Genomic DNA, 461,373 nt, shown 5'->3' with positions numbered 1-461,373 from the left:
GACCACCCGCTGCCTTTGCGGTGACCGGCCGGTCACCCCCTTGTCGAAGGACCCCCTCATGCTGAACGCCCTGTGGACGCCGACCACTCTTGGCGGCATCTCCCTCCCGCACCGCCTGGTCATGGCCCCCATGACCCGTGACCGCTCCACACCCGAAGGCGTACCGACCGAGCTGAACGCCGAGTACTACGCCCAGCGGGCCTCGCACGCGCTCGTCATCACCGAGGGAACCCAGCCCTCCGCCGACGGCCAGGGCTACCTCCTGACCCCCGGCATCCACAATGACGAGCAGATCACCGGGTGGCGCAAGGTCACCGACGCCGTGCACGCGGCCGACGGCCGGATCGTCATCCAGCTGATGCACACCGGACGCATCTCCCACCCCGACAACACCCCCCACGGGCGCCGGCCGGTCGCCCCTTCGGCAATCCGCCCGCAGGGCGCGATGTTCACCGCGTCCGGGCCCCAGGAGATGCCGACACCCCGTGCTCTGTCGACGCAGGAGGTCGCGGCGACCGTCGACGACTTCCGCGGCGCCGCAGCGGCTGCCGTCGCGGCAGGTGCCGACGGCGTGGAGATCCACGGCGCCAACGGCTACCTGGTGCACCAGTTCCTGTCCGACAACACCAACCAGCGCACCGACCGCTACGGCGGTTCCCTCGACAACCGCATCCGCTTCGCCGTCGAGGTCGCCGCCGCAGTGGCCGACGAGATCGGCGCCGACCGCACCGGCCTGCGCATCTCCCCCGGCAACCCGTACAACGACATCGCCGAGTCCGACACCGCCGAGCTGTATCCGGCGCTCCTGCGTGCCCTCGACCCGCTCGGCCTCGCCTACCTCCATGTGATGCACGCCGGCGACGAGGAGTTGCTGGGCACCCTGCGCGCACTGTGGCCGACCACCTTGATCCTCAACCGGGCCGGCAGCGACCTGCCCACCCGCGCCAAGGACATCAACGACGGCACGGCCGACCTCGTCTCCGTCGGCGCCCTCGCTCTGGCCAACCCCGACCTGGTCGAGCGGCTACGCTCTGACGCGCCGCTGAACACCCCCGACCCGGCGACCTTCTACGGCGGCGGAGTGGCCGGCTACACCGACTACCCCACCCACACCGTCTGAGGAACCGAACCATGTCCACCCCCGAACCCCGCATCCCCACGACGGCCGGCGCAGGACCGATGAGCTACGCGATCTTCCAACTCGCCCGCGCCCACCGCGCCTACGCCGCCGCCATGCTCCGCGAGATGGACCTGCATCTCGGACAGGAACTGCTGCTGATGCACCTCCTTGACAGGGACGGCCAGACCCAGTCCGAGCTGCTCGAAAGCGTCGGCCTGGACCACTCCACCGTCTCCAAGTCCCTACGCCGCATGCAGGACGCCGGCCTGCTCGTCCGCGAGCCGGCCGAACACGACCGGCGCGTCATGGTCGTCCACCTCACCGACAAGGGCCGTGCCATGCGCGAGCCCCTGGCAGCCATGTGGCGGGCCCTGGAGGAGACCTCCGCGCTGAACCTGTCGGCGCAGCAGGCGGAGTCCTTCGTCCGTATCGCCTACACCATCGCCGACGCGATCAACAGCCGCGCGCTGCCACGGGAAGAGTCCGAGTAGCTCCCCTCGGCTTGCACCCCGGTTCCGGCCTGGAGTGCGCATCGCTTCCGGCGTTCCTGCGAAGTGGACAGTCCTGCAGCGCACTCAGCTGCACGAACGCCCGTGCTGTACGGAGCCAGGCTCCTCGGCTGTCGGAAAGAGCCCGGTGAGCCGAGCCGGCGGATGTGGCGCGATCCCCGCTCACCCCGGTACGTCAGGGAGAACGGGCTGAGCGGGGCCTCAGCGACAGGGGCGAGCTCGAGCTGTCCCGGTGCGGGCGGGCGGAACTCGTCCGGGGGAAAGGGCAACACGCCTCCCACGGGGATGTCGAGCCCTTCCCCTTCGCCAGCCAGGCCGCACATCGCGGACGGCCGCATCACCCGCGACCCGTTCACCGTCGACCCCCGCAAGCTCCTGCGGACCGGCGGTGACCCGCGCCGCAGATCCGCCCATCACAGGCCCGCCCCTTGAGCGACCCGGGCCGACGGCGCCCACGTCTGCGCCACCCAATCCCCCCACTCCTGACCTGATGGAAGTGAGACCCCCATGACCACCACCCTCCCCGTCCTCGTCGTCGGCGCGACCGGCTCCCTGGGCGGCAAGGTCGTCGACGAACTGCTCAAGCGCGGCAAGAACGTCCGCGCCCTGGTCCGGCCGACCACCGACGCCAGCAGGCTCGAAAGCCGGGGTGTCGAGATCGCGCGCGGCGACATGCTCGACCTCGACTCACTCGTGGCCGCCATGAACGGCACCGACGCCGTCATCACCACCGCCGCCGGCTACACCCGCGGCGGCAAGAACGCGCAGGACATCGACACAGTCGGCAACGCCAACCTCGCCGAGGCCGCCCACCGCACCGGCATCCGGCGGTTCGTCCTGACCAGCATCCTCACCAGCGACCAGACGCCCCACGTCCCGCACTTCTGGCACAAGAAGCTCGCCGAGGACAAGCTCGAACAACTCGGCGTCCCCTTCGTCGCCCTGCGCCCGGGGGCGTTCCTCGACCAGGTCGCGAGAATGGCGGGCGACCCGGTCGACAAGGGCCGCATGCTGTGGATCGGCAAGGCCACCGTCCCGCTGACCTTCGTCCACACCTCCGATCTCGCGGCCTACCTGGCAGCCGTGGTCGACGCCGAGGCCGAGGCCGGTGAGCGGATCGACATCGGCTGGGACCGTCCGGTCAGCATGCGGGAGGTGGCCGACGTGATGGGCAGCCGGGCCGGAAAGAAGATCAAGGTGTGGGCGGTCCCGTCCACCGTCGCCCGCGCCGCAGGCGCCGTCGCCGGCCGCCTCATGCCCCTGATCAAGGACCTGGCCGCGATGTTCCGCTGGTTCGAGACCGGACGCTATGTCGCCGACCCCCGCCGCCAGGAGCAGCTGTTCGGCCCCGTCCCCACGGCCGAGGACGCCATCGCCCGGTACACCGACGAGCTGCGCACCGCACAGCACCGGTGACAGGCCCGCGTCCCCTCCCTCGCCGCCCGTCGGCCTGACCAGGACGCCTCGGTCCCGTCCCTCCTGGCCGAACCACCCCACCACGGGCCCGGCCGAGCCGAACGGGTGGCGGGGCGGGCGCTCACGGCTTTCCCAACCGGGATGAGGGCCCGTGAAGCCTGCGATCGCGGGCTTCACCGGGTGTCCCCCATTGACAACCAGATGTCCGCAACTGCCTGAGAGATTCGGCGGATGTCGACAGAAGATCGAGAGGTGCTGCGGCGACCACCTCGCTGCGGGCCGCAGCGTGGCGACCCTGCGGGTCGTACTCGATACGTAAGGAACTGGCATGGACAAGCGTGCAGCGTCCGCAGGCGCCGCCTCTACGACGATGCGAGCGGTCGTCGTCACTCAGCCCGGCGGCCTGGATGCCCTTCGGGTCACCACGGTACCGATGCCCGAGCCGCAGCCCGGATGGGTGCGCATCAAGGTGAAGGCATTCGGCGTCAACGAGTCCGAGGTCACCAGCCGGAAGGGCGAGTCAGGCCCGGAGGTCACCTACCCGCGGATCTCCGGCATCGAGGGATGTCGGTGTGGTCGACCAGGCCGACGAGGACAGCGGGCTGCGCCCGGGGCAGCAGGTGACGACCATGATGGGCGGCATGGACCGGTCCTTCGACGGCTCGTACGCGCACCACGTGACCGTCCCCGCGGGGCAGGTCATCCCGTTCGAGACCGACCACCCGTGGGAAGTGGCCGACGCACTGCCGGAGATGGTCCAGGCCGCCTACGGCTCCCTCGCCACGGGCCTCGGTCTGCAGGCGGGCAGACGCTGCTGATCCGCGGCGGCGCCTCCACGGTCGGGCTGAGCGCGGCCACGATCGCGAAGGACCTCGGAGCCACCGTGCTGTCCACCACCCGCAGCCCGGAGAGGGCCGGGGCACTGCGGGCCGTGGGCGTCGACCACCCTCTGGTCGACAACGGCACCATCGCCGATCAGGTGCGCGAGTTGATGCCGGACGGCGTCGACGCCGTACTGGAACTGGTGGGCTGCTCGGTCCTCGCCGGCACCCTCCGCACCGTCCGCCGCCACGACACCGTCTGCTTCACCGGAGCCCTGGCGGACCAGTGGACGATCCCCGACTTCACCCCGTTCATGATCCCCAGCGGGGTGCGGCTGACGTCCTACGGCGGTCAGGCCGCCGACCTCCCTGCCGACGTCTTCGCCCGCCGGCTCCAGGCCATCGCCGCAGGGCGCCTCGAAGTCCCGGTCGCGAAGGTCCACCACGGCCTGGAGCAGGTCCGTGACGCCCAGGCCGACGTCGAGTCCGGCACCACGCCGGGCAAGCACGTGGTGCTGCTCGACGACTGAGAAACACACCCATCCGCGCCGGTCGAAGCCGACCGGCGGCATGCACGAAAGGAACTGTCATGGGCGTCAGCAAGGAAGAAATCAGCAAGACCATCCTGGAACTGGAGAAGTCCTTCAACGAGCGGTGGAGCGTCGGCGACAACCGCGGCTACCTCGACAACTACGCCGAGGAGATCAGCTATTTCGACCCGATCGACAAGGACCTGGTCGTCGGCCGTGACGCGACCGTCGCCCACATCGAGGCGATCTACTCCAACCCGTACATCGTGCGCAACGAGTACCTCAACCCCGTCGTGCACGTCAGCGACGGCGGTGACTTCGCCGTGCTGGCCTACAACCTGAACACCTACGTGCTCGACGACAACGGCAACGAGCGGCAGCTGCGCGCCTGGAACGCCACCGAGGCATACCGGCTGATCGACGGCGAGTGGCGCATCGTGCACTCCAACTGGGCGTTCGCCCAGACCGCGACAGGCGCGATCGCGTCCTGACCGGGGATCCAAGGTGACGCGCCCCGGCCAGTGAGCAAGCGATCGAAGGAGGCGGCCGGCCCCGGCCCCCGCTCCGGACGCGATCAAGGCCATGGCAGCCGTGGGGATGCGTGCTTGTGCCGCACCCGCCTCACATGCCGGTCCTGGCTTCGCGGGCCACGAAGGCGGCCGGGGTGAGACCGGTGTGGCCACGGAGGAAACGGCCGAAGTTCGCGGGATCGATGAACCCGAGATGGACGGCCGCAGCCCGGGCGTCCCAACCGGCACCTCCCAGCAGGCGCCGGGCTTCGAGGAGCCGCCGCCCGTCGATGACCTCACGCACCCCCTTGCAGCCTCACCGGACACCTCACGTGCATCACCGACGCCACCCGCCCGTCCCTGTCCGCTGCCCCGCCATCCCGCACCCATTCCGACTATATCGAACACGCATTCGAAACGAGGGATGCCGACAGGCACCCGATGTACGGCGGCCGCAGGCTGATGGTGTGGAGTGGCCCGTAGACGTCGCCCTGGCCCGGGAGTGTCAAACGAGCGTGTGACACTCCCAGCCGTCGCGGCTCCAGCTGCCTCGCTTCGCCAGGCGGGTGGTGGTCCAGCAGGCGATGGCCCTCGCTCACATCGACGGCTGGGTCGCGGCGGAAGAGCGGCGCGAGGCAGAACGGCGATGGGGTAAGGAGATGCGGCCGCCCCCTCCCGAGTCGCTGATCCGGCACGGGCTCACCGGTGCACGGCTGGGCAGCGGCCAGGAGCGGCCGGTGCCGCCCGGTCACACGGCAGCAGGCGGAGGGATTGCGGCAGCATGTGCCCGCCGGCGTCCACTGCCGACCGGACACGGCCCTCGGCATCTCGACTAGTAGCTGTCGTAACTGGGCCTACCATTCGGCCGGTAGACACCGACGATGGTGCCGCCCTTCGTCGTCGAGACGCTGACCGGCTCCAGCGTGGTGGGGATCGCTCCGTCGGCGAACAGCCGCTTGCCGGTGCCGATGATCACTGGATGGATGGTCAGCCGGTACTCGTCGACGAGGCCGTGCCCCATGAGGGTCTGGGCGAGGTCGCCGCTGCCGACGACGTTGATCTTGCCGCCGTCGGACGCCTTAAGCTTGCGGACGGCAGCGACGATGTCGCCCTCCAGCAGCGTGGAGTTCTGCCACTCGACGGACGTCAGGGTCCGAGACGCCACGTACTTGTGCATGCTGTTCATCCGATTGGTGAACGGATTGTCGGGATCCGCAGTCGGCCAGTACGCCGCGAAGATCTCGTACGTCTTGCGGCCGAGCAGCATCGCGTCGGAGTGCTCGTACCAACCGGCGATGGCCGTGCCGACCTCGTCGTCGGTCACCGGTTTCTGCCAGCCACCGTGCTCGAAGCCGCTCTCAGCGTCCTCGTCCGGGCCGCCCGGCGCCTGCATGACGCCGTCCAGCGTCAGAAATGTGCAAACGATGATCTCGCGCATGGTGCGCTCCCTTCGTCGACAGGTAGACCGCACAACCGCCGGAAACTCATCGGCGGACCTTCCGCGGCCCCGGGCTGCGGTGACTGGCTGCCAGCGACTGCTCCCTGCTCGACGGGCTGCCCGTGGTCGGCGTGGAAGGCATCACGGCATGACGTGGTCCTTGCCCGAACCGATGCTGACCGCTGCTGGGGCCGTCGAGAGCCCTGCCCTGCGCACCGGGTGGGCGGCGAAGTCAAAATTGTGGAAGGTGTTTGATGCTGTCCCTCGTCCACGGCTGAACGCGCTTGGCCCTCCGTGTGGAGCGCCGTTGTCAACTACCGCCTCGGGGCCCTCGGTTTCCTCGCGCACAGCGCTCTGCCCGGCTCCGGCACCTTCGGCCTGGCCGACCAGCAGGCCGCGCTGCGCTGGGTCCGCGCCGAGATCGGCGCCTTCGGCGGCGACGCGCACAACGTGACCCTGGCCGGCGAGTCGGCGGGCGGCTACAGCGTCTGCGCCCTGCTCGCCTCGCCCGCCGCCGCGAGGCTCTTCGACCGGGCCGTCATCGAGAGCGGCCCGTGCACAGGCCGTCCCGACCGGCCGTTCGCCCCGTCCTCCGTCCCCTTGTCCGAGGCGCGCGCGGCGGGCGCGGAACTCGCGGCGAAGGTCGGCTGCGGCTCTGCCCCCGACGTGATGGCCTGCCTACGGCGTGTGGACGTCTCGCGTCTGCTCGCGTTTCAGGACACCGATCAACAGCCCGCTTACACCACGCCGTTGCTGCCCCGCGACCCGGCAGCGGCCATCGCCGCCGGCCGCTTCCACCACGTCCCCGTGCTCATCGGCAACAACCACGACGAGGCGGAACGGTTCCTCGCCCACCTGATGCAAAGTCGCCGCCTGGTGCGCGACTTCGAGCGCCGCACCGGCAGCGCCGAGGCGATGATCTACGGGTCGATGACCCTGTTCATGACCCGCCGCCTTGCCCGGCCACGGTCTGCGAGAGCGAGAACCTACCCGGCACCGGCTCGACCAGCCACCCCCGGGCCACCATCCGCTTCGCCTTCGACCGCAACGCTTCCGCCTTTGCCGACACCACCTCCAGGCCGAAGCAGACGGCCATCTCCTGGCAGGAGAATGGACCTTGACCAGGTCGGTGGCGGTCGGCAAGGACTCGCAGGATGCGTAGGTCCAGGCCAGAAAGGTGCGGCAAATTCGCTGCGGCGGACACTGTGGCCGCCGCAGCGCCATGCCCTTCCGGTCAGCCCGCGTCGAGGATCCGTAGGCCGAGCGGCGTAGCGGTGTGGACGACGTATTTCCCCGTGCGGTGGCTGCTGACCAGACCGCTCTCGCGCAGGACCGCGATTTGATACGAGGTGCTGGACGGCGCGACACCCACGGCGTGAGCGACGTCCGAGGATGTGCGGCCGTCCCGGCGGGCGACGGCGGACAGGATGGCGGCACGGGTGCGTCCGAGCAGGCGGGCGGCTCCCGTTCCCCATGTCTGGGCAAGGTCCCAGGGCTGCTTGGCCACCGGATAGACGAGGACGGGCGGGAGTGCCGGGTCGGCCGGGGCGGTAGGACGCCGCCAGCAGAAGAAGGACGGGACGAGGAGAAGGCCGCGGCCGTTCAGGAACACGTCACGGTCGACCGGGTAGTCCACTTCGAGGACCGGGTCCCGCCACCGGGCGAGCGGAGCCAGACCGTCGAGGAGTTTCTGGACGCCGCCGTCGAGCAAAGCTCTGGTGCGTGCGTCGACATCCGCTCCCACCAGGGCTCGCATGCGCGGCCAATGCGGCCGTAGCGTCGTCTCGAAGTACGTTTCCAGGGCCCCGGCGATCGCAGAGAGGTTGGTGTCGTCCGGGCGGGGTGCCATGCTCGGTCTGCCGATTCTGCGCTGAGCCCCATCCAGCCTGGTCAGCTGGCGTATGACGTCGCGGCGTGAAGTGCTGCGAATCGTGTCCAGCGCTGCCGGCAGTCCGTCGGTGGCGGTGGCTGCGGGAGTCAGGAAGTCAGGGATGTAGCCGGCGCTGGGTACCAGCCCGCGCAGGGGAGACAGGGCGGCGCGCAGTCTCTCGTCATGGAGCAGCCTGTTGCGTGTCGAGGCGCGCCATGAGCCGAACGCCGTCTGCCCCTCGTCGGTCTTTAATCGGCACATACTGCAGATGATTTCCCACGTGGGGTCAGGGTTTTGCAGGAGCCGGATCTTCTTGAGGTCGTCGGCGGTGAAGTGCAAGCGGAGCAAGGGTGCCTCCTTCGCGATGGGCGACGCGGTGGTCCACCTTCGGCTCGACGATGGTGTCGAGCGCGTGGTCTGTGCCGATGGCGTGACCGTCAGCTCCTGGGCACGCACGGCGATGTGCGCAGGGCGGGCCGTTGGGGGGGGGGACGGCTGGAGGGGTACTCGGGGCGCAGGCCCGTGCCGCTTCTATTGCGAGCTTCTCCACCACAACGGACGTGTGGGGTGCAGCGCATGGAACTTCCCCCTGTTTCTTTCGCAGTAGGTCGGACTGCGAAGGAGTGCTGGTCTCGCCCCGCCATGCTGTCCCGGAACAGGGTGGCCATGCCAGAGAGCCATCGCGGAGGAGAAGTCGATGGTTCGATAACCTGGTCTCTATGGTTGCCGGGTACAGGCGTCGGCGTAGCCTGCGCGAGCCGAGCGTTCACCAATTGCGCCTGCTGCTGGCCGTGGCAGAGGAACTGCACTTCGGGCGGGCGGCCGCCCGTATGTTCATCTCCCAGCCCGCGCTCAGTCAGCAGATCCGCGTACTGGAAGAACGCGTGGGCGTCACGTTGGTCGAGCGCGGGGCAGGAGGCGTACGGCTGACACCCGCGGGACGTGCGGTTGCCGAGGAGTCCCGGGCGGTCGTCGAAGGGCTGGATCGGTTGCTGCAGGTGGCCGACTCACACGCCGGGGTGATGACCGGACGACTACGGATCGGGTCGCTCGGTGCCGAGGCCTCCCTGCCGCACGCCAGCAGGGTGCTCGATCACCTGCGTGTCCACCACCCCCACCTTGAGATCGAGGTGCGCAACCTCGGCTTCATCCAGCAGTTCGACTCTCTCGCCGACAGAGAGGTCGACGCGGCCTTCCTGCGTGGTCCGATGCCCTCAGGGTTCCAGTGCTTTCAACTGGCCACGGAATCGCGCGTGGTGTGCCTGGTGGCCGATGACCCCTTGGCCGGTGAGAAGACGCTGACGCTGGCTCAGCTCGCGGACCGCCTGGTCGTCGACATGCCACGAGAAGTGCCCCGGAATTGGTGGGATCACCTCACCGTCAATCCTCGGCCCGACGGAACCGCGGTGCGCTTCGGACCCGTGGTCCGGGACACCGAAACCATGGTCCTGGCGGTGCTGCAGAAGCGGGCCATCACCTTCCTTCCGGCTTCGGCACGCCGCCTCTACCCACGCCCGGGGCTCGTCTACGTGGACGTCCCTGAGCTCGGTGAGTCCGTCTCCCTACTCGCCTGGCTCCCGGCGAACCGTGACCTGCCCGCCGTGCGTGCCCTGCGGGCGGCGGCTCGTTCGGCGCGACAACCTGAGTGACCCGGAGCACGTGGGCAAGGGCTGATGAGGTCGGTCGCTGCGGCAACGCCTACTGATCCCGGCGGGTCGGCTTCTTGCGGCGTTCTCGCACACGAGGTTCACACACGAGGTTCAGGCTACGAGAAAGCGGTGGCCAGGCCGAGCTCTGCCGCGGCGAGGGCACGCGATCACGGTCAACCGTACTCCGGTCGGCTGCCTCCTCCAGCACGTTTCGACGGTGCTCGAAATCTTGGCGCTCTCCTCTGTGCGGAGCCTACGTTGATGCGCATGGGATCGACCGCCGGGACGGACCGCGTCGCGGTGGCACGACTCCGGAAGGGCACGGAGAGAAGACCCATGCCTGCAGGTGGCATGGACCTTGCGCGACGTCAGAAGAAGAACGGGCGAGACAGGACGGGCTGCACGCCGATGACTGACAGGGGGGTAGTCATGTTTCACAGGAAGGCCGTCGTCAGCTGTGCGCTGATGACCATGCCGGCCTCTGGGATAGGTGTCGCCACGGCCCAGGACCAGTCTCCGGAAATTATTCGCGGCCTGGACCGGGACTTCCACTTGCCCGCGGATTCTGCGCAGGTGGAAGGCGCGGTGAGAACCGGTCAGCGGGTCGGATACGTGGTCAAGATCCAAAGCCGCTACGGTTCCGGCGGCCAGCGCCTCGACGCGGACACCAACGGCGGCGGCAACAGCACGAAAGCCCAGGTCTGGGGGTTCAACAACACGGCCCAGCAGAGCTGGTTCCACCCCTCAGGGGATCTGGCCATCTACAACGGCGCCTTCTACAACGGCGGCAATACGGTCCTGGACCGGAACACCAACGTGCCCGGCGACGGCGCGCCGGTACAGCTGTGGGGTAAGAACTTCCAGCCTCAGCAGCCGTCGGCGCGGAGTACTTGATCATGCACAGCAGAGGACCCCGACCACATACGGCCGGTGTCCTCGTAAGAGCTTGCGTGATCACCACAATCGTCGCCCTCGCCACGGTCGGCGTGATCCTCCCAGCCTCCAACGCATCGTCAACCATGGCCAATTGCCCCTCAGGAGCACATATCAGGGGTACATACACGTCTGGAACTGGGACGACCACAGTGGCCGCCAGCAGGCGTTCCGGACAATCCGGAGGTGGCCGCCTTCACGCTACGGGGAACCTGCGCTGACCACGCATGCGCTTTGGGCGCTCCCGCTTCGGAACATGTCTCCGTACATGTCATGACATATAGCTCAATCACGACTAGCAGGGGGAAACACCACATGCGTCATCTCAAGATCGCCACCACGGCACTGGCCTGCGCCTTCGCCCTCATCCCGGTCGGGGTCGCCACCGCCGGGACCGGCCCGGCGCCCGCACCCACCGCACGCACCACCTCCACTGCGGCTGCCTCCACCGTGCCGTCTGCCGACGGCAACCCGGCGAGCCTGCGGGCCCGGGCGGCCGCGGTATGCGAGGACGCCTACCAGATCGGCTCCACCGGGTACATCACGCGCGCCGGCAAGACCGTCGCCTCCGTCAAGCAGTTCTACTCGCCGTCCTGCGGCCAGAACTACGGCTACGTCTGGATCTGGCAGAGCTTCCGCGACGCCGTCGGAGACTACGACGTGACCTCCGCCGTCTACAGCGCCTCTCGGGACGAGGTCCTGGGCAAGCGCTCCTGGACCAACACCACTGCCCAGGAGTTCTGGTCCAGCGGCACCAGCACCGTGAACGAATGCACGGCCGGGTCGGGCACCGTACGGGCCGCCGGCGACCCCGCACCGGTGGGAGGTTACTCCAGCACGCGCTGCTGACCCCCTACCTCCGGCAGGGGCGGCAACCAACGACTTCCCCCGCCGGAGGGACAGCGCCGCACCGGTATCGCTCTTCTCGACGAAATCCCGCCCCTCGCCGGCTTTCACTGACGGAGCACCAGCTCCGACATCATGGCCGGCGAGCCTGGGCCATCGCGGTCTCCTTCGCCATGGACTTCCGGTACTCCAAGGTGCTGAACGCTTTCCAACGTCCCGATGCTGACCGCACGTTGGACGCGCCTGCACGACGACGAAGCTCCTGGCAAACGGGTTCTCGACCAAGATCACCCGTGCCCGCCAGGAGCTTCCCGCGCTCGTCCACCGCAACGGGCACGGTGCGGCTGTCGGCCGGGCTCGCCGTGCCGCTCCTGGGAACCCTCGCCGCCTCCGGCCTGGTGCTGCACTTCACGCCGCGGTCGTCGCCCACCTGCGGATGGCTCACGCGACATCGCGGGCAGGATCGTCTTCCTCTCCCGCTGCGGCAGCCGTCCTGGTTCTGGGCCGGCTCGACCACGGCCCGCCGAACACGGTGCCGGGCGGAGGGCGGTCGCCTCTCGGTGGCTCGCTCCAGGGCTCGTTGCTGGACTCGCTGTCGCAGCGCCGTCCGTCCAGGCCGACGGGGACGGCGGGGTCGGGTGCTGTGGTCATCGCGGCCTCGGGATTCTCCGGTGGTAGGAGGCCGAATCGGATCCCGCGTCGGCTACTGGACCGCTACAGGTCACTATCTGTACGAGGAACACCCCGGACCGAACCTTCCGGCACATCGAACAATGGATGACAAGGTATGGCGGTATACAGGCTGGGTCCTGGTCGGCCTTGGAACAGTTCGAGGCTGCGGAGCCTGTGAGAGGCCCGAGGATCCCACTCCCAGGCTCTGCACTCCCGAAGCCGGCGCATAGTGACAAGTAGCTCTCGGTAGCCAAACTGACGCCCTGCTGTCAGGGCCTCCTGCGTTCTGCCCTTGGTCAACCGTGTGGTGCAGTACTGGGTCAGGAGTAGAAGCCCCGGCCGTAGTCCTCGCGTGACATCGTGAAGTCGCCCGGGCGATTCCGACGGAGCTCTTCGTAGCGCTCGGCGAACACGTCCAGCGCCTCGTGGAGCGTGCATACACGTGCCTCACGGATCGCCTTGATGGCGAAGATGATCCGGTGGTTCACGATGTCGCGATCGACGCTCTCGGGCAACTGTTCCATAAGCCCGACAGGGTACCTCCGCGACCCGGAGTCAGCGGCTGCGATCTCCCGTCGGGCAGCATCCCAGACTTCCTCGAATTCTTGGGAGGTCAGCTGATCGGCTTCGTAACCCTCCCCCTAAGACACCGGGAGTCCTGCGGCAACTCCGAGTTTCCTCTCGTACTCACTCAGACCGCCTGTCTGCTGGGCGCGCTGGCATTCGTCCAGGGAGGCAGCCGCGAGTGGGGTCAACTCAAAACCGTGGAGTTCGATTTGCGGGGTTACGCAGCCATCGGCGTCGACCTCGAAGTAGAACCACGTGACTTCCTCGTCCCAGTAACAGCGCATCCACGTCGTCACTGGTCAGCCTGCCTCTGTGACAGGGCAATACGGCGGCGCCCGAGATCGACATCCATGATTTTCACCCTGAGAGCGACGCCGACCTCGACAACATCTCCGGGCGATTCATCGAGCTCGCTGGTGGGCACGAGCCCTTGCAAGCCGTCCTCTCGGTCTTCGACGCGGACGAAGACGCCGAACGGCATGATCTTGGTGATCGGCCCGGTGACCACCTGTCCGAGCCGTTGCACGACCTGCGGCCACGGGTCCTCCTGTACCGCTCGCAGCGACAGCGGTACCCGTTCCCAGACCATGTCGACGTCGAGGACTTCGGCGGTGATCTCCTGGCCGACGCTGACGACGTCGGACGGGTTGTTGAAGGGTCGCCAGGACAGCTCCGGAATGTTGATCATCGCGGTGAAGCCGCCGATGTCCACGAAGGTGACGCCGAAGCCGGCGATGGACGTCACCGTGCCGGTGACGAGCTGGCCGCGCCGCAGGGTCTTCAGGAACGCCCAGTCCCGGTCGCTGGGTGTCGGCTCGGTCTGCCAGCGGGCGCGCAGGACACCGTCGCTGTCGGGCAGTACAGCGGTGAGCAGGGGGAGATCTTCACCGGCATGCATGGATACGACGCCGGCGGCACGCACGCCGGCGAGCCGGGAGGTCACTGCCTGGAACTGGGTCTCGTCCACGACCGTGCTCGTGATCTGTCCGTCCCGGTCCTCCCAGACGACCTCCACCAGGCCTTCGCCGGGTAGAGCGGCCAGGGCCGTGTCGACGTCGGTGAGCAGGTCCGGCCAGACAGCCAACTGGGAGCGTGGGGCCAGCTCGGAGCGCACGGTCTCGATGGTGTCGCGGGTCAGGCGGTGCCACCGGGAGGCGTTGACGGCGAAGACTTCCTCCAGGAACACGGCGCGGTGGGCGCTGATGGTCCAGTGAAGGCGGGCCCAGAAGTCGGCGTCGGCCGGGCGCTGCACATACGCGGGGTCGTCGGGGGCGAAGTCGTACGGCGATGCGTCCAGGCGTTCTGGGAACAGGCCGAGCGCGCGGGTGCGGGTCAGTGCCGCTTCGCAGGGCCGGCTGCTGCCGAGGTAGAGGTACTGGTCCCAGCCGACGTGCACCGTGAACGCTCCCTCTGCCTCCAGGCGGCACCAGGCGCCGTTGTCGCGGAGCATGGCCCGGACGAGTTCCAGGCCGACACTGATCGGCACCAGTGCGCCGTCGTGGAACCCGGCGGGGCCGGCGGGAAAAAGGTCGGCCAGGCCGTATCCATCGACCGGTGGTTCCAGGCCGAAGTGGGCGAAGCCTCCGAGCTGCGGCTCGCGGATGGCCAGCTGGTCGACGCCGGTGTCCTCGGCGAAGGCGGCGATGGCCTGCAGGTAGGCGGCTTCGACCGGTCCGTGGTCGCTGGTCGTGGGCTCAGTGCCGGCGTAGTGGCCGTTCTGGTCGCGGTCGGCGGGGTTGTACTTGGTGACCTGGTAGACGTAGGGCAGCACGTCACTGCCCGCTGGAGGTCGACGGCGTGGCTGCGTTCTGGTGCCGTTCGAGGACGCGGTAGACGGTGGCGCGGCTGACGGGGAAGAACTCGGCGAGGTCGGCGATGGTGTGCTCGCCGGACTGGTGCTGCTGGACCAGGCGGGTCTGCCGGCGGGCAGTGAGCTTGGGCTGCTTCCCCTTGAGCTTGTCCTTGGCCCGCGCTACCGCCATGCCTTCGCGCATGCGCAGGAGGTCGACCTTGAACTCGGCGAAGGTGGCCAGAATGTTGAAGAGCATCTTTCCCATCGGGTCGGCCGGGTCGGCCGGGTCGTAGAGGGTGCCGCCGAGCGCGAGCTTGACGCTGCGGGCGGTGAGGGAGTCGCCGACATCGCGGGCGTCGGGTACCGAGCGTGCGAGGCGGTCGAACTGGGGGACGATGAAAGTGTCACCGGCGCGCACCGCCGCGAGGGCCTGGGCCAGGCCGGTCGCGGTTGGTTCCGGTCAGCCCGTGGTCCAGGTGGATCCGGTCCTCCGGGACGTCCAGGCTGATCAGGATCTCGTGCTGGGTGTGAGGTCCTGCTTGTCCAGACTGCATCTCGCGTAGCCGACGCGTTCGCTCATGCCCGGAGCGTACGGTAAGCCCTCGCTGAGCGTACAGATCACCGGACACCCTGAATGAGACGCCGCCAGCGCAGGTCGATCTCTCACGCCGGGGCAAGATCACGATTGTTCGGTGGGGATCCTCGTACGGACACAAGAAGAGGCCAGGTGCTGACGCTTGACGTTCAGGCTGGACGATCTGGTGCTGCCTGCTGCGGCTGACTCCATGACGATCACGCAGGCCATTGCGCCCAGGCGGGCCTCTGGCTCTGCGTAGGGTGCCTGCATGACGGAGACAGCGAAGAGCATGAGAGCGCCTCGGAAGCCGAATGAGCTACGTGCCGTCTACGAGTTCCCGGAGTAGGCGCGGCTTCGTCCAGGTATACGGGTCCGCCATAGCTCGCTGCAGCATCTGGACTCCGTACTGGTCGGCTACAGGGTCGCTTCGGAGATCCACGGCATCGATGAGAGTTTTGAGTTCCCTGGGGCCCGTGAGCCACCGGCATCACCGTGGAGGTTGTGCAGCGCCGAGACGGAGGATCCGATCTGCCTGGGCGAGGGTAGCGACACCCCCTCCGGCAGCGCCTCGGTTCGCGGTGAGCCCGCGTCGTAGGGCGGTGGAGCGGATATTCGGCCGCGCCCATCGACCGGGTGACCCCGAGCTGGTCGCAGAAGCCGGCGAAGGACCGGAAGCCGTACTGGGTCCCGGGGCCGGAGTCGACACGGCGCCGTCCAGGCAGCCACGGGTCGAGGCCGCCATCAGCCGTGCGTCGGCGATCAGGCCGATGCGCATGTGGTCGGCGATGGACCAGCCGAGGACCTTGCGGCTGAAGCAGTCCAGCACGGTGCCAGTTGTAGAAGAACACCCCGCCTGCGAAAGGGAGATACGTGATGTCGCCATGCACCTCCGCCACGGCTCGGTGGCGGTGAAGTCCCGCTGGAAATGGTCCGGGACCGGTGAGGTGGCCGGGTCCGGGACGGTGGTGCGCACGCGTCTGCGCAGGCGGATGTCGGCAATGGAGAATGTCCGCATGATCCGGGCGACCCGCTTCTCGTTGACCGCCGCCCTTCTCGCGGAGCTCGGCGGTCACGCGCGGGGAGGCGTAAGCGCCGCCGGACTCGCCGTGGACCTCGCGGATCTCCTCGGCCAGGACACGGTCCCTGTGCTGCCGGCGGCCCGGTCCTCGGCGCCGGCGCGCCACTTGTAGTAGCTGGACCGGTTCACGTCCAGGACCTGGCAGAGCCGCTTCACCTCGTAGGTGTCCCGGTGGTCGTCAACGAACTGGAAGCGGCTGATCACCAGTTCGCCTCGCCGACGACATACTTGGCCGCCTTGCGGAGGATGTCCCGCTCGGTGGCGAGCTTGCGCTCACTCGCCTTGAACTCGGCCAACCGGGCCTCCAACTGCCGCACCCGCTCGTCCGGATCAGCGGACGGCGCCGCCTCCCGAGGGCTGGGCGGCCGGCTGCGCCGCCGCGGCATCCGCGGTCCCGCAGCACCCACTCGCGCAGGGTCGCCCGGTGGACACCGAGGTCAGCGGCGATGCTCTTGTGGGTCGCCCTGGGGGTGGACTCGTACTCGTACAGGGCCACGGCATCGGCCTTGCACTTGTCCGAGTTGTCCTTCAACACCGTCGGTGGTCTTCTCGCTTTCTCCGGATCCGGGAGATCCGGTATCAGCGCGTCCACCGCTCAGGGGGAGGCCCCGTCCTCTTGGTCGACGCCGAACACCGGGGAGGGAATCTGGCCCCGAGTCCGTCCGCGCGCTCCTTGCCAAGGTCGCCCCAAGCCCGTATGTCCTGTTGCTTCCTGACAGGCCGACGGCTCCCGGCCTGCGAACAGGGGGAGCCGTCCAGTGTGTCGTACACCTGTTGCTTTCAGCGGGTCAGGCGTGACGGCTCGAATGCCGGTTGCCGGTGACGACGCGGTAGAGGGCGAGCAGGATGAAGGAGCCGACGATCGCGGCGATCCAGGTCGAGATGTCGAAGAACCCGTCGATCGAGTCGACGCCGAAGATCACCTTGCCGAGCCAGCCGCCGAGCAGACCGCCGGCGATGCCGATGAGCATGGTGATGATGATGCCGCCCGGGTCCTTGCCCGGCATGAGGGCCTTGGCGATGACGCCGGCGAGCAAGCCAATGACGATCCACGCGATGATGCCCATGGTTTCCTCCGCCTCCTCAGATAAAGAATGTGTCAGCTCATCGTCTGTACCGATTCCGCCAGAACAAACGTCTTCTCCGTATCCCAGTCTCCATGGCCCTCTCTTGCCGATGACCCGGCGTCGCTGGGTGGTGGAGCGGGACGTTTGCCCGGCTGTGACGATGCCGCCCACCTGTCACACGGCTACGAAATACCCGCGCGCCGGCTCGGAGAACGCCATCTGCCTCACCATGGCCATGCTTCTCGTGCGCCAGCTCTCAAGACCAGCCCGCTGTCAGGCCTGCCAGAAGCCCAAGAGCGCCGAGCGAGCCGAGACAACGGGCCAGCAGAAAACCAGCTGTCCTCCGAACAGCGGACAGGCTCACCCACCGCGCTTCCAGCCGTCGGATCGGAGGTCGCCGCACATCCAGCAGCCACGACCACCAACCCGGTGAACCCCCCGCGGTCAGAGCACTCGGTTTGGGTGGCAGGGATGTGACAGTCGCCATCGGGTTTTCGTGCCCCGCGAACGGGGACTCGGCCGCAGCAACGAGGAAGCGCGAGCAGGCTGACGAACCGGTCGTCGAGGGACTGACGGCGGCAAGAAGTGAAGCGCCCAGGACTGCGGACGGCAAGCAAGGTGAATGTGGGACGGCCCACGTGGGCGGGAGCGGATCGCCGTCCGGCTGTCGGACGGAGCACCGCCGATAGGGCAAGATCGAAGCGAACCGATGGTGAATGGGCCCGTGGGGAGGTGAGGGCGGTGGCCGATCATGACGAGTTCGGCAGCGGGGACGCTGAGCAGGAGACACTTGCCCGACGGGCCCGGATCACCCGCGAGCTCGTCGAGAACGTGCGCGGGCTGCCCCCTGCCGAGGTACCCGAGGCGCTGTGCCGTGCCTGTGTGAAGCTCCTGCCGGATGCCTCGGGGCTGTCGGTGTCGGTTCAGGGCAACGGCGCGGACTCAGCGGTGGTGCTCTGTGCGAGTGACGACGTGGCCGCGCAGCTTGCGGAAATCCAGTACACGCTTGGCGAAGGTCCGGGCACGGAGGCGGTCCGACTGCGTGCCCCGGTGTTCGCGACGGATCTGACCCGCGCCCCGGATACCCGCCGCTGGCCACTGTTCTGTGTTCAGGCGGCCAAAGCAGGCGCGCAAGCCGTCTTCTCCGTTCCGCTGGCCGGCGTCGGACGGCCGCTGGGCACCCTTGACCTGTACCGCGATACAGCCGGCTCACTGAGCAGGGATCATGTCCGCACGTCGCTGCTGGTCGCCGACGCCATCACGCTGGCCGTGACAGCACTCGACCACACTTCTACCGGCCCGCAAGGAGTCGTAACGTGGCTGGAGGGAGTCGAGTCCGATCGGGACGAGATCCACCAGGCCACTGGAATGATCATGGTGCAACTCGGAGTGGCTGCCGAAGAGGCCGTCCTGCGTATCCGCGCGCGGGCCTTCGCGCAGGGCCGCACCTCGACCGAGATCGCGCGGGCCGTCATCGATCGCACCCTGGACATGCGCCGTGAATGAACCAGAAGGCAGTACGTGTGTGAGGACAGCGCCGGGGAGGCGAGCATGAACCGCGAACGGCAGTTGGCGAAGGCATTCGTCGACCTGGCGGACACCTACGCGTCGGAGTTCGATCCGCTGCACCTTTTCAACCGCCTGGTACGCGCGTGCACAGAACTGCTGGAGGTGGACGCCGCGGCAGTGATGGTCGCCGACGCGCGGGGCAGCCTGAGGACGATGGCCGCCACCAGCGAAGAGGCCGCGTTCATGGAGTTGCTGCAGATGCAGACCGGCAGCGGACCCTGCATGGACTGCTACCGCACCGGCGTGGCCCACAGCGTCCCCGACATCACCACCGAGAGCGAACACTGGCCGGAACTGGCCACCGCCATGACCGACGCCGGATACCGGTCGTTGCAGACCGTTCCGGTCCGTCTCCATGAGCGTCCTCTGGGCGGCCTCACCCTGTTGAACAACCACGCCGGAGCTCTTGCCGACAACGACGTGGACCTCGCGCAGGCGCTGGCGGACTGCGCCGCGCTGGCCCTGATGCACTGGTCCACCGAACCGGCCCGAAGCGACGACGTCCTCACCCGCGTACAGAGCGCCATCTCCGTCAAGGCCATCCTGGAGATCGCCAAGGGCATGATCGCCGAGTACGCGGACGTGTCCATCGCCCAGGCCGGGCAGCTCCTGACCGAATACGCGAGCCGCCATCGGGTCAGTTTGGCCGAAACCGTCCACGCACTGGTCAGCCACAGCATGAAACCGACCGTTATCGTCCCCGTGCGCAGGCCTCACTGAACATCAGCCCAACGGCGCCACCGGCACACAGCAGACCGGTGTGCCGGCTGACATCCGGCCTGTCCCCCGAAGCTGTTCAAGGCTGGGGCCCGAGGCCGGTTCCTACCGGAAGCGCCAGGGTTCCCTTGCCGGCACCGGTATCGGCCCCGGCCTGACCGGACGCGTACTCGCGCAAAGACCGGCGATGCGACCAGCCGTTTGTTCAGAGCGTGAGAGATACCCGGACATGCGGGTGGGGGCGCGCCAGTGATCGGTGCACCCCCACCCGGGTGTGGCGTCCTGTCAACGCTGCTTACCAGCGATACCAGCGGCCACGCTTCCCGCCTGCTCCGGTGGAGCGGGCGAGGAATCCGGCGAGCCAGATCACCAGGACGATCACGGCGATCCACCACAGGGCCTTCAGGGCGAACCCGGCACCGAAGAGGATCAGGGCGAGCAGCAGAACCAGTATCAGGGGAACCATAGTTATCAACCTCCGTCCCGCCGTCTGCCCGGACTTGATCTCCGTACACGCCCCAGATTTATCTGTTTCTTATCCGTCTCTCGGGGCACCCGATGGGCCGCCTGCGGCCTTCCCCGCCGCACTCCGAAACTGGCCGCAGTGCTGTAGATGCGCACTTCGGCGAGCATCTGGCTTCACCGATGAGTCGTGGCCCCACCCAACAACGAGTTCTGGCCCCACTTCCTGATCTTCAAGGCCGGAAGTAACAACGCGAGTTGGCCCCATCTTCAGGCCGCTCTGCCGCCTCTCTCGCGCTGGTCTGACGTGAGAGTCTTGGCCGTTGACGAAGGGGTGGCGGTATGGCGGAGACGGCAGACCAAGGTGGCTGGACGGTCCTGGAGACGCTGGAGCGGGGCCAGGTCTGCAAAGGGGTGGTGTCGTCCATCGAGAGGTTCGGCGCGTTCGTCGACATCGGAGGCTTCCACGGACTGGTGAACGTAGCCGAGTTGACCTGGGCTCATCACTTCGAGGCGGTGTCGGACATCGTGGAGGTCGGGCAGGAGGTCACCATCGTGGTCCTGGACGTCGATGTCGAGCGGGAACGGGCTTCCTTCTCGCTGAAGGCGCTTTATCCGGATCCGCTTGAGGAGTTCGCTCGCGTTCAGCTCGGTCGCGTGATTCCGGGCCGGGTGGAGAGGGTCGTGAGGATCGGAGCGTTCGTGCAAGTCCACGAGAATTTCGCGGGACTGGTTCCGATCCATGAGCTCGCGGAGCGGGATGCGGATCGGCCTGAGAGCGTCTTGCAGATTGATGATGAGGTCATGGTCGAAGTCGCTGGCATCAACCTGCATAGACGCCAGATCCTGCTGTCCCTCCGCTCGTGATGGGGGTTGTCGTCTCACGGCTGGGTAATCGGTGTGAAGCCGCAGGTCATCCTGTGTTCGTCGCCGCCTGCTGGGCGCGGGTGTGGGAGAGCCGGTAGGAGTCGGTTCCGGTCTCGATGAAGTTGCTGCCGAAGGTCAGCCGGTCCACGATGGCCGCGCAGAGCCGGGGATCAGTGAATGTCTTTGTCCAGCCGGAGAACGATTCGTTGGACGCGATGGCGACACTGTTCTTTTCCTCTCGTTCAGTCAAAACCTGGAAGAGGAGTTCAGCCCCGCGTTTGTCGAGTTCCATGTAGCCGAGTTCGTCGATGCATAAAAGGTCGACGGGCCGTAGCGGGCGATGGTCTTCGTGAGTTGCTTCTCGTCAGCCGCCTCGACGAGTTCGTTGACGAGTTTCGCGGCGAGTGTGTAGCGGACCCTGAAGCCTGCCATGGCTGCCGCGGTGCCCAGCGCGATCAGCAGGTGGGACTTGCCGGTTCCCGAGTCGCCGATCAGGCAGAGCGGCTGGCCGTTGCGGACCCAGTCGCAGGTGGCGAGGGTGTGGATGGTGGCGGGTTGGACGTTGGGGTTGGCGTCGAAGTCGAAGTCGGAGAGCCACTTGCTGCGGGGAAAACCGGCGGCTTTGATCCGTCGTTCCGATCGGCGGCGGTCGCGGTCTTCGCACTCGGCCATCAGCAGTTCGGCGAGGAAGCCGAGATAGGAGAGGTGTTCCCGCTCGGCCGATTCGGCGGTGGCAGCGAACTGGGCCCGGATCGTGGGCAGCCGGAGCATCCGGCAGGACTGCAGGATGGCGGCGTCGGCGGCCTGGTCGGTCACTCCGTGATGGCTCTTCGTGGTCATGGGGCTTGTCCCTGGTGCTGCGGCGGGTTCGCGGCGGGTGCCGCAGGAGTTGGTCGTAGGCGTCGACGGTGGGCAGGGGGCGGGTGTCGGGCGGTAGCTCGCCCAGCAGACGCCGCTCGGTCAGTGAGGTCACCGTCGTCCGCGGCCGGGGCGGTGGGGCTGCTGCGGGCGGCAGGGTCTGAGTGGTGCCGCGGAGGCCGGCGGCCTTGCGGGCTTCCAGCGCGACCGCGTCCGCGGTCAGTGCGCCGACCGAGACCGCTGCGGTGATGCCGGCGACCACGTCCTGGTGGGCGAGGCGGCGGTGCAGCAACAGGACCTCGATCAGTGCGCGAGTTCCGTCCGCGTCCCCGTATGCCCTGCGGGCCGCTGCCCACCAGGCTTCATGCGCGGGGGTGAATGCTCCCGAGGCCCTGGCCTGTTCGAGCGCGGTCGCCCCGGGCAGGGCACCGGGCTTGCGGGCGAGGGCCTCAAGGTAGTGATCCAGGACGAGCCTTGATCCGTAGCGGGTGGTCAGCCGCTCGTGCCGGGCGACCTCGTCGGAGCCGTCGAAGACGACCACTTCCGAGGCGTGCAGGAACACCCGGACCTGGTGGCCGACCAATCGGATCGGAACCGAGTAGTGGCACTGGCGGACGGTGACCTGTCCGTAGCGGTCCACCCGCGGGTGCAGCACCCGCGCGGTCTCGAACACTTCGTCCGGAAGCGGTTTGAGCAACGGCTGTTCGGTGGCGAAGTAGACGCCGACGGTGTGGGTGCGCCGGCCGATCCGCCGTTCGTCGTCGGCGAGGCAGGCGGCATTGAGGCGGGCGTTGAGCTCGGCGAGTGAGTCGACCTCGGGCACCGGCACAAAGTGATTGCGGCGAAAACGGCCCACTTCACCTTCGACGCCGCCCTTCTCATGGGCCCCTTCCAGGCCTGGGCGGCAGTAGAAAGCGTCCAGTCCGTAGTGCGAACGGAACGCAACCCATCGTTCGTTCTCCACCCGGGTGCGGGCGAATCCGAGCACCTGGCTGACCGCGGATCGCAGATTGTCGTAACGGACCTTGCCGGTAGGGATCCCTCTAATATGCGGGTCTCGATGTCAATCCTTCGGTTGTATTTGAGAAGCTGCCAAGACACCCTTTGACCACGACGCGTCGAACTGAGGGAGCACGTGGAGGTTGTTGAGCGGGAGCTGAACCATCCCTGGGAAGGCGTCCTGGCCGCTCCTGCCCAAGGCAGTGACGTCGGCGTCCTGGTCCTTGCCGGTTCCAGCGGACGTATCGACCGCGAGAGAGCACGCATCCTCGCTCAGCAGGGCATCGCGGCTCTGTCCATCCGTTGGTTCGGCGGGCCAGGACAGTCCCCGGGAATTTGTGAGATCCCCTTGGAGACCTTCACCGCCGCGGTCGACTTCCTCACAGCGAGCGGGGCACGACGCATCGGCATCCTCGGTGTCTCCAAAGGGGCTGAAGCAGCTCTGCTCACAGCCGTGCACGACCCTCGCGTGGACGTTGTCGTCGCGCTGTCACCCACGTCGCGAGTCTGGTGCAATGTGGGCCCGGGCCACGATGGGGAACAGCGCCCGTATCGCTCGTCCTGGACCTGGCGGGGGAAGCCCCTGCCGTTTGTCCCGCTGGATGACTCCTGGACCCCGGTCAACCCGGGCAACGGTCCGGTCGCCATCCGCGGATGGTACGAACTCAGCGAGGAGAGCTTCACTCACCTGCTCCCTCCGGCAGAGATCCCCGTCGACAGGGCCCGGGCCGACCTGATACTCGTCGCCGGCGGCGACGACGCGATGTGGCCTTCTCTCCGCTTCGCCGAACAACTGGCACAACGCCGACGCTCGGCCGGAACCACCGCGCATCTGATCGCCCGCCAGGATGCCGGCCACCGACCGCGCTTTCCCGGCGAGAGCCCGGCGTCAGGGTCTCCGCACTTCCTGTATGGAGGCACGCCCGAAGCTGACGCGCTCCTGGGAGAGGCGGCGTGGCCGCACATCCTCGACAGGCTCGGCAGCACGGCACCCCTCAGTTTCTGACGCTTGTCACGAGGCTTCTCCGTCGAGTCGGCTGAGGAGTCCGTCGAAGATCTGCTCGCGTGCCACCTGGCCCTTGGCTGCCGCGGCGTCCCGCTGGCGTTCGAGGGTGGGCCGGAACTCGATCGTGGTGACGAAGAAGGTGCAGGATTCGCAGATCGACTCGAAGTGGCAGTCCATCTCGATGGGGCGAGCACAGTAGCCGTTGCCGAGCATCCGGCGGTGCATCTCCCGGCGGAGCTTGGCCATCTCTGTTCCCTCGGCCTCGGCGGGTAGCTGGCGCGGGGCGTCGTAGAGTGCCTCCACCTTCTCCGAGACTGCGAAGTACTCGTCCGCGACAGTCCGGTCAGCGATCCGGGCGTAAACACGTGTCATGGACAGAGACCTGTGGCCAAGTAGTGCCGCGATGGCCTCCAGGTACATACCCCGGTTGATCGCCTGGGTGGCCAGAGTGTGTCTGAGCTGGTGCGGGGTGACCCGGCCGAGGTCGGCCTGCCGGGCGGCGTTGCGGACCGCGGCTTCGATGCGGGAGGCGTTGACCGGGCGGCCGTGGTCGGTGAACAACAGGTTCGAGCGCAGGCCCTCGGGCCGATGCAGCAGCCAGTCGTCCAGCAGTGTCTTGAGCTGCGGGTGCAGAGGAACGTATCGGTCGGTGTGCATCTTGCCGACCGGGACACGGAGCCAGTAGGCAGAGCCGATCTGGACCACCGCGTCGACGGTGAGGCCGAGCATTTCGCTGCGGCGCATCCCAGTGCGGGCGAGGATCTCGATGGCCAGCCGGGCGAACGGATCAGGATCCTTGCGGGCGGCGGCCAGCAGCTTGGCGGCCGCCGCGTCGTCGAGGAAGCGTGGCAGCGGCTCGTCCGCGATCGGGAAGTCGCTGTCGAACACCAGCTGGCGAGGCGGCCGGTCGGCGGCGTCCCACTCGTCCAGGCGGCGGAAAAAGCCCCGGAGTTTGCTGAGGCGGTCGCGGACGGTGTGCCGGTGCAACGGCCCGCCGCGGGCGGCTGGCCGTTCCAGCAGCCACTGCCGATAGCGTTCGACATGCCGTCGTCTGAGCTCCGCGACACAGGTCACGACCGGGTCGACGGCGGCGACCAGCAGGGCGAACTCCCTCAGTGTCAGCTCGGCGTTCTTCACCGTGCCCGGTCGCAGCGTTCCGGCGATCTGCTGCAGGTAGTGCTGCATCGTGTCGGCCATCCCGAGCGGGACAGGGACCATTCCCGGGCCCTCATGTCGGCGTGGTCCGGGGAGCGCCGGCGCGGGAGCTGGTCCGTCAACTCGCAGTGGAACAGCGTCGCTTCCAGGTTGAACAGGGCGGTCGACAGGGCCTTGACGCTGCGGTTGGGGATGCGGCGGGCCGCTTCCAGAAGCAGGCGGCGGCCCTCGTCCCAGTCGTCCTGTTGCAGATGCTCAGGCTGTTTGCCGAACAGCGCGATGAAGTGGGCCAGCAGGTTGAACTGGGTCATAGCCACCGTGTCGCGGAAGCCGAGCGCGCGAGCGGTCTCCATGAACTGCAGGTGTAGTGCCGGGTCTGTGCGAGCGAGGACGATGCCCAGTCGCGGGCACCGGGCGACCAGGTAGTCCGCCCCGGGCTGCAGGCGTCCGGTGACCGAGAGCCAGCTGATGAACCGGTGGGTCTCGTGATTGAAGGCGAGTTGACGTTCCATCGGCAGGCGGCAGAAGTGGGCCAGGTCGGGGACTTGGGCGAGCAGAGCACGGGCGCCCCAGCGGACCTTGTGGTCGGTGTTCCTGCCCTGCGCGGTCCGGTGGGCGAGGTAGGACTCGATGAGGTCTGGGCGCACGATCGGCAGGGCCGTGGCGCGGGCCCGGCGCATCAGGCGTCTGCCCGGTCGGCGTCGATGGCGGCGCTGGCCTTCAGGTACTGCTCGGCGAGCCAGCTGTTCGCCAGGTGGATGTAGATGCGGGTCGATTCGATGGAGCCGTGTCCGGCCTGCACCTGTACCGCTTCCAGGGCCATGCCCGCCTCCCGCAGCCGGGTCAAGCAGGTGTGCCGTAGTTGATGGCACGTCAATTTCGGTAGTCCGGTCCGTTTCCGGACTCCGTCGAGGATCTCGTCCAGGCCGTCGGCGGACAGCGGTCGGCCCGCGGGTCGGCCCACGCAGCACCACGAACAGCCGGTCGTGGTCGACGGGTGGACGCTCACCGTCCAGGTAGTCGCCGACCGCGCTGAAGAACTGCGCGGAGATGGGTATCAGGCGCTGGTGGCCGCCCTTGCCCTCGCTGATGAAGACCCGACGCTCACCCGGTGAGAGGTCGCCCAGTCGCAGTCCAAGGACCTCGCAGCGACGCAGTCCGCCCAGCAGCATCGCGAGGACCATGGCTCTGTCCCGGGCGGTGTTCATCGCGCCAAGGACCGTCTCGACCTCGGCCGGTCCAAGGACGCGCGGGAGGGTGCGGGGCGTGCGCAGGAGTGGGGCCCCGCGGTTGCCGCCGCCGCGGCGGCGGTTGGCCAGTCCCGTCGGCACAGGGTTGCGGTCGATGCCGAGGTCGTCGCGGGTCATCAAGTAGCCGAACAGCTCGGAGATGCTGGCGAGGCGGCGCTTGATGGTACGTGCGGATAGCCCCGCCTCACCGTCCTCAAGCCGGACCACCTTCGGCCCACGGCGTGGCTTCTTCTGCGCGGTGATGAACGCGAAGACGTCTGCGGTGACGACGTCGGCCGGTTCCTTGGGCACCACCGAGAAGAAGACCTTCAGGTCGTAGGCGGTGGCCAGCAGGGTGTTCGGCCGACAGCGGGCCGCCACGAACTCCAGGTAGTCGTCGACCAGGGCGTGCCCGAGCGATGCTGCGGGGTTCCCCGCGGCATCGACACGTCGTGCCAACTGCGGCTGCCAGGCCATCCGAGCTCCTCGACGGGAGCGACCATCCTGACCGGCAACACGGGACCGCGGAAGAGTTGGTCACCCACATAACCGCCCAGGACGCTGAAGGCATGCAGGTGGCCTTCGAGAAACGCCTCCTGGCCGCAGGAGGCGAACACCCGGTGGACCGCTTTGCCGGAGTACGACATCCGGAACGTGAACAGGTAGCAGCGGGTCCTCTCGCCTCGCAGCAGCACGATCACGTCGCCGAAGTCGACCTCGGCATCGACCCCGGGCCGGTGCGTCTGCGGGATGAACATCCTGGACGGAGCCCTGCCCGCCGCCACCCGGATCTCCGGGCGCCGCAGCCGCACGTAGTCACACACCGTGGAGTAGGAGATGCCCTCCATCTCATGCTCCGCCACCAACCGGTCGAAGATCCGCCTCACCGAATGGCGCTGCTTGAGAGGCGCATCCAGATCCACCCGCAACATCGCGTCAATCGCAGACTTGTAGGGATCCAAGCGCGAGCCCCGCGGCTTCATTTTCTTCCGCGGCTCGGGAAAAACAGACTGAAGCGCCTTACGGACCTCACGCCGGTGAACTCCGTACCGCTCCGCCAGCAGACGGATCGACAGGTCCTCGATCCGGTGATCCCGTCGGATCGCGGCGTACAGCTGAACTTTGGACTTCGATGCTCGCATCCGTGCCCCCTCAGCGCGAGGAGCACAACGAGCGTCCCACAACAACCCCGGTGGGGCCAGAATCCGTCGTTACACCATCTCGGATCCGCCGGGTGGGGCCAACCGAGCCTCACAGACGGGGCCAGTACCCACTGTTAGAGCCAAGCATCGTCTTGCCGGTACAGCAGCCGGTCACCCCGGAAACGCCGCGGGAGAGGTGGAGCTTCCGCCCGACCAGCGTGCGCATCCTCGCGGTTGTCCAGACCTGCTCATCACTCCAGCCATGCGCGGCAGGCCCCTCCCCCAGCCACGTCGCGGCCGCCGAACACCCCCAACAGGACGCGGGTTCTGCAGGTCGTTGCAGCACCGGTCCTGAGGGATGTTGCGCCACCCGTGACTCAGCCGAGGTCGCTTCGCCGTCTCCCGTCGCCCCTTCGTCAGGGGCGGGTTCAGCGAGTCGAACGCTGGATCAGCTCGTACTGGGCGGAGGTGGACTCTCCGGTGATCAGTCCATAGGTGCCGACGGACCAGAACTGTCCGGTGCGGCCGGTGGGCGCGAGGGCCTCGATGTCGTAGGCCTGGGTCTGGCCGCCGGGGACGGCGTCACCCTCTACGGAGGTCCAGACGCCGTCCCGCAGACGCCAGTAGAGGGCGGTGCCCTCGTAGCCGTAGGGGTCGCCCGAGACCCAGACGGTGCCCTTGCCGTCGCCGGTGATGGCATCGGCCCACAGCCCGTCGACCGGCCCGGTGACGTCGCGCCATGTGCGGCCGTTCCAGTGCAGCACCCTGGTCTGCTGGGGTTCGTCTTCGACGTACGGGGTGAGAGCGGTGACCCATACGCTGCGGGCGGACTCCTGGTACACGGCCGTGATCGCGAGATCACTGCCGGCCGGCGCGGTTTCGGTCCACGAACGGCCGTCCCAGTGCAGCAGCACGGATCGGCCCGGCTGGCCGGCGTACGCGAACTGCCCGACCGCCCAGGCATCGTGGGCGGTCCGCGCCTCGATGGCGTTGATGAAGACGCCACTCGGGAGGGGTGTGCTCTGCCAGACGCCATGGGCATAGCAGTTGATCGCGGTGTCACTCACCAGCCAGGTCTTGCCGGGGACGGCGGCGAGCTTCGCGAAGCCGTAGCCCTTCTCCTCAGGCAGTGGCATCTGCGTCCACCGCTTGCCGTCGTAGTGGCCCAGGGTCTCGCCCTGCTGATCCCAGCCGTACGCCCAGACGTCGTGCGCGGACACCCCGTCCACGGCGTGCCACACGCCGGTCTCCGGCACGGCGGGGGTGGACTGCTGCTGCCAGGTCCTGCCGTTCCAGCGCAGGATGACGCCCTGGCTGACGCCATCGACGTACTGGACCCCCACCGCCCAGGCGGCGTCCGGGCCGACCGACGCGATGTCGAAGAGCGCGGAGTTGTCCGTGAGCGTCCCCGCCAGAGAGGTACGCCAGGCCGGGGTCCGGCCCGGGGTCGACGATGCGGGAGCCGCACCGTCCGCCGCTGAGACTGCGGCTGGGGCGACGGTCACGGTAGCCGCGGTGAACGCCGCGATGATCGCGACCTTGAAGTACATGCCTGTCTTCATGACTGCTCCCCGTTGTCTACGGGGAGCTTGCGTGGGTCCTGCACGTTCGCCCCCGTAATTGTTTGCTCACTCATGAGACCGTTCGCCCCGCCGGATGGTTGTGCCAGCAGCGGCAAGAGCACGGACCATGGCCTGGGACCGTGTTCCTCTCCGCCCCAAGGCGCGGTCGGCCTGGATCGGCCATGGCGGTCACCTCTCCACTGAAATCCTCTGTGCGGTCTGGCACTCATTCGTTCGGTACTCGCTCTGGTACCTAACGAGGTACCTTGGGTCTATGCCTGCACTCAATGTGGAATTCAGCGAGGAAGAGATGGCGCGGCTGCGCGATCGGGCGGCTCTGACGGGACGGAGCCTGAAGCAGCACGTGCACGATGTGACGGTGGAGGAAGCCGACCGGCTGGCCTTCGTGGAGGGGGCGGTCGCGGAAGCTGCCCGGGTGCTGCCTGGCGTAGAAGCCCGCTTCCCCGCAGGACAGCGGTGAGCCCGATCATCCGTGTCGACGTCGGCTGGGTCCTGCAGGTCCAGTCGGCGATCTCCCCGCTGAACGTGCCCATCGCGGACTGGGGTGCGCTGGGGTTCATGGCCAACCGGCACACGTTCGAGCGGGAGCGCGGCGTCCTGTACTACGAGGAGCCCGCTTCCCGGGCCGCGACCTTCCTGCACACCGCGCTGCTGCTGCGCCCCTTCACCGACTACAACCTGGTCATCGGATGGGCCTGCACCAGCCAGTACATGCACGTCTCCGGCCAGCCCCTCCAGGCCAAGGACGACGATCTCTACGAACTCGCTCAAGCGGTCCGTGCTCAGGAAGCCGATCTGCGCACCGTCGCACAGCACTTGGAGTCCTGGCGCGCTGGATGACGCCATCGGGTTGTCCCGGGAACCGTTTCCGCCCCGAGAACGCCTCTGTGTACGGGTCTTCCCCATGGCACGCATACATCGACGGCAAACCTGTGCCTGGGTACCGGACGCAAGCTCGGGAGCACGACGGGTCATTCGTGCCTGGCGAGCTTGGCCGCGGAGACGAGGAGGATCACCGCGAGCGCGGGGATCAGCACCAGGTCCGAGAACACACCGACGAGAAACCCGCCCACCAAGGCGCCGGCGATCGAGCCTGCGGCCATGACCAGGATGAAGCGGCGGTTGGCGCCCAGCACCGCGAAGCTGCCGTCACGGCTGTAGCGGGCGAAAGCCACCAGCATGGTCGGCAGAGACACCAGCAGAGAGAGGCTGCCCGCGGTCTTGATGTCCACCGCGAACAGCAGCACGATCGTCGGGATCAGCAACTCTCCCCCGGCCACACCCATGATCGCCGCGACCACCCCGATGCCGAACCCGGCCACGGCCCCGCACGGCACCTGGGCCCACAACGGCAGCGCGAGCGTCCCCACCGTGGAGACGTGCGTGACCAGCAGAGCCGCAGCCATGAGCACCATCAGCGCCGCAAGCACGTTGTAGAGGGTGGAGCTGCGCATCCGCACCGCCCAGGACGCTCCGGCCCAGGCGCCCACCAGGCTCCCGGCCAGTAGGTTGACAGCGACCGACCAGTGCGCCGCCACCTCAGAAGCCGGGACCGCCGCCAGGCGGGCGGGCAGCGCAACCAGCACCACGACCAGACTCATCGCCTTGTTCAGGATGACCGCGGAGAGGCGGCGAACCCGAACAGGCTGATCAACAGCGGCAGACGGAACTCCGCGCCGCCCAAACCGATCATCCCGCCCAGCACGCCGATGACCGCTCCCGCACCGAACACCGGATACGTCGAGTGCCTCGGCCGGATGGGAGCGAGGTCCTTTCCCATGGCCATGGCGGGCATCCTCGCTGCTCGCGGCCCCCGCCCGCTACGGCACGCCCACAGATGCCCACGCCGTGCTGACCGGCCGTGTTCGGGGCTTGACGCGGAGCAGCCTCATGGTCAGGGCATCGCGGGGCACCATGCCCCCTCCACGTCGAAAGCTCTGCACGGCCATCGTCCGCCGCCTCATCACGGCGGGAACACCTCGGGGAACCTGCGGCCCTACCGACTCGATGGCACCAGGGCGGCCGGGCCCGGTGCGCCGCAGGCTGAACCTTTCGGGTAGCCACCCCTACCTGCCCCTGCCGTCACCGCGGGCGGAAGAATCCCCCGCATGGGAGCACTGCAGGTCATCTCCGTCATCGTCGCCGCCTTCGGTACCTCGGTCCTCTCCGCGGTCGCCGGGTTCGGTGGCGGGGTGCTGCTGCTCCCGGTGTTCGTCGCCGCCTTCGGCACCCGGGACGCGGTCGCCGTCCTCACCGTCGCCCAACTGGCCGGCAACGGCGGCCGGGTGTGGTTCAACCGCCACGACGTCGACCGGCACCTGGTGGGTGTCTTCGCCCTCGGCGCCGTCCCGGCCGCGGTCGTCGGCGCGCTGCTGTTCGCCACCGTACCCATGCCCACTCTCACTCGCCTCGTCGGCGTGTTCCTGCTGGTCATGGTCGTCTGGCGGCGCTTCAAGCCGCACGCCGCCCGGCTGGACGACGCCGCGTTCGCCGCCGTCGGCGCCGCATCCGGCTTCGGCTCCGCCCTGATCGGCTCGGTCGGCCCGATGGTCGCCCCGTTCTTCCTCGCCCGCGGCCTGCTCAAAGGCGCCTACATCGGCACCGAAGCCGCCTCCGCCGTGGTGATGCACCTGACCAAGCTGGTCGTCTTCGGCGCCGCAGCCGTGCTGACCGCCTCCAACGCCGCCATCGGCCTCGCCCTCGCACCCGCCAGCACCGCGGGCGCCTGGACCGGCAAGAGAATCGTCGACCGGCTCCCCGCCCACGTCTTCGTCATCGTGGTCGAGATCGGCCTGATCACCTCCGGTCTCCTGCTGGCCATCACCGGCGGCTGAGCCCCTCCTCACCCTCATCAGAGGCACCAGCGGCAGGACCTCGGCTCTCGACTCCCCAGTGGCCGTGGGACGGTGAGAGCACGAGGGCTGTCTCTCCAACCCCTCTCGGCCGTGTCACCCTCGCATCGTCGCCCACACCAGAACCACCCAGAGACGGAAAACACCGCGTCCCTGCCCCGCGAGGGGCGCGGTGCCGGTCCCGGTGGCGTCGCCGGGACCACCCGCATCAAAAGGGAGCACTCACTCGTGAGCCTCGGCATCATCGGGCAGGCGACCGGGCTGTTCGCCGTCACCAACATCGACGACATCCTGATCCTGGCGCTGTTCTTCGCTCAGGGCGCAGGGCACGGCGGCTCCAGCCACCGCATCGTGCTTGGCCAGTACCTGGGCTTCACAGCGATCCTGACGGTGGCGGTGGCCACAGCGTTCGGCGCCACGTTCCTGCCCGAGGCCGCCGTCCCCTACCTCGGCCTGCTACCGCTCACGCTGGGTCTCAAGGCAGCCTGGCAGGCCTGGAAGGACCACTGCGACGGCGGGAACGCGGAGGAGCCACAGGCCGGGGAGGGCGCTCCCAGCCCGCTGGAGGTCGCCGCGGTCACCTTCGCCAACGGCGGCGACAACATCGGCGTCTACGTGCCCGTCTTCGCCACCGCCGGAGTCGGCGGGATGAGCGTGTACGCCGTGGTGTTCCTTGTGCTGGTGGCCGTGTGGTGCTTCGCGGGCCGGTTCCTCGCCACCCGCCCGGTCATCGCCAAGGCCCTCGCCCGCTGGGGCCACATCCTGCTGCCCCTGGTCCTGATCGCCGTCGGCCTGCTCATCCTCATCGAGGGCGGCGCCTTCGGCCTGTGACTCGGTGGGCACACACCAGGACCAGTTCGCGTTCCTCACGGCACCGGGCACCTCCCCTGGCAAAACAGGTCGTCCGGTTCGCCACCAGTCCTCCGGGGGACGTCAACGGCCCCGGGAATCCGCCTTGTAGAGCAGGGCCGGAGAGTCAACAGCAGCAGACCGGCAGGCCGCCAGTCTGTCGCAATGCCATGAGCCGACTGTGCCCTGTACACGAAGCGACAGGTTCTGGTCAAAGACTGTCCAAATGCGGGCCGCCCCTTCCTGCGCCCGTGATCGGGTCCCTGCGACGGCTGTTACGGCTGTCTCAACGCCCGTTCTGGGAGGACCCGGTGTCATCACCAACCCGTAGAAGACGATGGTTCACGATCTGCGCCATCACCGCCTCCGCCGCTCTCGTCGCGATACCCGCCGGCGCCGCGCCCGGCGGGGGCGGCAGCCCCTTCGGCCCCCGCGTCCTCGGCCAACTCGCCGCAGAGCGGCAGGAGTCGGTCGGCGCGCTCACCCCCGCCCTGAAGGGCGATGACGGCGACGGTGACGACGGCAACGAGGCCGACGAGATCGCCGAGGGCGCGGACCAGTACGCCGAGGCCCGTACCTCACCCGGCGTCGTCGCACCGGGCGCGTACGGCGCCGCCTGGCAGAGTCTGAACAACCTGCCCAACAGCGGAGGCAGTTGGCGGAACGTCACCGATCTTCCCTACAACTCCGACGATCCGCGCTACCGGGACGTCGACTCCAACTCCAGTGGCGGCTCGGGCAACGTCACCGGCCGGATGGCCGCGATGGCCGCCGACGACGACGGGTACGTGTACGCCGGCAGCGCGGGCGGCGGGGTGTGGCGGTCCAGGTCCGGCGGCGGGCACTGGCAGCCCATCAGCGACCGGCTGCCCGCCCAGTCCACCGGCGCGCTCGCCCTCGACGCGGCCGGCCGGCTGTGGCTGGGCACCGGCGAGGCGACGACCAACGCGGACGCCTACCTCGGCAGCGGCGTCTACGTCCTGGCCGACCCGCACCACGGCACGTTCTCCTCCCGTGCCCGGGTCGGCGGTGACGAGTTGGAGAGCACCACCGTCCACCAGTTGCGCTTCGGTGGCGGCAGGGTGTGGGCAGCGACCAGCAAGGGTGTGTGGAGCCACTCCGCAAAGACGCTGAAGGGCGCCTGGAAGCTGGAGTTCGCTCCCAACCCCGAGTTCCTGCCGGGTGGTTCGGAGGCGGCCGACCCCGACGCCCCGTACAAGAACATCGCCAACGACATCGCCGTCGACCCGAAGAACCCGAACAAGGTGGTCCTCGCGGTCGGCTGGCGCAGCGGTGACGACTACAACGGCTTCTACACCAAGGGCGCGGACGGCACCTGGACCCGGATCACCAGCGGCCTGGGTGACCTGCCGGCCGACCCGGACGGCGTCGGTAACGTCACCTTCGCCCGCTCCGCCGACGGTTCCCGCTACTACGCCATCGACCAGTCACCGGAGCAGCTCAACACCAACCCGGACAGCGGCCTGGAGGGCTTCTACGTCTCCAAGTCCGGCTCCCCGACGGGCCCTTGGACGAAGATCGCCGACTACCAGGGCCTGGCCGCCTCCGGTTCGGCACTGACGTCCAGCGGCTACATGCCCGGTGTCCAGGCCTGGTACAACCAGTTCCTGACCGTCGACCCGAGCGACCCGCAGCACGTGTACGCGGGGCTTGAGGAGGTCTACGAGTCCAAGGACGGCGGTGGCACCTGGTCGACCGTCGGCCCGTACTGGAACTTCGGGTTCTCCTGCTGGAGCATCGACCCGGCCAAGCAGACCGGCGACTGCGACCAGACCACCCACTCCGACCAGCACGGCGTCGCGATCGGCCGCTACCACGGCAGGAGCTTCGTGTACGTCGGCAACGACGGCGGCGTCTACAAGCGACCGCTCCACGGCCGGCAGGACGCCTCCGGGCACGCCACCGACTGGACCTCTCTCAACGACGGGACCATCGACACCCTGCAGTACTACTCGGTCGGCATCGGCAAGGACCTCGACCACGGGGGCGTCTCCGTCACCGGCGGCCTCCAGGACAACGGCCAGTCCGTCCTGCGCAGCAACGACCGCGTGATGGGCTCCAACTTCGGCGGCGACGGCGGTGACACCCTCACCGACCCGGCCAACGGGTGCAACATCGCCGAGGAGTACGTCTACCTCTCCATCCAGGTGACCCAGAACTGCGCCGTGAACGACGGCAGTTGGATCGACGACGCCTCCAAGGTCACGTCCTACAACGTCGCCCCGGCCGACAACGCCACCGGCGAGGCGCGCTTCATCGCCCCGCTCGCGGCCGACGCGAAGAGCCCCTCGACGTGGATCGCGGGCGGCCGTCACGTGTGGGTGCAGACCCACGGGTACGCCATCCGCAGCGGCGACGAGTGGACCAGCGTGTACGACCTCGGCGCCGGCCACACCGCGACGGCCGTCGCGGCCTCCGGCGGCAAGGTCTACGCGGCCTGGTGCGGCCCCTGCAACAACCAGGGCTTTACGCGCGGCATCTCAGTGGGCAACGCGGACGGCACCGGCTGGCACGACCTCACGCTTCCCGTCGACGGGACCGTGCCCAACCGCTACCTCAGCGGCTTCGCCGTCGACCCGAAGAACGCCGACCACGTGTTCCTCACGGTCAACGGCTTCTCCCGGAAGTGGACCGAGGGGCCGGGTGCGGGCGTCGGCCATGTCTTCGAGTCCAAGGACGGCGGCACCACCTGGAAGGACGTCTCGAAGAACTTCCCCGACGTGCCCGCCGACTCCGCCGTGGTCACACCGCACGGCGGCCTCGCCGTGAGCACCGACCTCGGCGTCGTCTACCGCGCGCCGGGCCGGACGACATGGCAGCGCGTCGGCGACCTCCCGGCCGTCTCCGTGCTCCAGCTGAAGCTCGGCCCCGACGGCCGCACCCTGTACGCGGCAACGCACGGCCGCGGCATCTACTCGATCAAGGTGCCGGATCGCGGCTGAGGATGACAGCGGGGAGGGGTGGCCGGGCTGATCGCCGCGGCCACCCCTCCTTCGCGTACGGTACGACACTCCCGTACAGCGTGAACGCGGCGCGGGCTGCCCTTGCCACGTCCGGCGTGAGTGAGTCACACAGACCAGTGGCTCGTCCATCCAGAACCAGTCGTCGACCGAGCAGGGTCGGGCCCTTGAGCAGCGTCGTCCGCTGGGGATGTTCGCCAGGGCGCGGATCGGAGCGCGTGGCAGAGCGGTGGCGGTTGGCCCAGGGCTCTCCGCCGTCCGTGTCACCCGCAGGTTGCCCCTGCTCGTATCCGCCGAAGGCGACGCAGGCGGGCGGTGTCAGGGTCCGTCGGGTGCACGGTGACGCAGGTGCATGAGCCCCGTGGTGGCAGCCGACTCGGGCCGGTCTCGCCGACGTGTCCCCAAGTGGGCTACCGCTGTCGCCGTGCCTCATCCGGACCTCAGGGTGTCGTGGCCATGTTTTTCGGCCATCGGGTTTCCCCGGTCACCGCCCACGCCCGAAGGGGTGGACCAGTCCTCCCTTCGAATGCCTGGATGGGGCTGTTACACCGCGGTGCGGAGACGCACCAGGGTCGGGCCGGTGCCCGGGAGGCAGTCCCGGCCCGGGCGACACGGCTGAGGACACCGTGCGCGCGGCTGGTGCCGGGCGGCACCACGTGCAGCGCCGATGACCGTCCGGCTCGCGGGCAGGGCGAAATGCTTTAGTCGGAAATGTGTGGTTTTGACGTCTTTGGCGGGGTACCCGTCGCTCAATGGGCCGCACAGCGCGCGGGCCCCTGACGCGGGAGGCCAGCATGACCGACCAGACCCACACCCCTATGGATTCACACCCGGACATTGTGGAGATGCGGGAACGCCACGCCCGGGCCGAGCGAGCGGCGTCGACCCGAAAAGGCCAGGCCGTCGAGGCGTTGGCCATGGTGACCGGCCTGTACCTGGCCGCATCGCCCTGGATCGCGGGCTTCAACGGTTTCAGCACCTTGGCCGTGAACAACCTCATCGCCGGTATCGCGTACGCGTTCCTGCTGAGCGGCTTCGGCCACGCCTATGAGCGCACGCACGCCCGGGCGTGGGCAGCGGCGCTGCTCGGAGCGTGGACCATCGTCGCGCCGTGGGTGGTGGCAGGGAACGTGGACACCACGCGCAGCGTCGTCAACAACGTCATCGTCGGCATCATCGGACTGCTGCTCGCACTGGCTGCCGCTGCGGCGGCGAAGGAAACCGACAGGAGCAGGGGGACCCGGTCCGCCCGGATGCCCCGCTGACGTGCGTTTCCGGAACCTGAACCGGCTCAGTCCCCGTAGGTAGGGCCACGGCCGCTTGGACCAGGCGCCGCTGTAGTACATCGAGGACCCCACGGTCACCTCGGTGTCCAGGGTCCAGGTATCTCGATCCGACCCTGTCGGCCAGGGCCATCACCTCGCCATCGGCGGTCGCGGTGACCATGTCCGAGTCGGACCAGCGGCCCTGGTGCTGCGGCTTGCGTGATCTCTCTCAGGCTGCGGACGCCCGGAGGCGCGGACGTCACGAAGCTCCGGCGTTCGCGCGGCGCCCGCCGCAACGGGGGGCGTGCCAATCCAGACAAAGGACGGTGGCATCGTCTCGCAGCTGCCGGGGGGGGAAGGCGCCGGCAACCAGTGTGCGCACGACCTCGCGGGGATGCTCGATGGCCCTCTCGCGGATGAGGCTTGGCAGGTCGGCCGTCTCCGGTTCGCGTTCCTGCATTCCGTCGGAACGGAGCTCCATGGCGTCACCGGTGCGCGGGCCGAGATCCTGCACCTGGTGAGGGTCCCGGCCCGGCGACACCGAAGGACAGGTTCACGGTCAGGTGCGGTTCGTCGTTGACGAGTTGGGCGCTGGTTCCGTCCAGGGCGATACGGCAGCAGTTGGCCGGTGTCGGCCAGGTCCGCAGACCTTGTCCGAGAAGGGTCAGACAGGCCTTGCGAGCTCCTCGGGAGGCAGTGACCAGGAAGGTGGCCACGGCGAGGCATCCACGTCTTGACTCATGGCACCGGTGACCCGTGGAACGCGCACCAGGGCGACCTCGCCGGGCGGCCTCGGCCGACTGTTGATCCACATCGACAACGGGTAGATGGTTCGGCATGGCTGAAGTGGTAGAGGCTGGACTGTGGGGGTTGGTGGCGGGCTCGGCGCTGCTGCTCGGTGCTGCGCTGGGGTACGGGCTACGGGTACCGCAGAAGGTGATCGCGAGCGTGATGGCCTTCGGGGCCGGGGTGCTGATCTCGGCGGTGTCCTTCGAGCTGGTGGGAGAAGCGTACGACCAGGCGGGGCTCGCTCCCACTGTCGTCGGCACCCTCATCGGCGCCTTCGCCTACACCGGGGGCAACGTGTGGCTGGCCTGTCGGGGAGCGCGCCACCGCAAGCGCTCCGGTCACGAACCGGCGGAGGCGCAGCCCTCGGAGTCCGAGCAGGGCGGGTCCGGGAGCGCGCTCGCGCTCGGCGCGCTGCTCGACGGTGTGCCGGAGTCCGCGGTCATCGGCGTCAGCCTGCTGGATGGCGGCGCGGTCAGTCTGGTGACGGTGGCGGCGGTGTTCATCAGCAACGTTCCCGAGGGGTTGTCCAGTTCGGCGGGTATGAGGAAGGCCGGCCGCAGCCGGGGCTACGTCTTCGGTGTCTGGGCCGCGATCACGGCCGCGAGCACGGTGTCGGCCGTCCTCGGTTACACGGTGGTCGGCTCCTTCTCCCCCGCCGTGATCGCCGCGGTGACCGCAGTGGCGGCCGGGGCGATCCTCGCCATGATCGCCGACACTATGATCCCCGAGGCGTTCAACGACGCCCACCTGGCGATCGGGCTGATCACCGTCAGCGGCTTCCTCGTCTCGTTCGCTCTCTCCCATAGCTGATCGCCGACCCTTTCCCCTGCACTGCGACGCCGTAGAGGCCGGTGATGACCCGGGCGACGGGTGGGCCCAACGGCCACACGCAGCCCACCATGCCCAGTTGTCCGGGCCGGTCTGCGGGCGCTTGAGCGGACCGGCCCGGCGGTCGGCCATGCCCCGCCCGCGGGCGGTGCAGACAAGCTGAGAGGTCTGTGCTGGACCAAGACGGGAAGAATTGCGTGATGGGGCAAGGGTGCGTTCCCGGCCGCGTCTTCGCGACCGGACCACCGACGCCACGTCGCTTCCGGCGAGAAGGGGGGCGGCGATCAGGGAACGGGAGAGGTTTTGGTTAGCGCAGATCCGCCGGACGCGGACAGCATCATCGGTCCTCGGTGTGCCTCGGGCAACGAGGAGCGCCCGCGGACGTTGGGGCTGGGCGGGGCGTTGGCCGCGGCGGAGACCGCACCGCCGGTGGAGTCGCTCGACGTCGTCGCCCACATGCTCAGGCAGAGCCTCGACGCGAGCAGGGTCTCCTTCCTCATCACGGACTTCACCGGAACGTCAGTGGTGCGCCTCGGCGCCGCCGGGGACGTGGAGACCGACGAACCGGCCCGCCGCATCGGCCTGCCGGGCACCGTGTACGACGAGGTGATCCGGACCCAGCAGCCGGCCACGGAGGCCATCCCCGGCACCAGCTCGGTGCGGGTCGTCGCTCCGGTCACCAACCGGGGTGACGCCATCGGTCTGCTGGAACTCTTCCTGCCCAAGGCCCCCGACGAGACGGCGATGCGGGAGATCGGCGAGACGGCGCACGCCCTGGCCTACATCGTCATCGCGAACCGCTCGTACACCGACGTGTACCAGTGGGGCCGGCGCACCAGACCGCTGAGCCTGGCCGCAGAAATCCAGCACCGGCTGCTTCCCTCGTCCCTCGCCTGCGAAGCCGCACAGTTCACGGTCGCCGGAGCACTTGAGCCCGCCGACCATGTCGGAGGCGACACCTTCGACTACACCATCGACCGCGACACCGTACAGCTCTCCGTCACCGACGCCATGGGCCATGATGTCGCCGCCGCACTGCTCGCCACCCTCGCCATCGGAGCCCTGCGCGGGGCCAGACGGGCGGGCGCCGATCTGGCAGAACAGGCCCGGCAGACGCATCGGACGATGCTCGACCACGGCGGGCAGGGATACGTCACCGGTCAGCTCCTGCGCATCAACCTGCTCAACGGCGACACCGAGTTCGTCAACGCGGGCCACCCCTGGCCACTGCGGTTGCGCGACGGGAAGGTGGAGCAGCTCAAGGTCGAGGTGGACATGCCGTTCGGCTTCCGCTTTCCGCATGCCTACCGGGTCCAGCAACTGGACCTGCGGGCCGACGACCGGCTGTTCCTGCTCACCGACGGCATGCTCGAACGCGGTGCCGCCACCGTGGACCTGGAGGACCTGATCGTGGGCACCGCCGACCTGCATCCGCGTGAAGCCGCCCGCACGGTGATCGCGAACGTCGTCGCCGCCAACAACGGTCACCTCCGGGACGACGCCACCATCATGTGCCTGGACTGGCACGGTGTCAGGCACACCCGACGCAACGCGGACACCGGCGCAGACCTCCCCAGTGCCTCGCAGCCGGAGCACCGGTCAAAGGGATGTCCTGCAATTCCCGTGACCTGAAGCGGCACGAACGAGACCCTGCGGAGTGCCGTCACCGCCGCCGAGAGGGTCGGTGCCCGGGACGTCGCTGTGGGGCTGCGCGAGTGAGCGGCCGAGGAACAACCTCGCAGGAACTGGCGGCGGCCACAGGCTGCGGCATCCCCTGGGTGGCGGCCTGGCCGGGGCCTCGATGAGCCTTGGCCGGACCGAGGCCTGCCGTCCACGCGGCGGGTGAGACCACGGAAACGAGCCGTTCACGCCACGCGGACCCTTCGGGAAACACGCGATTTCTAGCGTGTCCGCTCATGGATTCGGAGCTGTGTACGCACTCGGACACCAGGCCGAATGCGGCTGCACCACCCACTCCCCCGCTGCGTGAGACGGTCCACACGAAGCTCCGCGCGGCCGCAGTCGACGGCGGGTCCGGCCCGCGCGGGAGGCTGACCGACACGCGGCCGGCCGCTCGGGGCAGGGTGTCACGGACCCCGGTACGCGGGGCACTGGCGCGGCAGGCCTCCGACGACCTGATCGAGCGCGGTGGCGGCGGATTCTGCGTCCCGATCCCCAGCCCCAGCCTCACTCGGCTCAAGGACTACTACGAACTTCGGATCACCCTCGAACTGCGCGGGATCGCCCGCGCGGTCGAGGGCCCCTCCGTGCACCACGATCCGACCGTCACCGAAGCCGGACCGCACCGTTGGTACGCGATGCGCGAGCAGCCGCAGACACCGGACCCGCGCTTCGTCGTCCAGGACGAGCGCTGCCACACCGAACTCTCCCGAGGCGCCGGCAACCCCGCCCTCACGCCCGCGCTCGTGGCGCCCGGCGAGCGCGGACGGCGGGTGCGGACGTACGGCTTCCTCACCCGGGGCCGCCTCGCGACGAACGTCACCGAGCACATCCAGATCACGGGGTTCGTCCGCGCCGGCCGTCTCGATGCCACCCACCACGCCCGGCACGCCCGCGTCGGCGCCTCGATGGCCGTGGTCCTGGAACGCGCCCGGCATGCCATGACGCAGACGGCTCTGCACGCCGACAACTTCTGAAAACCCGGAAGCTACGCCCGGGCCCCCACAACTCCCTGGCTGCCGACGCCGCCTGCCGGGGGCGCACCACCGCTCACCGCACCCGCAGGAAGCATCCCCACATCCCCGAAGGGCTGCCCATGAGCACCACTGAGTCACCTCAGACCGCCGCAGCACCGGACTCCCCGACCAGCCAGGCGACCAAGGAGACCCTGGAGGACTACACACTCCGCTTCGCTCCCCGCAGCTACCGCCGGTGGACTCCGATGGTGGTAGCCACCACGGCGCTCGGCGGCATCGCCTACATGGCCGACTTCTCCATCGGCGCCGGCATCGGCCTGGCCCACGGAACCGGCAACGCGCTCGTGGCGATCGCCGTCGCCGCCGTCGTCATCTTCGTCACCGGTTTCCCCCTCGCCTACTACGGCGCCCGTTACAACATCGACCTGGACCTGATCACCCGCGGCTCCGGCTTCGGCTACTACGGCTCGGTCCTCACGAGCGTCATCTTCGCGAGCTTCACCTTCATCTTCTTCGCCCTCGAAGGCTCGATCATGGCCCAGGGCCTGAAACTGGGCCTCGGGCTGCCGCTCTGGCTGGGCTACGCCCTCTCCACGCTGATGGTGATCCCGCTGGTCATCTACGGCATGAAGGCGCTCAGCAAGCTCCAGGTGTGGACGACCCCCGTCTGGCTGGTCCTGATGGTCGCCCCGCTCGTCTACCTCGTCTCCACCGACCCCAGCACCATCGACCGTTTCCTCTCCTACGCCGGCACCGACGGCGAAGGCGGCGTCAACACCGCGTCCGTGCTCCTGGGCGCGGGGGTGTGTCTGTCGCTGATCGCGCAGATCGGCGAGCAGATCGACTACCTGCGCTTCATGCCGCCCAAGACCGAGGCGAACAAGCGCACGTGGTGGACGGCCGTGGTCATGGCCGGTCCCGGCTGGGTGGTGCTCGGCGCGCTGAAGCAGACCATCGGTGTGTTTCTCGCCGTCTACATCCTCGCCAAGGTCGGCGCGGACGCCGCCCCCGAGCCGATCCAGCAGTTCCGCGGCGCCTTCGACGCGATGATGCCGTCCTGGATGGTGCTACCGCTGGCCGTGGCTCTGGTCGTCATCAGCCAGATCAAGATCAACGTGACGAACGCCTACTCCGGCTCCCTCGCCTGGACCAACTCCTTCACCCGCGTCACCAAGCACTACCCCGGCCGCATGATCTTCGTCCTGGTCAACCTCGGTTTCGCGCTCGCCCTGATGGAAGCCGACATGTTCAGCTTCCTCAACGACATTCTCGGCTTCTACTCGAACTGCGCCATCGCCTGGGTCGTCACCGTCGCCACCGACATCGGCGTCAACAAGTACCTCCTCAAGTTGTCGCCGCTCCAGCCCGAGTTCCGCCGGGGCATGCTCTACGCGGTCAACCCGGTGGGTGTGGTGGCCTTCGTCGCCGCGTCCGGGCTGTCCATCGCCATGTACTTCCACGCCCTCGGCGACACCCTCCAGCCGTACTCCCCCGTGGCCGCGGCCGTCATCGCCTTCGTCCTCACTCCGCTCATGGCGGTCGTCACCAAGGGCAAGTACTACCTGCGCCGCACCGATGACGGCATCGACGCGCCGCTCCTCGACGGGGACGGCAACCCCAGCGCCGTGACGTACGAGTGCCACGTGTGCCGACAGGAGTTCGAGCGCCCCGACGTGGCCGCCTGCCGAACGCACGACGCCGCCGTCTGCTCCCTCTGCCTGAGTACTGACAAGGTCGGCGACCACGTCCTCTCGCCGACACCCGCTGTCTGAAACCCCTGTTACGCCCAGGAGAAGCCGAAGGGCTCCCGCACGTCACGTCCCTCGCGGGAGCCCTTCGTCATACCGCCCGGCAGGTGAGGTTGAGAAGACGACCACGAACGGGACTTCTGGGCGCGCCCCCGGCGCCGTCACGACGCCAGGAGCAGGCTGTCGCCGGGCTCCTCGTCTCCGCGCTCCTTGACGTCGGCGTAACGCCGGTCCACGTCCTGCCAGTTGACGACGGCCCACATGACGTCGGTGAAGTCGCCTGTCTGGTTCTTGTGCTGCAGGGAGAAGGCGTGCTCCCGGGCGTCGAAGACCAGGATCCGGGTCGAGCCCTCGCCGACGCCGCTCTGGTGACCGTAGAACTGCTCGACGATCAGGTGACCGCTGAGCGATCCGTGGGCGAGGGTCCTCAGCCCGAACCCTGTGGTCGCGGCGGGCTTGGTGAGCTGCGTTTCGAGGCCCGCGAACGAACCGAAGGATTCGGGGATGGCGACCGCGAGCTCGCCGCCGCCATGCCTGTGGCTCGCCGCCGTCGCCTGTCGCAGTCGCCCACGCCGTACCCGGCCCCGGCCCGACGCGGTACAAAGGATCGCTGCCCGCTCACGGCCGATGTGCCCGTTGCAGCGGTGAGCGGTGGGAGGGGTCAGGCAGCGCGACCAGGGAGGTGGATGCCGAACGGGGAAAGCCTTCGGGGGACAAGGTCCGCTGGGCTCAGCCGACGAGGCGGGGGCGGCCGACCGGAGTGGGAGCCACGCCGAGGTGTTCGAGCAATAGCCCTTCCCGTGTGGACCAGGGGCAGATCTCGACGCTCTTGGCCCCGCAGGCTTCCATGAGGGACTGGGCGATCAAGGCTCCGGCCAGGGACTGCTCGGCGCGGTGGCGGGAGATGCCCGGCAGCTTGGCCCGGTGGGACGGTGTCGCGTCGGCCAGCAGAGAGACCGACGTGCGCAGTTGGGCCAGCGTCAGCCGCCGTCTTGCGCGCGGTGTCCTGCCCTGGGCAGCGGCGAGCCGGGCAAGCTGTTCGAAGGTCTTGGAGCAGGCCAGTACCCGCCCTCCCAGCTCGGCCTGCGGCAGGCCGGGGACGGCTTCCAGGGACTGGCGGAGGTGCTGTCGCATCTCTGCCAGAGAACGTCGGGACGGCACTGTGCCGCCGGGAAGCCAGTCCCGGGTGATCCTGCGGGCGCCCAGCGGCAGCGAGTGGACGACGCGGGGTTGGTCTCCGGTGCCGGAGGCGATCTCCACGGTGCCGCCGCCGATGTCCAGGACCAGCAACCGCCCAGCCTTCGGGCCGGCCCACTGGCGGGCCGCCACATAGGCCAACCGCGCCTCTTCCTCGCCGGTCAGCACGCGCAGGCGGGTACCGGTAGTGCGTGCCACTCGCGCGATGATCTCGTCACGGTTGGGCGCGTCCCGGATGACGGAGGTCGCGAACGCGAACACTTCCGGTCCACGCGGACGCGGATCGGCGGCGACGGCCTCGGCCACAGCCCGCTCGACACTCTTCATGCCGATCTTGTCCAGACGCCCCTTGCGGTCGAGGGTCTCGTGCAGACTCAGCCGCACCTTTCGGGAGAACACCGGCTCCAGCACCGCACCCGGGCGCCGCCGCACCACCGTCAGCAGAGCACTGTGACATCCGACATCGAGCACACCTGCCTGCCGCATCCCATTGCCTCCCTCTCGCCTCCGCGTTTGACTCAACCGGCTCCTACTCCCGTACTCCGGCCCCCTCGACGACAGCACGGGGAATCCGGTCCAGCGTGTAAGCATATCGTCACCACAGGTGTGCGCTCCGCGCGGACCCACAGTGCTGGAGCGGAGAGCAGGGATACGTGAGCTCCAAAACGAAGAGCGGGGGCACACCGCCGCCGTCATCGGGGCGTTGAACATTTCACGAGGGAAGCACTGCCACGTGACTGCGTGACCTCCCACGACCGCTTCGCGAAAGCCCCCGCAGCGCCGACTACGCGGAACGACAGCTGGGCCGACTCGTCGCCGCCGCACCCGCCACCCGCACGGATCTCCTGCCGACCGTGCGCCGGTACCTGGACTCGGCCGGCAACAAGACCATCGCCGCTCGCTCCCGTAGAAGGTTGTCCGAAAGCGTGACAGTTCCTCGACCACCTTCCGCTCGCCCGCCGGCACCAGCACGCTCAATCCCACGGCCTCCTTCGTGAACTGCCCGATCTCGTCGCAGAGTTCAGGATCACGAGGAAGGCCTCCCATCCCCTTGCTCCACCAGGTATCTTGCATCGCATGGAACCAGGTGATTCGACCAAGCAGGCCCGGGCAGCCGCCCAGCTGCGCAAGGGTGTCCTGGAGTACTGCGTCCTCGCCCTGATGCGCGACCGTCCCCGTTACGGCGTGGAACTCCTCCACGCCCTGGAGGACTCCGGCGCGCTGGCCACCGGCCAGGGCACGGTCTACCCGCTGCTCTCCCGGCTCCGCCGCGACCACCTGGTCACCACCACCTGGCAGGAGTCCGCCTCCGGACCACCCCGTCGCTACTACGCGCTCACCGACAGCGGCCGGGCCGCACTCGACGAGTTCACCCGCGTCTGGCCCGGCTTCCGCAACGCCGTCGACGCCTTCCTGACCACCCCGCACCCCTCCACCGGAGACCTCTCATGAAGACCTCTGCCAATCCTGTACGCGACTATCTCTCCGCCGTCGAGCGCGAGGCCTCCGCGCTTCCCGCAGACCGTCGCCAGGAACTCCTCGCCGACCTCGCCGAACACATCGACGTGACACGCGCCGAACGCCCCGACGCCACGATCGGCAAGGTCCTGGCGGAGCTGGGAGACCCCCGCACGATCGCGGCGACGGCGCTGGCCGAGGCAGGCAACGGGGCCGAGGGGGCCCCGGCCCGGAGCAATGCCGGTGCACCCGCCCGGCGCGGCAGGGTGCACCCCCTGGTGCCGCTCCTGATGCTCACCCTCTCGATGCCCTTCATGATGGTCTTCCCCGACCACCCCGGGCAGCTCTTCGGCGTCCTGTTCCGCATCACCGGCGCGGTCCTTCTCTGCACCTCACTGCACTGGACCGCCGTCCAGAAGACCACTGGCGTACTGCTCGCAGCCGTCCTGCCGAGTGTCATCATCAGCACCTGGAACCTGTCCACCGGCGGCCCGGAGGCCGGCACCCCGGCTCTCCTGGCAAACCTGGCGATGCTCGCCCTGATGGCCGGCACGGCAGCATGGCTCTGGCGGGTCCGCTCCGTCTGAGACGCTGTCTCCGGTCCACGGGTTCGCCATGAGCCGTTGGCCGACCGGTGCGGTGACGGAGGGTTGCCGGTCAGCGGGTGAGGCGACGGGTCATGAGGGTGATGGATGCCCCATGTCCTCGTAGTGGTCCAGGCGGGAGGCGTCGCCGGTCACGACCTGGACCTGGACCTGGTACGCACCGGCCGGTCCGGCAACCAGGCACTCTTCCTCGCGCGCCACGCGTCTGCCTAGCGTGCTCTCATGGATCACCGTCAGCAGTCGTCCGAACGCTCCTCCGACCGCTTCGACCACTGCCCCTGGCTGTTCGAGAAGGAGGCCACGGAGGAGCGGCGAGCCGCGCAGTGGGAGCGGCAACGGTCCCTCGGCGGGGACAGCGAGGTGGGCGAGCGGTGCTACGTGGCCGAGTCGGCGGCGGTGTTCCCCGACCTCCTGCGACTGGGCGACGACTCGTACATCGCCGCCCACGCCTACGTCACCGGCACCCTGACCACGGGCACGGACTGCACCCTGAACCCGTTCACCGTGGTCCGCGGCACCGTCTCCCTGGGCACCGGCGTACGCATCGGCGCCCACACGTCGCTTCTGGGCTTCAACCACTCGATGGCCCCCGACCAGCCGGTCTTCCGGCAACCCCAGACCAGCCGCGGCATCACCGTCGGCGACGACGTCTGGATCGGCTCCCAGGTGGTTGTCGTTGACGGAGTCACGATCGGCGACCACTGTGTGATCGGCGCCGGTGCGGTGGTGACGAAGGACCTTCCGGCGTGGACGGTGGCGGCGGGGAATCCGGCGCGGCGGATTCGGGACCGCCGCGAGACGGGAGGCCGGGAGCGGCCGAGCGCCCCGCGCGGCGATGACGGTGACGGCGCTGCTCTGGCCCGGTTCGCCGACACCGCCCGTTCCCAGGCCGCCGGCATCCTGGCCCGCTGCTGGAACGGCGACCGCTACACCGACCGCCCCGGCGCCGCACCCACCGTGCGGGCACACTGCGACGCGGTGGAGATCGCCGATCTGCTGCTGTCGTCCGCACCCGAGCAGTTGGACAGGACGCAACACATCGAGCGCCTGGCGTCCCTCCAGGACCGGGCAACCGGACTCATACCCGAACTCGGCGAGCAGCCGCCCTCCAGGGACGTCGACGGCTTCATCGGCGAGGGCCCGGCCCTGTACCACGTCCTGTCGGTGGGCTACGCGCTGGATCTCCTGGGCGCTTCGCTCCCCCAACCGATCTGTGGTGTGAGCGACATGACGGCAAGTCAACTCGTCACACGCCTGCAGGGGTTGCCCTGGCGGGACAGCGCCTGGGGCGCGGGCGCCTGGATCGACTCCTGGGCCACAGCCGCCCGTTGGAACCTCCGGCACCCCGCCACCGCCCACCTCACTCCGGGCACGCTCGAAGCCCTTTTCGGTTGGCTCCTCACCCGGGCCGACCCCTGGACCGGCATGTGGGGCAGCCCCTCGACCACCGCCGGCCGCCTCCAGGTGGTGAACGGTTACTACCGGCTCACACGAGGCTCCTTCGCGCAGTTCGGGATGCCCGTTCCACATCCGGAGCGAGTCGTGGACGCGGTGCTGGACCACAGCCGGGACGCCCGCTACTTCGGCGCGGGCCGCGGGAACGCCTGCAACGTACTGGACGTCGCGCACCCGTTGTGGCTGTGCACAAGGCAGTTGGGCGGCAGGGACCGCGGCGACGACAGCTACCGGGCGGCCGAGATCCGGACCTGGGCCGAACGCCGACTCACCGCGGCTCTGGCGGCCTGGCAGGACGGGAATGGCTTCGGATTCGGACCGGGTACGGCGGGGCCTGGCCCGGAACCAGGCCTGCAGGGAACGGAGATGTGGCTGGCCATCATCTGGCTCCTCGCAGATCTGGTGGGGCGGTCGGACCACCTCGGGTATCGGCCACGCGGGGTGCATCGCCCCGAACCGGTCGACGGGCTACGGCCCTTGCACATCCCCTGAGGGTCCCGCCGGTCCACAGGCCCTGACCGTTCAGTTCGTGCCGTTGCAGCTGCTGGGGGTGACGGTGGTGATCGAGTGTCCGGGGTGCCGTCGTGCTGCTGCCTCACGAGCTGGTCCGGGCTGTTGCCGACGACGATCAGGGAGTCGGGGGCCGGGAGCGCCGCCTTGCCGACCGTACCGACGCCGTGGACGAAGTCGCGGCCGGGTGGCGTGGAGGAGCGTGCTGGGGCCGGTGAGGCGTAGTACTCGCCGAGTTCGGGAAGACGGGAAAGGCCCGGTGGAAGCGGAGAGTTCGGGCAGGTGGTGGCGACGTCGACACGCCCGGTGATCTCGCCGTCGATCTCCGCCAGGGACTGACGGTGGTTGTCGTCTGCGGTTCGTGGATCTTCGGTGTTTTCCCGGACGCGGGCCTGTTCATGTTCTTCGACGTGGGCGTGAACAGCCCGCCGTGGGCAGCCGCGTTGTTCTCGGGGGTGGCCCTCATGATGGCCTGCACAGCGGGCGGGATCACCGCGACGGTCGTCTCCGACAAGGTGAGAACACGGCTCCGCGAAGCGGCCGGGCCGCCGGGTATCTCCGACGGGGGACAGCGGAGACAGCGCCGACGTGGACTCGGGCGGCTTCGACGGCAACTGAGCGGCGACGCCGAGCGCGATCCGATCCCCGGCTGGGGCTCGAGCTCGCTAGCGCCAGCCGTCGAATGCCGCCCGCCCCGCCATCCGTCCGCGAGAGCCGCACATCCCAACAGCTGGGAGGGCTGAGTCGCCCCACAAGGGGTAGCCGAATCGGGGAAAGCACTCGCCAGTACGGAGGGATGGATTTCGCATGTCAAGCATGATGGAACGTATCAAGCAGTTCGCAAAGAGCCCTCAAGGGCGTCGTACGGCCGAGCAGGCGCGGCGGGCCGCAGCCGACCCCCGTCGCCGGAGCCAGGCAAAGAGCCTGCTGAGCAAATTCCGCGGCCGCCGCTGACCGCATCACCCCGCACAAAGCGTGTTGCGGTAAACACGCGAACAGACAGCTTGAGTGTCTTGGGGCGATTCATAGATCAGCGGCCAGCCGCTGATCGTCGAGATGTCGATGCGCTGAAAGGGATCAGCACGATGACCGCACCTGACGGTGCGGTCTTTGCATCCCCTCACCGAGGACCATCTCGCTGTGGCCTGTCCGGATCCGCCGGGCGTTGTGGTCAAGACATTCGCCGACGCGTTCATGTCCACGGAGGCCGATACCCCCTGCAACGCCGAGTCCGGGCAGGCCAGCGACGAGCGCGTAGCCACCGCAACGACCACCGCCCACGCGAGTGGGACACCCGCGCCGTCACGGGCCAAGGCCCTGCGCGATGTCGCGCTGGGCGGGATTTGTCCAGCGGATGCGGCGATGCTGTGGACCGAGCCCGAGATGTTGGCCCCGTTGCCTTCGATCCGGCCATCTCCCGCCTCATCGGCGCTCTGGCCGCAACCGCCCCGAGGGTGCTCGCCGCGAGCTCCACCTGGCTCGGACCGCAGTACGGGCCAGTGTCCGGGCACCGGCGCTGGCTGAAGTGGCTGAAGCCGACGCTCCGGCTGCCGACAAGCAGGTGATCGTGGACAGTGACGGCGTGCTGGTCCTCGCCCACTCGGAGAGGCAGGACGCCCCTGCAGACGCCTCACGAGACAACAAGACGTCGCCAGGCCAAGCCGTAGGGCTGTTGCTGTTGCTCCCTGACAGACCGACGGCTCCCGTCCTGTGAACAGGAGGGAGCCGTCCGGCGCGTCGCACGTGCAGTGCTTTCAGCGGGTCAGGCGTGACGGCTCGAATGCCGGTTGCCGGTGACGACGCGGTAGAGGGCGAGCAGGATGAAGGAGCCGACGATCGCGGCGATCCAGGTCGAGATGTCGAAGAACCCGTCGATCGAGTCGACGCCGAAGATCACCTTGCCGAGCCAGCCGCCGAGCAGACCGCCGGCGATGCCGATGAGCATGGTGATGATGATGCCGCCCGGGTCCTTGCCCGGCATGAGGGCCTTGGCGATGATGCCGGCGAGCAGGCCGATGACGATCCACGCGATGATGCCCATGGTCTTCTCCGCTTCCTGGATAAAGGCTGTGTCAGCTCATCGTCTGTACCGATTCCGCGCGAACAAACGTCCATTTTCGCATCGCAGCCCTGTCAGCCCTTGATCCATGAGTGCCGGCAACACATAGGCCTCACGGTTCACCGCGCTCAGCCAGAAGCTGTCTTCAAATGTCACGTCGGCATCAGCAGCGATGTGAGGGTGACCGCCGCCGGGTAGCGCCACTGCCTGAGCCGACGAAGCAGCTTTCCACCACGCTGGGCCACCTGCCGCCTGCCGCCTGCCGCCTGCCGCCTGCCGCCTGCCGCCTGCCGCCTGCCGCCTGGGGAGCTTCGCGCCGATGGTGATCGGCGTCCGCCGCGGCTGCCGCGCTCCAGCTGGTTGCGGACTGGTCGGCCCGCTCGGGATGGTGTGCCCGACAGCCCGCCGCCTGAGCCAGGTGTGAATGGCCTGCAGTCGTAGCCCTGTCGCCGAGAAGGCGGGCCGGCCGTACCCTGTCGGACGTATCCCCACCGGCGGCGGCCGGCGCATGCACGGCGTGGGAACCCAGGCCGCCCGCACCTCCAAACGCGCTGGTCCCGGCCCCGAGGAGATCGGCTACCCCTATCTCCCCCTCCGCGCTCGTCGACCACGCGCGACTCGCCTGTACCGAGGCCCTGGACGACGAGAAGGCCGTGACCGCGGACGCCTTCTGGCACCGGGCCGTGGCGTTCTTCGCTGCCCATGGCATCACGCCGATCCGCCGCGTCCTGACCGACAACGGGCTCGCCACCGCTCCCGGGCCTGACCCGATGCGCTCGCGGCGACCGACCCGAACCACGCATGGTTCAGATGAACAGGGGCCTGGCTCTCGACGACCTGGTGTCCTTCGGCCACGGCGGTGCCTTTGCTGACGCGGACCGCGATACGCCCGACCACGCGGCCGAGTCCGCGGAAACCTCGCCTCACGGGGTGGGTGCCCCAGGTCACATGACGCCCGGGAGCAACTGCGGAACAAGCAGGGACAGTTGGCTGTTCATCTGTATGTGGCTGCGGAGGGGACAGTGTCCCCGGGCCTCACCCATAGCCCATGGGGAAGATCGTTCGGCTGAAGCCCCATGGAGCCTTTCGCCGCGAGGCGACCGCCCTCCGCACGCCACCACACCGCCCCGGCTGGTCTCCCCCGTCCAGCCGGGGCTTTCACGTTCCCCGAGGGCACCGAAGTCATGAGGACAACGGGACGGGGTACTCCTCCGAGCGGGTCCGCTCGGGCCGAACGGGCGGTGCTGCGCGGTGTGTTCGGGTGCCATCCTCGTCACCCTGCTCAACCAGTTGACGGGCCTGGCCGTCCACCCGGGTGAGTTGGCGATTCACTGGGGGTCGGAGTGCCTTCCGAGGGTATTGGCATCACGTTCGTGTTCAAGTCTTCTGCGAGAAGGTGGTGCCACAACCATGGCCGATGATGCCTTGTTGTTCGTTCTCCCCGAGCGTCATCCGCGTCTGGGCGCGGCCCTGGCCGCTGTCGGCGAGTTGGAGTGTGCCGAGACGCCTGCGGTGTCGGGATGGCTGCACGCGCACGGCGTCCCCGCCTCCTCCGAGTGCGTCAGGATCGTCCCGTCCGGGGCCGAGGTGCTCATTCCCGACGACGCGGAGCGTCTGCCGGTCCCCCTGAGCGAGGAGGAGACGGTGCGGGTGGAGCAGGCCTGCGCGCCGCGTTCCGTGACGGACATGGAGTCGGAACTGCTCAGCTTCCGGGACACCACCCAGGACTGGCAGTCACTCGTCCACCGGGCGCTCACCTCCGGGATTCCCGCGCAGCGCATCGCGCAACTCACCGGTCTGGACCCGCAGGACATTGTCCAGGCTGTCGACGGCTGACCCTCGCGGGCCTCACGGAACTCGGGGCCCACGCCGTACTGGGCGATGACCCGCTGGCTGCCGGAGAAGAGGGCTGTGAACGCCGATTTCATGATCCGGACGGTGCCACGGCCCGGCTCCCCCGGTAATGATGTTCCCGTCGCACTCCGCGACACCTACACAAAGGTGGTTGACTCCTTGAGACTGTCCCGCGCGACTCTCGCCGTGGCCGCCGGTGCCCTCGCTCCGGCCCTGCTGCTCTCCACTCCCTCCTTAGCCACCGCCGCAACGCCGTCGACCGCCGCCGTGGCCGCGGCGATCACGGTCTCCCCTTACGACGAGATGGACGCGGACGACCTGCGCATCGCGATCCTCCGCATCCTGGCCGACCCCGACAGCGGCAAGCGCGTCACCCGAGAGGCGAACAAGCTCCTCGACAACGGATCCGTGGAGGAGATGCGCGCCTGGCTCGAGACCGGCTACCGCCTCGCTCAGGCCGAGGACGACCGATTCGCCATCGCCCGGATCCTCGCCAACCCCGCCAGCGGCAAAGCCGTCGTCCGTGAGGCCAACAAGGCCCTCAACAACGGCAGCCCCGAGGTCGTGCGCGCATTCCTCGAAACCGGCCTCCGCCTCGCCCAGGCCGAGGACGACCGTGTCACCATCGCGCGGATGCTGGCCGATCCCACCATCAGCCCCACCCTGCGTACGGCGGCGAACGCGGCCCTGAACGACAACACCCCAGAAGCGCTGCGCTACTTCCTTGAGGTCGGCCAGTACGAGGTCGACCGCTAGGGCCAGTCGTTCGGACGGGCACGACCGGAGCCCGGGGGCCTGGCACAGACAGCTGCGAGGCGGGGACGGCGCCAACGAAATACGGTCCCAGGCGCGAGGTTGTTCGAGCGTGAGGGCGTTGGCGACTGATGACAACGCCGCAGAAATGCGTGCCAGGCCCCCGAACCCGGCATGGCCGAGAGGGCAGTTCCTGGCCGCAGACCGCTCCCTCGGTGCCCGCGTCCGTAATCGCGGATGACCGTCGTGAGGAGGCGCCGGAGAGGATGAGCCCGGTCGCGGCGGCGACCAGGGGCCAGGGTCCCGTCATGGTTCCGTCGGTGACTGAGCGAATCTCCGGGGCGCCGCGTCCACGCTCTTGCCTCGTCAGGGTCGAAACGGACGGCTGCCACCAGGATGCAAACCCGGCGCCACCGGGTGCGTCCGCAGGCGGGAGGGCGCCTCCACCGCGGTCCGCGTCTGCCAGCCGACCCACGGCCTTCGGCGCGACGTCGATGAGCGAGCGCCCAGCGTGCCGGCACCAAGTCGCACGCTGGGCGCCTCAGTTGGCCGTTCGAGCGTTCTGGCCGGCCGCAGGACACTGGCCCCGATCGAGGTCTGTTATTCCGACACGATGAAGTCCAGGGCATAGCCGGAGGCCGTCGTCCAGTGGGCGACAAGTTGACCGTCGTCTGCGTACAGCGTGTCGACGGGCATGGGGACGTCGATCGGCTCGCCGGCCTTGGTGCCGAGTTTGCTGGCGTGGAGGGTGAGGCTGTGCTCTTCGCCTCGTACTCGTCCCTGGCGCCGCCGGCGAGGAGCAGAGCGGCGTGCGCCTCCTCACCCGGAGCGATGACCGTAAGGGCAGACGCCACGGCGGCGGTCAGGGGCGAGGTGTGCCGCCGAACCGTTCGTCCGGAGGCTGCGCGGGGAGAACGAGACGGAAGGTGCACCCCTTGCCCGGCGCGGTGTCGAGCTCCAGCCGGCCGCCGTGGCCCTCGGCGATCGCGGCGGCGATGGAGAGGCCGAGGCCGCTGCCGCCGTGGGCGCGGGAGCGGGAGGGGTCGGCGCGGTAGAAGCGCTCGAAGACGTGCTCGGCGTTCCGGGCGGTGAGTCCGGGTCCTTCGTCCGCCACCTCGACGACGCCGACCGGCGTGCCGTGCGGCAGGGGTGGTGACGCGCTGGTCCGTCCCGGGCGGTCCGCTCCGCAGGTGTCCGCGCTCACCCGGGTCTCGCCCACCCTGACATGGACCGGAGTGCCGGACGGGGTGTGCAGGCGGGCGTTGGAGAGCAGGTTCTCGACGATCTGCCTCAGCCGGTGGGGGTCGCCGGTGGCCTCGACCATGTCCAGTTCACCGCCGCCCACCGGGTCCGGCAGCGGTCCCAGGTCGACCGGATGGCCCGCCCCGTGCAGGGCGGCGGTCCGTACGGCGTCCGCCGCCAGGGAGAGCAGGTCCACCGGTGCGCTCTCGTACGACGGTTCCCTGTCCAGCACGGCGAGGAGTTGGAGGTCGTCCACGAGAAGGCCCATGCGCTCCGCGTTCTGCGCGATGAGCTGGTAGGCCTCGCTCTGTTCCTCGGCCGACAGACGCTCGCGGCGCAGGGTGAGCTGTGCGTAGCCCTGGATGGCGGTGAGCGGGGTGCGCAGTTCGTGTCCGGCGTCGGCGACGAAGCGCCGCATGCGGGCCTCGGACGCCTCCCGCTCCCCGAGCGCCTGGCGCAGCCGCTCCAGCATGGAGTTCAGAACCCGGCCGAGCCGGCCGATCTCGGTCCGCGGATCGGTGTCGGGAAGGCGCAGATCGAGCTGCCCCGCGCTGATGCGCTCGGCGGTGTGTTCCATGCGCGTCAGCGGGAGCAGGCCGAGCCGTACGACCCAGCGGCCCAGTGCGAGCAGGGCGGCGACGGTCACGGCGAGCAGTACGGCGTTGAGCCAGAGGATCTTGGAGGTGGCGCCGTCGACCGTGTCCAGCGGCAGGGCCACGACGGCGTGCATGTCGTTCGGGCCGGAACTCAGCAGCACCCTCCACCGGTTGTCGCCGCTGACCGCGTCGACGGTCGCCGGGTGACCGTCCCGCAGGCCGAGCCCCGCCACCGAGTCCGCGATCCGCGGCCCCGGCGTGTCATCGGCACCGAGCGACGCGTCCACCCGGCGGCCGGCGGCATCGTAGAAATAGACGCGGAAGTCCGAGGGCAGGATGCCGGGCCGGGCGCCGGGAATGCCCCCCTTGCTCGCGTCGAAGTAGGCAGGGTCAGGGGCGTGGAAGTCGTTGAGCTGCTGGTCGACGCGGTCCAGGAGCCACGAGCGCAGTACCGCGAAGCCGAAGACCTGGGAGACGACGACGGCGACCGTCGCCAGCGTGGTGACGCCCAGGATCAGACGTCGACGCAGGGATCCGGACGGCCGGGGAAGCGACGGTTTCACTGGTCCGCCGCCCCGCGCGGCAGCCGCAGGCAGTAGCCGACGCCGCGCACGGTATGGATGAGTGGCGGCTCGAAGCGGTCGATCTTCCTGCGCAGGTATCTGACGTATGTCTCGACGATGCGGGCGTCCCCGGAGAAGTCGTAGCTCCACACGTGATCGAGGATCTGGGCCCTGCTCACCACCCGGCCCGGGTTGGCCAGCAGATAGGCGAGCAGTTTGAACTCGGTCGGCGACAGCGGAACGTAGTGCCCGGCGCGGTGCACCTCGTGCGCCCCCTCGTCGAGTTCGAGGTCGGCGTAGCGCATCACGGTCTCCGGAAGGAGCAGTTCCGTTCCCTGGGCGGCCGTGCGGCGCAGTATGGCCTCGACGCGAAGGAGCACCTCCTCGATGTGGAACGGCTTCGTCACGTAGTCGTCGCCACCCGAGCTCAGACCCTTGATCCGGTCGTCGACGTCGATCCGGGCGGTCAGGAACAGCACGGGTACGCCGTTCCCGGCCGCCCGCAGCCGCTGTGTGACCTCGAACCCGTCCAGGTCGGGGAGCATCACGTCGAGCAGCACCAGGTGCGGTTCCCGCCGTTCGATCTCGACGAGGGCGGACTGACCGTCCTCCGCCCCGCTCACCTCGTACCCGGTGAGCCGGAGGGTGGACTCCAACAGGGTGCGGATACTGGGCTCGTCCTCGACCACGAGGAGCCTGTACCGCTGCCTGTCGGAGGGCTGCTCGTTCATCGTGCTGCGCGGTCCGTTCTGTCGTGGTTCACCGTGCGGCGCAGTCGTACAGAACGGTGCTGCCGCCGAAGAGCGCCGCGCCGCCGGCGTTCTGCTGGGACGTCGTAGCGCCTCCGTAGACCGACGCGGGCACCTTGGCGCAGTTCTCGGAGATCCACTCGGAGCGCTGCTTGCTCGGGCCTTCCGACGTGCCGCCCGGGAGCCGCATGCCGCCGCCACCGGAGTCGTCCGATCCAAGGATGTACCGCAGTTCGCCGTCCTTGGTCCACTTCTTGAGCTGGTCGACGGACGGCGCGTCGTCGGAGTTGGTGAAGCCGCCCATGCCGATCACCGTCTCGTCGCTGTTCAGGATGAACGGGTTGGTGGCGTTGGCCCCGCCCGACACAGCGAGCTTGATCCGCGCCTTCGGTGCGTGCTGCACGGCGTAGTCGAGGATCCTGCGCTGGTCGGAGGTGAGTTCCGAGCCGCTGGAGCCGCCGAGTCCGCGCGGGATCCCGCCGGAGCCGCCCGGGAAGGAGGGCATCTCCTGATCGCCGGAAGTCGAGCCGGAACCACCGGACGTGCCGGGCATGCCGCTGGGGAAACCGCTCGGTATTCCCCCCTGACCACCGCTCGGCAGACCACCCGCACCGGAGCCGGGCATACCGGAGGGCATTCCCGAGGGCGTCCCGGACGGCATCCCGCCCTGTGCCGAGCCGGTGTCCCCACCGGGGAAGCCCTGCGTGTCCGTCGGGATCCCGGAGGGCAGGCCCGATGAGCCCTGGCCTCCGGCGGAGCCCTGGCTCGGCATGCCGCGGCCTCCGAAGCCCGGCGCGACCGCCGGACCGGCTGACGGATTGGCGCCACCCATCAGATTCGACGAGCCCGAGGAGGCCGGCGCGCTGAGCGCCCACGCTCCTGGCACCACCAGCATCGACACCACCGCGGCGGCCGCCCCCGCCAGGAGGAGCCTTCCGCCGCGCCGGGCCGACAACAGCGCGATCGCCGCGCAGCCGGTCAGCAGCACGGGCCAGACCAGCCACCCGTTCCAGTCCGGAGTACGACGGACGAGGACCACCGCCCAGCCGACCGTCACCGTCACGGCCGCCGCGCCGACCCAGAGAGCCCACGGCAGGCCCGCCCGGTGGACACGGATCAGGGCTGCGAGCATGCCACCGCACAGTGCGGCGATCGCCGGGGCCAACTGGGTGGTGTAGTAGGGATGGAAGATGCCCTTCTGTGTGGAGAACACCGCCATGCACACGATCAACCAGGACCCCCACAGCAGCCACCCCGAGTCGGGCAGCACGCCGGACGGGTCCAGCCGCCCACGGCGGCGCAGCACCGCGCATGCCACCCCGAGAGCCAGGGCCACGGCACAGGCCGGCAGCAACCAGCTGATCTGCCCGCCGATCTGCGAGTTGAACATCCGGCCGAAACCGGCCTCGCCACCGAAGATGCCGGTCATGCCGGCCATGGTCTGCGACGATCCTCCGCTGGAGCCGAAGACCCGGCCGAGCCCGTTGTAGCCGATCACCAGGTCCCACGCCGAACCGTCCTCGCTGCCGCCGATGTACGGCCGATCACCTGGCCACAGCGCCACCATCGCGACCCACCAGAACGAGGACGCCACCAGGACGGCTCCCGCGCCCAGCAACCGCCCCACCCGGGGGGCCCAGGCACCGCTTCCCGCCACGAGCCAGGCGAGGGCGAACGAGGGGAGCACCATCCAGGCGGCCAGCATCTTGGTGAGGAACCCGCATCCGATCAGGAACCCGCTCGCGCACAGCCACCAGGTCGCCGCCCGGCCCTCGGCCCGCAGGGCGCGGGTGAGCGCGTACGCCGCCGACACCAGCAGCAGGACGAGCAGCGTGTCCGGGTTGTTGTCCCGGTTGATGGCCACGGTGATGGGCGTGAGGGTGAACACCAGGGCCGCGAGCAGTGCGGCCCCCTCCCCCGCCCAGCGGCGCACGGTGCGGTGCAGCACGAACACCGCGGCCACGCCCTCGATCACCTGCGGGAGGATCAGCGCCCACCCGTGCAGCCCGAAGAGCTTGCTGCTGACGACCTGGGGCCACAGAGCGGCCGGCGGTTTGTCGACGGTGACGACTCCGGCCGGGTCGTAGGCGCCGAAGAGGAAGTTGGTCCAGCTCTTCCCCATCGACTTCACCGCCGCGGAGTAGTAGCCGTTGCCCCAGCCCAACGACCCGAGCGCCCAGCCGTACAAGGCGGTGGCCACCAGCAGGATCAAGCCGAGCGCGGCCGGTGCGGCCCAGGCGGGCAGGGAGCGGGCAGGAGGATCCGAGGGATCGCTGGGCGCCGACGCCACCGACAGGACCCGGTATGACTCGTTCATGGAAGGAAATCAGCTCTCGTCAGACGTCGTGGTGGCGGGCTTGGTACCGGCGGCCGTGCTGCGGAAGACGGCCATCCGCAGCACGGCGAAGCGGACGCCGGTGACCGCGACGGACGCGATGGCCAGCACCGCGGTTTCGGCAGCCGCCGAGGCACCGGGATCGGCCTTCTTGAACCACAGCACCGCGCCGGAGGTGACCAGGTAGCCGAGCAGGAACAGGCCGCCCGCGCCCAGGTGGGCGCGCGTGGGCCGGGCGTCCGCGTGCCGGAACGTGAGGCGGCGGTTCGCCTCGGTGTTCAGCACCGTCAGCACCAGCAGTGACACCAGATTGGCGACCGCCGGCTGCCACCAGCCGCGCAGCAGCCAGTACAGCAGTGCCTGCCCGACGGTGGAGACGATGCCGATCGCGATGAAGCAGCCCACCTCCCACGACAGCACGCCGCGCTGCGTGGGCGAGGCCAGGACGGCGTCCGGATGCTCGGCAGCCGGTGCGGGGCGGCGGGGCAGCTCGACGCGAGCGTCGCCGGACGCCTTCAGCCGCGCCATCCGCCACAGCCCCTTGAGGTCGTCGGTGGCCGTGCCCACCACGTCCACCCGGGTGTCGATGTCCTCCACCCAGTCGACCGGCACCTCGTGGACGCGCAGTCCGTTGTGCTCGGCGAGCAACAGCAGTTCGGTGTCGAAGAACCAGGCGTCGTCCCGGGTGACCTCCAGCAAAGGTCGCAGCACTTCCGTGCGGGCGGCCTTGAATCCGCACTGGGCGTCGGTGAAACGCACCCCGTGGGTGAGCCGGATGATCCCGTTGTAGCAGCGGGATACGAACTCGCGGCGCGGCCCGCGCACGGTGCGTGCACCCGGTGCCAGTCGGCTGCCGATCGCGATGTCCGAGTGTCCGGTGGCCAGGGGGGCGACGAGCGGCAGCAGCCCGTCGAGGCCGGTGGACAGGTCCACGTCCATGTAGGCCACGACGTCCGCGTCGCTGCGACTCCACACGACGCGCAGGGCGAGGCCCCGGCCCTTGCGGTCAAGGTGCACGACGTCGACGCCGGGCAGTTCTTCCGCCAGGCCGTGAGCCACGGAAAGCGTCGCGTCCGTGCTGGCGTTGTCGGCGACAGTGATGCGCCAGGGAAACGGAAACTCCTCGGTCAGCCGCGCGTGCAGGGTACGCAGACAGCCGGGCAGGGCGCGTTCCTCGTTGTAGACCGGAACGACGATCTCCACGGTCGCCGTGCCGGAGTCGGCGCGCGCGGGCCCGCCCGGAAGCTGGAAGGCGACGGTTCGGCCGGGGTGATGGGTGAGGGCCGTGCTGTGGGGGGTGGGCGACATGGCTTCCTCAGGCGAGTAGGGACACGGGAGGCGGCTCCATTGCCTTGATCACGAACTGGTCGCCACTCTCACCCACGCGCCTGGGAGACCTGGGAGAGAAAAGCGAGAACTGACGGAGAGTCAGATGTTCATGGCCTGATCACAGCTACGGCCCGGAGTCACCATCCCGGCCCGCACCCGCCGCTCCCCCTCGCCGTCCCACTTGGTCAGCCGCACCCCACGGCACGGAGCCCGACAACCAGTGGCTGATTCCTTCCACCTGATCGTTGCTCTGCGGGTGGCGCGGGGGGGCTGGTGAAGGTGGTGTAGGGGCGGCAGCGGATGCCGACTTGATCTTCGTGCTCGGCCATCTTGCCGGTGGCCCGCAGGGTGCGAAGCAGCTCGCCTGTCCGGCGGCCTGGGACGCCGACGCGAACGACTACGCGGTCGAGGCGGCGAAACAGCACCCCGGGCGATTCGCGACCCTCGGGTGGTTCCCCCTCGACGAGGCCGCGGACGACTCCCTCGTCGACGCGTGGCTGGACAAGCCCGGCGGCATGCTGGGCCTGCGCATCATGCCGGCGGCGCCGGGAGTTGGCCGACCGTCTCGCGTCGGGCGGGCTCCACTGGCTGTAGCCGCGCAGGCAGGTACGCCCGCGCGTTCATCGACGACTCCGGATCCCTCCCCGGCCTGATGGCCTGATGGCCTGACCGCTTTGGCGCGGGCTGTCGCCTCAGCAGCCACTGCCGGAGCGGCTCCGGCAGTGGCTCGGGGCAGCGTTCACAGTCGGCGCCAGCGGGCCGAGGCGAAGGAGAAGACGCCGAACAGGATCAGCCCTACCGCGACGGCGACGAGGAGCCAGGGTCCCGCCGGTGTCTGCGCGAAACTCCGGAGCGTCGCGTCCACCCCCTTGGCCTCGTCCGGGTCGAAGCGGACGGCTGCCACCAGGATGAAGACCCCGGCCGCGGCGAACACGACGCCACGCGCCACGCCTCCGCCGACACCCAGAGCGGTGACGACCTGCTTCGTACGACGGCTCATGGTGGCGGTGTCCAGCTGCCGCAGGAAGCTACGCATGGCCGCCCGGACGGCGAGAACCGCGCCGATGCCGATCAGGAGACAGCCCGCGGCCCCCACCAGCACCTGGCCGTACGAGAGTTCGAGCGCCGATGCCGTCCAGTCCTGCGACTGCTCGTTGCTGCTGGAGCCCTGGCCGCCGCCGGCGGCGTACACCGCCGTGGCCCAGCAGACGGAGGCGTAGAAGACCGCCCGGCCACCGTCGAGGAGCCGCGAACCCGCCTTCCGCCGGGGTCCCCTGGTCAGCACGGCGCGAGATCCCCGCCAGAGCGCCATGGCCCCGAAACCGACCACCAGGGCCCACAGCATCACTTTCCCGAAGGGCTGTGTCGCGATCTCGCGCAGCGCGCCCTGCCGGTCCGCCTGGCCGCCGCCGCTCCCGACGGCGATCCGGATCGACAGCATGCCGATCAGTACGTACACGACGCCGCGTGCGACGAATCCCGCCCGCCCTGCGGCGGTCAGCGTCTCGCGCTCCGTGGAACGGGCCGCGGACTTCGCGGCCAGGCCGCGCCCTTGCGTGTTGGACGAAGTCACGATGTCCTCCCCATGGGGTGGGCGCTCGATATGCGCCCACAGCCCCAAGTGCCCCGGGCCGGTGTCTTGATGCGCGCCCTCGGCGAGCGACGGCCCAGCGGTACCGGAGGGATTGATCCTGCGGGCGAGTTCGGCGAAGCGCCGACCCCTGGTCGTTCCTCGACCATGCGAGTGGAACCTGGGCCACGCCAGGCGCTTCGGGATCGAGTGCTCACCGAGCCGCGAGGCCCGAGTCCCGTACGACTCCAACCGCACGGCGTTCTCGCCGACTGGCAGATCACCGGGCAGCGGCTCGTCCTTGGGGGCAGGCGACGGCCGGTGCAACGGTGAAAGCCTGTGGTAGGTGCAGGTTTTTGTTTGTTTCGGGGTCATAAATATCTAATCACGCACTGTGGTTTCATGGAAGTGCGCACGTCGTGGCGCACACCGTCGACAGGGAGTTGTGAGACATGGCGGCACCGCAGGTCCGGTGGAGCGCGCTGCTGGAGATGCTGACGCGTGACGGGCGGATCGAAGTAGAGGGGGCTGCCGCCGAGTTGGGGGTCTCGGCCGCGACGATCAGGCGGGACCTCGACGAGCTGGCCCGCCAGCAGATGGTCACCCGCACGCACGGCGGAGCCGCGCTCAACGCGATCGCCTACGATCTGCCCCTGCGCTACAAGGCCGCGCGCAACGCTCCGGAGAAGGAGCGGATCGCGCACGCTGCCGCGGGACTGGTGAAGGCCGGCGCGGTGGTGGGGCTGAACGGCGGCACCACGACAACCGAGGTGGCGCGGGCCCTGGCCACCCGCGCCGACCTGGGTTCCGGTGGTTCGGAGACGGCGCTCACCGTGGTGACCAACGCGCTGAACATCGCCAACGAGTTGGTTGTGCGGCGCCACGTCAAGCTCGTGGTGACCGGTGGAGTGGCCCGGCCTGCGTCCTACGAGCTGATCGGGCCACTGGCCACCGAACTGCTCGCGGAGATCGCACTGGACCAGGTCTTCCTGGGGGTCGATGCCATCGACGTGGCCCACGGGGCGACCGCCCACCACGAGGGCGAGGCCAGCATCAACCGGGCGCTGGCCCGCCGCGCGCAGCAGGTCGTCGCGGTCGCCGACTCCACCAAGCTGGACCGGCGGACCTTCGCCCGTATCTGCCCGGTGGAGGACATCGACGTCCTGGTGACCGACAAGGCCGCCTCGGACGAACTGACCAGGTCGTTCACGGCAGCCGGCGTGGAGGTCATCCGCGCCTGACAGGCGCAGGCCGCTCCGGTGCCGGATCCGTCGCGCATCCCGGCTTCCCCGGACGCCGCCCGCGGTCAGGCCGGAGACGGAGTAGCGGTCCACGGAACCGAACAACACCACCACGCGCCCGATCGGGACGAGCGAAGCGGCGAACGGGTACTGCCACTGCTCATGGTGTGAGGTGACGAAGCCGGATTCACCCTGGTCGGGCTGTCCTGTTGGCGGGCGACGGGGATTCCGGCAACCCTGCCGTCCGGTCTGGCCAACGAGATCGACCGCGGCGGGGGCAGTTGATGGCGCTCGGCCAAGACCCTCTGTCCGCCCGGTCGTGATGCAACCGGCTGGCCGCCGCCCTCACCTCGGCACGCGGCCCCGGCCCGGACAATCCGCGGCATCTGACCCGTTCCGTGATCCTCGCCTCGCGGAAATTTACCCGTCCGTTACGAACCGTTTCCGGGCTCGCCGGGGCTTCTCGACGGGGCTCGGGACCGACCGCCACCAGGTACAAGAGCTGTTCCAGAAGCCTCGCCCCGTCCCTTGAGAGGCCACATGTCCCGCCTGTTGACAGGTGGCGGCTGGCGCAAGAACATGAGCGAAATCGCTTGAATCTTGCATCTACACGCAGAATCAAGCAGACCGCATGCCATCGGCACCCCGCATCACCAGCTCCTGAGTCACCGTCACCGTCCTGTCCGAGGAGGACACGAGTGCACGCCCGACTGAGCAGTCCCGGCGGTCTGTTACTCGCTGCCGCCCTGACCGGCGCCATGCTGATGGCGCCCGTCACCGGCTCTGCCCCGGCAACAGCCGCCGCTCACCCAACCCCCGCCCCCGCCAAGAACGGGCCGAAGGTGGCCCGCACCGCGCACGCTGTCACGGTCACCGTGCCGGCCTCGGCCGGTACCCCCGGCTACACCCTCGACGTGGCCACCGGCGAACTCGCCCTGACCACACGGCGCGCAGGGAAGACCGTGCTCGCCACCGCCTCGGGCAACACCGGCGCCCTGCGCTTCACCGCGGTTGACGGCACCTGGCAGCACGCGACCGGCGTCACCGGCTGGACGTGGAAGCAGGGCATCCTGACCGTGACCGCCGACAGCACCCTCGACGGCGCGACGGTGGAGGCCCGGATCACCCCGGGTGCCGACCGTTACCAGCTCGACTGGGACGTCCACGGCGGCGCACCCACACAGCTGGGCCTCTCGTACGACCTTTCGTCGGCGGGCCACTGGTACGGCCACGGTGAGGCGGAGACCCCGCAGGGTGGTCCCGGCGTCAACCAGCCCTGGCCGCTGGACGCCGGCGAGGTGGACCACAAGACCTTCGGCCCGGCGTCCTACCACATGATCGACCCGTTCTGGTACACCTCCAGGTCGACCGGTCTGCGCGTCGACACCGGCGACGTCATGGACGTGGCGCTCAACAAGGGCAAGGACGGCCTCGGCACCTTCACCGTCGAGTCGCCCGGCACCTACAAGGCGACCGTGTTCGTCGAGTCGACGCCGCTGGAGGTCTACCGCGACTACATAGGCATCGTCGGCAAACCGCTCAAGAGCGACGCCCCGTACGAGCAGTTCGCCAAGCCGCTGTGGAACTCCTGGGCGCAGTTCTACACCAAGGTCGACCAGGAGAAACTGCTCGACTACGCCACCGACCTCCACGACAACGGCCTGGACGGGCACACCATCCAGCTCGACGACAAGTGGGAGTCGAACTACGGCAATCTGACCTGGGATCCCCAGACCTTCCCCGATCCCGAGGGCCTGTCCGACAAGATCCACGACATGGGGTTCGACTTCGGTATCTGGGTCACCCTGTGGATCAACCTGGACTCCGACAACTACCAGTACGCGGTCGACCACGACTATCTGCTCAAGGACGCCAAGGACACGAGCAAGCCGTGCGAAGTGACCTGGTGGAACGGCCAGGCCGGGATCATCGACCTGGCCAACCCCGACGCCAAGTCCTGGTACGAGGGCAACCTCAAGAAGCTGATGGACACGTACGACATCGACGGGCTGAAGTTCGACACCCGCTTCTTCGACGAGAAGTGCGCCCCCCGCGAGGGCCACCAGGCCACCGACTACCAGAAGCTCGGCACCCAGCTCGCCGACGAGTTCGATCTCCAGGGCGCCGGCATCCGGGTGCACTGGAACCGGACGGCCCATGAGGCCGGCTTCGTCACCCGCCAGGTCGACAAGGGCACCGGCTGGGACTCCCTGCGCGCCTCCGCCAGCCAGAACCTGGCCATCTCCACCATCGGCTACCCGTTCGTCGAGTCCGACATGATCGGCGGCTCCGGTGGCCAGCCGGCACCGTCGAAGGACGTGCTGGTGCGGTGGGCGCAGTCCGCCTCGCTGATGCCGCTGATGTACGCCTCGACGTCGCCGGTCGACACCTTCGACACCACCACCGGCCAGAAGGTGGACTACGACCAGGAGACCGTCGACCTCTACCGGCGGGCGATCACCACGCACGGAAAGCTCGCCCCTTACATCTGGGACCAGGTACAGAGCACCCTGAAGACCGGCGATCCGATCATGCGGCCGCTGTTCTTCGACTTCCCGAAGGACGAGGCGAGTTACACGGTCACCGACGAGTGGATGCTCGGCCCGGCCGTGCTGGCCGCGCCCAAGCTGAGCGCCGGCGCCACCCGCTCCGTCCATCTCCCGCCGGGCACCTGGTACGACGTCAACCAGGGCACCGTGATCCGCGGCCCGAAGACCCTCAAGGGGTACGCGGCGCCGCTCGGTGTCACCCCGGCCTTCGTGAACCTCAAGGCCAGGGGCGCGGGCAAGGCCGTCAAGGCACTCAAGCGCGACGACGCCCCGGCCGCCTCCGTCCTGATCACCCCCGACGACCCGTCCACCGACTCCGGTACCCCGTTCGAGGTGACCACCGAGGTGACCAACTGGGGCTCCCGGACCCTCGGCAACGCCAAGGCCGCGCTGGCCCTGCCCGACGGCTGGAGCGCCAGGGCAACCGGCCCGACCGCCGCGAAGTCCCTCAGGAACGGCGCAACCCTCACCACCACCTGGACGGTGACCCCGGCCGACGACGCCCGTTGGGGCAGCCACGACCTCACCGGCATCGCCACCTACCACGCGTACAACGGGTCACAGAAGGTGTCCGACACCGTGCAGGCACGGGTGAAGGCCGCCCCTGGCAGTGTCCAGGAGCCCTATCTGACGGCCGACACCACCTCCGGGGGTGCCCGATTCGCCCAGGGCGGAGACCAGTTCGCCATCTGGGCGGGCGGCCAGGACCTGTCCGGCTGGAAGGACGAGAAGGGCCTCGTCTATCGCGACGACGCGGCCGGCGAAAAGGCCACCGTGCAGGCCCGGTTGGTCTCCCAGAACAGCGCCTCGCCGGTCGGCAAGGCGGGCATCGCCGTCGCCAACGACCTGACAGCGCCGGAGAAGGGCGGCTACGCGGTGCTGGTCATGACCCAGAGTTACGGCCTGGAGTTCATGACCGACAGCGACGGCGACGGCAGGCTCGACACCTGGGCCGGCGGTGGCTCCACCTATCACCCGGCGTATCTCAAGCTGACCCGGGACGGCGCCACCTACACCGCGTACGCCAGCAAGGACGGCGTGACCTGGTCGCGGGTCGGCGCCGCCCAGGTGCCGTCGGCCACCGGTAGCGGCGACGCCGGGATGGTCGCCAGCGCCGCCAACGTCAACTATCCCGGCCAGGACATCGAGGCCGTCTTCAGCGGATTCTCCGTCACGTCCTGACACCCCGGGCGCCCCTGCTTCACGGCCGGCGCCCCTGGCAACACCCCCGGTTCTCCGGCAGGCCCCCGATCCCGTGGAGGCCTGCCGGGGACCACTCCCCCGCACGCCCGTGAGAGAGGGAACCCACCCCCATGGCACGTACGTCCTCAGCTGTCGCCGGCTTCGTCGCGGGCGTGGTCGTGGCCGCGAGCACCGCCGCGATCGCCGTCACCGGTACGACAGCCACCGGCACCGACCTCAACTCCAAGGCCACCACCACCTGGCTGACCGTCAAGGTCGCCGACGCCATGGGCACCAGGGACACCCTCACCTGGGTTCCCACCGGCTCCTTCGCCGGCTCGGCGGAGGAACGGGTCCCGCGCTACCCGATGACCGCCATCCAGGGCAAGGGCACCAAGGAGCTGCGGCTCTCCGCCGTGCGCAACGAGCAGGTCTCCGCGCAGCTGGCGATCGCCTCCGGCCACGACCTCGACGACGTCAAGGCCGTGGTCGGCGACCTCACCGGGCCCGGCGGCGCGAAGCTGGCCGGTGCCGACACCCAGGTCCGGTTCGTCACGTACGTGCCCGTGCAGCGCTCCAAGAGCGAGGTCGACTGGTCCGCCACGATCGACCAGGTCAGCTCCGGCAAGGAGGTGTCCGGCGACCGCGATCCCGACGTGGTCGGCGACGCCCTGGAGGAGCGGTCCGCCGTGGACGTACCCGCGTACGCGGCGCAGCCACTGTGGTTCACCTTCCACATCCCGAAGAAGGCGAGACCCGGCACCTACACCGGCACGGTCAGGGTCAACGCCGACGGGCGCACCCAGGCCAGCTATCCGCTGACCATCGAGGTGGCGGACGCGAGCGTGCCCGACCCGAAGGACTACGACTTCTTCCTCGACGTTTGGGCGCAGCCGGAGACGATCGCCAAGAACCACGGCGTCGAACTCTGGTCCGACAGGCACTGGAAGCTGATCGAGAAGTACGACCGCGACCTGGCCTCGCGCGGCCAGAAGGTCATCAACACCACCATCGTCGACAACCCGTGGCATCACCAGTGGTCGCTCGGCACCCGGGAGTCACAGACCGCGACGCCGTACAGCAGCATGGTGGGCTGGAAGTGGAACGGGAAGTCGTTCGCCTTCGACTTCGGCCGCCTGGACAAGTACGTCCAGACCGCCAGACGTTCCGGTCTCGGGCCCGACATCGGCGCATTCTCCATGCTGGCGTTCCAGGACCAGGAACACCTCACCTACGCCGACACCAGCACCGGCAAGACCGTCTACGAGAACGTCGATCTGGGCGGCAGTCGCTGGCGTGAGGCGTGGGGAGCGTTCCTCCCCGCCTTCGAGAAGCACCTGAAGGCGAAGGGCTGGCTGCAGGACACCTGGCTGTCCTTCGACGAGCGGCCCATCAGCACCATGACGGTCGTCAAGGACTTCGTCCACGAGGTCGCGCCGGTCTTCGACGACCGTATCTCCGTGGCCGGTTCGATCAGCACCGAGGGCGTCGCCTCCAACCTGTCCGTGGACTGGGGCGGCATCGACGCCATGACGAAGGAGAAGGTGGCCGAGCGGCGCAAGGCCGGCAAGATCACGACCTTCTACGTGTACGGGGCGCCGGCCCACCCCAACACGCTGTCGTTCTCTCCCGCCGTCGAGTCGCGGATGCTGCCCTGGATCTCCGCCCAGCGCAACCTGGACGGCTTCCTGCGCTGGTCGTACAACAGCTGGACCAGCGACCCCTTCAAGCAGCCGGTGCACATCTTCACGCAGGGCGACGAGTACCTGGTCTACCCGGGCAAGGACGGCCCGATGTCCAGCATCCGCTGGGAGCAGCTGAAGGAGGGCGTCGAGGACTACGAACTCGTCGCCGAGCTGCGGAAGAAGGACGGCGGCGCCGACAGCGCCGCGCTGACCGAGGCCATGACCACCGCGACGCGGAACCTCGACGGCCGGACGAAGGACGTGGGCGACATCGAGACCGCACGGGCGGCCGTCGTGAAGGGGCTGACGTCATGAAGGCGAAGTGGAAGTCCCTGCTGCTCGCCACGGCCCTGACTGTCATGCCCCTGACCAGCATGCATGCCGTCGCGGCACCGGTCCGGGCGGAGCCCATCGGCACCCCGCACACCGTCACCTACGACCAGTACTCCGTGCGGGTCGACGGCAAGCCCCTGTACCTGTGGGGCGCCGAGTTCCACTACTTCCGGCTGCCCAGCCCCGACGCGTGGCGCGACGTACTCCAGAAGATCAAGGCGGGCGGATTCAACGCGGTCTCGCTCTACTTCGACTGGGGCTACCACTCCCCCAGGCCCGGCTCGTACGACTTCACCGGCATCCGCGATGTGGAGCGGCTGCTCGACGAGGCCGAGCGCGCGGGCCTGTATGTGATCGCCCGCCCGGGCCCCTACATCAACGCGGAGGTCTCCGGCGGCGGCATGCCCGCCTGGCGGTCGGCGCAGGCCGGTGTGAACCGTACCTCCGAGCCGGAGTACCTGCAGGCGGCCCGGGAGTGGATGAGCCGGATCAACCCGATCATCGCGCGCCACCAACTCACCCGTGGCACCGGATCGGTGATCCTCTACCAGGTCGAGAACGAGTACCAGGGCGGCCGGCACGACGCCGACTACATGCAGACCCTCATCGACTGGGCGAAGGACGACGGCATCGACGTGCCGACCTTCGTCAACGACGGCGGCGCCAACAAGAACTGGGTCAGCGGCAAGGGCGCCCCGGACATCTACGGCTTCGACGCCTACCCGCAGGGCTTCGACTGCAAGGACCCGGACAACTGGAAGAACCTGCCCGACTATTCGTACGTCAACGAGTGGAAGCCCGAGTCCCCGCTGCTCATCCCCGAGGCACAGGGCGGCGCCTTCGACCCCTGGGGCGGCACCGGATACCAGGACTGCGCGAAACTCACCGGCACCGACTTCACCCGGGTGTTCAGCAAGATGAACATCGCCGCCGGGGTGAGCGGCCAGTCCTTCTACATGACGTACGGCGGCACCAACTGGGGTTGGCTCGCCGACCCCAACGCGGTCTACACGTCGTACGACTACGGCGCCCCGATCAACGAGTCCCGCCAACTGACCGACAAGTACCAGGAGTTCAAGCGTCTCGGGTACATGGTCAACGCGGTGACCTCACTGGCGCGCACCGGCAAGGCCGAGGCGCCCGCCCCGTCCGACGACGCCCTGCGCATCGACCGGCGCGTCAATCCCGACGACGGCACCCAGTTCTTCACCGTCCGGCACGCGGACACCCGGGTGAAGGACAAGGACGAGACCACCCTGTCGCTGAAGGGCGCGGACGGCGACTACCCGCGTGTGCCGCAGCAGGGAATGATCACTGTCGACGGCCGTGACGCCAAACTCCTTGTCGCCGGCTACGACTTGGGCGAGAGCCAGCGGCTCGTCTACTCCACCTCGGAGATCATGACGCACGCCCGGATCGGTGACCGGGACGTGGCGCTGCTGTACGGGCGTGCGGGTGAGGCCGGCGAGACCGTGCTGCGGTACGCCGAGCGGCCCGAGGTCACCGTCCTGGCCGGCGATGTCACCACCACCTGGGACGCCGGACGCGGCGACCTGCGCCTGAACTACACGCACAAGGGCCTGGCGCGCGTACTGGTGAACGGCCTGGAGCTGCTGATCGCCGACACCGCCGAGACCGCCCACTGGTGGCGGCAGGACACCACCGGGGGCCCGGTTCTCGTACGCGGCCCGTCCCTCGTCCGTACGGCCGAACTGGCGCACGGCACACTGAAGTTGACCGGCGACTCCACCAAGGCGGTGAAGATCGAGGTCATCGCGGACGCCGGGAAGGTGACCTGGAACGGCCGCAAGGTCGCCGTCACCCAGGCTCCGCGTCCGGTCCGGCTGCCTGCGCTGACGACGTGGAAGTACAAGGAGGAGGCGCCGGAGTCCGCCCCGGGCTTCGACGACTCCGTCTGGACCGTCGCCGACCACCTCACCGCCAACAACCCGGATCTGGCGGGGTCGTTGCCGGTCCTCGCGATGGACGAGTACGGCTACCACCACGGCAACGTCTGGTACCGGGGCCGGTTCAGGACGACCGGCCGCGCGACCGCGCTCGCACTCGACGCCAAGACGGGTGCGACCGGACAGTACGCGGTCTGGCTCAACGGTCACCACCTCGGCAGCTCCGGCAACGGCGCGCACACCTTCGACATCCCGGCGGAGGCGCTGAAGGCCGGCGGGTCCAGCGGGGACAACGTCCTGTCCGTCCTCGTGGAGAACGCGGGCCACAACGAGGAATGGGGCCACGACTACTCCAAGGAGCCGCGCGGTCTGCTCGGCGCCGAGGTGATCGGCGGGGCCTCCACCCTTACCTGGAGGATCCAGGGCAACCGGGGCGGCGAGAACCCGGCCGACACCGCGCGAGGCCCGTACAACAACGGCGGGCTGTACGGGGAACGGGCCGGCTATTCGCTGCCGGGCTACTCCGACGGCAAGTGGAAGCCGACCTCCCTCTCTCAGCAGTCCCCGAAGACCGCGCCCGGCGTGCGCTGGTACCGCACCTCCGCCCGGCTCGACCTGCCGCAGGGCCAGGACAACACGATCGCGCTGGATCTGGCGGAAGCCGCAGGCGGCAGCACCGGCTACCGAGCCCAGATCTTCGTCAACGGCTGGCTGATCGGCCGCTATCTGCCGGACACCGGGCCCCAGACCCGCTTCGTGATCCCCAAGGGCATCCTGCGCGAGCAGGGCAGCAACACCATCGCCCTGGCCGTGTGGTCCACCGAGGCCGGCGCGGGCCCGGGTTCGGCGAAGCTCGTCGACCTCGGCGCCACGGCGGGCGGCATCAAGGTCGGAACGGTGGCCGCGCCCTCGTACGACGCGAAGACATACGCCATGACGGCCTCCGGAGCCCGTGTCGAGGTCGACGCCGAGCCGTTCCTGAGCACCTCCACCGCCGCCGAGGTCCCCGTCACCCTCAGCGTGCCGAAGGACGCGCCGACCGCCCGGAACGTCGAGCTGGCGCTGAAGGTCCCGGACGGCTGGACCGCGACCACCGACGACACCACCCGTTTCGCCCGGGTCCGGCCGGGCGGCACGGTGACCGCCGTCTACACCGTGACCCCTCCCGCCGATCCGGTCCACTACGCCGTCCTGTCCGCGACCGCCAGGCTCACCCAGCCCGGCCGTCCGAGCACCGTCACCGGTGTGCGGGCCGTACAGGTGCCGCCACCAGGGCTGTCCTCCGACGCCTATCTGAGCGACCTGACCCTGGTGAAGGCGGTCAACGGCTGGGGTCCGGTGGAGAAGGACGCCTCGAACGGGGAGTCGGCGGCCGGCGACGGACGCCCCCTGAGCATCGGCGGCACCGGCTACGCCAAGGGCCTCGGCGTGCACGCGAACAGCCAGATCCGGGTCTACCTGGGCGGTGGCTGCACCCGCTTCACCGCGACGGCCGGGGTGGACGACGAGGTCGGCGACAACGGCAGCGTCTCCTTCCAGGTGATCGCCGACGGCCGCCCCCTCACCACGACCCCGGTGGTGCGCGGCTCCGACGGCGGCACCGACATCGACGTGGACGTGACCGACGCCCGCTGGCTGGACCTGCTGGTCGACGGGGACGGCGATGTCTCCTCGGACCACGCCGACTGGGCCGACGCCAGGCTGACCTGTACGGGAGGCACCGCGTGAGCCTTGCCCGAGTCGGACGAGTACGTACCGCGCTGGCCGGAGCGTTGGCCGCCGTACTGCTCGCGGTCCTGACCGCGGCGCTGCCCGCCCACGCCATGGCCCCGGCTACCGTGACGGCTGCCGAACCCACGCCCCACACGGTCAGTTACGACAAGTACTCCGTCAAGGTCGACGGCGAGCGGCTCTTCGTCTGGTCCGGAGAGTTCCACTACTGGCGGCTCCCCAGCCCCGACCTGTGGCGCGACGTGCTCCAGAAGATCAAGGCGAGCGGCATGAACGCCGTCTCGATCTACTTCGACTGGGGCTTCCACTCCCCCGCGAAGGGCCGTTACGACTTCACCGGCGTCCGTGACGTCGACAAGCTCCTCGACATGGCCGAGGAGGCCGGGCTCTATGTCATCGCCCGCCCGGGCCCCTACATCAACGCCGAGACCGACGGCGGTGGTTTCCCCGGCTGGCTGATGACCCAGAAGGGACAGGCCCGCTCCACCGACCCCGCATACCTGGACGCCGCCCGTGAGTGGCTCAGGGAGATCGACAGGATCCTCGCCCGCCGCCAGGTCACCGACGGCACCGGACCGGTGCTGCTCTACCAGGTCGAGAACGAGCTGTACGACCCGCAGGGCCGCGACTACATCGTCGAGCTGAGCAAGCGGGTACGAGCCGACGGCATCACCGTGCCCCTGGTCGGCAACGAGCCGATGCCGCAGTACGCGGGCGGCGAAGGCCTGGACTTCGTCGGGGAGCTGGACCAGTACAACTCCTTCTGCAAGGGCGAGTGGTGGCTGCCCACCCTCAAGCGACAGCAGGACGACGCCCCGCTGGCGATCTTCGAGGCGGGCACCGGCTGGTTCCAGACCTGGGGCGACACCGGTTACGAGAAGTGCCCGCAGAAGATGGGCCCCGCCTACCAGAAGATCGTCAACAAGCACGAGGTCATGCAGGGCACGACGATCCAGAACCTGTACATGACGTATGGCGGCACCAACTGGGGCTGGCTCGCCGACCCGCGCCAGGTCTACACCTCGTACGACTACGGGGCACCGATCAGCGAGCCCCGTCAGACCGGCGCCGACTACGACGAGATGAAGCGGCAGGGCCTCTTCTACACCACCACCGCTCCGCTCACGGCCACCGATCCGGCCAACGCCCCCGCCTCCTCCAACGCCGCCGTGCACATCGAGGCCCGCGCCAACCCGGACACCGACACCCAGTTCCTCTACCTCCGCCACGGCGACCCGATGGCCGACGCCGACGCCACCACCACCTTCGACTGGAAGACCCCGGACGGCACCTATCCGGTCACGGCTCGGCTGAACGGCAGGACCGGCAAGATCCTCGTCGCCGGCCACGACCTCGGCGGTGGCCGGCGCCTCGTCTACTCCACCAGCGAGCTGCTGACCAGCGCGCGCACCGGTGACCGCGTGCAAGCCGTGCTGTACGGCGGCGAGGGCGACCCCGGGCAGACCATGCTCCGCTACTCCGCCAAGCCGAAGGTCACCGTGCTGGACGGCAAGGCGGACGCGACCTGGGACGCCGAGCGCGGCGACCTGAAGCTGGACTACACCCACTCCGGCCTCACCCGGGTCCTTGTCCAGAGCGGCGGACACCCCGATCTGCTGCTGCTCATCGGCACCGACGACGAGGCCGCCGGCTTCTGGCGGCAGGACACGGCAGCCGGTCCGGTCCTGGAACGCGGCACCGAGCTGGTCCGTACGGCGTCCGTCACCGGCCGGACGCTCGCGCTCACCGGCGATGCGAGGAAGGCGGGCCCGCTGGAGGTCTTCGCCCCGAGCGGCGTACGGAACGTCAGCTGGAACGGCGTACCCCTGAAGGTGCGACGGACACCCTCGGGCAGCCTGCTGGGCACCGTGCCCGGTCCGAAGGACGTCAGGCTCCCCGAGCTGACCGGCTGGAAGACGTCCGCCGAAACCCCCGAGGCCGCCCCCGGCTTCGACGACTCCTCCTGGACGTACGCCGACAAGCTGACCACCGACAACCCGACCAAGCCCGGGACTCTGCCGGTGCTCCACCAGGACGAGTACGGCTACCACTACGGCTACGTCTGGTATCGCGGCCGCTTCAGGGCCACCGGCACCGAGAAGTCACTCTCCCTGACCGCCTACGCCACCAACCCGGACACCGGATCGGCAGCGGTGGGCGCGTACTCGGTGTGGATCAACGGGAAGTTCGCCGGGACGAGCCAGACCGGCCGCAAGACCTTTCCCCTCGCCGACGGGCTGTTGCGCAAGGGCAAGGAGAACGTGGTCTCGGTCCTGGTCGGCAACATGGGCCACAACGAGGACTTCACCTGGAACAGCGACGACCACAAGCAGCCGCGCGGCCTGACCACGGCGTATCTCGCGGGCTCCGACGCGCAGATCACCTGGCGCGTCCAGGGTGCCCGGGGCGGTGAGCGGCCCGTCGACACCGTACGCGGGCACATGAACAACGGCGGTCTGTACGGGGAGCGTTCGGGCTGGACCCTGCCCGGTTACCCGGACCGGTCGTGGGACGACGCCACGCTGCCGGTCAGTGACACCGCTCCCGGGATCGCCTGGTACAGGACCACCTTCAACCCCAAGCTGCCCAAGGGCCAGGACGTCTCCGTCGGCGTCACCGTCACCGACGCCCCTGACCGCAACTACCGCGCCCTCATCTACGTCAACGGCTGGCTGCTGGGCAACTACGTCAACGACACCGGCCCTCAGCACACCTTCCCCATCCCCAACGGCATTCTGCGCGCCGACGGCAGGAACACCATCGCCATCGCCTCCTGGAGCGAGGACACGAAGAGCGGCGGCCTCGGGAAGGTCGGCCTCACCACGCTCGGCAACGTCGCTTCCTCGCTGCGGGTCGGCAAGGTGACCGCCCCGGCCTACGACGCCGCCACCTACGCGGACCCGACCGCCCCGGTGCGGGTGACCCTCGACTCCCCCGACACCGTCGAGCCGGGCAACAGCTACCAGGTCACGGCGACGGCCTCCGTGCCGGACGACGGGAGGACGCTCAGCGATCTCGCCCTGCGCCCGGAACTGCCGGACGGCTGGAGCGCGACCCCGGCCGACCCGGTGCGGCTCGGCACCCTCGAACCGGGAGCCTCGGCGACTGCCCGGTGGACCGTCACCGTGCCCGCCGACCAGAAGACCGGCACTGTCGCCATCCTGCGCGTCACCGCCGACTTCACCCGCGCGGGCAGGCCCGGTTCGGTGACCGGGGAACAGGTGGTGGCGGCGCAGCCACCACCGCTGACGGCCGGCGAACACTACGTCAGCGATCTGCCGTTCGTCTCCAGCAGCAACGGCTGGGGGCCGGTCGAACGCGACCAGTCCGTGGGCGAGAACGCCGAGGGCGACGGCCTGGCGCTCACTCTCCACGACACCGTCTACGACAAGGGCCTCGGCACGCACGCCACCAGCAGCGTGCAGGTGTGGCTCGGCGGCACCTGCTCCGCCTTCCACGCCGCGCTCGGCCTCGACCAGGAGACGTACGGCCGCTCCGACGGCCCGGCCACCGTCGCCTACACCGTCCTCGCCGACGGAACCCCCGTATACGAGAGCGGCACCGTCGACCGGGACACCGCGACGAAGAAGATCGACGTCGATGTGGCAGGCGCGCGGCGGCTCGAACTCGTCGTCTCGGACGCCGGGGACGGCAACGCCCTCGACCACGCCGACTGGGCCGACGCCAAGCTGACCTGCGGCGGCGGTGCCTGATGTCCACGCTGAGACGAACCGTCCGCAGCAGCTCGGCGGCACTGATCCTGGCCGCCCCGCTGCTCGGCACGGCCCCGGGGGCTGCCGGCTCAGGGCCGATCACCGCCGCGACATCCGCCTACGAACTGCGCGTCGCCACAGACCGGTTGGCTGTCACCACCGTGCGGCAGGGCCGGACCGTCCTGGCCACCGCGCCCGCGGCGTTCCGGTTCCGGATCGGCGGCGCCTGGCACATCGTCCGGGAGGTCACCGGCAGCACCCGTGACCGGAACACCTTGCGCGTCACCGCCGCCACCGACCTGCCGGGTGCCACCGTCGATCTGCGGATCACCCTTCGCGCCGACCGGTACGACATGAGCTGGTCCCTGTCGGGCGTCCGGGCCGACGCGCTCAGCACGGCGTACGACCTCGGCAGCGCCGGGCACTGGTACGGCCACGGCGAGAACAGTGACCAGACCGTCCAGCCGTGGCCGCTGGACTCCGGGCAACTGGTGGACACCGGCTTCAGCCCAACCTCCTACCAGGTGGTCTCCCCCTTCTGGTACACCTCCAGCGCCACCGGTCTGCGGGCGGACACGAACGACCCGATGGACGTGCGGATCAACTCCGGCGGCAACGGGCTCGGCGAGTTCACCGTGACCGGAGACCGGCCCGCCGCCTCCACGGTGTTCGTCGAGGACACTCCCGCCGAGGTGTACCGCGACCACATCGCACTCGTCGGCAGGCCCGAACGCTCCGACACCCCCTACGAGCAGTACGCCACCCCGCTGTGGAACTCCTGGGCCCAGCTCTACGGCGAGCAGAACCAGGAGAACGTCCTCGCCTGGGCCCGCGCGCTGGCCGGCGCCGGGCTCGGCGGGCACGCGGTGCAGATCGAGGAGAGCGTGATCGCCGCCGACTTCGGCGAACGGTTTCCCGATCTGCCCGCCCTGTCCAGGCAGCTCGGCCGCCTCGGCTTCGACCTCGGCATGTGGACGGGCCTGTACATGCCCGAGACCGCCGCCAACTTCTCCGAAGCCGTCGACAAGGGCTATCTGCTGAAGGACCCGTCCGACGCGACCGAACCCTGCCTGTTCACCTGGTGGAACGGCCGCCGGACCGGGCTGATCGACCTGGCGAACCCGGCCGCCCGGCAGTGGTACACCGACGATCTCAAGGCGCAGACAAGCGAGTTGGGGGTCGCCGGGTTCAAGTTCGACACCGCCTTCTTCGACGACCGGTGCGCCACCTACCCGGGGGCCACCCGCGCCGACTACGTCACGTACGGCGCCGAGCTGGCCGACACGTTCGACCAGCAGGGAGCCGGGCTACGGGTCGCCTGGAACGCCGCGCAGGCCAAGGGCTTCGCCACCCGCACGGCCGACAAGCCGACCACCTTCGCGGGGCTGCGCGCCGCGGTCTCGGCCAACCTGTCGGTCTCCACGATCGGTTACCCCTTCGTGGAGACCGACATGATCGGCGGCTCGCTCAGCTACCCGCCGCCCAGCAAGCAGGTCCTGGCCCGCTGGGCGCAGGCGGCGTCCCTGATGCCGCTGATGTACGCCTCGACCTCACCCACCGGCGTACGGGACGCGACGACCGGCAAGTGGGTCGGCTACGACCGCGAGACGGTCGGCCTCTACCGGCAGGCGATCAAGACGCACGAGAAGCTCGCCCCCTACGTCTGGGACCAGGTGCAGAGCACCCTGAAGACCGGCGATCCGATCATGCGGCCACTGTTCTTCGACTTCCCGACGGACGAGGCGAGTTACACGGTCACCGACGAGTGGATGCTCGGCCCGGCCGTGCTGGCCGCACCGAAGCTCGACGAGGGCACCACCCGGGACGTCTTCCTGCCGACCGGAACGTGGCGTGACGTCACCGACGGCAAGGTCGTCCGCGGCCCGGTGACGCTCAAGGGATACGCGGCCCCGCTCGGGGTGACCCCGGCGTTCGTGAACCTCACGGCCGAGGGCGCGGCCAAGGCACTCAAGGCGTTCCGGCAGAACAACTCGACGCGATGAGGGACAGGATGCGTTCACTGTGCAGCGGGTTCACGGCCCTGATGCTGGCACTCGCCGCCGTCGTCACGGGGCCGGTGGCGACCGCCGGGGCCGGCCAGCAGGCCGGCGGAAGTGGCTGGACCGGGACATGGGCCACGGCTCCGAGCGAGCACTACGAGGTCTCGGGGATGTCCGAGGTGACGGTACGGATGCCGGTGCACACCAGCGTCGGCGGTTCAGCCGTACGCATCCGGCTGACCAACGCCTATGCCACCCAGCCGGTGACGATCGGGCACGCGACCGTCGGGCCGCGCGACGCCGGCTCCGCCGTCACCAGGCCGTTCGAGCTGCGGTTCGGCGGAAAGCGGCAGGTGACCGTCCCGGCGGGCGGGGAAACGGTCAGCGACCCGGTCCGGTTCACCGTGCCCGCCCAGGCCGACCTGGCGGTCAGCCTCTATCTGTCCGGCCAGGTCACGCACATCACCGATCACTGGTGGGCGCAGCAGACCGTGTACTGGACGGACTACGGGGCCGGCGACCACGCCGCCGACACCGCCGGTGACGCCTTCACCTGGACGACCAGCAGCTGGCCGTTCCTCAGCGGCGTCGACGTGACCGCCCCGCGAGCGAGGGCGGTCGTGGCCCTCGGCGACTCGATCACCGACGGGTCCTTCTCGACGGCCGACACCAACCAGCGCTGGCCCGACCTGCTTTCGGCCCGGCTGAACTCCTGCCGGCCCGGCGCCGGGGTGCTCAACGCGGGCATCACCAGCAACCGGATCACCGCCGGGACCGGGACCAACCCGTCGGCACTCGACCGCCTCGAACGGGATGTCCTCTCCCAGCCGGGTGCCAGGGCCCTGATCCTCTTCGAGGGGATCAACGACCTCGGCGGGGCGAGTGCCGAGCAGATCATCGCCGGGATGACGGAGATCGCCGACCGGGCGCACCAGCGAGGCATGCGGGTCGTGGGCGCCACGATCACCCCGTACAAGGACTTCACCTGGGGCGGTTGGACCGAGCAGACGGAGGCGCGGCGACAGCGGGTCAACACGTTCGTCAGAGACTCCGGCGGGGTCTTCGACGACTACGCCGACTTCGACCGGGCGGTGCGCGACCCGGCGGACCCGCAGCGGCTCGGCCAGGCGTACGACTCCGGTGACCATCTGCACCCCGACGACGCCGGCATGAGTGCCTTCGCCGACTCCATCGACCTGACGTCGCTCGGCCTCGGCCGCGGCTGTTCCAGAGGAGGACAGTAGTGCTCGGACTTCGAAGACTCGCGGCGCCGGCCACGGCCATGGCGGCCGTACTGGCCGGGTTGCTGCTTCCGTCGGCCCCACCCGCCGAGGCGGCACAGCGGACGTGGACGGGGACCTGGGCGACCGCCCAGCACGCCGCGTACGACCCTGGCACCTCCGAGGTGACGGTACGGATTCCGGTGCGGGTGAGCGCGGGCGGGTCGAGCGTGCGCATCCGTCTGACCAACGGCTTCACCAGCGAGCCGGTGACGATCGGGCATGCGACCGTCGGGCTTCGTGATGGCGGTTCCGCCGTCGCGAAGCCGCGGAAGCTGCGGTTCGGCGGGAAGAGCGAGGTGACGATCCCGGCCGGCGCGCAGGCGGCCAGCGATCAGGTCCGGCTCACCGTGCCTGCCCGCAGCGACCTGGTGGTCAGCCTCTACTTCCCCGGCAGGCTGACCCACATCAGCCAGCACTGGATGGGCCTCCAGACCGTCTACTGGACGCCCGACGGCGGCGGCGACCACGCCGGGGACGCCGGTGGCGACGCGTTCACCAAGACCGACTCCACCTTCCCGTTCCTCACCGGTGTCGATGTGCGGGGCGGGCCGGCGCGGGGCTCGGTTGTCGCGCTCGGTGACTCCATCACCGACGGGGCCGCCTCGACCTCGGACACCAACCGTCGCTGGCCCGACTATCTGGCGGCCCGGCTGTCGGCCTGCACCACTCCCGCCGGCGTGCTCAACGAGGGCATCAGCGGCAACCGCATCACGGCCGGGACCGACGGCAACCCCTCGGCGCTGGAGCGGCTGGAGCGCGATGTGCTGTCCCAGCCGGGCGCCCGTACGGTGATCCTCTTCGAGGGCGTCAACGACCTCAGCTGGGGCGGCGCCACCGGCGACCAGGTGATCGACGGGATGAAGGAGATCGCGCGCCGGGCCCACGCCCGTGGGCTGCGGGTGATCGGCGCGACCGTGGTCCCGTACCGGGGGTGGGGCGACTGGTGGTCCGAGGCCAAGGAAGCCGACCGGCAGAAGGTCAACACCTTCGTGCGCGACGGGGGCGTCTTCGACGGCTTCGCCGACTTCGACAAGGCGGTCCGGGATCCCGCCGATCCCACCCGCTACGGCGTCGCGTTCGACTCCGGTGACCATCTGCACCCCAACGACACCGGGATGAAGGCGTTCGCCGACGCGGTCGACCTCGCCGGCCTCGGGACGGCCCGCGGCTGCCCTTCGGCCCGGGTCCGGCTCACCCCGTACCACCCGGGCCTGCCGGCCGGCCGCGCCACGGAGATCACCGCGACCGTCACCAACACCGGCCGCAAAGCTGTCACCCGGGTCACCACCGCACTGCGTCTGCCGGCCGGCTGGACCGCCGTAGCGGAGGGGAGGACGAGCGTCGACTCCCTTGCCCCCGGCGGGAGTTCCACCGTCACCTGGCGCGTCACCCCGTCCGCCGACGCGGCCTGGGGTCCGTACGACATCGGGGTACGCACCTCCTACCGGCAGGACGGCCGGACGCGCCACGACACCGACAGCGTGAGCGCCGACGTCACCCCCGTACCGTCCTCCGTCCAGCCCCCGTACCGGACGTTCGCCACCACCGACGACGCCCAATACGCCCAGAACGACGGCCAGTTCGCGATCTGGGCGGGCGGCCAGGACCTGGCCGGCTGGAAGGACGAGAAGGCCGCCATCCATCTGCCGGACGCCGTACCCGCTTCGGGCAGCGTCACCGCCCGCCTCGTCGGCCAAACAGGCGGCGGGCCCTCCGCCAAGGCCGGGATCGCCGTCGCGAACGATCTGACCGCCCCGGAGAAGGGCGGCTACGCCGTGCTCACCATGTCGAGGTCGTACGGCGTGGAGTTCATGACCGACAGCAACGGCGACGGCCGGCTCGACACCTGGGCGGGCGGCGGTTCCTCGTACCACCCGGCCTGGCTGAGACTCACCCGCGACGGCAACGCCTACACCGCGTACGCCAGTACCGACGGCACCGCCTGGCAGCGGATCGGCACCGCGGCCATGTCCTCCGCCACCGACGGGGGCCTCGACGCCGGAATGGTCGCGAGCGCCGTCAACCTCAACTCCCCCGGCCAGAGCACCACAGCCGTCTTCGACTCCTTCTCGACCACCGACTGAGTGACCACCGCTCGCGTGACCATCGACTGAGAGGTTTTTCGTGAACGTCAGCCGTAGGCGCTTCCTGACCACGGCCACTGCTCTCGGCTCAGCAGTGCTCCTGGCTCCACCCGGTGCCGCCCAAGCGATCAGCGGCGGCATCCCCGACTACGCGCCCACCAAGGCGTCCCTCGACACCCACCCCGTACCGCGCTGGTACAAGGACGCCAAGTTCGGCATCTTCGTCCACTGGGGCATCTACTCGGTCCCGGCCGGCTCCGCCCGGCAGATGGCCTCCGAGTGGTACCTCTGGTACCAGAGCTTCAACACCGATCCCACGTGGAAGTACCACCGCGACACCTACGGCCAGGACTTCCTGTACGACGACTTCATCCCCCGGTTCACGGCCGAGAACTACGATCCGGACGCCTGGGTCCGGCTGTTCGAGCAGGCGGGGGCCGAGTACTTCGCGCTGACCAGCAAGCACCATGACGGATTCGCCCTGTGGCCCAGCGAGGTGACGGACCGTCATGCCGGGAAGTACGGTCCGAAGCGCGACCTCGTCGGCGAGCTGATGACGGCCGCCCGCAGGCGCGGCAAGGTACGGCCCGGCCTCTACTACTCGCTCGGCGAGTTCTTCAACCCGTCGATCGGCCGCCCGATGAAGAACTTCTACACCGGTCAAGAGGTCCCGATGACCGGCTACCGGCCGGTCGACGACTACATCGGCGACTACGAACTGAAACAGCTGAACGAGATCATCGACCGCTACGACCCGGAACTGCTGTGGGCGGACGGCCAGTGGTTCCGGCCGCCCGGCGCGCCGCCGTGGCGCAGCGAGGAGCCCATCTCCCACTACTACAACCAGGCCAAGAACCGCAGAAAGCCGAAGGGTGTCGTGGTCAACGACCGCTTCGACACGCACTTCGACTTCGCCACCTACGAGCAGCGCACCAACCCCACGATGGACCCCCAGAAATGGGAGTGCTGCATCACGATGGGCTACTCCTGGGGCTACAACAAGTTCGAGGTGGAGGAGGACTACAAGACCTCCGAGTTCCTCGTCCATCTGCTCGCCGACGTCACCAGCAAGAACGGCAACCTGCTGCTGAACATCGGGCCGAGGCCGGACGGCACCATCCCGGACGTCATGCAGCGGCGGCTGCGGGACATCGGCGCCTGGCTGGACATCAACGGCTCCGCGATCTACGGCTCGACGCCCTGGGTGCGGGCTGAGGAAGAGGGCAGTCCGCTCGGCATCCGGTACACGGTCAGCCCGGGCAAGTTCAACATCATCGTGCTGGGCTCCCCCAGCGGCACCCTCTCCGTACCCGCGGACATCCCCCTGTCCGCGACCTCGCGGATCCGGCTGCTCGGCCACAACGGGTCGCTGAAATGGACTCGTTCGGACGGCAAGGTCCACATCAGCGTCCCCGAGACGCTGCCCAGCGAACTCGCCAACACCTTCACCGTCGACTGGGAGCGACGGTGAACAGTGCGAGCGGCGTGAGCGACGTGAGAACCCGTACGGACACCCTCGGTCCCACCCTCACCGTCACCACCGAACCCACCGAACCGGCCGCCGGCGACACCGTCACCGCCACCGCGCTCGTCGTCAACGACTGCCCGTTCCCACTGCGCGGCGCCGTTCTGTATCTGGTGGACCCGGGCACGACGACCGCCGCGCGCACCATCCCGCTCGGCGAGCTGCGCCGCGGCGCGAAGGTCACCCGTACCTGGCGCACGTCGATGCCGCGCGACGTCGCCGGGGACGTCGCGTTCACCGCGCACCTCCTCTTCGACGTGGACGGACGCAGCGCCGACTGCGCGCGGGCCGCGAAGACCGTCAGCGTGCCCTACGAGCCGAACGGGGTGCGGGAGCCGTACCAGACGTTCGCCACCACCGACGACGCCCAGTTCGGCCAGTACGGCAGCCAGTTGGTGATCTGGTCCGGTGGCGGCGACCTGTCCGGCGGCCGTGACGAGAAGGGCGGCATCGTTCTGCCCGGTTCCGCCTCCGCGTCGAGCGTGGTGCAGGTCAAGACGGTCAGCCTCACGGGGAGCGACAACCCCACCGCCAAGTACGGGATCGCCGTGGCCAACGACCTGACAGCCCCGGAGAAAGGCGGCTACGCCGTGCTCACCATGTCGAAGTCGTACGGCCTGGAGTTCATGACCGACAGCGACGGCGACGGGCACCTCGACACCTGGGCCGGCGGCGGTGCGTCCACCCACCCCGCGTGGCTGCGGCTGGTCCGCTCCGGCACCACCTACACCGCGTACAGCAGCACCAACAACGGCCTCGCCTGGAACGAGATCGCGAGCGTGACCGTGCCCTCCGCGACCGGCGCCCTGGACGCCGGTGTGGTGGCGAGCGCCGTGAACCTCAACTTTCCCGGCACGACGGTCCGGGCCGTGTTCGACCACTTCACCGTGGAGGCGTCATGAGCACCCACCGCACCAAGAACTCCTACCGCCCCGAGGAGGACTTCCTCCCGCCGCCCGTCTCGCTCACCGTCACCCCGCCCGCACCCGAACCGGGCACGACCGTGACCCTGACCGCCACGCTCACCAACACCACCGGGATCCCGCTGCGTGGCACCGTGCTCTACCTCGCCGTGGACGACACCGGGAAACCGGACAACCTGGGCAGCCTCGCCCCCGGACGGTCGGTGACCCGGACCTGGCGGACCCGGCTCGCCGACGACGCCGAGGGCCGGATCGTGTTCACCGCGCACGCCCTCTTCGACGTCCACCGCCACGGCTCCGACTGCACCCGCGCCAGCTCCTCCGTCACGATGCCGTCCCGCTCACTGCCCGGGGCGTTCGACAACGCGGGGATCGCCTCCGACGACGCCCTCACCGTCGCGAACATCGACGGCTCCAACTCCAGTCTGTCCGCCGAGGCGTTGGCGTCGGCGGGACTGACCCCGGGTGCCACGGTCACGTACGACGGGGTGCCGTTCACCTGGCCGGACACCCGGCCCGGGAGCAAGGACAACGCCATCTCCTCCGGCCAGCGCGTGCTGCTGTCCGGCTCCGGTTCCCGGCTGTCCTTCCTCGGCACCAGCACCTGGGGCGAGGGCAGGGGCGACGGCCAGATCGTCTACGCCGACGGCACCGAGCAGGCGTTCTCGGTCGCCGTGCCCGACTGGTACGGGGCGAGTTCCTCCGCCGCGGTGGTGCTGCCCTACCGCCACATCGCCACCGGCCGGGACGACAACCCCGTCAGTCTCTTCACCTTCGGCATCGATCTGGTGGCCGGCAAGGAGCTGCGCTACCTGGTCCTGCCCAAGGTCAGCGACGGCCTCCAGGCGGGCACCCCCGCCCTGCACCTCTTCGCCATGACGATCACGACGAGTGCGTCGACCTCGACGACCAACTGAGCTCTACCGAAAGGACGTTCATGCACGACGACCGAGGCGACCTCGGCATCACAGGTGTCACAGGTGTCACTCGCAGACGTGTCCTCACGGGTACGGTCGCGCTGGGCGGCGCCGCACTGCTGGCCCGTCCGCAGGGCGCGTACGCGGCCGGCGGCGCCCTGTTCGACACCGCTCCCGCCGCAGCCGCGCTGAAGCGGCTGCTTCCCGACCACCACCGGCAGGTCACCCTTCGGGCCGTCGACGACGACACCGACCGCTTCCGGATCACCGGCCGGGCCGGCCGCATCACCGTCGAGGGCACCAGCCCCGCCGTGCTGCTCACCGGCCTGCACACCTACCTGCGGCGGACCGCGCACGCCTCCGTCTCCTGGACCGGCGAGCAGCTGAACCTGCCGCGTACCCTCCCCGCACCCACCGAGGAGATCACGGGAACGGCCGGCGTACCGCACCGCTTCGCCTTCAACGACACCAACGAGGGCTACACCGGCGCCTACCGCGACTGGGACGCCTGGCAGCACGAGCTGGACGTGCTGGCCGTACACGGAGTCAACCGGGTCCTGGTCTACATCGGCGGCGACGCGGTGTACTACGACACCTTCCGCCGCTTCGGCTACTCCGACGCCGAGCTGCGCGCCTGGATCCCGGCCCCCGCCCACCAGCCCTGGTGGCTGCTGCAGAACATGTCCGGCTTCGGCGGGCCGGTCTCCAGGCAGCTCATCGAGCGACGTGCCGCGCTCGCCGAGAAGATCGTCGACCGGATCCGGGACCTGGGTATGACGCCGGTCCTGCCGGGCTACTACGGCAGCGTCCCGGACGGCTTCCCCGCCAAGCACGGCGGAGACGCGGCGGTGGTGGCGCAGGGCAACTGGGGCGCGTTCAAACGCCCCGACTGGCTCGACCCACGCACCTCGGCCTTCGACGAGGTGGCCGCCGCCTTCTACCGGGCCCAGACGGAGCGGTTCGGCGAGAGCACGATGTACAAGATGGACCTGCTGCACGAGGGCGGCAACCCCGGTGACGTGCCGGTGGGCGAGGCCGCCGGGGCCGTCGAGGCAGCGCTGCAGAAGGCCCACCCGGGGGCCGTCTGGGCGATCATCGGCTGGCAGACCAACCCGTCCAGGGCGCTGCTCGACGGCGTCGACAAGAGCCGGATGCTGATCGTGGACGGTCTGTCGGACCGTTACACCACCGTCACCGACCGGGAGAGCGACTGGGGCGGCACCCCGTACGCCTTCGGCAGTATCTGGAACTTCGGCGGCCACACCCCGATGGGTGCCAACGCCCCCGACTGGGTGGAGCAGTACCCCAAGTGGCGTGACAAGGACGGCAGTTCGCTCGCCGGTATCGCGGCGATGCCGGAGGCCGCCGACAACAACGCGCCCGCGCTCGCCCTCCTGACCGACCTGGCGTGGACGCCCGGTGCCATCGACCTGGACGACTGGTTCGCCGCGTACGCCCTCTCCCGCTACGGCGGCCCCGACCGGCATGCCGCCGCGGCCTGGCAGACGATCCGCGACACCGCGTACAACATGTCCCGCGCGGACGCCTGGAGCGAGGCACCCGACGGGCTGTTCGGCGCCCGCCCGAGCCTCACCGCGAACAAGGCCGCCGCCTGGGGCCCCGAGAAGGACCGCTACGACACCACGGTCTTCGACACCGCACTCACCGAACTCCTCGCCGTGCGAACCGAGTTGAGGAACAGCTCGGCCTACCGGTACGACGTCGTCGACGTGGCCCGGCAGGTCCTGTCCAACCGCAGCCGTGTCCTGTTGCCGCAGATCAGGGCCGCGCACGAGGCAGGTGACAGGGCCCTGTTCGGCAAGCTGACCCGGACCTGGCTGGACTGGATGGACCTCCTCGACGATCTGCTGGCGTCCTCCGGCCCGCACCTGCTCGGGCGATGGCTCGCCGACGCACGCTCCTGGGGCGCCGACCGGGCCGAGAAGGACCGCCTGGAGTACGACGTCCGCTCCCTCATCACCACCTGGGGCGGACGCGCCAGCAGCGAGGAAGGGCTGCACGACTACGCGAACCGGGAGTGGGCGGGGCTGGTCGGCGGCCTGTACCGGACCCGCTGGAGGACGTACTTCGACGCGCTCGCCAGGAGTCTCGCCACGGGAGAGGCCCCGGCGACGATCGACTGGTTCACCCTGGAGGACCGCTGGGCGCACGCCCACGAGACGCACCCGACCCAGCCCCACGGCTCCCCTTACGCCCTGGCCCGGCGTGTGCGCGACCTGCTCGCCGCCGCTCCCCATCAGGCGGCCCTCACCGCGGGGGCCGACCGGGGAGCGGTGGCCGAAGGCAGGCCCGCGACGGTGACGGTCACCTTCACCAACAGGAACGGGTTCGCGGCGGCACGCGGCGTGACCCTCTCCGTCACCGCCCCCGAGGGCCTGGCGGTGACGCCGCTCGATCCGGTGCGCACGGCGTCGGTGGCTTCCGGCGAGACGTTCACCGCCCGCTTCGAGGTCTCGCTGGCGGGTGAGCCGACACACCTGGTCGGCCGGGTCGTCGCGGCGGCGGCGTACGCGGGCGGCGGGAAGGCGGTAGCGCCGGTACGGCTGATGGCCGGGGCCGGGGTCGGGGACTCGTACCGCACGGTCTCCTACAACGACGCCGTGTTCGGCCAGGCCGGTGACGAGATCGCCGTCGAGGGCGCCGGGGCCGACCTGTGGGGTGCCACCAACGAGTTCGGGGCGGTGTACCGGGCGGGCGCGTACGGCGCCGCGACGGTGGCCGAGGTGACGGTCACGTCCCAGGACGCGACCGGGGGCTGGGCACGGGCGGGCCTCGTCGTCCGCAACGACCTGGCCACTCAGGGAAGCGCGGGCTATGTGAACCTGGCGGTCACGCCGTCCAACGGCTGCGCGCTGAGCTGGGACGCCGACGGTGACGGCCGCTTCGACTCGATCGCGCTGTCGGGCTCCTTCACCGCGCCGGTGCGGCTGCGGCTGACCAGGTCCGGTGCCGCGTACCTCGGGGAGGTCAGCACGGACGGTGCCACCTGGACGACGGTGGGCACGGCCACACCGGCAGGAGCGGGCGCCGCACAGGACGTCGGGGTCTTCATGACCGCGGCCAACGGCTGGACCGACACACGCGGCATCGCCTCGTTCGAGGGGTTCACGGTGGCTTGATCTCGTTGACCGCACAGGTGTCGGAGTCGCCGTAGCCGTGCGGTGCGCGGAGGCTGACGACGGATTCGGCACCGCCGAGGCCCCCAGCGGGCGCCGGAGGTGTCGAGATTCGGGTCGGTGATGAGATGTCGGCGTGCGCCTTGGCGTACGCCGACCACGAACGGGCGCCGGCAGCCGGCCGGCGCCCGTTCGTGGCCGCGTCGTTCGCTGGGTGGCGTGAACGGACCGTAGCGACCGGAAGTGCGCTCGGGTGAACCGTCAGCCGTGGCCGCCGAGCCCCGCGTCGCGGGCCAGCAGGGCGGCCTGGACGCGGTTCCCGGAGCCCAGAGCGTTGAGGATCCGGCTGACGTGTGCCTTGACGGTGCTTTCGCGCATCCCCAGCGCCGCCGCGATCTCCGCGTTGGAATCACCTTGCGCGAGCCGGGCGAGGACGTCCGTCTCGCGGGGCGTCAGCCTCCCGATGCGGGTGCGCGCCTCGAGTATCCCGGGGCGGGCGGCGCGGTGGAAATGGTCGATCAGGTGACGGGCGGCTGCCGGGTGCAGCATGCCGTGGCCGGCCGCCACGACGTGGACCGCGCGGATGATCTCGCGCGGTTCGGTGTCCTTGAGGAGGAAGCCGTCGGCGCCCGCGGCGAGCGCGTCGTACACGTACTCGTCCAGGTCGAAGGTGGTCAGGGTGATCACTCGCGGCGGGTCCGGGAGCGCGCGCAGCCGGCGGGTCGCGGCGATGCCGTCCATACGGGGCATCCGTACGTCGACCAGGGCGACGTCGACCCGGTGCAGGCTCGCCAGTTCCACTGCGGCCAGACCGTCCGACGCCTCGGCGACGACGGACAGTCCCGGGTCGGTGGACAGCAGATCGACGAGACCGAGCCGGACCAGGGCGTCGTCGTCGACCACCAGAACACTGATCATGAGACCGCCGACGACGGAGGGACGGGGGACGGCGTCGGCAGCCGGGCGGAAAGCCGCCAACCGGCACCGGAGGCACCGGCGTGCAGATGACCGCCGAGTGCCGCGACCCGCTCCGCCAGACCGATCAGGCCGTAGCCGCCCGGGGCCGCGGGGCCTTCGGAGACCGCGGGCCGGCCGGCGGCGCCGTTGACGACTTCCACCGTGGTGACCGGTGGACCGTAGTGGACGCTGACCGCGACGGGTGCGTCATGGGCGTGCCTGCGGGCGTTGGTCAGGGCCTCTCGTACGAGGCGGTGGACCGCCAGCCGGTGACTGGTGGACGTGCTGTCCACATCACCCGACACCACCGACTCGATCACCTGCCCGGCGGCCCTGGCCTCGGCGAGCAGCTCTTCCAGGCCGCCCAGGGCCGGCGCCGGGACGGGTGGCGCGGATTCGGCCCCGTGGGTCCGGTCGGACCGCAGTACCCCCAGCACCTCGCGCAGATCGTCCAGCGCCTGTCCGGCCGTGCCGCGTAACAGAGCCAGTCGTTCCAGACCGGCCGGTGACATCCCCTCCTCGCGCAGCTGAAGCACTCCTGCGTGCAGCGTCAGCAGGCTCAGCCGGTGGGCGAGTACGTCGTGCATCTCACGGGCGATCCGGGCCCGCTCCGCCAACCGTGCCTGCTCGGCGCGCAGTTCGCGCTCCACCCGCAGCTGTTCGACCTGGTCCCGCAGCGCGCCCAGCAGTTTGCGCCGGCTGCCCGCCCACATGCCGAGAGCCAGGGCGAGGGCCACCAGGACGGCGTTGCCGACCCCGGAGCCGGTCCAGGTGCTCAGCCGTCCCCAGGAGAGCGGGCGTCCCAGCGCCAGTGCGAGAGCCAGCCACGGCAGCCCGGCGCCCGCCGCGATCCCCAGGCACACCCACACCGCCCGCAGCCGGCCCCGCGAGGCGAAGTGATAGAGGGTCACCAACAACGGGAACACCGAGCCCAGGGCTACCGCCGCCAAGGCCAGAGCCGCCGCCGTCCGCGGATACCGGTGGCGGCCGAGCGCCCCGGCCGACGCGGCTGCCGCGACCCACGGCGCGGGGTCGGCCAGGGTGTCACCGGCCGAGCGAAAGCCCTCCAGCGTGGACAGCAGGACGAGCAGCACCGCCGCCGGCGCCTCCACCCACAACGGCACCTCGCGCTCCGCACCGGACATCACCTTGCCCATCCTAGGGACGGCCCTGTCCCCGGCGCCTCCGACGAACGGGGATCGCCACCCCCGACTTTCGTCGGGGGCCGTCGCCGCACATCGGCCAATTCCCCGGCCGGAAGCGGCGTCACCCATGTCCTCGACACTTTCCAGCAGCCCCATGGCGCCGACTGCCGCACCGTGCGGCAACGTTCCAGGGTGTACTGTCTGGGCACTCGAAGTAAAAACGTGTGTTCACTGCTGGGCATCGACGCCGGTTGATGGAGCAGGGGCCACGCGCGCGTACGCGGCATCGGACGAGCCGCCACTTCTTCACATCGAAGGAGTGCGCAGTGATTGTCCGCCGCAACGGGGCTGTCAAGAACGCCCCGCCCGAAGCCTCTCGTTCGCCGCGATCCCTCCGCGAAGCGGGGGTAGCCCTCGCTGGGCTGTCAGCGGTGTTTCTGTTCGAGATGCTCGACAACTCGATCCTCATCGTCGCCCTGCCGACCATCGGCCGCGAACTGTCGGCGTCGACGACTGTGCTGCAGTGGGTCACCGGCGTGTACGCCGTCGTGTTCGGCGGGCTGATGCTGGCCCTCGGCGCGCTGGCCGACCGCGTTGGCCGCCGCAGGGTCATGCTGGTCGGGCTGGTGCTGCTGGGTGTGGCAAGTCTGGCGACCGTATTCGTCACCACGGCTGAGCAACTCGTCGCGATACGTGCGGCGATGGGTGTCGCGGCCGCGATGACGACGCCGGGTTCCCTCGCCCTGGCGTTCCGCCTCTTCGACGACGACAGGCTCCGCGTCCGTGCGACGACGTTGATCTCCACCGTCGGCCTGGTCGGACTCGGGACAGGGCCCGTGGCGGGTGGCTTCGCGCTCGCGTTCGCGCCGTGGCAGGCGCTGCTGCTGGTGAACGTACCGATCGCCGCCCTCGCGTTCATCGGTGTTCGACGCGGCATCCCCGCCGACAAGGCGGACGATCTGCACCGCGACCCGATCGATGGCGCGGGTGCCCTGCTCGGCACGGCCACGATCGTGCTCGCGCTGGTCGCACCGACGCTGTTCGTCGACGCGGGCGCCGCATCGCCTCTCCCGTGGCTGACCACGGCAGCGGCCGTCGTGACGGCGGTGCTCTTCGTCGTCCGTGAGCGTTCTGCCCGCCATCCGCTGCTCGACCTCGAACTCGTCGCACGCCCCCTCGTGTCGAGCGGCCTGGCGTTCAAGGCCGCCGCGGGCCTCGCCACCGCCGGCCTTGGCTACCTCGTGACCCTGCAGCTCCAGCTCGACTGGGGCTGGACGCCCGCCCAAGCGGCCATGGGCATGTTGCCGCAGGTCGTCGTGCTCATCGCCGGCGGTGCTCTCATCGGTCCGCTGGTCACGCGCGTCGGTCTCGACAAGGCCGCCTGGCTCAGCGCCGGAGCTGTCGTGTGCGGGCTCGCCGTCTACGCGCTGCTCGGCCGCTTCGGGTACGTGTGGGTCGCCCTCGCGCTCGTGCTCGTCGCCGCCGGTATGCGCGTCGTGGGTGTCGTCGCCGGGACCAATGTGATGCGCGGCCTCCCGGCCGACCGCACCACCATCGGAGCGGCGCTGGTGGACACCGCGAGCGAAGTCACCACAGGAATCGGCATCGCTGTCAGCGGGACCATCCTCGCGGCGCTCTTCACCGGCGACATCGCCACATCGAGCTGGAGCACACACCAGACCACGGAGTTCCGCGAGGCGGCCACCTGGGCCGGCCTGACGCTCACGGTCCTTGCCGCGGCGCTGGTGGGATGGGGCGTCACCCGCGCTTGTCGCGGCGTGGACGGCACGTAGGCGCGAGGAACGAGCTCCTGGCGAGTGGCCCCGCCTTCATGCGCGTCCGGCGCCGGATCACCCCGCCAGGAGCTCCGTTCGGCTTGTTCCAGGATCGGTCGGGAGTCGGCTGCCTACGCCTGCGCCAGGAGTGCTCGTATCTCGGCCGCCGAAGCAGGGCCGGCCTTGAGGGAGAGGAAGTCGGCCGGGGCGGTGCCGGCCGCCAGGGAACCGAACGACCCGATGGGCAACTCCGTGTAGGGAGCGCCGTATGCGGGCGTGCCCGGCGCGAACAGCCTGCCCTGTGCGAGTCGTCCCGCGTCGACGGTGTCGTACCCGAGGGTGTCGAGCAGTTCGGTCACGTGCCGCTTGGCCTCTGCTCTGTCACCGGCAACAGGCAGCGCGGTGCGGTCCCCGGCGCCCGCCGGCCGGCTCAGGACGGCGAGGTGGGTGTGGTGGATGTTGTTGAACGCCTTCACGACATGCGCCGACTCACCCAGGTACTGCTGGAGCAGTTCGCTGCTCGTGGTCGAGCCGTCGTCCAGGACCTCGACCCTGCCGTCGCGCTGCGGAGAGTAGTTGCCGGTGTCTATGACCGTCCTGCCCGCGAGGGACTCTCGCGGCAGCGACTCGTACGCCTTGAGCGGCACGGCCACCACCACCCAGTCGCCTGCCGCCGCAGCCTCCGCCGCGCTCGCCGCCCGGGCCCGGGGGCCGAGTTCCGCGACCAGGTCGACCAGCGTCTCGGGGCCTCGCGAGTTGCTGAGCACGATCTCGAGTCCGCCGTCCACGGCCAGCCGCGCGAGAGTGCCGCCGATCCGTCCACTGCCGATGATTCCCAAAGTAGCCACGCCGGGCCAACCTCTGCGGATCTGCGCGTATTCCGTCGGCGCTCTGCCGCCGACGGAATCGAGGCGGCTGGAGTGAGAGGGCTTCGAGGCGTGGACCGACTCGGAGTGCCGGACCGGCCGGTGCTCGGGCCTGCTCGGGTTCACGAGCGGCATGGGCGCGCCGCAACTCTCGGGCATCCAAGACCGACCGGCAAATGGGGGGTGGGAGAAGGAGCGGGGCTGGGTGCGTGCGGCTGCAAGGCGGAGGATTGAGGCATGGCGGAGCCATGGTGATTGACGACAACGCCGCAGATGCGCGTGCCCAGCCCCGCGACGCCGCCCCCCATTTGCCGGTCGGTCTAAGGCAGGTTCATCGAAGAAGGCGCCGGAAAGGACCAGTGGTCGGATCTGCTCGCGTGCGGTCGCTTCAGCGCTCATCTCAGTCGGCTGCGTACGTTGCCTTTCCCGCGGTCTTCTCCGCCGTCTTCTCGGCGGTCTTTTCCGCGAGGTACGAGGACTCGATCGCGTCCAGGTCTCCGCGCAGTTCCTTCGGGGTGCCCGTCATGGTGATGCGACCTCGGTGCAGGACGTACACGCGGTCCGCGATGTCCAGCGCCTTGCGCACGTGCTGTTCGACCAGCAGTGCGCCCAGGCCGTGGTCGGCCGCCTCGCGGACCGCGCGCAGGAGGCGGTCGACCACGAGGGGGGCGAGGCCGAGTGACAGTTCGTCCGCGAGGAGCAGTTTGGGCGCCCTGCACAGGGCGCGGGCCAGCGACAGCATCTGCTGCTCGCCGCCGGACAGCATGCCCCCGCCGACGTTCAGGCGTTTCTCGAGTTCCGGGAAGAGCTCGACGGCCCGGTCCGGCGACACCCGACCGACCCGTAGGTTGTCGGTCGTGTCGAGCCGGGTGAAGACGGCCCGTTCACCGACGTAGGCGAGGCCCTCGCGGGCGCGCCGGTGCAGGGGCGCGTGGCCGGGGGTGCCCAGCCAGCTCACCTCTCCGCTCATCGGGGCCAGGTCGCCGGACAGCGCCCTGAGTGTCGTGGTCTTGCCCGCGCCGTTGGGACCGAGCAGAGCGACGACCTCACCGGGACGGACCTCTATGTCGAGGTCGCGTACGACAGGTCGGGTGCCGTATCCGGCGGACAGGGCGCGGGTCGCGATCAGGGGCGCGTCGATGTCGTGCACGGGCTGTCTCCTCAGCGTGCTGAACTGGATCGGCCCGATCAGCCCGACGACATGGCTGTCAGCATCTTGCGGACGTCGACGAAGGTCGATCCGGGCTTGGCCCACTCGATCCCGCCGTCACGGATGGTCAGTTCGGTGGCCGTGGTGTTGTGGATGCGGTCGAGGCCCTTGATGGGCAGGGCCGTCGACGTCTTCCAGGTCAGTGGCGGGGTCAGGCCGCCGGTGTCGATGCCCGAGGTGGTGTCGAGCTCCTGCACCAGCGCCTTGGCCGAGATGGCCGGGAGCTTCTTGACCGCCTCGGTGAAGACCTTGAACGCCACCCAGGTCGTGCCGTTGGCGCCGTTGGTGGGGTCGATGTCCTTGTCGCCCTTGGTGGCCGCGAGGAAGTCCTTCCAGGCGGGGTCGGAAGTCGGCGGGTAGTAGCCGGTGATCGCGGAGCCCTCCAGCGGGCTGCCGGCACCGCCGGTGCTCTCGGCAAGTTGCGGGGTGAGGTTTCCGACGACGCTGGCGAGCTTCGTCTTGGCGCCGGACTGCACGTACGACTTCACGAACAGGCCAGAGGCGGTACCCATGATGACGCTCACGCAGTCGCTGCCCTTGGTGGCGGCGGCGACTTGCGGAGCGAGGTCGGTGGCGGTGAGCGGCACCTTGATGTCCTTGGGCGCCGACCCTCCGGCGGAGACCGCTCCGAGGGTGAGGAACTGCGAGACGACGGCTGCGGCGGCCACGTCGTAGCGCACGCCGGAGATCTTCTTGCAGCCGTCCTGTACCAGTTGCTGCCCGTGTGCCGCGAACACCACCGGGGTGCCGCCGTTCACCGGGAAAGACAGCGGGTTGGAGAACTCCGCGGCCGAGACGCCGGTTCCGCCGAGGTAGGGGATGCCGGCCTTCTGCAGGATGGGCATGTAGCGGTCACCCGCGAGGCTGTACGAGCCGACGACCGCGACCACCTTCTCGGCGACCGCCTGCTGGGCGCACTTCTCGGCCTCGTTGGGGTCGCCCTTCTCGTTGCAGGTGAGCACCTTCAACGGGCCGCCCTTGATCCCGCCGTTGGCGTTGATCCACTTCTCGTAGGCCTGGGCGGTGAGCCGGACTCCGGGCTGGGCGCTGCCCTGGATGTCCTCCGGCGCCCAGACCATCACCTTGACCGGTGCGCCCTTCAGGGCGGTGCTCTCCGTTGAGCTGCTGGAGGCCTCTCCGCCGCAGCCCGCGGCGAGCAGGGTTCCGGCCACCGCGAGACAGCTCGCTGCGGCTGTTCTGCGTCTGCGTGCGTCGTTCATGGTTCCTCCGCGGTGCTCGTCGTCGAGATGCGAACAGCATGGGGTGCGTTTTCGAGTTAGTGAAGTACTCTCGGCACAATTATTTAACTGAATGTGCTGTCTCGTTCCACTCTCGTCCTGACTCTGGGAGGTTCCCCGATGGACGACATCCTCAGGTTCGCGCTGCTCGGTCTGGGTCTGGGCGCGCTCTACACGCTCACCGCGCACGGCATCGTGCTGGTCTACCGGGGCTCCGGCGTCCTCAACTTCGCGCACGGCGCGATCGGGATGGCCGGTGCATACGTCCAGTGGGAACTGGCCGTTCAGCACGGCGTGCCGTACTGGCCGGCCGTCGTCTGCGGGGTGCTCGCCTCCGCGCTGCTGGGGGTGCTCACCCATCTGCTGGTGCTCCGCCCGCTGCGCCGGGCGTCCACGCTGGCCCGGCTCGTCGGCACCCTGGCGGTGTTCATCGTGCTCACCGCGATCGCGGTCAAGCGCTACGGCGACAGCCTGCAGTTGGTGCCGGGCAAGCTGCCCACCAAGCTGCTGACGATCGCCGGGGCCACGGTGACCGAGGACCGGGTCTGGCTGCTCGCCATCGCGGTCGCCGTGACCGCGCTCCTCCATCTCCTCTACAAGCACACCCTGTTCGGCCTGGGCACCACCGCGGTCGCGGAGAACGAGGGCGCCGCCGCCTCGCTCGGCTGGTCCCCGGACCTGATCGCCACCGGCAACTGGGCGCTGGGCTCGGCGCTCGCGGGACTGACGGGCATCCTGATCGTGCCGGTCATCGGTCTGTCGGTGACCGGTCTGACCACCCTTCTGCTGAGCGCGCTGGCCGCCGCCCTGGTCGGCAGGTTCTCCTCGTTCCCCGTCACTCTGGCGGGCGGCCTCGTCATCGGTGTCGTCCAGTCCGAGCTGACCCGCTTCGGCTCCGACGTCACCGGGCTCGCCTCGTCGGTGCCGTTCCTCTTCATCGCGCTGGTGCTGGTCGCCCGCGGCAGGGCGCTGCCGTTGCGCGGCACGTTCCTGGACCGGTTGCCCGCTCTCGGCTCCGGCCGGGTACGCCCGGCGCCGCTGGCTCTCGCCGTCGCCGTGGGGCTGCTGCTGGTGAGCCTGTCTACTCCGCTGTGGGCCGACGCGATCACCACCACCCTGGTGATGGCGTTGATCATCCTGTCGATCGTCGTGGTCACCGGTTACGCGGGGCAGGTCTCCCTCGCCGCCTACGCCCTCGCCGGGACCGGCGCGTTCATCGCCGGGCACGCGGCGGCCGACTGGGGCTGGCCCTTCGAACTCGCCCTGTTGGCAGGTGTGTTGGGCACGGTGCCGATCGGCCTTCTGTTCGCGCTCCCGGCGGTCCGCACCCGCGGCGTCAACCTCGCCATCATCACGCTCGGGCTCGGCACCACCCTGGAGGCGATGGTCTTCCAGAACACCGACCTGTCGACGACGCCCGGCAGCGACGGCATCTCCGTGGGCAAGCAGACCCTCTTCGGCATCAGCATCTCGGGGGTCGACCATCCACAGCGGTACGCCGGCGTGGTGCTCGTGATGTTCGTCGCCGCCACGCTCGTGGTCGCCAACGTGCGGCGCAGCCGAACCGGTCGCCGCCTGATCGCCGTACGGGCGAACGAGCGTGCCGCCGCAGCCCTCGGCATCGACGTCCGCGCGGCCAAGCTCTACGCCTTCGGCCTGTCGGCTGCCATCGCCGCGCTCGCCGGAGTCCTCACCGGCTTCCGCTCGACCTCCGTGGTCTTCTCCGACTTCGCCAGCTTCGAGTCCATCACCGCACTGGGGCTCGCGGTCATCGGCGGGGTCGGCTTCCTCGTCGGCCCGCTGTTCGGCGCGACCTTCGCGGCGGGCACGGTGGGTGCCCGCTTCGGGGACCTGGTGCTGCCCGGCCTGAGCGAGTGGATGCCGCTGATCGGCGGGCTCATCCTGGTGCTGACGCTGGTGGGCAACCAGGACGGTATCGGCAGGGAGCTCGGCAGACAGGCGGCGGGCGTGCAACGCAGGCTGTCCGCCAGGCGCGGTGCGAGCGTGCCGGAGACCGCACGCGGGGAGGCGGTGGAAGCGGTGCGCCGCGCGACGCCACTCCCCCTCCACGTGCGGGATCTGACCGTGCGATACGGCGGTGTCGTCGCCGTCGACGGGCTCTCGCTGGACGTGGAGCCGGGCCGGGTCGTCGGTCTCATCGGGCCCAACGGTGCCGGCAAGACCTCCGCGATCGACGCCGTCACCGGCTTCACCCGGGCCGCGTCCGGCAGTGTGCGCCTCGGCGACCGGGACGCTACCCGCCTGCCGGTGCACCGACGGGCCGCCGCCGGGCTCAGCCGGTCCTTCCAGTCGCTGGAGCTGTTCGAGGACATGACCGTCCTGGACAACCTGTACGCGGCCTGCGACCGGCCCGGCCGGTGGACGTACCTCACGGACCTGATCCGCCCCGGCAGCCGTCCGCTGCCCGCCCATGTGCTGGTCGCCGTACGGGAGTTCGGCCTCCAGGAGAGCCTGGACCGGCCGGTGGGCGACCTGTCGTACGGGGAGCGGCGGCTGCTGGCCATCGCCCGCGCGGTGGCCGCCTCGCCGTCCGTGCTGCTCCTCGACGAACCTGCGGCGGGGCTGTCGGACGACGAGACACGGGAGCTGGCCCACCTGGTGCGGCGGCTCGCCGAGGACTGGGGAATGGGGGTGCTGCTCGTCGAGCACGACGTCGACATGGTGATGAGCGTCTGCGACCAGGTCGTCGTCCTGGACTTCGGACGCCGGATCTGCGCCGGTACGCCGGAGGAGGTGCGCCGCGATCCGGCGGTACGGGCGGCCTACCTGGGCGCTCTGGAGCCGGAGACGTCGGCCTGAAACGGATCGGAGGCGCTTCCCCGGTACGGGAAGCGCCTCCGGCCTCGCTGCTTCAGGCGTCGCGCAGATCCGCGACGTACGGCTGATGCGACAGCAGCCCGCCGTCCACGCGCAGGGTGTGGCCGGTGATGAAGGCTGACTCGTCGGAGGCGAGGAAGACGACCGCCGAGGCGACGTCCTCCGGGAGCCCCAGGCGCGGTGTGAGGTGATGGCGCAGCATCGCCTCCCGGATCGCCCCGTGTGCCGAGCCGGAGCTGGCCGGTGTGACGATGAATCCCGGGGCGATGGCGTTGCAGCGCACGCCCTGTTTGCCGTACTGGGTGGCGACGTACTGCGTGAGGTTGATGAGGGCGGCCTTGGAGGCGCCGTAGGCGGGGTTGCGCAGATCGCCCGCGAGGCCGGCCCCGGACGAGGTGTTGATGATGGAGCCCCCGCCCCGCGCGATCATGTGCGGTACGGCGGCCTGGACGGCGACCATGGTTCCGCGCAGGTTGATGCGCATGGTGTCGTCCCAGACCGCCGGGTCGGCGTCCAGGACGGCCAGGTCCTGGCGGGCGGCGAGGTGGGTGGCCGCCGCGTTGTTGTGCAGGACGTCGAGGCCGCCGTATGTCTCGACCGTCGCGGCCACCATGGCTCGTACGCTCGCCACGTCACCCAGGTCGACCGGGACCGCCGTCGCGGAGCCGTCGGCGGTGCGGATCTCCTCCGTCACCGCCTTGGCGCCGTCGAGGTTCAGGTCGGCGACCACCGTGTGCGCGCCCTCTGCCGCCAGGCGCCGGGCGGTGGCCGCGCCGATGCCGGACGCGGCGCCGGTGACGATCGCGATCTTGCCGTCGAGTCGTCCCATGACCGAACTACCTTTCCTGGTCGGTGAGCTGGCTGCCGACGATCGACACGAAGGAGACACATTCGCCGGGACCGCCGCCGAGGTTGTGCGTCAGGGCGAGCGAGCGCCCCTCGGCCACGGACGCGGCCGTCCGCTCGGGGGGTGCCTCGCCGCGCAGTTGGAGCCAGGCCTCGAACATCATGCGCAGGCCCGAGGCACCGATGGGGTGGCCGAAGGCCTTCAGGCCGCCGTCGGGGTTGACCGGCAGCGAGCCGTCGAGGTCGAACGCCCCGCTGGTGACGTCCTTCCAGCCCTGTCCGCGCTCGGAGAAGCCCAGGTCCTCCATCAGCACCAACTCGGTGGGCGTGAAGCAGTCGTGGACCTCGGCGAGGGCGAGTTCGGCGCGCGGGTCGGTGATGCCCGCCTGGCGGTAGGCCTCCTGGGCGGAGGCGACGACCTCCGGGAAGGTGGTGAAGTCGTACGCCGGGTCGAGGAGTCCGTCCGCCGGACCGGCGACGAAGGACAGCGCCTTCACGAAGATCGGCTTGTCGGTGTACTTGTAGGCGTCCTCGGCGCGGACGACGATCGCCGCCGCCGAGCCGTCCGAGACGCCCGAGCAGTCGAACACGCCGAGCATGCCCGCGATGATCGGGGCGGCCCGGATGCGTTCCAGCGGCACTTCCTTGCGGAACTGGGCGCGGGGGTTGCGGGCGCCGTTGACGTGGTTCTTCCAGGCGATGCGGGTGATGACGTCCTTCATCTCCTCCTCCCCCAGGCCGTACTTGGCGGCGTAGGCGGGGGCGAGGAGGGAGAAGTTGGCGGGGGCGGTGATCTCGCCGCGGCTGTCGTCGCCCGCGCCGGGGATGGCGGTGCCGGACAGCCCGGACATGCCGGAGTCCTTGAGTTTCTCCACGCCGACCGCCATCGCCATGTCGTACGCACCGGAGGCGACGGCGTAGCAGGCGTTGCGCAGGGCCTCGGAGCCGGTCGCGCACATGTTCTCGACTCGGGTGACCGGTTTGTTGGGCAGGTGGAGCGCCCGGCTCAGGGTGAGCCCGGACACTCCGGAGGCCTGGGTGCCGAACCAATAGGCGTCGATGTCGTCGAGGGTGACGCCGGCCGAGGTGACCGCTTCTCCGACGGCGTCGATCAGGAGGTCGTCGGCCGAGCGGGTCCAGTGCTCGCCGAAGGGCGTGCAGCCCATGCCGACGATCGCGACCCGGTCCCGGATTCCGTGCGAGCTCATCGGCCTGTCCCCTCGGTCTCGCCCGTACGCACCGGCCGGGCTTTCCAGAAGTAGTTGTGCACGCCGGCGGCGGTGACCGTGCGGCGGAACGTCATCTCCACGCGGGCGCCGATGACGGCGTCCGCCTCCGTCGCGTCGGTGAGCTGGCAGCGGAACCGGCCACCGCCGTCGTAGTCGACGACCACGACGAGCATCGGCGGACTCGGCGTGTGGGCCAGCCGGTCGACGGTGAACGTGGCGACCGTGCCGCGTACGTGTTCCATCGGCTCGTCGGTCATGGCGTCGATGCTGTGGCAGGAGGTGCACACCCGGTCCGGCGGCAGATGCCGGGTGCCGCACTTCTCGCAACGGGAGGCGACGAAGCCGTACTTCCAGGCGGTGCGGCGGTGTGCGGGCGGCGCGTAGGGCGGCTCGGGGTCCGGGCGGCGGGGCGGTTCACGGTCCAGGAGGCCGCGCCAGGTGAGGTAGGTGGCGTACGGGATCGGGGCGCTCCCGGCGACGACCTGCCCGGCGACCGGGCGGGCGCTGCGGTGTGCGGGGAGTGCGTCGGTGGCGCGCAGGAGGATGACTCCGGCGCCGTCACCGAGGACGACCAGCGCGATGATTTCGCCGGGGCGGGCGCGGTCGAGTACGTCGGCGAGGAGCAGGCCGGGCTGGGCGGTGCCGGCGTTTCCGATCGCCGCGGCGAGGTCCGGGGTGGCCGCCTCGGGTCGTACGCCCGCTGTCCGCCGTACGGACGCGCACGCGCGTGCGTGCAGGCCCGAGACCACGAAGTGGTCGATCGCCCCGATGTCGAGGGCCGCGTGGTCGAGGGCCGCGATGAGCGCCTTGTCGGCCAGGGAGACGTAGATCTCCTCGGCGAAGCGCTCCTCCCAGACGCGGGAGGTGGGCGCGCCGGGCAGCCGCCAGCGGTCGAGGAGTTCGTCGCTGACCGTGTCGTGGGCGAGCAGTTCCGCGATGACGGGCGCGCCGTTGCGGTGGCCGCCGAAGACGAAGGCCGCCGCGCCGTCGCCGCCCGCGGTCTCGTCGGCGCCGCCGGGCAGGCCGGTGCGCAGGTCGGAGAGGACCGCGAGGGTCGGGACCGGGGAGCGGGCGGCGGTGACCAGCGCGCCGAGGCCGGAGCGGACCGAGCCGGCCATGTCGGTGGCGAGGACGTGCTCGTCCAGGCCCAGTGCCGCGTGGACGGCGGTCGCGTTCGTCTTGTCGAGGTAGGCGGGTGCGGCGGTGGCCAGGAAGAGCTGGCCTATGCGGGCACGCAGGCCCTCTCGGGCGAGGGCCACGCGGGACGCCTCGACGGCCAGGGAGGTGGTGTCCTCGTCGTAGCCCGCGACCGCGCGGGTTCCCCTGCCCCCTCCGGTGCCGAGTACGGCGGCCACGTCCGCGCGGGCCAGGCGGTGGTACGGGACGTAGGCGCCGTAGGCGATCAGTCCGGCCATGTCAGCGTCCTCCAGGGGTGTTCGTGAGGTCGGTCGGCCGTTCGAAGACGGCGGCCAGGCCCTGGCCGCCGCCGAGGCACATGGTCTCCAGGCCGTAGCGGGCCTGGCGGCGGTCCAGTTCGCGCAGCAGGGTGGCGAGGATGCGTCCGCCGGTGGCGCCGACGGGGTGGCCCAGCGAGATGCCGGAGCCGTTGACGTTGAACCGCTCGAAGTCGGTCTCGGTCAGGCCCCATTCGCGGGTGCAGGCCAGGACCTGGGCGGCGAAGGCCTCGTTGAGTTCGATCAGGTCGATGTCGGCGAGCTTGAGCCCGGCCCGCTCCAGGGCCCTGGCGGTGGCGGGCACCGGCCCGATACCCATCGTCTCGGGCGGCACACCGACGACGGCCCAGGACACCAGACGGCCCAGCGGGCGCAGGCCGAGTTCGGCGGCGCGCTCGGGGTGGGTCACGACGCAGAGGGCGGCGCCGTCGTTCTGTCCGCTGGCGTTGCCCGCCGTGACGGTCGCGTCGGGGTCGTGGCGGCCGAGAATGGGGCGCAGCTTCCCCAGTTTCTCCAACGAGGAGTCGGGGCGCGGGTGTTCGTCGGTGTCGACGACGGTCTCGCCCTTCCGTGTGCGCACGGTGACGGGCACGATCTCGTCGGCGAACCGGCCCTCCCGTTGGGCCGCGAGGGCCTTCTCGTGCGAGCGCAGGGCGAGTCGGTCCTGTTCCTCGCGGGGGATGGCGTACGTGCGCCGCAGGTTCTCGGCGGTCTCCAACATGCCCCCGGCGATCGGGTGGTTGACGCCTCCCGACGTCACCCGGCCACGGGCCAGCCGGTCGTGCAGGGTGGTGCCGGCGCCTCGCACTCCCCAGCGCACGTCGGTCGTGTAGAACTCGGCCTGGCTCATGGACTCGACGCCGCCTGCCAGGACGAGGTCGCTCGCGCCGGTCTGCACCTGCATCGCCGCGGTGATGACCGCCTGGAGCCCGGAGCCGCAACGGCGGTCGATCTGGAGTCCCGGCACCTCCACGGGCAGCCCGGCGTCCAGGGCGGCGACGCGGCCGATGGCGGGGGCCTCGCCGTTGGGGTAGCACTGGCCCAGAAGTATGTCGTCGACAGCGGCGGGCGGTACACCGGTGCGGTCCAGTAGGGCGCGTACGACCGTGGCGGCGAGCTCCGTCGCCGGCACATCGCGGAAGACACCTCCGTAGCCACCGACAGGTGTACGCACGGGTTCGCAGATCACCGCGTCACGCAGGAGGGCGGGCATCAGTCATGCCTTTCGTGAGGGGTCACATGTACCGGCCGCCGGTGACCTCGACCACGGCTCCGGTGACGTATCCGGCCAGGTCGGAGGCGAGGAAGAGGACGACACTGGCGACCTCGGCGGGTTCGCCGGCGCGGCCCATCGGGATCTCCGCGAGCTTGGCGTCCCAGGCGGCCGGGGGCATCGCCTCGGTCATGGCGGTGCGGATCAGGCCGGGCTGTACGGCGTTGACGCGGATGCCCGCCTTCGCGAGCTCCTTGGCGGAGGCCTTGGTGAGGCCGACGAGTCCGGCCTTGGCGGCGCTGTAGTTCGTCTGGCCGAAGTTGCCGACCTTGCCGGCGATGGAGGAGATGTTGACGATGCTGCCGCCCCGGCCGTGCGCGCGCATCGCCTCGGCGGCGTACCGGGTGCCGTTCCAGGCACCGGTGAGGTGGACGTCGACGACGGCGCGGAAGTCGGCGAGGGCCATCTTGCGCAGGGTCGCGTCCCGGGTGATCCCGGCGTTGTTGACCATGACGCCGACGGGTCCGAAGGTGTCGGTGCAGTGGGCGACGAGTGCGGCGACCTCGTCCTCGTCGGTGACGTCGCAGCGCAGTGAGGTGGCGGCCACGCCGTTCTTGGCCAGGCGTTCGGCGGCCTCGGCCGCCGCGTCCTCGTTGATGTCGCCGAGAACGATGGACGCCCCCTCGGCCCCGAGTACTGCGGCGATCTCGAAGCCGATGCCCTGTGCGCCACCGGTGATCACCGCGTTGCGGCCGTCCAGCAGTCCCATGTCAGCCCGCCCCTGGCTCGACGCTATTCCTCTCAAATAGATAACCTATTATGCTGAAACAATCAATACAGCGATGAGCTGTGCGAGCGGGGTCGGACGAGGAGAGAAGCCAGGTGGACATCAGCTATCCCCCGGAGACCGAGGCGTTCCGCACCGAGGTCAGGGAGTTCCTCGCCGAGACCCTGCCGCCGGACTGGAAGGGCATCGGCGCCCTCGACGAGGAGCCGGCCTGGGCCTTCGCCCGGGACTGGCGCCGGCTGCTCGCCGAGCGCCGGTATCTCTCCCTCACCTGGCCCGAGCAGTACGGCGGACGCGGGCTGTCCAAGCTCCACCAGGTCGTCCTGATGGAGGAACTCGCCCTGGCCGGGGTGCCGTTCGGGCTCCCGCAGGACACCTTCGGCGTGAAGATGCTGGCGAACACGCTGCTGCGCTGGGGCACGGAGGAGCAGAAGGCGCACTTCCTCCCCCGCATCCTCGGCGGCGAGGACACCTGGTGCCAGGGGTACTCGGAACCGGACGCGGGCTCGGACCTGGCGTCACTCACGACGCGCGCCGTACGGGACGGCGAGGACTGGGTGATCGACGGACAGAAGGTGTGGACCTCCGGCGCCCACCACAGTGACTGGATCTTCGTCCTGGCCCGCACGAACCGGGAGGCGTCCCGGCACCGCGGTATCTCCTTCCTCCTCGTCCCGCTGGACCAGCCCGGCGTCGAGGTGCGGCCGTTCCGCATGATGAGCGGGCAGCTGCACTTCAACGAGGTGTTCTTCAGCGGCGCCCGGACCCGCGCCGATCTCGTCGTCGGCGGCGTCGACAACGGCTGGACCGTCGCCCAGAGCCTGCTGGGCGTGGAGCGCGGTGAGGAGGCGGCGACGAATCCCGTCCTCTTCAAGGCGGAGGTCGAGCGTCTCGTCGAGCTGGCCCGTCTGTACGGCAAGGACACCGACCCGGTGATCCGGCAGCGGATCGCCTGGTGCTGGTCCAAGGTCGAGATCATGCGCTACCTCGGCTACCGGATCCTCACCGGCTGGCTCAAGGGCGCCGAGCCGGGCCCCGAGTCGTCGATCGCCAAGCTGTACTGGAGCGAGTACCACACCAAGGTCACCGACCTGGCGATGGACATCATGGGACTGCACGGCCAGGTACCGGTGGGCCGGCCGCCCCTGCGCACCTACCGCGCCGACGACCCGGGCGCCGCGAACTCCTCGGCGTCCTGGTCGACGACGTACCTCATCGCCCGCTCGGGCACGATCTACGCGGGAACCTCCCAGGTGCAGCGGAACATTCTCGCGGAGAAGGTGCTGGGGCTGCCGCGCGAGCCGCGAGCCTGATCACCGGCCGTCGGCCGGCAACTGCCGTCAGCGCAGGGCCCCCTTGGTGGCGTCGGCGATGAACCCGCGGGCGAAGAAGGTGAACACCAGCACCAGCGGGATGACCGAGAGCAGTACCCCGGACATCACCATGCTGTAGTCGGTGGAGTGTCCGGCGTACAGCTGGGCCAGCGCCACCTGGAGGGTGAGGCGGTCCGGGTTGACCAGCATCACCAGCGGCAGGATGTAGTCGTTCCAGGCGGCGATGAAGGTGTAGATGCCGAGGAACGCCAGGGCCGGGCGGACGCAGGGCAGCACCACGTGCCAGTACAGCCGGAGGAAGCCGGCGCCCTCGATGCGGGCGGCGTCCAGCAGCTCGTCGGGGACGCTGGTGGTGGTGTACTGGCGCATCCAGAAGATGCCGAAGGCGTTGGCGGCGGCCGGCACGATGAGCGCCTTGAGGGTGCCCAGCCAGCCCAGCTGCACCATGATCTCGTACTGCGGGATGATCGCCAGCTGGGTCGGCAGAAGGTACATCGACAGCAGCACGCCGAAGAAGAACTTCTTGCCGGGGAAGTCGTACTTGGCGAAGGCGAACGCGGCCAGCGAGTCGAAGAACAGCACCAGCACCGTCGTACCGACCGCGACGGTCACCGTGTTGAACAGTGACCCGAAGAAGTCCATCCTGTCGAACAGGTGCTGGATGTTGGTCAGCAGGTTGCCGCCGAACCACAGCTTCGGCGGGTAGCTGTAGATGTCCTGCGAGGTGTTCGTCGCCATGACGACGATCCAGTAGAACGGGAACACCGAGATGACCACGCCGAGCATCAGGATCACATGGACGCTCAGCCCACGGACGCGCTTGCGGTTCATGCCGTTCACGGCCGTCGCTCCTTACGCTGCACCAGACGCCAGTTGACGAGGACGATGAGCAGGATCACCAGGAAGAAGGCCCAGACGATGGCGGCGCCGTAGCCGAAGTCGTTGTTGTCGAAGGCCTGGTGGTAGAAGTACAGCAACGTGGTCAGACCGGCCTGGCCCGGGCCGCCGGAGTTGGGGTTGGTGGCCGCCTCGCTGCCGAACAGCACCTGGGGTTCGGTGAAGCTCTGCAGGCCGGTGACGGTGGAGACCACCACGGTGAACAGGATGATGGGCCGCAGCAGCGGGATCGTGATGGAGAAGAAGATCCGGGCCGGGCCGGCCCCGTCCATCCGAGCGGCCTCGTAGACCTCCGAGGGGATCGCCTGGAGGCCGGCCAGATAGATGATCGCGTTGTAGCCGGTCCACTGCCAGGTCATCAGCGCGGCGATCACCAGCTTGATCGTCCACTCGTTGCTCATCCAGGGCACGGCCGACACGTGCAGCGACTTCAGGATGGCGTTGATCAGACCGAAGTTGTTGCTGAAGATCGCGCCGAAGAAGATCGCGATGGCCACCAGCGAGGTGATGCTGGGGATGAACAGGGCGACCCGGTAGAAGGCCGTGAAGCGCTTGGTGGAGTTCACCAGCACCGCGAGCACCAGCGCGAGGCAGAGCATGGGCACGGTCGACAGCACCCAGATGACGAGGGTGTTGCGCACCGACAGCCAGAAGATCGGGTCGTCCCACAGAAAGCGGAACTGCTGGAACCCGACGAACTGCATGTCCCCGATGCCGTCCCACTTCTGGAACGCCAGGAACACGGTGTAGAGCACCGGGAAGAGCATGAAGACCGAGAAGATCAGGTAGTAGGGCGAGATGGCCAGGTACTGCGGCCAGTGCCTGGCGACCCGCCGCCGCGGCCCTGGCCGGGTCCCGGCCGACACCGGCCGGATCCGGCGGCCGGGCCGGCCCGGACCGCCGCGCGGGCGGTCCGCAGCCGGTCGGCCGGCGAGGCCGGTGTCGGGTCCGGAGGTCGGTCCGGTGGGCGCCGGGCCGGCTACCGGGGTTGACGACATGTCACTTCACTCCCTGGCGTTCGGCGATCTGCTTGGCCTGGCTGACCGCGTCCTTCCATGCCTCGTCGGGGTCCTTGCCCTTGGCCTCGATGCTGGTCAGCTCGCTGTAGAAGGGCGCGGCGACCGCCGCGTCGGCCGGTGCCTCGTAGGCCGTGGGGATCTTCTCGGCCGCCGGGCCGAAGATCTCGATGGTCTTCTGGCCGCCGAAGAAGGCGTCGCCGCCGGTGAGTGCCGGCAGTTTGTACGCGGCCGGGGCGGTGGGGAACAGGGCCGCGTCGGTGAAGCCGCGGGCCTGGTTCTCCGGGCTGAGGATCCAGCTGATGATTTTGAAGGCCTCTTCGGGGTTGCCGCTGGTCGCGGGGATCGCCAGGAAGGACCCGCCGAGGTTGGACGGCCCTCCCGGCAGGCTCGCCACCCGCCAGTCGCCCTTGGTGCCCGGGGCCGCGTTGCTGATGTCCAGCGCGTGCCAGGCGGCCCCGATCTCGGTGCCCAGGGCGCCGTTGCTGATCGCGGCGTTCCAGGTGTTGTCGTTGATCTTGGCGTCGATGCCGAGGGTGTAGGGCTTCACGGCGGTGGTCCAGGCGGTGCGGATGTGGTCCTGGTCTCCGATGAACTTGTTGTCCTCGTCGATGAACCGCTGGGTGCCCTGGCCGATGATCATCGTGAACACCGAGCCGATGTTGTTGACCAGGAAGGTCTTCGGAACCGCCTTGTGCAGTTCGACGCCGGCCTTGAAGTAGTCGTCCCAGGTGGACAGTTCGGCGGAGACCTTGGCCGGGTCGGTGGGCAGCCCCGCCTTCGCGAAGAGGTCCTCGCGGTAGAAGGTGGCGCACGGGCCGATGTCGATCGGGAAGCCGATGAGCTTGCCGTCCTGTGTGGTGGCCTGCTTCAGCTTCCACGCCAGGTACTGCGGGACCAGCTTGTCCGCGCCGACGGTCTTCAGGTCGACGAAGCGGTCGGCGTTGGGCAGGAAGGAGGCGATGTCCTCGCCCTTGATGCCCGTGATGTCCGGGGCGGACTGGGCGGCCCGCAGACCGGTCAGCAGCTTGGTCTTGAAGTCACCGCCGACCTCGGAGGTCTTGAGGGTGATGTCGGAGAAGTGGGTCTTGGCATCCGCGACGACCTTGTCGCTCAGGCCTCCCGACCAGTACCAGAGGGCCAGGTTCTTGCTGTCCTTGCTGCCGCTCGATCCGGAGCCGCCGCCGCACGCTGCGGTGGCTCCGGCAGCGGCGGCCGTCAGTACGGCGGCCTGAAGGAACCGTCTGCGGGAAAGGTCCACGTTCTTCTCCTGGATTTCGGTGGGTTGGGCGTGTCCGGCATGTCCGGCAGGACCTGTGGGGCGCGGCAGGAGGCCGGGTGGCTGAAGAGCATCGGCGTAGGTGGGAACCCTTCAGCCACCCGGGGTCGTGCGACCCGGTCCTCTCAGACGGTGCCGACGCGTCCGTGACGGCGGAATATGCCGTTCGTCCGCTTCGGTCGACCGGAGTGGGGTCCGGACCTGGGCTCTGAATTACGCAAGAGAGTGCACCCGGTGCGCGAGTTTGACAAGGGTCAAGCGAGTATCGAGACATTCATGCGCGACTTTGCTTGAGTTTGGAGAGTTCGCGAGTATGGTCTGCCGCATGCTCCCTGACCGAAGACATCAGCTGATCCTGCGCGTCCTGCGCACGGACGGGCCCACGTCGGTGGTCGCCCTGGCCGAGAAGGTCGGGGCGAGTGAGGCCACGATCCGCCGTGACCTCGCGCAACTCGAGGACGAGGGACTGCTCAAGAGGGTCTACGGCGGTGCTGCCCCCGTCGTGGGCGAGGACGACCCGTTCGCCGACGTGGCCGGCGAACGGGTCGAGGCGAAGGACGCCCTGGCCGCCTGGTGCGCAAACCTCGTCAGGGACGGCGAGGCCGTGCTGCTCGACATTGGCACCACCGCTCATCGGGTGGCCCGCCATCTGCACGGCCGGTCCCTGACCGTGATCACCAGCAACCTGGCCGTCTACGAGGAGCTGCAGGACGACAAGGACGTGCAGTTGATCCTGCTGGGCGGCGTGGTGCGGCGCGACTACCGTTCGCTGGTCGGATTCCTCACCGAGGACAATCTCCGGCAGGTCCATGCCGACCGGCTGTTCCTCGGCACCAGCGGAATCCGCCCCGACGGCCAGGTGCTGGACACCACCGCCGTCGAGGTGCCCGTCAAGCGGGCGATGATCGCGGCCAGCGCCCAGGTCGTCCTGGTCGCGGACGCGGGCAAGTTCCCCGGCACCGGAATGGCCCGGGTGTGCGGTCCGGAGGAACTCGACGTCGTGGTGACCAACGCCCCGGGGGACGAGAAGACCTGCGATCGACTGCGTGAGGCGGGAGTCGAGGTGGTCGAGGTGTGAGCTCGCGTTCCTGGGCGGCGGGGACTTCCGGGTCCCGTTGGCCTACCGCGCGCTCCGGTGCGGCCACGACGAAGGGCGTGTCATCGCCGTCACCCGGTACGACCTGCGCGCCCCCCGAATGCCGACATCCGCAAGTTCCCGGCCGACCAGGCGGCCGGGCATCCCGACCCACCGACCGTCACCGCGGCCACCACCGGCGATCGCGCGCACGCCGTCAGGACCCTGACCGCCCGCCCATTGGTCGACTCGTACGCGCGGCACTCCCCCGAGCTCGCCTACCTGGGCCGCCGACGTTCGAGGGTCTCGAGCGGGGGCACCGGACGTGGCCCGGTTCCCGGGCGCCAGCCCGCGTCGAGTTTGCGCAGGCCCACCCCGTCCGGCGCCCAGATGTGGCAGCTGTTCAGCACGCCCGCGGTGGGGCTCGGGCCGACGGAGGGGTCACCGCCGTCACGGCGTCGTACGTAGGCGGAAAGGGACGCCTGGACGACCGCGGGGCCGAGGACGCGTGCCAGTTCGTACAGGTGGGTGCACCCGGAGACGCCCCGGAACCGCTCCTGGATCGCCCGGTTGTACCCGGCGGCGACGCCGAGCCCGACGAGACCGTCGAAGACCGGCGCGATCAGCGGGCACTCGGCGTGCGGAAAGCTCCGCATGTCCGCGTCGGCGGCCACGATCACCATGTCCGGGAGACGTACGCGCACCGCCAGCGCCATCCGGTGCACCACGGCGACCGACGGCTTCGCCCACGGCCGCTCGTCGCACAGCTCCGCCTCGACCGAGATCTCGTCGCCGCCTTCCTCCGCGTAGGCGTTGACGGTGACGGTGCGGCGGTGCAGCGGGAGTTCGGTGCGGGTCATGACGAGGACTCCTCCAGCTTCGGCAGGCCCTCGCCCAGCCCCGCGAACGCGGGCTGCCGGCGCTCGATGAAGCTGAGTACGCCCTCACGGTAGTCCGGGGCGCGCTTCGCCGTGGCCAGGAGGGCGGCGGCGTGGTCGCGGCTGTCGGTGAAGGTTCTCGCCTGGTCGTCGGCGAGCTGCCGCTTGATGAGGGAGATCGCGTAAGGGCTGGCCGAGCGGGCCAGTTCGGTCGCGTACGCGAGGGCCGCGGGCAGCAGGTCCTCCGGCTCGGCCAGGCGGTTGACCAGGCCCATCGACAGGGCCTCCGTCCCGGTGATCCGGCGCGAGGAGAGCAGCAGATCGGCGGCGTTGCCGTAGCCGACCAGCCGGGGCAGGAGCCAGGACACCCCGTCCTCGGCCACCAGGCCGCGTGCGCTGAACGCGGCGGCGAACTTGGCGCCCGGCACGGCGAACCGGACGTCGCACATCAGCGCCTGGTTGAACCCGATGCCCGCGCACGCCCCGTTGACGGCCGCCACGACGGGCTTCGGGAAGGACATGGGACGCGTACGCGGGGGCAGCTGGTCCGTCGGCCACGGACGGGCGCCGGACGACGCCCCGTCCAGCACGCTCATGTCCATCCCCGGGCAGAAGCCGCGTCCGGCGCCGGTGAGCACCACGGCCCGGACCCGCGGGTCCTCCTCCGCCCGGTCGAACAGCTCGTTGTAGAGCAGCTCCATCTCCAGTGTCCAGGCGTTGTGCCGCTCGGGCCGGTTCAGGGTGAGCAGCATGACTCCGTCGTCGGTGAGCTCGGTGAGGATCACCGGGGTCGGATTCTCGGTCATCGAGGTCGCTCCCACGGGCCCGTTGGCCTTGCAGCCAAGCTTTATAGATAGATGAATCATCTATATACCAACGGCGCCTCCGGCACCAGATCGGCTGCCGCGAAGGAAAGATCATCCAGCCCTTGACCTGGTACCCTCGATACACTAAGACGATTCATTTTGCTATATCCCGGAGAAGGAGTGCCCACCGTGGCCGAGGCAGCCCGAGCAACAGAGGCGGCGACCGCGCCCGTCCCGTCCCGCCACCGCGTCGGACGCCAGGTGCGAGTCCCGAAGACCGCCGAACTGGTCGCCGCGCACCTGCGCCGCCAGATCGTACGGGGCGAGATCAACCCCGGCGACGCGCTGCCGCCGGAGTCGGGCCTGATGGAGCAGTTCGGCATCTCGCGGCCCACCCTGCGTGAGGCGTTCCGCGTACTGGAGTCGGAGTCCCTGATCACGGTGCGCCGCGGCGCCCACGGTGGCGCCCGGGTGAGCGCGCCGGACTCCGATGTGGCGGCCCGCTACGCCGGCCTGATCCTCGAGTACCGCGGCGCCACCCTGGGAGACGTCTACCGCGCGGCGGCCCTCATCGAGCCGCCCTGCGCCCGCCAGCTCGCCATCAAGCACACGGCGGACGACATCACGCGGCTGCGTGACGCCGTGGCGGCCGAGAAGGCCGCCCTGGACGACCCGCTCACCCTGGTTGACGCACAGGACGCCTTCCACGCACTCCTGATCGAACTCACCGGCAACCAGACCCTGATCCTGCTGTGCAGCATGCTCCGCAACATCATCGACCGCGCCAACGCCGCGTACACCGTGGGCGCCACCGACGCCAAGGCCCAGAAGGCCCAGGCCGTCAAGGGGCACCGGGCGCACGTCCGGCTGGTCGGACTGATCGAGTCCGGCAAGGCCGACGAGGCCGAGAAACTCTGGCAGCGGCACATCGCCGGCGCCGACGACGTCGTCAACGCCGCCGGGCCCAAGACCGTGCTCGAACTCATCGACTGACCAGCATTCCCGTCATCATTCCGGGCTCCCCCCTTGCCTCCTGGAAACAGTTAGATAATTATAGGAGGCGTACTGAATAGATCCTGGGGTCCGGAGGCGACGGCCATGGCCGAACAGCGCAAGCGCATCTTCGACTGCGACCAGCACATGTACGAGGAGCGGGACTCTTTCACCCGCTACCTTCCGAAGGAGTTCCTCGGTACGGCGGTCGCACCGGTGACGCTGCCGGACGGGCGGGAGGTGATCCTCGCCGGGGACCGGATCGTCGTCTGTCTGGAACCGGAGTTCGGGCAGGTCTACCGTCCCGGCTCGCTGAAGGAGATGCTCAAGGCGATGGCCTCGGGCAATCCGGACGAGACCTACCAGTTCGAGCCGATGCACGAGTCGTACCAGAACCGCGAGGCCCGGCTGCGGGTGATGGACGAGCAGGGTCTGGACCAGACGATCATGTACCCGGGCGGCTGGGCGCTGGTCGCCGAGGAGTACGTGAAAGGCGTCGAGCCGCTCTACGCCAACTACCACTCGTTCAACCGCTACATGAACGAGGTGTGGGGCTTCAACCACCAGGACCGCATCTACGCCCCCGCCCTGCTCTCGCTGCGTGATCTGCCCAGCGCCGTCAAGGAGTTGGAGTACGTCCTGGACCAGGGCGCCCGCTTCATCCTGCTGCCCACCGGCCCGGTGTACGGCCGCTCGCCGGGCGACCCGTACTTCGACCCGTTCTGGAAACTGGTCAACGAGGCCAAGGCGAGCGTCTGCTACCACATCAGCGAGTTCTACTACAACTCGCAGGTGGCGCCCTCCTGGGGCTTCGACCCCCACCCCATCCACTTCCGGATGTCGGCCTGGCAGTGGCAGAACACCTACGGCCAGCGGCCCGTCGAGGAGACGCTGTCCGCGCTGATCTTCGACAACCTCTTCGGGCGGTTCCCCGACATCAACGTCCTGGTGTCCGAGTTCGGCGCCGAGTGGGTGCCGCACTTCGTCCGTCACATGGACAAGAGCCGGGGCATGGGCCGCAACGGCCCCTGGATCGGCGGGCAGTTGGACGAGCGCCCCAGCCAGGTCTTCCGTAAGCACGTCCGCGTGGTGCCCTACCCCGAGGACGACACCGTGGCCCTGGTCAAGCGCCTCGGCTACCACGAGTCCATCGTCATGGGATCCGACTTCCCGCACGCGGAGGGCCTGGCCAACCCGGCGGACTTCCGCAAGCTCATCTCGGAGCTCGACGAGTCGGTCCAGGACGACATCATGTACAACAACGCTCAGCAGCTGATCAGCCGCTGAGCGTCGCATCCCCCGCCTGGCGGCGGGCCCGGTCAGGGGACCAGGCCCGCCGCCAGGTTCGCGATGTCGGAGAGCAGAGCGGTCCCGCGCGGTGAGTGATCGTAGCCGGCGAGCGGGTAGCCGTTGCTCAGACAGGCGAACGACAGGCCCGACTCCGGGTCCATGAAGCCCAGTTGGTAGGCGGCTCCGGCACTGCCGAAGAGCGCCGGCGAACCGGTGGACGGCAGGTTGCTGCCCGCGTCGGGCCCGGCCACGGTGACGAACAGGCCCATGCTGGTACGGCGGTTGCCGCCACCGCCGTAGATCTGCTCGCCGTAGGGGTACTCCGTGAACCGGATCCGGGTGCCCTCCGCCACCGCGCCCGGCTTCCACAGACCCGAGTGCTCCAGCGCCTGGAAGTACAGCGCGACGTCGGCGGCGGTGGCGACCAGGGCGTGGCTGGGCTCTCCGGCCGCCAGGACCTTCGGGTCCGACAGATACCAAGGTCCCCACGGGTCGGGTTCCTGCTCGGCGCTGGTGCGGTCGGTGGCGAGCATCGGGGCGACGCTGCCCGTCTGACGGTCCACCGGCACCCCGAGTTCGATCGAGGACAGTCCCAGCGGCCCTACGACCTTCTCGTGCAGATAGTCGGCGAAGGCCAGGCCCGTGCGCCGCTCGACGATCTCGGCGATCAGCCAGGCGGCCGAGGTGAGGTGGTACTGGAAGCGGCTGCCGGGCGGGTGGTCGAGCCGCCAGCGGCCGAACGCGGCGAGACGCTGCTCGCGGTCCAGCATCTTCGGGTGGCCGAGGGGTGCGAAGGGGAACCCGGCGGTGTGCGTGAGCACCTGCTCGACCGTCACCGTCTCCTTCCCGTTCGGCGCGAACTCCGGGATGATCGCGGCGACGTGCTCCCCGATGTCCAGGAGCCCCTCTCCGATCAGCTTCCACACCACGCCCGCGACGATCGACCGCCCGACGGACTGCAGCACGTACCGGGTGTCGGGGCCGGCGTCACCGTAGGTCTCGAAGGCCACCAGCCGGCCGCCCTGCGCGACGGCGACCTGCGCGGACGGCAGGGGGCCGTGTTCGACCTCCCGGCGGATCCGGCGCAGGAGGACGTCGAGTCGCCGCGGGTCCACTTCGTCGACGTGGTCAGGCACTTGTTCCTCCTTCGTACGGCTCCCGAAGCCGGCGGCGTACGACCTTGCCGTTCGCGTTGCGCGGCAGGTCGTCCACGAACCACCAGCGGACGGGGACCTTGAACCCGGACAGCCGGGCGCGGGTGTAGTGCCGGAGCGCCTCCGGCCGGGGCGGGGCGGCGGGGTCGGCCGGCACGACGAAGGCGACCACGGTCTGGCCGAGTCGCTCGTCCGGAACACCGGTCACCGCCACGTCCGCCACGCCGGGGTGGGCCGCGAGGAGCGTCTCGACCTCCAGCGGGTGGACGTTCTCACCACCCCGGATGATCATGTCGGTGTGCCGGCCGAGGAGGTAGAGATACCCGTCCTCCGCCACCCGCCCCAGGTCCCCGCTGTGCAGCCAGCCTTCGGCGTCGATCCTGAAGAGATGGTCGGCGCGGGCGTGGATCTCGCCGATGCCGTCGGGGCCCACGCCGTGGACCCTGACCTCGACCCCGGGGGCGGGCCGTCCCACCGACCGCAGCAGTTCGGCGCGTCCCGCGACCGCCTCCCGGTGGTCCTCGGGGGTGAGCACGCTGATCGGCGAGCCCTCGGTCTGGCCGAACATGTTGAGCATGCGGACGCCGGGCATCGCCTCGTACGTCCGGCGCAGGGTGGCGGGGCGGACGGGTGCGCCGCCGTACTGGAGGGTGCGCAGCGTTTCGTGACGGGCCTGTCCGGCCGCCAGCAGGGTCTCCAGCATCGCCGGGACCATGCTGGTGTGCGTGGTGCCGAGGTCCCTCAGCAGGCCCCAGCCGTCGACGGTGAACCGGGGCAGTCCGGTGACCAGCGCGCCCGCGGCCAGGGCGACGGCGATGTTGCCGAGGCCGGCGATGTGATGGAAGGGCGCGCTGCCGCCGTAGAAGCTGTCGGGGCCGAGCGCGCACAGCCGCCCGTTGACGCGTGCCCGGGCGGCCAGGCGTTGTTGGGTCATGGAGACGGGTTTGGGCAGACCGGTGGTCCCGGAGGTGTGGAGTACCGCCGCGAGTTCTTCGGGTGCGGCGGCCAACTCCCGTGTGCTGTCGTGCGGTTCGGGGACGATGGCGACCCGTCGGCCGGACAGTTCGGCGACCTGCCTGCCGAGGCCGGCGAACTCCGGCTGCGCCAGCAGGACTTCGGAGCTCGTGGCCCTGACCACCGCCGCGATCTCGTGCGATGTCATCCGGACGCCGAGCGGCGCGAGCGGATGCCCGGACCCGGCGCCGCCGATCACCAGCGCGAGCGCGTCGGCGGAGGTGGCGGCCAACACCGGGACCGGTGTGCCTGGTTCGAGGCCGAGCGTGTCCAGCCAGTCGGCGGCGCCGGCCGCCCGGTCGAGGAGTTCGCGGCCGGTCCAGGTCAGGTCGCCGAACCGGACGGCGGGGCGGGCATGGTCGTAGGCGTGGCTCACCATGGCGGTCCAGGTGGCCGCCTGCGCTCCTTCCTGCGTGGCGGCCATCCGCTCAGGGCTCCAGGCGGGCCGCCGCGGTGCCGGTGACCACCTCGGCGCCGTCCTGGTTGAGGGTGCGCAGGGAGAAGTGGGCGACCGGGCCGGCCGGTGTCTCCTCGATCGACTCGACGGTGGCCGTGGCGGTGAGGGTGTCGCCGGGCCAGACCTGGGCCTTGAAGCGCACGCCGAAGCGGAGCAGCGACTCGGTGCCGACCCAGTCGGTCAGGACCCGGCCGGTCATCCCCATCGTCAGCATCCCGTGGGCGAAGACCCCGGGATAACCGGCGGCGTCGACGGCGAACCGCTCGTCGGTGTGCAGCGGGTTGAAGTCCCCGGACGCGCCCGCGTACTGGACGATCCGGGTGCGCTTGAGGTCGTCGACGAGGACGCTCTCGCGGGTCTCGCCGACCTTGACGTCGTCCGCGCTCAGGCTCATCGGACGTCCTCCTTTCGGGTGGCGGGGCCCTCGGGTACGACGGCGACGGTCTTGGCACTGACGACCGGTTGGCCGTCCGCGTCCCGGTACTCGGTGATCCGCTCACTGAAGAGCAGCCGGCCGCTACGGCCCTGCTTCTCCCAGCTGCGGCCGAGGACGCTGTGCGCCTGGAGGGTCTCGCCGGCCCGCACCGGGCGGTGGTACTCGAAGTGCTGCTCGGCGTGCAGCCCGCCGGCGCCCTCGGCCATCTCGCCGGGGCCCGCGCCGGACCCGAACCACTCCTCACCGGGCTTGGGCCGCAGATGGTACTCAGGGTCGTAGTGGGCGCTCGCCATCGTGAAGGTGGGCGGTGCGAGCGCGGTCTCGCCCTGGTAGGCGGGGTTCTCGTCGCCGATGGCGCGGGCGAACATCATGATGTGCCCGGCCTCTACGGGGAACGGCTGCCCTGTCATGTTCGTGTGCTCCTCGGTCAGTACGGCAGGAACGCGTCGCGGGTGGCCTCGTCCGGGTCGAAGTCCGGAGGCAGTCCCTCGAACTTCGGCTCCCGCTTCTCCACGAAACTCGCCACGCCCTCGCGGAAGTCCGGCGAGCCCGCGAAGAACTCCATGGCGGAGTAGGAGCGGGCGAGGGCGTCGGTGAAGGTGCGGTCGAGATCGCCGTAGATCTGGTGGCGTACGACGGCCATGGCGCGCGGGGAGCAGTTGCGGGCGATGTCCCGGGCGTAGGCGCGGGCGGCGTCGAGCAGGTCCTCCGGTTCGACGACGCGGCTGACCAGGCCGAGGTCTTTGGCCTCGTCGGCGTCGAAGACACGGCCGGACAGCAGCAGGTCGAGCGCGTTCTCCAGGCCGATGACGCGCGGCAGCACGTACGGCAGGTTGTACTCGCCGGCCAGGCCGCGCCGGGTGAAGGCGGTGGTGAAACGGGCCCCGCGGGCGGCGAAGCGGACGTCACAGATGAGCGCCTGGACCAGGCCGATGCCCGCGCAGGCACCGTTGACGGCGGCGATCATCGGCTTCGGCATGTCGCGCCTGCTGTACATGGGCACGCGGGCCTGGAGGTTGAGGGACTGGCCGGGCTGGGCGTTCTGCTCAAGGCGCTGGACGTCCATCCCGGGACAGAAGGCCCGGCCCGCGCCCGTGACGACCACGACGCGGACGGCCGGATCGTGCGCGGCCTCGTCCAGGAGCGCGAAGAAGCGGCGCTCCATGGGGAGGCTCCAGGCGTTCTTGCGCTCGGGCCGGTTGAGGGTGACGGTGGCGACGCCGTCCTCGTCCACCTCGTACAGCACCAGATCCAGATCCGGGTCCAGGTCCTGCGGAGGGACCAGGGGCTTTCCGGGCATCACGTCACTCCTCGTCCAGCGGTTCGATGGGGTCGCCGACGCCCGGCCGCTCCCCGGAGATGGTCACCACTACCTGCCCGCGCGCGCAGATGCGTCCGTCGGTCATCACGTCGACGTCGGCGAAGTGCAGCCGGCCCCCACGCCGCACACAGCGTGCGTAGGCGACGGCCTCCCGTCCCCGGGCAGGCGCGAGGAACTGCACCGACATCGACACCGTGCTGAGCAGACTCCCCTTCGCGAAGTCGTGCCCGGCGATGACGGCTCCGGCGCCCGCGGTGTCGATGAGCGCCGAGATGACTCCACCGTGGAAGACGCCCTCGTGGGCGGAGAGGGACTCGGCGTAGGGAAGCTCGATCTCGACGGCGTCCGGGTCCCAGCGCGTCACGCGGATGCGGCAGAGGCGGTTGAAGGCGACCCCGCGCTCCCAGCGGGCCCTGAACCACGTCCGGCGTTCACGCTGCTCCTGGTCGGTGAGGGTCCTCGCCGCGACGGTCATCAGCACGCCCTCCGGTCTCGGCCTGTCAGCCGATCGATATAGTTACATGAATCAGCTAGTTAGGGCAATCGTACGGACCAGAGAGGAGCGATGGATGTATGATTTATCTAACTCATTCTACTGTTAGTCACACAGGGAGGCTCGCCTCGATGCCGTCGACCGCACTGGCCGGGATCCGTGTCCTCGATCTGTCCCGCATCCTCGCCGCGCCGCTGGCCACCCAGCTGCTGGCCGACCTGGGGGCCGAGGTGATCAAGGTCGAGCGGCCCGGAACGGGGGACGACTCACGCACGTACGGCCCGCCCTTCGCGCCCGGGCCCGAGGGCGTCCGGACGGACACCGCAGCCTTCTACCTCGCCTGCAACCGCAACAAGCGGTCGGTCACGGTCAATCACGCCACCGCCGAGGGGCAGGAACTGATCCGCGCGCTCGCCGCGCGGTCGGACGTGCTGGTCGAGAACTTCCGGGCGGGGACACTGGCGAAGTACGGGCTCGACCAGGAGAGTCTGCGCGAGCTCAACCCGCGGCTGGTGTACCTGTCGGTGACGGGCTTCGGCCAGACCGGGCCGTATGCCGCACGCCCCGGCTATGACGGCATCTTCCAGGCCATGTCCGGGATGATGAGCGTCTCCGGGCACCCCGAGGAGCCGATGAAGGTCGGCGTCAGCATGGTCGACATCCTCACAGGGCTGTACGCCTCCACGGCCGTGCTCGCGGCCCTGCGGCACCGGGACGCGACCGGCGAGGGCCAGTACATCGACCTGTCCCTGCTGGACTGCGGTCTGGCCTCGCTGTCGCACTTCGCGATGAACTACCTGGTCTCCGGAGAGGTTCCGGAGCGGCGTGGCAACGGCGGGTACGGCGGGATCCCGTCCCAGGCGTTCCAGTGCGCGGACAAACCGCTCTTCCTTGTCGCGGGCAACGACAAGCAGTTCGCCGCGTTCTGTGCGGCGGCCGGCCGCACCGATCTGCTCCAGGACGCGCGGTTCGCCACGACGTCCGCGCGGATCACCCACCGCACGGAGATTCTGCCCGTGCTGGCGGCTGTCCTGCGGACCCGGACGCGGGACGAATGGCTCGCCGTGCTGGACGAACACGACGTCCCCGCAGGCCCGTTCAACGAGATGCCCGAGGTTTTCGCCGACCCGCAGATACAGCATCGGGGGATGCTGGTCGAGGTCGAGGATCCGGTGTCCGGGCGGCTGCCGATGCTGGCGAATCCGATTCGGTTCACGGCGACTCCCGTTGGGGGCTATGCCGCGGCGCCTGCGCTGGGTGAGCACACGGCCGAGGTGCTTCTCGGGCTGGCCGGGGTGACGGAGGAACAGTTGACGGGGCTGCGGGGCCGGGGGGTGGTGTGAGTTTCTCGCCCCCGCCGCCCCTACCCGTCCCTCCCCCCAGAGGGGGGACCCCCATCGGCGGCGCTGCCCCCGAACCCCCGCTCCTCAAACGCCGGAGAGGCTGATTTTCAGCCCGTTGGGGGTCCCCCCTCTGGGGGAGATTGAGGACGAGGCCCCTTCAGGGCCGAAGCGGGGGTCTGGGGGCGCAGCCCCCAGGGACGGGACTGGGCGCCGGGGGCGAGACTCAGCCGAGCAGTGTTCGCCCGCCCTCCAGCATCAGCGTCGCCCCCGTCAGATACGCCATGTCGTCGCTGACAAGCGCGGCCACCGCACGGCCGATGTCCGCCTCCGGATCGCCCATCCGCCCCAGCGGGATGCCGGCGAGTACACTCGCCGCCTTCTCCGGGTGATCGGCGAAGTACATCTCCGCCGCCGGGCTCAGCGCCGCCGGGCAGACGACGTTCACACGGATTCCGTACACCCCCCACTCCCGCGCGGCCACCTTCGTCAGACCCCGGACCGCCTCCTTGGCCATCGCGTACGCCGCGAAGGTCACCTCTCCCTGCACCGCGGCCGACGACCCGAGGTTCACGACACTGCCGCGGCTCGCCCTCAGATGCGGCAGGGCCGCCTGCATCGCGTGGAACGTGGCCAACGGGCCGCTTCGGTAGGTGAGTTCGATGTCGTCGTACGACGTCCGCTCCAGTCGGCGCTGGACGGAGGACTGGGCGTTGTTGACGAGTACGTCCAGGCCGCCGAACTCCCGTACCGTCTCGGCCACCATGCGGTCGACGTCGTCCCGCTCCCCCACGTCCCCGACAACGATGTGCGCTCGTCCGCCGCGCCCGGTGATCTCGCCGGCCGTGTCCTTCAGCTTGCTCTCGGTGCGGCCGGTGATCACCACGGACGCGCCCTCGGCGGCCAGGGCGAGCGCGATGCCGCGTCCCACTCCCTGTCCTCCCCCGGTGACCAGTGCCGTCTTCCCGGACAACCGTGTCATCACGTCTCCTTCCAGAAGGGCGCCCAGGAGGGGAAGGCCTCGGGCAGCGCCGGTTCTCCTGATCCCTCCCAGCCGTTGAAGCCCACCGTCTGGGGGCGCTCCGTCACGTCCGCCGCGTACCAGTGCTGCTCACGGCGCCGGGAGAAGTACCACTCGCCGTCCACGCGCGCGTAGTCGTCCCGGTAACAGATCGCCATCACGATCCACCGGTCCCCGACCTCGTGCTCGGCCCGGCAGTAGACCGCGCCGGTCGCCGTGTCACGGCCGGTGAACTCGACACGGTGGCCGCAGATCTGGTGGACGGAACGGTGGAAGCCGCGCACCAGGGGATCGATGTGCCGGCGCAGGACCTGCCGTCCGCGGCCGTGCCGGCCCATGTCCACGTCGGGCCGGAAGCAGTCGACCCAGGCGTCGAGGTCCCGGGCGTCGACGGCGAGCGCGTAGCGGATGGGCAGTTGCTGGATCGCCAACTGCGACTCGATGCGGTCGATGCGCTCCTCGACGGGCGTCATGGGCGGGGCTCCTTCGGCAGACCGAGGAGCTGTTCGCCGATGATGTTGCGCTGGATCTCGCTCGACCCGCCGTAGATCGTCTCCGCGAGGGAGAGCAGGAAGGACCGCTGCCGTGTGTCCAGGCCGTAGTCCTCGCCGACGATCTGTCCGGCGGGCCCGGCCAACTCCAGCGCCAGGTGGCCGAGTTGCTGATGCCGGGTCGAGGCGTAGAGTTTCGCGGTCGTGGCCTGCGCGCCCGGAGTCCGGCCGGTGGTCAGTTCGGCGAGGGTCCGCAGGTTGGTGGTGCGCATGATGCGTACGGAGATCCAGGCGTCCACGATCCGGCGGCGCAGCATGGGGTCGTCGAGCGCGCCCCGGTCGCGGGCGAGATCGATCAGCGCCTCGGCCTCCCGTTCGAAGGTGAGCTGCTGGGGCAGGAGCGTGGTGCCGCGTTCGATGCCGAGGGTGGCCATCGCGGTGCGCCATCCCTGGCCGACCTCGCCCACGACCATGTCGGCTCCGGTGCGCGCGTCGGAGAGGAACACCTCGGCGAACTCGTCCTGGCCGGCCAGGTTGCGGATGGGGCGGATCTCGACGCCCGGCTGGTCCGTGGGCAGGAGCAGCAGCGTCAGGCCCTTGTGGCGGACCGATTCCGGATCGGTGCGGGTGAGGACGTACAGCCAGTCCGCGTGGACGCCGAACGAGGTCCACACCTTCTGTCCGCCGACCACCCACTGGTCACCGTCCCGTTCGGCGCGGGTGCGTATCGAAGCGAGGTCGGAGCCCGCGCCCGGCTCGCTGAAGCCCTGGCCCCACATCTCCTCGACGGCGAGGATCGGTGGCAGGAAGCGTTTCCGCTGTGCCTCGCTGCCCATCCTGAGCAGCATCGGGCCGAGCAGGTCGAGGGCGTTGACGGTCGCGCGGTAGGGGGCGTTCGCGCGGGCGTACTCGTACTCGAAGACGATCTCCTCCAGGAGCCCGAGCCCTCTGCCCCCGTATTCCCGAGGCCAGCCGACGCCCAGCCACCGCCCTGCGGACAGCTCACGGTCCCAGGCGAGGCGGACCTCCCAGGCCTCGCCGTCGGTGGGGCCGCCCACGCCCCGGTGCGCGGCGAACTCCCCCACCAGGTGTGCGGCGAGCCAGTCCCGCAGTTCGTCGCGGAAGTCGCGTACAGCGGGGCCGAAGTCCAGTTCCATCTCCGCTTCTCCCTTTCTCCCTGATCTCCGTGGGGTCTCAGATGCCGAGTCGGGCGGCGAGCAGCTCCCGGTGGTACGACGGTGTGCCGAGCAGCACCTCGCAGCTCTTGGCCCGCTTGAGGTACAGGTGCGCGGGGTGCTCCCAGGTGAAGCCGATTCCGCCGTGGACCTGGATGTTGTCGGCGGCCACCCTGGTGAACGCCTCCGAGCAGAAGGTCTGCGCGAGGGCCGCCGTGATCGCGATCTCCGTCTCGTCGCCGCCGTCCAGGGCCCACAGTCCGCCGTACGCGGCCGAGCGGGCGGACTCGATCTCCATGAGCATGTCGGCACACTTGTGCTTGATCCCCTGGAACGAGCCGATGGGACGCCCGTACTGCTCGCGGATCTTCGCGTACTCCACGGCCGCGTCCAGGGCGGCCGACGCTCCCCCGACCTGTTCGGCGGCCAGCAGGACGGAGGCCGTGGCGAGGGTGCGTTCGAGGCCCGGCCATGCCGCGCCCTCGGTGCCCAGCAGACGGGCCGGGGTGTCCGCGAACTCCACCCTGGCCTGTTTGCGGGTCTGGTCCAGGGTGGGGAGAGGGGTGCGTGTGAGACCCTGCGCGCCGGCTGTCCCGACGGCGAAGAGGCTGATGCCGGAGGCGGTGCGGGCGGGGACCAGGAGCAGGTCGGCGAGGTGTCCGTCGGGGACGTATGTCTTCGCGCCGGTCAGCCGCCACCCGTCCGCCGTCTCACCCGCGGTGAGCCTGATGCCCTGCTCGTCCCAGCGACCGCTGTCCTCGGTGAGCGCGAGCGTGGCCACTGTGTCGCCCGAGGCGATGCCCGGGAGCAGATCGGTACGGGCGGCCTCGTCGTCGCAGCGCAGGAGTGCCTCGGCGGCCAGGGCGACGGTGGCGAGGTACGGCCCGCACAACAGGGCCCGGCCCGCCTCCTCGAAGACGATGCCGAGGTCGACGTAGCCGAAGCCGGAGCCGCCGTACTCCTCCGGCACGGTGAGCCCCTGCAGCCCGAGTTCGCCGGCCATCCGCCGCCACACGACGGGGTCGTGGCCCCGCGGGTCGGCGGCCAGGCGGCGCACCGCCGCCTCGTCGGAGTGCTTGGCGAGGAACGACCGTACGACCTTGCGCAGTTCGTCCTGCTCCTCGCTGAAGGTGAGATCCATGCCGGGCTTCCCGTCCTCGGTGCGAAGTTCGTCGGTGTTCCTGGGTGGGGCGTCACGTGCGGCCTGCTTGCCGCCCACCCCTCGATACAGTTAGATAATTATAGTATCCGCACTGAATACACCAGGAGCGCGACGTGACCGATCTCTACGCCCCGTTCACGAGCCTGACCTTCGAGCGGCCCGCGCCCGGCGTGCTCCGTATCGTGCTCGACGCACCGAACCTGAATGCCGTGGATCCTCGGATGCACGGCGAGCTGGCCGACATCTGGCCGGTCGTCGACCGGGACGAACAGACCCGAGCGGTGCTGGTCCAGGGGGCGGGCAGGGCGTTCTCGGCGGGCGGCACCTTCGACTCCATCGAGGCCATGACCGAGGACTACGCGGTGCGCGCCCGGGTGATGCGCGAGGCCCGGGACATGGTCTACGGCGTGATCAACTGTTCCAAGCCGGTGGTCTCCGCGATCCACGGCCCGGCGGTGGGTGCGGGGCTGGTCATCGGCATGCTGGCGGACGTTTCCGTCGCCGCCCGCACGGCGAAGATCGTCGACGGGCACACCCGCCTCGGGGTGGCGGCCGGCGACCATGCCGCCATCTGCTGGCCGTTGCTGTGCGGCATGGCCAAGGCCAAGTACTACCTGCTCACCTGCGAGACGCTCACCGGGGAGGAGGCCGAGCGGATCGGGCTGGTCTCGAAATGCGTGGACGACGAGAACGTGCACGCCGAGGCCCTGCGCGTCGCGACCGCCCTGGCGGCCGGACCGGCCAGCGCCATCAGCTGGACCAAGCGGTCCCTCAACCACTGGTACCGCACCGCGCAGCCGCTCTTCGAGGCCTCGCTCGGGCTGGAGTTCTTCGGCTTCGGGGGGCATGAGGTCGTCGAGGGGCTGGCGGCTCACCGCGACAAGCGCACCCCGGACTTCGCGGGCGTGGCCGACAAGAACCCGCTCGACCTGTGAACACCTGCGACTGAACACCTGCGCCCACCCGTGACCGTCCGTGACTTCCGTACGAGAGGAACCGAGCATGTCACCGCAGCAGACCACCACCGAAGTCGCCCCGCTGGTACGGGGGTTGACCTACGAGGAGATGCCGGTGGGCCAGGTCTTCCGGACCGCCCGCCGCACCGTCACCGAGACCGATCTCGTCAACTTCGTCACCTGGGGCGGCTTCAACGAGCCCCTCTTCTGGGACGCCTCGCACGCCGCGGACGGCGGGTACACCGGGCGACTCGTGCCGGGGGCCCTGACGTACTGCATCGCCGAAGGGCTCGTCCTGCAGACGAACGTGCTGCACGGCACGGGCCTCGCCTTCCTGCACATGGAACTCACGGTCCAGGGGCCGGTGTACGTCGGCGACACCCTGTACGCCGTCGTGGAGACCACAGAATCGCGGCCCTCCGGCAAGCCCGGCCGGGGCGTGGTGACCAGCCGGATCACCGTCCGCAACCAGCGGGACGAGGACGTGCTCGTCTACACCCCGGTCCGGCTGATCCGCGGCAAGGACTACGAGGCCCCGGCGCCGTGAGCCCGCGGCTCGGCCGGCACCAGGCGCAGACCGGTGGCGCGACCCGCTTCGGGTGCGTTCGTGTCGGCGAAGGCGCCACAGTGCAGCCAGTCGGCGGGAATCGGGGGGCGCGGCTCGGGCTCGTGGTCCGGGACCGCCATCGCGTACAGGCGGGTGTAGCGGAACTTGGCCTCCAGGTTGTCGAGGACCGACCAGTACTCGTAGCCGCAGACGTCCACGCCGGCCGCGACGAGTCCCGCCAGCCAGGAGAGCCGGGCGCGCAGCAGGGCCAGGCGCCGGGTGTCGTCGCTGTGGCCCGTGTCGTCGACCAGGTCCAGATCGCCCATGCCGTTGTCCACGACGGACAGCGGTGGCAGTAGCGCCCCGTACAGCTCGTACAGGCCGGCGACGGCGTCGGCGAGGCCTTCGGGGATGATCGGCCAGCCGAAGGCGGTGGTCTCCACGTCCTCGAAGGGGACGATCGCGAAACCGAGGCCCACGAGAAGGCGGTTGACCTCGTTGAGGGCGCTCTGACAGTGCGCGGTCGGCAGCACGCGGGGCAGGTTCTCCGGTGCGGTGACGCGGAACGGCGTGTGCCAGGACAGACACAGCAGGTCCTGGGCGGTGGCGATGGTCTCCAGGTCGCCCGGGCGTACGCAGCCGGTGGCCTCCACCGGTGAGACGTCGTCCTCGGTCACCATGTGCCCGCCGAGCAGCAGGGGGTCGAGGAAGAGGCGGTTGGTCCAGCTCTCCAGGCGTTCCAGGGCCAGGCGGTCGTAGGGGTCGTCGGTGGCCGCGTAGCCGCCGACGAGGGTGACCGTGGTGCCGATCCGGCCGCTCACGCCGACGGCCCCGAGAGCCTGGGTCGCGAGTGCGTTGGCGAGCAGGATGTGGTGGACGGTGGGCAGTCCCGCCCGGCCGGTGCCCCGGCCCGGTGAGTACATTCCCGCCACGTGGTCGGCGAGTGTGGGACCGGCCAGATCGGTCGAGGTGATCCAGCGTTCCACCCGGTCGCCGAAGCGCCGGCCCAACTCGGCGGCGTACTCGGCGAAGCGTTCGGCGGTGTCGCGGGCGAGCCAGCCCCCCGCCGCGTCCAGCCATGGCGGCAGTGACCGGTCGAAGAGCGTGAGGCTCGGACGTGTCCCGTGCGCGAGCAGGGAGTCGAGCGCGCGGTCACAGCGGTCCAGGGCAGCCTGGTCCCAGCTGCCGGGAGCGTCGGGCTGGAGCTGCGGCCATCCGGCGACCATGCGATGTGTGTCCGCGGTGACGCCGGTCAGCTGCCGGAGGTCGTCGGTCCACTGCCGGAAGTGTCCGCCGCGCTCGGGCGGCGGCGGCAGCGGAGTCGCGACGGTGTCGGCGGTGGCGACCCCCCAGTCGACACCACGGAGGGATTCGTGCAGGAAACCATCGCTCATGGCTACCGCCCAGCGGTGAAATGGTTCAGCGCATTCAACTGAATGCCCGCCGACCGGACGCTAACACTTCGAAGAAACTACGACAATGTTTCGGCCAGATCTCGACGCCTACGACCCGAGTGGCCGGAACTCCTCCTCCTGCCACCAGGGGTAGACGGGCGGCATGTCCTTGCTGACCCTTCCCGGGAAGGCGGGCGGCCTCTTGGCCAGGAACGACTGGACGCCCTCCACGGGGTCGGGGCCGCCGCCGATCTGGCTCATGATCCGCGAGTCGAGACGGTGTGCGGCCATCGGGTGGGGTTCGCCGAGCATCCGCCACATCATCTGGCGCGAGAGGGCGACCGAGATCGCCGAGGTGTTCTCGGCGATCTCCCGGGCGAGCGCGTACGCGGCGGGCAGCAGCTCCTCCGGCGGGTGGACGGAGCGAACCAGTCCGGCCGCCAGTGCCTCGTCGGGGCCGAAGACGCGGCCGGTCGCCACCCATTCCATGGCCCGTTGCATACCCACGGCCCGCGGCAAAAACCAGCCGGCCGCGGACTCCGGCACGATGCCGCGGCGCGCGAAGACGAAGCCGAACTTCGCCGAGGTCGACGCCAGCCGGATGTCCATGGGCAGGGTCATGCTGGCCCCGACACCCGCCGCCGGGCCGTTGATCGCCGCGATGACCGGCTTGGTGGAGGAGAAGATCCGCAGCGCGACCCGGCCGCCGGTGTCCCGGTGCCATTCACCCGCCTTGCGGTGGTCGAAGGACGAACCGCCGGAGCTGACGTCGGCCCCCGCACAGAACCCGCGCCCGGCACCGGTCACCACGATCACCCGTACGTCGTCGTCGGCGTCGGCCGCGTCCAGGACGTCGAGCAGGTCGGCCATCATCCGGGGGTTGAAGGCGTTGAGTTTCTCGGGCCGGTTCAGCGTGACGGTGAGGATCCGGTCCGCCACCTCGGCCCGCACGGTCTCGTACTCCTGCTCCGGCATACATGCCCTCCCTCGGCCTCGCCGCATCTGCGGGCGGTTCCCTGCAGACGTTCCCCGCACGCTTAATTAGTTATACCATTCAACTCTACTGACTCTTTCTGGATTGCGGCGGTGAGTGTGGACATGGCGGATCTGGTGGTGACGTCCCGTGGTCCGGTCCGGCTGATCGAGCTGAACCGGCCCGACCAGCTCAACTCGATGAGCGAGGAGCTGCACTCCGGTCTCGCGTCGGTCTGGGAGGAGGTCGCCGACGATCCCGAGGCGCGGGTGGTGGTGCTCACCGGGCGCGGCCGGGCGTTCAGCGCGGGGGGCGACTTCGGCATCATGACCCGGGTCCAGCGCGAGAGCGCCTTCCGGCAGCAGAACGTCGACGAGGCCCGGCGGATCATCACCGGCATGGTCCGCTGCCCGCTGCCGGTGATCGCGGCGGTCAACGGCCCCGCCGTCGGCCTCGGCTGCAGCCTGGCCCTGCTCAGCGACCTCGTACTGATCGCCGACGACGCCTACGTGGCCGATCCGCACGTCCAGGTGGGGCTGGTCGCGGGCGACGGCGGGGCTCTTGTGCTGCCTCTGCTGGTCGGCCTGACCCGGGCGAAGGAACTGCTGTTCCTCGGCGACCGGGTGAGCGCCGAGGACGCGGTCCGGCTCGGCATCGCCAACCGCGCCGTGCCGAAGGACAAGCTCCTGGACGAGGCCATGGACCTCGCCGGACGGCTGGCCGCGCTGCCCGCGCAGGCGCTGCGCGAGACCAAGCGCGCGGTGAACCTGCATCTGGAGCAGGCGCTCGCGACGGTGCTGGAACCGGCCCTGCTCGCCGAGCGGGACAGCATGCGCTCACCGGACCACATCGCCCTCGTCGAGAAGATCATCGCGTCTCGCGAGAGCCGCCGAGCCGGTGGGGAGGGCTGAGGCATGGACTTCGCGTTCAGCGAGGAGCAGGAGGAACTGGGGCGCACGGTACGGGCGTTCCTCGCGGCCACCTCGCCGGAGACCGAGGTGCGGCGGCTGATGGAGACCCCGGAGGGCTTCGACCCGGCGCTGTGGCGCAGGATGGGCTCGGAACTCGGTCTTCAGGGGCTGGCCGTTCCGGAGGAGTACGGCGGTGCCGGGTGCGGGCCCGTCGAAGTGGGCGTGGTCATGGAGGAGATGGGCCGTGCGCTGCTGTGCGCGCCGTTCCTGTCCTCGGCCGTGCTCGCGACGACCACGCTGCTGCGCAGCGCCGACGAGGACGCCCGCAAAAGCCTGCTGCCGGGCCTGGCCTCCGGCGAACTCGTCGGGACGCTGGCCCTGACCGAGGACTCCGCCCGCTGGGATACGGCGGGGATCCGCCTCACCGCCCGGGAAAGCAACGGGAGTTGGCGGCTCACCGGGCACAAGGTGTTCGTCCTCGACGGCGCCACCGCCGATGTCGTCCTCACCGTCGCCCGTACCGACGACGGTATCGGGGTCTTCTGCGTGGACGGCGACGCGGCCGGCCTGGCCCGTGAGCCGCTGCCCACGATGGACCCGACCCGCAGGCAGGCGCGCCTCGACTACCACGACGTGCCGGCCACCCGGCTGCGTACCCACACCGGCGGCTGGGACCTGGTGGCCGAGGTGCTCGACCGGGCCGCGGTGGCGCTCGCCGCCGAGCAGGTCGGGGTGGCCTCCCGGGCGCTGGACATGGCGGTCGAGTACGCCAAGGTGCGGCACCAGTTCGGGCGGCCCATCGGCTCCTTCCAGGCCGTGAAGCACCTGCTGGCCGACGTCCTCCTGGAGGTGGAGTCGGCTCGGGCCGCCGCGCACTACGCACTGCTCGCCGCCGGGAACGAGGACCCTGGGCTGTCCGCCGCCGCGAGCCTCGCCAAGGCGTTCTGTTCCGACGCCTGTGTGCAGGCGGCGGAGCAGAACATCCAGGTCCACGGCGGTATCGGCTTCACCTGGGAGCACCCGGCCCACCTGTATCTGAAGCGGGCCAGGACATCACACTTGCTGTTCGGCGATCCGGCGTATCACCGAGAGCTGCTGGCGCGACGCATCGGCATGAGCACGGGAGAAGGAGCGGCATGAAGATCGACGGCAAGCTCGGTGTCTGGGGCATCGCCGAGGTGGTCGAGGAGGCCCGGCACCACGAGAAGGCCGGCTACGACGGCCTGTGGGCGTCGGAGTCCAAGCACGACCCCTTCCTGCCGCTGCTGCTCGCTGCCGAGCACACCGACCGGCTGGAGGTCGGCACGGCCATCGCGGTGGCGTTCGCCCGCTCCCCCATGCAACTCGCGTACACCGCCCACGACTTGCAGACCTACGCGGGAGGGCGGTTCTCGCTCGGCCTCGGCAGCCAGATCAAACCGCACATCGAGCGGCGCTTCGACATGCCGTGGAGCCGGCCCGCGGCCCGTATGCGGGAGTACGTGAGCGCGCTGCACGCGATCTGGGCGGCCTGGAACGAGGGCGAGAGACTCAATTTCCGGGGCGACTTCTACTCGCACACGCTGATGTCCCCGTTCTTCTCTCCCCCGCCCGCGCCCGGCGGCCCGCCCAAGGTGTTCGTGGCCGCGGTCGGCGAGGCGATGACCCGGGTGGCGGGCGAGGTCGCCGACGGGCTCCTGGCGCACGGCTTCACCACCGAGCGGTATCTGCGGGAGGTGACCCTGCCGACCGTCGAGGCGGGGCTGGCCGCCTCCGGCCGTACACGCGGCGACTTCTCCGTCTCCCATCTGCTGTTGACCGCGACCGGCCGCACGGAGGAGGAGATGGCCCGGGCGATCGACGGCACCCGTGCCCAGATCGCCTTCTACGGCAGCACGCCCGCCTATCGCGGGGTGCTGGAGCTGCACGGCTGGGGTGAACTCGGCGACGAGCTGCACGCTTTGTCGACGTCCCGGCGCGAGGACAAGTGGGAGGCGATGAGCGGACTCGTCGACGACGAGGTGCTGCACACCTTCGCGGTGGTGGCGGAGCCGGATCGCGTGGCGGGCGAGATCCGGCGCAGGTACGGGTCGTTGGTCGACCGGGTGTCCTTCTACGCCGCGTACGAGACCGACCCCGAGGTGTGGGAGCCGATCGTGCGGGAGCTGCGCGACAGCTGAACCCTCGTACCGCCGCATGCGGCCTCGTACAGCGTCGTGCGGCCTTGTGAATTGCCTGCGTTCATCGGTGATCTCCGTCGTACGCTGACGTCCGACGTCCGCCGAGGAAGGACCACGCATGGGGATCCGTAGCCTGACCCGTACCGAAGCCGAGCGCCGGGCCGGGCCACTGGCGGTCGAGCGGTACGACGTGGACATCGATCTCACCGGTCTGTCCGAAGGGCCGGAGGTCCGGTGCGTGTCCACGGTGACGTTCACGTGTCGTGAGCCGGGCGCGGAGACCTTCGTGGACTGCGCGGCCGAGATCCGCAGCGCCACGCTGAACGGCGTCGCCCTCGCCTCCACCGGAGAGGGCGGCCGTATTCCCCTGCCCGGCCTGGCCGAGCACAACGTGCTGCGCGTGGAGAGCGTGCAGGCCGACACGGCCACGGGCGAGGGCGTGCACAAGGCGATCGACCCCGCGGACGGCGAGGTCTACGTGTGGATGAGCTTCGAACCGGACGAGGCCCGGTTCGTGTGGGCGTGTTTCGACCAGCCCGACCTGAAGGCTCCGCACGCCATCACCGTCACGGCCCCGACCGCGTGGACCGTCACCAGCAACTCCGGTGACGCGCGCGTCGAGGAGCTGGACTCGGCCCGCCGCTGGACCTTCCCGGACACCCCGCCCCTGTCGGTGTACAACACCGTCGTCAACGCGGGCCCCTTCCACGAGGTCCGCCGCGAGGCCGACGGTCACGACCTCGGCCTGTACGCCCGCCGCTCGCTCGCCGAGGTCCTCGACCGCGACGCCGACGAGATCTTCACCCTCACCCGCCAGGGCCTCGCCTTCTACGGCGAGGTCTTCGCGATGCCGTTCCCGCAGCGCGGGTACGACCAGGTGTTCATGCCCGAGTTCGGCGGGGCGATGGAGAACTACGGCTGCGTGACCTGGTCCGACGCGTACCTGCGGCGGGCCACGCCGACGCCCGCCGAGCGCGAGCTGTTCGCCAAGGTGCTGCTGCACGAGATGGCGCACATGTGGTTCGGCAACATCGTCACGATGCGCTGGTGGGACGACCTCTGGCTGAACGAGGCGTTCGCGGAGTTCGCCTGCCACTGGGCCGCCGAGCGCGCCACCCGGTACACCGACGCCTGGGCGAGCCACCTGGTGGGCAACAAGCTCTCCGCGTATCTGTCCGACCAGGGCCCGGTGTCCCACCCGATCCACCAGCCCATCCACGATGTCGCCCAGGCAGCGTCGATCTTCGACAACATCACCTACCCCAAGGGCGCCTCCGTCCTCCAACAGCTCATGACGTACGTCGGCGAAGACAGCTTCAGGGCCGGCATGGCCGACTACTTCGCCCGCCACGCATGGGGCAACACCACTCTGCAGGACCTGATCGTCGCCCTCTCCGAGGCGAGTGGACGCGATCTGGACGCCTGGCGGACGGCCTGGCTGGAGACGGCGGGCACCGACCGCTTCCTGCTGGAGCATGACGGCGAGTCCGTCACCCTGGTGGCGGTCGGCACGCCGCGTCCGCAGGTACTCGCGGTGGGCGCCTATGACAGGAACGGCGAGGCACTGGAACGCAGCGCGCTCGTGCGGGTCGAGGTGACGCAGGCCCGCACCCCGGTCGGCGGCCTCCCGCCGACGGCGGACGTCCTGCTGGTCAACGACGAGGACCTGACCTTCGCCACGACCCGACCGGACCCCACGACCAGGGACGCGCTGCTGCGTGCGGCCTCGGAGCTGCCCACGGCCATCTCGCGGGGCGTGGCCGCGGCCACCGTGTGGGACATGCTGATGACCGGTGAGGCCACTGCGGCCGAAGCCGGGCGGTGTATGACCGCTGTCCTGGCGATCGAGACGTCCGACGCCGTCATCGAGCCGTATGTGAACCTCGCCGCGAACATCGCCGAACTGTGGGCGCCGCCCGCCGAACGCGCCGGCCTGACGGACGCGGTGGCGGCGGCCTGCCGTCGTCTCGCCGCGAACCCCGGACGCCGTCAGGTCGCGCTGCGCGGGCTGGCCCGTACCGCGACGGACGCGGACGACCTGGCCTGGCTCCGTGAACAGGCGGGCGACGACGTGGACCTGCGCTGGCGTGCGCTGGTCCGTGAGGCGGAACTGGGCGGGGACGTCTCGGCCGAGGCCGCCCGCCTGCTCGAAAGCGACCCGGACCCGGACGCCTGGGTCCGCGCCCTCACCGTACGAGCCGCCCTGCCCGACGCCGCGACGAAGGCGGAGGTCTGGCAGCAACTGGCCCTGGACCGCGTTCTCCCCGTCAGCTCGGTCCACCATGTGGCCGCGGCCTTCTGGCGCCCCGACCAGGAGACCCTGCTGGCGCCCTACGCGCAGGAATACCTGGGGTTGATCGCCGAGATGGACCGGGGCGGAATGATCCAGGCAATGGTGTACACCAGCCACCTCTTCCCACCGCACGCCATCGACCACGCGTACATCGAAAGGGCCCAGAAGGCGTCCCAGGAGGCCGCCCCCGTGGTCCGCGCCACGCTGCTGGAACGGTCTGACGCGATCAGCCGCATGCTCCGCGCCCGCACCCGGAGTTCCTGACCGGCGGCCGCGCGCCGAGGGGTCGGGTCAGCCGAGCAGGTCCAGGACGGTGGTCATGGACCTGTTCTGCAGCAGGTAGTCCTCCGCCTCCTGGAGGTGCAGGCGCCAGAGCTCCTCGGCGGCCTCGGTCCGGCGCGCGGCCACCAGGTCGACGAGCGCGCCGTGGGCGCGGAACCCCCGGCGGTTGGCCCGTACGTTCTCGGGGCTGCCGGCGTCGAGGTCGACGTGGGACCAGTTCGCCTGGTCGATGATGTGCCGGACCATGCCGTTGAGAACGCCGAGCGTCTCGTTGCCCGCCAGTTCGACGACGAGGGCGTGGAACTCCATGTGGGCCCGGATGAACGCCGACGGATCGTCCATGAGAGCCTCGGCCTCGGCGACGGCGGCCCGCAGCCGCTCCAGGTCCCCGTCCGTGCGCCGCCCGGCCAGCAGACCGGCGCACGGGGCCTCGATGACCGTACGGGCGTCGTACACGTCCTTGAGGGTGGTGCCCCGGTATTCGAGGACCACCCCGGCGTAGCGTGCCGCGACCGTGCCTTCCGGGGTCTGCACCCGCGCCCCGCCCCGGGCGCCCCTGCGCACGCTGATCAGCGACTCCGACTCCAGGACCCGGAACGCCTCGCGCAGTGTCGGCCGGGACACGGCGAACTCCGCCATCAGCGCGGTCTCGGCCGGCAGCGCCTCCCCCTCGGCCAGTTCCCCGCGCACGATCTTGCGGCGCAGCTGTGCCGCCACCAGCTCGGCCATCTTGGGGACCCGTACCGGCGTGTTCGCCACGGCGTCCATCTCCTTCAGTCGCCCGCGTCCGGTACGAAGTACGGCAGGGTGATCTCGTCGGTGAGCGTCCGGAAGTCCACGCGGACCCGCAGGCCGATGGCCACACCGTCCGGCTCACCCGCGTCGACATGGGACAGCAGAGTGCCGCCGTCGTCCAGATCGATCACCGCCAGCGCGAAAGGCGTGTCGAACCCGGGCCCCGGCGCACGGTGGACGACGGTCACCGAGTAGACGGTTCCCCGGCCCGCGCTCGGCACATAGCGCCAGTCCCTCGACATGCATCCGGGGCAGGCGGGCTCGGGCACGAAGAAGCGCAGGTCGCAGGTCGGGCAGTACGGGACGACCAGGTCGCCGCGCCGGGCCGCGTCCCAGAAGGGCCGGGACAGCTCGGTGGGGGCGGGTACGGGTCGGCTCATCGCATCCTCCCGAGCAGGCTCATCTCGTAGTGCTGCGCCCCGGATCCGGCGTTGCCGACGACCGCCAGCTCCGCGCCCTCGACCTGGTGCACGGCGGTGCCACGCAACTGCCGTACCGCCTCCACGACTTTGAGCGTCATCTGCTGGGTCCCGTTCCACGCGTACGCCAGACAGCCGCCGTCCGGGTTGACGGGATGCTTGCCGCCGACGGCGATGGCGCCGCTCGCCGCCAGAGGTCCGCCCTCGCCCTCGCCGCACAGGCCGAGGATCTCCAACTGCCGGATGATCTCGAACGAGTTGGGGTCGTAGAGGGAGAAGACGTCCACGTCGTGGGGGCCGGCCCCGGCCATGGCGTAGGCGCGGGTCGCCGCGTCCCGGCCGAGTTGCCCGACCTCCCGGTGCAGCGCCGGGTTGGCGTACGCGGCCTGGTGGTACTCCATGCCGCCGCCGAGTACGGCGACGGGCGGGTGCGGCAGGTCCCGGGCGCGTTCGGCGGTCGTCACCACGAGGGCGGCGCCGCCCTCGCCGACGATGCAGCAGTCCAGCAGATGGAACGGCGTGGCCACCATGCGGGAGGCGAGCACGTCGTCGGCGGTGTACGGGCCGCGGCCGTACATCATCGCCTCCGGGTTGGTGGTGCCGTTGTTTCGGATGGTGGCGGCGACCTCCGCGAGCTGGCGGGAGGTCGTCCCGTACTCGTGCATGTGCCGTGCGGCGACCAGTGCGAACTGGGCGACGACATAGCTGCCCCAGACGTCCGCGAACTCCAGCGGCACCCCGGCGCCGACCGGGCCGGCCCCGCGCGAGACCAGTTTGCAGCCGCCGACGACGACGGTGTCCGCGTATCCGGCGCTGATCGCGGCAGCCGCCTTCAGCAGCCCCCGGGAGCCGGCGTTGTCGAGCATCGAGTCGCTGGTCCAGCGCAGGTTCCGGCCGAGCATGCGCGCCCAGGAGCTGCCCTCGCCGGGGACGCCGCCCGGGCCTGGCCAGTCGACCTGGGCGCCGTCGACGTCCGCCGGGGTGAGTCCGGCGTCGGCGATCGCGCCGCTCACCGCTTCGAGGGCGAGGTCCATCGCGTCACGGTCGGGGAGCCTGAGCGCCTGTTCGGTGGCGTGGACGCCGACGATCACGGGCCGGCGGCCGTTCACGGCGTCACCGTCCCGCGCCGAGTGTGTCGCCGCCGGGATACCCGCCACCGCCGAAGCGCTCGTCGAGCGCCTCGTAGTCCTTGGCGAAGTCCTTGGTGCGGGGCAGCGCCTCGACGAACTCCACCGTCTTCGGCTTCTTGTACGAGGCGATCCGCGCCCGGCAGTGCTCGACGACGTCCTCGGCCGTGACCGGCTCGGCGCCCGCCCGGAGCACGACGACGGCCTTGACGTCCTGGGCCCAGCGCTCGTTGGGCACACCGATCACAGCGGCCTCCTTCACCGCCGGGTGCGACTCGATGCAGTTCTCCACCTCGGCGGGGAAGATGTTCTCGGCGGCCGACTTGAGCATGCGGGTCGTCGTCCCGAGGAAGCTGATCGTGCCGTCGCTCTCGCGCCGCCCGAGGTCGGTGGTGTGCCACCAGCCGAAGCGGAAGCGCTCCTCGTTGGTCTCGGGCCGGTTCCAGTAGCCGAGGTGGACGAGGTCGCCGCGGACGCAGATCTCGCCGGCCTCGCCGACCGCGCACTCCTCGCCGGTGCTGTCGAGGACGCGTACGGCGGTGGAGGGCCCCGGGCGTCCCGCGTTGCCTGCGCCGCTGCCGCCGTAGGCGCCGGTCACGGCGAAGCCGGTCACCTCGGTCTGCCCGTAGCCGCGGCCCTCGCCGCCGCCGTTGCGGGTGAAGCGGCTGGTGTCGGTGGGCACCGTGCCCTGCCACAGCGGGGCGGCGACACTGGCGCGCAGGTGGGAGAGGTCGTGACCCGCTTCCCTGTTGAGGGCGACGAGCTGGGCGATGGTCGGCGGCATCAGATAGGCGTGGGTGCATTGTTCCTCGGCCAGCAGCGGGAGCAGTTCCTCGGCGACCACACGGCGCACGATCACGTTCTTGCCGCCGTGGACGAAGGCGGGGACACCCCAGAACTGGTAGTTGCCGATGTGGAACATCGGTCCGGCACCGAGGAAGGAGGTCTCCGTGCCGATGTCACCCATCCAGGCGGCACCCGCACCCATGGCGAGCAGGTTGCGGTGGGAGAGCATCGAGCCGGACTGGCGTCCGCTCATCGCGGCGGTGTAGATGACCAGGAGGGCGGAGTCCGGGTCGACGTCGGCTGCCGGGTCCTCGGGGGAGCCGGCCGCCAGGAAGGCTTCGTACGAGTCCGCGCCCTCGCCGTCGTGTCGCAGCCACATCGCCCGTTGGCCGCTGCCCAGTTCGGCCCAGGCCTTGCCGACCGTGTCCCCGATCTCCTCGTCCTGCCAGACGACGACCTTGGGGTCGAAGTCCTCGACCGCGAAGGCCATTTCGGGGGCGGCCCAGCGCCAGTAGCCCGGGCAGACCATGGCGCCGATCTTCGCTGCGGCGCCGAGCAGCTCCCAGATCCGGAAGGAGTTCTGCCCCAGCCACAGGACACGGTCACCGGCGCCGACGCCCGCGTCCGTGAGGGCGTGGGCCAGCCGGTTGGTGCGCTCGTCCAACTGCGGCCAGGTCAGGCGGACTTCGCCGTCGACGAGGGCGACACGATCGGGGAAGGACCTGCGGTGCTCACGGATGAGGTCGCCGAACGTCAGCCGGCGGGCGGGATGCATGCTCTTGGCTCCAAAGGCTTCGGGAGGGCTTTGGCAGGGATTCAGCGAGGCTTCGGAGGTACCGGTCAGACGCGGCCGATGCCGACACCCTTGACGCTGACGAACTCGTCCAGGCCGGCCCTGCCGCCCTCCCGTCCGAACCCGCTCATCCCGACACCACCGAAGGGCGTGGCAGGTGAGGTGATCGGATTCGGCCCGGGGTTGACGTAGACCGTCCCGGCCTTCAGCCGCGGCACCAGGCGGTTGACGCGCGTGATGTCACGGGTCTGGACGTAGGCGGACAGGCCGTACTCGGTGTCGTTGGCGAGGGCGACGGCCTCGTCCTCCGTGTCGAACGGGGTGATGGCCAGGACCGGGCCGAAGATCTCCTGCTGGGCGAGGTCACTGCGGTTGTCGACGTCCGCGAAGACGGTCGGGGACACGAAGTAGCCGTCGGCGTCGATGCGTTCACCGCCGTGGACGAGCCGTCCCGCGCCACCCTCGACCGCCTTGTCGATCACGCCCTGGACGCGGTCGCGGGCGGCTTCGTTGATGAGGGGGCCGATGTACGTCGCCGGGTCGAGCGGATCACCGACGGGCAGGTGGGCCACCACTCCGGCGACTCGCCCGACGACCTCGTCGTAGATCGGGCGCTCGACCAGCAGCCGCGTGGGCAGTGCACAGCCCTGCCCGGTGTTGCTCATGGCGAAGGCCGCGCAGTACGGGACGACGGTGTCCAGGTCGGTGTCGGCGAAGAGCAGGTTGGCGGACTTGCCGCCCAGTTCGAACACGACGGGTTTGAGGCTCAGTGCCGCGACGGCCATGATGCGGCGTGCGGTGGCGGGGCCGCCGGTGAAGGAGATCTTGTCGACGCCGGGGTGGGTGACCAGGGCCGATCCGGCGTCCCCGAGTCCGGTGACGACGTTGACGACACCCTCGGGGATGCCCGCCTCGCGGGCCAGGTCGGCGAAGAGCAGCGCGGAGAACGGCGTGGACTCGGCCGGTTTGATGACCACGGTGTTCCCGGCGGCGAGCGACGGCGGGACCTTCATCGCCAGCGACAGGGCGGGCGAGTTCCAGGTGATGATGTGGCCGATGACGCCGTACGGCTCGGCGATCGTGTACTCGACGTTCTCGTGCGGGCTGTAGGCCGCGCCGACCATGCCCTCGATCTTGTCGGCCCAGCCCGCGTAGTACTCGGTCCACTCGGCGACGTGGGGTCCGACGTTCTCGGCCCAGCCGCCGATGCAGACGCCGTTCTCCAGCGGGCAGATCGCCGCGAAGTCGGTGATGTGGTCGCGGAGGAGCTGGGCGAAGCGGGTGAGCAGCCGGCGGCGCTCGGCGGGGCGCATGGTGCCCCACACCTCGAAGGCCTGGCGGGCCGCTGCCACGGCCCGGTCGACCTCGGTGGGTCCCGCGAGCGGGATGTACGCCTGGACCAGGCCGGTCGCCGGATTGCGGTGCTCGTAGAGTCCGCCGCTCGTGTCGGTGACGTCCTTGCCGCCGATGACCAGCCGCGGCTGCGGCAGGTCGTGCTCGGCTCTGTCCTGGTGCAGCTTCACATCGACCGTGACCACGGTGCCTCCTGGAGCCCACTGTCACCACATCCGTACAGCTTAAATAGATAACCTATTCAGCCGAATCAATCAATGCCTGTCACGGACCCCGCGCCACAGCCCCCTGTCAGAGCCCCAGCGACCGCCCGACGATCTCCAGCATGATCTCCGAGGTCCCGCCGAACACCCGCTGCACCCGGCTGTCGCGCCAGATGCGCGCGATCTCGTACTCGTTGACATAGCCGTAGCCACCGAAGAGCTGCATGCAGCGGTCGATGACCTCCCAGCCGGTCTCCGAGGTCCAGTACTTGGCCGCCGCGGCCTCCTCGGCCGTCAACTCGCCCTGGAACAGGGCCATGATGCAGCCGTCGACATAGACCCTGGCGGCGTTCAGCTTCGCCCTGATGTCGGCGAGGGCGAACCTGTTGGCCTGGAACTGGCCGATCGGCTGACCGAAAGCGGTACGGGTCCTGGCGTACTCCAGCGCCAGCTCGTAGGCGCGCTCGGCCGCCGCCAGCGAGGAGACGGCGATGGCCAGGCGCTCGGTCGGGAGGTTGCCCATCATGTGGTAGAAACCGCGCCCCTCCTGCCCGATGAGGTTCTCGGCGGGGACGCGGACCTCGTGGAAGAAGAGTTCGGCGGTGTCCTGGGCCTTCATCCCGACCTTGTCGAGCTTGCGTCCGCGCTCGAAGCCCACGGCGTCGCGCTCGACGACGATCAGACTGATGCCCCTGTGGCCGGCGTCCGGGTCGGTCTTGCACGCGACGATGACCAGGTCGGCCAGGATGCCGTTGGTGATGAAGGTCTTGGAGCCGTCGATCACCCACTCGTCGCCGTCCCGCCGGGCGGTGGTGCGGATGCCCTTGAGATCGGACCCGGCGGAGGGTTCCGACAGCGCGAGCGCGCAGATCGTCTCGCCGCTGATCACTCCGGGCAGCCAACGGGCCTTCTGTTCAAGGGTGGTGAGGGTCGCCAGATAGGGCGGGACGACGTCGTTCTGCAGCCCGAGCCCGATGCCGACCGAGCTGGTGGCCGCCATCTCCTCCGCCATGATCGCGTTGTAGCGGAAGTCCCAGATCCCCTGACCTCCGTACTCCTCGGGGAACTGCCAGCCGATGAGTCCGGCCTTGCCCGCCGCCGCCCAGGCGTCGCGGCTCACCTGTCCGTCCCGCTCCCACTCCTCGGTGTGCGGGGCGCATTCCCGCAGGTAGTAGGCGCGGGCGGTCTCGCGGAACAGGTCGTGCTCCGCGGTGAAGATCGTACGGCGCATGCTCGACTCCACTCAGGCATCTCGCTTATTAAGCTGAAGTAGTTATACGATAGCGCTGTATCGAGGGCTGGGCGAGGGAGGGCGCGTGAGCGTACGGGACAAGGTGGCACTCGTCACCGGAGCGGGACGCGGCATCGGCGAGGCGATCGCCGACGCCCTGGCCGCCGCCGGAGCCTCGGTCGCGGTCTGCGACCTGGACGCCGAGGCCGCCGGAAAGGTCGCGGCCCGGCTCGCCGAGCGGTACGGGGTGCGAGCCACCGGAGTCGGCGCGGACATCTCCGACAGTACGGCCGTCCGGGCCGCCGTGGAGCGGGTGCACGCCGAGCTCGGTCCCGTGGACGTCCTGGTCAACAACGCGGCCGTCGACGTCCTCGGCCGGTTCGTCGACAGCACCGAGGACACCTGGGACCGGATCATCGCCGTCAATCTGCGCGGCACGATCACGGTGACCCGGGCGGTGCTCGACCCGATGATCGAACGCGGCGGCGGCCGGATCGTCCACATCGCCTCGGACGCCGGCCGGGTCGGCTCCTCCGGCGAGGTCGTGTACTCCGCGACCAAGGGCGGCGTGATCGCCTTCGGCAAGGCCCTCGCCCGCGAGGTCGCCCGGCACGGCATCACGGTGAACAGCGTCTGCCCGGGGCCGACCGAGACCGCGCTGCTCGGGCAGGTCGCCGAGTACAGCCAGAAGATGTACGACGCGACCGTGCGGGCGATCCCGCTGCGCCGTGTCGCCCAGCCGGCGGAGATCGCCGGTGTGGTGGCCTTCCTCGCGTCCGACGACGCCGCCTACATGACCGGGCAGACGCTCTCGGTCAGCGGCGGCCTCACGATGGTCTGAGGTGAGCACCGTGCTGCGCGTCGAACTCCGGGACAGAATCGCCGTGTTGACACTCGACCGACCCGGGCAGCTCAATGCCGTCGGCTCCGAGACCGTGGACCGGCTCACCTGGGCGCTGAACGAGATCCGCGACAACGACGACGTACGCGCCCTGGTCGTGACCGGCGCGGGCCGCGCCTTCTCGGCCGGCGCCGACCTCGGGGAGATCGAGTCGTTCACGACTCCCGGGCAGTTCCGGGCCTTCGTGGGGCGACTGACGCAGGCGTACGCACTCCTGGAGGACTTCCCCAAGCCCTCGGTCGCCGCCGTCCACGGGTTCGCCTTCGGAGGCGGTCTGGAGCTGGCGCTCGCCTGTGACCTGCGGGTGGCGGAGCGGGGCGCTCGGCTCGGCCTGCCCGAGATGAGACTCGGCGTGCTGCCGGGCGCGGGCGGCACGCAGCGGCTGCCGCGTCTCCTACCGCCGGCGATCGCCAAGCAGATGATCCTCACCGGCGAGCCGATCGACGCGGAGCGGGCTCACGCGCTCGGGCTGGTCAATGAACTGGCCGCACCCGGTGAGGCGTTGCTTGTCGCCGAGGCACTCGCCGCCGCGCTGGCGGCCGGGGCCCCGCGCGCGCTCGCCGCGGGCAAGCGGCTGATCGACTACGGGCTCGGCATGGACCTGGAGGCGGCGATCGCGTACGAGCGCGAGACCGTCTCGGTGCTGTTCTCCACCGAGGACCGGGCCGAGGGGCTGAAGGCTTTCCGTGAGCGCCGCCCGGGCGACTTCCGCGGTGTGTAGCAGGCGTCCCGACAGACATGGAGGTGGGCCGTGCGGCCGTTGGAAGGCATTGCCGTCGTGGAGCTGGGTATGTGGGTGGCGGCTCCGGCCGCGGCCACCATGCTCGCTGACTGGGGCGCCGACGTGGTGAAGGTGGAGGCGCCGACCGGGGATCCCAACCGGTACACGCTCAAGCACGTCGGTCAGGACATCGACAGTGCGCCCCCGTTCGAGAGCGACAACCGAGGCAAGCGCGGGATCGTCCTCGACCTGCGCTCGGAGGGCGGCAAGGACGTACTGGAGCGGCTGCTGGAGCGGGCCGACGTGTTCGTCACCAACCTCCGTCCCGGCGCCCTGGAGCGGCTGGGCCTGGCGCCGGACGAGCTGCGTGCCCGTCATCCCCGCCTGGTCGTCGGCACGTTGACCGGCTACGGCTGGACGGGCGCCGAGCGCGACCGGGCCGGGTACGACGTCTCCGCCTTCTGGGCCCGCCCCGGCATCGCCGCCATGCTCAACCCCGCCGGGGAACCCCCGCCCGGCATCCGGCCCGGCCTCGGTGACCGCACCGCCGCGTCCAACCTGGTGGCAGGGGTGCTGGCGGCGCTGCTGCGCCGGGAACGCACCGGCGAGGGCGGTGTGGTCGACGTATCGCTGCTGCGTTCCGGGACGTACGCCAACGGCAACGACCTCGCCCTGCAGAACTACTTCGGCAAACGGGGCCGTACCCGTCACCGTACCGAACACGAGTCCCCGCTCTACAACAGCTACCGGGCCGCGGACGACCGCTGGTTCTGGCTCGTCGGCCTGGAGGGCAACCGGCACTGGCCCGGTGTCGTCAAGGCACTCGGCCGCGAGGACCTGGCGACGGACGAGCGGTTCGCGACCGGCAAGGCCCGGCGGGGCCACGTACGCGAACTGATCGCCGAGTTCGACCAGGAGTTCGCCCAGCGCACGCTGGACGAGTGGGCGGCACGGTTCGACGCCGAGGGCGTGTGGTGGGCGCCCGTACAGACTCTGGCGGAGGTGGCGGCCGATCCGCAGGCGGAGGCCGTCGGGGCGTTCGTCGAGCAGCCCGGCATGGGTGACGCGCCGCCACTGCGGGCGGTCGCGACCCCCGTCAGTTTCTGGGGAGTCGACGACAAACCGCGCACCGGCGCGCCGACCCTCGGCGAGCACACGGACGACGTACTCCGCGAACTCGACCGGACATACCCATAACAGGAGGCAGGACGTGGGCATCCTCGACGACAAAATCGCCATCGTCACCGGTGGTGGCAGAGGTTTGGGCCGGGCGCACTGTCTGGCCCTCGCCGAGGCGGGCGCGACCGTGGTCGTGAACGACCTCGGCTCGGGCGTGCACGGCGAGAGCACGGGCGACTCCCCCGCCGACGACGTGGTCACCGAGATCACCAAGCTCGGCGGCCGGGCGGTCGCCAACCACGCCTCGGTGACGGACTGGGCGGCCACCGAGGCGATGGTGGCGGACACGGTCACGGAGTTCGGGCGCCTCGACATCGTCGTGAACAACGCGGGGATCGTGCGCGACCGGATGCTGTTCTCGATGAGCGAGGCCGAGTTCGACGCCGTGATCGCGGTGCATCTGAAGGGCACGTTCGCGCTGACCCGGCACGCGTGCGCGTACTGGCGAGAGGCGTCGAAGCGGGGTGAGCGGGTCGCCGGCCGCGTGATCAACACGACGTCCGGGACAGGCCTGTTCGGCAACCAGGGGCAGGCCAACTACGGTGCCGCGAAGGCCGGGACAGCCGCGCTCACCGTCCTGACCGCACTGGAGATGCGCCGGTACGGCGTCACCGCGAACGCCATATCGCCGATCGCGGCCACCCGGATGACGGACGGGCTCGACGTCGGCGCCTCGCTCCGGGCCGTCGACGGCTTCGACCCGCGCGATCCCGCCAACGCCTCCGGTGTCGTGGTCTACCTGGCCTCCGACAGCTCGGCCTGGCTGACCGGCCAGGTCCTGCGCATCGAGGGCAACCGGCTGAACCGGCTGCAGGGCTGGACGGTCGCAGGGGTCCACCCCAGCGAGTCCGGCGAGGCCCTCACGTACGACGAACTCGTCGACGCCGTACCGCGGTTGTACGGCGTGGCGCCCGCAGGCCGGGCCACGGGGGTCGGCCAGTGAAGGGCCACGACGTCGCGGCCCTGGTACTGCGCGCGACGCTCGGCCCGATGCTCTTCGCGCACGGCTGGAACAAGGTCGCCGGACCGGGCGGGCTGGTGGGCACGACGGGCTGGTTCGAGGCGCTCGGTCTCAAGCCGGCCGAGGTGCACGCCCGGATGGCCGCCGGCACCGAACTGGCGGCGGGCGTGGGCATCACCCTCGGCGCGGCGGGCCCCCTGCCCGCGGCGGCGGCCGTCGGACTCATGACCGTGGCGGCCCGCACCGACCACCGAGGCAAGGGCTTCTTCGTCTTCAAGGGCGGCTGGGAGTACGTCGGTGTCGTGGGCGGCGCGGCCGTCGCGCTGGCGGCACTGGGCAACGGCCGGTACTCGATCGACGGGCTGCTGCGGCGCCAACGAGCGGGCGCGGGGACCGCCTTGCTGGCCGCGGGCATCGGTACGGCGAGCGCGGCGGCGTTGCTGGCGGTGTGCTACCGGCCTGACGTGAAACCGAGCGGGACAGACGAGTGACTTGCAAGGGAGACCACATGGACGCGGAGGACTTCGCAGCGGTGCTCTCGGAGGTCCGGCGTTTCGTCCGGGAACGCGTCGTGCCGCTGGAAGCGGAGATCGACGAGAAGGACGAGATGCCGCCGGACATCCGCGAGGCGGCGAAGAAGATGGGCCTCTTCGGCTTCGCGCTGCCCGAGGAGTACGGCGGCCTCGGCCTGTCGATGTACGAAGAGGCCCGGTTGATGTTCGAACTGGGCTACACGACCCCGTCGCTGCGGTCGATGTTCGGCACCAACAACGGCATCGCCGGACATGTCCTCATGGTCGGCGGCACGCAGGAGCAGAAGGCCTCGTGGCTGCCCCGGATCGCCTCCGGCGAGGTGCTGGCGTCGTTCGCGCTCACCGAGCCGGACGCCGGTTCCGACCCCTCGACGCTGACCACGCGGGCACACCGGGAGGGGGACACCTGGGTGATCAACGGCGCCAAGCGGTACATCACCAACGCCCCGCTCGCCGACGTCTTCATGGTCTTCGCCCGCACCGACCCGGACGCCCCGCGCACGCGCGGCATCTCCACCTTCCTGGTCCCGGCCGGCACCCCGGGCCTCACCGTGGCTCCCAAGGACCACAAGATGGGCCAGTTCGGCGCCTGGACCGCGGACGTGTACTTCGACGACGTACGCGTGCCGGTCTCCGCCCTCGTCGGCGGCGAGGCCGGTCTCAACCGGGGCTTCTCCACGGCGATGGGTTGCATCGCGCACGGACGGGTCCACATCTCCGCGCTGATGGTCGGCATGGCCGAGCGTCTGGTGGACGAGTCGGTCGTGTACGCGAGCACCCGCAAGCAGTCCGGGAAACTCATCGGCTCCTTCCAGCTCGTCCAGGGCCTGATCGCCGACTCGATGACCGACTACTACGCCGGACGCGCCACGGTCCTGGAGGCCGCCCGCGCCTTCGACGCCGGTTCGGACACGAAGGTCGGCCCGTCCTGCACGAAGTACTTCGCCAGCGAGATGGTGTGGCGGGTCGCGGACCGCGCGGTGCAGATCCACGGCGGCGCGGGCTATATGCGCGGAGTCGCCGTCGAGCGCTTCTACCGCGACGCCCGCCTGTTCCGCATCTACGAGGGCACCAGCCAGATCCAGCAGGTCATCATCGCGAAAGCACTGCTGGGGGAGGCGGCGCGCGGCTGAACGGGCACGGCAAGGAGGACCCGGGATTCTCCCCGGGGTCCTCCTTGCCGTCTGCCGCCGTCAGGTCAGATACCGAGCCTGTCCAGCAGTCGCTCGTGGTACACGGCCGGGCCCCCGAACAGCAGCTGCGAGGACTTGGCGCGCCGGAAGTACAGATGGGCCGGGTGCTCCCAGGTGAAGCCGATGCCGCCGTGGACCTGGATGTTCTCCATGGCGGCGAACATGTACGCCCGTGAGCAGCAGGCGTGCGCCACCGCCGCGGCGACCGGGAACCCGGCGGCGCCCTCGGCTGCCAGCCGCGCCGCCTCTCTCGACGCGGCCTCCGCCAGTTCCACCTGGACGAGCATGTCGGCGCACTTGTGCTTGACCGCCTGGAAGGAGCCGATCGGCCGCCCGAACTGGTGCCGGACGCGGGCGTATTCGGCGCTCGTCTCCAGGCACCGGCGCGCCCCGCCCGCCTGCTCGGCGGCCAGTCCCACCGTGGCGATGTCCAGGACCTTGGCCATGATCCGGCCGCCCGCCCCGTCCGCGCCGACGAGTGTCGCCGGCACGGCGTCGAACGTCAGCCGGGCCATGGCCCGGGTGGCGTCAAGGGTCTCCATCGGTTCCGCCGCGAGCCCGGTGGCTTCCCGGTCCACGGTGAAGAGCGCGGGGCCGGCGACCGTCCGGGCGACGACGAGGATCAGGTCGGCCGTCGTACCGTCGATGACGAACGACTTCCGGCCGCGCAGTTTCCACCCGCCGTCCCCGTCCGGCACGGCACGCGTCGAGACCAGGGCGGGGTCCCAGGAGCCGTTGTCCTCGGCCACGGCGAGGGCGGCCGTGGTCCGCCCGGCCGCGATGCCGGGGAGGTGTCGTGCGCAGGCCTCGCCGTCGCCCGAGGCGAGCAGGGCCTGGGCCGCCAGGACCACGGTGGCGAAGAAGGGCGCACACCACAGTGCGCGGCCCATCTCCTCCAGTACGACGCCGAGTTCGACCGGTCCGAAGCCGTCGCCGCCGTACTCCTCGGGGATCGCCAGGCCCGGCAGGCGCAGCTGGTCGGCGGCCTGCGCCCACACCGCCGGGTCGAAGCGCGGCTCGCTCTCCATGAGCTTGCGCACGGCTTCCTCGGACGACTTGGCCTCCATGAACTCCCTTACGGAGGCTCGGAGTTCACGCAGTTCGCTCTCGTCCGCGGTCATGACCGCGCCTCCTTGGGCAGGCCGAGGACCCGTTCCGCGAGGATGTTCTTCATGATCTCCTCCGTGCCGCCGAGGATCCGCAACGCCGGTGTGGCCAGGAGCAGTTCGGTCCACGCGTACGTGCCCCACCTGCCGGTGTCGGCGATGATCCGGGGCCCGAGCACGTCGGACACGAAGTGCGCCGCTCGGGTGAGGTTCTGGCCGTACATCAGCTTCGAGACGGACATCTCGGGTCCCGGTGCCGTCCCGGCCCGGAGCTTGCGCAGGGCACGGGTGTTGAGGTGTTCGGTGGCCATGGCGTCCACGAGGAGTTCGGCGAGGCGGGCGCGCAGTGCGCGGTCGTCCCAGGTCCAGGTGGCGCGCATGAGTGCGGAGAGGTGGTCCGGGGACAGGGCGGCGGCCACCGGGCCCGCGCCCTCGCTGCCGACAGTGGCGCGCTCGTTCATCAGGGTGGTCAGGGCGACCGTCCAGCCGCCGTCGACCTCACCGAGGCGGTGGTCGTCGGGGACGCGCACGTCGGTGAGGAAGACCTCGTTGAAGTCGGCGCCGCCGGTCATCTGCCGCAGGGGCCGGACCTCGACGCCGGGGGCGTCCATGGGGACCAGGAAGGCGGTGATGCCCCGGTGCTTGGGCGCGTCCGGGTTCGTGCGGGTCAGCGCGAGGCCGATCTGGCTGTGCTGGGCGACCGAGGTCCACACCTTCTGCCCGTTCAGCACCCAGTCTCCCCCACTCTCGGCTGCGCTCGAGCGGGAGGTGCCCCCACCTTCCCGGACGGCCTTCGTCGCCACGCTCGCCAGGTCGGAGCCGGCCCCGGGCTCGCTGAACAGCTGGCAGGCGATGGCGTCCCCCCGGTACATCGCGGGCAACCAGCGCTCCCTGATGTGGGGTTGGGCGTGGGTCAGGATCGTCGGTCCGATCATGCCGAGGCCGATCACGCTGAGGACGCCGGTGTCGGCGACGTCGTACTCCGACTCGATGGCGTCGTAGAGCAGGTCGTGGACGGGGGTCAGGCCCCGGCCGCCGTACTCCACCGGGCCGGTGATCCAGCCGAAGCCGTTCTCGTGGCGGAGGCGCTGCCACTCCCGCGCCCGCTGCACGAACTCCCGTTCCCTGTCCGGCGGAAGGCTGCTGAAGTACGCCATCGAGTCGTCGCCCTCGCCCCAGGTGCGGGCGGTGCGGTCGGCCTTCGCCGCGTGTGCGTCGAGGAAGCGGCGCACCTCGGTGGCGAAGGCCTGCATGTCCTGGTCCTGGTCCATGAGCCTGTTCCCTCAGGTCGAGAGGATCGTCACCGCCGACGCGCCGGGCGCGCCGTACAGGTGGGTGAAGCCGACGCGGGGCGTGCCGGGGACCTGGCGGGGGCCCGCCGTACCACGCAGCTGGAGCACGATCTCGTGGATCTGCCGCAGCCCGGAGGCCCCGATCGGCTCCCCGTTGCCGAGCAGACCGCCGTCGGTGTTGACCGGGAGCCGGCCGCCGATCTCGGTGGCACCCTCGGCGATCAGTCGCTCCTGCTCGCCGTCCTTGCAGAGGCCGCTCTCCGCCATGTGGATGATCTCCGACCCGGCGTCGGTGTCCTGGAGCTGCGCGACGTCGACGTCCTCCGGGCCGATGCCCGCCAGGTCGTACGCCGCCCGGAAGGCGTCCACGGTCGGGCTCTCGACGGGATCCCCTACGGGGAAAGACGGGCTCTGCACCTCGAAGGCGCCGAGCCTGCGGCTGCGCAGGGCGGTGGCCCGGACGCGCACGGGGGTCGACGTGTACTTGTGGGCCTGGTCGGCCCGGCACATCACGACGGCCGCCGCGCCCTCGTTCGGGCCGCAGTACATGTACTGGCGCAGGGGGTAGTTCAGGACGGGGGAGGCGAGAACCTCTTCGGGCGACAGCGGGGTGCGGCGCCAGGCCTTCTCGTTCCCGGCCGCGTTGCGGAAGTTCTTCGAGGCCACGCGGGCGAGCGTCTCGTGCGAGATGCCATGGTCGTGCATATAGCGGTTGATCTTCATGCCGAAGAAGTGGGTGGTGAGGAAGAGCCCCGTCTGCCCGTACCAGGAGGGGATGCCCGCCACGGACGGATCGGCGGCGAACGCACCGCGCGGGTGTTTGTCGAGGCCGATCGCGATCGTCAGGTCGTGCTCGCCGGTCTCGATCGCGCGGGCGGCCAGCGCGACGGCGGTGCCTGCTGTGGCACAGCCGTTGAAGACTCCGCGCAGGGGTACACCGGTGAGGCCGAGCCGGCCGACGATGGCGTCCGGGTTGGCGACCTCGTAGCTGCCGATGTAACCGCCCTGGATCTGCGGCCAGTTGACGCCCGCGTCGGCGAGCGCGAGCCGTACCGCGTCCGCGCCCATGTCCAGGGCGGGCTTTGCGCCGAACCGGCCGAAGGGGTGGAGCCCCACGCCGATGATGACAGCCTCGGTCATGATGTCTCCTCCTCCGACTGGGCGGACTCTTCCGCCGGGGCGAACGCGAACGTCATGACCTCGGTCCCGTCGTCGAGCACGCTGTAGGGCACGAGCGTCAGCCGCATGTCCTGTCCGATGCGGAGCTTCTCCGGGTCGGGCTCGGTGAGACGGGCCTCGACCAGCAGCTCGCCGGGAAGCTCGATGTATCCGACGGTGTAGGGCTCGAAGGCCACCGGTCCGTCGTACGGCGGGGACGGCGGCCGGAAGTTCTGGGTCGTGTACGTCCACAGCGTGCCGCGGTCGGCCAGGAGCCGTTCCTTCGACTCGGTGCTCGCGCACCTGACACAGTCCGGGGCGGCCGGGAAGCTCACCAGGCCGCAGTCCGCGCACTCGGATCCGATGAGACGCGGGGGTGAGGACGGTTCGGCAGGCCAGGTGAACAGGCCTTCGACCACCGGTTTCTGAGTAATCGTCATTCCCTCACGCACCCTTCCGCTCGCCCAGCGCGTCCGCGTTCGGAGCCGCCTTGGCCACCAGGTTCGGGACGACGGAGGACAGCTCCTCCGGTGTCCACCGCGACTCGGCGCTCGCGCCGGGGCCGTTGACCCAGCCCTCCAGTACGGTGATCCGGTTGCCGACGACGCCGAACACCCGGCCGGTGACCTCGCGCGAGGCTGCCGAGCCGAGCCACACCACGAGCGGCGAGATGGCCTCGGGGGTGAGGTCCTGGGCCTCGGCGGCCCGCTTCATCATCTCGATGTCCTCGGTCAGCCGGGTGAGCGCGGTCGGCGCGATGGCGTTCACCGTCACGCCGTAGCGGGCGAGTTCGGCGGCGGCGATGAGGGTGAGGCTCGCGATGCCGGCCTTGGCGGAACCGTAGTTGGACTGTCCGGGGTTGCCGAAGATGCCGGACGGAGAGGTCGTGTTGATGACCCGGGCGTCGTTGTCGTGACCGGACTTGGCGCGCTCCCTCCAGTACGCGGCGGCGTGGTGCAGGGTGGCGAAGCCGCCCTTGAGGTGGACGGCGAGCACGCTGTCCCAGTCCTGCTCGGTCATCGACACGATCATCCGGTCGCGCAGGATGCCGGCGTTGTTGACCAGCACGTCCAGGCCGCCGTACGTCTCCACGGCCTGCCGGACGAGGTGGCCCGCGCCGGCCCAGGTGGAGATGTCGTCCGTGTTGGCCACGGCCTCCCCGCCCGCCGCGACGATCTCGTCCACCACGCTCTGGGCGGGTCCGGCCGAGGCACCCGCCCCGTCGCGCGAGCCGCCCAGGTCGTTGACCACAACCTTCGCACCGTGCGCGGCGAACGCCTGGGCGTGCGCCCGGCCGATCCCGTTTCCGGCGCCGGTGACGATCACGACGCGGCCGTCGACCACTCCTTCGGACATCCTCAACTCCTCGTCGACTCCTTGTTGATGGCGGTCAGTTCGCTTCGTCGAGCAGCACCCGGGGGTTCTCGCTGCCGCAGGCGCACCGGCCGGTGACGACACGGCCCGCGATGCGGAGCGTCGTCTCGGGCAGCGGCGAGCCGCGCCCCTCCCCCGCCGCCACGGTCAGCTGTCCGTCCCGCTCGCCGACCCGCCATTCGGCGGCGTTGACGTGCGCGCCGGCCCGCTCGGGACACTCCAGCGCGAGGGCCGGTCCCACGGTCGAGATCAGGGCGGCGGACACACCCGCTCCGCGCAGGAGTGGTACGGCGGCGGGCCGGGCCAGGACGACGGACGTCGGCCGGAACAGCTCGCCGATGTCGGCGCCGCCGGCCAGCCCCTCCAGGGTCTCGGCGGACAGCCCGATGACCGCGTGCGGGTCGAGCTCACGGTGGAAGACGGCGGTACGGCGGTGGTCCCAGCCCATCGCCTCGGCGATGCCGTAGGTCACCTTCAGCGTGCGCAGGGCGCCGATCACCGCGTGCCCCCAGAAGCCCTCGAAGCCGGAGGTGGTCAGCAGCGCCCGCTGACCGGCGGCGAGGCCGTGCTCCCGCAGCCGTTCGGTGACCCACTCGGTGTCGCGGGCGAGTTCCGCCCAGGTCAGCTCCATGTCGGTCATGCCGTCGGCGGCGGGGAAGCGCACCAGGTAGGCGAGTTCGGGGCGGTCCAGCTTCCTGGCGCGGGCCAGGGTGTCGGCGCGGGCCATCAGTTCTTCACCACCCGGGGGAACTTGGCGACGCTGGTCATGGTCTTCAACAGGTCCTCCTCGGTGCGCATGTCGAGCACCGGTTTGACCCCGGTCCGCTCGCGCACTGCCTCGCTCAGCCGCCCTGCCAGGGCGTCGACGTCGCCGGTGATTGCGGGGTCGTAGCCGACGCGCAGCCGCAGTTCGTCGACCTCGCGACCGCCCCGGACGATCTGGAACACCCCGGCCACCGTCTCCGGCTGGTCCTCCACGGCCTGCCAGATGTCCCGCAGGACCACGGAACGCCCCTGGACCAGCGTCTCGTCGCCGCGCCGGCCGGCCACCCACATCCGGGCGTGCGTACGTCCGCAGCCGCAGGTGTCCCCGGAGAGGCGGACGAGGTCCTCGCTGCGGTAACGGATCAGGGGTGCGGCCCTGTTGTCCAGGTCGGTGGCGACCAGTTCACCGAGGTCGCCCTCCGGGGCGTCGCGCCATCCGCCGTGCTCGTCGACCTCGACGCACTCGGCGAAGACGGTGTCCTCCCAGAGGTGGAAGCCGTCGTGCTCACGGCACTCCCAGGCGGTGCCGGTGTCGGCGGCGCTGGTGTACTCGTAGACGTCGATGCCCCAGTCGTCGCGGATCCGCTCGCGCATCTTCCGGCTGAGCGGCTGCCCGGCGCAGGAGGCACCCTTGAGGGAGGAGAACGCCTCCCTCAGGTCGGTCCGCTCGGCCAGGTGCTCCAGCTCCACCATCTGCGGATACATCATCTGCAGATAGGCGGGCCGGTAGGTGCGCAGGGCGTCGACGACCTCGTGCATCTTCCCGATCCAGGTGTCCACCTCGATGACCACCGCGCCCAGCGCCTGATAGCCGGGGTCCATGAGGTTGCGGAAGGTGCCGGGCGGGCTCAGCACCCGGTCGCCCGGCCGCAGGCCCAGCTCCCACAGGTCACGCACCTGCGCGGTCACCAGGGGCGGGGCGTCCTGCCAGATCTCGGGGAAGAACTCCGGGTCGCCGGTGGTGCCCGAGCTGGAGGAGACCGAGGTCAGCTCCTCTACCGGGACGCAGAGCAGTCCGCCGAAGGGATCGCCCGTGCGCAGCCGGTAGGCGCGCACCATGTCCTTGGTGATGAACGGCACCCGTGCCCGGAAGTCCTCCAGGGACCGGATGTCGCGCGGATGCGCCCCGTGCGCGTCCCAGAGTTCGCGGTAGAAGGCCGAGTTGCCGTAGGCGTACTCGACGAGCTCCAGGAGCCGTTCCTCCTGCCGCGCCCGCAACTGTTCGCGGGGCATGGTCTCCACCTGGGGCTCGAAGTACCTGTCATCGGTGTCCGTGTCACCCACCATGGCGCCTCCTCGCGGCTCGGTGCCCAGATCTTCCAGCTATCAGCGCAATCAGTCAACCAATTCGACGGATTCAAGGCCAGACCTCGCGATCCGCCGACCTATATAGTTAACTATTAACACTCATTCAACCAACAGAACGACCTGGGAGGGCGCCGTGAAGATCATTGTCTGTGTGAAGCACGTGCCGGACGCCACGGCGGACCGCACCTTCACCCAGGACGGCACCACCGACCGCGCGTCGGTCGACTCACTGCTGTCCGAACTCGACGAGTACGCGGTCGAACAGGCCCTGCGGATCGCCGAGTCGGACGTCGACGCCGAGATCGGTTACCTCACCGTCGGCCCCGACGACGCCAAGGACGCGCTGCGCAAGGCGCTGGCCATGGGCGGCGACTCGGCGATCCACGTCAACGACGACGACATCGCGGGCAGCGACGCGTTCGGGACGTCACTCGTCCTGGCCAGGGCGATCGAGCGGCACGGCTTCGATCTCGTCCTGTGCGGGATGGCCTCGACGGACGGGACCATGGGCGTCGTACCGGCGCTGCTGGCCGAGCGGCTCGGCGTCCGGGCCGTCACCCACCTCGAAGAGGTCGCGGTCGAGAACGGAACGGTGACGGGCCGCCGTGAGGGTGACGGCGCGACCGTACGGGTCCAGGGCGCCCTTCCGGCCGTCGTGTCGGTGACCGACCGTTCGGGGGATGCCCGTTACCCGTCCTTCAAGGGGATCATGGCCGCGAAGAAGAAGCCGCTGGAGACCCTTGACCTCGCCGGCCTCGGGATCGAGGCCGCGCAGGTAGGAGCGGCCGGCGCACGGTCGGCCGTGGACACCGCGACCAGGCGCCCGCCGCGCACCAAGGGCGAGATCGTCGTCGACGAGGGCGCGGGCGGCGAGCAACTGGCCGCGTTCCTCACCACCAGGAAGTTCATCTGACCTGCCCCTGATCCGTTTCCGACCCGCCCCTGCCCCGTTCCGACCCGTTTCCCGGCAAGAGGAGTGCATCACCGTGGCCGAAATCCTCGTCCTCGTCGACCACACCGACGGCGTCGTACGCAAGCCGACCCTCGAACTGCTCACCCTGGCCCGCCGGTTGGGAGACCCCTCGGCCGTCTTCCTGGGACCGGGCGCGGACACCGCGGCCGAGGCCCTCGGCCGGTTCGGGGCGCGGAAGATCTACGTCGTGGACGTCCCCGAGGTCGACGAGTACCTCGTCACCCCCGCAGTCGACGCCCTCACACAGATCGCCGGGCACACCGGCCCCGCGGCGATCCTGCTGCCGTCCGGCCCGGACGGCAACGAGATCGCCGCACGGGTCGCGCTCCGGCTCGACTCCGGGCTGATCACCGACGCCGTGGACGTCGTCGCCGGGCCGGACGGCCCGGTGACCGAGCAGTCGGCGTTCGCGGCGACGCACCAGGTCACCGCGCATGTCACCCGAGGCGTGCCGGTGATCACGGTCAAGCCGAACGCCACCGCCCCCGAGCCCGCCCCCGCGGACCCCGTCGTCGAGAAGCAGGACATCGCCTTCGCTCCGGCCTCCGCCGGCGTCCGGATCCTGTCCCGCACGCGGCGGGAGCGCGGCGACCGTCCCGAGCTGACCGAGGCGGACATCGTGGTCTCCGGCGGCCGGGGCGTGAACGGGGCCGAGAACTTCGCCCTTGTCGAACGCGTCGCCGACGCGCTGGGCGGGGCAGTCGGGGCCTCCCGTGCCGCCGTGGACGCGGGCTGGTACCCGCACAGCCACCAGGTCGGCCAGACGGGCACACAGGTCTCCCCGCAGCTCTACCTCGCCGCCGGAATCTCCGGCGCGATCCAGCACCGGGCCGGCATGCAGACGTCCAGGACCATCGTCGCCGTCAACAAGGACCCCGACGCGCCCATCTTCGAGCTCGCCGACCACGGCGTCGTCGGAGACCTCTTCGAGGTCCTGCCCCGGCTGCTGGACGAGATCGAGCGACGCCGGAGCTGATCTCACACCCGACCGGCCTTCCCTTCCACCACCCATACAACTAAAATCGCTAACTGATTACATGCATTGACCCGAAGGAGCGTCATGTCGAAGATCTGGGTCAACTCGGGCGACTCCCATGTGATGGAGCCCGCCGACGTGTGGACCGAGCGGCTGCCCGCGCGGCTCGGCGCCCGCGCCCCGCGCAGCGAGCGCGGCGAGAAGTACGAAATGCTCTACATCGACGGCGAACGCATCGACCGCCAGCTCGGCGACTTCATGGACGCCATGCGACCGCCGGGCGCCTGGGACCTGAAGGTCCGCCTCAAGGACCTCGACCAGGAAGGGGTCTGGTCCCAACTGGCCTTCCCCTCCATGGGGTTCTGGCTCGTCTCGATCACCGACCGGGAACTCGCCCGGGAGACCGTCCGGGCCTGGAACGACTGGGCGCACGAGGAGATCCTCAGCAAGAACAAGCGCGTCATCACCACCGCCTGCGTCTCGACGGCCGACATCGGTGACGCCGTCGCCGAGCTGGAGCGGGCGGCGGAGCTGGGCTTCAAGACGATCTTCCTGCCGTGTTCGACACGGGAGGGCGAGGAGTACGCCCTCGACCGCTGGGAGCCCCTGTGGACCGCGGCCGAGCGGGCCGGCATGGTGCTCGGCTTCCACATCGGCACGGGCGGCCAGAACGTCGTCTTCCGCGGGCCCGGCGGCGCGGTCGTCAACTACATGGAGACGACCTACCCCGGCATGCGCGTGGTGTCCCACATGGTCGCGGGCGGTGCCCTGGACCGTCACCCGGACCTGCGGATCCTCATCGCGGAAGGCGGCGCGGGCTGGATGCCGGCCATCGGCGACCGCATGGACGAGGCGTACCGCCAGCACGGCATGTTCGTCCGGCCGAAACTGAGCCGGCTGCCCAGCGAGATCATCCGGCAGCAGGTGTACGCCTCCTTCCAGCACGACAGGAGCTCGGTGGAGATCGTCGAGTCGACCGGCTACCGGAACGTCATGTGGGGCGACGACTACCCCCACCTGGAGGGCACCTACGGTCACACCCAGGCCACGCTCCACGACCTGTTCGACGGCGTGTCCGACGAGATCCGCGACCGCGTCACACGGGGCACCTTCAACGAGCTCTTCGGCCTCCCGGAGCAGACTCCCCAGGAGGCGGCCGTCTGAGCGGCGACGCCGACGGCGGAACTCCGGTGACCACTCCCCCGTACCCCGAAGACCCGGCCCCGGAGGATCCGTACCCCGAGGACCTCGAACGGCCCGGACTCGTCAGGACCGGGCGGTCGACCTTCGTCCGGCCGATCCGGCCGGAGGACGCCGACCGCCTGGTGGCGTTCGTCGGCGGTCTGTCCCGGGCCACCCTCGCCTACCGCTCGCTCGGCCCGGTGGTCCGCGCCCGCGACGACGTCATCCGGCGCGGCGCGCACGTGGACTATCTCAACGAGCTGGCGCTCGTCGCCCTCTCCGGTGACGAGATCGCCGGTCTGGTGCGCTACGTCCGCGATCCGGCGGAACCGGAGCACGCCGAGGTCACCTTCACGATCAGGGACGACCACCAGAGCGAGGGGTTCGGCCGGCTGCTCCTGGAGCACATCGCCGCCGCCGCCCGCACCCGGGGCATCCGCGTGCTGGAGGCCGACGTGCTCGCCGACAACACCCGGATGATCAACGTGTTCCTCGGCTCCGGCTACCGGATCGAGGCCGGGCCGCCCGGTCAGATCATCCACTTCGAGATCGCCATCGACCCGCAGGCCCAGGCCGTGGCCCGGGCCGAGCGCCGCGAGCACACGGCCGTGCGGCGGTCACTCAGGCCCCTGCTCGAACCGCGGTCGGTCGCCGTGATCGGCGCCAACCGCGACCCGCTGACGATCGGCCACGAGATCGTGGCCAACCTGCTGCGGGGCGGCTTCGGCGGCAGCGTGTTCCCGGTCAACCCGCGTGCGGAACAGATCGCGGGGGTGCGGGCGTACGCGAGCGTCCGGGACCTTCCCGAGCCGCCGGACCTGGCGCTGGTGGCCGTACGGGCGGGGGCGGTGCCCGAGGCAGTACGGGAGTGTGCGGACGCCGGCGTCAAGGCGGTGGTCGTCGTCTCGACCGGCTTCGGCGAAACCGGGGCCGACGGGCGGGCGACCGAGCTGGAGCTGGCCCGGTTCGCCCGCGCTTCCGGCATGCGGCTGGTCGGCCCGAACTGCATGGGCGTGGTCAACACCACCCCCGCGGCACGGCTGGCCGCGACCTTCTCGCCCGCCCTGCCGATGCCCGGCCGGGTGGCGATGTCCAGCCAGTCCGGGCCGCTGGGGCTCGCGGTGCTCGACTTCGCCAAGCGGCTGCGGCTCGGTTTCTCCGGCTTCGTGTCGGTGGGCCACGCCGTGGACGTGTCCACCAACGACCTGCTCCAGTGGTGGGAGGAGGATCCGGGCACGTCGGTGATCCTGCTGCACGTCGAGACCTTCGGCAATCCGCGCCGGTTCGCCCGTGTCGCCCGCCGGATCGCTCCGCGCAAGCCGATCGTCGCGGTCCATCCGGGCCACGCGGACTCGGCGGTCAGCTCCCTGTTCGCACAGTCCGGCGTGATCCGCACCCGCGGTCTCCAGGAGCTGTTCGACGTCGCCCTGCTGCTCGCCCACCAGCCGCCCCCGCCAGGCAACCGGGTCGCCGTGATCACCAACGCGGGTGGCCCCGCGGCACTCACGGTCGGGGCGTGTGCGGCGAGCGGTCTGCGCGTACCCGCGCTCGCCGAGCGCACGCGACAGACACTCCGTACGGCCCTGGCGCCCCGCGCGGACACGGCGAACCCGGTGGACCTGACCCCGACGGCCACCGCCGCGCACTACCGGCGGGCATTGGACGCGGTCCTGGCCGACGACGGCATCGACGCGGCCGTCGTGCTGTTCATGCCGCCGCTGGCCGACAAACCCGACGAGGTGGCGTCGGCGATCCTCGACGCGGCGGCGGCCCGGCCCGACAAACCGGTGCTGGCCAGTTTCCTGGGCGGCGCGGGCGTCGCCGATCTCCTGCACCGGGGCGACCTGGTGGTGCCGACGTACACGTTCCCCGAGGCGGCTGCCGTCTCGCTCGGACACGCGGCGGCCTACCAGGCCTGGCGCAGCACCCCCGCGGGCGTCGTACCGGACCTCGCGGGCGTCGACGCCGAGCGCGCCCGGTCGCTGATCGCCGCCGGCGCTCCCGGCCCGGTCCCGGCAGCGGTCGCCGCCGAACTCCTCGACTCCTACGGAATCGCCGTACGCGACACCGACCCGCACGCCGCCCCGCACACCGGCCCGGACGCGTTCCTCTCCGTCCGCGCCGACCCGGTCTTCGGCCCGGTGGTCGCCTTCGGGCTCACCGGGGACTACGCAGACCTCATGGCGGACGTCGCGCACCGCGTCACCCCGCTCAGCGACCGCGACGCCCGGGAGATGGTCCGCTCGCTGCGGGCGGCCCCGCTGCTGGACGGCCGGGCGGGCGGCCGGGGAGTGGATCTGGCGGCACTCGAGGAGACCGTCCTGCGCATCTCGGCGATGGTCGAGGACCTGCCCGAGATCGAGGCGCTGGAACTGCGCCCGGTACGCCTGCTGCCGCCGGGGGACGGAGTGGCCGTCGCCCACGCGACGGTCCGACTGGCCGACAACACCAAGGGAGGTGGCCGCTCGTGAGAGTCGGCATCTACTTCGACCTGCGCAATCCCCCGCCCTGGCGGCAGAGTTGGTCGCGGCTGTACGGCTTCACCCTGGAGATGTGCGAGGAGGCGGACCGACTGGGCCTCGACTCGGTCTGGTTCTCCGAACACCACGGCTTCGAGGACGGCTATCTTCCCCAGCCGCTCACCATGGCTGCCGCGGCGGCGGCCCGTACCCGCCAGGTGCGCCTGGGCACCGCCGTCATCCCCGCCCCGTTGCACGCGGCCCCCGAGATCGCCGAGCAGGCAGCGATCGTGGACATCATCAGCGACGGCCGGCTCGACCTGGGGCTCGGCACCGGTTACCGGGTCCCGGAATACCGGCTGTACGGCGGCGACCTCACCAAGCGCTACACCACGACCGACCAGCGCGTACGGGAGATCCGCGGTCTGTGGGCCGAGTCCCTGGTCACTCCGGGTCCGGTCCAGGACCCGCTGCCGATCTGGCTCGGCTACCAGGGCCCGCAGGGTGCCCGGCGGGCCGGCCGGCTCGGCACGGGGCTGCTGTCGCTCAACCCGGCGCTGCTGACGCCGTACCGGGAAGGGCTCGCCGAGAGCGGGTACGACGGGTCGGCGGGCCGGATGCAGGGCTCGTTCACCACGTTCGTCACGGAGGACCCCGACGGCGACTGGCCGGTGGTGCGTGAACACCTCGCGTACCAGTGGGACAGCTACCGCCGGTACATGGTGGAGGGGACCGACCAGCCCGCCCCCCGGCCGATCGACCCCGAGCGGTGGCGGGAAACGGGGCTGAGCGCCACCGGCGTCGGCCAGTTCCTGTACGGCACTCCGCAGACGGTCGCGGACGCCATCAGGGAGTACGTGCGGGGGCTGCCCGTCGAGGGTGTGTTCCTGTGGGCCTCCCTGGCCGGCATGCCCGAGGAGATGATCGCCCGCCAAGTGCAGCTGATCGCGGGGAAGTTGCGTCCGCTGCTCGCCGACGCCTGAAGACGCCTGAACGGACACCGAGGAGGACATCATGTCGACGACGGGAACCGGCGAGACCGCAGCGGCCGCAGTGACGGCACCGAACGGGCACTGGGCGGGCACAGGCATGCCGGAGCCACCCCGCACCGCCGGGGGCGTGACCCTCTGCGGTGGGTGCCGCGTCCTCGGGGCCTGCCGGCTGGGGGTGGAGCGCGAACGGCTCGACCAAGAAGGGGTGGCGTGGTTCGAGCTGAGCTGCCCGCGCTCCCACGAGGGCGGGCCCGATGTCGCGCACGGTGGGTGGACGGCAGCCGTCCTGGACGACTGCCTCGGCCATCTCCCGCTGCTGCACGGCGTGATGAGCGTGACGGCCGAGCTGACGGTGAGCTTCGTGAAGCCGGTGCCGGTGGAACGGCCGCTGCAACTGAGGGTGTGGGCCGACCGGCGGGAGGGATCGCGCTGGTACATCGCGGGCGAGATGACGCTCGCACCGGGCGGGGCCGTACTGGCCCGGGCCTCCGGAATCTGGGTGACCCGCGACCAGAGCCACTACGCGCGGCACGCGAAGTGGCTGGCCGGGCAGCCGGAGGACTCCGAAGGCCGGTAGGAGCTCCGGGTCAGTAGGAACGCAGCCCCATGCTCCGGGCGATCCCGTTGCGCTGGATCTGGCTGGTCCCCCCGGAGATGGTGGCGACGATCGACTCGCGATAGCGGAAGCTCATCACGCTCTCCGTCGAGAACCCGTGCCCCGCGCAGACCTGCATGCCGAGCCGGGCGGCAGCCACGTACGTCTCCGACCCCTTGAGCTTCGCCATCGATCCCTCCCGCGTGCACGGCTTGCCCTGGGCGAGCAGCCAGGCGGCGCGGTAGGCGAGCAGCCGGGCGGAGTCGATCTCGGTCTGCAGGTCGGCCATGGCGTGGGCGAGTGCCTGGAAGTTGCCGATCGGACGGCCGAAGGCGTGCCGCGTGCGGGAGTATGCGAGCATCTCGTCGAGCGTGGCCTGAGCGGCTCCCAGATAGCCGCCGCTGATGATCACCTTCTCCAGTTCGATGTTGGAGAGCATCACCTTCCAGCCCTCGTCGCGTGGGCCCACGAGATTCTCCTTCGCCACCAGGGCGTCGTTGAAGAACACCTCGTTCGTGCCCAGGATGTGCCGGGCCAGTGTCGGCGTCCGGCGCACCTCGACGCCCTCCGTCGACGGATCGACGAGCAGCAGACTGATGCCGCCGTGCTTGGGCTCGCGCGGTCCCGTGCGCACGTAGGTGGCGATGGTCGTGTCGGGCAGTCCGCCTCCCGTGCACCACGCCTTCTGTCCGCGGACGAGGAAGTGGTCCCCGTGGTCCTCGGCGGTGGTACGCAGCGCCGCGGCGTCGGACCCGCTGTCCGGCTCGCTGAGGGCGACGGCGAGCCGGTGGCGTCCCGACATCACCTGGTCCCGGATGAAGTCGCGCTGCGCCTCGCTGCCCCAGCGGAACACCGTGATCCCGGGGATGAGCACCCCGATGTAGCACATGGCGACGTCGAAGCTGGCCCGTCCCAACTCCTCGGCGATCAGGATGAGTTCGAGCGGACCTCCGCCGTCGCCGCCCTCTTCCTCACCGAACGGCAGCGAGAACCACCCCAGCTCGGCCATCCCGCGGAACAGTTCGGGCGGTACGGCACTCTCCTCGTCCCACTGTTTGGCCTTCTCGGCCGGGCACACGTCGGCGACGAACTGCCGTGCCGTCGCGCGCAACAGGTCCTGCTCGTCGGTCAGCCCGAAGTCCACGGCCACTCCTCGCCAGCATCAGCCTATTCATCTACCTATTTATTCTATGCTAGCGGATAGGTACAGGGAGCCATACATGTTCTCCCGCGGCTCTGTGGGGATGATCGAGCCCGTGGGCGACGCGGCACGGTGCGCGGCCGTCCACCGAGCTCACCGTCGCCGACGAGACGGTAGCGGTCGGATACGGTCCAGAGCGGCGCGGCGTCAGGGTCTCCGCGCCGCCACCGGCCGACGGACACCGTCTGCGGCGCGCTCTCGCGCCGGTGAACCGGAGCGGGTTCACCGAACTCCGGCTGTCTGTCGCGACGATCGCCCAGAGGGCCACGCCGGCGTCCCGTTCTTCCTCGCACCTCGACCGGTGAGCACGCCGCGGTGGGCGGCGGCCGGTCCGGACTCCAGGTCACCGCGGACGTGACAGTGCTCGGCTTCAGCGCGATGACCAACCCGGTGCAGGGACGCCGGCCGCGCCGAGCGCCCGGCGGCACGCGGTTCGAGGCCAAGCAGCGTCCGGTCGTCTCCGTCAGCGCCGCGGGCTCACTGCTCAACCCGGTCCACGCCACCGGCTGAGCCGCCCCCGCTCGTCCACCTGGAGAGCGGTGACCTGCTCCGGGTGGGGACGAGGAGTGGATCCACTCCGAGCGGGAGCCGCTGCGCCAACTCCGCCTGCACGCGCTCGAATCACCGAGCGTCCGATTCACCCGGAGCGGCTGCCACGCACTCGCGCCGCAGGCCGGCCTCGCCCGCGTCGCGATCGACGCCCCCCGTGAGGGGCCCCACTGCGCGGCGGTAGCCGTTCACCTGGCCGAGAACAACCTGGCGGAGGCGATTCGGCACTTCGGGGCATTCCGGCGGCTGCTCCACGAGGAGTGGGCCTCGGCGCCCGAAAGTCACGACCGCCCCGAGTCACGCGGTGCTGGGCGTTCCGGTCGGCGCGGGACGAGGCGACCCGCAGGTGGTCACCGCTCAGCTTCCGCCCTGCCGGTCGGCGCCGGCCGGGCGGAAGCACGCCGACACTGTCTTGCCGTGCCGCTGACACTTCACCTGCAACCCGTCGGCGAGCATCCGCACGATCCCCACCCCGCGGCCGGAGGTCTCACCGGCCTGCGGGTTGCGCTGGCGTGGCAGCGTCGGATCCTCGTCATGGACGCTCACGTGGAGGCAGTCGCCGTCCCAGGTAAGGATCAGTTGCGCGTCGCTGTGCGCGTGGACATGTGCGTTGGTGAGCAGTTCGGACACTGTCAGGACGACAGCGTCCACTGTCTCGGGCTCGGCTGCGGTCCACGGAAGGGACTCCAACTGCCTTCGCGTCCACCGCCGGCCGGCGCGCACGCCTCCTGACACGGGAAACGGGTGCGCCCAGCCCATCGCCTTGATCGCCACGACTTCCCCTTCCTGCCGTCGGAAACCAACTCGTACACATCGTGTGCCCACCGGCCGCGATCGCAGACGTCCCGGCGACCGGTTCTCGCCGGGTCCCCTCCGCTGAAGCAGCGCCCAAGCGCCCAGGTCCTGTCGTCTGGATCACGCCGTCTTCAGGCTGCGGCGCCATTGCCTGCCGCTGAGCGGGGCGACGGGGGTCCCCCTCCGGGGAGTGCAGGCCTCAGGTCACCTGGACGCCCACGATGCAGGTGTCGTCGTCCGTGTCGGACTTGCTGTAGGTGAGCAGGCGGTCCAACTGCTGGTCGAGCGTGGGCGGTACCGTGCGCGCTGCCAGCAGCAGCTGGGCCAGCGACTCCTCCACGGACCGGTCACGGCGTTCGATCAGACCATCCGTGTACATCAACAGGGTGTCTTCGACGGCCAGTTGAACCTCATGTTCCTCGAACGTCGCCTCGGGCAGGGCACCGAGCAGCAGGCCCGCGATCAAGGGCAGCGCCGTGGCTTCGTTGCCGCGCACCAGGACGGGCGGAAGATGGCCCGCCCTGGCCCAGCGCAGGGTGTGGCGGTCGGGGTCGTACAGGCCGCAGACGGCCGTGGCGGTGACGACTCCGGTCAGGTGGTGGGCGACCATGTTGAGCCAGGACAGCAACTGGCCCGGTCCGGCGCCTGTCACGGCGAGACCGCGCAGCGCGTTGCGCAGGACGACCATGCTGGTGGCCGCCTCTATGCCGTGTCCGGCGACGTCTCCCACACACAGCAGCACCAGCCCGGACGGCAGCACCACGGCGTCGTACCAGTCGCCGCCGACCAGGTGCTGGGTCTCCGCGGGCCGGTAGCGAACGGCCACGCGCAGTCCGGGGGCCTCCAGCGGGGCCTGCGACGGAGGCATGATCGCGTGCTGGAGCTGGAGGGTGAGCCGGTTGCGTTCGCTCGCCTGCTGCTCGGAGTGGGCGAGTTGGTCGCGGGTGGCGGCGAGGGCGACCTCCGTCCAGTGGTGGGCGGAGATGTCCTGGTAGGCGCCCCGGACGACGAACAGCCGGCCGTCGGAGTCGAGGACCGGCTCGGCCACCACGCGGATGTGCCGGGTCACGCCGTCGGGCCGCTGGAGCCGGAAGGCCGCGGACGCGGGGCGCCGGTGGTGCAGGAGGGTGCGCAGGAACCTGCCGATGGCGACGGCGTCGTCGGGGTGGGCGTGGGCGGACAGATCCTCCAGCGGGACCGGGCCGCTGGCGGAGGGCTTGCCGTAGAGGCTGAAGAGCTGGCCGTTCCAGGTGATCTCGCCGGTGAGGAGGTTCTCCTCGAAACCGCCGATGCGGCCGAGGCGCTGGGCGTGCTGCAGCAGATTCGCCAGCCGTGCGGTCTCGTCCTCCATGCGCCAGACGAGGAGGACACTGCCACCGTTCCGGCTGGCGCTGATGTCCGCGACCGTGGCCAGCGGGACGTCGTCCACCAGTGCCGTGAGCCGCATACGGCGGGCACGGAACGGCTCGCCCGTGGCGTAGACACGTTCGATCTGCTCGAACAGCTCGCTCTCGCCGGCGGCCATCGGGTAGGTCTCCAGGAGCAGGCCTCCGTTGACGACGCCTCGCGGGCGACCGGCCGGGTCGAGGAAGGCGGTGTTGACGTGGTGGATACGGAAGTCGACCAGCTCCCCGGTGGCGTCCAGGTGCGGAACGAGCACCAGCGCGGGGTCGTGGAGGCCGTCGGCCAGGTCCATCAGTTCGGCGACGTCCGGCAGGATCCCGGATCGCGCGTCGCCGTCGGGATGGTCCGGGGCGTAGGTCTCCAGGGTGTGCGCGCACAGCTCGGCCAGGGCCTCGACCTGCCGGACGATCTGCGGCGGCTGGACTCCCAGGCGTGTGGGCCAGACGATTTCCAGCACTCCGTGGATCCTGCCGCCGGTGCCCGCGGGTACGGCGACCCGGCCACCGTCGGGGTGGTGGTACCCGCCGATGGAGGGCAGGCCGGTCTCCGACAGACAGCCGATCCACTGGCCCGTTCGCTCGCCGAGCCCGCGACGGGCCACCGTCGCCACGCCCGGCGGCACGTACCGCCAGCGTGCCGCCTCCGCGGCCGGGAATCCGGCGCTGCCCGCCAGCGTGAGGGAGCCGTCGGCGCCCAGCACCCAGATGGCCACGGCTTCCGCGCCGAGCGGCGTCAGAGCGTGTTCCAGCAGGGAGTCGGCCACGGCCTGGGTGTCGTGGGCGGCCAGCGCGCCGCTCTCGGCGGTCCGAAGCCGTACGGCGAAGGAGCCGAAGGAGCCCTTCTCCGGCGGGTCGGTGGCGTCGCTGTGGTCCGCCGTGGTGGCGAGGAAGGCGGTCGTCACGTCGGAGAGCCGGTCACGCGCGGCCTGGTTGATGACCTCGACGGCGAATTCGAGGGGTGTCGCGCCCGCCTGCTCGGTCAGCTCGGCGAGCTGTCGTGCCGCCTGTGACGGCCCGCACCCGAGCCGCTCGACGAGGATGCCCTTGGCCAGTTCGATCAGGGCGCGTCCGTCCGCTTCCGCCTGGGCCATCTGTACCTCGCGGCGCAGTCGCTCCACGGTAGCCGCGAGTCTCCCGACGGGGGAAGGCTGCCTCTGCCCGCCTTCCCCGTCTTCCTCATCTGCCTCATCTGCCTCATCTGCCTCCTCCGTACCGGAAGCGGCCTGACCGTCGGCGCGGGCGAGGGGTGTCGAGTCCGATGGGTTGTCGGACAGCGTGTCGATGTCCGCCGTCGGGTCCTCGGCGGGCGACCCACCTGTCGAAGCCCCGACGTCCTGCGGCTCCGCCGGCGGATGGAGGTTGCTCACGGTTGACCTGTTCCTCGGCTCGGGCGTCCAGGGACACCACGTGGACGGCTGATACGCACGGCGGCGTGGCTCCCCGTCATACGGACAGCCAGCGTCGGACGCGGCCGATGAGGTCGTTGGTGTCGACCGGCTTGGTGACGTAGTCGTTCGCGCCCGACGCGAGGCTCTTCTCCTGGTCGCCGGGCATGGCCTTCGCGGTGACGGCGATGATGGGCAGATCGGCGTACTGGGGCATCGACCGGATCTCCGCGGTGGCGCTGTAGCCGTCCATCTCCGGCATCATCACATCCATCAGGACCACCGAGATGTCGGGATGGGCGAGAAGCATCTCGATGCCCTTGCGGCCGTTGTCGGCGTGCAGGACGTGGAAGCCGTGGAGCTCCAGCATCCCGCTCAGCGCGAAGAGGTTGCGCGCGTCGTCGTCGACCACGAGCACCGTACGGCCGAGGAAGGCGCCGTCGACGACCTGCGCGGCCGGGCGCTGGGACTCCTCGGCACGGACCAGTGACAGCACGTCCCCCGGCTCCTCGGCGGACAGGTGCAGGGTGATCCGTTCGCGCAGTTCGTCCAGGCTGGAGAGGAAGTCCAGCGGGCGGCCGTCCGCGCGGGAGCGCAAGGTCTGCTCGTGCGCCAGGTCCACGCGATGACCGGTGTGCACCAGTACGGGCACGCTGGCCAGCGCCGAGTCACCTTCCATGGCCGCCAGCAGACGCGCGCCCGCGTCGTCGGGCATGCCGAGTTCCAGGACGACGCAGTGGCAGGGCTCGGCGGCCAGTGTGCTCGCCGCCTCCTGCGCCCCGATCGCCGTGATGATGTCGACCGCCCCGAGCCGGTCGTCGGGCGCGAGGTCTGCGACCGCGCGTTCGGCGACGAGGGTCAGCAGCCCGCGCGGGCGCTCCTCGACGACGAGCAGGCGGCGCCGGCGCTGTTCGGGTGCCGCGGGGGAAGAATCCGGCCGCGAGGTCGGCGGAAGCTCCCGGCCGGTGGTCTGGGAGTGCTCCGCCGGCGAGCCGCCGCCGTCGAGCAGCTCCTCGAAGTCGGCGCGTGCCACGGGGAGGTAGAGGGTGAAGGTACTGCCCTGGCCGGGCGTGCTGTCCACTGTGACGGCGCCGCCCAGCAGATGGGCGATCTCCCGGGTGATCGACAGGCCGAGACCGGTGCCGCCGTACTTGCGGCTGGTGGTGCCGTCCGCCTGCTGGAAGGCTCCGAAGATCGTCTCCAGCTGCTGCTGGGGGATGCCGATACCGGAGTCCTTCACCCTGAAGGCCACAACGGGACCGCCGCGGAGAACGCCCGTGGGCACCTCCCGGTCCGCCGCGGGTTCGATACGCAGGGCCACGCCGCCCTGTTCGGTGAACTTCACCGCGTTCGACAGGAGGTTGCGCAGGATCTGGCGCAGCCGGGAGTCGTCGGTGAGCAGGTCGGCGGGCGTGCCCGGAGCGGTGGCCACCGTGAAGTCCAGACTCTTCTGGGACGTCATCGGCCGGAACGTCGCCTCGACGTACTCCAGCAGCTTGCGCAGCGGGACACGCTCGGGAGTGACGTCCATCTTGCCCGCCTCGACCTTGGACAGGTCGAGGATGTCGTTGATCAGCTGCAGCAGGTCCGAGCCCGCCGAGTGGATGATGCCCGCGTACTCGACCTGCTTGGGCGTGAGGTTGCGCGAGGGGTTCTGGGCCAGCAACTGGGCCAGGATCAGCAGGCTGTTGAGCGGGGTGCGCAGCTCGTGGCTCATGTTCGCCAGGAACTCCGACTTGTACTTCGACGCCAGGGCCAGCTGCTGTGCGCGTGTCTCCAGCTCCTGCCGGGCCTGCTCGATCTCCAGGTTCTTGGCCTCGATGTCGCTGTTCTGGGAGGCCAGCAGGGAGGCCTTCTCCTCCAGTTCGGCGTTGGAACGCTGGAGTTCGTCCTGCTGCACCTGCAACTCCTCCGACCGTGCCTGGAGTTCGGCGGTGAGCCGCTGGGACTCCCCCAGCAGTTCGTCGGTGCGCGCGTTGGCCACGATGGTGTTGAGGTTGACGCCGATGCTCGGCATCAACTGGGCGAGGAAGTCCTGGTGGATCTGGGTGAAGGGGGTGACGGAGCCCAACTCGATGACACCGAGGACCTGGTCCTCGACCACGATGGGCAACACCACCAGGGCGCTGGGCACGGCCTGCCCGAGACCGGAGGAGATGGTCACGTAGCCCGGCGGCAGCTCCTCCACGCTGATGGGGCGGCGGTTGCGCGCGGCCTGCCCGACGAGCGAGCGCCCGACGGGGATGCGGTCGGGCCGGTCGGTGTCGTCGGGATAGCCGTACGAGCCCACCAGCCGCAGCTCGTGACCGCGCTCGGTGTCCTCGGCGAGGTAGAAGGCGCCGTACTGCGCCGAGGCCAGCGGCGCGAGCTCGTCCATGATGAGCTCGGCGACGACGGGCAGGTCACGGTGACCCTGCATCAGGCCGGAGATCCGGGCGAGGTTGGTCTTCAGCCAGTCCTGCTCCTGGTTGGCCCGTGTGGTCTCCCGCAGGGACTCCACCATGGAGTTGATGTTGTCCTTGAGGTCGGCGACCTCGCCCGAGGCCTCCACGGTGATGGAGCGGGTCAGGTCGCCCTCGGCGACGGCGCTGGTCACCTCGGCGATCGCGCGGACCTGGCGGGTGAGGTTGCCGGCGAGTCCGTTGACGTTCTCCGTCAGCCGCTTCCAGGTGCCCTCGACGCCCTCCACCTCCGCCTGTCCGCCGAGCCGGCCCTCGCTGCCGACCTCGCGGGCGACACGGGTGACCTCGGCGGCGAACGACGACAGCTGGTCGACCATCGTGTTGATGGTGGTCTTCAGCTCCAGGATCTCGCCACGGGCGTCGACGTCGATCTTCTTCGACAGGTCGCCGTTGGCCACCGCCGTCGTCACCAGGGCGATGTTGCGGACCTGGCCGGTGAGGTTGTTGGCCATCGAGTTGACGTTGTCCGTCAGGTCCTTCCAGGTGCCCGCGACGTTCGGCACGTGCGCCTGGCCCCCGAGGCGTCCCTCGGTGCCGACCTCGCGGGCGACACGGGTGACCTCGTCGGCGAACGCGGAGAGCGTGTCGACCATCGTGTTGATGACGTCCGCCAGGGCCGCGACCTCGCCCTTGGCCTCGACCGTGATCTTCTGGGACAGGTCACCGCGCGCGACGGCCGTGGCGACCTGGGCGATCGAGCGGACCTGGCCGGTCAGGTTCGACGCCATCACGTTGACGTTGTCCGTCAGGTCCTTCCAGGTCCCGGACGCGCCCCGGACGATCGCCTGACCGCCCAGATTGCCCTCGGTGCCGACCTCACGCGCGACGCGGGTGACCTCGTCCGCGAAACCGGACAACTGATCCACCATCGTGTTGATGGTGTTCTTCAGCTCCAGGATCTCACCCCGGGCATCCACCGTGATCTTCTGAGAAAGATCACCCTGAGCGACCGCCGTGGCCACCTGCGCGACATTGCGGACCTGCGCGGTCAGGTTGCCCCCCATGAAGTTCACGGAGTCCGTGAGGTCGCGCCAGGTGCCCTTCACACCCTTGACGTCCGCCTGTCCGCCGAGCCGTCCCTCGGTGCCGACCTCACGCGCGACGCGGGTGACCTCGTCCGCGAAACCGGACAACTGATCCACCATCGTGTTGATGGTGTTCTTCAGCTCCAGGATCTCACCCCGGGCATCCACCGTGATCTTCTGCGAGAGATCACCCTGAGCGACCGCCGTGGTCACCTGGGCGACATTGCGGACCTGGGAGGTGAGGTTGCCCGCCATGAAGTTGACCGAGTCGGTCAGGTCGCGCCAGACGCCGCCGACGCCGGGCACCTGGGCCTGTCCGCCGAGCCGGCCCTCGCTGCCGACCTCGCGGGCGACGCGGGTGACCTCGTCGGCGAACGCGGAGAGCTGGTCGACCATCGTGTTGACGGTCTCCTTCAGCTGCAGGATCTCGCCACGCGCGGGGACGTCGATCTTCTGCGACAGATCACCCTTGGCGACCGCGGTCGCCACCTGCGCGATGTCGCGCACCTGCGTGGTCAGATTGCCCGCCATGGCGTTGACCGAGTCGGTCAGGTCGGCCCAGGTGCCCGAGACCCCCGGCACCTCGGCCTGACCACCGAGCGTGCCCTCGGTGCCCACCTCGCGCGCCACCCGCGTCACTTCGGAGGTGAACACGGACAGCTGGTCCACCATGCCGTTGAAAACCGTGGCGATGTCGCCGAGCAGGCCCTCGCCGTCGGACGGCAGCCTGGTGCCGAAGTCGCCGTCCCGTACGGCGGTCAGTCCGGCCAGGAGCTGCCGAAGCTCCTGCTCGCCCGGGGCCCGGTCGACGGGCTCGATCGTCTTGCTGCTCATGCGCACCCTCGTTCCGCTCCCCAAGAGCCCTCACCCCGAGGACTCGGAACCCGCGCCGGGCCCGTGAAAGGCCCTCTCACCGACCGCGTTTCCGCAGTTCACCAGTCGGCCGGATGAGAAAATCCGGTGAAGATTAACGCAGGTCCCGTCCGAGAGCCAAAGCCTTGCGCGGAGATCTCGGTCGCCGCGAAAAGACCCGTGCGGGATGGAATACATGGACGAACCCGGGGCACTCGGAAAAGTTGGGTACCACCGCTCCGCACTGACCGGAGGACATCCTCGGCTGCTTGCCCCGGCCGCGGCGGAAACCCCTGGTTCGGCCGAGGCGGCACCCTTCGGGGTCGTCCTGACCGCCGACCTCAACGGGGTGTCGACGGCATTGTCCAAGAGGGCCCGGAGGGTTGCCGCCGGGGACCGCGCCAGAAGGCCTAAGGACGGCGTACGGCTACGGCCGCCTCAAGGCCGCCGCTCGTATGCGCTGAACCGCCGTCCGCGTCCTCGACAAGGCCGGCGACCCCCGACGAGACGTGGACGGCGTCGTCGCTCACAGCCGTCCCCCGGACAGCAGGCGGTCCCGTGCGGCCCCTTCCCCGCCCGGGACCGCCGTGAAGGCGCCGTTGTCGGACTTGGCGAGCCAAAAGGGTTCCGGCGCCTGCCTGGCGCCCGTCCTCTCGCTGCGCGAGGCCCCGCACCACCCGCACCTGGCCGCCCGCGGCACCTTCACCGGCCACGGCGACGCAGCACCGCTTCCCGGCCGCCCTGCATCACCATGCTCGACCCGGAGATCTGGAGGCTGAGGAACAAGCTGGGTTCCGGGTCGTCGCGTACCAGCAACGGGGTGCGCCGGATGACGGTCGCGTTGGACCTCGGCCCGTCGGTCGGCGGTACCTGGTTCGTGTCAAACGTGATGCTCAAAAGCCCCCCTTGTTCGGCGCCGTCCAAGGCCGTCCACCGGCGAGACGGCTGAGGCTGGTCAGAGCCTGCCCGGTCTGACGTCCTCCCGCACTCAGGGAGACGTCTTCGCGGGCTCAGATCAGCACTGCTGCCGGACAAACCTACGACCTGGGCGGGCGGCGAGCGATTCCGGCGCTGCGGGGTGCCCCAGCTCACACAGTGCGCGGCATCAAAGGCGGAACAGGCAGCGGCAGTTGACGGTTCGGGGCTCCTTGCTGTCCACGCGAATGCGGACCGACGGCGGCGGCAAGGTCCGCCAGGCGCTGCTTCCGGTACAGCGTGCGAAGGCGCTGTCAGTGGCTCATGAGACAGTCGGACCCATGTCGGGCACTGTGGGAGGGGAAGCATGAAAGCGATGCCTGGAATTGTCGGGCGTGATGAATTCGACGCTCTGGTCGTCAGGACCGACTACGAGGACGAAGCCGCATGGCAGGCGGTGGCGGCGGAACTGGCACAGGCGTGGGGAGACGACGGCGAGTACGAAGCCTCCGTCCACCTCATCGACGATCCCGCTTGGGCCGGTCTGAAGCCTGATGAGGTCCTCGACCAGGCGAGGCGGGACGAGAACCTGAGCGTGGTGTTCGTCGCCGACCGGGTGACGATGGAGTCTCCCCATCGTGCGCTGCTGGCCCTCGACATCGCCGGGGATGAGGACGAGGACCTCGACCCGTTGTACTACCAGGTGATCGTCGATTCTCCGCCACCTCGCGAATTCCGGACCGTCCCGGCCGGTGTCCACGACGTGCACGCGAATCTGTCGATCGCCAACATGGACTTCGCGGAGTTCGCAGAGGCGGCGTCCGCCGATCCCGACCGGACCTACCGGTCCTTCTGAGCGCTGCAAGTGCGGGATGTATCCGCACATGGCCCGTACCGCGCTGCGCATCGCGGCAGAAGAACTGCGCAAGGCCGGGATACGGCAAGCACACCTGTACACCCGTTCCGCACCGCACCCCTGAGACGGCGAGCGACGACCCGTGACGGAGCGGGGCGCCGCTGGACGATCATCGCCGTTGGGTGCGGCTCCGAAGCGGCCGTGCGCGGATGAGCCGGCGCGGTGGCCCGGGGCTCACCAGCGCACGTGCCAGGGGACCCGGGCCACTCCGTCCGCCGGCAGCCGCTGGAGCACAGGGGTGAAGGGCCGTTCGTATCCGTGGTCCTGCGTCAGTTGCAGCTCCCGCAGCCGGGGCGCCTCCAGCAGGGGCGTCCAGTCCTCCACCCGGTCGCAGCCCAAGAGGCCGAGCCGCTCCAGTTCCGGGAAAGCGCCGGTCCCGCCGATGTCGGTCAGGTCGCTGTACCGCAGGTCCAGCGTGGTCAGGGCGGTGAGCCGCTTCAGAGGGGAGAGATCCGGCCAGGGGAGACCGTTCACCTCCAAGTGGGTCAGTTGGGCGGGCAGATCCGTCACCCGGGGGCAGCGCCAACGAGGATCGAGATGTGCTGGGTGAGCCGGTGGGTCGTGGCGGGGGTTGGGCGTTGTGCCCGCAGGGCGGGATTGTTGATGGCGGGGCGGCCCCTTCTCAGGACGGCGGTGGCTTCTGTGTCTGGACCAGGGCGTCCAGGGCCGCTCTTGTTCACCCATTACGCCACTGTCGGGTAGGCAAGTGCTGACGGCACTGGATGTGGCCGAGCTCGTCGTGTTCGACGGTTTGACGGCCCGACGGCATGTCAGTGGCCCATGGCACGATCGCGGCCATGACATCGATCGACGAGCGGCTCGTCCACGAGACAGCCGCCGAGTACGGCGTTCCCGGCCCCGTCGCACAGGAGTTGATGGCCCGGTCCCGGCCATGCCTGTACCTGGTGCAGCACGAGGAAGTGCCTCCGTCCGTGCGGCAGAACGCCCGCCCCGCCGCACGAACGGGCGGGCTCCCCGCACTGCCGGACGGCGTGGACTGGCCTGAGGGGAGAGAACCGCTCGTGCTGAGCGTCGACTGCGCGGCCCTGCCCCACGACGTCCTGGACATCGAACTGCCCGCCGACGGCCACTTGTTGTTCTTCACCGGGATCGAGTACCCGCCAGAGTCGTCCGTGCTGCTCCACATCCCTGCCGGAGCACGCACCACGGAGCGCTCCGCGACGTACGAATTCAACGGCGAGGCCACCCAGGTCACGGTCTACGAACCACGCACCCTGTATCCCGTTGCCGGACTGACCTTCGACGGCGACAGACAACAAGGCCCGCAGACCCGCGCGTTCCTGGACGGTGGCGGGGACGAGGACGCACTGGACGGTTTCGAGAACGGCGTCCTCGACGCGGCCTCCGGCGGACATCGCCCCGGCGTCTGCGTGCAGATCGGCGGATTCTCCGACCCGTGGGACATGCCACCGGACGAGGGCGATCTCGTACTCCTCGCGCAAATGGCCGGGCAGGCGATCGACTACAACGTGTTCACCATGAACTTGATCGTTGGCACCCGGGAGGACATCGCCGCGCGACGGTTTGCCGGCCTCCGGTACGAGCAGCAGTACTGAGCCCGTTCCTCAACCTGGTGACCGGTGCACTGCGGTTCCGAGGGTGCTGCCGTCCTCCTCTCGTACGCCCGGGTCCGGCCGCGCGCAGCGGTCGTTCCGTCACACTGCCTGGCGCAGTCGTGTGTTCAGGGCGAGGCGGTTGTCGGTGAGGTGGTTGCCTTCGGGGCTGAAGGGCGGCACGGAGGCGGGAACACAGTCGGCGATCAGCAGACAGTCGTCCTGACGGTCCTCGGGGGTCGCGGCGACTAGGGGTTCGCCGTCGGGTCCCCAGATGCCGGAGTTGCCGCGGTACTGCCAGGCGCCGGCCGGGACCTGTTCCCAGCCGCGGCGGTTGGCATAGGCGATGAACAGGCGCCAGACACTGGCCATGGCGGGGATGATGTGCCGGGTGGCGTCCTGGTAGGGGACCCGCGTCATACGGCCGTCGGCGAGCCGGAAGTGGAAGTCGGCGGCCGTCGGTCCGAGCACGACCTTCGCGCCCTGTTCGGCGAGGTACTGGTACAGCGGTGGGAACTCGCACTCGTAACAGTTCAGGATCCCCACCTTGATGCCGTTGACGTCCACGACCGGCGGCAGTTCCTCCCCGGCGGAGTAGTTACGGCGCTCGGCCGCCCCGTAGAGGTGGGTCTTGCGGTAGTTCGCCGTCACCTGCCCGTCCGCTGCGATCACCGAGATCGCGTCGTAGAACCTCTCGCCGTCCCGCTCCGGATAGGGCAGCACCACCGCCAGGTTGTTCTCCTTCGCCGACAGTCGGGCCTGCTCCACCGAAGGGCCCTGCGCGTGCTCTGCCAACCGCCGGCACTGCTGAGCGTCGATCGCGTAGCCGGTGGTGTACTTCTCCGGGAAGACGCACACCTGAGCCCCGTAGGCCGCGGCGAGGGCCGCCACCTCGTCCAGACGCTCAAGGTTCTTGCTGACCGCCTGCTCGCTGCCCACCGCGCCCTGCCCCTGGTAAAGAGCGATCCTCAGCCCGTGCCCTGCGGCGGGAGCTTCCTCGAGAGCGGAGCGGAAGACGACGCGAATCGGATGCTTCATCAGCTGAGGCCCTCTGTGTCTGGCGACCCCGTCGGCCACCGCCTCCTCGGTAACGACACATCAGCGCATCGGGTGCGACGGCGATGGTCAGACACGTGTGGACGGCCGGGCGTGTTCCCGCCATTCGCTGGGTGACATTCCGTAGGCGGCGCGGAAGGCACGGCTGAAGTGCGCGGCGTCGCCGAATCCGTAACGGGCCGCGATGGAGTGCACGGTACGTGGGCGCAGCAGGGGGTCGGTCAGGTCGTGGCGGCAGCGGGCCAGGCGCTGTCGCCGGATCCACGCCGCCACGGACGTGCCCTGCTGCTGGAAGATCCGGTAGAGCTGGCGGACGGAGACCTGATGGGCGGCAGCTATCACACCGGGAGACAGGTCGGGATCGGCCAAGTGCTGTTCGATGTAGGCCAGCACGCGCAGGCTCAGCGCGTGCTGATGGGTTTCCGGCGGTACGTCAGCGTCGGCGTCGAGTTCCTGGGCGAGGGTCACGGCCAGCAGGTCGATCAGGATGCCGGCCACCCGGCAGGAGTCCGACGGCCGGTGGCCGACGGTGCCGTCAGCCAGGCCGATGAGGATCTGCGCCAGCACGGCGCCCACGCCCTCCCGCCCGGACAGCCGTGCGCCGAGCAACCGGTCGAAAACGCGCGGCGGCAGCAAGGACTTGGAGAACTGCGCCACGACCGTCCGGGCCGGGGTGGGCACCCCGGATGCCACCAGTGCGTCACAGGGGTGCGAGGAGTCGTAGAAGACCAGATCGTAGGCGCCCGCCACGCTCTCGTGGCCGGCCTGGCGGATGTACTGCTCGCCGCCAAGGACCAGCGCGACGCTGTACTTCTCGGGGTCGTTGCTGCGGATCATCCTCGAGGTACGTGAGGACCGCAGCGGGGACAGGGCCATCGAGGCCAGCTGCACGGTACCCAGGTCCAGGTGGCTCATCGTCGCCCGGAAGCCGTCCGGGTCGTCGACGCTGACGACTGTCGGCACCAGCGAAAGCCTTACTGTGTCCCGCCAACGGTCGAAGCGCTCCCCGACCGGGAAGTCAGTGCTGTCGAAGACCGTCCGTATCATCGCCCCACCCGCCGTCATCCATCCCTGCCTGTCCGCGTCGACAAGCCCTGCCCCGCCCCGTGCAGGCGCGGCCCTCGTCGTCGGAAGTCTGCATGTATCCAGCACGAACAAGCGTCCACCCTGCGGTTGAACAGGGGTAAACCTTCGCCGTAGTGGGACTCCACGGACCAGCAGCGCAGCCGCACGCTGCGAGCGGGAAACCGGACTCGCCGCGTTGATCTACAGCCGCCGAGACGCAGCAGCCGACGGCCCTGAGCCGCCCGCGTTCGAGGCCGGCAGCCCTGCCCCCTCCCCCGCGCCGGAAGGAGGCCCGCGCATGATCCGGCCGGGCAGAACGCGCGGTGACCGGAGACGGAAGCGTCGGTCAGGGGCGGACTGTCAGCCAGTCGAGTGCTGCGACCCGGACCCCTGCCCCTCCCTTCGCCACGAGGTACAGGTCGTGGGTGCCGGTGACCTCGCGGCGCAGGGCCACGGACTGCTCCCGCCATTCGCCGCCGGTGCCCGTGAGGGGTAGCACCGCGGCCACCGGACCGTCCGGTGAGTCCAGGCGCAACTGGAGCGAGCAGCCCTGTGCGCAGGTGGAGGCGAGACGTACGGTGAGGTGCCTGCCGCGGATGTTCACCCTGGCGAAGCCCAGCCTGTCGCCCGAGCCGAGGACGCCGGTGGCCGCGGTGCCGCGCTCCGCTCCCCGTACGGAGGTGGCCTGTTCGGCCTGGAGCGTCGAGGCGGCGTCGGGCCCGTCGCCGTACAGCCTGATGTCGTTGACGACCCAGGGCGTGGGCCCGTTCGCGGTCAGCGTGATGCGCGCGTAGCGGGCGGTTGTCCGGTGCGGGAACACCGCGTCCTGGGTGAAGGAGCGGCCGGAGACCCGGGCGAGCGGTTCACCCCAGTGCGTGCCGTCGCGGCTCACGGAGACCGTGAAGCCGTACGGCTGCCCGCTGGTGTCGCGGCCGGCGTCGAGGGAGAGCCGGCCGAAGGTCTTGCTCTCGCCGAGGTCGACGGTCAGGGACTGGCCGACGGCCTGCGGGACGGCGCCCGTCCAGCGGGTGTTGATGTCGCCGTCGACGGTGGAGGAGGCGGAGGTGCCGTCGCTCGCGGTGGCGGTCCAGTTGCCGTGGCGAACCCGCTGGACGCAGCCGGGCAGATCGCAGCCGGTCGACCAGACGGGCGCGCCGTACTCGTAGGCTCCCTGGTCGGGTGCCGTGCCCAGGACGTCGTTGGTGATGCCGTCGACCACCTCGCCCGCGTCGACGGCGGGCGATCCGGGCGTCAGCCACAGCTCACCGTTGACGGCGTCCGTGTAGCCGGGCTTCTCGCTGATCAGGTTGGAGCGGACGACGGGCAGCGGGTCTCCGGTCTTCGTCGCCGTGACCGGTTTGGGTCCGACGATGTTGCTGAAGTACGAGCCTGACGCGTCCGTGGCGCCGCCGAGGGCGACCGAGGCGACGTTGATGCCCACCCCGTAGCTGGAGTTGTGGTCCTCGTTGGCGATGCTGGGGCCGGTGTGGCCGTTGAAGTAGACGCCCCGGCTTCCGGTGTTCCAGGCGACGTTGTGGTGCAGCCGGAAGTGGTGGGAGTAGTTGTCGACGTAGTAGCCGTTCTGGCCGTCGGCGTCGTGGGCGGTGTTGTGGTCGATGGAGGTGCCGGAGCCGTTGAGGCTGCAGCACACGTAGAAGGGTGAGCCGTCGCGGGAGGTGCGCATCGCCTCGGAGATGTCGTTGTAGGCGATGCGGTTGTCGTGGAACTCGGTGCCGTTGAGCTGCCAGGCGGTGTCGATGGCCGCTCGTCCGGTGCGCCGGACGGTGTTGTGGGTGACCGTGTGGCCGTTGCCGTTGATCTCGATGCCGGGGGTGTAGCTGCCCATCCAGCCGACGTCGTGGATGTGGTTGTTGGTGACGGTGTTGCCGGTGCCTCGGACCAGGACCCCGTCGCCGGCCGACTGTGCGATCTCGCTGTTCTTCAGGGTGTTGCCGGTGCCGAGGATCTGCACGCCCGAGTCGAGGATGCGGGAGGCGACGATGTTGCCTTCGAACGGCTCGACCGCGAGGTCGCTGTCCGGTGGCATGGGCAGCGTGGAGAACTCGGAGATGTACGTGGCGCGCAGCCCGTCGACCACAACTCCCTTACTGGACTTGCCCGTTCGCAGGGAGGTTCCCCACAGGTTCAGGCCGCGCACGGTGACGTACGAGCTGCCGCTGAGGTCGACGCCCCAGAGGCGGTGCTTGGCGGTCACCGTGTGGCCGGCGATACCGCCCTTCGGGGGGACGAGGTACAGGCGGTGCGCGGTCTTGTCGTAGTACCACTCCCCCGGCTGGTCGAGGGCGGCCCTCGATCCGACGAGGTAGTAGTTGCGGTACGTCTGGTTGCCCATGCACAGCGGCGGGCAGCGGTAGTTGCCGCCCTTGAAGTCCAGTTTGCCCGCTGAGGCGGCGGTGACCGTGCCGGTCTGCTGGGCCCAGGGGTTGGAACCGGCCCACAGGTGCACGGTGGCGCCGGTCCAGTCGGCGTCGGGCAGGTCGGTGTCGTCGATGTGCTGGTCGGTGGAGGTGGTGTCGGCCTCGGCCCAGGTGGTGTTGAGTGGATCGGCACCGGAGTTGGGCCAACGGCCTTCAGCCGCACGGCCGTTGTCGAGGAACACCGCGTTGAAGTCCGGGTCGGGCGGCAGGTCGGTGTCGGTGGCGATCAGTCCGCCGCCGGCGTCCTTCCAGCCGGTCACCAGCTCCGTTCCGTCGACGGTCACCGGACCGTCGCCGTACGCGGCGATCGTGATCGGAGCACCCTCGGCGCCGGAGGGAGGGGTGAGCTGCTCACGGTAGGTGCCCTGGTGGATCAGGCAGGTGTCGCCGGGGCGGACCCGTTCGAGGCAGGTGCCGATGGTGCGCAGCGGGCTTGCCTGCGTGCCGTGTGCGTGGTCGCTGCCCCTGGGTGCGACGTGGTACGTGTGGCCGGACTGCGCCGCCTGCGCCTGGACCGGGAAGGTCAGCAGTGCGGTCACGGCGGCCAGTGCGGACAGATGTCGAAGTCTCATGCCCTGTCTCCAGTCGTCGGAAGTGCGGTGGTCGGTGGGAGTGGAAGTGGGTGTCCCGTGGACGGGGGTTCCCGCCAGGCCGTCTCGGCTTCGGGTCCGCCGGGGGCGCCGAGTACGGCGCACCTCAACCAGTGCTCGCCAGGCGGTAGTTGGTCCACGAGTACGGGCAGGGTGGTGCGGCGTGCGAGGACGTTCGTGCCGGGCAGGCAGTCGACGACCTCGCCGTCGCGTCGGCCGTCGAGGTCTCGCAGTCCGGTGAGTCCCGCCGGCGCCGACACCCGTGCGTGTCCGGGTCCGCTCTCGCGGTCCGTGCCCGCGTCCCGGTCGACGGCGAAGCCGCCCTCGGCGGTGTCCAGGGCGCGGGCGGTGCGGATGCGGTGAGTGCGTAGGTGCCAGGGCGGGGCGGCCGTCAGCCAGGTGGTGATCTCCACGTCGGGCCAGGGGTGCCAGGTGCTGCGGACCGTGTCCGCCGTGACCTCGGGATCGGCCGGCTCCTCGCGCACCCGGTAGTGCGCCCCGCCGTCGTCGCTCAGCGCCAGCATCGAGTCGTACGCGCCCTGTTCGAGGCCGAGTGCGCCGTTCGGCAGGCTGAATCCGAAGCGGGTCGAGTAGGCGAACTTGGCGTACTTCTCGGCTCCGTGGCGCACCCACGGGTGGTGCTGGCGCCCGGCGAGCAGGGTCACGTCGCCGGACGCACGCATCAACACCGCCCCGGCGTGCGGCTGGGCGCCGATGGCGGGCAGGTCGGGAGGGGGCTCCTCCTTGGCGGTCCAGAACGCGTGCTGGGCCGGCAGTGCGAGCGGCAGATACGCCTTGAGTGACCAGTAGGGCGAGCCCGGCGCGTTGTACTGCTCGGCCAGCGCGGGCTGCGGATAGCCGTACCCGATGGACAGCAGCCCGTCGGGTCCGGTCACCGGCCGCCCGTGCCACCAGCGCAGATGCCGCAGCAGATAGCCCTTGACCTCACCCCACGGCAGTACGTCGACGCCCGCGAACGGCAGCGCGCCCCAGAACGCGGCCTGCGCCCAGCGGTAGGTGAGGCTTCGGCCGTACGGGACGGCGGCGCCGTCGTCGGCGAACCAGTGGCGGAAGTCGCCGGCGAACCGGGCCGCCCGTTCCTTGAAGCGGTCGCCGCCCGTGAGTGAGTCGTACAGCAGGCCGTAGAAGTGCATCGCCCACGGAACGTAGTAGTCGCGCCGTTCGGTGGGGCCGTCCGCGTACCAGCCGTCGCCGAGCCAGAAGGACTCCAGGCGGTCGAGGCGGGCGGTGATCAGCGAGCGGTCGTAGGGCACACCCACCCGGTCGAGGCCGAGACTGACCAACACCGGGAAGAAGAGCCAGTTGTTGTCGGTGGTCTCCCGGTCCAGCGCGCTGAGCAGCCAGCGTGCGAGCCGGTCGCGTTCGGGGCCGCTCAGCGGGTCCCACCACTCCTGGGGGGCGATGGCCAGCGCGAAGCCGATGGCGGCCATCTCGACGATGCGTTGGTCGTGGTCGACCGGCTCGCCCCAGTACTCGGGGTGCGCGGGGTCGCTGCCGTGGGCGAGTCCCTCGGCCCACAACTCGGCGTGCGGCACGGTCTGTCCACCCGCCGCGAGAGGTGCGAGTCCCCACAACGGGCGGGCGAACGACTCCAGTTCGGCGGCCGTGTCGTCGTGGATCGCGGTGTTCACGCCGAGTCGTACGCGCGCCCGGCCCGCACTGAAGCGGGACACCACGGGTACGACCAACTCCCTTAATCGGCCCGCTAGTTCGGTACGCGTGTCGCCCATCGGCCCTGCTCCGTCCATCAGCCCTTCTCCGCCCCGGCCAGCAGCCCGGTGCGCAGGAAGCGCTGGGCGAGGACGAATCCGATCAGCAGCGGCGCGCAGGCCACGAGCCCGGCCAGGGCCGCCTCCGGCTGGTGGATGTCGAGGTCGGCGAAGCCGCTGGAGTTGTTGACCGCGCCGGTGGACTGCAGCAGGGACATCAGGCCGAGCTGAAGGGTGAAGGTGCGGTCGTCGGAGAGCATCACGAAGGGCAGGAAGAAGTCGGTCCAGCAGCGGACGAAGCCGAAGAAGGCGATCAGCGCGATGGCGGGGCGGGCCAGTGGCACCGCGACCGACCAGAACAGCCGCAGCTCGCTCGCCCCGTCAACGCGTCCGGCGTCCAGCAGGCTGTCGGGCAGGTTCGCCTGGAAGTGCAGGAAAGCCAGGTAGACACCGAAGGGATAGAAGGACAGCGGCAGGATCACCGACCAGACGGTGCCGGTGAGGTTGATCGCCGACATCTCCAGGTACAGCGGGAGCACCAGCGCGGCCGGGGGCAGGATCATCGTCACGATCGACAGGGTGAGCAGTGCCCGGCGGCCGGCGAAGTCGTGCTTGGCGAGCGCGTAGCCCGCCGGCACGCACAGCAGCAGGGCGAGGGCCACGCTGGCCGCCGCGTAGACGATCGAGTTGCCGATCCACAGGGTGATCTCGCCGTCGTTGTACGACGTCAGGTGCGACCAGGCCTCGCCCACGTTGCCCAGCGAGCCGAAGCCGAGCGGGGAGCCGGTGGTCAGGTCGTCGGCCGTGCGGGTCGGGGCAAGCAGCAGCCAGAGCAGGGGTAGTCCGAAGAAGACGGCCGCGCCGAGCAGGAACAGGACGCGGGCGCCGCGTGACAGAGCGGTCATCGCCTCACTCACCGGGAGTCGGAGGAGTCGGTGGCGTACATACGAGTACGGGTGATCACGATCCAGGCGGCCAGCACACCGACCGAGAGCATGGCCAGCGACAGCGCGGCGGCCTTGCCGAAGTCGCCGTCCTGGGTGGCGTAGACGTAGGCGAGCTGGTTGACGGACCAGGTGGGGCTGATCTGGCCGGGGGCACCGGTGGACAGCACCGTGGGCTCGACGAACACCTGGCTGCCGGAGGCGAAACTGGAGATCAGCACGAAGGCGACGTAGGTGCGGACCATCGGCAGCTTGATGTGCCACATCGTCCGCCAGGCCGAGGCGCCGTCGACCTGCGCGGCCTCCAGGACGTCTTTCGGGAGGGCGTTGAGGGCCCCGTACAGGACCACGATCCAGCCGCCGGCGTGCACCGCGACGCCCATCACGGTGAGGACGGCGATGACGCTGCCGCCGGACAGCGCGTCCGTGGCGCTCTTGACGTCCATCAGCCTGAGCAACGGGGAGAACGGGCTGCTGCCCGGGCTGACCATGAACAGCCACAGCAGGGCCGCGGCCGATCCGGTGACCGCGCCGGGCAGGTAGTAGACGAGCTGGAGCACGCTCGTCGTGCGGCCGGGGCGGGCGTGCAGGGTGAAGGCGAGAGAAAGGACGACCAGCAGCAGGATCGGCAGCCACAGCAGCAGATACGTCGCCACATGGGCGGCCGCGTCGCCGAGCCGGTAGTCCTGGAGGACCGCCGCCCAGTCGCGCCCGCCGGAGAAGGAGCCGTTGTCGACGAACGAGGTCCACAGGGCGTATCCGGCGGGCGCGAGCCCGAAGACCGCGAGGAACACCGTGTAGGGGCCGACGAGGATCCAGACGGCGGCGGTACGGCCGGGGCGGCGCCGACGGCGGGATGGCACCGGCCGCGTGACGGCGACCACGGGCGGACGGGCCTGCGTGAGTGTCTTCATCCGACCGTGTATCCGCTGGTCTTGGCCGCCGACTCCAGCTTGTCCTGCCAACTCCCCAGGGAGCCGCGGAGGTTGCCACCGGAGTCGACCGCCTTGACGAAGGTGTCGTTGAAGCTGCTCTGCCAGTCGGCCTCGAAGCGGACCGCGCCGAAACCGGGGCGCAGCGCGTTCGCCGCCGCGCTGAGGGCGGGCATCGGGTCGGCGGCGTAGTAGGGGTCCTTCGACTTCGCCTCGCCCCACTTCGTCGCCGCTGCCGTGAAGGCGGGGTAAGTGGGCTGCTTCGCCTGGAGGTTCACGTCGGTGGTCAGCCAGCGCACCAGGTCCGCGGCCTGCCTGGTGCGCCCGCCGGCGTGTGCGGAGACGAGGAACGCGCCGCCGCCGACCTGTCCCGCGTACGGCTTGCTCTCGCCGGGCCAGGTGGGCATGGGAGCGGCGGCGACGCGGCCCCCCGGCACCTTGAAGGCGGGGCCGAACATGAAGTCGCCGAACCAGGCCGGGGCGGGCAGCATCAGGATCCTGTCGCCCTTGCCGAACTTCGCGAAGCCCGGGTCGATGGGCAGGACGGTGGTGACGGCCTTCGCCCGGGCGAGCGGCTGCAGCAGGTCGGCGACCCGGGTACAGTCCGGCCGGCCGAGGTCGATGTGGACCTCGGTGAGGCTGAGGGTGTCGCGGGTGGGGCAGCCGCTGCTGCCGAAGTAGATGCCGGCGCCGTATTTGCCGTTGACGGCTCCGACGATGGTGCCGGGGTGCTCCTCGGCCGCCTTCAGACCGGTCCGCTGGTACTCGGCCCAGGTCTTGGGAACCTGGTAGCCGTATCGCTTCATCAACTTGGCGTCGTACCAGAGGACGGTGGGGGCGATGTCGTTGCGCAGGCAGTACGTCTTGCCGCCGAAGGTGCAGGTCTCGAGCGAGCCGGGGGTGAAACCGTCACGGACCTTCTTCGGGACGAGGCCGTCGAGCGGGGCCGCGTAGCCGAACTTCTCGCTCGCGAGCGTCGCCGCCTCGGCCGGGTTGGCCAGGAAGACGACGTCGGGCCAGCCGCTCTCGGTGCGGTTGGCCAGCGAGATCTTGGTGGGCACGTAGCCGGCGTCGGGCGGGATGGTGACGATGCGCATCTTCAGGTCGGGGTGGGCCTTCTCGTACTGCTGGGCCGCGGGCATACGGGTGTTGTCCACCCACACCAGTAACTCGCCCTTCGCGGCGGCCGAACCGCCGCCACCACCGGTTCCTCCGCAGCCGGAGAGCAGCAGAGCCGCGGCCGCGGCCAGGGAGACCGCGCACCATCTCTTCATGGGGGGCTTCATGGGGACCACCTTTTCGCCGAGGAGCCATACTGCGGGAACGAGATTGCGATAGTTTTCGCAATCCGCGATCGCCCCGGCAACGTAGGAGATTCATCCGATGACGTCAACGGTTCGAGCGGGATCCAGTCAGGGAAGACAGCGCACCCTTGCCCAAATCGCCGCGCAGGCAGGCGTATCGGTGTCTACGGTCTCCAAGGTGCTGCACAACAGATCCGATGTCTCGGCGGAGACGCGAGCCAAGGTGCAGCGGCTGCTGGAACAGCACGGCTATCTGGCGAAACATCACCCGGCGGCGACCGCGGCGCCGGTCGGCGGACTGATCGACTTCGTCATCAACGAACTGGACAGCCCCTGGGCGGTCGAGCTGATCCGGGGCGCGGAGGACGTCCTGCACGACGCGGGCATGGGGTTGGTGGTCTCCTCCACGCACGGCCGGACCAGACGCGCCCGTCAGTGGCTGGACTCGCTGGCCACCCGCTCCACACGCGGAGCGATTCTCGTGGTGCCCGAACTGACACCCGAACAGCACGAGGAGCTGAGCCGGCTCGGCATCCCCTACGCGCTGGTGATGCCGATCGACGAACCCGCGCCGGGAACACCATGGGTGGGCGCGACCAACTGGCCCGGCGGACTGGCCGCGACCCGACACCTCATCGAGCTCGGCCATCGGCGCATCGCGATCATCAGCGGCCCGGAGCGCCGGCTCACTTCCCGGGCACGGGTCGACGGCTACCGTTCAGCTCTGGCGGAGGCCGATCTGCCCTTCGATCCCGAGCTGGTCCGCTACGGCGACTTCACCCACGGCCTCGCGCACGAACACGCCCTGGACATCCTGTCGCTGCCCGACCGTCCGACGGCGATCTTCGCCGGCAGCGACCACCAGGCCCTGGGCACCTACCGGGCCGCCGCCGAACTGGGCCTGCGCATCCCGGCCGACGTCAGCGTGGTCGGCTTCGACGACCTGCCCTTCGCGGACTGGGTCACCCCGCGCCTGACGACGGTCCGCACCCCGCTGGCCGACATGACCGCGCTCGCGGCCCGGATGGTGCTGCGACTGCTGTCCGGGGAACAGCCGGAAACGACACGGGTGGAGGTGGCGACCGAACTGGTGGTACGGGAGAGCAGCGGACCCCCGCCGGCACTTTGAGTCCCCTTAAAGGTCCAAACCAATAAAGGCTGCACTACCTCTTTCGCACGCAAGCGTGTCATGCCATGCTCACCGCTCGGCACACATCTGAACGTCGTTCACATCCATGAAAGACCATGGGAAGGGCGAACGGGCATGAGAGATGCACACACAGCCGTCACCGATGATCAAAATGTCATGAGCATGTCCATCGGCATGACCAGGCGCGCTGTCCTGGGCAGCGCCATCGCCGTGGCGGCGGCCGGTACCGGCACCGCCGTGGCGGCCGGCTCGGGAACACGGCCGACCGGCACCCCGCTCCTCTGGCGGGAGTTCACCCGCACACCCTTCACGCACCCGCAGATCCCGTACATCGGCCGGGCGGGTTGCCGCGGCGGGGCGGCCCGCCTCCCCCGCCGCCCCGCTGTCGCCGACGTACGCGCCTTCGGCGCCGTGGCGGACGGCACGACCGACTCCGCCCCCGCGATCAACCGTGCCATCGCCGCTGCCGGCAGGGCCGGCGGTGGCACGGTCATCATCCCGCCCGGCACGTTCCGCATCGACGACGTGATCCGCCTGGACCAGTCGAACGTGATCCTCAAGGGTGCCGGCAGCGGCCGTACGACCCTGTACGCGACGAGGAGCCTCACCGAACTGATCGGGCCGTACGGCTCCCGCTACGGCGGCGACAAGTCGGGCTGGTCCTGGGCGGGCGGCCTGATCTGGCTGGCCCCCAAGGCCCGCTGGGCCTCGCTCGTCGCCGCGATCAGGGCGAAGGCGTGGCCCTTCGAGGGCTGGACGGGCAACCGGCGCGACGAGTGGCGCCCTCTCACGGCGGTCGCTCCGGCCCGGCAGGGCTCATGGACGATCACGGTGACGAACCCGGCGTCACTGCGCCCCGGCGCCCTGGTTCTCCTCCGGCTGTCCGACGACGCGGACCACACACTCCTGGAGCACATGTGCGGCGGCGGCCCCGGGCCGGAGGCCTACTCCTGGGACGACAAGACGAAGCTGACCTCCTACGTCCCCTACGAGTGGCCCGTCCGCATCGCCCGGGTCCGGGGCCGCGAGGTCACCCTCGAACGCCCGCTCCCCCTCGACGTACGCCCGGAGTGGAACCCTCAACTGACCACGCACGTAGCGGAGTTGACAGGTTCCGGGGTCGAGGGACTGACTCTCGAGGCGCTGGAGACCCCACAACAGCCGCATCTGTTGGACAAGGGGCACAACGGGGTCGTCCTGCAGTGCGCGTACGACTGCTGGGTGGACGACGTGACGGTCCGCCACGTCGACAACGGCTTCGGCCTCGTGTCCGCCTCCGCGTGCACCCTGCGACGGACACGTGTCACGGGCCGCGGCTCCCACCACCCCTACTTCTGCCGTGAGGGCTCGCACGACAACCTCGTCGAGGACTTCACGATCGAGGAGCGCACCGTCCCCGCCCCCTCGAACACCCAACTGCACGGCATCAACGTCGAAGGGCTGTCGTCGTACAACGTGTGGTCCCGCGGCGACATGCGGATGGGCACCTTCGACAGCCACCGCGGACTGCCCTTCGCCAACGTCCGCACCGACATCACCCTGAACAACAACGGCCGCCACGGCGGTGACGCGAGCGCCGGACCCCTGTTCGGCGCCCGCTTCACCCACTGGAACATCCGCGTCACCAACGCCCGCGCTGGACTCGTCAGGATCGACGGCCTGGCACCGTACTCCGCCACCGTCGGCATCGCCGCGGTCAGTGAGTTCGACCAGATCGACGTCCCCGACTTCACGGGTGACCTGCATACCCGCCTGGAGCTGTACGGCAGCCCGGACGCGGTGCGGCCGCGGAATCTGCACGCGGCACAGCGCGCGCTGTAGCACGCGCATCACCACCCCCACGTTCGCCTACCTGAACGGAGTGGATCGATGAGCGCACTCTCGGCACTGTCACGACTGAGCATCCTCCTGGTGGCCTTCGCAGCGTTCGCCGCCGGCGCCGCCGTCCCCACCGCATCGGCCCGGGGAATGGCGGGGGCCACAGCCAAGGTCCCGCACACGGCCGTACTGGACGGCGCCCGGCTCCATCAGACCAAGCAACGCCTGGATCGAGGCGACCGTCAACTGCGCCGGACCGTACAGGCGTTGACGGTCCGCGCCGACAAATGGCTGGGCCAGGGCCCCTGGACGGTCGTCGACAAGCCACGGCCCGCGCCCGGCGGCGATGTCCACGACTACCTGAGCCAGGCTCCCTACTGGTGGCCCTCCAAGCCCCCCACCACCGACAACCCCTGGGGCTGCCCGTACGTGCAACGCGACGGCGAGCGCAACCCCGAGGTCGACACCGGCACCGACCGACAGGACGTCGAGAAGACCTTCGACGCCGCGTACGACCTCTCCCTCGCCTGGTACTACACGGGCCGGAAGCGGTACGCCGAGAAGGCCGGGCAGGTACTGCGCACCTGGTTCCTCGACCCGGCCACGAGGATGAACCCGAACCTGAACCACGCGCAGTTCATTCCCTGCAAGTACGACGGTCGCGCCATCGGCATCATCGACTTCTCGCAGTCCTTCACCAGCGTCCTCGACGCGCTCGCCCTGCTGGACACCGGCGCCCCGGGCTGGACCGGGAAGGACCGCACCGGCATGACGAAGTGGAACAGCGACTTCCTCGGCTGGCTCAGGGACAGCGGCTTCGGCAAGGAGGAGGCCGCCGCGACCAACAACCACGGCACCTTCTACGACATGCAGCTCGCCGCACTCGCCTACGCGACCGGCGACAAGGACCTGGCCCGCCGAACCGTCCTGAACGTCCGGAGCACGCGCATCGCGCCGCAGATCGCGTCCGACGGCAGCCAGCCGCAGGAGCTGGCGCGGACCAGGAGCTGGCACTACTCGACCTTCGCCCTGGTCGCCCACACCCGGCTCGCGGCCATCGGCCGGCACGTCGGAGTGAACCTCTGGGCGTACCGGGGCCCGGACGGACAGAGTCTGTTCAACGCGGTCGACTACCTGCTGCCCGCGGCGACGGCATCCGCCGCCTGGCCGCATCCGGAGCTCGGCTTCCTCCGGTACGCCGCGGACGACATCGTCCACGCTGCCGCCGACGCCGGTGATGTACGGGCGCGGCGGGCGGTCTCGCTCCTGGAGGAGCCGCCGGGCGGCGACCTGTGGGCCCTGCGTCCGGCGGCGGAACAGCTGGACTCCATCGCGGGCTGATCGGCAGCCGCCCGGTCCGGGAACGTCCACGCGGGCGGAGTTCCTCGTCGGACAGGTCTCCGCCGGCGCGGGCCGCACATACCGGGGAAGGGCATGGGAACCGCCCGACGCGGCTCCGGTTCCCGTGCTCTCAGGCGTTGGCCTGACGATGCCAGCCCGTCCTGCGCGGAGCGGCGTGGTGCACGGAACCAGCGGCCCGGGCAGTCTGCTGGCGCCACAGCAACAAGGACGTCACCGACCACAGGCCGGCGAAGACCACCAGGAAGAGCACCGCCACCCACATCTGCCTGCTTCCGGGATCGTCCCATCCCACCAGTGCGGCCGACACGGCCCACAAGAGGGCACCCCCGGCGTAGAAGAGGCGGATTCGGCGGAGTTGCCGCAGGGCTCGTACGGATTCAGCGTGATCGGTTTCCGGTGCCATGCCGACGCGGATACCCCGATACGCACTGCCTACCGGCCTCCGGCAGACTTTGTGAGGCGGTGCCAGGTGGCTGCCCTCACTGACGGGGGCGGATCGCGGCGCCGGGTCGCACGTCGTCGTCATGGCTGGTCCGACGAGCCGCTGTGCCGCAGGTTCGGCTCAGCGGCGGGACGTGTCGCTGCTGGGTGTGTCGGAGAGGGCGATGCGGGCCGTGATGCGTTTGCCGACCGGTTCCTGCTCGGTGAACAGTTCCTCGGTGACGGCCTTGACGATCTCCAGTCCGTGCTGGCCGATCCTGCCGGGATCGGCGGCCCGGGCCGCGGGTGCGGTGGGGTCGCTGTCCCATACGACGACGTCCACGGCGCGGGCGTTGATGCGCAGTTCCATCAGGACGGGGCCGGGGGCGTACTTGAGGGCGTTGGTGACCAGCTCGCTGACCACCAGCTGGGTGAGGTCCCTCGCACGCGCGGACACCGGCAGGTGATGGTCGGCGCGGGCCTGGTCGAGAAAGTCGACAGCGTGGTGGCGGGCGTCGGCGATGCAGCCGTCGCCCCCGTCCAGGGCGTAGCCGGCGCGCATCAGGTGCTCGTTCTTCGGCCCGGTACAGCCGTCGACATCGGTATGGGATCCCACGTGTCGCCCTCACTCCCCCCTTCACGCACGCCAGTACCCGCGAGGGCACCATGCATGCCACAGGGGGTTTCGTTCGTCACCGCCAACCAGTGTGCATCCCATCGTGGCGGTGGGGCAGAATCATCCAGGTACGCTCTGCCCTGGCAAGCCTAAGCGCAGTTGAGGAGACGGTGGCTGACAACCAGAAGGCCCGCCGGCCCGACCGGCTCTCCGTCGAGTGCGAAATGATCGACGGCGTCCGTGTTGTGACGGTACAGGGCGAGATCGACCACGATGTCAAGGACGTCCTCAGCCGTGCCCTGCTGTCCGAAGCGGGCGCGGTGCCGCCGCAGCGGATCGTCGTGGACCTCAGCGGTGTGACCTTCATGGACTCCAGCGGCATCAACGTCTTCGTGGCCGGCTACCAGCAGGCGAGTGATGCGCAGGGGTGGCTGCGCATAGCAGGCGCCCAGGAATCCATCCTCCGTGTGCTGACGCTGGTCGGCGTCGACGCCTTCATCCCGTGCCACCCCACCGTCGAGCAGGCCCTGAACGCCTGACCGCTTCACTCGGGCTGATCTTCGGCCGGCCGGGTGAGATCCAGGCCGGCCACTGCGCACCCCAGGCGGCCGACAGCCGGGGTCCGGGTGACCTGATGCCGTCTTGCACGGACCCGTGGGGCTCCGTCACTGTCGTGGGGCACGGCCCGCCCACCCGATGACGGCCACCATCGGAGACTCCCATGCTGCGGGTGCACTTCACCGCCGAAGACCTCGCACGCGTTCGCGTCGCCGCCGCTCCCGACCCGTTGTGGGAGCTCACCGGCAGCGTCCAGGTTCTGGCCACCGACGCGTGCGCTCCGCGTACGCCGAGTGGCGACGGCTCGTCCGGCCGGGGCGGGGCCCGGTCGACGTGCTGCTCGCCGGGCTGATGCCGTCACGCGGCTACGCACGGCTTCCTCACCCCCGCGCTGAGCGGCCCTCCCGCCCTCGACTGCGCGATCGACACGGTCCTGAGCACGCCCCGGACGGTCCTGCGTGACGATCTGGCCAGTCTTGCCTCCTCCACCGAGCGCTCACACCCGCTGCCGGCCGCGACCCGCGCCCTGGCCGACGGCGACCCGGACGCCCTGCGTCGCCTCGGCACCGCCCTGCACGCGTACCACCGGCGGGCACTCGCCCCGCACTGGCCGCACATCCGGGCGCAGGTGGACGCCGATGTCGCCGTACGCACCCGGGCGGTCCTCGACGGCGGCGCCGACGGGCTCCTCGCGAGCTTCGCTCACCTGCTGCGCTGGCGGCCCCCCGTCCTGGAGGCCGACTACCCGGTCGACCGCGACGTGCGGCTCGACGGGCGCGGACTGCTGCTCCAGCCGTCCTCCTTCTGCCACCAGCGGCCCGTCATGCTCGCCGAACTGCAGGACGACCTGACACCGGTCCTCGTCCATCCGATCCAGCACACGCCTGGCTGGGCGGGGGCTCACGGTGCGTGCGGACAGGGCGCGGAGCTGGGCGCGGACCGTGTCGTACAGCCGGTCCAGGTCGGCCAGGTCGGCGATGTCACCCACCACCGCGGTGGCCCCGGCCGGGCCGATGGTCTCGACGGCCGCCTCCAGCACGTCCTTACGCCGGCCGGTGATGAACACGTGCGCCCCCTCGGCTGCCAGCCGAACAGCGGCGGCCAGACCGATGCCGCTCCCGCCGCCGGTGACGAGGGCGGTCTTGCCTTCAAGCTGTCCCATGCGAATGACCCTCGCAAACTTCAGTACCGATCGATACCGAACGAGACCGTAACACATCTGTACCGATCAGTACGGAAGAGGTATGATCGATCGCATGGAGCAGCGGCAGAGGGCACCGATCGGCCGACCGAGGGGTTTCGACGCCGACGAGGCCCTGGAGAACGCCATGCGGGTCTTTTGGGGACAGGGCTACGAAGGCGCCAGCCTCACCGATCTGACCAACGCCATGGGCATCACCCGCACCAGCATGTACGCGGCCTTCGGCAACAAGGAGGACCTGTTCCGCAAGGCTCTGGAGCGCTACGCCGAAGGTCCCGCCTCGTACGGGCCCCGGGCCCTGCAGGAACCGACCGCCAGGCAGGTGGCCACGGCGTTCCTCAACGGCTCCGTCCGGGCCACCACCCGGCCCGGCTGCCCGGCCGGGTGCCTCGGCGTCCAGGGATCCCTTGCCGCCGGCGACCCGGGCAGCAGTGCCCGCGACGCCCTCACCGTCTGGCGCAACGAGCACACCGCCCTCCTGCGCGACCGGTTCCGGCAAGCCGTCGACGAAGGCGACCTGCCCCCGGAAACCGATCCCGGACTACTCGCCCGCTACCTCATGACCGTGTCCAACGGCATCGCCGTCCAAGCCGCGGGCGGCACCCCCCGCGACGAACTCCAGCAGGTGGCCGACCTGGCTCTGCGAAGCTGGCCACCTGCCTGACGGTCCCCGGCAAGCCGCTCCTGTTCCCGCTCGTCCCGTCACTCCTCAGGGTGCCGCCCAGGGCGGCACCCTGAACCGGACCGATCCGGGCCTCCCCGGCCACACCGCTCGACGCCTCCGCCCTGTCCCGGCCACGTGCAGTCGATCGTCCGATGTGAGCCAGGCCACATACCAGGGGTGCATAGCAGGGTGGGGGCCAGTGTCTTTATTGCAGGTGTAGGGGCGTGCTGAAGCAAGGGACGACGCTGATGGGGCAGTTGCGGACCGACGAGTTCGACCGGTTCGTTGCGGCCCGGTGGTCGGCGTTGCTTCATCTGGCGCGGCTGCTCACCGGCGGAGACCGGCACCGGGCCGAGGATCTGCTGCAGGAGGCGCTGGTCAAGCTGTGGTTCGCGTGGCCGAAGGTGGCCGAGCAGGCGCCCGAGGCATACGTGCGCAAGGTACTGGCCCGTGCCGCGGCTCGCTCCTCACGGCGTCGCTGGTGGGGCGAGCACCCCGTGGACCGGCTGCCCGACCCGCCGGAGGTGAGGGACGAGAGCGCCGCCGTGGACGAACGGACCCGGTTGGAGGCGACGCTGGCGTTGCTGCCTGCGCGGCAGCGGGCCGCGGTGGTGCTGCGCTACTACCAGGACCTGCCCGAGCGGCACGTCGCGGAGGTGCTGGGGTGTCCGATCGGTACCGCCCGCTCGCTCACGACACGCGGCGTCGCACGGTTGCGGCTGCTTCTGGCGGAGACAGTCGAGCCGGTGGAGTGAGAGAGGGAGCCATGGATCACTTCGAGCAGGAGCTGGCACGGATGATGCGTGACAGCCAGGAGGACACACCCTATGAGGACCGGCACCGACGTCGGCTCCAAGCCGGCGTTCGCGCCCGCCGAGGGGCCCGGGTGGTCTGGACCGCCACCGGATCCTTGCTGGCCATCGCCGCACTCGGAGTCGGACTGACGGTCCTGCCGAACTCTCTCACCCAGCGCGGACCCACCAGCCCTCGGCCCCGACCCGTCACCTCTGCCGAGTCGGTTCCGATGCCGGCCACGGCCCGCCCCGCCTCCAGCGCCCAGGAGGTGCCGATGCCGGGCGACACGTCAGCCACCGCGTCGGCGCCGATGCCGTACCGCTCCCCAAGCCTCGACCCGGTCCACATGCCGACACGGACGTCAACGGCCCACTAGCGCCTTGGCCTGCTAGGTCCGAGCTGTCCCGTTCCGTCCTCGACGAGTTGAAAGACGACCACGTGATCCGTGAGAACGCGAGCGCGCATGCCGACCAGCCGCGCAGGGCGGCGAATCCCGGGCCGGCCTCCTGGGAGCGGCGACTGCGCCTCTTCGGACACGCAGGCCGGCCGCGTACATCCACGCGCGACCGCCTGGTGCCGCCGTTCCCCGAACCGGGGCCGGGACTGTGGCGCGCGTTCGGGCTGTCTCCTGTGGTGTCGGGCCGGGCGGCGCGCTGGTCGGGGTGGGGCGGTCCGCTGCTGGTGACACTCCTTGGCGGGCTGCCCCGCTTCTGGCGTCTGGGCAACCCGCGCACTGTTCTGTTCGACGAGACGTACTACGCCAAGGACGCCTGGTCCCTGCTGCGGTTCGGCTACGAGGGCACCTGGCCGAACAGAAAGGTCTCCGACCCGCAGATCCTGGCCGACCCTCAGGTGATCCCGCTCTCCGACGCGGGGACCTATGTCGCGCATCCGCCGACGGGCAAGTGGGTGATCGCCGTCGGCGAGTGGATGTTCGGCCTCGCCCCGTTCGGCTGGCGCTTCATGACGGCGGTCCTGGGCACGCTGTCGGTGCTGATGCTGTGCCGCACAGGACGGCGCCTGTTCCGGTCGACGGTGCTGGGCTGCCTGGCCGGAGCGTTGATGGCGGTGGACGGTCTGCACTACGTGATGAGCCGTACCGCTCTGCTCGACGTCGTCGTCATGTTCTTCGTCCTGGCGGCGTTCGGCTGCCTGCTCATCGACCGGGACCGGGCGCGGGACCGGCTCGCGGCAGCCCTGCCGATGGGCGACGACGGCCACGCGCGCCCGGACCAGGACACCGGCGACCACGCCGGGACGGGAACACGCCCCTGGCGGCTCGCGGCCGGTCTCTTTCTGGGCCTGGCGGCCTCGACCAAGTGGAACGGACTGTACTTCCTGGCGTCCTTCCTCGTCCTGACCCTGCTGTGGGACGTCGGCGCCCGCCGCGTCGCGGGGGCACGCCACCCGTACCGTGCCGTGCTGCGCACGGATTTCGGCTGGGCGGTGGTGTCACTCGTTCCGGTTGCCGTGGTGACGTACCTGGTGACGTGGACAGGCTGGTTCCTGTCCGACAACGGATACGGCCGCCACTGGGCGGACGACCGCGGCGGCACGTGGTCATGGGTCCCGGCCCCGCTGCGCAGCCTGTGGCACTACGAGTACAGCGTCTACCAGTTCAACGTGGGACTGCACATCCCGCACAGATACGAGTCGAACCCGTGGAGCTGGCTCGTGCTTGGCCGCCCTGTGCTGTTCGACTACCAGTCGCCGAAACCCGGTGAGGACGGCTGCCACGCGGCGGCCGACTGCTCACAGGCGATCCTCGCCCTGGGTACGCCGCTGCTCTGGTGGTCGGCATGCTGCGCACTGGTGTATCTGCTCTTTCGCTGGGCGCTGCGCCGCGACTGGCGCGCGGGCGCCGTCCTGTGCGCGGTGGGTGCCGGTTACCTTCCCTGGTTCCTGTACCAGGACCGGACGATCTTCTCCTTCTACGCCGTCGTCTTCGTGCCCTACCTGTGCCTGGCCGTGACGATGATGCTGGGCGCGTTGCTGGGGCCACCGGGCGCGGACGCCGCACGCCGAACACGGGGTGCGGTGGCCGCGGGCACGCTGACGCTGCTCATCATCTGGAACTTCGTCTACTTCTTCCCGATCTATACGGGACTGACGATTCCGTATTCCGGCTGGCACACCCGTATGTGGCTCGACACCTGGATCTGAGGTCGTCCTCACGCCCGTACCGTCGGGCCGGCCTCCCTTGTTCGTGTCGCGCCGGGTCGGTCCTACTGGTGGTCGCGCAGACGGGCGCGCAGGAGATTGGGGTCGGTGGCCGTGATGTAGGCGGCGCTGAGGACGTACACGTCGTGACCGCGCAGCGCGACGGAGGTGGGGTTCTGAAGTCCGTCGGTGGCGTCCAGAACGGTGGTGACGGTGCCGTCGGGCCGGATGCGTACGACCGTGTTGGGGGCGTTGAGGGCGGCCAGGATCTCGTCTCCGCGGCCGGTGAAGACGAAGTCGTCGATACCGGCCACTCCCGATGCCCTGGTCTGCGGTGCTCCCGCGCGGTTTCCCGAGCGGATCGGAATGCGCAGGACGATGCCCTGGTCCAGGTTGGTCACCCACAGTGCGCCGCCGTGCACCTTCGCCCCGTTGGCTCCGAGGAAGCCGGTCGAGGCGAGTCCGGGAGCGGTGGACCATGCGCGGGGTGTGCCGCCGGTGACGGGGACGGTCCATACGGTGCCGAGCACCGAGTCGGTGATGTAGAGCTGTTCGCTGTGCTCGTCCAGTGCCAGCCCGTTGGGCAGGCCGGTGGCGGGCAGTGCGGCGATACGCCGCGGCGCCTGTCCGGGGCGCAGCCGCCACAGGCCCGTCAGGTCGGCCGTGCCGGTCGCGTACAGCACGTACACGGTGCCGTCCGAGCTGTGGACGATGCCGGTGGTCAGGGGGAAGCCGAGGACCGGCGTGTTGACTCCGCCGTCGGCGGGTGCGGGCAGCGTCGCCAGGACGCGGGTGGTGCCTCGGGGGCTGACCTGGGCCACCTGTCGACCGGCGGCGAAGGTGACGACGGCCGTGCCGTCGGGCAGCAGGGTGACGTTCTCCGGCATCTGGCCGGCGGACAGGTCGAAGTGGGTGGCGACCCGCACATGCGTCAGCGGTCCTCCCGTGGAGGTCGCGTCGGCGGGCGCAGCCGCTGTGAGGGTGGCCGCGGCCACCACGACTGCCGACATGATCAGTTCGATGCTTCGCTTGGACATGGTTCCTTCACAGTTTTCGGGCATGCGGCAGCCGCGGTGCGGTGCCGTGGATGAGAGGTGCTCAGGGGGTGCGGGTTACGGCGCCGGGGTGCGGCTGGGTCGACTCCCGCGGTGCGATGGTGTGGGCGAGCAGGGTCAGGGCTGACGCGGACGGGGAACCGGCGGCGGCCGTAGCCACCACCAGGGACGGTCCGGACCCCCGCGGGCTCTGCAGTGTCTGCTGGGTGACCGCCAGTGTCCCGACCAGCGGGTGGCGCATTTCGTAGTCGGCGACATCGCAGGCCAGGATCCGGTGATCGGCCCACATCGTGGCGAACTCCGAGCTGCGCATGGTCAGTTCACCGATCAGGCCGGCAAGCAGTGGATCATCCGGGAAGCGGCCGGCCGTCAGGCGCAGATTGCCCACCACCGCCCGGGCCTTGGCGGGCCAGTCGCTGTACAGGTCACGGGTGTGCGCGTCGAGGAACACCAGCCTGGCCATGTTCGGCCGTCGGCCCGGGTCGTCGGGACCGTCGGGATCGAGATGACCCGCGAACAGCCCGTGTCCCGGCCGGTTCCAGGCCAGGACATCGCCCCGGCGGCCGACGACGACAGCGGGTGTGCCGTCAACGGCCGCCAGCAAGGCGGTCATTGCCGGGGTGACGCGTTCGGCAGGCGGCCGGACGACAGCCCTGGACCTTCTCGGCGCACGGGCCAGAGTGTGCAGATGGGCACGCTCGGACTCGTCCAGTCGCAGGGCGTTCGCCACGGCGTCGAGCACCTCGCGCGAGGCGTTGCGTGACTGGCCCTGCTCCAGGCGGGTGTAGTAGGGCGCGCTGATGCCCGCGAGCATCGCGAGCTCCTCCCGCCGCAGGCCGGGCACCCGTCGCCGTTCGCCGTAGGTCTCCAACCCGACGTCTTCGGGCCGCAGTTGGCTACGGCGTACCTGGAGGAAGTCGGCGAGGCGCCCCTGCTTGTTCATGGAACCGAGTATGCGCAGCGCCGACGACCCGTGCCTCACCCCGCTGGGGTAGGGATCGGCTTCGGCGGTGAAGACCGCGGTAGGCGGGGGTGTGCCATGGCGAAGGGTGCCGGTCCGACCGGGCACACCTCAGGGGTTCCAGAAGACCGAGGTGAACGCACGGTCGAAGCGCCGCGCGGCCAGGTCCTCTCGCTGGATCGCCCAGTGGACGGTGGCGCTCTCCCAGCCCTGTACGTCCACGCCGGCATACCAGTCGGCCAGGAGCACCCAGTCCGAGACGTCACCCGAAACCGGTCCTCCCCACCGGCCCGCTTCCGCCGCTTTCACGGCACTGGACGCGGCAGCGGCGATCGGATCGGTGTATATGGCCTCCTCCCAGGCGTATCCGCCGATCTGCAGCGGCCCCTCGGGGGCGATGACGTCATGAGTGTTCTCCCAGACCTCGACGAGTTCCTCGGCGCGGGGATGCCCCGGAAGCGGCCCGCTTCCCGGCTTGTCGAGGTATTCGACCGCGTGGTGGTAGGGCAGCGACACGCCGGCCGTCGCCCGCAGCGGGCCCTGGGGGAACTCCTCGAACATCGCCTCGTAGTCCTCGATGTCGTACGGGTTCCAGGCGTTCCTGTCCCGTTCCGTCACGGCCGTGCCGGCGGGAACGTACACCACGCTGCCCATGGTGCCGTAGTCGTCGGCGGCCTCGGGGAAGGCGAACAGCAGCAGATGGCCGTCGGGAGGCAGGGGCAGGTCCGTCGCGTCCGCGGGCAGGGCAGCGAGGTCGATGGAGGCGACGAAGGGGTAGGCGGGGTCGGGGACATCGGCCGGAAGCAGGAGCGGACCGCCGAACCGGCCCACGACCGGGCCGTCGCCGTTCCCGTCCCGTGTCATTACCGCGCAACGTCGGGCGGTGCCCAGCCATCGCTCGACGTCGTCGACGGGTATGTCACGCGCCGTCGCCTCGTCACGGAACGGACGTAACAGGTCCCGCGTCTCAGGAGTCATGAGTAGACCGTAGAGGAAGGGTCTGACACAGCGGCGTCGATGCCGTGAGCGGGCCTCCGTCGTTCCGGCCGGCCCCGTCCGAACGGGGGCGCCCGGCAACCGAGTTGCGGATCGCACCCTGGCCTGTGGTGACGCCAGAGGTGCGGCGGTTACCGCCGGGCTGCTTTGTCGCTCGTGCGGAACAAGAAGACCGTGGCAGCCGGCGCACGGGACGCGTCGGCACGGCTGGTCGCCCGGTCGATGCGGTAGAACTGCTGGACGCTCGCCGAGCGCGCCGGCCGCCACTCCCCCGCACCGGTTGCACCACCTGCTCGGTCGGGCGGTATGGACACGGACGGCGCGCGGAGCTTCAGTCGTTGCGGCCGACACCGCGATCGGGTGCGCTCATGTCCCCCGTCCCGGGCGTGCCGTCGGCGAGCCCGTAGCGCAAGTACACGGTGCCCTTCGGACCGGCTGTCGGCGGTTCGAGGAGTGTGACGTTCGAGGGCACCGCGCCGCCGTCGAACACCTTCTTCCCGACGCCGAGCACGACCGGGTGCACCCAGAGGTCGAGACGGTCGAGGAGCTTCTCGCGCAGGAGCGTCTGCACCAGGTCCAGGCTCCCGACGACCTTCACATGCTCGTGCCGGTCGCGGATCTCGCGCACCGCGCCCGCCAGATCCGGGCCGAGCTGCGTGGACCCGGCCCACGAGAGGTCGGGCCTGCCACGGGACGCCACGTACTTCGGGACGCTGTTGAAGAGCGTGGCGATCTTGTTGTCCTCGCCACCCTCCTGGTGCGGCCAGTAGGCGGCGAAGATGTCGTACGTCCGTCGGCCGAGCAGGAGGGCGTCCGTGCCCTCGTACGCGGCTGCGATCTGCGCCCCGGTGACCTCGTCCAGCAGGGGCGCCTGCCAGCCGCCGAACGGGAACCCCACCGGGTCCTCGTCGGGGCCGCCGGGCGCCTGCCCGACGAGGTCGAGGGTCGCGAACAGTTCGATGTGGATGAGGCCCATGTCGTACTCCCGATGAGTTGGTTGTCCCGGTCGGAAGGTAGACCTGTGGGCGCCGGCAGACTCATCGCTGCGACGGCGCCCGGTTTCGTGGTCGTCGACCGCCTCGCCCGGTGCATCGGTCACCACCTTGTCCCGCGGTCAGCGTCCCCGCGACTCAGGAGCAGCTCGGCAGGTCCGAGAGAGGCCTTCCTCGAGGCCTTCAGGCAGGCGCGCCAGACCGGCTGACGTCTTCAGGTAATGGCTGACGCTTCCGCCTGTCACGGTCAGAAGCGCATGGGGAGACCCAGCAGGCCGCGGGCTCGCGTCGACGGCCGCCGGCGCTCTTCGTCCGGCAGAACGTCGAGCGTCAGGTCGGGGAAACGGTCGCGGAGGGCGGCGAGGGCGATTTCGGTTTCCATACGGGCCAGGGGCGCACGAAGGCAGTAGTGGCTGCCGTGGCCGAGGGCGGGGTGACCGGTCGCGTCGCGGCCGATGTCGAGCCGGTCGGGGTCGGTGAAATGGTGCGGGTCGTGGTGGGCGGCGGCCAGGGAGAGAGGGACGGTCTCGCCTGCGGGACGGTGACTCCGCCGATGGTGACGTCCTCGGTCAGGAAGCGGCGGATGGCCAGGGATACGGGGCCGTCGTAGCGGCCGACTTCTCGACCGCGCCGCCCGGCCGCGTCGCTGATGAAGGAGTTACGGGCAAGGTCACCTCCGCTCGTGCGAGGGTGACCCGTCGCCGGGGCCCACGGACCCCGTCTGCCGGGGTGTTCGGCCCGCTTGGGCCGAAGTCCCGCCGTCCGGTGCCTACTTGCGAGGGAGCGAGAGGTTGATGATCGGGAGTCGCTTGGTCGTGCCCGCCACGTAGAGGTCCGTCGGAGCCGTGCGCAGCACGAACCTGTCGTCGTCGCCCCGCACGCGCAAGGACATCACGAAGAAACCGTCGTCCTCGGTGGTCGTCTTTACGCGGTACTCGTTCTCCCAGTCCGCCTGCAGGAAGACCTCGTTGCCCGCGATCTCGACGCCCCTGGGGACAGTGACCTTGCCCTGGACGGTGAGGATGGTGCCCTTCTTCACCTTCTTCTTGTTGACCGTGTAACTGAGTGAGCTGGCCTTGGCCTTGGTGGTCACGGCGGTCTGCGTGTAGTAGCCGTCCTGCGGGGTGTTGGGGTTGCCGTCCTCGTCGTAGTAGGCCGTGATGGCCACCTTGCGCTGGACGTTGAGGAGGCTGCTGCCGCCCACGTGGTCGATGTCGACGTCAGGGATGGTGAACTTCCCCTTGGCGTCGGTGACCGGCTTGCCCAGGTCACGCGGCTCGTACTCGGTGGGGTCGATCGGGTCACCCCACGGATTCCAGGTGGTGAAGCGGACGACCTCCTGGATGGTGACGGGGATGTTGGGCGCCGGGGTGCCGTCGGCCTTGGTGAGGGTGCCGCTGACGTCGACGTGGCGGTTGTTGTAGTCGGTGCTGGTCGGGTTGGTGCTCACCTTCAGCACATAGGCACGGCTGGGGGCGGCGTCGGAGGGCTTCGCCGAGGCGGAGGGCACAGCCACGGCGCCTGCGGCGAGCAGGAGCGCGGCGGTGGTGGCAACACGCTTCGACAGCAACTTCTTGGGCACGGTCAACTCCAAGTTCGGTCGGGACTAGAGGAGTTGCGCCGAGCGGTACCGGTTCCGCCGACGCAGGTGTGCGACACATCAGGTTCGACCGGCGGGGCGGGATGAGAGTTGTACCCGTACGGCCGCTGTTACACGGCTGTAGCGGGACGCGTTTCGTACGGGTTGCGCGCTCTGCCCGTGAGCGGCGGCGTTTCGGTGGCGCGTCCCGAGCCGATCGTGGCGCCGACACCCAAGGTGACGACGTCGTGGACTTGGCCGCCGCGACGAACACACGCTCAGATATCGGTACTTGGCCGCATCGGGTGCCGTCTCCGGCCGGTAACGTCAGGCTCCATGGAGGATGTGAAAATCGTCGTTGAGCGTCGGTATGCCCCGGCCCCGATCGACTACGAGCGCCTCGTGTCGCTGGTCGAGTCCACCGGCGAGCGCGTCGTGCTCACTGATGCCGACGTGCCGGTGAGTGTGCTGTTCCCGGCGGGGGCGGTGGCCGAGCTGGAGCACTGGGCGCGCGCCGACTACCCCGTGCCCGCGCCGACGCCGCAGGAGGAGGAAGACGCGGACGAGATGGCGGCGGACGTCGGGCGGCTCGGAGCCGAGTCGTTGTCCGGCCCGCAGGAGTACGGAACGTACACCCGGTACGTGCGCGCGGATGGCAGGCGGGTGAGCTTCGCCCGGGGCGGGATGGTGGTGGCGGTGCAGCTCACCGCCGACGAGGCGGCGTGGCTCAAGGACAAAGCCATGTACACGCGCCAGGGATACATGGACCCCGAGCAGGCAGCGGCATTCGAAGAGTTTTTGGCCCGACAACCCCCGGTCGGCGACCGGTGAACCGTTCCGGGATCGGTCATCGGCCCGGGAGCGGTTCAGGGCGCTGCGCGGGAGGGCGCCATGACTTCCCTGTATACGGGGCGCGGTCTCCGGGGCGCCTGACCGCGACCACAGCCAGGCATGCTCGCTGTGCCATCAAGACCACACAACCCTTCTCCCGCCGAATGGCCCTCACCTTAAAGGGAGTCAGGAGTACGCCGTTTCGGCCCGTCTGTCGCGATTGCCGTGCCAGTCCAGTATCAGGACCGTGGCGTCGTCCTTGAGGCTGCCGTGGCAGGCCTCGAGCACCGCGGCGGTCAGGCTTCGGACGGCTTCGCGCGGGTGCAGCACGCGGGTGTCGTGGACGAGCGCGGCCAGGTCGACGGCCGCCGCACCGCGCTCCTGCATTCCGTCGGTGAGCAGGACCAGACGGTCTCCCGGAAGCAGTTGCACTTCCTGCAGGTGGTAGGAGCTGGGTGCCGCCACACCGAAGGGCAGGTTGACCGCGAGTTTCAGCTCTTCGACGGCGCCGCCGCGCAGCCGCAGCGGCCGGGGATGGCCGGCGTTGACCAGTTCGCACAGGCCCGTGCCGAGGTCGACGCACAGCAACTGTCCGGTGGCCAGGCCGCGGCTGTGGCTCAACAGAACCTCGTGGGCGTGCCGGGCCTGCTTGAGGGCGTCGCAGCCGCTGCGGCGGGCCCGCCGCAGCGCGCCGACCAGCAAGGTGGCCAGCAGAGCGGAGTCCGTGTCGTGGCCCATGGCATCGGTGATCGACAGGTGCAGGGTGCCACGGTCGAGCGTGTAGTCGTAGGTGTCGCCACCGATGTCGTCGGCCGGGACCAGTCCGGCGGCAAGAGTGAACTGCTCCGCCTCGCAGCAGGGGGCCGAGGGAAGCAGCTGGTGCTGGATCTCCGCGGCCAGACTGGGCTTGGTGGTGCGCCGGCCCAGGTGGTACAGATCGGTGAAGCGGCGGTCGGTGACGATGATGTAGGCCAACGCGTGTGCGGCGTTGCGAACTTGGCGCAGTACGGCGTCGTCGGCCGACTGGAGGTTCACTTCCAGAACGCCGATGCAGTCACCGCGGTTGGTGACCGGCGTGATGACGTTTCGTCCGCCCTGGCCGTCCGGTTCCACATGCTGGCGTTGGCTCCGCAGAACTCCGTCGTAGACGCTGCCCTGCAGGGGGATCGGCCCGGCATCGTCGACGGCCTCTTCACCGACCGCGGTGAGCCGGATCAGCCGCTGGCCGATCAGGTCGACGAACAGGAACGACGCACGTTCGGCACCGAACCGCTTCTGCAGGTCGTGTGCCACCACGTCGACGGACTCACCGGGCGGGGCCGCTTCCGCGGCGGCCAGCAACTCGCCCAGTTCCAGATCTTCACCCTTCACGACAACCTCCTGTCTGCTGCCGCAACTTCTTCCCCGAGTCTGCGCAACGTCACCTGATCCGTTTGTCTTGGCTGGTCATCGAGCTGGAAAGATCGGCACGAGCAGGTCCCGGGTCCGTCAGGCTGCGTCCGTGGGCAGCCTGACGGAGCCCCAGCCCACACGGCAGACGTGCCGGCGCGGGGTGCCGATCGCGTAGTCCCCGACGGTGTGAGCGGCATCCTCATCGTCCGGCCGGGTCGCAGCGCACTACTCCGCGTTGGTGGCCGACGGGACCGTGCCGTCGCCTGGCGAGGAGCCATGGCGGTAGGTCGTGGCGGAGAGGAGACGTACCTCGTCCCCGATGCTCGGGGAGGCGGCCGGGGAAGACGACCGGGCGTTTCCGTCACGCCTTCCTGTCGCGCGGCACCGGTTCACCCGCTGGGTGAAACCCACGTTCGGCGCGCGCGACGTCCGGAACAAGCCCGACCTGTCGGTCCCCGGAAAAGGTGACACCGAGCCTGGCCGCACCGACAACAGGCCGGCACCACGAAGGTCGCCCCCCTCTCCCCGCAGCCACAGTGGGACCAAGCCGCGGAACACCCGGACCGCTGCCGGTTGTCGTTACCGGCTGATGGTTGCCGGCGGCGGGGTCCAGCGGCTCTTGGGCGGGATGCTGCTGCTGACTCCGAAGTCGTTCTTGAGCTGTTCGGGGATGGCGTAGTGCATGACACGGCCACGGGTGAGAGAGGACAGTTCCAGGATGCTGGTCAGATGGCCGAGTCGGTCCAGGGCCCAGCCCGCCAGGGGTGAGCTGTCCTCGATGGTCTCCAGCACGCCCAGCAGGGCGGGGGCGGCCTTGACGACGGTGTCCCAGGTGGTACGGGGGACTTGCAGCCAGTCGGCGCAGGTGTCGCCGATCAGGTAGCGGATCAGGGCGGACACGATCGGGTCGAAGAAGGTGCCGGGCACGACTTCCTCGTAGAGGTCGATGAGCTGGCGCGTGAGCTGGGCGCCTTCCTCGCTGGGGCCCATGTGGCGGGTCATGTACAGGTCGGAGAACTCGCGGGCTGCCCGCAGGTCCTGGGGGACGTGGTCCTGGTCGATGCCGAGCATGGCGCCCACCACCCGCCAGGCGTAGTAGTAGGCCTCGGCGCCCTCGTCGCTCATGTGGATGCCAAGGCGGTGCAATGCGTCGAGGACCTGGATGGAGAACATCATCTGCCCGCCGATCATGTCCTCCTGACAGATCGGCGTGCCGAGGACTGCGGTGTCCCAGCGGTCCTCACGCTTGAGGTGGTGGCGGATGGAGGCGTGCAGCAGCCGCACCTTCTGGGCCGCGGGAACGAAACGGCTGCCGGCTTCGAAGGCGTCGGGCCGCATGAGGTAGACGGTGAACTGGCCCGTCTCCGCCATCCGCTTGGAGGGGTATTTCAGTGAGTGGGTGGAGGACAGCAGCTTGGCCACATGGGGCAGGACGTAGCAGGCGGGCATCGATGCGAACGACAGGGCGGTGGAGATGTGCACGTTGTTGTCGATGAAGAACAGCCGTGCCTTCTCCGTCTCGCCCCAGTCCACCCAGGCGGGCGGTGTGCCGGTGACGTTCAGGTACTCGCGGGCGACGTCGGGCAGCCCTTCGGGAAGTTCCTGTCCGACGGTGGAGACGTAGCGCATGAGCGTGTTGAACTTCCCGACCTCTCCGCGCTCGAACAGGGTCGCCACGGTGGCGTCGGCGAGTTCGTCCCCTTGGGTGCGCAGGGCGTCCATGGACGCTTCGGTGTAGGTCATGGTGCTCCTCCGGTGGGGGTGGCCGGTCAGTGCGTGCGGATGACCGAGATGGTCACCAGGTCCGACAGTGCGCGGCGCGCTTCGGTGGTCAGGTCGGCGTCGGCCAGGGCGTCGTGTGCTGCACTCAGCCGGGCGGTGATCATGTCCTCGACGCGGGCGACGGCGCCGGTGCGATGAGCGATCTCCCGCACTCGTTCCACCTGATTCTCGCTGAGGTTCGTCTGCCCGAGCAGGTGGTGCAGCTCGGCGTGTTCCGCTTTGGTGGCGCCGGTGAGCGTGTGGGCCATCAGGGCGGTGGGCCGGTTCCCGGCCAGGTCGTCGGACGGATCCTTGCCGGTCTGCTCAGGATCGCCGAACAGGCCCAGCAGGTCGTCGCGCAGCTGGAACGCCTCGCCCAGGGGGAGCCCGTACTCGCTGTACGCCTGCAGCAGCCGTGGTGGGGCACCGGCGAGGAGGCCACCGATCTGCAAAGGGTGTTCGACGGTGTACTTGGCGGTCTTGTAGCGGATCACCTTCACCGATGCGTCCGGGTCCGGCGCGGCTCCCGTGCGGAGGACTTCCAGGCACTCACCGGCCACCAGTTCACGGGCCAGAACCGCCCACAGGGGCCGGGCCCTGTTCAAGTAGGCGCCGGGCAGGCCAGAGGTGGCGAACAGCTGCCCGGCCATCGACATCAGCAGATCACCCACCAGCATGGCCAGGGCCCGGGCGCCCGCCTTCGGTCGCGCATGACCGGTGAGGATCTCGCGCAGGGCGATGTGCCCGGTGGGCCGACCGTGCCGGGTTCGGCTGTGGTCGATCAGATCGTCGTGCGCGACGGCAGCCGCGTGCACCAGCTCGATCGCGCCGGCGGCCCGTACAAGCGCCTCGCTGTCGGGCTGGCCGGCCCCACGCCAGCCCCAGTAGCAGAACGCCGCCCTGAGCCGCTTGCCGTGCTCGGTCGCGGCATGAAGCTGCTCCGCGACCGGCGCCAGGCAGCCGTCGATGTCGGCCAGCGCCTGTGCTTCCGTGGCGACGAACACACTGAGGACCTGGTCGATGCGCTGCTTCAGCAGGATGTGCTCGTCCCGTTCACTCACCGCCACTCTCCCCTTGACCGCGCGCGGTGACGGTACGGGCGAGCACCTCCAGGTGGGCCGGCGGCGAGGCCCCGTGCCTGTCCAGGAGCAGGCGGCCCCGCGCCTTGGTCTCTTCCTGGCCGTCAGCCAGAAGGTCCCCCAGATCGGCACGGCGGAGCAGGCCACCGATGCTTCCCAGTGCGCTGCTCACCCCGCATACCGCCAGATCGGCAAGGCCGGCCACCAGGGCCACCGTGTCCTCGGTCAGGCCCGGCTTGCGACCGTCATGGTGTGTCACAGCATGTCTCCCTGCACGGCAAGGCCCGCCCCGGCTCCGGCCGGTCGGCACAGAGCAGCGCGTAGCGGTGTTCGGCACGACGCGCTTCGAGTCTGGCCGTCGAAGACACTCCAGGCAGCCCCAATGCACCATCGAGTGATCTTCTTCAAAGATCCGGACAGGGAGCAGGAGGCACCTGTACGGGACAGGTATCTCCCGGCGTTCGGATCAGGCGTCAGAGGCCGCCCGACAAGGCATACGGCCTTCCGGCGACAGGCCGGCGCCGACTCGCCAAGCGGTCGGAGCCGACCGACTCTGTCGAGGCGCCTCGGGCTTCGAAGAGATCAACGGCCGGGGGGAGGAAGCCGGCTTCGTCGTGCCGGGAACGGGGACGCACAGGACCGGGCGAAGATCCCCCATGCTCAGCTGCCGTGCTCGGCCGGGGGGGGAAGGCGCCCGCAGTACCTGGGTGGGCATAGGGGTGGGGTGAGGCGTCGTCATGGCCTCACCCCACCCCGGGCTTTGCTGTGTCAGCGCCTGCGGCCGGACCAGCCGCTCCCGATTCCCGCGACGTGCAGGGCGAGGAGCATCAGACCGAGGAGCATGACGTTCGTGGAAGAGAAGACATCGTTCGTCGCGATGTCGGCAGCGTTGATCAGAAACGCGATGAAAAACAGTACTGCCGCAGCTATACCAAGCATGGAGCGGTTCCTCTCGAAAGGGTGAGATCCGTGTGCCCCGGTATCCCCTTCGTAGACCTCTGGCGATGGTGTCCTTCCGAGTGGTGAAGCCGGTCAAGGTGGGCGAACGCGTGGGACCAATGGTCGTTCGCCGAGCATGAGCGGTCACAGGTATAACATCATCCGACTTTTCGGAGACCCTCTCGGCCAGTACAGGAACAACAAGGCTGCCGGCCGCCGGCCCTACGTAAGGTCCGGGCATTGACGAGGAAGGCGACGCCCGAGCCTCGCGGTCACCAGAAGGAGATGCCGGTATGAGCAATGTGGAGATTTGCCTCAAGGAGATCATGGCCTCGATCGAGGGCTCGTTGGGGACTGCTCTGGTCGACTACACCAGCGGTATGGCGCTGGGCACTCTCGGGGGCAGTAAGGACCTCGACCTGACGGTTGCGGCGGCGGGCAACACGGACGTGATCCGAGCCAAGACCCGCACCATGGAACACCTCGGGCTCAAGGGCGAGATCGAGGACATCCTGATCACACTCGCCGGCCAGTACCACATCCTCCGGCCGCTCAAGGGCCGCAGCGGCAACGGCTTGTTCCTCTACCTCGTGCTCGACGCGAAGAAGTCGAACCTCGCGATGGCCCGCCACCAGCTCAAGAGTGTCGAAGGCCAACTGGACGTGTAGAACGCCGCGTTCTCCATGGCCTCGCACGCCCACGACTTGAAGATTTCTTCAACTGGGCACATCCGGATCAGCTCAATCCCGTGGGCGTGCGAGGCCGGATGCACGAGGATCGGTCCGCAGGACCGCCTGCGGTGGCACGCACAGGGCCACCGAGCCCGGATGCAGCCAGTCGAACGCGGCAGGGAGCGAGCGATTCACCATGCAGGTCCCCCTCTACCAGGCCAAGGCCGAGTTCTTCCGGATGCTCGGCCACCCGGTACGCATCCGGGTCCTGGAACTCCTACAGAACGGCCCCGTCCCCGTACGCGACCTGCTCGGCGAGATCGAGATCGAGCCCTCCAACCTCTCCCAGCAACTGGCCGTACTACGCCGCTCGGGGATCGTGGTGTCCATCCGGGAGGGCTCCACCGTCAGTTACGCCCTGGCCGGCGGCGATGTGGCCGAGCTCCTGCGCGCGGCCCGCCGGATCCTGACCGAACTGATCACCGGTCAGGGCGAGTTGCTCGCCGAACTCCAACAGGCAGACCCCTTGCCCGCCCTCACCCCGGGCGGAGCCGGCCAACACCGCTGACGCCCTGGGACCTTGTCGCAGCGCGGCCGGCCAGGAAAGTCCGAGGCGCCGGTCATGGAAGGCCGGCGCCCCGGGGTCGGTGCAGGGAACGTCAGTTCACGGAGCCGATACGCTCGACACGCTCGTCGACGCCGTTACGGAGTTCACTGAGCGTCGTACCGGGCGGGGCCGTCTTCGGTGGGGAGGAAGGCGGCTGCGTCTCGTCCGCGCAGGTCGTGCCCGAGGACGGGACCTTGAGGTCCACCAGGTAGCCGACGACCGCGTCCGTCGCACAGGCACTGCGGCCGAACGCGGTGTGCCCCTCGGCCCGGAAGGTGAGCAGCGAGGCGTTGTCGAGCTGCCGGGACAGCGCCACCGCGTCCTGGTACGGGGTGTCCGGGTCGCCGGTGGTGCCGAGGACGAGGATCGGCGCCGAGCCCTTCGCCCGGTACGAGCCGTCGTAGCGGCTGACGTGCTCGCCGGGCCACTGGACGCAGGCGGTGGCGTGCTGGTGGTCGTACGTGGGAGGACCGTACGCCATCGCCGGTCCGAGCAGCGGCGCCGCGTTCGCGAAGGCCGTGACGTTCCGCTTCAGCAGACGCAGGTCGCGCGGGTAGTCCCGGTCGACGCACTCGACAGCCACGTTCGGGCCCAGGAAGTCGAAGCTGGCCGGGGACGGCGGCCGCAGCAGGAACGACGTGTTGTCCCGCAGCTGGGCCTTGCGCAGTGCCGCGCCGAACTCGGGCCAGATGACCTTGCCCTCGTTGATGTTGAACATCAGCCGGTAGACCAGTGTGTAGCCGTTGGCCTGGCCGCCGTTCGCGGTCGTCACGGGGTTGGCGTCCAGGTCGGCCTTCAGCTTCTCGAACGCCGCCCGCGGGTCGCCGTCGCCGAACCCGCAGGTGGCCTGATCAGTGGCGCACCAGTCCAGGAAGCGGCCCATCGCGCCGTCCAGCGCCAGATACTGCGGCCGGTCGTAGGCGTAGGGGCGGTTGGCGTAGTGCACCGGGTCGTACGCGCCGTCGAGGGTCAGGGCCCGCACCCGCTTCGGGAACATGGCAGCGTAGACGGTCCCGATGTACGACCCGAACGACCGCCCGTAGTAGGTGAGTTGCTTCTCCCCGAGCGCCTCCCGCAGCAGGTCGATGTCCCGGGCGACGTACTCGGTGCCGATATAGGGCAGCAGCTCTCCCGTGTTGTCCACGCAGGCCTGGTCGAATTCGGCGGCCTGGCGCAGCGCCGGCCCGAAGGCGTCCGGGCCGGGCACGCCCTTCGCCTCCGTGACGGCGCGTGTGTACCTCGCGTCGTCGAAGCAGGTCAGCGGTGAACTGCGGCCGACGCCACGGACGTCGTAGCCGAAGACGTCGAAGGAGTCGCGCAGTGCGGCCGGCAGGTCCGCGTAGTTGTTGCGCACGAAGTCCACACCGGAGTTGCCGGGCCCGCCCGGCTGCATGAACAGTGTGCCCTTGCGCTTCGTCTGGTCCGCGGCCTTCTTCCGGACCACCGCGAGGGTGATGGTCCTGCCGTTCGGCTTGCGGTAGTCGAGCGGAACGTCGGCGTTCGCACACTCGAAGCCGCCCTGGCAGTCGGTCCAGGCGAGCGACGGCACGGGCGGCTTCGCGGGCGTCTTAGACGAGGCCGCCACCTGGGTCGCCGTGCCGGTCACGGCGGCCATGAGCGCTGTCAGCGCGACTCCGACGGCTGTGAGCCGTCCGAAGCGTCTCGGTTTGCGACGTGGAGTGGTCATGTTTTTCCCCCTGGGTCAATACTCAGCCAAGCACTCACCATGTGTGCTGAGTTCGGCTAACTGATAGACGAAGAAGAAGCGAGAACGGTGCCACACCGATCACCTTTTTCTTCACCTTCCACCCCACTGGAGGCAACACATGGCATCAGACGACCCACAGCCCCGAATCGAACCGCTGCCCGTGGAGAGGTGGGCCCCCGAGGTCCGTGCCGTCTGGACGGCGGACAGCCTGAAAGACAGGGAAGGCCGGCTGCCCGCTCACCTGACGCACATGCCGGACACGCTCAACCTCACTCGGATCCTTGCCCACCATCCCGACCTTGCCGTCGCCCTCTACCCGCTGTCCATCCTGGTCAACGCCGGTCTGCTGTCACCCCGGGACCGCGAACTGGTGACACTGCGCGTCGCTTTGCGCAGCAGGTCCGGGTACCTGTGGTCCCATCACTACGAAACCGCGCAGGCCGGCGGTGTCACGGAGGCGGAGGTGCTCCGCATCGCGGACGATCCGTCGACCGTCGGCTGGAGCCCGCACGAGGCCGCGCTGATCACGGCCGTCGACGAGATCTGCGACACCTCCGTCATCCGCCCCGTCACCTGGAAGCAGCTGCGGCACACGTACGACGACGCGCAGGTGCTGCAACTGCTGGCGCTCATCGGCACGTACCAGCTCCTGGCGACCGTGCTCAACACCGCCGGGGCCGCGCTCGACGAGTGGCGTCCCGAACGCCCCCTGCCGACCGCGACCGTCACAGGGGGACCGCGCACAGCGCGATGAACAAGGCCCGCAGCAAGGGCTCATGCCGCCAGTACCCGCGGCGTCGGGGCATCCGACACACGATCCCGCGGTAGACGTCTCCTGCCTCCGCTCGTACGGCCGGACGGAGATCGCGCTATTGCCCCGTCGGCAGATCCGTACCGCCGGACGACTGCGGCGGTCGGGGCGTCACGGGGATTCGGGGTGACTGCCAGGCCCGCTGGTACGGGAGGCCAGCGGGGTGGGCGAAAGAGTGGCGTCCTCCTCGCCGGGCTCCAGGAGGGTGTTGGCGGCGCCGACGATGAGCGGATCGGGAGTACCGACCGCCTCAGGGTCCTTGCTGGTGTAGTCGACGCGGGACAGCAGACTGCGCATGGCTTCCAGCCTGGCACGGCGTTTGTCGTTGCTCTTGACGACGGTCCAGGGGGCGCGTTCGGTGTCGGTGGCGCGGAACATGTCGACCTTGGCCTCGGTGTAGTCGTCCCACTGGTCGAGCGAGGCGAGATCGGTGGGCGACAGTTTCCACTGGCGCACCGGGTCGACCTGCCGGATGGCGAAACGGGTGCGCTGCTCGGCGCGGGACACGGAGAACCAGAACTTGACCAGCAGGACGCCGTCGTCGACGAGCATCCGCTCGAAGGCCGGGCACTGCCCGAGGAACAGCTCGTACTGGTCCTTCGAGCAGTAGCCCATCACGCGCTCCACGCCGGCCCGGTTGTACCAGGAGCGGTCGAAGAAGACGATCTCCCCCGCTGTCGGCAGGTGTTGGATGTACCGCTGGAAGTACCACTGCCCCGACTCCTGCTCGGTGGGCTTGTCCAGGGCCACTACCCGTGCGCCGCGGGGGTTGAGCCGCTCGGTGAGGCGTTGGATGGTGCCGCCCTTGCCCGCCGCGTCACGCCCTTCACACACGACGATCACGCGTGCGCCGGTGTCCTTGACCCACCGCTGGAGCTTGAGCAGCTCGATCTGCAGGACGCGCTTGAGCCGCTCGTACTCGGCGCGATCGACCTTGCGGTCGTAGGGGTGGTTCTCGCGCCAGGTCTTGAGGGGGCGGCCTGTCCCGTCCAGCAGGATCGGTCGCTCTTCCTGGCTGGTGTCCACGGTCAGCCCGTCCAGCAGCCTGTCGGCCTGTTCACCGTTCATGACACCACTCCCCCATCAGCCTGTGTACTGAGTACCGGTGTACGCACGCGATTGGACTGTCCGGGGCAGGATCCGGCACCAACCGTGGATGCCTCACCCGCCCCGGACAGCCATGCCGATCGGCATCGCCTCGGCCAGGTCAGAAGGGCATGCGGCGGCGGGTGCGACGACCGGCCGAGCCGCTACGCCCCACGGCGCGGGAACTCGTGTGGAACGGCTTGCTGAAAATCCGGCCCAGGATGCCGGGCGCCTTGCCGCCGGCCCGCGCGCCGGCGCCGAGCGTACGCTGCGTGCCGCGTTCGGGGTGGCGGGAGAGGCGCGGGACGAAGAAGGCCAGCACGGCCAGGAGCACACACACTCCAACAACTGCGGCAATGATCATGAGTCGGCTCCTCTTGTTGGTCGGGAGAACACGAGTGCCCCGTCACGATCCCTCTATGTATCCGGGCACCCCTGGCGGCTTCCGCGTCGACCGACGGCGGCTCGGGCGAGCCGCTCGGCAGGGCACCTCAACCGGCTCGCACACCTGAGCGCAGCAATTGATTGCCAAATCATTGTTTAAGCTACAAAGCATTGGATACTCGCATAAAGAGTAAGATATAGGGCGCAGGTTAGGCGGTCTGCCGATGTCAACAGGGACACTTCTAGCGATCATCATTCCCATCGTGGTGCTGATCGTCATGGCTGCCGGGGCGGCCTGGTTGCTCATGCGCCGCCAGAAGCTGCGCGAGCGTTTCGGCCCGGAGTACGGACGAACGGTGGACGATGCCGACAGCCGTATGGCCGGGGAGCGCGAACTCAGGGCCCGCGAGAAGCGGCACGACTCGCTGGACATCAAGCCGCTCGACGGCAGGGTCAGGGATCGGTACACCCAGGACTGGACCAGCGTGCAGGACGAGTTCGTGGACCGTCCGGAGGATGCCGTGCACGACGCGGACCGTCTGGTGACTTCCCTGATGCACGAGCGCGGCTACCCGACCCAGGACTTCGAGCAACAGCTCAAGGACCTGTCGGTCGAGCACGGCCGCACACTGGAGCACTACCAGGCCGCCCACGACGTCAATGTGCTGAGCACCCGTCATGAGGCGACCACCGAACAGTTGCGGGGTGCCATGGTGCACTACCGGACCCTGTTCGACGAGCTGCTCTCCGATGGCGGCGAGCCCCGCCACGCCCCGGCCTGAACGGATCGGTGACAGCCCGTCGTCCCGATCCGGCAAGCCCAGGCGTCCAGGAACGGAGAAGTGATGCAACGCGAAGACGCACCGGACACCGCCGCTGTGGGCGGCCTGTCCACCGAAGACCTCGCCCACCCTCGCGACACATACACACCGCGGGACACGGCGAACACGTCGGCCGAAGTGCCGACCTTCCCCGGCGAGAGCACGGACACACCCAGCGAGGCCGGCGAGGACGAGCCAACGGGAGCCGGCCCGAGCACTCAGGACGAGGTCCCCCAGCTCCTGACCCCGGAGGACGAGGAGGGGTTCCGCACGCGCTGGCAGGAGGTGCAGAACGAGTTCGTGGACGACCCACGCGACGCCGTGCACACCGCCGACGCCCTCGTCGCCGAGGTGATGCAGAAGCTGGCCGCGACGTTCGCCGACCACAGACAGGAACTGGAAGGACAGTGGAACCGGGGCGAAGAGGCGGACACCGAGGACCTGCGCCTGGCACTGCGCCACTACCGTTCGTTCTTCAACCGCCTGCTCGTCACCTGACACATACGGCGGCGCGGCGGACACCGGACACGACCGGCTCTCGCCGCGCCCGTCCAGGCGTGGGAACCGTACACGGACGGTCGACGCCGATCGGGGTATGCCCTCGGCGGGCCGCCCGCGTGGGCGCCACCAGGCCTACCACGCCCATCTGCGGGCGACGACCGACACCGACACCCCGGACGACCTGCTCGACGGCGGCTTCACCCTCACCCTCAGCGCCGGGTAACGGCAACCCAAGGCCGAACGTCGCCATCGACACCGCGAAACCCTCGTCGCGGGGGTTCATGTCCGGTGGCAGGGCGGTGTAGTGCCGGTGGTGGCGCAGGACGTCCTCGTCGTCGTCCCCCTCTCTCGTACGCGCCCTGTGTCACGGACGGGACGGCGATGGCTGTGCGCGAGGTCATCCGCGACTTCGGGGTGAGCGCGGTCGGTCACTTCCTCGACGAGATCCGCAACCTCCCCGACCTCCGCGAACGCTTCGAGTGGCTACTGCACGAGGGCCCCGGGGTACTGAGCCTGCCGAGCGTCTCAGTGGCGCTCCTCCCGCCGCGGCAGGAGGGGGCCGAGTGGGCCGAGGTCGAGGTTCAGGTCTTCGGGGCTCAGGCCGTAGCGCTCGCGCAGTTCGGTCATACGGTCGTCGAGGATCATGAGCGTCATGCCGATGCGTTCCTCCTGTTCCTCGGTCAGGTTGTTCCTCTCCACGCGGCGGATGGCCTGGCGTTCCATGAGCTGACGCAGCAACTCCACGACGGTGAGCACCAGTCGGACGAGGTCGCGTTCGACCGTGTCCTTGTCCAGGTCGAGGCGTCGGGCCGGGGACTGTCCGGGATCGCCGTGTGATGTCACGTCAGGATTCCTTCCGTGGCTCCCTCGACCGAGGTGAGCAGGGCGCGCAGGGAGATCCGGACCAGTTCCACGTCCGCGATGCAGAGGCTGAGGTCCCCCGTGATGACCACACCGCCGGCCAGGAGCCGGTCGAGGAGATCGACCAGGGCGACCTCCCCATGGGGCGGACCACCGGCCGTCACGGCGTGGTCCGCGGGATCGCGGGGTCCGCCGGTTCGGCCTGTTCCGGTGGGGGCGAGGCGAAGGAGTACGGGGCCCAGGGTCCGGTGATCTCGAGTTGGACGCCGGCAGTCCCCGCGGCGAGCAGCTCCACGCGGTCCTGGAAGCTCCGCGTGTGCTGTCGCGGGACCAGATAGGCCGCGTTGACGACGTTCTCCCCCGGCTTCGCCGACAGGGCGCCAGACTGGGGACGATGGTGCCGTACGTCGGTGGCCAGCCTCGCTTCCGCGAGCGTACGGTCCACCAGCGCGCCGAGGTCGGCGGCGGCCTGGAGGGCGAGGGCGTGGCCGTCCCTGCTTGTGCGGCGCACGCGCAGGTAGTCACGTCCGGAGCGTGGCCGGTCCGCCGGGGACGGGGCAGTGGCCGGTGGGCGGGCGTAGATCTTGACGCCCCATTCGTCGTGGCCCTCCAGCTGGTTCAGGGTGGTGCGGAAGTGGCCGGCGTCGGCGTGCAGACGCCGCAGCAGGCTGTCGTCGTCGAGGTACACCGTGGCCAACCGGAGGGGCAGTACCGCAGTCCGCCCGGCCAGTGCGGCGATCACCTGGTGATGGTCGCGGGCCAGGCGTTCCAGGTCGGCGATGTCGTCGAGCCGCCGCGCGATGGCCTCTTCGGTGAAGGCGTCGGCGGGTACGTCGCTGACGACTGCGGCGGTGTCGCCACCGCGCAGGATCCGTACCGGCAGCCCGTCGACGCCGCGCAGCTCCCGGGCGGCCCGCTCGGCCGCCTCGTTCCGCAGCAGTACCGCGTACGCGTAGACCGCTTCGGTGAGGTCTGCCGGGGGTGCGGTGTCGTACTCAGAGATCATCTGGTTCCTTCAACCGGGCGTTGAGCGACTGGAGTTCGGCGCGAAGGCGGGCGTTCTCGGCGGCGAGTTCCGCCGTGCGGGCGGGGTCGGGCGACGGAGCGGGGCGTATGGCGCGAGAGGACAGCGTCGGGTCGTGCTCCCACCAGTCGATGCCCATCTCGCGCGCGGTGTCGACGGAGACGACGAGCAACCGCAGTTTGATGGTGAGGAGTTCGATGTCGAGCAGGTTGATTTTGATGTCCCCTGCGATCACGACCCCTTTGTCGAGGACGCGTTCCAGAATGTCGGCCAGACTGCCCGCGCCGCCCGGTTGGGGCGACAGGGCACCTGACCGCCGAGTGAGAGCGTCGGTCATGGGGGGCCTTCCTGTAGTGCCGGACCGCCGGGGTCGGCCGGATCCTCGCCGCTGTCGGCCGTGATCTGCTCCAGACGATCCAGGAGTTCGTCCTCCCGGAGGCTGAACTCCTCCTCGGTGATCCGGCCGGCCAGCAGATCGGTCTCCAGTTCGGCCAGCTCACGGTGAATGGGGGCCGGGTCGGCGTACTGCCGTTCCGCTTCCTGCACCACCTGTTCCAGCACCCAGCCGACCCCGCGCAGCGGAGCCAGCGGCAGACCGAGCAGGCCGCTCAGCAGACCCATACGGGGCTCTCCTTACAGTCGGGAGGTGGTAGTGGTGGGGGGAAGGTTCGGTCACACGGTCAGACAAAGCTGTAGGGCGGAAGAGGCCCGGTCACGCGGAGTTCGAGCCCGTGACCGAGGCTCTCGGCAACCCTGCCCACGGACGCGGCGAACGCGTCGGCCTGCCCGCGTTCGATCAGCAGGCTCAGGTTCAGGAAGACCTCGCCCGCCGGATCACCCGCGGCGGTGCGGTGCGCCAGCGGCTCCAGTCGGCGGGCGATGTCCTGGGCGTGCTGCGCCTGGAGCGCCTCGACCCCGGCGGCGACGACCGTGCCGAGGGCCACCTGGTCGTCGTGCGAGCCCGCGCCGTCCCGTGTGAGGGCGCTCAGACGCCGGGCTTCGGCGCTGCCCCGCAGGACATCGCGCAGGGCGGTGTCCTCGTCCTGCAGGGCCTTCACATTGAACTCGACGCGGTCCTCGACGTCTCGGAGCCGCTCGGTGAACAACGACTCCTGGTCCGCCAGCGCGCGGCGGACCGCGCTGTCGTCGGGGGCAAGTGTGCCGAAGCGCAGGGGTAACACGGCACCGGCGGCGCCGAGCATCAGCAGCACATTCTGATGGGCCATCAGATCTCTTCGTTTGGCGCGTAGTTGCGCCGGCGCCTCGCTGACGACGGCGGCCACCCGGGCGGCGCGCACGGCCCTCAGGGGCGCGGGCGAGGCCCCGATTCCGGTGGCACCGTCGACGGGCAGCGGATGGTCCGCGTCCGTGACCGCGTAGAGGTAGAGCGGCATCCGTCAGGCCTCCCCGCCCGGCTGTCCCTTGCCGCCCCGGGTCCTGCCGCGTGCGGCGGTGGGAGCTTGCTCCTGGCCGGCTGCCGTGGGACCCGAGGCGTCGACCACTTCCTGCGCGGTGCGCGCCGTCGCCTGTTCCACAGCACCGATCTCGTCGACGCCGTGTGCCGCGAGATCCGTCACCAGGGCCGCGGTACCGGCCGCCGGGACGACGGTGCTCACTCCGGTCACCGTTGCCGGGGCGACAGCGCCCACCACGGTGCCGGCCGTCTGACCCACCGTGCCGACCAGCCCTCCGACCGTCGGCGCCACACCGCCGACCAGCCCTCCGACCGTCGGCGCCACACTGCCGACCAGCCCTCCGACGGTTGGTGTGACGGCGCCGACGACGCCGCCGACAGTCTGTCCGACCGTCCCGAGTGCCTGTCCCACCGCCTGTCCCAGGTTCCCGACGCCCGGGACCGCGGCACCGGTTCCGGACGGCCAGGCGGTGACGGGCTGCCCCTGCCTGACGACACCGCCGGGAGCGGGAGCCACCGCGACGCCCGGCAACACAGCCGCCTGCCCTCCGTATGCCGCGGCGGTGGGCAGGCCCGGCGTGAGCACCGCGGGCGCCGCGGCCACCACCGGCGTACCGCGGTTCTCCAGGTCGAGGCGATTGGTCGCCGCCGCGAAGCGCAGGTAGGTGTCGACGCTGGCGATCACGATGCGGATGTCGACACGCAGGACCTCGATGCCGATCACCGACACTCGGATGAAGACATCGATCACGAGTCCGCGGTCAAGGATCAGGTCGAGGATGTCGTAGAGGCCTCCGTCGGTCTTCTGGGCACGGGGGGCGGCGGTCTGGGTGAGCACGGTCATCGGTGAGGTTCCCTCTCGGAGATGGGGGGCGAGGGTGTGCGGGGCGAACGTCGGCGGTGGACTGTCGTGCGGTCGGCGTACGACAGCCGGTCCGGGATCCCGGACCGGCTCAGCCGGGTCAGGGATACGAGGGCGTCGCAGACACACGGACGTCGCGACAGCGGGCGGGGCAGTCGTGCACAGGGGGCCACGTCACACGGAGGGAGGCGATGGACCGGCGTCGCGCGGGCCGCCTCGTACGCCCTCACTGCCGGTCGACCTGGCCTCGGGTGTAGCGGCGGCTGCGGGCGTAGCCGAGAAGGAGGCCGTCGGCGTCCAGCCTCACCCGGTAGACGGCAAGGACACTGGTGGAATCGGGGATGCGCTCCAGCTCCACCACCTCGACGTCGACCTGCCAGCCCGTCCCGTCGCGGCTGATGGCCGAGACCGACTCCGGTGTACGGCCCAGGAGTTCGGCAAGTTGGGCGCGCGCGTTGCGCATCGCGCCCACGGCATCCCCGACCACCGGGGTCCCAGCGGCGGGTGGCGGCGGCGCCGAGTTCGGCGCGGGGTCGGGTAAGTCGCTCGTACTCATAGTTCGTCCGGTCCGTCCAACTGGAAGGTACGCCCGACAGATGACGACGTGTCGGCAGGCCTTTGGCGCGTCCCCCGAGCGCGACGTCCGACATGCCGCCACTCACCAAGTGTCGTGCGCATGATCTCAACACATCTTGCCCACGCGGTACCCACAAGTTCGCCACATTAAGCACATGAATTTTCGCGATCCCACCCGCCACACGCGCCAACTGCACCCACAGGGGCCCAGCGAAGGACAATCCGGGCCACACCCGCGCGCCAACAGACATCAGTGCGCCGCCGAACAAGTCGCCGTCGCCCTGATCCGGTCGTCGGCCCCGTCAACTGTCTCGTGGGCATGACGGTGGCCGGCGCCTCCCCCAAGGCCGTCGACCGAGCCGGTCGCAGGTACAGCCGCCGCCGGGGCGGCCGTTCGTACGGAGGTCAGCAGCCGCCCGCCCCCGTTCGCAGGAGGGCCGCTCCCAGCGGAGTCAGGGGGTGCGGGACCGTGTTGGCGTGGCGGTGGCTGGTGATCAAGGCCGGCGTCGCGCAGTACGGCGGTGTGATGGCTACCGTCGTGGGTGTCACGCCGGCCCGGCGGGCGGCCTCGGTGGTGGTGGAGCCGGTCGCGCAGGCTCTCGGAATGGCGGGGCGGGTCGTGCCGAGCAGCACGTGCAGCGGAGGAGATTCGGCGTGCGGAATCGTCGCCGGCAGGTGGTGGAGGGGGTCGAGCAGAACGGGCGGGAGCCCGGAGTCGGCCACGGCGATGGGCGCGTGCCAGCAGAAGCAGGAGGGGATCAGGAGCAGCCCCTGCCCGTCGAGGCGGACGTCGCGGTGCTCCGGATGCGGATCGATCTCCAGGACCGGTGGCCGCCAGTGGATCGTGGGGCCCGGCCCGGCGAGCATGCCGTCGGTCCGGGCATGGAAGAGGGTGTGGGCGTGGCGGACCCGCTCGGCGTGCAGGCGCTCCTGGATGCGCTCCTCGTGCGGGGCGATCACGGCACAGTAGGAGGCACGCAGGGCGCACACGAGTTTTCGCGCATGTCCGGCTCGGCGAGCCGGGATGCCCGGACCGGGACACCGACGGCCCGGGTGAGCGCGTCGGTCTCCCTGACGACCCGCTCGTACGGCGTCGCCAGAACGGCCTTCAGCCCGGCGTCCAGTCCTTGGGCGCCTTCCGGTGGCGTCAGGAAGTCGGGGAAGCAGCCGGCGCGCGGGAAGAGGGGCAACAGGAAGGTCCTCACCGCCGGTTCGAGCCCGGCCCAGCGCAACGAGGCACGGGCGGTGCGGAACCAGGGGGCGTAGGCCCAGCGGCCTTCGCGGATCTGGAGCCGGTGCAGACTGACCGCGATCTCCCAGAGCGCGTGTGGTTCGGTCGCGACTCTGACCTTGGTGAGGTCCTCGGACGTGAAGTGAAAGCGGAGCATCCGTCTCTCCGCGGGCCACCGTTGCCGACCTGCGAAGTGTCACCACACGCACATGAGCATGAGCATGAGCATGACACCAGGATGTCGGGTCGGGACCATGAATTCCCGCCAGCCGTAGGCCCGTTGGCACCGTCCACGAGAAAGGCACGGCATGTCCTCGTACGAGCAGGAGCACGACCGGAAGTCCAGCCGCTCACCCCGCAGGGCCCTCGTCGCCGCGTCGCTCACCTTCGCCACGGCCACCCTGGGCCTGATCGCCCCGGGTTCCGCGAGTGCCACGTCGCAGGCGTGGGAGTGCGCCAGCGGCAGTCTGTGCATCCACACCGGCGCCTACGGCACGGGCAGCCGGTGTTCGTGGAGCAACGCCGACCCGGACTGGTACAGCGGTTCCGTCCAGTGTTCGTGGTCCGACACCCGGAACGTCGGGTCGGCCTACAACCCCGCGGCACGTCGTCCGCGGACGAGCGGACGCAGGTCGGCGGGTCCCGGAGTGCCGGGACCCGCCGATGCGTGCCGTTCGCCGCCTCGGGGCCGAGCCGAGGGCGGCCATCAGAACGTCAGGCGCGCCCTGTCCGGTTCCTGAGCCAGTCGTGCAGGGTCCGCGCGGTGGTCTCTCCGTGTTGCTCGATCATGGAGTGGTGGTCGCCGGGGACGTCCACCACGTCCAGCGGTACCGGCCACACGGTCTGCCACTCGTCGGGGACAATGCGCGGCTGGCCGGAGTCGGCGGGGATCAGTTCGGAGGCGCGGAGCAGGAGTACCGGGGTGTCGACGGGCCGTGGCCGCCAGGTCTCGAAGAGGGCGAAGTACGAGGCCATCGCGGTGAGCCGCATACCGGTCATGCGTCCGAACTCGGTCTCCCGTTCGAGGGAACGCTCCTCCATGACATGGACGATGTAGTCGGTCTGCGGGGTGCCTGCCAGGTAGGTGTCCAGCATGACCACGCCGGTGGCGGGGGTTCCGAGTTCCTCCAGACGGGTGGCGACCGCGTAGGCGAGTGACCCTCCGGAGGAGCGGCCGGCCAGGGCGAACGGAGCACCGTCCAGGTCCCGGAGGATCGTGCGGGCCGCATGCTCGACGACCGCCTCGACGCTGCCGGCGACGAGTTCGTCGGCGGTGAATCCCGGCATCATCAGGGAGTAGGTGCTTCGCAGGCCGCGCAACGGCCGGGCGAGGCTGACGAACTCCTGATCGCTGGCCCACACGGAGGTCGACGGCAGGCCGACGAGGGCCGGGTACTGGTCTCCGTCGCCGAGTTTGACCAGCCCCGGGGCGCTGCCGACCTGGTCGGCCGAGGTGAACGCGGGGCGCAGGCCCGCCGAGTTCATCAGGACCTTGCCCGCCTGGTCGTAGCGGCCGACGGTGAGGGCATGCCGGTAGAGGGCCTCGACGGCGCCCGCGACGGCGGTGGCCGGGTCGGTCGGGGCAGCGGCGCGCCCGGGCTCGTCGGCGGGGGCGGTGAACTGCCGGTTGAGGGCCTTGACCAGCGCCGTAGGGGTCGGATGGTCGAAGACGAGGGTGGGCTGGAGCCGCAGTCCGGTGACGGCGGCGAGCCGGTTGCGCAGCTCGACGGAGGTGAGGGAGTCGAATCCCAGCTCGCCGAAGGCCCGGTCGGCGTCGATGCCGCTGTGCCCCAGCACCCGGGCGGCCTCGGCGCGCACGAGTTCCAGCAGCGCCTCCTCGCGAATGGCGGGGTCGAGACCGGCGAGCCCCGTGGCCCCCGTCCGGTCACCGCCGTGGTTGCCGGCGCGGACGGAGGCCCGGCGGGGAGCGGCGGCACGGACAAGGCCGCGCAGGACGGCCGGAATCCGTTCCGCGGGCATCGCTTCGGCGGACCTGAGCGCGAGACGGAGAGGAACGAGCAGCGGCTCGTCCGGTTCCGCCATGGCCCGGTCCAGGGCCTCCAGTCCGAACTCGGCGGTGAAGGGCAGCAGCCCGCTGCCGCCGAGCCGGACGCGTGCGGACGCGTCGAGTGCGTCGGCCATGCCGCCGGTGCCCTGCCAGGGGCCCCAGGCGAGGGAGAGCGCGGGCCGCCCCGCGGCCCGGCGGTGCTGGGCCAGGGCGTCGAGGAAGGCGTTGGCCGCCGCGTAGTTGGCCTGGCCGGGGCTGCCCAGCACTCCCGCGGCGGAGGAGAACAGCACGAAGGCCGTCAGTTCGTGTCCTGCGGTGGCGTCGTGCAGGTGCCAGGCCGCGTCGGCCTTGGGACGCAGGACGCTGTCGAGTCGCGCGGAAGTCAGGTCGGTGACGAGACCGTCGTCCACCACTCCGGCGAGATGGACGACTCCGGTGAGGGGATGTTCGGCGGGGATCCCGGCGAGGAGCCGGTCGAGCGCCTCACGGTCGGCGACGTCGCACGCGGCGAACGTGACCCGGGCGCCGGCGTCGGTGAGTTCGGCGGTCAGGGTGTCCGCTCCGGGCGCGGCCGACCCGCGCCTGCCGGCCAGCAGCAGGTGCCGTACACCGTGTCGGGTGACGAGGTGCCGGGCCACGAGGGCGCCGAGGGCTCCGGTCGCGCCGGTGACCAGGACGGTGCCGTGTGCGTCGAACCGCGTCGGCCGCCCGCCCGGGGGAACGGCCGGTTCCGCGGGCGTCGCGGGGAGTCGGGTCAGCCGAGGCAGGTGGGCGGTGCCGGCACGCAGGGCCAGTTGCGGTTCGCCCGTCGCGAGTGCGCCCGGCAGGGCGGCGAGCGAGGTGTCGTCCTCGTCCAGGTCGACCAGGACGATCCGGCCCGGATGCTCGGCCTGGGCCGCTCGGGCCAGGCCCCACACGGCGGCGGAGGACGGTCGTGGCCCCCGGTCGTGCGGGCCGACGGCGACCGCGCCGTGGGTGACGAGCACCAGTCGGATGCCGGCCAGCCGGTCGTCGGCGAGCCACGGGCCCAGGGTGGCGAGCACCTCCCGGGTGGCGTCGCGGGCTGCGGTGGCCGCGTTGTCGGTCTCCGGCGCGTCGCAGAAGACGACGACTGCGGTGGGGGCCGGCGCACCACTGTCGAGCGACTCGGTGAGGGACTGGCGGTCGAGGTAGGGGACGACGTCCAGACCGGTGGCGGTGGCCAGGCGGGGCCGCAGTTCGCGCGGATCGAGGCCGAGCGTGCCCCATGCTCCGGGAGCCTGGCCGGTCGCGGATGCGGGCACCGCGGTCGGCCACTCCAGCCGGTACAGCGGCTCGTTCTCGTGTGCGGTGACGCGCTCCGGGACGGCCGAGGGAGTGCGCAGGGTCAGGGAATCGACGGTCAGGACGGGACGGCCGTCGGGGGTGGTCAGGTGGACGCGGACCGCGCCGTCCCCGGTGGGCGAGAGCCGGACGTACAGTTCGTCCGCGCCGGTCGCGTACAGCCGTACGCCCGACCAGGCGAAGGGCAGTCCGGCCGGGACCGCGGTGCCTCCGGGACCGTCCGCGCCCAGGATGCCGAGGGCCAGGGGCTGGAGTGCCGCGTCCAGGAGCGCCGGGTGGACTGCGTACCCGTCGGTGGTGTGCGTGCCGTCGTCGGGATCCGTACGGGAGTCGGTCCCTGCGTCGTCGGGCAGGACCACCCGGGCGTGGAGTGTGCCCGCCGCCTGCCAGAGATCGGTGAGGCCGTGGAAGGCCGGGCCGTATTCGAGGCCCGCTGCGGCGGTCCTGTCGTAGAAGTCGTCCAGCGGTACCCGGCGGGCGTCGGCCGGCGGGTGAGCGGTGGTGTCCGTGTCGGGTTCGGCTGTCGGGGTGTCCTGGGCAAGGAGACCGGTGGCGTGCCGGGTCCACGGCAGGTCGGAATTCTCCTCGGACCTGGCGTGGACGGTGAAGGGCCGTCGGCCGCTGTCGTCCGCGGCCTCGACCGTCAACTGGAGGGCGAATCCGGCGCGTTCGGCCGACGGCAGCGGCAGGGGCGCGTGGATGACGAGTTCGTCGAGCCGGTCGCAGCCCACGTGCTCGCCGGCGTGCAGGGCCAGTTCGACGAAGGCCGTGCCGGGCAGCAGCGGGGTGCCGGCCAGCGCGTGGTCGGCCAGCCAGGGGTGTCCGGCGAGGTCGAGCCGACCGGTGAGCAGCACTCCACCGGAGGCGGGCAGCGCGGTGACGGCACCGAGCATCGGATGGTCCACCGCGGCCAGACCGACGGCCGACGCGTCCCGGCCGACGCCACCGCCACCCAGTACGCGGAGCCAGAAGCGGCGGTGCTGGAAGGCGTACGTCGGCAGCGGGACCGTACGGGCGCCCGTGCCCGCGAAGTACGCGTCCCAGTCGACCGGGGTGCCCTCGACGGCGAGCCGCGCGACCGCCGCGACCAGGGCGTCGGCCTCTTCGAGGTCTCCTCCGCGCAGGGCGGCCAGGCAGGTCACGGCGGACGGGGCGTGGTCGGCCGCGGTCTCCTCGGCCATCGCGGTCAGGGCGCCGCCCGGGCCCACCTCCAGGAAGGTGCGGACCCCCCGGTCGAGCAGCGTGTGCAGCCCGCCGGCGAACCGGACCGTGTCGCGCACGTGCCTGACCCAGTAGCCGGGTGCGCACAGTTCGGCCGCGGAGGCCGCGGTTCCGGTGATGTTGGAGATGACGGTCAGTTCGGGCTCGTGGAAGGTGACCCGCGCCAGTTCCGAGGCGAAGTCCGCGAGCATGGGCTCCATGAGCGAGGAGTGGAAGGCGTGGCTCACCGCGAGCGTCTTGGTCCGGTAGCCACGCCCGACGAACTCGGCCGCGACCCCGAGGATCTCGCTCTGTGGGCCGGAGACGACCACCGAGGAGGGGCCGTTGACCGCGGCGATGCCGACACTGCGGTCCGAGTGGGAGGCCAGTACCCCGACCACCTCGGTCTCGGGCGCCTGGACGGCCAGCATGACTCCGCCGGGCGGCAGCGCCTGCATCAGCCGGCCACGCGCGGCGACCACACGGCAGGCGTCGGCGAGTGACCAGACTCCGGCGACGTGGGCGGCGGCGAGTTCTCCGACGGAGTGGCCGATCAGCACGTCGGGACGGATGCCCCAGCTCTCCAGAAGCCGGTACAGCGCCACCTCCACGGCGAAGAGGGCGGGCTGGGTGAACTCGGTCCGGTCCAGTTCCCCTGGCCGTCCGGGGTCGGCGGCGAGAACGACGTCGCGCAGCGGGCGGGGCAGCAGCCCGTCGAACTCCGCGCAGATCGCGTCGAAGACGACGGCGAAGACGGGGTGACGCTCGTACAACTCACGGCCCATGCCCACCCGTTGGGATCCCTGACCGGGGAAGACGACGGCGAGCGGGGTTTCGCGCACGACGCCCCGGATCACCTCGGCGGTGGTGGCCGGCGTGCCGGCGGCGAGCGACTCCAGGCCCTCGACCAGCGCGGGGAGGTCGTCGGCGACGACGGCCGCGCGGTGGGCGAGAGCGCTGCGCGTGGTGGCGAGCGAGCGGGCGACGTCCAGCGGGGTGGTGCCGGGGCGTGCCCTCAGATCGGCGAGGAGACGTGCGGCCTGGTCGCGCAGGGCGGCTTCGGTGTGGCCGGAGACCAGCCAGGGCACGACGCCCGCGGGACGCGGCGCTTCCGGGGTTGCTTCCGGCCCTGTCGCCGGCTCCGGTCCCTGCCCGGGTTCCTGCTCGGGTGCCTGTTCGAGGACGAGATGGGCGTTGGTGCCACTGATGCCGAACGACGACACGGCGGCCCGGCGCGGGCGCCCGGTCTCCGGCCAGGGCTGATGCTCCGTCAGCAGCCGTACCGTACCGGCGGACCAGTCCACCTGCCGCGTCGGCTCGTCCACGTGCAGCGTGCGTGGCAGCACACCCTCCCGCATCGCCAGCACGGTCTTGATGACCCCGGCGACACCGGCGGCGTACTGGGTGTGGCCGATGTTGGACTTGATGGAGCCGAGCCACAGGGGCCGGTCCTCGGGGCGGTCGCGGCCGTACGTCGCCAGCAGGGCCTGCGCCTCGATCGGATCCCCCAGCCGGGTCCCCGTGCCGTGCGCCTCCACCGCGTCCACATCAGCGGTCGTCAGCCCCGCACTCGCCAACGCCGCCCGGATCACCCGCTGTTGGGAAGGACCGTTGGGCGCGGTCAGCCCGTTCGACGCGCCGTCCTGGTTCACCGCCGAACCCCGGATCACCGCCAGCACCCGATGGCCGTTGCGTCGCGCGTCCGACAGCCGCTCCACCACCAGCATCCCCACGCCCTCGCCCCAGCCGGTGCCGTCGGCCGCGTCCGCGAACGCCTTGCACCGACCGTCGGAGGACAGCCCGCCCTGGTTGGCGAACTCGGCGAACGCCCCGGGCGTCGCCATGACGGTGACGCCGCCGGCGAGGGCGAGGTCGCACTCCCCCGCCCGCAGCGCCTGCCCCGCCAGATGCAACGCCACCAACGACGACGAACACGCCGTGTCCACCGTCACCGCCGGACCCTCAAGACCCAGCACATACGACACCCGGCCGGACATGACACTGCCGGACGAGCTGGTCAGTGCGTAACCGCTCGCCAGGGAAGGGGAGTTCATCAGCAGGGCGCCGTACTCCTGCGGGGTGCCGCCGACGAACACGCCGGTGCGGCTGCCGCGCAGGGACAGCGGGTCGATGCCGGTCCGTTCGACGGCCTCCCACGACGCTTCGAGCAGCAGTCGCTGCTGCGGGTCCATGGAGAGCGCCTCACGGGGCGAGATACCGAAGAACTCCGCGTCGAAGTCGCCCGCGTCGTGGAGGAAGGCGCCCTGTCCGGAGAGGGTGGTCTGGCGTCCGGGATCGTAGAGGGCCAGCGCGTCCCAGCCCCGGTCCACGGGGAAGTCCGCCATCTCGTCCCGGCCTTCGGTGACCAGACGCCACAGATCCTCGGGGCCGGTGACACCACCCGGGTAGCGGCAGGCCATCCCGACGACGGCGAGCGGGTCGTCGTCCACGGGCAGGCGGGCGGGCGGCAGCGCGGGACCCGCTGCTTCCGCGCCGCCCAGCAGTTCCTGGTGCAGGAGGGTGGCGAGGGCGGTGGGGGTGGGATGGTCGAAGACCAGGGTGGCGGGCAGCCGCAGACCGGTCGCGGCGTTGAGGCGGTTACGCAGTTCGGTCGCCGTCAGCGAGTCGAACCCCAGATCCTTGAACGGCCGGCCGGCCGCGATCTCCGCCACCTCCGCATGGCCCAGCACCGCCGCCGCCCGGGTACGCACCAGGTCAAGCAGTACGGCACGCCTGTCCGGCTCGGTGAGTCCGGCGAGGCGCTCGCGCAGTCGGCCGGCGGCGGTGCCGTCATCGCTGGAAGCGCGGTCGGCGTCGGATTCGCCGCGCAACGCGCGTGCCGCCTCGGGGATCTCCTCGATCAGCGGGCGGCGCCGGGACAGGGCGTAGACGGGCGCGAACCGCGCCCAGTCCATGTCACTGACCGTCAGCGCGGTCTCGCCGTGTTCGACGGCCTCCCGCATCACCTCGATCGCCGACTCGGGCCGCATCTGCCGTACGCCCATACGGTCCAGTTGGTCGGCGAGCGCTCCGAAGCCTTCCAGCATGCCGCCATCGGCCCAGCCGCCCCAGGCGAGCGAGGTCGCCGTCAGCCCGCGTGCCCGCCGCTCGTAAGCGAGCCCGTCGAGGTAGGCGTTGGCGGCGGCGTAGGTCGCGTTGCCGGCGCTGCCCCAGACGGCGGCGCCGGACGAGAAGAGCACGAACGCGTCGAGGTCGAGACCGGCGGTGAGTTCGTCCAGGTGGCGGGCGCCCTCCGCCTTGGCGGCCATGCCGTCCGTCAGCTCCTGCGGTTCGACGGCGAGGGCAGGACCGTAACTCGTGGAACTGGCGGCGTGGATGACGGCGCTCAGGGGCCACGACGGCGGTATGTCGTCCGCCAGTACGGCGGCCAGGGCGTCCCGGTCGGCCACGTCGCAGGCCGCGAACGTCACCTCGGCGCCGAGCGCCCGCAGTTCCTGGGCGAGTTCGTCGGCCCCGGGCGCGGAGGCGCCCCGGCGGCTGACGAGCAGGAGGTGCTCCGCGCCCTCGGCGGCCAGCCAGCGGGCCAGATGGGCGGCGATTCCGCCGGTGCCGCCCGTGATCAGTACCGTGCCGCGCGGTTTCCAGGGCCGTACCGGCCCACGGTCGGCGAGCGGAGCCCGCACCAGCCGCCGCGCGTAGGCCGCGGGGCCACGGATGGCCAGCTGGTCCTCCCCCGCGGCGGCACCCGAGAGCAGGGACGGCAGCAGCGTGGCGACGCTCTCGCTCCAGTCGCGCGGCAGGTCGAGGAGACCACCCCACCAGTCGGGATGTTCGAGGCCCAGCACCTGGCCGAGCCCCCACAGCCGGGTCGCCTCCGACCGTACGGCGTCACTGGTGGCCACGGCCGCGGCCCCCCGGGTCAGCCACCACAGCGGCGCGTTCACGTCCGCCGCGCGCAGGGCGCGGGTCAGGGCGAGGGCGTCACCGGCCGTCTCCGGAAGGGAGACGACACCGGCGTACGTACCGCCGTGGTCCGCGATGTCCGTACCGAGGGTCGCGTTGGTGGAGACGTCCAGGTCGGCACCCGCCGCGCGCAGCGCCGCCGCGATCTCTGCCCCGTCGCCGCCCTGGGGGACGACCAGCAGCCAGCGTCCCGACAGGGGTGTTCCCTCTGCGGCGCGGGCGGAGGCACTGACGCGTCGCCAGGTCACGCGGTAACGCCAGTCGTCGATCGCCCGGCCGGCCGTGGCGCGTGCTCCGACACCGTCCGGCAGCTCCATCCAGAAGCGGCGGTGCTGGAAGGCGTAGGTGGGCAGGTCCACCGGCCTGGCGCCGCTCCCCGCGAACCACTCCTGCCAGACGACACCGGCGCCCCGGACGTACGCCTCGCCCAACGACAGCAGCAGCCGCTCGGACCCGCCCTCGCCGCGGCGGAGTGTTCCGGTGACAGCCACGTCCCGGCCGGCCGACTCGGCCGTCTCCTGCACAGCGGCCGTGAGTACGGGGTGGGGGCTCACCTCGACGAAGACGTCGTGCCCCTGCTCCAGGAGCAGCCGTGTCACCCGCTCGAACTCCACCGGCTGCCGCAGATTCCGGAACCAGTAGTCCCCGTCCAGGCTCTCCGTGTCGACCCGCTCTCCGGTCACCGCCGAGTAGAAGGCCACCTGCGAGGACACCGGCGTCACGTCGGCCAGCAGTTCGGCCAACTCCGCCCGCAGGCCCTCCACTTGGAAGGAGTGCGAGGCGTAGTCGACGGCGATTCGACGTGCCCGAACGCCCTGTTCCTGCGCCCAGGCCAGCAGTTCGTCCAGCGCTCCGGTCTCGCCCGCGACGACTACCGAGGCCGGGCCGTTGACCGCCGCCAGATCGATCCGGCCGCCCCAACGGGCCAACTCCTCCCGCACGTTGTCCGCGGGCAGCTGCACGGAGACCATCCCGCCTTTGCCCGACAGGGCGAGGATCGCCCGCGAACGGAGGGCCACCACACGGGCACCGTCCTCCAACGACAAGGCACCCGCCACCACAGCGGCGGCGATCTCACCCTGCGAGTGGCCCACGACGGCCGCCGGCTCCACACCGTACGACCGCCACACCTCCGCCAGTGACACCATCACCGCCCACAACACCGGCTGAACCACATCCACCCGGCCCAACTCGGCCTCATCACCCAGGACATCGGGCAGCGACCAGTCCACAAACCCCGACAGTGCCTCCGCACACTCCGCCATCCGCGCCGCGAACACCGGCGAGGAACCCAGCAGTTCCACCGCCATCCCCACCCACTGCGACCCCTGACCCGGAAACACGAACACCGTCTTGGCCTTGGTGCCGGCCCCCGTGACCAGGCCCGGTATCTCGGTGTCCTCGGCCAGAGCGCGCAGCCGGTTCAGAAAGCCGTCCCGGTCGTCGGCGACGAGTACCGCCCGGTGTTCGAGAGCGGCTCGGGTGGTGGCGAGGGCGTGTCCGACGTCGGTGGTGGTGAGGTCAGGGTGCTCGTTCAGGTGGTCGTGGAGACGGCGGGCCTGACCACGCAAAGCCGCCTCGGTGGCCGCGGACACCGTCCAAGGCACAGGGCCCGAAACAGGCCCCACCTCAACCTCAGACTCCCCAACCCCTCCAGACCCTTCAGCCTCATCAGCCTCTTCGAGGATCACATGCACATTCGTCCCACTGATCCCGAACGACGACACACCCACACGCCGCGGACGCCCCGTCACCGGCCACACCCGCTCCTCCCGCAACAACTCCACCGCACCCGACGACCAGTCCACCTCCGACGACGCCTCACCCACATGCAACGTCCGCGGCAACACCCCCGCCCGCAACGCCATCACCGACTTCACCACACCAGCCACACCAGAAACCGCCTGCGTATGACCAATATTCGACTTCAACGACCCCACAAACAACGGCCGCTCACGCCCACCCCCAAACACCCCCAACAACGCCTGCGCCTCAATCGGATCACCCAACCGCGTCCCCGTCCCATGCGCCTCCACCACATCCACATCCGACGCCGACAACCCCCCACTCGCCAACGCCTGCCGAATCACCCGCTGCTGCGCCGGACCACTCGGCGCACTCAACCCATTCGACGCACCATCCTGATTAACCGCCGAACCCCGCACCACCGCCAACACCCGCCGCCCATGACGCCGAGCATCCGACAACCGCTCCAGCAGGACGACAGCCGCGCCCTCGCCCCAGCCGATTCCGTCGGCCGCGTCCGAGAACGCCTTGCACCGGCCGTCCACAGCCAGCCCGCGCTGCCGGGCGAAGACGACGAACCCGGCCGGAGTCGCGAGGATGCCCGCGCCGCCCGCCAGCGCCAGGGAGCAGTCCCCCTGCCGCAGTGACTGGGCGGCGAGGTGCAGCGAGACGAGCGAGGACGAGCACGCGGTGTCGACGGTGACCGCCGGGCCCTGGAGCCCGAGGGCGTACGAGACGCGCCCGGACATGACGCTGCCCGTGCCACCGGTCAGCGCGTACCCCTGGTCCTCGGCCGAGTCGAGGAGCATCGCCCCGTAGCCGGTCGGCAGACCACCGATGAAGACACCGGTGCGGCTGCCACGCAACGACAACGGGTCGATGCGGGCCCGTTCCACCGCCTCCCAGGAGGTTTCCAGCAGCAGCCGCTGTTGCGGATCCATCGCCAGCGCCTCACGCGGCGAGATACCGAAGAGCGCGGGGTCGAAGTCCCCGGCCTCGTAGACGAACGCGCCTTCCTGCGTGTACGTCGTCCCGGGTTTGTCAGGGTCGGGGTCGTAGAGGGCGTCCAGGTCCCAGCCCCGATCGGTCGGCAGCCCACCGACGGCGTCGACGCCGTCCGCGACGAGCCGCCACAGCCGGTCCGGCGAGTCGGCGCCACCGGGCAGCCGGCATGCCATCCCGATGATCGCGAGCGGTTCACGGCGCTTGTCCTCGGACTCGCGGAGCCGCTCTCGGGTCTGCTGCAGTTCCGCCGTGACCCGCCGCAGATAGGTACGGAGCTTGTCCTCGGTCATGGTCGACTCCAGTTCGGTGTGGTGGGGCGCCCGGGACGGAAGCGGAGCGCGGACGTGAACGTGGACACGGGTGTGGTCAGGAGCATGGGTGTGGCGGGGAAGGGATGCGGCAGAGCCGACAACGCCCCTGGGAGCGGCGGGACCGGACCACCGGTCAGGAGACGCCCAGATCACGGTCGATGAGGTCGAAGATCTCGTCGTCGGTGGCGGAGTCCAGCGAATCCGGTGCTGTCGGAGCGGCCTCGGAGCCGTTCGGCGCACTGAGCGAGGTGGCGAGGTCACGAAGTCGTTGCGCGATGTCGGCGCGGGTGTCGGAGTCCATGTCGGGTGCGGCGACCGCCCGGAACAGGGCTTTCTCCATCCGGTCGAGTTCCTGCTGGACGTGCAGTGCGTCCATGACGCTGTCGGACGCGTCCGTCAGCAGTTCGCCGCGCAGGAGGGTGGCGAGGGCTGTGGGGGTGGGATGGTCGAAGACCAGGGTGGCGGGCAGCCGGAGACCGGTCGCGGCGTTCAGACGGTTGCGCAGCTCGGTCGCCGTCAGCGAGTCGAACCCCAGATCCTTGAACGGCCGGTCCGGGGTGAGGGTGTCCGGCGTCGCGTGCCCGAGAACCGCGGCGGCGTGGTCCCGTACGAGGTCCACCAGCGCGTCCTGCCGCTCGACCTCCGTGAGCCGGCCGAGGCTGTCCCGCAGCCGCTCGGCGGTCTCGTCGCCCTCTGCCCCGCCCACCGGCGGACCCTGGCTGCCGCTCCGTAGGGCGTCAGCGGCCTCGGGGATCTCCTCGATCAGCGGGCGGCGCCGGGACAGGGCGTAGACGGGCGCGAACCGCTGCCAGTCCATGTCGGTGACGGCGAGGGTGGTCTCGTCGTGCCCGATCGCGTCCCGCATGACCTCGATGGCCAGCTCGGGCTGCATCTGGCGCACTCCCATCCGCGCCAACTGGCCCGCGACCGCCTCGGAGCCCTCCAGCATGCCTCCGCCGGCCCAGCCGCCCCAGGCGAGCGAGGTGGCCGGCAGCCCGCGTGCGCGGCGCTGGTGGGCCAGGGCATCGAGGAACGCGTTGGCTGCGGCGTATGTGCCGTTGCCGGCGCTGCCCCAGACGGCGGCGCCGGACGAGAAGAGCACGAACGCGTCGAGGTCGAGACCGGCGGTGAGTTCGTCCAGGTGCCGGGCGCCGTCCACCTTGGCCGTGGTGCCGCCTGTCAGTTCCTCCGGTTCGATGGACAGTACGTCGGAGAAGGTCGCGAGCCCGGCGGCGTGGACGACGGCGGTCAGCGGGGTCTCCTCCGGTATGTCCGCCAGTACGGCGGCCAGCGCGTCCCGGTCGGCCACATCGCAGGCCGCGAACGTCACGCGCGCCCCCAACTCCTCCAGTTCCCGGCCCAGTTCGGATGCGCCCGGGGCGGTGGCGCCGCGACGGCTCGTCAGCACCAGATGCCGCGCCCCCTCCGCGGCCAGCCAGCGGGCGACATGCGCACCGACACCACCGGTACCACCCGTGACCAGAACCGTCCCCCGGGGCCGCCACGCACGGACCGGTTCACGGCCGGTCGACGCGGCTCGCACCATACGTCGCACGAAGACGCCCGACTCACGTACGGCGACCTGGTCCTCGCCGCCGGCCGCAGCGCCGAGAACCGTGGCGAGCGACTTGCCCGTGCCGTCGCTCCAGTCGGCGGGCAGATCGACGAGACCGCCCCACCAGTTCGGCTCCTCCAGGCCCACGACCTGCCCAAGTGCCCACAGCTGTGCGGCTTCCGCACGTACCGCGTCGTCGGGGGTGACAGCGGCGGCGCCCTGGGTGAGCCACCACAGGGGTGCCTTCACGTCGGCCGCGTGCAGCTCCTTCAGGAGAGCGACGGCCTCGTCGAGGGAGGCTGGAGCGGCGATCACGCCCGTGTAGTCGCCGGGGACGGCGCCTGCGGCGACCTCGGTCTCCGCCCCGGCTTTCCGCAGCGCTTCGGCGACCTCGGCCGCGGTGGAGATCAGCAACCAGCGTCCGGACAACGGCTGGTTGTCGGCAAGGGCGCTCCGACGCCAGACGACGCGATACCGCCAGGTGTCCGAGGCTCGGCCGGTGGTACCTGCGGCCATGGTGAACTCGGGCCAGTAGCGCTGGTGTTGGAAGGCATACGTCGGCAGGTCCACACGCCTCGCGTCGCTCCCCGCGAACCACTCCGCCCAGTCGACCGGCACCCCGTGCACATACGCCTCACCCAACGACAACAACAACCGCTCCAGACCACCCTCCCCCCGCCGCAACGTCCCCGTGACCACAACCTCCCGACCCACCGCCTCCGCCGTCTCCTGCACCGCCGCCACCAACACCGGATGCGGACTCACCTCGACGAACACCCGATACCCCGCCTCCACGAGACCCGTGACGGTGTCTTCGAGACGCACCGTGGAACGAAGGTTGCGATACCAGTACCCGGCATCCAGACCAGCCGTGTCCAACCGCTCCCCGCTCACCGTCGAATAGAACGGCACATGAGCAGTGACGGGCGACACCTCACCCAGCACAGCGTGGAGTTCCTCCCGGATACCCTCCACCTGAACAGAGTGCGAGGCATAGTCCACCTCGACCCGCCTCGCACGCGCCCCCAGGCCGGTCGCCTCCGCGATCACCTCATCCAGATCCACCGGCGCACCGGCCACCACGACCGAGGAAGGCCCGTTCACCGCCGCCACCTCAACCCGGCCCTCCAGCACCGGAGTCAGAGCCCGCACCTCGGCGACGGGCAACTGGACGGACGCCATCCCACCCCTGCCCGACAGGGCGAGGATCGCCCGCGACCGCAGCGCCACCACCCGGGCACCGTCCTCCAACGACAACGCACCCGCCACCACAGCAGCCGCGATCTCACCCTGCGAGTGGCCCACGACGGCCGCCGGCTCCACACCGTAGGACCGCCACACCTCCGCCAGTGACACCATCACCGCCCACAACACCGGCTGAACCACATCCACCCGGCCCAACTCGGCCTCATCACCCAGGACATCGGGCAGCGACCAGTCCACAAACCCCGACAACGCCCGCTCACACTCCGCCATCCGCGCCGCGAACACCGGCGAGGAACCCAGCAGTTCCACCGCCATCCCCACCCACTGCGACCCCTGACCCGGAAACACGAACACCACGCCACCATCACCCGCACGACCCCGCACCACACCCGCGTCCGGCCGCCCCTCCGCCAACGCCGACACACCCCGCAACAAGCCCCCACGCCCACCACCAACCACCACCGCCCGATGCCCCAACACCGCCCGCGACGACGCCAAGGAGAGGGCAACGGAGGCATGGGACAGGTCAGGGTTCTCGATCAGGTGGTCGTGGAGACGGCGGGCCTGACCACGCAAAGCCGCCTCGGTGGCCGCGGACACCGTCCAAGGCACAGGGCCCGAAACAGGCCCCACCTCAACCTCAGACTCCCCAACCTCCCCGGTCTCTCCAAGGTCTTCAGCCTCTTCGAGGATCACATGCACATTCGTCCCACTGATCCCGAACGACGACACACCCACACGCCGCGGACGCCCCGTCACCGGCCACACCCGCTCCTCCCGCAACAACTCCACCGCACCCGACGACCAGTCCACCTCCGACGACGCCTCACCCACATGCAACGTCCGCGGCAACACCCCCGCCCGCAACGCCATCACCGACTTCACCACACCAGCCACACCAGAAACCGCCTGCGTATGACCAATATTCGACTTCAACGACCCCACAAACAACGGCCGCTCACGCCCACCCCCAAACACCCCCAACAACGCCTGCGCCTCAATCGGATCACCCAACCGCGTCCCCGTCCCATGCGCCTCCACCACATCCACATCCGACGCCGACAACCCCCCACTCGCCAACGCCTGCCGAATCACCCGCTGCTGCGCCGGACCACTCGGCGCACTCAACCCATTCGACGCACCATCCTGATTAACCGCCGAACCCCGCACCACCGCCAACACCCGCCGCCCATGACGCCGAGCATCCGACAACCGCTCCACGACCAGGAACGCGGCTCCCTCGGACCAGCCGGTGCCGTCGGCCGCGTCCGAGAACGCCTTGCACCGGCCGTCGGAGGCCAGCCCGCCCTGGCGGGCGAACTCGTCGAAGGCTCCCGGTGTGGGCATGACGGCGACGCCGCCGACGAGCGCGAGGTCGCACTCCCCGCCCCTCAGCGCCTGTCCGGCGAGATGAAGGGAGACCAGAGAGGAGGAGCAGGCGGTGTCGACGGTCAGCGCCGGCCCTTCCAGGCCCAGGACATAGGAGATGCGGCCGGACATGACGCTTCCGCTGTTGCCCGTGAGCAGATAGCCGCCTGCGGCGGCGTCGGCGTCGCCCAGAAGTGATCCGTAGCCGGTGGGGGTGCCGCCGACGAAGACGCCGGTGCGGCTGCCACGCAACGACAACGGATCCACACCCGCCCGCTCCACCGCCTCCCACGACACCTCAAGCAACAACCGCTGCTGCGGATCCATCGCCAACGCCTCACGCGGCGAGATACCGAAGAACTCCGCGTCGAACCCGGCAACTCCGTCGAGGAATCCGCCCTGTTGGTCACCGGAGGCTCCCCAGGCGTCCCAGCCCCGGTCGTCCGGCGAGCCGGAGATCTCGTCGCGGCCCTCGGCGACGAGCCGCCACAGGTCCTCGGGGCCGGTGACACCGCCGGGGAAACGGCAGGCCATGCCGACGATCACCAGGGGGTCGTCGGCGTCGACCTGTCGTACGACGACCGTGGGCGCGCCGGTCCCCGGGACGCCCAGGAGTTCCTGGTGCAGGAGGCCGGCGAGGGCGGTGGGGGTGGGATGGTCGAAGACGAGGGTGGCGGGCAGGCGCAGACCCGTCGCGGCGTTGAGACGGTTGCGCAGTTCGGTCGCCGTCAGCGAGTCGAACCCCAGGTCCTTGAACGGCCGGCCGGCCGCGATCTCCGCCAAGTCGGAGTGGCCGAGTACCGCCGCCGCCCGGGTACGCACCAGGTCGAGCAGCGCGGCACGTTGTTCTCCGCCGGTGAGGTCCGCAAGCCTGCGCCGCAGCGCGTCGGCGGGTGTGTCGCCGTCGGCGGGCTCGTCGTCCTCCGTGCGGGTCAGCGCCCGGGCGGCCTCCGGGATGTCCTCGATCAGTGGGCGACGGCGTGCGCCGGTGTAGACGGGGGTGAACCGGGACCAGTCCGTGTCGGTGACCGTGAGGGCGGTCTCGCCGTGTTCGACGGCCTCACGCATGACGGACAGGGCGAGCGCCGGGTCCATCAGGGAGAGACCCATCCGGGCCAGGGACTGTTCGTCGAGGTCACCGGCCATTCCCTCGGAGCGCCAGGTGCCCCAGGCCAGTGAGGTGGCGGGCAGGCCGCGGGTCCGGCGGTCGTGGGCGAGCCCGTCGAGGCAGGCGTTCGCGGCGGCGTAGGCGCCCTGTGATCCGCCGCCCCAGGTGGCGGCCCCGGAGGAGAACAGGACGAAGGCGTCCAGGTCGAGGTGGGCGGTCAGTTCGTCGAGGTGCCGAGCACCCTCCGCCTTGCCGGAGATCACCTCGTCGAGTTCTTCGGGAGTCAGGTCCCGCACTTTGGTGTAGCGCACGATGCCGGCGGCGTGGACGACGGCGGTCAGCGGCGTCTCCTCCGGCAGGTCCGCCAGTACGGCGGCCAGCGCGTCCCGGTCGGCCGCATCACAGGCCGCGAACGTCACCTCGGCACCGAGCGCCCGCAGTTCCCCGGCGAGCACGTCGGCCCCCGGCGCCGCGGCACCGCGACGGCTCGTCAGCACCAGATGCCGCGCCCCCTCCGCGGCCAGCCAGCGGGCGACATGCGCACCGACACCACCGGTACCACCCGTCACCAGAACCGTCCCCCGCGGCTGCCACGCACGGACCGGATCGCGGCCGACCAGCGGCGCCCGTACCAGTCGGCGGGCGAACACTCCTGTCCCGCGCACGGCGAGCTGGTCCTCACCGCCCGGCGCGGCCCCGAGGATCGAGGCGAGGGCGTCGCCCGTACCGTCGTCCCAGACGGCGGGCAGGTCCACGAGACCGCCCCACCAGGAGGGCTCCTCCAGGCCCACCACCTGTCCCAGTCCCCACAGTTGGGTGGCGTCGGGACGCACGACGTCGTCTCCGGCGACCGCGACCGCGTTCTCCGTCAGCCACCACAGCGGCACCTTGAGGTCCGCCGTGCGCAGGTCCTGTACGAGGGTGACGGCGTCCGCGACGGAGTCAGGCAGCGCGACGACTCCTGTGAAGTCCCCGGGGACGACGCCCGTCGCGATCTCGACCTCGGCGCCCGCGGCCCGCAGGGCTTCGGCCACCTTGGCGCCGGCGTCTTCGCGGGCCGTCACCAGCAGCCACCGACCGGCCGGTCCCCCGGTCCGTTCCGGGACGCTGCGGCTCCAGGTGAGGCGGTACCGCCAGTCGTCGACCACACGTCCACGGCCCGCGCCCGAGCCGGCCCGGGGCCAGTAGCGGCGACGCTGGAAGGGGTACGTCGGCAGATCCACCCGCCGTGCCCCGGTCCCGGCGAACAGCGCAGGCCAGTCCAGTCCGGCGCCGAGTACATGGGCCTGTGCGAGAGCGGACAGCAGCGCGCCCGACTCGTCGCGGTCACCGCGCAGCACCGGCAGCCCGGCCAGGTCGGGCTCGGTCGCCTCCACCATCGACACCAGCGAACCGTCGGGGCCCAGTTCCAGGACCGTACCCACGCCCTGGGCCCGCACCGCACGTACCCCGGCGGCGAAACGGACCGTCTCCCGGACGTGCCGCACCCAGTACTCGGGCGAGCACAGCTCCTCCCCCGCGACCTCGCCCGTCACGTTCGACACCACCGGGATCACCGGATCCGAGAACTCGACCTCGGACAACACCGCCGCGAAGTCGTCCAGCATCGGATCCATCAGACCCGAGTGGAAGGCGTGGCTCACCGCCAGCCGCTTCACCCGGCGACCGTCCGCGGCGAACCGGTCCGCCACCTCCCGTACGGCCGCCTCCGGGCCCGAAAGCACCAGCGACGACGGCCCGTTGACGGCGGCGACCCAGACGTCCGCGTCTTCCGGCACCTCCGTCTCCGTCGCCTCGACGGCCCACATCGCGCCGCCCGAGGGCAGCGCCTGCATCAGCCGCCCGCGCGCCGAGACGACCCGGCACGCGTCGCCGAGCGACCACACGCCTGCCACATGAGCCGCGACCACTTCGCCCAGTGAATGCCCGAACACCACATCAGCCCGTACTCCCCACGACTCGGCCAACCGGTACAGCGCCACTTCCAGCGCGAACAACGCGGGCTGCGCCCAGCCCGTGGACCGCAGCAGTTCCGCGGGACCGGCGAACGCCGTCTCCTTGAGCTGCCCCGGCAGCAGCCCCTCGAAGGCAGCACACACCTCGTCGAAGGCAGCGGCGAACACCGGGAACTGGGCGTACAACTCCCTTCCCATGCCGACCCGTTGGGATCCCTGGCCGGAGAACACCATTGCCAGGCCACCCTCGGCCCCGGTGCCGTGGACCAGCCCGGGGGCGTCCTCGCCGACGGCGAGGGCGCGCAGGCCGGCGGTCAGACCGGGCAGGTCCGTGGCGATGACGGCCGCGCGGTGGTCCATGTGGCCACGGGTGGTGGCGAGTGAGTACGCGAGGTCCGGCAGCGCCAGGTCGGGCCGGCGGTCGAGGTACCCGAGGAGACGGGTGGCCTGTTCGCGCAGGGCCGCCTCGCTGCGGGCGCTGAACGCGACGGGTACGACGGGGAGGGGGCGGCCGGTGTCCGGGGCGGTCTCCGGTGCGTCCTCAGGGGCCTGTTCGAGGATGACGTGGGCGTTGGTGCCGCTGATCCCGAACGACGACACACCCGCCCGGCGCGGCCGTCCCGTCTCGGGCCAGGCCTGTTCCTCGGTCAGTACCTCGACAGCGCCGGCCGACCAGTCGACCTGCCGGGTGGGAGCGGTCACGTGCAGGGTGCGGGGCAGCACTCCCTGCTGGAGTGCCATGACCGTCTTGATGACTCCCGCCACTCCGGCGGCGAACTGGGTGTGCCCGATGTTGGACTTGACGGAGCCGACCCACAACGGACGCTCCGGCGGCCTCCCCTGGCCGTATGTCGCCAGCAGGGCCTGCGCCTCGATCGGATCACCCAACCGGGTCCCCGTACCGTGCGCCTCCACCGCGTCCACATCAGCGGCGGTCAGCCCCGCACTCGCCAACGCCTCCCGGATCACCCGCTGTTGGGACGGACCGTTCGGCGCCGTCAGCCCGTTGGAGGCGCCGTCCTGGTTCACGGCGGTGCCCCGCACCACGGCCAGCACCCGATGGCCGTTCCTGCGCGCGTCCGAGAGCCGCTCCACCACCAGCACCCCCGCGCCCTCGCCCCAGCCGGTGCCGTCGGCCGCGTCCGCGAACGCCTTGCACCGGCCGTCCGAGGCGGATCCGCCCTGGCTGTCGAACTCCCCGTAGATGGCGGGGGTCGTCATGACGAGGACTCCGCCGACGAGGGCGAGGTCGCATTCGCCGGCGCGCAGGGAACGGCCCGCGAGGTGGAGGGCGACAAGGGACGAGGAGCAGGCGGTGTCGATGGTCAGGGCCGGGCCTTCCAGGCCCAGCAGGTAGGCGATCCGACCGGACATGATACTGGCGGGCAGGCCGGTGATGGCATAGCCGTCGGTGTCCTCGGGCGAGTCGGCGAGGAGGGCACCGTATTCCTGGGGGGCGCCGCCGACGAAGACCCCGGTGCGGCTGCCGCGCAACGACAACGGATCCACACCCGCCCGCTCCACCGCCTCCCACGACACCTCAAGCAACAACCGCTGCTGCGGATCCATCGCCAACGCCTCACGCGGCGAGATGCGGAAGAACCCGGCGTCGAAGTCTCCCGCCGTGTCGAGGAAGGCGCCCTGATGGCGGGGGTCGAAGGAGGCTCGCTGCTCCCAGCCGCGGCCGACGGGCGGACCGGTCATGGCGTCGCGGCCCTGGGCGACCAGCTGCCACAGCTCCTCGGGGCTGTTGGCGCCGTCGGGAAAGCGGCAGCCGATGCCGACGATCGCCAGGGGCTCGGTCGCGGCGGAGGTGAGCCGGTGGTTCTGCCGGCGCAGCCGGTCGTTCTCCACCAAGGAGGCGCGCAGTGCGTCGATGACCTCGTCGAGGGATGTGTTCATGCCTCTGGCTCCCACTGGTTCTGCCGCTGGTTTCTGCCTGCCGCGCCGGGCACGGGCGGAGGGGAAGGGCTTCTCCGCCTGCCTCCGGGCGTTCGGGCGCTCCGCTGCGGGCCTGGTTGTTGACGCTATGGGGCGGGTGGGGGGCTGTAACCCCCAGAAGGGGTCAGCCGTCCCCCTAGAGTTCGGGCGGCCCTCTAGGGGGCGGCTGCGCTCACCGGATGCCGAACTCGTCCCCGATGAGGCTGAGCAGTTCTTCCGTGCTCGCGGCGCCGAGGTCGTCGGTGTCGTCCGGGCCGGTGGCCCCTGGGGTGCCGGGTGTCTCTTCGAGCTTGGCGAGAAGCACGCGCAGCCGCACGGCGAGCGAGGCCTCGCGGCCGGGGTCGTCGGAGGGTGTCCGGAGGGCTGTTTCGAGGGACTGGAGGGCGAGCAGGGCCGGGTCGGGTGCCTGTACGGGGGTCAGGTCGAGCCCCTCGTGGAGGAGTTCGGCGAGGTCCCTGGGCGTTGGATGGTCGAAGATCAGCGTCGCCGGCAGGCGCAGGCCGGTGAGGACGGAGAGCCTGTTGCGCAGGTCGACGGCCATGAGGGAGTCGAAGCCGAGGCTCTTGAAGGGCTTGGCCTGGGGTACGGCCTCCGCGGTGGGCAGACCGGCGGCGGTGGCGGTCTCGGCCCGTACCAGTTCCACCAGGGCGGTGGTGCGGTCGGTCGCGGAGAGCGGCAGCAGCCGTTCGCGCAGACCGGCCGCCGAGGAAGCGGCCGGCCGGGCGCCGGTGCGGGGTCCCGCGGCGTCTGCGGCGAGTCCGCGCAGCAGTACGGGGGTGGTCGGCGAGTCCGCGTCCAGGGCCGAGGTGTCGAGCCGTACGGGGACGGCGACGCTCTCGCCGGCGGCGACGGCGGCGTCGAACAGGGCCATGCCCTCGCGGGGGTCGAGCTGGCGCAGTCCCGCGCGGGCGATGCGCTTCAGGTCGCTCTCGGCGACACCCGCGGTCATGCCCTCACCACGCTGCCAGGGGCCCCAGCCGAGGGAGAGGGCAGGCAGTCCGTCGGCCGCCCGGCGTTGGCACAGGGCGTCCGCGAAGGCGTTGGCGGCGGCGTAGTTGGCCTGGCCCGCGCCGCCCATGGTGCCTGCCAGGGAGGAGAAGACGACGAACGCGTCCAGGCCGAGCGGGGCGGTCAGTTCGTGCAGGTGCTCGACCGCCTCGGTTTTGACCGGCAGGACCGCGTCGACCTGTCCGGGGGTGAGGGCGGTGAGCGTGCCGTCGTCGACCGTGCCCGCGGTGTGGACGACCGCCCGCAGGTCGTCGACGGTGTCCAGGAGTGCGGCGAGCGCGGCGCGGTCGGTGACGTCGCAGGCCACGGCGCGCGCCGTCGCGCCCAGTTCGGCGAGTTCGGTGATCAGTTCCGCGGTGCCGGGGGCGTGCGGGCCGCGTCGGGCGGCGAGCACCAGGTCGCGTACGCCGTGCCGGGCGACCAGGTGCCGGGCGACGAGGCGGCCGAGGGTGCCGGTGGCGCCGGTGACCAGGACGGTGCCGGTGGTGGGCCAGGGGTCGGCCGCTGCTTCCGTGGCCGGGGTCAGGCGGGCGAGGCGCGGCACCAGGAACGTGTCGCCGCGCAGGGCCAGTTGAGGCTCACCGGTGGCCAGTGCGGTGGCGACGGCCAGGGGCAGCGGGGTGGTGGCGCCGGGCAGGTGGTCGACGAGCAGGACGCTGCCGGGGTTCTCCAGCTGGGCGGAGCGCGCCAGTCCCCAGACGGCGGCGCCCGCCGGGTCACGGACCGTGTCGTCCGTGCCGGTCCGCACGGCGCCCGAGGTGCACAGCACCAGCTGTGTTCCGGCCAGGGCGTCGTCCGCCGTCCACTGCTGGAGCAGTGACAGGACGCGGTGAACGGCGTCGCGGGCGGCGGCTGCCGTCGGTTCGGCGGGTGGCAGCGGGACGACGACCACGTCGGGCAGCGTGGTGCCGGCGCGCAGCGCCGTGAGGTCGGGGTGGTACTCGACGGTCTCGGCGGTCAGCAGGAGTGGCTCCGCCTGGACGCGGGCGGCGAGGTCGCCGAGGACCGCGAAGCGGCCCGGGACCTGCCCGGCGGGGGTGGCGGGGGCGTCCTCGATGCCGGTCCACTCGGTGCGCAGCAGCCATTCGGGGCGGATGCGCACGGTCTCCAGCCGGTCGCTGGAGGTGGGCCGCATGTGCAGGGCGGCCACGGAGGCGACGGGCCGGCCGGACGGGTCGGTGAGTTCGACGGCCACCCGGTCCTCGGCGAGGTCCCGGACGTGGACCCGCAGCAGGGTGGCGTCCTGCCCGTAGGTGGTGACACCCCGCCAGGCGAACGGCAGCAGCGGGCCGCCGGTGGTGGGTGCCGAGGGGCGGAAGGCCAGGGAGTGCATGGCCGCGTCGAGGAGGGCCGGGTGGACGGCGAATCCGCCGCCCGCCGGCTCGGGCAGTGCCACCTCGGCGAACACCTCGGTGCCGCGTCGCCAGACGGCTGTCAGGCCGCGGAAGGCGGGCCCGTAGGTGAAGCCGTGGTCGACGAGGTCGTCGTAGAAGGTGTCGAGGGCGACCGGTTCGGCGTCCTGCGGGGGCCAGGCGGTGAGCGGCGGCGGGGTGGGGGCGGCGGGCGGGGTGGGGGCCAGTGTTCCCTCGGCGTGGGTGGTCCACGGGTCGTCGGGGGCGGTGCGGGCGTGGACGGACAGGGTGTGGTGGCCGGTGTCGTCGGCCGGGCCGACGCTGAGCTGGAGCTGGACCGGTGCGTCGGCGGGCACCAGCAGCGGGGCGGCCAGCGTGAGTTCGTCGAGGTGGTGGCAGCCGACCTCGCCGCCGGCCCACAGGGCGAGTTCGACGAAGCCGGTGCCGGGGAAGAGGACGGTGTCCAGTACGGCGTGGTCGGTGAGCCAGGGCTGCGCCGACGTGGACAGTTCGCCGGTGAACAGGGTGGTGCCGTCGGTGGCCGACGCGATGCGGGCGCCGAGCAGTGGGTGTCCGGCGGGGCCCAGGCCGAGCGCGGCGAGGTCACCGGTGGCGGCCGGCCGGGGATCGGGCCAGTAGCGGCTGCGCTGGAAGGCGTAGGTCGGCAGGTCGAGGCGGTCGGCTCCGCTGCCCGCGAAGAAGGCGGACCAGTCGACGTCGGCTCCGGCGAGGTGGACGTGGGTGAGGGCGGTGGTCAGGGCCTCGTCCTCCGGGACGTTCCCGCGCTGTGCGGGCACACACACGGGCGGTTCGGCGGTCGCGGCCGTGTGCGCGTCGAGGCAGTTCTGTGCCATGCCGGTGAGCACACCGTCCGGGCCGGCCTCCAGGAGGACGGTGACGCCTTCGGCGGCCAGGGTGCGCACCCCGTCGGCGAAGCGGACCGTCTCCCGGACGTGCCGGACCCAGTAGTCGGGCGAACAGGCCTGCTCGGGAGTGAGGAGGGCGCCGGTCACGTCGGAGATCATGGGGATGGTGGGCGGGCGCAGGTCGAGGCCTGCGACGACCTGGGCGAACTCGTCGAGCATCGGTTCCATCAGCGGCGAGTGGAAGGCGTGACTGACCGTCAGGTTGCGGGTGCGCAGGCCTTGTCCGGTGAACTCCTCCTCAAGTGCTGCCAGTTCCCCGGCCGGTCCGGACAGTACGACGGAGCCCGGTGCGTTGACCGCCGCCACCGCGACCGACGGGGGCAGCGTTCCGGTCACCCGGGCCTCGTCGACGGAGACGGCCAGCATGCCGCCGCCGGTGGGCAGTTGCTGCATCAGACGGCCCCGGGCGGTGATCAGCCGGCAGGCGTCGGGCAGGGTCAGCACATCGGCGATGTGGGCGGCGGTGATCTCACCGACGGAGTGGCCGAGGAGGTAGTCGGCTCGCACGCCCCAGCTCTCCAGCAGTCGGTAGAGGGCTGTTTCGAAGGCGAACAGGGCGGGCTGGGTGTACTCGGTGCGGTGGACGGCCTCGCTGTCGGGGACGTCGGTGCCCGTGCCGAGGACGATCTCGGCGAGCGGGCGCGGCAGTTCCGGGTCGAGGTGCAGACAGACGGCGTCGAAGGTCTCGGCGAAGACCGGGTGGGCGTCGTACAACTCCCTTCCCATGCCGAACCGTTGGGCTCCCTGCCCGGTGAAGAGCACCGCGAGCGCCCCTTCGCGGGCGGTGCCGCGCAGCACTCCGGGCGGCAGTTCCCCGGCCGCGAGGGCGGTGAGAGCGGCGGTCGCACCGGCGAGGTCGTGGACCGTGGCTGCGGCGCGGTGTTCGAGGGCGGCCCGGGTGGTGGCGAGAGCCCGGGTGAGATCGGCGGCCTCGGGGGCGTCCGTCACCCGGTCGAGGAGCCGGGCGGCCTGGGCGCGCAGGGCGGGTTCGTCGTGGGCGGAGAGCAGCAGGGGCCAGGGGCGGGGCTTGGGCACCGTGCGCTGTCCGGCGGTGTCCTCGGCCGGTGCCTGTTCGAGGATGACGTGGGCGTTGGTGCCGCTGATCCCGAAGGACGACACACCCGCCCGGCGTGGACGGCCCGTCTCCGGCCACGCCCGTTCCCGCGTCAGCAGTTCCACCGCGCCGGCGGACCAGTCGATCTGGGGTGACGGCTCGTCCACGTGCAGGGTCTTCGGCAGCACGCCGTTGCGCATCGCCAGTACCGTCTTGATGATGCCGCCGACGCCCGCCGCCGACATGGTGTGGCCGATGTTCGACTTCAACGACCCCAGGTAAAGGGGCTGTTCGCGGTCCTGCCCGTACGTCGCCAGCAGGGCGTGCGCCTCGATGGGGTCGCCGAGCCGGGTGCCGGTGCCGTGCGCCTCCACCGCGTCGACGTCGGCGGCCCGCAGGCCCGCGGCCTCCAGCGCGTCGCGGATCACCCGCTGCTGCGCCAGCCCGTTCGGCGCCGTCAGCCCGTTGGAGGCACCGTCCTGGTTGACCGCCGACCCGCGTACGACGGCGAGCACCCGGTGTCCGTTCCTGCGCGCGTCGGACAGCCGTTCCACCAGCAGTACACCCGCGCCCTCCGACCAGCCGGTTCCGTCCGCGGACGCCGCGAAGGCCTTGCAGCGGCCGTCTTCCGCGAGTCCGCCCTGGCGTTCGAAGTCGGCGAAGAGCGAGGCGTCGGGCATGACGCAGACGCCGCCGGCCAGGGCGAGGTCGCACTCGCCGGAGTTCAGTGCCTGGGCGGCGGTGTGCAGGGCGACCAGGGAGGAGGAGCAGGCCGTGTCGACGGTGACCGCCGGGCCCTCCAGGCCGAGGACGTAGGAGACCCGGCCGGAGACCACGCTGGTGGCGGTGCCGGTGACGGCGTATCCCGCCATCTGTTCCGAGCCGGGCGGGAAGAGCAGCGAGTAGCCGAGTCCGGCGGCGCCGACGTAGACGCCCGTGCGGGTGCCGCGCAGTGTCGTCGGGTCGATGCCGGCGCGTTCGATCGCCTCCCAGGAGGTCTCCAGGAGGAGCCGCTGCTGCGGGTCCATGGTGAGGGCCTCGCGGGGGGTGATGCCGAAGAATCCGGCGTCGAAACCGGCGACGTCGTCGAGGAAGCCGCCCCGTGCGGCGTCCTGGGCGCGCCAGCCCCGGTCGCGGGGGAATCCGGTGATGCCGTCGCGGCCCTCGGTGAGCAGGCGCCACAGGTCGTCGGGGTCGGTGACGCCGCCGGGGAAACGGCAGGCCATCCCGACGATCGCGAGGGGTTCGCCGTCGGCGGCGCGGCGGCGGGCGAGGGTGGTGGCCGTGGGGGCCGGGGTGGTCGCCACGGCCCGGGTGCCGAACAGTTCGGCGTACAGGGCCTGCACCATGCGCCGTGGCGAGGGGTGGTCGAAGACGACCGAGACGGGCAGGCGCAGGCCGGTGGACGTGGCGAGCCGGTTGCGGAAGTCCACGGAGGTCAGCGAGTCGAAGCCGAGTTCCTTGAACGGCCGGGTGGCCTGCACGGCGTCGGGGTCGTCGTGTCCGAGAGCCGCGGCGGCGGTGTCGCGGACGAGGCGCAGGAGGACGCCGGTGCGTTCGGTCTCCGTGAGGGGCGTGAGGCGTCCACGCAGTGATCCGTCGTCGCCCGACGGCTCGGTGACGACGGTTCGGCGGGGCCGGGCGGGCCGGACCGCTGGGGCTGATCCGGCCTGGGCCCGGCCGTCGGCGGCGGCCGGGGTGAGGAGTCCGGCGGGACCGGTGGGACGCAGCAGCAGGGCGTCGGCGGTGGCCACCGGGGCGCCGGTGCTGTCGGCGAACAGTACCGAGACGGTGGTGTCCCCGGTGCGGGTCAGCCGGACGCGCAGCCGGGTGGCGCCGGTGGCGTGGAGTTCGACGCCGCTCCAGGAGAAGGGGACGGCCGTTTCCCGCCGGTCGCCGCCGAGTGCGTACAGCGCGTGCAGGGCGGCCTCGGAGAGGGCCGGGTGGAGGCCGAAGCGGGCGGCCTCTCCTGTGTGCCCGGCGGGCAGCCGCACTTCGGCGTGGACCTCGCCGTCCGTGCGCCACAGCTCGGTCAGCAGGTGCTGCTGGTAGGAGAAGCCGTCGGCGGCGAGCCGTTCGTGCAGTTCGGCGACCGGTACGGGCTCGGCGTCGGCCGGTGGCCACACCGTCAGGTCGGCGGCGGGGGCACCCGCTTCGGGGACGAGGGTGCCGGAGGCGTGCAGGGTCCAGTCGGACGCGTCGGTCCCGTCGGCCGAGGAGTGGACGGCGAGGGTACGGCGACCGCCGGCGTCGGCGCCGATCCTCACCTGAAGCCCGACGGAACCCTCGGGCGGCAGCAACAGCGGTGTGTGGAGGGTGAGTTCCTCGATTCGCGCGCAGCCGAACCGGTCGCCGGCCAGCACCGCGAGTTCGACGAACGCGGTTCCGGGCAGCACCGCACGGCCGCCGAGCGAGTAACCGGCGAGCCAGGGGTGGTCGTGCGGGGAGATCCGGCCGGTGAGGACCGCTCCCCCGTCCTCGGCGAGCCGCGTCATGGCACCCAGCAGGGGGTGGCGCAGCGGGTCGAGCCCTACGGCGCTCACGTCGCCGCCCCGGCGCGGCCCTTCGGGCCAGTGGCGGCGGCGTTGGAAGGAGTACGTGGGCAGTTCGACGCGGCGGGCGCCGGCGCCGGCGAAGACGCTTTCCCAGTCGACCGGTGCGCCGCCGGTCCAGGCCTGGGCGAGGGCGGTGCGCAGTCGGCCGGGGCCGCCCTCGCCACGGCGGAGGGTGCCGGTCACGGCGGCCTCGTGGTCGTCGTTCTCGGCACACTGCTGGACGGAGGTGACGAGGACGGGGTGCGGGCTCGGCTCGACGAACAGCCGGTGGCCGTCGGCCAGCAGTGCCCGTACGGCGGACTCGAACCGGACCGGTTCGCGCATGTTGCGGCACCAGTAGGCGGCGTCGAGACCGGCGGTGTCGTGGGGCCTGCCCGTCACGGTGGAGTAGAAGGGCAGCCGGCCGGGAAGCGGGCGCAGTCCTGCGAGGTCCGCCATGAGCTGTTCGCGAAGGGGTTCGACGTGCGGGGAGTGGCCGGGGCTGGCCGCGCCGGGAATGCGGCGGGCCTGTACCCCGTCGTCCGTGCAGGCGGTGACGAACGCGTCGCAGGCGTCGGGGTCGCCGGTGAGCGCGACGGAGGCGGGTCCGTTGACGGCGGCGATCCACAGCCGGTCGGCCCAGGGGGCGAGCCGCTCCTGGACCTGTTCCTCGGGCAGGAGGACGGAGGCCATGCCGCCGCGTACGGTCAGGGTCCGCAGCGCGCGGCTGCGCACGACGACGACACGTACCGCGTCCTCCAGGGTCAGGCCGCCGGCGATGTGGGCGGCGGCGATCTCGCCCTGCGAGTGTCCGACCACGGCGTCGGGCTCCACGCCGTACGCCCGCCAGGTCGCCGCCAGCGACACCATGACGGTGAACAGGACGGGCTGGATGACGTCGATGCGGTCGGCGTCCACCGGGCCGGGTTCGCCGCGCAGCACATCGAGGACGGGCCAGTCGACGAGTTCCTGCACGGCGGCGGCACACGCGTGGGCCTTCTCGGTGAACACCGGTTCGGTGTCGAGGAGTTCACGGGCCATGCCGAGCCACTGGGAGCCCTGGCCGGGCAGCACGAACGCCGTCCCGCCGGTGAGCGCGGAGGCGTCGGTGAGGGTGTCGTGCGGGCGCCCTTCGGCGAGCGCGGCCAGGCCGGTGAGCAACGTGTCACGGTCGGCGGCGAGGACCGCGGCCCGCTGGTCGAGGGGGGTGCGGGTGGTCGCCAGCGAGTAGGCCACGTCGGCGACCGGGAGGCCGGGGTGCTCGGTGAGGTGTTCCGCGAGGCGCCGGGCCTGGGACCGCAGGGCGGTGGCGCCCCGGGCGGAGAGTACGACGGGCAGGGGGCCCGGGAGCGGTGTGCCGGTTTCGGGTTCCGCGACGGCGGGCGCCTGTTCCAGGATGACGTGCGCGTTGGTGCCGCTCACACCGAAGGCGGAGACGCCGGCCCGGCGCGGGGTGTCGCCGTCCGGCCACGCACGGGCCCGGTCGAGGAGCCGTACGGTGCCGGTGGACCAGTCGACGAACGGTGTCGGCTCGTCCGCGTGCAGGGTCCGGGGCAGGGTGCGTTCACGCAGTGCGAGCACCATTTTGATGATGCCGCCCACGCCTGCGGCGGCCTGGGTGTGGCCGATGTTGGACTTCAGCGAACCCAGCCAGAGCGGCCGTCCCTCGGGCCGGGCAGCCCCGTAGGTGCCCAGCAGCGCGTCCGCCTCGATGGGGTCGCCGAGCCGGGTGCCGGTGCCGTGTGCCTCGACGGCGTCGATCTCGGCCGCGGTCAGTCCGGCGTCGGAGAGCGCGTCCCTGATGACGCGTTGCTGCGAGGGCCCGTTGGGGGCGCTCAGTCCGTTGGACGCGCCGTCCTGGTTCACGGCCGACCCCCGTACGACGGCCAGCACCGGATGCCCGTTGCGCCGCGCGTCCGACAACCGCTCCACCACCAGAACCCCGGCGCCCTCGCTCCAGCCGGCTCCGTCGGCGGAGGCACCGAACGCCTTGCAGCGGCCGTCGGGGGCGAGCGACCGCTGCTGGGAGAGCATCACGTGCACGTCCGGTGTGGACATCACGGTGACACCGCCCGCCAGCGCCAGATCGCACTCGCCCGCCCGCAGCGCCCGTACGGCCAGGTGGAGGGCCACCAGCGAGGACGAGCAGGCGGTGTCCACGGTGAGCGCCGGTCCTTCGAGGCCCAGGACGTAGGAGATGCGGCCCGAGAGCACGCTGTTGGAGACGCCGGTGGAGCCGTGGCCGTCGATGCCGCCCTCGGTGGCGGCCAGCAGGCTGGCGTAGTCCTGCTGGGAGACGCCCGCGAAGACGCCGGTACGGCTGCCCTTCAGCGTGCGGATGTCGAGGCCGGCGCGTTCCAGTGCCTCCCAGGAGGCCTCCAGCAGCAGGCGTTGCTGCGGGTCCATGGAGTGCGCCTCGCGCGGCGATATCCCGAAGAACGCCGCGTCGAAGGAGGCGATGTCGTCGAGGAAGCCGCCCTCGCGGACGTAGCAGGTGCCGTCCTTCGAGGAGTCGGGGTCGTAGAGGGCGGTCAGGTCCCAGCCGCGGTCGTCGGGGAAGGCGCCCACGGCGTCGCGGCCTTCGGCGACGAGCCGCCACAGGTCGTCGGGCGACTCCACACCGCCGGGATACCGGCAGGCCATGCCGACGACGGCTATCGGTTCCCGGGCCGCCGACTCCAGCTCGCTCAGGCGCCTGCGCGTCCTGTGCAGGTCTGCGGCGACCTGCTTGAGGTAGTCGCGGAGTTCGTTGTCATCAGCCATGTGAACCGTTCACTCCTTGCCGAGTTCCGAGCGGATGAAGTCGAGCAGCTCGTCGTCCGAGGCCGTGGCGAGCCGCGTGTCGACATCGCGTCCTTCGCCCCCGTCGGTCACCGGGGTGTCCGCGACGGCCAGGGTGCGCAGCCGGGCGGCGATCGCCGGGCGCCCCGGGTCCTCCACCGCCAACTCCGCGAGGGCTGCCTCCAGTTGGTCGAGGAGGTCGGGGACGGCCAGGCGTCGCTGTGGGCCCGTCGGGCCCGCGTGGTCGAGAAGGCGGTGTTCCAGCTGCTCGGCCAGGGTCGCGGGGGTGGGGTAGTCGAAGACGAGGGCGGCGGGCAGTGGCAGGCCGGTCGCGGCGGCGAGGCTGTTGCGCAGCTCCACCGCGGTCAGTGAGTCGAACCCGACCTCCCGGAACGACCTGCGCGGGTCGAGGCTCTGGGCCGAGGGGTAGTCGAGAACCACCGCGGCCCGCGCCCGGACCAGGTCCAGCAGGGTCCGGGCGCGCTCGGCGGCGGGCAGTGCCGCCAGCCGCTCGGCGTTCCCGGGCCCGAAGCCGTCGCCGGTCTCGGCGGCGGGGCGCTCCTGGGGTGCCGGGACCAGGGTGCGCAGTATCGCGGGCAGTGTGCCGGCCGCTGCCCGGCCGCGCAGCACACCGGAGTCGGTGCGCAGCGGAACGAGGGCGGCCTCGTCGCCCGCCCAGGCCCGGTCGAGGAGATCGAGGCCCTGCCCGGCGTCCAGCGGCAGCACGCCCGCCCGGGCCATACGGCGCAGGTCCACGTCGGCGAGTCGGCCTCCCATGCCGCCGCCGGTTCCCCACAGCCCCCAGGCCAGCGAGGTGGCGGGCAGCCCGTGCGCGCGTCGGTGACGGGCCAGGGCGTCCAGGTAGGCGTTGGCGGCGGCGTAGTTGGCCTGGCCCGCGCCGCCGAGGGTGCCCACGGCGGAGGAGAAGAGGACGAAGTGCGTCAGGTCCAGGTGCCGGGTGAGTTCGTGCAGATGGTGGGCGGCGTCCGCCTTGGGGCCGAGGACGGTGTCGACCCGTTCCGGCGTGAGTGCCGTGACGACGCCGTCGTCGACCACGCCCGCGGTGTGGACCACGCCGGTGAGCGGCCGGTCGGCCGGTATCGCGGCGAGGACCGCGGCGAGCGCGTCGCGGTCACCGACGTCGCAGGCGGCGAAGACGACCCGGGCACCGGCGCGTTCCAGGTCGGCGGCCAGCTCACCGGCTCCCGGGGCGTCGCCGCCGCGTCGGCTGACCAGCAGCAGGTCCCGTACGCCGTGGTCGGTGGCCAGGTGCCGGGCGACGAGCCCGCCGAGTTCGCCGGTCCCACCGGTGACCAGGACGGTGCCATGTTGCGCGCGCGGGGTCGGGCCGAGCGGCGCGACCGGCGCCGGTATCAGTCGCGGGACGAACAACTGGCCGTCACGTACCGCGATTTGAGGCTCTCCGGTGCTCAACGCGGTGGCCATGGCGGCCGTCAGGGCGGGTGCGTCGGTGGCGTCGTCGGCCAGGTCGACCAGGACGAAGCGGTCGGGATGTTCGGCCTGGAGTGACAGCAGCAGCCCCTGCACCGCCGCCTGTGCCGGGTCGCCGGTGGTGGCCCGGCTCGTCACGAGGGCGACCCGAGAGCCCGACAGCCGGTCCTGGGCGAGGAGTTCCTGCACGCGGGTGAGCGTGTGGTGGGTCAGGTGCCGTACGGCGGCGGGGTCGTCGGCCGCCGCGTCCTGCTCGTCCGGCTCGGTGTCCACCGGCAGGACGATCAGGTCGGTGGCCTCGTCGACGGTCTGGGGCGCGGAGTGGACCTGGGCGGTGTCGGCCGCGTCGGGGAACGCCTTGGCCAGGGCGCCGGCGCGGCCCTCCGGACGGCCGAGAACAACCCTGTTCAGGTGGGACGCCGACTCCGTGACCGCCTCGACCGGCTGCCATGACAGGGCGTACAGATCCTGCTCGGCGGTGTCGCGGGCGTCCTGGTGGCGGGTCGTCTCCAGCCAGTAGGACTCGTGCTGGAAGGCGTATGTCGGCAGGTCCGTCCGGCGCGCTCCGGTGAGGTACGCCGGCCAGTCCACGGGCACGGAGTTGATGTGCAGGCGGCCGACAGCCGCGGCCAGGGTGCGTGTCTCGTCGCGCCCCCTGCGCAGGGCACCGAGGGCGACGAGGTCGGGGGCGTTCTCCCGGACCATGGCGGCGAGGGAGCCGTCGGGGCCCAGTTCCAGTACGGTGCCCACGTCCTGGGCCTGGACCGCGCGGACTCCGTCGGCGAAGCGGACGGTCGCCCGGACGTGCCGCACCCAGTACTCGGGGGTGAGCAGTTCCTCGCCCGCGATCCCGCCGGTCACGTTCGACACGAGGGGGACTGTCGGTTCGTGGAAGGTGACCGAGGAGAGCGCCTCTGCGAACTCGTCGAGCATCGGCTCCATCAGGCCGGAGTGGAAGGCGTGGCTGACGGCGAGCCGTTTGACCCGGCGGCCGTCGGCGGCGAACCGGTCCGCCAGCGCCCGGACGGCCTCCTCGGCCCCGGAAAGCACCACCGACGAGGGGCCGTTCACCGCGGCGACCGACACGTCCGCCGTGTCGGGGATCTCCTGCTCAGCCGCCTCGACCGCCCACATGGCTCCGCCCGGGGGCAGCGCCTGCATCAGCCGCCCGCGCGCCGCGACCACGTGGCACGCGTCGGCGAGCGACCACACTCCCGCCACATGTGCGGCGACCAGTTCGCCCAGGGAGTGCCCGAACACGACGTCCGGCCGCACGCCCCAGGACTCCATGAGCCGGAACAGCGCCACTTCCACGGCGAACAGGGCGGGTTGGGCCAGACCGGTACCCTCCAGACGGTCCGCCGGCCCGTCGAAGACCGACTCCCTCAACGGGTCCGGCAGCAGCCCGTCGAAGGCCGCGCACACCTCGTCGAAGGCCGCCGCGAACACCGGGAACGCCTCGTACAACTCCCGCCCCATACCGACCCGTTGCGACCCCTGACCCGAGAACACCAGGCCGAGGCCGCCGGTTGAGGGCTCGTCGGGGGTGGTGGCGTCGATTGCGGCGAGCGCCCGCCGGAGTTCCTCGTGGTCGGCGGCCACCAGGACGGTGGCACTGGGCAGGACGGCCCGGGTGGTGGCGAGGGAGAACGCCAGGTCGTCCAACCGCATCCCCGGTTCCCGGGACACGAGTTCGGCGTACCGGTCCGCCTGGGCCCGCAGTGCTGCCGGGTTGTGCGCGGAGACGACGAACGGCACGGCGACCGGCACGGAGACCAGGCCGACGGCATCGCCGCCTGGCTCCGTCAACTGCGCTTCGCCCTCTGGTTGTTCGAGGATGACGTGGGCGTTGGTGCCGCTGATCCCGAAGGACGAGACGCCCGCCCGACGCGGACGCCCCGTCTCGGGCCACCCACGCGCCTCGGTCAACAACTCCACCGAACCCGCCGACCAGTCCACCTCACCCGTCGGCTCATCCACATGCAGCGTCGCAGGCAACACACCCGCCTGAAGTGCCAACACCGTCTTGATGACACCACCCACACCCGCCGCCGCCTGCGTATGGCCAACATTCGACTTCAACGACCCGAGATACAAAGGCCGTTCACGGTCCTGCCCATACGTCGCCAGCAGAGCCTGCGCCTCGATCGGATCCCCCAACCGGGTCCCCGTCCCATGCGCCTCCACCGCATCCACATCCGAGGGCGACAACCCCGCACTCGCCAACGCCGCACGAATCACCCGCTGCTGCGACGGACCATTGGGCGCCGTCAGCCCGTTCGACGCCCCGTCCTGATTCACCGCCGAACCCCGCACCACCGCCAGCACCGGATGCCCATTGCGCCGCGCATCCGACAACCGCTCCACCACCACAACCCCGGCACCCTCGGCGAGGGCGAAGCCGTCGGCCGCGGCGGCGAAGGACTTGCTGCGTCCGTCGCGGGCCAACGCCTGCTGACGGCTGAAACCGACGAAGGACGCGGGCTCGGACATCACGGTGGCGCCGCCCGCGAGCGCGAGGTCGCACTCACCGGCCCGCAGCGCCTGAACGGCGAGGTGCAGGGCGACCAGCGAGGACGAGCAGGCCGTGTCGACGGTGACCGCCGGTCCCTCCAGGCCGAGGGTGTACGAGATCCGCCCCGAGGCGACGCTGGCGGCGGCCCCCGTGGCGAAGTAGCCCTCGACGTCGCCTGCCGCGTCCAGCAACCGGGCGGTGTGCCCCTGTTCACTCAGGCCGACATACACGCCGGTGCGACTGCCGCGCAGCCCCGACGGATCGATACCGGCCCGTTCCAGGGCCTCCCAGGAGGTCTCCAGCAGGAGCCGCTGCTGCGGGTCCATGGCCTGCGCCTCGCGCGGCGAGATGCCGAAGAACGCCGGGTCGAAGAGGGCCGCGTCGCTGAGAAAGCCTCCGTGGTCGACGTAACTGGACTCGGCGGTGGTGCCGTCGGGGTCGTACAGCCGGTGCAGCGGCCAGCCGCGGTCGGTGGGGAAGGCGGTGATGAGATCCGCCTCCTCGCTGACGGCCCGCCAGAGGTCCTCGGGGGACCCGATGCCACCGGGGAAACGGCAGCCCATCGCGACGACGGCGACGGGGTCCTCACGGTCGGCGACGCTGACCACCGCCGGTGCCGCGCGGTCCGGTGCGCCGAACAGCCGGTCGCCGAGGAAACCGGCCAGCGCGGTCGGGGTCGGGTGGTCGAAGACGAGCGTGCTGGGCAGCCGTACGCCGGTGGCGGCGGCGAGCCGGTTGCGCAGGTCCACCGCGGTGAGCGAGTCGAAGCCCAGTTCCTTGAAGGCGCGTCTGGCGTCGACGGCGTCCGCGCCGGGGTGGCCCAGGACCGCGGCGGCGTGTTCGCGCACCAGGTCGCGCAGGGCGCGGGTGCGGGCCGCCGGGTCCAGGCCGGTCAGGCGGCCGGCGAGTGCGGACGCCGGGGCGTCGGAGGTCTGTTCGGCCGCGGCCGGACGGGCTTCGGGGATGTCGTCCAGCAGGTGGCTGGTCCGGCCGCTGGTGAAGACCTCGGTGAACCTCTCCCAGTCGACGTCGGCGAGGATCACCGAGGTCTCGCCGTCGGCGAGGACGGTGCGCAGGCCCGCGATCGCGGTCTGCGGGTCGATGACGGGCAGACCGGTCAGGCGGAGCTGGTCGTAGATGGTGTCGGAGACCATGCCGCCGCCCGCCCAGGGCCCCCAGGCGACGGAGAGGGTGGGGACGCCGTCGGCACTGCGCCGTTCGGCCCGGGCGTCGAGCACGGCGTTGCCGGCGGCGTACACGCCGTGGTCACCGGCGCCCCAGACCGCGGTGATGGAGGAGAAGTAGACGACGGCGTCGAGCTGTTCGGGGTCGAGCACGGCTTCGAGGTTCTCGATGCCGGCGACCTTGGCGGCCAGCACGGTGGCCAGGTCCTCGAACGGGGCCTCGGCGACAGGGCCGAGGACACCGACGCCCGCCGCGTGCACGACGGCACGGATCCGGTCGCCGTCGCGTTCGACGTCGGCGAGGGCGGTGGCGAGGGCGGCACGGTCGTTGGCGTCACAGGCGACCAGGGTGACGCGTACGCCCGACTCCCCCAGTTCGGCGAGGAGTTCGGCGGCTCCCGGGGCGGTCGCGCCCCGCCTGCTGAGCAGGACCAGATGCTCGGCGCCGCCACGGGCGAGCCAGCGGGCGACATGTGTGCCGAGGGCTCCGGTGCCTCCGGTGACCAGGACGGTGCCGCGTGGGCTCCAGCCTCCCGCCGGAAACGCCGGTGCGGTGGCGTGGACGAGCCTGCGGGCGAGCACCCCGGTGGGCCGCAGCGCGACCTGGTCCTCCCCGTCACCTCCGGCCACGACGGCGATCAACCGCTCGTGGACAGCCGAGTCGACGGTGCCCGGCAGATCGATCAACCCACCCCAGTGTTGAGGCAGTTCTACGGCGGCGCACCGCCCGAGCGCCCAGACGGCGGCCTGGGCCGGGTCGGTGGGACCGGCGTCGTCGGCGGTGCTCACGGCCCCGCGGGTGAGGCACCACAGCGGGGCGGCCGTGCCTGTCCCGACGAGCGCCTGGAAGAGCGCCAGGGTGGTGGCAAGGCCGGTCGGCACCACCGGGTCGGCCGGGTGCGGGGTGGTGTCGGCGCCGGTGAGGGCGATCACGCCGGTCGGCGCGGCAGCCCGGACATGCCCGGCGAGGGTGTCGGCGTCGTCGTCCGCGCCCACGGTCACCAGCACACCGTGTTCGGCGCGCTCCAGCACGGCTGCGGCCACCCCGGCGAGCGCCGGATCGTCACGCAGCGCCGCCGGTACGGCGACCAGCCAGGTGCCGGGCAGGACGGCGGGGGCGGGCGGCGGTGTCAGGGGGCGCCAGTCGACGGTGTACCGCCAGGCGTCGACAGCGGTGCGCTCGCGCCGTCCCCGGCGCCAGGACGAGAGCGCCGGCAGGACGGTACGCAGGGCCGGTTCGTCAACGGGCAGGTCGAGTGCGGTGGCCACGGCACCGACGTCCTGTTTCTCGACGGCCTGCCAGAACTCCTCGTGTGCGGGGTCGGCCAGGGGGACGCCCGGGAGCGTCTGCGGCCAGATGCGACGCCGCTGGAACGGGTAGGTCGGCAACTCGACCGGGGTACTGGGCGCCTCGGGACGGTCACCGGCACCGTAGGCCGAACTCCAGTCCACCCGCACACCGCTCACGGCGAGTTCGGCGATCGAGGCGACCATGCGAGCGAGACCACCCTCGCCCCGGCGCAGAGTACCCACGACGAGCGGCTCGACGTCGGCGTGCTCGGCGGTCTCCGCGATGGGGGCGGTCAGCACGGGGTGGGGGCTGATCTCGACGAACACCCGGTGTCCGGCCTCGACGAGACCGGTGACGGTGTCTTCGAGACGCACTGTGGAGCGGAGGTTGCGATACCAGTACTCGGCGTCCAGACCAGCCGTGTCGAGGCGTTCGGCAACGACCGTCGAATGGAACGGCACATGAGCGGTGGCGGGCGACACCTCACCCAGCACAGCGTGGAGTTCCTCCCGGATACCCTCCACCTGAACAGAGTGCGAGGCATAGTCCACCTCGACCCGCCTCGCACGCGCCCCCAGGCCGGTCGCCTCCGCGATCACCTCATCCAGATCCACCGGCGCACCGGCCACCACGACCGAGGAAGGCCCGTTCACCGCCGCCACCTCAACGCGGCCCTCCAGCACCGGAGTCAGAGCCCGCACCTCGGCGACGGGCAACTGGACGGACGCCATCCCGCCTTTGCCCGACAGAGCGAGGATCGCCCGCGACCGCAGCGCCACCACCCGGGCACCGTCCTCCAACGACAACGCACCCGCCACCACAGCAGCCGCGATCTCACCCTGCGAGTGGCCGACGACGGCCGCCGGCTCCACACCGTAGGACCGCCACACCTCCGCCAACGACACCATCACCGCCCACAACACCGGCTGAATGACATCCACCCGGCCCAACTCGGCCTCATCACCCAGGACATCGGGCAGCGACCAGTCCACAAACCCGGACAGTGCCTCCGCACACTCCGCCATCCGCGCCGCGAACACCGGCGAGGAACCCAGCAGTTCCACCGCCATCCCCACCCACTGCGACCCCTGACCCGGAAACACGAACACCGGGCCGCGGCCGACCGGTCCGGCAGCACCGGTGATCACCGCCGGAGCGGTGGCCGTGCCGTCCGCGAGGGCGTGCAGACCGGTCAGCAGCTCGGTTCGGTCGCGCCCGATGACCACCGCACGGTGCTCGAAGAGCGAGCGGCTGTGCAGCAGCGCCTTGCCGACGGAGGACACGGTGACGTCGGCGTCGGCCCCGTCGAGTCGGTCCGCGAGGCGGGCGGCCTGGGCGCGGAGAGCCTCCGGGGCGCGGGCGGAGAGAATCCAGGGGCGAACAGCGGGTTCGTCGTCCGCGTCCGCGTGGACCACGGTTTCGGGGTCGTGTTCGAGGATGACGTGGGCGTTGGTGCCGCTCATCCCGAACGCCGACACGGCGGCCCGGCGCGGACGTCCGGTCTCCGGCCAGGGCTGATGCTCCGTCAGCAGCCGTACCGTACCGGCGGACCAGTCCACCTGCCGCGTCGGCTCGTCCACGTGCAGCGTGCGCGGCAGCACACCCTCACGCAACGCCAGCACCGTCTTGATGACCCCGGCCACCCCTGCGGCGGCCATGCTGTGGCCGATGTTGGACTTCAGTGAACCGAGCCACAGGGGTTGGTCCTCCGAGTGGTCGCGGCCGTACGTCGCCAGCAGGGCCTGCGCCTCGATCGGATCCCCCAGCCGGGTCCCCGTGCCGTGCGCCTCCACCGCGTCCACATCGGCGGTGGTCAGTCCCGCACTCGCCAACGCCGCCCGGATCACCCGCTGTTGGGACGGACCGTTGGGCGCGGTCAGCCCGTTCGACGCGCCGTCCTGGTTCACCGCCGAACCCCGGATCACCGCCAGCACCCGATGGCCGTTGCGTCGCGCGTCGGAGAGCCGTTCCACGACCAGGACGCCGACGCCTTCGGCCCAGCCGGTGCCGTCGGCCGTGTCCGAGAACGCCTTGCACCGACCGTCGGCGGCGAGGCCGCCCTGGCGGGCGAACTCCAGGAACCCACCGAGGGTGTTCATGACGGTGACGCCGCCGGCGAGCGCGAGGTCGCACTCCCCCGCCCGCAGCGCCTGCCCCGCCAGATGCAACGCCACCAACGACGACGAACACGCCGTGTCCACCGTCACCGCCGGACCCTCAAGACCCAGCACATACGACACCCGGCCGGAGACGACACTGCCGGCGGTACCGGTCATGACGTGGCCCTCGGCCTCGGGGGTGGCGGCGAGCACCTCGGCGTAGTCGGAGCCCGCGATGCCCGCGAAGACTCCGGTGCGGGTGCCCCGCAGCGAGGCCGGATCGAGACCCGTGTGTTCCAGGGCCTCCCAGGAGGTCTCCAGCAGCAGGCGCTGCTGCGGATCCATCGCCAGCGCCTCGCGCGGGGAGATACCGAAGAACTCCGCGTCGAACTCGGCCGCGTCGTGCAGGAATCCGCCGGTCGTCGGGGAACTGCCGTCGATCTGACGCAGCGCCGCGAGGTCCCAGCCCCGGTCACGGGGGAACGCGGTCACGGCGTCGCCCGCCGAGGCGACCAGCCGCCAGAGGTCGGCGGGCCCGGTGACGCCGCCCGGATAGCGGCAGGCCATGCCGACCAGGGCCAGCGGTTCGTCCGAGGCGCGGGCCCGCGCGGACACCGGCGGCGCGTCGACGCGTTCGCCGTTCAGGTGGGAGACGACCGCCTCGGGCGTCGGATGGTCGAAGACCAGGGTTGCGGGCAGTGTCAGTCCGCTCTCCTCGGCGAGCCGGTCGCGGAACCGGACGGCGGAGAGCGAGTCGAAGCCGAGTTCCTTGAAGGTGCGGTCCGGCGGGACGGCGTCCGGGGAGGAGTGTCCGAGTACGGCGGCCGTGACACTCCGGACGAGTTCGAGATCGAGCACCGGGTCTGTTCCGGTGGGGCGTTCGGCAGCCGTGGGCCGTGGTTCGGCGGCGGGCCGTGCGGGGTCGAGCAGGGGGGCGCCGGTGCCGGCGGTCGCGGGCAGCCAGAAGCGGTCACGTCGGAACGGGTACGTCGGCAGGTCGACCCGGGGCCCGTCGGCGGGCCCGAGCACGGCGGTCCAGTCGACGGCGACCGACCGGACGTGGAGCTCGCCGAGGGCGGTCAGCAGGGCGGTCGGTTCGTGCTGGTCGCGTGGCAGGGAGGCGACCAGGGCGGGGGCGGTCGCCGCGTCCGGGAGGCAGTCGCGGGCCAGCACGCTGAGGACTCCGCCGGGGCCGAGCTCCAGGCAGGCGGCGACGCCGAGTTCACCGAGCGCGCGGACGCCGTCGTGGAACCGTACGGTCTCGCGGACGTGCCGCACCCAGTAGTCGGGTGAGCGGAGTTGTTCCTCGGTGGCGAGGGCGCCGGTGACGTTGGAGACGACGGGGATGCGCGGCGCGTGGAACGTCAGGCTCCCGGCGATCTCACGGAACCGGTCCAGCATCGGTTCCATCAGCGGGGAGTGGAAGGCGTGGCTGACCTGGAGGCGGCGGGTGCGCAGCCCGCGTTCCGCGCAGAGCGCGGCCACGGCGTCGACGGCGTCGGCCGGGCCGGAGAGCACGGTGGCGCGGGGACCGTTGACCGCGGCGACGGCGAGGAGACCGGCGGTTCCGCTCCCGTCGAGGAGGGCGGGCACGTCGTCCTCGGCTGCCTCGACGGCGAGCATGGCGCCGCCTTCGGGGAGCGCCTGCATGAGGGTGGCGCGGGCGCCGACCAGGGTGCACGCGTCGTCGAGGGAGAGCACTCCGGCGACGTGCGCGGCGGCCAGTTCGCCGATGGAGTGGCCGAGCAGGTAGTCCGGGGTCAGACCCCAGTGTTCGAGCAGCCGGTAGAGGGCGACCTCGAAGGCGAACAGTGCGGTCTGTGTGTACGCGGTCCGGCCGAGCAGTTCGTCGGAGGCGAGGGCTTCGTCGAGCGGCAGGTCCAGGTGCGGGTCCAGGCGGCTGCGTACGGCGTCGAACGCTTCGGCGAACACCGGGTGCGCGGCGTACAGTCCCCGCCCCATGCCGGCCCGCTGGGCGCCCTGGCCGGTGAAGAGGAAGGCGAGCGGTCCGGCGGGGGCCTCGGTGCCGCGCACCACGCGGGCGTCGGGGCGGCCGTGCGCGAGGGCGTCGAGGCCGGCACGGAGTTCCTCGCGTCCGGTGCCCACGACGACGGCCCGGTGGGTGAACCGGGTCCGCGCGGCGGCGAGGGCCCGCGCGACCGGCAGGGGTGCGGGAGCCTGAGGGGGCTCGACGAAGTCGCGCAGCCCTCCGGCCCGGGCGCGCAGCGCTTCGAGGTCGCGGGCGAAGAGGAGCAGGGCCACGGGGGTGTCCGCGCTGGAAGGACCGGACGTACCGGAAGTACTGGCGGGGCCGGAAGGCAGGGAGTCCTCGGCAGGAACGCCGCCATCGGGTGCCTGTTCCAGGATCACGTGCGCGTTGGTTCCGCTGATCCCGAAGGACGACACGCCCGCCCGACGCGGACGCCCGGTCTCGGGCCACGCCCGTTCCCGCGTCAGCAGTTCCACCGCACCGGACGACCAGTCCACCTCCGGCGTCGGCCGTGCCACGTGCAGCGTGCGCGGGAGTATCCCTTCCCGCAGCGCCATCACCGTCTTGATGACACCGCCCGCGCCCGCCGCGGCCTGCGTATGACCGATGTTGGACTTGAGGGAGCCCAGCCACAGCGGCTGCCCCTCGGGCCGGTCCTGGCCGTATGCCGCGAGCAGGGCCTGCGCCTCGACGGGGTCGCCGAGCCGGGTGCCCGTGCCATGGGCCTCGACGGCGTCGATCTGGGCGGGGCTGAGTCCCGCGTCGGCGAGGGCCGCGCGGATGACGCGTTGCTGGGCCGGCCCGTTGGGGGCGGTGAGGCCGTTGGAGGCGCCGTCCTGGTTGACGGCGGTGCCGCGCACCACGGCGAGGACGGGCTGGTTCTCCCGCCGTGCGTCGGACAGCCTCCGCAGGACGAGGACGGCTACGCCCTCGCCCCAGCCGGTGCCGTCGGCCGTGTCCGCGAAGGACTTGCAGCGGCCGTCACCGGCGAGGCCGCCCTGGAGCAGGAACTCCTCGTACAGCCCGGGGTTGGCCATCACGGCCGCGCCGCCCACCAGGGCGAGGGAGCACTCCCCGGCGCGCAGCGCGCGGGTGGCGAGGTGCAGGGCGACCAGGGAGGACGAGCAGGCCGTGTCGACGGTCAGCGCCGGGCCTTCGAGGCCGTAGAAGTAGGAGAGGCGGCCGGAGGCGACGCTGCTGGTGGTGCCGGTAAGGACATGGCCCTCGACCTCGCGCAGCGCCTCGTCGTCCCGCGGTCCGTACTTCTGGTCGGCCATGCCGACGAAGACACCGCCGTCGGTGCCCTTGAGGGCGGCCGGGTCGAGGCCGGAGCGTTCGACGGCCTCCCAGGACGTTTCGAGGAGCAGCCGCTGCTGCGGGTCCATCGCCAGCGCCTCGCGCGGTGAGACACCGAAGAACTCGGCGTCGAACTCGGCGGCGCCGGACAGGAATCCCCCTTCGAGGCGGACTCCGGCGGACGCCAGCCCATCGGTGCGCCAACCTCGGTCGCCGGGGAACGCGCCGACAGCGTCCCGGCCCTCACGGACCAGGTCCCACAGGTCCTCGGGGGCGTTCACCCCGCCGGGGAAGCGGCAGGCCATCGACACGATCGCCACGGGCTCCCGGTGCCCCGCCTCCAGTTCCCGCAGCCGCTTGCGGGTGCGCTGAAGGTCGGCGGTCACCCGCTTGAGGTAGTCAACAACCTTGTCGTCGTTCGCCACAGGTACTCCGATTCGACCGAACGGTACGGGGGTCAGGTGAGGTCGCCGAACTGGCTGTCGATATAGGCGAGGAGCTCGTCGGCGCCGGCCGCGCCGAGCGTGGCGTCGTCGTCGGGGTCGTCCGCGGCGGTCGTCGTCGCCGCGTCGAGCCGGTGCAGGATCCTGCGCAGGCGGTCGGCCACCTCGGCGTGTGCCGGGTGGTCGGGCAGCAGCGCTTCCGCGGCGGTCTCCAGCCGGTCGAGGTCGCGCCGCAGCAGTTCCTCGGGGCCGGGTCCGGCGGGTACCGCCTGCCGGAGCAGATGCTCGGCGAGGGCCACCGGCGAAGGGTGGTCGAAGATGAGTGTCGCCTGGGCGGCGAGCCCGGTCGCCGCCCGGAGCTGGTTGCGCAGTTCGACGGCGGTGAGGGAGTCGAAGCCCTGGTCCTTGAACGCCTGGTCGGGGTCGACCTCGGCGGCGTCGGCATGCCCCAGGACCTGGGCGGTACGGTCCAGGACCAGGCCGAGGACGTGGAGGTGGCGTTCCTCCTCGGGCAGCGCGGCGAGCCGGGCGGCGAAGTCGGCGCCGGGTTCGGGGAGTTGGCGTACGGCGGCTGCCGCGCGGCGCGGTACCGGACCGGCGAGTTCCCGCAGGAGCGCGGGGAGCGGCTGTTCCCGGTACCGGGCGCGCAGGGCCGCCGGGTCGAGCGGGGCGGCCGTCACGGTGGCCGCCGCGGCGGTGAGCGCGGTGTCGAACAGGGCGAGGGCACGTGCGGTGGGGAGCGCGGCGGTACCGGTACGGCGCAGCCGCTCCCGGTCGCGTTCGCCGAGTGCCGCGGTCATGCCGCTGGTCTCCTCCCACAGTCCCCAGGCGATGGAGACGGCGGGCAGTCCGTCGGCCCTGCGCTGTTCGGCGAGGGCGTCGAGGTAGGCGTTGGCGGCACAGTAGTTGGCCTGTCCGGGGGCGCCGAAGGTGGCGGAGGCCGAGGAGAAGAGCACGAAGTGGTGCAGGTCCAGGCCTCGGGTGAGTTCGTGCAGGTGCCGGGCACCGTGGGCCTTGGCGTGCAGGACGGGGTCGAGGCGGTCGGGAGTGAGGGAGGTCAGGACGCCGTCGTCGACCGTGCCGGCGCAGTGCACGACGCCGGTGAGCCGGTGGCCGTCGGCGGTGAGCCGGTCCAGCAGGGCGGACACGGCCGTCCGGTCGCCGATGTCGCAGGCGGCGACCTGCGCTGTGGCCCCGTCCGCCGCGAGGCCGGCGAGCAGTTCGGGGACCCCGGGAGCGTCCGCACCGGATCGTGAGGTGAGCACGAGGCGGCGTACGCCGTGCCGGCCGGCCAGATGGCGGGCGACGCGGGCGCCCAGGGTGCCGGTACCGCCGGTGACGAGGACGGTCCCGTCGTGGGCGGGCGGCGGGGTGAGTACGAGGACCGCCTTGCCGACCAGCCGGGCCTGGGCGACGGCGCGGAAGGCTTCGGGCGCCCTGCGGATGTCCCAGGTGGTGACGGGGGGCGGGGCCAGAACGCCGGCGGCGAACAGTCCGGTCAGTTCGCCGAGCATCTCCTGGATGCGGTCGGGTCCCGCGTCGCCGAGGTCGAAGGCGCGGTAGCGCACGCCGGGGCGGTCGGCGGCGACCCGGTCGGGGTCCCGTACGTCGGTCTTGCCGATCTCGACGAACCGGCCGCCGTGCGGCAGCAGTTCGAGGGAGGCGTCGGTGAACTCGCCGGCGAGCGAGTTGAGGACCACGTCCATGCCCCGGCCGCCGGTGGACGACAGGAACCGCTCGCGGAATCCGGTGTCGCGGGAGTCGGCGATGTGTGCGGCGTCGAGGCCGGCCGCGTGCAGCGCGGACTGTTTGGCCGCGCTCGCGGTGGCGAAGACCTCGGCGCCCAGATGCCGGGCGAGCTGGACGGCGGCGCTGCCGACCCCGCCTGCCCCGGCGTGTACCAGGACCCGTCGGCCGGGCTCCACCGCGCCGAGGTCGCGAAGCCCGTACCAGGCGGTCAGGCAGGCGACGGGGGCGGCGGCGGCCGTGGCGAACGTCCAGCCGTCGGGCACGGGGGCGAGAAGCCGGTGGTCGGTGACGGCCGTGGGTGAGAAGGCGCCGTCGAGCAGGCCCATCACGCGGTCTCCGGGGGCGAACCGGGTGACGCCCGGCCCTGCCTCCAGGACGACTCCCGCGCCCTCGATGCCCAGTTCGGCCTCCCCGGGATACATGTCGAGGGCGATCAGGGTGTCCCGGAAGTTGACTCCGGCGGCACGGACGGCGATCCGCACCTCGCCGGGCGCCAACTCCCGCTCCCCCGAACGGTCGTTCACCAGCGTGAGGTCGCTGATCGAGCCACGTCGGGCGACGTCCAGACGCCATGGGCCGGCCGGCACCTCAAGCGGCCGACCGTCCGTCGCCCGCACCAGCCGTCGGCCGTGGAATCGTCCGGCCCGCACGGCGAGATCGGGTTCGCCGTACGCCAGAACCCTTGCGGGGGACGGCAGTTCGCCGTCGGTGTCCACCAGGACGAAGCGGCCGGGGTGCTCGGCCTGGGCCGCGCGGACCAGTCCGGCCGCGGCGGCGTGGGCGAGCGCGTGGCGCGGGTCACCGACGTACCGCCGGGTCTCGGTCAGCAGGCCCGGTTCGCGCACTGTCGCGGCCCGGTGGGTGACGACCACGAGGGGGGTGTCGGCGTACCGCTCGTCGGCCAGCCACTCCTGGAGCACCCGCAGCACGAAGGCGGTGACGTCCGCGACATCGCCGGGCGGGCAGCGGACCAGCACCGCGTCGGGGGTGGCGTCCAGCCGGAGGAGGTCGGGGTGTCCGTCGGCATCGAGCGGCAGCAGGACCGGCTCGGCGTGTGCCGCTTCCCCGGTTGCCCCGGTTGCCCCGGTCTCCCCGGCTTCCCCGGCGAGCGGCAGGGCCGTCCACTCGATCCGGAAGAGGGCGTCGCGGTCGGGGGCGGTGCCGCCCGGCATACGGTCCGCCGTCACCTCGCGCAGCACCAGGCCGTCGACGGTGACGACGGGATCCCCTTCGACGTCCACGGCGGTGAGGGCGACAGCCCCGTCCGCGCCCCGGCTCAGGCGGACGCGCAGAGCGTCCGCGCCGGTCGCGTGGACCCGTACGCCGGTCCAGGTGAACGGCAGCCGGGCCGGGGTGCCGGCCGGCAGGTCCACGCCCAGCGCGTGCAGGGCGGCGTCCAGCAGAGCGGGGTGCACGGTGTAGGCGCCGGCCGACGCCCGCTCCTCCTCGGGCAGCTCCACCTCGGCGAACAGCACCTCCGGCGTTTCCTCGGAGCGCAGCACCGAGCGCAGGCCCTGGAAGGAGGGTCCGTAGTCGAAGCCGGCCTCGATCAGGCCGGGATAGAAACCGTCGAGCGGAACCCGAGTACCCGCGGCCGGAGGCCACGGCCCGAGCGGAACGGCGTCCGCCTGCTCCTCGGGCGCGAGCGTGCCCTCGGCGTGCCGGGTCCACGAGGGGTCGTCGTCCGGCGAAGCATCGGTGGCGGGACGGGAGTAGACGGCGACGGTACGCCGTCCCGTCCCGTCGGGCGCGCCGACGACGAGTTGGAGATCGGCCGCCGTGTCACCCTCGATCGCCAGGGGCGTGTACAGGGTCAGTTCGGCCAGCTCGGGGCAGCCGAGCCGTTGTCCGGCCCAGCAGGCCAGGTCCACGAAGGCGGTGCCGGGCAGCAGAACGGTGCCGAGCACGGTGTGGTCCGCCAGCCAGGGATGCGTGGCCGAGGCGAGCCTGCCGGTGGCGATCGCCTCGCCGCCCGAGGCCGCGACGAGCCAGGTGTTCAGCAGCGGATGGCCGGCCGCCCCGAGCCCGACGGCGGCCAGCGCCTCGGCGGCGGGCGCACCGGTGGTCGCCGGCCAGTAGCGGCGGCGCTGGAAGGCGTACGTCGGCAGGCCGACGCAGCGGGCGCCGGTGCCGGCGAACACGGCCGACCAGTCCACCCGTACGCCCCGGACATGCGCCTGCGCGAGAGCGGTCAGCGCCGTGCTCGGCTCGGGCCTGTCCCGCCGTAGCACCGGCACGCCCACGAGGTCCGGCTCGGTCGTCTCGACCATCGGCACCAGCGAACCCTCGGGTCCCAACTCCAGGACCGTACCGACGCCCTGGGCGCGCAGGGTACGCACGCTGTCGGCGAACCGGACCGTGGCGCGGACGTGCCGCACCCAGTACTCCGGGGAGCACAGCTCCTCCCCCGCGATCTCGCCGGTCACGTTCGACACGACGGGGACGACGGGTGCCGCGAACTCCACCTGTGCCAGGACCTCGGCGAACTCGGCGAGCATCGGCTCCATCAGAGGGGAGTGGAAGGCGTGACTGACGGCAAGGCGTTTCACCCGGCGGCCCTCGGCGGCGAACCGGTCCGCCACCTCCCGTACCGCCTGCTCGGCGCCGGACAGCACCAGTGACGACGGACCGTTGACCGCGGCCACCGACACCTCCGGCAGGTGCCCGATGCCGATCCCGTCCTCCGGCACCTCGACCGCCCACATGGCTCCGCCCGGGGGCAGCGCCTGCATCAGCCGCCCGCGCGCCGCGACGACGTGGCACGCGTCGGTGAGCGACCACACTCCCGCCACATGTGCGGCGACCAGTTCGCCCAGGGAGTGCCCGAACACGACGTCCGGCCGCACGCCCCAGGACTCCATGAGCCGGAACAGCGCCACTTCCACGGCGAACAGGGCGGGTTGGGCCAGACCGGTACCCTCCAGACGGTCCGCCGGCCCGTCGAAGACCGACTCCCTCAACGGGTCCGGCAGCAGCCCGTCGAAGGCCGCGCACACCTCGTCGAAGGCCGCCGCGAACACCGGGAACGCCTCGTACAACTCCCGCCCCATACCAACCCGTTGCGACCCCTGACCCGAGAACACCACCGCCAGGTCGCCGTGTGTGGCCAACCCCGTGACGATTCCCGGGTGTTGGCGGTCCTCGGCCAGCGCGTCGAGGGCGGCGCGGAGAGTCTCCTCGTCCGTGACCACCACGGCGGCACGGTGATCGAGGGCGGCGCGGTGGGCCGCCAGCGTCAGGCCGATGTCATGGAGGACGGGAACGTCCGTCGCACCGTCGAGGAAGTCCCGCAGGCGCCCCGCCTGTGCGCGCAGGGCCGCCGGGCCCCGGGCGGAGAGCAGCAACGGGACGGCGGGCAGGGGCAGTTCGTCGTCCGTGAGCGGCAGATCCTGTTGGTCCTGCGGGGCCTGTTCGAGGATGACGTGGGCGTTGGTGCCGCTGATCCCGAACGCCGAGACACCCGCCCGACGCGGCCTCCCCGTCTCGGGCCACTCCCGCACCTCGGTCAGCAATTCGATGGAACCCGCCGACCAGTCCACCTCACCCGTGGGCTCATCCACATGGAGCGTCGGAGGCAACACACCCGCCTGAAGTGCCAACACCGTCTTGATGACACCGCCCACACCCGCCGCCGCCTGCGTATGGCCCACATTCGACTTCAACGACCCGAGATACAAAGGCCGTTCACGGTCCTGCCCATACGTCGCCAGCAGAGCCTGCGCCTCGATCGGATCCCCCAACCGGGTCCCCGTCCCATGCGCCTCCACCGCATCCACATCAGCGGGCGACAACCCCGCACTCGCCAACGCCGCACGAATCACCCGCTGCTGCGACGGACCATTGGGCGCCGTCAGCCCGTTCGACGCCCCGTCCTGATTCACCGCCGAACCCCGCACCACCGCCAGCACCGGATGCCCATTGCGCCGCGCATCCGACAACCGCTCCACCACCACAACCCCGGCACCCTCACCCCAACCCGTGCCATCGGCACTGTCTGCAAACGCCTTGCACCGTCCGTCGGCGGCGAGACCGCCCTGCCGGGCGAAGGACTCGTACGCGGTGGTGGTGGCCATGACGGCGACGCCGCCCACCAGGGCGAGGCCGCACTCGCCGTCGCGCAGGGCGCGGGCGGCCGAGTGGAGGGCGACGAGCGAGGACGAGCAGGCCGTGTCGACGGTGACCGCCGGTCCCTCCAGGCCCAGGGTGTACGAGATCCGCCCGGAGGCCACGCTGCCCACCGAGCCGGTGAGGGCGTAGTCCTTGCCCTCCTCGGTGGCGATGGCCACCGTGCCGTAGTCGAAGTTGCCCGCGCCGACGAAGACACCCGTGCGACTGCCGCGCAGGGACAGCGGATCGATGCCGGCGCGTTCCAGGGCCTCCCAGGACGTTTCCAGCAGCAGTCGCTGCTGCGGGTCCATCGCCAGTGCCTCGCGCGGCGAGATGCCGAAGAACGCGGCGTCGAAGTCGGCGAGGTCGTGGAGGAACCCGCCCTCCGCCGTGGGTACGGAGTCGGTGGCACGCCAGCCCCGGTCGGCCGGGAAGCCGGTGATGCCGTCGCGGCCCTCGGCGACCAGCCGCCACAGGTCGTCGGGCGAACGCACGTCGCCGGGATACCGGCAGGCCATGGCGACGACGACCACCGGGTCGTCGACGGGCCGCACGGCGGCCGGTGCCGGGTCTGCCACGGTGGCGGGCGGCCCGGTGAGCAGGCGGGTGCGCAGTTCGGCGGCGACCGCGGCCGGGGTGGGGTGGTCGAAGGCGAGGGTGGTCGGCAGCCGCAGACCGGTGTCGGCGGCCAGCCGGTTGCGCAGGTCCACGGCGGTGACCGAGTCCAGGCCGAGGTCACGGAAGGCGTCCGTGGTGCCGACCGCGTCGGGGCTCTCGTGACCGAGGGCGGTGGCGGCGGCGGATCGTACGAGGTTCAGCAGGAGTCGGTCGCGGTCCCGGTCGGTGAGCCCGTTCAGGCGCTCGGCGAGCGGGGAGACGGCTCTCGGCACCGTTTCGGCGGGCTGCGTCGGGAGGGCGGCTTCGGGGATGTCGTCGAGGAGCGGGCGACGGCGGGCGAGTGTGAACCCGGTCGCGAACGCCCGCCAGTCCATGTCGCTGACGGTGAGCTGGGGTTCGCCCGCGCCCACGGCGTCGAACAGGGCGGTGAGCGCGGTCCGCGGAGCCATGGCGCGTACGCCGATCCGGTCGAACACGCGCTGCACCCGGGCGTCGACCATGCCGCCGTCGGCCCAACTGCCCCAGGACACACAGGTGGCGGGCAGGCCGCGGGTGCGGCGCCGGGCGGCCAGTGCGTCGAGGTGGGCGTTGGCCGCCGCGTAGGCGCCCTGGCGGGCGCCGCCCCAGACGGCGGCAGCGGAGGAGAACAGCACGAAGGCGTCGAGGTCGTGGTCGCCGAGGAGTTCGTCGAGGTGGCGGGCGCCCTCCACCTTGCCCGCGGCGGTCGCGGCGAGGTCGGCGGGCGTGAGGGCGGAGAACCGGTCGAGGCTGCTGACGCCTGCCGCGTGCACGACGGCGGTGAGTGGATGTGCGGCGGGGATCGCGGCAAGAACGGCCGCGAGTGCCTCGCGGTCGGCCACGTCGCAGGCGGCGAGGGTCACCTCGGCACCGGACTGCCGTAGTTCGGCGGCGAGTTCGGCGGCCCCAGGGGCGTCCGGGCCGCGTCGTCCGGTCAGCACGAGATGGCGGGCGCCCTCGCGGGCCAGGCGACGCGCGACATGGGCGCCCAACGCGCCCGTGCCGCCGGTGATCAGGACCGTGCCGCCGGGTTTCCAGCCGGTTCCGCCGACGCGTGGGGCGCGGGTGAGGCGGCGGACGCGGGGGCCTGTCTCGCGCAGCGCCCACTCCTGCTCGTCGCCGGGAGCGGCCAGTACGGCGCACAGGGCGTCGGCGTCGGCCGGGGCGAGCCGCGGGGGCAGGTCGATGAGGCCGCCCCACCTCGCCGGGGTCTCCATGCCGACCACACGGCCGAGCCCCCACACCTGGGCCTGTTCGGGGCTGGGACCGTTCGGATCGTCGAAGCCGTCATGGGCGGCGACCGCGCCCCGGGTCAGGCACCACAGTGTGGCGGTGCCGTCAGTGTCGGCCACCGCCTGGGCGGCGGTCAGGGTGGCGGCGACGCCCGCGGGCACGGTGGGGTGGCCGGGGTGGGGGCGGGTGTCGGTGCCGAGGACGGAGACGATTCCGGCGGCCGACGCGTGCTCGGCCAGCAGGACGGCGAGTTCCGCGCGCCCGGTGTCGGGCCCGACGCCGACCCGGTGGACGTGGGCGGCGCCGTGCGCGGTCAGGGCGTCGGCCACCCAGTCGCCGAGGTCACCGGGGGTTTCCGGTTCCAGCAGCGCCCAGTCGCCGGTGAGCGGGGCCTGCCCGGACACGGGGGCGGGGACCGGTTTCCAGGTGACGCGGTAGCGGTTGCGGTCCGCCGCGACGCCGTCGCGGGCACGCTCGCGCCAGCCGGCCAGGGCGCGCACGGTCGTGTCGAGCGCCTCGTCCGCCCGTACGCCGATCTGGTCGGCCACCGATGCCGTGTCACCCCGTCCGACGGCCTCCCACAGGGCGGTCGACGCCGGGTCCTCGGTGGCGGTCGGGGCCGGCCTGTCCAGCCAGTGGCGCGTGCGCCGGAAGGCGTACGTGGGCAGTTCGACGCGGCGGGCGCCGCAGCCGGCGAGGAACCGGCTCCAGTCGACGGTGGCACCGTGCGCGTACGCCTCGGCCAGTGCCTCGGCGAACCGTTCGGGCCGGCCGCCCGGGCCGCGCCGCAGCGTGCCGAGGACGGTGGCCGCCGGCGCGCCCGGTGTCTCGGCGTCGGCGGCGGAGTCGAGGGTGTCCTGGATGGCGTGGACGAGTACGGGGTGCGGGCTGACCTCGATGAAGAGGGTGTGCCCGTCGTCGAGCAGGGCCCGGGTGGTCTCCTCGAAGCGGACGGTGTGGCGCAGGTTGCGGTACCAGTAGTCGGCGTCGAGCCCGGTGGTGTCGAGGCGGCCGGCGGTGAGCGCCGAGTAGAAGGCGGTCGGGGCGGGGCGCGGGCGGACGGGCGCCAGGTGCCCGGCGAGTTCGTGCTCGATCGCGGTCACCTGCGAGGAGTGCGACGCGTAGTCGACGGTGACGCGTTTGGCGCGGACACCGTCGCGTTCGCAGTCCGCCAACAGCTCGTCGAGGGCGTCGGGTGCACCGGCGACGACGACGGAGGCGGGTCCGTTGACCGCCGCGAGGTCGCCCTGGCCGGCCAGGGCCGCGAGACGTTCCCGTACGGCGGTCGCGGGTTCGGCGACCGACACCATGCCGCCCCGGCCGGACAGGGCGGTCAGTGCCCGGGAGCGCAGCGCGACGACCCGGGCGCCGTCCTCGAGGCTCAGCCCGCCGGCCACCACGGCGGCGGCGATCTCCCCCTGGGAGTGGCCCACGACGGCGTCGGGACGCACCCCGCAGGAGGCCCACAGTTCGGCGAGCGACACCATGACCGCCCACAGCACCGGCTGGACCACGTCGACGCGGGTCAGCGCGCCGGCGGCGTCCGGAGCGCGCAGGACGTCGGTGAGCGTCCAGTCGACGAACGGCGCGAGGGCGGCCTCGCACTCGGCCATGCGGCGGGCGAATACCGGCGAGGCGTCCAGCAGGTCCACGGCCATGCCGGGCCACTGGGAGCCCTGGCCGGGGAAGACGAGGACGGTACGCGGGGCGCCCTGGGCGGTGCCTCGCAGGACACCCTGCGGGGCGGCGCCGTCGGCGGTCCGCGCCAGGAGGGCGAGCAGCTCGTCGCGGTCGGGTGCGAGGGCCACCGCGCGATGTTCCATCGCCGTCCGGGTGGTCGTCAGCGTCCACGCGACATCGGCCGCCGAGGTGTCGGGCGCGGTGGACGTGAGGTGCCGGTGCAGGGTGTCGGCCTGGGCCCGCAGGGCGGGTTCGGAGCGGGCGGTGAGCGGCCAGGGCAGCAGGGGCGGGGTGGTGAAGGGCAATACGTCGCCGGCTGTCTCCGGTTCTCCGGGGGTGTCGTCGGCCGACGGGGCTTCGATGATGACGTGGGCGTTGGTGCCGCTGATCCCGAACGACGACACGCCGGCCCGGCGTGGACGCCCCGTCTCCGGCCACCGCTCGTCCGCCGCCAGCAGCCGGACGGCACCGGAGGACCAGTCGACCTCGTGGGTGGGTTCGGACACGTGCAGGGTCCTGGGCAGGATGCCGTGCCGCATCGCCATGACCGTCTTGATGATCCCGGCGACGCCCGCGGCGGCCTGCGTGTGACCGATGTTCGACTTCAACGAGCCGAGGTACAGCGGCTGTTCGCGCTCCTGTCCGTACACCGCGAGCAGTGCCTCGGCCTCGATGGGGTCGCCGAGGCGGGTGCCGGTGCCGTGCGCCTCGACCGCGTCCACCTCGGCGGCCGTCAGTCCGGCGTCGGCGAGCGCGGCCCGGATGACCCGCTCCTGGGCGGGGCCGCTGGGCGCGGTGAGGCCGTTGGAGGCGCCGTCCTGGTTGACCGCCGTACCCCGTACGACCGCCAGCACCGGATGCCCGTTGCGCCGGGCGTCGGACAGTCGCTCGACGAGCAGCAGTCCCGCGCCCTCGGACCAGCCCGTGCCGTCCGCGCCGGCGCCGAAGGCCTTGCAGCGGCCGTCCGCCGCGAGTCCGCCCTGTCGTTCGAAGCTGAGGAACATCCCGGGCGTGGGCAGCACGGCCACCCCGCCCGCCAGGGCCAGGTCGCAGTCGCCGCGCCGCAGTGCGCCCGCGGCCAGGTGCAGGGCGACCAGGGAGGACGAGCAGGCGGTGTCCACGGTCACCGCCGGGCCCTCGAAGTCGAAGGTGTAGGCGACGCGGCCGGTGGCGACGCTCGCGGTCGTGCCGGTCAGAACGTGTCCGCCAATGTCGTCGGCCGCCTCGTCGAGCCGTGGGCCGTAGTCCTGGGTGACGAGTCCGGCGAACACGCCGGTCCGTCTGGCCGCGGGCGACCGCGGGTCGATCCCGGCGCGTTCGAAGGCCTCCCAGGCCGTCTCCAGGAGCAGCCGCTGCTGCGGGTCCATGGCGGCGGCCTCGCGCGGCGAGATACCGAAGAACGCGGCGTCGAACCCGGCCACGTCGGACAGGAAGCCGCCGGGATAGGTGACGTCCCAGCCCCGGTCGGCGGGTACCTCGCCGACGGCGTCCCGGCCCGCGGCCACCAGGTCCCACAGCAGCTGGGGCGAGTCCGCGCCGCCGGGCAGCCGGCAGCCGATGCCGACGACGGCCACGGGCTCGTGCGCGCTCGCCTCCGAGCGCTGCAACCGCCCCCGGGTCTCGTGCAGTTCGGCCGTGACACGCTTGAGGTACTCGACCAGCTTCTCTGTTTCAGCCATGCCCCGTCACTCCCCGCGCTCTTGCCGGCCGGTGCCGAATTCCTGGTCGATGAAGGAGAGGACCTCGTCGACGCTCGCCGTCCGGAGCGCCGCGCGTACGCCGTCGCTCCGGGCGGGTTCTCCACCGGCGGTCGCGCCCGCCGGCGAATGGACGGTGAGGTTCGCGGCCGAGGCGGCGTACCGCTCCTCGCACCGGGCGAGCAGGGCCCGCAGCCGCTCCGCCGTACGGTCCAGATCCGACCGCCCGGCGGTCGTGCTCGACACCAGCTCCTCCAGGCGGCCGATCTCCTCGTCGAGGGTCCTGGGCGTGGGTACGTCCGGTGGGCCGATCCGGGTGCGCAGGTAGCGGGCGACCGCCAGCGGGGTGGGCTGGTTGAACAGCAGCCCGGCCGGCATGCGCACTCCGCCCGCCGTGCTCAGCCGGTTGCGCAGCTCGACGGCCATCAGTGAGTCGAACCCCAGTTCCTTGAAGGTGCGGGCCGGTTCGACCCGTCTGCCGTCGCGGTGCCCCAGCACGGCGGACGCGTGGGCGCGGACCTGTTCGAGCAGCAGGTCCTCCTGCTCCTGGGCGGTCCGTCCGGTGAGAAGCTGGTCGAGTGTGCTTTCCCCGGCGACGGAATCGCCGGTTCTCGTCGTCTCGGTACGGGTCGCGGCGGATTCCCGCCAGGCGGAGCCGGCCAGTTCGCGGTGGAGCGAGGAGGCCCGGCCCTCGTGTGCCGCGCGGCGCACGACCGGCAGGTTCAGCGCGAGTGGCAGCCGCAGCGCGGGCCCCGGCCGTCGCAGGGCGGTGTCGAAGAGCGCCAGGCCGTGTTCCGCGTCGAGGGGCAGCAGCCCGGTGTCCCGCATCCGGCGCAGGTCGGTCCCCGCGAGCCCGGCGGTCATGCCGCCGGTCGGGGCCCAGGGACCCCAGGCGAGCGACAGGGCGGGCAGCCCCCGGACTCTGCGCAGCTGGGCCAGCGCGTCGAGGAAGGTGTTGGCTGCCGCGTAACCGCCCTGCCCCGCAGCCCCGTTGACACCGGAGACGGAGGAGAACAGGACGAAGGCGGACAGGTCTGCGGTGGCGGTCAGTTCGTGCAGGTTCCAGGCTGCGTCGATCTTGGGCCGCAGCACCAGGTCGAGGTCGTCCGCAGCGATGGCTTCGACCACCGCGTCCCGGACGACACCGGCGGTGTGGACGACCGCCGTCAGCGGATGCTCCGGGGGAACGTCCGCGAGCACGGCGGCCAGCGCCTCCCGGTCCGCCACGTCGCAGGCGGCGACGGTGACCCGTACCCCCGGATCCGTTGTGAGCCCGGCGAGCGTTTCCCGGGCCTCCGGGGCGTCGAGGCCACGGCGGCTGACCAGCAGCAGGTGCCTCACTCCGTGCCGGGCGACGAGATGCCCCGCGACCAGTCGCCCGAGGGCACCGGTGCCACCGGTGACCAGCACCGTGCCGTCGGGGTCGAAGGCCCGCTCGTGACCTGCGCCGCCACTCCCCCCGGGCCCCCGACGGGCGGCCGACGGTTCCGGGCGTACGAGGCGCGGCGCGTGCAGCCGGCCGTCCCGCACGGCGAGTTGGGGCTCACCGCAGGCCGGCACGGCGGGCAGAGCGGCTGCCGACGCCGGCTTGTCGTCCAGGTCGACGAGCAGGAAGCGGCCGGGATGTTCGGTCTGCGCGGAGCGGAACAGCCCCCAGACAGGCGCCTGTTCGGGGTCGCAGGAATCTTCGCCGATCGCGATCGCCCTTCGGGTGACGACGATCAGCCTCGTGTCGGCGAGCCGGTCCTCGGCGAGCCAGGTCCCGGCCAGGTCGACGGCCCGGTGTGCGGCGCGGCGCGCGGCGGCTGCGACGTCCTTCGCCTCGTCCGCCGTCCGCACGGCTTCCGGGTCCGTGTCACAGCCGAACACGACCACGTCGGGTGGGGTGCCGTCGGTGAGCAGCGAGGCCAGGTCCTGGTGGCGTTCGGCGTCGGGCAGGGCCGCAGCGGGCACGAGTGCCGAGTCGCCGAGTACCGCCCAGCGCAGGCCGGGTGCGGAGAACGCCGGTTCCACGGGCCGCCAGGCCAGTTCGAAGGGGGCGTCCCCCTCGTGCGAACCCCGTGCGGTCACGCCGGTGGGCAACGGCAGTGGCCGTGGGGTGAGTGCTCCGAGGGTCGCCACGGGACGTCCCGCGGAGTCGGTGATCCGGACACTGACTGTGTCGCCGTCGCCGGGGGCGATCCGGGCCCGCAGCGGGCCGCCGGCCGCGGGACCGGACACGATGACGCGGTCGTACTGGACCGCGAGCCAGGTCTCGGCGGCGTCCGGCCGAGCGAGCCGGAGGGCGTGCAGCACGCTCTCCAGCAGTCCCGGGTGCAGAGCGAAGTCGCCGGGTTCGGTGCCGTCCGCCTCGGGCGGCGCGAGTTCGGCCCAGATCTCGCCGCCGCGCCGCCACACCCCACGCGGCGCGCCGAACGCGGGCCCGTACGCGACGGCCCGGTCGTGATGCCCGATGGTCGGCCGGTCCTCGACCGGTTCGGCGTCCGTCGGCGGCCAGGGCTGCTCCGACCCGCCGGTGGCCACAGTCGCCGGCGGGGCGGGTGCGAGTATGCCCTCGGCGTGCCGGGTCCACGCGACGTCACTGCCCTCGGGCCGGGTGTGTACGGACACCGGGCGGCGGCCGTCGGCACCGAGCCCGACCATGACCTGTGTCTCGACCGCTCCCGTCACCGGCATCACGAGCGGTACGACAGGCCGTAGTTCGAGCACCTGTCCGGCTCCGGTCTCCCGCGCCGCCGTGACCGCCAGGTCCAGCAGGACGGCGTCCGGCACGAGTGCGGTGCCGTGCACGGTGCGGTCGGCGAGCCAGGGGTGGGTGGTCGCGGAGATCCGGCCGCTGAGGAGGGTGTGCCCGGTGTCGGCGAGGGTGACGGCGGAGGTGAGCACCGGGTGGGCGAGCACGGTCGTGCCGGGCGCCGCGGTGGGGCGTGTCGCGCCGGGGGCGATCCAGTAGCGGCGGCGCTGGAAGGCGTACGTGGGCAGGATGTCGGGAGGCGCGCACGGGTGTGCGGCGAACACCGAGTCCCAGTCGGGGGTGTGACCGGTGAGGTGCAGCCGGGCCGGCACGGCGGCGGCACTCGCCGTCTCGGGGTGGTCCCGGCGCAGCACCGGCAGGATCAGTGGTGGGGTCCGGGTCGGTTCGCCCTCCGCTTCGGCGAGGGACTCCAGGGATTCCTGGACCGTCGCGGACAGCACTCCGTCGGGTCCCAGCTCCACGTACCGGGTCACGCCCAGGGCGCGCAGTCGGCGTACGCCGTCGTGGAAGCGGACGGTGTGGCGGACATGGCGCACCCAGTGGCCCGGCGAGCGGAGGTCGTCGCCGGTCGCCGCCTCTCCGGTGAGGTCGCTGATCACGGAGAGGGCCGATGGGTGGTAGGCGACAGAACGGGCGACCTCCTCGAACTCGGCGAGCATCGCGTCCATGTGGGGCGAGTGGAAGGCGTGGGAGACCCGGAGTTGTCGGGTCCGGCGACCCCGGTCCGCCCAGGCGCGTGCCATCTCGCGCACCGCGTCGGCGTCCCCGGAGACCACCACCGCCGAAGGCCCGTTGACGGCGGCGAGCGCGACCTCGTGCTCGCGTCCGGCGAGGCCGGGCAGGATCTCCTCCTCGGTGGCCTCGACGGCCGCCATGGCACCGGTCGCGGGTAGCGCCTGCATCAGCCGGCCGCGTGCGGCGACGAGCGCGCAGGCGTCGGGCAGCGACAGGACACCGGCCGCGTGGGCTGCCGCGAGCCCGCCGACGGAGTGCCCCAGCAGGTGGTCGGGGACGATCCCCCAGTGCTCCAGCATCCGGAACAGGGCCACTTCGAGGGCGAACAGGGCGGGTTGGGCGTATTCGGTGCGGTCGAGCAGTCCTGAGTCGTCGGCCAGGAGTTTCAGCAGGGGGTGTGCCAGGTGCTCGTCGAGGTGTACGGCGATGTCGTCCAGGGCACTGCGGAAGGCGGGCTGGGCGGCGTACAACTCCAGTCCCATGCGGGGCCGTTGGCTGCCCTGGCCGGTGAAGAGGAACGCGGTGCGCCCCGTTCGGGCGAGGCCCCGGAACGCCGTGGGTGTCCCGGGGCCAGCGCCCAGGGCACCGAGGCCGGCCAGCGCCTCGTCCCGGTCGGCGGCCAGCACGGCGGCCCGGTGCGGCAGCGCGCTGCGGGTGACGGCCAGCGTGCGGCCGATCCCGGCGAGCACGGCGTGTTCCGGGCTCGCGGCCAGCCGGTCGCGCAGCCGGCGCGCCTGGGCCGACAGCGCTTCCCCGGTCGCGGCCGAGAGGACCAGTGGTACCGGCAGGGCGGGCGTCGCGTCGGCATCGACGGGCACCGCTGGAGTCAACTCCGCGCCCTTGGGCGCCTGTTCGAGGATCACGTGGGCGTTGGTGCCGCTGATCCCGAAGGACGACACACCCGCCCTACGCGGACGCCCCGTCTCCGGCCACGCCCGTTCCCGCGTCAGCAGTTCCACCGCACCGGCCGACCAGTCCACATGCGGCGACGGTTCGTCCACGTGCAGGGTCCTGGGCAGCACTCCGTGCCGCATCGCCAGCACCGTCTTGACGACGCCCGCCACGCCGGCCGCCGCCTGGGCATGGCCGATGTTGGACTTCAACGACCCCAGGTACAGGGGCTGTTCGCGATCCTGCCCGTACGTCGCCAGCAGTGCCCGCGCCTCGATCGGATCCCCCAGCCGGGTCCCCGTGCCGTGCGCCTCCACCGCGTCGACGTCGGCGGCCGTCAGTCCCGCGCTCGCCAACGCCGCCCGGATCACCCGCTGCTGCGCCAGCCCGTTGGGCGCCGTCAGGCCGTTCGACGCGCCGTCCTGGTTCACCGCCGAACCCCGCACCACGGCCAGCACCCGATGGCCGTTCCTGCGCGCGTCCGACAGCCGCTCCACCACCAGGACGCCCACGCCCTCGGACCAGCCCGTGCCGTCGGCGTCGGCGGCGAACGCCCTGCACCGGCCGTCGGCGGACAGTCCGTCCTGCCGGGAGAACTCGCTGAACAGACCGGGCGTCGCCATGACCGCCACGCCCGCGGCGAGCGCCAGCGTGCACTCCCCGCGCCGCAGCGACTCGGTGGCGAGGTGGAGGGCGACCAGGGAGGAGGAGCAGGCGGTGTCCACGGTGACGGCCGGTCCTTCGCAGCCGAAGACGTAGGAGAGGCGCCCGGAGAGGACTCCGGCGGTGTTCCCGGTGAGCAGGTGTCCGCGCAGTTCCTCGGGGGCCTCGTGCATACGGGGGCCGTACTCCTGCGACATGGCGCCGACGTAGACGCCCGTGCGGGTGCCGCGCAGCGCGGAGGGGGCGACGCCGGCCCGTTCCACGGCCTCCCACGCTGTCTCCAGAAGGAGCCGCTGCTGGGGGTCCATCGCCAGTGCCTCGCGCGGTGCGATGCCGAAGAGATCCGCGTCGAAGTCGGCGGCCCCGGCGAGGAAGCCGCCAGGATGGCCCCCTTCGTCCCAGCCCCGGTCGGCCGGCGCCGCGGAGATCGCGTCGGTCCCGTCGAGGACGGCCTGCCACAGCTCCTCCGGGGTGTCGATGCCTCCGGGCAGGCGGCACGCCATGCCGACGATCGCGATCGACTCGTCGACGGCGGCCCGGCCGGTCACGTCCCCGGCCGGGGGCACGGACTCGGAGGCGGGCCCCGCGCTCAGATGGCGGGCCAGGTCGGTGGGCGTGGGGTGTTCGAACAGCAGGGTGGTGGGCAGCCGTCTGCCGGTCGCCATGCTCAGCCGGTTGCGCAGTTCGAGGGCGAGGTGCGAGTCGACGCCGAGATCCTTGAAGGTCAGCCCGGGTGCGACGGCGGCCGGGTCCTGGTGGCCGAGCACCACGGCCGCCTCGGCCCGTACGAGGTCCAGCAGTTCGGCCCGCGTGGCGGTGGCGGACGGCACCGGCCGTGCCGCTTCCGCCGGGGTCTCGGACGGCACGGTGGGCAGGGTGCGGGCGAGGTGCCTCGTCCCGCTCCCGGTGACCGGGGCCAGCCAGTGGCGCAGCCGCTGGAAGGGGTAGGTGGGCAACTCGGCGCGGGAGACGGGGTGGTGGCCGGCGCAGGCGGCTGTCCAGTCGACCTCGGTGCCGTGGACGAACGCCTGCGCCAGGGCGGTCGCGAGCTGGGCGGGGCCGCCGTGGTTGCGGCGCAGGGTCGGCACCACCGCCGGTGCGGTGCCCGCCAGTTCGGCCGCGGCGGCGAGGGCGGCGGTGAGGACGGGGTGCGGACTGATCTCGATGAAGACGCGGTGCCCGGCCTGTGCCAGCGCGGTGACGGCGGGTGCGAAGGCGACCGTCTCCCGGAGGTTGCGGTACCAGTAGGCGCCGTCCAGCACGGGCTCCGTCCCGTCCTGTACGACGGTGGAGTGGAAGGGGACCTGGGCGGGGCCCGGGGTGACGTCGGCGAGGGCGTCGAGGAGTTCCTCGCGGACGGTCTCGACGCCGGAGGAGTGGGAGGCGTAGTCGACGGCGACGCGCCGGGCCCGTACGTCGTCGGCGGCGCACGACGCGAGCAGTTCCTCCAGCGCGTCGGACGGGCCGGCCACCACCACGGCACCGGGGCCGTTGACGACGGCGAGTTCCAGTCGGCCGTCCAGGGCGGACAGCCGGGCCCGGACGCCCGCCTCGGACTCGGGGACGGCCACCATCCCGCCGTGCCCGGAGAGCCGGCGCCCGATCAGTTCGGCCCGGCGTACGGAGATCCGCGCGCCGTCCTCCAGCGAGAGCGCGCCCGCGACACAGGCGGCGGCGACCTCGCCCTGCGAGTGGCCGACGACTGCCGCGGGCTGTACCCCGTGCGCACGCCACACTTCGGCGAGGCTGACCATGACGGCCCACAGCACGGGCTGGAGCACCTCGACCCGGTCGAGGTACGGTGCGCCGGGGACCTGCCGCACGACGTCGGTCGGCGACCAGTCGACACAGGTCGCCAGGGCCCGTTCGCACGCGGCCCAGCGGGTGGCGAACGCCGGTTGCGCGTCGAGGAGTTCACTCGCCATGCCCGCCCACTGGGAGCCCTGGCCGGGGAACACGAAGACGGGGCCGGGTCCGGCGGGGGACGCGTCGGGGGCCGGGGCGGTGACGACGTCGGGGGTGGACTCGCCCCGGGCGAGCGCCGACAGGGCCCGCAGCCGGGCGGGGTGGTCGTTGCCGAGGACGACCGCGCGATGGGGGAAGACGGTCCGTGTGGACAACAGGGCGTGTCCGACGTCGGCCGGGGAGGCGTCGAGGTCGGCCTCGAGCAGCGACCGCGCCCGGTCGGCCAGGGCCTGCGGGGTACGGGCGGACAGCACCCAGGGGACGCAGCCGGGCTCCGGTGCCCCGGCCGTGGGCCCGTCGTCGTCGGTGGTCTCCTCCGTCGGGTCCGCTTCCCAGGACGACAGCACGACATGGCAGTTGGTGCCGCCGAGGCCGAAGGCGCTGACGCCCGCGACCCGGGGTCCGGGGCCGGCCGGCCAGGGCTCCGCGGTGCGCTGGACGGTCAACCCGAGGTCGGCCAGCGGGATGCGGGGGTTGGGGGTCTCATGGTGGAGGGTGGGCACCAGTCGCGCGTCACGCAGGCACAGTGCGGTCTTGATGAGACCGGCGATGCCGGCGGCGCCTTCCAGGTGACCGATGTTGGTCTTGACCGAGCCGACCCGCAGGGGCTGCCCCGTGGGGCGGGCCGTCCCCAGGGCGGCGCCGAGCGCGGCGGCCTCGACCGGGTCGCCCTCGGGTGTGCCGGTGCCGTGCAGCTCGACGTACTGGACTTCGGCCGGGTCCGTGTCCGCCCGGGCGCACGCGAGGAGAACGGCCTCCGCCTGCGCCTCGGGGTCGGGGGTGGTGAGGCCGTTGCCGCCGCCGTCGTTGTTGACCGCGCTGCCCCGGATCAGACAGTGGACACGGTCCCCGTCGGCGAGGGCCGCCGCCAACGGTTTCAGGACGACCAGACCACCGCCCTCACCCCGTACGTAGCCGTTGGCGCGAGCGTCGAAGGTGTGGCAGCGGCCGTCCGGGGAGAGCGCGCCGAGCCGGGCCACGGCGAGGGTGCTGTCGGGGGACAGCACCAGGTTGACACCGCCGGCGAGCGCCACCGTGCATTCGCCCCTGCGCAGGCTCTCGACGGCCAGATGGACCGCGACCAGCGAGGAGGACTGGCCGGTGTCGACCGTGAGGCTCGGGCCGCGCAGTCCCAGGGTGTACGAGACACGGTTGGCGAGCAGCGAGCGCTGCACTCCGGTGAAGGTGTGGGGGGTGACACCGTCGGGGCCGTGCTCCTGGACGAGCCGCGCCCAGTCGTCGGCGAGCGCGCCGACGAAGACACCGGTGCGGCTGCCACCGAGCGTGGCGGGGACGGTGCCGGCGTGTTCCAGTGCCTCCCAGCCGAGTTCGAGGAGCAGCCGCTGCTGCGGGTCCATGGCGGCGGCCTCGCGCGGGGAGACCCCGAAGAACGCGGCGTCGAACCGGTCCACGTCACTCAGGAAGCCGCCCCTGGCGGGGACCCCCGGCAGATCCGGAACGACGCCACGGCGTTCGTCCGGCACCTCGGCCACGGCGTCCCCGCCGCGGGCGAGCAGCGCGGCGAACTCCGCCGGACTGCCCGCGCCCGGCAGCCGGCACGCCATACCGACGACGGCGATCGGCTCGGACTCAGCCGGCATCCGCTTCCCTCCACCTGGTCGACAACGTACGGGGACGGACGGGAAGGCCCGTGCCGTCGGCTGTTCAGATCCGGTAGCAGTGCATGCGGTCCCCGGCGATCAGGTCGTCGCCCACGGCGATGAAGCCGTGCTTCACGAAGTGGTCGGCGTCGACCACCGTGAAGTCGTCCACGAAGGAGTGGCGCCCGCCGAAGACGGCACTCTCGCCGGAGATGCGGAAGTGGCCGTCGGAAGTCCAGCCGGGACTGGTGAACGTGCCGTGGTGGCCCCAGTCGTCGTAGTAGAAGCAGGCGAAGGAGGCGTCCACCGCACTCCAGCCGATCAGCCAGGTGGCGACGATGCCGGGCACCGGGACGTGCTGGGTCATCTCGTAGAACCGGCCGTCGGCCACCGGACGCGTGGAGAATTTCGCCTCGCCCGTGGTGACCTTCTCCGTCGTCAGGTTCGTGTATTCGACGCGGAAGTCACCGAGCAGGAAGTCGAGCTGTCGCATTTCCCCGGCCACTTCACCCTGCGTCGGAAAGACGACTTCGCCGCTGTCGGCGGGAACGGAGTCCCGCAATTCCTCGTCCGAGGACTGTATGGGCTGCGCACTCATGGCCAACTCCGGAAGATGGGGACACCGTTCCTTGCCGAAGCGAAGTTATGGAACGGGAACGGCCGCGCACAAGCCCGTACGGACCGGTTAGGGGTGCCTGTGAATTGTTCGGGGGCGGTGGGGCCCGGCTAGGGGTGTTTCACTGTACGGAAGCGCCATTAGGCTCCCGCCGACGGGACCGGCGCACCGTCCGGATCCCTCCAGAAGGAGCGAGACGATGACGACCGAACAGCAGTCACCGATACCTGGGACACAGGACGACTTTCCGTCCCTGCTCGCCTGGCTGACGAAGCACCGGCAGGAAAGTCCGGTGCTTCCCGACGCTTTTCCGGGCCTGTGGCACGTTTTCCGTCACGCCGATGTCTCCCGGGTGCTGTCGGACACGGCGACCTATTCGAACGACATGTCGGCCGTCATCCCGACACATCCGGACACCGCGTGGATGGCGAAGGGGAACGTGGTCGGAATGGACCCCCCGATGCACCGCAGGCTGCGGTCGCTCGTCAGCAAGGCGTTCACCCCCCGGCTCGTGGCCGGACTCGAGCCGCGCATCACCGAACTGGCCGCAGGGCTTCTCGACGAGGTGGCGGGGCGCGACCGGTTCGACCTGGTGGAGGCCGTCACCCACCCCCTGCCGGTGTTCGTGATCGCGGAGCTCCTCGGGATCCCGGTGTCGGACCGGCCGCTGTTCGAGAAGTGGGCGCTGGCCTTCATCTCGGCCAACGGCGGCGGCGAGAGCGCCCTGCCGAGCGAGGAGAACGTGCTCGCCTTCGTGGAGACCGCCCGGGAGATGCGGGCCTACATGCTGGAGTACGTCGGCCGCCGTCGCGCCGAGCCGCAGGACGACCTGATCAGCCAGCTGGCGACCGCGCACACCGAGGACGGGCAGCTCGACGACGACGAGATCATCGGCTTCGCGGGCACCCTGCTGATGGCCGGTCACATCACCACCACGGCGGTACTGGGCAGCACGGTGCTGTGCCTGGACGAGAACCCCTCCGCCCTGGCCGAGATACGGCGGAACCGCTCGCTGGTGCCCGCCGCGATCGAGGAGGCGGTGCGGCTGCGCCCCGCCTTCTCGCGGCTGGTGCGGATGACGACCCGGGAGTCGGAGCTGGGCGGCGAGAAGATCCCCGCCGGCCAGGTGCTCACGCTGTGGACGGTGTCGGCCAACCGGGACCCCGAACGGTTCGAGGCCCCGGACACCTTCGATCTGCACCGGGACCAGGGCCGCCACCTCGGCTTCGGCCAGGGGCTGCACTTCTGCATGGGGGCCCCGCTGGCCCGCCTTGAGGCACGGATCGTACTCGACCTGCTGCTGGACCGGTTCCCGGAGCTGCGGGTGGCCGCGGGGGACGACGCGGTGGCGTACCACCACCCGAAGAACGTGGTCGGCCCGCACCGCCTGACCGTCGAGGTGGCCACGGCCTGATGCCGCCCGGCCGTGGAACACGTACAGAACACGGAGGAGACGTATGAATACGGCACTCGAAGGCAACCGCGTCGTCGTGGTCGGCGGCACGAAGGGGATCGGTCTGGGGGTGGCCGAGGCCGCCGCGGCGGCGGGAGCATCGGTGGTGGTCGCCTCAAGCCGCCGGGCCAGCGTGGACAAGGCACTGACCGCCCTCCCCACCGGTTGTGAGGGCCACACCGTCGACGTCACGGACGAGAAGGACGTCGCCCGGTTCTTCGAGGACGTCGGCGCCTTCGACCACCTGGTCTTCACCGCCGGGGACAGTGTGATGCTCCAGGCGCTGAAGGACGTGGACATCGCGTCGGCGCACCAGTTCTTCGCCGTACGGTTCTGGGGCGCGCTGGCCACCGCCAAGCACGGCTTCCCGCACATCCGTGCGGGCGGCTCCATGGTGTTCACCACCGGCACCAGCGGCCGGCGCCCCTATATCCCGGTCGGCACCGCCGTAGGGGGTCCGCTGTACGCGGGGATCGAGGCGATGACCCGGTCACTGGCACTGGAGCTGGCGCCGATCCGCGTCAACACGGTGGCCGCCGGCGTGGTCAGGACACCGCTGACGACGGAGGCCGACCCCGAGGCGGCGGAGCGGTTCTTCGCCGAGCACGGGCCGAGGCTGCCGGTCGGGCGCGTGGCCGACCCCTCCGACGTCGCCAAGGCGTACGTCTATCTGATGTCCGACGGCTTCTGCACCGGTCATGTCCTGGTGTCGGACGGCGGTCAGCTGCTCATCTGACCGCCGTCCGGCTCCCAGCCGAAAGCGGTCGCCGCCCCCGGGAAGGGGCGGCGACCGCTTTCACTGTGCCCTGCCTCACCACGAGACCGGCAGCCGCTGCACCTCCGGGTGCCAGCCCGGCCTGTCGTACACCTCGTCCATCGGTGCGTCCAGCCGCAGGCCCGGCAGCCGCCGGAAGAGAGTGCCGTACGCGATTTCGAGGCCTACCCGGGTCAGATTGGCGCCCAGGCAGTGGTGAACGCCGGAACCGAAGGCGAGGTGTCCGCGGGCCGCGCGGCGCACGTCCAGTCGCTCGGGATCCGGGAACTCCGCCGGATCGTGGTTGGCGCCGCCGTTGGTGACGACGACGCCCTCACCCTTGCGGATCAGCCGCCCGCCCACCTCGACGTCCTCCAGGGCGACGCGCGGCATCAGGTCGAGCGGGCTGACCATGCGCATCATCTCGTCGACGGTGCCCGGCAGACTCCCGGGGTCGTCCCGGACCACGGCCACCTGGTCGGGCCGCTCCAGCAGCAGCGCCACCCCTACGGTCAGCATGGCCTGGACCGGCGTCTGGCCCGCGATGAAGATCAGGAAGCAGAGGTTGGCGAGTTCGGTCCTGCTGAGGCTGCCCGTGGTGACGTGCTGGGCGATCACCCGGCTCATCGGGTCGTCGCCCGGGTTCTCCTCCTTCGCCTCGATGAACCTCAGGAAGTACTCCTGCAGCGCCATCATGCGCAGGCTCACCTCGGCGGCCACCTGTTCGGTGTCGAGCACCGACTGGGCCTTCTCCCGGACTTCACGGTTGTCCGCGAGCCAGGTCTGCATATCGGTGTATTCCATGCCCAGGGCCCAGCAGGTGATGGTGCCCGAGAACGGTCCGGCGAACTTCTCGACCAGGTCCGCCGAATTACCCTCCGCGACCATGGCGTCGATCAGTTCGTCGGCCTTCAGCTGCATCTCCGCCCGCAGGTCCTCCGCCCGGCGCAGGGTGAATTCCCGGATGACCGCCTTGCGCTGCACGGTGTGCTGCGGCGGGTCCATCGTGAAGAGCATGGGGAATGCCCGGGAGCCCTCGAAGGCCTCGGCGTATATGGGATATCCGGGATTGGTGATGTCTGAGCTGAAGCGTTCGTCGCCGAGAATGGCGCGCACCTGCTCGTAGCGGGTGACGAGCCAGACCCGCGTGCCGTTGTAGAGCCGTCCGGGAGTGGGTTCTTCGGAGGCCCGGAAGGCCGCGTACTCCTCGGGCGGCGTGTACGGACACTTTCTCATGAGGGGAAAGGCGATTTCTTCACGCTCGGGTGCTTCGGTCACGGCATGCGCTCCTTGAATGGTGAATCGCTGAGAAAGGCTCGCTGGCGGGAAGGCGAGGACAGCAGGGACACCGGCCGGGAATTCAGGCCTGCCAGCGCAGCAGACAGAGCCCCGCCGCCATTCCGGCGCCGAAGCCGGCGAGCAGCAGCAGTTCGCCGTCACCCAGCAGCTGGGCGCGGGACGCCTCGTCGAGCGCGACGGGGACGGAAGCGGCGCCCATGTTCCCGTACTTGACGAGCGGGGTGTGGGTGCGGGCGCCGGTGAGGCCGCAGCGTTCGACCAGTTCTCCGAGGAGGACTCCGTTGGCCTGGTGCGGCACGAAGTGCGCCACCTCGTCGAGGGTCGTACCCGTGCGCTCCAGCAGGGGCGTGATCATCGGGGGGACGTTCGCCATGACGAAGTCCGCGACACCGCGTCCGATCATCCGCAGATAGTGCCCGCCGCCCGCGACGGTCTCGGCGGAGGCCGGGACACGGCTGCCGCCGCCCTCGATCCAGATCAGCTCATGGACGTCGCCCCGGCCGACGAGTTCGACGTCGAGGATGCCGTACGGCTCGGGCACGGCGCCCACCACGGCGGCGCCGGCGGCGTCGCCGAGGAGGACGGCGGTGCCCCGGTCGCCGTAGTCGAGGAACCGTGAGTACAGGTCGGCGCCGATGACCAGGGCGAGGGAGCCGGGGCGCTGGGCGACCAGGGCGCGGGCGATGTCGAGGGCGTAGACGAAGCCGGCGCAGGCGATGTTGATGTCGAAGCAGGCCGCGCGATGGGCGCCGAGCGCGCTCTGCACCAGGGAGGAGGTGGGCGGCAGGGGTGCGTCACCGGTGGAGGTGGCGACGATGAGGTGGTCGATACGGTCGGCCGTGACGCCGGCGTCGTCGAGGGCGGCGGTGGCGGCGTGCCGGGCCAGGTCGGAGGTGGCCTCGTCCGGTGCGGCGTACCGGCGTCCGGTGATCAGTGTGCGGCGGCCGATCCACTCGGCGGTGATGTCGGGGACGCGGCGGGCGATCTCCTCGTTGGTGATCTCCTCCTTGGGGAGATAGGAGCCGGTGCCGAGGATGCCTATATGGGTCGTCATCGCGTCACCGCCAGGGCGCCGGGCACGTCGGCGGCGAAGGGCCGCAACGGGTTGAGCCGGTCGGCGCCGATGCGGGACCGCAGTGCGGGGTCGGTGACACCGAGTCCGGGTTCCGGGGCCAGGCAGAGGACGCCGACCTTGCCTATGTGTTCGTTGCGCTGCACCAGCCGGGTGGCCTCGCCGACCTCGTGCAGCGGGAACAGCGACGACAGCGCCGGCATGATGCGGCCCTGGCCGAACAGCCGGGCGCATTCCCACTGTTCGTGGAGGTTGGCCACATGACTGCCGATGACCCGCTTCAGCTTCATCCACAGATAGCGGTTGTCGTACTGGTGCCGGTATCCGGTGCTGGAGCCGCAGGTGATGACCGTGCCGCCGCGGCGGGCCAGGAAGACGGAGAGGCCGAAGGTGGCCTGGCCGACGTGTTCGAAGACGATGTGCGGGTCCTCTCCGGCCTCCCGGCGGATGACCGCGCCCAGCCGTTTGCCGTCGACGATGGCCTGTTCGAAGTCGTCGCCCGCCGACTCACCGATGCCGATCTCCGACCGGTCGATCACGATGTCGCAGCCCAGGGCCCGCAGCGCTGCCGCCTTCTCCGGGGAGCCGACCACGCCGACCGGGATGCCGCCGCCGTTCTTCACGAACTGCACGGCGTACGCGCCGACTCCGCCCGTGGCACCCCAGATCAGCACCACGTCCCCCTGCTTCATCCGGGCGCCCCGGTCCGAGACGAGCATCCGGTACGAGGTGCCGGCGCACGCGGGCACGCACGCGGCCTCCTCCCAGGTGAGGTGGGCGGGCTTGGGGATGAGCTGACTGGCCCGGGCCAGGCAGTAGTGGGCGAGGCCGCCGAAGTTGGTCTCGTAGCCCCAGGCGAGCTGGTGTTCGCCGAGCATGCCGTCGGACTGGGTGATGGCCTCCTGCTCGTCGACGCAGGCGGCGTTGACGAGGACGTGGTCGCCGACGCGCCAGCGCCGGACCGCCGAGCCGACCCGGACGATGACTCCGGCCGCGTCCGAGCCCAGGACGTGGTACGGCTGGTCGTGGCGGGCCGCCCAGTGCCCCTGCTTCCCGTAGGCGGCCAGGAACCTGAAGGTCGACAGGGGTTCGAAGATGGCGGACCAGACGGTGTTGTAGTTGATCGAACTGGCCATGACGGCGATCAGGACCTCGTCGGGGGCAGGCTCCGGCATCGGCACGGGCCCGACGCGCAGTGTCTTGCGTACGTCCTTGTCGACCACGTCCCGGAAGATGTCCACGTCCTCGACCCGCAGATGGGCTGCCGTGAACTCCTCCGGCAGGACCGCACGTTCAAGGTCCTGCGGACTTGCGCCCGCCAGCACCGCATCAGTCACCGAACCCATGACGGCCTTTCCTCGTACGGCTGTTGATGTCGATGACGCTAGGTGAGGCCCTGCCCCCTAACGCCACCCCTCAGAATCGGGGAGGTCCCCTGTCCGGCTGTTCCGTGCGGAGCGCGGGGCGCTCATTCGGCGATGGCGGTCCGGGTCGTCCAGCGGAAGACCGCGACCTGTTCGCCCTCGATCACGGTGAATTCCCCGTCGTGGACGAAGTGCTCGTATCCCGCACCGAATCGGTGCTTGATCTTCTCCGTCAGTGAGGTCGCGAACTGTATGCGTTCCTCCTGCGGAAGGTGCGCCGGGCCGTCACAGAGCAGCGCCTTGTAGTTCTCCATGTCCAGACCTCCGGTAATCGTGGATGCACGAACGAATCTGGCAGGTGCCGCGCACGTGAACCACCCCTATCGGACCCGGAATACCTACGGGCTGGACGAGACAGGGGTCACGCGGATTCGGGAAGTCCCAGCTCTATTCTCAGCGGAAGTTCCTGCCGCGAGGTGATGTCGAGTTTCTTGTAGACCCGGGTGAGATGCTGCTCGACCGTACTGACGGTAATGAAGAGTTCAGCCGAAATTTCCCGGTTCGTCAGACCCTGGGCCGCCAGTACTGCCACGCGGCGTTCCGACTCGCTGAGTTTCGCCGCCGGGTCCGGCCTGTGCAGGACGCCGCGCACGGACCTCCTGGGTGGCCTGCCGCCGAGCTCCAGGGACACGATCCGCTCGTGCAGCGGGCCGGCCCCGCACTCGTCCGCGAGTTGTCGGGCCTTGCGCAGTGTGAGGTCGGCGCGGGCCGACTGACCGAGGTCCTGGTAGGCCTCGGCGAGGTCGGCGAGGACCCTGGCCAGCTCCCAGGTGTTGCCCGACACCTGGAGCTGCTCGGCGGACCTGGTGAGCAGCCCCGGCCGCTCGTGGGGCTCGGCGAGCTGCGCGCGCACCCGCAGCCACGACCCGGAGTCCGAGACCCGGTCGGTGTCGGCACGGTACGCGGTGAGCAGCTGTTCCGCCTCGTGGTGGTTGCCGAGCCGCAGCCAGGCCTCCGCCGCGTCGATCTGCCAGGGCGGGCACGCACCGGAGGGCAGGTCCCAGCGTTCGGCGCGGCGGCCCACCGTCAGGAAGTCCGACAGGGCCAGGTGCGGCCGGCCGACGGTGAGCAGGAGGTGACCGCGGGCCCTGAGGTAGGCCAGCCCGTGGACCGAGTGGAGGAAGGACTCGGGGAGCGGCCGGCCCAGCAGCCGGGCTGCCTCCTCGTACCGCCCGGTCGCGGTGCACACGGTCACGAGGATGGTGAGCGGTCCCCCGCACAGCCAGTAGGCCGGCACCTCCCCGCCCAGCTCGACGGCCTCCTGGGCCAAGGCCTCCGCATCCGTCAGACTGCCCAGCGCGAGCGCGATCTCGGCCCGCAGCGCGGTCAGCAGTTGGCGCCATCCCTCGACGCCACGCTCGGCGGCCTGACGTGCGAAGTGGGCGCACCACTCGTCCGCCAGGTCGGGCCGGCCCATGGTCATCAGGTTCCGCAGCTCAGGCATGACCAGCGCGATGGTGGTGTCGCCGAGCCGCAACGACCTGAGCTGGTCGTCGATCTCCCGCACATCGCGTATCCCCACGCGAAACAGACCGAGGCAGAAGTCGAACCCGGGGGCGCCGGAACGCGCCGCGGCACCGCCGCCGTCCGCCTCGCCCGGTACGGCACCCTCGGCCGGCATCCAGGCGGCCGCCGTACCCGCGGTGTCGCAGAGAAGCCAGTGCCAGTCCTCGTAGAACGGGCCGGAATGCGGCCCGCCGACCGGGGCGTCCGCGGGCCGGGCCTGGGCGTGGAGCAGCGCCATGCCCTCTTCCAGCCGACCGCAGCCGAGCAGCAGCCGTGCTTTCAGCACGGTCCACGCCTCGCAGTGTTCGGCCCCGCACACGCACTCCGTCCGGGCCATCTGTTCCAGATAGTGTTGTTCGGCACGCCAGGGGTCGGTCCGCATCATCACGACTGAGCGCCTGAGCACCAGGCGGGCCCGTTCCCAGCAGTCGGCCGAGGCCTCGTGGGCGAGTGCGAGGCAGGCGTCGGCGAACTGCGCGTCGTCGATGTCCAGCGCCTCGTCCGCGGCCCGTTGGAGGGTGGCCGTCTGCCAGGGCTCGGTCACCCCGCCGAACTCCAGCAGATAGCGGGCTGTCGCGCGGGCGCCGGACCCGCGCTCGCGCAGGAACTCCGCCACGCGGAGCAGAATCTCGTCGCGCCGCCCGAATTCCGGGTGTTCCAGGACCGTCGACTCGATCACCGGGTGGCGCAGCCGCCAGGACTCGACGAGACCGGCCGCTTGCAGCAGGTACTTCCCTCGGGTGACCTCCGCGGGGTCGAGGCGCAGCACGGCGGCCAGGCTCTCGGGGCTGGAGAATTCGCGCAGCGCGGCCATGCCGACGGCCACGGAGGTCGCCAGTGGCCCGCTGGCCCGCACGCAGTCCAGGGACGCCTGGGCGAACAGGCCGCCCGGGCACGGCCAGGAGTCCGGCCGCGCGATGCGGCCGTGCATGCCCATCTCCTCGGCCAGGGCCCGTACGAGCAGCGGGTTGCCGCCGCTCGCCGTGTGCAGTTCCTCCGCCTGGTCGGAGGGCGGCCCGCCGTTCAGCTCCTCCCACAGCGCGATGGTCTGCGCGCGCTCCAGCGGACGCAGCCTGATCCGATGGAGGTTGGTCTGGCGCAGCAGGTCGCAGTGGATGCCCAGGCCGCTGGAGCCGCCGAACGGCAGCAGGGTGAAGACCAGCATGACGCGGCTGTTGCGCAGCCGGCGCCGGGTGGCTTCCAGGAGCCAACGCCATGTCGGCTCCTCATCACCCTGCGGGTCGTCCACGCAGACGACCACGGGGGACCGCGCGGCCAGTGCGGCGAGCCGGTCGCTGGACTCCTGGAAGCCCGCAGAGGACCTGCCGGACATGTCGTCGGCCCAGGATCCGAGGGGGCGACCGGCGTCACGGGGGCTGAGAACGATCGCCCCCGATTCTGTGGCGTACTGCGCGAAGCCCTCCATGAGGTCGCTCTTCCCGCAGCCCGCCCCACCTTCCAGCATCACGGTCATCGCTCGACCGCGCACACACTCGCCGAGCAGTGACTCCAGGTGGCGCAGTTTCTCGTCCTGACCGGAAAGCAACATATCTGTAACCCCAATCACATCCCGCCTTGTTCCGGTAGTTCTGCGGGTTCTGCGGGTTCTTCGGGATCACCTCAGATAGGCCGCAGACAACGTCCGACCCCCCTTGGAGCAACGCGATTCGTTCACAACCGTCGTGAACGTCCCGGCGCCAGGGGCCCGTTCCAGTTAATGGACCGCCCTATACCGCATCCTCCACGATCCACCTTCCTCCGGCGAAACGACCCCCACAAGTCACCTTGTTGGAGCTCGTAAGCGGCACCTCGCGAACAACATAGCCAACGGATCACCGCCACGGAAGGGAGCATTCCGTGACCAGATGGTCATGACAAGTTGAAATCTTTTTGCCCTTCAACAGGCCAACCGACTATGCATCAGCTATTTCCACTCCGTGGAAAGACTTTTGGCCATTTCCACCAGCTCTGCGGCGTCCATCTCACCGATCTCACTATGCTGTGCGCCCACTGCGTCCACCGGGGCCTGCGCGCTCACACCCCCCGCGAGAGCCAGCAGTTGGTCCAGCAGACCGTTCTCGCGCAGTCTGGCCAGCGGAACGGAAAGGATCAGGCTGCGGATCTCCGCCTCTCGCCCACCGCCCTCCGCGGCTCCGTCGGTCCCGTCGGTGGTCGGTACGAGAACCGTGCCCACATGCTCGGCAAGCGCGTCCAGCCGCGGATGGTCGAAGACCAATGTGGCGGGAAACCGCAGTCCGGTCGCGGTGTTCAACCGGTTGCGCAGTTCGACCGCGGTCAGTGAGTCGAACCCCATCTCACGGAACGACCGTTCCGTGTCGACCAGTCCCGGGGCCGTGTGTCCGAGTACGGCCGCGACCTGGCTGCGGACCAGGCCGATCAGCACGGACCTGCGCCGGTCCGCGGGCAGTCCGGCCAGACGCCGGCGCAGCACAGTTCCTGGTTCATGCGTCTCCTGGGCGGCCCGGCGCCGGGTACGAGGGGCGACCGGTCCCAGAAGGCCGTGCAGGACGGGAGGCAGTGGTTCGCGCGCGTGCAGGGCCCGCAGCGCCGGGAGTTCGAACGGCGCCGCCACCACCGCGGGGCCGCCCACTCTGCCGAGCAGCGCCGCGTCGAGGAGTTCGAGCGCCTCGCCGGTCGGCAGAGCCCGGAATCCGCCGGCTCGCAAGCGCCGGTGGTCGGTGGCCCCAAGACCGGCCGTCAGAGCACTGGTCTCCTCCCACAGCCCCCACCCGACGGACATCGCGGGCAGGCCCAGCGCCCGGCGCCGGTGGGCGAAGGCGTCAAGGTAGGCGTTGGCAGCCGCGTAGTTGGCCTGCCCCGGCGAGCCGAGCGTCGCGGCGGCCGACGAGAAGAGCAGGAACTGCCGCACGTGCGGATGGAGTTCGGTGAGCCGGTGCAGGTTCACTACGCCGTGCGCCTTGGGCCGGAGTACGGCGGTGAGCCGGTCCTGGGTCAGGGAGCCGATCGCGCCGTCGTCGGTGGTTCCCGCGCAGTGGACGACGCCGGCCAGCCGTCGGCCCAGGGCTGTGACGGCCTTGTGCAGCCGGGCCGGCGCATCGGGGTTTCCGATGTCGCCGGCCACGACCTCGACGTCGGCGCCCGCGGTGGCGAGTTCGACGCACAGCGCACGGGCCCCGGCTGATTCCGGGCCGGTGCGGGACAGGAGGATCAGGTGGCGGGCGCCGTGGCGCTCCACGAGGTGGCGGGCCACGAGGGCGCCCAGGGTGCCGGTGCCACCGGTGATGAGCACGGTCTCGCCCGGTGCGAATCCCGCGGGTGGCAGGGTGAGGACGGCCTTGCCGACGAGTGTCGCCCGGGCGAGCGCCCGGAACGCCTCCGGGGCGTGATGGATGTCCCAGGTGGTCGCCGGGGGCGGGGTGAGCTCGCCGTCGGCGAACAGGGTGCCCAGCTCTCCCAGGATCTCCTGGATCCGCTCCGGACCGGGGTCGGCCAGATCGAACGGCCGGTAGGCGACGCCGGGATGGTCAACGGCGAGCCGATCGGGGTCCCGCAGGTCGGTCTTGCCCATCTCGACGAATCGGCCGCCGCGCGCCGTCAGCCGCAGCGAGGCGTCGGTGAACTCACCGGCCAGACAGTTCAGTACGACGTCCATGCCGCGACCGCCGGTGCCGTCGAGGAAGGCGTCGTGGAAGTCCAGGGTGCGCGAGTCCGCGATGTGCGCGTCATCCAGACCGGCCGCCCTCAGAGCCGCCCACTTGGGCCGGGACGCGGTCGCGAACACCTCCGCGCCCAGTCTGCGGGCGAGTTGTACCGCGGCGGAGCCGACACCGCCCGCTCCGGCATGGATCAGGACCCGCTGTCCCGCGCGCAGTCCACCGAGGTCGGTCAGGCCGTGGTAGGCGGTCAGGAAGGCGACGGTGGCCGACGCGCCCTGGACGTCGGTCCAGTCGTCGGGAACCGGTGCGAGCAGCCGGGCGTCGGCCACCGAGCGGGGCGCGAAGGGGGTGTCGAACGTACCCATGACCCGGTCGCCGGGCACGGGCCACTCGACACCCGGCCCCACTTCGGTGACCACCCCGCATCCCTCGCTGCCGAGTTGGGCCCGGTCCGGGTACATGCCGAGCGCGATGAGGGTGTCGCGGAAGTTGAGTCCGGCGGCCCGTACGGCGACACGCACCTGGCCGGCGGCGAGTACGCCGGTGGTCCCGGCGTCGGGGACGAGCGCGAGGTTGCCGAACGATCCGGGCTCGGTCACATCGAGCCGCCACCGGTCACAGCCGGCCGGTTCGGCCAGCACATCGGGTCCTGCGACGGCCCTGCCGAGCCGTCGGCCGTACACCTTGCCGTGGCGCACCGCGACTTCGGGTTCCGCGGCGGCGAGTGCCAGGTCGAGCACAGCCGGATCGAGCACACCCGGGGCCGGGGGCTGCGACGCGTCGTCGGCCACGACGTCGACAAGGACCAGTCGCCCCGGGTCCTCGGCCTGGGCCGAGCGCAGCAGACCGACCAGCGCGGCATGGGCCGTCCCGGTGGCATCGGCCGGGGTGCCGGGCACAGGCGCGGCGCCCCTGGTGACGATTACCAGCGGCACGTCCGCGAGCCGGGTACCGCCCGCCCAGTCCCGCACCAGTTCCAGTCCCCAGAGCACGGCTCGCTCGGCGGCTTCGGCCGAGGTGCCGTCGTTGTCCGCGAGGACGGGACAGCAGGCGACGGCGGCGCCGGGAACCGGGTTGCCCGCGCCGAGCCACGCGTCCAGTTCGGCGGGGGTGCCGAAGCCGGGCCGGTCACCGGCGGTCTCCGGGCCGAGCCACACATAGGTGCCGGGGAGCGGGGTGGGGACCGGCAGCTCGGGCCAGTCGACGCGCAGCAGTGCGTCCGGGGCCGCGGCGCTCGGCGGGGCCAACTGGTCGGCGGACACCGGCCGGAGGACGAGTTGCTCGACGGCGAGGACGGGCGAGCCGATGGCGTCCACCGCGTGCAGGGACAGCCCTCCGTCACCGGTCGTGGAGAGACGGACCCGAAGCGAGGTCGCGCCGGTCGCATAGGCCGTGACACCGGACCAGGAGAACGGCAGCCGTACGCCTCCGTCCTGTGTACCCGGCAGCAGCCCGGCACCGTGCAGAGCCGCGTCCAGCAGCGCGGGATGCGCCATGAAGCCGTCGCTGCGGGCTCCGTCGGCGGCATCCGTCTCGACCTCGGTGAACACCTCGTCCCCGCGCCGCCACGCGGCACGCAGCCCACGGAAGGCGGGGCCGTACCCGAATCCGGCGGCTGCCATCTTCTCGTAGGCGCCGTCCAGTTCGACCGGTTCGGCGCCGACCGGCGGCCACGCCCCCAGGTCGAACTCCGGCTGCGGGGCGCCGCCGAGCACGGCGGTGCCGTGGCGCGTCCACTCCGCCTCGTCCGGCTCTTCCGCCCGGGAGAAGAAGCGTACGGTCCGCCGGCCCTGCTCGTCGGCGTCGTCCACCACGACCTGGAGACGCACGGGTGCGGTGTCGGACAGCAACAGGGGTGACTCCAGGACGAGTTCGTCGACCCGGGGAGTCCCCAGCCGCTCCCCCACCCACAGGGCCAGCTCCACGAACGCGGTGCCCGGCAACAGTGGGGTGCCGAACACCGCATGGTCGGCGGTCCAGGGCTGGCCCTTCAGCGACAGCCGGCCGGTGAACACCGTACGGTCGCCGTCGGCCAGCTCCACGGCGGCACCGAGCAGCGGATGTTCGGCACGGCCGAGCCCGGCGAGGACCGCGTCACCGAGCCTCGCTCCGGGCATCTCCGTCCAGTAGCGCTGGTGTTGGAAGGCATACGTCGGCAGGTCCACACGCCTCGCGTCGCTCCCCGCGAACCACTCCGCCCAGTCGACCGGCACCCCGTGCACATACGCCTCACCCAACGACAACAACAACCGCTCCAGACCACCCTCCCCCCGCCGCAACGTCCCCGTGACCACAACCTCCCGACCCACCGCCTCCGCCGTCTCCTGCACCGCCGCCACCAACACCGGATGCGGACTCACCTCGACGAACACCCGATACCCCGCCTCCACGAGACCCGTGACGGTGTCTTCGAGACGCACCGTGGAACGAAGGTTGCGATACCAGTACCCGGCATCCAGACCAGCCGTGTCCAACCGCTCCCCGCTCACCGTCGAATAGAACGGCACATGAGCGGTGGCGGGCGACACCTCACCCAGCACAGCGTGGAGTTCCTCCCGGATACCCTCCACCTGAACAGAGTGCGAGGCATAGTCCACCTCGACCCGCCTCGCACGCGCCCCCAGGCCGGTCGCCTCCGCGATCACCTCATCCAGATCCACCGGCGCACCAGCCACCACGACCGAGGAAGGCCCGTTCACCGCCGCCACCTCAACCCGGCCCTCCAACACCGCAGCCAGAGCCCGCACATCGGCGACGGGCAACTGGACGGACGCCATCCCGCCTTTGCCCGACAGAGCGAGAATCGCCCGCGACCGCAGCGCCACCACCCGGGCACCGTCCTCCAACGACAACGCACCCGCCACCACAGCAGCCGCGATCTCACCCTGCGAGTGGCCCACGACGGCCGCCGGCACCACACCGAACGACCGCCACACCTCCGCCAGTGACACCATCACCGCCCACAACACCGGCTGAACCACATCCACCCGGCCCAACTCGGCCTCATCACCCAGGACATCGGGCAGCGACCAGTCCACAAACCCCGACAACGCCTCCCCACACTCCGCCATCCGCGCCGCGAACACCGGCGAGGAACCCAGCAGTTCCACCGCCATCCCCACCCACTGCGACCCCTGACCCGGAAACACGAACACCACGCCACCATCACCCGCACGACCCCGCACCACACCCGCGTCCGGCCGCCCCTCCGCCAACGCCGACACACCCCGCAACAAGCCCCCACGCCCACCACCAACCACCACCGCCCGATGCCCCAACACCGCCCGCGACGACGCCAAGGAGTAGCCGATGTCGCGCAGGGGGACGTCCGGGTGCCGGGTGAGATGGGTGAGGAGCTTCGCCGCCTGAGCGGGCAGGGCTGTCGCGTCGCGTGCCGAGAGAACCCAGGGAACCGGGCCTTGGTCATCGCCTCTGGTCGGGGAGTCGTCGTCGCCCTGCTCCAGAATGATGTGGGCGTTGGTCCCGCTGATCCCGAACGACGACACACCCGCACGCCGCGGACGCCCCGACTCCGGCCACACCCGCTCCTCCCGCAACAACTCCACCGCGCCCGCGGCCCAGTCGACCTGCCGTGTGGGTTCGTCCACGTGCAGTGTCCGCGGCAGGACGCCGTGCCGAAGTGCCATCACCGTCTTGATCACACCGCCCACGCCCGCCGCGGCGACCGTGTGGCCGATGTTGGACTTGATGGAGCCGACCCACAACGGGCTCTCGGGCGGCCTCCCCTGGCCGTATGTCGCCAGCAGGGCCTGCGCCTCGATCGGATCACCCAACCGGGTCCCCGTACCGTGCGCCTCCACCGCGTCCACATCAGCGGCGGTCAGCCCCGCGCTCGCCAACGCTTCCCGGATCACCCGCTGTTGGGACGGACCGTTGGGAGCCGTCATTCCGTTGGAGGCGCCGTCCTGGTTCACGGCGGAGGCGCGGACGAGGGCCAGTACGGGATGTCCGTTGCGACGGGCGTCCGAGAGCCGCTCCACCATCAGCACGCCGACGCCCTCGCCCCAGCCGGTGCCGTCGGCCGCGTCCGCGAACGCCTTGCACCGGCCGTCGGAGGCCAGCCCGCCCTGGCGGGCGAACTCGGGGAAGATGCCCGGGGTCGACATCACCGTCACCCCGCCCGCGAGTGCGAGGTCACACTCTCCGGACCGCAGCGCCTGCACGGCGAGATGGAGGGTGACCAGAGAGGAGGAGCAGGCGGTGTCGACGGTCAGCGCCGGGCCCTCCAGGCCCAGGGTGTACGCCACCCGGCCGGACATGACACTGCTGGTCATGCCGGTGAGGGACGGGCTCTCCTCGGAGTCGTGGCCCATGGCGAGCAGCCCGACGAAATCCTCCGATCCGCCGCCGAAGAAGACGCCGGTGCGGCTGCCGCGCAACGACAACGGATCCACACCCGCCCGCTCCACCGCCTCCCACGACACCTCAAGCAACAACCGCTGCTGCGGATCCATCGCCAACGCCTCACGCGGCGAGATACCGAAGAACTCCGCGTCGAACCCGGCGGCGTCACGGAGGAACCCGCCTTCCAGGGTGGCCGAGGAGCCGATGCCACCGGCCTCCTCGTACAGTTCCTCGATCGGCCAGCCCCGGTCCTCGGGAAATCCGGAGATGGCGTCCACCCCGTCGGCCACCATGCGCCACAGGTCTTCGGGGGATTCGACCCCGCCGGGGAAGCGGCACGCCATGCCGGTGACGGCGATCGGCTCGCGGGCCCGCTCCTCCGTCTCCCGCAGCCGCTCACGCAGTTCGCGGGCGTCGGCGATGGCGCGCCTGAGGTAGTCGCGGAGTTTGCTCTCCATGGCCGTACCGGGCGTGGCGGATGTGCTCGACATGCGTGCGTCACTTCCTCGGGGGGTCGTACCGGGTCTCCGGCCGGCTGGGAAGGCCGGGGCGAGGGAGCCGGTCAGGAAGGCCGGGGTGGAAAGCAGGGGTCAGGAAGGACGGAATCCGTCGTCGACCATGGCGAAGAGGTCGTCGTCGGTGGCCCGTGCGAGATCGTCGACGGTGTCCGCGTCCTGCGGCGTGCGCCAGGTGTCCAGCAGCGACCGCAGCCGGTCGTCGAGGTGTCGGCGGTCGGGGTCGTCCGCGGGGACGTCGGCGAGCGAGCGGGCCAGTCCGTCGACGATGGCCAGGGCATCCTGGGCCGGTGAGGTCTCGGGCGGGGCGAGTTCCGTGCGCAACAGCGCCGCCACCGCCTGGGGTGTGGGGTGGTCGAAGACGAGGGTGGCGGGCAGCCGCAGACCGGTGGCGGCGCCGAGGCCATTGCGCAGTTCCACGGCGGTGAGGGAGTCGAAGCCCAGTTCACGGAAGGTGCGTTGGGCGCCGAGGGAGTCCGCCGAGCCGTGCCCGAGGACGGTCGCGGTGTGGCTGTGTACGAGGTCCAGCAGCAGGCGGTCGCGTTCCGTGTCGGTGAGTCCGGCCAGCCGTTCGGCGAGGCCGGGGGTGCCGGAGCCGCCCGGGGTGGCCGGGGCGGCGCGGCGCAGGACGGGCGCCTGTACCAGGCCCCGGAAGACGGGCGCGAGGGTGCCTGCCTCGGCCTGCTTGCGCAGCACGCCGGTGTCCAGGGCGATGGGTGCCACGGCGTGGGTGTCCGCGCCGATGGCCGTGTCGAACAGGGCGAGCCCTTGTTCCGGGCTCAGGGCGAGCAGTCCGGAGCGGGCCATCCGGCGCTGGTCGGTGTCACTGAGCCCGGCTGTCATGCCGCCGGACTGTTCCCAGGCTCCCCAGAGCAGTGAGGTGCCCGCGAGGCCGCCGGCCCTGCGGTGGGCGGCGAGGGCGTCCAAGTAGGTGTTGGCGGCGGCGTAGTTGGCCTGGCCGGGGTTTCCGGTGAAGCCGGAGGCGGAGGAGAAGAGGACGAACAGGGCGGGGTCGTGGCCGAGTTCGCGGGTGAGCGCGTCCAGGTGGGCGGCGCTGTCGGTCTTGGGCCGTAGAACGCTGTGCAGTTGGTCGTCGGTGAGGCCTGCCGCCAGCCCGTCGTCGAGGACTCCCGCAGCGTGCACGATCACGGTCGGCGGCCGGTCGAGCCCGGCGAGTACGGCGCGCAGGGCGTCGCGGTCCGCGGTGTCGCAGGCTACGGTGTCGACGCCGACGGCGCCCGACGCCCGCAGGTCGGCGGCGAGTTCGGTGGCTCCCGGCGCTGCGGGTCCACGTCGGCCGAGGAGCAGCAGATGCCGGGCCCCGTACCGGGTGACGAGGTGCCGGGCGACGAGTCCGCCGAGGTTGCCGCCGGCGCCGGTGACGACGAAGGTGGCTTCGGGGTCGGGGCGCCGGGGGACGCTGAGAACCGCCTTGCCGATCAGTTTGGCCTGGCTGAGCGCACGGAAGGCGTCACGGGCCTGTCGTACGTCCCAGACGGTGGGCGGCGGCGGAGTAAGGGCCCCCCGGTCGAAGAGGTCGAGGAGCGCGGTGAGCATTTCGCGCATCCGGTCGGGCGAGGCCTCCTGGAGGTCGTACGCCTGGTAGGTGACGCCGGGCCGGTCGGCGGCGACGGCGGCCGGGTCGCGGATGTCGGTCTTGCCCATCTCCAGGAAGTGCCCGCCACGGGGCAGCAGTCGTAGGCCCGCGTCGACGAACTCCCCAGCCAGGCAGTCCAGTACGACGTCCATGCCCTGTCCGCCGGTGGTCCCGAGGAAGTGGTCCGCGAAGTCGAGGGTGCGGGAGTCGGCGGTGTGACCGTCGTCGAGTCCGGCTTCGCGCAGCACGTGCCGTTTGGCAGTGCTGGCGGTGGCGTAGACCTCGGCGCCGAGGTGCTGGGCGAGTTGGACGGCGGCGGTGCCGACCCCGCCCGCGCCGGCGTGCACGAGCACCTTCTGTCCGGGACGTACTCCGGCGAGGTCCACCAGGCCGTAGTAGGCGGTGAGATAGGCGATGGGTACGGCGGCGGCCTGCTCGAAGCTCCAGCCGTCGGGCATCGGCGCCAGCCAGCGGTGGTCGGTGACGGCGACCGGGCCGAAGGCGGCGGGCGCGAGCCCGAGTACCCGGTCCCCGGCCCGCAGACCGCTCACGTCCGGCCCCACGGCACTCACCACACCGGCGAGTTCGCCGCCGAGGCCGCGCAGGCCGGGCACCAGGCCGAGGGCGACGACGACGTCGCGGAAGTTCACTCCGGCGGCGCGTACGTCGACCCGCACCTGGCCGCCTCCGAGCGGTTCGGTGAGGCTGTCGGGGGCCGGTACGAGCGCCAGGTCGTCGATGGTTCCGCTCTCCCCGACCCGGTCCAGTACCCATGGGGCGGGCCCCGGCGGCGGAAGCAGCGAGGGGTGGCCGGCCAGAGGTGTCAGGCGGGGCGCGTGGGCGGTGCCGGAGCGCAGTGCCAGCCGGGGTTCGGGGCCCGCCACAGCCGCCGGGAGGGCGGCGGCGGACCGGTCGTCGCCGTCCCAGTCCAGCACGGTGATGCGGTCGGGGTTCTCGTGCGCGGCGGAGCCGAGGAGCCCCCACACGGCGGCGGCGACCGGATCCGGGAGCGCGTCCCCGTCGGTGACCTGGACGGCTCCGCGCAGCAGGACGACCAGCCGGGCGGCGGCGAAGGTGCCGTCGGCGAGCCAGCGCCGTACGGTACCGAGTGCCCGTTCGGTGGCGGCGTGCACCTCGGCCACCGCGGCGGGGTCACCCGGTTCGGCTCCTTGCGGCAGGGCTGCGTCCAGGTGTACGACGACGAAGTCGGTGTCCGTGGCGTCGGCTGCGGCCGGATCGGACCGGCGCGCGGCTCCTGGGAGGGCGGGCAGCGACTGGGGGTCTCCGGCCAGGACCCAGCGTTCCGGGGCGTCGGCGGGCCCGGCCGACAGGGGAACCACCTCCCAGCCAGGCAGGTGAAGACCGTCGGCGGGACCTGTGTCGGCGCCGGTGGTGGCGGGTAGCACCGCAGGGGCGGCGCGGACGGTCAGTGAGCGGATGGTGGCCACCGGCGTGCCGGTGGGGTCGGCGAGGGTGAGGGCGAGGCTGTCGGGTCCGGTAGGGGTGAGCCGGACGCGGAGTGCGGTGGCGCCGGTGGCGCGGAGGGTCACCCCGTCCCAGACGAAGGGCAGCCGGCCCTCGCCGGGCGCGGCGGAGAAGGGGCCGCCCGCGAAGACGGCGGCGTGGAGGGCCGCGTCGGCGAGCGCGGGGTGCAGAGCGAAGGCCGCACCGTCGGCCACGACCGTCTCCGGGAGGGCGACCTCGGCGTACACGTCGTCGCCGTGCCGCCATGCCCGGCGGACGCCTTGGAAGGCGGGGCCGTAGGAGAAGCCCGCGGTCGCGAACTCGTCGTACAGGGAGCCCGTTTCGAGCGGTGTGGCGTCCGTCGGCGGCCACGGTCCCGGTTCCGGCAGGTCTGCGGCCGGTTCGCCGCCGAGGACTCCGTCGGCGTGCGCGGTCCACCCGTCGTCGGCGTCCGCGGTCTCCGGCTGGGAGGCGACGGCGACGGTCCGCCGGCCGTCCGCGTCGGGCTCACCGACGACCACCTGGATCCGTACGCCGCCCGTGCCGGGCAGGACCAGCGGGGCCCGCAGGACGAGTTCGCCGATCGTCAGTGTGGTGCGGTCCGCGGTGCCGAGCCGGGCGGCGGCGTGCAGGGCGAGTTCCACGAAGGCCGTGCCCGGGACGAGGACGGTGCCGCCGACCGCGTGGTCGGCCAGCCAGGGATGGGTGTCGATCCCGAGGCGCCCGGTGAGCAGCAGTGTCCCGGTGCCGGCCACCGTGACCGCCGCCGCCAGCAGCGGGTGCCCGGCGGCGGGCAGTCCGGCCGCCCCCGTGGCCGCCGCGCCCGGCTTGGGGCGCAGCCAGTAGCGCCGTCGCTGGAAGGCGTACGTCGGCAGCGGTACCGGCCGTGTGTCCCGGTCGGCGTAGAAGGCCTCCCAGTCCACCCGGACGCCATGGGTGTGCAGGCGTCCGAGGGCGGTGACCAGTGCCCTCGGTTCGGGCTGGTCACGGCGCTGTGCGGCCACCCGGAGCGGATCGGCGGGTGTCGCGGCGCCGTCCGGGCCACCGGCCGAACCGCTGTCGGCCATCGCGGTGAGGGCCGCGTCCGGTCCCAGTTCGAGCAGGACGGTGACACCCGCCTCTCGCAGGGTGGCGGTCACGTCGTGGAATCGGACGGTGTCGCGGACCTGGCGGGCCCAGTAGTCGGGTGAGGCCCACTGGTCGTCGGACTGGACGGCGCCGGTCACGCTGGAGACGAGCGGAATGGCCGGCGGGTGGAACTCCAGTTTCCGTACGACGTCTCGGAAATCGTCCAGCATGGGGTCCATCAGCGGCGAGTGGAAGGCGTGCGAGACCCGCAGGTTCCGGGTGCGCCGGCCCAGAGCGGCGAAGTGCGCCGCGACCGACGCGACCGCTGCCGCGGTGCCCGAGGCGACGACGGACCTCTCTCCGTTGACCGCGGCCAGGGCGACGGCGTCCTCCTGCCCTGCGAGCAGCGGGGTCACCTCCTCCTCGGCGGCCTCCAGGGCGACCATCGCACCGCCGGCCGGCAGCGCCTGCATCAGCCGGCCGCGGGCGGCCACCAGCGCACAGGCGTCCGGGAGTGTCAGCATGCCGGAGACATGAGCGGCGGCGAGTTCGCCGATCGAGTGGCCCGCGAGGTGTCGGGGCCGCACGCCCCAGCTCTCGACCAGCCGGAACAGCGCGACCTCCATCGCGAAGGTCGCCGCCTGGGTGTACCGGGTCTCGTCCAGCAGCGCGGCGGCGGCGGAGCCTGGTGCGGCCGACAGCAGCTCGCGCAGCGGCTGGTCGAGGTGTCCGTCGAGTTCCGCGCACACGGCGTCCAGGGCTCGCGCGAAGACGGGAAACGCCGCGTACAACTCCTCCCCCATGCCGGGGCGTTGAGCCCCCTGGCCGGTGAACAGGAAGGCGCAGACCTGGTCCCCCGCCGGGCCGGTCAACAGTCCCGGCGCGGGCTCGGCCGAGGCAAGTGCCTTGAGGGCGCTCGCCAGTTCGTCGTGGTCGGCCGCGACGACCACGGCCCGCTGTTCCAGGGCGGCACGGCTGGTGGCGGTGGCTCGGCCGAGGTCCGTCAGGCGGGGCGTGTCGGGCCCGGTGATGTGGTCGTGCAGCCGGGCCGCCTGCTCGCGCAGCGCGTCGTCGTCGCGGGCGGAGAGGAGAACCGGCACGGCCGGCAGCGGCACGGACTGCACGGCCGGCGTGTCCTCGGTGGACGGTCGCCCGGCCGGACCGGGCTCTGCGGTCTCCTCGAACTCCCCTTCCGCCGGAGCCTGTTCGAGGATCACGTGGGCGTTGGTGCCGCTCACTCCGAACGACGAGACAGCGGCCCGGCGGGGCCTGCCGAGGTCGGGCCAGTCGCGGGGCTCGGCGAGCAGTCGCACCGCCCCCGTGTCCCAGTCCACCTCGGGTGTCGCTTCGTCGACGTGGAGGGTACGGGGCAGCCGCCCGTGGCGTATCGCCATCACCATCTTGATGACACCGGCCGCTCCGGCGGCGGCCTGGGTGTGGGCCAGGTTGGACTTGACCGAGCCCAGCCACAGCGGCACGCCGTCGGTCCGCTCCTTGCCGTAGGTGGCCAGCAGTGCCTGTGCCTCGACGGGATCACCGAGCCTGGTGCCGGTGCCATGGGCCTCGACCGCGTCCACGTCGGCCGCGGTCAGCCGGGCGTTGGCCAGCGCCCGCCGGATGACCCGTTGCTGGGAGGGGCCGTTGGGCGCGGTCAGGCCGTTGCTCGCGCCGTCCTGGTTCACGGCGGTGCCCCGGATCACGGCGAGCACCTGATGTCCGTGGCGCCGGGCGTCCGAGAGCCGCTCCACGACCAGCAGGGCCGCGCCCTCGCCCCAGCCGGTGCCGTCGGCGGCGCCCGCGAAGGACTTGCACCGGCCGTCGGCCGCCAGCCCGCCCTGCCGGGAGTTCTCGACGAACGTGGACGGGGTGGCCATGACCGTGACCCCGCCGGCCAGTGCCAGATCGCACTCGCCCGCCCGCAGCGCCTGCGCCGCGAGGTGGAGCGTCACGAGGGAGGACGAACAGGCGGTGTCCACGGTGACCGCCGGGCCCTCGAAGCCGAAGGCGTAGGCGACACGGCCGGACACCACACTGCCCGCGACACCGGTGCTGAGGAAGCCCTGGACCTCGTCGGGCATGGTCGACAGCTCGCCCGCGTAGTCGTGGTACATGAGCCCGGCGTAGACGCCGGTGGGGCTGCCGGTCAGCGTGCCGGGGTCGATCCCGGCGTGCTCCAGCGCCTCCCACGCCACTTCCAGCAGCAGTCGCTGCTGGGGGTCCATGGCGAGTGCCTCGCGCGGGGAGATTCCGAAGAAGCCCGCGTCGAAGTCGGCGGCGTCGTGCAGGAACGCGCCCTCGCGGGCGTGGCTGGTGCCCAACTGGTCCGGATCGGGGGCGAACAGGGCGTCGAAGTCCCAGCCCCGGTCGTCGGGCATGGCGCCCACGGCGTCCCGGTCCTCGTCCACCAGCCGCCACAGATCGTCGGGCCCGGTGACTCCGCCGGGGAAGCGGCAGCCGATGCCGACGACGGCGACGGGTTCGCTGCCCGCGTCCTCCAGCTGTTTGAGCCGTCTGTGGGCCTTGCGCAGATCGCTCGTCATACGGCGGATGTAGTCGACGAGCCGTGCTTCGTCCGTCACTGAAACCCCCGGGGGTCGGAGCCGTGCGGATACCGCCAGGGAACGGCGTCAACCGCCTGGGGAGGCGTGCCAAGCAGCCCTGGGTACTGAGGACTTCAAGTAGACGAGGTTCCCGCCGCGTCGCGACACCCCTGACCTGGACCCGTGCTCATAGGGGTTGGTTCAGGGGCCCACCGGGGCCCTGACGGCACCCGCCTGCTGTTAGCTTCCGGAAACAGTCGGCCCTCGACAGACCCGGAGACTGATGTGACCGCGCACCGTGGCGACGCGGATCTGTGGATCCGCCGCTACCACCCCGCCCAGCACAGCGAGGTACGCCTGCTGTGCCTCCCGCACGCCGGAGGTTCGGCCAGTTTCTACTTTCCGGTCTCGCAGGCCCTCGCACCGCACGTCGAGGTCCTCGCGGTGCAGTATCCGGGGCGCCAGGACCGGCGGCTGGAACCGTGTGTCGAGAGCATCCCCGAACTGGCCGACCACCTGCTGCCGTTGCTCCTCGACGAGTGGACCGACCGGCCGCTGGCCCTGTTCGGGCACAGCATGGGCGCGTCCCTGGCCTTCGAGCTGGCAGGTCTGTTGGAGCAGCGGGCCGGGGTGGTGCCGGTGATGCTGTTCGCGTCCGGCAGGCGGGCGCCGTCCCGGTTCCGGGTGGAGGAGGACGTGCACGGGCGCGGTGACGAGGCCCTGCTCGCCGAGATCAAGCGGCTGGCCGGCACCGACAGCCGGATCCTGGGCGACGACGAGGTGCTGCGCATGGTGCTGCCCGCGATCCGCAGCGACTACCGGGCTGCCGAGCTGTACCGCCCGCAGCGGGTGCACCAGGTGAGCTGCCCGGTGACGGCCCTGGTGGGCGATACGGACCCGAAGGCCCCGCTGGACGACGTGCGGGCCTGGCAGGAGCACACCACCGGCGGTTTCGCCATGGAGGTGTACCCCGGCGGCCACTTCTACCTCACCGAGCAGGCGCCCCGGCTGATCCGGCGGATCGCGGACACCCTGAGCGGTGCGGCGGCGGACCACTGACATGGGGAGGGCGCCGAGGCTGCTGGCAGTCAGCGACCTGCACATCTCCTACGAGGAGAACCGGCGGTTCCTGGACCAGCTCCGTCCCACCTCCGACGAGGACTGGCTCATCGTCGCCGGCGACGTCGCCGAAACGGCCACGGACCTCTCGTACGCGCTCGGCACGCTCGCCCGCCGGTTCGCGAAGGTGATCTGGGTGCCCGGCAACCACGAACTGTGGACGACCGACGACGATCCGGTCCAGCTGCGCGGCGAGGCCCGCTACCGGCACCTCGTCGACATGTGCCGCTCTCTCGACGTGATCACACCGGAGGATCCCTTTCCGGTGTGGCACGGCTCCGGCGGGCCGGTGGTCGTGGCACCGCTGTTCCTGCTCTACGACTACACCTTCCGGCCCGAGGGCACCGCCACCAAGGCGCAGGCGCTTGAACGGGCGTACGACGCCGGCGTGGTGTGCACCGACGAGTTCCGGCTCTTCCCCGACCCCTACCCGGACCGTGAGACCTGGTGCCGGGCCCGGGTCGTGGAGAGCGAACGCCGGCTGTCCGCGCTCGACCCCGCGGCCACCACGGTGCTGGTCAACCACTGGCCGTTGCTGCGGGATCCCACCCGGGTGCTGTGGTACCCGGAGTTCGCTCTGTGGTGCGGTACGGAACTCACGTCCGACTGGCATCTCCGCTTCCGCGCGACGGCTGTCGTCTACGGTCATCTGCACATTCCCCGGACGACGGTGCACGACGGTGTGCGCTTCGAGGAGGTGTCCATCGGCTACCCCCGCGAATGGCGGCGGCGCGGCCTGCCGCGAGGCATCCTGCGTGACGTACTGCCGGCCGCGAAGCCCGCGCCGGCGGTGCCGTGAGAGCAATCCCCGGCGGGCCGGACCGTTCTTTCCCTGTGGGCAACACAAAAAGCCCGTCCGATGTACGGACGGGCCCTTCGACGGAGCGCCGGGCAGGCCTTGCACCTGCATTTCCCCGCGGGAAGCGGGGCGTCTTTCCTTGGACCACCGACGCGCGACCAGCCACCCGGAGTTGCGGCGACCAGCTCAAGATCAACCCTAGCGCATCTGTCCGCCAGGGGGTCACCAGCCCTGATTCGTACGCGCTCAGCATGATGCGGTTGAGGTGGGTCTTGACCGTGGCCTCACTGACGTAGAGGCGGCCGGCGATCTCCAGGGCACCTCGGTGGAGGAGAACGACGACGGCCGGATCATCTTCCACTGTGGCTGGGTGCCGCGCCGACCCAGCGGTGATAGGCGTCCACGTCGACGTTGCTTCCGCACACGATGGTGACCACGTGCCGGCCCGCGAAGCGGTCACGGTCCTCGATGACGGCCGCGATACCGAGCGCGGCCGACGGCTCGACGACGAGGCCGGCGTGGTCGAGGAGCATCCGCATACCGGCGATGATCGACGCCTCCTGGACAAGGACGGCATCGTCGGCGACCAGGAGGAGGTCGTCCAGGACGGCCGGGATCGGACGTCGCCCGGCGACGCCGTCAGCGATGGTGTCGGTCGAGTCGGTGGTGACGACACATCGTCCGTGCCACGAGCGTGTCATCGCCGGTGCGCCCAGCGGCTGGACGCAGATCACCTCGACCTCGGGCGTCAGGGCCTTCAGCACGTGGCCCACACCAGTGGCCAGTGCCCCGCCGCCGAGAGCGATCAGGACCGCGTCGAACGACGGCACCGCGTCCACCAGTTCCAGGCCGATGGTCGCCGCACCCTCGCAGGTCCCGATGTCCAGGCTGTCCTCGACCAGCCGGACACCGTCGTACCGCGCGATGGCCGACGCCCGCTCGCGCGCCAGCTCGTGGTCGCCGTCCACCAGCTCCAACCTGGCGCCCAACGCGCGAATGCGATCAAGCTTGGCCGCCGTCGCGAAACGGGATGCGACGACAGTCACGTCGAGCCCCCGGCCACGACCGGACCACGCGAGGGCTTGGCCAAGATTGCCCGCGCTGGCACACACCGCGGCTCGCGCGCCTTTGTCGGCGAGCAGAGTCGTGACCACCTCGGTGCCACGGCCCTTGAAGCTGCGGACCGGATTCGCCGTTTCGAGCTTGATGCTCACCGCGCACCCGAGACCGGGCTCCAACGCCTCACAGCGGTACAGCGGGGTATCGAGGAAAACCGGGTCGATCACCCGGCGGGCCGCCCGGATCCCAGCGGTGTCGAGGCGCGTCTCCTGCATGACACCGCAGCGTAGCCGCGCCGGAGTTGTTCCCTCAGGTATGTGTTCCTCCTCTGCGAAACTTCGGTGACCGAGGCCGAGGGAGGGGTCATGGGGATTGAACTGGAGCTGCACGCGGGGCGGCCCATGCGCAAGGGGAGATCCCGGGAGACGTTGCTGCGAGGCTCATATGAGCACGGTGAAGCGTTGGTGAGGGCGCTGAGGACCCTCGACCGGCACAATTCGGGCAAGCTGGGCTGGGTGGACCCCTACGGCGACACCCTGTTCAATGAGCAGGAAGCCCAGGTCCCCCGTCAGGAAGCCGACGCTCTGAAACAGCGTTGCACCGACGAGGAGGAGAAGGCGGCCCTTCGTGACCTCGCTGAGCTTCTTGAGGCGTGTGCGGCGACGCCGGGCAGCTACTTGTGGTTTGTCGGTGACTGACCGCTGGTTCGCCATGGCCGCGTCATCGGCGTGCCGTGCCGGCATTCTCAGACCGCCGGTGCCAGGGTGCGCCTCCTCATTCCCGATGGCTCCCGTGACGACGATCCTGCCGCCGGATTGACCGCTCACCGTCGGCCTGAGCAGGGACGACGGCGGCGCATGGCAGGACGACCCGGGCGGTGGCCGCGAGCTCCTGCGGTGCGGGCAGGCCGTGCGCCGGCGCTCCGGCCGTGGGCGTCGGTTTGCCATCCGCGGACCGGGGCGAGGCTGAATGCGCCGACACCGGGGCAGTCGGAAAGGCAGATACCGTCGAGCGGGCGCGCCGCAAGTCAGCTAGGGAGATCAGGGCATGGAAGGACCAGAGCATACGGAGAACCACGGGAAAGGGCCCCTGCCGAAACATGCCGCCGGACTCACCGAGACGCTGGAAGCCCTCGGAACCGGGGCTTACCTCGTCGACGAGCAGGGCCGCATCCTGGCCGTCAACTCCCGCGCCGAGCAGTTTCTGGACCAGCCGACCGAAGATCTTCTCGGCCATGACGCGCACGACCTGCTGCACCGGGACGCCCACGGCCACCCCTTGCCACGGACCCAATGCCGTATGCGGCAGGCTTTCCACGCTCGACGCACCGCTCAGGCCGACGAGGACTACTTCATACGCGGGGACGGCTCGCTGTTGCCCATCTCGTGGCTGATAACTCCCTTCGACCTCGGCGACCATGAGCACAGCACGCTGGTCCTCTTCCAACCGCGGCATCTGCGGGGACCCGACGCGCACCCGCAGCCCGCGACCACACTGCTGCCGGAACTCGAACGGCTCGCCCTGCTGGCCGCGACGACCACACAACTGACCTCCACCCTCGATGTCGAAGAGGCGCTGCGACGGCTGGTGACCCTGGTGGTGCCCCGGCTGGCCGACTGGGCCATCATCGACCTGATCACTGAACGTGACGAGGTGTGGCGCACTGTCGTCGCCGAGATGGACGGTGAGGCCCTGGTGCACCACGAGGAGCTGCAGGGACCGATGCCACCGGTCCCCCAGGAGTCCCCGATGCCCTTGTCCCGGGCCCTGCGCGGGGTCGCTTCGACTCTGGCCGGTCCGCAGACCTACCAGGGCCCACCGGATTCCGGCATCGCGGTCGAACAGCGCCGTCTGTTCGACGCCACCGGCATTCACTCCGCGGCCATCGCCCCCATCCGCAGCACCCGAGCAGTCCTCGGCGCCCTCACGCTGGGCCGTGCCAAGCAGCCGGGAGACTTCAACGCCCTTGATCTCCCCCTGATCGAGGACATCGCCCGCCGCGCCGGCCTCGCGCTGGACAACGCGCGCCTCTACCAGCGCCAGCGCAAGGTCGCCGAGACCATGCAGAACCATCTGCTGCCCCAGATGCCACGCGTGCCCGGGTTGCAGATGACGGTCCGTTACCTGCCGGCGCCCGACGCCTCACAGGTCGGGGGTGACTGGTACGACGCCTTCTCCCTGGCCGACGGCGCCACCGCGCTGGCCATCGGTGACGTCGTCGGCCACGACCTGGAGGCCGCGGCCGGCATGGCGCAGGTGCGCAACATGCTCCGCGCCTACGCCTGGGCCCTGCGACAGCCCCCCAGCCAGATCGTCGAACGCCTCGACGAGGCGGTCCTGCACATCACCGACGTCGCCATGGCCACCATGATCCTCGCCCGGCTCGAAGAGACCCACGACGGCCAGTGGAAGCTGTCCTGGACCAACGCCGGCCACCCACCGCCGCTGCTGATCAGCCATGACGGCCTGGCCGACTACCTCACCGAGGGGCACGGCATTCTGCTGGGCACCGGATCCCACAAGCCCCGCACCGACGCCAGCGCCATGCTGCCGCCGGGCTCCACCCTCCTGCTGTACACCGACGGTCTGATCGAGGAATCCGGCCACACCCTCGACGAGGGCCTGCACCGGCTGCGCCAGCACGCCGCCGCCCTCGCCCACCGTCCGTTGGCCTCCTTCACGGACCAGTTGCTGCGCCGGGTCCGCCCCCTCGCCAACGACGACGACGTCGCCCTCCTCGCCTTGCGGGTACCCACCCTGACGTGACCCCCGCATGCCTGGCGGCCATCGCGGCGGCTTCGACCAGCGACTCCGGCTCTCACGGAACCGATGGGTTCGGCCGCGTCGGGAGTGTGCCTGTCGACCGCACACCACAGTGAGCGGACCGAGGACCGACCTGCATGACACTCCGCGGAGCCTTGTGGGCAGCGGATCGCGGCCGGGTGCTGTGGGCCTGGTGGCTCGCGGCGACCGCATCGAGGTTACGACCGAGCGACCACACCTCCGAGGCCCAACGCGAGATCGGCAACCTGTTCCTGGAGGGCCAGGGGTGGGCATTCGGTGGCACCGGTACGTCGGCGCACATCGTTCCGTCCACCGGCACGGTCACCGTCCTGCTCACTCGAAGAGCGGCCGACGGCCCGGTCCCGCCCCCGTGGATGCGAGACTTCTGGCTGTACGACGCCGATGTCCGACCGAGTGCTCGGCCGTTGACTCGTGATGGGTCCCGGGCCGGTTCCCGGGTTGGGTTCCGCGCCGGTTCACTTTCACTCGGCTTGGTGAGGGCACCAGCCGCGACGCGGCCACCCAATGCCCGTGTGGGCACGCGGCACACTCTCCCACCGGCATGACACTGGCCTCCTGGCAGGCCGACGGCCCACGATCCTCCGCCCCAACCAGAACTCCGCCGAACAACCAGCTCCGCCCGCCCGTACTATCTCTACACCGGGGACAACCTGCACCAGGTGCGACCCCGCACGGGACTCGGTCAAGCCCTGCGGACTCACCGCCCAGCCCAGGCGCCTGCTCTGCGAGTTACTTCACAACCCGCGGACTCGCTACGAGGAAAGGCCAGCATCATGCCCGACAGCAAGACACCCACCACCGAACTGACATCGCAGTACATGGCCCAGGTGGGCAACGACCTTGAGCGCAACGCCAAGGAACAGGACCGCATCGGCGCGGAAATCGACGCGCTGCAGGAACAACTGCGCGCCCTGCAACACGACCACACCGTGCTGACGAACATGCGCAACGCGCTCGGCGTCACCGACACCACGACTCAGTCGGCCCCCGCAGCGGACGCAACCCCCTCAGCGACCCGGCAGAAGACCACCTCGCAGTCCGGTGCGGGCAAGGGGGCGCGGGCGAAGAAGACCGTCACCGCGCAAGGCAGCGAGGTGCTCAAGAAGCCTGCTGCCAAGAAGCCCGAGGCCGCAGCCAGCGCGACGGCCGCGAAGACGACGCAGCCCACTCTCGTCGAACTGATCCGCCGCCACCTCACCGATCAGAGCGAGCCCCGATCCGCGGCCGAAATCGCCACGGCACTCGGCCAGGCCCACCCCGACCGCACCATCAAGACCACCGTCGTACGCACCACGGTCGAAGGACTCGTCGCCAAGAGCCATGCCCAGCGCAGCAAGCAGGGCAGCTCCGTCTACTACACCACCGGCGACACCCAGGCCGCGACCTCGCCGACCGCAGCCCCGGCCGCCGACGACCAGGCCGAGGTGGGCTGATCACCAAGTCACCGTCCCTGGGCGCGCCATGACCCTGCCGTCGGTCAACGGCGCATCCAGCCCGGTGAGTTCCTCTGCAGCGTCGCCGTCCGGCGTGACCTGGCAGCGCAGGTCGCCTGACGCCGGGCCAGGCGCACGGGTTCACACGCACGGCCGCGATGAGTTCCGGTCGCGTCAGGAGTCTGTTCTGGTGACCGTCGTACGGCGTCGTACGACACCGCCCGGCACGGGACACCACGGAGGACACCATGACGGCCACGCCCCACAACCCCGCCACCGCGCTGCCCGGCAGCCCGCCCGTCGTTGACCTGGCCACCTGGCAGGCCGCCCGTGACGACCTCCTGGTCCGCGAGAAGTCCCACACCCGCGCGGGTGACGCCCTGGTCAACGGGGCCCGGTCGGCTCGACATGACGCCCTACGGCCGCGGCGAGGCCTGGGAGGAAACCCCTCGGGCCGGCCCGAGGGGCGCCACTCGTGCTGGTCCTGGCGCTCGGACGCGGACGGGAACGCCGACTGGGGGCCCACCGGCCGACCCGTACCGCAGTGGACCCGCCCCGGCGCGACCCCCGTCGAGACCCTCGGTCGGCGCGGCCACCACCACTGACGTCCCGAAGGGCGGCCTGTGAGGTCACCCGCTGTGCGGGTTCGCCTCGGCAGCCCCGAAGGTGAAGCGGGCATGGAGTGCGGTGCACAGGATGGTCGAGGCGCCCGTGATCAGCGCGTTCGCCAACGCCCAGGCATCGTCGCGGCGAGGCGAGGCCAGGCGCGCCACGACGCCGCTGGACAGCAGTCCGACGCCACCGCCGCACAGGACGAACCGCGCGAAGGAGTCGAGCGGTCCGGGAGCGGCGGTGGAGATCGGGCGGAGGATCCAGCAGGCGTGGAGGTCACGTTCCGTTCTGGCGACGGCTGCCGCTGTGCCGGCGGAGTCGGTCGGTGTGGCGGGCGATGTCATCGACGCGCGCCGCGAGGTCGGGGTGGCCGGACGCCAGATATGGCTGCGTGACCGACAGGGGGCCGACGAGGGCGGCGGTGTCGTTGTCGGCGAGGGCGGCGGTGAGTTCGGCGAGAGGCGTGCGAGCCGCGGTGGGGAGGTCGGTGAGCGCGGTGATCTGGCCGGCGAGCCGGCGCAGGTCGGCGGCGTTGGCCCGGGCCCAGGTGGTGACGGTGCGGTCGGCGGCGCGGCGGTCACGGGTGGCGCGTACCCGCTGCTCGCCCGTGGAGCCCGGGCTCCCGGGTCGTACGCGCAGGTAGCGGCGTTCGGCGGCCTGACGGCTGGAGACGCCGAGCGGCTGGGCGAGGTCGGCCCAGCTGGCGCCCGCCTCCCGGGCCTCCTCGATCAGACCCGGCTCCCACTCGGCGAGCTGGTCGCGCACCTCGCGGAGCATGAGCAGCGCGGTGAGCGCCTGCTCCGAGCCGGTCGGGCCGGGCTCGGCGTGCTCTCCGTCCCGCGCTGTTCCGGCGGTGCGCAGGGCCTCGTTGATCGTGTTCAGCGCCGCGGCGGCGGCGAGGAACGACGTGGGGGTGGGGCCGGACGCCCGGGGGGCGGGCTGATCCTCGATGCTCACTGACGCCTCCAACACGCTCTGTCGTCGCATCAACGACGTTTTACTTGTCATCACTACGATGACATGTTACAACAGTGGTGGGTGAACGCATTGGCAGCAACTGCCTGACCTGAACAATGGAGGTGTTCCACAGTGTTGATGCGCACTGACCCCTTCCGTGAGCTTGATCGGCTCACCCAGCAGCTCCTGAACACGACCGGCACCTGGTCACGGCCGTCGGCGATGCCGATGGACGCCTACCGTGAGGGCGAGGAGTACGTGATCGCCCTCGACCTGCCCGGTGTCTCGACCGACGCGATCGACATCGACGTCGAGCGGAACATGCTGACCGTCAAGGCCGAGCGGCGGCCTGTCGCCAAGGCGGACGACGTACAGATGGAACTCTCCGAGCGGCCTCTGGGCGTCTTCTCCCGCCAGCTCGTACTGGCCGACACCCTGGACACCGAGCGCATCAAGGCGCACTACGACGCGGGTGTACTGACCCTGCGTATCCCGATCGCCGAGCGCGCCAAGCCCCGCAAGGTCGCCATCGGCGGCGGCTCCGCGCACCAGGAGATCAGGGGCTGAGCCCTCTCCCAGCCACGGTGGAGACGGGGAGGCGGCCTTCTCCGGGGCCACTTCCCCGTCCTCCACCGGCGCCGGCGGGCTGCGGCCTGTCGTTCGGCCGCACCCAACCGGTACGGCCCGCAGTCACCGACACCCCTTCCCTATCGGGCGACGTCGGTGGCCGGGAGAGGAGCTCTCAGCCACCGACCCACCGTCACTCCGCACTCCGCACTCCGGACGAGAAAGGCAGCCGCGTCACCGATGATTTCCCAGCAGGAACTGTGCCGATCCACTGCGGCCATGTCGTTCGAGCAGATGCTGGAAAGAGTGCGCTACGAAGGCGCGTACCCCACCCGCGCACAGGCCGCGGAGTCCGTGCGTGCCGTGCTGGCCGCCCTCGGGCGCCAGCTCACGGGCGACGAGCGCGCGGAACTGGCGGCCAGACTGCCGTTCGAGGCCGCCGTCACCTTGACAGCGGAGATCCCCGCCACCGAAGCCCTCACCGGCTGGGGCTTCGTCAAGGACCTCGCTGCCCGCACCGGCGGCACGGCGGCCACCACCCGCTGGGACACCGGCACCGTCTTCCGCGTCGTGGGCCAGCTCGCCGGCGAGGAACTCCTCAGCCGCATCCTCACCCAACTCCCGTGCGGCTAGGCCCTGCTGTTCGGCCGCGCCGAACTGACTCAGGCTGCCTGACGCACGAGGACGAGGGGGCACACACGAAACCTGGGAGGCGCCACATGGGCGCCTCCCAGGGGAGTTCGAGGGCGAGGAAAGCGAAAGGACTTGGGTCATTGAGAGTGAATGAGAAGGAAGCCCCTTCATGGCCTCGCCAAGGGCGACGCTAGCACTCAAGCCGGGATCAAGTCGCGCAGATTTTCGAGGGTGATGACTCGGGAGTCCGGGTGCAGCCCCTCGGGACGTTCGAGACCGATGTACGTCACCGGCTCGTCCGGGACCTGCCCGCCGTCCCACAGGTCCACGTCCAGCGCCGTGGTGCCGCTCGACATCAGGTCGATCAGGTACCCCACCGTCAGCTGCTCGCGCTCGACGACGGCGCGCACCAGTTTGGCCACCGACACCTGGTTCTCCTCGACCTGATTGGCCGACGAGATGCCCTTCAGGTAGAGGTGCAGCCACTTCGCACGCCACCGGCCGTCGTCCTCGCGCCGGAACACCAGCGGCAGTGCGACTCGACCCACGCCGCGCAGCTCCGACTTCATCCGCACCGTGCGCGGCTCGAACGGCCGGCCCTTCCGCTCACCGTCGCGCAGCATGAAACCGAAGAACGACTCCTCGACCTCCTCGAAACCCTCCCCCGCGTAGATGTTGACCTGCGGAACGATGAACGTACTGCGTACCCGGTCCAGGGACAGGTTGATGAACTCCGAGGCCCCGTCGGGTGCCTCGGTGACATCGCCCGAGTGCCGGCCCCCGACAGCCCTGAGCGCGGTGTAGGAGAGCCAGGAGTCGGTGCTGTAGTCGGCGTGCAGGAGCAGCGCCGACAGGTCGTAGTCGGTCCGCGCCGCGGCCTCCTTCCAGTACACGAAGAAGCGCAGCTGGTCACCGTCGACCGACGAGACCGAGCCTCGCGGCAGCACGCCGAACCCGGACGCGGTCGCCCTGCCGCTGAGCGGGAGCGCCACGTCGCGGACGTCGGGGTCGATCAGCAGTCGGCCCGGCGTCGGGAGCCGACGACGCGTCTCGGCGTCGAGGGCGGCGATCAGGCGGTCGCGGTCCGGGGCCGGCACGGGCGGCCGGTGATCGGCGCAGACCCAGCCGCGACCTCGGCGGTTGACGAAGACGCGGGGTTCGTCGGTCTCCCGGCCCCGGTTGTGGAAGTGCTCGCGGAGCGAGAGGACGACCCTGCCGGAGACCTCGGGAGCGACCTGCACCGCGGCGGCGACCACCGCGTCCCGCTCCTCCTGGTCGGCGGCGACACGCAGCAGGAAGTCCAGGGCGCGGAACAGCTTGCCGGGAGCGGCCTTCAGCAGCCGCACCGCACCGAGTACGTCGGACTCGTCGAGCAGCTTCTCCACCCGGCTGTCGAAGGACCGCGCCTCCTTCTCGCCCCGCGCCACGGCGAACACATCGGCGGCGTGCGGCCAGCGCGGGTACTCGTGCGGGTGGAGACGCTCACCGAGCCGCTTGAAGGGTTCGCGGTGCGCGTGCACATCGGCCAGTTTCGCGGGGTTCGCCGCGACCACGGCGTCGAGGCCCGCGAGCAGCGCACGGCGGGCCGGCCGCGAGAGCGCCCGGAACCGGGTCGGCTCCTGCAGCGTCACGTCGCCGCCCGACAGCGCGCAGGCCAGTCGCAGCACATCGGTGACGGTGTCCAACAGGAGGTCCGCGCCGACGGCCAGCCGGGCCTCGTTGACGACCGCCCGGTTCTCCCGGACAGGGATCGACTCCGGCTGGGGTCCGAGCGCGCACTGCTCGGCGAGGGTCCCGAGGTCGCGCAGGTGGTCCTCGCCCAGTGGCGTCCTGCTGCCCGCCAAGGCCAGGTACAGGTCCGTGAGTTCGTCGGCCAGGTCCCGCCCGAGGTGCAGGACGGTCACCCGGTCGGCCGCCGAGGCGATCAGCTCGTCCTGCGCCGCCAGCATCTCCTCGTAGGTGTGCTGACAGCGGCCGTACGTCGGGAGGCTGAGGAGGTCCAGCACCCCGTGGGCCAGCTGTGTCAGCACGTTCTCGCGCGATGCGTCGTCGTCGAGCGCCTTCGCCACGCACCGCGTCCAGAACTCCTCGGTGTCCGGCACGTTCGCCGGGAAGTCGATGAAGTACGAGTTGTGCCGGACGTGGTCACCCACCATCTCGCTCACGGTGCGCAGCGTCCGCCTGGCGGTGTGCACGACGGCGGCCTCGGACAGCCTCGACAGCCGCTCGAGCAGCTCCGCCGAGAGCTTGAAGCCCACGGATGTCAGCGCCGCGTCGAACTGCCGCGCGGCGGTGGCTCCTTCACCGGCGGAGCCCTTGGGAGAGGGAAGGCGGTGGGTGTGCCGGATGACCAGCGATTCGAGACTGTGCGCCATTCGGGGATGATCGCAGAGGTGTGCGAACCGGCGCACGGGAGATTTTTGTGTGCACCTCTGCGATGAAAACAATGCAAGTCACAGCGACACCATGGGCGCTGAAGGGGATTCCAGGTCGCGCCCAGCCCGACGGCCTGTGGAAAGACGGTCGCCTCGCCGAGCCAGGACACACCGTGCAGCGCCTCCGTGCCGGTGCGGAACGTGGCGAGGCCGAGGCGCTCGACGGCCGGCGCCTACTGGTGCAGCAGCGCGATCCGCTCGTCGAGCGTGAGCCGTCCGAGCAGGTCGTGGACACGCTTGTCGACCGGCAGCGCCGGGTCACGGAACGGAGGGCGGTGGGCGGCGGACCGGGACGGAGAACCCACGAGGCAGACCCCTAAGCAGGCTGGGTGCGGATTGTTGAAGCGCTTCGACGCTGCCACTGGCCCCACGGACTGTCGATGACACGTAGATCAGAAAGTTTCCCGGCTTTCAGCCCCTTGTTTCGCGAGAAACATGTCATTAACGTACGCCGCCAGGTGAAGCGCTTCGACACTCAGAGGGAGAAGGGCCGCCGCCATGACCAATGAGTTGAACCGCAGAAGCCTCACCGGCGGAGACGGTGGACGCTGTCCGCCCGCGGGGACAGCGAACCGCCGCCGACCGGCTCGCCGGACCACGACAACCGCGCCCCCGGAAGGACTTGCCCGAGTGTCAGAGACGCAGCAGGCGGCCGTCACCTTCGCCAATCCCGTCATCCCCGGCTTCCACCCCGACCCCAGCATCTGCCGTGTGGGCGACGACTACTACATCGTCTGCTCCAGCTTCGAGTACTTCCCCGGCATCCCCGTCTTCCACAGCCGCGACCTGCTGCACTGGACGCAGATCGGCAACGCCCTCGACCGGCCGAGCCAGCTCCGTCTGACGGGCACACCGTCGTCCGGCGGCATCTACGCCCCCACCCTGCGCCACCGCGACGGCCGCTTCTGGCTGATCGTCACCCATGTGACCGAGGGCGGCGGCAACATGCTGTTCACCGCCACCGACCCCGCCGGGCCCTGGTCCGACCCGGTCCGTCTGCCCGGGGTCCCCGGCATCGACCCGGACCTGGCCTGGGACGAGGACGGCACGTGCTGGTGCACGATCGCCGGGGTCTCGCAGGTCCGCATCGACCCGTACACCGGGAAGACGTTCGGACCACCGCACACGCTCTGGTCCGGCGCCCCCGGCGCCAAGGCCCCGGAAGCACCGCACCTGTACCGGATCGGCGACTACTGGTACCTGCTCATCGCCGAGGGCGGCACCGAACGCTGCCACGGCGTCTCGATCGCCCGCGGACGGACGCCCACGGGCCCGTTCGAGCCATGCCCCGACAATCCGGTCCTCACCCATCGCGGCACCGACCACCCCGTCCAGAACACCGGCCACGCGGACCTCGTCCAGCGGCCCGACGGCTCGTGGTGGATGGTGTTCCTGGGCGTCCGGCCGCGCGGCGGCAGCCCGGGCTGGCACGTGCTGGGCCGTGAGACCTTCCTGGCGCCGGTCGAGTGGGTGGACGGCTGGCCCGTCGTCGGCGAGGTGACACCCGAACTGCCCGCGCCCTCCTGGCCGCTCGTCCCCGGCCCCGTCGAGGCGGTCCGGGACGACTTCGATCTCGGCGAACTGCGGCCGCACTGGATCTCCGTGCGCGACCGTCCGGCGGAACACTGCACCACCAGGGAACAGTCGAGCCGGCTGACCCTGCGCGCCCGGGGCGGCTCCCTGGACGAGCCGGACGTCGTGTTCGTCGGCCGCCGCCAGCAGCACCTGACGTGCGAGGCGCGCACCCGGGTCGACCCGGCGCAAGGGCGCGGCGGCCTCGCCGTGCGCCTGGACGAGGAGCACCACTACGAGATCGAGGCGTCGTCCGAAGGAGAGGTGCGCGTCCTCAGCCGTATCGGACCGCTGCGCACCGTCGTGGGATTTCGGTCCGTGCCCGCCGGGCCGGTGGTCCTCGGCGTCCGCGTGACCGCCACTCCTCCCCGGGACGCGCGCACCGGGCCCGACACCCTCACGCTCGGCTTCGAGGAGCCGGACGGCACGTTCAGCGAGCTCGCCACGCTCGACGGCCGCTATCTGTCGACCGAGGTGGCCGGTGGCTTCACCGGTCGGGTCATCGGCATGTACGCCTCGTCCGGGACGGTCCACTTCGACTGGTTCGACTACGAGCCGCTCGCCCCCTGAGCCGACGCCGCGCGCCCCCGTCGACCACGTGCCGCGCCATCCCCCCACACCCACGAGCGGACCTCCGCTCGGCCAACAGAGAAGGATCAAGGATGAAGGGAACGCAACACCCCACCTGGTGCTTCCGCCGCAGTCGCGGCCCCGGCCGTCTGTTCGGCCTCCTCCTGGCACTGGTCGCCGCGATCGGGCTGACCGCCACCACCGCGTTCGCCGTACCGAGCCACAAGGACGCGTCCCGCACAGGGCTTCCGCTGGTCAAGCTCGCCGCCGCCCCGGTGGACACGGTGGCCGCGATGCAGCCCAGCTGGAACCTGGGCAACACCCTCGACGCCATCCCCGACGAGACCTCGTGGGGCAACCCGCTGGTCACCAAGGCCCTGTTCGACACCATCAAGGCCCAGGGCTTCCGGAGTGTCCGGCTCCCCGTCACCTGGGGCGGCCACCAGTCCGCCACCGCCCCCTACACGATCGACGCGACGTGGATGAACCGCGTCAAGCAGGTGGTCGACTGGGCGCTGGCCGACGGTCTCCATGTCGTGCTCAACGTCCACCACGACTCGTGGCAGTGGATCGCCACCATGCCCACCGACCACGACAACGTCCTGGCCCGCTTCAAGGCCACCTGGGCCCAGATCGCGGACAGGTTCCGTGACTCCCCGCAGGCGTTGCTCTTCGAGAGCAACAACGAGCCGCAGTTCAACAACACCACCGACGCCCAGGGCAACCAGTACAACAACGAACTCAACACCGCGTTCCACGCCCTGGTACGCCAGTCGGGCGGCAACAACGCGACCCGGCTGCTCATGCTGCCCACCCTCCACACCAACGCCGCCCAGGACTTCCTGGACATCCTGGCCACCGAGATGAAGTCGCTGAACGACCCCAACCTGGTGGCCACCGTGCACTTCTACGGCTGGTACCCGTTCAGCGTGAACATCGCCGGCGGCACACAGTTCGACGCCACCGCGCAGAAGGACATGACCGACACCTTCTCCCGGATCCGCAACACCCTCACCTCCAAGGGCATCCCCGTCTACCTGGGCGAGTACGGCCTGCTGAACTACCCCGACCACAACCATCCCGACCGCGTCGAACTGGGCGAGGCGCTCAAGTACTTCGAGCAGTTCGGCTACGAAGCCCGCACGGCCGGAGTGACCACGGCCCTGTGGGACGCCTTCAACTTCCTGAACCGCACCACGTTCCAGTGGCGCGACCCCGCCCTCATCAACCAGATCAAGTCGAGCTGGGCCACCCGCTCGGGAACCGCCTCCTCGGACCGGGTCTTCCTCGCGAAGTCGAGTGCGATCACCGCCGGGACGCTCACCCTGAACCCGAACGGCGTCAGCTTCCAGGGGCTTTGGCAGGGCAACACCAGGCTCGCCCAGGGCCGGGACTACACCGTCTCCGGCAACCGGCTCACGCTCACGGCCACCGCTCTCACCCGGCTGACCGGCGACCGCGCCTACGGAGTGAACGCGACCGTCGAGGCCCGGTTCAACCGGGGTCTGCCCTGGAAGATCCACGTGACCACGTACGACAGGCCGACCCTCTCGAACGCGACCGGCAACACCAACGGTGTCACCATCCCCACCCGGTTCCGTGGTGACCTGCTGGCGACCATGGAGGCCACGTACGCGGACGGCGGCAACGCCGGCCCGACGGACTGGACTCCGTACCAGGAGTTCAACGAAGCCTTCTCCCCCGACTACCCGGGCAACGCTCTCCTGCTCACCTCGAAGTTCGTCAACTCACTGCGGGACAACGCGCAGGCGACGCTCGTCTTCCATTTCTGGAGCGGTGCCACCGTGACGTACCGCGTGACGAAGTCCGGAGGTTCGGTGACCGGCACCGTCGGCTGACGGACGGCCGCTCGCCCCGGGTGCCCAGCCGGCACCCGGGGTTCTGCCCCGGTCCGCTCAGCTCTTCGGTGGGGCCGTGCTCTCGCGGATGGTGAGGGTGGTGGCGATCTCCACGCCCGCCTGGGGCACGTCCTCACCGCGGCCCAGTGCCAGTGCCAGTTCCGTGGCGGCCACCGCCATCTCGGCCAGGGGCTGGTGAACGGTGGTCAGAGGCGGGTCCACCCAGGCGACAGCCGGTACGTCGTCGAAGCCCACCGCGCTCAGGTCCTGCGGGATGCTCAGCCCGATCTCACGCGCGGCCTTGTAGACGCCCATGGCCTGCATGTCGTTGGCGGTGAAGACGGCAGTGGGACGCTCAAGCCGGGAGAGCAGATCGCGTGCCGCCGTGTAGCCGTCCTCGCGGGTGAGGAGGGTCTTGACCACCAGATCCGGATCCATCGGCAGGCCGGCTTCCGTGAGTGCGGAGGTGTAGCCGGCCAGCCGCGCGAGACAGAAAGGATGATCAGGTCCGCTGATCATGGCGATGCGCCGGTGCCCCAGCCCGACGAGGTGGCGGGTCGCGGCGTGGCCGCCCCTCCAGTTGGTGGCTCCCACGAACGGTACGTCGTCGGGGAGCTCTCCGTTCGGGTCGAAGACGACGAACGGGATGCCCTTCGCCTTCAGTTGGGCCCGTTCCACCTCCGAAAGCTGCGCCACCGACAGGACGCACTGCGGACGGCGTTCCAGGGTGTCGTCGATGGTCCTCGCCGGAGTGTCCTGGAGACCGAACTCCGGCACCAGGACACCGACCCTGTTCCTCCGGGCCACCCGTTCGACACCGCGGATGATCTCCACGGCCCACATGCTCTCCATCTCGCGGAAAACCAGCTCGACGAGTCTGCTGCGGTTCTTCGGCGGCTTGCGGTAGCCGTACCGGTGGATCAGCTCCTCGATGCGGGCCCGCGTCTCCTCCGACACCCCGGACCGGCCGTTGAGCACCTTCGACACGGTGGGCACCGAGACGCCGGCGGACTCGGCGATGTACGCGATGGTGACCACCGCTGGTCCTTCACCGCTCGTGCGCTGCTCTTCTGTGCGGCCCGTGTCGCCCGTGGATGGTGTCTCTGATCGGCTGTCCGGCACGGTGGTCGGTCCCCATCCCCTAGCCTCACTTTCGCACAACATACTTTCCGGGTCGGTCAACAACGATACTTTCGCGCAGCGAAGGAGTCGCATGTCTCCGCTGGGCGGTGACTGGACCTTCAGGTTGTCGCCCAGGGGCGGTGGAACCAGCGCCGCCGATGCTTCTCTCCCGCTCATGAACTCCGCCGGAACCCTGAGCCAAATGGTCACCAATCCTGCGACCGTCCGGCAGCTTTTTGAGGGTCACCCCCGCCGTTGACACCGCTGCCGAGGCTCCTGGCCCAGACCACTCGGTCAAGTTTCGATCTCCCCCGCCCCAGCCCGCGACAGAAGCGCGTTACCGGCGGTAGGTTCCGGCTGCCACTCCCCACTTCACAGGAGTTCCGCTTCATGCGCCGTCTTCTCACCTGCCTCACGGCCGCGGCCGTCACCTGCGGCGGGTTCGCCGCGACCGCGTCCCCAGCAGCGGCAGCGGACCCGGCCTCCGGGTCCTTCAGCACCCTCACCTACAACGTCGCGGGCCTGCCCTCGATACTCTCCAGCGCGTCCACACCGCGCGACACCAGCACCACGGCCATCGGCCGGCGCATCGCGCCGTACGACATCGTGCACGTCGAGGAGGACTTCAACTACCACGCCTACCTCTACGCCGCGGACACGGCGCACGCCTACCGCACACCCACCAGCGGTGGCGCCGCCATCGGCAGCGGCCTCAACACCCTGTCCGAACTCCCCTACGACGAGGACGACTTCGAGCGGGTGCACTGGAACTCCTGTCAGTGGGATTCCGGTGACTGCCTGACGCCCAAGGGGTTCACCTTCATGCGTGAGCGCCTCGCCGAGGGCGTCTACGTCGACTTCTACAACCTGCACACCAACGCCGGCACCAACGACGGCGACGAGGCCTCACGCGCCGACAACCTCAGCCAGCTGACCGCCTTCATCAAGACCCACTCCGTCGGCAACGCGGTCGTGGTCATGGGTGACACCAACACCCGGTACACCCGCTCCGCGGACACCATCGCCGAGTTCGGTGCCGCCAACGGGCTGACCGACGCCTGGGTCCAGCTGATCCGCGGCGGCATCCCGCCCACCAAGGGCGCCGACGCCCTGGTCTGCGACCAGACCGGAACCACTGTCCCCAACACCTGCGAGATCGTCGACAAGGTCCTGTACCGGGGCAGCAGACTCGTCTCGCTCAACGCCACGTCCTACAACAACGAGCACGCCAAGTTCCTCACGGACGCCGGGCTGATGCTTTCCGACCACGACCCGGTCTCGGTCGGCTTCACCTGGGCGCGCAACGCCGCCTTCCAGCTCAGCGACCAGTTCGGCGGCCCGCACGGCGACTACTACAACGACATCGACGCCGTACCGGCGGGCGCCCGCCCCGTCAGCCTCACGCTGCGCAGCGGCTCCCGCGTCGACAGCGTCGCCCTGACCCTCGACAACGGCCGGACCCTGACCCACGGCGGCACCGGTGGCACGGCGTCGTCGCTGACGCTGGGCAGCGGCGAATACGTCACCTCCGCCCAGCTGTGCCAGGCGGAGAAGGACGGCCACACCCGGATCTTCTACGCCAAGTTCGCCACGAACCTCGGCCGCACCCTGGCCGGCGGCAGCACCACGTCCGACTGTGTGACGCGCACCGCGCCGTCGGGATGGCAGCTCGCCGGGTTCCACGGGCGCTCCGGTGACGAGATCGACAAGCTCGGCTTCATCTACACGAAGCGCTGACCCGCGCCACTGCACCGAACATGCGGCGGCGGCCTCAGGGCCGTCGCCGCATTCGCGACATCCCCTACGAGCCCGCCTCACCCGGCATCGACACGGTCACCGTCGGACGGGCGCGGGCCGGCCGACCGGCGGGTCACCGGACGGCGTCCTCCTCGCCGGTGGCTCTGACGCGCGTGACGGAAAGCGCCCGGGGTGACTCCGGTGCGGCAGGTGAAGAACCTGCCGAAGGTGGCGGCTTCGCGGAAGCAGAGACGGCGGGCGACGGTCGCGACCGGTTCGTCGGTGTGGGCGAGCAACCGCCGGGCCTCCAGGGCGACACGGCCGTCGATGACGTGCTTGACGGGTTGGCCGGTGGCGGCCGTGCAGGCGCGCGTGAAGGTCTTGACGGTGTGGCCGAGGTGGTCGGCGTGGTCGGCGGCGCGTCGGGTGGTGGCGTAGGAGCGTTCCCGCTCGGCGCGGAAACGGGCGTAGACCTCGCCGCCCGCGAGGAGCAACACCGGCCAGGGGACGCCGTGGCGGTCCACGGCTCCACCGTCCACGTCACCGGCGCCGCCTGCCTCATCACCACCGACTCCGACCTCCTCACCGCGCACCTCGACCGCTGATCCCGTCGACGCCTCGCGCTGTCTCGGCTCTCACCCGAGCCGTGCCGGCCGTGGCAGGCCGAGGTGCTCTCGCAGGGTGGTGCCCGTGTAGTGGGTGCGGAAGAGGCCCCGGCGGCGCAGCTCGGGGACGACCAGCTCGGCGAAGTCGGACAGGGTGCCGGGCAGATACGGGAAGGTCACGTTGAAACCGTCGGCGGCGCGGCCGTGGAACCATTCCTCGATGTGGTCGGCGATCTGCTGGGTACGGCATCGATCCAGCCGCCGCCGTCGCGCTGGACCTGGAGCCCGCCGACGTCGTCCTGCTGAAGCAGGGCGAGACAGCCGTAGTCCTTGTGTGCGCCCACGCCCTGGTCGGCGTCGGCGGCGGGGCGCGGCGGATAGTGCACGATCTTCACGTGCACGGCCGCCTCGTCGTCGAACCACTGGTCGAAGTAGCCCTCGTCCTGGCCGAGCGCGGCTGCCAGCGCCCGCAGCACCTCCCGGCTCACCCGCAGTGCCTCCGCCTGCCAGCGCAGCACGACGTCGCGCAACTCCGGTAGTGCGGACGGCCATTGGTTGGGCCCGACGAGACGGAGGTAGTCGGGATCACCGGCGCCGACGTCCACGACCGCGCGCTCCGGACCGATGTCGATCTGCTCGCGCCAGTCGGCGCTGCCGGCCGTGTACTCGGTGCCGGTGCGCGTACACCCGCGGAACTGGTGTGAGTTGAGGTTCTCGATCTCCAGCCGCTGTTCTTCCGGAAGAGCGAAGAAGGCACGGGCCGCACGCAGGACATCGTCCCGCACGGACACGGGAACGCCGTGTCCGATGACGTAGAAGAACCCCACTTCGTGGGCGGCGACACGGAGTTCGGCCAGGAAGGCGTCGCGGTCGGTGCCGGGATCACGGAGCCGGGAGATGTCTATGAGGGGAAGGGCGGTGGGCTGTGCCATAGGTGTCCTTCGCGGCGGCAGCGGACCCATACGCGGCGGCGCGCGTGGCAACAGCCGTACGGGAACGGCCGTTTGACGACAGAGCGGAGGAGGTGCGCCGGGAGCGGGTCGGAGAAAAACGGGGGAAGCCGAGGGAAAAGGGGAGGGGCGAGATCGCGAACCGTCAGACGGCGGTCAACGACATATCTCGTCGAACTGGTCGGCGCGGCGGCTCACCCAGAACGGGTCGAGCAGCACCGTGTGTGCCTGGCCAGTGGTCTCCATGGGCGGATCAAAGCACACGCTCGCGGGTGCGGCCAACAACTGTCCCGACGGGTGAGACGGCCACCGGGTCGGCCCGACACCTGCCCGGACACCCGAAGTCCGGCCTCCCTCGAAGTGCTGGTGCGGCGTCACCATGTGTGGTTGTCTGAGCCCATGACCGTGCTTGTGACCCGCCGCCACGTTGACTACGTGCGTGTCACCACCACGAGTTGTTCGGCCCTGAGCTGACCTCGCGCTCCGGCACCTGATCCCCCCTCTTCACCCGCGCACCGCGCTGCCCCCGCCCTGTCGTCTTCCGGCGCGGGCAGCCGTCGCGCGGCTTCTTCACGCATCCCGCACGCCCCGCACAAGGGAGAACCATGAGCCAGCCGATCGACGCCGTCACCGCCGGCCACACCCCCGAGGACGAGCCAGCCCGCCCCGACACCTCGGCCTGGTCGTTCGAGACCAAGCAGATCCACGCCGGTGCCGCGCCGGACCCGACGACCGGGGCAAGGGCGACGCCGATCTACCAGACGACGTCGTTCGTCTTCCGCGACACCCAGCACGCCGCCGACCTGTTCTCACTCGCCGAGCCGGGCAACATCTACACCCGTATCCACAACCCGACGCAGGACGTCTTCGAGCAGCGGATCGCCGCGCTGGAAGGCGGCGTCGCCGCGGTGGCCCTGGCCTCCGGGCAGGCCGCGGAGACCCTCACCATCCTGACGCTGGCGAGCGCGGGCGACCACATCGTGTCCAGCACATCCCTGTACGGCGGCACGTACAACCTGTTCCGCCACACCCTGCCCAAGTTCGGCATCGAGGTGTCCTTCGTCGACGACCCGGACGACTTCGAGGCCTGGCGAGCGGCGATCCGGCCCAACACGAAGGCCCTGTTCGCCGAGACCCTCGGCAACCCGCGCGGCAACGTGCTCGACGTACGGGCTGTCGCCGACGTCGCGCACGAGGCGGGCGTCCCGCTGATCGTGGACAACACCGTGCCGACCCCGTATCTGCTGCGGCCCCTCGAACACGGCGCCGACATCGTCGTTCACTCCGCGACCAAGTTCCTCGGCGGCCACGGCACCACCATCGCCGGTGTCGTCGTCGACGGCGGCACCTTCGACTTCGGCGCGCACGCCGAGCGCTTCCCCGACTTCACCGAGCCGGACCCCAGCTATCACGGACTGCGGTACTGGCCCGCGCTCGGCCCGGGCGCCTTCGCCATCAAGCTCCGCGTCCAGCTGCTCCGCGACATCGGCCCCGCGCTCTCCCCGCACTCGGCGTTCCTGCTGCTGCAGGGCGTGGAGACGCTCAGCCTGCGCATCGAACGGCACTCCGCCAACGCCCAAGCCCTCGCCGAGTGGTTGGAGCAGCGCGACGAGGTCGCCGCCGTCCACTACCCGGGTCTGGAGTCCAACCGGTGGTATGAGGCGGGGCAGCGCTATCTGCCGCGCGGCGCCGGCGCGATCCTGGCCTTCGAGCTGCGGGACGGGGTCGAGGCCGGCAAGCGGTTCGTCGACGCCGTCGAGCTGTTCAGCCATCTCGCCAACATCGGCGACGTACGCAGCCTCATCATCCACCCGGCCTCCACCACCCACAGCCAGCTGGACGAGGCTCAGTTGGCGGCCGCCGGCACCTCGCCCGGCCTGGTCCGGCTGTCGGTCGGCATCGAGAACCTCGCCGATCTGAAGGCGGATCTGGAGTCCGGCTTCCGGGCGGCGAAGGGCGCGTCCTGAACACCGTACCGACGACCTCCGAGGTCCCCCTCCCGCCGGCCTCCGGGGCCTGGCGGGAGGGGGATCCGCCGGGCCGCCGCCAATGGCATGTGCGGGAGAAGCCGCTGCCGTTGGAGGCGGGAGGTGAACTGCCCGGCGCACGGCTGTCGTTCGAGACCTGGGGGCGGCTCGCACCCGACCGCTCCAACGCCGTACTGGTACTCCACGCGCTCACCGGTGACAGCCATGTCTCCGGACCGGCCGGACCCGGACACCCCACCCCTGGCTGGTGGGACGGGCTCATCGGGCCCGGGCTGGCACTGGACACGGACCGCTGGTTCGTCGTCGCCCCGAACGTGCTGGGCGGCTGCCAGGGCAGTACCGGCCCGTCCTCGACGCGTCCCGACGGACGCCACTGGGGCGGTACCTTCCCCGTACTCACCCAACGCGACCAGGTGGCAGCCGAGTTGGGCCTTGCCGACGCGCTCGGCATCGACCACTGGGCCCTGGTGGTCGGCGGCTCCATGGGCGGGATGCGTGCCGTGGAGTGGGCCGTGTCGTACCCGGAACGCACGAGCGCGCTCCTCCTGCTGGCCACCACGGCGGCGGCGAGCGCGGAGCAGATCGCCTGGGCCGGCATCCAGCTCCACGCCATCCGCAGCGACCCTAACTGGCGCGGCGGCGACTACCACGACACGGGCCACGGCCCGCATGCCGGGCTCGGCCTGGCGCGCCGTCTCGCCCATGTCACCTACCGCAGCGAGCCGGAGTTGCAGGTCCGCTTCGGCCGCACGCCCCAGGGTGCGGAGGACCCCTGGAACGGCGGCCGGTACCAGGTCCAGTCCTACCTCGACCACCACGCCGCCAAGCTGGTGCGCCGCTTCGACGCGGGCAGCTATGTCGTGCTGGCCGACGCCATGAACACACATGACATCGGCCGCGGTCGCGGCGGTACACGCGCGGCGCTGCGCCGCGTGACCGCCAGGACGCTGGTCGCCGGAGTGAGCTCGGACCGGCTGTATCCCCTCGCCCAGCAGGCCGAGTTGGCTGCCGGGATCACCACAGCGGAGTACCCCCGGGTGATCGAATCCCCCTACGGCAACTGGCCTGCCTCAAAAGGCGGTTGACGCGGACGTCAGGAAGCGCGCGATCAGCCGGTCGTCCGACACAGCGCGGCGGCGACGCGGACGAGGTCCACGGCGCGGCGGCGGGTCAGGGGCTCCGACAACGGCATGGCGGGATGCAAACACGTAGGGCCGGTGGTGTCAACGGAGCGTTCGCGCTACTTGCCCCTGACGCGCACGTCAGGGGTTAGCGTCTGCGCGCCGACGGCCGGACCGGTCCCCACTGTCACGTCACAGCCCGCGCTCACCCTCGAATCCATTCAGGAGCCCCCGACATGGCAACAGTCCTGCCCTCCACGACCCGCGAGATCCTGCTGGCCGACAACCCCGCTGGGCTCCCAGGGCCTGAGCACTTCACGATGGCGCGGAAGCCGGTGCCGGTCCCCGGTCCGGGGCAAGTCGTCGTCCGCAACCGGTACTTCCTCGTGTTTCCCGGGCTGCGCACGCTGATCGGCGGTCAGGCCGACGGCGTACCGCTGCCACGCGTCCACGTCGGCGACACGCTGTTCGGGCCCGCTGTCGGAGAGGTCGTCGCCGCCCCGCCCGGGGGTCCGTTGCGCCCGGGAGACACGGTCATGCATCTGCTCGGGTGGCGCGAGCACGCACTCCTGGCGGCAGCCGACTGCACTCCGCTGGGCGATGTCCTGCCCGACCCGGTGGCCCACCTGTCGTCCGGGTCGGCCGCCTACGGAGCACTGACCCGGCTCGCTCAAGTCCGCCCCGGCGACACCGTGTTCGTCACGGGCGCGGCAGGAGCCGTGGGAACACTCGCGGGCCCCGTCGCACGTCTGCTGGGCGCCTCTGTGGTCATCGGGAGCACCCGTTCACCGGCCAAGGCGGAGCGACTGCGGGCCGAACTGGGCTACGACGCGGTAGTGGTGCCGGGGTCCTGGTCGATCGACGAGCAGTTGGCCGCGGCTGTGCGCGCCGCGCGGCGGGGGGCCCGTTTCGCCCTGGTCGGCGCGCTGGCAGGCCAGTTGTCGCCGGACGGGGACGGTGGCAGCGCGTCTGCGGAGATCGACACCTTCCGGCTCGTCAACCAGGGCGTCTCACTGTGCGGCTACAGCGGCCAGGACCATCCCGAGGCGGTCGCGGAGTGGACCAAGCCCTTCGGGGAGTGGCTGCGCTCCGGTGAGATCACTTTCCCGCATGTACGGATCCCGGGCATGGATCAGGCACCGCGGGCGTTGCAGGAACTGTTCGAGGGGCGGCACTTCGGAACCGTCGTCGTGGAGTTGCCGCCGACGTGACGCGCCGTCGCGCCCGGTCACGACGACGGAGACTGAGGTGCGGGGGCAGGAATGCGGATCGGGGATGCGGCGGCAGCGGCGGGGACCACCCCACGGGCACTGCGGTTCTACGAGGAGCGCGGCCTGCTGCCATCACCGCGGCGCACCGCCACCGGGCAACGCGAGTACGGGCCGGACGAGGTCGCCCGGGTCCGCGTCATCCGTGAACTGCTGGCGCTCGGGCTCACCGTCGCGGATCTGCGCGGTTTCGCCGACCGGCTCGGCCTGCTGGTCGACAATCCGCAACGCCGGTGCGGGTACCCCGACTCCGACGTTCCCGGCGCCGGGGTGGTCGACCGCAGGATCGCGGCCCTCGACGCCGAGATCGACCGCCTGACCCGGCTGTGCGCCGGCCTGGCACAGCGCACACACCGGCAGTCGTGACGCCGCCGGCGCCTCACCTCTTGCGCCACTCCTCGGCCAGCAACTCGTAGGACCGCACCCGGTCCGCGTGGCCGTGGGTGATCGTGGTGATCAGCAACTCGTCGGCGCCGGTGGCCTCTCGGAGCTGTTCCAGTTGGTCGGCGACCCGGCCCGGGGAACCGACGAACCGGGTGTCCAGTCGATCCTGGACCAGGGCCCGGTCCCCGTCGGACCATACGTGGGCGCGCGCCTCGTCGGGCGTCGGAAACTGGATCGCACCCTCGGCGGTACGGATGCTGCGGACCCAGAGGCCGTAGCCGGTGGCGAGTTCGCGGGCGGTCTCGTCGTCCTCGGCGACCACGACGTCCGCGGACACGCTGACGTACGGCTTGTCCAGGACGTCGGAGGACTGGAACGCGGCCCGGTAGCCCTCCGCGGCCTCCAGCACCGAAGCCGGACTGACGTGGTAGTTCGCCGCGAACCGCAGACCGTTGCGGCCCGCGACCTCGGCGCTCTCGCCGCCGCTGCTGCCCAGGATCCAGATCTCGACGTCGGCACCCTCGCCCGGCACGACATGGGCCTCGACGCCGTCCGCCGAGCGGTACGTGCCCGCCAGCAGCGCCAGGATGTCGCCGATCTGCTCGCCGTAGTCCTGCGACTCGGCTTTCGGCAGCAGGAGCAGCTTGCGCTGCAGCGCGATACGCGGTGAGCCGAGCAGATGCTCGAAGGAGAACCGGGGCGGGATGCGCAGGCCGTTGGGGGCACGGCCGTCGACCACCTCGGTCGCGTTCGGAACCGGGGTGGCGGGCCCGCCGGGCGGGCGTCCGCCGGAGCGGCCGAGGCCCAGATCCAGACGCCCGGGGTGCAGTGCGTCGATCAGGCCGAACTCCTCGACCGTGGACAGGGCTGTGCGGTGACCCAGCTGTACGGCACCGGAGCCGAGCCGGATGGTCGAGGTCGCGGACGCGGTCAGGGCGAGGACGACCGCGGGCGAGGTGCCGGCGACGCCCGGGTTGAGGTGGTGCTCGGCGTACCAGTAACGGGCGTACCCGAAGCTCTCGGCCTGCCGGGCCAGGTCGATGGAGTTGCGCAGCGCCTCGGTGGCGGTGGAACCGGACGAGATCGGGACCAGGTCGAGGACGCCGAGGGGGATGTCGGACATGGGTGGAGGACTCCTCAGTGGTCGGCTCGGTGATCGGCGGACACGGGGCTGGGCGCAGGCTCGGCGAGGACCGGGCCCCAGTCGAACGGCGGGTCGGGGATCTCGCGGCGCAGTACCGGCGCGATGTCCGACTGGAAGAGTTCGAGGGAGTCCCGGTGCTGACGGTCCGTCAATCCCCCTGCGTCCGCGTGCAGATGCAGCACGGTGTGCCCGAACTGTTCGTGGTAGCGGTGCACCTTCTCGATGATCTGCTGGGGGCTGCCGATCAGCGCCGAGCTGCGCTCCACGAAGTCTTCCAGGGTCGAGAACACCGGCTCCAGGCCCAGCCGTTTCTGGAACTCCAGGTTCCCCTCGAACACGGGCCGGTAGGCGTCGATCGCCTCCTGGGAGGTGCGGGCCGTGTACAGGCCCGCCGTCCCCGCGCCGACCGCGATGTCGGCCGGATCGTGGCCGTAGTGCTCCCAGCGCTCACGGTAGTAACGGATCAACTCGGCATACGGCTCTATGGGGTTGGTGACGTTGGCGGAGAAGAGCGGGTCGCCGTAGCGGGCTGCGAGGTCGACCGACTCCTTGCTCGTCGCGCTGCCGTGCCACACCCGGATCGGCTGCTGGAGAGGACGCGGCCACACTTCCGCGTCCTTGAGTTCCGGGCGGAAGCGGGTCGAGGCGGTCACCTTGTCCTGGCGCCAGATCTTGCGGAACACCTCGTAGCTCTCGGCGTTGCGCTCCCACTGGTCGTCGGGAGTGACCTGGAACAGGTCCCGCTGGGCGGCCCCGTTGCCCTTGCCGATGATGAGCTCGAGGCGTCCGCCGGAGAGATGGTCGAGGGTCGCGTAGTCCTCGTACGCCCGCACCGGGTCGAGGAGGCTGAGCGTGGTGACGGCGGTGAAAAGCCTGATCCGGGAGGTGAGGGCGGCGATATGACTGAGGACGACGGGTGGCGAGGAGGAGATGAAGGGCCGCTCGTGCCGCTCCCCCACGCCGAAGCCGTCGAAGCCCAACTCCTCGGCGAGGAGCGCGTTGTCGAGCACCTCGCGGAAGCGGTCCTGAGTGGACTTCCGCACGCCGGTCACCGGGTGCGGGGCGTGCACGATCAGTGTGATGGACAGGAACTTCATGACGCCGCACGCTTGTTGCGCACCTCGTCGGGGTGGGCGAGGCCGAGGTGGTCGCGGAGGGTGGTGCCTTCGTACTCGGTGCGGAAGACGCCGCGTTCCTGGAGGAGCGGGACGACGGTGTCGGCGAAGGTGTCGAGGCCGGTCGGGGTGATGTGCGGGACCAGGATGTAGCCGTCGCCGGCGTCGGCCTGGACGAAGTCGTTGATGGTGGCGGCGACCGTCTCCGGGGAGCCGACGAAGTTCTGGCGGTTGCCGGTCTCGATGACGAGGTCGCGGATGGACCAGTTGTTGGCCTGTGCCTTCTCGCGCCATTCGCGGGCGGTGGCCAGGGGATCGCGGTACATCCTCACCTGGGCCCGGCCGCGGGCGATGGTGTGTTCGCCGAGGTCGGGGTCGATGTCGGGGAGGGGGCCGTCGGGGTCGTAGGCGGACAGGTCCCGGTTCCAGACGAACTCCAGGTGCTTGATCGCGGTGGCCCCGCTGACCTGCTGGCGGCGCACTACGCGGGCGAGTTCCTCCGCCTCGGCGTCCGTGTCGCCCAGCACGAAGCTCGCGGCGGGCAGGATCTTGAGCTCGTCCGGGCGGCGGCCGTACTTGGCGAGGCGGTTCTTGACGTCGGTGTAAAACTCCTGGCCCTCGGTGAGGGTGGCGTAGCGGCTGAAGATGGCGTCGGCGGTGGAGGCGGCGAACTCGCGGCCCTCGTCGGAGTCGCCGGCCTGGAAGATGACCGGGCGGCCCTGCGGGGAGCGGGGCACGTTGAACTGGCCCTCGATGTCGAAGTGCTGCCCCTGGTGCACGAACGCACCCGCCTTCGCGTCCCGCAGGAAGGTGCCACTCGACTGGTCGGCGAGGATCTCCTCGCCGTGCCAGGAGTCGAAGAGCTCGCCCGCGGTCTGCAGGAACTCCTTCGCCCGTGCGTAGCGCTCCTGCTGGGGCAGGAAGCCGCCGCGGCGGAAGTTCTCGCCGGTGAAGGCGTCCCAGGAGGTGACCACGTTCCAGGCGGCGCGGCCGTCGGAGAGATGGTCGAGGCTGGCGAACTGGCGGGCCACCTCGTAGGGCTCGTTGAACGTGGAGTTGATCGTCCCGGTCAGACCCAACCGGTCGGTGACGGCCGCGAGCGCGGTCAGGACGGTGAAGGTGTCGGGCCGTCCCACGACGTCCAGGTCATAGATTCTGCCGCCCTGTTCACGCAGCCGCAGGCCTTCGGCGAGGAAGAGGAAGTCGAACTTCGCGCGTTCGGCCGTCTGCGCGAAGTGGGCGAAGGAGCTGAACTCGATGTGGCTGCCGGCCTGCGGGTCGCTCCACACGGTGGTGTTGTTGACACCGGGGAAATGCGCGGCCAGATGGATCTGCTTCAGCGGCTTGCTCATGGTCGTACGGTCCTTCCAGTTCAGGCGCTGACAGCAGCGGAAGCAGTGGCCGTGGTCGCGTAGCGGTTGGCGGGGCGGGAAAGCCCCAGCAGTCCGCGCAGGGTGTCGGCCTCGTAGGCCTGGCGGAACAGGCCACGGCGCTGGAGTTCGGGAACCAGGCCCTGGGTGATCGCCGGGAGGTCGTGCCCGGCGACGGCCGGCCGCAGCCGGAACCCGGACAGCCCCGCCGACGCCAACTCCTCCAGCAGATCCGCGAGTTGCGCGGGCGTACCGGCAAAGATCCGGGCATCACTCGTGTACGCGTATCCGGCGAGGCCGTCCAGGCGTTCCCGGCGGGATGTCGCGGCGGCCTCGGTGTCGTCGAGGAAGACGACCAAGTCCCCGAAGATGTGCAGGAGTTCACCGGCGCGGCCGGCCGCCGACTGCTCGGTGCGGATCTCCTCGACGATCGCCCGGGCCTGGCCGGCGTCGTGCGGGGTGACGTAGCCGACGTCGGCCGAGCGGGCCACCAGCCGGTAGGGAACCGTCGCGTGGGCCAGAGCCGTGACGACCGGCTGGCCCTGCGGCGGGCGAGGCGTGATCGAGGGACCCTTGACGCTGAAGTGCGGGCTCTCGAAGTCGACGTAGTGCAGCTTGTCCCGGTCGATGAAACGGCCGGTGGCGGTGTCACGGATCTCCGCGTCGTCCTCCCAGCTGTCCCAGAGCCGACGCACCACCTCCACATAGTCGACAGCCTCGTCGAAGAGGGCCGCGACCAGTTCCTGCACGGCGGGCGTGTTGTAGTCCTCCAGGCGGAACGGCGGGAAGGCACGGCGGCCGAAGTGCGCGGCCTCGTTCTGGCGGGCGGTGATCTGCACGCGCAGACCCGCACGGCCGGTGCTCACATAGTCGAGGGTGGCGATCGCCTTCGAAAGGTGGAACGGCTCCGTATGGGTGGCCACGACCGTCGGGACGATGCCGATGTGCCGGGTCAGCGGGGCCACCCGCGCCGCGATCAGGACGGCGTCCAGACGGCCCCGGACCTGGTCGGTGCGGCCGTCCGGCTCGGTGAGGTGCGAGGACTGGAGACCGAGACCGTCCTCGACGGTCACGAAGTCGAGCAGCCCCCGCTCGGCCTCCGCGACCAGATCGGCCCAGTACCGGGCAGTGAACAGCTCACGCGGCCGGGCCACGGGCTCACGCCAGGCGGCCGGATGCCAGCCGGCACCGTCCAGGGCGACAGCGAGATGCAGAGGAGAGGATGACAAGGACACGAGAGTGACGCCTTCCTGATCGACCGTACGAAAGGACGAGAGAGCCGGCCCTCGTACGTGAAGGGTGCGGCTGTGAGAACTCCAGGTCAGGAGCGACAGAGCGCGCCGGCCACGCGCAACAGGTCGATGTGCGCCCGGGAGTACAGGTACAGGCGGCGGGGCGGGACGGGTTTAACGGCGCGGTGACGCGACACTGGACGCATCCGACTCACCTCCGTCATTCCGGCCCGGTGAACCCGGGTTCTTTCTCGACCTGGCGCTCGCGGGACCCGTAGGGCTGCCGTTCACGCGTCAGCAGTCACAACCGCACGGCCATGCCTTTTCTTCCGGTTGTCCGGTGTCCTGCTCTTCCTACTCCGCCCTGCCCGGCGTGCGTACGAGCGCGAACCGGGTGCGGCGGCGCAGGGTGAACCCGATCGACTCGTAGAGCCGGATCGCGTTGGTGTTGGCGGCGGCAGCGTGGAGGAAGGGGGTTTCGCCGCGTTCCCTGATGCCCGCCGCGACCGCGCGGACCAGTCGGGTGGCCAGGCCCCGGCCTCGATGGTCGGGGTGGGTGCAGACCGCGCTGATCTCGGTCCAGCCCGGTGGGTGCAGGCGTTCGCCGGCCAGGGCGATCAGCCGCCCGTGGTCCCGGATTCCGAGGTAGGTGCCGAGCTCGACGGTCCGGGGCAGGAAGGGACCCGGCTGGGTGAGGGCGACCAGGTCGAGCATCTCGGGTACGTCGGCGGGGCCGAGCCGTACGGCCTCGGGTGCGGGTTCGGCGTACAGGGCGGTGTCGACCAGCTGGACGCCGTCGCCGATCTGCTCGACCTCCCAGCCGTCGGGTACGGCCTGGACCGCGGTGACCGGGATGACGTTGCCGGGTCCCACCAGTGCGGCCAGGTCGTCCCAGGCGCGGGGGTCGGCGGGGTCCTCCAGCGCGGCGAACGGGGACACGTCGATAGGGTAGCGGGCGGCCCGGCCGACGCGCTCGGCGAGATGGGCGTGCGGGCCCGTCAGCGCGGCCCAGGCGGCGTTGTCCAGGATGTGCGGTTCCGTCGGGCTCGGGGACGTGGCGTGGTGGACGCTGATGGACATGTCGGTGCGAGTCTCCGTATCTGGAACGCATATCTGGAACGCAGGTCTGGAACATGTACTTGGAACGCGGTCGGGCGCGGCCGGGACTCCGCCGTGGCACGGCGGAGTCCCTGTGACGGGTGACGGTCAGGAGTTGTCGAGCGGCAGCCCGGGCGGGTTGATCTGGGAGGTGCTGACGGCCTCGTTGGACAGGTTCCAGGCGGCGAGCCACTTGGCGTACTGGCCGTCCTTGATCAGCTGGTTGATCGCGTCCGCGACCGGCTTGGCCAGCCCGCTGTCCTTCTTCGCGGTGGCCGCGATGAGACCCTGGAGAGTCTCTCCCGCACCGGAGAACTTGCCCGCGTTGCGGGTCGGGTTGGGCGTCTTGGCGACCTGGGTGATGTGGTATGCGATACCGGGGTTGGGGCCGAAGTAGGCGTCGATCTTCCCGCTGGACAGCGCCAGGTAGACGCTGTTGTTGTCCTGGAAGTACTTGACGGTGAGCTTCTTGCCCTCCTTCGCCAGCTTCGCCTTCCACTCCAGCAGGATCTTCTCCTGGTTGGTGCCGGCGCCGACGGAGACGGTCTGGCCGGCGAGGTTCTCGTAGTTGCCGTCGAAGTTCCAGGTGCTCTTGTTCAGCACCTCGAAGGCGAGGTTGTCCTGCCGGTAGGAGGCGAACTCGTACTTCTTCTTGCGCTCCTCGGTGTCGGTGACGTTCGAGAACGCCACGTCGACCTTGCCGCTGTCGATCCCGACGAACAGGTTCTCCCAGGTCGAGTTCTTCACCTCCGGCTTCAGTCCGAGAACCGCCGCGACCAGTCGGCCGAGGTCGGGCTCGGCACCGGTGAGGGTCTTCTGGTCGTCGCCCACATACGCCAGCGGCGGGAACCCGGCGGGCAGCGCGCCGACACCGATGACCAGCTTGCCGCTGTCGGCGACCGCCTTGGGCAGCTCGGCGCTGATCGACTTCACCTCGGTGACCTTCAGCTGGGTCTCCTTGGCGGCACCGTTGGAGAGGGCGCCGACGGTGACCGTCCCGGCCGGCGCGCTGTCGGTCTTGGTGGCGGCGTCGCTGTCGCCCCCGCACGCGGCGAGTCCCGCGGCGAGGGAGACGACGGCTGCGGAAGCGGAGACGCCGCGGAGGAATCTGCTGCGGAGGCTGAGGGTGCGCATGGTTGTCCTTGGTTTCCTTGTCGGTTGTGCGGTGAGGGTGTGGGGGCGGTCCGGGCGGACCGCGAGCTTGGGGAGGAGCACCCTGTCGGGTCAGAGGACCTTGCTCAGGAAGTCCCTGGTCCGCTCCTGTGTCGGGTGGTCCAACACCTCGGCGGTCGGGCCCTGTTCGACGATCAGGCCGCCGTCCATGAAGACGACCCGGTCGGCGATCTCACGAGCGAAGCCGATCTCGTGGGTGACGATGACGAGGGTGGTGCCACTGCCGGCCAGGTCCTTGATGACGGCCTGCACCTCGCCGACCAGTTCGGGGTCGAGGGCGGAGGTCGGCTCGTCGAAGAGGATGACTCCGGGGCGCAGGGCGAGGGCACGGGCGATGGCCACGCGCTGCTGCTGGCCACCCGACAACTGCCGTGGGTAGGCGGCCACCTTGTCGGCCAGGCCGACGCGGTCCAGGAGTTCCCGGGCGAGTTCGGCGGCCTGCGCCCTGCCGAGCTTCCCGGTAGCCACCGGGGCCGCGGCCACGTTGTCCAGCACGGTCAGGTGCGGGAAGAGGTTGAAGTTCTGGAAGACGAAGCCGATACGGCTGCGCTGGGTGAGGATCGCCCGCTCGCTGAGCTCCTTCAGACGGTCGCCGTGCCTGCGTACGCCGATCAGCTCGCCGTTCACGCTGACATGGCCGATCTCGGGCTTCTCCAGGTGGTTGATCACCCTGAGCAGGGTGGACTTGCCCGAGCCGGACGGGCCGAGGATCACGGTCACCTCGCCGGGCCGCACGGTCAGGTCCACGCCGTTCAGCACCCGGTGAGCGCCGTACCACTTGTGCACATCGTGCACCTCGACGGTGGCGGCCGTGTCGTCGAGTGTCCCGGCGGTCATACGGCGGCCTCCTTGCGGATGCGGGCCCGGAGGTCGGTGACCCCGGTCCGCAGCTTCTGCAACGGCGTCGGCGGCAGGGTGCGGGTGGCGCCCCGGGCGTAGTACCGCTCGACGTAGAACTGGACGACGGACACGATGCTGGTCAGGATCAGGTACCAGACGGTGGCGACCAGCAGCAGCGGCACGATGTCGCCGGGGTAGGTGCTGCCCATGCTCTGCACGCTGCCGAAGAGGTCGAGCAGGGACACGTAGAAGACCAGCGAGGTGCCCTTGATCAGGCCGATCAGCTGGTTGACGTAGTTCGGGGTGATGGAGCGCAGCGCCTGCGGGAAGACGATCTTCGCGAACTGGTAGCGCTTCGGCAGTCCGAGGGCGGAGGCAGCCTCGTGCTGGCCCTGGTCGACGGAGAGAATGCCGCCGCGGACGACCTCTGCCGCGTACGCCGCCTCGTTGAGGCTGAGGCCGACGACGGCGACGACCATGTCGGTGGCGAGCCGCGACTCGTCGAAGGTGAAGAACGCCGGGCCGAAGGGGACGCCCAGGCTCAGCGTCTGGTACAGCGCGCTGAAGTTGTAGAGGAAGAGCAGGACGACGATGAGCGGCACCGAGCGGAACAGCCAGATGTAGATCCAGCTGACGGCGCGCAGTACGGGGCTCCTGGAAAGCCGTGCCAGGGCGAGGAAGATGCCGCCCAGCAGGCCCAACACCGCGCTGTAGAGCGTTACTTCGAGGGTGATGAGCAGGCCGTCGAGGATCGTCGGGCGCAGGAACCAGTACTGGAACCGGTCCCACTGGTAGAAGGGGTTGGTCGCCAGCCCATGGACGATCTGGGCGACCAGTACGAGGACGACGGCCGTGAGGATCCAGCGGCCGGGACGCCGGATCGGGAGGACTCGCTGCGCGGCCGGCGGCCCTGGTGCGGCGGGGCTGTCGGAGGTGTCTCGGGGCTCTGGGGTGTCGGGGCGGGGTATCGCCTCGGCGGGCGGCGCTGATCCGGAGGACACAGCGACGCCGGGAGTTTCGCTCATGGAGGGCTCCAGCGGTTTTGGACACCCAGGACCGCGGAGGGCGGCAGCACCGCGCCGCCCGGGAGCGGCTCGGGGCACGAGACGACACACGGGTACACGCGGAACGGAGGCTGGGCAGGGAGAGGGCACACCGCGAACGCGGTGGTCGTCAGTCAGCGAAAGCCCGGGACTCGGAGGCTCGCAGATTCAGAAACAGGGACTCAGGAAACCGTCAGCCTCGACAGAGGGTGCGGCAAGTGGCCGTACAGAGCGCGCTGTTGACACGGAGCAGGTCGACGGAGCGGTCCGTGCACAGCAGGACGTGGCTGAGGCGCCGCTGTGCGGCCGTCCCATCAGCTGCGTACATCGCTGTCACCATCACTTCTCCGGCCCTGAGGCATCTCGGTCTGCGCCGCAAGTTAGGCATGTCCCGACAAGGGATGTCAATGCGAGTGACCATCAGGTGAGACGACAACTCGGCCACCCTGACCACGAGGTATCGGTATCCGGTGGACCACCCCATGATTCACGATCGGCGTCGGACTGCGGCTTCTCGACCGAGTGCGGTGACGAGCCGCGATTCCGCACAGGTGATTCGCCGCCGCGCGTTGTCAGCCCGCCTCATGACATTGACGAGTCGCGGCGGCGATAGGTAAAATTTCAACTGGCATTGAGTGTCAGCGTCAAGCCCTGGCTAGCTGACCGGCAACCCTCCGACGCGGTGGGGTGCTCCAGGTGAAAGCCCGGCCGGGTCGCCGACCCGGCAAGCGCGTGGCCCCTGGCAGGGGCCCGGGACATGGAGGAATGAGCGTGCGCCACAGCAGCGTCTCGACCCCCTCCGTCGCTGCCGTGGCGGCGCTTTCCCGGTTCTCCCGGCGACGCCACATCGACCTGCAGCGCATCTCCAGTTGTCTGTGTCGCGGCTGACCACGTCCCACAGCTGACTGTCGGCATTCACCGCCGGCACCTCCGGGTTCGAGCCCGCAGCGGACTTTCCCACTTTCCCTTCTGGACCTCTTCCTTCGCCTCTTCACGCGGTGTCGCTGTTTCCTGGGCGCGACTCCGTCTACGCATCTCCATTGGTCCGCACATGCCCGTGCGCGCCGACTTTCGAGTAGGAGAAACCTTTCCGTGACAGCGCATCCGGATTCCCGCCCCGGCCCCGGCCCCCGATGGGCCGCGTTGACCGCACTCCTCACCACCAGCGTGCTGCTGACCTCGTGCTCGTCCGGCGGCGGCAGCAGTTCGAGCGGCGACAGCGGCCGGCCGACGTCCGGCGGCACCCTGTCCTTCGCGGTGGGTTCCGACTCCGGCTGCGTCGATCCCCAGCAGGTCGCCAGCAACGAGACCATCTACTCGCTGCGTCAGATCGTCGACTCCCTGACCGACCAGGACCCGAAGACCGGCAAGATCGTGCCGTGGCTGGCCAAGAGCTGGGACGTCAGCCCGGACACGACGACCTTCACCTTCCACCTGAGATCGGGTGTCACCTTCAGCGACGGGACACCCCTGACGGCGCAGGCGGTCAAGGACAACTTCGACGCGGTGCCGAAGCTCGGCGCCCTGGGGACCCTCGCCCAGGGATACCTGAGCGGCCTGGAGAGCACGACCGTCGTCGACCCGCTCACCGTGCGGGTGAAGTTCGCACAGCCCAACGCCCAGTTCCTGCAGGCCACTTCGACGTTCTCGCTGGGCATCGAGTCCTCGGCGAGCGCGAAGAGGTCCCCGCAGCAGAAGTGCAGCGAGGGAATCGTCGGCAGCGGCCCGTTCACGCTGAAGCAGTACGTGCAGAACCAGTCGATCACCCTGGCCAAGCGCGCCAAGTACGCCTGGGGTTCCTCGCAGTGGAGCAAGGAGGGCGAGGCCTACCTCGACAAGGTGGTGTTCAAGGTCGTACCCGAGGCCGGGGTGCGCACCGGCAGTCTGCAGTCCGGGCAGGTCGACGCGATCAGCAGCGTCGCCAAGGCCAACGAGGCGGCGCTGCAGGGCGGCCAGGTGAACCTGTTGCGACGGGCCAACCCGGGCAACGTGTTCAACCTGGGGCTGAACAACTCCCGCCCCGTGCTGAAGGACGTGAAGGTGCGTCAGGCGATCCTGTTCGCCATCGACCGGCAGCAGATCGTCGACGCCGTGTTCCCGACCGGCACCCAGCCGGCCACCAGCATCCTCGCGCACACCACACCGGACTACACGAACCTCGGTGCGGATCTCACCCACGACGCGGCGAAGGCGAAGTCCCTGCTGGACGCGGCCGGTTGGAAGGCCGGCAGCGACGGCATCCGGACGAGGAACGGCACCAGGCTGAGCCTGAACGTCACCTGGTTCGCCAACGCGGCCACGAACCAGCCCGCACTGGAGCTGATCCAGCAGCAGCTCAAGGACGTCGGCATCGAGATCGTGCTCAAGGAACGGCAGATCACCCAGTTCGCCACGACGCTGCAGGCCGGTGACTTCGACGCGGTGTGGGGCAACATCACCCGCGCCGACCCGGACATCCTGCGCAGCCAGTTCTCCACGAAGCTGGCCAACTTCTACCACCTGCCGGCGAGCCCGCTGGACTCACTGCTGACCCAGCAGGCGGCGACCACCGACGCGGCCAAGCGTGAGCAACTGGTCGACCAGGCACAGCAGTTGATTGTCCAGAACGCCTATGTGGTGCCGGTGGTGGAGCTGCAGACCCAGCTCGGGGTGTCGAAGAAGGTGCACAACCTCGACTTCGAGGCCTCCAGCCGGATCCAGTTGCACGACACCTGGGTCGGATAGGGCATGCGCCGCTATGTGATCAAGCGCGTCGCGCAGGCGCTCGGGGTGCTGTGGGCGGCCTACACGGTCTCGTTCCTGGTGCTGGACCTCCTGCCCGGTGACCCGGTGTCGGCGATGGCCGGCGCCGGGGCGGACTCCGGGCAGGTCGATCCGGCACAGCTCGCCAGGCTCCGGCACGAGTACGGCTTCGACAAGCCGGTGCTGGTGCAGTACGCCGACTATCTCGGCAAGGCGGTGCGCGGGGACTTCGGCGACTCGGTCTCCACCGGCCGTCCGGTGACCTCGACCCTGGGCGACGCGCTGCCGCAGACCCTGGCCCTGACCGGTACGGCGCTGTTGCTCGCGGTGCTCCTCGGCGGCGGTCTCGCGGTGCTGGCGACCTACACCTCACGGCGGTGGCTGCGGCAACTGCTGCTGTCGTTGCCGCCGTTGGGTGTGTCGGTGCCGACCTTCTGGGTGGGACTGCTGCTCGTCGAACTGTTCTCGTTCCGGTTGCGCTGGTTCCCGGCGTTCGGCAACGACGGGTTGCGGGGACTGGTCCTGCCGGCGCTGACGCTGGCGATCCCGACCGGCGCGCTGGTCGCACAGGTGCTGGCCAAGAGCCTGCTCACGGCCCTGGACCAGGCGTATGTGGAGACCGCGCGGGCCAAGGGCTCCGGACCCTGGCGGATTCACCTGCGGCACGCGCTGCGCAACGCGTCACTGCCGGCGCTGACGGTCGTCGGGCTGCTGGCCGGGCAGCTGATCGCCGGTTCGGTGGTCGTGGAGACCGTGTTCTCCCGCGACGGCATCGGCCGGGTGACGGCCGCCGCGGTCACGGCCCAGGACCTCCCGCTGGTGCAGGGGGTCGTGGTGTTCGGGGCGCTCATCTTCGTACTGGCCAATCTGATCGTCGACCTCGTCTATCCGCTTCTCGACCCGCGGATCGTCGTGGCCTCCGGCGGCAAGGGGAGGTTCGCATGAGTCAACAGCCCCTCGTCGACGATGTCGCCACCGGCACCGCGCTCGGCCTGGCGCGTCCGGTCGAGCCCGGCATCGGCCCGAAGACCGGGCGAGGTCGCGAACCTCGGCGCGTCCTGCGGTTCCTCGTGCGCCGGCCCGGTCTGCTGGTGTCGGTTCTCGTGGTGGTCCTCGTGGTGCTGGCCGCTTTCCGGCCGGGTCTGTTCACCTCGCAGGACCCGTTGCGCGGGGTGCCGTCGCAGAACTTCAGCGGCCCGAGCGGCGCACACTGGTTCGGCACCGACGAGCTGGGACGCGATCTGTTCTCGCGGGTGGTGCACGGTGCCCAGCTGTCGTTGAAGGCCACTCTGATAGCGGTGGCGGTCGCCTTCGTGGTCGGCGGTCTGATCGGTCTGGTCGCCGGGTTCGTCGGCCGCTGGGTCGACGACGTGCTGATGCGCTTCGTCGACGTACTGCTGTCGATCCCGGCGCTGTTCCTGTCCCTGGCGCTGGTCACCGCGCTGGGCTACGGGACGGTGAAGGTCGCGGTCGCGGTCGGGGCCGCCAGCGTCGCCGCCTTCGCCCGGGTGACACGCGCGGAGGTGCTGCGGGTGCGGCAGGCGGTCTTCGTGGAGGCGTCCCGCTCGTGCGGGTCCCGCTGGTACTCGGTCCTCGGCCGGCATGTGCTGCCCAACGCGGCGGGCCCGGTGATCGTCCTGGCCACCCTCGACTTCGGCACCTCCGTCCTGGCCGTGTCGTCGCTGAGCTTCCTCGGCTACGGGGCGCCGCCCCCCGCGCCGGAGTGGGGCACGCTGATCGCCGACGGGCGCAACTACCTGGGCAACGCCTGGTGGCTCACCGCACTGCCCGGTCTGGCGATCGCCGCGACCGTGCTGGCAACCAACCGCATCGCGCGAGCGCTGGACGGCGAATGGTCCCGACAGCGATGACCGGCTCCACGAGTGACGACCCCGGAACGGGTGGCAACGTGACGAACGCACGGGAACCGCTGCTGGAGGTGCGAGGCCTGACGGTGTCGTACCGGACCAGAGGCGGCACCGTACCGGCCGTGCGGGGCGTCGACCTCGACGTGTGGCCGGGCCAGGTGACCGCGGTGGTCGGCGAGTCCGGATCCGGCAAGAGCACGACCGCGCACGCGATCGTCCGGCTCCTGGCGGCGAACGGCGGAATCGAGGCCGGGACGGTCCGCTTCGGGCGGCACGACCTCGCCGCGCTGTCGGAGCCGGAGCTGCGGACCGTACGCGGTGCGCAGATCGGCCTGGTGCCCCAGGACCCCACGGTGTCGCTCAACCCGGTCAAACGCATCGGTGAACAGGTCGCCGAGGTGCTGCGCATCCACGGGCTGGCGACCCGCCGCTCCGCCCCGGCGGACGCGATCGCGATCCTGGACCGGGCCGGGCTGCCCGACGCCGCCACCCGTGCCCGGCAGTACCCGCACGAACTGTCCGGGGGGATGCGGCAACGCGCCCTGATCGCCGTCGCCATCGCGGGCAGGCCCAAGCTGATCATCGCGGACGAGCCGACGAGCGCGCTGGACGTCACCGTGCAGCGGGTCATCCTCGACCATCTCCAGCACCTCACCGAGGAGTTGGGCACGGCGGTGCTGCTGGTGACGCACGATCTCGGCGTCGCCGCCGACCGGGCGCAGCGGATCGTCGTCATGTCCGAGGGACGGGTCGTCGAGGCCGGTCCGACCCGTGACATCCTCGGCAGTCCGCAGCACGAGTACACCCGGCGGCTGCTGGCGAGCGCGCCGAGTCTGGCCACCGCACGCCCCCGGGTCACGGTCACGGCCCCGTCCGTTCCCGGGACGGCGCCGCTGGTCGAGGTGCGCAACGCGGTCAAGGAGTTCCGGCTCCCCCGCGCCGCCGGCTCGGCCCGCACGCTGCGCGCGGTCGACGACGTCAGCTTCACCCTCCACCGGGGCCGCACGCTGGCCCTGGTCGGCGAGTCCGGTTCCGGGAAGTCGACCACCGCCCGGCTGGTGCTCCGGCTGACCGACGCGACCTCCGGCCGCATCGTGTTCGACGGCGCCGACGTCACGACCGCGGGCGGGGCGCAGGCAAGGCAGCTGCGCCGCCGGGCCCAGCTCGTCTACCAGAACCCGTACGCCTCGCTGGACCCCCGGTTCTCCATCGGCGAGGTGATCACCGAGCCGCTGCGCGCGTTCAAGGTCGGCGACCGTGCCTCCCGGCTCGCCCGGGCGGGCGAGCTGCTCGAACGGGTCGCGCTGCCCAAGTCGACGCTGGAGCGCCGCCCGGCGGAACTGTCCGGCGGCCAGCGGCAGCGCGTCGCGATCGCCCGGGCCCTGGCGCTCTCCCCCGACCTGGTGGTGTGCGACGAACCGGTGTCCGCGCTCGACGTGTCCGTCCAGTCCCAGGTGCTCGAACTGCTCGCCGAACTGCAGGCCGACACCGGGGTGGCGTACCTGTTCATCTCGCACGACCTGGCCGTCGTCCGCCAGATCGCGCACCACGTCGCCGTGATGCGCTCCGGCCGGGTCGTCGAGACGGGGACCGCCGAGGAGCTCTTCACCCGCCCGCGCCACGAGTACACCCGCGAGCTGCTCGCGGCGATCCCCGGCGGCCGTCACACGACGGCCGCGACCGAACCACTCGAAGAGGAAGAGAAGGAAAACGCATGACCGTTCAGGACACCACCGCAGACCTGTCCGTCTTCACCCACGACTGGCAGGAGTGGCACACCGGGCAGGAGGCGCGGCTCGCCGACCCGCACGGGTTCCTCGCCGTCACCGGCCTGCACTGGCTCGCAGACGAGCCGCAGCGCTTCCCGGACGCGCCGGGCGCATGGTCGACCGGCGCCGACGGGGTCGTCGTGGTCCTCGACGACGGTGAGGAACTGGTCGTCGACGGCGCTCCCGTGCACGGCGAGCACCGCTTCGGGGTGCTCCCGGAGCGCGGCGGGGTCAACGCCGTCTGGGGTGACGCCGTCATCGAGGTGGCCAAGCGCGGTGGACACGACATCGTCCGTCCCCGGCACCCGGACAATCCGCTGCGCACCGCGTTCACTGGCACGCCCGCCTACGCGCCGCACCCCCGCTGGGCCGTGACCGGCCGTTACACGGCCTTCGACGAGCCGCGGCCGACGACCGTGGGCGCGGCGGTCGAGGGTCTTGAGCATGTGTACGACGCACCGGGCCGGGTCGAGTTCGAACTGGACGGACGGCCGCTGGCCCTGACGGCGTTCCCCGGACACGGCCCGGGCAGTCTGCTGGTGCTGTTCACCGACGCGACCTCCGGGGTCACCACCTACGCGGCCAACCGGGCCCTCTCCCTCGGGGCGCCCGCCGCCGACGGCACGGTCGTCCTGGACTTCAACCGGGCGACCAACCTGCCCTGCGCCTACACCGACCTGGCCACCTGCCCGCTGCCGCCGGCCGAGAACCGGCTGCCCGTGGCGATCGAGGCCGGGGAGAAGCTCCCCCGCGAGCGCGGCGGGTCCTGAGCACCCGGCGCCACCGAGACGACCCCGCCCCGACCAGGACCGGACCAGGACGGAAGAACGCCGTATGAGCACCCCCGCGATCAGTTCGCTGGCCTTTCTCACCCCGGGCAACTTCGCCGACGACGACCCGTACACGGGTCTGGAGGAGACGCTGCAGCTGTTCGAGTACGGCGAACGGCTCGGTTTCGACGGCGCGTGGATCAGACAACGCCATCTCGAACACGGTGTCGGTTCGGCCGCGGTCTTCCTCGCCGCGGCCGGTCAGCGCACCGAGCGGGTCGAGCTGGGGACCGCCGTCATCCCGATCGGGTACGAGAGCCCGTTCCGGCTCGCCGAGGATCTGGCGCTGGCCGATGTCCTGTCCCGCGGGCGGCTCCAGGTCGGTCTGAGCACCGGCATGCCGCACGCCGAACTCCTCGGCGACCTGGTGTACGACGGGGACTGGCGTGCCTTCGACCTGTCGTACGGCAGGATCGCCCGCGTCCTCGACCATCTGCGCGGCGACTACCTCGGCGGCCCGGACACGGTCATCCAGTCCCCGGGCAACACCCAGCGGCCACGCCTTCAGCCGCACAACCCGGGCCTGGTGGACCGGGTCTGGTACGGCGGCGGCAGTCTGCGTTCGGTCCGGTGGGCCGGCGAGCACGGTCTGAACCTGCTCAGCGGCAACATCGTCACCGGCGAAGGCACCGACGACTTCACCACGGCCCAGCTCGCCCTGCTCTCCGAGTACCGGCGCACCCTCTCCGGGGAGCGCCCGACACGGGTGGCGCTGGGCCGGGTGATCGTGCCCTTCGACAGCGCGGACACGTCCGCCCGGGCCCGCTACCGGGAGTACGCGGCGAGTCGGCACGCGCGAACCCTGGCACCGCAGGGCCCGAAGCGGATCCTCTTCGCCCCGGACGTGGTCGGGACGGCGGAGCAGATCCTGGAGCAGCTGGCGGCGGATCCCGTGGTCGCGGCCGTCCCGGAGCTGCGGCTGGAGCTGCCGTACGAGTTCCACCGGGCCGACTACGAACAGATCCTGCACGACGTACGACACCTGATCGCACCCGAACTGGGCTGGCGGCACGACTCCGCGCTGCTGCACGAGGCGAGCCGATGAGGGCCGTTCCGCAGGAGCCGCCCGTGCGGCTGGAGATACACGCCCGTGAGCCGTGCGCCGACGGTCATCGCTTCGCCGGGGGTGGGGCGTACGAAGTGATCACCGCCAAGGCCCACTACTCGGTCGATCCGGACGCGCCCGCCCACGGCTCGGTCACCGACCTCGCGCTCGCGCCTCGTGACAGCGCGGGCAGGGTGCGGTTCAGGGGGGACGTCGAGATCCTCCGGCCGGTCGACGGAGGGCGGCGGCGCCTGTTCTTCGACTGGGGCAACCGTGGCAACAAGCGGGCCGTGCAGTACTTCTGCGACGCCCCGCACACCAATCGCCCGCGCACGCTCGGCGACGCCGGCAACGGCCATCTGATGCGGCGCGGGTACACGGTGGTCTTCGGCGCGTGGCAGGGCGGCCTGCTGCCCGGCGACGGCCGCCTGCTGCTCGACCTCCCGGTGGCGACGGACGACGGAGAACCCGTACGGGGCCTGACAACAGCCGAGTTCATCGTGCAGGAGCGGACACTGTCGCTTCCGCTGTCGCGCTGGACGAGTACGCGGGCCGCCCCGGTCAGCGAGGCGGGCGAGCCCACCGCGCGGCTCGCCCGGCGGCGCTACCCGCGCAGCCGGCCGGCGTCCGTGAGCACGCCGTCGGCGGTCGGATACACGCACGGCACGCCCGCCGCGTGCGCCAACGGGAGTCCGTCCACCGGCCGGACGAAGGCCGCGTCGCTCACCGCGAACTCGGCGTACCCTCCGAACGCCGGAAGGTAGGCGGCGACCCGCTCGCCGACGGCCGGCCGGCTCGCCCCGCTGCCGAGGGCGATCACCGTGCCGGAGACCTCGAGGCCGGGCACGTCGTAGCCGCCGGGACCGTCGGGCCCGCCGAACTCACCGCGCCGATGCTGCACTTCGGCGAAGTTCACCCCGGCGTACGCGACCTCGATGAGTACCTGGCCGGGTCCGGGCGCGGGTCTCGGCACCTGGATCTCGTCCTGGACCTCCGGTCCGCCGTTCGCCCTGAATCCGTATGCACGCATGTGTCACCTCTTCCCCTTCATGTCCTCAGAGCAGGTCGAGGGCGTCGAAGCCGTAGCTGGGACTGAGGTAGCCCCCGCCGCCCGCCGAACCGCTGGCGGCGTCTACGCGCAGGGTGTTGGTGCCGGTCAGCAACTGGGCGGCGGGGATGACGTATTCGTACGTGTGGTTGTTGCCGCGGTAGCTGCCGACGGTCAGGGTCCGGGTGGACGGCTCGGTGGCGGCTGCCGGGATCGCGGAGGTCCACGTGTTGTTGACGGTGATCTGGGGGCGACCGCCCGCCTTGGCGGTGGTGATGCCGATGCGCAGGGTGCGGTCGGCGGCGGCCTGGGCGGCGGTGAGGGTGAAGGAGATGAGCAGGCCCTGGTTGATCTCCTTGAACTGGTAGGCGGGCCAGGCCGAGGCCGTCGAGCTGCCGATGACGTAGGTGCCGGCGGTCCAGGGGGCGGCGCGGGAGTCGGAGGGGTGGGCGTAGGTGACGAGGGACGCGTTCTTGAAACCGGCCGGGGTGCCGTTCCAGTCGCCGACGCGCCAGATGGCGGTGTCGGCGGCGGGGTCGCCGGTGATGGTGATGGTGTGCAGGGTCGTGGCGGCGCCCGCGGTGACCGTCACGTCCTGGGTGTGGACGGCGAGTTCACCCTTGTGGACGGTCAGGGTGTAGGTGCCGGGAAGAACACCCTTGACCGTGTACTTGCCGGTGGCCGCGTCCACCTTCCCCCAGTACTGGGCCTCGGAGTTGGCCACGCCCACGACGTAGGGGTACGAGGTGTCCCGCCCCGCGAGCCCGTTGCCGACGATCCGCCCGCGACCGCTCGCGCCGGTCCAGCCGGTGAGGCCGAGGGCGTCCACCCAGGCGGTGTTGTCGCGCCCGGACACGGCGGCGGTCGGCGCCGACCCGTCGGTGAAGGCGAGGACGTACGGGCCGTGCAAACCGAAGCGCTCGGGCTCCGTCTGGCCTTCCGCGTAGTAGAGGTGCTCGTAGAGTCCGGCGCCCGACTCGTTGCCGTGGCGCAGGAGTTGGCGGACGAAGGGGCCGCCGGAGTCCTTCTCCTTGTTGGAGCGCACGACCCAGATGGAGGCGGCGGAGGCACTGAAGCCGAAGTAGTCGTAGTCGATGGTGCGCAGGTTGGCGAAGTGCTTGGACCGGGTGGTGCCGTCGGCCTTGGCGAAGACGTCGGCGGACTCGATGACGGTGTCGGAGTTGGACCAGGTGTCCGGGTAGGTGGTGGGGAAGACGCCGGGCTTGAGGCGCGCGATGTAGCGGCTGGCGGTGACGGAGGTGTCGGGCTTGTAGGTGAACAGGTAGATGTTGTTCTCGCCGCTGCGCGCCGCGTAGTAGTGGATCAGGGCGCCGTGGACGACCTTGACGAGGACGACTCCGGTGGCGGGCGTGGAGATGGTGACCGTCGAGGCGCCGAGGCCGCTCTCGATGTGGGAGTTCTTGCCGTCGTAGCCCTGGTACTGGGTGCCGTTGTAGGCGAAGGACGAGAGGTCGCCGTTGCTGTGGTTGACCTTGAAGACCAGGCCGGCTCCGGTGTCGACGACGTAGTTGGTTCCGTCGTCGGTGTAGCCGAAGCTCGCGGCCCTGGCGGTGACGGGGGTGGCGAGGGCCAGGGCGAGTCCGGCCGCCGAGGCGAGGACGGTACGGCGGGAGATCGGGCTGTCGAAAGACATGCGGACAACTCCTGTGGCGCGAGGGGGGTTTGGGGAGGGGTGCGCCCCAGCCTGCCCGTCCGAGCGGCTCCGCACGAAGATCGACGGCCGATGATCATGAAGTTGTAACAGCACGTCACACTGGGTCCCAACATGCGGGATTCGACGGCGAATCGGCTTGATCGTGAACGCTTCTTTTCACTTCTGTGGCATTCACTGATGGGAAGGGTTTGTTTCCGTACGCTTCCGGTCGTCCACAGAAAGGGATCTTCCGATGCGCTACACCTGGGCCACCGTCGTGGTGAGCCTCGCCGCCGCGTTCACCACCGCCCTGTCCACCGGTGCCGCCGCCACACCGAGCGGTCAAGGCCCTTACCACCACCGCCAGTTGCTGGCCGGCGACGACTTCCGGCACGGCACCGGCCAGTGGGCGGCCGAGCTGGAGAAGGGCGGTAGCGTCACGGCGAAGCACGGCGTGCTGGACGTCGACGTGCCCGCCGGGGCGTCGGTGTGGTTCAAGCGGCCGTTCTCGGGCCGGTACGAGATCGACTTCACGGCGACCCCCGTCTCGGCGGGCGGCGTCAACGACCGGGTGAGCGACCTCAACTCCTTCTGGAACGCCCGGGATCCGAAATCCCCGGAGAGCCTGTTCGCCACGACCCGCAGCGGCGCCCTGGCCGACTACGACCAGCTCACCACGTACTACGCGGGCCTCGGCGCGAACTCCAACACCACCACCCGGCTTCGCCGTTACGTCGGCGTGCCGGGCTCCCGGCCGCTGATCTACGACTACACCTCGCCGCTGCTCACCGCGAACGAGCCCAACCGCGTCCGGCTGGTCTCCGACGGCAAGCACATCCAGTACTGGGACAACGGCGAGCTGGTCTTCGACTACACCGACGAAGACCCCTACACCAGCGGCTGGTTCGCCTTCCGTACCACCTGGAGCCACTTCCACATCACCGACTTCCGCGTCTGGCGCCTCCAGGGCGGTCACCGTGGCTGAGATGTCGCGCAGAGACGCCCTCAAGGCGGCAGCGGTCACCGTCGCGGCGACCCAGCTCTCCTGGGCGCTCGCCGCCGACCCGGCCGCGGCAGCCCCGGCCGGAGCCACCGCCGTCGACCCGGTGAAGCTCACCTGGCTGGAGGGCGGCACCCCCGCCGGGACACCCGGCACCACCTTCGGCGTGGCCTGGCCCCAGGGCGCGCTCCGCGCCGACCAGCCCTTCGCCCTCACCGCCGCCGACGGGACGGCCGTCCCCGTGCAGTCCTGGCCCACCGCCCACTGGCCCGACGGCACCCTGAAGTGGACCGCCCACGCGGTCGGCACCACCACCGGGCCCGCCGAGAGCTACACCCTGGCCCCGGGCACGCCCGCCGAGGCCGACACCGCGCTCACCGTGGACACCAAGGGCGGCACGATCGACGTCGACACCGGCGTCATCCAGGTCAGCATCGCCAAGTCCGGCGCCCACGACGTCATACGCGGCATCAAGCGCGGCGACGCCAGGATCGCGAACAAGGCCGAACTGGTCGTGCTGCGCCAGCCGGAGATCGACGACGACCTCGACGGCAGTGGCGCCGGCGCCCGCTGGGAGCGCTTCACCGGCCGCGTCCACTCCGTCACCGTCGAGCAGTCGGGACCGGTACGCGCCGTCATCCGTATCGAGGGCGAGCACGAGCGCGGACGCCGCTCCTGGCTGCCCTTCGTCGTCCGCCTCTACCTGTACGCCGGGTCCGAGGCGATCCGTGTCGTCCACACCATCACGTACGACGGCACACAACAGGCCGGCAAGGCCGGCGGCGACTTCATCAAGGGCCTGGGTCTGCGCATCCGCGTCCCCCTCTCCGACGAGCTCTACAACCGGCACGTCCGCCTCGCCGGCGCCGACGACGGCTTCCTCACCGAGGCCGTCCAGGGCATCACCGGTCTGCGCCGCGACCCGGGCGCGGCCGTGCGCACCGCGCAGGTCAAGGGCGAGAGGCTGCCGGACATCTCCACCTGGGACACCCGGGTCTCCTCCGCCCTCCAGTACGTCCCGGCCTGGGGCGACTACTCCCTCGCCCAGCTGTCGGCCGACGGCTTCACCGTCCGCAAGCGCACCAGGGCCGGCCACGGCTGGATCCATACCACCGGCGGCACCCGGGCCCCCGGCTTCGGCTACGTCGGCGGGATCAGCGGCGGACTCTCCTTCGGCCTGCGGGACTTCTGGCAGAAGCACCCCGCCCAGCTCGACATCCGCGGAGCCGCCTCCGACGAGGCGACCGTCACCCTCTGGCTCTGGTCGCCGGAGGCCCAGCCGCTCGACCTGCGCTTCTACCACGACGGCCTCGGCCAGGACACCTACGACGAGCAGACCGCCGGGCTCAACATCACCTACGAGGACTACGAACCCGGGTTCGCCACCCCGTACGGCATCGCCCGCACCTCCGAGCTCTACCTGTGGGCCAACGCCGCCACCCCGACGGCCGGCACGCTGGTCGCCCAGAAGGACGCGCTGACCGCCCCGCCGCAGCTCGTCGCCGCCCCCGAGACCCTGCACAAGGCGGGCGTCTTCGCCGGACTCTGGTCCCCGGTGGACCGCTCGACCACCGCCAGGAAGACCGTCGAGGACCGCCTCGACCTGCTCTTCGCCTACTACCGGGACCAGCGCGAACAGCGCCGCTGGTACGGCTTCCTGGACTACGGCGACGTCCAGCACACCTACGACCCGGCCCGCCACACCTGGTGCTACGACGTCGGCGGCTACGCCTGGGACAACTCCGAGCTCTCCACCGACCTGTGGCTCTGGCTGGCCTATCTGCGCTCCGGGCGGGCCGACATCTACCGTTTCGCCGAGGCCATGACCCGCCACACCGGCGAGGTCGACGTCTACCACATCGGGAAGTGGGCGGGCCTGGGCACCCGGCACGGGGTCCAGCACTTCGGCGACAGTGCCAAGCAGGTCCGTATCTCGACGCCCGTCTACCGCCGCCTCTTCTACTACCTCACCGCCGACGAGCGCACCGGCGACCTGATGCACGCCCAGGTCGACGCGGACGAGACCTTCCTGAGGCTCGATCCCAACCGCAAGGTCCGCACCGACGGCTACAGCCCAGGGGACCGCCACGCCCTGTCCATCGGCTTCGGCACCGACTGGAGCGGCCTCGGCTGGGCCTGGTGGACGGAGTGGGAGCGGCGCGGCCCCAAATGGCAGACGGCGAGGAAGAAACTGCTGGCCAGCGCCTCGACGATCGCCGCACAGCCCAACGGCTTCGTGCAGGGCAGCGGTCTGTACGACCTCGACACGGGAGCCTTCGCCATCCAGACCGCCCCCGTCATCGCCGTCTCCCATCTCTCCGCGAGCTTCGGCCTGCCCGAGCTGGCGGCCGAGCTGATCGGCGCTCTCGACGAGAGCGACATCCCGGGCTTCCGGGCCGCCTGGCTGGACTACTGCCGCTACTTCAACGCCACCTCCGCCGAGCAGAAGGCCCGCTACGGCGCGAGTTTCAAGGTGAGCCTGGTCCAGGGCCACTCCCGGCTGGACGCGTACGCGGCGAGCCGGACCGGCGAGGCCGCGCTGGCCACCCGGGCCTGGAACAAGTTCACGACGGGCGACGGCTATCCGGACGCGAGCACCTCATGGGCGACCACGAGGATCGACGGCCCCACCGTGCTCAACGCCGGCACCGACGCCCCCTGGATCAGCACCAACTCCACGGCGCTGTACGGTCTCGCGGCCATCGAGAACCTGGCCCTGGTCGGTGACACGCCGAACTGAGCCAGGGCCGGCGCAGGGGGTGTGCCGAGGGTTACCCGCCGGGCACCGGCATCAGCGCCGCCACCCACCCGTACACCGGGGTGCCGCCGCGTTCGGCCCGCGAGGGTCAGCCGCCGAGGTGCCGTTCCAGCCAGTCGGCGGCGGCCCGGCGGAACAGTCGCCGGCTGTCCGCGCGCAGGAAGTCGTGACCCTCGTCGCGCAGGGTCAGGAGTTCGGCGGGGACGCCGCGCTCCCGCGCGGCCCGTACGAACTGCTCGGACTCCCCCGGCGGCACGTTGGTGTCGTGTTCGCCGTGGACGGCGAGCAGCGGGACCCGCAGCGCGTCGACGCGGCTCATCGGGGAGAGGGCGTGCAGCAGCGCGCGGTCGTGCTCCGGATGTCCGTACTTGTGTACCGCGGAGTCCGCGATCCATGGCTCCGTACCGGCGAAGAAGGTCAGGAGGTCGGACATGCCGCAGACGGCGACCCCGGTGCGGAAGAGGTCCGGATGCCGCACGAGGGAGGCGAACGTCAGATAGCCGCCGTACGAGCGCCCCATGACGGCGAGCCGGGTCGGGTCGGCGGGGCCCGCCGTCACCGCGTGGGCGGTGCAGTCCGCGACGTCGTCCAGGGCGGCGAAGCGGCCGGTGCCCAGGTCGGCGTCGACGAAGGACCTGCCGTGTCCCGAGGAGCCGCGCACGTCGGGGGCGAAGACGTCCAGCCCGCGGCCGAGCAGCTCGTGGTACAGCGGGTTGAACACGGGGCGTTCCTGCTCCTCCGGGCCGCCGTGCAGATGGATCACGCAGGGGGCCGGCTCGCCCGGGGCACGTCCCGGCGCCCTGTAGTACCAGCCGCTCAGGGGCAGCCCGTCCCGTGCCGCGAGGCGCAGGGGGACGGGGCGCACGGGTGGGCGGCCCGGCGGAACGGCGTCCTCGTCGCGGGAGGACCACGGGGTGCGCAGCAGGGACACGCCCTCATGCGCCCACCACACCCCCGGGCGGCGTTGCGAGCCGGACAGCGCGAGCAGCATGCGGCCCGGGCCGGCGGCCACCACCCGGGTGACGACCTCGTGCGGCAGGGAGACGGGCCTCGGCGGTCCCGCGCTGTCCGGGAGGTGGCGCGCCGGGGAGGTCTCGACGAGTTCGAGTTCCCCGGCGCCCTGCGCGTTCCACACCAGCACGGCTGTGCGGCCGTCGTGGGCCATGGCCAGCAGTTCCAGTTCCTGGTCCTCGCGCTGGACCACGACCGCCCTCTCGCGCGGCTCGCCGTCGGCGTCGAGGGCGACCGCGAACAGCGCGGCGTGCTCCCGGTCGGCGTCGCTGCGCAGCCAGAGCGTCAGCCCGTCCGGGGAGAACCGGCCGATCCACGGATCCCCGTCGGCGACCGGCACCGTGCACGTCGTCACCGAGTCGGCCGTGCGCCGTACGACCGCCTCGCGCCGTCCGCGCGGCCCCCGGCGCAGCAAGGCGAGCTTTCCGTCTCGGCTGAGGTCGCACACGCGCAGGGTGGCGGCGTGCGTCTCCGTGGCGAGAAGCACCGGTGACGCCAGACCGTCGGGGTCGATCAGGTACGCCGACAGCCCGCCGCCGGGCCGGACAGCCGGCGCCTCCGGTGCCCTGAGGTCGACCGGCGCCGGTGCCGTCCGCTGCCCGGAGTCGTACCGGGCCCCGCCCAGCAGTGTCGCGCGGCCGTCCCGGTCGGCCCAGTCGGGTGGGAGCGGGGCACCGACGGGATCGAGGTCCGTCGAGGCGTGTCCCAAGCCCTGCAGGTGTGTGTGGGCGGTCGCGGTGACGGCGACGGCCGAGCCGTCGTGCGTCCAGCACCCCAGATAGGCGGAGCCACCGGGGCCGGCTCCGGCCAGGATGCGGCGGCCGGTGCCGTCGGGCCGTACGCACAGCACACGTGTGTGCTCGCCGCCCCCGGGTGCTGTGGTGTACGCGATCCAGCGGCCGTCCGGTGCCCAGGACACCTCCTTGACGGGATCGGGGGAGGAGTCGAGCAGCCGCACCTCGGAGCCGTCCACCGGCCCGGCCCACAGCTGCGGGACTCCGCCCCGGTCGCAGATGAAGGCCGCCTGGGTGCCGTCGGCGGTGGTGGAGGGATACCAGCAGCCGTGCGCGTGCAGCCTGGTGACGGCGTCCCGCGGGCCGCCCGCCCCGGGCAACGGCACCGGAACGGGGGCGGCGGCGCAGTCGGGCTCGTGCGCGTCCGCCGGCCGGGCGTCCGACAACAGGGGAGCCAGTGCCGCGAGGCCGGGTGCCCCGGGGTGGGCCGCGACTGACGGCCGGGCGGTCGCCGCTGCCTCCGGCGCCCGCGTACCCGGCTCGTGGGTCACGTGATTCCGTGCGTCTGCAGCCATGTCTCCAGCAGCGCCACCTGCCACAGGGCGTTGGCTCCACGCCTGGTCCGGTGCTCGTCGGGCGCGGCCAGGAGTTCCGCCACGTACGACTCCTGGAACACGCCGCGCTTCTTCGCCTCGGGCGCGTCGAGCGCCTCACGTACCCGGTCGAGGACGGGGCCCGCCATGTGCTTGATGGCCGGGACGGGGAAGTAGCCCTTGGGCCGGTCGACGATCTCGCGGGGCAGGAGCTTCCGGCCGGCCTCCTTCAGTACGCCCTTGCCGCCGTCGGCCAGTTTGAGCTCCGGCGGGCAGGCCGCGGCCAGTTCCACCAGTTCGTGGTCGAGGAACGGCACCCTGGCCTCCAGACCCCAGGCCATGGTCATGTTGTCGACGCGCTTGACGGGGTCGTCGACGAGCATGACGTGGGTGTCCAGCCGGAGCGCCGCGTCCAGGGCCGTCTCCGCCCCGGGCACGGCCATGTGGTCCTTGACGAAGCGGCCCGAGACGTCGTCGTCGGGCAGCATGTGGGGCTGCAGGATGCGGGTGAGGTCGGCGTGCGGGCGGTCGAAGTACGTCTCGGCGTACCGCTCCGGCTCCTCCTCACGGGTGACCTCGGCCAGCTCCGGGTACCAGTGGTAGCCGGCGAACACCTCGTCCGCGCCCTGGCCGCTCTGCACGACCTTCACCTCCTTCGCGACCTGCTCGGACAGCAGGTAGAAGGCGACGGCGTCATGGCTGGTCATCGGTTCGCTCATCGCCGCGACGGCCCCGTCCAGGGCCCCCGACACCCGGCCGGAGGGGATCATCAGCCGGTGGTGGTCGGTGCGGAACTCCCGGGCGACCCGGTCCGAGTACCCGAACTCGTCCCCCTCCTCGCCCCCTTCCGCCTCGAACCCGACGCTGAACGTCCGCAGGTCGCGCTGGCCCTCGTCGGCCAGCAGCGCGACGACCAGGCTGGAGTCCAGTCCGCCGGAGAGGAGGACACCCACCGGCACGTCGGCCACCATCCGACGGCGTACGCCGGTACGCAGCGCTTCCAGCACCGCGTCGCGCCATTCGGCCGGGGCCATGTCTGCGTACTCGGGCCGCCGGGTGTAGGACGGCTGCCAGTAGCGGTGGTCGCGCTGGCTGCCGTCCGGTTCGACGACGCGCACGGTGGCCGGCGGGAGTTTGCGGACGCCGCTCAGGACGGTGCGCGGCGCCGCCACCGTGGCGTGCCAGCTCAGGTACTGGTGGACGGCCACCGGATCGAGGGAGGTGTCGACGTCCCCGGCGGCGAGAAGGGCCGGCAGCGTGGAGGCGAACCGCAGCCGGCCCGGCGTCCGCGCCAGATACAGGGGCTTGATCCCGAGCCGGTCGCGGCCCAGCACCACCCGGCCGGTGCGGTGTTCGACGAGGGCGAAGGCGAACATGCCGTAGAAGTGCTCGACGCAGGCGGTTCCCCACTGCTGGTAGCCCTTCAGTACCACCTCGGTGTCGGACGTCGAATCGAAGCGGTGGCCCAGCCCCTGGAGCTCCTCGCGCAGCTCCCGGTAGTTGTACACGCAGCCGTTGAAGACGCCGGTGATCTCGCCCCGGACATCGGTCATCGGCTGCGCTCCGAGTTCCGACAGATCGATGATCTTCAGGCGGCGATGCCCCAGGGCGACCGCGTCCCGCGTCCACGTTCCCCGTCCGTCGGGGCCACGGGCGGCAAGCCGGTCGCTCATGCGCTCGACAGCGGCGAGGTCGGGGCGTCGGCCGTCGAAACGGATCTCCCCACTCAGGCCGCACATGGCCTACCTCCTTCTTCCTTCCGCACGCCGTCGACGGCTGGGACGCGTCTTCGTGGCACGATCCGGGCGGTGTCGCTGGACATGACGAAGCATCTCCTGAGCAGGTGGGTGAGGGACGGGACGCGGCACGGCCGCAGCAGCACCCCCGGGCCGGGCCGGCCTCATGACGTTCGCCGCCATGTCAGCGGCCGATGGCCTCCGCCGCACCGGAGCCGAACGGCGGACCTGTCGCGTCCACGCCGGAGTACGGCAGGTCGACCCGGCCGAGCGAGGTCGATCTGTGGTTTCGGCGTTCGCCGCGGGTCTCCGCGATCAAGAGGTCGACGCAGGCCAGCAGATCCTCTTCCCGCGCCGTACGGCGGATGCGCTCGGCGGCACTGCCCTCGGCGAGTGCCTCGTCCGTCAGCGCCCTGACGGTGCTCCAGTCGCCGTGGGACTCGAGTGCGGGGCGCAGCCGGGCGAGCAGCTTGCGGACGACCTGCGGCGCCGACGCGTCCTTGTGCGTACCGGGGTCCACGAGGGTGCCCTCCAGACCGGATCGGGCGGCCCGCCAGGACGCGCCGCGCAGCCACTCGTGTCGGCCCTGGCAGGGCGGCGCGTCGTCCTGCCCCAGCCGCTCGAGGGCCTCGGTCACCAGTGCGCGGAACAGTCCGGCGATGAGGACGACGGTCTCCGCGCGCGGGCAGGCGTCGCAGATCCGCAGTTCCAGGGTCGACAGATGGTCGGAGGGGCGTATGTCGTAGTAGATCATCCCGGCGTCGCTGATGATCCCGGCCCGGACCAGGTCGCGTACCGAGGCGTCGTACTCGGCCGCGCTGGGGAAGCAGCCGATCGGGCCGGCGGTGGGCCAGCGCTGCCAGAGCATCGTGCGCCAGCTGGCGTAGCCGGTGTCGGAGCCCTGCCAGAACGGTGAGCTGGCGGACAGCGCCAGGAGTACGGGCAGCCAGGGCGACACCTCGCACATCACCCGGACCGCCGTGTCGCGGTCGGGGATGTCCACGTGGACCTGGGCGCCGCAGATGAGCTGCTCGTCCGCGACCTGGCGGTACTCCTCGACCATGTGGTGATAGCGGGCGTCGGCGGTGGGCTGCCCGGAGGAGGTGGGGGCGAGGGGTGCGGTGCCGGCGGCCACCGCGGCGAGACCCAGCGAGGCGGCGGCCGTGTCGAGCCGCCGCCTCGTTGCGGCCAGGTCGGTGTACAGGTCGTGCAGCGATGCGTGCACTCCGCTGTTCGACTCCACGGCGGACTGGTGCAGTTCACTGGTGAAGGTCCGCTGGGGAAGCCGTCGCAGGACCTGATCGGCACGTGGCACGAGCAGGCCGCTCTCCACCTCAAGAATGTGGAACTCTTCTTCCACTCCGATGCGCATGCTCACGGTCACTCCTTGAGGACGCGACGGCTGTTACCAGCACCGGGTTCCCCGGACGCCGACGTATAAGCTCAAATTTGGACCTTTGGCCTGCCATCCTCGCAGATGAGCGCACAACCGCATCTCGTACAGAGCGGGCGGGGCGTACGGGGCGAGCAGGGTCTCGGCTCAGCCGTTCGGGCGGATGACCGCGCGGACGCAGCCGTCCGCCTTCCTCCGGGCGCCGCGCTGACGCGCGTCTCGATCCGGTCTCCGTACTCCCGCAGCGGTGACGGCGGTTTTGTCGGCCCGTACGTCACTCGACAGGCGGTTGATCGTCACGGTTTCCGTCGGTTGTGGTGCGGGGGCGGATGAACAGCGCGCCCAGCGTGATCATGCCGATACCGAGGCCGAAGTGCAGCCTGTTGTCGGCCGTGTTCAGCGGCACGAAGTTGGCCGCGCTGTCATGGCCGACGAACAGGCCGTACAGCCAGAGCACCAGATAGATGGCACCGCCGGCCAGCAGGAACGTGCGCGCGCCGGAAGCGGTGCGGGCCATGGCCACTCCCGCCACGCCGAAGGCCAGGTGGACGAGGTTGTGCAGGACGGAGACCTGGAAGATCCCGAGCAGATGGGCGCCGGAGTCGTGCGAGGCGAACTCCATCGTGTCGTAGTCCGTGGTGATCCCTGGGACGAACCCCAGGATCCCCACCAGCAGGAAGACCACGCCCACCAGCAACGAGGCCTGTTGTACGGGAGAACGAGAAGTGGTTGCAGTACGCGCATGCGTGGTCATGAGAGACCGGACCTTCCCTCGGGACGCCCGGGTGGACGCCGTTGCGCGGCGAGTACCCCGGTACCGGCACGCAATCCTGGCGCTGTCGGACAACTCCGGGCAGGTTCCCGGACGTTGTCCGACACTGTCTGCGCCGGCGCCGCCGGCGTCACCGGTCCACCCGGACCTACCGGGTCACGACGTGCCGCTCGTCGGGTACGCAGTGCGTCATGGTGAGTCCCTGGACGTCACGCGGCGGATTCTCGCCCAGGTTGGCGAGCCGCTTGCGGTCCTCGTCGGTCAGGTCCTGACGCGCCAGCGGCTCCAGGCCCGCCACGTCCTTCGCGCTGATGCCCAGACCCTCGCCGATCCGGCTGCCGAGGTCGTTCTCGGCGAGCAGGAAGTGCCACACCATACGTTCCTGTACCGACCGGTCGCACTGCGTGAGCGCGGTGGTGAGGTTCCTGACCAGGTCGTCGCGCTCCCACTGTTCCATCAGCAGATAGCGCTGGCCGGCCTGCACGTAGTCGTTGGTGCGGGGGATGCGCTTGCGCGTCAGCCTGCCGTGGATCTCGGGGCCCTGCTCGTCATGCGAGGGGTACTGCGCCTCGCGCAGCCCGCCGGTGATCGACGGCTCGTAGTTGACAGTCGGGTTCTCGCCTCCGCCGTCCTGGTGGTAGGCCATCTGCCCGTCGCGCTGGTTGGTGTGCACCTCGGCGTTCTTGGCCTGGTTGACGGGCAGCTGGAGGTAGTTGGGGCCGACCCGGTAGCGCTGGGTGTCGCTGTAGGAGAAGGTGCGGCCGACCAGCATCTTGTCGTCGGAGAAGTCCAGGCCGTCGACGAGCACACCGGTTCCGAAGGAGATCTGCTCGTTCTCCGCGAAGAAGTTCTCAGGCATGCGGTCGAGCACCATCCGGCCGACCGGCCGGGGCGGGAAGTCCTGCTCCGGCCACGTCTTGGTGTCGTCCAGCGGATCGAAGTCCAGCTCCGGGTGGTCGTGGTCGTCCATCATCTGTACGACGAGTTCCCACTCCGGGAAGTCGCCCCGGGCCACGGCCTCGTAGAGGTCCTTGGTCGCATGGCCGAGCGTCTCGGCCTGGACGTTCGCGGCGTCCTCCTCGGTCATGCTGCGCACGCCCTGCTTGGGCATCCAGTGGTACTTCACCAGTACGGTGCGGCCCTCGTCGTTGACCCACTTGTAGGTGTTGACGCCGAAGCCCTGCATGTGGCGGTAGTCCGCCGGGATGCCGCGCGGGCTGAACAGGTTGACCAGCATGTGCATCGCCTCGGGCGTCTGCGACATGAAGTCGAAGATGCGCCGCGGCTGCTGCTCGAAGGTCACCGGATCGGGCTTGAGGGCGTGGATGACGTCCGGGAACTTGATCGCGTCCCGGATGAAGAAGACACCCAGGTTGTTCCCGACCAGGTCCCAGTTGCCGTCCTCGGTGTAGAACTTCACCGCGAATCCCCGGGGGTCACGTGCGGACTCGGAGGAGTCGCGGCCCCCGATCACGGTGGAGAAGCGGACAGCCAGGTCGGTGCGCCTGCCGCGCTCCTGGAAGAGCTTGGCGCGGGTGTAACGGCTGATCGGCTCGTCGCCCCAGCTGCCGTAGGCCTCGAAATAGCCGTACGCCAGGACACCGCGCGCGTGCACGACACGCTCCGGGATGCGCTCCCGGTCGAAGTGGCTGATCTTCTCCAGGAACTGGTAGTTCTCCAGGGTGGCGGGGCCCCGGGCGCCGACCGTGCGCTGGTTCTGGTTGTCGTGGACCGGGTGGCCCTGCCGGTTGGTGAGCACCTTCCGGTCGTCACCGGGAGCTGGGCCGGTGCTGGATACGTCCGTCATGATCATGGGCTCCTTCTGGCTCGTCCCCGCGTTCGCCGGTAGGGGGTGGGGCTCCGGGTACCCGAGACCTCCGCGGAGTCACCTCGATCGGTGATCTCGTGCGGAACGGCCAGAAGTGACGGCCGCAGACGTGACTCAAAGTAATGACCCGATTGAGGTGTCAGTGCCGGACGAACAGTTACCCGGTGTTGGAGCGAATGCATGACCGAGAGGCCCGGGACACCATCGCGGTTCGCCGCGGAGCGGTCCGGCGGACTCATTCGACAACGATCTAGTCCGGTGAGGGTGACAATGACTGAGTACGAGGAAGACCGGGCCGGGAGGCTCAGGCAGACCGGCGAGACGGCCAAGGCCGAGGCCACGACCACGGCCGACCAGGCCAGGCAGGCTGCCGGCCAGGTCACGGGAACCGTCGCGGAGCAGACCAGGGCCGTGGCCGGGGAGGCGCGGCAGCAAGCCGGCGTGGCCGTCGAAGAACTGCGCAGCCGCGCTGTGAACGAGGTCGAGGAACAGGCCCGACGCGCGACGGGAATGCTGCGTCAGTGGTCCGACGACATAGGCGGCCTGGCTGACAACGCGCCGGGCGATTCACCCGCCCGCAGCCTCGCCTCCCAGATGTCCGACAGCGGACACCGGGCCGCCGACTACCTCGAGAAGCAGGGAGTCGACGGCGCACTGTCCGATCTCCGCCGCTTCGCCCGCCGGCGTCCCGGCGCGTTCCTCGGAGGCGCCCTGGTGGCCGGTGTGGTGGTCGGACGACTGGCCAAGGCAGCGGGAAAGGCCGGGCACTCGTCGCAGTCGAGGTCGGGTCAGCACGGCTACAGCGACACCTCACAGCTGGGCGCGGACCACGAGCCGGTTCCGTCGCCGCTGCCGTCCGGTTCCGTGCGGGAGGCCCCTGCGGTGCCGCCCGTACCGTCGGCCGCTCCGAGGTCGGAGCCCTTCGGGGCACCGCAGACCCCGGTGGCGCCCGTGGACCCGCCGGCCGAGACGCCGTACCGGCCCTACCCGGAGGTGTGAGGTGTCCTCGTTTCCCCCGAGCCCGGCACAGCACGGGCAGGACCAGTCGGTGGGCGAGCTGCTGTCAGTGGTGACGTCCGACATCCAGACCCTGTTCCGCCAGGAGATCGAGCTGGCCAGGGCCGAGGTGCGGCTGGAGGCGACCAAGGCGGGCAAGGCCGCCGGTTTGTACGGCGGCGCGGGGCTCGCCGGCTGGATGGTGCTGCTGTTCCTGTCCCTGGCGGCCGTTCTCGGTCTGGCCAACGTCATGGACGGCGGCTGGGCCTCCCTGATCGTCACCGCGGTGTGGGGCGTCGTCGCAGCCGTCCTCTACCAGCGGGGCCGCAAGCAGATGCGCACTGTCTCGCCCAGGCCCGAGCAGACCGTCGAATCGATGAAGGAGAATGCGGAATGGGCACGTCACCCGACCAAATAAGGGCCGAGATCGACGCCACCCGGGGCCGGCTGTCGGCGGACGTGGACCAGCTGACCGACCGGACCAGTCCTCGTCGTATGGTGCAGCGCCGTACCGAGCGGGCCAAGGGCGCGGTCACGGGCCTGCGTGAGCGGGTCATGGGATCCGGTTCGCAGGCCGCTCACGGCGTCGGCGACAGGGCCCAGTCCGCGGCGGGCTCGCTGCGGGAGGGCGCCGCGCACACGACCGACACCGTGCGCGAGACAGCGGGGCAGGCAGGCGACGCCGTCATGCGGGCGCCCGAGCAGGCCGTGCGCCAGACCCAGGGAAACCCGCTGACCGCGGGTCTGATCGCCTTCGGCGTCGGCGTCCTCGCCTCCTCGATGCTGCCTGCCTCGCAGGCGGAGGAAGAGGTGGCCTCCGGCCTCATGGAACACGGTGGTGAGGCGCTGGAGCCGGTCAAGAAGGCAGCCATGGAGTCCGCCGAGCACCTCAAGGAGGACGCCAGGGAGGTCTCGCAGAAGGCCACGGAGGAGGTCAAGGACACGGCCGCCGAGGCTGCCCGCACCACCCAGGAGGAGATACGCGACCAGGGTGCGCGTACGGCCGAACAGGCACGTGAGTCCGGCCGGCACATCACCCACGAGGGCCGCCGGCAGCCTTGAGCGGGTCGGCCCTCCGGCCACCGGGATCCGATGTGTACGGCCTCCGGCCCGCCGCCTCTACGGGCGTCGGGCCGGGGGCCGTACTGACGACCGCGAAGGACGGGCTTGCGCGGGGCGCAGTCCCGTCAGCGGCTCCGGCGGGCGTTGAGCCGGGCGGCCTGGCGTGTCAGGTGGTCGCGTTCGGCGAGGTCGGGTGCTTTCCGGGCCGCCTCGGCGTAGAGCCGTGCCGCTGTCGCCAGGTCGCCGTCGCGCTCGTGGAGGTGCGCCGCCACCGCGGTGTGGCGGGGCAGTGACCCGTCCAGCGCCGCCAGTGCCGCCAGCCCGGCGCGCGGCCCGTCGGCCTCGCCGACTGCCACCGCGCGGTTGAGGCGGACGACGGGACTGTCGGTCAGACGCGCGAGTTCGTCGTACCACTCGACGATCTGCACCCAGTCGGTCTCCTCGGCGGTGAGGGCGTCGGCGTGCAGGGCGGCGATGGCCGCCTGGGCCTGGAACTCGCCCAGCCGGTCGCGGGCGAGGGCCCCCTGCAGGATCTTGACGCCCTCGGCGATCGCCCCGGTGTCCCATCGGCCGCGGTCCTGCTCGGCGAGCGGCACCAGGCTCCCGTCGGGCGCGGTACGGGCGGCGCGCCGGGCGTGGTGGAGGAGCATGAGGGCGAGCAGCCCCGCCACCTCGGGGTGGTCGACCTGGGCCGCGAGCTGCCTGGTGAGCCGGATGGCCTCGGCCGCGAGGTCGACGTCGCCGGAGTAGCCCTCGTTGAAGACCAGGTAGAGGACGCGCAGGACGGTGGCGACGTCGCCGGGCTGGTCGAACCGTATGCCGGAGACGGTGCGTTTGGCCCGGCTGATGCGCTGGGCCATGGTCGCCTCGGGCACCAGATAGGCCTGGGCGATCTGGCGGGTGGTCAGCCCGCCGACGGCACGCAGCGTGAGCGCGACCGCGGACGAGGGTGTCAGTGACGGCTGGGCGCACAGGAAGTACAGCTGGAGGGTGTCGTCCGTCGCGGGCATGGGCCCGGGTGCCGGCTCCTCGTCGACGCGGTTCTCACGCCGGCGGCGCGCGGTGTCGGCGCGGGTGGAGTCGAGGAACCGGCGCCACGCCACGGTGACCAGCCAGCCCTTCGCGTCCCGCGGCGGGTCGGCCGGCCAGACGCGGACCGCCTCGACCAGTGCGTCCTGGACGGCGTCCTCGGCCGCCGCGAAGTCGGCTCCGCGGCGGACAAGGACGGCGAGCACGCTCGGAGTGAGGCTCCGGAGCAGTGCCTCGTTCATCTCAGGGGTCACTCCGTGATGGTGGGCGGCGCGGCCATGAACGGGCGCAGCTCCAGCCACTCGTGGATCGGCTTGCCGCCCGCCCCCGGGGCGGCCGAGAGCTCTCCGGCCAGCTCGACGGCGCGCTCGTAGCTGTCGACGTCGATCACCATCCAGCCGGCGATGAGATCCTTGGTCTCGGCGAACGGGCCGTCGGTGATCGGCGGGCGGCCCTCGCCGTCGTACCGGACGTAGGTTCCCTCGGGGGCGAGCCCCTGGGCGTCGACGAACTCGCCGGTCTTCTCCAGCCGGGCGGCGAAGTCGGTCATGTACTGCATGTGGTCCGAGATCTCCTGCGGCGTCCACTGGTCCATGGGGATGCAGTTCACCGGAGCCGGGGCGCCGCGGTAGTGCTTGAGCAGCAGGTACTTGGCCATCGTGGTTCTCCTCGGTGCTGGTGCGACCCATTGTGGCCGCCTTCACAGCCAGGACGGAGCCAGGCACGGGTTCTCGACATCGTCGCCCGGATTGCCTTGATCTTCTCCGTACGACGATGTCGAGGTCCCGGAGTCACGCCGTCCCCGGCGTGGAGGTAGGCGCCAGGGCGGGCGGGGTATGCGCGGCTCGGAGACGATGGCCCGGAGGGTGAACCGGTCGGCGGCGCCGGGCGGTTGGAGGACCAGGGCGGGTAGGGTCGGCGCCACGGCGGCGAGCAACTGCTGTAGGTCGAGGCCCGAGTGTCCGCGCCGATCGACCGCTGAACCTTGTCGAAGTCCGACTGGCCGAGGAACGCGAGCGTGGTCCGTCCGTAGAACCCCTTGCCGCTCACCACCTTGCCCACGATCTCGGCGGCCCGCTCCACGCGGCCCTTGCGGCGCCCGAAGACTCCCACGGCGATCTCCCCTTCTGACGATTCCGACGATGCCGGTCGCACTGTCGGGCTGCCTGACGACGTGGACGCCAGGCAGCCCGGGGCGCCTCGACGGCCACGGTGCCCGCGCCGCTGGACCGCACGCTCTTCGAGCGGCTGTTCACCGTGCTGCGTCCGTCGGCCCACCGGGAGGAGTTGGCGACGGTGGCGGAACACGTCGCACGGGAGACCGGCCCCAGTTGTGCCCCGCTCGGCCTGCACGACGAGAGCCTGCGCGTCGCCGTGGTCCTCGGCGGGCGGCTCGCGGCCGGACTCGATCCGCTGGGCACCGGGGAAGGCCCGCCGGGGCGGACGGCCGCGCACCGGGCGGTCAACGGCCGCTGACTCGGCCGCCGGCGGGCCGACGGCCGGACCGAGCACTCGCCCCCGCTGTGGGCGGCCCTCATCTCCGTCACCGTCCGCCGCGAAGGCGGGGAGGGGCGAGCTGTCAGCCGTTGGCCGCGGGCGCGGGCCCGGTGCTGGCGCGCAGGGAGATGGGCGGTGCGAGGAGGTGGTGCCGTGGCGCCGCGTCGGGGTGGTCGAGGCGCTCGACGAGCAGTTCGACGGCGAGCCGGCCGAGCTGCTCGGCCGGTACGTCCGCCGCGGTGAGCTGCGGGGTCACGGTCTCCGCCCACCGGCCGGCGACGACGCCGGTGAGGGAGAAGTCGCGCGGTACGTGCCGGCCTGCCACGGCCAGGCCCCGGTAGAGGCCGCCGAGCGCGGCCTCGTTCAGGGTGACCAGCGCCGTGGTGTCCGGGTCCTCGTGGAGGATCCGCTCCAGGCACTCCTGCCCGGAGGGGGCGTCGTCGCCGCAGCAGTACGTCCGTACCGTGAGTCCGCGCTCGGCGGCGGCCTTGGTGAAGCCGTCGAGGCCGCGGTGCGCCGACTCGTAGCCGGCCCGCAGCAGGTGTTCGGGCCGGTTCACGAAGGCGATCCGGCGGTGTCCCAGGTCGGCGAGGTGATTGACGCAGGCCGCCGCGAGCGCGAGGTGGTCGAGACCGACCCACCAGTCCCGGTCGGAGCGGGCCGTGCGGCCGATGCATACGGCGGGGAAGTTCTCCTCGCCCAGGTGGTCGACCCGGTCGTCCTGGAGCCTGATCTCCATGAGGATCGCGCCGTCGACCCGCCGTTCGGCCAGCAGCCGCTGGAACGAGCGGTCGCTGTCCACACCGCTCGGGGAGAGCAGCACGTCGTAGTCGTACGCCGCCGCGGCCTCCACCACGCTGCCGATGAAGTCGAGTTGCATGCCGGTGTAGTGGTTTCCGGCCGGCGGGAAGACCAGACCGATGGTGCTGGTCCGGCCGTTGGCCAGGGCGCGTGCGCTGGCGTTGGGCCGATAGCCCAGCTCGTCGATCACCTGCTGGATCCTGCGCCGGGTCTCCTCCGACACGGAGCGTTTGCCGCTCAGCGCGTAGGACACGGTGCTCCGCGAGACACCGGCCCGCTTGGCGATCTCACCGATGTTCACGCCACTCCTTCGTCGAACCGGTTCGCGTGAAGGCAAGTTAAGAGCGGCGACAGCCGATGTCAATGACCGACGCGGATCTGCAAGTACCCGTCACCTTATCCGCGTTGCAGGTATTGCTCACCGCTTTTCGGCGGTGCTAACTTCCGGCACGCATTCTTCGAACCGGTTCGACAGCCATGACGGATCACCTCACGGAGCCTCAGTGCGACGCACCCGCAGCAGAACCACAGCCGGCGCCACCGCCGTCACCGCCCTCGCCGCCCTGCTCGCCGTACCCGCCACCGGCGGCACGGCCCGCGCGGCGGAACCCGAACAGCTCACCATCGATCTCGCCACCGACACCGGCGCCTTCCACGGCGGCGCCTCCGGCTCGCTCTACGGCGTCTACGGCGACGGCGTGCCCAGCCGCAACGTCCTTGAGGGCATGCACGTCCGGACGGTGTCGACGAAGGCCCAGGACGGGCCCCAGCACCCGGGCGCGGACGCCCTGGAGATGCTGCCGCCGTTCGTCGACTCGGGCGGCAAGGACGTCTACGTCTACATGACCGACATCTACCGCGGCTTCCCCTACCAGTGGCCGGGGGCGGACGGTCCGGCGCGGCTGGCCGACTTCAAGGAGAAGATCAGGAAGCAGGTCCGACAGGTCCTGACCCTGGACAGCACGTACAAGGACCATGTCGTCTACGTCCCCTTCAACGAGCCCGAAGGGAACATGTTCGGCACCGGCGACTGGAGCTACAACAAGGTCTCGTGGCTGAACGACCCGCAGTACTACTTCGCGGCCTGGAAAGAGGTCTACCACCTCATCAGGGATCTCGACCCGGACGCCCGCATCGCAGGCCCCAACACCAGCGTCCTCTACGACCAGGTCAAGGGCTTCCTGCGGTACGCCAAGGCCAATGACGTCGTGCCGGACGTGATGACCTGGCACGAGCTGTCCTCGCCCGCCGCGGTCCGTACCAACGTGGCGAAGTACCGGCAGATGGAGAAGGACGTCGGCGTCGGCCCGCTGCCGGTCAACGTGAACGAGTACGGCCACAACTACCACCTCTCCGTGCCCGGTCAGATCGTCCAGTGGGTCTCCGCGATCGAGGATTCGAAGATCGACGCGGACCTCGCGTACTGGAACATCGACGGCAACCTCAACGACTCGGCCGTGGAGGCCAACAGGGGCAACGGCCAGTGGTGGCTGTTCAACGCCTACGGGCAGTTGTCCGGCCACACGGTCGAGGTGACCGCCCCGCATCCCAACCAGCAGTACACCCTCCAGGGCGTCGCCACCCTCGACGAGGACAAGAAGCAGTCGCGGGCGATCTTCGGTGGCAGGAGCGGGGACGCCGACGTCGTCTTCCGGAACATCGATCCCGCGCTGTTCGGCAGGACCGTGCACGCCACGGTGCAGGAGATCCCCTGGACCGGCCAGGTCGGCGACTCGGCCCAGCCCCTGCGACTGGCCGACGGAGAGCTGGCGGTCGGCGCGGACGGCACCGTCACCCTGCCCATGACCGGCATGAACGAGATGTCGGCCTACCAGGTCATCCTCTCCCCCGGCGGCCACGGCGCAGTACCGGCCGGGCCCTCGGTGAGCTGGCGCAGGACGTACGAGGCGGAGAACGCCACCTACACCGGTGGCGGTTACTCGAAGAACGGCCCCGAGGGCACGCCGTCGAACGTCGGCGGATTCGCCACCTCCGGGACCTACAACGTCGGCGGACTGCGCACCGGTTCCGACGGGGTCCTCGGCTTCGACGTGGACGTCCCGCGGGACGGCACGTACGACCTGGGCGTGTTCGCCAACTCCTACAACCTGTACGACCTGGTGAAGGAGCAGGGGCCCACCAACGTCTTCCTGCGTGTCGACGGCGCCGATCCGCAGGAGCTGCGGCTGCCGCTCGGTTACAAGTGGGTGGTCTGGGGCCACACGGACACCACGGTGAGGCTCAGCGCCGGAAAGCACCGCATCACCCTCGCCGCCAAGGACCCGGACCTGGGTGTCACCAAGGGCGACGCCATCATCGACAAGGTCGACCTGGCACTGCGGGACGCGCACGTGACCGCACCGGCGGTCTACGAGGCCGAGTACGCCACCCTCTCCGGAACGCGGCCCACCTACACCCGCCCCGGCGCCTCCGGTCCCGGCGCGGTGCCGCTGGCCAAGGGCGACTCCGCGACCTTCTGGGTGCACTCCCCCACCGACGGCGAATCGACCCTGTACATCGACCACCTGGGCGGCGGCAGAGCGAGCCTCTCCCTCAACGGCGAGAAACTCGACGTGCCCAAGTCCGGGGGTGACAAGAAGGGCACCGACCGGGTGCGGGTGTTCCTGTCCGGCGGCATCAACAAGATCACCGTCACCGGCGCCTCAGGCGCCCTGCTCCTCGACCGGCTGCGGGTCACCCCGTCCAGCGGCACATTGACAACCGCGGTCTACCAGGCGGAGGACGGCCGGCTGAGCGGCGCCGCACTGGTCACCGACGCCTACACCTTCGCCTCGGGCGGCAAGGCGGTCACCGGCATCGGCGACGGCAGGGCCAACGCCCTCACCCTCGACGTCGTCGCCGGCAAGGCGGGACGACACGCCGTGACCATCCGCTACTCCAACGCCGAACAGCCGCCCGCCACGCACTACAACCCCGACCCGATCGCCCGCCACGCCGACCTCTCCGTCAACGGCGGACCGGCCCACCGGGTGCTGTTCCCGACGACCTTCCACTTCAACAACTTCTGGGAGCTGACCGTCCCCCTCACGCTGAAGAAGGGCAGCAACCGGCTCACCTTCACCGCCGAGGAGCTGCCCGACTTCAACGGCGACACCTACAACCAGTACGACCAGCGATCCCCGTACGCGCCGGTCATCGACCGCGTCGCCGTCACCCCCCTCGCGAAGTAACAACCCGCATGACGGCCCGGGCCTTCCTCGGCCCGGGCCCTCTGCCGTCAGCGAATCTGCTGCGGGCCGAGAAACCCCTCGTTGGCGTCGAGTCGGACCGAGAGTGGGAAGCGCGGAGCCATCCGCCGCACGACATCCACCACCCACGATCGACGACACACGTTCGACGACTCGACGAGGAGCCCCGATGTCCCTGCTCACCGCCGCCGGTCCCTGGCCGGCGCCGCTGCCCCGGGCCGAGGAGGGCGACACCCCGCCCTCCCGGTTCGACGACCATCTCGCCGCCCAACTGCTCGCCCAGCGCATCGTGTTCCTCGGTACGCAGGTCGACGAGGTCTCGGCGAACCGGATCTGCGTCCAGCTGCTCCTGCTGTCGGCGGAGGACCCCCGCACCGACATCAGCCTGTACATCAACAGCCCCGGCGGTTCGGTGACGGCGGGCCTCGCCATCTACGACACCATGCAGCTGATCCCGAACGACGTGTCCACGCTCACCATGGGATTCGCGGCCAGCATGGGCCAGTTCCTGCTCAGCGTGGGCGCGCCCGGCAAGCGGTACGCGCTGCCGAACGCGCGGATCATGATGCACCAGCCCTCGGCCGGTATCGGCGGCACCACCTCCGACATCGAGATCCAGGCGGAGAACCTGGAGTTCACGAAGCGGACCGTCGAGCGGATCACCGCCCAGCACACCGGTCAGAGCGAGGAGACCATCTCGCGGGACGGCGACCGGGACCGCTGGTTCACGGCCGAACAGGCCAAGGAGTACGGCATGGTGGACCAGGTGGTCGGCTCGCTGGCCGACGTACGCCCCGCCGCCTCACGACGACGGATGGGGCTCTGACATGGGGACGTACACGATTCCGAACGTCGTCGAGCGCACCCCGCAGGGCGAGCGGTCGTACGACGTGTTCAGCCGGCTGCTGTCCGAGCGGATCATCTTCCTCGGCACCGAGATCGACGACGGCGTGGCCAACGTCGTGATCGCGCAACTCCTGCATCTGGAGTCGTCGTCACCGGAGCAGGAGATCGCGATCTACATCAACTCGCCCGGCGGCTCGTTCACTTCACTCATGGCGATCTACGACACCATGACCTACGTACAGGCGCCGATCTCGACGTTCTGCGTCGGCCAGGCGGCCTCGACGGCGGCGGTACTGCTCGCCGGGGGTGATCCCGGGCGCCGGTTCGTCCTCGAACACGCGCGGGTGCTGCTCGGGCAGCCGGCCAGCAGTGGTCACCGGGGCATGGTCTCGGACCTGGCCGTGCAGGCCAGGGAGATGGTCCGTATCCGCGCGCAGGTCGAGGAGGTGCTCTCCCGGCACACGCACCACGACGTGACGACACTGCGCGCGGACATGGACCGCGACAAGGTGTTCACCGCGGCGGAGGCGGTGGCGTACGGCCTGGCCGACGAGGTGGTGAGCCGACGCCTCGTCGGCGCCTGACGCGCCCGGGTCCGGCCTCCTAGGCGACCAGGCAGAGCCCGTTGTACGGCGTGGAGGTCGTCGTACGCGCTCGGTTACGGCTTCGGGTGTGCCGTGTCAGCTCGCTCTGGGCCAGGGACAGCAGGTCTCCCAGGCCCAGGCCGAGAGCTTGGGCGGCTGCCGCGAGGACCTCCGAGGAGGCTTCCTTGCGGCCCCGCTCCAGCTCGGACAGGTACGGCATGGAGATCCTGGCCGCGTCGGCGACATCCTTGAGCGTCCGTTCCTGGGCGAGCCGTTCGCGGCGCAGGACGTCGCCGACCAGATCGCGGAGGAGCGGTTCCCTGGGTGCGGGCCGCGCCGGGGTCACCGGGGCGGCGGGAGCCGGTGCCGGCATGGTCTTCGGACGCAGCGGGATCACGCGGGCCTGGTTCGGCGCTTGGTTGCTCACCCCCTCAGCCTAAAAGCCGTCGCTTCCCAGGGAAGGGGTCGGCATTCTGCCCTGGGTGGAATCACCACGGCGGAGCGGACAGGTCGAGGGGCGAACATGCTGCGTGACACATTCGACGAGGCGGCGGAACTGTACGACCGGGCCCGCCCCCGCTATCCCCGGACCCTGGTGGACGACCTGGCCCGCGCGGCCGGCCTCGGCCCGGGCAGCCGCGTCCTGGAGATCGCCCCGGGTACGGGCCAGCTCACCGTCCCGCTGGCCGCAACGGGATGCCGGCTCACGGCCGTCGAGCTGGGCCCGTCCCTCGCGGCCGTGACCCGGCACAACCTGCGGGCGTTCCCGCTGGCGGAGGTGACGGTCGCCGACTTCGAGCACTGGCCGCTGCCGCCCGAACCGTTCGACCTGGTCGCCTGCGCGACCGCGTTCCACTGGCTCGACCCGGCGGTACGCCTGCCCAGGACGGCTCAGGCACTCCGGCCGGGCGGGCTGCTCGCGATCATCGCCACGCACCATGTCAAGGGCGGCACCGTCGACTTCTTCGAGCGGGTGCAGCGGTGCTACGAGCAGTGGGACCCGGCCACGCCGCCCGACCTCCAGCAGGTCGACGAGGCCGACACGGCGACAGACACCGGGGAGTGGGAACGGTCCGAGCACTTCGACCGGGTCACCGTCCGGCGCCATGCCCAGGACATCGCGTACTCCGTCGACGAGTACGTCGACGTCCTGCTCACCTACTCCAACCACCGCGCGCTGGACGCGCCCTCGCGCCACGGCCTGCTCACCGGCATCCGGGACCTGATCGAGACGCGGTACGGCGGCCGGATCACCAAGCGCTACCTGCATGAGCTGGTCATGGCGACACGGGTCTCCTGAGCCAACCGCGAAGCGCCCCTCACCCCTCACCCCTCACCCCTCACCCCTCACCCCTCACCCCTCACCCGGGTCCCTACGCTGATCATCAGAGCTGCGTACACCGCGATCGGCCCATAATGTCTACGCCGACGCCACGACCGGCCCCGCGATCCCTTACTGCCAGGTCAGCCCCGCGGTTCTGCGGGCTTTCCGCACCTCACGTCCACCGGTTTCTTGCAGAGAGCAATATTTGTTGCATGCTCTGAGCCCGACTGGGTACGCGCAGTCAGGAACCGTTCCATCGTCCGCAGCTCGCAGCTCAATTTTTTCGTGGGAGAGGTACAGGTAATGGACACCGCCATGATCCGGTCGAAGGCAGAGGTCGTCGTGGACACCGCCGGAGCCAGGACGGGTGACGCCCTGCCCGGAATCCTGGAACCGCGAAAGGTGGCTCCTCGTGACGCGCGGGAGCTGTCCCGTCAGTTCTTCAGGCGTATGAACGAACTCGAAGAGGGCACGCACGAGCACCAGTACGCGCGCAACACCCTTATCGAGATGAACATGTCGCTCGTGCGATTCGCCGCGGGGCGTTTCCGGGGCCGCGGCGACGACATGGAGGACATCGTCCAGGTCGGGATGATCGGCCTGATCAAGGCCATCGACCGGTTCGAGCTGTCCCGCGAGGTGGAGTTCACGTCGTTCGCGGTGCCGTACATCGTCGGTGAGATCAAGCGGTTCTTCCGCGACACCACCTGGGCGGTGCACGTCCCGCGCCGCCTTCAGGAGCTGCGCGTCGAGCTGGCCAAGGCCCGCGAGGAACTGTCGAGCAGGCTGGACCGCGATCCGACGGTCGCCGAACTCGCCACGCTGATGAACCTGTCCGAGGCAGAGGTGGTCGAGGGCCAGATCGCCTCCAACGGCTACAACTCCGCCTCCCTCGACGCCGCGTTGACCGGTGACGGTGCCGACGACGGCGAGGCGGTGCTGGCCGACTTCATCGGGGTCGAGGAGCACGGGATGCGGCTGGTCGAGGACTTCCAGTCGCTTGCCCCGCTGCTCACCGAACTCAGTGACCGGGACCGGCAGATCATCCATCTGCGGTTCGTCGAGGAGGCCACCCAGGCGGAGATCGGCGAGCTGCTCGGCTGCTCGCAGATGCATGTCTCCCGGCTGATCAAGCGCATCATCGCGCAACTGCGCGAGGGCATGCTCGGCGAACTGGACTACGCCTGACAAACGGGTTGGCCTGACCGCCCGGACCGACCGGTGAGCCGAGACCAGTAGATCCGGTCTCGGCTCACCGGTCGGTCCGGGCTCATTGGCCGGTCCGGCTGAGCGGCAGCACGGCCCGCACGTACTTGCCGACCGGCACCTGCCGGGCGGTCACCTCGGATGCGAGTGCGTGGACGATCTCGAGGCCGTGCCGGCCGATCCGTTCCGGGTCCCGGGCATAGCGCAGGGGCAGCGCGGGACTGCTGTCGTACACGGACACCATCACCGAGGTGTCCGTGCCCTCCAGCTCCAGGACGTACGGGCCGTGACTGTGCCGGTCCGCGTTGGTGACCAACTCGCTGACCACCAGCACCAGTTCACCGTCGATACGCTCGTCCGTCGGGGCACACAGCTCCTTCCTCAGCTGTTCGAGGAAGTTCTCGGCGAAGGCGCGTGCCGCCGCGATGCAGCCCGGCTCGCCGGTGAACTGCGTCGCACGGCGCAACGGTTCGACGGGGACGCCGAAACCAGTCGGTATCACTGCTCCGCCCAGATGTTCGATCATGTGGTGCTCTCTCGGTGGCCGATCCGGCCTGATCCGGTCGCATCAATGCTCGTACCCCGAGTCACGCTCCGCAGTCCCCCCGTCCCCGGGGGCCTCCCCCGGACCTCAGGTGGACGGCGAGCTGACCGCCGGCTGGGGCGTCGTGTCGGAGAGGCCGTCGTCGGGCGGCGACTGAGGCGACGCGGGCGCCGAGGACGGTGGCAGGACGGCCGGGGGCGCGGAGGAAGGCGCGCTCGATGTCGGCGGGCAGGGCGTGGCCGACGGGCTCGCGGGGCCCGGTGTGGGAGGTGACGCGGGCGGGGCCGGTGGACCGGTCGAGGTGCCGGGTGAGGACACGCAGGGCAGCGGTGACTGCGGCGGCAGCAGGCCGGGCGACGCGGAGGTCGGATCCGAGGACGCCGCCGAGGGCGCCGACGAGCTCACCGAGGGGGTCGGCCGGTCGACCGGCGGATCGGTTTTCTGGTCGTGCCGACCCGTGTCGCCCTGGTGGCGGTGGAACCAGTCGCCGCGCTCGGGGTCGTAGACGACGAAGATGTTGATGACCGTGGTGGCGGGCGCCACGACGACCACGTTCGAGGGGCGGTACGAGGGCCACGCGTCGCCCTTCGGGTGCGGGGTGCTCCGCTGTCGTACCGGGTCGGTGAGCGGGTTGCCGCAGGCGCAGCGCACGCGCGGCCGGCCGCGGTCGTCGACGAGGACGGCCGTGCCGGTCTGGAGGACGGCCTGGTAGCTGGTGGCGGCGGCGTCGCGGTAGCCGTGGTTGGTGACGCGGGTGTCCATGCGCAGTTGTACGGGAGTGAGTGAGCGCAGGTAGGCGGGGACTCCGGCGGGCTGGAGGCCGAGGACCGAGGCGAACGCGCCGTTCTTCGCGGGGGCCGTCCCGAGCACCCGGATCTGCTTCTCCACGTCGCAGCTGGCGACCTTGCGGGTGCCGCCGTACAGACCGGGTGCGCCGCCGTCCACGCCCCGTACGGCGTTGGAGGTGGCTGTCGCCGAGAGCGTGGCGGTGGGGGTCGTGGCCGGCGGGGCGGAGCTGTCCCTGGCCGTGGACTCGGTGAAGGGGTCGGGGCCCGACTTGTCGGCGGCCTGAAGGAAGACCTCGCCGCTCGCCTGGTCGGTGGTGCCCTCGGACCGGGTGAGGACGACGATCAGGGCGACGGCGGCCACGACCGAGGTGACGAGCAACGCGATGCGGGGTACCGACCTCCACCAGGGCCGGTCGCGCCCGGGACCCGGCCCGGTTCCGGGCCCGCCGCCCGCGCCTCCGTCACCGCCGCCTCCGCCGTCGGCGGGCGGCTGGGACGGTGGTCCCGGGGGTGGCTGGGAGGGGCCCGACAAGGGACCGGAGGGCGGTCCTGTGGGGCGGCCGGAGGACGGCTGTTCGACGCTCACGGGCTCTTCTTCCGACGTGGGCTCCTGCGGCACTCACACCGTTTTACGCCGCTTTCTTCCACAACATTCCCATTGTGCGCCCTGGTCCCGGGTCACCCGCAAGCGGACGCCTTCGCTCCTCCCGACAGGCGCACCGCCCGGGAGGTGCTTAGCGTGGCAGGGTGAGCACGCGAACCCCCGCTCCCGTGCCGGTGCTCGCCGAGGAGCGGACCGTCTCCCGGCACGGCTGGGCACAGGCCCTGGCCGCGGTGCTGACCGGACTGGGCGCCATGGTGCTGACCGCCGGTCTGGGGCTGTGGGCTGCGGGTGCGGGTGATCTGCCGGACGGCGCGTTCCCCCGGGTCGTCGCGGCCACCGTCGTGACAGCGGTCGGCGGCACCGTCGAACTCACGGGTGACGCCGGAGACCTCGCCGAGACAGCGGGCGGCCTGACCGTGATGCCGCTGTCGGTGACGCTGGTCGGGGCGCTGGTGACCGGCGCGGGTTTTTTGCGCCCGCTGCGGCACCGGGCCGTCGCCGGGGCTCGCGAGCTGGCCGGCTGGGCGGCGCGCGTCACCGTCCTGTGGCTGCTGGGCCTGGGCGGTCTGGCGTTCGCGGCCCGCCAGACCTTCGCGGTCTCGCTGGGCGACGGAACGCTCGCCGACGTCGGCGACGTCTTCGGTGCCTCACCGAGGATCGGCTTCACGACCGACGTACCGCTGACGCTCCTCGCCGGCCTGTTGTGGCTGGTGGGCGTACTGGCGCTGGCCCTGCTGGTCTCGCGCGGGGCCCCGCTGCCGGCGCGTCTGCTGCGTTTCCAGGAGTCGGTACGTCCGGCCGCGTACGCCATGGTCGTGCTGCTGCTCGCCTTCGTGGCCCTGGGGACCGTGACCGGGCTCGTGGTGGCGGTGACTCGCGGACAGCCCGCGCAGTCGCTCGCGCTGGTCCTGCTGGGCATGCCGAACCTGGTCTGGCTCGCGCTCACCACCGGCCTGGGTGCCACCTGGGAGGGGCGCGTCGACGGTCCCTTCGGGCTGCCGATGCCGCACGTCCTCGACGAGGTACTGCGCACTCCGGACACCGCGACCCTCAACCTGGACACCCTCTCGGGCTTCGACGGCAGGGTGTGGTGGCTGGTGGCCGTCGACGCGGTGCTGCTGCTGGCCGCGGCGTTCCTGATGGCGGCGCGTTCACCGGCCCGGACCCGGGCCTGGCAGCACGCCGTGCACATGGCGGTCGCGCTCGCGCTGACAGTCATGATGATCTGTCTGATCGGCCGGATCTCCGCCCACTACGGCCTGTCCGTACTCGGCATCGGCGACCTCGGCGGCAACCTCTCCGGCAGCCTGTTCCTGCGCCCGCAACTGTGGGGCGCGCTCGGCCTCGCCCTGCTCTGGGGGCTGGTGACCGGGTTCCTGGGGGCGCTGTTGGCCCGACGGGTACACCGGCGGGGCGAGGTCGAAAACCGTTAGGCGGGGTTCCGGCGGCTGTGGGCGCGTGGCTCCCACAGCGTTGACTGTCGAAGACCGGCCGACCGTCACGGAGTTGATCACGCTGCACGGTCACCTCGTCGACGAAGGACACCTCGACCGCACGGCGGAGGTGTTCACCACGGACGTGGTGGACGACGTCTCCGAGTTCGGCCAGGACCTCGTCACCGGTCTCGCCGCGCTCACGGACGGGGCGCTCGCCCTCGGCCCGGCGAACCCCGTCGCCCACCACGTCACGAACGTGGTCATCACCCAGACGCCCGCCGGCCGGGTCCACGCCCGCTCCAAGGGTCTGGGCGTCATGGCGGGCGGCACCTGCGGTTCGGTGACGTACGTACGACGACACCCTGGTGCGGGTGAACGAGAGCTGGCGGATCTCGTACCGGAAGGTGTCCGCGCGGCGGGTGCCGTGGGGTGGGCTGGGGCAGAGCCGAGGCCCGCCGCATCCGCCGAAGTCCGTTTACCCCGACCGTCGGTGGCCCTGTCGGGTGAAGACCGGGCGGGCCCAGGCCGGTGGCCTCGGTGGTCGTTCCTCGGCGGTCTCGGGCAGCCGGACCACCTGTGTGGGCGCGTGATCCACGTGCACAGGTCCGGTCGAGGCCGTGCGGAGGGCGGCGACGAAGTCGAGGCAGGAGTCGTAGCGGTCGTCGGGGCTCTTGGCGAGGGCCTTCGCGAACACCGGGTCGACGGCGGCCGGGAGTTCGGGGCGCTGCTCGGTCAGCGGTGGCGGCTGGTCGTACTGGTGGGCCCACAACAGGGCCATGTCGTCGTCGCGTTGGAAGGGCGGGCGGCCCGCCAGGATCTCGTGGACGACGCACGCGAAGCCGTAGACGTCACAGCGGCCGTCGACCGGGCGCCCCGAGATCTGCTCGGGCGACACGTAGTCGAGCGTGCCGACGAACTGGCCGACGGTCGTGAAGCCGGTGAGCGACAGCGACTTCTTCGTCAGGCCGAAGTCGGTGAGGTAGACATGCTCGGGATGCTCGGTGTCGGTACCCCGGGCGACCAGGATGTTGCCGGGTTTGACGTCCCGGTGGACCAGGCCGTGCTCGTGGGCGGCGTCGAGCGCCGAGGCGACCTGAGCGGCGATACGGATGGCGGCGGGGAGCGGCAACGGGCCCTTGCGGTCGAGGAGATGACGCAGGTCACTGCCTTCGACGTACCGCATGGCGATGTAGAGGATGCCGTCCGTCTCGTCGGCCTCGAAGACCGGGACGATGTGCGGATGGTCGATCGCGGCGGCCACCCGGGACTCGTGGGTGAAGCGTTTGCGGAAGGTGTCGTTGCGGGCGAGTTCCGGGGCGAGGAGTTTCAGGGCGACGGTCCGGTCGAGCCGCAGGTCCCTGGCCCGGTAGACGACGGCCATGCCACCGCGGCCGATCTCCTCCTCGACGCGGTAGCCGGCGATCTGCTTCCCGAGGAGGTCGGAGGGGCGTCCCGCGTGCGACCGCGTGTCGTGGTCGGGATCGCGCGCCATCAGCCGCTGCCGAATCCGCCGCCGTCGTCCCTGACGACCTGGGTGGGCGCGTGCCCCAGGTCGGGCACCACCTGGGTCGGCTCCCGCGCGGGGGCCGCGGGTTCCCGGTCGTTGGCGTAGGTGCTCAGCCGGGTGCCGTCGGTGTACACCCAGCGCTCGTGCTCGGCGTCGTACAGCCACACGGACTCGCCGTCGACGACGATCCCGATCCGCTGTCCGTGCGTACGGCCCCGGAACGACTCCCGGTCGAGTGCGCCCCCGGTCAGCTCCTCCACGGCGCCGCGGTAGCGGGCCAGCGCCTGTTCGGCGCGGGCCAGCAGAGGGCGTGGGTCGGCGGTGCGGGCCAGCGGGGCGCCCGCGGCGGGCGGGTCCTGCGGTACGGCGACCAGGAGCCGTCCGTCGACCCAGGCGGACCAGCCGTTCGCGCACCGGACGTGCCCCCAGTCGCCGCGCCGCTCGACCAGCTCGACCGGCAGCAACGCGTCGAGGGGCACGGTGGGCCGGGACGGGTCGGGCGCGTCCCAGGCGGCGAGGCCGTCCTGCGGGACGACGTGCGTGGGCCGGAATCCGGAGATCCGGTAGCCGGGAGACGTCATCTCACCCACCCCCTCTACTTCCGCATGACAGCCGGTTCGTGCCGCCGCAGCAGGCGCAGGACCACGTATCCGAACACCACCGAGAGGACGATCAGCATGCCCGCGTTGAGCAGCCAGACCCCGGCCGAGTGTTCGAACAGCGGGTCGCCGGTCAGTTCGCCGGGGACGATCCGCGACAGTCCGATCGTGCCCGCCATCGCGCCGAGCGCCCACCGCGAGGGCACCAGCCAGGCGAGTTGCTCGATGCCCGGGACGCCGTCGAGTTTCAGCAGGGCCCCGCAGAACACCACCTGGACGATGGCCAGCAGCACGAGCAGCGGCATCGTCACCTCCTCCTTGCGGACCAGCGCCGAGACCAGCAGGCCGAGCATCATCGCCGTGAAGGAGAGCAGCGCGACAGCGACCGTGATCTCCACCAGGGGTGGCATCAACACGCCTTTTCCGCCGGGTGTGTTGAGGTCGACGCCGAGCAGGGCGACGAGGGTCAGCACGACGGCCTGGGCGACGGTGATCGCCCCGAGGACCACGACCTTCGACATCAAGTACGCCGATCTGGACAGGCCGACGGCCCGTTCGCGCTGGTAGATCACGCGTTCCTTCACCAGTTCGCGCACGGCGTTGGCCGCACCGGTCAGGACACCGCCGACGCACAGGATGAGCAGCGCGTTCATCGCCGTCTCCTGGGTGAGCCGGCTGCCGGCCAGCGCCCGGGCCATCGCGCCCATCACGAACGGCAGCGCGATCATGATGGCGAGGAAGGTGCGGTCGGCGCTCAGCGCGGCCGTGTAGCGACGGACCAGGGTGCTCAGCTGGGCGCCCCAGCTCTGCGGCTTGGGCGGGTGCGGGGTGGCGTCGACCGGGCCCGAACTCGGCAGCCGGGGCTGGGCGGACGAGTTGACGATGTACTGCCCGTGGAACGGTGAGGCGCGGAACTCCCCCGCCCAGTCCCGTTCCTGGTCGCGCTCGAAGGCCTCGAACGCCTCGGGCCACTGCTCGTACCCGAAGAAGGCGAGGGTGTCCTCGGGGGGCCCGTAGTAGGCGACCTTGCCGCCGGGGGCGAGTACGAGCAGCCGGTCACAGACGTCGAGGCTGAGCACGCTGTGGGTGACGACGATGACGGTCCGGCCGTCGTCGGCGAGGCCGCGCAGCATGTGCATCACCGAGCGGTCCATCCCCGGATCGAGGCCCGAGGTCGGTTCGTCGAGGAAGAGCAGCGACGGCTTGGTGAGCAGTTCCAGGGCCACACTGACCCGCTTGCGCTGGCCGCCGGAGAGGCTGTGCACGGGCTGGTGGAGGCGCTGTTCCAGGCCGAGTTCGCGCACCACCTCGTCGACGCGGGCCCGTCGCTCCGCCTTCGCGGTGTCCTGCGGGAAGCGGAGTTCGGCGGCGTAGGTGAGGGCTCCGCGCACGGTCAGCTGGGCGTGCAGGATGTCGTCCTGCGGAACCAGCCCGATGCGCTGGCGCAGTTCGGCGTAGTCGCGGTAGAGGTCACGCCCGTCGTAGAGGACCGTGCCGCGGTCGGCGGGGCGCAGGCCGGTGAGGGCGTTGAGGAGGGTGGACTTGCCGGCGCCGCTGGGCCCGACGACCGCGAGCAGGCACTTCTCCCCCACCGGGAAGGACACGCCCTCCAGGAGGGTCCTGCGGCCGTGGTCGACGGCGACGGTGAGGTCCTGGACGTCGAGGGAGACCTCGCCGGTGTCGACGTACTCCTGGAGCTGGTCGCCGACCAGGCAGAACGCGGAGTGGCCGACGCCGACGATGTCACCGGGAGTGACGATCGCCCGGGCGACGGGCATGCCGTTGAGGAACGTGCCGTTGTGGCTGCCGAGGTCGACGATCTCGTACGTCCCGTCCGGGTGGGCGCGCAGTTCGGCGTGCCGGCGGGAGACGACGAGGTCGTCGACGACCAGGTCGTTGTCGGCGCCGCGGCCGATGCGGACGGTGCGGGCGGACAGTGGCCGGACGGTGGTGGGCTGCCGGAAGGTGCCGGTCAGGGCGGGCATGGAGACCGCCGAGGGCCGTTCGCGGGCCGGTGGGGGCGGGCTGACGAGGACGGCGCGCGGTCCGTCGCCGGGACTGCCGAAGCGCAGGACGCTGCCGGGTCCGACGTCCCGTTCGTGGATGCGCAGGCCGTCGGCGTAGGTGCCGTTGGTGCTGTGCTCGTCCTCGACCGTCCAGTGGTCGGCCTCGGGCCGCAGCACCGCGTGGTGCCACGAGACCCGGGCGTCGTCGATGACGATCTCGCTGAGCGGGTCGCGTCCGACGTGATAGTCGTGGCCCGGACTCATCACCGTGGAGCCCGTCTCCGTCTCCAGGACGAGTTCGGGCGCGGTCGGCACGACCGAGCGGTCTACCATGCCCAGAATTCTAGCTATTCGTCCGCATATACGCCCGGCCAGCCTCGGGACGCCGGGGGTCTCGGCGGCTAGGCGACCGGTACGACCAGTGCCGGGTTGGTCCGCTGCATCCGGAGCGCGTCCACGGACTCGGCCAGCAGTTCGTACTCGGCGGTCTCGTCGTACGTGGCGATCCGGACGAGCCGGCCGGCCGCCAACTCATTGGCGACCAGCTCCTGTTGGTACGGGTCCATGGACCAGGTGCGCAGCAGGCGGGGCACGTCGGGCACGGTGGCGGCCACCGGGATGAGCGCATTCGGGGGGAAGTACGGTTCGTCGGGCTGCGGATCGAGCCGTTCGGCGATCCAGTTCGCGCGGTCCCGCAACCACCACAGGGCCAGCGCGAGGGTGGGAGCGCGGTAGGTACCCAGCGGTACGCCGATACGCCGGCCCGCACAGACTCCGTACGCCGTGACATGGCAAAGGAACTCGTCGTGCACGATCTTTCCCCCGATCGCCTGCCGGCCGTGCCTCGCTTTCCCTGCGACTCGCTCGCTGTACGTGTTGGTGCTGGTCACTCGATGTCACTCAGTGGTGCAGTGTTCTACCACTTGAGTATCTTCACTATTGACACTCTGTCACCACACCTTTCCAGCCAGTTTCCAGGCATTCTTCTGGCATATTCCTGGCAGGTATGGACCGGAATCCGACGGGACGGCCTCCTCTCCCGTCGGAAGATCTCCGGAGATTCGCGAAGATCCGGGGATTCGCGATGAGTTTTCCGGTTCCCAGTGGTCTCTTTAGTGAAGACCACTGGAAATGGAGGGCCCCATGGCCACCAGCGGAAAAGTCGACATCATCGACGAGGAATTCACAGCCGTACTGCGCAAAAGCACGGCACCCGGGGGCTGGACCTACCTGGTCTGGCCGGAATCCGTCAGGTTCTTCGGTACCCGCGGCCTGGTCAAGGTCCTCGGGACCATCGACGGGCACCCTTTCCGCAGCTCGTTCATGGCGCTGGGCGACGGCACCCACAAACTTCCCGTGAAGGCCGAGATCCGGAAAGCCATCGGAAAGAATGAGGGCGACACCGTGACAGTACGGCTGGCGGAGCGGCTCCGTTCATAAGGGTCGGAGAAAGATCAGGCCTTGATGACCGCGTCGATCCGGGCCAGCTCCTCGTCGGAGAACTCCAGGTTGTCGATGGCCGCGACGCTGTCCTCCAGCTGCCGCGGGCTGCTCGCGCCGACCAGGGCGGAGGTCACCCGGCCGCCGCGCAGGACCCAGGCCAGGGCCAGCTGGGCCAGGCTCTGGCCGCGGGACTTGGCGATGCCGTCGAGGGCGCGCAGCTGCTGCACGAGGTCCTCGGTGATCCGGTCGGAGTTGAGGAAGGGACTGTCGCTCGCCGCCCGCGAGTCCGCCGGGATGCCGTCGAGGTAGCGGCCGGTGAGCAGGCCCTGCTCCAGCGGGGAGAAGACGATGGAGCCGACCTGGAGCTCGTCCAGCGCGTCCAGCAGACCCTCGTCCTCCGGACGGCGGTCGAGCATCGAGTAGCGGGGCTGGTGGATCAGGAGCGGGGTGCCCAGCTCGGCCAGGATGCGGGCGGCCTCCCGGGTCTGCTCCGCCGAGTAGTTCGAGATGCCGACGTAGAGCGCCTTGCCCTGCTGGACCGCCGTGTGCAGGGCGCCCATCGTCTCCTCCAGCGGAGTCTCCGGGTCGGGGCGGTGCGAGTAGAAGATGTCGACGTGGTCCAGGCCCATGCGGGTCAGGCTCTGGTCGAGGGAGGACAGCAGGTACTTGCGCGAGCCCCATTCGCCGTACGGGCCCGGCCACATGAGGTAGCCCGCCTTGGTGGAGATCACGAGTTCGTCGCGGTACGGGGCGAAGTCGGCCTTGAGCGCCTCACCCAGCGCGGACTCGGCGGCGCCGGGCGGCGGGCCGTAGTTGTTGGCCAGGTCGAAGTGGGTGACGCCGAGGTCGAAGGCGCGGCGCAGGATGGCCCGCTGGGTGTCGACCGGACGGTCGGGGCCGAAGTTGTGCCACAGGCCGAGCGACAGCGCGGGGAGCTTCAGGCCGCTGCGTCCGGTGCGCCGGTAGGGCATGTCCGCGTAACGGTCGGTGTGTGCGGTGTACAACGCGACTCCAGAGGGGTTGGCACGACGGATGTGATCAGTCTGGACCCACTCTTCCCCCGGAGACGGGCAGTGGTCCAACAGGAGAATCCGATGGAATTCAGCGGATAGGCTTCTCAATCATGGAACTACGCCACCTCCAGCACTTCGTCGCGGTCGCGGAGGACCATCACTTCACCCGGGCCGCCGAACGGCTGATGGTGTCCCAGTCGGGGCTGTCGGCCTCGATCCGCGCACTGGAGCGGGAGCTGCAGACCCCGCTGTTCGTGCGTACCACCCGCCGGGTGACGCTCACCGAGGCGGGGCGGGCGCTGCTGGGCGAGGCCGAGCGCATTCTGGCAGGGGTGCGGGCGGCGCACGACGCCGTGGCCGCCGTGCAGGGCGTGCTGCGCGGGACGCTCTCGCTGGGCGCGGAGCAGTGCATCGGCGGGGTGGATGTCGCCGGGCTGCTCGCCGCGTTCCGGCGGCGTCATCCCGATGTGGAGATCCGGCTGCGCCAGGCGGGTTCCGAGGCGGTCGCGGACGAGGTCGCCGCCGGGCGGCTCGACCTGGCCTTCGCCATCCGCACCCGTAGGGACTCCGACCAGCTGCGGTCCGTACCGCTGAGCAGTGAGCCGATGACCGTGCTGTGCCATCCGAGCCATCCGCTCGCCCTCGCGGGCGCGGTGACGCCGGAGGAGCTGGGCGGGGAGGCGTTCGTCGACTTCCATCCGGACTGGGGGCCGCGCCGGATCACGGACGAGGTGTTCGCCGCCGCGTGCGTACGGCGGACCGTGGCGCTGGAGGTCAACGACGTGCACAGTCTCCTGGACCTGGTCGGGGAGGGGCTCGGCGTCGCGGTGGTGCCCCGGCACTTCGCGCACAAGCGCGCCGCGCTCACCGCGCTGCCCGTGAAGGGCACCGGTGAGACGGTGTACGAGACGGTCGCGATGCTGCCGCCGCCGCAGGCCACGAGTCCGGCGGCCCGGGCGCTGATGGAGCTGCTGGAGCGGCCGGACCGGCAGCACTGATGCCGGTGTCCGGGTCCTGATGCCATGGGCACCGCGGTGCCTATGGTGGGGACATGGATGCCAAGGACGTTCTCATCGACGCGTACGGCCGGATCCAGGAAGAGGTCCACGCCGCCGTGGACGGCCTGTCACCCGAGGACCTGGGCGCCCGGCCCGCCCCCGACGCCAACTCCGTCGCCTGGCTGGTCTGGCATCTGACCCGGGTCCAGGACGACCACGTCGCCGGGGCGGCCGGCTTCGAGCAGGTCTGGCTGAGCGAGGGCTGGGAGAAACGGTTCGGGCTGGGACTGGAGGCCGGCGACATCGGCTACGGCCACAGCGCACGCCAGGTCGCCCGGGTGCGGGTCGAGTCGGGCGACCTGCTGCTCGGCTACTACGACGCGGTGCACGCGCAGAGCCTCACGTTCCTGCGGGGCCTGGCCGCGGGCGACTTCGGACGCGTCGTCGACGAGCGCTGGGACCCGCCGGTCACTCTCGGCGTACGGCTGGTGAGTGTCCTGGCCGACGATCTTCAGCACGTCGGCCAGGCCGCGTATCTGCGGGGACTGCTTCAGAGCGCCGAGGCGTAGCCCGGCAGGACGACGTCCTCGATGAGGGCGTTGCGCTCGTCGAAGGGGATGAACGCGCTCTTCACCGCGTTCACGGTGACCGTGCGCAGGTCCTCGACCGTCCAGCCGGCCTCCTCGACGAGCAGGGACATCTCGCGGGTCATCGTCGTGCCGGAGACCAGCCGGTTGTCGGTGTTGAGGGTGACGCGGAAGCCCAGGTCGCGCAGGGCGGTGATGGGGTGCTCGGCGATCGACGTGGCCGCGCCCGTCTGGAGGTTGGAGGTCGGGCACATCTCCAGGGCGATCCGGCGGTCGCGCACCCAGCCCGCGAGACGGCCGAGCTTGCCGTCCACGATGTCGTCGGTGATGCGGACGCCGTGGCCGATGCGCTGGGCGCCGCAGACCTGCAAGGCCTGGTGGATGCTGGGCAGGCCGTGCGCCTCCCCGGCGTGGATGGTGAACGGCACACTCTCGCTGCGCAGGTGTTCGAAGGCGGCGAGGTGGTCGGCGGGCGGGAAGCCGTCCTCGGCGCCGGCGATGTCGAAGCCGACGACACCCGCGTCCCGGAAGGCGACGGCCAGGTCGGCGGCCTCACGGACGCGGTCGAACATACGCATCCCGCACAGCAGCGTCCCGACCCGGACCGGGGTGCCCGCGGCGGCGGCCTTCGCCATACCCGCCGCCAGGCCCTCCTGGACGGTCTCGACGACCTCGGGGAGGGTCAGACCGCCGTTCACGTTGAGTTCGGGGGCGTAGCGCACCTCGGCGTAGACGACACCGTCCTCGGCGAGGTCGAGGACGTACTCCTCGGCGGTGCGCAGCAGGCCCTCGCGGGTCTGCAGCACGGCGAGGGTGTGCTCGAAAGTGGCTATGTAGCGCACCAGGTCACCGGAGTTGGCGGCCTCGTAGTACCAGGCGGCCAGCTCGTCCGGGTCGGTGGTGGGCAGGGTGTGGCCGATCTCGGCGGCGAGCTCGACCAGGGTGGCGGGGCGCAGGCCTCCGTCGAGGTGGTCGTGCAGCACGGCCTTGGGGAGGCGGCGGAGGGTGGCGGTGTCGACGGGGGACGCGGTCATGTGCGGTGTTTCCTCGGCAGGTGGTGGTGCGGCGGGATGGGGGTCAGTCGGTGGCGGGCTGGAGGAGGTCCCAGCGGTTGCCGTACAGGTCCTGGAAGACGGCCACCGAGCCGTACGGCTCATGGCGCGGCTCCTCCAGGAAGGTCACGCCGGCGGCGACCATCCGCGCGTGGTCGCGGGCGAAGTCGTCGGTGTGCAGAAAGAAGCCGACACGCCCGCCGGTCTGGTCGCCGATCCGGGTGCGCTGGCCCTCGTCCTTGGCCCGGGCGAGCACCAGACCGGTGCCGCTGTCTCCGGCGCCCGGCTCGACGACGACCCAGCGGGATCCGTCGGGGCGCGGGCTGTCTTCGGCAAGCCGGAAGCCGAGTGCGTCGGTGTAGAAGCGGATCGCCTCGTCGTAGTCGCCGACGACGAGGGTGACCAGGGCGATGCGTCTCATGGGCTCTCCTCTGCCTGTCGGGGGTGGCGGCGCGGTGGCCTGTCCGGCCGACCGGTTGAATCACGTGCGGTTGACGGGTGAGGTTATACGTAACACCCCTGGTGTGTCACCTCCGTACCCGCATGTGTGATCTCCTCCGCAGCCGCGGGTCCCGGGAACGATCGCCGGGGCGTGATCGTCGAGCAGATGTGAACCGTGACCGTGCCGTGGCGAGGGCCGGTCTCCCCGCGCTGGGGAGCCTGGTCGCTCTTGTGCTGCTGGCGCTGCTCGCCGTCACGGTCGTGGCGCGGGGCGGCGGCACCCTCTTCGGTGACCGCGGTCTGCTAGAGTGGTCGCTCGCCCACCGCCCGGACCCGGCCGTCACCCTGGCCCGCGTGGTCACCCACACCGGCACGGGCTTCGTTCCGTACGTCCTGGTGGCCCTGGCCGGCTACCTGCTCGGCCGGACCGCACGCCGGCGGATCCAGGCAGCCGCCGTCTGTCTCGTCTGTCTGGTCGCCGCCCAGGCGGTGCGGTTCTCGGTGATGGCGCTGCTGTCCCGGCCCCGGCCCGCCACGGCGCTCTGGGCGACGGACGCCGGCCACTGGTCGTTCCCCTCGGGCCACACCACCACGTCGGCCGTCACCGCCGGGCTGCTCGTCCTGGCCGTTCGGGCACGGGCGCCGCGCGGCCGGCACCTGATCGCCGCCGCGGTCGGCTGCTGGGGCGTGCTGGTCGGGCTGACCAGGGTCTATCTGGGCGTCCACTGGTTCTCGGACGTCATCGGCGGCTGGTTGTTCGCCGTGTGGTGGCTGGGCCTTGTGTCGTACGGGGTGACGCGCTTCGCGCCGGACGGCTGGGCAGAGGTGCTGCGCGGCGACAGGCCCCTGCGACCTGGGGTGATGCCGTTGCCCGGCATACCGGGGCCGGGATCAGAGGTCCGACTGCTCCGTGGCAGGGTGGGGATCGCGTCGGAGTCCGACTGCGGCGCATCCCCACCGAGCGCTGCCCTTCCAGGAGTTGAGTGCCATGTCCGAGCTGCCGAAGACGACCGGATCCCCCTCCCGCCAGAACGTGACGTTTCCCAGCGCTGACACCACCGCGCACGGCTATCTGGCTCTGCCGCCGTCCGGCAGCGGGCCCGGCGTCATCGTCATCCAGGAGTGGTGGGGCCTGACCGACCACATCGCGGACGTCACCGACCGGCTCGCGCGGGAGGGCTTCGTCGCCCTCGCCCCCGACCTCTTCGGCGGGAACGTCGCGCACGACAGCGAGGAGGCGCTGCGCATGATGCTGGCCCTGCCGGTGCCGAAGGGCGTCGAGCTCCTCTCCGGCGCGGTCGACTACCTGCTGGCGCGGCCGGAGGTCACCTCGGCGACGGTCGGCTCGGTCGGTTTCTGCATGGGCGGTGGCTTCGTGCTCTACCAGGCGGCGGCCGACCCGCGCGTCAGCGCCGCCGTGCCGTTCTACGGCGTGATCCAGGGCGAGCTGCCCGACTTCTCCGGCCTCAGGGCCGAGGTGCTGGGCCACTACGGCGAACGCGACGAGAACATCCCGGTGGAGAGCCTGGACCCGCTGCGCGAGACCATCAAGGAACAGTCCGGCATCACCCCGGACCTGCGCGTCTACCCGGCCGGCCACGCCTTCTTCAACGACTCCCGCCCGGTGCACGACGCCGAGTCGGCGGCCCGGGCGTGGAAGAGCACAGTGCCGTTCCTCAAGGAACAGGTGCGCTGAACGCGGGCGCGCCGAGTATGGGGGCCGACGCGAGGGAGGGCGGGCCCGGGGTGGTTTCCCCGGGCCCGCCCTGACCTTTCCGGTCTTGTACGTCGGTTCGGTTCGGTTCCGCTCCGCTGCGTCAGCTGCTCGCGCCCGAGAGCCACGCCGTGGCGTTGAGGGCGAGGGGTGCGTTGGTGGCGCCGGTGTCGTTCCAGCCGTCGTACAGGGTGTTGCCGGACTGGCCGGTGCCGTCGTCGATCGGGGAGCTGTCGCCCCAGAACGCGATCCGGCCGCTGCCGAAGGTACTGGTCAGGAAGAAGGCGCCGGTGTTGCCCGAGTAACCGGAGCGGTAGAGCAGGCCCTTCACGGCGGAGTTGTCGGCGGGCTTGAGCGTGGCCGTCGTACCGCTGGCGATGAGGCTCTTGGTGACCGTGCCGAAGGTGCCGTGCAGGACGGGGTTCGACGCGGCGGTGATCGCGGCCGGGTAGCCGGAGCTGATGCTCAGGGAGTCGATGGAGAAGCCGAAGGGGTCGGTGGAGTCGACGCTGTTGTTGGTCATCAGGTCGTTGAGGATCTCGACGGCGTCCTCACCGTCGTTGTTGCGGTCGGCCCCGGTGTGGTCGGAGATCATGAAGAGGCCGCCACCGTTCTGGACGAACTTCATGATCGCGGTCTTCTCGGCCGTGGTGAAGAGTGTGTTGGGCTCGGGGAGCACCAGCGTGTCGAAGTTCGACAGGTCGGTCGCCGTGGAGCCGCCGTAGGCGAGGCTGGAGCCCGAGGCCAGCGTCTTGAGGCTGTAGGCGCCGGTCTTCTGGAGTGCGACGCCCCAGGAGGAGAGCGCGCCGGTCCAGTCGGTCTCGGCGGAGGGGGCGGAGTCCTCGGAGAGCGGGTTGGGCTGGCTCTTGGAGATGATCCAGTCGGCGTTGCCGGCCGTCTCGGCGTGGGCGTTGTCGAAGAGGATGCGATGGGGGGTGGCCGCGGTCGCGGTGGTCGCGGTGGCGGTGGCCTGCACGGCGACGCCGGTGGCGATCAGGCCGAGCACGGCCAGGGCCGAGGTGAATCTGTGACGGGACCCGGTGATGGCGTACATCTGGCATTCCTCCATGGGTGGGGGGAGAGCTGGGGGAAAGCGGTGCGGGTGTCGAATCTGCGCGCGTAGACCGGACGTTGACGACCTCCCGGTGCACACAACGCAGGACCGTACCGACAAGATCCAGGCCACCGGGAGGCCCGGCCGGGGTTTCACGTAAAGCTCTTACGCACGTGCAACCACCGGTCAGGAATGGGTGTTTGAGGGCGACTACGGGCGATGTGACGCGCCGAGCCGGGCCAGCTCGTCGTCCGTCAGCCGCAGTCCGCCTGCCGCCACGTTGTCCACGACGTGCTCCGGGTTGCCCGTGCCCGGGATGGCGAGCACATGCGCCCCCTGGTGCAGGCTCCACGCGAGCCGGATCTGGGCGGGGCTCGCGCCGTGCGCGCGGGCGACGGCGAGCACCGCGTCGTCGTGGGTGTCGGCGGCGCCCCGGGCTCCGCCGCTGCCGGCAACGGCGAAGAAGGGCACGAAGGCGATGCCCGACTCCCCGCACAGCCGCAGGAGTTCGTCGCCCTCGGGGTCGGGGTGATCCAGCGCGTACCGGTTCTGTACGCACACCACCGGGGCGATCTCCAACGCCTCGGCGAGGTGCTTCGGCTCGATGCTGGAGATGCCGAGGTGGCGTATCAGGCCGGCCGCGCGCAGGTCGGCGAGCGCTCCGAAGTGCTCGGCGATGGAGTCCTGGCTCATCCTGCGCAGGTTGACCACGTCGAGGTGGTCGCGGCCGAGCTGGCGCAGGTTCTCCTCTACGTGGCCGCGCAGTTCCTCGGGGCGGGCCGAGGTGGCCCACTCCCCCGAGCAGTCGCGGAACGGCCCGACTTTGGTGACGATGACGAGGTCGTCCCCGTACGGCGCCAGCGCGCTGTTGATCAGCTCGTTGGCGGAGCGCAGCGCGGAGAAGTAGAAGGCGGCGGTGTCGATGTGGTTGACGCCGAGTTCGACGGCCTTGCGCAGCACGCCCAGCGACCGTTCACGGTCGCTGGGCGTGCCGAGGTGGAAGGCCGCGCTGCCGGTCAGCCGCATGGCTCCGAATCCGAGCCGGTTGACGGTGAGATCGCCGAGTTTCCAGGTGCCCGCGGCGTCGGCGGTGATCGTTTCCGAGGTCATCGGCGGAGTTTCGCATGCGCCTCGGACACCGGCAGGCGTCCGAGGCGGTCTTTGGGCGTCCTTTACGGATAGACGTAGGTGTTCAGCGTGGCCACCGCCGAGGCGGGACTGCCGAGGTCGTAGCGGTCCACGGCAAGGAAGTTGGGCTTCTTGCGCGCGGCCGGCTGACAGAACCGCTGGGCCCGGTCGGCGAGTTTGGTGTTGTCGGTCGTCGCCGTGGAGGCGATCGCCACGTCCCGGAAGTGGTTCATGACGAAGAGGGGCTTGAAGGCGCCCTCGGTGCGGGTCAGCGGGGTGTTGGAGTCGGCGCCGTACCAGCGGCTGTAGCAGGACCAGTCGGAGGTGCCGAGGCCGCCGCCCATGGACCAGTAGTTCTCCACGGTCCACTCGCGCTGGTACATCACGCCGAAGGTGTCCCGGGTGAGTCCGGCGGTCTGGTCGGCGGAGCGGCTGTGGTCGGTGAAGATCAGCAGCCGGTCGTTGGCGGCGATGAGATCGGCGATCTTCGGCCAGCCGTTCTGCCGTACGCCGGTCTGGTCGGGCCGGTAGAGGACGTCCGACAGGCCGCTGACGCGGGCGAGTTCACCGCGCAGGACGCCCGGATCGACGTAGTCCTCCAGGAAGACGGTGACGACCTGGGTGGGGTTCTGCTTGAGGAAGTCGACCATCCGCTGGAGATCGACCCACAGGGCGACCGGGCTGCCGACCAGGGTGCAGCTGTTGTGGCAGAGGATCGCGCCGTCGGAGGTCTGGTGGATGTCCAGCATGAACCCCCTTACGCCATCGGTGAGTTGCTGGTTGATGCCGCGTGCCTGGTTCGGGACGAGGTTGACGAAGGGCGGGGCGAAACCGCCGTCGACGCCGTTGGCGTAGGCGTTGTGGGCGGTGAGGAACGTGACCTGGTCCAGGGTCCGTTGGTCGGCGGACGGCATCGCGGCGACGGTGGGCGCGACCGGCGTGAGATACCAGGCGGCCAGGCCGCCCGGGTCGCCGATGGCCAGCTGGTCGGGGTAGTTGGCGCCGGACGGCTTGGCGGCGACCGTCAGATAGCGGGTGGTTCCCGGGGCCTTGAGGGTGTACTGGTCGGTCCCGGACGGGCTGATCTCCCAGGCCGCGTCGGTGCTCGTACAGGCGACGGTCCTGGCCTGGTCGCCGGAGCGGCCGAGACAGGAGCCCGCGGTGTCGGCGCTCTCCAGAAGGTACGAGGTTCCGCTCGCGCGCAGCGTCCACTGCTGGCGGTCCTCGTTGCCCTTGGGCCTGTGCTGTTCGACTGCTCCGGCGTCGTCGGCGGCGTTGAGCCCGGTGGTGGCGCTCTGGACGTAGTAGGCGCCGGCGGCCGGTACGGGCGCGGCCAGGGCGGGTGGCGCGGGGGCGGCAACCACCGTCGCCAGTGCGGCTGTTGCGGTGAGCAGAGCGGTGCGGGGGGTCGGCATCTACGAGGGCCCTTCATCGACTCGGCGGCTCGACGACTAGGTCGGCAGGGGCATGACATCACGAAGCCCGGCATGAAGTCAGCACACCCGTCACACCCGCACCTCAACCATCAGCGCCCGTCTGCCACTTCGGTCTGACCTTTGATATGTTTCGACGCCACCGAGGCTGCGGGAGGCGTTCGAACTGTGGACTTCGAGCTGACCGAGGACCAGGAAACGATCCGCAAGGCCGTTGCCGGCCTGCTGCGCGACTTCGACGACCGGTACTGGATGGAGAAGGACCGGGATCACGAGTTCCCGGCCGAGTTCTATGACACCGTCGCGCGCGGCGGCTGGCTGGGGCTCACGATCCCCGAGGAGTACGGCGGCCACGGCCTCGGCATCACCGAGGCCACGCTGCTGCTGGAGGAGGTCGCGCGGTCCGGCGGCGGGATGAACGCGGCGAGCGCGATCCATCTGTCGATCTTCGGGATGCATCCCGTCGTGGTGCACGGCTCCGCGGAGCTCAAGCGCCGGACCCTCCCCCGTGTCGCCACCGGCGACCTCCATGTCTGTTTCGGCGTGACCGAGCCGGGGGCGGGGCTGGACACGACGAGCATCACGACGTACGCGCGCCGGGACGGCGGCCACTATGTGGTGAACGGCCGCAAGGTGTGGATCTCCAAGGCGATGGAGTCGGAGAAGATCCTGCTGCTGACGCGGACGTCGAAGATCGGCGAGGTCGCGAAGAAGACCGACGGGATGACCCTCTTCCTGACCGATCTCGACCGCGCCCGGGTCGACATCCGCCCCATCCCGAAGATGGGCCGCAACGCCGTCACCTCGAACGAACTGTTCATCGACGATCTGCGGGTGCCGGTGGAGGACCGGGTCGGCGAGGAGGGCCAGGGGTTCCGGTACCTCCTCGACGGGCTCAATCCGGAGCGGATGCTGATCGCCGCCGAGGCGCTGGGAATCGGCCGGGTGGCGCTCGACAAGGCTGTTCGGTACGGCAGGGAGCGGGTCGTGTTCGACCGGCCCATCGGCATGAACCAGGGGGTGCAGTTCCCGCTCGCGGACTCGCTGGCCCGGCTGGACGCGGCCGAGCTGGTGCTGCGCAAGGCGACCTGGCTGTACGACCACGGCCGTCCGTGCGGGCGCGAGGCCAACACCGCCAAGTACCTGTGTGCGGACGCCGGGTTCACGGCGGCGGACCGCGCGCTCCAGACGCACGGCGGGATGGGCTACTCCGAGGAGTACCACGTGGCCCGCTACTTCCGTGAGGCGCGGCTGATGCGGATCGCGCCGATCAGCCAGGAAATGATCCTGAACTATCTCGGCTCCCATGTGCTGGGGCTGCCGAGGAGTTACTGACCGTACGAGCGGGTGCTGCCGGTGGAGGGTCTGGTCATGTGACGGGCGGGCGGACACGTCATGTGACAGGCAGCGCGAGTCACGTATTGAATGGTCCGGCCGAAGTGGTGTCGTCGACGAGAGGCCTGACCCGTGCAGAGCGCCGGACATTCCGCCAGTGATCCGCGCTTCGACGTGGTGAGGGTGCCCAAGGCGTCGGACGTGCTGGCCGCCGAGGTACGCGAGCGGATCCTTTCCGGCGAGTTCACCGAGGGCATGGCCCTGCCGCCGGAACGCGCGCTGGTCGACCAGACGGGGCTGAGCCGGGCGACGGTGCGCGAGGCGCTGCGTATCCTCGAGGTCGAACGGCTGGTGCGGATCAGGCCGGGGCGCGGCGGTGGCGCCTTCGTGCACCGGCCGGGCCACGAGTCGGTGACGAACACGGTACGGCTGGTCATCCGGGGCCGGCAGATCCGGCTGGAGGCGCTGCACGAGACGCGCGAGGCGATCGAGCCGACGTGCGCCGCGCTGGCCGCGAAGCGGCGTACGTCGGCCGATCTCGCCGAACTCGACGCGGCACACGCCGAGTTGATGGCCGCCGACAGCAACGACGATGTCCCGCGCTTTCTGCGGGCCAACGTCCGCTGGCACACCGCCGTGGCGAAGGCCGGCGACAACGAGCTGCTGATCGGTTTCATGACGGCGCTCGCCCAGTCGATCTACGCCGCCACGGACATCGACCGGTTCATGGACGCGGAGATCCGCGAGGTCACCGCCCACGCCCACGCCCGGATCACCGAGGCGATCAGGGCACAGGACGGGCCCGCGGCGATGCGGCGGATGACCCGGCACGTGTGCGGGTTCGCCCGCGCGGCGGCCGAGGCGGACCAGCGGCAGCGGGTGGGGCTGCCCGAACCGGGCGGCGACTGACAGGGCGCTCCCGCCCCCTCCCGAGCCGAACCCCGCCTGTGCGAGAATGGGATTTCCATTCAGCGTGAACAATCCTCTTCACTTTCGGTCTGACCTTTACTAGCATCCGAGGTCGACCGACCAGTGGCACCAGCGGCAAGGGAGAGGGTGCGCATGGGCGAGGCCGACTCCGTCCTGACCGTGACCGCCGACGGCGATGTCCGTGTCGTCACCCTGAACAGGCCCGGCAGGCTCAACGGCGTATCCGAGGAGCTGCATCGTCGACTCGCCGCTGTGTGGCGGGAGTTGGCGGACGATCCCACGGCGCGGGCCGTCGTGCTCACCGGCGCGGGACGGGCGTTCAGCGCGGGCGGCGACTTCGACCATCTGCGCCGCCATCACACCGACCCCGAGCTGCGGGAGCGGTCGATCCGTCTCGACCGGACGATCCAGACGGAGATGATCCGCTTTCCGCTGCCCGTCGTGGCGGCGGTCAACGGCCCGGCGGTGGGCCTCGGTTGCAGCCTCGCGCTGGGCTGCGATCTGGTGCTGATGGCCGACGACTCCTACCTCGCGGACCCGCACATCTCGGTGGGCCTGGTGGCCGGTGACGGCGGTGTGACCCTCTGGCCGCTGCTCACGAGTCTGCTCCGGGTGAAGGAGTACCTCTTCACCGGGGACCGCATTCCCGCCGAGACGGCGGTCCAACTCGGCCTGGCCAACCGGGTCGTGCCGGCCGCCGCCCTCCACCAGGAGGCGCTGGCGCTGGCCCACCGGCTGGCGGCGCAGCCCCCGGAGGCGCTGCGTGCCACGAAGGCGGCGTTGGCCGTCGTGGTGGAACAGGCGACGCGGGGTGGCATGGAGGCGGCCCTGATGGCGGAACGGGCCACGATGACCAGCCCGGACCACATCCGGATCGTCGACGAACTGGCGTCGCGGGCGGAGCGCCGGTCCAGGGGCGGGGAGGGATAGCCCGTGGAGACCGAGGAGTTCGTGCTCGTACGCGACCTGCTGCGTTCGTTCGCCGCCCGGTTCCGCGTGGGCTCCGCCGACGACGTCAAGCCCTCGGCCGGCGCCGCCGCGCAGGAGGCACTGGACGAGCTGGGCCTCGCCGGACTGCGCCGGTCCACTCCCCCGGCGGCCACTGTCCAGGAGTGCGCGCTGCTCGCCGAGGAACACGGCAGCCTGCCGCTGCCCACCTCCCTGCTCGGTACGGTCCTGCTCGCCCCGGAGCTGCTCCGCCTGCTGCGGACACCGGCGGCGCCCGGCAGGACCCCGACGATCGCCCTCGCCCGCGACCTTCGCTTCCCCGCCGAGAGCTCCTCGCCGCTCGTCGCCTGGGACAGCGAGGGCGCGGACGAGGCGCTGTGCGTGCTCTCCGACGGGACGGTGACCGCTGCCGGTCTGGGCCCGGCGGCACCGAGCGTGGACCTGTTGCGCGCGATCCGTACGGCGGAGCCCTCGCGGCGCGTGGTGGGAGTGCTCGACCCCGCCGCGCACCGGCACTGGCAGGCGTACGCGCTGATCGTCGTCGCCTCCGAACTCGTGGGCGCGGTTCGGTCGTTCGTCGCACAGAGTGTGGAGTACGCCCGGGAGCGCACCCAGTACGGCCGGCCGATCGGGTCGTTCCAGGCGGTGCAGCATCTGCTCGCCGACGCGACCGTGCTCGTGGAGGCCTGTGCGAGCGCGACCCGGTATGCCGCCTGGTGTCTGGACCACGAGTCGCCGCAGCGGGCACTGGCCGCCGCGCGGGTGGCGAAGGCGGAGGTGAACAGGTCGGCGGTGGAGGCGGTGTACGCCGGTATGCAGGTGTTCGGCGGGATCGCGCAGACGTGGGAGCACATCGCGCATCTGTATCTGCGCAAGGTCCGCGTGGGCGCCACAGTGCTGGCCACGACGGCCGACCTGCTGACGGTGCTGGCCGGACCGGAGGCGGCGCGGTGACCGACACCCCGCTGGACTTCGGCGACCCGGGCGACCTGAACCGGCTCCGCACGGAGTTCCGCGCATGGCTGGCCGAACACCCGCTGCCTGAAAGACACTTGGACGAGCCGGTGCCCGCCTTCCTGCATCGCTGGCACCGACTGCTGCACTCCGGCGGCTGGGTGGGTCTCGATGTTCCGGAGCGGTACGGCGGTCGCGGGCTGACGGCTCTTCACCAGGTGGCCATCAGTGACGAGTTGGGCGCTTGCCGGGCCCCTGGCGTCCCCCGGATCGGCTATCTCGCCCATGCCCTGCTGGAGTTCGCCTCCGAGGAGCAGCGGCTGCGCATGCTGCCGAGGATGCTGGCGGGCGACGAGGTGTGGTGCCAGGGGTTCAGCGAGCCCGGCGCGGGCTCGGACCTCGCCGGGATGAGCACCTTCGCTCAGCGCAGGGGCGATCACTACGTGGTCCGGGGCCAGAAGCTCTGGACCAGCTACGCCCAGTACTCCGACCTGTGCCTGCTCCTGGCCCGCACGGACCGCGAGGGCTCGCCGCACCGCTCGATCACGGCGTTCGCACTGCCCCTGGACCGCGCGGGCGTGACCGTACGGCCGCTGCGGGCGGCCAACGGGGACGACGAGTTCTGTGAGCTGTTCCTCGACGACGTCCGCCTGGAGGTGTCCGAACGGGTCGGCACCGAGGGCGACGGCTGGCCGCTGGCGATGACGACGGTGTCGTACGAGCGCAACGCCCTGGACACCGGCCATCTGTCGAAGTACGGCCTGCTCGTCGAACGCCTGCGGTCCACCGTCCGGGAGCGGGCCGACTCGCTCCCGGACGGACTGCGCTCCGAGATCGGGCGGTGCTGCGTGGACTACGAGGTCCTGGTGGCGCATGCCCGGCGCCGGACCGCCGAACGCCTGAGCGGGCAGGTCACCGGCCCCGAGTCGTCCATCGACAAGCTCCTGATGACGAGGGCCGAACAACGCCTGTACGAGACGGCCCTCAAGGTCTTCCCGGAGCAACTGGCCGAGGACGGCGGCGAGATCTTCGGCGAATACCTCTATTCGCGGGCCGCGTCGGTGTACGGCGGTACCTCACAGATCCAGCGGAACATCATCGCGAAACGGGTCCTGCATCTGCCTTCGTCCGGCCGGCCTTGAGCACTGGAGCCTTCCCGATGCGATACGACGACGAATTCCTGACCATTCCCCACGCCATCAGGCTGGCCGCCGAGCGCTTCGGCGACGACACCGCACTGATCGACGGGGACCGCCGGTGGAGTTTCCGAGATCTGGAACAGCGAATGGTGGACGCGGTGAGAGCCACTGTCACGCTGGGCATCGGGCAAGGGGACCGTGTCGGGCTCTGCGCACCCAATTCCGCGGAATGGATCTTCGCGGCACTCGGCATTCAGGGCGCGGGAGGTGTCGTCGTCCCGCTCAACACGCGCTTCAAGGCGGGCGAGATCTCCTACATTCTCCGCAGGTCGGGAGCGCGGGCGGTTTTCGCTTCCCCATTCCTCGAAAGCGACTACATCGCCGAGCTGCTGAAGTACGACCCCGGTCTTCCGGCGCTCCGCAGGACGGTGTCGGTGCTCGGCGCGAAGGGTGCCGCGGATCAGTCGTGGACGGAATTCCTGCGCGCCGGTGAGGCAGTCTCCGCCGCCACGGCCGAGGAGAGGATCGGGCGGCTCACCCCGGACGACATCTCCGACGTGATGTTCACGTCCGGCACGACGGGCCGTCCCAAGGGCGTCATCCTCACCCACGGCCAGTCGCTGCGGGCGTACGGCTGGATGGCCGAGGAGTACACGTTCCGGCGCGGCGACAGCTTTCTCGTCATCCCGCCGTTCTTCCACTGTTTCGGCTACAAGGCGGGCTGGCTGGCCTCCTTCCTGCATGGTGTGACGGTCATTCCGATGCCGGTGTTCCACCCCGGAAAGGCACTGGAGATCATCGACAGGGAACGCGTGAGCATTCTCCTGGGCCCACCCACGATCTTCCACGACCTGATCAACCACCCCGACCGCTCCGGATACGAACTCTCTTCACTCCGGGTTTCCATGACGGGCGGCACCACCGTTCCGGAGTCGCTGATCCGCGCCATGAAGTCGGAGTTGTCCTTCGACATCGTGATGAGCGCGTACGGACTGACCGAGTCGTCCGCGTTGGTGACGACCACCCGTATAGGGGATTCCGAGGAGACGGTGGCCCGCACGACCGGGCGTGTCATTCCGGACGTCGAGGTACGGATCGTCGACGAGGCTGGTCGGGAAATCGCCGCGGAACAGGACGGGGAAATCCTCGTACGGGGTTACAACGTCACCCGAGGTTACTGGGACGACCCCGAGGCGACCGCCGTCACGATCGACGGCGAGGGCTGGCTGCACACCGGGGACATAGGGCGGCTCGACGAGAACGGGAATATCTCGATCGTCGACCGGAAGAAGGAGATGTACATCGTCGGCGGATTCAACGCCTATCCGGCGGAGATCGAGAATCTGCTGTTGGCCTACGAGCCCGTCGCACAGGTCGCCGTGATCGGGGTGCCCGACGAGCGGCTCGGCGAGGTCGGCTGTGCCTTCGTGGTCCCTAAGCCGGGGTCCGAGATCGGAGAGAAGGACATCGTCGAGTGGTCCCGCGAGCACATGGCCAACTTCAAGGTGCCGCGCCACGTCCGCCTCACCGACCGACTCCCGCGCAACGCGAGCCAGAAGGTCCTCAAGGACGAGTTGCGCACCCGCTTCGAAGGGAAGGCCTGACATGGCCGGTGAAGCCAGCCCGGCCGGGGCCGTCGGGCCGCTCGACGGCATCACGGTGGTGACGTTGGAGCAGGCCGTGTCCGCACCCATGTGCACCCGCACCCTCGGCGACTTCGGCGCCCGGGTGATCAAGGTGGAGAACCCGCAGGGCGGCGACTTCGCCCGGCACTACGACGACGTGGTGAACGGCCTCGCGGCGCACTTCGTGTGGATCAACCGGGGCAAGGAGTCGGTGGCCCTGGATCTCAAGTCACCGTCGGGAATGGCGGTGCTGCACCGGCTGCTCGACCGCGCCGACGTCCTCGTCTCCAACCTCACCCCCGGTACCACGGCCAAGCTGGGCATCGCCCCCGCCGACCTGGCCGTACGGCATCCGGATGTGATCGCCGTCGAGATCGACGGGTACGGGCCGGGCGGACCCCTCTCCCACAAGCGGGCCTACGACCTGCTCGTCCAGGCCGAGGCGGGGGCGTGTGCGGTCACGGGTCTGCCCGGGGCTCCGGCCAAACCCGGGCCGCCGATGGCCGATGTGTGCGCCGGGCTGTACGCGGCCCTGTCCATCATGGCGTTGCTGTACGAGCGGGGGCGTGAACGGCACCGCGGACCGGCGTCGGTCGCGGTGAGTCTGTTCGACACCATGACGGAGTTGATGGGCTATCCGCTCACGTACACCCAGCACTCGGGCGTCGACCAGCAGCCCTGGGGCATGGGATCGCCGGCCGTGGCACCGTACGGGGCGTACGCCACCGCGGACGGTCACACCGTTGTCCTCGGGACGACCAACGACCGTGAATGGCAGCGCTTCGCACGGGACTTGCTGGGCCGGCCCGACCTGGCGGACGACGAGCGGTTCGCCACCACGCCCGGCCGGGTCGCCCACCGGGCCGTCCTGGACGCCGAGATCAGCGCCTGGTGTGCCCGCCACGAGCTAGCATACGTGCAGAACAGCGCGGACGCCGCCGGGATCGGCAACTCGCGCTTCAACAAGCCGAGCGAGGTGGTCGCGCATCCGCATCTGAAGGCGCGTGACCGGTGGCGGGAGGTCGAGACACCGTACGGGCCGATCTCCGCGCTGCTTCCGCCGCCGGTGATCTCGGGCTACGAGCAGCCGATGGGCGCGATCCCGGCGCTCGGTGAGCATACGGCGTCCGTGCTCGCCGAGTTGGGCATCGACGGCGAGAGGACCGGCGGGGGCGAGGCGCCGTGAGTGGCGCCGAGCAGCCCGTACTGCTGTGCGACGACCGGGACGGCGTACGGACGCTGACGCTGAACCGACCGCGCCGGAAGAACGCGATCGACGCGGAGCTGTGGGCAGCGTTGCGGGACGCGTTGACGGATGCCGGGCGTGATCGCGACGTGCGGGCGCTGGTGGTCACGGGAGCCGGGGGCGCGTTCTGCTCGGGGGCCGACATCTCGGGCGGGGTCAGCGGCGTCCATCCCCTGTACCGGATGCGGACGTTGAGCGAAGTCGCCCTGGCACTGCACGAGTTGCCGGTGCCGACCATCGCCAAGGTGACCGGTGTCGCGGTCGGGGCCGGGTGGAATCTCGCACTCGGGTGCGATCTGGTCGTGGCCACACCGGAGGCACGGTTCTCGCAGATCTTCGCGCGGCGCGGGCTCTCCTTGGACCTGGGGGGTTCCTGGCTGCTGCCGAAGCTGGTCGGGTTGCAGCAGGCCAAGCGGCTCGCCCTGCTCGCCGAGACGGTCGGTGCCGAGGAGGCGCGGGCGCTCGGGCTGGTGACGTGGGTGGTGGCGGCGGACGAGGTGGATTCCTTCGTGGACGGTCTCGGGGCACGGCTGGTGGCGGGTGCGCCCGTCGCGCTCGCGCAGACCAAAGCACTGCTGGACGAAGGTGCCGACCGCACCCTGCGGGACGCGCTGGCGAACGAGGCCCGCGCCCAGGGGGTGAACTTCGCGACGGCGGACGCGTCGGAGGCGTTCACCGCGTTCATGGAGAAGCGGGAGCCATCCTTCGACGGGCGGTGGGCGGTGCCCGGGACCGGCCCGCATACAACCAGGACGACAGCCGACTCGGCGGCGCCAGGCACCCCTTCGGTCCGGAGGCCGTAGTGCGTGAAGCAGTGACCGCGGTGGCGGTGCGCAACCCCGTCGGGAGGCGCGACGGGGGCCTCGCGGGCGTTCACCCGGCCGTCCTGTCCGCCCTCGTCCTGTGCACGCCGGCCGAGAAGGCGCGCGAGCTGGGTCTGGCGCCGCTCGTACACCACCGGGCAGGCGTGGTCGTCGGCGCCGGCCCGGTGCTCATGCTGACGGGGGCGATCCCCGCGACCGAAGGGGTGCTACGGAAGACGGGCGCCGACCCGAAGCTGCTCAACCCGCCGGGCGGGGCCGTCGCCCTCGGGCATCCAGTCGGGGCATCCGGCGCTGTCCTGATGACCCGCACGATCCACGACACGCGGGAGCGCGGCCTGCGCTACTGCCAGCAGACCATGTGCGAGGGCGGCGGCACCGCGAATGCCACCCTCGTCGAACTCGCCTTCTGACGGGAGCAGTTGTGCGTCGAGACATCTTCACGCCCGACCACGAGGCGTTCCGGGGGCTCGTCCGGGACTTCGTGGCGAACGAGGTGGTCCCGTACTACGCCGACTGGGAGGAGGCCGGGCGGCTGCCCCGCGAACTCTTCGAACAGCTCGGCTCGCTGGGCCTGTTGGGCATGTCCGTCCCCGAGGAGTTCGGCGGGGCGGGCCTGGCCGACTACCGCTACAACGTGGTCCTCCAGGAGGAAGCGGCCCGCGCACTGGTCACCCTGGGTACGGTACGCACCCAACTCGACGTCGTCCTCCCCTACTTCCTCACCTACGCCGACCAGGAGCAGCGCGCCCGCTGGTTCCCCGGCCTCGCCGCGGGCAAGCTGCTCACGGCCGTCGCCATGACGGAACCCGGCACGGGATCCGACCTCGCGGGCATCCGGACGACCGCCGTGCGGGACGGTGACTCGTACGTCCTGAACGGGGCGAAGACGTTCATCACCGGCGGGCTGCTCGCCGATCTGGTGGTCGTGGTGGCCCGGACGAACACCGATCCGGACAACCGGCGCGCGGGACTGACCCTGCTGGTCGTCGAGGACGGTATGCCGGGGTTCACGCGGGGCCGGGTGCTGAAGAAGATGGGCATCAGAGTGCAGGACACGGTCGAGCTGGCCTTCGACGACGTACGGGTCCCGGTCACCAACCGGCTCGGCGAGGAGGGCGCCGCCTTCTCCTACCTCGGCCACAACCTGCCGCAGGAGCGGATGACGGTGGCGGTCGGCTCGGTCGCGCAGGCACAGGCAGCCCTCGACGCGACGGTCGAGTACGTCAAGGAGCGCCGGGTCTTCGGGAAACCGGTCGCCGGCTTCCAGAACACCAAGTTCGAACTCGCCGCTGTGGCAGCCGAGTTGGAGGCGGCGCAGATGATGCTCGACCGGGCTGTCCTCGAACTCGTCGACGGCAGGCTGTCCGGCGCCGACGCGGCGAAGGTCAAGCTTTTCTGCACGGAGATGCAGGCCCGGGCCGTCGACCGCTGCCTTCAACTCTTCGGCGGATACGGGTATATGCAGGAGTACCCCATCGCCCGGCTCTACACGGACGCGCGGATCACCCGCATCTACGCCGGGACGAGTGAGGTCATGAAGGTCATCATCGCCAAGTCGTTGGGACTGTGATGCCGGATGTCCGGGACAGCTGATTTCGAAGGACGGCCAGGCGCCGCGTTCGTCGCGGGCGGAACCGGTGGCATCGGTGCGGAGATCGTACGGATGCTGGCCGAGCGGGGCAGCGACGTGGCGTTCACCTACCGCGCCAACGAGACCGCGGCGGAGTCGATCGCCGGTGAGGTGAAGGCGTACGGCCGCCAGGTTCTGCCCCTGCGGCTGGACCTGGAGGACGAGGTGGCCACGGCGGAGGCGGTGGCCGAGGCCGACGGGGCGTTCGGAGGGCTGCACACGGTCGTCTACGCGGCCGGTCCCCATGTACCGATGCGGCATCTCAGCACGGTGACTCCGAGCGAGTACCGTGCCCAACTCGACGCGGACGCCGTGGCGTTCTTCAACCTGGTCCATCCCGCGCTGCCGAGACTGCGGGAGACCCGGGGCAGCATCGTCGCCGTGACGACGGTGGCCACCCGCCGCTATCCGGTCCGGGACGGGCTGTCGGCGGGCACGAAGGGCGCAGTCGAGGCGGTCGCCCGGGCGCTCGCGGCGGAGGAGGGGCGGTACGGGGTCCGGGTGAACTGTGTAGCGCCCGGCATGCTCAACGACGGGATCGCCGGCCGCCTGATCGCCTCCGGGGAGCTGGACGAGGCCGCACTCGCGATCACCCGGCGCAACATCCCGCTGCGCCGTTTCGGGGCCGCGACGGACATCGCGGAGGCGGTGGCGTTCCTGGCCTCCGGGCGCGCGGGGTTCATCACCGGGCAGGCGTTGGGGGTGGACGGCGGGTACAGCGTCTGAGTCGCCTGCTCACTCGGGGGCGGTGATGCGTTCTCCGGCCACGAACGCCGCCCTCACGGTGTCGGCTGCCAGTACGTCGAGTGCTTCTCGCCGGGGTACGTGGAGCAGACACATGTCGGCGATCGCGCCGACCGTCAATCGCCGTGCCGTCGCGGGGTGTTGAGGCTCTCCGGTGAACAGGTTCAGGGCCGCTGCCGCGTCCAGTGCCTCTCCCCCAGTACGTTCGACGGTGGCCCGCATGACCGCCCAGGGGTCGTGGGTTCCGTACGGGGCGTCGGTGCCGGCGGCGAGCGGGATGCCCGCGTCGGCCAGGGACCGGCAGCGGTAGAGGTGGGGGCGGTCGTCGGGGTCCACGTCGGTGGCGTAGGCCTGTCCGCGCTCCGCGGGGAAGTGCGGCTGGGTCACGACCGTCACGCCGAGCTGCTTGATCCAGGGGATCGTCTCGGCCGGGACGATCGACGCGTGCTCGATGCGGTCGCCGTCGGCCGGGCCGGCCTCGTCCAGGGCGAGCAGGGTCACGAGCAGCTGCACCCGGGTCACGCAGTGGACGGCTACCGGGCGAGGCCGGAGCGATGCGATTCCGCTGGCGAGTTCGGCCGGGGCGGGCAGGGTGGCGTCGTCGAGCATCAGCTTCACGGGCGCGTCGACCGTCATGACGAGCAGCCGCTGCGGCAGTACCGACAGCAGGTCGAGGAGGCCGTCCGCCGGGTGCGGATCGGCGTTGGTGAACCCTGTGACGCCGAGCGCCGCCGCCCTGCGCCCCACGCCCTCCAGGTCCAGGCGCACGTGCGGTACGTGTCCGCGCAGCCGTTCGTCCTCCCGCCAGAACCGTCCGTCGCCCGCTTCCGTCTCCAGCCCGGCCGCCCGCAGCGCGGCACCGTTCCAGACCCACAGCGCGCCGGTCCGGTGCTGGACGCGAACGGGCCGGTCCGGCACGAGGGCGTCGAGGGTCCATCGGTCGAGGTCGCCCGCGACGCTCTCGTGGTAGCCGACGGCCCGCACCCACTCCTTGGGCGCCCCACCACGCAGGGCCGCGGCGAGTCCGTCCGGGCCGGTGACGTCAGCCGGGCCGACCCGGACGGACGCGGCGTCGGCGGCAAGGGCCGCGAGGTGGATGTGGTGGTCGTGGAGGCCGGGGAGCAGGGCGCCGCCGCGCCCGTCGATGAAGTCGGGCTCGTCCCTCCCTCCTTGCCCGTCTGTCCCGTCCAGCCGATCACCGATCTCGGCGACACGCCCGTCCCGGACACGTACGTCCACCGGCCCGGCGCCCTGGATCTCGACGTTCCTGATCAGCACGGCGACGGCACCAAGGAGGCGGCGCAGGCCGACATGGCGACGCTCAGCAGCTCGCCGCCCCCGGTGGCGAGGGAGTGGGCCGTGGCATGGGCGGCGTAGATGCCGGTGACCGGGTCGGCGAGCGCGTCGCCCAGGAATACGGGGTCGCCGTGGCTGTCGCGGCCGGTCAGGCCACCCGCGACTGCCGCGTCGTCGCCGAACGCGATGCGGTCGTCGTCCCGGCCGTACCCGGTGATGCTCACCCAGACCCGGCCCGGACGGGCGGCGAGGAACTCCTCGGCGTGGATTGCGAGCCGGCGCAGTGCCCGCGCCCGGGACGCCTCGATGACGACGTCGGCCCCCGCGATGACCTCGGCGAGCGCACCCGAGGCGAAGTCCAGCACCAGGCTGTCGTGCCCCTCGTGCAGCCAGCGGTAGAAGGCGGGCGATCCGGCGCGGGCACCGTCCGGGCGGGTCGTGCTCTCCACCTTCACCACCTGGGCGCCCGCGAGCCCCAGAAGGCGTGCGCACAGGGGGCCCGCCCAGAGGGCCGACAGGTCGACGACGCGGAGGGCGCCTGTGCCGCGTACGCGCTGCTCACCGAGACGCTCGGTGCGTACCGGGGGCCCGCTCGCGGAAGCGTGCTCCGAGGCCGCGATCCCCAGCAGTTGCGCGTTCGCTGCCACTTCTGAGCCCATGGCCCGGCGCACCACCTCCTGAAGAGGCTCGCCCTCCGCCCCGTTCAGAAGGGCGACGAGAGCCGGTACGGCGGCCAGGTCGTCGGGGCGGGCGAGGTTCACCGCGGTCCAGCCGTCGGCCGCTTCGAGAAGGTGACAGGAGCCGCCGGCCGACGTCCGGCCCGGGAGGGCGTGGCTCGTCAGTTGGGCACGGAGAAAGAGGGCTGTGGGCAGGTCCATGGGCACGCCCGTGAGAGCGGTGAACTCCTTCGCGACCGAGGCCAGCGGAGGCAGGTACGGCTCGACCGAGTTCATCCAGTCGTCGAGAGCGTCATTCTCCAATGGCCAAACGCCCTTCTCCTACGAGGTAGCCCCAAATTACACTCCGGTCGTGACCTTGCCCTCCCCCTTCGCCCTCGTCGACCTCGACCGTGGACCGAGTCCCGGCCTCGGCCCGGGAGCGATTGGAGCGACTGGGCGGGTGCTCGTAGGCATCGCAGAGAAACCCACCGGGACCGACGGCGGTTTCGACGTCCTCCTCACCAGCGAGCCCGATCCACCGCGCCCCTGGGTGAGCTGCGCCGACCCGTGCGCCACGGCCCGGCATCTGGCGGAGATCGTCACGGACCGTCCCGCCGCCTCCGTCGCCCTGACGCAGGTGCTGCGGATGGGCCCGGCGCTGGCGCCACCCGACCGTCTCGTTGCCGAGTCGCTCGCCTATTCGACGCTCCAGGCGTCGGCCGTCTTCCGCGCCTGGCTGGACTCGGCGCCCGCTCGTACGCCGCGACCCTCTGCCGAGCCTGTAGCCCTGGCCCGGGACGGTGACAGGCTCTCCATCACCCTCGACCGGCCGGAGGCCCGCAACGCCATGGACGCCGGTACGCGGGACGCCCTGTGCGAGGCGCTCGAAGTCGCCGTACTGGACCCGTCGATCACCCGCGTCGACCTCTACGGCAACGGGCCGGCCTTCTGCGCCGGCGGGGACCTGAGCGAGTTCGGCACGGCCGGTGATCCGGCGCAGGCCCATCTGGTGCGCGTCCACCGCAGTCCGGCCGCCCTGCTCCAGCGGTGCGGTGCGCGGGTCACGGCGCATCTGCACGGCGCCTGTGTCGGGGCGGGCATCGAGCTGACGGCGTTCGCGGGGTGGGTGCGGGCGGCGCCGGATACGGTGATCCGGCTGCCGGAGGTGGGGATGGGGCTCATCCCGGGCGCCGGCGGCACGGCCAGCTTGCCGCTGCGGATCGGGAGGGAGCGTACGGCCTATTTGGCGTTGTCGGGGGAGTCGTTGGGGGCCAAGGATGCACTTCGGTGGGGATTGATCGACGAGGTTGTTCAGGGGGACTGAGCGTTCCTCGCGATGTGCGGTTCTGAGTCTGCGGGCCGTCTGTGGCTGGTCGCGCAGTTCCCCGCGCCCCTGAAGGGGCGCTCTACCGCTCGGCGGATTCAGTCGCCTCGCCCCGTCACTTCCCTGTCCACACCGGAGGCCTGCGCTCGGCGAACGCCCTCGCTCCCTCCGTCGCGTCGGCGCTGCGGAACACCGACTCGATCTCCGATGGTTCGGCCCAACGGCGTTCCCGCATCAGCTTCTTGGTCATGGTGACGCCCAACGGGCCGTTCCGCGCGATCCGTTCGGCGAGGGCCAGTGCCTCCGCGCGGACGGCGTCGGCCGGGACCACCCGGTTCACCAGGCCGATCTCCCGGGCTCTGGCCGCCGTGACGAGTTCACCGGTGAGGCCCATTTCCAGGGCGACGGCAAGCGGGATGCGGTCGGCGAGGGTGGTGGCGCCGCCCGCCGCGAAGAGGCCGCGTTTGACCTCTGCGACTCCGAGGGACGCGGTGTCGGCGGCAACCACCAGGTCGCAGGCCAGGGCGAGTTCGAAGCCGCCGGCCACCGCCGACCCGTTGAGGGCCGCGACGACCGGGGTGGCGACGCCCTCGCGGTAGAACCAGAGCAGGCCGTCGAAGCGGGCGCCACGCGCGAACGCCTTCAGGTCCATGCCGGCGCAGAAGGCCGGGCCCGTCCCGGTGAGGACGATCGCCCGGACGGCGGGGTCTGCGTCCGCCTCCTTGAGGACGGTCGACAGTTCGTGAAGGAGCTCTGGGTTCAGGGCGTTTCGCGCCTCGGGCCGGTTCATCGTGGCCACCAGGACGTTGCCCACCCGTTCGGTCAGGACCAGGTCGCCCTGGTTGTTCTGGTGGTTCTGGTGGTTCTGGTGGTTCTGGTGGTCCTCGCTGTTCTGCGGCACAACCACTCCTCGGTTCCGCTCGGTTCAGTCGGACGCGGGCAGTGGCTTGGCCGCCTTGATGGTCATCGGGGCGCCGTCACAGGCCAGTCCACCCGCTCCGGAGGCGGTGCAGAGCAGTTCGAGAGTGCCCGTGGCGTCCACGTACCGCTTCCCGATCAGGGTGCCCGAGCCAATGTCCTCGACCTGCGGGGCGGAGGTTGCGGGCACCATGGGCACGCCCGCGCAGGTGAGTTGGGGCTGTGCGTCGACGGGGGCCCGGATCACGACCACGCGGGTGCCGCAGGCGGTGCTGGCGAGCTGGTTGCCGGGGCGCAGCATCGATGCCGGAGTGGTCATGGCCAGGGTCCCTTCCGAGCGGACGGTCGAGGTCACGCGGGTGGTCGCGGGGCCGGAGTCACTCCGGGTCGTGCAGCCGGTCCGGGTCGCGCAGTCGTTCGGCGAGGAGGCTGACGTCGTACGACTGGCGGGCCATCCAGAAGCGCAGGAAGCCGGTGAGGGAGTAGCGCAGGAACAGCGTCGAGCCCACCACGCCGGCGGTGATTCCGGCGAGGCCGAGAGCGAGTCCGTCGTTCTGGACGAGGGGGTCGAGGGTGTTGTGGGCGACGAGGTAGCCGGAGGCGCCGAGGATCAGGCCGAGCGCCATCAGGGCTCCGCCGAGGCGCAGCCAGAGCCCGGAGCGGGCGGCGGCCGGGTCGGGGATCTTCAGGTCGGTCAGTTCGCGGACGAAGCGGTCCGCACGTGGCTCGGTGGACGTCATGCGGAACTCCCGAGGTAGAGAGCGGACAGTTCGGCGCGCAACCCGTCGTCGGGGTGGCCCTGCCGTTGGATCCGGCCGCGCACGAGGACTGCGGCGCGGTCGGCGATGTCGAGGACGGCGGCGGCGAACTGCTCGACGACGAGGACGGCCACGCCCTGCCTGGCGATCTCGGCGACCTGTTCGTAGAGGCGGGAGACCACCAACGGGGCGAGCCCCATGGAGAGTTCGTCGAGAAGCAGGACGGCCGGGTCGGTGGCGAGCCCTCGTGCCAGGGCGAGCATCTGCTGTTCGCCGCCGGACATGGTGCCGGCCGGCTGCGAGGCACGCCGGGCGAGGGCCGGGAAGCGGTTGAACGCGATCTCCTCGACCTCGGCCCGGGTGCGGCCGGTGTAGGTCATCATCAGGAGGTTGTCGCGCACCGAGAGGTTGGGGAACACCCCGCGCCCCTCGGGGATCAGGCAGACTCCGGCGCGGGCCAGGTCGCGCGGGGCGACGCCCGTCATGTCACGCCCGCCAAGGAGCAGTTGGCCGGACTCCGGCGGGTGGATGCCCGCCGCGACGCTCAACGCGGTCGTCTTTCCAGCGCCGTTGGGGCCGAGCAGCGCCACCACCTCGCCGGCGGCGACACTCAGGTCGACTCCGTGCAGGACGGTGATCCGTTCGTGGGCGGCGCGGATGCCGCGCAGTTCGATCAGCGCGTTCACGCGTCCCCCAGATAGGCGGCAAGGACCGTCTCGTCGTTGCGGACCACCTCGGGCGGGCCGACGGCGATGACCTTCCCCAGGTCGAGGACGTACACGTCGTCGCAGACGCTCATGACGAGGCTCATGTCGTGTTCGACGAGGACGACCGCGGTGCCGTCGTCGGCGAGGGCCCGCAGGAGGGCGGCGAAGCGTTCGGTCTCCTCGGCGTCCTGTCCGGCCGCGGGTTCGTCGAGGAGGAGCACCTTGGGGCGCAGGGCCAGCGCCCGGCCGACCTCGACGAGGCGGCCGACACCGGTCGGCAGGGTGTCGGGCGCGGTGTCGGCGATGCCGGTGAGGCCCAGCCGGTCGAGGATCTCCGTGACCACGGCGACCGCGCGCGGCCGCTCGGGGCCGAGTTCGGCAGCGACGAGCAGGTTGTCGCGGACGCTGAGCCGGCCGAACAGCTCCAGCCGCTGGAACGTACGGGCGAGTCCGCAGTGGGCGCGGGCGGAGGGACGCATCCGGGTGATGTCCCGGTCGCCGAGAAAAACGCGCCCCGAGGACGGTCTGCGCAGCCCGGACGCGACGTCGAACAGGGTGCTTTTCCCTGCCCCGTTGGGCCCGATGAGCCCGGTGACACGGCCGGGCTCGGCGGTCATACCGACCGCGTCCAGCGCCCGGTTCCCACCGAAGGAAACCGTCACTCCACTAACTCGCAGCGACGCCACGGGCCAGCACCTCCCCGTCCTCCGGACGCCAGTCACGCCGTACGCCCCACCACTCGACCGGTATCTCCGGCTCGGCCGCCGGGGCCTGTCGGACGCTCGCCCATGTGCGTAGTGCCACTGCCACGACGACGGCACCGCCGAGGAAGGTCCAGCCGTTGATGATGTCGCCGAGGCGCAGCAGCCAGGCCGTGGCCAGCCAGGCGACGAGTGCCGTGAGGGCGATGCGGTCGCGGCCGAGCGGCTCCCACTGGCGCCGGAAGTGGGCCGAGACGCCGTCGGGGCTCTTGCCGAGGCCCATGCCCGCGAGAGCCGGCAGCAGGGCGACCGGGTTCTGCAGCGAGGGCGCCACGGCGATCAGGGCGTTGGTCGGTCCGATGAGCGCCGTACCGGTGAACAGGCCGTTGCCGACCGCGCCGAGTCCGCCGATCACCGCGACCAGGAAGATCGGCAGCCCGGCCACCAGGTTGAACTGGTCGGGTGTGATAGCTCGTTGCTGCATTCCGTACAGCGCGCCACCGAGGCCCGCGATCCCCGAGGCCAGTGCGAACACCAGCACCTTGGCGACGAGCAGGTTGCCACCGAGCGTGGCGTAGGCCGCCTCGCTGTCGCGCAGGGCGATCAGCCGCCGCCCGAACCGGCCCCGCCGCAGCGCCGCCACGCCGATCGACGCGAGGGCGAGACAGACCGCGGCGAGCACCATCAACTCCTCCCCGCTGTCCAGTCGTAGCCCGAACAGCGAGGGCCCGGTCACTTCCACCGAGCCCTGGTCGAACAGCGCGACCTCGATCCCGAAGACGTGGAAGGCGGGGAGGGTGAAGATCCAGCGGTCGAGTACGACGGCGAATGCGGCGGTCCCGAGCGCCAGGTACACGCCGGACAGCCGCAGCGCCGGGAGCGCGATCAGCGCCCCGGCGACCGCCGAGACCAGCACCGCCAGGCCCAGCGCCCACAGTTCTCCATGGGCACCGAAGTGCGCCCAGACGACCGCGCCGACCCCGGCCATGCTCAGCTGGCACAGGGAGATCTGGCCCGCGTAACCGGTCAGGGGGACGTACGAGAGGGCCACCACGCCGAGCGAGAAGACCGGTCCGTAGGTGATGAGGTCTGCCTCGCCGAGCATCGATGCCAGCACGATGCCGAACGCGACGGTCGCCGCCGCGAAGACCAGCGTGCCGCGTGCCGTGGGCACCGGGACCGGGGCCAGCCGCCGGTCGCGTCCGCGCAGCCGCCGGTGCGGGAACACAAGGAGAGCGATGAACAGGAGCAGGGCGGGGGCGGCGAGGCGCAGGCCGGGCAGGTAGTCGTTCTGCGGCAGGTAGCCGGTCAGATAGCTCTCCGTGCAGCCGATGACGACGGCGCCGATGAAGGTGAGCGGCACACTGCGCAGTCGGCCGAAGACCGCGGCGGTATAGGCGCTGACGATCAGGAGGGAGAGCTGCGCCGCGTCGAGGGTGACGCTCGGTGCGATCAATATGCCACCGAGCGCGGCGAGTTGGGTGCCCATGATCCAGGCGGCCTTGTTGGCCCGTACGGGATCGGCGCCGGTGAGTCCGACGAGTGCGCGATCGTCGACGGTGGCGCGCATCTCCGCGCCGGCGCGAGTGCGGTAGAGCAGGACGCGCAGTCCGGCGGCGACCGCGAGGGCCACGCCCATGGTGATGGCCTGGTGCCAGGTGACGGCGGCCGGGCCGATGTGGAAGGGGGCCCGGTCGGCGAAGAAGGCGGGCAGCGGCCGGGCCACGTTCGGGTCCCAGATCCAGCGGGCCACCCCGATGAGTCCGCTGAGCAGCGCGACCGTCATCACCAGCCGTTCCGCTTCGCCGAGCGCCTGCACGGGTCGCAGGATGAACCGTTCGACGAGGAGTCCGAACGCCGGAGCGAGCAGAAGCAGTACGACGGCCACTGCGACCGGAACCGGCCAGCCCCAGCCGACGGTGAGCTGCCAGTAGGTGAACGCCGAGAGCATGCCCGCGGCGCCGTGCGCGAAGTTGAACACGCCGGTGGTGGTGTAGGTGAGCACGAGGCCGCTGCCGATGACCGCGTAGATCGCGGCGGTGCTGAGGCCGACGATGCCGAAGGTGAGGAACTGGTCCATGACGCGCCGTCACTCGATGTCGGGGTCGGCCGACCGAGTGATCCCCTCTCTGAGGGTGGAAACTAGCTTCTCAGTGGGAGAGAATCAAGCATTCGAACAAGGCTGGGAGAAACGATGACCGGACAGCGCAGGGGAACCGCGATCGCCATGACCGAGCCGGAGCGGGACGCGTTTCTGCGTACGCAGCCCGTGTGCCGGGTGGCGACTGTCGGGGCGGGTGGCGACCCCCATGTCAGCGCCCTGTGGTTCGTGTGGGACGGGACGTCCCTGTGGCTCAACTCCCTGGTCCGCAGTCGGCGCTGGACCGACCTGGACCGCGATCCGCGGACCGCCGTGATCGTCGACGACGGGAGCTCCGACTTCATGCAACTGCGCGGCGTGGAGCTTCGGGGCCGCGTGGAGGTGGTCGGCGAGACGCCTCGGAAAGGAGCGCCCGTGGAGGAACTCCGGGAGCCTGAAAGGCTGTTCGCGGACAAGTACGCGGACGGCCGGGACTTCCCGTACGACGGGCGGCACGCCTGGCTACGGGTGACAGCGGAGAAGGTGGTGAGCTGGGACTTCGCCAAACTGCGGCAGGACCGTTGACGCCTCCATGACCTCCGTGAGAACCTTCCGCTCTCTTTTAGAGAATGGAATTCTCAGTGTCCACTGACGACCTGATGGAGATCCAGCAACTGCTGGCCCGGTACGCGGTGTACATCACCCAGGGCAAACTGGACGGCGTGCTCGCGGTCTTCACTCCCGACGGGACCTACAGCGCCTTCGGTGACACCTACGTCCTCGACGAGTTCCCGGCGCTGGTCGCGGCGGCCCCCAAGGGACTGTTCCTCACCGCGACGGCCGTCGTCGAGCCGGGCGCGGACGAGGACTCCGCGTCCGGCACCCAGCCCCTGTGCTTCGTCGACCACACCACCCACGACCTGCGCATCGGCTACTACAACGACACCTACGTGCGGACAGCCGACGGCTGGCGGCTGCGCACCCGCGCCATGACGTTCATCCGCCGCAGCGGCGCGCACGACTCGGGCCGCCCGCACGCCTACCAGCGTCCGGGGACATGAACGTCACCGGGTTCCGCACGGACCTGCGGCGCTGGCTCGACGCCAACGACCTCTCCCCCGGCCCCGACGACTCGCTCGACGCGCAGGTCGCACAGCTCGCCCGGGTCCGGCGCGCGCTGTACGGGGCGGGGTGGATGCGGTACGGATGGCCCGCCGAGGTGAGGGGGCTCGGCGGGCCCGCCGTACTGCGCGCGGTGCTCGGCGAAGAGGTCGCGACCCGGGGCCTGGCCGAGCCCGGGATCTACTCCATGGTCGAGGTGCTGGCCCCGACGATGATCTCGTACGCGCGTCCGGAGCAGGCCGCCGAGATGGTCCCGCTGCTGCTCGGCGGCCGGGAACAGTGGTGCCAGGGTTTCTCCGAACCGGGCTCCGGCAGCGACCTGGCCTCGCTCACCACCAGGGCCGTCCCCCGGGGCGACGACTGGGTGGTGACGGGCCAGAAGGTGTGGACGAGCCTCGCCCAGTACTCCGCCCGCTGCGTCCTGCTCACGCGCACGGCCCCTGGCCATACGGGCATCACCGCGTTCTTCGTCGACATGGACGCCCCCGGGATCACTGTCCGGCCGCTGCGCACGATGCACGGGGTGGACGAGTTCGCGGAGGTGTTCTTCGACGACGTGGTCGTCCCCGGCGACCGGATGCTGGGCCGCCCCGGCGACGGCTGGCAGTTGGCGATGGACCTGCTTCCGCACGAACGCTCCACGTGCTTCTGGCACCGGATCGCCCATCTCTACACCCGACTTGATCGCCTGCTGGTACAGGCGCCCGCACCCGACTCCGCCCAGGACGACGACGCCCTCGGCGCCGCCTATCTCGCCCTCCACACGGCCCGCTGCCGCTCCCACGCGACGCAGCGGCGCCTGGCGGACGGGGAGCACCTGGGCCCGGAGACCTCGGTCGACAAGGTCCTGCTGGCCACGGCGGAGCAACAACTCTTCGACACCGTACGGGACTTGCTGCCCGGCGTGCTGGAGCTGACGGAGACGGCCTGGCGGTCGGAGTACCTGTACTCGCGCGCGGCGACCATCTACGGCGGTACCGCCGAGATCCAGCGGAACATCATCGCCCGCCGGCTGCTGAAGCTCGGGAGGGAGTAGCCATGGACGCCGCCGAACGGGACCTGCTCGCCGGGACGCTCCGCAAGACGATGACGACGGCCACGGGTCCGGCGCTCGACGCCGCGCTGACCGACCTCGGGTGGGCCGATCTACTGACGGAGGTGCCCGAGGTCGCGGTCCCGCTCACATTCCGGCTGCTCGGGGAGACCGGCGCCCACGCCCCGCTCCTCAACGACGTGGTGCTGCACGCGGCCGGCCGCACCCTCGGGGGCGCCTTGCCGCTGCCGTACACGGGCGGCTCGTGGGTGGTGTGGGAGCGGGGTGGGAGCAGGACTCTGGGTGTCTGTCTTGACGGTGAACTGCCCCTACGGGCCAGCTCTGTTGGGGAACCGGCTCCGCTCGGGGCGGGTCGGCGGGCGCTCGGCTGGTGGCTGCTGGGCACCGGGCGGGCGATGCTAGCTCTGGCCCGGTCGCATGTGCTGGACCGCACCCAGTTCGGCCGGCCCCTCGCTTCCTTCCAGGCAGTACGGCACCGGCTCGCGGAGACACTCGTCGCTCTCGAAGGGGCCGAGGCGACCCTCGTGGCCGCCGCCGACGATCTCGGCGCACTGCTGGCCAAGGCCTCGGCCGGGAGGGCCGCGCTGACTGCGGCCCGGCACTGTCAGCAGGTGCTGGGCGGGATCGGCTTCACCGCCGAGCATGATCTGCACCGGCATGTCCGACGGGCGCTCGTGCTGGACGGACTGCTGGGCAGCACACGGGAGTTGACGCGGGAGGCAGGGGCGCTCGTACGGGAGGGGCGGTCGACTCCCCGGCTGATCCAGCTCTGACAGTCCCTTTCTCACCTTGGGAGCCCCTGTGACCGATCTCTGGAGTGACCTGCTCGCCTGTCTCGAACTCCAGCCCCGACCAGCCGACGGAGACGCGGAGTTCGAGGGGACCAACCAACGCCTCGGCCATCACCGGCTGTTCGGCGGACAGCTGCTCGCCCAGTTCGTCCGGGCGGCCGCACTGGCCTGCCCGGACAAGTCGGTGAAGTCCGTCCACGCCCTCTTCGCCCGCGCGGGGCGGCCCGACGAGCCCGTCCGGTACGAGGTGTCGCGTCATCACGAGGGCGGAACCTTCGCGACGCTGGGCATCGTCGCCCGCCAGTCCCCCGGCGTCATGGCCACCGCCGCGGTGTCCATGCACGTCGCCGAGGACGGCCCCGAGCATCAAACGCCGTTCCATGTCCCCGCCGTACCCGGTGAGGAGCACTCCATGGACCTGGATCTGCTGCCGTGGGACACCCGGGCCGTCACCGGCCTCGACACCCCCAGGTCCGAGACGCCCGAGTACGAACTCTGGATGCGCACCCCGGCCGTCGCGCCCGGACTGGCCCCGGCCCTCACGGCGTACGCCACCGATCTGAGCCTCATCGGGACCGCGCTGCGCCAGGTCGAAGGGGTCGGCCAGCAGGACGCGAACACGCTGTTCACATCGGCCGTGACGGCGCACACCGTGCGCTTCCACCGGCCCTTGCGGACCGACTCCTGGCTGCTCCTGCGCCAGCACAGCCCTCTTGTGGCGCACGGCCGTTGCTACGGCCGCGGTGACGTCCTCACCGAGGGGGGCTCCCTGGTCGCCTCGTTCGCCCAGGAAGCCCTGCTCCGTTTCAGACGCTGACGTTCAGTCACATCACCTCAAGGCGCCGGTACTTCGATGACTGTGGCCGAGCCCATCCCCCCGCCCGCGCACATGGCGGCGACGCCGATCCCGCCGCCGCGCCGGCGCAGTTCGTGCACGAGGGTGACCAGCATCCGGGCGCCCGTGGCGGCGACCGGGTGGCCGAGCGAGCAGCCGCTGCCGTTGACGTTGACGAGGTCGGCGTCGAGGCAGAGTTGTTTGACGGCGGCCACGGGTACGACGGCGAAGGCCTCGTTGATCTCGTAGAGGTCGACGTCGGAGAGCGAAAGCCCGGCGCGCTTCAGGGCCTTGGGGATCGCGGTCACCGGTGCGAGGCCCATGTCGGCGGGGTCGACACCCACGGACGCCCAGGACCGGACCGTGCCGAGAGCCGGGAGGCCGAGGCGGTCGCTGGCGATGACCAGGGCCGCCGCGCCGTCGTTCGCGCCGCCCGCGTTGCCGGCCGTGATGCTGAATCCCTCGATCTCCGGGTGGAGCGGCTTGAGCGCGGCCAGTCTCTCCGCGCTCGTGTCGCGGCGCGGGTGCTCGTCGACGGAAAACAGACCGTGCGGGGTGTCGATCGGGGCGAGTTCGGCGTCGAAGCGGCCCTCGTCGATGGCGCGTACGGCGTTGCGGTGCGAGCGCAGCGCCCAGTCGTCCATCTCGGCGCGGCTGATGCCTGCCCGGACTGCGGTGTTCCAGCCGACGGTGATCGACATGTCGGTGTTGGGGGCGTCCGGTCGGGCCGGGTGGGTCGGGGACATCCAGGGTTCCCACTCGCCGTCGACCTTCGTCACCGAACGCGGTGAGGTGGAGGCCGAGTTGACGCCGCCCGCGATGACGAGCTCGTCCATTCCGGCGCGGATGCTCGCCGCCGCGCTCTGGACGGCCGCCTGACCGGCCGCGCAGTGCCGGTTGTGGGCAAGCCCGGGCACCCAGGTGAGGCCGGTGGTCACGGCGGCGTGCCGGGCGATGACTCCGCCGCCGTACAGCCCCTCGCCGAGGACGATGTCGTCGATGAGGGACGCGTCCACGCCGTCCGTGGCGGCTGCCGCGGCGACGATGTGGTGGGCGAGGTCGAAGGCCGTGGTGTCGCGCAGCGTGCCCTTGAAGGCGGTGCCGACGGGAGTGCGCAGGGCGGACACGATGACTGCTTCAGGCATGGGGGGTCTCCAGGTCGGCGAGCAGGGTGCGGCGCAGCAGCTTTCCGGTGTCGGACTTGGGCAGTTCGGCGCGGAAGACGACGGTGTCGGGCGTCTTGGCGGAGCGCAGACGTTCCCGGACCCAGGCGCGGATCTCGTCCGGGTCGCCCTCCCCGACGAGCACGGCGACGATCCGCTGCCCCCACTCGGGGTCGGGCAGCCCGAGCACCGCCGCCTCGACGATGCCGGGATGGGTGAGGAGGACGTCCTCGATCTCGGCCGGAGCGATGTTCTCGCCGCCCCGGATGATGGTGTCGTCGGCGCGCCCCTCGATGAACAGATAGCCGTCGGCGTCGAGCCGCCCCCGGTCCCGGGTGGCGAACCAGCCGTCACCGTCCAGCGCGGCACCGCGTCCGCCGTACTCGCCGGAGATCTGCTCCCCGCGCACGAACACCAGCCCGGTGCGGCCGACTTGGACAACCTCGCCGGCCTCCTCGCCGCGGATCTGGATCTCGACGCCGGGCAGCGCGCGCCCCACCGAACCGAGCCGGTCGCGCACCGCCGGTTCGTCGGACGCCAGCGCCTCGCGGTGGTCGTCGGGGCCGAGGACGGCGATCGAGGACGTGGTCTCGGTCAGGCCGTACGCGTTCACGAAACCTGTGTCCGGGAAGGCCCGCAGCGCCCGTTCGACGACGGGTCGCGGGGCGCGGGCGCCGCCGTACGCGAGGCTGCGCAGCGTCGGTGCCTGGGCGGTGGTGCCGTCGGGGACCTCGGCGACGATGCGGGCGAGCATCGTCGGGACGACCAGCGCGTGGGTGACGCGTTCGCGTCGGACCGTCGCCAGCCACTCGGGCGCCCCGAAGGCGGACTGGTACACGATCCGGCGCCCGGAGTAGAGGTTCGTGAGCAGGTTCATCAGACCGGCCACGTGGTACGGGGGCACCGCCACGAGCGTCGCGGCGTCGGGCCCGGCCGAGGCGAACTCCTGGGTGTTGAACACGTAGGCCAGCAGGTGGCGGTGGCGCAGGAGGGCAGCCTTGGGCTCGGCCGTCGTCCCGCTGGTGTAGAGCACGACGGCGACGGCGTCCTGGTCCTGCGGGGCCGGTTCGTCGCCGCCAACCTCACCCGTCTCCCACCCGGCTTCCAGTAGTTCACCGAGGTCGGCGGGGTTCAGTACGAGGGCGCCCGGGTGGCGGTCCAGCATTCGGGTCAACTGGTGTTCGCCGAGGCGGTAGTTGAGGGGGATGAAGGGGACTCCCGCCAGGGCCGCGCCGAACAGGGCCACGGGGTAGGCGAGATGGTTGGCGCCCAGGTAGAGGACGGCCGAACGGCGCCGGAAGCGGTGCGCTGCGGCCCGGGCGCGGTCCAGCAACTCCGAGGCGGTCAGGGAACGGCCGTCCGCCGTCGCCACCACCCGGTCTCCGGCCGAGCTCGCCATCTCCAGCAGCATGGTGATATTCATGAGAATGCTATTCTCATCTGACTAGAGCCCTGCTTGCAAGAGAGGAAAACCTTGATGCAGATCAGTGGCAGCTCGGCAGTCGTCGTCGGTGGGGCGGGGGGCCTGGGCGAGGCCACCGTCCGCCGGCTGCACACGGCCGGGGCGAAGGTGGTCGTCGCCGATCTCGCCGACGAGAAGGGCAAGGCGCTGGAGCAGGAGCTCGGCGTGCGCTACGTCCGGACGGACGCCACCAGCGAGGACGATGTCCTGGCGGCGCTGGCCGAGGCGGAGTCGGCGGGCCCGCTGCGGATCTCGGTGGACTGCCACGGCGGCCCGGCGAGCGGCGGTCGGCTGATCGGCAAGGACGGCACTCCGATCGGCCTCGATGGCTTCAGGACGACCATCGAGGTCTATCTGACCGGAGTCTTCAACGTGCTGCGCCTGGCCGCCGCCGCCATCGCCAGGCAGGAGCCGCACGAGGACGGAGGCCGAGGAGTCATCGTCAACACCGCTTCGATCGCGGCGTACGAGGGCCAGATCGGCCAACTCCCCTACGCGGCGGCCAAGGGCGGGGTCGTGAGCATGACGCTGGTGGCCGCCCGTGACCTGTCCCCGCTCGGCATCCGGGTCGTCACCATCGCCCCGGGGACCTTCCTCACTCCGGCCTACGGCAAGGCGGGTGACCAGTTGGAGGCCTACTGGGGTCCCCAGGTTCCGCATCCCCGGCGGATGGGCCGCTCCCCCGAGTACGCGGGGCTCGTCGAGCACATCTGCGAGAACGGCTATCTCAACGGCGAGGTCATCCGCCTCGACGGAGCGCTCAGGTTCCCGCCCAAGTGAGCGACGTCAGTGGGTCGTTGAAGGGGAGGGTCGCGTTCGTCGCCGGGGCCAGCCGGGGCATCGGACGGGCGGTCGCCGTGGCGCTGGCGGAGGCGGGGGCGTCGGTGGCGGTGGCCGCGCGGTCCGAGGAGACGGGCCGGCTGCCGGGGACGATCCACTCGGTCGCCGACGGGATCACGAAGGCGGGCGGCCGGGCGCTCGCGGTGCCCTGCGACGTCAGCAGCGAGCAGTCGGTGGAGGCGGCCGTGGCGGCGACCGTCGCCGAGTTCGGCGGCATCGACATCCTGATCGCCAACGCCGGGGTGCTGTGGCTCGGCCCCGTCGAGTCCACGCCGCTCAAACGCTGGCAGCTGTGCCTGGACGTGAATCTGACGGGGGTCTTCCTCGTCACCAAGGCCGTGATCCCGTACGTCCGGGAGCGCGGCGGAGGCTCGCTGGTGGCCGTGACGACCAGCGGGGTCGGGATGACCGACCGGGGTGCCAACGCGTACTGGGTGTCCAAGGCGGCCGTCGAGCGGCTCTACCTCGGGCTCGCCACCGACCTGCGGGCCGACAACATCGCCGTCAACTGCCTGGCCCCGTCCCGGATCGTCCTGACGGAGGGGTGGCAGGCGGCGGGTGGTGGCCGCGAGATCCCGCCGGAGATGGTGGAGCCGCCGGAGGCGATGGGCCGGGCCGCGGTACGGCTGGCCGGGCAGGACGCGGGCGGGATCACGGGGACCGTGCAGCGCTCGGAGCCGGTCGGTTGAGGAGGGGATCCAGATACCCGAAAGCGAATGCCGACTGCCGCACAGACAGCATGTGTTGGCATCCGGATTTCAGGGATGTGTCCTACCGCCCAGCCCGTCCCCGTACCGCCGCACAAGCGCCGCCGTCGATCAGAAGGTCGACGCCCGTGATGAAGCTCGCCTCGGCCGAGAGCAGGAAGGCGACCCCGGCTGCGACCTCCTCGGCGTGTCCCGGGCGGCCGGTCGCGGACCGGCGTACGAGCGCGTCCATGGTCGGCTGGTTCGCGGCTTCCTGCCTGCCCTGCGGGGTGTCGATGACTCCGGGCGACACCGAGCAGATACGGGCGCCGAGCGGTCCGAGCCGGAGCGCCTCACGCCGTACGAGACGGTGGACCCCGTGCTTGGCCCAGGCGTAGGCGGCGCCGCTGTCCTCGACGCCCGGTCCCAGCGCGTCGTGGAGCCGGTTGAGGAAGGCGTCGTCGAGCGGGTCGTCCAGGACGGCTGCGACGGCCGGGGCGGCTTCGAGGTTGCCGAGCAGCGGGGCCATCGAGGCGAAGCACACCAGCGCCGTGCCGTCCGTGGCGAGGGGGCGCAGAGCCTCGGCGAGCCGCGCGGTGCCCACCAGGTCGACCGCGAAGATCGTCCGCCAGTCGGCCATCATGGGCGAGATTCCGGCGGCGTGGGCCACGGCGCGCAGGGTCCCCCGTTCGGCGGAGCGCGCGGCGAGCCGGGCCAGGCCGACCCGGTCGGTGATGTCGAGGACGAACGGCTCGACGGCCGCGCCCCCTCCGGCAGCTGCCAGTTCCTTCGCCGCCGCCGTCACGGTCGCCTCGTCCCGGTCGACGAGCAGCAGCGTGTCCACCGTGTCGACCAGCCGTCGTGCGCACGCCAGCCCCATTCCGCGCCCGGCGCCCGTGGCGATACCTACGGTGGTCATACCCTGTCCCCTCCGTCGGCCCAGAACTTCTCCAGCATCGGCTGTGCCGCCCGGTCGACGAGTTCGACGAGCACACCGTCGGAGCCGCGCAGGAAGGCGAAGGCGGACCCGGCGGAGCCGATGCGGGAGGCCTCGACCGTGTATCCGAGGTCGGTGAGGCCGGCGCAGTCCGCGCCGACGTCGTCGGACCAGTAGCCGACGTGGTGGACGCCCCCGCCGGGCCCCGCTTCCCAGAGGGTGCCGGGGATGCTCCGCAGGATCTCCAGGCGGGGTGCGGTCCGCGAGTACACGCAGCTGAGCCGTACCTCAGCCTCGCCGGTCTGCAGCGTCACGGTCAGCGGGCCGGTGATCTCCGCGCACCACTCGTAACCGAACGCCGCCGACAGACCGGCCAGGGTCCCCTCGAAGTCCTGGGCGACGATGCCGAGGTGGAACTGGTCCTCGCCCCTCATGACTCGACCACCTCACTCTCACCGGAACCGTGCGGGGCAGGACGGTTGTGCTCGCCCAGCCGGGGCGGCGGCCGGTAGTCGGGCTCGTGGCCGGCGATCCGTACCGGGCTGCGGACCAGCCGGTAGTCACCCGCCGTCACCACTGCCTGAGGTGTGGCTGCGAGTGCCTCCGGCAGCGTGCGTACGGCGGCGGCCGGTACGCCCAGGGGCCGCAACCGGGCTTCCCAGGCAACGGCGGTGTCGCCCGCCAGGGCCGCCGTGACCGCCTCCAGGACCTCTCCCCGCCGGGCCGCCCGCTCGGACATGGTCGGAAAACCCCCGACGCCCGCCTCGGCCGCGAACGACTTCCAGAAGCCGTCGTGGGTGATGAACAGCGCCAAGTGACCCTCGGCGGTGGGGAAGAGCTGCGCCGGTACGTAGTAGGAGTGCGCGCCGAGCGGCAGGCGCCGTGGCTCGGTGCCCTCGTTGAGGTAGGCGGAGGCACGGTAGTTGAGCTGGGACAGCATCACGTCCCGCAGGCAGACGTCGACTTGGCCGCCACGGCCCGAGACGATCTGCGCGAGCAGGCCCAACGCCGCTGTGAGGCCGGTCGAGTTGTCGGCGGCGGAGTAGCCGGGCAGTGTCGGCGGGCCGTCGGGATCGCCGGTGAGCGCGGCGACTCCGGTGGCGGCCTGGACGACGTAGTCGAAGGCGGGTTCGTCGCCCGTGGTCAGCCCGAAGCCGGTCAGCGCGACACACACGATCCGCTCGTTCCACTTCCGCAGCGCCTCGTAGGTGAGCCCCAGCCGATGGATGGCCGAGGGCTTGAGGTTGACGAGCAACGCGTGGGCGTCGGCAGCGAGTTCGCCGAGTCGGTCCTGGCCCTCCACGGTCGTCAGGTCCAGGCGGACGCTGCGCTTGCCCCGGTTGAGGCTGGCGAAGTAGGCGTCGCTCACCTGCCGCGAGATGTCCCCGCCCGGCGGCTCGATCTTCGTGACCTCGGCGCCCAGGTCCGCGAGCATCATCGTGGCGTAGGGGCCCGCCAGCATGTGGCCGACCTCCAGGACCCGGATGCCCGCCAGTGGCCCGGCCGTCGGCCCGGGGTTCATCGCACTTCCGCCGCGAGGGCGGCCAGCATGTCCCGCGTACGGCGTTTGGAGGCGACCAGTTCTTCCCTGCCCTCGCCGATCGGCAGCAGCCGTACCGACAGGTCGGTGACTCCGGCGTCGGCGAAGCGGCGGAACCGGGCCAGGATGGCCGTCTCGTCGCCGGCCGCGCACAGGTCTCCGATGCCGCGGGCGTCGCCGTAGTCCAGCAGTCGCTGGTAGTTGGGCGAGATCTCGGCCTCCCCGAGGATGCGGCTGGCGCGTTCGCGAGCCGCGTCGACCTCTGTCGGGCGGCACAGACAGACCGGGATGCCCGCGACGACCCTGGGTGCCGGGCGGCCCGCGCCTGAGGCCGCCTTGGTGATGCGCGGGACGACGTGGTCGGCGACCGCGCGTTCGTCGGCCATCCAGAGGACGGTTCCGTCTGCGCGCTCCCCCGCGAGGGCCAGCATGACCGGGCCGAGCGCGGCGATCAGGACGGGCAGCGGGCCGACCGGGCCGAGGTCGAGCGGGTTGTGCACGGTGAAGGTGGCGTTCTCGACGTCGACCGGGCCGGGGCCGCGCAGGGCCGCGTCCAGGACGTCGAGGCAGTCGCGGGTGAACGCGGCCGGCCGCTCGTAGGGCAGCCCGAGCATGTCCCGGACGATCCAGTGGTGCGAGGGCCCGACGCCCAGCGCCAGCCGTCCCCCGGTCGCCGCCTGCGCGGACAGTGCCTGCCGGGCGAGGGCGATCGGATGCTGGGCCTGGAGCGGTACGACCGCCGTCCCGATCTCGATCCGCCCGGTCCGCGCGCCCATCAGCGCGACGGCCGTCAACGCGTCGAAGTCCGTGGGTATCTGGGGCACCCACGCGGCGTCGAGGCCCGCCTGCTCGGCCCACGTCACGTCGTCGATCATCCGCGCGACCTTGCGCGCGGAGTCCCCACGCTCCGGCCCGATCATCACACCGACCCGCACTGTGCCTCCAGATGTCCGACAGGATTCCGAGCTGACTTTGAGCTGAGTTCGAGCTGAGAGCTGTGGTCGAGCAGGTCCTACGAGCCCGTGGCCGAACTCCCCGCGCTCCCCGTCAGCGCCCGCATCTCCGCCACGAGCACGTCGAGCGGCGTGCCGGTCGGGAAGACCGCCGCCGCGCCCGCCGCCCGCATCCGGGGTACGTCGGCCGGCGGGATGGTGCCGCCCACGACGACGGCGATGTCGTCGGCCCCGGCGGCCCGCAGCGCCTCGACCACCTTGGTGGTCAGGGCGAGATGCGCGCCGGAGAGGATGCTGAGCCCGACCACGGCCACGTCCTCCTGGACGGCGGTCGCCACGATGGTGTCGACGCGCTGGCGGATGCCGGTGAACACGACCTCGAAGCCGGCGTCGCGCAGTGTCCGCGCGACGATCTTGGCCCCCCGGTCGTGACCGTCCAGGCCGGGCTTGGCTACCAGGATCCGGGTGGCGGCGGCCATCAGAACACCACCGGCTGCTGGAACTCGCCCCAGACCGCCTTCAGCGCGGCGACCATCTCCCCCACCGTGCAGTAGGCGTTGGCGCAGTCGATCAGTACGGGCATCAGGTTCTCCGTCCCGTCCGCCGCGCGCGCCAGCCGGAACAGCTGCTCCCGTACAAGGGCGGCGTCTCGCGTGGCCTTCACGTCGGCGAGGCGTTTCAGCTGCCGGTCGCGGCCCTCCGCGTCCAGTTCGTACGTCGCCAGATCCGGCGGCGGCTCATCCGAGACGAACCGGTTGACGCCGACGACCGGGCGCGTGCCGGCCTCGACGTCCAGGTGCAGCTGGTAGGCCTCGTCGGCGATGAGTCCTTGCAGGTAGCCGTCCTCGATGGCACGGACCATGCCCCCGTACCGCTCCAGGTCGTCCATGATCTCGACGATCCGTGCCTCGGTCGTGTCGGTGAGCGCCTCGACGAAGTACGAGCCGCCGAGCGGGTCCGCGACCCGGGTCACGCCGGTCTCGTGGGCGAGGATCTGCTGGGTGCGCAGGGCCAGGGTCGCCGATTCCTCGCTGGGCAGCGCGAACGGTTCGTCCCAGGCGGCCGTGAACATCGACTGGACGCCGCCGAGTACGGAGGCCAGCGCCTCGTACGCCACCCGGACGGTGTTGTTCTGCGCCTGGGGCGCGTAGAGGGAGGCCCCGCCGGCCACGCAACCGAAGCGGAACATCGACGCCTTGTCGGTCGTGGCACCGTACCGCTCCCGGACGATGGTTGCCCAACGCCTGCGTCCAGCACGGTACTTGGCGATCTCCTCGAAGAAATCGCCGTGGGTGTAGAAGAAGAAGGAGATCTGCGGGGCGAACTGATCGACCGTCATCCGACCGCGTTCCAGCACCGTGTCGACGTACGTCATCCCGTCGGCGAGTGTGAACGCCATCTCCTGCACGGCGTTGGCGCCCGCGTCGCGAAAGTGCGAGCCGGCCACCGAGATCGCGTTGAACCTGGGCACCTCGGCGGCGCAGAACTCGATGGTGTCGGCGATCAGCCGCAGGGACGGCTGGGCGGGCCAGATCCACGTCCCCCTGGACGCGTACTCCTTGAGGATGTCGTTCTGGATCGTGCCGGTGAGTTTCGCGCGCGGCACGCCCCCCCGTTCGGCGGCGGCGACGTAGAAGGCGAGGAGGATCGCCGCGGTGCCGTTGATGGTGAAGCTGGTGCTGATCCTGTCGAGGGGGATGTCCTCGAAGAGGATCTCGGCGTCGGCGAGGGTGTCGAGGGCGACGCCGACGCGGCCGACCTCCTCGGTCACCTCGGGGTCGTCGGAGTCGTAGCCGCACTGCGTGGGCAGGTCCAGGGCGACCGACAGGCCCGTGCCGCCCTGGTCGAGCAGATAGCGGTAGCGGCGGTTGGACTCCTCGGCCGTGCCGAAGCCCGAGTACTGGCGCAGTGTCCACAGCCGTCCCCGGTAGCCGGTCGCGTAGTTGCCGCGTGTGAAGGGGTAGTTGCCGGGCTCGGGCGGGTCGGCACCCCGGTCGGCGGGTCCGTAGACCGCCTGGAGCGGGATGCCTGAAGCGGTCTCGTCCGGTCGCGTCATCTCAGCTGGTCCTTCATCACCTTGCCGGTGGCGTTCAACGGCAGTTCTTCGAGGAACTCCACGAACCGGGGTGCCTTGAACCCGGCCATCCGTTCACGGCTCCAGGCGATCAGCTCGTCCGCCGAGGCGGGTGCGCTACGGACGACGAACGCCTTGCCGACCTGTCCGAGCCGCTCGTCCGGTACGCCGATCACGGCGGCCTGCGCGACGGCCGGGTGTTCGAGGAGGAAGCCCTCGATCTCCGCCGGGTAGGCGTTGAAGCCGCCCACGATGAACATGTCCTTCTTACGGCCGACGATCCTCAGGTGCCCCCGGTCGTCGAGGGTGCCGAGGTCTCCGGTGTGCAGCCAGCCGTCCGCGTCGATCGCCTCGGCGGTGGCGGCGGGATCGTCGAGGTAGCCGCGCATGACGCTGTAGCCGCGGATCAGGACCTCGCCGTCGTCCGCGACGCTCACCTCGACGCCCTCGCAGGGGGTGCCGACCGTCGTCGCGATGTCCTCGAAGGAGTCACCGGGGCGGGAGGCGGTGGCCGTGCCCGCCTCCGTCAGGCCGTACCCGGTCATGATGTGCTGGAAGGGCAGGTCGCTGATGATCCGGCGGATCAGCTCGACGGGGATGTCGGCGGAGCCGGTCACCGCCACCCGCAGGGAGGACAGGTCGTGCCGGTCCCCCGCCGCCAGGAGCGAGTGGTAGAGCGTGGGCGGGCCGGGCAGGACCGTCACCTTCTCGCGCTCCACCAGATCGAGGACGCGGTCCACGTCGAAGACGGGCACGGGCAGGATGGTCGCGCCCCGGATCAGGGAGGCGATCAGGCCCGCCTTGTAGCCGAAGATGTGGAAGAACGGGTTGACGATCAGATAGCGGTCGCCCTCACGCAAGGTGGCCAGGTCGCACCACTCCCCGTACAGGCGGAGCGTCTGCGCGTGGGTCATCAGGACGCCCTTGGGCCGCCCGGTGGTCCCGGACGTGAACGTGATGTCGCTGACGTCGTCGCCGCTCACCGCCCGCTCGAACGGCGAACCGCTGGCCAGGAAGCCCGACTTGAGGTCGATCACCGGCACTCCCGGCGGGCCCTCGAAGTCCAGGCCGAGAAAGCCCGCCTCGACCAGGACGAGCTTGGCCCCGCTGCGCCGGACGATGTCGTGGGCCTCGGCCGCCTTGAACCGGGTGTTGACCGGGACGAGTACCCCGCCGGCGGTGAGCAGCCCGAAAACAGCGACGATCCACTCGGCCGAGTTGGGTGCCCAGATCGCGACCCGGTCGCCCCTCTCGATCCCGGCCGCGGCGAAGGCGCCCGCGGCCGTGCGCACCCGGTCGACCAACTCGGTGAAGGTGAGCCTGAGTTCGCCGTCGACGACCGCTTCGGCGTCACCGAATCGGTCGGCTGCGCTCAGCACCATCCGCGGGATGGTCTCCCACTTCATCCCGGGATCAGCCTGGAGAGGTTGCCGCCCATGATCTTGGCCTGGTCCGTGACGCTCAGATGCTGGATGGCCTCGACGTAACTCTGCGGCTGGGCCAGGCCCTCGGGGTGCGGGTAGTCCGAGCCGAACAGCACCCGGTCCACGCCCATCAGGTCGATGAGGTCGCTGAGGTCGTCCTCGTAGAACGGGCTGACGTGGATGCTGTCCTTGACCGCCTGTACCGGGTCGCCCAGGAACTCGTTCGGCATCTTCTTGTAGACGTCCCGGAGTTGGTCGAGCAAGGGCGCCACCCAGGAGGAGCCGTTCTCGATCAGCGCGATCTTCAGCCCCGGGACCCGGAACAGGGCGCCGTGGCACACCCACGCGGCCACCGCGTCCTGGATCGGCCGCCACTCGGACACCGTACGGAAGGCGTTGGGCTTGAACGGGAGCATCTCGTTGGTCCCGCCCTCCCAGTCGCTGGTGTACCGGGCGTAGCCACTGTCCGAAGAGTGCATCGCGACCAGGACGCCGGTCTCGACGGCGCGCTTCCAGAACGGGTCGAACTCGGGCGCCGCGAAGGAGCGCGAGCCGCCGTAGCCGGGCACCGGGGCGGGGCGCACCAGGATCGCCCTGGCGCCGCGCTCGACCGCCCAGTTCAGCTCCGCGATCGCCTTGTCGACGATGGGCAGGGTGATGACCGGTGTGGTGAGAATGCGGTCCTTGTGGTTGAAGCCCCATGTCTCGTGCAGCCACTCGTTGAGCGAGTGGATCACCGCGTGGATCAGTTCGGGATCGTCCCGCATCCGCTCCTCGATGAGGCTGGCGAGCGTCGGGAACATCAGCGTCTTCTGCACTCCGAGCTCGTCCAGCAGCTCCAGCCGGGCCCCGGGTTCACGGAAGGCGGGGATGGAGCGCATCGGCTCGCCGAAGATCTCCCGGCGGCTCTTCCCGTCCGGGTTGCCGAACTTGAAGTAGTCCTCCATCGCCCCGGGGCGGGCGACCACCTCGAAGGTGGGGTTGGGGATGTACTCGCTGATCTGCCCCCGGATCGCGATCTTCGTACGGCCGTTCACCTGCACGTACTGGATCGCGCCTTCGTACTGCTTGGGGAGGTGCCTGGTCAGCGCCTCTTCGGTCTCGTACAGGTGGTTGTCCGCGTCGAAAAGCGGATACGGCAGCTCGCGCGACGGCATTGAGATCCTCCTTCGCAGATTGTGAGAATGATATTCTCACTTCTTGCGGCTCGCAATGCCCTTGCGAAGAACGAACTTCTGGACCTTGCCGCTCGCGGTGCGCGGGAACTCGTCGACGACATGCAGTTCCTCCGGCCACTTCTGCCGAGCGAGGCCCACGCGGTCGAGGTGGGCGCGCATCTCGTCGAGCGTGGGCGCCGGGCGACCGGGTTTCAGGCGCAGTACGGCCGCCGCGTGTTCGCCGAGCCGCTCGTCGGGTACGGCCACCACAGCGGCCTCCGCGACACCCGGCAGGGCGAGGAGCACCTCCTCGACCTCCAGCGCGCCGATGTTCTCGCCGCCCCGGATGATGATGTCGGCCTTGCGGTCGGTGATCGTGAGATAGCCGTCGTCGTCGAGGACCCCGATGTCTCCGGTGCGGTACCAGCCGTCGGCGTCGAAGGCCCGGCCGGTCAGCGCGGGGTCGGTATAGCCGAGGCAGAGATCCGGTCCCCGACTGAGGATCTCGCCGTCCTCGGCGAGCCTGACCTCGACGCCGGGCAGGGTGCCGCCGTCGGTGTAGAGGCGCTTGGCCTCGGGCGCGGTGTGGCGGGAGCCGGTGATCGACGGGTGCTCCGTGCTGCCGTACGAGCGGAAGACGGTGATCCCTAGGCGCGCCAGCCTGTCGGTGACGGCGGCCGGGACCGCGGAGCCGCCGAGGCCCGCGTACTTCATGCCGGCGAGGTGGGCGGGCGTGAAGTCGGGATGGTCGAGGAGGCTCGTCAGGTAGTACGCGGCGCCGCCGCCGACCGTCAGCCGGTCCCTCTTCATCAGGTCGAGGGCCGTGCCGGGGTCCCAGACGTCGGCGAGGTCCACCGGGGTGCCGTCCAGGACGGGGATGAGGAAGGCGTTGACCATGCCGATGAAGTGGCCGACAGGTGCCGAGGTGAGCTGGCGGCCCCGGTCGGGCGGGTAGAGCCCGGCCAGTTGGCGGGTCTCGAAGCCGAGGGTCTGGTGGCTGTGCACAACTCCCTTGGGGTCACGGGTCGTTCCGGAGGTGAAGGCGATCAGCGCCGCGCCCGCCGGGTCCGTCGCGAGGACCCCGGACAGGGGTTCGCCGGCGAGCAGGTCCTCGAAGTCCCGCCCGACGACGCCGACCACGGGCACGTCCGCGCTCAGGTCCGGCTGGTGTTCCAGGTGGCCGAAGCGGGCGGCGGTGACGAAGACACGCGGTCGGACGGCGTCCAGGATGTAGCCGACCTCCTTGCGCCCGTAGAAGTGGACGACCGGCACGACGACCGCGCCGAGGAACGCCGACGCCCAGAAGACCGCCGCCGCCTCCATCCAGTTGGGCAGCTGGAACGCGACCACGTCGCCGGGGCCCACCCCGCGGGCCCTGAGACCGGCCGCCAGTCGGCGTGCGACCCGCTCGACGTCGGCGAAGGTTCCCGTCCACGGCCGCACCACCGAGTGCACGCGAAACTCCGTGTCGGGGGCGGCCGTCAGCCCGTGCGCGAGCAGGTCTCCGAGCGTGTCGCGGGTCCACCAGCCCTCCGCCTCATAGCGCTTGGCGAGCTCGGCGGGGACTGTGCGCGTGGGGATCGTTCGCATCGCGGGAACTCCCTCCCTTGTAGCGAGAATTGCACTCTCGCAGAGAGAGAAGGTAAATTCCACACATGGTACGAGACCACGGTTTCCACCCGGTCCGGATCAAGCGGATCGTCCAGGAGACAGCCGACACGCGCACATACGTACTCGACGCTCCCTTCCCCTATCGCGCCGGGCAGTTCCTGACGGTGCGCGCGTGCGGCGCCCTGCGCAGCTACTCGATGTCGAGTTCCCCGGACACCGACAGCGAGTTGATGACCACGGTGAAGCGGGTTCCGGGCGGTCTGGTGTCGAACTGGATGCACGACCACCTCGCGCCCGGCGACCTCATCGAGACCACGTCCCCGGCAGGCGTGTTCTGTCTGCGCGAGGGCACGGCGCCACTGGTCGCGCTCTGCGGAGGCAGCGGGGTCACGCCGATCCTCTCCCTCGTGAAGACCGCGCTGGCCACCACCGGACGGCGGGTACGGGTCCTGGCCGCCAACCGGGACGAGGACTCGGTCATCTTCGGCGACACGCTGGCCGACCTGGTGAAACGGCACCCTGACCGCTTCGAGGTCCGCCACCACCTCGATGACCGACAAGGCCTCGTGAGCGGGGCCGAGGTAAGCGAGTTCGTAGGCGGCGACCTGGGCGCGGACTTCTATCTCTGCGGGCCGGCGCCCTTCATGGCACTCTCCGAGAACACGCTTCTCGCGGACGGTGTCCAGTCCGGGCAGATCGTCGTCGAGCGCTTCTCGGTGCCGGCTCCGACGGTCGAGGTGTCAGCCACCACGCTCTTGCCCGGTGGCGGCACGGTCACCGTCGCTCTCGCCGGGAAGCGCCGCACGGTCGACCAGCATCCCCGCGAGTCGCTGCTGGAGAGCGCCCGCCGGGCCGGTCTCATGCCGCCGTTCTCCTGCGAGATGGGCAACTGCGGCACCTGCATCGCCCGCCTCACCGAGGGCGAGGCCAAGATGCGCGTCAACCACGCGCTGGACGACGACGAGGTCGCCGAGGGCTGGGTGCTTACTTGCCAGGGCGAACCGGTGACCCCGCACGTCACGGTCGAGTACGAGAGCTGAGCCCCCCGGGAACCGAAGTCCGCGCCCCACCGACCGAAGAGGCACACATGGTTGATCTCGAACTCGAACTGGACGAGGGCCTGGCGGTCATCACCATCAACCGTCCGCACGCCCGCAACGCCATCGCGCCGGCCACCATGGACGAGCTGGACCAGGCCCTCGACGCGGCGGCGGACGCCCGGGCCCTGGTCATCACGGGCGCGGGCGACAGGGCGTTCGTGTCCGGCGGGGACCTCAAGGAACTCGCCGCGATCCGTACCGAGGACGAGGCGCTGGCGATGGCCCTGCGGATGCGCGGCGTCTGCGACCGGCTGGCCGCCTTCCCCGGGCCGGTGATCGCCGCCCTCAACGGGCACGCCTTCGGCGGCGGCGCCGAGGTCGCGGTGGCCGCCGACATCCGGATCGCGGCCGACGACATCAGGATCGGCTTCAACCAGACGGCCCTGGCGATCATGCCCGCGTGGGGCGGCGCCGAACGCCTCGCCGCGCTGGTCGGCAGGGGCCGGGCACTCCTGCTCGCCGGCACCGCGCAGATACTCGACGCGCCGGAGGCCGAACGCCTCGGCCTGGTGGACCGGGTACTGCCCAGGGCCGCCTTCGAGGAGGGCTGGCGCACCCTGGCCCGCCAGCTCGCCACCCGCCCCGCACAGGAGATCAAGCGGGTGGTGTCGGGGAACCTGACGCCGAACGAGGCGGCCCACGCCTTCGCCCGCCTGTGGGTGTCCGAGGAGCACTGGCAGGCAGCGGAAAGGGTGATGTCCCGTGGATGACACACGAGTTGGGACCGCAGGCGGAGAATCCGTCGGCGCCGGCCTCCTGGCACAAGCCGGAGCCGACCGCCCCGTGCCGCCGGCCGAACCCGCCCACGTACGGCCCGAGTCGACCGACGTACGCGTGGAGGCACCCGACACGGTGGTCGACACAAGTACGGCCCACCCCACGCAGGCCCGAATCGCCACCACAGGCCAACACAGCGGCCCCGGGCGCCTGGCACAGGCCGGGACCGACCGTCCGCGCCCGTCGCCCGAACCCGCCCACACGCAGCCCGACCTGACCGACGTACGACCTGTCCGGCCGGGTGATGCGGCAGCCGATGCGGGTCAAGTCGGCCCTGTACGGGTCGAGTCGAGCCCGATCGGGCCGGTCGTGACTCCGCCTGACCCCACCGGTCTCGTGATCCTCCATCTGCACGGCGACCGGCATCTCGCCGGCACCCCGGAGTCGGCCCTCGACCTGGCCGGGCGGCTCGCGCTGCGCACCGGAGCGGTGGTCGTCTGTCCGCGCTACCGCTCCTCGTTCCCGGGCGCCCTCGACGACGTGCACGCGGTGTACGACTCCTGCCGGGCCCTGGGGCCGGTGGCGCTGGCCGGGGAGCGGCTCGGCGCCGGGCTCGCGGCCTCCCTGCTGGTGCGGCTGCGGGACATGGGGGCCGCGGCGCCGCAGTGTGCGGTGCTCGGCTCGGCACTGCTCGATCTCACCCTGGACGCGCCCAGCCTGTTGTTCAACGCGGCGGCCGAGCCAGCCTTCGACCTCGACGAACTCCGGTTGCGCGCCGCCCTTTACACGGCCGGCACCGAGCCGGCCAACCCGCTGCTCAGTCCCCTGCACGCGAATCTGCACGGGCTGCCGCCGGTCCAACTGCTGGTGGCGGGAACCGATCCGCTGCTGGACGACTCACTGGGCTTCGCCTCCCGCGCGGCCCGTTCCGGGGTCGCCGTGGATCTGCGGGTGTGGGAGGACGCCGAGCGGTTGCGGTCCGGGACGGTGACGGCCATGGCCGGGTTCATCCGGGCGTGGACCCGATCAGAAGGGTCATCACGTCCCGCATGATGTCGGGGTAGTCGGACTGCTCGTCGTCGAGCAGCCACTGCAACTGCATCCCGTCGAGCATCGCGACCAGGGCACTCGCCGCGGCGCGAGGAGTGAGGCCGCTGGGCAGGCGGTCGCCGTAGATCTCGGTCAGCTGGGCGACGGTGTTGTCCTGGATCGAGCGGTAGTGGTCGTGGAAGAACGCGTCGGAGGGATCACCGCCGATGATCCCCTCCGCCACCAGCACGCTGTGGATCTGGACGAGCCCGGCGTTCTGATGGTCGTAGGCGACGACCTCGGCGACCAGGCTCGGCAGGTCCTTGTCCGCGTGGCCGGCGGCCAGATGCTCCCGGGCCAGGTCCTCCCGGCGCTGCAGGAGCGCGCGCAACAGGCGCTTCTTGCTGGGGAAGTAGTGCAGGACGCCCTGCCGGGTCAGCCCCGCCCGCTCGGCGACCGCGTCGATGGAGGCCCGTCTGTAGCCACGCTCGGCGAACACTTCCAGGGCGGCACCCAGGATTTCCTCACGCCGGGCCGTCGTCTCCACGCGTCACCTTCTCCGCCACCGGCACACCGATGTGCCGGTACGGTCACCACACCACACAAGTGCCTCCTGCGGCCACTGCCGCACGCCTGCCAGTTCCGGGGCCGGGCAACGCACGGCACGGCACGCCAACGCCCGCCTGCGCGGCGGGCGTTGGCGTGCCGTGAAGACCCGGTCGCGGTGACAGGGCGGCGTCAGCCGTTCCCGGCGGGCGGCTCGAAACCGGCGACGATCACCATGTTGCTGTCGGCCGCCGCGTGCCGCAGGGGCTTGGCCTTCTCGTACTCGGCGGACTCGTACCAGGCACGGGCCACCTCCACCGACTCGAACTCGAGGACGATGGTCCGGTCGCCGTGCCACTCGCCCTCCAGTTGCTGCGGCCCGTCGTCGACGGCCAGGATCGACGCGCCGCTCGCGGCCAGCGTCGCCCCGGCGGCGCGGGCGTAGGCCTCCATACCCACCGGATCCTTGATGGCCTCGGTGACGATGACATATCCCTTGGGCATCTGCCTGTCCTCTCGGTTCACTGTGCGGGCCGGCCTCAGCTCAGCACGATGGCCCGCTCGGGGCAACTGCCGACGGCGGTCCGCACCGCGTTCTCGTGCTCGGCGGGAATCTCGGGCACCAGCACCTCGGCGTACCCGTCGTCGGTGAGGTCGAAGACCTCGGGGCACAGCGTCCAGCACACGCCGTGCCCCCGGCAGCGGTCCTCGTCCACGGTGGCCTTCATCGGGCGCGCTCCCCTGCCGGCGTGAACTCCAGGCCGAGGTCGGTCAGTCCGCGCAGGATGTACGTCGGCAGGTACCGGTACCGGCGGGCGTCGGCGGGGCCGTGCACCTCCTCGGAGATCCTGATGTCGGCCGTACGGTCGAGGACGCGCTCGATGGCCACGCGGCCCTCGGCCCGGGCGAGGGGCGCGCCGGGGCAGGTGTGGACGCCGCGGCCGAACGCAAGATGGTGGCGGGCGTTGGCCCGTGTGGCGTCGAAGGTCTGCGGGTCCTCGAAGTGGCGCGGGTCGCGGTTCGCGGCGCCGTTCAGGACCATGAGCGTGGTGCCGGCCGGGATGTCGACCCCGCCCACCGTGGCCGGTACGCGGGAGAGCCGGAAGTCGCCCTTGATGGGGCTCTCCATCCGCAGCACCTCTTCGACGAAGTTCGGGATGCGGTCGCGTTCCGCCCGCAACAGGGCCTGGATCTCGGGCTGTTCGGCGATGATCTGGAGCGCGTTGCCCAGCAGCCGGACGGTGGTCTCCTGGCCGGCCGCGAAGAGGTTGGTGGCGACGCGGGCGACGTCGGCGACGTCGGGGGTCGAGCCGTCGGGGAAGGTGGCGATGGCGAGGCCGGTGATCACGTCGTCGCGGGGTTCGCGGCGGCGGTCCTCGACGTACTCCGCGAACCGTTCGTACAGGTACTCCAGGGGCGTGTGCGTCATCTCGCCCTTGGTGCTGCCGACGCCCGCGTCGGAGTGCGGCCGGTTGAGTTTCTCGGCGAACTCGTCCCGGTCGGCCTCGGGGATGCCGAGCAGGTCGGTGATGACCCGCAGGGTGAAGGGGCCGGCGAAGCCGCCGATGAAGTCGCCCTCGCCCGCGGCCAGATACTCGTCCAGCTGGGCGTCGGCGAGGTGCCACATGGACGCCTCGTTCTCCTTGAGACGCCTCGGCGTGATGAGCCGCATCAGCAGCCCGCGATGAGCCGTGTGCAGGGGAGGATCGAAGGTCGGCAGCTGGTCGCTCATGGGGAGTTCGTCCCGGTGGCGCTCGATCAGCTCGCTGATGTCGTCGCCCTCCAGCGGCACCGGGAACCCCGGGAAGGGCCCGGTCACCGACACGCACGAGGAGAACGTCTCGGAGTCGCTGAAGACCTGCACGGCCTCGTCGTAGCCCGTCACCATCATCACGTCGTGATGGTTCTCGCGCTGGACGGGGCACTGGCCGCGCAGGGCCTCGAAGTACGGATACGGGTCCGCGACGGCCCCCTCGTCCCGGAAGAAGTCGATCGCCTCGAAGTCGTTCACGGCCTGTACCGCTCCCTTCGTCACCCTGACGACAGACGATAGCAACGCTCGCAAATAATGAGAAGGACATTTCCATTCAGGGGAACTATCCTGGGACCCGCCTGGCGGAGACCAGCGGCCGGTCGATTGCCGCCATGACGGCGAGGGCGTCGTCGGCCGTCCGCATCACGGTCACGCCCGCCGGAGTGCCGGCCTCCGCGGCGAGGTCTGCCAGCAGCCGGGCGTCCTTGCGCAGCAGCGGTCCGCCATGGGTGGCGATCCGGTCGAGGGTGCCGCCGGCCGCGGCGACCCGGCCGAGCGCGAAACTCGCCCCGCTGCCGTGCGCGAGGACGTCGGCGAGACCGGCGGGGTCCACGTCGAGGGTGCGCCCGAGGGCGAGCACGTCGGCGGAGGTCGCCAGATTCGCCGTGAACAGGGCGTTGTTGAGCAGCTTGGCGACCTGCCCCGAGCCCAGCGGACCCATGTGGACGACCGGATCGCCGTACGTCTCGAACACCCGTCGGCAGAACGCGACGGTCCCGGACTCGCCCCCGACCATCACCAGCAGCCGCCCCTCGGCCGCCGCCGCGCCGCCACCGCTGACCGGCGCGTCGACCAGAGCGACCCCGCGCAGCCGGGCCCTGTCGGCGAGCCGACGGCAGGTGTCGGGGTGGACGGTGCTGTGCACGGCGATCACCCCGCCCTGCCGGAGCCCGGCGAGCACACCCTCGTCGCCGACGACGACCTCCTCGACGTCCGCGTCGTCACCGACACAGACGCACACCAGGTCACTGGCGGACGCCAACTCGGCAGCGGACACAGCACGTTGGGCGGCAGTGCCGGCGAACGGGGTCAGCGAGGCGGGTCTTCTCGCCCACAGCGTCGTCGTGAAACCGGCGTCGACGATCCGCCGTGCCATGGGCCCGCCCTGGCTTCCGAGCCCGATGAACCCCACACGCATCAGCCGGTCTCCTGCCCTGCCACTCCGCTGACAGCCGGGTCCTCCGTCTTCACGGCCCGTTCGGGACGCTCGGGCCGCCAGAACGTCGCCAGCAGGCCCGCCGTCGCCACCACGGCCACCCCGAGTGCGATGCCGCCCCCGGCCCAACCGGTGACCTCGATGTCGGCAGCGTGGTCCACGGAGACCGTGCCGGGTCCCAGCACGCCGAGCGCCAGGGAGATCGCGGCCAGCATCAGGACGTACTCGTAGCCGTCCTTGAACACGAAGAACCCGTTGGGCCGGTGGGCGAGCAGCCCCGCGACCAGCATCACCGAGACCACCGCCGCGCAGGCCAGCGGGGTGAACAGGCCGAGGACCAACAGCGCGCCCGCGCCGACCTCGGTGATCACGCTCATCCACGCCTGCAGCGTCCCGTGCCGCAGCCCGAGCCCGCCGAACCAGCGGGCCGTGCCCTCGATCTTTCCGCCGCCCCGCCAGTGGTTGAGCCCGTGCGCGATCATGATGACGCCCAGGACCACTCTGACGACCAGCACCGCGACCGCTTCCGCGTTCGTCAACTCGCCCTCCCCTGCTGCCGTTCGGCGACGTCCGCCGCCGCTTCTGCTTCCTCGCGTGCGAGCACGCACTCCTCAACGAACGAGAGCACCTTGAGGTGATAGGCCAAAGACGTCAACCCAATGCTCAAGTTGTGTCCGCCGCCCGCCTGTTCGTCGACGGCGACCCGGGGCGACGCGGTGAACAGGGAGGCGATGTCGGCGAGCGCCGAGGGCCCCGAGCTCCAGACCCGCTCGTGTTCACCGAGCGTGTAGTGGACGGGGACGCGGATCAGGGGGGCGAGCTGGGGAAACGTGTCGATCCAGCTCCGGGCCACGGCACCCTCGTACGCGGGTGAGCGCGAGGAGATGCGGGCGCCGCCGACCACGTCGTCGGCGTACAGGCGGGACGGCTGCCACAGCAGGTCGCGTACCCCGCTGTTCGGCGGCCGGTGCCGCCAGTCGCCGAGGATTCCGGCCGCGTCGTCGTGGTGGCGGCGTCCGGTGCCGGCGAGTTCCAGGCCGAGCAGGTCCGGTCCGCGCCGTTCGTCGGCCGCCATGCGGACACCGAGTTCGCTGCCGATGGAGTGGGCCCACACGAAGACGCCGGCCCCGCGCGGGCGGGCCGCGAGGAGTCGCTCCACGGCCCGGTAGGCGACGTCGACGCGCCGCTCCGCGCACGTGAACTCGTCGGCGTACGGGGCCGAACTGCCGTATCCCGGGCGGTCGATGGCGATGACGGTGAAGCCGAGGGCCTCGCCGGTGCGCAGCAGGGACAGCCGGGGCCGGTCCGGGTAGTCGAAGTAGCCGGAGAAAGCGGCCCCGCCGTGCAGCGCGAGGACGACGGCGCGCGGTTGCCGTACCTCGCGCAGCAGGGCCGATACGGGGATGCCGTCCACGTCGACGACGACGCGTGAGGCACCGGTCATGTGTCGGCTCATGTATCGGACCGGAAGAGGATCGCACCGCTGGGGGTGAGTCCTCCGGTGCTGACCACGGCGATCCGGGCGCCCGGCACCTGACGTGCGTCGGCCTCGCCGCGCAGTTGGGTGATCGCCTCGTGGACCAGGCCCAGGCCGTGGGTGCGACCGTGGGACAGCTGTCCGCCGTGGGTGTTCAGGGGCAGCAGGCCGTCACGGGCGATGTTCTTGCCGCCGTCCAGGAAGTCCTTGGCCTCACCGATCCCGCAGAAGCCCAACGCCTCGATCCAGGAAAGGCAGTTGAAGGTGAAGCCGTCGTAGAGCTGTGCGACGTCGACGTCCGTCGGCCGCAGCGAGGTGCGGGTCCACAGGTGGGCGGACTGGCCGAGCACCTGGGGTTCGTGGGTGAGGGTGCTCTGGTCCCACTCGATGCGTTCGAGGATCTGCGTGCCGACCGCCTCGACGAGGACGGGCGGTCTGGCGAGGTCCCGGGCCGCGTCCACGGCGGACACGATCACGGCGACCGATCCGTCGCAGGGCACGTCGCAGTCGTACAGCCCGAAGGGGGTGGTGACCGTTCTGGCCTGGAGGTAGTCGTCCATGGTCAGCGGGTCGCGGTAGATCGCTGTGGGGTTGAGCGCGGCGTTCGCCCGCTGGTTGAGGGCGATCCAGCCGAGGGTCTCGCGGGTGGTGCCGTAGCGGTGGAAGTGGCGTTGCGCGTTCATGGCGAGGGTGTGCGAGGCCGAGATCGCGCCGAAGGGCTTCATCCAGCCCGCCGCCGCCGGGCCGCCGGGCGGGGTGATCCGGCCGCGTTTGACCAGTTCGCCGTACGACGACTCCCACACCGTACGGAAGCACAGCACATGCCGGGCCAGCCCGCCCGCGACCGCGAGCATCGCCGCGACCAGTGAGCCGCCGGGGCCGAAGGTCTCGCTGCCGCCGTTGTACCAGGTGGGCCGGACACCCAACGCGGCCTCCAGCGCGAGGACTCCGCCCTCGGCGAAGCCTCCGTACGCCCCGGCGCCCGGGTAGGCCGCCAGACCGTCGATGTCGGCGATGGTCAACCCGGCGTCGGCGACGGCCCGTTCACAGGCCTGCACCGTCAGCGACAGGGGCGGTACGAGGAGGCGGCGCCCGATCTCCGAGGCGCCGACACCGGTGATCGCGACCTTGTCCTCGAATTTCTCCGGGGTCACCATCGGGCGTACGTGGGAACGGAATTGGCTGGGTTCGATGGCGTCCATGGGGAAGGGCGCCGGGGTCTTCTGGTCGGCCGCCGGGCGGAACAAGGGGAGCCACGCGTCCTCGGTTGCCCGTTCGAAGACGACCTCCATGCGCATGCCCAACCTCAGCTGGTCGGGCTCGCATTGGACGGTGTTCGTGGTGAGGCGGACCCGGGGGTCCTCCTCGATGGCGACCTGGGCGACGACGAACGGCGTCGGCAACCCGGGTGCGGGGAAACGGTGGTTGACGGTGAAGCCGATCAGGGTCGCGAAGCCGGAGACGGCCCGCACGCCGGTCTCGTGCCCGTGGCAGTAGCGGCACACCGGCTGCGGCGGATGGATGAGGGCCGCGCAGGACCCGCACTCCGTCAGGCGCAGTCGGCCGTCCGCGCCGGAGGTCCAGAAGAAGGCGTTCTCCTCCGTGATCTCCGGCGCGGCCCGCCCCGGCGTGTCGGGTGTCTCGTCGGTCATTCGGCGATCTGCGCCTTCGCCCTGCGAACCGTCACCGGCTCGGCGATCCGCTGCTCGTCGCAGACCCGCTGCAGCTTCTCCAGGGTCTCGTCGAGCCCGGCGCCGAGCCGGGGGCCCGGGGTGAAGGTCGCCGGGAGGTGGCGCATGCCCTGGATGGTGCCGATGGTCTCGTAGTGCACTGTGCCCTCCGGGTCGCACCGGTAGTCGGGCATACGGTCGAACACCTGGGTGACCATGCGTTTGAAGACCGTACGGGCGACGTTGGATCCGATGCAGCGGTGGATGCCGAGGCCGAAGCTGCTGTGCCGGTTGGCCGGGCGTTCCAGATGGATGGTGTCGGGGTCGGGGAAGACGGAGGGGTCGCGGTTGGCCATCGCCCAGGACAGCCAGAGCCGTTCTCCCTCCTTGAACCGTGTTCCGGCGATCTCGCAGTCGGCGGAGAACGTGCGTCCGTCGCCCGGCGCGGGCGCGAAGAACCGCAGGAACTCTTCCGTGGCAGAGTCCAGCAGGGTGTCCCGGTCGCGGCTGAGGCGGTCCCGCTCAGCGGGATTCTCCCCGAGCCACTCCAGCGCGTGCGCGGTGAGCGCGGTCGTGGTGTCGAAGCCGCCGCCGATCAACAGGGCAAGTACGCCCACGAGTTCGCTGTCCGGCGGGTTTTCGCCGTTGATGTCCGCGTGGATCAGTGCGTCCACCAGTCCGGGCCTGGGGTTGGCGCGGATCTCCGCGATGGCCCTGGCCAGGCCGACGGCCATGTTGCGGCCCATCTCGGCGACCCGCTTCATGTCGGGCGAGTCCGGCGGTGTGTAGACGGAGGCATGCGCCGGCTCGTTGTAGACGGTCCAGTCCTTGAGCGGGATGCCCATCATCGCCAGGGTGAGGACGGCCGGGACGACGTTGGCGAGGTCGTCGACGAAGTCGATCCGGCCGGACTCGATCTTCTCGTCGATGGCGGCCCGCACCACCTCGTCGATGACCGGGATCCAGCGGCTCATGGCGGCCGGGGAGAGGTAGGGGTTGAGCGACTGGCGGTAGTGGCGCTGCCCGGGCGGGTCCATCTCCAGGAACCCGCCCTGGATCTGCCTCGCTTTCTCCGACGGTGGCGGGATGGTGACGCCCAGGTATCCGCGCCGTTCTCCCTCCACGTCGTGGTCGTTGGAGATGAACTCGGCGGCCCGGGCCAGTTCGAAGACCTCGCGGTTGCCGCTGGCGACCCAGTGGCCGCCGTGCGTCTCGGTCCAGGCGATCGGGCACCTGGACTGCAACTCGTGGGTGGTCTCGGTGAACTGGTGGCGGTACTCGGGGGTGTGCCGGTCGAAGTGGACCGTGTGTTTCTTGCGGTCGGCGTCGTCGTCCGTGGTCATGGTGTGGTTGTTCTCCCCTCAGGAAACGAAGATCGCGCGTTCCGGGCAGGACCTGACCGCCTCGATGACCTGGTCCTGCTGGTCGTCCGGAACCTCCTCGTCGGTCGCCGACGAGTGACCGTCGATCTCGCTGAGCTCGAACACCTTCGGAGCTCTCATGGCGCAGAGCGTGTGGCCCTGACAGCGCTCCGGGTCGACCCGTACCTTCACGACCTGATTCCTTCCTGCCGCAACTTCGGGCTTCCTGCCGCCATTTGGGGCTTTCTGGCACAACTTCGCATTCGCTGCCGCTACTTCAGGTCCGCCATCGACTTGCCGACATCGGCGAGCGTCATCGGTTTCCCGTAGGAACCCTTGTACTTGTACGCCGGGATGTCGCAACGGTAGGAGCCCTGATCCGGCTTGAAATCGGCGACGGTCCAGCCCTTGTCGGTCGCCTGCACCACGTTGAAGCACTTGGGCGGGTTGGTGACCTTCGTCAGGTCCATAGGGGCCTGGAGACCACCCGCGGTCCACTCCGTCTGCTTCATCGCGTTCTCGTACACACACTTGCGGGTCAGGTCGTCGCACTCGCCGGCCGCGGTGGCGAACAGCAGCCAGGCCGTGAAGGAACGCAGCGCGGGCAGGGTGACCTGGGCGTCGGGCGCGTACTTGGCGAACAGGTCCTGGACCTGCTTGGTCGCCGGGTTGTCGGCGGCCTGCTCCAGCGGGGCGACGCCGCTGAGGTCGGCGTAGTTGTTCTGCTTGGCGAGGGAGCTTTTGGCCAGCTGGAGGAAGGCGGGGCCATAGGCGTTGTTGTTGGTGTCGATCCAGTCGAGTTTGTAGCCGGTGTTGGTCAGTGCCTGTTCGAGTTTGGCCAGTTCGTTGAAGGAACCGTTGAAGATGAGGCCCTTGACCTTCTTGCTCTTGATGGTCTGCGCGTAGGGCGTCCAGTCGGAGACCCCGGCCGCCGGGTAGACGTCCGCGTAGGCCACCTTGCCGCCGATCGCGGGAATCAGTTCCTTGACCTGAGCGGCGATGACCTTGGTGATCGGAACGTCGCCGGAGATGACGCCGACATGCTGGGCGGAGTCCGGGTGGGCCTCCTTGAGGAGCCACGTGTAGTAGCCGGTATAGGGGGCGTAGCCGACTCCGGCGCCCTGGGCGAGCACCTGGAGGTCCGCGCCGAGGGCGTTCAGCGTGCCGGACTGCGCGGGGAAGTCGGGCAGCAGACAGCTCAGCCGTGCCTTGACGCCGAGCCCGTCGAAGGCGGCGCCGCCACCGACGAGGGCGAAGTCGTCCCGGCAGGCCTCGATCATCCGCTGCTGGACCTCCATGAGCTTGGAGTCGCGGGTGACGGGGACGATCTTGCGCCCGTTGATGCCGCCCGCGGCGTTGCACCACGAGGTGAACACCTTGGCCGCGTTGACGAACTCCGGGTTCTTGGTGAACCCGATGTCGCTGAACACCCCGACCTTGATCTCGCTGTCGGTGACTCCCTGTTCGGTGACGGCCTTGGGGCTGCCGGAGTGGCAGACGTTCTTGAGTGTGCCGAAGTCCGCGTTCGCGGTGGCACCGGACGCGGATGTGGACGGCTCGCCGGCACTGGACGTGTTCGTGGAGCGATCGGAACACCCGGCCAGGGCCAGGACGAGCGCGGTCGCGATGAGCAGTCGTCTCATCGGTCCTCCCGGTGAAATCGGTTCTGGAACTGCGGTGACCACCCGGTTGCGGTGATCAGGTGACCGCGCCCGCCTCTTTCAGTTCGAGGATGCGGGCCCAGTCCAGGCCCAGTTCGAGGAGGATCTCCTCGGTCTGGGCGGCGAACTCGGGCGCGGGCCCGAGTGGTTGGGTAGTGGTGACGTCGAACTGCACCGGACTGGCCGCGAGTTGTAGCTCACCGGCCTTCACCAGGTACTCGTTGGCCCGTACCTGGGCGTCCTCGCCGACCTGGAGGGTGTCCTGTACGGGGGCCCAGGGTCCGGCGAGGGTGGCGAAGCGCTTCGTCCAGTCGGCGAGCGTGCGGCCCGCGAGCACCTCGCGCAGGATCTTGACGGCCTGCTCGGTGTTGGCGGCGATGAGGTCGGCAGTGGCGAAGCGGGGATCGTCGGCGAGGTCGGGGCGGTCAATGTGCCGGCACACGTCGGCCCAGAACTTGCCGGGTTGCATCATCACGAAGGCCAGGTGGTGGCCGTCGGCGGTGACGTACAGCCCGGACAGGGGGTTGGCCACGGAGCCGTGGGAGCCCGCCGACGGCGCGGCCCAGGGCCTGCCGAGGTGGAGGGAGAGCGCGGTGGCGTGTCCCATGGCCCAGACGCCGCTGCCGAGCAGGGAGACGTCGACGACCGAGGCTTCGCCGGTGCGTTCGCGCCGCAGCAGCGCCGCCGCGATACCCCCGGCGAGGTTCGTCCCCGAGATGGTGTCCCCGTAGGCGGGCCCGGGCGGGTTGATCAGGCCTTCGCTGCCGGCCGGGGTGATACTGGCGGCGGTGCCGGCCCGGCACCAGAAGGCGGTCATGTCGTAGCCGCCCTTGCCGGCCTCGGGGCCGCGTGGTCCGAGGGCGCTCCCCCGGGCGTAGACGATGTCCGGGTTGACGGCTCGGATGTCGTCCACGTCGATGCCGAACCGTTCGCGGTGTCCGGGCAGGAAGCTGGTGAGGAACACATCCGCGCGTCTGGCCAGGTCGTACAGCACCTCGCGGCCCTCGGGCTTTGCGATGTCCAGGCCCAGGCTGCGTTTGCCCCGGTTGGCGTGTTCGACGTTGGGGTTGGGGTCGCCCTCGACGACGAACGTGCCGGTCCGCCTGAGACCTCGTTGCGGGTCGCCGTTGACGGCGTGCTCGACCTTGACGACGTCGGCGCCCCAGTCGGCGAGAACGGCGCCGGCCGAGGGGACGAAGCCGTACATGGCGACTTCGAGGACGCGGATTCCCTCCAGGGGCCTCACCGGACGACCGCCGCGAAGGACTTGTACTCCAGGAACTCCTCGAGTCCCGGCACACCGCTCTCGCGGCCGGTGCCGGACTGCTTGTAGCCGCCGAACGGGACGTCCGCGGCGAAGTAGTTGCCCCCGTTGATGCTGAACGTGCCGGTGCGGATGCGGCGGGCCAGCGCGATGGCCCGCTCCTCGTCGGCGCTCTGGATCCCGCCCGAGAGGCCGTAGACCGAGTTGTTGGCGATGCGGACCGCGTCGTCATCGTCGTCGTACGGGATGACCGCGAGCACCGGTCCGAAGACCTCGTCCTGGGCGATCTCGCTGTCCGGGTCGACGTCGGTGAGCAGGGTGGGCGTGAAGTAGAAGCCGGGGTCGATCCTCGTGCCGCCGGTGACGAGTTTCGCGCCCGCGGCGACGGCCCGCTGGACCATGCCGTCGACCTTGTCGCGCTGTTTGGCGCTGATGAGCGGGCCGGCGAAGGTCTTGGGGTCGGTGGGGTCGCCGAGGCGCATCCGGGCGAGGCCCGCGGCGACCTTCTCCACGATCTCGTCGTGGTGGGCCCGGGGCACGAGCAGCCGGGTGGTGAGCGCGCAGCCCTGTCCCGAGTGGGAGCAGATGGTGCCGGCCGCGAACATGGCGGCGGTGGTGAAGTCGGCGTCGTCGAGGATGATCATCGCGGACTTGCCGCCGAGTTCCAGGAAGACCTTCTTCACGGTGCGGCCGGCGACCTCCATGATCCGGCGGCCGGTGGCGGTGGAGCCGGTGAAGGAGACCATGTCGACGTCGGCGTGGCTGGTGAGCACCTCGGCGGCCTCGACGGAGGTGGAGGTCAGCACGTTGACCACGCCGGGCGGGATGTCCGTGTGCCCGGCGATCAGTTCACCCAGGAACAGTGTGGTCAGGGGGGTGTCCGGGGCGCCCTTGAGGACGACCGTGCAGCCCGCGGCGAGCGAGGGGGCGAGCTTGGCCAGGGCGAGCTGGTTGGGGTAGTTGTACGCGATGATCGCGGAGACGACCCCGACAGCCTCCTTCTCCACCCAGCGGCGGTGGCGCTGCCCGCGGATCTCGACCTCGCCGAGGTTCTCGGTCAGGGGGTACTTGCGCAGCAGGTCGGCGTAGTAGCGGACCAGCTTGACCGGGTCGTCGAGCTGGGGGCCGTAGGTGAGCATGCGGGGCGCGCCGACCTCGGCGATCGTCAGCTCGCGCAGCTCCTCCAGGTGGTCGATCAGTGCCTGATGGAGCTGGTCGAGACAGCGGATGCGGAACGGGGCGTCGGTCGGCCAGCTCGTGGTGTCGAAGGCGCGGCGGGCTGCGGCCACGGCGGCCTCGGTCTGGGCGACCGTGGCATCGGGGGCCTGGCCGAGGACCTCGCCGGTGGCGGGGTTGAGCGAGGGGAAGGTGTTCTCGGACCCGACGAGCGATCCGTCGATGAGCAGCCGCTTCACCGCGAACTCCCCTGTACGTCGCTGACCTGCCGCCTCACAGCCGGACCCCCTGGCCGCCGTCCACGGCGATGACCTGGCCGGTCAGCCAGCCCGCGGCATCGGAGAGCAGGAACAGCACGGTCGGGGTGAGATCGCCCGGTTGCCCCATCCGGCCGAGCGCCAGCCGCTGCGCCATCGCGGCCTGATGCTCCTTCGGCAGGACGGTGCCGGTGGCCTCGGTGTCCGTCGGTCCCGGGGCGATGCCGTTCACCCGGATGCCTCGGCCGCCGAGTTCGGCGGCGAGCGAGGCGGTGAGGTGGTTGATGCCGGCCTTGGCGAGCCCGTAGTACCCGGTGGCCATGTAGGAGGCGGTGGACGACTGGTTGACGATCGCGCCGCCCTCGGTCATGTGCGGGACGACGGCCCTGGTGCAGTAGATCGCGCCCATCAGGTTCACCTGGATGAAGCGGTTGAGGTAGTCCAGGTCGACGGTGGTGATGCCGTCGCGCTTCATGCTGTGGTAGATCGCGGCGTTGTTGACCAGGTAGTCGATCCGGCCGAACTCCGCGACCGTGGCCGCGGCCAGCGCCTCGGCCGACTCGGGGTCCCCGACGTCGACCTTGACGAAGATCGCCCCGTCGATGTCCTTGGCGACCCGCTGCCCCTGCTCCTCGTTGATCTCGGCGACGACGACGCGGGCACCCTCGGCGGCCAGCGCCCGAGCATAATCCTCGCCGATTCCCTGTCCGGCACCGGTGACGATCGCCACCTTGTCCTGGAACCGCATCCTGTCTCCTCGCTCGGATGGGCGGCCTTGCTCCAACCTGGCGGAAACTACATTCTCACTTTCGGCAAATCAACCATCCGAACACGAGAATGTCCCGCATCACAGTGAGTTGCAACGTGAACGGAGGACCCAGGCCCGCCCCCTTCGACCCCGCGACCCCGACCCGAGACCTGCACGGCACTTCCCGGCGAACACCAGTGAGAATATCATTCTCGCTCAGGGAAGGGATATTTCCATGATCGATAACAGGGTGTCGAGTCAGGCCGCGGACCCCAACCGGCAGACCGGCGACCGCACCACGCGGGAGACCGCATGAAGACCGCGGTTGTCACCGGAGGCAGCTCCGGAATCGGGCTGGCCGTCGCCGAGCGACTGACGGCCGACGGCTATCACGTCGCGACCCTCGACCTGAACCCCTCCGACTCGGCCCCGGCACAGTCACAGATCGCCGATGTCACCGACCGGGCCCAGGTGGAGCAGGCGCTGGCCGCCGTCCGGGAGCGGCTCGGGCCGTGCACCATCCTGGTCAACGCGGCCGGGGTGGCGGGCTACAAGCGCTTCCAGGATCTGACGTTCGCCGCCTGGCAGCGGGTTGTCGACATCAACCTCAACAGCGTCTTCCACTGCGTCCAGGCGGTACTGCCCGACATGCTGGAGGCCGGATGGGGGCGCATCGTCAACATCTCCTCCTCCAGCGCACAGTCCGGGCAGCAGTTCATGACGCACTACGTCGCGGCCAAGTCGGCGGTCAACGGCCTCACCAAGTCACTCGCGCTCGAACTGGGCCCGGCCGGCATCACCGTCAACGCGGTGCCGCCCGGCTTCATCGACACGCCCATGCTGCGCAGGGCGGAGTCGCGCGAGCTGCTCGGCGGGACGGTCGAGGAACACATCCAGCGCACTCCCGTACGGCGGGTCGGACGCCCCGAGGACATCGCCGCGGCCTGCGCGTTCCTCGTCTCGGAGGAGGCCGGGTACATCACCGGACAGATCCTGGGCGTGAACGGCGGGCGCAACACATGAACCGCACGCGCCGCATCGCACCCCTCCCGCACGCCGAGTACCTGAAGGCGCTGGGCGCGTCGGCCCCCGATCCGCGGAAACCGCCCTCGAACGCGCTCGGACTGCTCGCCCGGCACCCCGAACTCGCCAAGGCGTTCCTCGCCTTCAACAAGTACCTGCTCGTCGACTCGACCCTGCCGAAGCGCACCCGTGAGCTGGTCATCCTGCGGGTGGCCTGGCGGCGGCAGTGCCGGTACGAGTGGGCGCAGCACGTCCTGATCGCCCGGCACGCCGGGATCACCGACGAGGAGACCGACCTGGTCCGGACCGGCGCCCCGACGCTCCTCAACCGGGCGGTGGACGAGCTGGAGACGGACTCGCGGCTGTCCGACGCGACCTACCGGGAGCTCGGTGCGGACCTGGACGACCAGCAGCTCCTGGATCTGGTGTTCACGGTCGGCACGTACGGCGCGCTGGCCGCGGCCTTCAACACCTTCGAGGTGGAGCTGGATCCAGGAATCCCCGACGAGAACTTCAATAGGCAGACATGAGAATGATATTCTCACTCTAGAGAAGGGAGTGCTCATGCCACACTTCGCCAAGCCGTCGGCCGGCAGCTGGACCGAGCAGTACCCCGAGTTGGGTACGAGTCCCGTGAACTACGAGGACTCGATCGACCCCGCGTACTACGAGGCCGAGCGGGAGGCCGTCTTCAAGCGGACCTGGCTGAACGTCGGGCGCGTGGAGCAGGTGCCGAAGACCGGCAGCTACTTCACGAAGGAGCTCGCGGTCGCGGACACCTCGCTGATCGTCGTGCGGGGCAGGGACAAGGAGATCCGCGCCTTCCACAACATCTGCCGGCACCGCGGCAACAAGCTGGTGTGGAACGACTTCCCTGGCGAGGAGGTCAAGGGCACCTGTCGTCAGTTCACCTGCAAGTACCACGCCTGGCGCTACAGCCTCGACGGCGATCTGACCTTCGTCCAGCAGGAGCAGGAGTTCTTCGACCTGGACAAGTCCGACTACGGCCTCAAGCAGGTCCGCTGCGAGGTCTGGGAAGGCTTCGTCTTCGTCAACCTGGATCCGAACGCGCTGCCGCTGCGGGAGTACCTCGGCGACCTGGCCAAGGGCCTGGAGGGCTATCCCTTCCACGAGATGACCGAGGTCTTCACGTACAAGGCCGAGATCGGCAGCAACTGGAAACTGTTCATCGACGCGTTCGCGGAGTTCTACCACGCTCCCGTCCTGCACATGAAGCAGGCCGTCAAGGACGAGGCCGACAAGCTCTTCAACGTCGGGTACGAAGCGCTGCACTACGAGATCCACAGCCCGCACTCGATGATCTCGTCCTGGGGAGGCATGTCCCCGCCGAAGGACCTGAGCATCGTCAAGCCCATCGAACGCGTCCTGCGCAGCGGCCTGTTCGGCCCCTGGGAGGCACCCGACATCGAGGGACTCGATCCCCTTCCCCCGGGTCTCAACCCGGGCGCGCACCGGGCCTGGGGAAACGATTCCTTCGAGTTCTTCCCCAACATGACGCTGCTGATCTGGAAGCCCGGCTGGTATCTGACGTACCACTACTGGCCGACGGCGGTGGACAGGCACATCTTCGAGGCCAACCTGTACTTCGTGCCCGCCAGGACTGCCCGGGAGCGGCTGAAGCAGGAGCTCGCGGCGGTGACGTTCAAGGAGTACGCCCTCCAGGACGGCAACACCCTGGAGGCCACGCAGACCATGCTCAAGAGCCGGGTGGTGACCGACTTCCCGCTCTGCGACCAGGAGTTGCTGCTCCGCCATCTGCACAAGACGGTCGCCGACCACGTGAAGGAGCACACCGATGCTGCCCAGTGAGTTCGCGGCGCTCGAACCGTTCACCCCGTGGGTCCTGGAGACGGAGCGGGAGCGCTACGGCAAGCGGCTGGCCAGCTCCATGGAGGAGATGCAGGCCTTCTACGACGTGGCGTTCCCGCTCCTCGATCAGGCGTCCGACCACCTGGACAAGTACCCGCTCGACGAACTGCCGGAGCCCGAGCGCAATCTGCTCCTGCTGATGTTCTCCCTGGTGAACGTCTCGTTCCCGGTCGAGGTGTGGAAGCAGGCCCGGGTGCCGGACAGCGGGGCCGCCTACATGGACCTCGTCGTCGAACCCAGGGTCTGACCGGCCGTGGTCACGCTCAGGGCGGCGCGCGTACTGCACGTCGAGACCGGGGAGTTCGAGGAACCCGGTCTCGTCCATGTCGACGGCGACCGCATCACGCGGACCGGCGCCGATGTCGATGCCGGGGGTGACGTACTGGATCTCGGAGACGTCACCCTGCTGCCCGGCCTGATGGACATGGAGGTCAACCTCCTCATGGGCGGCCGGGGGGAGACCCCGGTCCTGTCCATGGTCCAGGACGATCCGCCGCTGCGCATGCTGCGGGCCGTGGGCAACGCCCGGCGCACCCTCAGGTCGGGCTTCACCACGGTCAGGAACCTCGGGCTGTTCGTGAAGACCGGCGGCTATCTGCTGGACGTCGCCCTCGCCAGGGCCGTCGACGCCGGCTGGATCGAGGGGCCCCGGATCGTCCCCGCGGGGCACGCCATCACCCCGACCGGCGGTCATCTGGACCCGAGCGTCTTCGGCGCGCTGGCCCCCGGCATCATGCCGCTCTCCGTGGAGGAGGGCGTCGCCAACGGGGTCGACGAGGTGCGCAAGGCCGTGCGGTACCAGATCAAGCACGGGGCGCGGCTCATCAAGGTCTGCGCGTCCGGGGGTGTCATGTCCCACACGGGCACCCCCGGCGCGCAGCACTACTCCGACGCGGAGTTGCGGGCCATCGTCGACGAGGCCCACCGGCGCGGGCTCAAGGTGGCCGCGCACACCCACGGGGCCGACGCGGTGCGCTCGGCGGTCGAGGCGGGCATCGACTGCATCGAGCACGGCTTCCTGGTGGACGACGAGACCATCGCGCTGATGGCGGAGCGCGGCACCTTCCTCGTCCCGACCACCGCGCTGATCGACGGCATGGACGTGTCCCGGGCCGCGCCCGAACTGCGCGCCAAGGCCGCCGAGGTGTTCCCGCACGCCCGGTCCGTCGTCGCCAGGGCCGCCAAGGCGGGCGTCCGTATCGCCGTGGGCACGGACGCGCCGGCCATCCCGCACGGGCGGGGCGCCCAGGAGATGGTCGCGCTCGTCGAGCGGGGCATGGAGCCGCTGGAGGTGCTGCGGGCGGCGACGGTCAACGCGGCCGAACTGATCGACGCGGACGACCGCGGTCGCGTCGCGGAGGGACTGCTCGCGGACCTGATCGCCGTACCGGGCAATCCACTTGAGGACATGTCGGTACTGGCCGACGTGCGGTTCGTGATGAAGGGGGGCAAGGTCTTCCGCAACGAGCCGCGGTGACAAGCCGGTTGAGCCGTACGAACAGGGCCGTTCGGCGGGATGCGCCCACCCCCGCCGAACGGCCCTGTCGTGTGCCGGTATCACTGGTCCTTGATGTGCTCCTTCATGCCCTCCAGCCGGGTCAGCACCGGATACCCGCTCACGCTCAGCGCGTTCCCGTGCCCCGTCTCGTGGATGTCGAACACCGACTGGACGGCCGCGTAGAAGCCCTGCACATCCAGGGTCTGGTTGACGGCCCGCTTGGCCTGGCGCAGCCCGAAGGGCGGCATCCGGGCGATGCGGTCGGCCAGCTCCATGGTGGCCGCGTCGAGTTGGTCGAGCGGGACGACCTGGTTGACCATGCCGACCCTCTCCGCCTCGGCCGCCGTGACGGCCCGCCCGGTGAAGAGGATCTCCTTGGCCTTGCGAGCACCCAACTCCCAGGTGTGACCGTGGTATTCGACGCCCCCGATGCCCATGTGGACGACAGGGTCGGAGAATTCGGCGTTCTCGGCGGCCACGATGAGATCGCACGGCCAGCAGAGCATGAGTCCGCCCGCGATGCACTTGCCCTGCACCGCGGCGATCGACGGTTTGGGGATGTTGCGCCAGCGCAGGGTGTACTCCAGGTACCGGCGGGTCTCCGCGTTGTAGATCCACTCCAGGGTGATCTCCTTCGGGGCCGGCCAGCGGTCCTTCAGGTCGTGCCCGGCGGAGAAGTGCCGCCCGTTGCCGCGCAGCACGATGACGTGTACGTTCTCGTCGGCCGCCGCCCGGCTCCACGCGGCGTCCAGATCGTCGAGGAGCGACATCGTCTGGGCGTTGGCGACCTCGGGCCGGTTGAGCGTGATGACCGCGACCCGGTCCTTGACCTCGTACAGAATCTGGTCCATGCGCGTGCTCCTTGTCGGTCCCGGCGGCTATCTGGGCAGGCCGAGGATGCGCTCGGCGATGATGTTGCGCTGGATCTCGGAGGTGCCGCCGGCGATGGTCCCGCCGAAGCTGCGCGCGTACCGTTCGAACCAGCTGGAGGAGAACACCTCCATGTTCATGTGGAAGTGCGGGGCCGTCGACACGGGGTGACGCAGGGCCTCCGTTCCGTGCGCCTCCAGAGCGCGCAGAGTGGCGTTCTGCACGGCCTCCGAACCGAACAGCTTGAGGACGGACACCTCGGCCGGGTTCCGGTCGGTGCCGAGCTGGCGGTAGCCCAGCAGCTTCAGCGCCTGGAAGTCCATGAGGAGTGTGGCGTACCACTCCTCATCGCTCGGCGCGTCCCGGATCAGGTCCTCCAGCCGCTCGGCGTAGCTCAGCCACAGCAGGGTCCGTTCGTGCCCGAGCGAACCGTTCGCCACCTTCCAGCCCTCGTTGAGCGGGCCGATCAGGTTCTCCCTGGGCACCCGGACGTCGGTGAAGAACACCTCGTTGAAGTCGAGGTCGTCGGGAGCGGCGATGGACCCGAAGGGCCGCCTGACCACGCCCTCCGTGTCGGTGGGGACGATCAGCACGCTGATTCCCCTGTGCTTGGGCGCGTCCGGATCGGTCCGTACGAACGTCAGCAGCACATCCGCGTCATGGGCCCCGGAGGTCCACACCTTCTGCCCGTTGACGACGAAGTGGTCACCCTCCAGGACCGCGCGGGTACGCAGTCCGGCGAGGTCGGAGCCGGCACCCGGCTCACTCATCCCGAGGGCGGCCGTCAGCTCCGCGCGCAGGATGCGCGCGGCCCAGCGCCGTTTCTGCTCGTCGGTGCCGAAGCTCAGGATCGAGGCCGCGATGATGCCGACGCCCTGCGGGTTGAAGCTGTGGTAGATCCGGCGCCTGGACATCTCCTCTGCGTGGGCGAGCAGTTGGGGCAGGGTGGCGTCGCGCCCGCCGTACTCGGGCGGATTGCCGGGCACAAGCCAGCCCGCGTCGAACAGATTCCGCTGCCACTTCCGGGCCCATGGAGGCACGTCCGCGCTCGACTTCGCTCGGGGTACGGCCTCCTCCTCCGTGGGCAGGTTGGCGTCGAGGAAGGCTGCGAACTCGGCCCGGAACTCCTCGATCCCGGGGTCGGCGGCGAGTCTCATACCAGCAACGCCCTCCTGTGCACGGCGGCCGTCCCCAGCAGCAGGTCACCGGCCTTGGCCCGTTTGAGGTGGATCTGGAGTTCGTTCTCCCAGGTGTAGCCCATGGCACCGAACAGCTGGAACCCGCTCTGGAAGCAGAGCCGTTGACACTCCCCCGCTGCCGCCTTGGCCATCGCGGCGGCCCTGGCCCGTTCCTGGTCGTCCTCGGCGATGGTGAGGGCGGAGTAGAGGGCGAGCGCCCGGGCCCGCTCGATCGCGACGTACATGTCGGCGGCCTTGTGCTTGACCGCCTGGAAGGACCCGATGGGCACCCCGAACTGCTGCCGCTGCTTCACATGCGCGACCACCAGGTCGAGGATGCGCCGACAACTGCCGACAGTGGAGATCGCCAGACCCATCAGCGCCAATTCCGGTACTCCGGGTATCAGTTCGGGCTCATCGACCCGAGCGACATGGATGGTCGGGTCGAAGGCGGCGACCCGCTCGGCACGCACGTCGGCACCGTTGCGGACGACCACACCCTTCGACGTAAGGAGGGCGATCTCGTCCGCCCGGTCCGCGTCGAGGACGAACTCGCCGACGCCGTCGAAGACCGCCGTCCCCGAGCCGTTCGGCAGCCGTCCGGCCAGCGGTGCGAACCAGGTGGCCGTGGCCAGGAAGGGCGTGGGATCAGCGGCGTACCCCAGCTCCTCCAGAATGATCGCCAGCTCCACCGGGGGAGCCTCAAGCCAGCCCAACTCCAGGTAGGTGGACCAGAGTTGTTTCTCAGGCAGTGCCCGCGACCTGGCCACCGTCTCGCGGACCATCCGTTGCAGCAGTCGCTGGTCCTCGTCGAATTCAAACTCCACGGGCGACCTCCAGAAGGACCTTGCCGATGGCACCGCGGCCCACGCGCAACGCGGCGCCCACCTCGTCGAGCGGGTGGACGGCGTGGATACGGGGGTGAACGGCCCCCTCGGCGAAAAGTCGGTGCAGTTCGGTGCGGGCGGCGGTCAGCTTCTCCCGGTCATGGCGGGCCCAGCCGCCGAAGTCGAAGCCGTGAATCGTGACGCCCTTGAGCATCGCGAGGTTCAGCGGAACGGCCGGTATCTCGCCGCTCGCGAACCCGACGCTGACGAACCGGCCGCCCCAGCGCATCCCGCGCAGCGCCTGCTCGGAGTGCGGCCCGCCGACCGGGTCGACGACGACATCGGCGCCGCCCGCCTCCCGCAGCGCCCGTTTCAGGTTCTCGTACGGCAGGACGGTGTGGGCGCCGAGTTCGGCGCAGGCGGCGCGTTTCTCCTCGCTCGACGCGACGGCGATCACCTCGGTGCCCAGCAGCAGAGCGAGTTCGACGGCGGCGAGGCCGACCGCGCCGGCGGCGCCGAGCACCGCGACCCGCTCCCCCTTACGCACGTCGGCGACCAGGCGCAGGGCGTTGAAGGCGGTGGCGTGGGAGACGCCGAAAGCCGCAGCACGCTCCATGGGCACGGCGGCCGGGATGCGGTGGAGGCTGGTGGCGGGGACGGCGACGCGTTCGGCGAAGGCGCCGACGAAAGCGGAGCCGAAGACCCGGTCGCCGGCGCGGAAGCCGTGCCCGTCCCGGGCGACCACGCCCGCGAACTCGCTCCCGGGGGTGAAGGGCACCTCGGCCTTCACCTGGTAGGCGCCCTCGATCACCAGCACGTCGGCGAAGTTGACCGCCGCGAAGTGCACGTCGACCGGCACGTCGCCCCGCGGTTCGGGGACCTCCTCGACGACCAGCGGGCCGCCGAGGGTGTGACAGCGGGCGGCCCTCACAGCCGGGTCGTCGCGGCCAGTTCCGCGGCCTGGGCGGCCATCGTCAGGACCGTGTCGCCGTAGAAGGCCATCTTGGGGTTGCCGCCCTCGCCCTTGACGTGCCGGGCGTAGCCGCCTTCGAGGACGATGGCCATCTTGAAGCGGGCCAGCACCACGTAGTAGTCGATCTCGGCGACGTCCCGGCCGCTGACCTTGGCGTAGTGCTCCAGGAGGTCGGCCCGGTCGGGCATGCCCTCGTAGCTGACGTACCCCTTCTGTGAGCGGTCCTCGTCGGCGTTCGGCCAGCCCATGATCACCCAGGCGAGGTCGAGGAGCGGGTCGCCCACGGTGGCCATCTCGAAGTCGACGAGGGCGGCGAGGCGGGCGGGGGCGCCGCGCTGGAACATCACGTTGGCGAACTGGTAGTCGCCGTGCATGATGCCCGGGGTCCAGTGGCTCGGCCGGTGTGCGCGCAGCCAGGCGGCGGCGGTGTCGAGGCCAGGTATCTCGCGGAACGCGAACTTGGCCAAGTGCGCCTGCCAGCGGTCCACTTGGCGGTCGTGGAAGCCGTCGGGCCGGCCGAAGCCCTCAAGTCCCTGCGCCCGCCAGTCGACGTTGCCGAGCCGGGCGATGCCCTCCACGAGCTCGTGGGCGAGGCCTGGACGCAGGGAGAGGTCGCTCCTGAAGGGTTCGGGCCAGCCGCCCTCGACGTTCATCGGCGACCAGCCGTCGACATGGCCCATGAGGTAGAAACAGGAGCCGATGACGTCGGTGTCCTCGCACACCTCGACGGCCTCCGGATGCGGAACGTCCGTCCCGTTCAGGGCGTTCAGCACCCGGAACTCGCGCAGCATGGTCTCGTTGCGGCCCGGCGGAACCTTCTCGGGCGGCTTGCGCAGGACCAACTGGCGTTCGCCGCGCCGGACTTCGTAGATGTCGTTGGAGGTGCCCCCGGAGATGAGAGACACCTCGACGGGTTCACCGGGGGCGATGCCCCGGCCGTCCAGCCAGCGGGCGAGCGACTCGGTGTTCACATGTCCTCCAGCTGCTTACGGGCCCACTCCCGGCGTGCGGGCAGATGCTGGGTGGGCCAGAGTCCGGGGGCGGCCTCGTAGCCGCGCAGGAGGTCGCGGGCCACGGTGATCTTGTGGACCTCCGTCGGTCCGTCGACGACGGCCATGACGGCGGCGCCGGTCCACATGCCGGCGAAGGGCATCTCGTTCGATACGCCCAGGGCGCCGTGCAGATGCATCGAGCGGTAGACGACGTCGTGCAGCACCTTCGGCGTCAGGAACTTGATCGTGGCGATGTCCTTGCGGACCCGCTTGTAGTCGTTGTACTGATCGATCTGCCAGGCCGTGTAGAGGACCATCAGCCGGAACTGGGTCAACTGCGCGTAGGAGTCGGCGAGATCGGCCTGTACGAGCTGCTTGTCGGCGAGCCGGCCGCCCTGTGTCTCGCGCGACAGCGCGCGCTCGGCCATCATGTCCAGCGCCCGCCGGCACTGCCCCACGACCCGCATCGCGTGATGGACGCGTCCGCCGCCCAGCCTGGTCTGCGCGATGGCGAACGCCTGGCCCTCCCCGCCGAGCAGCGCGTCACCGGGGACACGGACCCCGTCGTAGGCGATCAGCGCGTGCATACCGTCCTCCGGGCCCTCGCCGAGCAGCCCGACGTTGCGCTCCATCCGGATGCCCGGGGTGTCGCTCGGCACCAGGAACATCGACATGCCCTTGTACGGGCTGACGTCCGGGTCGGTCACCGCCATCACGATGACGAACGTGGAGGTGCGTGCGTTGGAGGAGAAGTACTTGCGGCCGGTGATGACCCAGCTGTCGCCCTCCCGCACGGCCCGGGTGGTGAACATCGTCGGGTCGGCGCCGGCCTGCGGCTCGGTCATCGAGAAGCAGGAGAAGCACTCGCCTTCGAGCAGCGGCCGAAGGTAGCGCTCCTTCTGTTCCTCGGTGCCGTAGCGGGCGATGATCTCCGCGTTGCCGGTGTCGGGGGCCGCCGTACCGAAGATGACGGGTGCCCAGCTCGACGCACCGAGGATCTCGTTGATGAGAGCGAGTTTGACCTGCCCGAAGCCGCGTCCGCCGAGTTCGGGGCCGAGATGCGGGGCCCACAGTCCCTGGTCGCGCACCTGTTGCTTGAGGGCCCGGACGACCGGGCCGGTCTCGTCGTCCAGGGGATGGTAGGCCCGGTCGGGGTGGAGGAGGTCCAGTGGGTCCACGCGCTCGGCGCGGAACCGCCTGATCCACTCCAGCTTCTCCTCGAACTCGGGCTCGGTGGAAAAGTCCCATGCCATGTCGGACGACCCTCGTTTCGACAGCTCGACGCCGCGCGGACACCGCTCCGGACGTCCGCGATGCAGGCGAGAATAACATTCTCATTCCATGCAAGTAAGGGTCTCGAATGCTGCGCTGCGTGATTCGGTAGGGAGCTTCGGCTGATTACCGCTGACGTGCAGTATCGTTCTACGCGTGACCGCCATCCCCGAAGAGCCCGCCTGGCGCCAGCGCGCCGTAGAGCGATCCACCCGCGCCGCGAAACAGCGCGCCGAGCAGCGCGTTCAGCGCTTCCTGGACGCCGCGCAGGAACTCATCGCGGAGAAGGGGACGACCGACTTCACCGTCCAGGAGGTCGTCGACCGCTCGAAGCAGTCGCTGCGCAGCTTCTACCAGCACTTCGACGGCAAGCACGAGTTGCTGCTCGCCCTGTTCGAGGACGCCCTGTCCACGTCGGCGATCGAGATCCGCGAGGCCACCTCGGGCGGCGGCGAGCCGCTGCCCCGGCTGCGGATCGCGGTGGAGATGCTGTTCGAGCAGTCGCTGCCCAACCCCGGTGTCCAGCGCCCCCTGTTCAGTGACTTCGCGCTGCAACTGCTGGTCAAGCACCCGGCCCAGGTGGCCACCGCGCACCTGCCGCTGCTGAACCTGTTCACCGAGTTGCTGGAGCAGGCCGCCGAGGCGGGCAGTGTCCACGCGGACAAGCCCCGCAGGCTGGCGGCTCTCCTCATGCAGACCGTCATGTTCTCCGCCCAGGCCAACAGCGTCCCCTCGGACAGCCAGGCACACCCGGTGACCGCCGACGAGGTGTGGCAGTTCTGCCTCGGTGGCATCTCGGGCGCCTGAGCCACTCCGCACCCATCACGCGCACCTGAAACCGATCGCCCGTCTTACCGAGAATGACGTTCTCGGTAAGACGGGCGATCGGGGTTCCGGCCCGCCGGCCTCAGGCCGGCGTCCTCAGCTCAGGGGCTTCGCCAGCACCGCCTTGCGGTGGCTGAACGTCTCGATCGAATAGCGGCCGTGGTAGCTGCCCATCCCGCTCTCCCCCACCCCGCCGAACGGCAGGTCGGAGACGGTGAGATGGGCGAGCGGCAGGCCGTAGCCGACAGCGCCGGAGGACGTCTCGGCGGCGATCCGCTCCCTGGTCGTGCCGGACTCGGTGAACACGTACAGCGCGAGCGGCTTGTCGCGGTCGTTGATGAAGCCGATCGCGTCGTCCAGTCCGGGCACCGTGACGATCGGCAGGATCGGGCCGAAGATCTCCTCCCGCATCACGGGCGAGGCGGGGTCGACGTCGGCGAGGACGGTCGGCGCGATGTACTTCGTCGTACGGTCCTTGACGCCGCCGGTGACGACCCGGCCCGAGTCGAGCAGGCCGCCGAGGCGGTCGAAGTGACGCTCGTTGACGATCCGGCCGAACTCGGTGGAGGTGGCCGGGTCGGCGCCGAACAGGTTCTCGACGGCCTTGGCGAGCGCGGGCTCCAGCGCGGCGGCGGTCTCCGGATCGGTGAGGACGTAGTCGGGGGCGACGCAGGTCTGGCCGGCGTTGAGGAACTTGCCCCGCACCAGCCGGTCGGCGACGACGTCCACATCGACGCCGGTGTCGACGAACGCCGGGGACTTCCCGCCGAGTTCGAGGGCGACCGGGGTGAGGTGCTCGGCGGCGGCGCGCATCACGATACGGCCGACGGTGCCGTTGCCGGTGTAGAAGATGTGGTCGAAGCGCTCGGCCAGCAGGGCCGTGGTCTCCGGGACGCCGCCCTCGACGACGGCGACCGCGTCCGTGTCCAGGTACTGAGGCAGCAGCCGGGCCACGATGTCGGAGGTGGCGGGGGCCAGTTCGCTCGGCTTGACCACCACGGCGTTCCCGGCGGCCAGCGCGCCGACGACCGGGGTCAGCAGCAGCTGGACCGGATAGTTCCAGGGGGCGATGACGAGGACGACGCCCAGCGGGTCGTACTGCGTCCAGGCCGTGGCGTCGGCGCCGAGGCGCTCGGGGACCGGCGCGGCCTCGGGGCGCAGCCAGCCGTCGAGGTGTTCGAGGGTGTGGTCGATCTCCCGGATCGTGAAGTCGATCTCCGTGCGGTAGGCCTCGGTCGAGCTCTTGCCGAGGTCCGCGTGGAGCGCGGCGGCCACGTCCTTGCCGTGCTCCGTGAGCAGTTCGCGAAGCCGGCCGAGCTGGGCCTTGCGCCACTCGACGGGCTTGGTGCGGCCCGTACGGAAGGTGGCGCGCAGGCGCGCCACGATGTTGGCGGGCGGCTCGGGGGGCGTGGGGTGGTTCACGGTGCCTCGCTCACGATGGTCTGATGCGGTGGTCTCGGGCGCGGAAGGCCGGCTCGATGTTCTCGACTCATATCCCAACCCCTCGCGCGGCAAAACATATTCCACATACACGAAGATGACCGTGAGCAACCGGCCGTCGCCTTGCGTGTCAGACCTGGGCCGTCGTCCCGTCGAGTGTCACGGCCAGCCGGTCCAGGAGGGCTCTCAGCAGTTCGTCGTCCCCGTCGCTGAGCAGCGGCCAGTCGGCGCGGACCTCACGGTCGAGGCGGCGCCAGTACTCCTGGCCGCGCGGGGTGAGGTGGACGAGGATACGGCGGCGGTCGTGCGGATCGACCCGCCGGTGCACGAGGTTCTGGTCGACGAGGTGGTCGACCAGCCGGGTCAGCGTCGGCGGCGGCAGGAAGACGACCTCGGCTATCGCGGTCATGTGGTGACCGGCACCGTCGGAGAGCAGGGCGAGTACCCGCCAGGCGTCGAGGGAGCAGCCGTGCTCGTCCAGGACGGGCTGGAGGCGGCGGGCGGCCAGTCGCTCGGCCCGCGTCAGGAGCCGCAGAAGGTCCTGGGGCCGGCGCTGCGACGGTGTGGGCATCCTGCTCCTCGATCCCGGGGATACGTACATCGTATGAGACGTCTGAAAGTTCGCCGGACCGCCCCGGCGCCACGACGCCGTTCCGTCAGTCGTCGACCTGGCCCAGGAAGGGCCGGACCTCGACCGGCATGGTCGTCGCCAGGGCCGCCTTGCGGCCCCACTCCAGGGCGACGTCCAGGTCGGGTGCCATGAGGAGGCAGATCCCGCCCAGGAACTCCTTGTTCTCGGCGTAGGCACCTTCGGTCTCCTCGACCTCGTCACCCAGGGGCCGCAGCACGGTCGCGGCGTCCGGGCGGTGCAGTCCGCCCGCGAAGACCCAGGCCCCGGCCTCGCGCAGCTCTTCGTGGAAGACGCTCAGCCTGTGGTTGATCTCCACCATCGACGCGGGCGCGGACGGCTCCCCGACCGGCTTCATGGCACTGAGCAGGTAGTACTTCATCGCGTCCTCCTGGGCATCACGGCTCTGCCCCATCTCCTACACGAAGGGAGCACCTCCGCAGAGGCACAACGCACCGCGACACCGGGAGAATCCTGTCCATGACCGCCATCGCGCACCCGCTCGTCACCGTCGCCCGCCGGCTCGCCGCCGATGTCCTGGCCCCGCAGGCCGGCCGGGTCGACCAGGAGGGCGTGCCCGCGAGCAGCATCAAGGCCATCAAGCATTCGGGGCTGCTCGGGGTGAGCGCGCCGAAGGAGTACGGGGGTGCGGGCGCGCCCGCCTCGGTGGCCCGGGAGGTCGCCGAGATCCTGGCCGGGGCCTGCTGCTCGACCTGGTTCGTGCAGACGCAGCACCACACACCGGTGAAATTGCTGACGGAGTCTCAGTTGCCGGTACGGGAACGCCTGTTGGAACCGTTGTCGACGGGTGCGCTGCTGTCCGGGATCGCGTACGCGCACCTGCGTTCCTTCCCTCGCGTCCCGGTGCGGGTCGGGTACGAGCGGGGCGGCTGGCGCTTCGACGGGACGGTCCCCTGGTACACGGGCTGGGGGCTGAACGACGTCATGCTGCTCGCGGGGCTGTCCGACACGGACGAGGTGGTGTTCGCCTTCGCCGACGCCCGCGAGCAGTCGGGGCTGCGCGCCTCGCCGCCCATGCGCCTGGCGGCACTCACGGCCGCCCGGACGGTCTCCCTGGAGCTCAGGGGCCTGCGGCTGCCGGAGGAGGCGGTCGTCCTGCGCACCCCGCGCGAGAAGTTCGCCCTCGTCGACCTGCCCCGGGCCGCCAACACGAACCCGGCCGTGTTCGGGGTGGCGTACGCGGCCCTCGATCTCCTCGCCGCCCACCCGGACGCCACCGCGACCGCGCGCTCACTGCGCACCCGCCTCGACGCCGTACGCCGCAACGCGTACGCCCTCGCGGACCACCACCGGCCCCAGGAGCACATCGTGGACCGGCTGGCGCTCAAGACCCGTGCGTACGACCTGATGCGTTCCGCGACGACCGCGGCGATCGTCGCCGGCGGCGGCCGGTCCCTGGACCTCAACAGCCCTGCCCAACGCCTGGCCCGCGAGAGCATGTTCCTCCTGGTGCAGGCCCAGACGACGGACGTACGCAGCGCACACCTCGCCTCACTGGCCGACTAGCGGCTGACGCCCTCGGGGGCGCGACGAGCCCTCACCGGGCCCGCGGGCGAAGAACCGCCTGACCGCCGAACGGCACCTGCGCCGCCGGTGCCGCGACCGCCCCGGCGAACGGATGCCGCCACAGACCCCGCGCGGCCAGCCGGGGCAGCACACCCTCGCCGAACCAGTACGCCTCCTCCAGGTGCGGATAGCCGGAGAGGACGAACTCGTCGATGCCCAGGGCGTGGTACTCGGCGATACGGTCGGCGACCTCGTCGTGGCTGCCGACGAGCGCGGTGCCCGCCCCGCCGCGCACCAGGCCGATGCCGGCCCACAGATTGGGGTGGATCTCCAGGCCGTCCCGGTTGCCGCCACCGTGCAGGGCGAGCATCCGCTGCTGTCCCTCCGACTCGCTGCGGGCGAGCCCGGCCTGGATGTCCCGTACGGTCTTCGCGTCGAAGCCCGCGAGGATCCGGTCCGCCTCCGTCCACGCCGCCTCGGCGGTGTCGCGGGTGATGACGTGCAGCCGGATGCCGAACCGCAGGGTGCGCCCCTGTTTCGCGGCCAGCCCCCGGACCCAGGCGATCTTCTCGGCGACCTGCGCCGGCGGTTCGCCCCAGGTGAGGTAGACGTCGACATGCCGGGCGGCGACCTCACCGGCGATGGGTGAGGAGCCTCCGAAGTACACCTCGGGGATCGGATCGGGCACGCGGGCCAGCTTGGCGTCCTCGACCCGGAGGTGTTCGCCGGTCAGGCTGACCGTCTTGCCCTCCCACAACTCCCGTATGACTTCGAGGAATTCGCCGGTACGACGGTATCGGGCGTCCTTGTCGAGGAAGTCGCCGTAGGCCTTCTGCTCGTGGCTCTCGCCGCCCGTGACCACGTTGAGGAGGAGCCGCCCGCCGGTCTGGCGCTGGAAGGTGGACGCCATCTGCGCGGCGAGGGTCGGCGAGACGAAGCCGGGCCGGAAGGCGACCAGGAACTTCAGGCGCTCGGTGTGCTGGCTGACCATGGCGGTGGTCAGCCAGGCGTCCTCGCACCAGGCACCGGTGGGGGTGAGCACGCCGACGAAACCCAGGTCCTCGGCGGCGCGGGCGATCTGGCTCAGATAGGCGACCGTCGGCGGCCGGTTCTGCCCGAACGCGGTGGCCGGGGTGCCGTGGCCGCCGCCGACGACATCGCGGCTGTCGCCGTTGGTGGGGAGGAACCAGTGGAAGGTGAGGGACACCGCAGATCTCCGATCGGGAACGTGGCGTTCGTGGCGTTACAGCAGGCCGTGGCAGGGCGGTTTCGTGCCGTTCAGCACGTAGCGGCCGATGTGCTGGACCTTCCAGCGGGCCGGGTCGTGCAATCGAGAAGGTGCGGCGCGAAGCGCCTCGTTGAGGGGCGGTGGTCGGGCGACGGGTGGGCGGGTACGGGCGTCACGCCAATGCCGGTGCAGGTTCAGGGAGTTGAGTGCCGAGCGGGTGCCGGCGACCTCGAAGAGGGCCCCGGTGACCTCCACCGCGGTGGTAGTCGCGTGCGCCTTGGCGACGGCCACCGCGAAGGACGCCTCGGCCGCCGAGTCGTCGGTGAGGTCGGCGCGGGCCGCGTCCACGGTGCGGGCCGCCTCGCGCAGCAGTGCCTCGGACGCCCGCAGCTGGACGGCGAGTTCACCGAACCGCTGGATCAGCAGCGGGTCGTCGTCGGCGGTCTCGGTGCCGCTCTCGAACCAGGGCCGGCTCCTGCTCCGGACGAACTCCGCGGCCTCGGCGAGCGCACCCCCGGCGATGCCCACGTCGATGGCCGTGTGCAGCAACTGGGCCACGGACCCGTGAAGTTGGGGTCCCCGGAAGGTGAGGAGGTGCGGGAGGACGCGGTCGGCCGGGACGCGGACCGCGTCGAGCCGGACGGTGCCGCCGGCCGTTCGTCCGCTGGCCCATGCCGTCCCAGTCGTCCACGACCATGAGGCCGGGCGCGTCGTGCGGGACGTACGCCACGTGCAGGTTGCCGTCCTCCGCGCGGGCGAGGACCGGGATCCAGTCGGCGAACAGGGCGCCGGTGGAGTAGTGCTTGACGCCGGTCAGTGTGAACGAGCCGTCGGGCTGCCGGTCCAGGCGGGTGCGGATGTCCTGGACGTTCTTCGTGCCCGCCTCCGACTGGACGTTGCCGAACCGCCTCCCCGCGAGGATCTCGCTGAAGAAGAACTCCCGTTGCTCTGCCGTGCCCTGACGGTGGATCACATTGACGTACACGAAGTGGTTCTGCGGGATCTGCGCGAGGCTGGCGTCGGCCGAGGCGAGCAGCCGGAAGATCTCGGCCAGGGTCTCCTGGCGTACGCCCGCTCCCCCGTACTCGGCGGGCACGGTGACCGCGAGCAGTCCCGAGGCCGAGAGGCGGTCCAACTCGGCCCGTGGGAGCCGTCGTTCGGCGTCCCTGGCGGCCCCGGGCCGGAGCTCGTCTGCCAGGGCCGCCGCCACGGTCAGGGCCTCCACGTCGTCGGCGATGACTTTCGCGGTCATGGGAGTCAGACCGCCGCGGCGAGGAACGGGGAGCGGCTGAGCGCCGCCGAGAACTGGTCGAGGACCTGGGTGAGGGCCTCG

At 70.7% G+C, this 461,373-nt stretch carries 349 protein-coding genes, 24 pseudogenes and 1 riboswitch (1 of these 374 running past the window's edge); of the genes and pseudogenes, 163 read left to right on the top strand and 210 right to left on the bottom strand.

All coding sequences use genetic code 11. The annotated features are described in order from the left end of the window. Positions 1–58 precede the first annotated feature (58 nt). From ACW4TU_RS44495 to ACW4TU_RS44475, 5 genes and pseudogenes are all read left to right on the top strand, one after another. Positions 59–1,120, top strand: a complete 1,062-nt coding sequence (locus ACW4TU_RS44495) for an alkene reductase (RefSeq protein ID WP_457423162.1) — start codon at positions 59–61, stop codon at positions 1,118–1,120. A gap of 11 nt (positions 1,121–1,131) precedes the next feature. Beyond that, the gene (locus ACW4TU_RS44490; RefSeq protein ID WP_457423160.1) at positions 1,132–1,611 is read left to right on the top strand and encodes a MarR family winged helix-turn-helix transcriptional regulator; all 480 of its coding nucleotides are present in this window, start codon (positions 1,132–1,134) and stop codon (positions 1,609–1,611) included. A 525-nt stretch (positions 1,612–2,136) separates the two neighbouring features. Next, positions 2,137–3,045, top strand: coding sequence for an SDR family oxidoreductase (locus ACW4TU_RS44485; protein WP_457423158.1), 909 nt, complete (start codon positions 2,137–2,139; stop codon positions 3,043–3,045). Between the two features lie 370 nt (positions 3,046–3,415). Then, positions 3,416–4,396 (top strand): annotated as a pseudogene (locus ACW4TU_RS44480) (alcohol dehydrogenase catalytic domain-containing protein). A 59-nt stretch (positions 4,397–4,455) separates the two neighbouring features. Continuing rightward, positions 4,456–4,887: a YybH family protein gene (locus ACW4TU_RS44475; protein WP_457423156.1), complete on the top strand. Its 432-nt coding sequence runs from the start codon at positions 4,456–4,458 to the stop codon at positions 4,885–4,887. A 130-nt stretch (positions 4,888–5,017) separates the two neighbouring features. Here the strand turns inward: ACW4TU_RS44475 and ACW4TU_RS44470 are convergent. After that, a pseudogene (locus ACW4TU_RS44470) lies at positions 5,018–5,215 on the bottom strand (helix-turn-helix domain-containing protein); the annotation flags it as partial. Between the two features lie 522 nt (positions 5,216–5,737). Then, positions 5,738–6,343 carry a dihydrofolate reductase family protein gene (locus ACW4TU_RS44465; RefSeq protein ID WP_457423154.1) on the bottom strand — a complete coding sequence of 202 codons (606 nt, stop codon included), beginning with the start codon at positions 6,341–6,343 and terminating at the stop codon, positions 5,738–5,740. A gap of 294 nt (positions 6,344–6,637) precedes the next feature. On the opposite strand from ACW4TU_RS44465, the pseudogene ACW4TU_RS44460 reads away from it, so the two are divergent. Next, a pseudogene (locus tag ACW4TU_RS44460) lies at positions 6,638–7,183 on the top strand (carboxylesterase family protein); the annotation flags it as partial. A 100-nt stretch (positions 7,184–7,283) separates the two neighbouring features. On the opposite strand, the pseudogene ACW4TU_RS44455 reads toward ACW4TU_RS44460, so the two are convergent. After that, positions 7,284–7,502 (bottom strand): annotated as a pseudogene (locus ACW4TU_RS44455) (hypothetical protein); the annotation flags it as partial. 75 nt (positions 7,503–7,577) lie between these two features. Then, positions 7,578–8,561: an ArsR/SmtB family transcription factor gene (locus tag ACW4TU_RS44450; protein WP_457423152.1), complete on the bottom strand. Its 984-nt coding sequence runs from the start codon at positions 8,559–8,561 to the stop codon at positions 7,578–7,580. A gap of 425 nt (positions 8,562–8,986) precedes the next feature. Here ACW4TU_RS44450 and ACW4TU_RS44445 point away from each other — a divergent pair, with 425 nt between their 5' ends. From ACW4TU_RS44445 to ACW4TU_RS44435, 3 genes are all read left to right on the top strand, one after another. After that, positions 8,987–9,862, top strand: coding sequence for a LysR family transcriptional regulator (locus ACW4TU_RS44445; protein ID WP_457423150.1), 876 nt, complete (start codon positions 8,987–8,989; stop codon positions 9,860–9,862). A gap of 336 nt (positions 9,863–10,198) precedes the next feature. Continuing rightward, positions 10,199–10,756: an RICIN domain-containing protein gene (locus ACW4TU_RS44440; RefSeq protein WP_457423148.1), complete on the top strand. Its 558-nt coding sequence runs from the start codon at positions 10,199–10,201 to the stop codon at positions 10,754–10,756. A 354-nt stretch (positions 10,757–11,110) separates the two neighbouring features. Next, a complete protein-coding gene (locus tag ACW4TU_RS44435; RefSeq protein ID WP_457423146.1) occupies positions 11,111–11,644 on the top strand; it encodes a hypothetical protein in 534 nt (177 codons plus the stop codon). A 989-nt stretch (positions 11,645–12,633) separates the two neighbouring features. On the opposite strand, the gene ACW4TU_RS44430 is transcribed toward ACW4TU_RS44435, so the two are convergent. From ACW4TU_RS44430 to ACW4TU_RS44420, 3 genes are all read right to left on the bottom strand, one after another. Further along, on the bottom strand, positions 12,634–12,837 hold the full coding sequence (locus tag ACW4TU_RS44430; RefSeq protein WP_457423144.1) for a hypothetical protein: 204 nt from the start codon (positions 12,835–12,837) through the stop codon (positions 12,634–12,636). 335 nt (positions 12,838–13,172) lie between these two features. Continuing rightward, entirely contained in the window at positions 13,173–14,651 is a 1,479-nt protein-coding gene (locus ACW4TU_RS44425; RefSeq protein ID WP_457423142.1) for a S1 RNA-binding domain-containing protein, read from the bottom strand. 1 nt (position 14,652) lies between these two features. Beyond that, the gene (locus tag ACW4TU_RS44420) at positions 14,653–15,090 is read right to left on the bottom strand and encodes a recombinase family protein (protein ID WP_457423140.1); all 438 of its coding nucleotides are present in this window, start codon (positions 15,088–15,090) and stop codon (positions 14,653–14,655) included. Between the two features lie 758 nt (positions 15,091–15,848). Between ACW4TU_RS44420 and ACW4TU_RS44415 the strand changes: the two genes are divergently transcribed. Next, complete coding sequence (locus ACW4TU_RS44415) at positions 15,849–16,439, top strand: hypothetical protein (RefSeq protein WP_457423138.1); 591 nt, start codon at positions 15,849–15,851, stop codon at positions 16,437–16,439. Between the two features lie 88 nt (positions 16,440–16,527). Here ACW4TU_RS44415 and ACW4TU_RS44410 read toward each other — a convergent pair whose 3' ends face one another. Further along, positions 16,528–16,734, bottom strand: coding sequence for a hypothetical protein (locus ACW4TU_RS44410; RefSeq protein ID WP_457423136.1), 207 nt, complete (start codon positions 16,732–16,734; stop codon positions 16,528–16,530). A 381-nt stretch (positions 16,735–17,115) separates the two neighbouring features. Then, positions 17,116–17,394, bottom strand: a complete 279-nt coding sequence (locus ACW4TU_RS44405; protein WP_164417894.1) for a GlsB/YeaQ/YmgE family stress response membrane protein — start codon at positions 17,392–17,394, stop codon at positions 17,116–17,118. 741 nt (positions 17,395–18,135) lie between these two features. Here ACW4TU_RS44405 and ACW4TU_RS44400 point away from each other — a divergent pair. Continuing rightward, positions 18,136–18,900, top strand: a complete 765-nt coding sequence (locus ACW4TU_RS44400) for a GAF and ANTAR domain-containing protein (RefSeq protein WP_457423134.1) — start codon at positions 18,136–18,138, stop codon at positions 18,898–18,900. Positions 18,901–18,945: 45 nt separating this feature from the next. Next, complete coding sequence (locus tag ACW4TU_RS44395; protein WP_457423132.1) at positions 18,946–19,683, top strand: GAF and ANTAR domain-containing protein; 738 nt, start codon at positions 18,946–18,948, stop codon at positions 19,681–19,683. Positions 19,684–19,975: 292 nt separating this feature from the next. Here ACW4TU_RS44395 and ACW4TU_RS44390 read toward each other — a convergent pair whose 3' ends face one another. Next, positions 19,976–20,146, bottom strand: a complete 171-nt coding sequence (locus tag ACW4TU_RS44390) for a hydrophobic protein (RefSeq protein ID WP_457423130.1) — start codon at positions 20,144–20,146, stop codon at positions 19,976–19,978. 338 nt (positions 20,147–20,484) lie between these two features. Between ACW4TU_RS44390 and ACW4TU_RS44385 the strand changes: the two genes are divergently transcribed. Next, positions 20,485–21,009, top strand: coding sequence for a S1 RNA-binding domain-containing protein (locus ACW4TU_RS44385; RefSeq protein WP_457423128.1), 525 nt, complete (start codon positions 20,485–20,487; stop codon positions 21,007–21,009). A gap of 46 nt (positions 21,010–21,055) precedes the next feature. Here ACW4TU_RS44385 and istB read toward each other — a convergent pair. Both istB and ACW4TU_RS44375 read right to left on the bottom strand, forming a co-directional pair. Beyond that, positions 21,056–21,849, bottom strand: a pseudogene (istB, locus tag ACW4TU_RS44380) (IS21-like element helper ATPase IstB). Positions 21,850–22,408: 559 nt separating this feature from the next. Then, a pseudogene (locus ACW4TU_RS44375) lies at positions 22,409–22,507 on the bottom strand (hypothetical protein); the annotation flags it as partial. A gap of 495 nt (positions 22,508–23,002) precedes the next feature. Here ACW4TU_RS44375 and ACW4TU_RS44370 point away from each other — a divergent pair. After that, positions 23,003–23,872, top strand: a complete 870-nt coding sequence (locus ACW4TU_RS44370; protein WP_457423126.1) for an acyl-CoA thioester hydrolase/BAAT C-terminal domain-containing protein — start codon at positions 23,003–23,005, stop codon at positions 23,870–23,872. A 6-nt stretch (positions 23,873–23,878) separates the two neighbouring features. On the opposite strand, the gene ACW4TU_RS44365 is transcribed toward ACW4TU_RS44370, so the two are convergent. From ACW4TU_RS44365 to ACW4TU_RS44345, 5 genes and pseudogenes are all read right to left on the bottom strand, one after another. Next, positions 23,879–25,069, bottom strand: a complete 1,191-nt coding sequence (locus ACW4TU_RS44365; protein ID WP_457423124.1) for a tyrosine-type recombinase/integrase — start codon at positions 25,067–25,069, stop codon at positions 23,879–23,881. Then, positions 25,006–26,235: a tyrosine-type recombinase/integrase gene (locus ACW4TU_RS44360; protein ID WP_457430608.1), complete on the bottom strand. Its 1,230-nt coding sequence runs from the start codon at positions 26,233–26,235 to the stop codon at positions 25,006–25,008. The genes ACW4TU_RS44365 and ACW4TU_RS44360 overlap by 64 nt, the downstream gene beginning before the upstream one ends. A gap of 350 nt (positions 26,236–26,585) precedes the next feature. After that, positions 26,586–27,119, bottom strand: coding sequence for a hypothetical protein (locus tag ACW4TU_RS44355; protein ID WP_457423122.1), 534 nt, complete (start codon positions 27,117–27,119; stop codon positions 26,586–26,588). A 448-nt stretch (positions 27,120–27,567) separates the two neighbouring features. Further along, positions 27,568–27,693: pseudogene (locus ACW4TU_RS44350) on the bottom strand (IS630 family transposase); the annotation flags it as partial. A gap of 133 nt (positions 27,694–27,826) precedes the next feature. Continuing rightward, positions 27,827–28,960: a hypothetical protein gene (locus tag ACW4TU_RS44345; RefSeq protein WP_457423120.1), complete on the bottom strand. Its 1,134-nt coding sequence runs from the start codon at positions 28,958–28,960 to the stop codon at positions 27,827–27,829. Between the two features lie 274 nt (positions 28,961–29,234). Here ACW4TU_RS44345 and ACW4TU_RS44340 point away from each other — a divergent pair, with 274 nt between their 5' ends. After that, the gene (locus ACW4TU_RS44340; RefSeq protein ID WP_457423118.1) at positions 29,235–29,441 is read left to right on the top strand and encodes a hypothetical protein; all 207 of its coding nucleotides are present in this window, start codon (positions 29,235–29,237) and stop codon (positions 29,439–29,441) included. Next, positions 29,438–29,821: a hypothetical protein gene (locus ACW4TU_RS44335; RefSeq protein ID WP_457423116.1), complete on the top strand. Its 384-nt coding sequence runs from the start codon at positions 29,438–29,440 to the stop codon at positions 29,819–29,821. Before ACW4TU_RS44340 ends, ACW4TU_RS44335 begins: the two co-directional genes overlap by 4 nt. Positions 29,822–29,952: 131 nt before the next feature. Here ACW4TU_RS44335 and ACW4TU_RS44330 read toward each other — a convergent pair whose 3' ends face one another. Both ACW4TU_RS44330 and ACW4TU_RS44325 read right to left on the bottom strand, forming a co-directional pair. Further along, the gene (locus tag ACW4TU_RS44330) at positions 29,953–30,582 is read right to left on the bottom strand and encodes a TSUP family transporter (protein WP_457423114.1); all 630 of its coding nucleotides are present in this window, start codon (positions 30,580–30,582) and stop codon (positions 29,953–29,955) included. Between the two features lie 8 nt (positions 30,583–30,590). Continuing rightward, complete coding sequence (locus tag ACW4TU_RS44325) at positions 30,591–30,767, bottom strand: hypothetical protein (protein ID WP_457423112.1); 177 nt, start codon at positions 30,765–30,767, stop codon at positions 30,591–30,593. Positions 30,768–31,089: 322 nt separating this feature from the next. Between ACW4TU_RS44325 and ACW4TU_RS44320 the strand changes: the two genes are divergently transcribed. The 4 genes from ACW4TU_RS44320 (at position 31,090) to ACW4TU_RS44305 (ending at position 36,928) form a co-directional block, all read left to right on the top strand. Next, complete coding sequence (locus ACW4TU_RS44320) at positions 31,090–31,815, top strand: sulfite exporter TauE/SafE family protein (RefSeq protein ID WP_457423110.1); 726 nt, start codon at positions 31,090–31,092, stop codon at positions 31,813–31,815. 246 nt (positions 31,816–32,061) lie between these two features. Beyond that, on the top strand, positions 32,062–32,664 hold the full coding sequence (locus ACW4TU_RS44315; protein ID WP_457423108.1) for a cadmium resistance transporter: 603 nt from the start codon (positions 32,062–32,064) through the stop codon (positions 32,662–32,664). Positions 32,665–32,993: 329 nt separating this feature from the next. Then, positions 32,994–35,645 (top strand): glycosyl hydrolase, encoded by a 2,652-nt coding sequence (locus ACW4TU_RS44310; protein WP_457423106.1) that lies wholly within the window; start codon positions 32,994–32,996, stop codon positions 35,643–35,645. Positions 35,646–36,457: 812 nt separating this feature from the next. Beyond that, positions 36,458–36,928, top strand: coding sequence for an SPW repeat protein (locus ACW4TU_RS44305; RefSeq protein WP_457423104.1), 471 nt, complete (start codon positions 36,458–36,460; stop codon positions 36,926–36,928). 259 nt (positions 36,929–37,187) lie between these two features. Here ACW4TU_RS44305 and ACW4TU_RS44300 read toward each other — a convergent pair whose 3' ends face one another. Then, the gene (locus tag ACW4TU_RS44300; protein ID WP_457423102.1) at positions 37,188–37,442 is read right to left on the bottom strand and encodes a hypothetical protein; all 255 of its coding nucleotides are present in this window, start codon (positions 37,440–37,442) and stop codon (positions 37,188–37,190) included. Positions 37,443–37,765: 323 nt separating this feature from the next. On the opposite strand from ACW4TU_RS44300, the gene ACW4TU_RS44295 reads away from it, so the two are divergent. From ACW4TU_RS44295 to ACW4TU_RS44280, 4 genes are all read left to right on the top strand, one after another. Continuing rightward, positions 37,766–38,527, top strand: a complete 762-nt coding sequence (locus tag ACW4TU_RS44295; protein WP_457423100.1) for a ZIP family metal transporter — start codon at positions 37,766–37,768, stop codon at positions 38,525–38,527. 447 nt (positions 38,528–38,974) lie between these two features. Then, a complete protein-coding gene (locus tag ACW4TU_RS44290; RefSeq protein ID WP_457430607.1) occupies positions 38,975–40,177 on the top strand; it encodes a PP2C family protein-serine/threonine phosphatase in 1,203 nt (400 codons plus the stop codon). 284 nt (positions 40,178–40,461) lie between these two features. Next, entirely contained in the window at positions 40,462–41,202 is a 741-nt protein-coding gene (locus ACW4TU_RS44285; RefSeq protein WP_457423098.1) for an FCD domain-containing protein, read from the top strand. A gap of 119 nt (positions 41,203–41,321) precedes the next feature. Then, on the top strand, positions 41,322–42,974 hold the full coding sequence (locus tag ACW4TU_RS44280) for a purine-cytosine permease family protein (protein ID WP_457423096.1): 1,653 nt from the start codon (positions 41,322–41,324) through the stop codon (positions 42,972–42,974). 137 nt (positions 42,975–43,111) lie between these two features. Here the strand turns inward: ACW4TU_RS44280 and ACW4TU_RS44275 are convergent. Together ACW4TU_RS44275 and ACW4TU_RS44270 are read right to left on the bottom strand one after the other, a co-directional pair. Further along, a pseudogene (locus ACW4TU_RS44275) lies at positions 43,112–43,520 on the bottom strand (Fe-Mn family superoxide dismutase); the annotation flags it as partial. 159 nt (positions 43,521–43,679) lie between these two features. After that, the gene (locus tag ACW4TU_RS44270; RefSeq protein WP_457423094.1) at positions 43,680–44,633 is read right to left on the bottom strand and encodes a Ppx/GppA phosphatase family protein; all 954 of its coding nucleotides are present in this window, start codon (positions 44,631–44,633) and stop codon (positions 43,680–43,682) included. A 591-nt stretch (positions 44,634–45,224) separates the two neighbouring features. Between ACW4TU_RS44270 and ACW4TU_RS44265 the strand changes: the two genes are divergently transcribed. From ACW4TU_RS44265 to ACW4TU_RS44245, 5 genes and pseudogenes are all read left to right on the top strand, one after another. Continuing rightward, positions 45,225–45,599: a PadR family transcriptional regulator gene (locus tag ACW4TU_RS44265; RefSeq protein WP_457423092.1), complete on the top strand. Its 375-nt coding sequence runs from the start codon at positions 45,225–45,227 to the stop codon at positions 45,597–45,599. After that, on the top strand, positions 45,596–46,192 hold the full coding sequence (locus ACW4TU_RS44260; protein WP_457423090.1) for an HAAS signaling domain-containing protein: 597 nt from the start codon (positions 45,596–45,598) through the stop codon (positions 46,190–46,192). Before ACW4TU_RS44265 ends, ACW4TU_RS44260 begins: the two co-directional genes overlap by 4 nt. Before the next feature lie 105 nt (positions 46,193–46,297). Further along, positions 46,298–46,423: a hypothetical protein gene (locus ACW4TU_RS44255; RefSeq protein ID WP_457423088.1), complete on the top strand. Its 126-nt coding sequence runs from the start codon at positions 46,298–46,300 to the stop codon at positions 46,421–46,423. Between the two features lie 9 nt (positions 46,424–46,432). After that, the gene (locus tag ACW4TU_RS44250) at positions 46,433–48,157 is read left to right on the top strand and encodes an acyltransferase (protein WP_457423086.1); all 1,725 of its coding nucleotides are present in this window, start codon (positions 46,433–46,435) and stop codon (positions 48,155–48,157) included. Between the two features lie 1,103 nt (positions 48,158–49,260). Then, positions 49,261–49,482: pseudogene (locus ACW4TU_RS44245) on the top strand (IS256 family transposase); the annotation flags it as partial. 455 nt (positions 49,483–49,937) lie between these two features. Here the strand turns inward: ACW4TU_RS44245 and ACW4TU_RS44240 are convergent. Beyond that, a complete protein-coding gene (locus ACW4TU_RS44240; RefSeq protein ID WP_457423084.1) occupies positions 49,938–50,216 on the bottom strand; it encodes a GlsB/YeaQ/YmgE family stress response membrane protein in 279 nt (92 codons plus the stop codon). Positions 50,217–50,709: 493 nt separating this feature from the next. On the opposite strand from ACW4TU_RS44240, the pseudogene ACW4TU_RS44235 reads away from it, so the two are divergent. The 3 genes and pseudogenes from ACW4TU_RS44235 to ACW4TU_RS44225 form a co-directional block, all read left to right on the top strand. Further along, a pseudogene (locus tag ACW4TU_RS44235) lies at positions 50,710–50,977 on the top strand (IS481 family transposase); the annotation flags it as partial. A gap of 667 nt (positions 50,978–51,644) precedes the next feature. After that, the gene (locus ACW4TU_RS44230) at positions 51,645–52,070 is read left to right on the top strand and encodes a DUF6003 family protein (RefSeq protein WP_457423082.1); all 426 of its coding nucleotides are present in this window, start codon (positions 51,645–51,647) and stop codon (positions 52,068–52,070) included. Positions 52,071–52,247: 177 nt separating this feature from the next. Further along, positions 52,248–52,844: an ALF repeat-containing protein gene (locus ACW4TU_RS44225; protein WP_457423080.1), complete on the top strand. Its 597-nt coding sequence runs from the start codon at positions 52,248–52,250 to the stop codon at positions 52,842–52,844. A gap of 859 nt (positions 52,845–53,703) precedes the next feature. Here the strand turns inward: ACW4TU_RS44225 and ACW4TU_RS44220 are convergent. Genes ACW4TU_RS44220 through ACW4TU_RS44205 form a run of 4 tightly spaced genes read right to left on the bottom strand, consistent with a single transcriptional unit; the run spans position 53,704 to position 59,634 of the window. After that, positions 53,704–55,242: a sensor histidine kinase gene (locus ACW4TU_RS44220; protein WP_457423078.1), complete on the bottom strand. Its 1,539-nt coding sequence runs from the start codon at positions 55,240–55,242 to the stop codon at positions 53,704–53,706. Continuing rightward, the gene (locus ACW4TU_RS44215; protein WP_457423076.1) at positions 55,239–55,973 is read right to left on the bottom strand and encodes a response regulator transcription factor; all 735 of its coding nucleotides are present in this window, start codon (positions 55,971–55,973) and stop codon (positions 55,239–55,241) included. The genes ACW4TU_RS44220 and ACW4TU_RS44215 overlap by 4 nt, the downstream gene beginning before the upstream one ends. Before the next feature lie 28 nt (positions 55,974–56,001). Further along, on the bottom strand, positions 56,002–58,308 hold the full coding sequence (locus tag ACW4TU_RS44210; protein ID WP_457423074.1) for an ArnT family glycosyltransferase: 2,307 nt from the start codon (positions 58,306–58,308) through the stop codon (positions 56,002–56,004). A gap of 9 nt (positions 58,309–58,317) precedes the next feature. Then, complete coding sequence (locus tag ACW4TU_RS44205; RefSeq protein WP_457423073.1) at positions 58,318–59,634, bottom strand: glycosyltransferase; 1,317 nt, start codon at positions 59,632–59,634, stop codon at positions 58,318–58,320. A gap of 329 nt (positions 59,635–59,963) precedes the next feature. Between ACW4TU_RS44205 and ACW4TU_RS44200 the strand changes: the two genes are divergently transcribed. After that, positions 59,964–60,308 carry an amidohydrolase family protein gene (locus tag ACW4TU_RS44200; protein ID WP_457423071.1) on the top strand — a complete coding sequence of 115 codons (345 nt, stop codon included), beginning with the start codon at positions 59,964–59,966 and terminating at the stop codon, positions 60,306–60,308. Positions 60,309–60,394: 86 nt separating this feature from the next. Here ACW4TU_RS44200 and ACW4TU_RS44195 read toward each other — a convergent pair whose 3' ends face one another. Then, positions 60,395–61,228: a DUF1206 domain-containing protein gene (locus ACW4TU_RS44195; protein ID WP_457423069.1), complete on the bottom strand. Its 834-nt coding sequence runs from the start codon at positions 61,226–61,228 to the stop codon at positions 60,395–60,397. Positions 61,229–61,677: 449 nt separating this feature from the next. Here ACW4TU_RS44195 and ACW4TU_RS44190 point away from each other — a divergent pair, with 449 nt between their 5' ends. The 12 genes from ACW4TU_RS44190 (at position 61,678) to ACW4TU_RS44135 (ending at position 87,438) form a co-directional block, all read left to right on the top strand. Next, on the top strand, positions 61,678–62,466 hold the full coding sequence (locus ACW4TU_RS44190; protein ID WP_457423067.1) for a DeoR/GlpR family DNA-binding transcription regulator: 789 nt from the start codon (positions 61,678–61,680) through the stop codon (positions 62,464–62,466). A 764-nt stretch (positions 62,467–63,230) separates the two neighbouring features. Next, the gene (locus tag ACW4TU_RS44185; protein WP_457430605.1) at positions 63,231–66,197 is read left to right on the top strand and encodes a TIM-barrel domain-containing protein; all 2,967 of its coding nucleotides are present in this window, start codon (positions 63,231–63,233) and stop codon (positions 66,195–66,197) included. Between the two features lie 131 nt (positions 66,198–66,328). Then, positions 66,329–68,197 carry a DUF4091 domain-containing protein gene (locus tag ACW4TU_RS44180; protein WP_457423065.1) on the top strand — a complete coding sequence of 623 codons (1,869 nt, stop codon included), beginning with the start codon at positions 66,329–66,331 and terminating at the stop codon, positions 68,195–68,197. Next, positions 68,194–71,850 carry a beta-galactosidase gene (locus ACW4TU_RS44175; protein WP_457423063.1) on the top strand — a complete coding sequence of 1,219 codons (3,657 nt, stop codon included), beginning with the start codon at positions 68,194–68,196 and terminating at the stop codon, positions 71,848–71,850. The genes ACW4TU_RS44180 and ACW4TU_RS44175 overlap by 4 nt, the downstream gene beginning before the upstream one ends. After that, complete coding sequence (locus ACW4TU_RS44170; protein ID WP_457423061.1) at positions 71,847–75,566, top strand: beta-galactosidase; 3,720 nt, start codon at positions 71,847–71,849, stop codon at positions 75,564–75,566. The genes ACW4TU_RS44175 and ACW4TU_RS44170 overlap by 4 nt, the downstream gene beginning before the upstream one ends. Beyond that, on the top strand, positions 75,566–77,569 hold the full coding sequence (locus ACW4TU_RS44165) for a TIM-barrel domain-containing protein (protein ID WP_457423059.1): 2,004 nt from the start codon (positions 75,566–75,568) through the stop codon (positions 77,567–77,569). The genes ACW4TU_RS44170 and ACW4TU_RS44165 overlap by 1 nt, the downstream gene beginning before the upstream one ends. An 8-nt stretch (positions 77,570–77,577) precedes the next feature. Beyond that, positions 77,578–78,810 (top strand): SGNH/GDSL hydrolase family protein, encoded by a 1,233-nt coding sequence (locus ACW4TU_RS44160; protein WP_457423057.1) that lies wholly within the window; start codon positions 77,578–77,580, stop codon positions 78,808–78,810. Further along, entirely contained in the window at positions 78,810–80,933 is a 2,124-nt protein-coding gene (locus ACW4TU_RS44155; protein WP_457423055.1) for a GDSL-type esterase/lipase family protein, read from the top strand. Before ACW4TU_RS44160 ends, ACW4TU_RS44155 begins: the two co-directional genes overlap by 1 nt. A 40-nt stretch (positions 80,934–80,973) precedes the next feature. Beyond that, positions 80,974–82,404, top strand: coding sequence for an alpha-L-fucosidase (locus ACW4TU_RS44150; RefSeq protein WP_457423053.1), 1,431 nt, complete (start codon positions 80,974–80,976; stop codon positions 82,402–82,404). 14 nt (positions 82,405–82,418) lie between these two features. Then, positions 82,419–83,360 (top strand): hypothetical protein, encoded by a 942-nt coding sequence (locus ACW4TU_RS44145; protein WP_457423051.1) that lies wholly within the window; start codon positions 82,419–82,421, stop codon positions 83,358–83,360. After that, complete coding sequence (locus ACW4TU_RS44140) at positions 83,357–84,298, top strand: beta-glucosidase (protein WP_457423049.1); 942 nt, start codon at positions 83,357–83,359, stop codon at positions 84,296–84,298. Before ACW4TU_RS44145 ends, ACW4TU_RS44140 begins: the two co-directional genes overlap by 4 nt. Before the next feature lie 20 nt (positions 84,299–84,318). Continuing rightward, complete coding sequence (locus tag ACW4TU_RS44135) at positions 84,319–87,438, top strand: alpha-N-acetylglucosaminidase (protein ID WP_457423047.1); 3,120 nt, start codon at positions 84,319–84,321, stop codon at positions 87,436–87,438. A gap of 258 nt (positions 87,439–87,696) precedes the next feature. Here the strand turns inward: ACW4TU_RS44135 and ACW4TU_RS44130 are convergent, their stop codons facing one another. Both ACW4TU_RS44130 and ACW4TU_RS44125 read right to left on the bottom strand, forming a co-directional pair. After that, positions 87,697–88,353, bottom strand: coding sequence for a response regulator (locus ACW4TU_RS44130; RefSeq protein ID WP_457423045.1), 657 nt, complete (start codon positions 88,351–88,353; stop codon positions 87,697–87,699). Then, positions 88,350–89,537, bottom strand: coding sequence for a sensor histidine kinase (locus tag ACW4TU_RS44125; RefSeq protein WP_457430603.1), 1,188 nt, complete (start codon positions 89,535–89,537; stop codon positions 88,350–88,352). The genes ACW4TU_RS44130 and ACW4TU_RS44125 overlap by 4 nt, the downstream gene beginning before the upstream one ends. A 431-nt stretch (positions 89,538–89,968) precedes the next feature. On the opposite strand from ACW4TU_RS44125, the gene ACW4TU_RS44120 reads away from it, so the two are divergent. Next, complete coding sequence (locus ACW4TU_RS44120; protein WP_457423043.1) at positions 89,969–91,330, top strand: MFS transporter; 1,362 nt, start codon at positions 89,969–89,971, stop codon at positions 91,328–91,330. Between the two features lie 113 nt (positions 91,331–91,443). On the opposite strand, the gene ACW4TU_RS44115 is transcribed toward ACW4TU_RS44120, so the two are convergent. The 3 genes from ACW4TU_RS44115 to ACW4TU_RS44105 all read right to left on the bottom strand — a co-directional run bounded on the left by ACW4TU_RS44115 (position 91,444) and on the right by ACW4TU_RS44105 (position 94,608). After that, a complete protein-coding gene (locus tag ACW4TU_RS44115; RefSeq protein WP_457423041.1) occupies positions 91,444–92,160 on the bottom strand; it encodes an NADPH-dependent F420 reductase in 717 nt (238 codons plus the stop codon). Between the two features lie 418 nt (positions 92,161–92,578). Beyond that, positions 92,579–93,328, bottom strand: coding sequence for an ABC transporter ATP-binding protein (locus ACW4TU_RS44110; RefSeq protein WP_457423039.1), 750 nt, complete (start codon positions 93,326–93,328; stop codon positions 92,579–92,581). Between the two features lie 38 nt (positions 93,329–93,366). Continuing rightward, a complete protein-coding gene (locus ACW4TU_RS44105) occupies positions 93,367–94,608 on the bottom strand; it encodes an ABC transporter substrate-binding protein (protein WP_457423037.1) in 1,242 nt (413 codons plus the stop codon). A 138-nt stretch (positions 94,609–94,746) separates the two neighbouring features. Between ACW4TU_RS44105 and ACW4TU_RS44100 the strand changes: the two genes are divergently transcribed. Continuing rightward, positions 94,747–97,446, top strand: a complete 2,700-nt coding sequence (locus tag ACW4TU_RS44100) for an ABC transporter permease subunit (RefSeq protein WP_457423035.1) — start codon at positions 94,747–94,749, stop codon at positions 97,444–97,446. Between the two features lie 52 nt (positions 97,447–97,498). Here ACW4TU_RS44100 and ACW4TU_RS44095 read toward each other — a convergent pair whose 3' ends face one another. From ACW4TU_RS44095 to fabG, 5 genes are read right to left on the bottom strand one after another with little or no spacing between them, the layout of a single operon-like run. Further along, complete coding sequence (locus tag ACW4TU_RS44095) at positions 97,499–98,293, bottom strand: SDR family NAD(P)-dependent oxidoreductase (RefSeq protein ID WP_457423033.1); 795 nt, start codon at positions 98,291–98,293, stop codon at positions 97,499–97,501. 7 nt (positions 98,294–98,300) lie between these two features. After that, positions 98,301–99,518, bottom strand: coding sequence for an acetyl-CoA acetyltransferase (locus tag ACW4TU_RS44090; protein WP_457423031.1), 1,218 nt, complete (start codon positions 99,516–99,518; stop codon positions 98,301–98,303). Next, positions 99,515–100,954 carry an OB-fold domain-containing protein gene (locus ACW4TU_RS44085; RefSeq protein WP_457423029.1) on the bottom strand — a complete coding sequence of 480 codons (1,440 nt, stop codon included), beginning with the start codon at positions 100,952–100,954 and terminating at the stop codon, positions 99,515–99,517. The genes ACW4TU_RS44090 and ACW4TU_RS44085 overlap by 4 nt, the downstream gene beginning before the upstream one ends. A 1-nt stretch (position 100,955) precedes the next feature. Beyond that, positions 100,956–102,206, bottom strand: a complete 1,251-nt coding sequence (locus ACW4TU_RS44080; RefSeq protein ID WP_457423027.1) for an acetyl-CoA C-acetyltransferase — start codon at positions 102,204–102,206, stop codon at positions 100,956–100,958. 22 nt (positions 102,207–102,228) lie between these two features. Further along, entirely contained in the window at positions 102,229–102,975 is a 747-nt protein-coding gene (gene fabG, locus ACW4TU_RS44075) for a 3-oxoacyl-ACP reductase FabG (protein WP_457423025.1), read from the bottom strand. Between the two features lie 113 nt (positions 102,976–103,088). Between fabG and ACW4TU_RS44070 the strand changes: the two genes are divergently transcribed. Beyond that, positions 103,089–104,306, top strand: coding sequence for an acyl-CoA dehydrogenase family protein (locus ACW4TU_RS44070; protein WP_457423023.1), 1,218 nt, complete (start codon positions 103,089–103,091; stop codon positions 104,304–104,306). Between the two features lie 27 nt (positions 104,307–104,333). Here the strand turns inward: ACW4TU_RS44070 and ACW4TU_RS44065 are convergent, their stop codons facing one another. The 3 genes from ACW4TU_RS44065 to ACW4TU_RS44055 are packed head-to-tail and all read right to left on the bottom strand — an operon-like array spanning position 104,334 to position 107,501. After that, positions 104,334–105,158 carry a carbohydrate ABC transporter permease gene (locus ACW4TU_RS44065; RefSeq protein WP_457430602.1) on the bottom strand — a complete coding sequence of 275 codons (825 nt, stop codon included), beginning with the start codon at positions 105,156–105,158 and terminating at the stop codon, positions 104,334–104,336. Between the two features lie 5 nt (positions 105,159–105,163). Then, a complete protein-coding gene (locus ACW4TU_RS44060; protein ID WP_457423021.1) occupies positions 105,164–106,222 on the bottom strand; it encodes a carbohydrate ABC transporter permease in 1,059 nt (352 codons plus the stop codon). 1 nt (position 106,223) lies between these two features. Further along, positions 106,224–107,501, bottom strand: a complete 1,278-nt coding sequence (locus ACW4TU_RS44055) for an ABC transporter substrate-binding protein (protein WP_457423019.1) — start codon at positions 107,499–107,501, stop codon at positions 106,224–106,226. Positions 107,502–107,844: 343 nt separating this feature from the next. Here ACW4TU_RS44055 and ACW4TU_RS44050 point away from each other — a divergent pair, with 343 nt between their 5' ends. Further along, positions 107,845–108,597 (top strand): DeoR/GlpR family DNA-binding transcription regulator, encoded by a 753-nt coding sequence (locus ACW4TU_RS44050; protein WP_457423017.1) that lies wholly within the window; start codon positions 107,845–107,847, stop codon positions 108,595–108,597. 275 nt (positions 108,598–108,872) lie between these two features. Here ACW4TU_RS44050 and ACW4TU_RS44045 read toward each other — a convergent pair whose 3' ends face one another. Both ACW4TU_RS44045 and ACW4TU_RS44040 read right to left on the bottom strand, forming a co-directional pair. Further along, on the bottom strand, positions 108,873–109,454 hold the full coding sequence (locus tag ACW4TU_RS44045) for a DUF2889 domain-containing protein (protein ID WP_457423015.1): 582 nt from the start codon (positions 109,452–109,454) through the stop codon (positions 108,873–108,875). Then, positions 109,451–110,278, bottom strand: a complete 828-nt coding sequence (locus ACW4TU_RS44040; RefSeq protein WP_457423013.1) for an enoyl-CoA hydratase-related protein — start codon at positions 110,276–110,278, stop codon at positions 109,451–109,453. The genes ACW4TU_RS44045 and ACW4TU_RS44040 overlap by 4 nt, the downstream gene beginning before the upstream one ends. A gap of 189 nt (positions 110,279–110,467) precedes the next feature. Between ACW4TU_RS44040 and ACW4TU_RS44035 the strand changes: the two genes are divergently transcribed. Both ACW4TU_RS44035 and ACW4TU_RS44030 read left to right on the top strand, forming a co-directional pair. Then, entirely contained in the window at positions 110,468–111,271 is an 804-nt protein-coding gene (locus ACW4TU_RS44035) for a FadR/GntR family transcriptional regulator (RefSeq protein WP_457423011.1), read from the top strand. Positions 111,272–111,376: 105 nt separating this feature from the next. Then, positions 111,377–112,558: an amidohydrolase family protein gene (locus ACW4TU_RS44030; protein WP_457423009.1), complete on the top strand. Its 1,182-nt coding sequence runs from the start codon at positions 111,377–111,379 to the stop codon at positions 112,556–112,558. A gap of 32 nt (positions 112,559–112,590) precedes the next feature. Here ACW4TU_RS44030 and ACW4TU_RS44025 read toward each other — a convergent pair whose 3' ends face one another. Genes ACW4TU_RS44025 through ACW4TU_RS44000 form a run of 6 tightly spaced genes read right to left on the bottom strand, consistent with a single transcriptional unit; the run spans position 112,591 to position 117,418 of the window. Beyond that, positions 112,591–113,697 carry a serine hydrolase domain-containing protein gene (locus ACW4TU_RS44025; protein WP_457423007.1) on the bottom strand — a complete coding sequence of 369 codons (1,107 nt, stop codon included), beginning with the start codon at positions 113,695–113,697 and terminating at the stop codon, positions 112,591–112,593. After that, positions 113,690–115,153 carry a class I adenylate-forming enzyme family protein gene (locus ACW4TU_RS44020; protein WP_457423005.1) on the bottom strand — a complete coding sequence of 488 codons (1,464 nt, stop codon included), beginning with the start codon at positions 115,151–115,153 and terminating at the stop codon, positions 113,690–113,692. The genes ACW4TU_RS44025 and ACW4TU_RS44020 overlap by 8 nt, the downstream gene beginning before the upstream one ends. Before the next feature lie 4 nt (positions 115,154–115,157). Beyond that, on the bottom strand, positions 115,158–115,580 hold the full coding sequence (locus ACW4TU_RS44015; RefSeq protein WP_457423003.1) for a MaoC/PaaZ C-terminal domain-containing protein: 423 nt from the start codon (positions 115,578–115,580) through the stop codon (positions 115,158–115,160). Beyond that, the gene (locus ACW4TU_RS44010; protein WP_457423001.1) at positions 115,577–116,032 is read right to left on the bottom strand and encodes an FAS1-like dehydratase domain-containing protein; all 456 of its coding nucleotides are present in this window, start codon (positions 116,030–116,032) and stop codon (positions 115,577–115,579) included. The genes ACW4TU_RS44015 and ACW4TU_RS44010 overlap by 4 nt, the downstream gene beginning before the upstream one ends. Positions 116,033–116,049: 17 nt before the next feature. Next, positions 116,050–116,922 (bottom strand): enoyl-CoA hydratase-related protein, encoded by an 873-nt coding sequence (locus ACW4TU_RS44005; protein ID WP_457422999.1) that lies wholly within the window; start codon positions 116,920–116,922, stop codon positions 116,050–116,052. A 4-nt stretch (positions 116,923–116,926) separates the two neighbouring features. Beyond that, positions 116,927–117,418, bottom strand: a complete 492-nt coding sequence (locus tag ACW4TU_RS44000) for a PaaI family thioesterase (RefSeq protein ID WP_457422997.1) — start codon at positions 117,416–117,418, stop codon at positions 116,927–116,929. A gap of 149 nt (positions 117,419–117,567) precedes the next feature. Here ACW4TU_RS44000 and ACW4TU_RS43995 point away from each other — a divergent pair, with 149 nt between their 5' ends. Beyond that, on the top strand, positions 117,568–118,779 hold the full coding sequence (locus tag ACW4TU_RS43995; RefSeq protein ID WP_457422995.1) for a CaiB/BaiF CoA transferase family protein: 1,212 nt from the start codon (positions 117,568–117,570) through the stop codon (positions 118,777–118,779). A gap of 223 nt (positions 118,780–119,002) precedes the next feature. On the opposite strand, the gene ACW4TU_RS43990 is transcribed toward ACW4TU_RS43995, so the two are convergent. The 4 genes from ACW4TU_RS43990 to ACW4TU_RS43975 are packed head-to-tail and all read right to left on the bottom strand — an operon-like array spanning position 119,003 to position 122,604. Continuing rightward, positions 119,003–119,758 (bottom strand): SDR family NAD(P)-dependent oxidoreductase, encoded by a 756-nt coding sequence (locus ACW4TU_RS43990; protein WP_457422993.1) that lies wholly within the window; start codon positions 119,756–119,758, stop codon positions 119,003–119,005. Continuing rightward, positions 119,758–120,270, bottom strand: coding sequence for a nuclear transport factor 2 family protein (locus tag ACW4TU_RS43985; protein ID WP_457422991.1), 513 nt, complete (start codon positions 120,268–120,270; stop codon positions 119,758–119,760). The genes ACW4TU_RS43990 and ACW4TU_RS43985 overlap by 1 nt, the downstream gene beginning before the upstream one ends. Then, complete coding sequence (locus tag ACW4TU_RS43980; protein WP_457422989.1) at positions 120,267–121,445, bottom strand: acyl-CoA dehydrogenase family protein; 1,179 nt, start codon at positions 121,443–121,445, stop codon at positions 120,267–120,269. The genes ACW4TU_RS43985 and ACW4TU_RS43980 overlap by 4 nt, the downstream gene beginning before the upstream one ends. Positions 121,446–121,482: 37 nt before the next feature. Then, complete coding sequence (locus ACW4TU_RS43975) at positions 121,483–122,604, bottom strand: acyl-CoA dehydrogenase family protein (protein ID WP_457422987.1); 1,122 nt, start codon at positions 122,602–122,604, stop codon at positions 121,483–121,485. A 134-nt stretch (positions 122,605–122,738) separates the two neighbouring features. Between ACW4TU_RS43975 and ACW4TU_RS43970 the strand changes: the two genes are divergently transcribed. Both ACW4TU_RS43970 and ACW4TU_RS43965 read left to right on the top strand, forming a co-directional pair. Further along, positions 122,739–123,560 carry an enoyl-CoA hydratase/isomerase family protein gene (locus ACW4TU_RS43970; RefSeq protein ID WP_457422986.1) on the top strand — a complete coding sequence of 274 codons (822 nt, stop codon included), beginning with the start codon at positions 122,739–122,741 and terminating at the stop codon, positions 123,558–123,560. Between the two features lie 67 nt (positions 123,561–123,627). Next, positions 123,628–124,128, top strand: a complete 501-nt coding sequence (locus ACW4TU_RS43965) for a MaoC/PaaZ C-terminal domain-containing protein (protein ID WP_457422984.1) — start codon at positions 123,628–123,630, stop codon at positions 124,126–124,128. On the opposite strand, the gene ACW4TU_RS43960 is transcribed toward ACW4TU_RS43965, so the two are convergent. Both ACW4TU_RS43960 and ACW4TU_RS43955 read right to left on the bottom strand, forming a co-directional pair. Beyond that, a complete protein-coding gene (locus ACW4TU_RS43960) occupies positions 124,107–125,522 on the bottom strand; it encodes a family 1 glycosylhydrolase (RefSeq protein WP_457422982.1) in 1,416 nt (471 codons plus the stop codon). The genes ACW4TU_RS43965 and ACW4TU_RS43960 overlap by 22 nt on opposite strands. A 108-nt stretch (positions 125,523–125,630) precedes the next feature. Continuing rightward, a complete protein-coding gene (locus ACW4TU_RS43955) occupies positions 125,631–126,497 on the bottom strand; it encodes a crotonase/enoyl-CoA hydratase family protein (RefSeq protein ID WP_457422980.1) in 867 nt (288 codons plus the stop codon). A gap of 111 nt (positions 126,498–126,608) precedes the next feature. On the opposite strand from ACW4TU_RS43955, the gene ACW4TU_RS43950 reads away from it, so the two are divergent. From ACW4TU_RS43950 to pepN, 4 genes are all read left to right on the top strand, one after another. Then, positions 126,609–127,406 (top strand): enoyl-CoA hydratase/isomerase family protein, encoded by a 798-nt coding sequence (locus ACW4TU_RS43950; protein ID WP_457422979.1) that lies wholly within the window; start codon positions 126,609–126,611, stop codon positions 127,404–127,406. A gap of 3 nt (positions 127,407–127,409) precedes the next feature. Beyond that, a complete protein-coding gene (locus ACW4TU_RS43945; RefSeq protein ID WP_457422978.1) occupies positions 127,410–128,546 on the top strand; it encodes an acyl-CoA dehydrogenase family protein in 1,137 nt (378 codons plus the stop codon). After that, on the top strand, positions 128,543–129,565 hold the full coding sequence (locus ACW4TU_RS43940) for a TIGR03617 family F420-dependent LLM class oxidoreductase (RefSeq protein WP_457422976.1): 1,023 nt from the start codon (positions 128,543–128,545) through the stop codon (positions 129,563–129,565). Before ACW4TU_RS43945 ends, ACW4TU_RS43940 begins: the two co-directional genes overlap by 4 nt. A gap of 118 nt (positions 129,566–129,683) precedes the next feature. After that, positions 129,684–132,122, top strand: coding sequence for an aminopeptidase N (gene pepN / locus ACW4TU_RS43935; protein ID WP_457422974.1), 2,439 nt, complete (start codon positions 129,684–129,686; stop codon positions 132,120–132,122). A gap of 27 nt (positions 132,123–132,149) precedes the next feature. On the opposite strand, the gene ACW4TU_RS43930 is transcribed toward pepN, so the two are convergent. The 6 genes from ACW4TU_RS43930 to ACW4TU_RS43905 all read right to left on the bottom strand — a co-directional run bounded on the left by ACW4TU_RS43930 (position 132,150) and on the right by ACW4TU_RS43905 (position 138,847). Then, positions 132,150–132,908, bottom strand: coding sequence for a FadR/GntR family transcriptional regulator (locus ACW4TU_RS43930; RefSeq protein ID WP_457422972.1), 759 nt, complete (start codon positions 132,906–132,908; stop codon positions 132,150–132,152). 5 nt (positions 132,909–132,913) lie between these two features. Next, entirely contained in the window at positions 132,914–133,315 is a 402-nt protein-coding gene (locus ACW4TU_RS43925) for a Zn-ribbon domain-containing OB-fold protein (protein ID WP_457422970.1), read from the bottom strand. Next, positions 133,312–134,463: a thiolase family protein gene (locus ACW4TU_RS43920; RefSeq protein ID WP_457422968.1), complete on the bottom strand. Its 1,152-nt coding sequence runs from the start codon at positions 134,461–134,463 to the stop codon at positions 133,312–133,314. Before ACW4TU_RS43920 ends, ACW4TU_RS43925 begins: the two co-directional genes overlap by 4 nt. 4 nt (positions 134,464–134,467) lie before the next feature. Beyond that, positions 134,468–136,042, bottom strand: a complete 1,575-nt coding sequence (locus tag ACW4TU_RS43915; RefSeq protein ID WP_457422966.1) for an AMP-binding protein — start codon at positions 136,040–136,042, stop codon at positions 134,468–134,470. 65 nt (positions 136,043–136,107) lie between these two features. Further along, on the bottom strand, positions 136,108–137,598 hold the full coding sequence (locus ACW4TU_RS43910; protein ID WP_457422964.1) for an aldehyde dehydrogenase family protein: 1,491 nt from the start codon (positions 137,596–137,598) through the stop codon (positions 136,108–136,110). 106 nt (positions 137,599–137,704) lie between these two features. Continuing rightward, positions 137,705–138,847, bottom strand: a complete 1,143-nt coding sequence (locus ACW4TU_RS43905) for an acyl-CoA dehydrogenase family protein (RefSeq protein ID WP_457422962.1) — start codon at positions 138,845–138,847, stop codon at positions 137,705–137,707. 85 nt (positions 138,848–138,932) lie between these two features. Between ACW4TU_RS43905 and ACW4TU_RS43900 the strand changes: the two genes are divergently transcribed. The 6 genes from ACW4TU_RS43900 to ACW4TU_RS43875 are packed head-to-tail and all read left to right on the top strand — an operon-like array spanning position 138,933 to position 144,275. Then, entirely contained in the window at positions 138,933–139,688 is a 756-nt protein-coding gene (locus ACW4TU_RS43900; RefSeq protein ID WP_457422960.1) for an SDR family NAD(P)-dependent oxidoreductase, read from the top strand. A gap of 1 nt (position 139,689) precedes the next feature. Next, positions 139,690–140,469, top strand: coding sequence for an enoyl-CoA hydratase/isomerase family protein (locus ACW4TU_RS43895; RefSeq protein WP_457422958.1), 780 nt, complete (start codon positions 139,690–139,692; stop codon positions 140,467–140,469). A 30-nt stretch (positions 140,470–140,499) separates the two neighbouring features. Further along, entirely contained in the window at positions 140,500–141,666 is a 1,167-nt protein-coding gene (locus ACW4TU_RS43890; RefSeq protein ID WP_457422956.1) for a CaiB/BaiF CoA transferase family protein, read from the top strand. A gap of 13 nt (positions 141,667–141,679) precedes the next feature. After that, positions 141,680–142,591, top strand: coding sequence for an SDR family NAD(P)-dependent oxidoreductase (locus ACW4TU_RS43885; RefSeq protein WP_457422954.1), 912 nt, complete (start codon positions 141,680–141,682; stop codon positions 142,589–142,591). After that, positions 142,588–143,100 (top strand): DoxX family protein, encoded by a 513-nt coding sequence (locus ACW4TU_RS43880; RefSeq protein ID WP_457422952.1) that lies wholly within the window; start codon positions 142,588–142,590, stop codon positions 143,098–143,100. Before ACW4TU_RS43885 ends, ACW4TU_RS43880 begins: the two co-directional genes overlap by 4 nt. A 17-nt stretch (positions 143,101–143,117) precedes the next feature. Then, positions 143,118–144,275 (top strand): acyl-CoA dehydrogenase family protein, encoded by a 1,158-nt coding sequence (locus ACW4TU_RS43875; RefSeq protein WP_457422950.1) that lies wholly within the window; start codon positions 143,118–143,120, stop codon positions 144,273–144,275. A gap of 65 nt (positions 144,276–144,340) precedes the next feature. Here ACW4TU_RS43875 and ACW4TU_RS43870 read toward each other — a convergent pair whose 3' ends face one another. From ACW4TU_RS43870 to ACW4TU_RS43840, 7 genes are read right to left on the bottom strand one after another with little or no spacing between them, the layout of a single operon-like run. Beyond that, positions 144,341–145,456, bottom strand: a complete 1,116-nt coding sequence (locus ACW4TU_RS43870) for an acyl-CoA dehydrogenase family protein (protein ID WP_457422948.1) — start codon at positions 145,454–145,456, stop codon at positions 144,341–144,343. Beyond that, positions 145,453–146,712, bottom strand: coding sequence for an acyl-CoA dehydrogenase family protein (locus ACW4TU_RS43865; protein ID WP_457422946.1), 1,260 nt, complete (start codon positions 146,710–146,712; stop codon positions 145,453–145,455). The genes ACW4TU_RS43870 and ACW4TU_RS43865 overlap by 4 nt, the downstream gene beginning before the upstream one ends. Positions 146,713–146,724: 12 nt before the next feature. After that, positions 146,725–147,873 carry a thiolase family protein gene (locus tag ACW4TU_RS43860; RefSeq protein ID WP_457422944.1) on the bottom strand — a complete coding sequence of 383 codons (1,149 nt, stop codon included), beginning with the start codon at positions 147,871–147,873 and terminating at the stop codon, positions 146,725–146,727. Continuing rightward, positions 147,870–148,331, bottom strand: coding sequence for a Zn-ribbon domain-containing OB-fold protein (locus tag ACW4TU_RS43855; RefSeq protein WP_457422942.1), 462 nt, complete (start codon positions 148,329–148,331; stop codon positions 147,870–147,872). The genes ACW4TU_RS43860 and ACW4TU_RS43855 overlap by 4 nt, the downstream gene beginning before the upstream one ends. Before the next feature lie 4 nt (positions 148,332–148,335). Further along, on the bottom strand, positions 148,336–149,247 hold the full coding sequence (locus ACW4TU_RS43850) for an SDR family oxidoreductase (protein WP_457422940.1): 912 nt from the start codon (positions 149,245–149,247) through the stop codon (positions 148,336–148,338). Between the two features lie 34 nt (positions 149,248–149,281). After that, positions 149,282–149,992, bottom strand: a complete 711-nt coding sequence (locus ACW4TU_RS43845; RefSeq protein WP_457422938.1) for a hypothetical protein — start codon at positions 149,990–149,992, stop codon at positions 149,282–149,284. Further along, positions 149,992–151,317 (bottom strand): phenylacetate--CoA ligase family protein, encoded by a 1,326-nt coding sequence (locus ACW4TU_RS43840; protein ID WP_457422936.1) that lies wholly within the window; start codon positions 151,315–151,317, stop codon positions 149,992–149,994. The genes ACW4TU_RS43845 and ACW4TU_RS43840 overlap by 1 nt, the downstream gene beginning before the upstream one ends. Before the next feature lie 172 nt (positions 151,318–151,489). On the opposite strand from ACW4TU_RS43840, the gene ACW4TU_RS43835 reads away from it, so the two are divergent. The 6 genes from ACW4TU_RS43835 to ACW4TU_RS43810 all read left to right on the top strand — a co-directional run bounded on the left by ACW4TU_RS43835 (position 151,490) and on the right by ACW4TU_RS43810 (position 158,497). Continuing rightward, positions 151,490–152,251 carry an electron transfer flavoprotein subunit beta/FixA family protein gene (locus ACW4TU_RS43835; protein ID WP_457430600.1) on the top strand — a complete coding sequence of 254 codons (762 nt, stop codon included), beginning with the start codon at positions 151,490–151,492 and terminating at the stop codon, positions 152,249–152,251. Positions 152,252–152,324: 73 nt separating this feature from the next. Next, complete coding sequence (locus ACW4TU_RS43830) at positions 152,325–153,287, top strand: electron transfer flavoprotein subunit alpha/FixB family protein (RefSeq protein WP_457422934.1); 963 nt, start codon at positions 152,325–152,327, stop codon at positions 153,285–153,287. Positions 153,288–153,371: 84 nt separating this feature from the next. Continuing rightward, on the top strand, positions 153,372–154,451 hold the full coding sequence (locus tag ACW4TU_RS43825) for an amidohydrolase family protein (protein WP_457422932.1): 1,080 nt from the start codon (positions 153,372–153,374) through the stop codon (positions 154,449–154,451). 26 nt (positions 154,452–154,477) lie between these two features. Continuing rightward, positions 154,478–156,940, top strand: a complete 2,463-nt coding sequence (locus ACW4TU_RS43820) for a bifunctional acetate--CoA ligase family protein/GNAT family N-acetyltransferase (RefSeq protein WP_457422930.1) — start codon at positions 154,478–154,480, stop codon at positions 156,938–156,940. Then, positions 156,937–157,911 (top strand): LLM class flavin-dependent oxidoreductase, encoded by a 975-nt coding sequence (locus tag ACW4TU_RS43815; protein ID WP_457422928.1) that lies wholly within the window; start codon positions 156,937–156,939, stop codon positions 157,909–157,911. Before ACW4TU_RS43820 ends, ACW4TU_RS43815 begins: the two co-directional genes overlap by 4 nt. A gap of 31 nt (positions 157,912–157,942) precedes the next feature. Continuing rightward, positions 157,943–158,497 (top strand): PaaI family thioesterase, encoded by a 555-nt coding sequence (locus tag ACW4TU_RS43810; protein ID WP_457422926.1) that lies wholly within the window; start codon positions 157,943–157,945, stop codon positions 158,495–158,497. Positions 158,498–158,507: 10 nt separating this feature from the next. Here ACW4TU_RS43810 and ACW4TU_RS43805 read toward each other — a convergent pair whose 3' ends face one another. Then, a complete protein-coding gene (locus tag ACW4TU_RS43805; RefSeq protein WP_457422924.1) occupies positions 158,508–159,659 on the bottom strand; it encodes an acyl-CoA dehydrogenase family protein in 1,152 nt (383 codons plus the stop codon). Positions 159,660–160,031: 372 nt separating this feature from the next. Here ACW4TU_RS43805 and ACW4TU_RS43800 point away from each other — a divergent pair, with 372 nt between their 5' ends. Together ACW4TU_RS43800 and ACW4TU_RS43795 are read left to right on the top strand one after the other, a co-directional pair. Continuing rightward, positions 160,032–160,226: a hypothetical protein gene (locus tag ACW4TU_RS43800; protein WP_457422922.1), complete on the top strand. Its 195-nt coding sequence runs from the start codon at positions 160,032–160,034 to the stop codon at positions 160,224–160,226. A 60-nt stretch (positions 160,227–160,286) separates the two neighbouring features. Beyond that, positions 160,287–160,487: pseudogene (locus ACW4TU_RS43795) on the top strand (SARP family transcriptional regulator); the annotation flags it as partial. A gap of 135 nt (positions 160,488–160,622) precedes the next feature. Here ACW4TU_RS43795 and ACW4TU_RS43790 read toward each other — a convergent pair. The 3 genes from ACW4TU_RS43790 to ACW4TU_RS43780 form a co-directional block, all read right to left on the bottom strand. Then, entirely contained in the window at positions 160,623–161,039 is a 417-nt protein-coding gene (locus ACW4TU_RS43790; protein ID WP_457422920.1) for an ATP-binding protein, read from the bottom strand. Between the two features lie 220 nt (positions 161,040–161,259). Then, the gene (locus ACW4TU_RS43785; protein WP_457422918.1) at positions 161,260–163,830 is read right to left on the bottom strand and encodes a SpoIIE family protein phosphatase; all 2,571 of its coding nucleotides are present in this window, start codon (positions 163,828–163,830) and stop codon (positions 161,260–161,262) included. Positions 163,831–163,906: 76 nt separating this feature from the next. Next, positions 163,907–168,169, bottom strand: a complete 4,263-nt coding sequence (locus ACW4TU_RS43780; RefSeq protein WP_457422916.1) for a HAMP domain-containing protein — start codon at positions 168,167–168,169, stop codon at positions 163,907–163,909. Positions 168,170–168,807: 638 nt separating this feature from the next. Between ACW4TU_RS43780 and ACW4TU_RS43775 the strand changes: the two are divergent. Continuing rightward, positions 168,808–168,951, top strand: a pseudogene (locus ACW4TU_RS43775) (CoA transferase); the annotation flags it as partial. On the opposite strand, the gene ACW4TU_RS43770 reads toward ACW4TU_RS43775, so the two are convergent. Beyond that, the gene (locus tag ACW4TU_RS43770) at positions 168,890–169,084 is read right to left on the bottom strand and encodes a hypothetical protein (RefSeq protein ID WP_457430742.1); all 195 of its coding nucleotides are present in this window, start codon (positions 169,082–169,084) and stop codon (positions 168,890–168,892) included. The pseudogene ACW4TU_RS43775 and the gene ACW4TU_RS43770 sit on opposite strands and share 62 nt — an antisense overlap. Positions 169,085–169,478: 394 nt before the next feature. Here ACW4TU_RS43770 and ACW4TU_RS43765 point away from each other — a divergent pair, with 394 nt between their 5' ends. Further along, a complete protein-coding gene (locus tag ACW4TU_RS43765) occupies positions 169,479–169,958 on the top strand; it encodes a DUF6924 domain-containing protein (protein ID WP_457422914.1) in 480 nt (159 codons plus the stop codon). Positions 169,959–170,192: 234 nt separating this feature from the next. On the opposite strand, the gene ACW4TU_RS43760 is transcribed toward ACW4TU_RS43765, so the two are convergent. Beyond that, positions 170,193–170,528, bottom strand: a complete 336-nt coding sequence (locus tag ACW4TU_RS43760; protein ID WP_457422912.1) for a hypothetical protein — start codon at positions 170,526–170,528, stop codon at positions 170,193–170,195. Positions 170,529–170,815: 287 nt separating this feature from the next. Between ACW4TU_RS43760 and ACW4TU_RS43755 the strand changes: the two genes are divergently transcribed. Beyond that, the gene (locus ACW4TU_RS43755) at positions 170,816–171,595 is read left to right on the top strand and encodes a DUF1963 domain-containing protein (protein ID WP_457422910.1); all 780 of its coding nucleotides are present in this window, start codon (positions 170,816–170,818) and stop codon (positions 171,593–171,595) included. Between the two features lie 99 nt (positions 171,596–171,694). On the opposite strand, the gene ACW4TU_RS43750 is transcribed toward ACW4TU_RS43755, so the two are convergent. The 7 genes from ACW4TU_RS43750 to ACW4TU_RS43720 all read right to left on the bottom strand — a co-directional run bounded on the left by ACW4TU_RS43750 (position 171,695) and on the right by ACW4TU_RS43720 (position 181,633). After that, entirely contained in the window at positions 171,695–172,630 is a 936-nt protein-coding gene (locus ACW4TU_RS43750) for a nitrilase-related carbon-nitrogen hydrolase (protein ID WP_457422909.1), read from the bottom strand. Between the two features lie 87 nt (positions 172,631–172,717). Beyond that, a complete protein-coding gene (locus ACW4TU_RS43745; RefSeq protein ID WP_457422907.1) occupies positions 172,718–173,695 on the bottom strand; it encodes a helix-turn-helix domain-containing protein in 978 nt (325 codons plus the stop codon). A 364-nt stretch (positions 173,696–174,059) separates the two neighbouring features. After that, entirely contained in the window at positions 174,060–176,723 is a 2,664-nt protein-coding gene (locus ACW4TU_RS43740; protein ID WP_457422905.1) for a discoidin domain-containing protein, read from the bottom strand. Further along, positions 176,720–178,492, bottom strand: a complete 1,773-nt coding sequence (locus ACW4TU_RS43735; RefSeq protein ID WP_457422903.1) for a DUF2264 domain-containing protein — start codon at positions 178,490–178,492, stop codon at positions 176,720–176,722. The genes ACW4TU_RS43740 and ACW4TU_RS43735 overlap by 4 nt, the downstream gene beginning before the upstream one ends. Positions 178,493–178,509: 17 nt before the next feature. Next, positions 178,510–179,376 carry a carbohydrate ABC transporter permease gene (locus tag ACW4TU_RS43730; RefSeq protein ID WP_457422901.1) on the bottom strand — a complete coding sequence of 289 codons (867 nt, stop codon included), beginning with the start codon at positions 179,374–179,376 and terminating at the stop codon, positions 178,510–178,512. 8 nt (positions 179,377–179,384) lie between these two features. Further along, entirely contained in the window at positions 179,385–180,329 is a 945-nt protein-coding gene (locus ACW4TU_RS43725) for a carbohydrate ABC transporter permease (protein ID WP_457422899.1), read from the bottom strand. Continuing rightward, the gene (locus ACW4TU_RS43720; protein WP_457422897.1) at positions 180,326–181,633 is read right to left on the bottom strand and encodes an extracellular solute-binding protein; all 1,308 of its coding nucleotides are present in this window, start codon (positions 181,631–181,633) and stop codon (positions 180,326–180,328) included. The genes ACW4TU_RS43725 and ACW4TU_RS43720 overlap by 4 nt, the downstream gene beginning before the upstream one ends. Positions 181,634–181,730: 97 nt before the next feature. On the opposite strand from ACW4TU_RS43720, the gene ACW4TU_RS43715 reads away from it, so the two are divergent. The 3 genes from ACW4TU_RS43715 to ACW4TU_RS43705 all read left to right on the top strand — a co-directional run bounded on the left by ACW4TU_RS43715 (position 181,731) and on the right by ACW4TU_RS43705 (position 185,960). Further along, entirely contained in the window at positions 181,731–182,780 is a 1,050-nt protein-coding gene (locus ACW4TU_RS43715) for a LacI family DNA-binding transcriptional regulator (RefSeq protein ID WP_457422895.1), read from the top strand. Between the two features lie 177 nt (positions 182,781–182,957). Further along, the gene (locus tag ACW4TU_RS43710) at positions 182,958–184,622 is read left to right on the top strand and encodes a glycosyl hydrolase family 28-related protein (protein WP_457422893.1); all 1,665 of its coding nucleotides are present in this window, start codon (positions 182,958–182,960) and stop codon (positions 184,620–184,622) included. A gap of 48 nt (positions 184,623–184,670) precedes the next feature. Next, entirely contained in the window at positions 184,671–185,960 is a 1,290-nt protein-coding gene (locus ACW4TU_RS43705; RefSeq protein WP_457422891.1) for an alginate lyase family protein, read from the top strand. A gap of 130 nt (positions 185,961–186,090) precedes the next feature. On the opposite strand, the gene ACW4TU_RS43700 is transcribed toward ACW4TU_RS43705, so the two are convergent. Together ACW4TU_RS43700 and ACW4TU_RS43695 are read right to left on the bottom strand one after the other, a co-directional pair. Then, complete coding sequence (locus ACW4TU_RS43700) at positions 186,091–186,384, bottom strand: hypothetical protein (RefSeq protein WP_457422889.1); 294 nt, start codon at positions 186,382–186,384, stop codon at positions 186,091–186,093. A gap of 159 nt (positions 186,385–186,543) precedes the next feature. After that, on the bottom strand, positions 186,544–187,017 hold the full coding sequence (locus ACW4TU_RS43695; RefSeq protein ID WP_457422887.1) for an ATP-binding protein: 474 nt from the start codon (positions 187,015–187,017) through the stop codon (positions 186,544–186,546). 170 nt (positions 187,018–187,187) lie between these two features. Between ACW4TU_RS43695 and ACW4TU_RS43690 the strand changes: the two genes are divergently transcribed. Both ACW4TU_RS43690 and ACW4TU_RS43685 read left to right on the top strand, forming a co-directional pair. Then, the gene (locus ACW4TU_RS43690; protein ID WP_457422885.1) at positions 187,188–187,556 is read left to right on the top strand and encodes an STAS domain-containing protein; all 369 of its coding nucleotides are present in this window, start codon (positions 187,188–187,190) and stop codon (positions 187,554–187,556) included. Positions 187,557–187,738: 182 nt separating this feature from the next. Then, positions 187,739–187,927 carry a hypothetical protein gene (locus ACW4TU_RS43685; protein ID WP_457422883.1) on the top strand — a complete coding sequence of 63 codons (189 nt, stop codon included), beginning with the start codon at positions 187,739–187,741 and terminating at the stop codon, positions 187,925–187,927. A 144-nt stretch (positions 187,928–188,071) separates the two neighbouring features. On the opposite strand, the gene ACW4TU_RS43680 is transcribed toward ACW4TU_RS43685, so the two are convergent. After that, positions 188,072–188,737, bottom strand: a complete 666-nt coding sequence (locus tag ACW4TU_RS43680) for an SDR family NAD(P)-dependent oxidoreductase (protein ID WP_457422881.1) — start codon at positions 188,735–188,737, stop codon at positions 188,072–188,074. A 94-nt stretch (positions 188,738–188,831) separates the two neighbouring features. Between ACW4TU_RS43680 and ACW4TU_RS43675 the strand changes: the two genes are divergently transcribed. The 4 genes from ACW4TU_RS43675 to ACW4TU_RS43660 all read left to right on the top strand — a co-directional run bounded on the left by ACW4TU_RS43675 (position 188,832) and on the right by ACW4TU_RS43660 (position 192,398). After that, complete coding sequence (locus tag ACW4TU_RS43675; protein ID WP_457422879.1) at positions 188,832–189,440, top strand: TetR/AcrR family transcriptional regulator; 609 nt, start codon at positions 188,832–188,834, stop codon at positions 189,438–189,440. Positions 189,441–189,688: 248 nt separating this feature from the next. Next, positions 189,689–190,195 (top strand): SigE family RNA polymerase sigma factor, encoded by a 507-nt coding sequence (locus ACW4TU_RS43670; protein ID WP_457430599.1) that lies wholly within the window; start codon positions 189,689–189,691, stop codon positions 190,193–190,195. A gap of 11 nt (positions 190,196–190,206) precedes the next feature. Then, positions 190,207–190,611, top strand: a complete 405-nt coding sequence (locus ACW4TU_RS43665; RefSeq protein ID WP_457422877.1) for a hypothetical protein — start codon at positions 190,207–190,209, stop codon at positions 190,609–190,611. Between the two features lie 62 nt (positions 190,612–190,673). Next, positions 190,674–192,398 (top strand): dolichyl-phosphate-mannose--protein mannosyltransferase, encoded by a 1,725-nt coding sequence (locus ACW4TU_RS43660; RefSeq protein WP_457422875.1) that lies wholly within the window; start codon positions 190,674–190,676, stop codon positions 192,396–192,398. A 62-nt stretch (positions 192,399–192,460) separates the two neighbouring features. Here ACW4TU_RS43660 and ACW4TU_RS43655 read toward each other — a convergent pair whose 3' ends face one another. The 6 genes and pseudogenes from ACW4TU_RS43655 to ACW4TU_RS43630 all read right to left on the bottom strand — a co-directional run bounded on the left by ACW4TU_RS43655 (position 192,461) and on the right by ACW4TU_RS43630 (position 197,981). Beyond that, positions 192,461–193,432, bottom strand: coding sequence for an SMP-30/gluconolactonase/LRE family protein (locus ACW4TU_RS43655; RefSeq protein WP_457422873.1), 972 nt, complete (start codon positions 193,430–193,432; stop codon positions 192,461–192,463). Between the two features lie 61 nt (positions 193,433–193,493). Continuing rightward, the gene (locus ACW4TU_RS43650; protein WP_457422871.1) at positions 193,494–194,393 is read right to left on the bottom strand and encodes a helix-turn-helix domain-containing protein; all 900 of its coding nucleotides are present in this window, start codon (positions 194,391–194,393) and stop codon (positions 193,494–193,496) included. Positions 194,394–194,522: 129 nt separating this feature from the next. After that, positions 194,523–195,389, bottom strand: coding sequence for a DUF1963 domain-containing protein (locus ACW4TU_RS43645; protein ID WP_457422869.1), 867 nt, complete (start codon positions 195,387–195,389; stop codon positions 194,523–194,525). Between the two features lie 349 nt (positions 195,390–195,738). Continuing rightward, entirely contained in the window at positions 195,739–196,383 is a 645-nt protein-coding gene (locus ACW4TU_RS43640; RefSeq protein ID WP_457422867.1) for a dihydrofolate reductase family protein, read from the bottom strand. 263 nt (positions 196,384–196,646) lie between these two features. Continuing rightward, positions 196,647–197,020, bottom strand: a pseudogene (locus ACW4TU_RS43635) (cytochrome P450); the annotation flags it as partial. 148 nt (positions 197,021–197,168) lie between these two features. Continuing rightward, positions 197,169–197,981, bottom strand: a complete 813-nt coding sequence (locus tag ACW4TU_RS43630) for a transthyretin-like family protein (protein WP_457422865.1) — start codon at positions 197,979–197,981, stop codon at positions 197,169–197,171. A 333-nt stretch (positions 197,982–198,314) separates the two neighbouring features. Between ACW4TU_RS43630 and ACW4TU_RS43625 the strand changes: the two genes are divergently transcribed. After that, positions 198,315–198,809 carry a type II toxin-antitoxin system Phd/YefM family antitoxin gene (locus ACW4TU_RS43625; protein ID WP_457422863.1) on the top strand — a complete coding sequence of 165 codons (495 nt, stop codon included), beginning with the start codon at positions 198,315–198,317 and terminating at the stop codon, positions 198,807–198,809. 186 nt (positions 198,810–198,995) lie between these two features. On the opposite strand, the gene ACW4TU_RS43620 is transcribed toward ACW4TU_RS43625, so the two are convergent. The 5 genes from ACW4TU_RS43620 to ACW4TU_RS43600 all read right to left on the bottom strand — a co-directional run bounded on the left by ACW4TU_RS43620 (position 198,996) and on the right by ACW4TU_RS43600 (position 203,980). Then, entirely contained in the window at positions 198,996–200,180 is a 1,185-nt protein-coding gene (locus tag ACW4TU_RS43620; protein WP_457422861.1) for a PP2C family protein-serine/threonine phosphatase, read from the bottom strand. A 600-nt stretch (positions 200,181–200,780) separates the two neighbouring features. Continuing rightward, positions 200,781–201,944, bottom strand: coding sequence for an oxygenase MpaB family protein (locus ACW4TU_RS43615; RefSeq protein WP_457422859.1), 1,164 nt, complete (start codon positions 201,942–201,944; stop codon positions 200,781–200,783). Positions 201,945–201,970: 26 nt separating this feature from the next. Then, positions 201,971–203,023: a polyprenyl synthetase family protein gene (locus ACW4TU_RS43610; protein WP_457422858.1), complete on the bottom strand. Its 1,053-nt coding sequence runs from the start codon at positions 203,021–203,023 to the stop codon at positions 201,971–201,973. Beyond that, positions 203,016–203,300, bottom strand: coding sequence for a polyprenyl synthetase (locus ACW4TU_RS43605; protein ID WP_457422856.1), 285 nt, complete (start codon positions 203,298–203,300; stop codon positions 203,016–203,018). Before ACW4TU_RS43605 ends, ACW4TU_RS43610 begins: the two co-directional genes overlap by 8 nt. Positions 203,301–203,809: 509 nt before the next feature. Then, on the bottom strand, positions 203,810–203,980 hold the full coding sequence (locus tag ACW4TU_RS43600; RefSeq protein WP_457422854.1) for a hypothetical protein: 171 nt from the start codon (positions 203,978–203,980) through the stop codon (positions 203,810–203,812). Positions 203,981–204,273: 293 nt separating this feature from the next. Between ACW4TU_RS43600 and ACW4TU_RS43595 the strand changes: the two genes are divergently transcribed. Further along, entirely contained in the window at positions 204,274–204,648 is a 375-nt protein-coding gene (locus tag ACW4TU_RS43595; protein WP_457422852.1) for a hypothetical protein, read from the top strand. 199 nt (positions 204,649–204,847) lie between these two features. Then, positions 204,848–205,219, top strand: a complete 372-nt coding sequence (locus tag ACW4TU_RS43590; RefSeq protein WP_457422850.1) for an ArsR/SmtB family transcription factor — start codon at positions 204,848–204,850, stop codon at positions 205,217–205,219. 91 nt (positions 205,220–205,310) lie between these two features. Here ACW4TU_RS43590 and ACW4TU_RS43585 read toward each other — a convergent pair whose 3' ends face one another. Next, positions 205,311–206,945: an alpha/beta hydrolase gene (locus ACW4TU_RS43585; RefSeq protein WP_457422848.1), complete on the bottom strand. Its 1,635-nt coding sequence runs from the start codon at positions 206,943–206,945 to the stop codon at positions 205,311–205,313. A 139-nt stretch (positions 206,946–207,084) separates the two neighbouring features. On the opposite strand from ACW4TU_RS43585, the gene ACW4TU_RS43580 reads away from it, so the two are divergent. Continuing rightward, a complete protein-coding gene (locus tag ACW4TU_RS43580) occupies positions 207,085–207,720 on the top strand; it encodes a carboxymuconolactone decarboxylase family protein (protein ID WP_457422846.1) in 636 nt (211 codons plus the stop codon). Positions 207,721–207,888: 168 nt separating this feature from the next. Here ACW4TU_RS43580 and ppk2 read toward each other — a convergent pair whose 3' ends face one another. Together ppk2 and ACW4TU_RS43570 are read right to left on the bottom strand one after the other, a co-directional pair. Beyond that, positions 207,889–208,845, bottom strand: coding sequence for a polyphosphate kinase 2 (gene ppk2, locus ACW4TU_RS43575; RefSeq protein WP_457422844.1), 957 nt, complete (start codon positions 208,843–208,845; stop codon positions 207,889–207,891). A gap of 139 nt (positions 208,846–208,984) precedes the next feature. After that, positions 208,985–209,227, bottom strand: a complete 243-nt coding sequence (locus tag ACW4TU_RS43570; RefSeq protein ID WP_457422842.1) for a DUF6411 family protein — start codon at positions 209,225–209,227, stop codon at positions 208,985–208,987. 244 nt (positions 209,228–209,471) lie between these two features. On the opposite strand from ACW4TU_RS43570, the gene ACW4TU_RS43565 reads away from it, so the two are divergent. The 3 genes from ACW4TU_RS43565 to ACW4TU_RS43555 all read left to right on the top strand — a co-directional run bounded on the left by ACW4TU_RS43565 (position 209,472) and on the right by ACW4TU_RS43555 (position 210,792). After that, complete coding sequence (locus ACW4TU_RS43565) at positions 209,472–210,029, top strand: hypothetical protein (RefSeq protein WP_457422840.1); 558 nt, start codon at positions 209,472–209,474, stop codon at positions 210,027–210,029. A 63-nt stretch (positions 210,030–210,092) separates the two neighbouring features. After that, positions 210,093–210,566 (top strand): hypothetical protein, encoded by a 474-nt coding sequence (locus tag ACW4TU_RS43560; protein ID WP_457422838.1) that lies wholly within the window; start codon positions 210,093–210,095, stop codon positions 210,564–210,566. A 97-nt stretch (positions 210,567–210,663) separates the two neighbouring features. Further along, complete coding sequence (locus ACW4TU_RS43555; RefSeq protein WP_457422836.1) at positions 210,664–210,792, top strand: hypothetical protein; 129 nt, start codon at positions 210,664–210,666, stop codon at positions 210,790–210,792. Between the two features lie 302 nt (positions 210,793–211,094). Here ACW4TU_RS43555 and ACW4TU_RS43550 read toward each other — a convergent pair whose 3' ends face one another. The 10 genes and pseudogenes from ACW4TU_RS43550 to ACW4TU_RS43505 form a co-directional block, all read right to left on the bottom strand. Continuing rightward, on the bottom strand, positions 211,095–211,412 hold the full coding sequence (locus ACW4TU_RS43550; protein WP_457422834.1) for a gas vesicle protein K: 318 nt from the start codon (positions 211,410–211,412) through the stop codon (positions 211,095–211,097). After that, positions 211,409–211,594, bottom strand: coding sequence for a gas vesicle protein (locus ACW4TU_RS43545; RefSeq protein WP_457422832.1), 186 nt, complete (start codon positions 211,592–211,594; stop codon positions 211,409–211,411). The genes ACW4TU_RS43550 and ACW4TU_RS43545 overlap by 4 nt, the downstream gene beginning before the upstream one ends. Beyond that, on the bottom strand, positions 211,591–212,436 hold the full coding sequence (locus ACW4TU_RS43540; RefSeq protein WP_457422830.1) for a GvpL/GvpF family gas vesicle protein: 846 nt from the start codon (positions 212,434–212,436) through the stop codon (positions 211,591–211,593). The genes ACW4TU_RS43545 and ACW4TU_RS43540 overlap by 4 nt, the downstream gene beginning before the upstream one ends. Then, the gene (locus ACW4TU_RS43535; protein WP_457422828.1) at positions 212,426–212,791 is read right to left on the bottom strand and encodes a gas vesicle protein; all 366 of its coding nucleotides are present in this window, start codon (positions 212,789–212,791) and stop codon (positions 212,426–212,428) included. The genes ACW4TU_RS43540 and ACW4TU_RS43535 overlap by 11 nt, the downstream gene beginning before the upstream one ends. Next, on the bottom strand, positions 212,788–213,075 hold the full coding sequence (locus ACW4TU_RS43530; RefSeq protein WP_457422826.1) for a gas vesicle protein GvpG: 288 nt from the start codon (positions 213,073–213,075) through the stop codon (positions 212,788–212,790). The genes ACW4TU_RS43535 and ACW4TU_RS43530 overlap by 4 nt, the downstream gene beginning before the upstream one ends. Before the next feature lie 59 nt (positions 213,076–213,134). Beyond that, a complete protein-coding gene (locus tag ACW4TU_RS43525; protein WP_457422824.1) occupies positions 213,135–213,848 on the bottom strand; it encodes a GvpL/GvpF family gas vesicle protein in 714 nt (237 codons plus the stop codon). 639 nt (positions 213,849–214,487) lie between these two features. Then, positions 214,488–214,712 (bottom strand): annotated as a pseudogene (gene gvpJ / locus ACW4TU_RS43520) (gas vesicle protein GvpJ); the annotation flags it as partial. A gap of 244 nt (positions 214,713–214,956) precedes the next feature. After that, positions 214,957–215,193: a gas vesicle protein GvpO gene (locus ACW4TU_RS43515; protein ID WP_239134863.1), complete on the bottom strand. Its 237-nt coding sequence runs from the start codon at positions 215,191–215,193 to the stop codon at positions 214,957–214,959. Positions 215,194–215,711: 518 nt separating this feature from the next. Continuing rightward, on the bottom strand, positions 215,712–216,266 hold the full coding sequence (locus ACW4TU_RS43510) for a hypothetical protein (RefSeq protein WP_457422822.1): 555 nt from the start codon (positions 216,264–216,266) through the stop codon (positions 215,712–215,714). After that, positions 216,263–216,694 carry a hypothetical protein gene (locus tag ACW4TU_RS43505; RefSeq protein ID WP_457422820.1) on the bottom strand — a complete coding sequence of 144 codons (432 nt, stop codon included), beginning with the start codon at positions 216,692–216,694 and terminating at the stop codon, positions 216,263–216,265. The genes ACW4TU_RS43510 and ACW4TU_RS43505 overlap by 4 nt, the downstream gene beginning before the upstream one ends. Before the next feature lie 151 nt (positions 216,695–216,845). Between ACW4TU_RS43505 and ACW4TU_RS43500 the strand changes: the two genes are divergently transcribed. Continuing rightward, on the top strand, positions 216,846–217,277 hold the full coding sequence (locus tag ACW4TU_RS43500; RefSeq protein WP_457422818.1) for a peptidase inhibitor family I36 protein: 432 nt from the start codon (positions 216,846–216,848) through the stop codon (positions 217,275–217,277). Here the strand turns inward: ACW4TU_RS43500 and ACW4TU_RS43495 are convergent. The 7 genes and pseudogenes from ACW4TU_RS43495 to ACW4TU_RS43465 all read right to left on the bottom strand — a co-directional run bounded on the left by ACW4TU_RS43495 (position 217,252) and on the right by ACW4TU_RS43465 (position 279,422). Next, on the bottom strand, positions 217,252–228,033 hold the full coding sequence (locus tag ACW4TU_RS43495) for an SDR family NAD(P)-dependent oxidoreductase (RefSeq protein ID WP_457422816.1): 10,782 nt from the start codon (positions 228,031–228,033) through the stop codon (positions 217,252–217,254). The genes ACW4TU_RS43500 and ACW4TU_RS43495 overlap by 26 nt on opposite strands. A gap of 154 nt (positions 228,034–228,187) precedes the next feature. Then, complete coding sequence (locus tag ACW4TU_RS43490; protein ID WP_457422814.1) at positions 228,188–237,148, bottom strand: type I polyketide synthase; 8,961 nt, start codon at positions 237,146–237,148, stop codon at positions 228,188–228,190. Between the two features lie 211 nt (positions 237,149–237,359). Then, positions 237,360–246,824 (bottom strand): type I polyketide synthase, encoded by a 9,465-nt coding sequence (locus tag ACW4TU_RS43485; protein WP_457422812.1) that lies wholly within the window; start codon positions 246,822–246,824, stop codon positions 237,360–237,362. Between the two features lie 9 nt (positions 246,825–246,833). Next, complete coding sequence (locus tag ACW4TU_RS43480) at positions 246,834–259,094, bottom strand: type I polyketide synthase (RefSeq protein WP_457422810.1); 12,261 nt, start codon at positions 259,092–259,094, stop codon at positions 246,834–246,836. Between the two features lie 32 nt (positions 259,095–259,126). Beyond that, positions 259,127–270,178: pseudogene (locus ACW4TU_RS43475) on the bottom strand (type I polyketide synthase); the annotation flags it as partial. A gap of 24 nt (positions 270,179–270,202) precedes the next feature. After that, the gene (locus ACW4TU_RS43470) at positions 270,203–278,824 is read right to left on the bottom strand and encodes a type I polyketide synthase (protein ID WP_457422808.1); all 8,622 of its coding nucleotides are present in this window, start codon (positions 278,822–278,824) and stop codon (positions 270,203–270,205) included. A 64-nt stretch (positions 278,825–278,888) separates the two neighbouring features. Beyond that, positions 278,889–279,422, bottom strand: coding sequence for an NlmOI (locus ACW4TU_RS43465; RefSeq protein WP_457422806.1), 534 nt, complete (start codon positions 279,420–279,422; stop codon positions 278,889–278,891). 217 nt (positions 279,423–279,639) lie between these two features. Here ACW4TU_RS43465 and ACW4TU_RS43460 point away from each other — a divergent pair, with 217 nt between their 5' ends. Together ACW4TU_RS43460 and ACW4TU_RS43455 are read left to right on the top strand one after the other, a co-directional pair. After that, a complete protein-coding gene (locus ACW4TU_RS43460) occupies positions 279,640–280,854 on the top strand; it encodes a cytochrome P450 (protein ID WP_457422804.1) in 1,215 nt (404 codons plus the stop codon). Positions 280,855–280,897: 43 nt separating this feature from the next. Continuing rightward, positions 280,898–281,629: an SDR family oxidoreductase gene (locus ACW4TU_RS43455; protein WP_457422802.1), complete on the top strand. Its 732-nt coding sequence runs from the start codon at positions 280,898–280,900 to the stop codon at positions 281,627–281,629. 75 nt (positions 281,630–281,704) lie between these two features. On the opposite strand, the gene ACW4TU_RS43450 is transcribed toward ACW4TU_RS43455, so the two are convergent. The 7 genes and pseudogenes from ACW4TU_RS43450 to ACW4TU_RS43420 form a co-directional block, all read right to left on the bottom strand. Then, on the bottom strand, positions 281,705–282,925 hold the full coding sequence (locus ACW4TU_RS43450) for a cytochrome P450 (RefSeq protein WP_457422800.1): 1,221 nt from the start codon (positions 282,923–282,925) through the stop codon (positions 281,705–281,707). A gap of 82 nt (positions 282,926–283,007) precedes the next feature. After that, on the bottom strand, positions 283,008–284,000 hold the full coding sequence (locus ACW4TU_RS43445; protein WP_457422798.1) for a 3-oxoacyl-ACP synthase III family protein: 993 nt from the start codon (positions 283,998–284,000) through the stop codon (positions 283,008–283,010). After that, positions 283,997–285,364 carry a crotonyl-CoA carboxylase/reductase gene (ccrA, locus tag ACW4TU_RS43440; RefSeq protein ID WP_457422796.1) on the bottom strand — a complete coding sequence of 456 codons (1,368 nt, stop codon included), beginning with the start codon at positions 285,362–285,364 and terminating at the stop codon, positions 283,997–283,999. Before ccrA ends, ACW4TU_RS43445 begins: the two co-directional genes overlap by 4 nt. A 122-nt stretch (positions 285,365–285,486) precedes the next feature. Beyond that, positions 285,487–285,696: a DUF5988 family protein gene (locus ACW4TU_RS43435; RefSeq protein ID WP_164322927.1), complete on the bottom strand. Its 210-nt coding sequence runs from the start codon at positions 285,694–285,696 to the stop codon at positions 285,487–285,489. A gap of 107 nt (positions 285,697–285,803) precedes the next feature. Then, a complete protein-coding gene (locus tag ACW4TU_RS43430) occupies positions 285,804–288,497 on the bottom strand; it encodes a helix-turn-helix transcriptional regulator (protein WP_457422794.1) in 2,694 nt (897 codons plus the stop codon). Between the two features lie 375 nt (positions 288,498–288,872). Then, positions 288,873–295,391, bottom strand: a pseudogene (locus ACW4TU_RS43425) (type I polyketide synthase); the annotation flags it as partial. Between the two features lie 150 nt (positions 295,392–295,541). Beyond that, entirely contained in the window at positions 295,542–302,174 is a 6,633-nt protein-coding gene (locus tag ACW4TU_RS43420) for a beta-ketoacyl synthase N-terminal-like domain-containing protein (RefSeq protein ID WP_457422792.1), read from the bottom strand. Positions 302,175–302,420: 246 nt separating this feature from the next. Between ACW4TU_RS43420 and ACW4TU_RS43415 the strand changes: the two genes are divergently transcribed. Together ACW4TU_RS43415 and ACW4TU_RS43410 are read left to right on the top strand one after the other, a co-directional pair. Then, positions 302,421–303,194 carry a thioesterase II family protein gene (locus ACW4TU_RS43415; RefSeq protein WP_457422790.1) on the top strand — a complete coding sequence of 258 codons (774 nt, stop codon included), beginning with the start codon at positions 302,421–302,423 and terminating at the stop codon, positions 303,192–303,194. A gap of 1 nt (position 303,195) precedes the next feature. Further along, a complete protein-coding gene (locus ACW4TU_RS43410; RefSeq protein ID WP_457422788.1) occupies positions 303,196–304,053 on the top strand; it encodes a metallophosphoesterase family protein in 858 nt (285 codons plus the stop codon). A 217-nt stretch (positions 304,054–304,270) separates the two neighbouring features. On the opposite strand, the pseudogene ACW4TU_RS43405 reads toward ACW4TU_RS43410, so the two are convergent. Further along, positions 304,271–304,396, bottom strand: a pseudogene (locus ACW4TU_RS43405) (DNA-binding response regulator); the annotation flags it as partial. 7 nt (positions 304,397–304,403) lie between these two features. Continuing rightward, on the bottom strand, positions 304,404–305,387 hold the full coding sequence (locus ACW4TU_RS43400; RefSeq protein WP_457422786.1) for a threonine ammonia-lyase: 984 nt from the start codon (positions 305,385–305,387) through the stop codon (positions 304,404–304,406). 90 nt (positions 305,388–305,477) lie between these two features. Between ACW4TU_RS43400 and ACW4TU_RS43395 the strand changes: the two genes are divergently transcribed. The 4 genes and pseudogenes from ACW4TU_RS43395 (at position 305,478) to ACW4TU_RS43380 (ending at position 309,955) form a co-directional block, all read left to right on the top strand. Further along, the gene (locus tag ACW4TU_RS43395; protein ID WP_457422784.1) at positions 305,478–305,810 is read left to right on the top strand and encodes a hypothetical protein; all 333 of its coding nucleotides are present in this window, start codon (positions 305,478–305,480) and stop codon (positions 305,808–305,810) included. 349 nt (positions 305,811–306,159) lie between these two features. Further along, a complete protein-coding gene (locus tag ACW4TU_RS43390; protein WP_457422782.1) occupies positions 306,160–307,878 on the top strand; it encodes a PP2C family protein-serine/threonine phosphatase in 1,719 nt (572 codons plus the stop codon). 812 nt (positions 307,879–308,690) lie between these two features. Then, on the top strand, positions 308,691–309,350 hold the full coding sequence (locus tag ACW4TU_RS43385) for a hypothetical protein (RefSeq protein ID WP_457422780.1): 660 nt from the start codon (positions 308,691–308,693) through the stop codon (positions 309,348–309,350). A 248-nt stretch (positions 309,351–309,598) separates the two neighbouring features. After that, positions 309,599–309,955: pseudogene (locus ACW4TU_RS43380) on the top strand (hypothetical protein). 24 nt (positions 309,956–309,979) lie between these two features. On the opposite strand, the gene ACW4TU_RS43375 reads toward ACW4TU_RS43380, so the two are convergent. Both ACW4TU_RS43375 and ACW4TU_RS43370 read right to left on the bottom strand, forming a co-directional pair. Next, a complete protein-coding gene (locus ACW4TU_RS43375; RefSeq protein ID WP_457422778.1) occupies positions 309,980–310,306 on the bottom strand; it encodes a hypothetical protein in 327 nt (108 codons plus the stop codon). Further along, entirely contained in the window at positions 310,239–310,949 is a 711-nt protein-coding gene (locus ACW4TU_RS43370; protein ID WP_457422776.1) for a type III effector protein, read from the bottom strand. The genes ACW4TU_RS43375 and ACW4TU_RS43370 overlap by 68 nt, the downstream gene beginning before the upstream one ends. A 102-nt stretch (positions 310,950–311,051) precedes the next feature. Between ACW4TU_RS43370 and ACW4TU_RS43365 the strand changes: the two genes are divergently transcribed. Both ACW4TU_RS43365 and ACW4TU_RS43360 read left to right on the top strand, forming a co-directional pair. Beyond that, a complete protein-coding gene (locus tag ACW4TU_RS43365; RefSeq protein WP_457422774.1) occupies positions 311,052–311,486 on the top strand; it encodes an Hsp20/alpha crystallin family protein in 435 nt (144 codons plus the stop codon). 279 nt (positions 311,487–311,765) lie between these two features. Continuing rightward, complete coding sequence (locus tag ACW4TU_RS43360; RefSeq protein WP_457422772.1) at positions 311,766–312,119, top strand: DUF2267 domain-containing protein; 354 nt, start codon at positions 311,766–311,768, stop codon at positions 312,117–312,119. Positions 312,120–312,316: 197 nt separating this feature from the next. On the opposite strand, the gene ACW4TU_RS43355 is transcribed toward ACW4TU_RS43360, so the two are convergent. Further along, positions 312,317–314,494, bottom strand: coding sequence for a TerD family protein (locus ACW4TU_RS43355; protein ID WP_457422770.1), 2,178 nt, complete (start codon positions 314,492–314,494; stop codon positions 312,317–312,319). A gap of 104 nt (positions 314,495–314,598) precedes the next feature. Beyond that, positions 314,599–314,859: pseudogene (locus ACW4TU_RS43350) on the bottom strand (hypothetical protein); the annotation flags it as partial. Positions 314,860–315,184: 325 nt separating this feature from the next. Here ACW4TU_RS43350 and ACW4TU_RS43345 point away from each other — a divergent pair. Together ACW4TU_RS43345 and ACW4TU_RS43340 are read left to right on the top strand one after the other, a co-directional pair. Next, positions 315,185–316,696: a glycoside hydrolase family 43 protein gene (locus ACW4TU_RS43345; RefSeq protein ID WP_457422768.1), complete on the top strand. Its 1,512-nt coding sequence runs from the start codon at positions 315,185–315,187 to the stop codon at positions 316,694–316,696. Between the two features lie 92 nt (positions 316,697–316,788). Continuing rightward, positions 316,789–318,555, top strand: coding sequence for a cellulase family glycosylhydrolase (locus ACW4TU_RS43340; RefSeq protein ID WP_457422766.1), 1,767 nt, complete (start codon positions 316,789–316,791; stop codon positions 318,553–318,555). A 57-nt stretch (positions 318,556–318,612) separates the two neighbouring features. Here the strand turns inward: ACW4TU_RS43340 and ACW4TU_RS43335 are convergent, their stop codons facing one another. Next, a complete protein-coding gene (locus tag ACW4TU_RS43335) occupies positions 318,613–319,719 on the bottom strand; it encodes a LacI family DNA-binding transcriptional regulator (RefSeq protein ID WP_457422764.1) in 1,107 nt (368 codons plus the stop codon). A 348-nt stretch (positions 319,720–320,067) separates the two neighbouring features. On the opposite strand from ACW4TU_RS43335, the gene ACW4TU_RS43330 reads away from it, so the two are divergent. Then, positions 320,068–321,414 carry a jacalin-like lectin gene (locus ACW4TU_RS43330; protein ID WP_457422762.1) on the top strand — a complete coding sequence of 449 codons (1,347 nt, stop codon included), beginning with the start codon at positions 320,068–320,070 and terminating at the stop codon, positions 321,412–321,414. 77 nt (positions 321,415–321,491) lie between these two features. Here the strand turns inward: ACW4TU_RS43330 and ACW4TU_RS43325 are convergent. From ACW4TU_RS43325 to ACW4TU_RS43315, 3 genes and pseudogenes are all read right to left on the bottom strand, one after another. Continuing rightward, a pseudogene (locus ACW4TU_RS43325) lies at positions 321,492–321,899 on the bottom strand (helix-turn-helix domain-containing protein); the annotation flags it as partial. A gap of 150 nt (positions 321,900–322,049) precedes the next feature. After that, a pseudogene (locus ACW4TU_RS43320) lies at positions 322,050–322,259 on the bottom strand (nitrilotriacetate monooxygenase); the annotation flags it as partial. Beyond that, a complete protein-coding gene (locus tag ACW4TU_RS43315) occupies positions 322,196–322,951 on the bottom strand; it encodes an isopenicillin N synthase family dioxygenase (protein ID WP_457422760.1) in 756 nt (251 codons plus the stop codon). The pseudogene ACW4TU_RS43320 and the gene ACW4TU_RS43315, both read right to left, overlap by 64 nt. A gap of 623 nt (positions 322,952–323,574) precedes the next feature. Between ACW4TU_RS43315 and ACW4TU_RS43310 the strand changes: the two genes are divergently transcribed. Together ACW4TU_RS43310 and metX are read left to right on the top strand one after the other, a co-directional pair. Beyond that, positions 323,575–324,936: a bifunctional o-acetylhomoserine/o-acetylserine sulfhydrylase gene (locus tag ACW4TU_RS43310; RefSeq protein WP_457422758.1), complete on the top strand. Its 1,362-nt coding sequence runs from the start codon at positions 323,575–323,577 to the stop codon at positions 324,934–324,936. Continuing rightward, entirely contained in the window at positions 324,933–326,042 is a 1,110-nt protein-coding gene (gene metX / locus ACW4TU_RS43305) for a homoserine O-acetyltransferase MetX (protein WP_457430597.1), read from the top strand. Before ACW4TU_RS43310 ends, metX begins: the two co-directional genes overlap by 4 nt. 23 nt (positions 326,043–326,065) lie before the next feature. Here metX and ACW4TU_RS43300 read toward each other — a convergent pair whose 3' ends face one another. Beyond that, positions 326,066–326,149 (bottom strand): putative leader peptide, encoded by an 84-nt coding sequence (locus tag ACW4TU_RS43300; RefSeq protein WP_354775551.1) that lies wholly within the window; start codon positions 326,147–326,149, stop codon positions 326,066–326,068. A 165-nt stretch (positions 326,150–326,314) separates the two neighbouring features. Between ACW4TU_RS43300 and ACW4TU_RS43295 the strand changes: the two genes are divergently transcribed. Continuing rightward, entirely contained in the window at positions 326,315–327,289 is a 975-nt protein-coding gene (locus ACW4TU_RS43295) for an MDR/zinc-dependent alcohol dehydrogenase-like family protein (RefSeq protein WP_457422756.1), read from the top strand. A gap of 51 nt (positions 327,290–327,340) precedes the next feature. Next, complete coding sequence (locus tag ACW4TU_RS43290) at positions 327,341–327,712, top strand: MerR family transcriptional regulator (protein WP_457422754.1); 372 nt, start codon at positions 327,341–327,343, stop codon at positions 327,710–327,712. Positions 327,713–327,725: 13 nt separating this feature from the next. Here ACW4TU_RS43290 and ACW4TU_RS43285 read toward each other — a convergent pair whose 3' ends face one another. From ACW4TU_RS43285 to ACW4TU_RS43245, 9 genes are all read right to left on the bottom strand, one after another. Beyond that, on the bottom strand, positions 327,726–328,853 hold the full coding sequence (locus ACW4TU_RS43285; protein WP_457422752.1) for an LLM class flavin-dependent oxidoreductase: 1,128 nt from the start codon (positions 328,851–328,853) through the stop codon (positions 327,726–327,728). 14 nt (positions 328,854–328,867) lie between these two features. Continuing rightward, entirely contained in the window at positions 328,868–329,971 is a 1,104-nt protein-coding gene (locus tag ACW4TU_RS43280; RefSeq protein WP_457422750.1) for an LLM class flavin-dependent oxidoreductase, read from the bottom strand. Continuing rightward, positions 329,968–331,341, bottom strand: a complete 1,374-nt coding sequence (locus tag ACW4TU_RS43275) for an NtaA/DmoA family FMN-dependent monooxygenase (RefSeq protein ID WP_457422748.1) — start codon at positions 331,339–331,341, stop codon at positions 329,968–329,970. Before ACW4TU_RS43275 ends, ACW4TU_RS43280 begins: the two co-directional genes overlap by 4 nt. A gap of 20 nt (positions 331,342–331,361) precedes the next feature. Next, a complete protein-coding gene (locus tag ACW4TU_RS43270; protein ID WP_457422746.1) occupies positions 331,362–332,594 on the bottom strand; it encodes an LLM class flavin-dependent oxidoreductase in 1,233 nt (410 codons plus the stop codon). A gap of 86 nt (positions 332,595–332,680) precedes the next feature. Next, a complete protein-coding gene (locus tag ACW4TU_RS43265; protein ID WP_457422744.1) occupies positions 332,681–332,797 on the bottom strand; it encodes a putative leader peptide in 117 nt (38 codons plus the stop codon). Positions 332,798–332,945: 148 nt separating this feature from the next. After that, the gene (locus ACW4TU_RS43260; RefSeq protein WP_457422742.1) at positions 332,946–333,671 is read right to left on the bottom strand and encodes a GNAT family N-acetyltransferase; all 726 of its coding nucleotides are present in this window, start codon (positions 333,669–333,671) and stop codon (positions 332,946–332,948) included. Between the two features lie 126 nt (positions 333,672–333,797). Beyond that, complete coding sequence (locus tag ACW4TU_RS43255) at positions 333,798–334,823, bottom strand: ABC transporter substrate-binding protein (RefSeq protein ID WP_457422740.1); 1,026 nt, start codon at positions 334,821–334,823, stop codon at positions 333,798–333,800. Between the two features lie 90 nt (positions 334,824–334,913). Continuing rightward, entirely contained in the window at positions 334,914–335,699 is a 786-nt protein-coding gene (locus ACW4TU_RS43250) for an amino acid ABC transporter ATP-binding protein (RefSeq protein WP_457422738.1), read from the bottom strand. After that, a complete protein-coding gene (locus tag ACW4TU_RS43245) occupies positions 335,696–336,727 on the bottom strand; it encodes an amino acid ABC transporter permease (RefSeq protein ID WP_457422736.1) in 1,032 nt (343 codons plus the stop codon). Before ACW4TU_RS43245 ends, ACW4TU_RS43250 begins: the two co-directional genes overlap by 4 nt. A 645-nt stretch (positions 336,728–337,372) precedes the next feature. Continuing rightward, a riboswitch (SAM riboswitch) is annotated at positions 337,373–337,482 on the top strand. A 28-nt stretch (positions 337,483–337,510) separates the two neighbouring features. Between ACW4TU_RS43245 and ACW4TU_RS43240 the strand changes: the two genes are divergently transcribed. The 7 genes from ACW4TU_RS43240 to ACW4TU_RS43210 all read left to right on the top strand — a co-directional run bounded on the left by ACW4TU_RS43240 (position 337,511) and on the right by ACW4TU_RS43210 (position 344,999). Further along, entirely contained in the window at positions 337,511–337,633 is a 123-nt protein-coding gene (locus tag ACW4TU_RS43240; RefSeq protein ID WP_457422734.1) for a putative leader peptide, read from the top strand. A gap of 204 nt (positions 337,634–337,837) precedes the next feature. Next, positions 337,838–339,469: an ABC transporter substrate-binding protein gene (locus ACW4TU_RS43235; RefSeq protein ID WP_457422732.1), complete on the top strand. Its 1,632-nt coding sequence runs from the start codon at positions 337,838–337,840 to the stop codon at positions 339,467–339,469. Positions 339,470–339,472: 3 nt separating this feature from the next. Next, complete coding sequence (locus ACW4TU_RS43230; RefSeq protein WP_457422730.1) at positions 339,473–340,432, top strand: ABC transporter permease; 960 nt, start codon at positions 339,473–339,475, stop codon at positions 340,430–340,432. Further along, positions 340,429–341,358: an ABC transporter permease gene (locus ACW4TU_RS43225; protein WP_457422728.1), complete on the top strand. Its 930-nt coding sequence runs from the start codon at positions 340,429–340,431 to the stop codon at positions 341,356–341,358. The genes ACW4TU_RS43230 and ACW4TU_RS43225 overlap by 4 nt, the downstream gene beginning before the upstream one ends. Next, complete coding sequence (locus tag ACW4TU_RS43220) at positions 341,355–343,073, top strand: dipeptide ABC transporter ATP-binding protein (RefSeq protein ID WP_457422726.1); 1,719 nt, start codon at positions 341,355–341,357, stop codon at positions 343,071–343,073. Before ACW4TU_RS43225 ends, ACW4TU_RS43220 begins: the two co-directional genes overlap by 4 nt. Continuing rightward, on the top strand, positions 343,070–343,894 hold the full coding sequence (locus ACW4TU_RS43215; protein ID WP_457422724.1) for a DUF1684 domain-containing protein: 825 nt from the start codon (positions 343,070–343,072) through the stop codon (positions 343,892–343,894). Before ACW4TU_RS43220 ends, ACW4TU_RS43215 begins: the two co-directional genes overlap by 4 nt. Positions 343,895–343,958: 64 nt before the next feature. Continuing rightward, positions 343,959–344,999: an LLM class flavin-dependent oxidoreductase gene (locus ACW4TU_RS43210; RefSeq protein ID WP_457422722.1), complete on the top strand. Its 1,041-nt coding sequence runs from the start codon at positions 343,959–343,961 to the stop codon at positions 344,997–344,999. Positions 345,000–345,603: 604 nt separating this feature from the next. On the opposite strand, the gene ACW4TU_RS43205 is transcribed toward ACW4TU_RS43210, so the two are convergent. Continuing rightward, entirely contained in the window at positions 345,604–346,029 is a 426-nt protein-coding gene (locus ACW4TU_RS43205) for an alcohol dehydrogenase catalytic domain-containing protein (RefSeq protein WP_457422720.1), read from the bottom strand. Positions 346,030–346,054: 25 nt separating this feature from the next. Continuing rightward, positions 346,055–347,701: a rhamnogalacturonan lyase B N-terminal domain-containing protein gene (locus ACW4TU_RS43200; RefSeq protein WP_457422718.1), complete on the bottom strand. Its 1,647-nt coding sequence runs from the start codon at positions 347,699–347,701 to the stop codon at positions 346,055–346,057. Between the two features lie 253 nt (positions 347,702–347,954). On the opposite strand from ACW4TU_RS43200, the gene ACW4TU_RS43195 reads away from it, so the two are divergent. Then, the gene (locus tag ACW4TU_RS43195; protein ID WP_457422716.1) at positions 347,955–348,686 is read left to right on the top strand and encodes a DUF6250 domain-containing protein; all 732 of its coding nucleotides are present in this window, start codon (positions 347,955–347,957) and stop codon (positions 348,684–348,686) included. After that, positions 348,679–351,441, top strand: coding sequence for an exo-rhamnogalacturonan lyase family protein (locus ACW4TU_RS43190; RefSeq protein WP_457422714.1), 2,763 nt, complete (start codon positions 348,679–348,681; stop codon positions 351,439–351,441). The genes ACW4TU_RS43195 and ACW4TU_RS43190 overlap by 8 nt, the downstream gene beginning before the upstream one ends. Positions 351,442–351,547: 106 nt before the next feature. Here ACW4TU_RS43190 and ACW4TU_RS43185 read toward each other — a convergent pair whose 3' ends face one another. The 5 genes from ACW4TU_RS43185 to ACW4TU_RS43165 form a co-directional block, all read right to left on the bottom strand. After that, on the bottom strand, positions 351,548–353,755 hold the full coding sequence (locus ACW4TU_RS43185; protein ID WP_457422712.1) for a S9 family peptidase: 2,208 nt from the start codon (positions 353,753–353,755) through the stop codon (positions 351,548–351,550). Then, on the bottom strand, positions 353,752–355,536 hold the full coding sequence (locus ACW4TU_RS43180; RefSeq protein WP_457422710.1) for an N-acetylglutaminylglutamine amidotransferase: 1,785 nt from the start codon (positions 355,534–355,536) through the stop codon (positions 353,752–353,754). Before ACW4TU_RS43180 ends, ACW4TU_RS43185 begins: the two co-directional genes overlap by 4 nt. Before the next feature lie 181 nt (positions 355,537–355,717). Next, a complete protein-coding gene (locus ACW4TU_RS43175) occupies positions 355,718–356,905 on the bottom strand; it encodes a carboxylate-amine ligase (protein ID WP_457430595.1) in 1,188 nt (395 codons plus the stop codon). A 295-nt stretch (positions 356,906–357,200) separates the two neighbouring features. Further along, positions 357,201–357,680, bottom strand: a complete 480-nt coding sequence (locus ACW4TU_RS43170; protein WP_457422708.1) for a DUF4383 domain-containing protein — start codon at positions 357,678–357,680, stop codon at positions 357,201–357,203. A 166-nt stretch (positions 357,681–357,846) separates the two neighbouring features. Further along, complete coding sequence (locus ACW4TU_RS43165; RefSeq protein ID WP_457422706.1) at positions 357,847–359,505, bottom strand: catalase; 1,659 nt, start codon at positions 359,503–359,505, stop codon at positions 357,847–357,849. 291 nt (positions 359,506–359,796) lie between these two features. On the opposite strand from ACW4TU_RS43165, the gene ACW4TU_RS43160 reads away from it, so the two are divergent. Genes ACW4TU_RS43160 through ACW4TU_RS43150 form a run of 3 tightly spaced genes read left to right on the top strand, consistent with a single transcriptional unit; the run spans position 359,797 to position 361,584 of the window. Beyond that, on the top strand, positions 359,797–360,525 hold the full coding sequence (locus tag ACW4TU_RS43160) for a hypothetical protein (RefSeq protein ID WP_457422704.1): 729 nt from the start codon (positions 359,797–359,799) through the stop codon (positions 360,523–360,525). 1 nt (position 360,526) lies between these two features. Beyond that, complete coding sequence (locus ACW4TU_RS43155; protein ID WP_457422702.1) at positions 360,527–360,940, top strand: phage holin family protein; 414 nt, start codon at positions 360,527–360,529, stop codon at positions 360,938–360,940. Next, positions 360,916–361,584: a DUF3618 domain-containing protein gene (locus ACW4TU_RS43150; RefSeq protein ID WP_457422700.1), complete on the top strand. Its 669-nt coding sequence runs from the start codon at positions 360,916–360,918 to the stop codon at positions 361,582–361,584. The genes ACW4TU_RS43155 and ACW4TU_RS43150 overlap by 25 nt, the downstream gene beginning before the upstream one ends. A gap of 125 nt (positions 361,585–361,709) precedes the next feature. Here ACW4TU_RS43150 and ACW4TU_RS43145 read toward each other — a convergent pair whose 3' ends face one another. Further along, complete coding sequence (locus ACW4TU_RS43145; RefSeq protein ID WP_457430594.1) at positions 361,710–362,855, bottom strand: RNA polymerase sigma factor; 1,146 nt, start codon at positions 362,853–362,855, stop codon at positions 361,710–361,712. Between the two features lie 8 nt (positions 362,856–362,863). Beyond that, entirely contained in the window at positions 362,864–363,271 is a 408-nt protein-coding gene (locus tag ACW4TU_RS43140) for a YciI family protein (RefSeq protein WP_457422698.1), read from the bottom strand. A gap of 554 nt (positions 363,272–363,825) precedes the next feature. Between ACW4TU_RS43140 and ACW4TU_RS43135 the strand changes: the two genes are divergently transcribed. Further along, on the top strand, positions 363,826–364,089 hold the full coding sequence (locus ACW4TU_RS43135; RefSeq protein WP_457422696.1) for a hypothetical protein: 264 nt from the start codon (positions 363,826–363,828) through the stop codon (positions 364,087–364,089). Between the two features lie 103 nt (positions 364,090–364,192). On the opposite strand, the gene ACW4TU_RS43130 is transcribed toward ACW4TU_RS43135, so the two are convergent. Continuing rightward, the gene (locus ACW4TU_RS43130) at positions 364,193–365,212 is read right to left on the bottom strand and encodes a LacI family DNA-binding transcriptional regulator (RefSeq protein WP_457422694.1); all 1,020 of its coding nucleotides are present in this window, start codon (positions 365,210–365,212) and stop codon (positions 364,193–364,195) included. 202 nt (positions 365,213–365,414) lie between these two features. Here ACW4TU_RS43130 and ACW4TU_RS43125 point away from each other — a divergent pair, with 202 nt between their 5' ends. From ACW4TU_RS43125 to ACW4TU_RS43115, 3 genes are all read left to right on the top strand, one after another. Continuing rightward, on the top strand, positions 365,415–368,102 hold the full coding sequence (locus ACW4TU_RS43125) for a cellulosome protein (protein WP_457422692.1): 2,688 nt from the start codon (positions 365,415–365,417) through the stop codon (positions 368,100–368,102). Between the two features lie 187 nt (positions 368,103–368,289). Next, positions 368,290–368,946, top strand: coding sequence for an ATP-dependent Clp protease proteolytic subunit (locus ACW4TU_RS43120; protein WP_457422690.1), 657 nt, complete (start codon positions 368,290–368,292; stop codon positions 368,944–368,946). A gap of 1 nt (position 368,947) precedes the next feature. After that, positions 368,948–369,550, top strand: coding sequence for a ClpP family protease (locus tag ACW4TU_RS43115; RefSeq protein WP_457422688.1), 603 nt, complete (start codon positions 368,948–368,950; stop codon positions 369,548–369,550). Positions 369,551–369,569: 19 nt separating this feature from the next. On the opposite strand, the gene ACW4TU_RS43110 is transcribed toward ACW4TU_RS43115, so the two are convergent. Next, positions 369,570–369,977 carry a helix-turn-helix domain-containing protein gene (locus tag ACW4TU_RS43110; RefSeq protein ID WP_457422686.1) on the bottom strand — a complete coding sequence of 136 codons (408 nt, stop codon included), beginning with the start codon at positions 369,975–369,977 and terminating at the stop codon, positions 369,570–369,572. Positions 369,978–370,073: 96 nt separating this feature from the next. Here ACW4TU_RS43110 and ACW4TU_RS43105 point away from each other — a divergent pair, with 96 nt between their 5' ends. Both ACW4TU_RS43105 and ACW4TU_RS43100 read left to right on the top strand, forming a co-directional pair. Further along, positions 370,074–370,850: a class I SAM-dependent methyltransferase gene (locus tag ACW4TU_RS43105; RefSeq protein WP_457422685.1), complete on the top strand. Its 777-nt coding sequence runs from the start codon at positions 370,074–370,076 to the stop codon at positions 370,848–370,850. A gap of 327 nt (positions 370,851–371,177) precedes the next feature. After that, entirely contained in the window at positions 371,178–372,062 is an 885-nt protein-coding gene (locus ACW4TU_RS43100; RefSeq protein WP_457422683.1) for an RNA polymerase sigma factor SigF, read from the top strand. An 82-nt stretch (positions 372,063–372,144) separates the two neighbouring features. Here the strand turns inward: ACW4TU_RS43100 and ACW4TU_RS43095 are convergent, their stop codons facing one another. Together ACW4TU_RS43095 and ACW4TU_RS43090 are read right to left on the bottom strand one after the other, a co-directional pair. After that, a complete protein-coding gene (locus tag ACW4TU_RS43095; protein ID WP_457422681.1) occupies positions 372,145–372,606 on the bottom strand; it encodes an ATP-binding protein in 462 nt (153 codons plus the stop codon). Between the two features lie 105 nt (positions 372,607–372,711). Continuing rightward, a complete protein-coding gene (locus tag ACW4TU_RS43090; RefSeq protein WP_457422679.1) occupies positions 372,712–373,998 on the bottom strand; it encodes a DUF6777 domain-containing protein in 1,287 nt (428 codons plus the stop codon). A 161-nt stretch (positions 373,999–374,159) separates the two neighbouring features. On the opposite strand from ACW4TU_RS43090, the gene ACW4TU_RS43085 reads away from it, so the two are divergent. Both ACW4TU_RS43085 and ACW4TU_RS43080 read left to right on the top strand, forming a co-directional pair. Further along, positions 374,160–375,449, top strand: a complete 1,290-nt coding sequence (locus ACW4TU_RS43085; RefSeq protein WP_457422677.1) for a streptophobe family protein — start codon at positions 374,160–374,162, stop codon at positions 375,447–375,449. Positions 375,450–375,474: 25 nt separating this feature from the next. After that, positions 375,475–375,732: pseudogene (locus ACW4TU_RS43080) on the top strand (nuclear transport factor 2 family protein); the annotation flags it as partial. Positions 375,733–375,927: 195 nt separating this feature from the next. Here ACW4TU_RS43080 and ACW4TU_RS43075 read toward each other — a convergent pair. The 4 genes from ACW4TU_RS43075 to ACW4TU_RS43060 all read right to left on the bottom strand — a co-directional run bounded on the left by ACW4TU_RS43075 (position 375,928) and on the right by ACW4TU_RS43060 (position 380,376). Continuing rightward, a complete protein-coding gene (locus tag ACW4TU_RS43075) occupies positions 375,928–376,944 on the bottom strand; it encodes a serine/threonine-protein kinase (protein WP_457422675.1) in 1,017 nt (338 codons plus the stop codon). Beyond that, positions 376,944–377,540, bottom strand: a complete 597-nt coding sequence (locus ACW4TU_RS43070; RefSeq protein ID WP_457422673.1) for an SH3 domain-containing protein — start codon at positions 377,538–377,540, stop codon at positions 376,944–376,946. The genes ACW4TU_RS43075 and ACW4TU_RS43070 overlap by 1 nt, the downstream gene beginning before the upstream one ends. A gap of 14 nt (positions 377,541–377,554) precedes the next feature. Then, positions 377,555–379,897, bottom strand: coding sequence for an ABC transporter ATP-binding protein/permease (locus ACW4TU_RS43065; protein WP_457422671.1), 2,343 nt, complete (start codon positions 379,895–379,897; stop codon positions 377,555–377,557). Between the two features lie 68 nt (positions 379,898–379,965). Continuing rightward, entirely contained in the window at positions 379,966–380,376 is a 411-nt protein-coding gene (locus ACW4TU_RS43060; protein WP_457430593.1) for a hypothetical protein, read from the bottom strand. Between the two features lie 331 nt (positions 380,377–380,707). Here ACW4TU_RS43060 and ACW4TU_RS43055 point away from each other — a divergent pair, with 331 nt between their 5' ends. Then, on the top strand, positions 380,708–381,004 hold the full coding sequence (locus tag ACW4TU_RS43055) for a DUF1905 domain-containing protein (RefSeq protein WP_457422669.1): 297 nt from the start codon (positions 380,708–380,710) through the stop codon (positions 381,002–381,004). A gap of 14 nt (positions 381,005–381,018) precedes the next feature. On the opposite strand, the gene mgrA is transcribed toward ACW4TU_RS43055, so the two are convergent. After that, entirely contained in the window at positions 381,019–382,011 is a 993-nt protein-coding gene (gene mgrA, locus ACW4TU_RS43050; RefSeq protein WP_457422667.1) for an L-glyceraldehyde 3-phosphate reductase, read from the bottom strand. A gap of 119 nt (positions 382,012–382,130) precedes the next feature. Here mgrA and ACW4TU_RS43045 point away from each other — a divergent pair, with 119 nt between their 5' ends. Together ACW4TU_RS43045 and ACW4TU_RS43040 are read left to right on the top strand one after the other, a co-directional pair. After that, positions 382,131–383,018, top strand: a complete 888-nt coding sequence (locus tag ACW4TU_RS43045; protein ID WP_457422665.1) for a LysR family transcriptional regulator — start codon at positions 382,131–382,133, stop codon at positions 383,016–383,018. A 53-nt stretch (positions 383,019–383,071) separates the two neighbouring features. Then, complete coding sequence (locus ACW4TU_RS43040) at positions 383,072–383,587, top strand: mycothiol transferase (protein WP_457422663.1); 516 nt, start codon at positions 383,072–383,074, stop codon at positions 383,585–383,587. Here ACW4TU_RS43040 and ACW4TU_RS43035 read toward each other — a convergent pair. Together ACW4TU_RS43035 and ACW4TU_RS43030 are read right to left on the bottom strand one after the other, a co-directional pair. Then, positions 383,569–384,639, bottom strand: coding sequence for an adenosine deaminase (locus ACW4TU_RS43035; protein ID WP_457422661.1), 1,071 nt, complete (start codon positions 384,637–384,639; stop codon positions 383,569–383,571). The two genes, ACW4TU_RS43040 and ACW4TU_RS43035, sit on opposite strands and share 19 nt — an antisense overlap. A gap of 43 nt (positions 384,640–384,682) precedes the next feature. Next, positions 384,683–385,078 carry a VOC family protein gene (locus ACW4TU_RS43030; RefSeq protein WP_457422659.1) on the bottom strand — a complete coding sequence of 132 codons (396 nt, stop codon included), beginning with the start codon at positions 385,076–385,078 and terminating at the stop codon, positions 384,683–384,685. 188 nt (positions 385,079–385,266) lie between these two features. Here ACW4TU_RS43030 and ACW4TU_RS43025 point away from each other — a divergent pair, with 188 nt between their 5' ends. Next, the gene (locus tag ACW4TU_RS43025; RefSeq protein ID WP_457422657.1) at positions 385,267–386,151 is read left to right on the top strand and encodes a phosphatase PAP2 family protein; all 885 of its coding nucleotides are present in this window, start codon (positions 385,267–385,269) and stop codon (positions 386,149–386,151) included. Continuing rightward, a complete protein-coding gene (locus ACW4TU_RS43020; protein WP_457422655.1) occupies positions 386,087–386,794 on the top strand; it encodes a dienelactone hydrolase family protein in 708 nt (235 codons plus the stop codon). Before ACW4TU_RS43025 ends, ACW4TU_RS43020 begins: the two co-directional genes overlap by 65 nt. Positions 386,795–386,921: 127 nt before the next feature. Here the strand turns inward: ACW4TU_RS43020 and ACW4TU_RS43015 are convergent. The 3 genes and pseudogenes from ACW4TU_RS43015 to ACW4TU_RS43005 all read right to left on the bottom strand — a co-directional run. Further along, positions 386,922–387,866 (bottom strand): annotated as a pseudogene (locus ACW4TU_RS43015) (hydrolase); the annotation flags it as partial. Between the two features lie 210 nt (positions 387,867–388,076). Beyond that, positions 388,077–388,976 carry an aldo/keto reductase gene (locus ACW4TU_RS43010; protein ID WP_457422653.1) on the bottom strand — a complete coding sequence of 300 codons (900 nt, stop codon included), beginning with the start codon at positions 388,974–388,976 and terminating at the stop codon, positions 388,077–388,079. A gap of 62 nt (positions 388,977–389,038) precedes the next feature. Next, positions 389,039–390,409 carry a phosphoinositide-specific phospholipase C-related protein gene (locus tag ACW4TU_RS43005; protein ID WP_457422651.1) on the bottom strand — a complete coding sequence of 457 codons (1,371 nt, stop codon included), beginning with the start codon at positions 390,407–390,409 and terminating at the stop codon, positions 389,039–389,041. Between the two features lie 186 nt (positions 390,410–390,595). Between ACW4TU_RS43005 and ACW4TU_RS43000 the strand changes: the two genes are divergently transcribed. From ACW4TU_RS43000 to ACW4TU_RS42950, 11 genes are all read left to right on the top strand, one after another. Beyond that, positions 390,596–391,762: an acyl-CoA dehydrogenase family protein gene (locus ACW4TU_RS43000; protein WP_457422649.1), complete on the top strand. Its 1,167-nt coding sequence runs from the start codon at positions 390,596–390,598 to the stop codon at positions 391,760–391,762. A gap of 132 nt (positions 391,763–391,894) precedes the next feature. Continuing rightward, the gene (locus tag ACW4TU_RS42995; protein WP_457422647.1) at positions 391,895–392,671 is read left to right on the top strand and encodes a FadR/GntR family transcriptional regulator; all 777 of its coding nucleotides are present in this window, start codon (positions 391,895–391,897) and stop codon (positions 392,669–392,671) included. A gap of 153 nt (positions 392,672–392,824) precedes the next feature. Then, on the top strand, positions 392,825–393,622 hold the full coding sequence (locus tag ACW4TU_RS42990; protein ID WP_457422645.1) for an enoyl-CoA hydratase/isomerase family protein: 798 nt from the start codon (positions 392,825–392,827) through the stop codon (positions 393,620–393,622). A gap of 3 nt (positions 393,623–393,625) precedes the next feature. Further along, a complete protein-coding gene (locus ACW4TU_RS42985) occupies positions 393,626–394,594 on the top strand; it encodes an acyl-CoA dehydrogenase family protein (protein WP_457422643.1) in 969 nt (322 codons plus the stop codon). Next, positions 394,591–395,736, top strand: coding sequence for an acyl-CoA dehydrogenase family protein (locus ACW4TU_RS42980; protein WP_457422641.1), 1,146 nt, complete (start codon positions 394,591–394,593; stop codon positions 395,734–395,736). Before ACW4TU_RS42985 ends, ACW4TU_RS42980 begins: the two co-directional genes overlap by 4 nt. Positions 395,737–395,753: 17 nt before the next feature. After that, complete coding sequence (locus ACW4TU_RS42975; RefSeq protein ID WP_457422639.1) at positions 395,754–397,337, top strand: FadD3 family acyl-CoA ligase; 1,584 nt, start codon at positions 395,754–395,756, stop codon at positions 397,335–397,337. Between the two features lies 1 nt (position 397,338). Beyond that, on the top strand, positions 397,339–398,544 hold the full coding sequence (locus tag ACW4TU_RS42970) for a CaiB/BaiF CoA transferase family protein (RefSeq protein WP_457422637.1): 1,206 nt from the start codon (positions 397,339–397,341) through the stop codon (positions 398,542–398,544). Further along, positions 398,541–399,407, top strand: coding sequence for an enoyl-CoA hydratase/isomerase family protein (locus tag ACW4TU_RS42965; protein WP_457422635.1), 867 nt, complete (start codon positions 398,541–398,543; stop codon positions 399,405–399,407). Before ACW4TU_RS42970 ends, ACW4TU_RS42965 begins: the two co-directional genes overlap by 4 nt. After that, positions 399,407–399,838, top strand: coding sequence for an acetyl-CoA C-acetyltransferase (locus ACW4TU_RS42960; RefSeq protein WP_457422633.1), 432 nt, complete (start codon positions 399,407–399,409; stop codon positions 399,836–399,838). The genes ACW4TU_RS42965 and ACW4TU_RS42960 overlap by 1 nt, the downstream gene beginning before the upstream one ends. A gap of 11 nt (positions 399,839–399,849) precedes the next feature. After that, positions 399,850–400,998 (top strand): acyl-CoA dehydrogenase family protein, encoded by a 1,149-nt coding sequence (locus ACW4TU_RS42955; RefSeq protein WP_457422631.1) that lies wholly within the window; start codon positions 399,850–399,852, stop codon positions 400,996–400,998. Between the two features lie 6 nt (positions 400,999–401,004). Continuing rightward, positions 401,005–401,784 (top strand): SDR family NAD(P)-dependent oxidoreductase, encoded by a 780-nt coding sequence (locus ACW4TU_RS42950; RefSeq protein WP_457422629.1) that lies wholly within the window; start codon positions 401,005–401,007, stop codon positions 401,782–401,784. 9 nt (positions 401,785–401,793) lie between these two features. Here ACW4TU_RS42950 and ACW4TU_RS42945 read toward each other — a convergent pair whose 3' ends face one another. Beyond that, entirely contained in the window at positions 401,794–403,080 is a 1,287-nt protein-coding gene (locus ACW4TU_RS42945) for an amidohydrolase family protein (RefSeq protein WP_457422627.1), read from the bottom strand. Further along, positions 403,074–404,078 carry a CoA transferase gene (locus tag ACW4TU_RS42940; protein WP_457422625.1) on the bottom strand — a complete coding sequence of 335 codons (1,005 nt, stop codon included), beginning with the start codon at positions 404,076–404,078 and terminating at the stop codon, positions 403,074–403,076. The genes ACW4TU_RS42945 and ACW4TU_RS42940 overlap by 7 nt, the downstream gene beginning before the upstream one ends. Positions 404,079–404,127: 49 nt before the next feature. Here ACW4TU_RS42940 and ACW4TU_RS42935 point away from each other — a divergent pair, with 49 nt between their 5' ends. Beyond that, positions 404,128–405,081 (top strand): enoyl-CoA hydratase/isomerase family protein, encoded by a 954-nt coding sequence (locus ACW4TU_RS42935; RefSeq protein ID WP_457422623.1) that lies wholly within the window; start codon positions 404,128–404,130, stop codon positions 405,079–405,081. A 115-nt stretch (positions 405,082–405,196) separates the two neighbouring features. Here the strand turns inward: ACW4TU_RS42935 and ACW4TU_RS42930 are convergent, their stop codons facing one another. From ACW4TU_RS42930 to ACW4TU_RS42905, 6 genes are read right to left on the bottom strand one after another with little or no spacing between them, the layout of a single operon-like run. Beyond that, positions 405,197–405,982 carry an enoyl-CoA hydratase-related protein gene (locus tag ACW4TU_RS42930; RefSeq protein ID WP_457422621.1) on the bottom strand — a complete coding sequence of 262 codons (786 nt, stop codon included), beginning with the start codon at positions 405,980–405,982 and terminating at the stop codon, positions 405,197–405,199. A 24-nt stretch (positions 405,983–406,006) separates the two neighbouring features. Further along, positions 406,007–406,318 carry a hypothetical protein gene (locus ACW4TU_RS42925; RefSeq protein ID WP_457422619.1) on the bottom strand — a complete coding sequence of 104 codons (312 nt, stop codon included), beginning with the start codon at positions 406,316–406,318 and terminating at the stop codon, positions 406,007–406,009. Positions 406,319–406,376: 58 nt separating this feature from the next. Then, positions 406,377–406,739, bottom strand: coding sequence for a hypothetical protein (locus ACW4TU_RS42920; protein ID WP_457422617.1), 363 nt, complete (start codon positions 406,737–406,739; stop codon positions 406,377–406,379). Beyond that, the gene (locus tag ACW4TU_RS42915; protein ID WP_457422615.1) at positions 406,736–407,443 is read right to left on the bottom strand and encodes an ABC transporter ATP-binding protein; all 708 of its coding nucleotides are present in this window, start codon (positions 407,441–407,443) and stop codon (positions 406,736–406,738) included. Before ACW4TU_RS42915 ends, ACW4TU_RS42920 begins: the two co-directional genes overlap by 4 nt. Then, complete coding sequence (locus tag ACW4TU_RS42910) at positions 407,440–408,126, bottom strand: ABC transporter ATP-binding protein (RefSeq protein WP_457422613.1); 687 nt, start codon at positions 408,124–408,126, stop codon at positions 407,440–407,442. Before ACW4TU_RS42910 ends, ACW4TU_RS42915 begins: the two co-directional genes overlap by 4 nt. 4 nt (positions 408,127–408,130) lie before the next feature. Beyond that, a complete protein-coding gene (locus tag ACW4TU_RS42905; protein ID WP_457422611.1) occupies positions 408,131–410,245 on the bottom strand; it encodes a branched-chain amino acid ABC transporter permease in 2,115 nt (704 codons plus the stop codon). Positions 410,246–410,359: 114 nt separating this feature from the next. Between ACW4TU_RS42905 and ACW4TU_RS42900 the strand changes: the two genes are divergently transcribed. From ACW4TU_RS42900 to ACW4TU_RS42880, 5 genes are read left to right on the top strand one after another with little or no spacing between them, the layout of a single operon-like run. Continuing rightward, positions 410,360–410,830, top strand: coding sequence for a pyridoxamine 5'-phosphate oxidase family protein (locus ACW4TU_RS42900; protein ID WP_457422609.1), 471 nt, complete (start codon positions 410,360–410,362; stop codon positions 410,828–410,830). Between the two features lie 56 nt (positions 410,831–410,886). Then, a complete protein-coding gene (locus ACW4TU_RS42895) occupies positions 410,887–411,306 on the top strand; it encodes a nuclear transport factor 2 family protein (protein ID WP_457422607.1) in 420 nt (139 codons plus the stop codon). Beyond that, complete coding sequence (locus ACW4TU_RS42890) at positions 411,303–412,403, top strand: acyl-CoA dehydrogenase family protein (protein WP_457422605.1); 1,101 nt, start codon at positions 411,303–411,305, stop codon at positions 412,401–412,403. The genes ACW4TU_RS42895 and ACW4TU_RS42890 overlap by 4 nt, the downstream gene beginning before the upstream one ends. A gap of 2 nt (positions 412,404–412,405) precedes the next feature. Further along, on the top strand, positions 412,406–413,194 hold the full coding sequence (locus ACW4TU_RS42885; RefSeq protein WP_457422603.1) for an acyl-CoA dehydrogenase family protein: 789 nt from the start codon (positions 412,406–412,408) through the stop codon (positions 413,192–413,194). A gap of 28 nt (positions 413,195–413,222) precedes the next feature. Then, a complete protein-coding gene (locus tag ACW4TU_RS42880) occupies positions 413,223–414,029 on the top strand; it encodes an acyl-CoA thioesterase (protein WP_457422601.1) in 807 nt (268 codons plus the stop codon). Positions 414,030–414,046: 17 nt separating this feature from the next. Here ACW4TU_RS42880 and ACW4TU_RS42875 read toward each other — a convergent pair whose 3' ends face one another. Together ACW4TU_RS42875 and ACW4TU_RS42870 are read right to left on the bottom strand one after the other, a co-directional pair. Beyond that, complete coding sequence (locus tag ACW4TU_RS42875) at positions 414,047–415,192, bottom strand: thiolase family protein (RefSeq protein WP_457422599.1); 1,146 nt, start codon at positions 415,190–415,192, stop codon at positions 414,047–414,049. Further along, the gene (locus ACW4TU_RS42870) at positions 415,185–416,633 is read right to left on the bottom strand and encodes a class I adenylate-forming enzyme family protein (protein WP_457422597.1); all 1,449 of its coding nucleotides are present in this window, start codon (positions 416,631–416,633) and stop codon (positions 415,185–415,187) included. Before ACW4TU_RS42870 ends, ACW4TU_RS42875 begins: the two co-directional genes overlap by 8 nt. A gap of 54 nt (positions 416,634–416,687) precedes the next feature. On the opposite strand from ACW4TU_RS42870, the gene ACW4TU_RS42865 reads away from it, so the two are divergent. Beyond that, positions 416,688–417,452 carry an SDR family NAD(P)-dependent oxidoreductase gene (locus tag ACW4TU_RS42865; RefSeq protein WP_457422595.1) on the top strand — a complete coding sequence of 255 codons (765 nt, stop codon included), beginning with the start codon at positions 416,688–416,690 and terminating at the stop codon, positions 417,450–417,452. Beyond that, on the top strand, positions 417,449–418,201 hold the full coding sequence (locus tag ACW4TU_RS42860; RefSeq protein WP_457422593.1) for an SDR family NAD(P)-dependent oxidoreductase: 753 nt from the start codon (positions 417,449–417,451) through the stop codon (positions 418,199–418,201). Before ACW4TU_RS42865 ends, ACW4TU_RS42860 begins: the two co-directional genes overlap by 4 nt. An 82-nt stretch (positions 418,202–418,283) precedes the next feature. On the opposite strand, the gene ACW4TU_RS42855 is transcribed toward ACW4TU_RS42860, so the two are convergent. From ACW4TU_RS42855 to ACW4TU_RS42815, 9 genes are all read right to left on the bottom strand, one after another. Beyond that, positions 418,284–419,117, bottom strand: a complete 834-nt coding sequence (locus tag ACW4TU_RS42855; RefSeq protein WP_457422591.1) for an SDR family oxidoreductase — start codon at positions 419,115–419,117, stop codon at positions 418,284–418,286. After that, the gene (locus tag ACW4TU_RS42850) at positions 419,114–419,569 is read right to left on the bottom strand and encodes a VOC family protein (RefSeq protein WP_457422589.1); all 456 of its coding nucleotides are present in this window, start codon (positions 419,567–419,569) and stop codon (positions 419,114–419,116) included. The genes ACW4TU_RS42855 and ACW4TU_RS42850 overlap by 4 nt, the downstream gene beginning before the upstream one ends. Then, the gene (locus ACW4TU_RS42845) at positions 419,566–420,657 is read right to left on the bottom strand and encodes a CaiB/BaiF CoA transferase family protein (protein WP_457422587.1); all 1,092 of its coding nucleotides are present in this window, start codon (positions 420,655–420,657) and stop codon (positions 419,566–419,568) included. Before ACW4TU_RS42845 ends, ACW4TU_RS42850 begins: the two co-directional genes overlap by 4 nt. Further along, the gene (locus tag ACW4TU_RS42840; RefSeq protein WP_457422585.1) at positions 420,654–421,610 is read right to left on the bottom strand and encodes a TIGR03564 family F420-dependent LLM class oxidoreductase; all 957 of its coding nucleotides are present in this window, start codon (positions 421,608–421,610) and stop codon (positions 420,654–420,656) included. The genes ACW4TU_RS42845 and ACW4TU_RS42840 overlap by 4 nt, the downstream gene beginning before the upstream one ends. 77 nt (positions 421,611–421,687) lie before the next feature. Next, positions 421,688–422,107, bottom strand: a complete 420-nt coding sequence (locus ACW4TU_RS42835) for a cobalamin B12-binding domain-containing protein (RefSeq protein ID WP_457422583.1) — start codon at positions 422,105–422,107, stop codon at positions 421,688–421,690. Next, a complete protein-coding gene (locus ACW4TU_RS42830; RefSeq protein WP_457422581.1) occupies positions 422,107–423,684 on the bottom strand; it encodes a methylmalonyl-CoA mutase family protein in 1,578 nt (525 codons plus the stop codon). The genes ACW4TU_RS42835 and ACW4TU_RS42830 overlap by 1 nt, the downstream gene beginning before the upstream one ends. Beyond that, positions 423,681–425,108, bottom strand: coding sequence for a FadD3 family acyl-CoA ligase (locus ACW4TU_RS42825; RefSeq protein WP_457422579.1), 1,428 nt, complete (start codon positions 425,106–425,108; stop codon positions 423,681–423,683). The genes ACW4TU_RS42830 and ACW4TU_RS42825 overlap by 4 nt, the downstream gene beginning before the upstream one ends. Continuing rightward, a complete protein-coding gene (locus ACW4TU_RS42820; RefSeq protein WP_457422577.1) occupies positions 425,105–426,283 on the bottom strand; it encodes an amidohydrolase family protein in 1,179 nt (392 codons plus the stop codon). The genes ACW4TU_RS42825 and ACW4TU_RS42820 overlap by 4 nt, the downstream gene beginning before the upstream one ends. A 36-nt stretch (positions 426,284–426,319) precedes the next feature. Further along, on the bottom strand, positions 426,320–427,873 hold the full coding sequence (locus tag ACW4TU_RS42815; protein ID WP_457422575.1) for an AMP-binding protein: 1,554 nt from the start codon (positions 427,871–427,873) through the stop codon (positions 426,320–426,322). A 65-nt stretch (positions 427,874–427,938) separates the two neighbouring features. Here ACW4TU_RS42815 and ACW4TU_RS42810 point away from each other — a divergent pair, with 65 nt between their 5' ends. Genes ACW4TU_RS42810 through ACW4TU_RS42800 form a run of 3 tightly spaced genes read left to right on the top strand, consistent with a single transcriptional unit; the run spans position 427,939 to position 430,764 of the window. Next, positions 427,939–428,934 (top strand): 2Fe-2S iron-sulfur cluster-binding protein, encoded by a 996-nt coding sequence (locus ACW4TU_RS42810; protein WP_457422573.1) that lies wholly within the window; start codon positions 427,939–427,941, stop codon positions 428,932–428,934. 47 nt (positions 428,935–428,981) lie between these two features. Further along, entirely contained in the window at positions 428,982–429,704 is a 723-nt protein-coding gene (locus tag ACW4TU_RS42805; RefSeq protein ID WP_457422571.1) for an enoyl-CoA hydratase/isomerase family protein, read from the top strand. Next, positions 429,697–430,764: an alpha/beta hydrolase fold domain-containing protein gene (locus ACW4TU_RS42800; RefSeq protein ID WP_457422569.1), complete on the top strand. Its 1,068-nt coding sequence runs from the start codon at positions 429,697–429,699 to the stop codon at positions 430,762–430,764. The genes ACW4TU_RS42805 and ACW4TU_RS42800 overlap by 8 nt, the downstream gene beginning before the upstream one ends. On the opposite strand, the gene ACW4TU_RS42795 is transcribed toward ACW4TU_RS42800, so the two are convergent. The 14 genes from ACW4TU_RS42795 to ACW4TU_RS42730 form a co-directional block, all read right to left on the bottom strand. Further along, a complete protein-coding gene (locus ACW4TU_RS42795) occupies positions 430,718–431,287 on the bottom strand; it encodes a TetR/AcrR family transcriptional regulator (protein WP_457422567.1) in 570 nt (189 codons plus the stop codon). The genes ACW4TU_RS42800 and ACW4TU_RS42795 overlap by 47 nt on opposite strands. Positions 431,288–431,478: 191 nt before the next feature. Further along, positions 431,479–431,790, bottom strand: a complete 312-nt coding sequence (locus tag ACW4TU_RS42790) for a DUF1330 domain-containing protein (protein ID WP_457422565.1) — start codon at positions 431,788–431,790, stop codon at positions 431,479–431,481. Between the two features lie 35 nt (positions 431,791–431,825). Continuing rightward, positions 431,826–432,014 (bottom strand): ferredoxin, encoded by a 189-nt coding sequence (locus tag ACW4TU_RS42785; protein WP_457422563.1) that lies wholly within the window; start codon positions 432,012–432,014, stop codon positions 431,826–431,828. Continuing rightward, positions 432,011–433,297: a cytochrome P450 gene (locus ACW4TU_RS42780; RefSeq protein WP_457422561.1), complete on the bottom strand. Its 1,287-nt coding sequence runs from the start codon at positions 433,295–433,297 to the stop codon at positions 432,011–432,013. The genes ACW4TU_RS42785 and ACW4TU_RS42780 overlap by 4 nt, the downstream gene beginning before the upstream one ends. An 85-nt stretch (positions 433,298–433,382) precedes the next feature. After that, on the bottom strand, positions 433,383–434,237 hold the full coding sequence (locus ACW4TU_RS42775; protein ID WP_457422559.1) for an NAD(P)-dependent oxidoreductase: 855 nt from the start codon (positions 434,235–434,237) through the stop codon (positions 433,383–433,385). Then, positions 434,237–434,794 (bottom strand): DoxX family protein, encoded by a 558-nt coding sequence (locus tag ACW4TU_RS42770; protein WP_457422557.1) that lies wholly within the window; start codon positions 434,792–434,794, stop codon positions 434,237–434,239. Before ACW4TU_RS42770 ends, ACW4TU_RS42775 begins: the two co-directional genes overlap by 1 nt. Continuing rightward, entirely contained in the window at positions 434,791–435,711 is a 921-nt protein-coding gene (locus ACW4TU_RS42765; protein ID WP_457422555.1) for an alpha/beta hydrolase, read from the bottom strand. Before ACW4TU_RS42765 ends, ACW4TU_RS42770 begins: the two co-directional genes overlap by 4 nt. Then, a complete protein-coding gene (locus tag ACW4TU_RS42760) occupies positions 435,708–437,384 on the bottom strand; it encodes a thiolase C-terminal domain-containing protein (protein ID WP_457422553.1) in 1,677 nt (558 codons plus the stop codon). The genes ACW4TU_RS42765 and ACW4TU_RS42760 overlap by 4 nt, the downstream gene beginning before the upstream one ends. Beyond that, the gene (locus tag ACW4TU_RS42755) at positions 437,381–438,745 is read right to left on the bottom strand and encodes a cytochrome P450 (RefSeq protein WP_457422551.1); all 1,365 of its coding nucleotides are present in this window, start codon (positions 438,743–438,745) and stop codon (positions 437,381–437,383) included. Before ACW4TU_RS42755 ends, ACW4TU_RS42760 begins: the two co-directional genes overlap by 4 nt. 18 nt (positions 438,746–438,763) lie before the next feature. Then, entirely contained in the window at positions 438,764–438,955 is a 192-nt protein-coding gene (locus tag ACW4TU_RS42750) for a ferredoxin (protein ID WP_457422549.1), read from the bottom strand. A gap of 80 nt (positions 438,956–439,035) precedes the next feature. Beyond that, complete coding sequence (locus ACW4TU_RS42745; protein WP_457422547.1) at positions 439,036–440,406, bottom strand: ABC transporter substrate-binding protein; 1,371 nt, start codon at positions 440,404–440,406, stop codon at positions 439,036–439,038. Between the two features lie 55 nt (positions 440,407–440,461). Continuing rightward, positions 440,462–441,670 carry a CaiB/BaiF CoA transferase family protein gene (locus ACW4TU_RS42740; RefSeq protein WP_457422545.1) on the bottom strand — a complete coding sequence of 403 codons (1,209 nt, stop codon included), beginning with the start codon at positions 441,668–441,670 and terminating at the stop codon, positions 440,462–440,464. After that, a complete protein-coding gene (locus tag ACW4TU_RS42735; RefSeq protein ID WP_457422543.1) occupies positions 441,667–443,103 on the bottom strand; it encodes an aldehyde dehydrogenase family protein in 1,437 nt (478 codons plus the stop codon). The genes ACW4TU_RS42740 and ACW4TU_RS42735 overlap by 4 nt, the downstream gene beginning before the upstream one ends. 34 nt (positions 443,104–443,137) lie before the next feature. Beyond that, a complete protein-coding gene (locus ACW4TU_RS42730) occupies positions 443,138–443,869 on the bottom strand; it encodes an SDR family oxidoreductase (protein WP_457422541.1) in 732 nt (243 codons plus the stop codon). Between the two features lie 312 nt (positions 443,870–444,181). Between ACW4TU_RS42730 and ACW4TU_RS42725 the strand changes: the two genes are divergently transcribed. The 5 genes from ACW4TU_RS42725 to ACW4TU_RS42705 are packed head-to-tail and all read left to right on the top strand — an operon-like array spanning position 444,182 to position 448,259. Continuing rightward, a complete protein-coding gene (locus ACW4TU_RS42725; protein WP_457422539.1) occupies positions 444,182–444,892 on the top strand; it encodes an SDR family NAD(P)-dependent oxidoreductase in 711 nt (236 codons plus the stop codon). After that, positions 444,889–445,422, top strand: a complete 534-nt coding sequence (locus tag ACW4TU_RS42720; RefSeq protein ID WP_457422537.1) for a carboxymuconolactone decarboxylase family protein — start codon at positions 444,889–444,891, stop codon at positions 445,420–445,422. The genes ACW4TU_RS42725 and ACW4TU_RS42720 overlap by 4 nt, the downstream gene beginning before the upstream one ends. A gap of 34 nt (positions 445,423–445,456) precedes the next feature. Further along, positions 445,457–446,722, top strand: coding sequence for an aromatic ring-hydroxylating oxygenase subunit alpha (locus tag ACW4TU_RS42715; RefSeq protein ID WP_457422535.1), 1,266 nt, complete (start codon positions 445,457–445,459; stop codon positions 446,720–446,722). Beyond that, positions 446,709–447,029, top strand: coding sequence for a hypothetical protein (locus ACW4TU_RS42710; RefSeq protein WP_457422533.1), 321 nt, complete (start codon positions 446,709–446,711; stop codon positions 447,027–447,029). The genes ACW4TU_RS42715 and ACW4TU_RS42710 overlap by 14 nt, the downstream gene beginning before the upstream one ends. Positions 447,030–447,035: 6 nt before the next feature. Continuing rightward, entirely contained in the window at positions 447,036–448,259 is a 1,224-nt protein-coding gene (locus ACW4TU_RS42705; protein ID WP_457422531.1) for a metal-dependent hydrolase family protein, read from the top strand. Between the two features lie 80 nt (positions 448,260–448,339). Here ACW4TU_RS42705 and ACW4TU_RS42700 read toward each other — a convergent pair whose 3' ends face one another. The 6 genes from ACW4TU_RS42700 to ACW4TU_RS42675 are packed head-to-tail and all read right to left on the bottom strand — an operon-like array spanning position 448,340 to position 454,373. Further along, positions 448,340–449,131: an enoyl-CoA hydratase gene (locus tag ACW4TU_RS42700; protein WP_457422529.1), complete on the bottom strand. Its 792-nt coding sequence runs from the start codon at positions 449,129–449,131 to the stop codon at positions 448,340–448,342. 27 nt (positions 449,132–449,158) lie between these two features. Beyond that, on the bottom strand, positions 449,159–450,307 hold the full coding sequence (locus tag ACW4TU_RS42695) for an acyl-CoA dehydrogenase family protein (protein ID WP_457422527.1): 1,149 nt from the start codon (positions 450,305–450,307) through the stop codon (positions 449,159–449,161). Further along, positions 450,304–451,155: an acyl-CoA dehydrogenase family protein gene (locus ACW4TU_RS42690; RefSeq protein WP_457422525.1), complete on the bottom strand. Its 852-nt coding sequence runs from the start codon at positions 451,153–451,155 to the stop codon at positions 450,304–450,306. Before ACW4TU_RS42690 ends, ACW4TU_RS42695 begins: the two co-directional genes overlap by 4 nt. Then, positions 451,145–452,086, bottom strand: a complete 942-nt coding sequence (locus ACW4TU_RS42685) for an NADPH:quinone oxidoreductase family protein (protein ID WP_457422523.1) — start codon at positions 452,084–452,086, stop codon at positions 451,145–451,147. The genes ACW4TU_RS42690 and ACW4TU_RS42685 overlap by 11 nt, the downstream gene beginning before the upstream one ends. Beyond that, positions 452,083–453,099 (bottom strand): phosphotransferase family protein, encoded by a 1,017-nt coding sequence (locus ACW4TU_RS42680; protein ID WP_457422521.1) that lies wholly within the window; start codon positions 453,097–453,099, stop codon positions 452,083–452,085. Before ACW4TU_RS42680 ends, ACW4TU_RS42685 begins: the two co-directional genes overlap by 4 nt. Continuing rightward, positions 453,096–454,373: an acyl-CoA dehydrogenase family protein gene (locus ACW4TU_RS42675; protein ID WP_457422519.1), complete on the bottom strand. Its 1,278-nt coding sequence runs from the start codon at positions 454,371–454,373 to the stop codon at positions 453,096–453,098. Before ACW4TU_RS42675 ends, ACW4TU_RS42680 begins: the two co-directional genes overlap by 4 nt. Before the next feature lie 175 nt (positions 454,374–454,548). On the opposite strand from ACW4TU_RS42675, the gene ACW4TU_RS42670 reads away from it, so the two are divergent. Continuing rightward, positions 454,549–455,199, top strand: coding sequence for a TetR/AcrR family transcriptional regulator (locus ACW4TU_RS42670; RefSeq protein WP_457422517.1), 651 nt, complete (start codon positions 454,549–454,551; stop codon positions 455,197–455,199). A 114-nt stretch (positions 455,200–455,313) separates the two neighbouring features. Here the strand turns inward: ACW4TU_RS42670 and ACW4TU_RS42665 are convergent, their stop codons facing one another. From ACW4TU_RS42665 to ACW4TU_RS42655, 3 genes are all read right to left on the bottom strand, one after another. After that, positions 455,314–456,639: an aldehyde dehydrogenase family protein gene (locus ACW4TU_RS42665; RefSeq protein ID WP_457422514.1), complete on the bottom strand. Its 1,326-nt coding sequence runs from the start codon at positions 456,637–456,639 to the stop codon at positions 455,314–455,316. Between the two features lie 148 nt (positions 456,640–456,787). After that, entirely contained in the window at positions 456,788–457,228 is a 441-nt protein-coding gene (locus ACW4TU_RS42660) for a MarR family winged helix-turn-helix transcriptional regulator (protein ID WP_457422512.1), read from the bottom strand. An 85-nt stretch (positions 457,229–457,313) separates the two neighbouring features. Then, positions 457,314–457,667, bottom strand: coding sequence for a YciI family protein (locus tag ACW4TU_RS42655; protein ID WP_457430592.1), 354 nt, complete (start codon positions 457,665–457,667; stop codon positions 457,314–457,316). Between the two features lie 98 nt (positions 457,668–457,765). On the opposite strand from ACW4TU_RS42655, the gene ACW4TU_RS42650 reads away from it, so the two are divergent. Further along, positions 457,766–458,812 (top strand): acyl-CoA dehydrogenase family protein, encoded by a 1,047-nt coding sequence (locus tag ACW4TU_RS42650; protein ID WP_457422510.1) that lies wholly within the window; start codon positions 457,766–457,768, stop codon positions 458,810–458,812. A 31-nt stretch (positions 458,813–458,843) separates the two neighbouring features. Here ACW4TU_RS42650 and ACW4TU_RS42645 read toward each other — a convergent pair whose 3' ends face one another. From ACW4TU_RS42645 to ssuE, 3 genes and pseudogenes are all read right to left on the bottom strand, one after another. Continuing rightward, the gene (locus tag ACW4TU_RS42645) at positions 458,844–460,019 is read right to left on the bottom strand and encodes an LLM class flavin-dependent oxidoreductase (protein WP_457422508.1); all 1,176 of its coding nucleotides are present in this window, start codon (positions 460,017–460,019) and stop codon (positions 458,844–458,846) included. A 36-nt stretch (positions 460,020–460,055) separates the two neighbouring features. Continuing rightward, a pseudogene (locus tag ACW4TU_RS42640) lies at positions 460,056–461,292 on the bottom strand (SfnB family sulfur acquisition oxidoreductase). Positions 461,293–461,297: 5 nt separating this feature from the next. Continuing rightward, on the bottom strand, positions 461,298–461,373 hold the 3' portion of the coding sequence (gene ssuE / locus ACW4TU_RS42635; protein WP_457422506.1) for an NADPH-dependent FMN reductase. It continues 479 nt past the right edge of the window; 76 of the gene's 555 nt are visible here — the last part of the coding sequence; its start codon lies off the right edge, out of view; it ends in the stop codon at positions 461,298–461,300.

This window comes from Streptomyces kryoterrae (assembly GCF_054072135.1).
The sequence above is the reverse complement of the archived record's forward strand: the minus strand, read 5'-3'. Positions and strand labels throughout refer to the sequence as shown.

What these genes read in the sequence shown, in the direction of transcription:
- ACW4TU_RS44105 (WP_457423037.1), bottom strand. Translation starts at nt 94,608, where the DNA reads ATGAACGACGCACGCAGACGCAGAACAGCCGCAGCGAGCTGTCTCGCG.
- ACW4TU_RS43985 (WP_457422991.1), bottom strand. Translation starts at nt 120,270, where the DNA reads ATGACGCCCGTCGAGGAGCGCATCGACCGCATCGAGTCGCAGTTGGCG.
- ACW4TU_RS43650 (WP_457422871.1), bottom strand. Translation starts at nt 194,393, where the DNA reads ATGAACAAGCAGGGGCGCCTCGCCGACTTCCTCCAGGTACGCCGTAGC.
- ACW4TU_RS44435 (WP_457423146.1), top strand. Translation starts at nt 11,111, where the DNA reads ATGCGTCATCTCAAGATCGCCACCACGGCACTGGCCTGCGCCTTCGCC.
- ACW4TU_RS44495 (WP_457423162.1), top strand. Translation starts at nt 59, where the DNA reads ATGCTGAACGCCCTGTGGACGCCGACCACTCTTGGCGGCATCTCCCTC.
- ACW4TU_RS44255 (WP_457423088.1), top strand. Translation starts at nt 46,298, where the DNA reads ATGCCCCATGTCCTCGTAGTGGTCCAGGCGGGAGGCGTCGCCGGTCAC.
- ACW4TU_RS43055 (WP_457422669.1), top strand. Translation starts at nt 380,708, where the DNA reads ATGGCCACCAGCGGAAAAGTCGACATCATCGACGAGGAATTCACAGCC.
- ACW4TU_RS42835 (WP_457422583.1), bottom strand. Translation starts at nt 422,107, where the DNA reads ATGGCCGCCGCCACCCGGATCCTGGTAGCCAAGCCCGGCCTGGACGGT.
- ACW4TU_RS44080 (WP_457423027.1), bottom strand. Translation starts at nt 102,206, where the DNA reads ATGCCCGCCCTCCTGCGTGACGCGGTGATCTGCGAACCCGTGCGTACA.
- ACW4TU_RS43995 (WP_457422995.1), top strand. Translation starts at nt 117,568, where the DNA reads ATGCCGTCGACCGCACTGGCCGGGATCCGTGTCCTCGATCTGTCCCGC.
- ACW4TU_RS43780 (WP_457422916.1), bottom strand. Translation starts at nt 168,169, where the DNA reads ATGAGCAGCAAGACGATCGAGCCCGTCGACCGGGCCCCGGGCGAGCAG.
- ACW4TU_RS43220 (WP_457422726.1), top strand. Translation starts at nt 341,355, where the DNA reads ATGACCGGCTCCACGAGTGACGACCCCGGAACGGGTGGCAACGTGACG.
- ACW4TU_RS43915 (WP_457422966.1), bottom strand. Translation starts at nt 136,042, where the DNA reads ATGCATCCCGCCCGCCGGCTGACGTTCGGCGACCTCATCCGTGAGCAC.
- ACW4TU_RS42825 (WP_457422579.1), bottom strand. Translation starts at nt 425,108, where the DNA reads ATGAAGTGGGAGACCATCCCGCGGATGGTGCTGAGCGCAGCCGACCGA.
- ACW4TU_RS42950 (WP_457422629.1), top strand. Translation starts at nt 401,005, where the DNA reads ATGTCCGGGACAGCTGATTTCGAAGGACGGCCAGGCGCCGCGTTCGTC.
- ACW4TU_RS43200 (WP_457422718.1), bottom strand. Translation starts at nt 347,701, where the DNA reads ATGTCTTTCGACAGCCCGATCTCCCGCCGTACCGTCCTCGCCTCGGCG.
- ACW4TU_RS42830 (WP_457422581.1), bottom strand. Translation starts at nt 423,684, where the DNA reads ATGACGCGACCGGACGAGACCGCTTCAGGCATCCCGCTCCAGGCGGTC.
- ACW4TU_RS44270 (WP_457423094.1), bottom strand. Translation starts at nt 44,633, where the DNA reads ATGCGGCAGGCAGGTGTGCTCGATGTCGGATGTCACAGTGCTCTGCTG.
- ACW4TU_RS43955 (WP_457422980.1), bottom strand. Translation starts at nt 126,497, where the DNA reads ATGCCGGAGCAGGAGTACGAGACCGTGCGGGCCGAGGTGGCGGACCGG.
- ACW4TU_RS44440 (WP_457423148.1), top strand. Translation starts at nt 10,199, where the DNA reads ATGCCTGCAGGTGGCATGGACCTTGCGCGACGTCAGAAGAAGAACGGG.
- ACW4TU_RS44215 (WP_457423076.1), bottom strand. Translation starts at nt 55,973, where the DNA reads ATGAACGAGCAGCCCTCCGACAGGCAGCGGTACAGGCTCCTCGTGGTC.
- ACW4TU_RS43355 (WP_457422770.1), bottom strand. Translation starts at nt 314,494, where the DNA reads ATGGCGCACAGTCTCGAATCGCTGGTCATCCGGCACACCCACCGCCTT.
- ACW4TU_RS42820 (WP_457422577.1), bottom strand. Translation starts at nt 426,283, where the DNA reads ATGCCGTCGCGCGAGCTGCCGTATCCGCTTTTCGACGCGGACAACCAC.
- ACW4TU_RS42700 (WP_457422529.1), bottom strand. Translation starts at nt 449,131, where the DNA reads ATGGACCAGATTCTGTACGAGGTCAAGGACCGGGTCGCGGTCATCACG.
- ACW4TU_RS43195 (WP_457422716.1), top strand. Translation starts at nt 347,955, where the DNA reads ATGCGCTACACCTGGGCCACCGTCGTGGTGAGCCTCGCCGCCGCGTTC.
- ACW4TU_RS42760 (WP_457422553.1), bottom strand. Translation starts at nt 437,384, where the DNA reads ATGACCGACGAGACACCCGACACGCCGGGGCGGGCCGCGCCGGAGATC.
- ACW4TU_RS42775 (WP_457422559.1), bottom strand. Translation starts at nt 434,237, where the DNA reads ATGCGTGTGGGGTTCATCGGGCTCGGAAGCCAGGGCGGGCCCATGGCA.
- ACW4TU_RS42920 (WP_457422617.1), bottom strand. Translation starts at nt 406,739, where the DNA reads ATGACGTCCACCGAGCCACGTGCGGACCGCTTCGTCCGCGAACTGACC.
- ACW4TU_RS44005 (WP_457422999.1), bottom strand. Translation starts at nt 116,922, where the DNA reads ATGCCCGGAAAGCCCCTGGTCCCTCCGCAGGACCTGGACCCGGATCTG.
- ACW4TU_RS44320 (WP_457423110.1), top strand. Translation starts at nt 31,090, where the DNA reads ATGGGAGCACTGCAGGTCATCTCCGTCATCGTCGCCGCCTTCGGTACC.
- ACW4TU_RS43375 (WP_457422778.1), bottom strand. Translation starts at nt 310,306, where the DNA reads ATGACATCGCCCGCCACACCGACCGACTCCGCCGGCACAGCGGCAGCC.
- ACW4TU_RS42870 (WP_457422597.1), bottom strand. Translation starts at nt 416,633, where the DNA reads ATGAATATCACCATGCTGCTGGAGATGGCGAGCTCGGCCGGAGACCGG.
- ACW4TU_RS44085 (WP_457423029.1), bottom strand. Translation starts at nt 100,954, where the DNA reads ATGGCCGGACTGATCGCCTACGGCGCCTACGTCCCGTACCACCGCCTG.
- ACW4TU_RS43560 (WP_457422838.1), top strand. Translation starts at nt 210,093, where the DNA reads ATGCAACGCGAAGACGCACCGGACACCGCCGCTGTGGGCGGCCTGTCC.
- ACW4TU_RS43285 (WP_457422752.1), bottom strand. Translation starts at nt 328,853, where the DNA reads ATGTCCGACATCCCCCTCGGCGTCCTCGACCTGGTCCCGATCTCGTCC.
- ACW4TU_RS43580 (WP_457422846.1), top strand. Translation starts at nt 207,085, where the DNA reads ATGGCATCAGACGACCCACAGCCCCGAATCGAACCGCTGCCCGTGGAG.
- ACW4TU_RS43250 (WP_457422738.1), bottom strand. Translation starts at nt 335,699, where the DNA reads ATGACCGCCGGGACACTCGACGACACGGCCGCCACCGTCGAGGTGCAC.
- ACW4TU_RS44205 (WP_457423073.1), bottom strand. Translation starts at nt 59,634, where the DNA reads ATGTCGCCCACCCCCCACAGCACGGCCCTCACCCATCACCCCGGCCGA.
- ACW4TU_RS44405 (WP_164417894.1), bottom strand. Translation starts at nt 17,394, where the DNA reads ATGGGCATCATCGCGTGGATCGTCATTGGCTTGCTCGCCGGCGTCATC.
- ACW4TU_RS43870 (WP_457422948.1), bottom strand. Translation starts at nt 145,456, where the DNA reads ATGACCGCGGACGAGAGCGAACTGCGTGAACTCCGAGCCTCCGTAAGG.
- ACW4TU_RS44295 (WP_457423100.1), top strand. Translation starts at nt 37,766, where the DNA reads ATGGCTGAAGTGGTAGAGGCTGGACTGTGGGGGTTGGTGGCGGGCTCG.
- ACW4TU_RS44325 (WP_457423112.1), bottom strand. Translation starts at nt 30,767, where the DNA reads ATGGCCATGGGAAAGGACCTCGCTCCCATCCGGCCGAGGCACTCGACG.
- ACW4TU_RS42850 (WP_457422589.1), bottom strand. Translation starts at nt 419,569, where the DNA reads ATGAGGGGCGAGGACCAGTTCCACCTCGGCATCGTCGCCCAGGACTTC.
- ACW4TU_RS43855 (WP_457422942.1), bottom strand. Translation starts at nt 148,331, where the DNA reads ATGACGATTACTCAGAAACCGGTGGTCGAAGGCCTGTTCACCTGGCCT.
- ACW4TU_RS43165 (WP_457422706.1), bottom strand. Translation starts at nt 359,505, where the DNA reads ATGACGGACGTATCCAGCACCGGCCCAGCTCCCGGTGACGACCGGAAG.
- ACW4TU_RS43685 (WP_457422883.1), top strand. Translation starts at nt 187,739, where the DNA reads ATGCTGCGGGTGCACTTCACCGCCGAAGACCTCGCACGCGTTCGCGTC.
- ACW4TU_RS43585 (WP_457422848.1), bottom strand. Translation starts at nt 206,945, where the DNA reads ATGACCACTCCACGTCGCAAACCGAGACGCTTCGGACGGCTCACAGCC.
- ACW4TU_RS43335 (WP_457422764.1), bottom strand. Translation starts at nt 319,719, where the DNA reads ATGTTGTGCGAAAGTGAGGCTAGGGGATGGGGACCGACCACCGTGCCG.
- ACW4TU_RS43215 (WP_457422724.1), top strand. Translation starts at nt 343,070, where the DNA reads ATGACCGTTCAGGACACCACCGCAGACCTGTCCGTCTTCACCCACGAC.
- ACW4TU_RS44240 (WP_457423084.1), bottom strand. Translation starts at nt 50,216, where the DNA reads ATGGGCATCATCGCGTGGATCGTCATCGGCCTGCTCGCCGGCATCATC.
- ppk2 (WP_457422844.1), bottom strand. Translation starts at nt 208,845, where the DNA reads ATGAACGGTGAACAGGCCGACAGGCTGCTGGACGGGCTGACCGTGGAC.
- ACW4TU_RS43540 (WP_457422830.1), bottom strand. Translation starts at nt 212,436, where the DNA reads ATGATCTCTGAGTACGACACCGCACCCCCGGCAGACCTCACCGAAGCG.
- ACW4TU_RS42725 (WP_457422539.1), top strand. Translation starts at nt 444,182, where the DNA reads ATGAAGACCGCGGTTGTCACCGGAGGCAGCTCCGGAATCGGGCTGGCC.
- ACW4TU_RS43750 (WP_457422909.1), bottom strand. Translation starts at nt 172,630, where the DNA reads ATGAAGCATCCGATTCGCGTCGTCTTCCGCTCCGCTCTCGAGGAAGCT.
- ACW4TU_RS43465 (WP_457422806.1), bottom strand. Translation starts at nt 279,422, where the DNA reads ATGAGTGCGCAGCCCATACAGTCCTCGGACGAGGAATTGCGGGACTCC.
- ACW4TU_RS44125 (WP_457430603.1), bottom strand. Translation starts at nt 89,537, where the DNA reads ATGTCCGGTGCGGAGCGCGAGGTGCCGTTGTGGGTGGAGGCGCCGGCG.
- ACW4TU_RS44095 (WP_457423033.1), bottom strand. Translation starts at nt 98,293, where the DNA reads ATGGGACGACTCGACGGCAAGATCGCGATCGTCACCGGCGCCGCGTCC.
- ACW4TU_RS44305 (WP_457423104.1), top strand. Translation starts at nt 36,458, where the DNA reads ATGACCGACCAGACCCACACCCCTATGGATTCACACCCGGACATTGTG.
- ACW4TU_RS44340 (WP_457423118.1), top strand. Translation starts at nt 29,235, where the DNA reads ATGCCTGCACTCAATGTGGAATTCAGCGAGGAAGAGATGGCGCGGCTG.
- ACW4TU_RS44430 (WP_457423144.1), bottom strand. Translation starts at nt 12,837, where the DNA reads ATGGAACAGTTGCCCGAGAGCGTCGATCGCGACATCGTGAACCACCGG.
- ACW4TU_RS42765 (WP_457422555.1), bottom strand. Translation starts at nt 435,711, where the DNA reads ATGAGCCGACACATGACCGGTGCCTCACGCGTCGTCGTCGACGTGGAC.
- ACW4TU_RS42970 (WP_457422637.1), top strand. Translation starts at nt 397,339, where the DNA reads ATGGCCGGTGAAGCCAGCCCGGCCGGGGCCGTCGGGCCGCTCGACGGC.
- ACW4TU_RS43010 (WP_457422653.1), bottom strand. Translation starts at nt 388,976, where the DNA reads ATGACCTCGGAAACGATCACCGCCGACGCCGCGGGCACCTGGAAACTC.
- ACW4TU_RS43565 (WP_457422840.1), top strand. Translation starts at nt 209,472, where the DNA reads ATGTCAACAGGGACACTTCTAGCGATCATCATTCCCATCGTGGTGCTG.
- ACW4TU_RS43485 (WP_457422812.1), bottom strand. Translation starts at nt 246,824, where the DNA reads ATGGCTGATGACAACGAACTCCGCGACTACCTCAAGCAGGTCGCCGCA.
- ACW4TU_RS44015 (WP_457423003.1), bottom strand. Translation starts at nt 115,580, where the DNA reads ATGAGCCTGAGCGCGGACGACGTCAAGGTCGGCGAGACCCGCGAGAGC.
- ACW4TU_RS44250 (WP_457423086.1), top strand. Translation starts at nt 46,433, where the DNA reads ATGGATCACCGTCAGCAGTCGTCCGAACGCTCCTCCGACCGCTTCGAC.
- ACW4TU_RS42890 (WP_457422605.1), top strand. Translation starts at nt 411,303, where the DNA reads ATGAACGTCACCGGGTTCCGCACGGACCTGCGGCGCTGGCTCGACGCC.
- ACW4TU_RS42675 (WP_457422519.1), bottom strand. Translation starts at nt 454,373, where the DNA reads ATGGCATGGGACTTTTCCACCGAGCCCGAGTTCGAGGAGAAGCTGGAG.
- ACW4TU_RS43445 (WP_457422798.1), bottom strand. Translation starts at nt 284,000, where the DNA reads ATGACGACCCATATAGGCATCCTCGGCACCGGCTCCTATCTCCCCAAG.
- ACW4TU_RS43460 (WP_457422804.1), top strand. Translation starts at nt 279,640, where the DNA reads ATGACGACCGAACAGCAGTCACCGATACCTGGGACACAGGACGACTTT.
- ACW4TU_RS43745 (WP_457422907.1), bottom strand. Translation starts at nt 173,695, where the DNA reads ATGATACGGACGGTCTTCGACAGCACTGACTTCCCGGTCGGGGAGCGC.
- ACW4TU_RS44285 (WP_457423098.1), top strand. Translation starts at nt 40,462, where the DNA reads ATGGATTCGGAGCTGTGTACGCACTCGGACACCAGGCCGAATGCGGCT.
- ACW4TU_RS43730 (WP_457422901.1), bottom strand. Translation starts at nt 179,376, where the DNA reads ATGACCGCTCTGTCACGCGGCGCCCGCGTCCTGTTCCTGCTCGGCGCG.
- ACW4TU_RS43290 (WP_457422754.1), top strand. Translation starts at nt 327,341, where the DNA reads ATGCGGATCGGGGATGCGGCGGCAGCGGCGGGGACCACCCCACGGGCA.
- ACW4TU_RS43170 (WP_457422708.1), bottom strand. Translation starts at nt 357,680, where the DNA reads ATGACCACGCATGCGCGTACTGCAACCACTTCTCGTTCTCCCGTACAA.
- ACW4TU_RS43940 (WP_457422976.1), top strand. Translation starts at nt 128,543, where the DNA reads ATGAAGATCGACGGCAAGCTCGGTGTCTGGGGCATCGCCGAGGTGGTC.
- ACW4TU_RS43705 (WP_457422891.1), top strand. Translation starts at nt 184,671, where the DNA reads ATGAGCGCACTCTCGGCACTGTCACGACTGAGCATCCTCCTGGTGGCC.
- ACW4TU_RS43700 (WP_457422889.1), bottom strand. Translation starts at nt 186,384, where the DNA reads ATGGCACCGGAAACCGATCACGCTGAATCCGTACGAGCCCTGCGGCAA.
- ACW4TU_RS43980 (WP_457422989.1), bottom strand. Translation starts at nt 121,445, where the DNA reads ATGGAACTGGACTTCGGCCCCGCTGTACGCGACTTCCGCGACGAACTG.
- ACW4TU_RS43710 (WP_457422893.1), top strand. Translation starts at nt 182,958, where the DNA reads ATGAGCATGTCCATCGGCATGACCAGGCGCGCTGTCCTGGGCAGCGCC.
- ACW4TU_RS43590 (WP_457422850.1), top strand. Translation starts at nt 204,848, where the DNA reads ATGCAGGTCCCCCTCTACCAGGCCAAGGCCGAGTTCTTCCGGATGCTC.
- ACW4TU_RS43735 (WP_457422903.1), bottom strand. Translation starts at nt 178,492, where the DNA reads ATGGGCGACACGCGTACCGAACTAGCGGGCCGATTAAGGGAGTTGGTC.
- ACW4TU_RS44260 (WP_457423090.1), top strand. Translation starts at nt 45,596, where the DNA reads ATGAAGACCTCTGCCAATCCTGTACGCGACTATCTCTCCGCCGTCGAG.
- ACW4TU_RS42655 (WP_457430592.1), bottom strand. Translation starts at nt 457,667, where the DNA reads ATGAAGTACTACCTGCTCAGTGCCATGAAGCCGGTCGGGGAGCCGTCC.
- ACW4TU_RS43245 (WP_457422736.1), bottom strand. Translation starts at nt 336,727, where the DNA reads ATGAGCGAAACTCCCGGCGTCGCTGTGTCCTCCGGATCAGCGCCGCCC.
- ACW4TU_RS44050 (WP_457423017.1), top strand. Translation starts at nt 107,845, where the DNA reads ATGCTCCCTGACCGAAGACATCAGCTGATCCTGCGCGTCCTGCGCACG.
- ACW4TU_RS44465 (WP_457423154.1), bottom strand. Translation starts at nt 6,343, where the DNA reads ATGCGCGAGATCATCGTTTGCACATTTCTGACGCTGGACGGCGTCATG.
- ACW4TU_RS43255 (WP_457422740.1), bottom strand. Translation starts at nt 334,823, where the DNA reads ATGCGCACCCTCAGCCTCCGCAGCAGATTCCTCCGCGGCGTCTCCGCT.
- ACW4TU_RS43455 (WP_457422802.1), top strand. Translation starts at nt 280,898, where the DNA reads ATGAATACGGCACTCGAAGGCAACCGCGTCGTCGTGGTCGGCGGCACG.
- ACW4TU_RS43960 (WP_457422982.1), bottom strand. Translation starts at nt 125,522, where the DNA reads ATGAGCGATGGTTTCCTGCACGAATCCCTCCGTGGTGTCGACTGGGGG.
- ACW4TU_RS43400 (WP_457422786.1), bottom strand. Translation starts at nt 305,387, where the DNA reads ATGCAGGAGACGCGCCTCGACACCGCTGGGATCCGGGCGGCCCGCCGG.
- ACW4TU_RS44190 (WP_457423067.1), top strand. Translation starts at nt 61,678, where the DNA reads ATGGCGGCACCGCAGGTCCGGTGGAGCGCGCTGCTGGAGATGCTGACG.
- ACW4TU_RS43385 (WP_457422780.1), top strand. Translation starts at nt 308,691, where the DNA reads ATGCCCGACAGCAAGACACCCACCACCGAACTGACATCGCAGTACATG.
- ACW4TU_RS42855 (WP_457422591.1), bottom strand. Translation starts at nt 419,117, where the DNA reads ATGACCACCGTAGGTATCGCCACGGGCGCCGGGCGCGGAATGGGGCTG.
- ACW4TU_RS43530 (WP_457422826.1), bottom strand. Translation starts at nt 213,075, where the DNA reads ATGGGTCTGCTGAGCGGCCTGCTCGGTCTGCCGCTGGCTCCGCTGCGC.
- ACW4TU_RS43845 (WP_457422938.1), bottom strand. Translation starts at nt 149,992, where the DNA reads ATGGCCCGCGCCGACACCCTGGCCCGCGCCAGGAAGCTGGACCGCCCC.
- ACW4TU_RS44045 (WP_457423015.1), bottom strand. Translation starts at nt 109,454, where the DNA reads ATGACCCGCACCGAACTCCCGCTGCACCGCCGCACCGTCACCGTCAAC.
- ACW4TU_RS43145 (WP_457430594.1), bottom strand. Translation starts at nt 362,855, where the DNA reads ATGAACGAGGCACTGCTCCGGAGCCTCACTCCGAGCGTGCTCGCCGTC.
- ACW4TU_RS43555 (WP_457422836.1), top strand. Translation starts at nt 210,664, where the DNA reads ATGCCCTCGGCGGGCCGCCCGCGTGGGCGCCACCAGGCCTACCACGCC.
- ACW4TU_RS43930 (WP_457422972.1), bottom strand. Translation starts at nt 132,908, where the DNA reads ATGGACGCCGTGGCGAACACGCCGGTACGGGTCCCCAAGATGGCCGAG.
- ACW4TU_RS44060 (WP_457423021.1), bottom strand. Translation starts at nt 106,222, where the DNA reads ATGTCGTCAACCCCGGTAGCCGGCCCGGCGCCCACCGGACCGACCTCC.
- ACW4TU_RS43360 (WP_457422772.1), top strand. Translation starts at nt 311,766, where the DNA reads ATGTCGTTCGAGCAGATGCTGGAAAGAGTGCGCTACGAAGGCGCGTAC.
- ACW4TU_RS43300 (WP_354775551.1), bottom strand. Translation starts at nt 326,149, where the DNA reads ATGCCGTTGTCGGAGCCCCTGACCCGCCGCCGCGCCGTGGACCTCGTC.
- ACW4TU_RS44165 (WP_457423059.1), top strand. Translation starts at nt 75,566, where the DNA reads ATGTCCACGCTGAGACGAACCGTCCGCAGCAGCTCGGCGGCACTGATC.
- ACW4TU_RS43140 (WP_457422698.1), bottom strand. Translation starts at nt 363,271, where the DNA reads ATGGCCAAGTACCTGCTGCTCAAGCACTACCGCGGCGCCCCGGCTCCG.
- ACW4TU_RS43865 (WP_457422946.1), bottom strand. Translation starts at nt 146,712, where the DNA reads ATGGACCAGGACCAGGACATGCAGGCCTTCGCCACCGAGGTGCGCCGC.
- ACW4TU_RS43490 (WP_457422814.1), bottom strand. Translation starts at nt 237,148, where the DNA reads ATGAACACATCCCTCGACGAGGTCATCGACGCACTGCGCGCCTCCTTG.
- ACW4TU_RS42730 (WP_457422541.1), bottom strand. Translation starts at nt 443,869, where the DNA reads ATGCGGTTCCAGGACAAGGTGGCGATCGTCACCGGTGCCGGACAGGGA.
- ACW4TU_RS44390 (WP_457423130.1), bottom strand. Translation starts at nt 20,146, where the DNA reads ATGGTTCCCCTGATACTGGTTCTGCTGCTCGCCCTGATCCTCTTCGGT.
- ACW4TU_RS43040 (WP_457422663.1), top strand. Translation starts at nt 383,072, where the DNA reads ATGGATGCCAAGGACGTTCTCATCGACGCGTACGGCCGGATCCAGGAA.
- pepN (WP_457422974.1), top strand. Translation starts at nt 129,684, where the DNA reads ATGGGGATCCGTAGCCTGACCCGTACCGAAGCCGAGCGCCGGGCCGGG.
- ACW4TU_RS43065 (WP_457422671.1), bottom strand. Translation starts at nt 379,897, where the DNA reads ATGGTAGACCGCTCGGTCGTGCCGACCGCGCCCGAACTCGTCCTGGAG.
- ACW4TU_RS42815 (WP_457422575.1), bottom strand. Translation starts at nt 427,873, where the DNA reads ATGCGAACGATCCCCACGCGCACAGTCCCCGCCGAGCTCGCCAAGCGC.
- ACW4TU_RS44130 (WP_457423045.1), bottom strand. Translation starts at nt 88,353, where the DNA reads ATGATCAGTGTTCTGGTGGTCGACGACGACGCCCTGGTCCGGCTCGGT.
- ACW4TU_RS44475 (WP_457423156.1), top strand. Translation starts at nt 4,456, where the DNA reads ATGGGCGTCAGCAAGGAAGAAATCAGCAAGACCATCCTGGAACTGGAG.
- ACW4TU_RS44330 (WP_457423114.1), bottom strand. Translation starts at nt 30,582, where the DNA reads ATGAGTCTGGTCGTGGTGCTGGTTGCGCTGCCCGCCCGCCTGGCGGCG.
- ACW4TU_RS43275 (WP_457422748.1), bottom strand. Translation starts at nt 331,341, where the DNA reads ATGAGCAAGCCGCTGAAGCAGATCCATCTGGCCGCGCATTTCCCCGGT.
- ACW4TU_RS43720 (WP_457422897.1), bottom strand. Translation starts at nt 181,633, where the DNA reads ATGAAGCCCCCCATGAAGAGATGGTGCGCGGTCTCCCTGGCCGCGGCC.
- ACW4TU_RS43070 (WP_457422673.1), bottom strand. Translation starts at nt 377,540, where the DNA reads ATGACGTCTCCCGGCTACCGGATCTCCGGATTCCGGCCCACGCACGTC.
- ACW4TU_RS43100 (WP_457422683.1), top strand. Translation starts at nt 371,178, where the DNA reads ATGGACACCGCCATGATCCGGTCGAAGGCAGAGGTCGTCGTGGACACC.
- ACW4TU_RS43150 (WP_457422700.1), top strand. Translation starts at nt 360,916, where the DNA reads ATGGGCACGTCACCCGACCAAATAAGGGCCGAGATCGACGCCACCCGG.
- ACW4TU_RS42805 (WP_457422571.1), top strand. Translation starts at nt 428,982, where the DNA reads ATGGTTGATCTCGAACTCGAACTGGACGAGGGCCTGGCGGTCATCACC.
- ACW4TU_RS43280 (WP_457422750.1), bottom strand. Translation starts at nt 329,971, where the DNA reads ATGAAGTTCCTGTCCATCACACTGATCGTGCACGCCCCGCACCCGGTG.
- ACW4TU_RS42745 (WP_457422547.1), bottom strand. Translation starts at nt 440,406, where the DNA reads ATGAGACGACTGCTCATCGCGACCGCGCTCGTCCTGGCCCTGGCCGGG.
- ACW4TU_RS43470 (WP_457422808.1), bottom strand. Translation starts at nt 278,824, where the DNA reads ATGCCGGCTGAGTCCGAGCCGATCGCCGTCGTCGGTATGGCGTGCCGG.
- ACW4TU_RS43850 (WP_457422940.1), bottom strand. Translation starts at nt 149,247, where the DNA reads ATGTCCGAAGGAGTGGTCGACGGCCGCGTCGTGATCGTCACCGGCGCC.
- ACW4TU_RS43340 (WP_457422766.1), top strand. Translation starts at nt 316,789, where the DNA reads ATGAAGGGAACGCAACACCCCACCTGGTGCTTCCGCCGCAGTCGCGGC.
- ACW4TU_RS43525 (WP_457422824.1), bottom strand. Translation starts at nt 213,848, where the DNA reads ATGCCGCTCTACCTCTACGCGGTCACGGACGCGGACCATCCGCTGCCC.
- ACW4TU_RS43175 (WP_457430595.1), bottom strand. Translation starts at nt 356,905, where the DNA reads ATGCGCATCGGAGTGGAAGAAGAGTTCCACATTCTTGAGGTGGAGAGC.
- ACW4TU_RS43810 (WP_457422926.1), top strand. Translation starts at nt 157,943, where the DNA reads ATGTCGACGACGGGAACCGGCGAGACCGCAGCGGCCGCAGTGACGGCA.
- ACW4TU_RS43495 (WP_457422816.1), bottom strand. Translation starts at nt 228,033, where the DNA reads ATGACCGAGGACAAGCTCCGTACCTATCTGCGGCGGGTCACGGCGGAA.
- ACW4TU_RS43670 (WP_457430599.1), top strand. Translation starts at nt 189,689, where the DNA reads ATGGGGCAGTTGCGGACCGACGAGTTCGACCGGTTCGTTGCGGCCCGG.
- ACW4TU_RS44040 (WP_457423013.1), bottom strand. Translation starts at nt 110,278, where the DNA reads ATGACCGAGAATCCGACCCCGGTGATCCTCACCGAGCTCACCGACGAC.
- ACW4TU_RS43210 (WP_457422722.1), top strand. Translation starts at nt 343,959, where the DNA reads ATGAGCACCCCCGCGATCAGTTCGCTGGCCTTTCTCACCCCGGGCAAC.
- ACW4TU_RS44265 (WP_457423092.1), top strand. Translation starts at nt 45,225, where the DNA reads ATGGAACCAGGTGATTCGACCAAGCAGGCCCGGGCAGCCGCCCAGCTG.
- ACW4TU_RS42990 (WP_457422645.1), top strand. Translation starts at nt 392,825, where the DNA reads ATGGGCGAGGCCGACTCCGTCCTGACCGTGACCGCCGACGGCGATGTC.
- ACW4TU_RS43755 (WP_457422910.1), top strand. Translation starts at nt 170,816, where the DNA reads ATGACATCGATCGACGAGCGGCTCGTCCACGAGACAGCCGCCGAGTAC.
- ACW4TU_RS43515 (WP_239134863.1), bottom strand. Translation starts at nt 215,193, where the DNA reads ATGCGCAACGCGCGCGCCCAACTTGCCGAACTCCTGGGCCGTACACCG.
- ACW4TU_RS43725 (WP_457422899.1), bottom strand. Translation starts at nt 180,329, where the DNA reads ATGAAGACACTCACGCAGGCCCGTCCGCCCGTGGTCGCCGTCACGCGG.
- ACW4TU_RS44180 (WP_457423065.1), top strand. Translation starts at nt 66,329, where the DNA reads ATGGCACGTACGTCCTCAGCTGTCGCCGGCTTCGTCGCGGGCGTGGTC.
- ACW4TU_RS43205 (WP_457422720.1), bottom strand. Translation starts at nt 346,029, where the DNA reads ATGCGTGCATACGGATTCAGGGCGAACGGCGGACCGGAGGTCCAGGAC.
- ACW4TU_RS43035 (WP_457422661.1), bottom strand. Translation starts at nt 384,639, where the DNA reads ATGACCGCGTCCCCCGTCGACACCGCCACCCTCCGCCGCCTCCCCAAG.
- ACW4TU_RS43860 (WP_457422944.1), bottom strand. Translation starts at nt 147,873, where the DNA reads ATGACCGAGGCTGTCATCATCGGCGTGGGGCTCCACCCCTTCGGCCGG.
- ACW4TU_RS43535 (WP_457422828.1), bottom strand. Translation starts at nt 212,791, where the DNA reads ATGACCGACGCTCTCACTCGGCGGTCAGGTGCCCTGTCGCCCCAACCG.
- ACW4TU_RS43640 (WP_457422867.1), bottom strand. Translation starts at nt 196,383, where the DNA reads ATGGGCCTCATCCACATCGAACTGTTCGCGACCCTCGACCTCGTCGGG.
- fabG (WP_457423025.1), bottom strand. Translation starts at nt 102,975, where the DNA reads ATGGGACTGCTGGACGGCCGCAACGCGGTGATCACCGGTGGCGCACAG.
- ACW4TU_RS43310 (WP_457422758.1), top strand. Translation starts at nt 323,575, where the DNA reads ATGAGCCAGCCGATCGACGCCGTCACCGCCGGCCACACCCCCGAGGAC.
- ACW4TU_RS43410 (WP_457422788.1), top strand. Translation starts at nt 303,196, where the DNA reads ATGGGGAGGGCGCCGAGGCTGCTGGCAGTCAGCGACCTGCACATCTCC.
- ACW4TU_RS43075 (WP_457422675.1), bottom strand. Translation starts at nt 376,944, where the DNA reads ATGGCGCGCGATCCCGACCACGACACGCGGTCGCACGCGGGACGCCCC.
- ACW4TU_RS43655 (WP_457422873.1), bottom strand. Translation starts at nt 193,432, where the DNA reads ATGTCCAAGCGAAGCATCGAACTGATCATGTCGGCAGTCGTGGTGGCC.
- ACW4TU_RS43225 (WP_457422728.1), top strand. Translation starts at nt 340,429, where the DNA reads ATGAGTCAACAGCCCCTCGTCGACGATGTCGCCACCGGCACCGCGCTC.
- ACW4TU_RS43965 (WP_457422984.1), top strand. Translation starts at nt 123,628, where the DNA reads ATGTCACCGCAGCAGACCACCACCGAAGTCGCCCCGCTGGTACGGGGG.
- ACW4TU_RS43505 (WP_457422820.1), bottom strand. Translation starts at nt 216,694, where the DNA reads ATGCTCCGCTTTCACTTCACGTCCGAGGACCTCACCAAGGTCAGAGTC.
- ACW4TU_RS43905 (WP_457422962.1), bottom strand. Translation starts at nt 138,847, where the DNA reads ATGCGCCGTACGATCTTCACCGCGGAGCACGACCTGTTCCGCGAGACC.
- ACW4TU_RS43840 (WP_457422936.1), bottom strand. Translation starts at nt 151,317, where the DNA reads ATGGTGGGTGACACGGACACCGATGACAGGTACTTCGAGCCCCAGGTG.
- ACW4TU_RS43265 (WP_457422744.1), bottom strand. Translation starts at nt 332,797, where the DNA reads ATGCGTCCAGTGTCGCGTCACCGCGCCGTTAAACCCGTCCCGCCCCGC.
- ACW4TU_RS42695 (WP_457422527.1), bottom strand. Translation starts at nt 450,307, where the DNA reads ATGAGACTCGCCGCCGACCCCGGGATCGAGGAGTTCCGGGCCGAGTTC.
- ACW4TU_RS43945 (WP_457422978.1), top strand. Translation starts at nt 127,410, where the DNA reads ATGGACTTCGCGTTCAGCGAGGAGCAGGAGGAACTGGGGCGCACGGTA.
- ACW4TU_RS43240 (WP_457422734.1), top strand. Translation starts at nt 337,511, where the DNA reads ATGAGCGTGCGCCACAGCAGCGTCTCGACCCCCTCCGTCGCTGCCGTG.
- ACW4TU_RS43665 (WP_457422877.1), top strand. Translation starts at nt 190,207, where the DNA reads ATGGATCACTTCGAGCAGGAGCTGGCACGGATGATGCGTGACAGCCAG.
- ACW4TU_RS43990 (WP_457422993.1), bottom strand. Translation starts at nt 119,758, where the DNA reads ATGACACGGTTGTCCGGGAAGACGGCACTGGTCACCGGGGGAGGACAG.
- ACW4TU_RS43570 (WP_457422842.1), bottom strand. Translation starts at nt 209,227, where the DNA reads ATGATCATTGCCGCAGTTGTTGGAGTGTGTGTGCTCCTGGCCGTGCTG.
- ACW4TU_RS42790 (WP_457422565.1), bottom strand. Translation starts at nt 431,790, where the DNA reads ATGCCCAAGGGATATGTCATCGTCACCGAGGCCATCAAGGATCCGGTG.
- ACW4TU_RS43740 (WP_457422905.1), bottom strand. Translation starts at nt 176,723, where the DNA reads ATGAGACTTCGACATCTGTCCGCACTGGCCGCCGTGACCGCACTGCTG.
- ACW4TU_RS44100 (WP_457423035.1), top strand. Translation starts at nt 94,747, where the DNA reads ATGGACGACATCCTCAGGTTCGCGCTGCTCGGTCTGGGTCTGGGCGCG.
- ACW4TU_RS43260 (WP_457422742.1), bottom strand. Translation starts at nt 333,671, where the DNA reads ATGTCCATCAGCGTCCACCACGCCACGTCCCCGAGCCCGACGGAACCG.
- ACW4TU_RS43765 (WP_457422914.1), top strand. Translation starts at nt 169,479, where the DNA reads ATGCCTGGAATTGTCGGGCGTGATGAATTCGACGCTCTGGTCGTCAGG.
- ACW4TU_RS43020 (WP_457422655.1), top strand. Translation starts at nt 386,087, where the DNA reads ATGTCCGAGCTGCCGAAGACGACCGGATCCCCCTCCCGCCAGAACGTG.
- ACW4TU_RS44000 (WP_457422997.1), bottom strand. Translation starts at nt 117,418, where the DNA reads ATGACCGTCGCGGCGAGGACCCTCACCGACCAGGAGCAGCGTGAACGC.
- ACW4TU_RS42755 (WP_457422551.1), bottom strand. Translation starts at nt 438,745, where the DNA reads ATGACCACGGACGACGACGCCGACCGCAAGAAACACACGGTCCACTTC.
- ACW4TU_RS43600 (WP_457422854.1), bottom strand. Translation starts at nt 203,980, where the DNA reads ATGCTTGGTATAGCTGCGGCAGTACTGTTTTTCATCGCGTTTCTGATC.
- ACW4TU_RS43180 (WP_457422710.1), bottom strand. Translation starts at nt 355,536, where the DNA reads ATGTGCGGCCTGAGTGGGGAGATCCGTTTCGACGGCCGACGCCCCGAC.
- ACW4TU_RS44175 (WP_457423063.1), top strand. Translation starts at nt 68,194, where the DNA reads ATGAAGGCGAAGTGGAAGTCCCTGCTGCTCGCCACGGCCCTGACTGTC.
- ACW4TU_RS44230 (WP_457423082.1), top strand. Translation starts at nt 51,645, where the DNA reads ATGGCCGATGATGCCTTGTTGTTCGTTCTCCCCGAGCGTCATCCGCGT.
- ACW4TU_RS44345 (WP_457423120.1), bottom strand. Translation starts at nt 28,960, where the DNA reads ATGAAGACAGGCATGTACTTCAAGGTCGCGATCATCGCGGCGTTCACC.
- ACW4TU_RS42710 (WP_457422533.1), top strand. Translation starts at nt 446,709, where the DNA reads ATGCTGCCCAGTGAGTTCGCGGCGCTCGAACCGTTCACCCCGTGGGTC.
- ACW4TU_RS43045 (WP_457422665.1), top strand. Translation starts at nt 382,131, where the DNA reads ATGGAACTACGCCACCTCCAGCACTTCGTCGCGGTCGCGGAGGACCAT.
- ACW4TU_RS42875 (WP_457422599.1), bottom strand. Translation starts at nt 415,192, where the DNA reads ATGCCTGAAGCAGTCATCGTGTCCGCCCTGCGCACTCCCGTCGGCACC.
- ACW4TU_RS43370 (WP_457422776.1), bottom strand. Translation starts at nt 310,949, where the DNA reads ATGCGACGACAGAGCGTGTTGGAGGCGTCAGTGAGCATCGAGGATCAG.
- ACW4TU_RS42900 (WP_457422609.1), top strand. Translation starts at nt 410,360, where the DNA reads ATGACCGGACAGCGCAGGGGAACCGCGATCGCCATGACCGAGCCGGAG.
- ACW4TU_RS44385 (WP_457423128.1), top strand. Translation starts at nt 20,485, where the DNA reads ATGGCGGAGACGGCAGACCAAGGTGGCTGGACGGTCCTGGAGACGCTG.
- ACW4TU_RS42865 (WP_457422595.1), top strand. Translation starts at nt 416,688, where the DNA reads ATGCAGATCAGTGGCAGCTCGGCAGTCGTCGTCGGTGGGGCGGGGGGC.
- ACW4TU_RS43625 (WP_457422863.1), top strand. Translation starts at nt 198,315, where the DNA reads ATGGAGGATGTGAAAATCGTCGTTGAGCGTCGGTATGCCCCGGCCCCG.
- ACW4TU_RS44185 (WP_457430605.1), top strand. Translation starts at nt 63,231, where the DNA reads ATGGCGCCCGTCACCGGCTCTGCCCCGGCAACAGCCGCCGCTCACCCA.
- ACW4TU_RS44160 (WP_457423057.1), top strand. Translation starts at nt 77,578, where the DNA reads ATGCGTTCACTGTGCAGCGGGTTCACGGCCCTGATGCTGGCACTCGCC.
- ACW4TU_RS43875 (WP_457422950.1), top strand. Translation starts at nt 143,118, where the DNA reads ATGGACGCGGAGGACTTCGCAGCGGTGCTCTCGGAGGTCCGGCGTTTC.
- ACW4TU_RS43500 (WP_457422818.1), top strand. Translation starts at nt 216,846, where the DNA reads ATGTCCTCGTACGAGCAGGAGCACGACCGGAAGTCCAGCCGCTCACCC.
- ACW4TU_RS44135 (WP_457423047.1), top strand. Translation starts at nt 84,319, where the DNA reads ATGCACGACGACCGAGGCGACCTCGGCATCACAGGTGTCACAGGTGTC.
- ACW4TU_RS43645 (WP_457422869.1), bottom strand. Translation starts at nt 195,389, where the DNA reads ATGACTCCTGAGACGCGGGACCTGTTACGTCCGTTCCGTGACGAGGCG.
- ACW4TU_RS43615 (WP_457422859.1), bottom strand. Translation starts at nt 201,944, where the DNA reads ATGACCTACACCGAAGCGTCCATGGACGCCCTGCGCACCCAAGGGGAC.
- ACW4TU_RS43925 (WP_457422970.1), bottom strand. Translation starts at nt 133,315, where the DNA reads ATGAGCCGACCCGTACCCGCCCCCACCGAGCTGTCCCGGCCCTTCTGG.
- ACW4TU_RS44490 (WP_457423160.1), top strand. Translation starts at nt 1,132, where the DNA reads ATGTCCACCCCCGAACCCCGCATCCCCACGACGGCCGGCGCAGGACCG.
- ACW4TU_RS42715 (WP_457422535.1), top strand. Translation starts at nt 445,457, where the DNA reads ATGCCACACTTCGCCAAGCCGTCGGCCGGCAGCTGGACCGAGCAGTAC.
- ACW4TU_RS42925 (WP_457422619.1), bottom strand. Translation starts at nt 406,318, where the DNA reads ATGACCACTCCGGCATCGATGCTGCGCCCCGGCAACCAGCTCGCCAGC.
- ACW4TU_RS43160 (WP_457422704.1), top strand. Translation starts at nt 359,797, where the DNA reads ATGACTGAGTACGAGGAAGACCGGGCCGGGAGGCTCAGGCAGACCGGC.
- ACW4TU_RS42905 (WP_457422611.1), bottom strand. Translation starts at nt 410,245, where the DNA reads ATGGACCAGTTCCTCACCTTCGGCATCGTCGGCCTCAGCACCGCCGCG.
- ACW4TU_RS43030 (WP_457422659.1), bottom strand. Translation starts at nt 385,078, where the DNA reads ATGAGACGCATCGCCCTGGTCACCCTCGTCGTCGGCGACTACGACGAG.
- ACW4TU_RS42650 (WP_457422510.1), top strand. Translation starts at nt 457,766, where the DNA reads ATGACCGCCATCGCGCACCCGCTCGTCACCGTCGCCCGCCGGCTCGCC.
- ACW4TU_RS43430 (WP_457422794.1), bottom strand. Translation starts at nt 288,497, where the DNA reads ATGTTGCTTTCCGGTCAGGACGAGAAACTGCGCCACCTGGAGTCACTG.
- ACW4TU_RS44395 (WP_457423132.1), top strand. Translation starts at nt 18,946, where the DNA reads ATGAACCGCGAACGGCAGTTGGCGAAGGCATTCGTCGACCTGGCGGAC.
- ACW4TU_RS42885 (WP_457422603.1), top strand. Translation starts at nt 412,406, where the DNA reads ATGGACGCCGCCGAACGGGACCTGCTCGCCGGGACGCTCCGCAAGACG.
- ACW4TU_RS44090 (WP_457423031.1), bottom strand. Translation starts at nt 99,518, where the DNA reads ATGAGCTCGCACGGAATCCGGGACCGGGTCGCGATCGTCGGCATGGGC.
- ACW4TU_RS44030 (WP_457423009.1), top strand. Translation starts at nt 111,377, where the DNA reads ATGGCCGAACAGCGCAAGCGCATCTTCGACTGCGACCAGCACATGTAC.
- ACW4TU_RS43120 (WP_457422690.1), top strand. Translation starts at nt 368,290, where the DNA reads ATGTCCCTGCTCACCGCCGCCGGTCCCTGGCCGGCGCCGCTGCCCCGG.
- ACW4TU_RS43095 (WP_457422681.1), bottom strand. Translation starts at nt 372,606, where the DNA reads ATGATCGAACATCTGGGCGGAGCAGTGATACCGACTGGTTTCGGCGTC.
- ACW4TU_RS43230 (WP_457422730.1), top strand. Translation starts at nt 339,473, where the DNA reads ATGCGCCGCTATGTGATCAAGCGCGTCGCGCAGGCGCTCGGGGTGCTG.
- ACW4TU_RS44280 (WP_457423096.1), top strand. Translation starts at nt 41,322, where the DNA reads ATGAGCACCACTGAGTCACCTCAGACCGCCGCAGCACCGGACTCCCCG.
- ACW4TU_RS43975 (WP_457422987.1), bottom strand. Translation starts at nt 122,604, where the DNA reads ATGGATCTCACCTTCAGCGAGGAGCAGGACGAACTGCGCAAGGTCGTA.
- ACW4TU_RS42660 (WP_457422512.1), bottom strand. Translation starts at nt 457,228, where the DNA reads ATGCCCACACCGTCGCAGCGCCGGCCCCAGGACCTTCTGCGGCTCCTG.
- ACW4TU_RS43115 (WP_457422688.1), top strand. Translation starts at nt 368,948, where the DNA reads ATGGGGACGTACACGATTCCGAACGTCGTCGAGCGCACCCCGCAGGGC.
- ACW4TU_RS44140 (WP_457423049.1), top strand. Translation starts at nt 83,357, where the DNA reads ATGAGCACCCACCGCACCAAGAACTCCTACCGCCCCGAGGAGGACTTC.
- ccrA (WP_457422796.1), bottom strand. Translation starts at nt 285,364, where the DNA reads ATGGGTTCGGTGACTGATGCGGTGCTGGCGGGCGCAAGTCCGCAGGAC.
- ACW4TU_RS44210 (WP_457423074.1), bottom strand. Translation starts at nt 58,308, where the DNA reads ATGAACGAGTCATACCGGGTCCTGTCGGTGGCGTCGGCGCCCAGCGAT.
- ACW4TU_RS42720 (WP_457422537.1), top strand. Translation starts at nt 444,889, where the DNA reads ATGAACCGCACGCGCCGCATCGCACCCCTCCCGCACGCCGAGTACCTG.
- ACW4TU_RS42845 (WP_457422587.1), bottom strand. Translation starts at nt 420,657, where the DNA reads ATGAACCCCGGGCCGACGGCCGGGCCACTGGCGGGCATCCGGGTCCTG.
- ACW4TU_RS43105 (WP_457422685.1), top strand. Translation starts at nt 370,074, where the DNA reads ATGCTGCGTGACACATTCGACGAGGCGGCGGAACTGTACGACCGGGCC.
- ACW4TU_RS43005 (WP_457422651.1), bottom strand. Translation starts at nt 390,409, where the DNA reads ATGCCGACCCCCCGCACCGCTCTGCTCACCGCAACAGCCGCACTGGCG.
- ACW4TU_RS42810 (WP_457422573.1), top strand. Translation starts at nt 427,939, where the DNA reads ATGGTACGAGACCACGGTTTCCACCCGGTCCGGATCAAGCGGATCGTC.
- ACW4TU_RS43675 (WP_457422879.1), top strand. Translation starts at nt 188,832, where the DNA reads ATGGAGCAGCGGCAGAGGGCACCGATCGGCCGACCGAGGGGTTTCGAC.
- ACW4TU_RS43295 (WP_457422756.1), top strand. Translation starts at nt 326,315, where the DNA reads ATGGCAACAGTCCTGCCCTCCACGACCCGCGAGATCCTGCTGGCCGAC.
- ACW4TU_RS43330 (WP_457422762.1), top strand. Translation starts at nt 320,068, where the DNA reads ATGCGCCGTCTTCTCACCTGCCTCACGGCCGCGGCCGTCACCTGCGGC.
- ACW4TU_RS43390 (WP_457422782.1), top strand. Translation starts at nt 306,160, where the DNA reads ATGGAAGGACCAGAGCATACGGAGAACCACGGGAAAGGGCCCCTGCCG.
- ACW4TU_RS44485 (WP_457423158.1), top strand. Translation starts at nt 2,137, where the DNA reads ATGACCACCACCCTCCCCGTCCTCGTCGTCGGCGCGACCGGCTCCCTG.
- ACW4TU_RS43680 (WP_457422881.1), bottom strand. Translation starts at nt 188,737, where the DNA reads ATGGGACAGCTTGAAGGCAAGACCGCCCTCGTCACCGGCGGCGGGAGC.
- ACW4TU_RS43395 (WP_457422784.1), top strand. Translation starts at nt 305,478, where the DNA reads ATGGGGATTGAACTGGAGCTGCACGCGGGGCGGCCCATGCGCAAGGGG.
- ACW4TU_RS44010 (WP_457423001.1), bottom strand. Translation starts at nt 116,032, where the DNA reads ATGACAGGGCAGCCGTTCCCCGTAGAGGCCGGGCACATCATGATGTTC.
- ACW4TU_RS44360 (WP_457430608.1), bottom strand. Translation starts at nt 26,235, where the DNA reads ATGAACACCGCCCGGGACAGAGCCATGGTCCTCGCGATGCTGCTGGGC.
- ACW4TU_RS44065 (WP_457430602.1), bottom strand. Translation starts at nt 105,158, where the DNA reads ATGAACCGCAAGCGCGTCCGTGGGCTGAGCGTCCATGTGATCCTGATG.
- ACW4TU_RS44020 (WP_457423005.1), bottom strand. Translation starts at nt 115,153, where the DNA reads ATGGCCGCCACGCAGGAAGGAGCGCAGGCGGCCACCTGGACCGCCATG.
- ACW4TU_RS42975 (WP_457422639.1), top strand. Translation starts at nt 395,754, where the DNA reads ATGCGATACGACGACGAATTCCTGACCATTCCCCACGCCATCAGGCTG.
- ACW4TU_RS43315 (WP_457422760.1), bottom strand. Translation starts at nt 322,951, where the DNA reads ATGGCACAGCCCACCGCCCTTCCCCTCATAGACATCTCCCGGCTCCGT.
- ACW4TU_RS43595 (WP_457422852.1), top strand. Translation starts at nt 204,274, where the DNA reads ATGAGCAATGTGGAGATTTGCCTCAAGGAGATCATGGCCTCGATCGAG.
- ACW4TU_RS44365 (WP_457423124.1), bottom strand. Translation starts at nt 25,069, where the DNA reads ATGGCCGACACGATGCAGCACTACCTGCAGCAGATCGCCGGAACGCTG.
- ACW4TU_RS43435 (WP_164322927.1), bottom strand. Translation starts at nt 285,696, where the DNA reads ATGGAGAACTACAAGGCGCTGCTCTGTGACGGCCCGGCGCACCTTCCG.
- ACW4TU_RS42785 (WP_457422563.1), bottom strand. Translation starts at nt 432,014, where the DNA reads ATGAAGGCCACCGTGGACGAGGACCGCTGCCGGGGGCACGGCGTGTGC.
- ACW4TU_RS43825 (WP_457422932.1), top strand. Translation starts at nt 153,372, where the DNA reads ATGTCGAAGATCTGGGTCAACTCGGGCGACTCCCATGTGATGGAGCCC.
- ACW4TU_RS43715 (WP_457422895.1), top strand. Translation starts at nt 181,731, where the DNA reads ATGACGTCAACGGTTCGAGCGGGATCCAGTCAGGGAAGACAGCGCACC.